Below are 451,654 nucleotides of genomic sequence, written 5' to 3' on the forward strand. Positions count from 1 at the left end.
TACATCGAGATGTTTTATAACCCCAAACGCCGGCACAGCAGCGCTATGCAGCTATCGCCAGTGGAGTTTGAAAAGCGCTATTTCCAAAGCTTGGAGAGTGTCTAGGAAAGCCGGGGCGATTCAGTTTGAACCTACAGTTCCACGTTGGTGGTAGATGCGCGGGCTAGCCACCTCTTGGCGTTGCTAGCGCAAGAGGTGGGGCGGTGGTGCCGCTTAGCCGGAGATCAGCGAGGGCGTTTCTACGCTCTTCGCGGTGCCAAACATGGCCACCTGCAACTCTGGGTGGGCTTGCAGATGACGGAGGCCGGCCAGCTTGTGCTCCAGCTCCTCCTTGTCGGAGCAGTGGTATACCAGCTTCTTGAATTCCGACGCTGCCGGTGATGCGTGCTCAAGAAAGGCCTTGAGACGGGATTCCGAGTAACGGTCCAAAATCTCAGGGTCAACGCGTCCTTCAATTACCGCGGTTAAGGCCTCGTGCAGCACGAAGATGTCGAACAGCCCGGAGGTTAGCCCCAAGCCGCCGGTCGGGTTGGTGATATGCGCTGCATCCCCCGCGAGGAGTACGCGTCCGACACGCATACTCTCAGCTGCTCGTTGGTGCATTCGATAGGGGGAGTACTGGATAACTTCATACTCGGTCCCCTCAGGAAGGATCTTTGCGAAATAGCCCGGAATGCGCTCAGGAACTTGATCCTCCGGCAGCTCTAGGCTTTCGCAGTAAGTGACGCGCCAGAGGTTGTCATTGTCGATTCGAGCGACGATCGCTCCTACCTCAGGGTCGAGCATCATGGTCGCATTCGAGAAGCCCAGCTTGGCGAAGTCACCACGGACATTGGTTGCCACGAAGCGTTCGGGCCAGGTGATGCCATCGAAGCTAAGGTTCAGCGACCTACGAATGATGCTGTTGGCACCGTCGGCACCGATCACCCAAGCCGCGCTAATGTCCTCCTGGCTGTCTCCCTGCTGGCAGTGGAGCGTTACCTCGTGCTCGCTCTGAGTTAGCCCAGTCACGTCGACACCCCAGCGAATGCTGAAGTTAGGCAGTTTTTGCAGATGGCTCAGGGCGATTTCAGCCAGCTTGTTTTGGCCAAGATGCAGGTTATAGGGCGTTTTGCTGAGGGTTTTCAGCGCTTCGCGTGTATCCAGATGAATACGCTCTCCCGTTTTGAACACATAGAACTGCAGTTCAGGACTGAGGAAACCTTCGGCTTTGGCATCCTCGAGAACTCCTAGCTTTTCCAGCCCATCGAGAACAGCCCAGTGGTACACCATTGCCCTAGGCGAATGCTGGATGGCATCGGCGCGCTCCACAACGCAGACTTCGATACCGGTCTTCGCGAGCCCCAGTGCGCAAAGCAGTCCGGTAGGGCCCGCTCCGACGATCACGACATTTTTCTTGTTCATTTTTTGCCACTCTACTGATGGGTGGAGTAGAGGCTGTCCATGTGGGTCAGCCCCTGATCAAGCAGCGGTCCGGACCTAAAGGGAGTGGGCAGGGATCTCTTGCTCCAACTCAGTGCGGTGATCCGGGCATCGCGTTCCCGGATTTTCGGCAGCAGAGTGAGCGCTGTCAATATTTGTTCGTACAAATTATTGATAGACCATTAGGCGGGCAAATCCAAGGCGCGCCTAGAAAGCGTATCGTCAGCACGTTATTAAATGTTGTACGTACTTTTCTATGATTTGCTTCGGCGAAGCGTGAAGGAGAGGCGGAACATGTCGGGCTTGTGAAGAGTGAACGCGATAATGGCGAGTTTCCCAGAGGTCAGCCGGTACCTACGTTGAACCTCCAGCACGGTGATGCCGGATTCAATTTGCAGTGTGGGGGCTACATTTATGGGTGCGTGGCCGGATTGAACGATCTGTTCAACCTCTTCGACACGTTCGCCATACAGATCCTCCACAAGCTCATAGATGGGGCTGCGATTGCGTTCGAGAAGCCGCGAGACTCCAGCGTAGTCGGCGTGTATGAATACTTCTGTCCAGCAAATTGGAGCAGCATCCCCTTCCATAAAGCGGAAGCCGGCAACATGAAGCCAGCGCTGACCTTCTGGGCAGCTCAGTCGCTCGGCCTGATCTTCATTGCACTCAATCATGCCAAGGGTTTCGATTTCGAAACGCATGCCAGCGGCGTAGTTGATCAGGTCGCTAATAGCGTTGATCTCATGCACATAGGTCTGCGCGGAGCCGGGCCGCACCACCGTGGTTCCCGCTCCTTGACGAGATGAAACCAGGCCATCATCTCGGAGTTGGCGCAAGGCTGCTCTGACGGTATGACGGCTAACCGCAAAGCGTTCGCTCAGCTCGGTTTCGGTCGGCAGTTGGGTTCCGACTGGATAGGTGCCTGCGAGGATCTCGCCCTTGAGCTTCTGCACCAGCTGCTTGTACAGCGGACCACTGGATGGCTGGATGGTGGCTTCAGCGGATGAGCTCATGGTTCTCGTGCCCCAATTGAGAAGAAGGTATCGACGGAAATTGTACGCACATCCAGTGTCAGTTCCGAATAAATTCTTCTAAGAATTTTCGCTTCGTCACGAACGTTGGTTATGGTCACGATTGATACTGACTTCAGGGCGCCGAGACATTCTGTCCGGACAAGGTTCGATGCTGGGAGGCCTTTGGCCTCCCAGAGGATGTCTTAATCAATCGTCGATCGCGTGACCGCGCTTGGGGACTAGAACCGTACGTTCGAATGTCATGAAGATGGTGCCATCAGCTTTTTTGCCGGTAGTCCGAACCGTCACAATCCCCTGCGTTGGGCGGCTGCCCGACTCGCGCTTCTCTAACACCTCGGATTCGGCATAAAGCGTGTCGCCGACATACACAGGAGCGGTCAGTTTGATCTTGTCCCAACCCAGATTGCCGATAGCCTTCTGGCTGATATCGCTGACGCTCATTCCCACGACGATCGAGAGGGTAAGGCAGCTGTTAACCAGGGCCTGCTTAAACTCAGACTTCTCCGCAAAGGCATTATCGAAATGCAGCGGGTGAGTGTTCATCGTGAGTAGGGTGAACCAGATGTTGTCGGTCTCGGTGACCGTGCGGCCTGGCCGGTGCTCATAGCAATCCCCGACCACGAAATCTTCGAAGTAACGCCCGTAGCTTTCGCGGTATCGGTTAGGGGCTACTTCTTGTGCGATGCCTACCATTTTTTCTTCCTTTTATTTTGAGGGCCGCCGGGCCAGTTACTTAACAAGCCGCTCGTTGTCTGCTCCCAGGAGTGGTGCTTCTGGATGCGGCTGGGCTGGCTCGTTACGGAAACGTATAGGGTTGCCGATGTGTCGCAATCCGGAGCTGTCGCGCCAGACCATCTGGCGCGACACGATGTTGGGGTCATCCAGTGCTTCCGGCAGGCTCTTAACCACTCCGTAGCAGATGTTCAGCTGCTGCAGAAGCTCATCCCAGTACGCCAGATCGAGCCTCTTGAAGTGCGCAGCCAGTACATCCACCACGGGCTGCTGATGAGGCCCAGGGCCGCGCTCGCAGAGCGGTATCAGATCCTGGCGCCCTAGGGCTTCCAGTAGTGCACGGACGAACTTCGGCTCTTGCCCGGCAAGTGCAATAAATCGCCCGTCGCGTGTTTCGTAGGTGCGATAGAACGCGCTGCCCCCGGTCGTTCGCTCGTGCTTGGCCACAGGCTGGCGACTCTCAGCCATTGCCGGCCCAAGGATGTTCAAGCAGCCTGCCAGCACGGCGTCGTGCATACCGATATCTAAGTAATCGCCCAACCCGGTGGCTTGCCTCCGATAGAGCGCCATCAAGACTCCGGCCAATCCTTGAAGCCCTGCCAGCAGATCGGCAACTGGCACCCCAGGCAGGGCTGGTCGGTCGTCCTCGCCAAGCGTCATGCTGAGCAAGCCGGCTTGAGCTTCAACACCTAAGTCATGCGCTGGTCGGTCGCGATAAGGTCCGTCCTGGCCATAGGCGCTAATTGAGCAATAAATAATTGCCGGATTACGCTCCTTAACCTGGTCGTAACCCACGCCAAGGCGATCCATCACTCCAGGCCTGAAGGACTCGATAAATACGTCTGCTGTCTCGCAGAGCTTCAGGAGTGCCTCGCGTCCCTCCGGAGTCTTCAGGTCGAGGGCGATGCTGCGTTTGCCGCGATTCAGATTGCGGAAGAAAACGGTATGTCCTAACTCTGAAGGGCCAATATGGCGGCCGGGATCGCCGCCATCTGGGTTTTCTACTTTGATGACTTGCGCGCCATGATCGGCCATCGCCAAAGTCAAATAGGGACCAGGGAGAAATGTCGATAGATCGAGGACAGTGATCCCTCCCAGTTTCATTTTGCTGTCCCCGTTTCCACTAGAGATGAGGTCGCTAAGACTGACTCGTTGTCGGCGCCAAGTGCCGAACAGATTTTTTGCTCTAGGCGTTGGCCGTCGATCTTGATGGGATTGGCGAGTACCTTGAGGCCTTTGGGGGCATGCGGATGCTGAACTTCGTTGACCATTGAGTTGGTAGCCAGCAGCGGGTTTTCCATCGCCTCGCTCAAGGTGAGCACTGGGGCCACTGGCAAATGCCCTGTGAGCTTGTCCAGCCAATGGCTAGTGGCGGCTTGGCTAAAGGTTTCGTCCAGGATCTGGGTAAGTTCGTGCTGATGCTGTTTGCGCAGTTTCGCGTTCGTAAAGCGGTGGTCGGATTTGAGATCGCCGAGTTTCAGGATGCGGATGAGTGCGAGCCAAAACTTCTCTGTCATGCACATGATGAAGATCCATCCATCCGCGGTGCGGAAGGTTTGAACCGGCGCTACTGATAGATGCGCGCTACGAGCTTGACGGGCCACCTGGTGTTGCTCGTTGAGATACCAGATTGCCGAATAGCCCAGTTGATGCAGCGCGACGTCGAATAGGGATGTATCGACGTCGCAGCCTTGACCTGTTTCGCGGGCGCGGTGGAGTGCGGCGAGAAGCCCGACGGAGGCGGTAATGCCAGTCATATGGTCCACCAGCGACGGAGCGCCAAAGCGCGACGGCGGGCCTTCAGGCTCACCGGTCAGGTCCATTAGCCCGGCTTCCGCTTGCATCAGATAGTCATAGCCTGGCCACGATGCCCGATCGTTGTCTCGACCATAGGCAGAAATATGCAGGCAAACCAGCGCTGGGTGGTCGGCGGAGAGGCTCTTGTAATCGAGTCCCAGCTTGGCAGGCAGATCACCTCTCAGGTTGTTCACTAGCGCGTCGGCGCCGGCTAGAAGGTCATTCAGCTGTGCCTTCCCTGCATCGGATTTGAGATCCAGAGTGATGCTGCGTTTGTTCATGTTCCAAGTCTGGAAGTACTGACTATCGCAATCACCCAGCAAATGCGGACCGGTGTGTCTGGCGGGGTCGCCGCCAATCGCTGCGTTCTCGATCTTGATCACTTCCGCTCCCAGGTCGGCAAGGAACATGGTGCCGTATGGGCCAGCACCAAATTGCTCCACCGAGAGGATGCGCAAGCCTTGGAGCGGCTTAGCTGCGGGTGTCATGCCTCTGCGCTCCGTTTCATCAACTGCTTGGCAATAATGATCCGCTGCATCTCATTGGTGCCTTCACCAATGCAGGTGAGCGGGGCATCGCGGTAAAGGCGCTCGATGTCGTATTCCTTCGAGTAGCCATAGGCCCCATGGATACGCATCGACTCGATCGAGTTTTCGAGCGCGGCTTCGGAGGAGAAATACTTGGCCATGCCCGCTTCCATGTCGCAGCGATCGCCGCGATCGAAAGTCGCTGCTGCGTCCAGCGTCAGCAGGCGCGCCGCACGTGCGCGAGTGGCCATCTCGCCAAGTTTGAGCTGGATAGCCTGATGCTCGGCAATGGGCTTGCCGAATGTTTTGCGGCCCGATGCATAGTCCGCGGCCAAACGAAGTGCGCCTTCAGCGATGCCTACACCGCGCGCTGCCACGTTAATGCGCCCGAGCTCAAGGCCGCCAGTTGCTTGATAGAAGCCTTGACCTTCCACGCCGCCGATGAGGTTCTTGGCGGGTACTCGGTAGTTGTCGAAAACGAGTTCGCTGGTTTCGATGGCCTTGTAGCCCAACTTTTCCAGCTTGCGACCTGCAGTGAAACCATTGCCCTTGGGGGCGATGAACAGGCTCATTCCCTTGTGGCGTGGTTCAGCTTGTGGGTTGGTTTTGACTAGCAGCGCGAAGCAGCTGCCTTCAATACCGTTAGTAATCCAGGTCTTGGCGCCATTGATGACGTACTCGTCACCTTCGCGGCGCGCTGTCATGCGAATGCCCTGAAGGTCGGTCCCGGCGTCAGGCTCGGTGAGCGCCAGTCCACCACGGACCTCGCCAGTGGCAAGGCGCGGCAGCCACTCGTTCTTCTGCTCCTCTGTACCGAATTTTTCAATTGCCAAGGCAAGCATGAGGTGCGAGTTGAAGATTCCGGTCAGGGCCATCCATTCGGACGAGATGCGCATGACGATTTGCGCGTAGACGGACGCCGGGAGTCCCAGGCCGCCGTACTGCTGACTGATGGTGGCGCCGAACAAACCGAGCTCTTTCATTTGCTCGACCAATTCATGTGGGTAGCGATCGGCGTGGTCAAAGTCCTTAACTTGGGGCCGAACCTCCCTAACCACCCAGCGATCGATGGCGTCCAAAAGTTGCTTTTCTTCGCTTAGGGTCAATGTCTGGTGGCGGGGGGAGCTGTGCATGTTGAGGCCCTTGTTGTTCAAATGTACGTACAAATTATTTTTGACTCATTCTCTTGTCAAGCACGATTTTGGCCTAAACGTCTCAATCCACGCGCACATTTTATGCTTGGCCATGATTAGCCAATAAAAGGTTCGTACATATTTTCTAGAATGCGGCCCGGTGGAGCCGCATTGGGAGGGGGTCAGTCGGTCAGCGTTTTCGAGGCAATGTTTGCCGCGATAATTTGGGCGAAGCGGGCGTCAATCGGGGCAAATAGCTCTGGGTGGGTGAAGCAGTAGAGTGCCTTGCGCCGAATGGCCGCGATCACAAGCTCTCCTACGTCCTCTGGCTCTAGCCAGCGCATCTCTGCCATGGCTGGCATATCGGTAAGGTCGACGTCTAGGAGCTTGGCATCTTGAAGGGCGCTGGGGCGGTTGCGAGAGCTGTTCTGGATGTTCGTGTGCACCGGGCCGGGAACGAGAACTGAGCAGCCGACCTTGCTACCAGTCATTTGGAGTTCCTGGGCGAGTGTCTCGGTCAGAGCGACAACGCCATACTTGGTGACCGAGTAGCCACCCAATGTCGGCATGGTCGCCAGGCCACCGATAGACGCGGTGTTGACTATGTGACCACCGTCCGCGTTTCCTTGTAGAAGCGGCAGAAAACTGTGGACGCCGTGGATGACGCCCCAAAGGTTGACGTTGATTAGCCAGCGCCAGTCGTCGAGAGTCATATCGCTGATGCTCGCCATCGGGCCGACGCCGGCGTTGTTGAAGACGATGTCCACTCGCCCGAATTCTTTGATAGTGGCGTCTGCAAGCGCTTGAACGCTTGCGCTATCGCTCACGTCAGTGCGGACGGGGTGAGCCCCAATTTCCCGTGCTGTCTTCTGCAAGCTGGACTCTTCGATGTCTGCGATTACTACGTGCGCGCCATGGGCAACTAGGCGTTGGGCAATTCCTTTTCCAATACCAGAGGCGCCGCCAGTTACCACGGCTACCTTGCCGTGCAGTTCGCCAAGCTCACTCATTGTTGTTCTCCGTCTACGGGTGGTGTGATGGAAATTGTTTGCACAATTATCCCTGGGGCAAGACGGTGTCAAGGGCGTCACAGATAGTCAAAAAATAAACTAATAAAAACAATTAGATAGAATAGAAAAATAGTCAGAACTGAAAATTGAGCGTTTGTTTGGTTGGTTTTTCGTTTGTTTTTGTACGTACAAGTGTTGACCTTCCGTTCGACTGCGAGCTAGATTGGCTTCACCGAGCATGCGACGAGAGTGGCCTGCTCTGGACCTGGCCTCCACCCCCCCCTGAGGTCTTCGTCGTTTCGCCAATAAAAACAAGATGCGAGGGTCACGATGATTAATCATGAGCGCAAAGGGGCACTCCGTCCCGCAGCTCCGTTCCTGTTTGAGCGCCGGCAAGCCGCTGCTGGGCAGTTGGCTGTTTGTATTGCCCTTGCTTTGGGTGCTCCAGCTGTCCAAGCCATGCCGCTGGCCGATACGGACACCTACTCTGTGCGGTTCGACAACACCATCAAGTACAGCCTTGGGGTGCGCACAGAAAGTCCATCAGACACCTTCTTAGACAATCCCAATGGCAACGACGGTGATGCCCGTTTTGACAAGGGCAGCCTAATCACCAATCGTCTGGACCTCCTCTCGGAGCTCGACTTCTCTCTGAAAGATGCGTACCAGAGTGGATTCCGCATTAGCGCTGCCGCTTGGTACGACGATGTTTACGCGGGCGGGGCGAAGAACGTAGGCGAGAACTACAACCCTGATAGCGTTGACTCCAACGAGTATGTTGACCGTGCTGAGCGACTGCATGGGCAAGACGCTGAGATCCTGGATGCCTTCTTCCATAGTGGCGTGGATGTCGGGGGGCACGACCTCAACTTCCGGCTTGGTCGCCATACCCTGCTCTGGGGGCAGAGCCTGTTTCGTGCGGGTAACGGCATTGCCTATGGGCAGGCGCCAATCGATGTAATCAAGGCTGCCTCCGTTCCCGGGACCCAGGCTAAAGAGTTGTTCCTTCCTGTAAATCAGCTATCCAGTTCTTTTGCCCTAAACGAGCAGTGGAACGTCGAGGCTTACTATCAGTTTGAGTCTCGTGAGTCGCGTATCCCTGTTCCGGGAACTTACTGGTCGCCGATTGATTTTGCTTACCGTGGAGGCGAGCGGCTGCTGCTTGGTCCTAGCCCGTTCGGTCCTGCTTATCTGCGCTACTCCGGTTCCGATGAAGCGGACTCCACCGGGGAAAACTGGGGTGTGGCACTCAAGTACTACGACCTGGAATCCGGTTGGGACGTCGGCTTTTACTACGTGAAGTTCGCTGACCGGCTTCCCCAGGTAGTAACCAACATTGACCCCACCGCTAGCCCCATCATTGGCCCAAGTGGGATGCAAGTCGGGGAGTACCGACTCGTTACGCCGACTGACATTGACATTGTTGGCATGAGTTTCTCGACCACGGTGTTGGACGCGAACGTGGGTGCAGAGATTTCTGTTCGCAATAACATGCCGCTGGTGTCAGCGGGCTTCTTTAGCCCGGATAGCAAAAGTGAATTCGCTACCGGCGACACTGCTCATGCTCAGGTTTCTATGATCTGGGTGGCTCCGCGCACCAGCTTGTGGGATAGCGCCACAGTACTTGCCGAGGCGGGAATCCATCATCTGTACCACAAGGATGATCCATTCAACGTCTATTCCGGCAATGACAAGACCGCCTATGGCGCTACGGCGGTATTCGAGCCGAGTTGGCTGGGTGTACGTCCCAGCCTCGACCTGAGCATGCCGATTACCCTGGCGCACAACTTCAACGATAACTCCCCGATCGATCCGACTTGGATCGGAAATGGCGGCAGTGTGTCGGTGGGGATGAGCTTTAACTACCAGCGCATGTGGCGAGGTGGTGTGTCGTACACGATGTTCACCGGAGCTGATTCCAAGAACGTGTTCGCTGATCGCGATAATCTCATGTTCACCGTTTCCCGGTCGTTCTAACTGGTTGGAGTTAAGAGATGAACAACAACAAATCCACTTTGCTCTCCTTGATTGCCGTTGGTGTGCTGTCATGCTCGGCCGCGCATGCGGCGGTAACGTCTGCCGAGGCGGAAAAGCTAAAAACCGAACTGACCCCGATGGGCGGCGAGCGGGCGGGTAACGCCGATGGCAGCATTCCAGCGTGGACTGGGGGGCAGAAAGACCCTCTGCCGGCTGGCAAGCTGAACCGTCCGCCGCTGTTCAATGCCGATGAGAAGGCGCTGCTGAAAATCGATTCAAGCAACGTCGAGAAGTACAAAGACAAGCTGTCAGATGGTGAGCAGGCCCTGCTGAAAAACATTCCGGGTTACACCATTAATGTGTACCCGACGCACCGCACGGCGTTGGCGCCAGAGCACACCTACGAGCGTGTGTTTAAGAACGCTACCACTACCAAGATGGATGATCGGGAGCTGATCAGTGATTGGAATGGCAGTATTCCCTTCCCGATTCCCAAGTCCGGCTCCGAAGCGATGGCCAACACCCAGTTCGCCTTCCGCGGTATCGATGTGCAGACCGTATCCTCCGTCTATGTGGTAAGCGGCAGCGCGCCAGTGCTAGCAACGTCTACAGTCGCCCAAGAATCAATGCCGGGTGACTACCCGCCAGGCCGCGAGGATCCCTTCAAGGGCCAGACGCGTTACGCAGTGCTTGTGGAAACCAAGGCTCCGGCGTATCAGGCAGGCGAGAAAATTCTGGGTCTCATTGATAAGCAATTGAACGCGGTCGCTCAAGCGTGGACCTACCTGCCAGGGCAGCGCCGCTTGCGGCGGACCCCGAACGTTCAGTACGACGTTCCCTCGCCATTCACCTCTGGGGTGACCAACTACGACGAGCAGAATGGCTTTCAAGGGTCGATTGATCGTTATGACTGGAAGGTTGTCGGCAAGAAGGAGCTTTACGTTCCCTATAACAACAACAACTTCCTCAATGCCTCTGGCCTTGATCAAGTCTTGAAACCCAATTCAGCGAACTCTGACCTTATGCGTTGGGAGCTGCATCGCACCTGGGTCATCGAGGGAACGCTGAAGGCGGGGCAGCGCCATGTGGTACCGAAGCGCCGGGTATACGTTGATGAGGACAGCTGGCAAATCCTGCTGGCCGATCACTGGGACGCGAAGGGCTCCTTCTGGAAGGCAACGCAGATCCTGACTTACGTCAACCCGACTGTTCCCGGAATGATCGTCGCGACCAACTTCGTCTACAACATCCAATCGAAATCCTATGCAGCCTTCAACGTGCTGTCTGGTGAGAAGGACGGTTACACCTACCGGGAGATACCTGCAGCGACCTTTTCGCCTCGCAGCCTAGAGGCCTCAGGGGTTCGTTAGTAGTCTGAGTTTTCGGCTTCCTTTTTGCCCCATCCTGGTAGTTGCGAGCGGGTCACAGTCAGAGGCTGCCGACTCGCTCGTCGTTTTAAGAGGTATTCCAAATGAACTGGCACCATGCGTCTGCCGCATTTCTGGTGACATTGCTTTGCGCGGCTGGTGGAGCGACGGAAAGCAAGGCTGCGAACCAGCCTTCGCCAACAATTTCCCTCACTACGCAGGCCCTGCCTCCGGCCCATCCCAATAAGGTCATGCTGATGTCGGTCGCCGCGGCCGGCGATCGCCTAGTGAGCGTCGGCGAAAACGGCACCATTGCTCTGTCGGATGATGAGGGTAGGACTTGGCGAAACGCCGTGCGCGTGCCAGTGAGCGTGGCGCTGACCAATGTTGCCTTTGCCTCGCCAACGATAGGCTGGGCAATTGGTCATCAAGGCGTTGTGTTGCGCTCAGATGATGGCGGGCAGTCTTGGACGGAGCAGGCCAATGGTATTTCCCTCGCGCAAGCTGCAGTGGATTACTGGACTCGCGAGGTTGCAGCTGGGAACCAAGCCGCAGAAATTGGTCTGGAGAATGCTCGATACCTTCTCGAGGATGGGCCAGAGAAACCACTTCTCGCACTTTCGGTTACCGATGAGCAGCACCTTACGGTTGTCGGTGCATTTGGGATTGCATTCAAGTCTACCGACGGGGGCAAAAGTTGGCTGCCATATAGCTCGCTAGAGAACGAGGGCCGACTGCATCTCTATGGCATCACCGAAATTGCAGGCAAGACTCTCATAGCCGGGGAGCAAGGCCTTCTGCTGAGTGAGGGGCAAGTTGTTCCCTCTCCGTACGAAGGGAGCTTCTTCGGCGTTGTGTCCGATTCGGAGACAAGTGTTGTCGCCTACGGGCTTCGGGGGAATCTGGCTGTCAGCGCTGACGGTGGTGCGCACTGGCAAGCGTTTCGAGCTGGCGAAGCGGGTTTTACCTGCGGCATTCGTCTTGCCGACGGATCGCTATTGCTGGGCAATCAGGCAGGGCAGGTATTCGTCCGACGACGCATAGGTTCTCCATTCGAGAAGCTTAATTGGCAAGCGCATGTGCCTCTGACCGGGGTAGTGCAAATGCCGAGCGGCGACCTGGTATTCAGCAGCCTTGCCGGCATTGTCAGGCTTCCTGCGAGCGAGCTGTCCTCGCCGTCTGAGCAGAATATGGGAATGAACCAATGACCTCTTACCGAGACATCCCTTTGAACGACGGGACCGCAGGGGAAGCTTCGTGGCTGGAGCGCCTGATCTTCAACAATCGTCTTTTGATCTTGATGATCTGTCTGGCGTTGACTATCGGGACTGCGCTGCAGCTGCCGGACCTGCGCTTCAACGCCAATTTTCAGCGGATGATTCCATCGGCACATCCGTACATTGAGAACTACCTGAAACATCGCGCGGATGTCGCCGGGCAAAGCAACCTGGTTGCCATCGCAGTCACGAGCAAACACGGCAACATTCTTGATGATCAGTATCTGCAGACGCTGAAGCAAATTAGCGACGAGGTTTACCTGATCAACGGTGTTGATCGGCCATGGATGGTTTCGCTTTGGACCCCCACCATGCGCTGGCTCGGAATTACCGAGGCGGGTATCGATGGCGGCCCGGTTATCGACGCGACCTACGACGGTTCGCCCGAGGCTTTGAACCAACTGCGTTTGAATATTGAGCGCTCGGGCGAGGTTGGGCGAATTGTCGCGCCGGACTTCCAGTCCAGCATTTTGCTGGTCCCGCTGATGGATTTCGACAATGAGACCGGAGAGCCGCTGGACTATGGACGGTTCTCTGAACAACTAGAGCAGGTTCGCGCAAAGTACCAAGGCGATTTGGTCGACATCCACATAGTCGGCTTTGCCAAGGTAGTGGGGGATTTGATCGATGGCGTGGTGAAGGTCCTGAGCTTTTTCTTGATCTCCATCTGCATCGTTGCCGCACTGGTCTATTGGTATTCGCGTTGCGTCATCAGCACTGCAAACGTTCTAGTCTGCTCCCTGGTTGGTGTGCTTTGGCTGATGGGGTGCTTACCTCTCTTGGGCTTGGAGTTGGACCCCTATACGGTGTTGGTGCCGTTCCTGGTTTTCGCCATCGGCGTGTCTCATGGCGCGCAGAAAATGAACGGGATCCTGCAAGACATAGGTAGGGGATGCTCACCCTTAGTCGCAGCACGACAAACCTTTCGCCGATTATTCCTGGCTGGCTTCGTGGCTTTGGTCGCCGATGCTGTAGGTTTTGCTGTGCTGCTCATCATCGACATCGGTGTCATTCAGCAACTGGCGCTTATTGCCAGTCTTGGAGTGGCATTCCTAATTCTCACCAACCTCGTTCTGCTGCCGATTTTGTTGAGCTATGTGGGGGTGGGCCGCAAAGCGGCGGAACGCGCTCTGCAGATTGAGGAGCAGGATCTCAGAAGTGAGCATCCGCACCCGCTTTGGAGCTTTTTTGACCTCTTCACCAAGCGTCGCTGGGCCATCGTCGCGCTGGTGGTGGGTTCCGGGCTTGGTGTCGTTGGGTTGCTGGGCAGTCACCATCTTCAAGTGGGCGACCTCGACCCGGGTGCGCCGGAGCTGCGTAAGGACTCGCGTTACAACCAAGACAATGCCTACATCACCTCTCATTACAGCAACAGTAGTGATGTGTTCATGGTGATGGTCGAGTCACCTGTTGGGCAGTGCATGAACTATCAGCTGTTGGAAAAAGTGAGCATGCTCGAATGGCAGTTGAGACAGCTGCCAACGGTGGTAGCAACGAGTTCCTTTGCCTCGATGATCTCACTCGTCACCAGTCAATTCACTGAAGGTAATCCTCGTTGGATCGCTCTAGTACCAAACCAAGCCATGCTCAACAGTCAGGTCAAGTACGCGCCTCGTAGCTTGGTCAACCAACCCTGCAGCTTGTCTTTGCTGAAGGTTTATCTAACCGACCACAAAGCGGCGACCCTGCGGCAGGTTAGCGAAATGGTTGAGCAGTTTGCGGCGGCTAACGACAGCGAACTGGGTGGCTTCAAGCTTGCGGCCGGCAATGCCGGCATCGAGACAGCGACCAATCAAGTCGTTCAAGCTGCGCGGGTTTCCATGTTGCTGCTGGTCTATGGCGCGGTGGTAGTGATCTGTTTGATTGCCTTTCGCTCCTGGCGTGCCGTTATCTGTGCTGTCGTACCCCTGATGTTGACCTCGCTGCTGGCAGAGGCCTTGATGACCGCTCTGGGGATCGGTTTTAAGGTTGCGACGCTGCCGGTCATCGCTCTCGGTGTCGGAATTGGTGTCGACTACGCGCTCTACCTGCTCAGTGTGCTGCTGGCTGAATTGCGCAAAGGGGCAAACTTGTCTCGTGCGTACTATCTGTCGCTGTTGTCAGTAGGGCGTGTAGTGCTTCTGTCCGGCATGACGCTTTCGGTTGGAGTGGCAACATGGAGTTTCTCGCCAATCAAATTCCAGGCTGATATGGGAATTCTGCTGTCCTTTATGTTCCTTTGGAACATGTTGGGGGCGTTGATTCTTCTGCCTGCCCTCGCTTGCTTCTTGTTCGGACGTGGTTCGCTTAAAGGCGGCCCTGAATCAAGCGAATTTCTGCGGGATGAGAAAAGCCTCCCGGTTGGCGCTTGAGTTGACCAAGCGTAGTAACTGAAATGCCTGCCAGCTGAGTTCATTTGAAAGTAAATGAAGTTCTGCTGGTGGGAGTTCGAGCATCTTTTCGTTTAATTTACGTGAAATCTAATCCCGCGGTGATCGTGTTTAAGCTTTCTCGGCGTCTAAATTCATAGGCAATTATCGCCTCGGCATGAGCGGAATTTCGGCGACTATTCAAAAAAGGCAGGGGGTTTCGATGGGCGGCCAAGCTTCTGATTTTGAATACTCCACTGAAGCGGATGTGCCTTACGTAAATACGAGCCGTGATCGAATAGTAATTTCATTCGAGGATCGGGATCTAAGTGATTTTGTTGTCGAGCAGCACCGCGTACGTATTCGTAACGCTCGTGAAGTGGATGAAGCCCTGTCCGTTGATAGGCAGGGATTTCAGTTGGTAACTTTTCCGAGTAAGGTCGTACGTGAACGTTTGGACGAGTTAATTGCGGAAAATTGTGCGCCGAGTGATGTGATGGGTCCAGTCAACATTGCATATTTGGCTGAGCTGGAAGAGCTTATGTTGGAACTGAGCGGAGCTCGCGAAGTCTTCGCTCAGTATGGCACAATCACAGTTCGCTTCAGCAAGAGGGCAGCTCACCGAAGCTGGATGACTACCGCCCAGTTCGCACATCTCGACTTTGCTAAGTCGGACATTGATCGGTTGTTACGCGAAACCCTAGAGTTGACTGGTCGCCAAGTTGCTCCATATCGACGTTATGTAATGATGCAGGCGTGGCGAGTAATTACACCTCCGCCTCAGGATGTACCTCTGGCAATCTGCGATGGTCGGAGCGTCTGTAATGACGATATGATTCAAATGGATTTCATCGGCCCGAAGGGAAGTCGCAACGAACTGGTCCATTCTCGAGGGTGCCGTTACAGCCCTGATCATGAATGGTACTACTTTCCTAACATGACGCCTGATGAAGTGCTGATATTTAAGGGCTTCGACTCAGATTGTCCTGATGCCATGAATGCGATGCACACCGCTTTTGACGACTCATCTGCTGTCGGGGTAATTCCACGGGGCAGCGTAGAGTGTCGCTTCATCGCTCTGTATGACTGAATTTAAGCACTTCGCACAGCATGTTTAGGCTATCTAGGTGGTGAGATGTCGTAGTGCATCTAGCTACCTGGTAACTTAACAGGATCTGCAAGATAAATTTTGTTTATGACAATGTAGAAAAGCCCGAGTCAATAGGTTCGGGCTTTTTATTGGCTGTGCCTAACGAATTTATTTGCGCCAGTTTGAGCTCCCCATTGAGGTGGACCACTGGGGGGGCGCAACATCTTCGCAGCACGTCATGATGGACCTCGCTTCTGGCATGTTTTGATTTGCCAGAAGGATCGGCGCTCACATAGCTAGTGCGATGGTGCGGGGACGTAGTGGAGAGACTCTACCCATGGCCCATATAGGGCCACGGGTAGAGTTGGGTTAAAGCGCGTTAGAAAGAGTAATTCCGCGTGATCCGCAAGCGGCAATTAGTGTGTTGCGCAGAAGGCAGGCGATCGTCATTGGTCCGACGCCACCGGGCACCGGCGTAATGGCGCCAGCGATCTCAACGACCTCATTGAATGCAACGTCCCCGACGAGGTATGGCTCACCGTTCTCGACAACTCGATTGATACCCACGTCGATGACGCAGGCTCCGGGCTTGATCCAGTCGCCCCGTACTAGGCGAGGCTTCCCAACTGCCGCGATTACGATATCGGCTCCGCGCACTACATTGGCAAGGTTTCGAGTTCTGGAGTGAGTGAGCGTTACGGTGCAATGCTCAGAGAGCAGCAATTGGGCCATAGGTTTGCCGACGATGTTGGACCGACCAACGATCACCGCATGCAATCCCTCAAGACTGGGCAAGGTGTTGCGCAAAAGCAGCAAAACTCCATAGGGAGTGCAGGGAATCAGCGTCTCCTGTCCTGCTGACAGCTGGCCGACGTTGATTGGGTGAAAGCCGTCAACGTCCTTGCTTGGCGCAATTGCGTGTATCACCTTGCTTTCATTGATGTGCGCCGGCAGGGGGAGCTGCACCAGGATGCCGTGCACCGCCGGATCTCCGTTGAGCTGCTCAATTAGGGCGAGCAGTTCGGCCTCACTAGTTTCTGTCGGCAGGCGGTGTTCCAAGCTCGCTAGCCCAGCTTCGGCTGCCTGGCGAACTTTATTGCGTACGTAGACGTCGCTGGCAGGGTCGGACCCTACCAGAACGATTGCCAGACCCGGTTGCAGCCCATATTCCTGAAGCAATCGAGTTGCTTGGTGTCTGACATCTGCGCGCAGCTTGGCGGCGTGCGCTTTGCCGTCAATTAGGCTGGCCGTCATTGGGCACTCGCAGGTTGCAGAGAGTTAACGTCGGCTCGACGATTGTCAGTTTTGTACGGAGCCGGAGCTACTTTCGCGCGAATGCGTTTCTCGCTGCCTTGGGCCCCTCCATAGATCACCGTAACCTCGGTACCAGGTTCCGCTAAATCTATGTCGATCACACACAAAGAAAGCATTTCGCGGAAGTAGTAGCTGTAGCAGCGCGAGGATGTGGCACCGACAAGTTGGCCTCGATACTCTACGCGGTCGGCCTCCATGCAGCCCAGAAGCTCCCGCGGAAGCTCCATATAGTCATGCGGCGTTCCTTGGCGGAACAGCGAGGCGTAAACGTCGATGACGTCCTCACTGTTCCAGACGAGCGTGACGATCTTGCGTTTCGGAGCAGCCAGCTCTGCCTCGAGCGCATTGCGACCGATGAAGTCATGATCAAACTTGATGCTTTTACCCCAACCCAATTCGACCGGGCTTCGCTGCAACACGCTCAAGTTTTCGACGGGATAGGTACCGGAATGGCGCAGCAGGTTGAACATGGCCGGAACACCCTGCTTCATGAAGTCGAGGAAGCCTTGCTCTGCTTCGCCGAAGATCGCAGGAATGTAGTCGACAGTGGGTGTAGGGAAGCAAGCTTCTACATGGTTGACCATCTTAGTGCGCCCGCCCAGACGGCGAATGCCGAACTCTTTTCCAGCCTCCAAAATTGCTTGGTAAATGCCCTCCGCGTCCTCAATTTTGCCGTGCAGTTCATAACCTATTTCACCGGCCATGCCTTGGCGTAGGGCAAGAAATTCACTGCTACCAATTCGGGTGGGGCGAAAGCGCATGAAACCAATGTCGCGAAGGCTTTCGCCCGTGACCTTTTCCATCACGAAAATGGCGTTGGGGCCTTGGACTTGGAGAATGAATCGATCGGGAGTGATGTTCTCCATGCTGGCGTCGTAGTTGCCCAGCTGGAACTTGTAGAGCGCCCAGAGAATGCCCGGGCCGCTGGTATACAGGAAGTCGTCTTCGGCCAGCTTCATCAGGATACCGTCCCCAATCACCTTGCCGTCTTCGCTACAAAAAACGGCGTGCTTGGCCTGGCCGATGTCGAACTTGGCGAAGCTGTTGATGCTGAGGTCGGAAAAGAATTTGAGAGCGTCCGGTCCCTTAACGCGCAGCTTGCCCAGTGGGGACCAGTCACCGATGTAGCAGGTCTTCTTCCAAGACATGCTCTCGTCAATCCAGTCCGTAAACTCCGAGGCTTCAAACGCAGTCCCGAAGCGGGTGTAGGTGTAAGTGTCCTGGTCGACTGGTACCGCAGGTGTCAACGGAAGGCTGTGATTATTGTTCTGCATGGTCGTGACTCCTGGTGGAGAGGAAGTGGATAAGCTGAGTAAATTATTGGAACACTACTGTCTTGTAGCCATTGAGCAGAATGCGGTGTTCGGCGTGCCATTTTACCGCGCGAGCCAATACCACGTTCTCGGTGTCGCGACCGATCGCGGTCAGTGTGGCTGGGTCCATGGCGTGATCAACGCGCTCGACGCCCTGCTCAATGATCGGCCCTTCGTCCAAGTCCGCGGTGACGTAGTGAGCCGTGGCACCGATCAGTTTTACGCCTCGATCGAAGGCCTGCTGGTAGGGGCGAGCACCCTTAAAGCTGGGTAGGAACGAGTGATGGATGTTGATCACTTGGCCCGACAGGCGTTGGCATAGACCGTTCGAAAGCACCTGCATGTAGCGTGCTAATACCAACAGTTCGGCGCCTTCAGCCTGGAAGATGTCCAGAAGTTTTTGCTCGGCCTCCGGTTTGTTGGCCGAGGTCACCGGTATGTAGTGAAAGGGGAGGTCGTAGCTGGCGGCTAGCTGATAAAAGTCCCGGTGATTGGACACGATGGCGCGGATGTCGATTGGCAGTAGCCCGGAGCGATGACGGAACAATAGATCGTTCAGGCAATGTCCGATTTGAGAGACCATGATCACCGTAGGCATAGGCCGATCAGCGATGGAGAATTTTGCTTGCATCGCGAAGTCATTTGAGACGCTGGCGAAACGCTCTTCAACATCGCGGGGCCGCGTGTCAGATGGACATTCGAACTTCACTCGCATGAAGAACAGGCCAGTCGAAGCGTCGTTCAGTTGAGACGCTTCGACAATGTTGGCCTCTTCAGCGAACAGGAAGCCGCTGACGGCATGCACAATGCCAGGCCGATCAGGGCAGGAAAGGGTAAGAATCAGTTTCACTGTTTGATTCCTTCGTTGCGTCAGTGAGAGGGAGCCGGCTCGGAAACCGCGTAGTCCACCTGGTAACGATGAGTGCGCAGATCTCCTAGTTCGTCGCGAACCCTTAAATGCTCCCGATCGGTGGCATAAGCGGCCAAGGCCTGGGCGTCGCAGAACTCGGAAACCATCACTACGTCACAGGCGTAGTCGGCACCGCTCTGATCACTCCCCACCTCTAGAGACAGCAACCCAGGAATTCGACCGATGAGGTCTTCGAAGGCAGATTTGACTCGCAGGCGAGCAGCTTGCTTTTCCTCAGGCGTATCGCCCCGGAGTTTCCACATCACGATATGTCTGATCACGCTAGCCTCATTGGGTACGGTGGAGTACGAAGTCGTAGTCGAGCGAATAGAAGGGAGTGCTGCACTCGGTGCCGTCTGGGGCAATGCCGGGCGGGTGTTGGATCCAGTTGGCTACTAGTGTTTGACGCACCCCGAACACGGCATCTGAATCCAGGTATTGGTCGTCACTGCGGAATACTTGGGTGATGAGTCGTTCGAAGCCTGGAGCCTCGATCAGAAAGTGCAGGTGCGCCGGCCGCCAAGGATGTCGACCCGTAGCCTCGAGCATCTTGCCTACTGGGCCGTCGTGAGGAATCGGGTACGCGGTCGCTAGCACTGAACGGAAATGAAAATGCCCATTAGTCAGTGTCTGCAGGCGTGCGCGGGCCTGTGGCCCAGGAATGTCCGTGTACTGCACGTCATAGAACCCGTCCTCATCCGATTGCCAAATGTCCATGGTCGCGCCCGCAACTGGGTGTCCGTCTATGTCGCGAACCTGGCCTTTGACCCAGCATGGAAATCCCTTGGCTCCCTGGCTGATGTCGGCGCCGTTGTCATATAGCGGTGCATCTTCGATGTAGAAGGGACCTAGGACAGTGGTTTCGGTGCACGCTCGGGGTTTGCGATTGTTGAGCGCTGTTACCAGCATCGAAAGTCCCAGCGTGTCGGACAGCAGGATGAACTCTTGGCGCTTGTCGTCGGTGATGTGGCCGGCTTCAGTTAGGAACTGTATGGCTGAAAACCATTCCTCCTCGGTAAGCCTTACATCACGAGCGAAGGCATGAAGGTGCTGGACGAGGCTGGTCACCACCAGTCGCAGACGCTCATTTGTGCATGAGGAAAATGACTCGACAACGGCCTGTGTGATGGTTTCTTCGTCTATGTGGCGCATGATCGAGCCTCTAGGAAATATGTACGTACAATATCTCCTCGAAAACTCTAAGCAAGGCTATAGTCGCTAAATCACTTTTCCGCCTAGTGGAAGAATCGGCGCTATGGATCGATTGAGACAGATTGAGTTGTTTACGCTGATCGCGGAGTTAGGAAGCGTTTCCCAGGCTGCCGCGCGGCTTGGCATGTCGAACGCGGCTGCTACTCGTCATCTAACCGCGCTAGAAGAAAGCCTTGGCGCCCGTCTGATTGAGCGGACCACCAGAAGGCTGTGGGTTACTGAGGCTGGGGCAAATTTTCTGAGTGGAGCCCAGACAATGCTTCAGGCATATCACGAAGCCGAAGCCGCGGTGAATGAGGTTTCCGCCACGCCTAGCGGGCTGCTCAGGGTTACTGCTTCGTTGTCTTTCGCCGTGCAGCATCTCGCCCCAATGATGCCGTTGTTTCGGCAGCGCTACCCAAAGCTACGGGTGGAGGTTGTGGTTGCCAATCGCTACCCCGATTTCATTGAGGCTGGAATCGATGTGGCAATCCGTACCCGGGAGCACGAACCTTCCTCCGGAATTGCCATGCGTCCTTTAGCGGAAACGAGGCGGATCTTTTGTGCTTCACCTGGATACCTGGCGTCGCGTGGGAGGCCTGAGACTCCCGAAGATCTCTGGCAGCACGATATGATGGTTTACACCTTGGCCAACAATCCTTATGAACTACATCTGGAGCGGGGCGAAGAAAGCCGATCTGTCCGGCTGAACAGCATCTTCGACAGCGACGATGGGCAAGTGCTGCGCACGGCAGCGCTCGCCGGGCTCGGGATCCTGATTCTGCCGATGTATATCGTGTTCGATGATGTGGTCGCAGGTCGTTTAGTCCCGGTCCTTGATGACTGGGAGCTGCCTTCGCTGACCATCAACATCGCCTATCAGAGTCGCCTCCACCTGCCGATGAAGGTTCGGGTCTTCATCGACTTCTTGGTCGAGCGTTTCGAGCAGCTCGACTTCAAGCGCAAGTGGTTGTCGGGCCGCAACTAACGTGGTTGCAACGCACTTGCCCTTTCGCTGAGGCGCACAGTCCCGGAGGTAGGCCTTATTGGGGCCTAAAGCCTCTCAGCAAGAGGCCAAAAATGGTCGGAAGGTTCTGGGCAAACGTTTCGTAGTTCTCTATGCCTGAAAACAACCGGCACTGCGCCGCGATAAAAACATCGACGAGCATGAGGCTGAGCAGGCGCGGGTCACTGTCGGGATCTACATCGCCCTTGGCTTGGGCCGCCTGGATCCATGCGGCCAGGCCGCCGATCCACAGATCGATGAACTCTATCATCTCTTCTCGTCCTCGGGCTGGAACCCAGGAAAGCTCTTTGAGAAATGGAGACGCCAACTGGGGGTACTCAAGGTTGTAGTCCACTATGGCGTTGAAGTGGATCAAGAGCCGCTCGATAAGCGGGACCTCAAGGGCGCGAGCAAAGTCGGCCTCTACGACCGGCTGCAATACGCTTCTGAACACCAGGACCAATAGGTCACCCTTGTTCGACGCGTAGAGGAACAGCGTGCCTTTGGCTACACGCGCCTCATGAGCAATTTCACTGAGTGTGGCCTCTTCATAGCCCTTACAGAGAAAGGCTTCGCGTGCGGCAGCGGTAATGCGTTCAAGCTTGTCTTGCTTGTTCTGCTCTCTCTTTCCGAGAGTGGACTTCAAAACACAATTCGGCACATGCAGCTCCTCGCCCAGTGGTCAGATCTTAGCTGGCCATTGTATCTAAATTTGTTCGTACAATTCGTATTGACAAAAAATGACCACGGTCATTAAATAAAACAGACGCATATTCCTCCACGGCCCGACAACACAAAAAAAGGAGCCTGTCATGAATGCGACTGCCCATCCCTCCGTACGTGTAAAAATGCGCTATGCGGCCGCTGACAAGCCCGCTGGTATCTTCTACGCGCTGTCCCATGGTGAGTCGACTTGTAGCTTTGAAGAGCACGAGACCGAGGTCGTCAATGCGCGAGGCCTTCTAGATTCGTTCTCCCTGGAGACCAATGGTGCAATTCTCCACAAGCACCAGTCTGACGTGCGTGACTTCACCGACGAAAAAGAAATCAACGAAGTCTACGTTCCTGAAGTCAAAAAGCTCGTTCAAACCCTGACAGGTGCGACGCGCGTCATCGTGTTCCATAAGGTTGGGCGTTTCGAGCAAGGAGAGAAGGAAGGCAAGCGTCAGCCCGCGGCCAATGCTCATATCGACTACACCGAGGAGAGCTTCCGTATTTGGGCGAAGCAGGAGCTGGGGGATGGTCCGGACGCCGAGAAGCTTCTTGGTAAGCGCTGGGCAGCCATCAATGTCTGGAGGGGCATCAAGGCGGTAGAGCGCATGCCTCTTGCCTTTGTCGATGGGCGCACCATTGATCCGGAAAAGCTTCGGCATGTGCCAATTCACGATCGTCCAGGTGTGCCGACTCCACTCGTTGGGATGAACCTGCTCCATGATCCGGCCCAGCGCTGGTATTACGTCCCGGATATGCAGCCGGACGAGGTATTGGTCTTCACCTTGTTCGACAGTGACGCAAACCGCACGCAGCGAGTAGCACACTCCGCCATCAATGATCCCACCTCGCGACCGGACGCTGCGCCGCGCTCCAGTTTCGAGGTCCGTACCATCGCTTTCTTCGATTGAGGTGATGGATGGAGCGTTCAACGATCTCTCGCTCTGTTAGAGCGATATTCGGCCACGATGCCGCGGCGACTCCGTTGCCGTCTTGGCAGATGAGTCGTCGTACTGTCCTCAAGGGGGCGGTTGCCGCCCCTGCACTTGGATTGGGTTTTTCCGTCCTTTCCACTCCGGCGAGTGCCAGTGGTTCCGTTCATGCGATGGTGTACGACAGCCGTTTTGCGGCAAGTGGAGCCATTGCTGATGAGTTAATGCGAATGGGCATCCAACAGGCTCCTATTGAGGGCGATGTAACTGGTGTCTGGTTCAGCACATTAGATCCACTTTGGGCAAAGCGTCCTGCAACTATTGCCGGTCTTACGAGCCCGGCGGCTCTGCTGTGCCTCGAGCAACTGGCCTGGAATCGTCATCACCGAGTTGTGATGCGGATCGACCATGTGCGTACGCCTGGCGGTGGCATTGAGCATCGGATCGATGCACCAGCCGAATTGATTCCAGCTATGACGGCGGCACTGCGCGAGGCGCCCGACTGGAGCCGTGCAGTGGCCCGGCTTGCGGGTGAGTTGCCAGGTCCGCTGTTCTATTCGGCTCGCATGGATCAGGCCCGGGTTGTGGTCTCTAAGAATGCCGTACCCATGGGCGGGCAAACTCACCAAGTGACCTGGGTAATAGCTGCCGACCAGACAGTGCACTCCTCGTTTCGCACAGCCTGAACGATTTCCAATAATAATCAGAGGTGATCATGAGTTTGCCATCGGGCATAACCCCTGCAGACTTCGACTCTGCCGTGAACGAGTTCAAGCGGATTGTCGGGGACCAATGGGTCTACACAAGCGAAGAAGATCTCAGACTGTATCGCGACGCTTACTCCCCTTACTTGGGGGAGGCTGAGGAGCGCATCGCGTCAGCCGCTGTAGCACCTGATGGCGTCGAGCAGGTGCAGGCGATTGTGCGTGCAGCCAATCGTTTCAAGATCCCGCTTTACCCCATTTCCACCGGTAAGAACTTGGGTTATGGCGGCTCTGCGCCTGCCTATTCCGGGTCGGTGGTGCTCGATCTGAAGCGTATGAACCGTGTACTAGAGGTCAACGAGAAGCAGGCTTTCTGCCTCGTTGAGCCAGGTGTCAGCTATTTCGATCTGTATCGCCATTTGGAAGAGCACAAGATCAAGCTCTGGATGGACATTCCCGACCCAGGCTGGGGAAGTCTTGTGGGCAATGCGTTGGATCGTGGCGGTGGCTATACCGCGGCGCGATTCCGCAACCATTTTGAGGCCCATTGCGGCATGGAGGTGGTGCTGCCAAACGGTGAGCTCATGCGCACCGGTATGGGCGCTTTGCCTGGTTCCGAGACCTGGCAGCAGTACAAAAGCGGGTTTGGACCGGTAGTAGACGGGATCTTCTCGCAATCCAACTTCGGCATCGTTACCAAGATGGGTTTCTGGATGATGCCGGAACCCGAGGCCTACTTGAAGTGCACGGTAACGGTCCCAGGCTTCCGAGATATCGTTCCGTTCGTAGACACCATCAATCACCTGGAAAATTCTCGGGTATTTGATGGTCTTCCAGATTTCATGAGCCCGCTGCTAGGGGTGCCTTCCATCTCCGAGGCGGAGAAGATCTGGGAGGAGGGGCCGCCGATGCCGCCACCGAAGCTGATGGAGCTACTGCAGAGTGGTGCGACTCCAGACCAGCTAGAGCAATACGGGCGTCAGAATGGACTGCATTACTGGGGCTGCCATCTCACGTTCTACGGCCCAGAAGAGGTAGTGCGGGCCCAGTGGAAATACGCTCAGCAGCAGTTCCTCAAGGCCATCCCGGATGCACAGTGCAAGGAGCATTCGTTTCACAAGCTGCCGCTCTCCGAGGAAGAGAAATCTAAAGTGCATATGACCCAGTTCGGGATACCGAGTCTGAGGTTGTTCTCCATCGGCGCGCGGACCTCCTGGAATCCCACGCCGAGCCATGGGCACATGTGGTTCTCGCCAGTAATCCCACGTACGGGCGAAGCCGTGCTGCGTGCCAACGAGGTCTTCGCCAAGGCCTCTCGCGAGCTCGGCGTACAGATGCTGACGCCGATCACTCTGCCGGCAGCCGTATGGGAGCGGGCCTTCGTCTTCATCGTGGGTTTCCCTGTGACCGAGAACAAGGAGGTCAATAAGAAGAACCGTGCAGCGTTCCGCGAAATGATCAAGATCGCGGCCAAGGAAGGCTGGGGGGAATACCGCACTGCACCGGCCTACCAGGACGATGTCATGGCCACCTACTCATTCGGTGATCATGCCCTGCTGCGCTTCCACGAGACGGTCAAAGATGCGATCGATCCTAACGGAATCATTTCACCCGGTCGCTATGGCATATGGCCGAAACATCTACGGGGGAAGCGTAAATGAAGCGTTGGCTCGGCATTCTTCTAGTCACCGCCTGGGGCACTGTGATCGCTGCACAGCCTGAGGGAAAAGTCTCTGCCGCGCGCGGCAAGGAAGTCTTTCAGCAGTGGTGCGCGGCCTGCCACGCGCCAGGTATCCGTCACCCCGGCACGCTCGCCTTGGAGGCCAAGTACAAGGGGGCGGTGCCGGCTGCATTGGAGGAGCGTAAGGATCTGGCGCCGCAGTTCATTACCTATTTCGTACGCAATGGCGTTTCGATCATGCCCTTCTTCCGCAAGACGGAGGTCAGTGACCAGGACCTTGAGGCGCTGACTCGCTACCTCACCGAGGGCAAAACACCCTGACACCGGAGCAGCCCGAGTAATCGGGCCAGCGATGCCTTGAGCGAAAGCCTGCCTATTGATCATTTACTCGTGGTGCTAGCTACAAAGCAAAACAAACGCTGCGCTGACAAGGAGTAACGAATGAACCCCGATATCCCTGTGGTAACCAGTGATCCATTTTCCGACGAGGCTGTGGAGAACGCTTTTTCCTATGACGGCGAATTGCGTGATGCGGCACCCGTTTCCTGGCTGGAGAAATACCAGTGCTACTTCGTCGGTCGCCATGACCTGATCAAGTCGATCCTGAGCGACTGGAGGACTTTTTCCTCGCTCTCCAAACCATTCGATAAGGGCAACTCGGCCATTCCCCAGATCCTGGTGACGGATGATCCGCCCGAGCATACGACGCTGCGTAATACCCTGATGAAGTTCATGTCTCCGGTCGCGCTGAAGCAAGCCCACAATGACTTCGTTGCGGTGGCCGAGGAGCAGGTCAGCGCCTTGCTGCAGCGGGATGTCGTTGATGCGACACAGATTGCCTCGGATTTCGTGCTCAAGGTATTTCCCGACTATCTAGGCTTGCCTGCCGAGGGACGGGAAAATCTTCTGCCCTTTGGCGAGGCCATATTCAACTCGGTCGGGCCGAACAACGAGCGCGCACGTGAGTCGATGATGCGAGCCGGCCCTGCGTTCCAGTGGGTGATGAGTCAGTGCGCTCCTGGAGCAGTTGTCAAAGGGCGGTTGGCGGATCAGATCTACACCTTGCCTGAGCTCGGAGTGGTCAACCAGCAACAGGCTGGGCTGCTGGTTGCGTCTATCCTGGCTGCCGGTTTTGACACCACGGTGCTTGCCCTGACCTCGGCACTGCGTGCTTTTGCCCAGTATCCGGAGCAGTGGGAAGTGCTACAGGATCCACTGCTGTTCAAGCGTGCCTTCGAGGAGGCGCTTCGATATGAACCGCCGGTGCGCTTCGTGGCCCGTACCCTGGCGTGTGATGCCGAGGTCGGCGGGGTTCAGCTGAAGAAGGGTGATCACATGGCCTTGTCGATTCTGGCGGCGAGCCGTGATCCCTTGGTCTGGAGCTCTCCCGAGGTGTTCGATGTCCGGCGCGAGCCCTTCTCGCACTTGTCCTTCGGCGCCGGCATTCATGCCTGCATCGGCCAGGCGTTGTCACGCATCGAGTATTCGGCACTGTTCTCGGTACTGGCTCGTCGTGTGTCGCGTATTGAGCTGGTGGGCGAGCCACGCCGACTGTCGAACAACATTGCCAACGGTTGGCAGCATGTGCCGATTCGTCTGATCGCCAGTTGAGTATGTCGCGATGAGTACCGATCTTACTGTTTGCGTGAAATCAGTTCGGGCTGAGGCTGTGGGCGTCAATAGCTATGAGCTGGTGGCCGTGGATGGCGGTGAGCTGCCGCTGTTCTCGCCTGGCGCCCACATCCAGTTGCAACTAGGTAATGGCATGAGCCGGCATTACTCCCTTTGTAATGATGCGATCGAGCGCCATCGATACAAGATTGCTGTTGGTCTGTCAGCCAATAGTCGTGGGGGATCGACCTATGTCCACGAGCAGTTGCGCCAGGGTGATCGGCTCACCGTCAGCCCGCCCCGCAACCATTTCCCCCTGATCGAGGATGGCGAGCACTACGAGTTCATCGCCGGCGGCATTGGCATCACGCCGATTCTGCCGATGATCCTCTGGTGCGAGGCCAAGGGAAAATCCTGGCGCCTGCACTATCTGGCGAAGTCGCGCGCTGGCGCGGCTTTTCTGGATGTGCTTGAGCAGTTGCCGCCACGGGGCCAGCACTTGCATTTCCGGGATGAGCACGGCGGTGTTCGTCTGGATATCAACGCTGTCGTCCAGGCTATTCCACCGGCTGCGCATCTCTATTGCTGTGGTCCGGCCGGACTGATGACGCAAGTGCGTGATACCGCAGCCGGTCGGCCGAGCGGCCTGGTCCATTTCGAGTGGTTCGAGGCGGCGGTCCATGAGGAATCAGCAAGCGCCGGGGCCTTCACGGTTTTAGCCCGGCGCAGTGGCCTGAGTCTCGAAGTGCCTGCCGACAAAAGCATTCTCGAAACATTGGAGGAGGCGGGATTGCTGCCGCCCTACTCGTGCCGGGAGGGCATCTGCAACAGCTGCGAGACCCGCGTGCTAGGTGGGATTCCCGAGCACAGGGATCAGGTCTTGTCCGATGCGGAGAAGGCGGCCAACCAGACGATGCTTATCTGCGTCTCTCGCTCCAAAACTCCGGTTCTGGAGTTGGATATCTAAGCTGTCCTGGTGATACGGTATCGCGCCCGGAGCACTGCATAGCCGCTAAGGCGCTGGCGTATGGCACGCATATGGAGCAAGCCCGATAGCATTGAAAGAGCGCTATCGGGCTTGGCTGCGTCGTAGGTGGTCAGCGAGCAAACTTGCGCCTAGGGCGACGTTGGTCACCTATTTAAGTTGATGGCAGCTACAGCGTTGCGCCCAGCTTGCCGCCGCGGTTGGGAAGAGCTTTCAGGCTCAGCTGAAGCTCTTATGCGGATCGATGACGAATTTCTTTGGGACGCCGGCATCGAACTCGCCGTAACCACGGGGTGCGTCGTCCAGGCTGATGACCTGCACGCCCACCACTTCCGCAATGTTGATGCGGTCCCACATGATGGCTTGCATCAATGCGCGGTTGTACTTCATCACCGGGGTCTGCCCAGTATGGAAACTGTGGGATTTCGCCCAGCCAAGGCCGAAGCGGATACTCAGGCTGCCGATCTTCGCCGCGGCATCTACAGCGCCCGGATCTTCGGTGACGTAGAGGCCGGGGATGCCGATCTTGCCGGCCACACGGGTGACCTGCATCAGCGAGTTCAGCACGGTAGCTGGGGCCTCGTGCTGCGCACCGGAATGACCATGACCACGTGCTTCGAAGCCTACCGCATCGATTGCGCAATCCACTTCCGGCTCGCCTAGCAGATTGGCAATCTGCTCGTGCAGCGGTGTGTCTTGGGATAGGTCGGCGATTTCGAAACCTTGTCGCACTGCGTGCTCAAGACGGACTGGATTCACGTCACCGACGATGACCACTGCGGCACCCAGCAGGCGCGCGGAAGCGGCGGCGGCAAGGCCTACGGGACCGGCACCGGCGACGTAGACGGTACTGCCTGGGCCGACGCCGGCGGTGACCGCGCCGTGGTAGCCAGTGGGTAGGATGTCCGACAGGCAGGTCAGATCCCGAATTTTCTCCATGGCCGCATCACGGTCAGGGAACTTGAGTAGATTAAAGTCTGCGTAGGGGACCAGCACGTATTCGGCCTGGCCACCGGTCCAATCACCCATGTCGACGTAGCCATAGGCACCGCCGGCACGGGCCGGGTTGACGGTCAGGCAGACGCCGGTGTGCATTTCCTTGCAGGAGCGGCAACGGCCGCAGGCAACGTTGAACGGCACCGAAACCAGGTCACCGATCTTCAGATTTTCGACGTCACTACCCTTCTCGATGACCTGGCCGGTGATCTCGTGGCCGAGTACTAGGCCGACCTGGGCACTGGTACGGCCACGCACCATGTGCTGGTCCGAACCGCAGATGTTGGTGGAGATCACTTTCAGGATCACCCCGTGCTCGATCTTCTTCCCGCGTGGGTCCTGCATTTTCGGATAGTCGATTTTTTGTACTTCGACCTTGCCAGCGCCGAGATAAACAACACCACGATTGCCAGACATACGTTCACCTTTTTGTTGTGTGTTCTGTGTGGACTCACGGTTTGTCCATTCGTCGAACACCGCACCATTTCTGATGGGGAACAAGAATGGGGAGTGGGCGACGCCGCCTGAATGTTGGCGTCGCGCTTGGCTTACGCGGGCTTGAAGCAGTAAGCGGCTAGCTTGTTGCCATCAAGATCACGTGCATATGCGGCGTAAGCGTTCGGCGCCCAGCCGCGAGGGCCCGGAGCTCCTTCGTCCTTACCGCCAGCTTTCAGAGCAGCGGCATAGAAGGCATCGATTGCCGCGCGGTTCGGTGCTTCAAAACTGATGGTGATCCCGTTGCCGACGGTTGCTGGTGCACCGTTTGCCGGATGGAGGACGAAGAACGAAGGAGCATCTACTCCCCAGATTGAGCCCGTCTCACCTAAATCGGCGATGCGTTTAAGGCCCAGCTGCTTCAGGACATCGTCATAGAAGCTGCGCGCTTTCTGCAGGTCATTAGTTCCGACTGTTACGTGGGTGAAGATACTCATTGCTGTTCTCCTTGTTTGGCGACGGGTGAGGTGCAGACGAACTGCCAGGACAGGTGATGTCCGCGCGCAGAGAGTGATATTTCAGGAGTTGAAGTTGATGACCGTGCGGATGCTCTTGCCCTGGCGCATCAGATCAAAGGCCAGATTGATCTCGTCCAAACCCATGGTGTGGGTAATGAAGGTATCCAGCGGGATTTCGCCTTTCTGAGCCTTTTCCACATAGCTGGGTAGCTCAGTACGGCCTTTAACCCCACCGAATGCGGAGCCTCGCCAGACGCGACCGGTCACTAATTGAAAGGGGCGGGTGCTGATTTCCTGGCCAGCAGCGGCGACACCGATGACTACTGACTCGCCCCAACCTTTGTGGGTGCACTCCAATGCGGCGCGCATCAGTTGAACGTTCCCGACACATTCAAAGCTGTAATCCACTCCTCCGTCGGTGAGCTCGATGATTACGTCTTGGATCGGCTTGTCGTAGTCCAACGGGTTTAGGAAATCAGTGGCCCCTAAGTCCTTGGCGACATCGAATTTGGCTGGATTGATGTCGATCGCGATGATGCGTGAAGCGTTGGCCATCTTCGCGCCGATAATCGCAGCGAGACCAATGCCACCCAAGCCGAAGATTGCGACGGTAGCACCCGCTTCAACCTTGGCCGTGTTAAGGACCGCGCCGATACCAGTGGTGACGCCACAGCCCAGCAGGCACACCTTTTCTAGTGGCGCCTCGTGCGGGATCTTTGCCAGCGAGACTTCCGGAAGGACGGTGTACTCGGAGAATGTCGAGCATCCCATGTAGTGGTAGATCGGCTTGCCTTGGTACGAGAAACGGCTCGTGCCGTCGGGCATCAGTCCTTTGCCTTGAGTCGCGCGCACGGCACTACACAGATTGGTTTTTCCGGACTTGCAGAACTTGCACTCACGGCATTCTGCTGTGTACAGCGGGATCACGTGATCGCCAATAGCAACGGAAGTCACCCCCTCACCAACGGCCTTCACAATCCCGCCACCTTCATGGCCGAGAATCGTCGGGAAAACACCCTCTGAATCCGCCCCTGACAGCGTGTATGCATCAGTGTGGCAAACGCCGGTTGCGATGATGCGAACCAGCACCTCGCCGGCCCTCGGCGCAGCAACATCTACTTCAACGATTTGCAGCGGTTCATTTGGGGCGAATGCCACCGCAGCTCGTGATTTGAGCATGCTCTGATTCCTGTATGCAGTGAAGTTTCTTTATGGAAGCGCCGTGATGTCGAGCTTGCGGGCCTGCTCAACGCAGCCGGAGAGTCACGTTGTGCTTCCGCGGTGTAGGTCCAGGAGGCCTACACATCCAGCTCAAGTACCTCGCTCTTGGAGCGAGACACGCAGATCAGCATCGTTTGATTGCTGGCCTTCTGAGACTCCGACAGAACGAAGTCACGATGCTCTGGAATTCCGGCCAGCACGCGCGTTTCGCAGCTACTGCAGAGACCTTCGCGGCATGAGAAAGGTACGCACAGCCCATTGCTTTCCAGGGCTTCGAGGATGCTTTGCTCGGGGGAGACATTCACAGTGATCCCACTTCTGCGAGCTATCAGGGTGAAGCCTGTTGTTAGGTCCGCGGCTACCTGCGGGGCTGCTGAAAACCATTCAAAGTGAGCATGTTCCGCCGGGCGGTTGTCGGTGCCCGCTTTTACTCTCTCCATCAGAGGCCCTGGACCACAGCAATAGATATGACTGTGCTGAGGGATCCCCATGAGCGTTTTTTCAACGTCTAGGGGTTGGCCGTCATGTTCATCGAGAAAGTGGTACTTCACTCGCGTTGGTGACAACTGCTGCAGCTCTTCATAAAAGGCGGCGCGAAGACGATTGCGAGCCAGATAGTGCAGATACCACTCTTTACCGTTTGCTTCGCACCAACGGACCATCGCAAGGATCGGAGTAATCCCGATGCCCCCAGCTATGAAGTCGTACCGCTCGCCGTTCTTGATAAGAGGAAAGTGGTTTCGAGGAAGGCTAGTGCGGATGTTGTCACCTACCTGCAGCCCACCGTGCAGAAATCTGGAGCCGCCGCGGCTTGCGGGCGCCAGGCTGACGCCGATGACATATCGGTCCCGCTCTTCGCAGTCATTGCTTAGGGAGTAGTGTCTTTTCAGCCCGTTCGCTAAGTGGACTTCCAAGTGCGCGCCTGGCTCGAACGGGGGAAGATTTTGTCCGTCAATGGAGACAAGTTCGAAGCTAAGAATGTCCTTCGCTTCGGCATTGATGGCGCTAATGCGCAGAGTGAGATCGGACATCTCGGTATTCCTTTCGTTGCTGGCCACACCTCAGTTGGAGGGAGGCCAGCATGTGCTCATCGGGAGGCTAATCGGGGATCACTGAGCAGCAACAGGCTGCAGGGCGGGTTGGCGCTCTTCGTTGATCAGCTTGTCCAGAACCCAGCGCATTTGTGAAAGCGCATTGTCGAACGCGATCGGTACCTGCTTCGGGTTGGGGGTTTGATCAAGAACGCGCGCCTGAGCCTCAATCATGATCCTGTCTTCTTCGAAGGCCTGACGAGCGATGGCAAGCATGCCGTCGGCTTGCGCATCAGTGGCACCGGCCAGGGCGTGTCGGTTAGGCGCCCAAGAGAAAAAGTATCGAGAGGTACCGTCGGTTAGCGGAGTGATCGATTGGCAAGTGACGTCGTGGCGAATCGGGTGAATGCCGTGAGGCTCCTGCCCTTCAAACTGCTTCACCGTGCCCCCAGGGAATCCGTAGGAGTGCATCACCATCACGCCCGGAGCTAGATAGTCATATGTACTGAACAGGTCCATGGTCTCGACACTCACCGTAGCTTTCAGGTGATTTGGCACTGGTTGATCTGGCATCCAGCGCTGCACCCGCACCCCTCGATCGAGGCGGGTTACTTTCGGTCGCGTGTGGGCCCAGTCCTCACCAACACCGAAGCTATCTTTATGGAGATAGAACAGGTGCGAGAAGTCTAGGAGGTTGTCGTTCACGAGCTGGTAGTTGGCCTGATAGTCGATGCTTCCAGAACGGAAGATCCAATCAGGATTGTCGAGCGACACCGCAGGGGGGATCAGTGCAGGGTCGGCTTTGGCTGGATCACCCATCCACACCCAAACCCAGCTGTTCTGTTCGACTACGGGAAATGCACGAACGCACGCTTGCGGCGGAATCGAGTCCTGACCAGGAATCTCGATGCACTTGCCGCTGTCGTTGAATTTCAACCCGTGGTACATGCAGCGCAGCGAATCGCCTTCTTTGCGCCCGATGGATAGAGGTGCTGAGCGATGGCAGCAGCGATCCTGCAGGGCGACGATTGTTCCGTCCGTTTTCCGATACAGAACGATGGGCTCATTGATGATGGTGCGTGAAACCAGACCGTCTTCGATCTCATAGTTCCATGCAGCGACATACCAGCAGTTGTTGAGAAACATGAGGCTTCTCCTCCAGGCTCGTTGTTGTATTTGTGAGCCCAGCTTAAGAGGTTGCCCTGTTCTGATCCATGCTATGGTGTATTGAGTTTCGGCTGTATTGCGTAGGGTTGGGGTGATGGATCTTCTGGGTGAGGTACTACTGTCCCTTAAAGTGGAAGCGAATTCGGCTGGGATCTTTGCCTTGAGAGAAAGCTGGGGCTTAGACATGCCGCCTCTTTCGGAAAACTACTCTCTGGCACATTGCTGCATAGACTCACCCTTCTGGCTCCTGGTGGAAAATCAGGAGCCAGTGATGCTTGAGCCTGGCGATTCCGTGCTGTTGCTTCATGGGCGGCGCTATGCGTTGGCCTCCAGTCCACAAGCTGCTCGCGTCGAGTTGCAGAGCTACTGGACCGAACGGGGTTTACCCCATCTTGCGCCGGGGCAGAGGCAGGCCTCCCCACTTGCTGGCCTGGAATTGGGAGAGGGCGCCAAGATAGGGCGAATGTTGACTCTGGCTTTCCTGCTACAGGCGGGAGACGGAAATGTCCTGATCAAATCCCTACCACCGGTGATTCATCTGCGTGGTAGTGCCAGTGGCTTGTTTCCCTGGATAAGCACACTGCTGGACTTTCTGGCGTGCGAGGACACCGCAAACCACAACGGTTACACCGCTACTGCGACGCACCTTTCTAATTTGATTCTGACCAGTTTCATTCGAGCCTATGCGCTCTCGTTACCGTCGCACAGCACAGGCTGGTTGCGCGGCTTGGCCGATCGGCGCATCAGTCAGGCCCTGGTATCCATGCATGCGCACCCTGAGCAGGCCTGGACAATTGAATCCCTGGCTGAGAGAGCTGGGATGTCTCGACATACCTTTGGACGACGGTTCACCAGTTTGGTGGGCCAGTCTCCTGTCGACTACCTAATTGCGTTGCGCATGCAGGTTGCCGCTGAATCGATCCGTGCAGGGCTTTCCGTCGCGCTCGTCGCGGAAAAAGTTGGCTACCAGTCCGAGCGTGCTTTCCGCGAACTCTTCAAACGACGCTTCGGCATGCCGCCATTGAGGTATGCCAAACAGCAGACCGTCCAGTAAGGCTTGAGGTCTGCTGTTTGCTGGCGGAATCAAAATGCACCATCCAGAGCTGCTTTGCTTTAGTCGGCCAGCCCTTGCGTATATCCGCCATCGATGACGATCTGTTCGCCGGTGATGAAGCTCGAGGCGCCCGAAGCGAGCAGCAGGGTCAGTCCTTTGATCTCGTTGATGCTGGCCATGCGCTTGAGCGGAATGCGCGAAGAGAACGCTTCCTGGACTCCCGGCTGGTGGACGAAGCCGTCACCGATGTTGGTGACGAACGGGCCTGGGGCAATGGAGTTGACTAGGACGTTGTAACGCGCCAATTCCAGAGCTGCGTTGCGCACCAGGTGCGCCGCACCGCTTTTGGCCGCCATGTAGGCCGCACCGATGCCAGGGGAAACCCGCACGGACGCAGTGGAGGTGGTGACCACGATGCGACCAGCGTTGCGTGGCTTCATGTGCCGTGCCGCTTCACCGATGCAGTAGAACACCGAGTTGAGATTGACTTGGATGACCCGGTCCCAGCGCTCATCCGCGTAGTTCTCGAGCGCATATTCCGTCGGCCGCTGGCTGCGGTCAGTCATTGACACGAAGCCGGGGCCGGGATCGATGCCGGCGTTGGCGAATACGCAGTCCAGCCGGCCATAGTGCTCGGCGGTTTGCGCAAATGCCTTCCTGACGGCCTCGCGGTCGCTGACATCGACCCGCAGGCCGCGCACATCGAATCCGGCCGCGGTGAGGCGTGCGGTCTGCTCTTCAAGCCGTTGGCTGTTCAGGTCCATCATGGTTACTCGGGCGCCGTTTTCGGCCAGCGCCTCCACCATCCCCAGGCCGATGCCGCTGGCGCCGCCGGTGACGATGGCGCCGTACCCTTCAACTGAAAAAAGATCTGCTGCTTTCATAGTTACCTGACGATGCGGGCTCAGGGGGCTGAGCCGCGCTTGGGAGAGTGGGGGTTATGCCAGATTCAGTGCCTGCAGAATCTCGTCATCCGGGAAGGGCTTTTGTAGGTGCAGGCCGGGCATGATGATGTAGGGCCGCTCGGCAACCGGGACATCCCGCAGGGCTTCGGCGATAGCGGGAATGGTGATCAAATCATTTTCGACCACGATCTCCGCGTCGGCGCTCCAGCCGCTGAACAGATAGGTACGTCCACCGCCGATTCCGAATACTCGGCCGGTAAAACGGCACTCCTTGGAGGCGAGGTAGACCACTAGTGGCGACACATTGCCTGGCCCGTAGGGGTCGAAGGTTTCGCTTCGTTTCATCATCGCGTCGATCATCGGTACGGCATCGGTCATGCGCGTTCGTGCCATGGGCGCGAGAGCATTGACGCGTACACCGAGTCGCGCCAATTCAGCCGCGGAGGTTTGAGTGAGCGCGGCTACGGCTGCTTTGGATACGCAATAAGCCGGACTGCCGGGCAATGGGTTGACCCCGGCCGGCGAGGAGGTGTTGATAATGGCACGACCTGCTTCCGGTCCGCGCTCCTGCCAGTGGGCAGCCGCCCAGTGAGACATGGCGGCGGTGCCGGTGAGGTTTACTGCCATGGTCACTTCCCAGTCGTCTTTGGAAATGCTGGCGATGTCGCTGCCGAATCGCGAAATCCCGGCATTGTTCACTAGGATATCGAGGCGGCCAAAGTGCCTGATGGCGTCGTCGACGACGCTCTTGGCACCATCCCAATCCGAGATGGACGAGGTATTAGCCTTGGCTTCTCCACCTGCGGCATGGATCTCTCTAACAACTTCCAGCGCGGGGCCGTTGTTGGCCCCTTCGCCGCGGTCACTGCCTCCCAGATCATTTACAAGCACCCGAGCACCGGCTTCTGCGAGAGCCAGGGCATGTGCGCGTCCCAGTCCTCGGCCACCGCCGGTAACGATGGCGACCTTTCCTTCAAGCGATTTGTTACTCATGAGTTTTCTCTTTGAATGCTTTCAGGGATCAGTCGAAGAAGGCAAAAAAACGGGCTTCAACGCTGACGCGCGGAATGGCCTGATCAGTTGCGGACGGATCGTCGAACGCGGTATGCATCGCATTCATCGAGTGCGGAATGTCACTGTCGAACCCTTTGAAGATGAGCAAATCCTCGGGCTCCATGTCGGACAGGTAGTACCACTGGTGCGCCGGATTGGCCAGGCAGAGGCGGGATTCAAAAAACGCTCCCGGTTTGTCCCGAGGACCGATCACGGAGTCCATGACAACTGCATCGGTACCCGAAGCACTACGCCCATCACAGATAGCTAAAGTGCTGTCCTGAGGCGGACCGGAAATCACACGCCATGTTTGGAACACCATGAAGCGTCGGTAGGGTTTGATATCGATCCCGGTTTCTTCCAGCGACCAGCGCAGGAATTTGTTGGCCGAGTCCTCAGTGAAATCGAGGTGGACGAAGGTCGCAGGTGTGGCCCAGGACTTTTTCTTGGCGCGGTTGGACGTGCGAACGAGTAAACCGCTGGTTTGTGCGATTACCTCACGAGCGCCAGTCAGCTGCTGGAGATAGGCGGCAATTTCGCTCTGGTAGACCTCGTTAATCTCACTGTGCACGCCTTGGAGCGTGAGGTTCTGGTCGCGAAGCTCGGGGCGGGCGGCGGCTTCACTGGAGTGGCGCACGTACGCGAACCCGTGGGTATCGAGATTGAAGGTGTCGCGTACTTTTCGTACATCGCGAATTTGAACGGTGCTGGGTACGAAGGCGATATTCATTTTGTCGGGTTCGACAGTATCGAATACGGCACGTCCAGAAATCTCGCCAGCGTAGTTTACTTCCGCGGTGACAAACGGGAGTGTTTCGACGATGTCGGATTGCTTCGCGGCTAGGTTGGTCATGATCTAGCTCCTCTTACTTGTTCTTATTCATTGATACGGCTGCAGGCGATTCAAAAAAACGCGGCTACGACCGGGGCGCTGTCCACGTACTCACGGGACTCAGAGATCTTTCCGTCGCGAATCACAAACATGAAGTGGTACTGATTCTTGTACTGGCGGCCAGTAGTGGTTTCGGCCTGGGCCTCGACCTCAACGGACACCCGATCTGCTTCCGCGGTGATACTGACGACCTTGCTGGAAAAGCTGCTCATCAATGTGCCGAGTTGCTTGAACTGCTCCCGCAGCTGTTCTTTGTTATGAGTGCCTGCCATGGGGTGCCAGAAGGTCGCGTCGTCTGCCGCCAGGTTCAAGGCAGCATCGATATCGCCTGCGGCAACGAGCTCCATGTAATTCAGAATCAGCGCCTTGTTGTTGTCGGTGCTCATGGAGTGCTCCTTAGAAGTAGCGATTGGGGACGGAGGGCTGCGTTTCGAGTTGGCGCGAGAACAGCAGCCGCTCGAGTCGGAAGTCCTTGTCACTGGCAAGGCGACGCAAACGCACAAGATCTTCCTCAAGGCGTTTAGGGTCATCGGAGTGATAGATCAGGCGCTTGTTCTCGCTGGCCTGTGGCGAAGCGATCTTCAGGAATTTTTCCTTACGCTCTTCGGCCCATTGATCAAGGACGCTTTCATCAGCGTCACCACGCATGACGGCGGTCAGCGTTGGGTAGAGTGCATAGGCATCAAAAAGCCCGGAGGTTAGGCCCAGGCCGCCGGTGGGGTTGGTCGCGTGGGCAGCGTCGCCCGCCAGGATGACTCGACCGACTCGGAAACGCTCAGCGGCGCGTTGGTGCATGCGATAGGGGGAGTACTGCACCAACTCGTAATTCGTGACGCCAGGCAAGATCACCTTGAAGAATTCAGGCATGCGCTCGAGCACTTTGTCTTCCGGCAGATCGGCGCTCTCGCAGTAGGTGCACCGCCACAGTCCCGTGTCATCGATCTTGGCGATGATCGCGCCATACTTTGAGTCGATCATGAGGGTGGAGCGCGCATAGCCGTGCTTCTCAAAATCGTAACGGATGTTGGTCGCTACAAATCGCTCCGGCCAGGTAATCCCCTCGAACTCGATATCCAGCAACTCGCGCACCCGGCTGCGAGCCCCGTCAGCGGCGACGACCCTGTCTGCGGTGAAAGTACGAGACTGTCCGTCTTGCTCAGCGGTCAAAGTTACGGATTTCTCGTCTTGCTGAAGGCCTACCACCTTCGTATTCCAAATTACCTGTGCATTAGGCAGGCGAAGGAGATGCGCGAGGGCTACTTCAGCAAGTTTGTCCTGCCCAAGGTGCAGGTTGTAGGCATACGGGGTATGCGGTTCGAGATCTTTGAGGCTCCATTCGATCTTCTCGCGCGTTCCGAATACTAGGTAGCAGTAGTCCTGTTTTCTGAAGCCAAGCTTTTCCGCATCCTCACGGATGCCCAGGCGGTCTAGCCCGGCCACTACCGACCAGTGGTAGACCATCGCTCGCGGGGAATTGACGATGGCGGGTTCGCGCTCGATGACGGTGACGTCCACGCCGGATTTTGCGAGGCCCAGCGCAGTGATTAGTCCGGTAGGGCCAGCGCCTACGACGATTACTTTGCTTTCCGACATACCAAGTATCTCCGATTCGGGGTGGCCGCCTCGGTGGACGGCCAGAGGTGTAGGCGTGGTGTCACTGCACGTTTTCGGCTATCCAGGATTCGAGTAAGGCAGCGATCGAATCGCTGTTCTTCTCGAGCATCATGGCGTGACCATTTCCAGTAATGCCGGCGTTCTCGAGGCGGAGGTGCTCCACAGATGCACCGGCCTGCCTGAGGAAGTCGACCGTGCCGTGGTTGTCCATTGCCATCCATGAGGCCGGAGCCGTTACGACGACGATTGGATAGCCTTGCAGGTTCGGCAGTTGTCGGGCGGGCTCTTGCTGAACCTGGCACGGGACGCAACCTGGCGACGCTGGACGTTCCTCGCGTGCAATTTCTGACGGCGATGCCGCAGGTGGGTCGAAGGTCAGCGGCGCTGCAGTGATTCCCCAGTCGAGACTGCCGTTGGGCCGTTGTGCGAAGGGAGGTCCCAGCGGTTCGATGGCGATGATGGCTTTGACCAACGCTGGACGCTCATCCGCCATCACCCAGCCACAGGGGCCTCCTGCTGAGTGAGTAAGCAAAATGGCTGGGCCGATCAGATCAAGGAGCTCCCCTCCTGCTTTGCGCATGAGGGAATGCACGATGGGCATGGCTGGGGACGGGCCAGCGCTGGCAGTGAACTGGTCCAGCGCGGGGTCGCCAATGGTGCCGTCGCCCGGCCATTCAGTCTGCAGGGCTGACCCAGGCCAGGCCATCGGGCCTTTTGCAGGAGCTGAGAAGAAGTTAGACAAGAACTCGTAAGTTGGAGGCGGGCTCATCGCACCGAGCAAGTCTGGGTGAAATGGAGAGCGCCCGTGCCCTGGTCGGTCCACAACGTATACCGCATAACCCTGTTGGACGAACCAGTGTGCCCACCCTGGACGGCCGTCAGCCGTTTGCAGGTAATCCAGCCCCTGCCCGCCGCCGCCGTGAATCATCACCAGAGGAGTTTCATGTTGAAGCTCGGCGGGTATCCAGTACTCGACATACATTTGGCCTGCCGCGCAAGTTCCGGCAGGCGTGCTCACCCTATCGATGCCGACCCAGAAGCTTCCTTGAGCCGCTAGGCTCAGGACCGCTTTGGACGCGGCGTGAAGGTCCTTGGGATTGAGTGACCTAACACGATTGCTCATGTGTTTCGCCCTGTTCTTGTGATTGTTCATATAGGAGCTAGGAGCGGTGGAGTCGCATGGACTCATATGCCTCTATCTAAGGGGTAATGACCTCACAATGTCAATATGTTGCGTACAACTATTACGCTATTTGCGCACGGATCAGGCCTTCGCTGCGCTGTGATGAGTTTGGGTAATTTCATATAAGTCATTGTTATAAATAGAGTATTTTTTTTTATTTAGATTTTCGTTGACGCGATTTCGCATGATTTGTGATATTTGTACGTACAAACAGCGAGGTCGTGATGATCAGATCAATGCTTTTCGCGCCGGGCAATCACCTGCGCCGTACTCAAAAAGCCTTCACGCTGGGAGCGGATGCGGTGGTCCTGGATCTGGAGGATGCCTGCCCGCTGGCGGAGAAGGTCGCTGCGCGGCAAATGGTCGTTGATGCATTAATGCAGCCCAGAGGGTGCCTGGGTTATGTGCGCATCAACTCACTAGAAACTGAGTTTGCCTATGGGGACATTCAGTCTGTAGTCCGGCCGGGCGTCGATGGCTTGATGCTGACCAAGGTTGAGAGCGCCGAGCAGTTGCGGCAAGTGGATTGGGTCATTGGGCAGTTGGAGCGAGAGCGGCAGATGCCGGTCGGTGGCTTCGATCTGGTGCCACTCGTTGAAACGGCGAAAGGGTTCGCTTCGATATTTCAGATTGCTGCGGCGTGCCCTCGCGTGAAGCGTTTGGCGGTCGGCTCAGGTGACCTCACCTACGACATAGGAGTGGAGCAGACCGCGGGTGAGGAGGAGCTCCTTTATTACCGGAGCTTGGCGGTGCATGCGTCACGCTCTGCAGGGATTGAGGCGCCAATTGATGCCGCTTGGTTGCGGGTCGAAGATCCAGACGGTTATCGGCTCGCGGTAGAACGCACGCGGATGCATGGCTTTCAAGGGCGCCTTTGCATTCATCCAAACCAGGTGGAGCTGGCTAACGCAGCCATGACACCTTCTGAGCAAGTCGTTGACCAGGCGCGTCGAATTGACGATGCCTTTCGCCAGGCTGAGTCGCAGGGCCTGGCGGCCATTCAGGTTGACGGCCTATTAGTTGATTACCCGATTGCCTACCGGGCCAGAAGAGTGCTTGCGCTGGCGACGCGCATTGGCACCCTCGAGGCGCAGTAGAGTTAACCGAGCTTGTCACCTTTTGGGGGTGGTGCCGAACCAAGGCGCTGCCCCCTTTTTTTTGCCTCCCATATCTCATCCGTACAAATACGTGTGAGTTGTCCTTCGCCTGAACGCCTGGTTTTGCCATTTGTCTAGAAAACAATTGACATGTTTGCTGGCCAGGTTCTAAGTTGTGCGTACAAATATTTCCTATCGGTTTGAGCGCTCAAAAGATGATCCACGGGCGTTCTCCGGTGGGGCAAAGCTTTAGCTAGGAGAGATGCATGCAGCCATTTGTTTACAACGCCTTGCCATCGCGAGTGGTTTTTGGTTTTGGCACTCTTGCCCAGGTTGCCGAGGAAGTTCGTGCGTTGGGATGTTCCAAAGCTCTGGTTCTGACTACTCCCCAGCAGCGGGCGTCAGGCGAAGCACTGGTGCGTCAGCTCGGGGACCTGGCCGTGGGGTTGTATGACAACGCCACCATGCACACCCCTGTGGAGGTCACGCGAGAGGCCTTGGCAGTAGTGGAAAGCGTGGGCGCTGATTGCGTGGTCGCCCTAGGCGGTGGATCCACCATTGGGCTAGGCAAGGCAATTGCGCTGCATACCGACTTGCCGCAAGTCGTCATCCCCACGACCTACGCTGGCTCTGAAGCTACCCCGATCATTGGCCAGACCGAAAATGGCTTGAAGACCACGCAACGCACTCTGAAGGTGCTGCCAGAAGTCATCATCTACGACGTGGATCTGACATTAAGTCTGCCGGCGCAGATGACGGTGACCAGCGGGATGAATGCCATCGCTCATGCGGTCGAGGCGCTGTATTCGAAAGATGCCAACCCTCTGATCTCTATGCTGGCCGAACAAGGTATCGCTGCTATCGGTCGAGCCCTGCCGCGCATCCACGCGAATCCCGAGGACAGGGAGGCACGGTCCGATGCGCTCTTCGGTGCTTGGGCTTGCGGTGTTTGCCTCGGGGCGGTCGGCATGTCCATCCATCACAAGTTGTGCCACACCTTGGGGGGCAGCTTTGACCTGCCGCATGCAGAAACTCACACCGTGGTTCTGCCTCACGCTGTTGCCTACAACACCGATGCTGCGCCCGAGGCGATGGCTCGTATCGCTCGTGCGCTGGGTGCTGAAACCGCGGCTCGCGGAATCTTTGATCTGGCAGCCAAGCACGGTGCTCCGATCCGACTTGCCGACATTGGCATGAAGGAAGCGGACATCTCTCGAGCCGTCGAGATCGCTTGCTCCTCGCCGTATTGGAACCCCCGCCCGATTGAACCAGCGGCAATTCGTCAGTTGCTTGATAACGCCTTCTCCGGCACCCGTCCCTGACTACGTTCGAAAATCTAACAAGAGGAGAACGCCATGAAGCTCAACCCGCACATTCAGCGTCATCACCACATCACCCTCAACGTCGGCGGTGCGCAGGAGGATTACGACTTCCACACCAAGGTTCTAGGGCTAAAGAGCGTTAAGAAGACCGGGCTTTATGACGGGGAGGACCCAATCTACCACCTGTATTACGGAAACGATTTGGGTGAAGAGAGCACGTTGATTACTTGCTTCCCGTTCCGCCAGTCCGGCCGTAAGGCGCGACCAGGCAGTGGCCAGATCAAGACCCTCGCACTATCAGTTCCGGAGTCTTCCCTGGTGTTCTGGGCCAAGCATCTGGAGAGCCATGGCTTTAAGCCCGAGTACCAGGAGCGATTCGGAGAAAAGCTTCTGCACTTCGCGCACCCGTGTGGCATCTGCTACGAGTTGGTCGGCATTTCCGACGATGATCGGAAGCCGTACTCCAACGGAGTAGTTCCTGAAGGCTTTGGTATTCGCGGCACTCATGGCATCACGGTGTCAGTGCGTGATCTGGAGAACTCGGCTGAGTTCATGCATTACGGTTGGAGCGGCTCGCTCAAGAATACTGACGGTATTTTTAGCCGCTATGAGGTCGGCAAAGGTGGCAGTGGCACGATCATCGATTTCGAGCTTGATTCGGATCTGCCTCAGGGCTCGTGGTCGTACGGCGAAGGCGTTGTGCATCACTGCGCTTTTGAGGTGAGCGACTTGGATATCCAGCGTGACGTCAAGCTTCACCTAGAGGGGCTGGGTTACACCGACGTCTCTGATCGCAAGGATCGGGGGTATTTCGACTCCGTGTATGTGCGTACGCCGGGTGGCGCTTTGTTCGAGGCGACCGTTTCCAAGCCCAAAGGCTTCTTGGTGGACGAATCCTATGAGGATCTGGGTAAGACTATCCAGGTGCCGCCACAGATGGCTGCTCGTGCAGAGGAAATTGCCGCCTATCTCGAACCTCTGAAGTACTGAGGGGAAAGCTGATGAGCGAAAATGTTCATATGCTTCCGCCGCTCCACACCTTGGGCCCAGCGCCCGAGGCTGTCGGGGCGGCGGCGATCCTCATTCATGGCCGCACCCAATCTCCTGCGGACATGTTCGCGATTGCGGATCGTCTGGATTTCCCCAATCTGCCTTACGTGGCGGTAGAGGCTGCCGGTAACTCTTGGTATCCGGACAAGTTCATGGCCCCGCTGGCCAACAACCAGCCATTCCTTGATTTTGCCTTGGAGCGCATCGAGTCGCTGGTAGCCCAGCTCGAAGCGATTGGGATTCCGCGGTCTCGGATTATCCTGCTTGGCTTTTCGCAGGGTGCCTGCCTGGCTTGCGAGTACGTGCATCGGCACCCAACACGTTGGGGCGGGCTTATTGCCTACACCGGTGGTTTGATTGGGCCAGCGGGTATGTCTTGGTTGACGCCCAAGGCATTGGCTGGAACACCTGTACTTCTTGCTAATAGCGACGACGACGTGTGGGTGCCGTTGGGCCGCACCCAGGAGAGCGCCACCGTTTTCGAGCGTATGGGAGCGGATGTGCACCTAGTCGTCTATCCGGGCATGGGGCATCTCGTAAATGAGGACGAGATTGCGCTGGGTAGGGGGCTAATCCAGAAGCTCTTGGCCAACTAGGTAATCGCGGTACCCCAGCAGGCGCTCCCGCTACGCACGCCCGTCTTCGTGTTGTGGTCAGAGAGCGTTTTGTCCTTCGATGGTTATGGCCCCACTGAAGGGAGCGCCTGTGGCGTGTTGTAGATGTTCGGCACTCTGACGAAACCGTGAGTTGATGCCGAGTGCATCAGGATGCCTGCGTAGCGAAATAAGGATAAGAATATGCCGCAGCTGCTTCGTACCCTATTAAATGACATGCCTGTCGGGCAAAAGCTCTTGGTCGCATTTGGCCTTGTGACTCTGCTGTCATTGGCGGCTATAGGCATCACATTCCAATCTTCGAACTCCCTCCTCTCTGATAGCTCGGAAGGGCAATCGATCGCCGAGATCAACTTGCTGTTGTTGCAGGCCCGAAATGCGGAGCGCGATTTTGCGGTAAGTCCCGACCAGGGCCATGCCCGACGGGTCGAAGATGCAATCTCAAAGCTTGGAAAGCGTGTCGCTGAGCTGTTGCGAGGTAGTGATTCTGCAGCGAAGAAGCGCCTCGAGCAGATCCGAGTAAGCAGCGAACAGTATCTTGATCAGTTTCGGAACTTCGCTGCCAGCTCGCAGGATGCCGGCCAGGCGCTGAAGGAGATGCAGAAGCAGGCGGACGAGGCGCGTATCCAGTTCGAGTTCGTCGAGTTGGATATGCTCGATTCCCTCCGCGAAAGCCAACTCAATCAGAGCACCGCGGACCCTGCCACGCTTACGCAGGCAGAAAGCGCTTCTCGGCTTATGCGTATGTTGCTCGCGATTCGTGTGCTGGAGTTTGCCTTCGTTGAGGACGGCGGGGAGAAGCGACTACTGGAGTGGCGGGACATTGTCCAAGGAATCGCCGAGCAGGTGGCGCGTCTAAAAGTCTCGGGGAAGGAAGAGCATCAGGACGTTCTTCAGGCAGCCGAGGACGCGGTCATCGCATATCGTGCTGCATTTGAGCGCTACAGCGATAGACGGGTAGCCAACGAGCGCAGCTCAATAGTTATGCGGCAGCTTGCGGACCATGTGCTGCAGCAGGCCAACGATACGCTAGCGGCACAGCGTAAGAGCATGGAAGCTCGCGCGCACGCAGTGATTCAGCTGTTGTGCATTAGCGCAATTGTCATCTTGGTCCTAGCGGCGCTGGCAGGCTGGGCGGTTCGTCAGCTAATTCTTCCCCCATTGCGTCAAACCTTGGAGGTTGCCCGCGTCATCGCTGCTGGAGACCTCCGGCAGACCGTCATGCCTGATCGTCGGGATGAGTTGGGTCGATTGGGGCAGGCAATGGGGGCAATGGCTTCCAACCTCCGCGGCCTCGCACAACGAATCGCTGCGGGAGTTGAACAGCTTCATCTATCCGCTGGCGAACTGCAGCAGGCGAGCCTCATAAGCAATGAGGGGGCTCTGGCGCAGCAACGCGAGTCAGAGCTAGCGGCTACCTCAACCCAGGAAATGGCTCGCTCGGCTCAAGCGGTTTCGCGCCATGCTGAGCAAGCCTCCGAAGCTGCTGTTCAGGCTAATCAACAAGCCAGCGCCGGCGAACGTATTGTGCGCCAAAGTGCGAATCAGATCGGTTTGCTAGCGCGCGAACTGGATGGCTCGCGGCAAGCGATTCGAGAGCTGCACCAGAGCAGCGAGCGCATTGGTGGCGTGCTGGATGTAATCAAGGCCGTTGCCGAACAGACCAACCTGCTCGCGCTCAACGCTGCTATTGAGGCCGCTCGTGCCGGAGAGCAGGGGCGAGGCTTTGCAGTGGTGGCAGATGAAGTTCGTGGGCTGGCGCAGCGCACTCAGCACTCAACCTCGGAAATTGAACAGCTCGTTGCGGAGCTTCAGAGCATGTCAGCCTCTGCAGTTCAGCGGATGACGCGAAGTGCAGAGCTGGGCCAGGAAGCTGTTGCTTTCGGAGAGGAGGCGCAGCAGGCGCTAGGTTTGATTACACAGGCCGTCAGCAGCATTGAAGAGCTCAATCTGCAGATTGCAGATGCAGCCACCGAGCAGAGTCGGGTCGCAGATGAAATTAGTCAGAATGTCGAGCGTGTGTACAGCATCGCGGATCAAGGTGCGCACGCAACTCGGCGAGTCTCTGATTCGAGTGCGGACTTGGCTCGACTAGGGAGTGAGCTGCAAGTGTTAGTGAGGCAGTTCCGAACTGAGTAAGTCACGAGTTGCTGCTCGATCCCAGAGGAAACTGAATTCCATGCGATGCCTTCCCATTCTGTTGCTTTTCGGTTTTTGGTCTAACACTGCTGCTATGGCTGGAGAGCTGGCTTGGGGCCAGTGGCAGCAGCTCCGGAGCTTGGGCTATCTCGTTACATCAGCTGCGCTAGTAAATTTCAATGACTTCGAAGGCGCTCCGGGCGCTGGCCGCGTTGACACTTACCAGCAGGACCTGCAAAGCATGCTGGTTGCGGCAAAAGAACTGCGGTCCCCGGAAGCACAGCGGCTAGTCGGATCAATGGCGGCGCAGCTCCAAGATTTGGACGAGCAACCGCAGCAGGGCGTTAATCGCTCCGGCCACGGCCTTGAAAAGCTGTTGGAGTTTCAGCTTCAGTTGGACGCAAACGCATCTGCGAAGTACGAGCAGCAAGCGTTGGATATTGACCCGACCACTCGAGAACTTCACAAGCTGAGCCTGAATATCGGAAGAGCTCTGCAGGTCTATCAAGTGCGAACGTTTCGAGCGCTCCCGAGTTACTTCCTGGATATTTCTGAGGCGCGGATTCGAAGCCTGGACGCCGAAATCAATGAATCATTCGCGAAGCTTCGAACCGGAGCTCCGCAGCTTGCGAGCGCGCTTACTGCGGCCCAGCGGCAATACGCCTTCGTCCGGGAGAAGCTGTTGGATGCTCATCAGACGTGGACACCAAGCGGCGTGGAGCGATTTCTGAGTCGCTGCGTACGTAGCCTTGATCAGCTAGCAGTGGAGAGCTCAGGAAGCTGATCTCTCGGCGTCGCTCCAATCAATGTACGTCGTTCCCCCAACTGACGCTCAGATGGGTTTGCCCCGCTAATTATCAGGCATCAAAGGCAGTTCAATGATTTTCACGGTTGCTCGTATACAGGAACTGACTCACTTTGAGTTTGATGAGTCAGCGCAAACACTGAGTGTGGGGTATCGCAATCCTCACCGGGCAAGCGGTGGAAAGCTTCTCGAGGTTCGTTTCGAGGGTGAAGCGTTGAGGAGCTTGCTTGCAGAGATCCGCCGACTGGATGGCGGAGGACAGAAGGGTTAGGTCCACCGGCAGGTGTGGTTATCCATGCTGAGCCGCTCTGGAATGGTCCAGGATTCACGCACCGGTGCATCGGTCCAAACGGTAAGAGTCCGTTTCTACCCATCGGGATATGCGTTAGCGGAATACGGCTTGCCACGAGAGGCTGTAGCGATAGCAGTCTCCGGTTTTTTGGCAGTAGCTAGTGAGCGCTACGTCTTGCTGGGGTTTGTAGGTATAGGCGTCTGTGCACCCGCCGAGGAGTAGAAGGGCGAAGCTTAAGGATAGATAGATGATCTTCATCTGGAGGCTCTCGTCTTTTTGTTTTTGTTTTGGGTGCGTATCGCATGTAAAGTCGCGATATTTGTACGCACAACATTAGCGAGATTCTCATGGATGGCAAGCCCGAAAAGAGAATTTTTAAACGGTGAAGGGGGCATAGCTCAATCACGCCAGAATGCCTAAATCTTAGGCGTTTTAGCGTGCCGCTTGATCTCCTCGTGAGGTGAGACGCAGCAGATGCTTTCTCCACCAGTGAACTGGGCGCCAAATTATGTGCGTACTAAATTGAGAAAGCATGGGGGCCGCCCGGGAGCTCTATGCATACCCGGAGCGCCATGAAAGCTTTGCTTGTGCTTTATCAGAGCGGCGTCCGTGGCGGTCGCTTGTTCGCGGTGCTCGCCGCTGCCGGCTTCAGTCTTAAAGCAATCTTCGTCAAGCTTGCCTATGCGGCAGGTCCCGTGGACGCCATTACGCTGCTTGCCTTGCGCATGGGCATAGCACTGCCACTTTTCCTCTGGCTGATCTGGTTGAGTGCGGACCGCAACTCGCCGCTAACCTTTCCCCAAGGCATGCGAGTGCTGCTGCTCGGCTTACTCGGCTACTACCTCTCGAGCCTCTTTGACTTCTATGGGCTAGAAAACATCAGTGCGGGACTGGAGAGGCTGATCTTGTTTACCTACCCAACAATGGTTCTGCTGCTTCAGGCAGTCGTTGTCCGTGAGCGACCGTCTCGGCGTACCCTGTTCGCAATGATCTGCTGCTACTCGGGATTGGGAATTGCTTTCCTGCACGATATGCACGCCCCGGCAGCAGTGCTGACCTGATCAAAGGCTCTGCTTGGGTGCTGGCTAGCGCCGTCACTTTTGCGATGTACTACTTCGGAGCAGGGGTCATGCTGCGGCAGCTGGGCTCCATGCGCCTTGCTGGATTGGCTGGGGCTGCGTCGTCCGTCATGGTACTTATCCACTACCTTGTAACGGGCCAGCCAATGCAACTCGCTAGCTTGCCTAGCCTGGTATGGGTCTTTGCTGCGCTGATGGCGCTCTGCTCAACGGTCTTGCCGATCTATTGGATGGCGCTTGCCATTCAGCGAATGGGAACGACCCACGCCGCAGCCGTGGGAAACCTAGGACCTGTGCTCACCGTGTTTGCAGCCTGGCTTGTGCTTGGCGAAACCGTTTCCATCTATCAGCTAATTGGACTGGCACTGGTGCTGTTCGGCGTCTCGAGCGTGAAGGCTGGCAATGCGGCTTCTAAAAGTAGCGACTAGATAAATTGCCCCACCCAGAGCAGGGACATATTTCTAGTAGAAGTTTTGGCTAATTGTTCTGCCAAAAAAGAACGAATGTATTGCTCGCAAGCAGTAGTTCGCCCTCAGCGCTTGATCTCTACTTCTGGCGAATGCGCAAAATGGTGTTGCTGCTGCCGCATGATATCCGTCCAATTGAGGATGCCGCTGCCCAAATGCGGTAAGCGCCAGCCTGCTTCGGATGTGCCTGGCGCAGGTCGGTCTCGCTGGTCCGCAATCGGAAATGCACGGCCGAATTGGGAGTTTGGGTACCCAAGGTTGGAAATTGACGGCCGAACTTAGAAACACACTCGTAGTGAGTGATTACGCCGTTCGTCGGTGATTTGGCCGGAAATTACCGAGTTTCCGCCTGAAACGACCAAGTTTCCTTGGCTCCGTTTTTTGCGCTTTTCCCCGTGCGATACTTTTTATCGAACCGCGAATTTGCGAGCAAAGGCGTTGTACGTCACTTCGTTCCGCCCAACGCGGGCTCGCTTTTTCTGCGCTGCGCTTGAAAAAGAAAAGGCCTAATTAATAGGTCAATAGCATTGACATAAAAATAATAACAAGGTGCTCCTTATGAATCAGAAGACGGCGAGGCTGAGCCTCCGAATTACCCCCTCCGACAAGAAAATCATCACTGCTAGGGCCCGTGAACTACGCCTCAGCGTGACCGACTGGCTGCTCCGTGCTGCTCTGGACCGCGAAATCGTGCCACCTCGGTCAGTCTGGGATGCCGAGTCGATCAATCAGCTCGCTCGTATCGGCAACAACCTCAACCAGTTGGCTTATTGGGCGAACACGGGGGTGTTCGTGGACGATTCCTCTTTGCATGACATTGCGGTTGAGTTACGTGCCTTGCGAGCGCTGTTGGATGATTTTTAAAGTCAGAAAACACCGATCGAAGCGGCATTTGCGCAACCTGGTTCGGTATCTGCTGTCGCGCAAGGGCAAGTCAAACGAGAGGGTGCTGCGGCACGAATCGCTCAATGCGTTGCCGATGTTGCCCGGTGAGACGCCACTCAACTATGCCAAGCAATGGACCACGGCATTGTGGGCGTTCACAGCGACAGAGCGTTGCGGGAAAAAGCCACCGGAGGATTATTTTGTTCACTCCGTGCTGAGCTTTTTTCCGGGAAGCGCTGAGCATGCAGCGGATCGGCTCACTGCCGAGCAAGCCGTTGAGCTGGCGAAAGAGGCGATGGCCGAGGTCGCTTCGGGCGAGCGACAGGTCCTCTATGTTGTGCATGGCGATAAAGCTCACCTGCACGTGCACATTGTCTTCTCTGTTGTAGAGCGTGGTGGGCGGATCTGGAATCCCCGAATGGATTTTCGGTTGTGGGAAGCTGCCGCTGCGCGGCTGGAAATAAAGCACGGCCTGTATCGGGTGTCGGTTGGCCGACCTGGTGGTGAGCCGGCACGGAGGAAATTGCCTACGGCAAATGAGCTTAATCGGAGCATCCGTACCGGACAGCCTTCTGACCGAATGCTGCTTCAGCGACTGGTGGATGCAGCGCTGGCTGGACGGCCGTCATTCCCAGTGTTCTGGCAGCGCTTGCTTGAGGCAGGCGTGACCCCCATTCCCCGTATTGCGAGTACAGGCCGAGTCTCAGGGATCTCCTTCCAGTACGGGGATAGGCTGCCGATGAAAGGCAGTGATCTGGGAAAGGGCTACTCGTGGAACGCGCTTGCAAAGCAGCTGAACTTTGCCGCCTCGCAGCACCTGCATCTACTCCGGCCATTTGCGGTAGAGCAACCGGTTGAGAGCGGAGAGGTACATATCGAGTCAGATCCTGGTGTGCTGCCGGACCCCGCCTTAGAGGTGCTGCCCAGGCTTTCCCGTTTTGTTGCGAAGCCACGGGACGAGCGACGTATCGATTGGGTCTGGCGCAGCCGGCCAACACGGACTGCCTTTGTCGAATCACCCAAAGTGTTTTTGGCGTCGTCGTCCCACCCAGCCGTATATGAAGCCATTGCTGAGCGAGCCCGGCTGCGCGGTGCGAAACGCATGGTGGTCAAGGGGGATGAGTCGTTTCGCCGACGGCTGTGGTACGAGTTGGCTCTGCGGAACATTTCGACCGTGGGCTATGAGCCGACAGACGCAGATAAATTGAGATTAGGTTGGTGGATGAATGAGCAAGCTGAAAACAGCCGAGGCGATGACCCGGCAAGAAGTGGAGAGCCGAACGGAAGAGATGGCACTGGCGCTGGCGACGAAGCTGGACACGATGCGTCAGGCGAAAGTGTCGACCAGCGAGGAGTTAGCAGAGGTGATGTACCCGTTGCTCCAGGCGATGACATCACTCGCGCTGGAGAACCAGGTGCTCCTCAAGGAAATGCGCCTGCTGATGCGCAACGAGATCCAGCAAGCCCGAACCGAGATGGAAGAGATGCGTGCCTTGATGACGGATCTCAAGAGCTTGCTCATGACGGCCAAGACGGATCAGGCCTGACACCTGAAGTGCATCGCACGCCGTACCTGAGCCGTGCGACGCGCCTCGGAGAAGCGGCCTTGATGCGCCATGGTGTGCGATCCGTTGTGAACAACATGGCGTGGCGGGCTGCTATCGATATGTTGTGGGCGTTGGAGCGTCAATTTGCTCATTGGCGTATCGACTTCGGCGTTCCCGGAGAGGCGCTGCTGGGTGAGCTGATCCGTAGTGATCAGCTGTCCGCGAACTGGCCGAATCTGCAGGTGCTCAATAGTCAGGGTTGTAATGTGCAGCTGTCGCTCTCGTCCCAGGACAGTTGGCTGCACCTGGCTGGTGTGACCGAGGCAGACTTTGAGCAGCTGCGGCGTCAGGGGATGGTGCCGACCATCCGCTTCACCGCCGGTGGAGTGACTGAAGTTTATCTGCACGTAAATTTCGGCTGTGAGAGTCCGTCGGTTATGGCGCGTTTGGCTGAGCAAGTTCAGGGAGGTCTTCAGGCCACGGTGCAGGCTCACATTGGTGGGGTGTCGTTCCCTTTGCCGGGCTTCGATCGTTGGCAGGGTGGGCAGCTGCAACATTGCAGCGATGTCCATTTCCACGCTGCGACGATTGGGCGGCAGCTTTCAGAACCGTTGCGGCAGTTAAAGGGGGCGGTAGGTCGAGCACGATTCTTGGGGGCGCCGACCAGACCAAGCCCCGCTGCTTCTGCGCCGGCAGATGAGGTCGGAGTAAGAAAGACGCAGCCGTTACAGGAGGATCTGCCTCACCCAAGTGGACATTGATCGAGGCGAGCTTTTCAGCGATGGCGCGACCTTTGTGATTCGCTCCCTGTTGTGACTGTACGTCCGTAAACGTAGACGTTTGGAGCATCAAGCTGAGCGGTGTCTTCGTTACGGGCAGCGCATCAGAAACGCCGTAGGTCGTCGCTAAAGACCCCATTGTCTTGTACGTGTTGGTTGTAGGCACTTATGGCTGTCCGATTCTCCGCCAGCCATCTCCTGCGGTGTTCCGTCCTAAGAGCCTCGGCCAGAGCCTGCTCCAATTTCGTCGAAAGGTTAATGCCGAGCTCTGTGGCCTTGGTGAGCAGATCACCATTCACCCGGAGTTTGGCTGCGCGTTTAGGGGCATGAGAATCATAGAGGGTTGTCATTAGCATTCGCTCCTGGGTGGGTACGCGCACAGCTTGTGCACATGCGGTCGCGTAGTCGAAGGCGTAGGTATCTTGCTCCCGATCACGAGCGTCCGCTTCCGGCCCAACCCGGGTGTTGATATTTTTACATCGGAGCGGGGTTTCCCGCCCGACCAATTTTCCTCTGCTCCAAGGTTGATGGCCGCAGCTGGCAATGTGCATGGCTTCTCCTCCATAGAGGGAGGACAAAGATGGCCAGCCAGTGCCATGCGCTAACCGGTCAAAAGTGAACGCTCAGCAGGCACTTAAGCTATTGGCGGCTCTCTAGTGGAGTTGAAGTGCTCTACTAACTCGTCAGCTCGATCGGGGACACGTGGTGTTTTACTCAACACAACGCAGCGAGTTGTGCCTACAAACTCCTCCACGAGGTAGACGCTGTTACCAACATCTATCCCCATCTCCTGAAGGACCTCATCTGGAATCCGGATGGCTCCATCGCCATCCCAATCTTCAATTACCACACGGATTGGTGTCATTTATCAGGCCTGTGATTGGTGGGACTCATCACTATTTCCACGGTCTGTTCTAAGGTAGGACGCCGAACTCCAGTTGTTGGAGTAGGCGGAGAGTTCGTGTCCGTCCTTCATCGGAATGGATAAGGCTTGCGGGCGTGGTCGACCCAAAAGCAATTGCTGGCTGTGTAAACCACCTTAGGCAGGGCAGGACGTTGTAATCGAAGAATTTGAGCGCGACATTAAGCAGTTCCATCAGAGTCGATGCTGACTGCTCTGTGGGGAGTGGGCGCCCGATGTGAACTACCTCTGACATGTGGTGTGCTGGGCAGCGACAACGGAGCCAGCCATTGTGTTCTTTGATCGTTCCGGGATGCCCGCATTCTTCGCAGATTGAGGCAGACAGACCTTCGATGAGGTCGAATATCGCAACGGAGCGCTCATCTGCGTTCCATGTGTAAATTCGTAGGCTGCCGAATTTCTCTTTCACTTGCCGCGCGAAGACCTGATCGGCGCCAATTGCATCTACGTGCTGTTGGACCAGCCCGGCAGCGGCATCCAATAGGTCAGCCCAGCCATCCATGCATTCGAAGCCGAAGCGGCCGTCGATGTAGTGGGATGGATAGATCTTAGAGTGGCGGGAGGCCAGGGCGGTATCTAGCTCAGGTGTCACGTTCGCCGTCTCCTCGGCTCCAGAGTATTTGGGCCGTGTTGAGGTCTTCGGATGTGCAGCCGTTAAGGTAAGCCTCGCGTCCTTCGACTACATAGATGTAGCGATTCACCATTGAACTGGGCACCACACATAGCTGCACCAGTTGCTCCATTTGCCAATCCCCTTGGCCATTTAGCCACGGCGGCGATACCAACTGGATGGATACGATCCTGGCTTCGGGGGTGCCCGAGTGGATGAGCCCCATCAAGTAGGGCACTTCCGGTATCAGAAATTGCTGACGGCAGGGGTGCTCGGGATCTCCTGCCTGAAGATACTCATGGGTTACATAGAACCACTCGTCATTACGGGATTGAGCAACGTATGCCCAGCGAGTGGTCTCCGATTGGAATCCTGGCGGTTCGGGTAGTTGAGCAATTGGATAGGTTTCGAACATGGCAGGGCCCCTATGCGCAGTGTGCGCTCAGCTTGCCCATTAAGGCAGGAGTGAGCTGCTTTAAATCTGAATATCTGTAAAACAGATATCTGGATATTAGATTTACCTTTGCGAGCAGTCAAGGTTTGAGGGGCTCCTCGTGGAGAAGTCGGTTTATCGAGATGAGAACCTGGCCCTGCTCAGGCTGCTGAAGCAGTGCAGGGTCGAGGCAGGATTAACTCAGGCGCAGTTTGCTGAGGTGCTGCAACGGCCCCAGTCCTTCGCGAGTGATATCGAGCGTGGCCTGCGGCGGCTCGATCTCGTGCAGCTTCGTGATATATGCCATGCGCTGAATATCAATCTCGTCGATTTCGTGCAGCGCTTCGAGTCTGAGCTCGAGCGCAAGGACGGCTAAGACTGTTGATGACTGGGGTGCCCTGCTTGCTGTTTTTTCCACGCGGCGGAGTACAGGGCGGCAGCGTCGGAGCACAGTAGGCGCATTGCCAGGATGCAGTCCTGGAGCAGATGGTTTTCCAGCGTATTCAGGTCCGCTGCGCCGGACAAGGCATGCAGTACGCCGGCAACAGCGTCATGGCGCAGTCGGGCCTCGTCATACAGCTCAGTGGCTGCAGCGTTGCTGCGAAAGCCAAGAAGGCAGCTGAGCTCGTTGTTGTGCAGGGGAGTGAAGCTGGCATGCTTCGGGGTAGGGGCGGTCTGATGCACGGGGGTGACCTCTTGAGTTGATAAGAGACTAAGAGACCACCATCACGCGTTACCAAGCAGGGGCGATGGCGGCAGGCGGGGCAGGCCTTAACTCCAGAAACAGGCCTCGCCGAAGCGACCCGGCACATAGGCGCTATAGCGAGAATGTTTCTCAAGTCGAGGTCTGCCGACCCGTCCCCTTTAATCTATTCAGCGCCAGCGGTTCTTCAAGGTCCACGTTGTAGCGAATGGGCGAACAGGGCCTTTCACTATTAGTGGACTTCAAGCAGCTGGTTGCAGGCAGTTTTCGCCGCCAAGGGGCGTAGGGCTTTCTGCAAGAACGGGGTTAGGGGTGATTTTCAGCGGCGAGTGCTAGGGCTTGTGGCGCGAATATTTTCTATCCAAGAAAGGTGCGGATGGCAAAACCCTACCCCAATCCTACCCCGGCCCAATTTTTGGCAACAAAAAAGGGCTACGCTTTCACGTAACCCTTTGATTTGTATGGTGCCGGCACCAGGAATCGAACCCGGGACCTACTGATTACAAGTCAGTTGCTCTACCAGCTGAGCTATACCGGCCTTTGAGGGCGGCCATTATAGCGATTCATTGGGCCGAGTAAAGACGTGCTTATGCGCGGCTTATGCACAAGAGTGAGGCGCTTAGTACGATCGTGCTCATTATCTGTGCGGTAGTTCCCGAAAATTCGCAACGCACTGTTTTTATTTGCTTTTTTGATCTGGACGAAAATTCGCCAAGTCAGCGGAATGCTTGCTCCGCCTGCTTCTCCGCGATTTGCCCAGAAACTGCCCACAAAGTTATCCACAGAATCGGTGGGCAACTTCAGCGTTCGGCGAGCAGCAGCAGGTTGCGTGGCGTCAGTTCGCTGGGGCAGAAGGTTCCCAGGCGCACCTGGTAGCCGTGCTCCTGCAAATACAGCGCTCGATCGAGCAGCAGCCACAGTTCCAGCGGGCGGCGGAACAGCCCGCGTAGCAGCTCCAGATTGCGCACCTCGGCAAGCCGCGCCCAGCCGGCGCTTTCCAGTGCGACCCAGTCCTGAGCGCCGGGTGCTGACAGGCCCTTGAGCGCGGCGAGGTCGTTGCAATAGCCGGGGAAGTCCTTGTGCAGCCAGCCACTCGGCAGCGATGGCGTCGGTAAGTACTCATTGACGCCGCGCAGCTGGCGTTGCAGCAGGTCGAAGGCCAGGCGCCAGGCCATCGACTGGTCACGCTGCCGGCGTACGCGGGCGCCGGCGGTGACCGTTTCGCTTAGCGGCAGGCTGAGGTCGTCGCGCGACAGGCGCAGTGCCGAGCCTTGCGCGGCAGTGGACAGCGCTTGGTAGTCAGCGCTGGCGGTGCGGTTGTAGCAGCACGGTGCGATCGCCAGTTGTGTGCAGCCAGCGGCGCTGGCCAGTTGCAGCAGGCGCACATGCAGGTCGCCGCAAGCGTGTAAGGCCACCGGGGTGTGCGCGGCGCTCACGCAGTCGGCGGCGTCGGCGGCGAGCACGTCCTGCCGTTGATGGTGCGCGATGAGGCCGCGGCGTTGGCTGAGTTGTGCCCCGCTGCTGACCAGCGCCGCATCGTGCTCCAGGCAAGTCAGCTCGCCGCCTTGCCAGCTCAGCAAGTGGCCGAGGTGGCCCTTGCCAGCACACCAGTCGAGCCAGTGCTGGGGAGTCTGCTGAAAGCTCAGATGACGGGCGAATGCATCGATCTGCTGCCACTTGCGGCCCGGCACGTCGCTGGCGAAACGCGCTGGCGGCGTAGCGCGCGCTTGCTCGGGCAGCGCGTCGAGTGCGCTCAGCGCCTGTGCTTCGCGGGCCAGGGCGGGAAAGGGTGCCGGTGCATTCAGCTGCTCGGGATGGTTGTGCGCCACCTCGGCCTGTTCCAGCGAGCGTTGGCGCAGCCAGTCGGCCAGTTCAGGGTGCTCGAGTTCCCAGGCCAACTGGCGATGCTGGAACGGCCGCGGGCGCCAGAGGGCCTGGTGGCGGTCGAGGAACTCGTCCAGCGCCTGGAAGCGGGCGAGCAGGTCGGGGCCGGTGAGGATCATGCGCGGGTGGTCGTGGTGGCCGAGGTCGGCATTCTAGCGCGCGATGCGCCTGACGCACCCCGCTCCGGGCCGGAGCGGGGCGACACTCAGCGACCCTGGGTGGCGTCGACCCGCAGCCAGCGTTCGAGCAGCTTGAAGGCGCGAACCAGGACGAAGGCGATCACCAGGTAGAACACCCCGGCGGTGAAGAAGCCCTCGACCGACAGGTAGGTGCGCGCGTTCATTGTCCGCGCCATGCCGGTCAGCTCGAGCAGGGTGATGGTGCTGGCCAGGGCGCTGGCCTTGAGCATCAGGATTACTTCGTTGCTGTAGGCCGGCAGGCCGATGCGCGCGGCGCGCGGCAGGACGATGTAGGTCATGGTCTGCCAGCGCGACATGCCCAGCGCGCGCGCCGCCTCGATCTCACCCGGCGGCACCGCCTGGATCGCACCGCGGAGGATCTCGGCGATGTAGGCCGCAGTGTGCAGGGTCATGGTCAGAATCGCGCACCAGTACGGATCGCGCAGGTAGGGCCACAGCGGGCCGTGACGGATCACCTCGAACTGCGCGGCGCCGTAATAGACGAGGAACAGCTGCACCAGCAGCGGTGTGCCGCGGAAGAAGAAGATGTAGCCATATGGCAGGGCGCGCACGTACCAACTCTGCGAGGCGCGGGCGATGCCCATCGGCAGGGCGAGGATCAGTCCGGCGACCACCGCGATGGCGACCAGTTCGAGGGTCAGGCCGGCGCCTTCAAAGAAGCGCGGCAGCCATTTGAAGATCACTTCCCAGTTCATCGCGAGCTCCTCACGAAGCCGCGGGCGGCGCGTTTTTCCAGGAAGTACATGCCGATCATTGCGACGATGGTCAGGCTCAGATAGATCAGCGCCGCGACCAGGAAGAAGGTGAAGGGTTTCTTGGTCACCGACACGGCGATCTGCGCGCTGCGCATGATCTCGCCGAGGCCGACCACCGAGACCAGTGCGGTGTCCTTCATCAGGATCATGAACAGGTTGCCCAGGCCGGGCAGGGCGATCCGCCACATCTGCGGCAGGATCAGGCTCCAGAGAATCCGCGCCTTGGACAGGCCGAGGGCCAGGCCGGCTTCGCGGTGGCCGCGCGGGATGGCGAGGATCGCGCCGCGGAATACTTCAGTGGCGTAGGACCCGAAGCACAGGCCCAGGGCGATGCTGCCCGCAGCGAACGGGCCGAGCTCCAGGTCTGGACGGCCGAGCCAGGCGCCGATGGCGTGCATGGCGTTGACCGTGCCGAAATAGATCAGCAGCACCCAGAGCAGCTCGGGGACGCCGCGGACGATGGTCGAATAGCTGTCACCCAGCCACTGCAGCGACTTGTAGGGCGAGGTCTTGGCCAATGCGCCGAGCAGGCCGAGCACCAGACCTAGGGCCAGCGCGGTCAGCGCCAGTTTGATGGTCATGAGCGCGCCGGCGGCCAGGGCTGGGCCGAATCCGTAGAGGTCAAAAATCATGAGAAGCCAGGACTGACGCAGGGCGCCGTCAGGTGACGGCGCCCGCGGAGCAGATCAATAGATGCTGAACGGGAAGTACTTGTCGTTGATCTTCTTGTAGGTGCCGTCGGCAACGATTTCCTTCAGCGCCGCGTTCAGCTTCTCGCGCAGCGCGTCATCACCCTTGCGCACGGCGATGGCGATCTTGTCGTTGTCGAACACCGGCTCACCTTTGAACTCGAAGTCCTTGCCGGCATCGCTCTTCAGCCATTCCCAGTTGACGAACTTGTCGCCCAGCACGCCGTCGAGGCGGCCCGAGGCGAGGTCGAGGTAAGCGTTTTCCTGAGTGTCGTAGAGCTTGATGTCGACCACGTCGTCCATGTTGTCTTCCAGCCAGGTGCCGGCGATGGTCGCGCGCTGGGCGCCGATCACCTTGCCTTTTAGACCGGCTTTGTCGGTCTTCAGCGCGGTGCTTTTCGGTGCGATGAACTGCAGCTTGTTGGTGTAGTAGGGGTCGGTGAAGTCGACCGCCTGCTTGCGTTCTTCGGTGATCGACATGGACGCCGCGAGGATGTCGAATTTCTTGGCGTTGAGGGCCGGGATAATGCCGTCCCAGTCGGAGGTCACCACGTCGCACTCGACTTTCATCTTGGCGCACAGGGCCTTGGCGATCTCGACGTCGAAGCCGACCACCTGGCCGCTGGCGTCAATCAGGTTGAAGGGCGGGTAGGCGCCTTCGGTACCAATCTTGAGTTTGTCCGCGGCAAATGCGCCGGAACCGAACGCCAGGGTGGCGGCAGCGGCCAGCAGAATCTTCTTATAGTTCATCATGCGATGTTGCTCCGTTAGTGATTGCTGGACATGAACTGTTTACAGCGCGCCGAGTTGGGGTGGTCGAACACTTTCTCGGGCGATCCTTGCTCCTCTACCAGGCCCTGATGCAGGAACACCACTTCGGTGGAAACCTGGCGGGCGAAACCCATTTCATGGGTCACTAGCAGCATAGTGCGACCTTCCTCGGCGAGCGCGCGGATCACATTAAGCACTTCCTGTACCATTTCCGGATCGAGCGCCGAAGTCGGCTCATCGAAGAGGATCACTTTCGGCTGCATGGCCAGGGTGCGGGCGATCGCGGCGCGCTGTTGCTGACCCCCGGAAAGCTGGTTGGGATAGGCGTGGCGCTTGTCGGCGATACCGACCTTGGCCAGCAGCGCTTCCGCCACCTCGGTGGCTTCGGCCTTGCTCTGCTTGAGCACGCGGCGCGGCGCTTCGATGATGTTGTCGAGCACCGTCATGTGCGGCCACAGATTGAAATTCTGGAAGACGAAGCCGATCTCGCTGCGCAGGCGATTGATCTGCTTGCCGTCGGCGGCGACCAGTTCGCCGTGGCGGCCGGCCTTCAGCTTGAGTTCTTCGCCGGCGACCAGAATCTGTCCCTGGTGCGGGTTTTCCAGCAGGTTGATGCAGCGCAGGAAGGTCGATTTGCCGGAGCCGGAGGAGCCGAGGATGGAGATCACGTCACCGTCGCGCGCGGTCAGGGAAATGCCCTTGAGGACCTCGAGGTCGCCGTAGCGTTTGTGCAGGTTGCGGATTTCCAGCGCAGGCGTCGCATCGGCCATAAGGATTCCTCTTGTACTTCTTGTGCGGATGCACTCCGGCGGGGCTGGCCATCCTGGCGTGGCGCCAAGCTAGCATAGCGTCGGAATGCCAGCCAAGCGCGTGACCGCGGCGCAACGGGCCGCAGCACAACGCTTGTCGCATCGCTGAAGGCGGTTGTCGCGCCGAGACAAGATCGTCGGCTTGGCAGGGTTTTGGGGGCGCGCATGCTAGCAGAAGAAACGCCGCGATTTGCGCGAAAGTAGCGGCGATTTTTGTGGCGTCGCGGAGCCGCGCAAGCCACTGTCAGTGGGCGCGGGCGCACGCGATTTGGGCGCCCGGCGTGAGCCTGGCCTACTCGCCGCGAATGTACTGCTCGAGCTGGTTGATCAGGCCGTCCTTCTCGGCGATCACCTCTTTGACCAGGTCACCGATCGACAGCAGGCCGATCAGGCGTCCGCCATCCACCACTGGCAGGTGGCGCAGCTTGCGCTCAGTCATCAGCTCCATGCAGGCGCGTAGATCCTGGCGCGGCTCCACGGTGACCACCGGCGCACTCATGATCGCCTTGACCGGGGTGCCCACTGAGGAGCGGCCTTGCAGGATGATTCGCCGCGCGTAGTCGCGTTCGCTGACGATGCCGAGCAGCTGATCGCCGTCGATCACCGGCAGGGCGCCGACGTTGTTCTCGGCCATGACCTGCAGCGCGGTGAGCACGGTGTCTTCCGGGCCGATGGTGTGGACGTGGCGGCTCGCTTTGGCGGCGAGGATGTGCGCGACGGTATTCATGAGATCGCTCCTGTGATTGCGCGGCAGTCGGTCGCGCACAGGATTGTCGAGACGAGGACACACGGCCAACGCAGAAACTCCATGATCCCCATTGAAAAGCCTCATCGCGGGTCGCGCCGCAAATGTGCGGGCCCACGCTATGAAAATAGCAGGGGAAATTGGCCGAGCCGGGGCAGTCGTGTGAGTAGAGAGAGGCGAGTGGCTGGCGAGCTAAATCGCAGGCAACAAAAAACCCGCACTGGGCGGGTTTCTTGAGGGCTTTCCGGTGACGCTAGCACCACCTGAAAGCTGAAGGTGGTGCCCAGGGACGGAATCGAACCGCCGACACGGGGATTTTCAATCCCCTGCTCTACCGACTGAGCTACCTGGGCAACGGGGCGCTATTAGACGGATTTGGCTTTTGCCTGTCAAGCGCGAGTTGGAAAAATTTTTAGCGATAACGGGCGCTTACGTGATTCCGCTCAATTGCTCGGCGGCACATAGCCGTCGGCCTGGGCGTATTCCTCGCCGGACAGGAACTTGTCCATCTCCTGCTGGAGGAACTTGCGATCCTCGGCATTCATCATGTTCAGGCGACGTTCGTTGATCAGCATGGTCTGGTGCGCCTGCCACTCGTCCCAGGCCTTCTTCGACACGTTGTTGAAGATGTCCTCGCCCTTGGCGCCCGGGTACGGCGGGCGGTCGAGGCCGGGCAGGTCTTCGTTGAATTTGCGGCAATGGACGGTGCGGGTCATGACGACTCTCCTGCATTCAGTTCGGCGGCCGCGCGCTTCAGCAACTTCTTCACCGGAGCGGCGAGGCCCAGGCGCGGCGGGGTGGCGAGGTTATACCAGAGCCAGTCGGCCTCGGCCACGGCGTGGGCGGCGCTGTCGACGTGGATCAACCAGGGTTCGATGTCCAGCTGGAAATGGCTGAAGGTGTGAGTCAGAGCGGGCAGCGCACGGCGCTCGCCAAGGCTGAGGGCGTGGTGGCTGGCCAGCGGGTCGAGCGCGCTGAGGTCGTCCAGCTCCGGCAGGCTCCACAGCCCGCCCCACAGGCCGCTGGAGGGGCGCCGGTAGAGCAGGATCGCGCCGTCGCGGTTGGCCAGCAGCGGCATCAGCGTGCGTTTTTGCGGTAGAGCCTTGCGCGGCTTGGGTTCCGGGAAGGCGCTCTCGCGGCCAAGCAGATGCGCGCGGCAGCCGGCGCGCACCGGGCAGAGCAGGCAGCTCGGTTTGCTGCGGGTACAAAGCGTGGCGCCGAGGTCCATCATCGCCTGGGTGTAGTGGTTGACCCGTGCGTGCGGGGTCAGCTGGTCGGCCAGCGCCCAGAGCTTGGCGGCGACCTTGAGTTCGCCCGGGTAGCCGGGCTGGGCGCCGTAGCGGGCCAGCACGCGCTTGACGTTGCCGTCGAGGATCGGCGCGCGCACGCCCATGCTCAGGCTGGCGATGGCGCCGGCGGTGGAGCGGCCGATGCCGGGCAGTGCGGTGAGCTGTTCGATCGAGCGCGGGAACTCGCCGCCGTACTCGCGCACGACGATCTCCGCTGCCTTCTGCAGGTTGCGCGCGCGGGTGTAGTAGCCGAGTCCGGTCCACAGGTGCAGCACCTCGTCTTCGGGCGCGGCGGCCAGCGCCTGGACGCTGGGCAGCGCGGCCATGAAGCGGTCGAAGTAGCCGAGCACGGTGCTCACTTGGGTCTGCTGCAGCATGATCTCCGAGACCCACACGCGGTACGGGCTGATGCCCTGTTGCCAGGGCAGGTCCTTGCGCCCGTGGGCGTCGTACCAGGCCAGCACCGCGCTGGAAAACTGCTCGGCGTTCATCGCTTGAACAGGCCCTTGAGGGCGTCCTTCAGCTCGGGGCTGACCTTGTCGCCGAGCTTCTCCTCTAGCTTCTCGTTGAGCTTGTCGCCGGCCAACTTGGCGGCGATCTTGCCGAGGCCGTCGCGGTCCAGGCGGCAGGCCTTGGCGCCGAGTTCCAGCGGGCCGCGGCAGCGCACCGGCCACTCTAGGCCGACGTAGCGTGAGTTGACCTGGCAGGCCGGGTCGGGCATCTCGCTCTTGTCGCCTTCGATGACCACGCCGAGTCGGTAGTCCATGCCCAGCACGCGCAGGTCGAGGTCGCCGTTGCCCTTGACTGCCAATCCAGGGATGCGCGCACGCAGGTCGGGGTTGCTGGCCACGCCGTTGGTGAAGTTGAGGTTGCCCTGCAGCTCCTCGAACGGCGTGTCGCGGCCGCGCGTGCCTTCGCCGAGCGCCTTGCGGTTGAGCGTGGCGATGCCCTGGCAGAGCTGCTGCTCGAGGTTGGCCTTGAGCAGCACGCCGTCGCGCAGGGCGAAGCTGGCGGTGCCGTTGAGGCCGTCGATCCAGGCCTTCTGGCTGTTGCCGCTGGTGCGGATGTCGCTATTCAGGTCGAGGCGCCCGGTGACCGGGGTCTTCTGCCCCTGGCTCTCGATCAGCTTCTCTACCGGCACGCCGCTGATGCGCTTCTGCGCGGTGAGCAGCGGCACTGGCTGGCGCACGTCGAGGCTGGCCTTGGCGTCGAAGTTGCCGCCGTACAGGTCGCCGCGCAGTTCCTGCAGGTTCAGCAGGCCGTCCTGGCCGGCGGCCTTGAGGCTGGCGTTGTCGATCGGCAGCTTGTCGATGACCAGCTGGGCGAGCGCCAGGTCGAGCTGCAGGTCGAGGCGCCGCAGGCGGTCGGCAGGCAGCAGCGGCGCGTCGCTCCAGGCCTGCTGGGTGGGTGCCGAGGGCAGTTCGCTGGTGCCGCTGGTGGTGGCCGCGGCGACGGTGGTCTTGACCTCGGCCTGGCGCGTTGCGCTGGCGGCGTCGGCGGCTTTCGCCGCCTTGGCCGGCAGGTAGCGGTCGAGGTCGAGGTGATCGCCCTTGAACTGCACGCGCAGCGCCTGTTTGGCGAAATCGGCGACGGCCAGGCGGCCGCTGAAGTGGCTGTCATCCAGCTTCAGGTTGAGCTCGTCGAGCGCCAGGCTGTTCGTCGTGCCGTTCAGGCGACCGACCAGCTCGACCTTCTTCAGCGTATTGGCGTCCGCCATCTCCGGCAGTTTCTGGCCGAGCCCCTCGAGGAAGGCACGCAGGTCGAATTCGGCGATGGACAGCGCGCCAGTCAGCTTGGGCGCCTTGTCCAGCTCGCGCAGGTTGAGCTCGCCGAGCGCGCGCAACTGGTTGACCGACAGCTTGAGGCCGTTCCATTCGGCGATCTGCGCGGCCTGGTCGAGCAGCAGCTGGCCCTGGGCGGCGAAGGTCGCGGTCTTGCCTTCCAGCGGTTGGCCGGAGGCCTCGCCGGACAAGCGCATGTCCTCGAACTGGTAGCGCTTGAGCGCGCGGTCGAAGCGCAGCTCGCCCTGCAGTTCGGTCTTGGCGCGCATCAGCGGCTGGTTGGTGCCGAGGAAGGCGGTCAGCTTGACCGGAATGTTGATGCCTTCGCGGATCGCGCCGGTGGTCAGCTGGATGCTCTCGGCGCTGAATTGCTGGCCGCTGCGCGCGTCCTGGTAGTCGATCCGCGCGTTGTTGACGATCAGGCTGTCGATATCCAGTTTCAGCGGTTGTGCCGGGGTGCTCGGTTCCTCGCTCGGCGCGGCGCTTGGCGGCGCGCTGGCGGCTGGCGGTTCGGCGTCGGCGGCGGGCTTGGCCGGGCGGCCGATGTCTTCCCAGTTACCGTGACCCTGCTTGTCGCGGCTGAGGCTGAGCTTCAGGCCTTCGACGCGGATATCGCTCATCTGCACTTCCTTGCGCAGCAGCGGCAGCACGCGCACCGACAGGCCGAGCATGTCCAGGTCGGCAAACGGCTGGTCGGGGCTGATCACGTTGGCCACCGTGGCCTGGTGCAGCTCCAGGCCGAGCCAGGGGAACAGGCTCCAGCCGATGTCGCCGTTGAGCGTCAGCTCGAGATTGGCCTTGTCGCGCGCGAGCTGGCGGATCTCGTCCTTGTAGTCATTGGGATCGAACAGGTGGGTCAGGGCGAAGCCCAGGGCCACCACGATCAGCAACAGTCCGAGGAAGATCAGGCCCAGGATTTTGCCGATGGATTTCATGGACGAGTCCTTGTGTTATCGCTGGCTAAGAGGCGGAGTATAACGCTGGCGCATCGCCGGCACGTGATGACGCGGCGCGCGCCGTGCTGCGCCGCTTGAATGGCGGCTCCGCGCGGAAGTGGTCAGGAGTTGGATGGCGAAAGCGCGCGCCGGTTCACCCGCTGCGCCTCAGTAGACGTCCAGCGGCAGATGGCTCCGCGCGGCCAGTGCCTGGCTTTCCAGGTGGCCGGCGGGCGCGGCCAGGTGTAGTGCCTGGCCGGCGTCCTGGGCCAGGCGCTGCGCTTCGTCGAGCAGGCGCCGGCCGACCCCGCGACCGCGGGTCACCCGACGCACGCAGAGGTGCGACAGCTGCCAGTGTCCGGTCATCGGCGCAAGCAGCGCGGCGCCGAGCAGGCGGTCGTTGAAACGTCCGGCCAGCAGACTGCCCTCGGCGAGCGCGGCGGCGATCAGGGCGGCGGCGTCGGCGTAGGGGGCGAGCAGCCAGTCCGGGGCGTCGGCGTAGATCTTCGCCAGGTCGGCCCGGTCCTGGTCGCTGGGCTGGCTGAGACGTTCGACGATCACGGGCATGGTGGGCTCCGGGGCGGGCAGGGGGCGACGAGTGTAAACGCCGGCGAGCGCCGTCGGTAGCCGCGTGCAGCCGTGCCAGCCTATAATGGCGGCCTTTTCCGTGAGCACTTTGTGGAGCTGGTGATGGCCGAACGTACGGCGTCCGTCGAACGCAACACCCTGGAAACCCAGATCAAGGTTTCGATCAACCTGGATGGCACTGGCAAGGCCCGTTTCGATATCGGCGTGCCGTTCCTCGAGCACATGCTCGACCAGATCGCCCGCCATGGCCTGATCGACCTCGACATCGAGTGCAAGGGCGATCTGCATATCGACGACCACCACACCGTCGAAGATGTCGGCATCACCCTCGGCCAGGCCTTCACCAAGGCGATCGGCGACAAGAAGGGCATGACCCGTTACGGCCATTCCTATGTGCCGCTCGACGAGGCGCTGTCGCGCGTGGTGATCGACTTCTCCGGGCGTCCCGGCCTGCAGATGCACGTGCCGTTCACCCGCGCGGTGGTCGGTGGCTTCGATGTCGACCTGTTCCAGGAATTCTTCCAGGGCTTTGTCAACCACGCCCTGGTCAGCCTGCACATCGACAACCTGCGCGGCAGCAACACCCACCACCAGATCGAGACGGTGTTCAAGGCCTTCGGCCGCGCGCTGCGCATGGCCGTCGAGCTGGACCCGCGCATGGCCGGGCAGATGCCGTCGACCAAGGGCATTCTCTGATGCAGAGCGTCGCCGTCATCGACTATGGCATGGGCAATCTGCACTCGGTGGCCAAGGCGCTGGAGCACGTCGGCGCGGGCCGGGTGCAGATCACCAGCGATGCGCAGGTGATTCGCGAGGCTGACCGCGTGGTGTTCCCCGGGGTTGGCGCGATCCGCGACTGCATGGCGGAGATTCGTCGCCTGGGCTTCGACAGCCTGGTCCGCGAAGTCAGCCAGGACCGGCCGTTCCTCGGCATCTGTGTGGGCATGCAGGCGCTGCTCGAGCGCAGCGAGGAGAACGGCGGGGTCGATTGCATCGGCCTGTTCCCCGGCCAGGTGCGCTTCTTCGGCAAGGACCTGGTCGAGGACGGCGAGGCGCTGAAGGTGCCGCACATGGGCTGGAACGAGGTCGAGCAAAGCCTCGATCACCCGTTGTGGCACAACATTCCCGATCGGGCGCGCTTCTACTTCGTGCACAGCTACTACATCGAGGCCGGCCAGCCGGCCCAGGTCGCCGGACGCGGCCACTACGGCAAGGATTTCGCTGCGGCGCTCGCCGAGGGTTCGCGCTTCGCCGTGCAATTCCACCCGGAGAAGAGCCATACCCATGGCCTGCAGCTGCTGCAGAACTTCGCCGGCTGGGATGGCCGCTGGTAAATGAGCCGGGCCAAGAAGCCGGCGTCGCTGACGCTGGACAGCGCACAGGAGCAGGCCGCGCTGCAGAGCCTCAAGGCGTTTCTCGAGGAGCGCTTCGAGCTGCAGCTGGGCACCTTCGAGGTGCAGGAAGTGCTCGAGCTGTTCACTCGCGAAGTGGCGCCACTCTTTTACAACAAGGCGATTGCCGATGTGCAGGCCCACCTGGCTGACAGGTTCCAGAGCATCGAAAGCGACTTGTGGGCACTCGAGAAGAGCTGAGCCCGATCCCGTATCCACGACTTGAACAGGTTCTACCGATGCTGATCATCCCCGCAATCGATCTCAAAGACGGCGCCTGCGTGCGTCTGCGCCAAGGCCTGATGGACGATGCCACGGTGTTCTCCGACGACCCGGTGGCGATGGCCGCCAAGTGGGTCGACGGCGGTTGCCGCCGCCTGCACCTGGTCGACCTCAATGGCGCCTTCGAGGGCCAACCGGTCAATGGCGAGGTGGTCACCGCGATCGCCAAGCGCTACCCGAACCTGCCGATCCAGATCGGCGGCGGCATCCGTTCGCTGGAGACCATCGAGCACTACGTGCGCGCCGGGGTCAGCTACGTGATCATCGGCACCAAGGCGGTCAAGCAGCCGGAGTTCGTCGGCGAAGCCTGCCGCGCTTTCCCCGGCAAGGTGATCGTCGGCCTGGATGCCAAGGATGGTTTCGTCGCCACCGATGGCTGGGCGGAAGTCAGCTCGGTGCAGGTCATCGACCTGGCCAAGCGTTTCGAGGCCGATGGTGTTTCCGCGATCGTCTACACCGACATCGCCAAGGACGGCATGATGCAGGGCTGCAACGTCGAAGCCACCGCGGCGCTGGCCAAGGCGACGAAGATTCCGGTGATCGCCTCCGGCGGCATCCACAACCTCGGCGACATCCAGACCCTGCTCGACGCGCGCGCGCCGGGGATCATCGGCGCGATCACCGGCCGGGCGATCTACGAAGGTACCCTGGACGTCGCCGAAGCCCAGGCGCTGTGCGACAGCTACAAGGGCTGAACCAACGTGGGGTGGGTTAGCCGCGCAGCGGTGTAACCCACCGATCGGAGTCACTCGTTGGCGCGACGATGGCTGTCGCTGCGCTTAACCCATCCTACGGGAACAGAGTCATGGCACTGGCTAAACGCATCATTCCCTGCCTCGACGTCGACAACGGTCGCGTGGTCAAGGGCGTCAAGTTCGAGAACATCCGCGACGCCGGCGACCCGGTGGAGATCGCCCGCCGCTATGACGAGCAGGGCGCCGACGAGATTACCTTCCTGGACATCACCGCCAGCGTCGACGGCCGCGACACCACGCTGCACACCGTCGAGCGCATGGCCAGTCAGGTGTTCATTCCGCTCACCGTGGGTGGCGGCGTGCGCACCGTGCAGGACATCCGCAACCTGCTGAATGCCGGCGCCGACAAGGTGTCGATCAACACCGCGGCGGTGTTCACCCCGGAGTTCGTCGGCGAGGCGGCCGATCGTTTCGGTTCGCAGTGCATCGTCGTCGCCATCGACGCCAAACAGGTGTCGGGTCCGGGCGAGACGCCGCGCTGGGAAATCTTCACCCACGGCGGACGCAAGCCGACCGGCCTCGATGCGGTGCTGTGGGCGAAGAAGATGGAAGACCTCGGTGCCGGGGAAATCCTCCTGACCAGCATGGATCAGGACGGCGTGAAGCGCGGCTACGACCTCGGCGTGACGCGGGCGATCAGCGAAGCGGTGGGCATTCCGGTGATCGCCTCGGGCGGCGTCGGCAACCTCGAACACCTGGCCGCCGGCATCCTCGAAGGCAAGGCCGCGGCGGTGCTGGCGGCAAGCATCTTCCACTTCGGCGAGTACACCGTGCCTGAGGCCAAGGCCTATCTGGCCAGTCGCGGCATCGTGGTGCGCTGAGGGGGCTGCAGCGCTTCGGCCAGTAGACCGCCCATAAAAAACCGGACCTGAGGTCCGGTTTTTTATGGGCGGTCTGCCGTTCAGTTGTTGCGCGTGACGTTCAGGCCCTTGAGCAGGTTGAGCGCCTGGCCAAGCTGGTAGTCGTCGTCCTGCGGGCGTGGCTCGGCCTTGCTCTTCTTGCTGCTCGGCTTGTCCGCACCGCCGTTGCCATTACCGAGGTGGCCGGCCAGGTCGGCTTCCTTGTAGATCTCGCCGTCCTGCTCGCGGGTGATCTTGGCGCGCGCCACTTCGACGTCCGGGACGATGCCCTGGGCCTGGATCGAGCGGCCGTTGGGCGTGTAGTACAGCGCAGTGGTCAGCTTCAGTGCGCGATCGTTGCTCAGCGGCAGCACGGTCTGCACCGAGCCTTTGCCGAAGCTGTCGGTACCCATGAGGATGCCGCGTTTCTGGTCCTGCAGGGCGCCGGCGACGATCTCCGAGGCCGAGGCGCTGCCGCCGTTGATCAGCACTACCAGCGGCACGTGTTCGCTGGCGTCGGCCGGGTCGGCGGAGAAACGCAGCTCGGAGTTGGCGATGCGGCCCTTGGTGTAGACGATCAGGCCCTTGGTCAGGAAGTGGTCGGCGACTTCCACCGCGGCCTGCAGCACGCCGCCGGGGTTGTTGCGCAAGTCGAGGACCAGGCCCTGCAGGCGCTTGCCGCCGTTGTCCTTCTTCAGCTTGGCCAGCGCCTTGCCGACTTCCTCGCCGGTGGCGACCTGGAACTGGGTGATGCGCAGGTAGCCGTAGCCGTTCTCCAGCAGCTGGCTCTTCACGCTCTTGACCTTGATCACCGCGCGGGTCAGGTCGAGGTCGAACGGCTTGCCGCCGTCGCGGACGATGGTCAGCTGGATCTTCTGCCCGGCCTTGCCGCGCATCTTGTCTACCGCATCCATCATCGACATGCCCTTGGTCGGCTGGCCGTCGATCTTGATGATCAGGTCGCCGGGCTGGATGCCGGCCTTCGACGCCGGGGTGTCGTCGATCGGCGAAACCACTTTGACGAAGCCGTCTTCGATGCCGACTTCGATGCCCAGGCCGCCGAATTCGCCGCTGGTGCTTTCCTGCAGCTCCTGGAAGTCCTCCGGCTCGAGGTAGGCGGAGTGCGGATCGAGGTTGCTGAGCATGCCCTTGATGGCGTTTTCCAGCAGGGTCTTGTCGTCGAGCGGTTCGACGTAGGCGGCCTTCACCCGGTCGAGGACCTCGGCGAAGGTGCGCAGCTCGTCCAGCGGCAGGGGTGCCTTGTCCTTGGCGACGGCAGGCGCGGGCGCGGCGCTCGCCGGTTGCGCGGCGTGGGCCAGCGGCAGACCGCCGAAGAGCAGCGCGAGCGCCAGGGCCGGGGCGGTGTGGCGGGACAAATGCGGCATGTCGAACTGACTCCTAAATGAGGGACTGCGCGTTCAGGCGGGCATCCTAGCCCTGCGCACGGCACCATTGTGCCGGGTCGCTGGGGCGACCTTGTTGACGAATTGCAAAATACAGCGCCGGCGTGTCCTGCCCGCCGCTATTGCCCACGGTGGCGATCGGGTCGCCGGCCTTGACGATGTCGCCGGCGTCTTTCAGCAGGCTCTGGTTGTGCCCGTAGAGCGTCAGGTAGCCGTTGCCATGGTCGAGAATGACCAGAAGCCCGGCACCGCGCAACCAATCGGCGAACACCACGCGACCGCCATGAATCGCCCGTACCTGGCTGCCGGACGGCGCGCCGATCAACACGCCGTCCCATTTGCTACGAGCGTCATCGCCGCGCGGGGTTCCGTAACGCGCCACCACCCGACCATTGACCGGCCACGGCAACTTGCCGCGTGCCTGGCCGAACGGCCCGCCGTAGTTGGCGCCGTCGCTGGATACCAGCGGGCCTGCGGGGCGCGGCTTGCCGGCGGTGCCGGGGGCTTGCGTGGTGGCCAGGCGCTGCTCGGCGAGCGCGCGTTGCCGCGCTTCCTCGGCGGCCTTGGCTTCGCGGGCCTGGCGCGCCAGGGTTTCCTCGATGGTCTTCAGTACCTGGGCCATGCGCGCCTGGTCCTGCTCGCGCGACTTCAGCTTCTGGTCACGCTCGCGGTACTGCTGGTTGAGCTTGGCCAGCGACTGCTGGCGCTCCTTGCGCAGGCTGGCCAGCTGTTCGCGCTGGCCGTCCAGGGTGCTCTTCTGCTCGTTCAGACGATTCTGCTGGGTTGCGATGTCCTGCTCGACATTGGCCAGCTGGCGCAGGGTCTCGTTGAAGGTGTTGAGCTGTTCCAGGCGGGCCTGGCCGAGGTACTCGTAGTAGGTCAGGGTGCGCGAGAATTTTTCCGGCTGCTGCTGGTTGAGCAGCAGGCGCAGCGGCTCCTGGTTGCCGGCCTGGTAGGCGGCGCGCGCCTGGATGCCGATCAGGCGTTGCTGTTCAAGGCGTGCGCTCTGGAGTTTTTTTTTCTCACCATCCAGCCGTTGCAGCTCGCCTTCGCTGTCTTTCAGCTCGTCCTGCAGCGCCTTGATCTGCTTCTCCAGGCCACCCATCTCGGTTTCGGTGCTGCGCAGCTGCTTCTGCACCGAGGATTTCTCCTTTTCCACCTGGTTGAGCATCTTTTTCAGCTCGTCGATGTCCTGACGCGCCGCGTCCAGCTTTTGCTGGGCTTCGGTGCGTTGATCGGCCATGACCGGGTTGAGCAGGCAGAGGCAGAGAAGGGCGAGCAGGGCGCGAGGCATGGGCACGTGCGACACCGAGGAGGAAGGACGCCTTAGTATGCTCAAGAACGGCACAAGCTAAAAGCTGGAAGCGGCAAATTGCTTCCAGCTTTCAGCCACCGTTCAGCGCGGTTCGAGGATGCTGCGGCCGCTCATTTCCGCCGGCTGCTCGAGACCGAGCAGGTGCAGCATGGTCGGCGCCACATCGGCCAGCACGCCGCCGTCGCGGACGCGCAGCGCGCGCTGGCCGACATAGATGAACGGCACCGGCTCGCAGGTGTGCGCGGTGTGCGCCTGACCGGTGCACTCGTCTTCCATTTGCTCGACGTTGCCGTGGTCGGCGGTGATCAGCGCTTCGCCGCCAACCTTGTCCAGTGCGGCGACGATGCGCCCGACGCAGCTGTCCAGGCATTCCACGGCTTTCACGGCCGCTGCCAGCACGCCGGTGTGGCCGACCATGTCGCCGTTGGCGTAGTTGACCACGATCACGTCGTAGCGCTGCTGCTCGATGGCCTCGACGATCTTGTCGGTGACTTCCGGTGCGCTCATTTCCGGCTGCAGGTCATAGGTGGCGACCTTCGGCGACGGAATCAGGATGCGCTCTTCGCCCTCGAACGGCTCTTCGCGGCCGCCGGAGAAGAAGAAGGTCACGTGTGCGTACTTCTCGGTCTCGGCGATGCGCAGCTGGGTCTTGCCGTGCTTGGCCAGGTACTCGCCGAGCACGTTGGTCAGCGGCTCCGGCTGGAACGCGCTGGGCGCCTGGATGCTCGCCGCGTACTGGGTGAGCATCACGTAGCCGGCCAGCTGCGGCGCGCGGGCGCGGGCGAATTCCGCGAAGCCCGGCTCGACGAACGCGCGGCTCAGCTCACGGGCGCGGTCGGCGCGGAAGTTCATGAACACCACGGCGTCGCCGTCCTCGACCGGCGCGGCGGCGCCGATACGGGTGGCCTTGACGAATTCATCGCTCTCGCCGCGCTCGTAGGCGGCCTGCAGGCCCTCGACGGCGCTGGCGGCGGTGAACTCGGCGCGGCTGTCGACGATCAGCTCATAGGCCTGCTGCACGCGGTCCCAGCGGTTGTCGCGGTCCATGGCGAAATAGCGGCCGATCAGCGAGGCGATGCGGCCCTTGCCAAGTTTGGCGAAGGCGGCGTCGAGCAGATCGATGGAGCCTTGCGCGCTCTTCGGCGGGGTGTCACGACCGTCGAGGAAGGCGTGCAGGTAGATTTTCTCCGCGCCGCGCTGGGCGGCCAGCTCGGCCATGGCGACCAGGTGGTCCTGGTGGCTGTGCACGCCACCGTCGGAGAGCAGGCCCATGATGTGCACGGCCTTGCCGGCGCCCACCGCCTGGTCCACCGCAGTGCAGATCGCCGGGTTGCGGAAGAACTCGCCGTCGCGAATCGCCTTGGTCACCCGAGTGAAGTCCTGGTACACCACGCGGCCGGCACCGAGGTTCATGTGGCCGACTTCGGAGTTGCCCATCTGCCCGTCCGGCAGGCCGACGTCCATGCCGCTGCCGGAGATCAGGCCGTGCGGCTGGGTGGCGCGCAGGTGGTCGTAGACCGGCGTGTCGGCGGCGTAAATGGCGTTGTAGTCAGGGCTGTCGCTATGGCCGAAGCCGTCGAGGATGATCAGCACCAGCGGTTTTGGCGTGGCAGGCATGGAGTCGACTCTTTGCGCTAGGGAGCGGAACTGAAAAGAGCGGCATTTTATCGCCAAGTTCCCTGTGGCGTCACCGCTGGGCGGGGTTTGGCCGACCTTTGGCCCTGTGTATACTGGCCGCCATTTTACGGCCGTGGAACCACGCGATGCTTGCCCACCTGATTGAATTTGTCACTAACCACTATGTGTTGAGTGGATTGTTCGCCGTGCTGTTGGCGCTGCTGATCGTCACCGAGCTGAACAAGGGCGGCAAAAGCCTGAGCACCCGTGAACTCACCGCGCTGGTCAACAGCGAGAACGGCGTGGTCATCGACATCCGCCCGAGCAAGGACTTCTCCGCCGGGCACATCGTCAATGCGCTGAACATGCCGCAGGACAAGGTCGCTGAGCGCATCAGCGAGCTGGACAAGTACAAGGACAAGACCCTGATCGTGGTCGACAGCATGGGCCAGCACGCCGGCACCGTCAGTCGTCAGCTCAAGCAAGCCGGTTACAACGCCGCCAAGCTGTCCGGCGGGATCAGCAGCTGGCGCGGTGACAACCTGCCGCTGGTGAAGTGAAATGTCCGCGGTCGTCATCTACTCCAGCGACTGGTGCCCGTACTGCATTCGCGCCAAGCAGCTGCTGACCCGCAAGGGCGTTGCCTTTGACGAGATCAAGGTCGACGGCCAGCCGCAGCTGCGTGCCGAGATGACCAAGAAGGCCGGACGCACCTCGGTGCCGCAAATCTGGATCGGCAGCCAGCACGTCGGCGGCTGTGACGATCTCTACACCCTGGAGCGCGCCGGCAAGCTCGATGCGCTGCTCAGGGGCTGAAACCCCAACACTTACGCATAACAATCAGAAGGCCACGCTATGACCGAGCAAGTTTCCACCGGCGCCGCCCAGGGCGAGCAGAACCCGCAATTCTCCCTGCAGCGCATCTACGTCAAGGACCTGTCCTTCGAAGCGCCGAAGAGCCCGGAAATCTTCCGCCAGGAGTGGGCGCCGAGCGTCGCGCTTGACCTCAACACCCGCCAGAAGCCGCTGGAAGGCGACTTCCATGAAGTGGTGCTGACCCTCTCGGTCACCGTGAAGACCGGCGAAGAAGTGGCCTTCATCGCTGAAGTGCAGCAGGCCGGTATCTTCCTGATCAAAGGTCTGGACGCCGCCTCGATGAGCCACACGCTCGGCGCGTTCTGCCCGAACATCCTCTTCCCCTACGCCCGCGAAACCCTGGACAGCCTGGTGGTGCGCGGCTCGTTCCCGGCGCTGATGCTCTCGCCGGTGAACTTCGACGCGCTGTACGCCCAGGAACTGGCGCGCATGCAGCAGTCCGGCGAAGCCCAGGCCTGATCTGGCCAATAAAAAAGGCGCCCACGGGGCGCCTTTTTAGTTTCTGGTGGCGGTTCAGGAGCCGGCGAAGTCCTGCTGTCGCCAGGCCTCGTAGACCGTCACCGCGACGGTGTTGGACAGGTTCAGGCTGCGGCAGTCCGGGCGCATCGGCAGGCGGATGCGCTGTTCCGGCGGCAGCGCATTGCGCACCTCTTCCGGCAGGCCGCGGCTTTCCGGGCCGAACAGCAGGGCATCGCCCGGCTGGTAGCGCACTTCGTGGTAGGGGTGCGAGCCCTTGGTGGTGAAGGCGAACAGCCGTGGCTGGACGAGGCTCGCCAGGCAGCTCTCGAGGTCGGCGTGGCGCTGCACCGGCGCGTACTCGTGGTAATCCAGGCCGGCGCGGCGCAGGCGCTTGTCGTCCAGCTCGAAGCCGAGCGGTTCGATCAGGTGCAGGCTGCAGCCGCTGTTGGCGCACAGCCTGATAATGTTGCCGGTATTCGGTGGAATTTCCGGTTGAAAAAGGATGACGTGAAACATGCACGGCTCCGCGCTCGAGGACGGGCGGCATTCTACTCCCGAGACCCCGCGTCCGCAGTTGGGCTGGCGATTTTTTGCCACCCTGGCGCTGCTCGGGGTGCTGCTCGGCCTGATGATCGGTCGCCTGGCCAACCCGGAGCCGGCGCGCCTGGAGCGCATCGAGGTGGCCGCCGATCGGCTGCTGCTGTGGTTCGACCACGAGCCTGAGGCGCTGCGCGGCGACTTCGTGCAGGGCGCGCTGGTGCTCGGGGTGACCGCGCAGGGGGCGCCCGCCCGCGGGCAGCTGCAGGTGGCTGGCAAAGTGGCCAACTGGCGGCTGGTGCGAAGCGGGGAGGAAAGCTTGCGCCTGGAGCTGGTCTCGGCGCGGCCGCTGCGCGGCGAATGGCACGGCGTAGCGGCGGAAGGGCGGTGGCGTCTGGAGATCAGACTGCGCCCGGAATAAAAGAGGGGAATCCCCGGCCTGCCTGTACCAAGGTCCCCGAAACTGGCAGTTCAGTCTATGCAGAGCATGTGCCAGTTTTATGACCGCGGCGCCAGGCCCCGGCATTACTGGGCTGCAGCCATTTTCCGCAGCGCAGGGCCGGCGCCGCAGCGGTGGTGGTTTGAACCGCGCGAGTGCATCGTGGCGCGCCGCGCGCCGGTACAGGGCAAAAACCGGGCAAAAGAAAACGGGCCGCGAGGGCCCGTTGCTTGGTGCTGGCGCGGTGCTCAGGCGTCGTCGCCCTCGTCATCGTCGCCGCCGTCGACCTTCATGCCGAGTTCCTTGATCTTGCGCGTCAAGGTGTTGCGGCCCCAGCCGAGCAGCACGGCAGCGTCGCGCCGGCGGCCGGCGGTGTGCTTGAGGGCGGTCTCGATCATGATCCGCTCGAACGACGGCACCGCGTTGTCGAGCAGGCTCGACTGGCCGCGGCCCAATGCCTGGTCGGCCCACTGGCGCAGGGCCTGTTCCCAGTTGGTGACCGGCGCCGCGTCGTGCTGCTGGGTGAGCAGCTCCGGCGGCAGGTCGTCGATGTGCACTTCGCGCCCGGAAGCCATCACGGTGATCCAGCGGCAGGTGTTCTCCAGCTGGCGCACGTTGCCCGGCCAGGGCAGGTTCTTCATGTAGTCCTCGGTCTCGACCTTGAGCAGCTTCGGCTCGACGGCCAGCTCCTGAGCGGCGCGGGCGAGGAAGTGGCGGGTCAGTGCCGGGATGTCCTCGCGACGATCGGACAGTCGCGGGATATGGATGCGGATCACGTTGAGGCGGTGGAACAGGTCTTCGCGGAACTTGCCGGCCTGCACCAGCGATTCGAGGTTCTGGTGAGTGGCGGCGATGATGCGCACGTCGACCTTGACCGGCGTGTGTCCGCCGACCCGGTAGAACTCGCCGTCGGCCAGCACGCGCAGCAGGCGGGTCTGGGTGTCGGCCGGCATGTCGCCGATCTCGTCGAGGAACAGCGTGCCGCCGTCGGCCTGCTCGAAGCGTCCGCGGCGCTGGTTGGCCGCGCCGGTGAAGGCGCCTTTCTCGTGGCCGAACAGCTCGGACTCCATCAGGTCCTTGGGAATCGCCGCCATGTTCAGGGCGATGAAGGGCTCTGCGGCGCGCGGGCTGTGGCGGTGCAGAGCGTGGGCGACCAGCTCCTTGCCGGTACCGGACTCGCCGTTGATCAGTACGGTGATGTTGGAGTGCGACAGGCGACCGATGGCGCGGAACACCTCCTGCATCGCCGGCGCTTCGCCGATGATCTCCGGGGTGCGCGCCTGCGCTGCGGGGACTTCCAGGCCTTGCTGCTCCTGGGCGTGCTGGAAGGCGCGCTTGACCAGCGAGACCGCCTCGTCGACGTCGAACGGCTTGGGCAGGTACTCGAAGGCGCCGCCCTGGTAGGAGGCCACCGCGCTGTCCAGGTCGGAATGCGCGGTCATGATGATCACCGGCAGGCGCGGGTAGCCATCGCGAATCCGCGCCAGCAGATCGAGGCCGCTGGAGCCGGGCATGCGGATATCGGAAATGATCACATCGGGTTGCTGGCGACTGAGGCGGCTGAGCAGGCCGTCGGCGCTGTCGAAGCTGGTGGTGGTCATGCCTTCCTGTTGCAGGGCCTTTTCTAGGACCCAGCGGATAGACCGGTCGTCATCGACAATCCAGACGGTTTCACTGCGACTCATGACGGGCTGACTCCTTGTTCCAACGGCAGGAAGATCGAGAACACGGTGTGGCCGGGATGGCTCTCGCACTCGATCAGGCCCTGGTGCTGACTGATGATGTTCTGGGTGATGGCCAGGCCGAGTCCGGTACCGTCCGGGCGCCCGCTGACCATGGGATAGAAGATGGTGTCCTGCAGTTCTGGCGGGATGCCCGGGCCGTTGTCGATGATCTCGACCTTGGTCACCAGGCGATGCCGCGTGTGGCCGATGGTGAACTGCCGCAGCGTGCGGGTGCGCAGGGTGATGCGGCCGAGGCGCAGGTCGTGGTTGCTGCTCAGCGCCTGCATGGCGTTGCGCACGATGTTGAGCACCGCCTGGATCATCTGTTCGCGGTCGATGCGCACGTCCGGGATGCTCGGGTCGTAGTCGCGCACCAGGGTGATGCCGCCCTGGCTTTCCGCTTCGACCAGGCTACTGACTCGCTCAAGCACTTCGTGGATGTTGGCCATCGCCAGGTTCGGCAGCTTGTTCGAGCCGAGCATGCGGTCGACCAGATTACGCAGGCGGTCGGCCTCCTCGATGATCACGTTGGTGTAATCCTTGAGGCTTTCCTCGGGTAGCTCGCGGGCCAGCAGCTGCGCTGCGCCGCGAATCCCGCCAAGCGGATTCTTGATCTCGTGGGCCAGGCCACGCACCAGCAGCTTGGTGGTTTCCTGTTTGGACAGCTGCGCCTCTTCCTTGGTGATGCGCAGCAGCCGGTCGCGCGGCAGTACTTCGAGCAGCAGCAGGGTCTCGCCGCGGCTGAGGATCGGCGTGACGGCGTAGTCGACGGTGATGGTCTGCCCGGTCAGCGCAGTCAGCACCGCTTCGCGCTTGTTGAACGGGTGCGCCTGTTCCACCGCCTGGCGCAGTGCCGCCAGCGCCTCGGGGGATTCGGTGAACAGCTCGCTGATGAACTGTCCGTGGCTGCGCTGGCCGCTGACGGCCAGGAGCATTTCCGCCGCCGGATTCATGTACTCGAGGCGCAGTTCGGCGTTGAGTAGCAGGATCGCGGTGGTCAGGTTGTCGAGCAGCAGGCGGTGCAGTGCGTCGTTGATGATCATAGGCAGCTTCCCAATTGAGGCTGAAAATGCAAAAAGCAAACCAAAGCCCTGAAACGGCGCGTGAATCGCCGGCGAATCAGGGTTTTTGGCTGCTTTTCAGCGCAGGGCTAGCCGTTCATCGAACCAAAATGGGGAGGACGGTCGATTACGTGCACTGCATTGCACCACTGTAGTGCATTGGCGGGTCGCTCAGAGAAACGGCAGGATGCTCACGTCTTCTTCGGGCTTGTCCTTCAGCGGACATTCCGGGCGCACGCCGTAGTCGGTCTTGGCGCACGGCTTGATCTGCCGCTTCTGGGTCAGCGAGGTGCGCAGGATGTGTACCGGCTGGTTGGGGGTGCGTTCCAGGGTGCGGCCCTGCTCGTCGACGATTTCCACCGCCAGCTGGTGGGTGCCGCGGTCCAGGTTGCTCAGCGGAAACACCGGGCTGCGGCTCGGCGGCAGCGGCGGCTGGCCGTCCAGCAGCAGGCGGTAATTGTGTCCGGGCTGTAGGCCCGGTTCGCTGGTGGCGGTGACGATCAGGTCGCCCGAGGTGCCGTTCTGCACCGCCGCATCCGGCTCCGGCACCAGGATGCGCAGCAGCTGGTAGCTCGGCGGTGCGGCCGGAGCGGCCTGCGCCACCGGCGGCGCGGTCGGGCTTGGCGTGCCCATGGCGTTGATCGGCGCCATCTGTACGCGTTCGGCATTGCCGGCGCGCGGACGGTCGGTGAATACGCGGTTTCCGTCGGCGTCGAGGTAGGTGTACACCTCGGCGGCCGCCGGCAGGCTGAGGAGCGTCAGGCAGAGTAGGGCGATGCGCATGGATCAGGGGGTGGCCTTGGGCTTGGGTTGCGGGCGCAGCGCCGGGCTGCTGGTGTTGACCCGCTGCACGGTGAAGGTTTCGGTGTTGCTCTGCTGGACCACTTGGTCGCCGTTCAGCACTTGCACCGACAGGCTGTGCTCGCCGCGATCGATGCTCTCCAGTTGCAGGCGCGGCATCGCACTCGGTGCGCCGTACGGTTGGCCGTCGAGCAGCAGGCGCAGGCGGTGGTTGCCCTGCAGCGGCGGGCTCAGCTCGACGTCGACGCTGAAGGTGCCGTTATTGGCGCGCAGCGCGGCTTCGTCGGGGATGTTGATCAGGCGCAGGGTCTGGTAGGGCGCCTGGCTGTCGGCGTTGCTCGCCGTGCTGCCGCCCTTGGCGGCTGGGCTGGGCGCCTGCATCTGCACGGTGTTGGCCGGCGGCAGGTCGACCGCCTGGGTCTTCACCCCCTGCGGCGGCTGGTTGGTGAATACGGTGTTGCCGTTGGAGTCGGTGTATTTGTAGATCTGCGCGCTGGCCGGCAGGGTCAGGGCGAGCATCAGGCAGGCAACGAGCAACCGCATGTGCATTCTCCGGCAATGGAATCTGGTTAGCCTTGCATTGCGCCGCCGCACTGGCAAGCGAAAAGCCCGTCACCGCGCGCGCCTGTGCATCCTACAAGCGCAGGGCTGCCGCGCCGTGCCGGGCGAGCCAGCCTGTGCAGCACATCACAGGCTGAATGCCGCGCATAAAAAAGGCCTCCCGAAGGAGGCCTCTGTTCAGCAGAGCGGGATCAGACGCTGTAGTACAGGTCGTATTCCAGCGGGTGCACGAAGGTGCGCACCTTGATCTCTTCTTCGCTCTTCAGTTCGATGTAGGCATCGATGAAGTCGTCGGAGAACACGCCGCCTTTGGTCAGGAACGCACGGCCCTTGTCCAGTTCTTCCAGCGCTTCTTTCAGGCTGCCGCAAACCTGCGGGATCTCTTTCGCCTCTTCCGGCGGCAGGTCGTACAGGTTCTTGTCGGCGGCATCGCCGGGGTGGATCTTGTTCTGGATACCGTCCAGACCGGCCATCAGCAGGGCAGCGAAGGCCAGGTACGGGTTGGCCGCCGGGTCCGGGAAGCGCGCTTCGATGCGGCGGGCTTTCGGGCTGGAGACGTACGGGATACGGATCGAGGCGGAACGGTTGCGAGCCGAGTAGGCCAGCATGACCGGAGCTTCGAAGCCCGGAACCAGACGCTTGTAGGAGTTGGTCGCCGGGTTGGTGAAGCCGTTCAGGGCCTTGCCGTGCTTGATGATGCCGCCGATGAAGTACAGGGCGGTTTCCGACAGGCCGGCATAGCCTTCACCTGCGAAGGTGTTCTTGCCGTCTTTGGCGATCGACAGATGCACGTGCATGCCCGAGCCGTTGTCGCCGTACAGCGGCTTCGGCATGAAGGTCGCGGTTTTGCCGTAGGCGTCGGCAACGTTGTGCACGCAGTACTTCAGGGTCTGAACTTCGTCAGCCTTGGCAACCAGGGTGTTGAACTTCACGCCGATTTCGTTCTGACCGGCAGTCGCCACTTCGTGGTGGTGAACTTCGATGACCAGGCCCATTTCTTCCATGGCATTACACATGGCAGTACGGATTTCGTGGTCGTGGTCGCACGGCGGAACCGGGAAGTAACCGCCTTTGACGGCCGGGCGGTGGCCCTTGTTGCCGCCTTCGACGTCCTGGTCGGTCATCCACGAGCCTTGCTCGGAGATGATTTTGAACATGGAGCCGGAGATGTCGGACTTGAACTTCACTTGGTCGAAGATGAAGAACTCCGGCTCCGGGCCGACGAATACGGTGTCACCGATACCGGTGGTCTTCAGGTATTCCTCGGCGCGCTTGGCGATCGAGCGCGGGTCGCGGTCGTAGCCTTGCATGGTGCTCGGCTCGATGATGTCGCAGACCAGGATCAGGGTCGGCTCTTCGGTGAACGGGTCCAGAACTGCGGTGCTGTCGACCGGCAGCAGGATCATGTCGGAGGCTTCGATGCCTTTCCAGCCGTGGATCGAGGAGCCGTCGAACATCTTGCCGACTTCGAAGAACTCGTCGTCCAGTGCGTCGCGTGCCGGCATGGTCACGTGGTGCTGCTTGCCTTTGGTATCGGTGAAGCGCAGATCTACCCACTTCACGTCATGTTCTTTGATCAGTTGAAGCGCCTTCGACATGATGTCCTCCAGAAGGTAGGGCCTGACAGTCGGCCCTGAATAAATGCGGTTGAAGCCGGGGCGGCATACTCCGCCAGGGTAACCTGCCTCACAAGGGAGCAAATTGCGTGCCAGTGCTCCAGGTTGGGCTGGAGCCCTGAAAGCCAGGCCTGGCGGGGGCTTGAATGGTGCGCGAGGCGCGCAAAAGCACTCTTATGGGGCGTCGTGTTTTTATGGCGCACCTTTGTGGTGCGTTATAATCCGCCTCGTACGATATTTGATTAAAGTGTGAGCAATTTCCGCTATAATCCGCGCCCCTGTTTTTCGGCCCCGCCAACGCGCCCTGTTTTCATGAAGCTGATCGTTAAAGTCTTTCCGGAAATCACCATCAAGAGCCGGCCGGTGCGCAAGCACTTCATCCGCCAGCTGGCTAAGAACATCCGCACGGTTATGCGCGACCTCGATCCGCAACTGGCGGTGAGTGGTGCCTGGGACAATCTGGAAGTGCAGACCGATCAGCGCGAGCCGAAGGTGCTGCGCGAGATGATCGAGCGGCTGGCCTGCACCCCGGGCATCGGTCAGTTCCTCGAGGTGCACGAGTACCCGCTGGGCGACTTCGATGACATCGTCGAGAAGTGCAAGCAGCACTACGCCGATCAGCTGCCCGGCAAGATGTTCGTGGTGCGCTGCAAGCGCGCCGGCAAGCACGAGTTCACCTCCATCGAGGTGGAGCGTTACGTCGGCAGCCAGCTGCGTCAGCAGTGCGACGCCGGGGGGATTTCCCTGAAGCAGCCGGAAGTGGTGGTGCGCATGGAAATCCGCGACCAGCGCCTGTTCGTCGTGCACAAGCAGCACGAGGGCCTCGGCGGCTATCCGCTGGGCACCGTCGAGCATTGCCTGGTGCTGATGTCCGGCGGCTTCGATTCCACCGTGGCGGCCTATCAGATGATGCGCCGCGGCCTGGTCAGCCACTTCTGCTTCTTTAATCTGGGTGGCCGCGCCCACGAGCTGGGGGTGATGGAAGTCGCCCACTACCTGTGGGACAAGTACGGTCGTTCGCAGCGCGTGCTGTTCATCAGCGTGCCGTTCGAGGAAGTGGTCGGCGAGATCCTCGGCAAGGTCGACAACAGCCACATGGGCGTGATCCTCAAGCGTATGATGCTGCGCGCCGCCACCGACATCGCCGAGCGCCTGAAGATCGATGCATTGGTCACCGGCGAGGCGATTTCCCAGGTGTCCAGCCAGACCCTGCCGAACCTCGCGGTGATCGACGCCGCGACCGAGAAGCTGGTGGTGCGCCCGCTGATCGCCGCGCACAAGCAGGACATCATCGACACCGCCTACGAAATCGGCACCGCCGAGTTCGCCAAGCACATGCCGGAATACTGCGGGGTCATCTCGGTCAACCCGACCACCAAGGCCAAGCGCGACCGCGTCGAGTATGAGGAGCGCCAGTTCGACATGGCGGTGCTCGAGCGCGCCCTGGAGCGTGCGCGGCTGGTGGCCATCGACCGGGTGATCGACGAGTTGGGCGAGGACGTGCAGGTCGAGGAAGTGGTCGAGGCGCTGCCTGGGCACATCATCCTCGACATCCGCCATCCGGATGCCGCCGAGGACGAACCGCTGGAGCTGCCGGGCATCGAAGTGCAGGCGCTGCCGTTCTTCGCCCTCAACAGCAAGTTCAAGCAGCTCGATGACACCCGCCAGTACCTGCTGTATTGCGACAAGGGCGTGATGAGCCGCCTGCATGCCCACCACCTGCTCAGCGAGGGGCATGCCAATGTGCGCGTTTACCGTCCGGCCTAAACAGCCGGGGTTGCTGGGCGGCAGTATCCGCCACCGCCCCCCCGACCCTCAGTAGAGCGTCAGCCCGGTTCGCTTCAATTTTTGTTGTTCATATTCGCCGCACAGACTGGCGGCCAACCGAATCCCTAATCGAGACAAAATCGTGATCGAGAATCTCCGCAACATTGCCATCATCGCCCACGTTGACCATGGCAAAACCACCCTGGTAGACAAACTGCTGCGCCTGTCCGGCACCCTTGACCGCAAGGAGCTGGAATCCGAGCGCGTGATGGACAGCAACGACCAGGAAAAAGAGCGTGGCATCACCATTCTGGCGAAAAACACCGCGCTGAAATGGAACGGCTACGACATCAACATCGTCGACACCCCCGGCCACGCCGACTTCGGCGGTGAGGTCGAGCGCGTGATGTCGATGGTTGACTCCGTGCTGCTGGTGGTCGACGCCCAAGACGGCCCGATGCCGCAAACCCGTTTCGTGACCCAGAAGGCGTTCAAGGCCGGCCTGCGTCCGATCGTCGTGGTCAACAAGATCGACCGTCCGGGCGCGCGTCCGGATTGGGTTATCGACCAGATCTTCGACCTGTTCGACAACCTCGGTGCCACCGACGAGCAGCTGGACTTCCCGATCGTCTACGCCAGCGCCCTGAACGGCATCGCTGGCATGGACCACGAGAAGATGGACGAGCACATGGATGCCCTGTTCCAGGCCATCGTTGACCACGTACCGGCCCCGGCCGTCGACGTCAGCGGCCCGTTCCAGATGCAGATCTCCCAGCTCGACTACAACAGCTTCCTCGGCGTTATCGGCATCGGCCGCATCACCCGCGGCAGCATCAAGACCAACACCCCGGTGGTGGCGATCGGCGCCGACGGTAAGAAGCGTCAGGGCCGCATCCTGAAGATCATGGGTCACTCCGGTCTGCACCGCGTTGAAGTGCCGGAAGCCCAGGCCGGCGACATCGTCTGCGTCAGCGGCATGGACGAGCTGTTCATCTCCGACACCCTGTGCGACATGAACAACGTCGAAGCCCTGCCGCCGCTGTCGGTGGACGAGCCGACCGTGTCGATGACCTTCCAGGTCAACGACTCGCCGTTCTGCGGCAAGGAAGGCAAGTTCGTCACCAGCCGCAACATCAAAGAGCGCCTGGAAAAAGAACTGCTGCACAACGTCGCCCTGCGTGTCCAGGAAGGCGACTCGGCCGACAAGTTCAAGGTCTCCGGCCGTGGTGAGCTGCACCTCTCGGTCCTGATCGAAACCATGCGTCGCGAAGGCTTCGAGATGGCCGTGGGTCGTCCGGAAGTGGTGATCAAGGAAGTCGACGGCGAGAAGCAGGAGCCGTACGAGAACGTCATCATCGACGTCGAAGAAACTCACCAGGGTCCGATCATGGAGCAGATGGGTCTGCGTAAAGGCGACCTGACCAACATGGTCCCGGATGGCAAGGGTCGCATCCGCCTGGAATACACCATCCCGGCACGTGGCCTGATCGGCTTCCGTAACGCCTTCCTGACCATGACCTCGGGCAGCGGCATCCTGACCTCGACCTTCAGCCACTACGGCGCGATCAAGTCGGGCGAAGTCGGCCATCGCCAGAACGGCGTGCTGGTCTCGATGGCCACCGGCAAGGCGCTGACCTACTCGCTGGAAACCCTGCAGGACCGCGGCAAGCTGTTCCTCGAGCCGGGCCAGGACATCTACGAAGGCCAGCTGGCTGGTATCCACAGCCGCGACAACGACCTGGTGATCAACCCCACCAAGGGCAAGAAGCTCGACAACATGCGTGCCTCCGGCAAGGATGAAGTCATCGCCCTGGTGCCGCCGATCAAGTTCACCCTGGAGCAGGCGCTGGAGTTCATCGACGACGACGAACTGGTTGAAGTGACGCCGAAGTCGATTCGTCTGCGCAAGAAAGTGCTGAACGAGAACGAGCGTAAGCGCGCCAGCAAGAACTGATTCTGTCAGTGCGTAACGAAAGCCGGGCCTAGCCCGGCTTTCGTGTTTCTGGGCTTTGCGTTGTGCGCCACAGGCGGCGCGGGCGGCGGCCGATATACTCAGCGGCACGGGCCCTGCCGCGACCGTAGGTTGCGGTTGGGCGGGAGAGGTTGGGACTGTCAGGGATGTGAATGCATGCAATGGATTTTCATGCTGGTCGGCCTTGTCGTCGGGGGTGCCGCGGGGGAATCGATCAGCGGCGCGCTGCTCGGTGCCGTGTTTGGTCTCGCCGTCGCTCAGGCCCTCGGCTTGCGCGCGCTGCAACGGCGTAACGTCGAGCTGGAACAGGCGTTGGAGCGCTCGGTCACGCGCTTCGACGCAAGCAGCGAGGCGCTGCAGCAGCGCCTGCAGGTGCTCGAACGCTTCCAGCGCTTCGGCGATAAGGCGGCGTCGCCGAGCGAGGCTGAGTCGCCTGGCGCGACGGTCGCAGAGGCGCCCGAGCCCGCGCCGCAGCCGCGCGCCGAAGAGACTGACGAGGCCGAGCTGAGCTGGGACCTGCCTGCTCTGGCGCCATCGCCTGAGGAAGCTCCGGCCAGCAGCGCACCTGCGGCGGCGCCAGCGGCCTGGCCGGCAAGCGCGGCCGCAGACGCCTGGCAAGCCGCGCCGAAGGCCGCAGCGCCGCAGCAACCGGCGCAACCCTCATTGCTCGAACGCGGCTGGGTCGCCGCGCGCGACTGGCTGTTCGGCGGCAACACCGTGCTGCGCGTCGGTGTGCTGCTGCTGTTCCTCGGCCTGGCCTTCCTGCTGCGCTACGCCTCCGAGCGCGTGGTGGTGCCGGTCGAGTTGCGCTACAGCGGCGTGGCGCTGGCCGCCATCGCCTTGCTCGCTCTCGGCTGGTGGCTGCGCCGGCGCAATGCCGGCTATGGCCTGATCCTGCAGGGCACCGGCATCGCTGTGCTGTACCTCACGGTGTTCGCGGCGATGCGCCTGCACCCGTTGCTCTCGCCGCAGGCCGCGCTGTTGCTGCTGGTGGTGGTGACGCTGTGCTCGGCGGTGCTCGCCGTGGCCCAGGACGCGCTCGGCCTGGCGGCGGTGGCTGCGCTGGGCGGTTTCGCCGCGCCAATCCTCACCTCGACCGGCGCCGGCAACCACGTCGCGCTGTTCAGCTACTTCGCCCTGCTCAACGCCGGCATCTTCGTCATCGCCTGGTTCAAGGCCTGGCGCCTGCTCAACCTGATCGGCTTCCTCGGCACCTTTGGTATCGGCTGTGCCTGGGGGCTGCGTTCCTACACGCCGGAACTGTTCGCCTCGACCGAGCCGTTCCTCATCCTGTTCTTCTTGATGTACGTCGCCATCGGCCTGCTGTTCGCCCGCCGCCGCTTGCGCGAGGCGCAGGGCCAGCCGCAGGCGGGCGGGCGTGACGAACAGTTGCGTTGGTCGCTGCGGCAGACCGACTACCTCGACGGCTCGGTGCTGTTCGGCACGCCACTGGTCGGTTTCGGCCTGCAGTACGCGGTGATCCAGCACCTCGAGTTCGGTGCGGCGTTCAGCGCGCTGGCCCTCGGGCTGTTCTACATGGGCCTGGCCCGCCTGCTGGCCGGACGCGCGCCGGGCAAGGCGCTGCTGCTGGTCGAGACCTGCCTGGCCCTGGGGGTGATCTTCGGCACCCTGGCCATCCCGCTTGGCCTGGATGCGCGCTGGACCTCGGCGGCCTGGGCGGTGGAAGGCGCCGGTATCTACTGGCTGGGCCTGCGCCAGCAGCGCCGCCTGGCGCGGATCTTCGCCCTGCTGCTGCAAGCCGGTGCTGGCTTGGCCTTCCTCGGCGACCTGCGCGACGGCACCGACAGCCTGCTCAGTGGCGCACCGCTGGGCGCGCTGATGCTCGGCGCGGCGCTGCTGTTCAGCTTCTGGAACCTGCGCCGCACGGACACCACCACGCTGAGCGCCTGGGAGCCAAAATGCCTGCCGGCGCTGGCCTGTGCCGGACTGGCCTTCCTCTACCTGATCGCGCCGCTGTGCTTCGCCGTGCAGGCGACGGCGATCAGCTGGGCGCTGGCCGGTCTGGCCACCTTGTTTGCCGGCCTGCGCCTGCGCTCACGCAGCTTCCTGTTCTGCGCCTTCGCCGTGCAGTTGCTCGGCGGCGCGTTGTTCCTCATTCAGCTGCGCGGCGCGGACGGTGGCAGCGGGGTGCTCGGCTCCGGCTGGTCGGGTCTGCTCAGCGCCTCGCTGATCGGTCTGGCGCTGATTGCCGGCATGCTGCTCGCCGCGCGCGACTCGCTGGTGCGCGACGACAAGCGCCTGCTGCTCGGCCTGACCGTGGTGCTGCTGATCGGCCTGGCATTCATCAACCTCGCCGTGCTGTTCGTCCTGCCCTGGCGCACCGCCAGTGCGGTGTGGGCGGGCAGCGGTTTGCTGATCGTCTGGCTCAGCCTGTACCTGCAGCAGCGCGCCAGTTTCGTCTTCGGCCTGCTGCTGCAGGTTGTCGGCGGCGCGGCGTTTCTGCTGGCCGGTCCGGCGCTGTTCGGCAGCTTGCCCAGCGAGGGGCTGCGGCCGTTCGCGCATGCCGGTTTCTGGACGCCCGCGGTGCTGGCCCTGGCTGCGCTGGTCGGCGCCTGGCGGCTGCATCGCGGCGCCGCGCAGGAGCAGCCGTTGGTCCTCGGCGCGCTGGGGCTTGAGCGCCTGTCGCAGTTGCTGCTGGCCTGGGGTGCTGGCTGGTGGGCGCTGACCGCGCTGGGCGAGATCGCCCGCTTCGTGCCGGTTCCGCTGCGCGAGCACGTCGCCGTGCTGGTCGCGGCGCTCAGCGTGGCGCTGTGGCTGCTGCTGGCCCTGCGCGAGCAGTGGCGGGCGCTGGCGCTGCTGTGTCTGGCCCTGGTGCCGGCCGCGCTGCTGGCCCTGATGAGTGCCTGGCAGCTCGACTATCAGCCGCTGGCGCAGCTTGGCTGGCTGGCCTGGCCGGCGTTGTTCGCCGTGCACCTGCTGTCGCTCAAGCGCCTCGACGGCCTGCTGGTGTCCCGTGCGGCGCGCGCCGCCCACGTGCTCGGCTGCTGGCTGCTGCTCGGCGTACTGGCGCTGGAGCTGCGCTACCTGTTCGCCGCCCTGGCCGAACACTACAACGCCTGGCGCTGGCTGGGCTGGGCGCTGGTGCCGAGCGCCTTCCTGGTCCTCATGGGCGCGCCGCGTGCGCTGCCCTGGCCGGTGGCCGCCTATCCGCGGGAGTACCGGGGCATCGCCGCGTTGCCGGTGGCGCTGTTGCTGCTTGCTTGGTTCTGGTTGGTCAATCTGCTCAGCGACGGCAGTGCCGCGCCGCTGCCGTACCTGCCGCTGCTCAATCCGCTGGAGCTGGGCATGCTCATCGTGCTGATGGCGATCTACCAATGGGCGCCGCGCGGTCTGGCCCAGCTTGGCCTGGCGCCGGCGCAGCTCAGCTTGCCGGTGCAGGGTCTGCTCGGCGTTTCGCTGTTCGCCCTGTTGACCATGCTGGTCTGCCGCACCGCGCATCACTGGGGCGGCGTGCCGTTCGAGGCCACTGCGCTGCAGCACTCGATGCTGGTGCAGGCCGGCCTGTCGATCGTCTGGACGCTGATTGCGCTGGCGCTGATGATCGTCGGCCACCTGCGCGGCCGCCGCGACCTGTGGATGGTCGGCGCGGCGCTGATCGGCGTGGTGGTGATCAAGCTGTTCTTCGTCGAGCTGAGCAACAGCGGTGGCCTGGAGCGCATCGTCTCGTTCATCGGCGTCGGCGTGCTGCTGCTGATCGTCGGCTACTTCGCCCCGCTGCCGCCCCGACGGCCGGAGCTGAATGCGGAGCAGGAGGCTCCTTCGCTATGAAATTGCTCGTTCAACTGGCGGCGTGCAGCGTCGCCTTGGCCAGCGCGCTGGCGCTTGCTGCGCCCGCCGAGTTCGCCAGCCAGGTGCCGCTCACTGTCAGCGGCGCGGGGCCCTGGTACCGCCTGGAACTGCCCATCGAGGCGCAGCTCGCCGCGCGGCATGGCGATTTGCGCGACCTGCGCATCTTTAATGCGGAAGGCGAGGCGCTGGCCTACAGCCTGCGCAGCGGCGCCGCGCGCGATGCCGAGACCCGTGCGGAACAGGCGGTGCGCGTATTCCCGTTGCGCGGCCAGGCCGGTGGCGCATTGCCGGACAGTCTCAAGGTGGTGCGCAGCAGCACGGGCACCATCGTCGAGATTCCGTCGGCCGGGGGTAGCGAGGGCGGCCGCGAGATCGTCCTTGGTTGGTTGCTCGATGCCAGTGCGGCGGACTTCGCCGTGCAGCGCCTGACGCTCGACTGGAGCGCGGCGGGCGACGGCTTCCAGCGCTTTCGTATCGAAGCCAGCGACGACCTGAGCAGCTGGCGCTTGTTGGGTGAGGGCCAACTGGCGCGGCTCAGCTTCAACGGCGAGCAGATCGACAAGAACGACGTCGAACTGCCCGCCACCCAGGTGCGTTACCTGCGCCTGCTGTGGATTGCCCCGCAGGAGGCGGCCACGCTGCGCGGCGCACGGCTCAGCGGCAGTCGCAGCAGCCGCGAGCCGGCACCGCTGGTGTGGTCGGCGCCGCAGCCCGGCCACGCTGACGCGACGGGGGTGTTCACCTGGCAGCTGCCATTGGAATTGCCGCTGGCACGGGTGCGCCTCGGTCTGCCGCAGGCCAATACCCTGGCGCCGGTCGCGCTGCAGGGGCGGCGCGACGGCCAGACGCAGTGGAGCCCGCTGGCGCGCGGCGTGTTGTACCGCCTGGCGCTGGATGGTGGCGAGATGCGCCATGAGGACCTCGAGCTGCTGGAGCGGCCGGTACGCCAGCTGCGCCTGCAGGTCGATGCCCGCGGCGGTGGCCTGGGCGCCGCCGCGCCCATGCTCAGCGTGGCGTTGCGCGCCACCGAGGTGGTGTTCCTCGCCCGTGGCAGCGCGCCGTACCGCTTGGCGCTGGGCAGTGCCGCTGCGCAGGACGCCAGCCTGCCCCTCGCCACCCTGGTTCCCGGTTTCGACGACCAGCGTCTGGCGGCGATGGGGAGCGCGCGCCTGAACGGTACCCTGCAGGCCGGCGAGGTGGCGGCTGCCGTGGCGCCGAGCGGCCTGGACTGGAAGCGCGCCGGGCTATGGGCGGTGCTGCTCGTCGGAGTCGGCCTGCTTGCGGCTATGGCCATCAACCTGCTGCGCGCCGGCAAAGCGCAGTCCTGAACCCGACCGGCGCATTGCTGCTTTGACGTAATTTTCATTTTTCGTTGGTCATAGTCCCGCAAGGCCGGACTCCCGGCTTCACCTGACCGGGACCGCCGATGACCACTACGACTCGCACCGCGCACGCGCCTGCTCGCATCGACTGGGCCGGTCTGGCCTGGATGTTCCTGTTCTTCTGGTACTTCTCCGGGGTCACCCAGCTGCTTATCCAGGTCACCGGCACCGCCGGTTTCGCCGGCTTCCGTCAGGCGTTCCTGCTCAGCGGGCTGTGGCTGATTCCGCTGCTGCTGTTCCCGGCGCACACGCGGCGCCTCGCCGCGCTGCTCGGCGGTCTGTTGTGGCTGTGCTCACTGGCCGGCTTCGGCTATTTCCTGATCTACGGTCAGGAGTTCTCGCAGAGCGTGATCTTCATCCTCTTCGAATCCAACGTCGCCGAGGGCAGCGAGTACCTCGCGCAGTATTTCGCCTGGTGGATGGTGCCGGCATTCCTCGCCTACGGCTTGGGCGCCTGGCTGCTGTGGCGGCGGGTGCGCCCGGTGTACCTGCCGCGCCGCGGCGCGCTGCTGGCCAGCCTGCTGTTGCTGGCGACCATTCTCGGCTACCCGGCGTTGCGCCAGTTCAGCAAGCACGAAGACCCGGCGGTGGCGCTGGAGAAATTCGAGCAGCGCCTCGAGCCGGCCACGCCCTGGCAGCTGCTGGTCGGCTATCGCCAGTACCGCCGCCAGCTCGAGGGCATGCAGGCGCTGTTGGCCAGTAATGCGGCGATCGCCCCGCTGCAGCGCCTGCGCGACAGCCACGGCGAGCAGCCGGCGACCCTGGTGCTGGTCATCGGCGAGTCGACCAACCGCCAGCGCATGAGCCTGTACGGCTACCCGCGGGCGACCACGCCGCGTCTCGATGCGCTGCGCGACCAGTTGCAGGTGTTCGACAACGTCATCACCCCGCGGCCCTACACCATCGAGGCGCTGCAGCAGGTGCTGACCTTCGCCGACCAGCAGCACCCGGAGCGTTACCTGACCACCCCGTCGCTGATCAACGTGATGAAGCAGGCCGGCTACAAGACCTACTGGATCACCAACCAGCAGACCATGACCAAGCGCAACACCATGCTCACCACCTTCTCGCGGCAGGCCGACGAGCAGGTCTACCTGAACAACAACCGCGAGCAGAACGCCCGCCAGTACGACGAAGACGTGCTCGCGCCGTTTGCCAAGGTGCTCAGCGAGGACGCGCCGCGCAAATTCATCGTGGTCCACCTGCTCGGCACGCACATGAGCTACCAGTACCGCTACCCGCCGGCGTTCGAGCACTTCACCGACCGCCAGGGCGCGCCGGCCAGCGTCAGCGCCGATCAGCTGCCGACCTACAACGCCTACGACAATGCGGTGCGCTACAACGACTTCGTGGTCGCCAGCCTGATCGAGCGCTTTTCGGCCAGCGACCCCAACGGCTTCCTGCTCTACCTCTCCGACCACGGCGAGGCGGTGTTCGACGCGCCGAAGCCGGCGGTGCTCGGCCGCAACGAGGCGGCGCCGACCAGCCCGATGTACACCGTGCCGTTCATCCTGTGGAACTCGCCGCGCTGGCAGGCCAGCCACCCGCGCGACTTCGCCGCGGCGTTGAGCCGGCCGTACAGCAGCGCCGACCTGGAGTACACCTGGTCGGACCTCGCCGGTCTGCACTACGACGAGTTCGACGCCAGCCGCAGCCTGGTCAACGACGCCTTCCGCGCGCGCCCGCTGCTGATCGGCAACCCGGCGCAGCCGCGCAACCTGATCGACTTCAGCCTGATCAAGCCGAAGCCGCGCAACGACGACGAAGTCGCGCAGCGCGAAGCGCCGGGGCGCCTGACCGTGCCGCCCCCCGGCTAGTCGCGCGGTCTTCCTCCGTCACTCTTCCCGCTATTTCGCCGGGCGCGCTGTGTCGCGGCCGGCATCTTCGTGCGCGCGCAAAGCGCCGCCGCAGACCGCGCTTCCGTCTTTGGAGCGATACCCAAAACCCGCGGAGAGTGAGACGCCACGCGGCTTTCAGCCCTAGGAGGTAATTTGCGCGAGCGATAGTGCAGTGGGGTACTGCGCTCGCTAGAGTCCGTCGCCGATCGTCCAAACCAACAACAACAAGGGACACGGACTCATGAAGCGACTTGCGATTCTGCTGGCGGCCGGCTGCCTGGCATTGGCGGCGCCGGCGGCCAGCGCGGCGGCATACACCGGCATGGTGGTATTCGGCGACAGCCTCAGCGACGCCGGGCAGTTCTCCAACGGCCTCAACCCGATCCGTTTCACCACCCAGCAGGGCCCGGGTTACAGCTATTTCTCCGCCGAAGCCTTCGCCAGCACCGCGCCGATGCTGATCGGTGACGGCCTCGGCTTCGCTCCGCAGACGGCTTCGACCAGCCCGCTGCGCCGCGCGCTGGGCCTCGCCGATGGCGACAACTGGGCGGTCGGCGGTTACACCACCGCGCAGATCTACCGCTCGATCACTCAGGCCGGCGGCTCGGTGGTGACCTCCGGCGGCGTGCCGCTGCGCGGCCGCGACGGTTATCTGCTTGGCGGCCGGGTGATCGATCCCGACACGCTGTTCTACGTCAACGGCGGCGGCAATGACTTCCTCCAGGGCCTGGTGATCAGTCTGCCGAGCGCCCAGGCGGCGGCGGTGCGCCTCGGCGACTCGCTGCGCGCCCTGCAGGCGGCCGGTGGGCGTTACTTCATGACCCCGCTGCTGGTCGACGTGGCCAGTCCGAGCACCGGTGGGCTGGTCAACCCGGCGCAGTTCGCCCTGGCGCAGGCGTTCAACGCCGAGCTGGTCCGGCAGATGGCCAGCCTCGACGCCGAGGTGATCCCGCTCAACGTGCCGCTGCTGTACCGCGAGGTGCTGGCCAATCCCGCCGCGTTCGGTTTCGACGCCAGCCAGAACCTGCAGGCGACCTGCTTCTACGCGGCGGTCATCACCGGCGCGACCGGCTGCCACAACGCCCGCTGGGGCGCGCTGAGCGCCACCCCCGATCCGAGCAAGCTGATCTACGCCGACCTGGTCCACCCGACAGCCGCCATGCAGCGCATCCTCGCCGACCAGGGCCTGTCGATCCTCGCCGCGCCCTGGGAACTCAGCCTGTTGCCACAGGCCGCCGATGCGGCGCTGCGCAGCGGCCGCGAGCGGCTGCGCCAGCAGCAGCTCGCCGACTGGGGCAATTGGCAGGCGCCCGGCCAGTGGCGTGCCTTCGTCGCCGGTGGTGCGCAGCGCGCCGACTTCGATGCGGCGGATACTGCCGCGCCGGGCGATGGCCACGGCGCCGGGCTGGGGCTCGGCGGCAGCTACCGGCTCAACGAGCAGTGGCGCGTCGGCGTCACCCTCGATTTGCAGGAGCAGCAACTCGAACTCGGCGCGCGCGACTCCGACTATGGCCTGCGCAGCTACCTGGCCGGCGCCTTCGTCGAGTATCACGATGGCCTGCTGTGGGGCGACCTGGCGGTCAACGCCGGCCACCTCGATTACCACGACCTGAAGCGCCGCTTCGCCCTCGGCCAGACCACCCGCACCGAACGGGGCGACACCGACGGCTGGCTGCTGGCCGCCGGTGGCCGGCTCGGCGTCGAACTGGGTCTGGCCGAGCAGCGTCTGCGACTGGCGCCGTTCATCAGCGGCGAGCTGTCGCGCGTCGAGGTCAATGGCTACCGCGAGCAGGGCGCGAGCTCCACCGCACTCAGCTACGACGATCAGCGCCTCGATTCGCGGCGCCTGGGCATCGGCCTGCAGGGCCGCTTCGCGCTGGCCGCCGACGCCGAGTTGTTCGGCGAGATTGCCCGCGAGAAGGACTTCGAGGATGAGCAAAGCGAGCTGGGCATGACGCTGAACAGCGTGGCCGGGGTGGACTTCACGCTAGCCGGTGCCGAGCCGGCGCGTTATCTGACCCACGCGGCCTTCGGTCTGCGCCAGCGCCTGGCGCCGGAGCTGGCGCTGCAGCTCGGCTACGACTACCGGCACAGCGGCGACGCCAGCCTGCACGGCGTCAGCGTCGGTGTGGTACTCGACTGGTAAGGCTCAGGCGCGCTTCGGCTTGAAGGCACAGTAGCCGGGGCGCGGGCCGATCTTCGGGTGATTGCGGCAGGTGTCCGGGCGCTTGTCGTAGATGGTGCACAGGCGCGTCTTGCGATCCAGGTACAGGCAGTCGTTGTTGCCCATGCGCACCAGGGTGTAAATCCCGCTCTTCTGGTTGAAGCGCTCGACCACACCATCTTTCATCAGCCGCTTGGCGACGTTCTTCGCCGGCTCGCTGCGCTCGAATTCCTCGACCAGGCCGATGCGCAACAGATCGTTGAAGCGCACTTCGACCGGCATGGTGCAGCAGCTGGAGACGCAGCTGCTGCACATGGTCTTGTCGTACTTGATCCAGGTTTCGGTGCGATCCAGCTCGGCGCCGATGATCAGCGATTTGTTCATCTGTTCCACGCCTGAGGCGGTTGCGGGCGCGGCATGATAGCGGCTGCACCGCAAAAGGAAACGACCGTCCGCCGTTTCGGGTGGGGCAAAAGCCATGGCCTTCGGGTATCGTTGCCGGATTCGACCCGGTCAGCAAGGACTGCGGCGTGCCTCGTGTAGTCCCGGCTGGCAAAGGAGAAGGGGTGTCGTGCTGAACGTCTGCGTGCAGTCCGGCTGGCTGTTCAGCCTGCCCTTGGCTCTGATCGGCGCGGTGAGCGCCGGCGTGTTGCTGGTCGCCCTGTGGGTCGCCCGTCAGCCGTACTTCTCCGGGCGCAGCACCTTCGTCGTGCTGCACGCAGCGATGCTCTGGTGGCTGCTGGCGGTGGGTGTCGAGCTGGGCGTGCAAGGCGCCTCGTGCAAGGTGTTCTGGGCCAGCATGGCCTGGCCGGGCATCGCCGCCGTGCCGAGCCTGTGGGCGGTGTTCCTCTGGCAGTACGTCAACAGCATCCGCACCCCGCTGCGCCCGGCCGCTTATCTGCTGCTTGGCGTCGGCCCGTTGGTCGCCTGCGTGCTGGCCATCGTCAACCCCGGGCAGCTGTTCTACGGCCCGCTGACTGCGCCGCTCAACGACCTGCCCGGTGCGCCGGTGATCTACCAGCACGGGCCGCTGTTCAATGCCGTGGCGATCTACGTCTACCTGTTCATGCTGTTCAGCCTGGCCGTGGTGCTGCGCGGCGCGCTGGCCAGCCAGGGCCTGCATCGCCGCCATTACCTGGCCTTCGTGCTGGTCACCTGCGTGCCCTGGCTGGCCAATGCAGGGCATCTGCTCTACGGCTGGTCGCTGTTCGGCTTCGACCCGACACCGTTCAGCTTCGCCTTCACCCTGGTGGCCTTCACCCTGCTGATCACCGCCGTGCGACTGTTCGATCTGGTGCCGGTGGCGCGTCACCTGCTGCTCGAGGAACTGCCCGACCCGGTGCTGGTGGTGGATGCCCAGGGGAGGGTGGTCGAAGCCAACCGCGCGGCGCTGCAGCTGAGCGGCGCCGGCGACGACTGGCAGGGCCGCGCGCTGCGCGACTGGCCGCTGCTCGGCGGCGAGCTGCAGCGCCTGCTCGCCCAGGGCGCGGCGGGCGACGACCGCGAGCCGCTGCTGACCCTGGCCGCGCCGCTGCGGCATTTCGAACTGCGCGCGCGCAACATCGAGCGGCAGACCCGCAGCGGCCCGCTCAGCCTCGGCTGCATGCTGTACCTGCGCGACGTCACCCAGCGCCATCTCAGCGAGCTGCAGCTGGGTGAGGCGCTGGCGCTCAGCGAGGAGCGCCTGCGCACCATCTCCAGCCTGCACGGCCAGCTGCAGGAGCTGGCGCTGCGCGACCCGCTTACTGGCCTGTACAACCGCCGCCATCTCGACGAGTACTTCGTCCGCGAGCAGGCGCGCTGCCTGCGCGAGGACAAGCCGATCGCCCTGGCGCTGGTCGACCTCGACCACTTCAAGCTGCTCAACGACGAGCACGGCCACCTCACCGGTGACGACGTGCTGCGCGAATTGAGCCGGCGCCTGACCGACAGCCTGCGCGGCTCGGACGCGGTGTTCCGCATCGGCGGCGAAGAATTCCTGCTGGTGCTGCCCGGTGCCGAAGCCGAGGAGGCCTACCGGCGCCTCGCGCAGATCTGCCAGCAGCTGGCCCAGGTGCCGATGGCCACCCGGGTCGGCAACCTGGTGGTGACCCTCTCCGCCGGCCTGTCGCACTGGCCAGCCCAGGGCGCGGCGCTGGACGGCCTGCTGCAGGTCGCCGACGCCGCGCTGTACGAAGCCAAGCACCGCGGGCGCAATCAGGTTTGCATGCTGCAGCCGACGGAACGCTGAACCACCGGCCCCTCTGACGGGTCTGAGGCCGAGCAATGCCCGTCGACTCGCGCTAAACTGCGCGCGATTTTCCATCTCTCTGGAGCCATCCATGTCCCGCGTTACCCTCAGCCGCTATCTGATCGAGCAGACCCGCAGCAACAACACTCCGGCCGATCTGCGCTTCCTCATCGAGGTGGTGGCGCGCGCGTGCAAGGAGATCAGCCACGCGGTATCCAAGGGCGCACTGGGCGGCGTGCTCGGCAGCATGGGCACCGAGAACGTGCAGGGCGAAGTGCAGAAGAAGCTCGACGTGCTGTCCAACGAGATCCTCCTGGAAGCCAACGAGTGGGGTGGCCACCTGGCCGGCATGGCCTCGGAAGAGATGGACAACGCCTACCAGATTCCCGGCAAGTACCCGAAAGGCGCCTACCTGCTGGTGTTCGACCCGCTGGACGGCTCCAGCAACATCGACGTCAACGTCTCGGTCGGCACCATCTTCTCGGTGCTGCGCTGCCCGAACGAAAGCTTCAGCCAGAACGACGCGCTCGGCGAGGAAGCCTTCCTCCAGCCGGGGACCAAGCAGGTGGCCGCCGGTTACGCGATCTACGGCCCGCAGACCATGCTGCTGCTGACCCTCGGTGACGGCGTCAAGGGCTTCACCCTGGACCGCGAGCTGGGCAGCTTCGTGCTCACCCATGACGACATCCGCGTGCCGGAAACCACCGCCGAGTTCGCCATCAACATGTCCAACCAGCGCCACTGGGAAGCCCCGGTGCAGCGCTACGTCGACGAGCTGCTGGCCGGCAAGGAAGGCCCGCTGGGCAAGAACTACAACATGCGCTGGATCGCCTCGATGGTCGCCGACGTGCACCGCATCCTCACCCGCGGCGGCCTGTTCATGTACCCGCGCGACGCCCGCGAGCCGGAGAAGCCGGGCAAGCTGCGCCTGATGTACGAAGCCAACCCGATGTCGTTCATCATCGAGCAGGCTGGCGGCGCCGCCACCAACGGTCACCAGCGCATCCTCGACATCCAGCCGGAGTCGCTGCACCAGCGCGTCGCGGTGTTCCTCGGTTCCAAGGAAGAAGTCGAGCGCGCCACTCGCTACCACCAGGAGTAAGCCGCCCATGCCCGCCTGGCAGCCTCTGCTCGAGTGGTGGTTCGGGACGCCCGGTGCAGGGGCGCCCGGCGCCACCTCGGCCACTGCGGTGGCCAGCCAGCGCAGCGGGTTGTGGTTCGGCAAGCGTGACAGCCAGGACGCCGAGGCGCGGCAGCGCTTCGGTGGGCAGGTCGAGCAGGCCCTGGCCGGCGGCCTGGCGGACTGGGCGCAGAACGCGGACGGCTGGCTGGCACTGCTGCTGTTGCTCGACCAGCTGCCGCGCATGATCCACCGCGACACCCCGCAAGCCTTCGCTGGCGACGCCCGCGCCCAGGCGCTGCTCGCCGAGGGCCTGGCCGCCGGCTTCGAGCGCCAGCTGGCGCCGATCCGCCGGGTGTTCGCCTACCTGGTCTTCGAGCACACCGAACAGCTGCCCGCGCAGGACCACGCCGTGGCCCGCTTCGAGTCGCTGCTGGCCGGCGCCGCGCCGGACGAGCAGGCGTTGTTCGCCGATTACCTCGACTACGCCGAGCGCCACCGCCAGGTGATCGCGCGCTTCGGCCGCTTCCCGCACCGCAATGCGATCCTCGCGCGCACCTCGTCGGCCGAGGAATTGGCCTACCTGCAGGAACCCGGCTCCGGTTTCTGACTCCAAGGAAGGGCCGCTGACTATGCTCAGTCTGTCGTTCCCCTCTAAGGAGTGTTTCCCATGTCATGGCGTCGCATCGCCCTGCTGGCCTGCTGTGTGGCACTGGCCGCATGCAGCAAGGTCAACCAGAAGAATTTCTCGCAGCTCAAGACCGGCATGCCCAAGGCCGAAGTGGAAACCCTGCTCGGCGATCCCAGCGAATGCTCCGGCGCGGCGGGCTTCACCAGCTGTACCTGGGGGGATCAGCAGACCTACATCAGCGTGCAGTACGCCGGGGACAAGGTGTTGTTGTTCTCGGGCAAGGGTCTGAAATAAGTCGTCGGGAGTGTTGTATGCGTATCTTGCTTGGCCTCTGTGCTGCCTTGGTCCTGGCTGGCTGTGCCAATTCGGGCACCGGGCGGGTGCCGCCGGAAACCGTCGAGAAAGTCGACCTGCAGCGCTACCAGGGCACCTGGTACGAACTGGCGCGCCTGCCGATGTACTTCCAGCGCGACTGCGCGCAGTCCGAGGCGCATTACCGCCTGCAGGAAGATGGCAGCGTCGGCGTGCTCAACCGCTGCCGCACCGCCGAGGGGCAGTGGCAGGAAGCCAGCGGCCGTGCCGAACCGCAGATCAAGGGCCAGACCAGCAAGCTGTGGGTGCGCTTCGACAACTGGTTCTCCGAGCTGGCGCCGGCGTTGAGCAAGGGCGACTACTGGGTGCTGTACCTCGATCATGACTACCGCACCGCGCTGGTCGGCACGCCGGACCACGACTACCTGTGGTTGCTGTCACGCAGCGCCGAGGTGACCCAGGCGACCCGCGACAAGCTGCTGCAGGAAGCCCGCCAGCGGGGTTACGACACCACTAAGCTGATCTGGCGCACCCCCGACGCGAAGATCGGCGCCAAGCGCTGAGCAGCCTGGCGGCTCAGCGCCATTGCAGGCGCGCGAGCTTCCATTCGTTGTCCTCCAGCCACCACTCCAGACGTACGCTGTAGTGCCGGGCGCTGTCCGGGATCAGCCGCTCGGCGCCGGTCAGCGCCACCTCGGCCTCGGTCGCGGCCTTGCTCGGGTAGATCGGGTCGAGCTGGTTGCGCTGGCTGAGGGCGATCACCTTGACGTTCTGATGCTGCAGGAACAGCAGGGTCATGGTGCGCTTGGCCCACTCGCGGTCGAGGTCGTCCTGGGCGCGGAAGTCGGCGTGCAGCTGCTCCAGCACGGCACTGGTGCGCTTGTCCTCGAGGTTGTCCTGCAGCTCCTGCACCGCCGCGTCGAGCGCCTCCTGCGGATCGTCGCGGCCGCAGCCGCCGAGCAGCGCGATGAGCATCAGGCAGAACGGGGCAAATAGCGGTCGCCGCATGCTGAACTCCTTTTTCATGGTTATGATGCCCGACAGGATCTGTGGGTCGCGGGACTCTCCTGACGGCACCCTACGAGAACAGGCTGGAGCGCACTATGCTGACTTTGTTTCCGGAGATTAAGCCTTACGCCCGTCACGAGCTGGCGGTAGAGGCGCCGCACGTCCTCTACGTGGACGAAAGCGGCTCGCCGGATGGCCTGCCGGTGGTGTTCATCCACGGCGGCCCGGGTGCTGGTTGCGATGCCGCCAGCCGCCGCTACTTCGACCCGACCCTGTACCGCATCATTACCTTCGACCAGCGCGGTTGCGGGCGCTCCACGCCGCACGCAAGTCTGGAAAACAATACCACCTGGCACCTGGTCGCCGACCTGGAGGTCATCCGCAAGCACCTCGCTATCGACAAGTGGGTGCTGTTCGGCGGTTCCTGGGGCTCGACCCTGTCGCTGGCCTACGCACAGAGCCACCCCGAGCGCGTGCATGCGCTGATCCTGCGCGGCATCTTCCTGTGCCGGCCGCAGGAGATTCAGTGGTTCTACCAGGAGGGCGCCAGCCGCCTGTTCCCCGACTACTGGCAGGACTACCTGGCGCCGATTCCCGCCGACGAGCGCGGCGACCTGGTCAGCGCCTTCTACAAGCGCCTCACCGGGCCGGATCAGATTGCCCAGATGCACGCAGCCAAGGCCTGGTCGACCTGGGAAGGGCGCACCGCCACGCTGCGGCCCAACCCACTGGTGGTCGACCGGTTCAGCGAGCCGCAGCGCGCGCTGTCGATCGCGCGCATCGAATGCCACTACTTCATCAACGACTCGTTCCTCGAGCCGGACCAGCTGATTCGCGACATGCCGAAGATCGCCCACCTTCCGGGCATCATCGTGCACGGTCGCTACGACGTGGTCTGCCCGCTGGACAACGCCTGGGCGCTGCACCAGGCCTGGCCGAACAGCGAGCTGCAGATCATCCGCGACGCCGGCCATGCGGCCTCCGAGCTGGGCATCACCGACGCGCTGGTGCGCGCCAGCAATCAGATCGCCCGCAACCTGCTCGACCTGCCCCCGGAAGAGGCATGAAGGCACTGATTCAGCGCGTGCGCAGCGCGCGGGTGGACGTCGCCGGCGAATGCGTCGGCGCGATCGACCAGGGCCTGCTGGCGCTGGTCGGCGTTGAGCCGCAGGACGACCCGGCGCGGGTCGCGAAAATGCTCCACAAGCTACTCAACTACCGGGTGTTCAGCGATGCCGAGGGCAAGATGAATCGCTCGCTGAAGGACATCGACGGCGGCCTGCTGCTGGTCTCGCAGTTCACCCTCGCCGCCGACACCAAGAGCGGCCTGCGCCCGAGCTTCTCCACCGCGGCACCGCCGGCCCAGGGCGAGGCACTGTTCGACGCGCTGGTCGCGCTGGCCCGCGCCCAACACCGTCAGGTCGCCACCGGGCGCTTCGGCGCCGACATGCAGGTGGCGTTGGTCAACGACGGCCCGGTGACCTTCCTCCTCGAGGTCTGACCCGCAGGTCGTCTGCTGGCGCAGTGCTTGCTTTCTCGCCACTCGCCATCTTTGCTGATGGCGGTTAGCATGCGCCCCTTATTTTTCCGGTGGGCGTGGACAGCACGACCCAATCTGCCAATCGAGGATTCGCAATGAAGAAGTTTCTCGCCACCCTGCTGCTCTCCGCCTGCGCGCTGAGCGGCCTGGCCCACGCCGGGATGATCGATGACGCGGTCAAGGCCGGCACCCTGCGCGTCGGCATGGACCCAACCTACATGCCGTTCGAGATGACCAACAAGCGTGGTGAGATCATCGGTTTCGAAGTCGACATCCTCAAGGAAATGGCCAAGGCCATGGGCGTCAAGCTGGAGCTGGTGTCCACCGGTTACGACGGCATCATCCCGGCGCTGCTGACCAACAAGTTCGACATGATCGGCTCGGGCATGACCCTGACCCAGGAGCGCAACCTGCGCCTGAACTTCAGCGATCCGTTCATCGTGGTCGGCCAGACCCTGCTGATCCGCAAGGAACTGGAAGGCACCATCAAGTCCTACAAGGACCTCAACGACGCCAAGTACCGCATCACCTCGAAGATCGGCACCACCGGCGAGATGGTCGCCAAGAAGCGCATCAGCAAGGCCCAGTATCACGGCTTCGACAACGAGCCGGAAGCAGTGATGGACGTGGTCAACAACAAGGCCGACGCGTTCATCTATGACGCACCGTACAACGTGGTGGCGGTGAGCAAATTCGGCGCCGGCAAGTTGGTCTACCTCGACGAGCCGTTCACCTACGAGCCGCTGGCCTTCGGCCTGAAGAAGGGTGACTACGACGCGGTCAACTGGATCAACAACTTCCTGACCCAGATCCGCAACGACGGCACCTACGATCGCATTCATGCCAAGTGGTTCAAGAAGACCGAGTGGCTGAAAGACATGGAGTAAGCCGCACGCGGCTCTCGCAACACCCCAACGCGCAGGCCCCCCTGCGCGTTCGCATTTAGGGAAACCGACCCGTGGCTAAACCCAAGAAGGCCCAGTGGCCCTGGCATCTGCTGACTGGCCTGATCCTCATCGCGCTGGCCTATGCCCTGTGGTTCTCGACTTCGCTGATCTCCTACGAGTGGCGCTGGAATCGTGTGCCGCAGTACTTCGCCTACCAGGCCGAAGTGGCCCAGCACGCCGTCGACAACGGTACCGTCAAGGCAATCGCCGCCGAGGGTGACAACGCCCGGGTGACCCTGGAAAGCGACGCCGGCGACGAGAGCCAGTCGCTGGTCGCGCGGGACAGCCTGCGGGTCGGCGAGGGCGACCTGGTCAGCGAAGGCGACGAGCTCGGCGTGACCCGCCACTGGGCCGCCGGCCCGCTGCTCTGGGGCCTGTGGACCACGCTGTGGATCTCCGTGGTGTCCGGTGCGTTCGGCCTGCTGATCGGCCTGGCCACCGGGCTCTGCCGGCTGTCGAAGAACCCCACGCTGCGCGACCTGTCGACCGTCTACGTCGAGCTGGTGCGCGGCACGCCGCTGCTGGTGCAGATCTTCATCTTCTACTTCTTCATCGGCACGGTGCTCAACCTGTCCCGCGAGTTCGCCGGGGTCGCCGCGCTGGCGCTGTTCACCGGGGCCTACGTCGCCGAGATCGTCCGCGCCGGCGTGCAGTCGATCGCCAAGGGCCAGGACGAGGCAGCCCGCTCGCTCGGCCTGACCGCGCCGCAGACCATGCGCCACGTGATCCTGCCGCAGGCCTTCAAACGCGTGCTGCCGCCGCTGGCCGGGCAGTTCATCAGCCTGGTCAAGGACACCTCGCTGGTCTCGGTGATTGCCATTACCGAGCTGACCAAGAGCGGCCGCGAGGCGATTACCACCTCGTTCTCGACCTTCGAGATCTGGTTCTGCGTCGCCGCGCTGTACCTGTTGATCAACCTGCCGTTGTCGCAGATCGCCAACCGACTGGAGCGGAGGCTCGCGCAAAGTGATTGAAGTCCGTGACCTGGTAAAAGTCTTCGACGCCCGCGGCCATGAAGTGCGCGCGGTGGACAACGTCTCCACCAAGGTGGCGCGCGGCGAGGTGCTGGTGGTGATCGGCCCGTCCGGCTCCGGCAAGTCGACCTTCCTGCGCTGCCTCAACGGCCTCGAGCAGCTCGACTCCGGCTCGGTGAGCATCGACGGCCTCGACCTCGCCAACCCGAAGACCGACGTCAACGCCTACCGCCGCGAAGTCGGCATGGTGTTCCAGCATTTCAACCTGTTCCCGCACATGACCGTGCTGGAGAACCTCTGCCTCGCGCAGAAGGTCGTGCGCAAGCGCGGCAAGGCCGAGCGCGAGGCCAAGGCGCGTGCGCTGCTGGCCAAGGTCGGCATCGCGCAGAAGGCCGACGAGTACCCGTCGCGGCTGTCCGGCGGTCAGCAGCAGCGCGTGGCGATCGCCCGCGCGCTGTGCATGGAGCCCAAGGTCATGCTGTTCGACGAACCGACCTCGGCGCTCGACCCGGAAATGGTCGGCGAAGTGCTCGACGTCATGAAGCAGCTGGCCCTGGAAGGCATGACCATGGTCTGCGTCACCCACGAGATGGGCTTCGCCCGCGAGGTGGCCGACCGCGTGCTGTTCTTCGACCACGGCAAGCTGCTCGAGGACGCGCCGCCGGCGCAGTTCTTCACCCAGCCGCAGGACCCGCGCGCCCAGGCGTTCCTCAAGCAGGTGCTGTAAGCGCTACGCCGCGCCTACCAGACCGGGGCGGCGGGCGGCTTGCGCAAGCTGGGCTCTGCCGCGGCACGCAGGTACTGCTCTTCCAACCAGTCCTCGGCCAGCTCGCGGTGGCGTTCGCGTTCGAAGCTCTGCCATTCGGCGCCGAGCTGCGGGAAGCTGCCCAGCACATGGCGGAAGGCGCGCGCCGCACGGCGGCCGGTGAGGGCCTGCTGCAGTTGCGGGTAGGCGAGCGGGTGGATGACCTGCTGGGTGAATTCCTGCATCAGCCGGTAGCCGATTTCCGGCTCCCAGGGCTCGATCGCCAGGTAGCGATCGGGCTCTTCCAGCAGTTGCAGCTCCAGCGCCTCGTCGAACGGTTCGATACGGCCGCTCAGCAGGTCGAGGTAGTGCAGCTGGTCCGGGCTGTCGAGCGCCCTGCTCAGGGCGTCGAGGTCGATAGTCAGCGGGCGCATGGCCGGTCCCCCCAGACAATGGCTACCCGCTGATCCTACCCCTATCGGCGTTACAGGCGGAAGCCGTTGACCAGCGCCTGCAGTTCGCCACCCAGACGGGCCAGCTCGGTGCTCGAGGCGGCGGTCTCTTCGCTGGCGGCGGCGGTCTGTTCGGAGATGTCGCGCACGCTGATCACGCTGCGGTTGATCTCCTCGGCCACCGCGCTCTGTTCCTCGGCGGCCGCGGCAATCTGCAGGTTCATCGCCTGGATGCTCGAGACCCGCTGATTGATGCTGGCCAGCGCGTCGCCGGCCTTGCGCGCCAACTCCACGGTGCGCCCGGCCAGGTCGCGGCTGCTGTCCATGCGGCTGGCGGCCGCCTGGGTGCCGCTGTGCAGGCCGGCGATCAGTTCTTCGATCTCCTCGGTGGACTTCTGCGTGCGCTGTGCCAGGCCGCGCACTTCATCGGCGACCACCGCGAAGCCGCGCCCGGCCTCGCCGGCGCGTGCCGCTTCGATGGCCGCGTTGAGCGCCAGCAGGTTGGTCTGTTCGGCGACCGACTTGATCACGTCGAGCACGCTGCCGATCTTCGCGCTTTCCTGCTTGAGCTGCTCCATGGCCTGCGCCGAGCCTTGCACTTCGGAGGCCAGGCGGTCCATCTGGGCGATGGCGTCGCTGACCACCCGATCGCCCTGGCTGGCTTCGCGGTCGGCTTCGGCGGCGGCGGCCGAGGCCTGCTCGGCGTTGCGCGCGACTTCCTGCACGGTGGCGGCCATCTCGTTCATCGCGGTGGCGACCTGGTCGGTCTCGACCTTCTGGCTGTTGACCCCGGCGCTGGTCTGCTCGGTGACCGCGGAGAGTTCTTCGGCGGCGCTGGCGATCTGCGTGACGCCGTCGTGGATGCGCCCAACCAGTTCGCGCAGGCTCAGGGTCATGCGCTGCATGGCCTGCTGCAACTGGCCCAGTTCGTCATGGCGGCTGGCGCGGATGTCCTGGCTGAGGTCGCCGCTGGCGATGCGCGTGGCGGCCGCCAGGGTGTCGTTGAGCGGGTTGACGATCTGCCGGGTGATGGTCCACGCGGCGGCGATGCCGAGCAGCAGGGCGAGCGCCACGCCGAGGCCGATCAGCAGGCGTGCATGTTCGGCGGCGGCGTCGCGCTTGGCGGCCTGGCGGTCGCCCAGTTCATCGCTGAGCGCTTCGATCTGCCCGCCCAGCGAGACCATGGTTTCGCGAGCGGCGAGACTGGCGTCGATCTCGGCGGAGAACGCGGCGAGGGTGGTGCGGTAGGTGCTCAGCGCGGCGGCGGATTCATCGAGTTCGGCCTCGTGGCCGCTGCCGACCTGGCCGCGCAGGCCGCGCAGCGCTTCGATGGCCTGGTCAATGCCGGCCAGGGCGGCGGCCTTCTGCGCCTGATTGTCGCCACTGGTGTAGCTGAACGCCTGGAAGCGCGCCTGCATCACCTGGCGGCTGAACTGGGCGAAGGTGTGCAGGTCCTGCAGGCGCTGTTCAACGGCGTTGTCGACGTCGCCGAGGATGTCCTGCTCGACCTTGATCATGCTGTCGGCCACCGCGGCGGCCTGCTTGATCAGGGTCTGTCGCGCGGCTTCGCGGTTGTCGAAGGTCTTCACCAGCGCGGTGAAGCTGCTGCGGTAGTCGCTGATATGCCCGCCGAGCTTGTCGAGCAGCAGACGGTCCTGCGGGTCGCTGAGGCGGCCGAGCAGTTGCTGGTTGTGCTGGTCGAGCTTGTCGAGGGTCTGCAGCACCGCGTCCTTGTCTTCGGCTTCGCGGCTGGACTGGTAGCCGAGGCGGAATATGCGCAGGTCCTTGGCCAGCAGATTGAGCTGCGCCAGGCTGGCGAGCTTGTCGCCGCGCGAGATGATGGTGCTCATGTTGAGCCAGCCGATCAGGGCCACCATCAGGGTCAGCGCCAGGACAATACCGAATCCCAGCGCCAATTTTCTGTTAACGCTGACGTTGCCCAGCGCGTCGGTAAACCACTTGAACATTCCATTTCTCCAGCAAGGACGGGGCGCTCAGATTTGTCGGTGGCGCATTCGTTAATCGACCAGCGGGTCGATTTTCTTAAGCGCTGACGTCAACCTTTCGTCGCTTGGAACGCCCGTACTTGCTGGGCCCGGCTTATTTCGCCAAGGCTTCGGCGACGAAATCGAGGCGGTCCTGGCCGAAGAACAGCTCGCCGTCGACGAAGAAGCTCGGCGCGCCGAACACGCCGCGACTGATGGCTTCCTCGGTGGTCGCCTTGAGGCGTTCCTTGACCGCCTCGTCGTTGATCCGCTGCTCGAAGTCGGCCAGGTCGAAGCCGGCGGCGCCGAGTACCTCGGCGACCACTTCCGGTTTGCCCATGTGCTTCTGCTCGATCCACATGGCCTGGAACACCGTGCTCAGGTAGTCGTGAAAGCGCGGATGATCCTGGTAGCCGGCGGCGCCGCGCATCAATTGCAGGGTGTTGATCGGGAAGTACGGGTTAAAGCGCAGCGGCACGCCGTAGCGCTCGGCGAAGCGGGCGAAATCGCGCAGGGTGTAGCGGCCCTTGGCAGGCACTTCCACCGGCGAACGGTTGCCGGTGGCCTTGAACACGCCGCCGAGCAGGAAGGGCCGCCAGACGATCTCTGCGCCGGCCTCGGCGGCCAGCTTCGGCAGCTGGGTCCAGGCTAGGTAGGTGGAGGGGCTGCCGAAGTCGAAGAAGAATTCCACGGTCTTGCTCATGTTGTTGTCCTTGTCGTGAGGTGGATCTGCGTCAGCGCACGCCGCGCGGTGGTTGCTCAGAACATCTCGGTCCAGGGGCGCAGGTCCAGCTCGTGGACCCAGCAGTCGCGCGGCTGCACGTGCAGCTGCCAGTACTGTTCGGCGATGTGCTCGGGGTTGAGGATGCCGTCCTGTTCCTTCAGCGCGTAGCGCTCGGGGAAGTTGTCGCGGATGAACGCGGTGTCGATCGCGCCGTCGATCACCGGGTGGGCGACATGGATGCCCTGCGGACCCAGCTCGCGAGCCATGCTCTGCGCCAAGGCGCGCAGCGCGAATTTGGCGCTGGCGAAGGCGGCGAAGCCAGCCCGGCCGCGCAGCGAGGCGGTGGCGCCGGTGAACAGGATGGTGCCGCGGCCACGCGGCAGCATGACCTTGGCGGCCTCGCGACCGGTCAGGAAGCCGGCCAAGGTGGCCATCTCCCAAACCTTGCGGTAGACCCGCTCGGTGGTCTCGGTGATGGAGAACTGCACGTTGGCGCCGATGTTGAACACCACCACTTCCAGCGGACCGATCTCCCGCTCGATGGTTTGGAACATGTCCAGCACCTGCTCCTCGACCCGTGCGTCGCAGCCAAAGGCACGCGCCTGGCCGCCGGCTGCCTCGATCTCGTCGACCAGCGGTTGCAGCTTCTCGGCGTTGCGGCGTGCCACGCAGGCCACATAGCCCTCGCGGGCGAAGCGCTTGGCAATTGCCCCGCCGGTGGCGTCGCCGGCTCCTACCACCAGTACCGCTTTGCGTTCGGCCATGGCCGTTCCTCCTCGGTTGATGTTGTAAGTTCTTTTTTGGAACTGATGCGGATAGTCAGTTCCTTTTTAGAACCTGTCAAGCTAGAGTAGTCCCATCACCCGCTGGAGGGCCGGCCATGCGCTGGGAAGAACTCGACCAACAACCTTGCTCGCTGTCGCGCACCCTGGCGGTGGTCGGCGACCGCTGGACGCTGCTGGTGCTGCGCGAGGCGTTTCTCGGCGTACGCCGCTTCGAGGACTTTCAGCAGCGCCTCGGCGTCACCCGTCACGTGCTGGCCGACCGCCTGAAGACCCTGGTGGAAGCCCAGGTGCTCGACAAGGTCGCCTACCAGGAACGTCCGCGCCGCGAGGAATACCGCCTGACGCCGCGCGGCCGCGAGCTGTATCCGGCGATCCTGACCCTGGTCAACTGGGGTGACCGCCACCTCGCCGGCGCCGAGGGCGCGCCGATCGAGCACATCCACAAGGGCTGCGGTCAGCGCATGCACGGCGTGCTGGTCTGTTCGGAATGCGGCGAGCCGCTGCTGCCGCAGGATGTCGACCTTGCCGAGGCGCCAGCCTACGAGGGCCAGTTGCTGCCGGCGCATTGGCACCATCGGCACTTGTAGGAGCGAATTCATTCGCGATGGGATTTGGCGCCGAGTTGCCGGTTATCGCGAATGAATTCGCTCCTACAGCGGCGGCCGGTACGTGGTTGGAGTTACGTCAGAACAATCGCGCCAATAGCGCCGGCACCGCGGTCTCCACGCGCAGGATGCGCGCGCCGAGCTGCACCGGCTGCAGGCCGGCTTCGTGCAGCTTGTCGACTTCGTAGGGAATCCAGCCCCCTTCCGGGCCGATCGCCAGGGTCACCGGCTGCTCGACCGCGCGCGGGCAGGCCGGGAACTCGCCGGGGTGACCGACCAGGCCGAGGGTGTCGGCGGCGATGGCCGGCAGGCGGTCCTCGACGAAGGGCTTGAAGCGCTTCTCGATGCTCACCTCGGGCAGCACGGTGTCACGTGCCTGCTCGAGGCCGAGGACCAGCTGTTCGCGGATCGCTTCCGCGGTGAGGAAGGGGGTCTGCCAGAAGCTCTTTTCCACCCGGTAGCTGTTCAGCAGCACCAGGCGTGGCACGCCCATGGCGGCGACGGTCTGCAGCACGCGCTTGAGCATCTTCGGTCGCGGCAGGGCGAGCAGCAGGGTGAGCGGCAGCTTGGCCGGCGGCGGGGTGTCGAGTTGCAGCTGCAGTTCGGCCTCGTCGGCCTCCAGGCGCAGCAGGCTGCCGCTGCCCATCAGGCCGTTCAGGCGACCGACGCGCAGGCTGTCGCCGACGCTCGCCTGGTGCACCTCGTGCAGGTGCTTGAGGCGCCGACCGCGCAGCACGGCGCGGTCGCTGGCGACGAAGTCGGCGTCTTCGAGCAGCAGCAGGTTCACGGTTGCACGGTGGGCGGCTGGTCCTGCGGCGGCGTGTCGTCCTCGACCTCGCCGTCGCTGCGCTTGCGGATCAGGCTGCCGGCCAGCAGGCCGGCCTCGAACAGTAGCCACATCGGCACCGCCAGCATGGTCTGCGAGAACACGTCCGGTGGGGTGAGCACCATGCCGACCACGAAGCAGCCGATGATCACGTAGGGGCGGATCTTGCGCAGGTAGGCGACGTCGACCACGCCGATCCAGATCAGCAGCACCACCGCCACCGGAATCTCGAAGGCCACGCCGAAGGCGAAGAACAGGGTCATGACAAAATCGAGGTAGCTGCTGATGTCGGTCATCATCGCCACGCCTTCCGGCGTCACGCTGGCGAAGAAGTGGAAGATCATCGGGAACACCAGGAAATACGCGAAGGCCATGCCGCCGTAGAACAGCACGATGCTGGAGATCAGCAGCGGTACGGCGACGCGCTTCTCGTGCTTGTACAGGCCGGGGGCGATGAAGCCCCAGATCTGATAGAGGATCACCGGCATGGCGAGGAACAGCGCGACCACCATGGTCAGCTTGAACGGCGTGAGGAACGGCGAGGCGACGTCGGTGGCGATCATCGTCGCGCCTTCCGGCAGGTACTGGCGCAGCGGTGCGGAGACCAGGGTGTAGATCTTCTGGGTGAAGTAGAACAGCCCGGCGAAGATCAGGAACACCGCTACCACGCAACGCAGCAGGCGGGTGCGCAGTTCGGTGAGGTGCGAGACCAGCGGCATTTCCTGGTCGTGTTCCGGCGTCGTGTCGCTCATGGGCTGCGGGGCGTTTCCGGGCTGGCGGCGGGCGCGCTCGGCGCTTCGCTGGGGCTGGCCGGCGCGCTGGGCGTCGGCGCGGCGGCCGGCGGGACGGGCGCGGGCGGCACGATCTGGTTCTTCAGCTGCTGTTCCATGGCCATGATCTGCTCGTTATGCAGTTGGCGACGGATCTCGTCGGCACCGATTTCGCGCTCGACCTCGTTCTTGATCGCATTGAAGCTGCGCTTCAGGCGACCGATCCACAGCCCGGCGGTACGCGCCGCGCCAGGCAGGCGCTCGGGGCCGAGTACCAACAGGGCGACCAGGCCGACCAGCAGCAGTTCGCCGAAGCCGATTCCGAACATGGCGGGCTTTCCTCAGTCCTTCTTCAGCGGCTCTTCGACCTTCTGGGCCGACACGTCGATGGTGTGCGGCGGGGTCAGCGGGGCGTTCGGCTGCACCGGCGGCTCGGCCGGCTTGCTGTCTTCCTCGTTCATCGCCTTGCGGAAGCCCTTGATGGTCTCGCCCAGGTCGCTGCCGAGGTTCTTCAGTTTCTTGGTGCCGAATACCAGAACCACCACGATCAGGATGACGATCCAGTGTTTCCAATCAAAAATGCCCATGCGCGTTTCCTCGTTGAGAAGGGTTAGTTCGACGGGGTACGGGCGGCCTTTTCGGCGTGCCCGGACAACCCGAAGCGGCGATCCAGCTCGTCCAGCACGGCCTGCGGATGCTGGCCGAGGGCGGCAAGCATGACCAGGCTGTGGAACCACAGGTCGGCGGTTTCGTAGATCAGGTCCTTGCAGTCGCCGCCGGCGGCGGCGTCCTTGGCGGCGAGGATGGTTTCCACCGCTTCCTCGCCGACTTTCTCCAGAATCTTGTTGAGGCCCTTGTGGTACAGGCTGGCGACGTAGGAAGTGTCGGCCGCCGCGCCCTTGCGCGACTCGAGCACCTCGGCCAGGCGCGTGAGGGTATCACTCATGGCTGTGCCCCGTGTGGTAGATGGCGTGCGGGTCTTTCAGCACCGGATCGACCGTGCGCCAGGCGCCGTTCTCGAAGACCCGGTAGAAGCAGCTTTCGCGGCCGGTGTGGCAGGCGATGCCGCCGAGCTGCTCGACGTGCAGGATCACCACGTCGGCATCGCAGTCCAGGCGCAGCTCGTGGAGCTTCTGCACATGGCCGGATTCCTCGCCCTTGCGCCACAGCTTGTTGCGCGAGCGCGACCAGTAGATGGCGCGGCCTTCGGCAGCGGTCAGGGCCAGCGCTTCGCGGTTCATCCAGGCCATCATCAGCACGCGGCCGCTCTGGTGGTCCTGGGCGATCGCCGGCACCAGGCCGTCGCTGTTCCAGTTGATTTCGTCGAGCCAGTCAGTCATCGCCACATCCGCCCGTGCGGGCATTCGCTACCCAGGAATACAAGCCATACAGTTTGCCAGTCGCCAGGTGGGCTGGCTATCGGCGCAGGACCAGATACAACCCGGCGGCAGCCATCAGCCAGGCCGGCCAGGCGGCCAGCACGGTGAGCGGCGCGCTGCTGGCGAGCACTCCGGCACCACCCAGCAGCGCCGCGCCGGCCGCGCGCAGCAGCCAGCCGTCGCGCGCTTCCAGGCGCGGTGGTGGCGGGTCCTGCAGGTGCGGCTGCGACAGGCGTTCGAGCAGGTCGCGGGTCATGGTGGCGAGGTGCGGCACCTGTTCGACCTGGCTCTGCAGGTTGCCGAGCAGGTGGCGGGGGCTGACCCGCTCGCGCATCCAGCGTTCGAGGAACGGCGCGGCGGTGCTCCACAGGTCGAGGTCCGGGTACAGCTGGCGGCCGAGGCCTTCGATGTTCAGCAGGGTCTTCTGCAGCAGCACCAGCTGCGGCTGGATTTCCATGTTGAAACGCCGCGCGGTCTGGAACAGGCGCAGCAGCAGCTGGCCGAAGGAAATGTCCTTCAGCGGGCGTTCGAAGATCGGTTCGCAGACGGTGCGGATCGCCGCTTCGAAGTCGTTGACCCGGGTGCCGGCCGGTACCCAGCCGGAGTCGATGTGCAGCTGCGCGACCTTGCGGTAGTCGCGCTTGAAGAAGGCGATCAGGTTGCGCGCCAGGTAGTCCTGATCCTCGGGGGTCAGGCTGCCGACGATGCCGCAGTCGATGGCGATGTACTGCGGACTCCACGGCGTGCGCGTGCTGACGAAGATATTGCCGGGGTGCATGTCGGCGTGGAAGAAGCTGTCGCGGAACACCTGGGTGAAGAAGATCTCCACGCCGCGCTCGGCGAGCATCTTCATGTTGGTGCGCTGGTCGACCAGGGTGTCCAGGTCGGTCACCGGCACGCCGTAGATGCGCTCCATGACCAGCACCTTGGGTCGGCACAGGTCCCAGTGCACCTGCGGCACGTAGAGCAGCGGCGAGCCCTCGAAGTTGCGCTTGAGCTGGCTGGCGTTGGCCGCCTCGCGGAGCAGGTCGAGCTCGTCGTAGATGGTCTTCTCGTAGTCGCTGACCACTTCCACCGGGTGCAGGCGGCGCGCCTCGGCGGAGATGCGTTCGGCCAGCTTGGCGAGCAGGAACAGCCAGGCCAGGTCGGCGCGGATCACCGGCTTGAGGTTCGGGCGGATCACCTTGACCACCACTTCCTCGCCGCTGCGCAGCTGCGCGGCGTGCACCTGGGCGACCGAGGCGGAGGCCAGCGGCTGGCTGTCGAAACGGGCGAACACGCTGGTCACCGACGCGCCGAGTTGCTCCTCGATCAGCGCCACCGAATGTTCCGGATCGAACGGCGGCACCTGGTCCTGGAGAAACGCCAGCTCGTCGGCGATGTCCGGCGGCAGCAGGTCGCGGCGGGTCGAGAGCAGCTGGCCGAACTTGATGAAGATCGGCCCGAGGTCCTGCAGTGCCAGGCGCAGTGCGGCGCCGCGGCTCAGCTGCAGGCGCTTGCGCGGCAGCCAACGCCAGGGCAGCACGAAGCGCAGTGCGGCCAGCCACCAGGGCAGCGGCAGGGCGAACAGCAGGTCATCGAGGCGGTAGCGCACCACCACGTTCTGGATGGTCAGCAGACGGCGGGCAGCGAGCAGCTTCATGCAGGGTCGTCGGTTCGAGTCTTGAGGGAGAGGCGTTCGACGCGCGCTTCGAGGCGGTCGAGGGCGAGCTTCAGGCGGTCCAGTTCGGCGAAGCGCGCTTCACCTTCCTGGCGACCGACCAGGCTGCGCGATTCCTCGCTGAGGTAGTCGGCCAGGCTCTGCTTGAGGCTGTCCAGGCCGTGTTCGGCCCAGCGCGCGCGCAGGCGCAGATGACCGGCGAGCAGCGGCGTGGCGACCGGCCCGAGCCAGCGGGCGAGTTCGTACTCCCAGTCCAGCTCGAGGCCCTGAAGGATGCCGGCGAGCTCCAGCAGCAACGCGCTGTCGCCGTCCAGTTCGACGTCGGGGCTGTGCAGCACGCCGGTCTTGTCGGCGCTCAGCGCCAGACGCAGCAGGCTGCTGGCTGGCGCCTGCAGGCGGCAGTCGACTTCCCCTTCCCAGTGGGCAGCGAGGCGCAGGCCATCGGCGGAGGGCAGCAGGAACAGTTGCAGGCTTGGCGTGCGGCAGTCCACCGCGATGACCCGTCCGGCCAGCGGCGCCAGGCGCGGCAGCGCGGTGGCATCGAGGCGCAGGACGCGGTTGAGGCCGAATTCGACCCCGGCCAGCGCGGCGTGCAGCAGCATCAGGGCTTGATGCCGCGGTGCAGGGCGACCACGCCGCCGGTCATGTTGTGGTAGGTGACGCGGTCGAAGCCGGCCTCGACCATCATCGCCTTGAGGGTCTTCTGATCCGGGTGCATGCGGATCGACTCGGCGAGGTAGCGGTAGCTTTCCGAGTCGTTGGTGACCAGCTTGCCCATCAGCGGCAGCAGCGAGAACGAGTACACGTCGTAGGCCTTGGACAGCAGCGCGCTGGACGGCTTGGAGAACTCCAGGACCAGCAGCCGGCCACCCGGCTTGAGCACGCGCAGCATGGAGCGCAGCGCGTCTTCCTTGTGCGTCACGTTGCGCAGGCCGAAGGCGATGCTCACGCAGTCGAAGTGGTTGTCGGGGAACGGCAGCTTCTCGGCATCGGCCTGGACGAAGTTGACGTTGCCGGCCACGCCGCTGTCGAGCAGCTTGTCGCGACCGACCTTGAGCATCGAGGCGTTGATGTCGGCGAGCACCACTTCGCCGGTCGGGCCGACCAGGCGCGAGAACTGGCGGGTGAGGTCACCGGTGCCGCCGGCGATGTCGAGCACGCGATTGCCCGGGCGCACGCCGGACAGCTCGATGGTGAAGCGCTTCCACAAGCGGTGCACGCCACCGGACATCAGGTCGTTCATCAGGTCGTACTTGGCCGCCACGGAGTGGAAGACCTCGGCGACCTTCCCGGCCTTCTGGCTTTCCGGCACGCTCTGGTAGCCGAAATGGGTGCTGGGTTCGGCATCGCTGCCTTTGCGCGGATCGTTCATGTCGCTGTCACCGGAAGGAAAGTGCCGGTCATTCTAAACCCAAATGGCCGCGACGCAGCGCAAGTCGTGCGCGCGCCGCGCGTGTCTCTGGTTCGCCGGCGGCCTGTTGCTATAGAGTCGCGCGACCTAGGTTGCAGAGAGGAGTCGCCCCATGGCCCGTATTCATGTCGAACGTTCCCATTCCCTCGGCCGCACTGCCGCGCGCGCCAAAGCCGAACAACTGGCCGAGCGCCTGGCCCGCGAGTACGACGTCAGCTACCGCTGGAATGGCGACACCCTGGAGTTCAAGCGCAGTGGCGCCGATGGCCGCATCGAGGTCAGCGACGACCGCGTCAGCGTCGAGCTGAAGCTGGGCCTGCTGCTGTCGGCCATGAGCGGGCCGATCAAGCGCGAGATCGAAAAGACCCTCGACGAGAAGCTCGTCTGAGCCCGACTTTTCCTAGTATGTGGTTTCTAATTTTCTTCTTTACCTTGGCCCCAAGCCTGCGGATTGGAGCGGGCGTTTCCCCTAACTGAACCAGTGAGGTGCGCCATGTCGAAAGTAGCCGTGAAGAAGAAAATCGAAGCCGTCGCCAGCAAGTCCAACGTGCTGGGTGACATCAAGCACTACGGCCGTCAGATCTGGCTGGCCGGCCTGGGTGCCTACGCCAAGGCGGGCCAGGAAGGTGCCGACTATCTCAAGGAGCTGGTCAAGGCTGGCGAGTCGGTCGAGAAGCAAGGCAAGAAGCTCGTCACTGAACAAGTCGAGGCGGCCAACAGTCAGATCGATAGCGTGAAGAGCAATGTCTACAGCAAAGTCGAAGACCGCTTCGAGAAACTCGAAAAAGCTTTCGACGATCGCGTCGCCAGTGCACTCAATCGCGTTGGCATTCCGTCGCGACAGGATGTTGATGCGCTCTCTGCTAAGCTGGACGTGTTGAACGAGTTGCTCGCGCGTGTGGCTAAGACTCAATAAGGAGAGCGGGATGGTCGCTAAAAAGAAAACCGATAAACAAGGCAGCTCCTGGATCGGCGAGATCGAGAAGTACTCGCGCCAGATCTGGTTGGCTGGGTTGGGTGCCTACTCGAAGGTCAGCAAGGACGGAACCAAGCTGTTCGATACCCTGGTAGCCGACGGCCAGAAGGCCGAGAAGCTGGCCAAGACCGAAGTCGACAAACAAGTCGGTGCGGTGAAGACCAAGGCCAAGGCAGCCACCAACAAGGTGGGCGAAGTCAAAGGTCTGGCTCTGGGCAAATGGGGTGAGCTGGAAGAGGCTTTCGACAAGCGTCTGAACAGCGCCATCTCGCGCCTCGGCGTGCCAAGCCGCAACGAAGTGAAAGACCTGCATGGCAAGGTGGAAGCCCTGACCAAGCAGATCGAAAAACTCACCGGCGTCTCCGCCAAATCGGTGAAACCGGCCGCCAAGCCAGCGGTGAAAGCGGCGGCCAAACCGGTCGCCAAGGCAGCGGCAAAACCTGCCGCGAAACCGGCTGCCAAGCCTGCGGCGAAAACCGCAGCGGCGAAGCCGGCCGCCAAAGCCGCCGCCAAACCGGCTGCGAAACCGGCGGCCAAGCCTGCGGCGAAACCGGCCGCGAAAACCGCTGCTGCCAAACCCGCCGTCAAGGCAGCGCCGAAGCCAGCTGCCAAGCCCGCCGCGAAAGCGGCTGCGAAACCTGCGGCCAAACCGGCTGCGGCGAAGCCGGCCGCAGCGGCGAAACCCGCTGCCAAGCCCGCCGCGAAGCCAGCTGCCAAACCGGCCGCCAAGGCACCGGCGAAGCCGAAAGCCGCAGCCAAACCGGCGGCCAAACCGGCTGCGCCGGCCCCGGTAGCGGCGCCGAGCGCTGCTGCAGCACCGGCTCCGGCACCCAGCGCGACGCCCGCACCGAGCGCCGCACCGAGTACGCCAGCCAACCCGTCCTGATCCTCAGGACACAGAAAACGCCCGGCCTAGTGCCGGGCGTTTTCGTTTGCGGGTCAGCGCGGGCTCAGTTGTCCAGGTAGCGCAGGGCGAGGCGTTCGGTGACTTGCCGGGTGCCGTCGGTGAGGTGCGGGGCGACCAGCATCATCACCTGGAACACCACCACGCGGCTGTCCGCTTCGTTGCCGAGGATGTGCTGGTAGTCGAGGGAGAACAGCAGGGTCAGGGTGATCTGCTCGACCAGCAGGCCGAGCGCCTGAGTGTCGCTCACCAGTTGCTGCTCGGCCTTCAGACGCGCCAGCAGCGCCGCCAGGGTGCGCTTCAGCGCGTTGAGCCAGAGGCGCACGCCGTGGGCCAGTTTCGGCAGGCGGCCGGCGAGGTTGGAGAGGTCCTGGAACAGGAAGCGGTACTGCGCCAGGCGCTCGACGATCAGGTGCAGGAACAGCCAGTAATCTTCGGCACCGAGGCGTGCGTCGAGTGGCGGGTCGAGCAGCGGCGCGACGTCCTGCTGGAAGCGCTCGAACAGCGCCATGACCAGCGGCTCCTTGCCGTGGAAGTGGTAGTACAGGTTGCCCGGGCTGATCTCCAGTTCGTTGGAGATTTCCAGGGTCGAGACGTTGGGTTCGCCGCGCTGATTGAACAGCTGCAGGGCCGTGTCGAGGATGCGGTCGCGGGTCTTCATTCCAGGGTCTGTTCAGGCTGCAGGGAGACCGCCCCGGCGACGCGCGCGAGCTCGCATCGACGGGGCAGTGGAGTATGACGCGAAGGCTTAGCGGACGTGCACATAGGTGCCGGGGGCCGCTTCCATCGCCGGGTAGCGCGCGTTGCCGATCGCCAGCTGGGTCTCGCGCTGCTCGCCGGAGCGTGCCTGGATCCAGCTCAGCCACTCCGGCCACCAGCTGCCGCTTTGCTGCTTGGCGTCGTAGTACCAGGCACGCGGATCGGAGCTCAGCTTGCCGTTCTCGAAGAAGTTGGCTTTTGGGTTGCCCGGCGGGTTGAGGATGCTCTGGATGTGCCCGCTGTTGGACAGCACGAAGCGCCGTTCGCCCCCGATCAGCAGGGTCGAGCGATACACCGTGTCCCACGGCGTGATGTGGTCGTTGATCCCGGCGATGTGGAAGCTGTCGACGCTGACCTTCTGCAGGTCGATCGGCGTGCCGCAGACTTCCAGGCCGCCGGCATGCTTCAGCGGGTTGTGCTTGAAGATGTCCAGCAGGTCGCCGTGCAGCGCGGCCGGCAGGCGGGTGTTGTCGTTGTTCCAGTAGAGGATGTCGAACGCCGGCGGCTGCTTGCCGAGCAGGTAGTTGTTGATCCAGTAGTTCCAGATCAGGTCGTTGGGGCGCATCCAGGCGAACACCCGCGACATGTCGCGGCCGTCCAGCACGCCGGCCTGATAGGAGCGCCGCTTGGCGCTCTCCAGGGTCTGTTCGTCGACGAACAGCATCGCCGGACTGTTGTCGATCTGGCTGTCGAGCAGGCTCACCGCATAGCTGGCGCTGGCCACCTTGCGCAATTGCCGCTTGGCCTGCAGGTGGCCTTGCAGCGCGGCGATGGTCAGCCCGCCGGCGCAGGCGCCCATCAGGCTGACGTCCTTGCTGCCGGTGATCGTGCGGCACACGTCCACCGCTTCCTCGAGCGCCTGCACGTAGCTCGACAGGCCCCATTCGCGGTGCCGCGCGTCCGGGTTGCGCCAGCTGACCATGAACACCTGCAGGCCGTTTTTGAGCGCGTACTGGACGAAGCTCTTCTCCGGGCTGAGGTCGAAGATGTAGAACTTGTTGATCTGCGGCGGGACGATCAGCAGCGGCTTGGCGTACTGCTTTTCGCTCAGTGGCTTGTACTGGATCAGCTCGAGCATCTCGTTGCGGAACACCACCGAGCCGGCGGTGGTGGCGAGGTTCTTGCCGACCTCGAAGGCCTGCTTGTTCACCTGGCTGGGCAGCCCGTGGTTGTGCAGCAGGTCGTCGTACAGATGGCGCATGCCACGGAACACGCTGGTGCCGCCACTGTTGAACAGTTCCTTGATCGCCAGCGGATTGAGCAGGCTGTTGGACGGCGACAGCGCGTCGTTGAGCAGCGAGGCAATGAACAGCGCGCGGGCGCGGTCGTCGGCGCTCAGGTTGCTCTCGTCGATCCACAGGGTGATCTGCTTTTGCCACGCCAGGTAGGCCTGCAGGCCGCGTCGGTAAAAGGGGTTGAGGGTCCAGGCCGGATCGGCAAAGCGCGCGTCGGCGGGGTTGGTCTTGTACGGCGTGTCGCCGATCAGCACGCGGCCCAGCTGGCTGCCCAGGGCGAGCAGGTGCCGGGCGTTGTGCATGGGGTGCTTGAGGCTCTGCAGGGTCAAGCCCCGCAAGGTGGACAGTAGATCGCGTCCGCGCAGGCCGACCACGGCGTTCTGGGCATTCATGAAGTTGGCGGGGGCCGGCAGGCTATTTGCCGCTGGTTGATTGCGCATGGGGCAGCACTCCGTCGTCAAGGCAGATAGGGACCTACGTCTTGGCAAAGCAGCAAGGCTTGTACCAATGCGCGCTGGACATGCATGCCAGACTGCCGCGCGAAGATTTCACCGGTATTGCTCGCGGCGCCCGCCGGGGCAGGGCGCCGTTGGCCGCACCGTCGAGGTGCGGCAGAAAACTCGTCAGTGGCTACTGCGTACGCTCAGCGCCGGCTTCGGGTGCATCACCGCGCGTTGGCGTTCCTCCTGGAGGAATTTCATGATGATCGGCGCCACCGCTTCGGCGCGGGTGATCAGGAACAGGTGGCCGTCGTCGATGACGTGCAGTTCGGCATTGGGAATGCGCCAGGCGAGCATGCGCATGTTGATCAGCGGGATGATCGGATCATCGTCGCCGGCCAGCACCAGGGTCGGTTGGCGGATCTTGTGCAGCCAGTGGATGCTGGTCCAGCCGAGGCCGGCGAACAGCTGCCAGTAGTAGCCCATCTTGCCGCCGGAGCGCACCTTGCTGGCATGTGCCAGGGCCAGCGTGGCGTCGCGGCGGAACGCGCCGCCGTAGATGTCGGGGGCGATGTGCACGCCGTAGGACGGCTGGATGTAGCGCCGCGGACTGGCCATGCGCCAAAGCACCTTGGGCTTGCCCGGGACCATCACCGCGCCGGCGGAGGTGGCGGCGAGCACCAGCTTCTTGCAGCGCTCCGGGTAGTCGTGGGCGAACTGCTGGGCCAGCGCGCCGCCCCAGGACACGCCGATCACGTTGACCTGGCCGAAGTCCAGGTAGTCGAGCATGCGTGCGGCCAGCTTGGCCAGGCCGGGGAAACGGTACGGCTTGCTCGGCGTCGACGAACCGCCGACCCCGGGCACGTCGAAGGCAATCACCTCGAGGTCGGGGTCGAGCGCCTGGACGAACGGAAACACCAGCTCCAGGTTGGCGCCGATGCCGTTGAAGATCAGCAGCGGCGTGAGGTGCGGCTTGCCCGGACGCACTGCGGTGCGAATCGTCTGGCCGTCGAGCTCGATGGTCCGGAAGAGGAAGGGTTGCGACATGCTGGAAGCCCCTTGCAGCGACGCGGTCGCCTCGGCAGCGCGACTCACGCCGGTCCTGTGTGCCGACCGCTTCGGCTTCTTGGCGTCCGCTGCGGTCTTGGTGTCGGCAACCTCGCCTGGATAAGTGGCGCTGTCCGGCGCCACTGTGGGGGTCTCAGTTTTCATCGTTCATGCACATAGGTGCCGGGTGACGCTTCGCCGGCGGGATAGGTTTTGCTGCCCAGGGTGGCGGGCGACTTGCGCAGCTTGCCGGAGCGCTCGGCCATCCATGCCTGCCAGTGCAGCCACCAGGAGTCGGCCTGCTTGGTCGAGTCGTCCTGCCAGGTCTTGGCCTGCTCGGGCAGCTCGCCGCTGCCGGTCATGAAGCGTGCCTTGGGATTGCCCGGCGGGTTGAGGATGCTCTGGATGTGCCCGCTGCTGGACAGCACGAATTCGATGTTGCCACCGAACAGCTTGGCCGAGCGGTAGCACGCCTCCCACGGGGTGATGTGGTCGTTGATCCCGGCCAGCGCGTAGATGTCGCTCTTCACCTGCTTGAGGTCGATCGGCGTGCCGCACACTTCCAGGGCGTTGGCGCGGGTCAGCGGGTTGGTCTTGAACAGCTCGATCAGGTCGCCGTGGAAGGTCGCCGGCAGGCGCGTGGTGTCGTTGTTCCAATAGAGGATGTCGAACACCGGCGGCTCGTTGCCGAGCAGGTAGTTGTTGACCCAGTAGTTCCAGATCAGGTCGTTGGGGCGCATCCAGGCGAACACCTTGGCCATGTCCTTGCCTTCCAGCACGCCGGCCTGGTACGAGCGGCGCTTGGCGCTCTCCAGGGTCTGCTCATCGACGAACAGGCCGATCTGCGTGTCGAGCTGGGTGTCCAGCACGCTGACCAGCAGGGTCAGCGCGTTGACCTTGGTCTCGCCGAGCGCTGCGTAGTGGCCAAGCAGGGCAGCGCAGGTGATGCCGCCGGAGCAGGCGCCGAGCAGGTTGAGGTCCTTGCTGCCGGTGATGGCGAGGACCACGTCGATGGTTTCCTTGAGCGCCTGGATGTAGGTCGACAGGCCCCACTCGCGCTGCGCCTTGGTCGGGTTGCGCCAGCTGACGATGAAGGTCTGGATGCCGCTGCGCAGGGTGAACTTCGCCAGGCTCTTCTCCGGCGACAGGTCGAAGACGTAGAACTTGTTGATCTGCGGCGGCACCACCAGCAGCGGGCGCTCGTGCACCTGCTCGGTGCTCGGCTGGTACTGGATGAGCTCGACCAGGTCATTGCGGAACACCACCGCACCTTCGGTCAGGGCCAGGTTCTTGCCGACCTCGAAGGCGCCCATGTTCACCTGGCTGGGCATGCCGCCGTTGTTCACCAGGTCCTTGGCCAGATGGCCGAGGCCGTCGAGCAGGCTCTTGCCGCCGGTCTCGAAGAAGCGTTTGACCGCCGCCGGGTTGGCCATGCTGTTGGTCGGCGCCATCGCTTCGGTGAGCAGGTTGATGACGAAGTGGCCGCGGCTGATGTCCTGCGGCGACAGGTTGCTCGAGCCGATCCAGTCGTGCAGCTCCTTGCGCCACACCAGGTAGGTCTGCAGGTAGCGGCGGTACAGCGGATTCTGGCTCCAGGCCGGATCGGCGAAACGGCGGTCGCCGTCGTCGGGTTGCAGCGCGTTCTGGCCGAGCAGGACGTTCTTCAACTGCACGCCGAACTGGGCGACGTGCTTGGCACTATGGAAGGGCTGTTTGATGGCTTGGGTCAGTACGAGGCGGGCCGAGGAGAGGATGTCCTTGCCACGCAAGCCAACCACCGGATTCAACCCGAGGGTGTTTTCCGAGGCTTGGCGCTGCAGGTCTTCGGTGTTCTTGTTGCTCATCTAACGACGCTCCATTGTCCAGAGACTGATACCGGCATATGACTCTGTGGTGACACAGGGGTGGGGCCTGGTACTGCTCGGGTTTACCTGAAGGTGGTGTCCGCTTGACGACCAATGCATGACGAACTGGGTTGGCTGCGTTGGCGCTTCGCGAAGACCAGGTGGTGCTCTGCATGCTCATGGGCAAATGCATGGAGCCTGCCAGTTCTCTGGTTACCCGAGATTGTTCGATTGCGCAACTGGCGGCTGATCCGGCCGGGCGCGGGCGGCAGTATGGAGAGGGGAATTAGAAAAAGCGCTCTAACCGCCGAGTTAGAGCATCAGTTTGACGACTGATTCATCCGGGTCGCGGGACTTGCCGGCGCTCGCCAGGGCGGCGAGATAGTCGTTCCAGAGCGCGTCGTGACGCTGCGAGAGTTGTTCCAGGTAGTCCCAGGTGAACAGTCCGCTGTCATGCCCGTCGTCGAAGCACAGTTTTAGTGCGTACTGCCCGGCCGGCTCGATGCGCTCCAGGCCGACGTGCAGCTTGCCGGTCTGCAGCACCGGATTGCCGTGCCCCTGCACCTCCGCCGAAGGCGAATGCACGCGGAGAAATTCGGCACTGAGCAGGTAGCGCTCGCCGGGGGCGTATTCCAGCTCGAGGGTCTTCGAGGCCTTGTGCAGTTTGATCGCGGTGGGTAATCGCATCGGGTCGGGTCCGCTGTGGCGTGGCAGGCACTCCTGCTGGTCGGCTGTTGCCGCACCAGCAGGCAGGTCCACAGAGTACTGCCGCTAGAGGATGTAGCGCGACAGGTCTTCGTCCTGCGCCAACTCGCCGAGGTGGCCGTTGACGTAGGCGGCGTCGATGCGGATCGGCGCCTCATTGTGTTGCACGGCGAGGTCGCCGGCACTGAACGAGAGCTCTTCGAGCAGGCGTTCGAGCAGCGTGTGCAGACGCCGTGCGCCGATGTTCTCGGTCTTCTCGTTGACCTGCCAGGCGATCTCGGCGAGGCGCTGGATGCCGTCGGCGGCGAACTCGATGTTCAGCCCTTCGGTCTGCAGCAGCGCGGTGTACTGCTCGGTCAGCGAGGCGTGCGGCTCGGTGAGGATGCGCTCGAAGTCATGCGGGCTGAGCGCCTTGAGTTCGACACGGATCGGCAGGCGGCCCTGCAGCTCGGGCACCAGGTCGCTCGGCTTGCTCAGGTGGAAGGCGCCGGAGGCGATGAACAGGATGTGGTCGGTCTTCACCATGCCCAGCTTGGTGTTCACCGTGCAGCCTTCGATCAGTGGCAGCAGGTCGCGCTGCACGCCTTCGCGCGACACGTCGGCGCCGCCGACATTGCCGCGCTTGGCGACCTTGTCGATCTCGTCGATGAACACGATGCCGTGCTGCTCGACCGCTTCCAGGGCGTGGGCCTTGAGCTCTTCCTCGTTGACCAGGCGCGCGGCTTCCTCGTCGCGGATCAGCTTGAGCGCTTCCTTGACCTTGAGCTTGCGGCTCTTGCGCTTGCCCTTGCCCATGTTGGAGAACAGGTTCTGCAACTGGTTGGTCATCTCCTCCATGCCAGGCGGGGCCATGATCTCCACGCCGGCCGGATGCTCGGCGACCTCGATGTCGATTTCCTTGTCATCCAGCTGGCCTTCGCGCAGGCGCTTGCGGAACAGCTGGCGGGTGTTCGAGTCGCTTGGCGCAGCCTCCTCGCCGAAGGTGCGTGCCGGCGGCAGCAGGGCGTCGAGGATGCGGTCCTCGGCGGCGTCTTCGGCGCGGTGGCGGACCTTGATGATCTCCTGCTCGCGGAACATCTTGATCGCCGCGTCGGCCAGGTCGCGGATGATCGATTCGACGTCGCGGCCGACATAGCCGACCTCGGTGAACTTGGTTGCTTCGACCTTGAGGAACGGTGCGTTGGCCAGCTTGGCCAGACGCCGGGCGATTTCGGTCTTGCCGACGCCGGTCGGGCCGATCATCAGGATGTTCTTCGGCGTGACTTCCTGGCGCAGCTCGGCGGGCAGCTGCATGCGCCGCCAGCGGTTGCGCAGGGCAATCGCCACGGCGCGCTTGGCCTCGTCCTGGCCGATGATGTGGCGGTTGAGTTCGTGGACGATTTCACGGGGTGTCATGGGCATGGAAATGCTCCGCAGTGGAACGGGCGCGTCGCTGGTGCCGGGCGGCAGTCAGGCGCAGTCCAGTTCCTCGATGGTCAGATTCTGGTTGGTGAACACGCAGATCGAGCCGGCGATGTTCAGCGCGGTTTCGGCGATCTCGCGGGCCGACAGGTTGGCGTCGCCCTTCTGCAGCAGGGCCAGCGCCGCAGCCTGGGCGAAGCCACCGCCGGAGCCCATGGCGATCAGGCCGTGCTCGGGTTCGACCACGTCGCCGTTGCCGGTGATGATCAGCGAGGCGTCCTTGTTGGCGATCGCCAACATGGCCTCCAGACGGCTCAGCGATCGGTCGGTGCGCCAGTCCTTGGCCAGCTCGACGGCGGCGCGGACCAGGTGACCCTGGTGTTTTTCCAGCTGCCCTTCGAAGCGCTCGAACAGCGTGAAGGCGTCCGCGGTGGCGCCGGCGAAGCCGGCCAGCACCTGGCCGTGGTAGAGGCGGCGAACCTTCTTGGCGTTGCCTTTCATCACGGTGTTGCCGAGTGACACCTGGCCGTCGCCGCCCATGACGACTTTGCCGTTGCGGCGGACTGAAACGATGGTGGTCAAGGGGTGAATCTCCACGCAGCGGGGCACGGGGGCCCGAATGAAGATTCATATGGGGGAGCCGCGCAGGCATTTCAACCGACCGCTTGCCGGAACGCCTGTAACCGCAGATTACCGCCGCACCGCTGACGACGGGCCGAGGCCCGTCTTCGCCTCAGCGCACCTGGCGTTGCTGCAGCAGCAGGTTGCCGTAGCCGCTGCCGGCCAGTTGCTTCTGCGCCTGGGTCAGCTGCTCGCGGTTGCTGAAGGGGCCAACCAGCACGCGGTACCAGGTTTCCTCACGCACCGTGCCGGACTCCAGTTGCACGCCCTGGCCGAGCATGGCGATCTGCGCGCGGACCTTCTCGGCGTCGGCCTGCTTGCGGAACGAGCCGGCCTGCAGGAAGAACTGCGTGCTGGCCGCCTTCACCGCGGTCGGCAGCGGCGGCGGGGTCTCGCCCTTGAGCGCCGCTTCGGCGCGCGCGGCGTCGGCCTTGGCCAGCTCCTGCGGCGTCGGTGGCGGCGGGGTCTGCTCCGGCACGGCGTCCGGCGGCACGATCACCTCGGACTCCGGCAGCAGGGTGTAGAAGTCGTACTTCGGCTTGGCCGGCTGCGGCGTCGGGGTTGCCGTGGACGGCGTGGTCGCGGCCGGCTTGTCGCTCGGTTTGCCGAGGCTGCGCTGGGCGTTTTCCGGCTTCTCGCGGCGGATGTCGTCGCGGCCCGGCTCGAGCTTCATCAGCAGCATGACGAACACGCCGATGGCCAGCCCGCAGGCCAGCCAGATCCAGCCCGGCACCGGGCGCTTCGCCGGAGCCTGGTAGCGGCTGGCGCCGCGCTTGGGAGCAGCTTTCTTCTTGGTCGCCATAGTCCGTTACATGCGTTCCAGGGTGTGCAGGCCGAGCAGCGCGAGACCCTGCTGCAGGGTGCGGCCGGTCAGCGCGGCGAGGCGCAGGCGGCTCTGCTGGGTGGCCTGGTCGGCGGCGGCGAGGATCGGGCAGTGCTCGTAGAAGCTCGAGAACAGCCCGGCGAGGTCGTACAGGTAGGCGCACAGCAGGTGCGGCACGCCCTTCTCGGCGACGTTGTTGAGGGTCTCGGCGAACTGCGCGAGACGCGCGGCGAGGGCGATTTCCTGCTCGGCGACCAGCTGGATCTGGCCGTCCAACGGCGCGGTCATCGCCAGGCCGGCCTTGGCGAACACGCTGGCCACACGGGTGTAGGCATACAGCAGGTAGGGCGCGGTGTTGCCCTCGAAGCTCAGCATCAGCTCGAAGTTGAAGCTGTAGTCGCTCGTGCGGTGCTTGGACAGGTCGGCGTACTTCACCGCGCCAATGCCCACCGCGCGGGCGATCTGCCGCAGCTCGGCGTCGTCGAGCTCGGGGTTCTTGCCCTTGACCAGGGTGTAGGCGCGTTCTTCGGCTTCGTCGAGCAGGTCGATGAGTTTCACCGTGCCGCCGTCGCGGGTCTTGAACGGCCGGCCATCGGCGCCGTTCATGGTGCCGAAGCCCATGTGCTCGAGCTGCATGCTCGCAGGTACGAAGCCGGCGCGGCGCGCCACTTCGAAGGCCATCTGGAAGTGCAGGGCTTGGCGCTGGTCGACGAAGTACAGCACGCGGTCGGCGTGCAGCACCTGGCTGCGGTAGCGCATCGCGGCGAGGTCGGTGGTGGCGTACAGGTAACCACCGCCGGCCTTCTGCACGATCACCGGCAGCGGGTTGCCTTCGGCGTTCTTGAACTCGTCCATGAACACGCACTGGGCGCCGTCGCTCTCAGTCAGCAGGCCCTTGGCCTGCAGGTCGCTGATCACCTGGGCGAGGTCATCGTTGTAGGCGCTCTCGCCTTTGACGTCGGCCATCGACAGCTTGACGCCGAGGCGGTCGTAGACCTGCTGGCAGTGCGACAGCGAGATGTCGTTGAAGCGCTGCCAGAGGCGCAGGCATTCCGGCTCGCCGGCCTGCAGCTGGACCACCAGCTCGCGGGCGCGGTCGGCGAACTCCGGCGACTCGTCGAAACGCTTTTTCGCCGCGCGGTAGAACACTTCGAGGTCGTGCAGCTCGGCTTGGGCGTCGACCGACTGCTCCTGCAGGTAGGCGAGCAGCATGCCGAACTGGGTGCCCCAGTCACCGACGTGATTCTGGCGGATCACCGTATCACCGAGGAACTCCAGCACGCGCGCCACGCCGTCGCCGATGATGGTCGAACGCAGGTGGCCGACGTGCATCTCCTTGGCCAGGTTCGGCGAGGACAGGTCGACCACCACGCGCTGCGCGGCACCGGCCTTGCGCACGCCGAGCTGGGCGTCGGCGAGGGCGCTGTCCAGGCGCGCGGCGAGGGCGCTGGTGTCCTGGTAGAAGTTGAGGAAGCCAGGGCCGGCGATCTCCACCTTGCTGATCTGCGCGTCCTGCGGCAGCGCGGCGATCAGCTTCTCGGCCAGCTCGCGCGGCTTCATCGCCGCCGGTTTGGCGAGCATCATGGCGATGTTGCTGGCGAAGTCACCGTGGGTCTTGTCCTTGGTGTTCTCCACCTGGATGGCCGGGGTGAGCCCCTCGGGCAACACGCCGTCGCTGACGAGATGGTCGAAGGCGTGCTGGATGAGCTGGCGGATCAGGTCTTTCATGTCGGTTCTTCCTGCCGGCGGGCGGCGGCGCCTGGGCGCTGGTTGAAAACTGCGCATTATCCGTGGCCGATGGAGGCCGGACAACCCGCAGCGAAAATGGATCGGACGTTCAGTCTGCCAGGCCGGCGCGTGGCGCGAGTTGATCGCGGGCAAGAACGCGCGCCATCAGAACAAGTCGATGGGGTCGACGTCCAGCGACCAGCGTACCGGACGGCCGCTGGGCAGCGCCTCGAGATTGGGCAGCAACTGGGCGAGCAGGCGGTGCAGCGGCGCGCGGGCGTTGGCCTGCAGCAGCAGCTGCGCGCGGTAGCGCCCGGCGCGGCGTTCCATCGGGGCCGGCACCGGGCCGAGCAGTTCGATGCCGCTCAGGCGCAGGCCGTCGAGCAGCTGTTCGGCGAGGCTGCAGGCATCGTCGAGAAAGCCCTCGGCCTGCCCCGGCTTGTGCGCCTCGGCGCGCAGCAGGGCGAGGTGGGCGAACGGCGGCAGGCCGGCGCCGCGGCGCTCGGCGAGGGCCTGTTCGGCGAAGGCGAAGTAGCCCTGTTCGGTCAGCTGCACCAGCAGGGGGTGGTCGGCCAGGTGACTCTGGATGATCACCTTGCCGGGCTCCTCTGCACGTCCGGCGCGTCCGGCGACCTGCACGATCAGTTGGGCCATGCGCTCGCTGGCGCGAAAATCCGCGGAAAACAGCCCGCCATCGGCGTCGAGGATCGCCACCAGGGTGACCCGCGGGAAGTGGTGACCCTTGGCGAGCATCTGCGTGCCGATCAGGATGCACGGCTCGCCGCGCTGGATGGTGTTGAACAGCGTGGCCATCGCGTCCTTGCGCGAGGTGCTGTCGCGGTCGACGCGCAGTACCGGGTAGTCGGGGAAGAGAATCTCCAGGCGCTCCTCGGCGCGCTCGGTGCCGGCGCCGACCGGGCGCAGGTCGACGTGCTGGCACTGCGGGCAGTTGCTCGGCCGCCGCTCGGCATGCCCGCAGTGGTGGCAGCGCAGTTCGTTGCTGCGCTGGTGCAGGGTCATCCGCGCGTCGCAGCGCGGGCACTGGCTGATCCAGCCGCAGTCGTGGCACAGCAGGGTCGGCGCGAAGCCGCGGCGGTTGAGGAACACCAGCACCTGCTGGCCGGCGGCCAGGGTCTGGGCGATCGCCTGCTGCAGCGGCGGCGACATGCCGGAGTCCAGCGGCCGGCTCTTCACGTCGAGGCGCAGGAAGCGCGGCGGCTGCGCACCGCCGGCGCGCTGGCGCAGCTTGAGCAGCGCGTAGCGGCCGGCGTGGGCGTTGTGCAGGCTTTCCAGCGACGGCGTCGCCGAGCCGAGCACGATCGGCACGTCGTCCTGGCGGGCGCGCACCAGGGCCAGGTCGCGGGCGTGGTAGCGCAGGCCTTCCTGCTGTTTATAGGAAGCGTCGTGCTCCTCGTCGACGATGATCAGCCCTGGCCGCTGCAGCGGGGTGAACAGCGCCGAGCGGGTGCCGATGACGATGTCCGCCTCGCCGTCGCGGGCCGCCAGCCAGGCGTCGAGGCGCTCGCGGTCGTTGACGTTGGAGTGCAGCAGGGCGATGCGCGCATTGAAGCGCCGGGCGAAGCGCTCGAGGGTCTGCGGGCCGAGGTTGATCTCGGGAATCAGCACTAGCGCCTGCTTGCCGGCTTCCAGGGTCTCGCGGATCAGCTGCAGGTAGACCTCGGTCTTGCCGCTGCCGGTGACCCCGGCGAGCAGGAACGCGCCGAAACGCCCGAAGCCGGCGCGGATGGCGTCGCGGGCCAGGCCCTGTTCGGCATTCAGCGGCAGCTCCGGCTGCGCCAGCCAGTGCGCCGGCGGCGGGGTCTGCGCGTGGCGGCGCACTTCGATGCGCACCAGGCCTTTCTCGCGCAGCAGGTCCAGGCTGTCCTTGTTCAGCAGCAGCTTGCTCAGTAGCGCATGGGGCACGCCGTGCGGGTGCTGGGCCAGGGCCTTCAGCGCATCGCGCTGGCGCGGCGCGCGAGCCAGGCGCGGGTCGTCGAGGCTGGCGCCTTCGGCGATATGCCAGAAGCGTTCCTGTCGCGCCTCGGCCGGCTCGCCCTGGCGCAGCAGCACCGGCAGCGCCCAGCTCAGTGTGTCGCCGAGGCTATGCTGGTAGTACTGCGCGGTCCACAGGCACAGCTTGAACAGCGCCGGCGGCAGCGGCGAGCGGGCGTCGAGCAGCTCCAGCGCCGGCTTGAGCTTGTCCGCCGGCACCTCGCTGGTGCTGCTCACTTCGATCAGGATGCCGATCACCTCGCGGCGTCCGAACGGCACGCGTAGGCGCATGCCCGGCTGCAGGCGGGCGACGGGCAGCCCGGCCGGCGCCTGGTAGTCGAACAGGCGGCGCAGCGGCGAGGGCAGGGCGAGGCGCAAGATCGGGGCGTCGGGCACGCGGAGGCTCCAGCTGGGTCGGCGGCGATCTTAGCATGGCGATCCGCGACGACCGGTGCGGCCGGCGGCTTGCGTCGCTGCGGCGCTCTGGTATTATCCGCCGCCTAATTGCGTGCGGTACTCGACAATGGTGTCGGGTGGCGGCATGCCAGTGCTGAGGAATTCGTCATGAAAGCCGACATCCATCCGAATTATGTCGAGATCGAAGCTACCTGCTCCTGCGGTAACGTGATCAAGACCCGCTCCACCCTGGGCAAGAACCTGAGCCTCGACGTGTGCTCCGAGTGCCACCCGTTCTACACCGGCAAGCAGAAGGTGCTCGACACCGGCGGCCGTATCGACCGCTTCAAGCAGCGTTTCGGTGTGTTCGGCAGCAAGTAAGCCGAAGCCCTCGCGAGAACCCCATGGGTTATCTCGAGCAAATGAAGAAGGCGTCCCTGGTGGGCGCCTTTTTCGTTTCTGTCCTGCTGCCGGTGCTGGCCCAGGCGGCCTGCCCGGTGCCGCAGGGCTTGAGCCGCTACCCGGTCGAGCGGGTGGTGGATGGCGACACCCTGCGCCTGGCCGACGGCCGCAGCGTGCGGCTGATCGGCATCAACGCGCCGGAGCTGGCGCACCACGGTCGTAGTACCGAGCCGTTCGCCGAGGCGGCGCGCCAGCGCTTGCGCGAGCTGGTCGCGGCGAATGACGACAGCGTTGCGCTGCAGTTCGGCGCGCAGGGTAAGGATCATTACGGCCGCCTGCTGGCGCATGCCTATGATGCGAGCGGCCACAACCTCGAGGCGCAGCTGCTCGCTGCCGGCCTCGGCTACCTGGTGGCGGTGGCGCCGAACACCCGGCTGGTGGCCTGTCAGCAGGCCGCCGAGCGCGAAGCCCGGCAGGCCGGCCGCGGGCTCTGGCGGCAGGCGCCGGTGCGCAGCCCGGAGCAGCTCAGCGAGTCGGGCTTCGCCCTGGTGCAGGCGCGGGTGCAGCGGGTGCAGCGCAACCGCGGTGGCGTGTGGCTGGAGCTGGACGGTCCGTTGGTGCTGCAGGTGGCGCCGAAGTTCGTCGCGCGCTTCGATGTCGCGGCGCTGCAGGCGCTGGTCGGGCGGCGCGTCGAGGCGCGTGGCTGGGTGATTGACCGCAGTCGACGCGGCAGCGTAAAACCGGGGCAGGCACGCTGGATGCTGCCGTTGACCGATAAGGCGATGCTGGAGGTGTTGCCATGAAACAGCCACTGTTTGCCGTGCTGCTCCTGGGCCTTATCGCGCTCGGTGGCTGCGCGACCAATCCCGCTACCGGCGAAAGCAATTTCGTCATGATGAGCGAGCAGCAGGAGCTCGATCTCGGCCTGCGCGCCAGCCAGGAGATCGGCAAGGAAAACCCGCGCTACGCCGACGAGAAACTGCAGGCCTATGTGCAGCAGGTCGGGGAGCGGGTCGCCCAGCACAGCCATCGCAGCAACCTCAAATACCAGTTCACCGTGGTCGACAGCGCCGACATCAACGCCTTCGCCTTGCCTGGTGGCTACATCTATATACACCGCGGACTGCTCGCCTACCTGGGCTCGGAGGCCGAGCTGGCTGCGGTGCTCGGTCATGAGGTCGGTCACGTCACCGCCCGCCACGGCGTGCAGCAACAGAGTCAGTCGATGGCCTGGGGCGTGCTCGGCCAGGCGGTGGCGATCGGCACCGGGGTCGGTGCCGCCGGCGACCTGACCAATGTGCTCGGCTCGGCGATGGTGCGTGGCTACGGGCGTGACATGGAGCTGCAGGCCGACGGCCTCGGCGCGCAGTACCTAGCCCGCAGTGGCTACGACCCGCAGGCGATGATCGAGGTGGTCAAGGTGCTCAAGAGTCAGGAGGACTTTGCCCGTGACCAGGCTGCCCAGCGCGGCCAGCCGACACCGACCAGCAGCTATCACGGTGTGTTCGATACCCATCCCGACAATGACCGGCGCCTGCAGGAAGTGGTCGGGCCGGCGCGCGCCTTGGCCAACGGTAGCGCTCAGCAGACCAATCGCGAGGTGTTCCTGCAGCACCTCGACGGCTTGCCGGTCGGCGACTCGGAAGCCACCGGGGTGCGTCGCGGTCGGCATTTCTATCATGCCGGCCTGGGTTTCGCGCTGAGCTTTCCCGAAGACTGGGTGGTCCTCAATCAGCCCGATGTGCTGGTCGGCCAAAGTGCGGTACAGCAGGCGTTCATTGCCATGCAGCTGGAGCGTGCCGAAGGTACTCCGGAGGCATTCCTCCGCGCACGTCTGCGTGGGCAGGGCCTGGCCGAGGCCGAGGCGCTGCAGCAGGCTGGGCTGCAGGGCTACACCGGGGTGATTCCAGGGCAGGCGGCCAAGCGCGTGGCGGTGATTTTCAAGGGCAGTCAGGCGTTCCTGTTCGTCGCCGCGGTGAAAGGCGGCGCATCGCTGGAGAGCGCCGACGCGCAGTTTCTGCAGACCATCAAGAGTTTCCATCCGCTGGCCGCCGACGAGCGCAAGCTGGCGCAACCGATGCGCCTGCAGATGGTGCGTGCCAAAGCCGGTCAGACCTATGCCGAGCTGGCCAAGAACAGCCCGTTGCCGCGCGATGCCGAGGCCACCCTGCGACTGCTCAATCACCAGTATCCAAGCGGCCAGCCGATGCCCGGTAAGTGGCTCAAACTCGTCCATTAGAAGGATTGACTTGTAGGACAATCCTGCCTTGTGGGTCAGCAGCAGTTTGCGTATGCTCGGCCGCCTGTTCGTTCAACAGCACAATGCGGGATGTCACCATGTCTGATCTGAAAACTGCCGCTCTCGACTACCATGCCCAGCCCCGTCCCGGGAAACTGAGCGTCGAGCTGACCAAGCCGACCGCGACTGCCCGCGACCTGTCGCTGGCCTACAGCCCGGGTGTCGCTGAGCCGGTACGTGAAATTGCCCGCGACCCCGAGCTGGCATTCAAGTACACCGGCAAGGGCAACTTGGTGGCAGTTATTTCCGATGGCACCGCGATTCTGGGCCTGGGCAACCTCGGCCCGCTGGCGTCCAAGCCGGTTATGGAAGGCAAGGGTGTGCTGTTCAAGCGTTTCGCCGGCGTCGACGTGTTCGACATCGAAGTCGACGCGGAAAGCCCGCAGGCCTTCATCGACACCGTCAAACGCATCTCCATCACCTTTGGCGGCATCAACCTGGAAGACATCAAGGCACCGGAGTGCTTCGAGATCGAGCGCGCGCTGATCGAGCAGTGCGACATCCCGGTGTTCCACGATGACCAGCACGGCACCGCCATCGTGACCGCCGCGGGCATGCTCAACGCCCTGGAAATCGTCGGCAAGAACCTCGCTGACGCCAAGGTCGTCTGCCTCGGCGCTGGCGCCGCGGCGATCTCCTGCATGAAGCTGCTGGTGAGCATGGGTGCGAACATCGAGAACATCCTGATGGTCGACCGCAAGGGCGTGGTGCATGCCGGTCGCGACGACCTCAACCAGTACAAGGCGGTGTTTGCCCACGAGACCGACAAGCGCAGCCTGGCTGACGCCCTCGACGGCGCCGACGTGTTCGTCGGTCTGTCCGGTGCCAACCTGCTCAGCGCCGAAGACCTGCAGCGCATGGCGGCCAACCCAATCGTGTTCGCCTGCTCGAACCCGGATCCGGAGATCAAGCCGGAACTGGCCAAGGCTACCCGCAGCGACGTGATCATGGCGACCGGCCGTTCCGACTACCCGAACCAGGTCAACAACGTCCTCGGCTTCCCCTTCATCTTCCGCGGTGCGCTCGACGTGCGCGCTACCCGCATCAACGAAGAGATGAAGATCGCCGCGGCCCATGCCCTGCGTGATCTGGCCAAGCTGCCGGTGCCGCAGGAAGTCTGCGATGCCTACGGCGGCATCCAGCTGGAATTCGGTCGCGAGTACATCATTCCCAAGCCGATGGACGCGCGTCTGATCACCGTGGTCAGCGATGCGGTGGCCAAGGCTGCGATCGAGAGCGGCGTGGCGACGCTGCCGTATCCGGCGCACTACCCGCTGCAGTCGGTGGCGGATGTGTTCAAGGGCTGAAGCCCGCGCAACAAAAAACCCGCTGCGGCGGGTTTTTTGTTGGCTGCGATTTGCCTCGGTCAGAACAGGTCGATGGGTGCCGCGTCGTCGGCCGGCAGCGGGCTGCCTGGTACGCCACTGCCCGGTTCGAACTCGCTCATCGGCGGCGGTGAGTCTTCGCTCTTGAACAGCTCGAAGTAGGCGTTCGGCGTACCGGGCGGCGCGGCGCGGCCGCTGAGTGGGTCGACGCGCAGGGTCAGCAGGCCTTCCGGTTCCGCCGGTGGGTGGGCCGGCTTGTCCTTGAGTGCGGCGCTCATGTAGGTCATCCAGATCGGCAGCGCTACCGTGCCGCCGAACTCATGGCTGCCGAGGCTCTCCGGCTGGTCGAAGCCGGTCCACACGGTGGTCATATAGTCGGCGTTGTAGCCGGAGAACCAGCTGTCTTTCGACTCGTTCGTGGTGCCGGTCTTGCCGGCCAGGTCGCTGCGCCCCATGGCCATCGCACGGCGTCCGGTGCCGCGCTTGATCACGTCCTGCAGCATGCTGGTCATGATGTAGGCGGTGCGCGCATCGAGGATGCGTTCGGCCGCGGCCGGCTGGCTGTCTGGGTGGTTGACGCTGGTGAGGCTGGCTTCCGCCGGTTGCTCGGGCGCGGCGGCTACGGCCGTTGCGGCAATCGGATCGCTAGGCACGCTGGCCGGGTTGGCAATGAACAGCGCCTGGCCGGAGCGGCTGTCGACCCGGTCGATCAAGTAGGGCTGAATCTTGAAGCCGCCATTGGCAAAGGTGCTCCAGCCGCCGGCGATCTCCAGTGGTGTGAGGTTGGCGGTGCCCAGCGCCAGCGACAGGTTGCGCGGCAGGTCCTGTCGGTTGAAGCCGAACTTGCTGATGTAGTTGAGCGTGTAGTCGATGCCGATAGCCTGCAGCACGCGGATCGACACCAGGTTGCGCGACTTGTACAGCGCTTCGCGCAGGCGAATCGGGCCGAGGAAGGTGTTGTTGTCGTTCTTCGGTCGCCAGACCTGATCGAGGTACTCGTCGACGAACACGATGGGGGCATCGTTCACCAGGGTCGCCGCGGTATAGCCGCGATCCAGGGCGGCGCTGTAAATGAAGGGCTTGAAGCTCGAGCCGGGCTGGCGCTTGGCCTGAATCGCCCGGTTGTAGTTGCTCTGTTCGAAGGAGAAGCCGCCAACCAGAGCACGGATGGCGCCGTTCTGGGGGTCGAGGGACACCAGGGCACTTTGCGCTGCGGGCACCTGGCTGAACTGCAGGCTGCCATCTTCCTTGCGCAGCACGCGGATCAGGTCGCCAATCTGGCTGACGTCAGCCGGCTGCTGCGGGCGCGGGCCGAGGCTGTTGGTGTTCAGGAACGGGCGCGCCCACTTCATGCTGTCCCAAGCCACCGCTTCTTCCTGGCCGCTGCGGGTCAGCACCATGATGCCGCTCTTCTCGACCTGAGTGACGATCGCCGGCTCCAGGCCGCCGATGGTCTTCTGCTTGGCCAGTTCCAGCAGCCAGGTGTTGCGGGTCATGCCCGGCAGACGGGTTTCCGGGCCGCGATAGCCGTGGCGCTGGTCGTAGCTGATCAGTCCCTGGCGTACCGCGTGGTTGGCGGCTTCCTGCAGCTGGCTCGGCACGGTGGTGGTGACGTGAAAACCCTCCGTGTAGGCATCGCCACCATAGCGTCCGACCATTTCGGCGCGCGTCATCTCGGCCACGTAGGGGGCGCTGAGCTCGGGGGTGGGCACGTGGTAGCTGGCGTCGATTGGCTCCTGCAGGGCGGCCTGGTAGCGCGCCTCATCGATCTTGCCGAGCTTGAACATGCGGCCGAGGATCCAGTCGCGGCGCTCCTTGCTGCGCTCGGGATTGACCAGCGGGTTGAAGCGTGAGGGCGCCTTGGGCAGTCCGGCGATCATCGCCATCTGCGCCAGGCTCACGTCACGGATCGACTTGCCGTAGTACACCTGGGCGGCGGCCTCGATCCCATACGCGCGGTTGCCGAGGTAGATCTTGTTGACGTAGAGCTCGAGGATTTCGTCCTTGCTTAGCTGGCGCTCAATCTGCAGCGCCAGGAGGATTTCATTGATCTTGCGTGAGAAGCTGCGCTCGCTGGTGAGGAAGTAGTTTTTCGCCACCTGCATGGTGATGGTGCTGCCGCCAGTCTGGATCTGGCCGCTCTTTAATAATTGAGTGGCGGCGCGCATCAGGCTGCTAAAGTCGACGCCATAATGGTGCGCAAAATTGTCGTCTTCAGCCGACAGTAGCGCCGCAATGAAATCTGGTGGAATATCGGCGAAGCGGATAGGGGAGCGGCGCATCTCACCAAACTCAGCGATCAGCTTGGCGTCGCTGCTGTAGACCCGGAGGGGGATTTGCAGCTGGATGCTGCGCAGCGAGTCGACCGAAGGAAGGCTTGGGCTGAGATAGAGATAGGCGCCGCTGAAACTGAGCAGCAGCCCACAAAATATGGTGACGCAAAACCACCAGACAAACTTCAGCAGGCGCATCAAAGCTCGCGGATTTCCAGATAAAAGAAAGAGTTAAGCGATGTCGAAGGTGCAAAGGGGAAAATCGTTCACATTATAAGCGCTTTTTTTCCTGAGGGGCTATTTGCGCTTATGTCAAGTCTGTTATTTAATGTGAAAAAACATAAATAGTCCGTAAGTCGCGGATGTCAATAGGAAAACAGTCGTGCTAGGGCTCTTCAATAAGAAAGCGAATACGCTTCTGGGGATTGATATCAGTTCGACCTCAGTCAAGCTCTTGGAACTGAGTCGCTCGGGCAGCCGCTACAAAGTAGAGGCCTACGCTGTCGAGCCCCTTCCACCTAACGCTGTGGTTGAGAAGAACATCGCCGAACTGGAGGGTGTCGGCCAGGCGCTCTCGCGGGTCCTGACCAAGGCGCGGACGGGCGTGCGTACGGCGGCAGTCGCTGTCGCTGGTTCGGCTGTCATCACCAAGACCATTGAGATGGAAGCCGGTCTTTCCGAGGATGACCTCGAGACCCAGCTGAAGATCGAGGCCGACCAGTACATTCCTTACCCGCTTGAAGAAGTAGCCATCGACTTCGAGGTTCAGGGCGCGTCTGCGCGCAACGCCGAGCGAGTCGATGTGCTGTTGGCGGCGTGCCGCAAAGAGAACGTCGAAGTGCGCGAGGCCGCGCTTGCCTTGGCGGGGGTCACTGCCAAGGTGGTCGATGTTGAGGCTTATGCCTTGGAGCGCGCATACGGCCTGCTCACTGCTCAGCTAGGCAACGGACACGACGAATTGACTGTTGCAGTGGTGGACATAGGCGCCACCATGACCACGCTCAGCGTTCTGCACAATGGACGCACCATCTATACCCGCGAGCAGCTCTTCGGCGGCAAGCAGCTGACCGACGAAATCCAGCGTCGCTATGGCCTCTCGGTCGAGGAGGCTGGCTTGGCCAAGAAGCAAGGCGGCTTGCCGGATGATTACGAAAGCGAAGTGCTGCAGCCGTTCAAGGAGGCGGTTGTTCAGCAGGTTTCGCGCTCGCTGCAGTTTTTCTTCGCGGCGGGCCAGTTCAATGATGTTGATTACATCTTGCTGGCAGGCGGAACTGCTTCCATCGCCGATTTGGATCGTTTGATTCAGCAGAAAATCGGGACTCAAACCCTCGTGGCGAACCCCTTCGCCGACATGGCATTGAGCAGCAAGGTCAACGCTGGCGCGCTAGCAAGCGATGCACCGGCGCTGATGATTGCGTGTGGTCTGGCGATGAGGAGTTTCGACTGATGGCGCGCATTAACTTACTGCCTTGGCGTGAGCAGCTACGCGAAGAGCGAAAACAGCGATTCCTCGCAACCCTGATCGGTGTGCTAGTCGTGGCGGCGGGGCTGGTTTTTTTGGGCGATCAATATTTCAACAGCGCCATCGAGCAACAAAATGCGCGCAACGATTTTATCCGCAAGGAAATCTCGGTCCTCGATGCACGGATCAAGGAAATTAGTGAGCTTAAAACCCGTCGTCAGCAGCTTCTTGAAAGGATGAAGATTATCCAGGACTTGCAGGGTAATCGGCCGGTTATTGCGCGGGTATTCGATCAACTTGTCCGTACTCTACCGGATGGTGTGTATTACACCGCGCTGACGATGAAGGCAAAGAGCATTTCCATTCAGGGTGCTGCAGAATCGAACAATCGAGTATCTAGCTTGATGCGAAACCTGGATTCGTCGGAGTGGCTGGATGCTCCTAACTTGACCGCGGTTAAGGCTGTTACTGCCGGCGCATTGGATCAGGCCAACGTATTCCAGTTGACTGTCCAGCAGACGCAACCGTCTGTTGAAGTAGAGGGAGTCAAGAAAAAATGAGTTTTGCTGACTCGCTGGAAAGCCTGCGGAAAATTGATATCAATGATTTGGATGTCAACAATCTGGGCTCGTGGCCGACGCCGGTTAAGGTTATCGCTTGCACCTTGCTACTAATTGCGGTGCTTGCGCTCGGTTATAACTTTCATCTTAAAGATCTTGAGGCGCAGCTGGATCAGCAGCGCGCAGAAGAAGTGTCGCTGAAAGAGCAGTTTTCCTCCAAGGCGTTCCAGGCAGCAAATTTGGAGGCCTATAAAGAGCAGATGAAGGAAATGGAGGTTTCTTTCGGAGCACTCTTGAGGCAGCTGCCTAGTGATACGGAAGTTCCTGGTTTGTTGGAAGATATTACCCGGACAGGCCTGGGTAGCGGGCTGGAGTTCGAGGAAATCAAATTGCAGCCGGAAGTCGCGCAGCAATTTTATATCGAATTGCCCATTCAAATATCAGTAGTAGGGGCGTACCACGATCTGGCGACGTTTGTGAGCGGCGTGTCCAGTCTGCCTCGAATCGTTACCCTCCATGATTTTGAGATCAAACCAGTTTCAGAAGAAAACTCAAGCAAGCTAAAAATGAGCATTTTGGCGAAAACTTATCGCTACAACGATAAGGAGCTGAAGAAATGAAAGCTCTTCAACTTGGATTGTTCGGTTTGATCGTGTTTAGTCTTTCTGGTTGTGGGGTGGGGGGCGATTTTTCTGACCTGCAGTCATATATGGATGAAGTTCGGGCGCGCCCAAAGGGTTCGATTGAGCCGTTGCCAAAATTTCAACCCTATGAAGCCTTCACCTACAGCGCCTCGATGCTGCGTAGCCCGTTCCAGCCGCCGGTAAAAATTGATCTCGTCAGTCGGCCGAAGGGCTCGAAAGAAATCAAACCAGACGAGACCCGGGTTAAGCAGTTTTTGGAAGGATTCAATATTGAAACTTTCGAAATGGTGGGAACCTTAGCTAATAAAGATGGCAAATTTGCCTTGGTTAGCGGCGCGGGTGGGGTGCATCGAGTCAAGCTAGGGGATTATCTGGGGCGCAATAACGGTCGCATCGTGGCTATTGATGAGGCCAAGGTCGATGTTGTTGAGATCGTTCCGGATGGTGAAGGTGGCTGGTTGGAGCGACCGAGAAGCCTCTCTTTGAAAGAGCGCTCTTAGGGATTAGGTGAAATGAATAATAAATATCGGTCTGCACAACGGAATTCGAGAATGAACGACTCTCTTTCGCGCCTTTGCGTTTCCTTTATCGCCGCGCTTCTCTCGCCGATGGCCTTGGCCGCCGACTTGCAAGCGCTCGACGTTGCGGCGCTCCCTGGAGATAAGGTGGAGCTGAAGTTGAGCTTCGATGAACCGGTTGTTGTGCCTCGCGGATACACGATTGATCAGCCGGCTCGCATTGCGCTCGATCTTCCTGGCGTCAAAAACAAGCTGGGTGCCAAGAATCGCGATTTAGGGGTGGGTAACGCCCGTAGCGTTACGGTGGTCGAGGCAAAAGATCGGACCCGGTTGATCATCAATTTGGCGACCTTGGTTCCCTATAACGCCCGCGCCGAAGGAAACAATCTGTATGTGGTGGTGGGCGGTGCGGCGGCTGTCGCGACCTCAGCGGCCACTGCTGCGCCATTCGTTGCACCAAAGCCAGTCTATGCGGCTCGTCGCGAAATCAACAATATTGATTTCCAGCGGGGAGAGCAGGGTGAGGGCAACATTGTAATTGAGCTATCTGACCCGACCGTAAGTCCAGACATCAAGGATCAAGGTGGCAAGATCCGTCTGGACTTCGCTAAGACACAATTGCCAGAAAATTTGCGGGTCCGTTTGGATGTCAAAGATTTTGCCACTCCAGTGCAGTTTGTGAATGCAGCAGGCTCCGCCGATACGGCGAGCATCGTCATCGAGCCGACGGGCTACTACGACTATCTTGCCTATCAAACCGACAACAAGCTGACCGTCAGCGTTAAGCCGCTTAATCAGCAGGATGTCGAGAAGCGCAAGGCGGAAAGCTTTGCCTACAACGGTGAAAAGCTGTCGCTGAATTTCCAAGATATCGATGTGCGCTCTGTCCTGCAGCTTATTGCAGATTTCACCGACCTGAACCTCGTTGCCAGTGACACTGTGCAGGGGAACATCACGCTCCGCCTGCAAAACGTGCCGTGGGATCAGGCCCTCGACTTGGTGCTGAAAACCAAGGGTTTAGATAAGCGCAAGGTTGGTAACGTGCTAATGGTTGCGCCGGCAGACGAGATTGCTGCGCGTGAACGTCAAGAGTTGGAGGCGCAAAAGCAAGTGGCTGAGTTGGCGCCATTGCGCAAGGATATTATCCAGCTGAACTACGCGAAAGCTTCAGATATTGCGAAGCTTTACGAAGACAAGTCCTCCAAGGGTGATTTGAAGGATGACATGCGGGGGTCTGTGATTTTTGATGACAGAACCAATAGCTTGATCGTGACCCTGACCCAGGAGCGTATTGACGAACTGCGCCGTATCATCACTCAGCTTGATATTCCTGTGCGTCAGGTGATGATTGAAGCGCGTATCGTTGAGGCAAACGTCGACTACGACAAGTCGCTGGGTGTTGAGTGGCGTGGTGTAGGTATCGGTGATAACAACTGGGTAGTAGGTGGTTCGAACAGCATTATTAAGAATAGCGATCCACTGGATATCCAGGGGGGTACCTTCGTCGATATGGGGGCCACCGGGACCACTTCGGGTCTGAACTTGGGCTTCATTACCAATAACACCATCCTCGATCTAGAGCTGTCGGCGATGGAAAAGACCGGTAATGGCGAGGTGGTGTCTCAGCCGAAAGTTGTTACTTCGGATAAGGAAACCGCGAAAATACTTAAAGGTGCGGAGATCCCTTATCAGGAGGCCAGCTCCAGTGGTGCGACCAGTACCTCGTTTAAAGAGGCGGCCCTGTCTTTGGAAGTGACCCCGCAGATTACACCTGACAACCGCGTGATCATGGAAGTCAAAGTCACCAAAGACGCACCGGATTTCGGAAATGCTCTGAACGGTGTGCCGCCAATCAACAAGAACGAAGTCAATGCCAAAGTCTTGGTCAGTGATGGCGAAACTATTGTCATCGGCGGGGTGTTTACCAACACCCAGACCAAGTCGGTCGACAAAGTTCCGTTCTTGGGTGATCTGCCCTTCCTGGGGCAGCTGTTCAAGAGCACGACGGTCACTGACAAGAAATCGGAACTGCTGGTGTTCCTGACGCCGCGTATCATGAACAACCAGGCGATTGCAGTGAGTCATTGATCTTCGTGAGAAATCTGATTTTGGTTGGCCCGATGGGGGCAGGGAAAAGCACCATCGGGCGATTACTGGCCAGAGAGCTGAAGCTGCCGTTCAAGGACTCAGACAAGGAAATCGAGCATCGAACCGGTGCCGATATCCCGTGGATTTTCGACGTCGAGGGTGAGCAGGGATTTCGCGAGCGCGAGCATGCGGTAATCGCTGAACTCTGCGAGTTGGATGGTGTGGTGCTCGCTACGGGCGGCGGCGCAGTGATGCGACAGGACAATCGCAGCGCCCTGCGCGGTGGTGGGCGAGTAGTGTACTTGCACACTTCGGTGGAGCAGCAGATTGATCGCACCTCTCGCGACCGCAATCGTCCGCTGCTGCGCACTGCCAATCCAGGTCGCGTTCTGCGTGATCTGATGGCAGTCCGCGATCCGCTGTATCGAGAGATCGCGGACATCATCATCGAAACCGACACGCGTCCGCCGCGGATGGTGGTCCAAGAGATTCTCGAGCGGCTTCAGGTTCTGCCGCCGCGTTAATGCTGCCTGCAATTGCGCTATCCTAGGGCCTCTTTTGTCGCGGGGGCCGCATGCAGACTCTTCACGTAAACCTGGGCGACCGTAGTTACCCGATCTACATTGGCGACGCGCTGCTGGATCGCGCGGAGTTTTTTGCCCCGCATATTGCTGGGCGACAAGTGATGATCGTGACCAATGAGACGGTCGCTCCCCTTTATCTCTCCAAGCTGACTGCAGCCTTGTCGGCGTTCGACGTGGCCAGTGTCGTGCTGCCCGACGGCGAAGCGTTCAAAAATTGGGAAACGCTGCAGCTGATTTTTGACGGACTATTGAGTGCCCGGCATGAGCGCGGGACTACGGTAATCGCACTTGGCGGTGGCGTGGTTGGCGATATGGCAGGTTTTGCTGCGGCCTGTTATCAGCGTGGCGTGGATTTCATCCAGGTGCCGACCACGCTGTTGTCGCAGGTTGACTCGTCGGTTGGCGGCAAGACCGGCATCAACCATCCGCTCGGCAAAAACATGGTTGGGGCGTTCTATCAGCCCAAGGCTGTGGTGATCGATACCTCCAGCTTGCTGACGTTGCCACCTCGCGAGCTCTCTGCCGGTCTCGCGGAGGTCATCAAGTACGGGCTGATATGCGACGAGCCGTTTCTGGCCTGGCTGGAGGCGCACATTGATGCGCTGTGCGCCGTGGATCAGGTTGCCTTGAGTGCAGCGATCGAGCGCTCATGCGCTGCCAAGGCGCGCGTGGTGGGTGTCGATGAGCGTGAATCAGGGTTGCGGGCGATCTTGAACTTGGGGCACACCTTTGGGCATGCCATCGAAACGCATCAGGGGTATGGGGTCTGGCTGCACGGTGAGGCCGTGGCTGCGGGAACCGTGATGGCCTTGGAGATGTCTAGGCGATTGGGCTGGATCACCGCAGAAGAGCGTGATCGTGCGATGCGCTTGTTGCGCCGTGCCGGATTGCGCATCGTCCCGCCCACGGATATGACCCCGGATGACTTCCTGCGCTATATGGCGGTCGACAAGAAGGTCCAGGGCGGGCGGGTCCGCCTGGTGTTGTTGCGGCAAATGGGAGATGCGGTGGTGACCGGCGATTTCCCGCACGAGATTTTGAATGCCACCCTGGCGGCGGATTACCAGGCGTTGGCCGAGCAGCTTTAAGTCCTATCGAGATTCCCATGACCAGTTTGCACGCCGATGAGGCCTTTCTCGGCCACTACCAGTTCAGTCACGACCCCTTCGCGCCGCGCGTGCCGGGCTTCAAGTTTTTTCCGGCGCAGCGCAAGCCCGTGCTCGGCCAGCTCCACCACCTGGCGCGCTACAGTCAGTTGCTGTTGGTTGTGACCGGGCCGGAAGGTAGCGGTAAGACTTTGTTGCGCCAGGCTCTCGTGGCCAGTACCAACAAACAGACTGTGCAAAGCGTGGTGGTCTCGGCGCGTGGGGCGATGGACGCTGGCAGTCTGTTGCGCCAGGTTGCCCAGGGGGTAAGTGCGCCGCAGTCGGACATTCGCGGTATTCAGGCGCAGGTCATGCAGTTGACCTTGACCGGCCAGGAAGTCTATTTGTTGGTCGATGATGCCGAGCAGTTAGACGACTCGGCGCTCGATGCGCTGCTGGCCTTGGCGACCGGCAATGCCGAAGCCCGACCACACATCTTCCTCTTCGGACAACCTGCGCTGCTGCCGCGCCTCGAGTTGCTGACCGAGGGCGAAGAGCGCTTCCACGCCATCGAGTTGCAGCCGTACAGCGAGGATGAAACGGCCGAGTATCTGGCGCAGCGCTTGGATGGCGCCGGTCAAGGCATCGATGTCTTCACTGCCGAACAGGTCGCCGATATCCACGCTCAGGCCCAAGGCTGGCCGGGGCTGATCAATCAGGTTGCGCGTGAGACGCTGATCGAGGCGATGTTGGCGCAGCGCGGCGCGGCGCGCCCGGCGGGTTTGTCGTTGCAGTTGCCGAAGAAGCATCTGCTGGCGTTGGCAGTGGTGGTAGTCGCGGTTGCCGCGGCACTGCTGATGAAGGGCCGCTCCGGCACCGATTCTGCGGTCGTCCCGGTCGCTCAGCAGGCGCCGGCTGCCGCCGCAGCTGGTAGCGAGGCGCCGCAGGGTGCTCCTGAGGGCGGGCCGGCAATCGAGTTTGCCGGCTCCACCCAGCCGCTGCCCTTGCCGCTGGTAGGTGAAGCGCAACCGGTTATTCGCCAGCCACTGGCCCAGGTGGCCGGGCAGGGCGATGGTGAGGAGGCCAGTCTCGCTGAGCCGGCGGAAACCGCGTCGCCGACCGCCAGCGCTGTTCCGGTCCCTGCCCCGGCGCCGATTACCCCGGCACCGACCGTGCCGCCTGCGGCACCGGTGGTTGCGCCCGCCGTTCCGCCTGTGGCGGCGGCAGTGCCTGCCCCGGCGCCGCGAGCGCCGACTGCGGCGCCTGTCCAGCCGGCTGCGCCGGCGGTCAAGAAGCCTGCGGTGGCCCAAGCGCCGGTGGTCAAGCCGGCGCCGACCAAGCCGGCCGCGTCGGGTGGCGATTGGTATGCCAGTCAGGCGGCATCGCACTACGCGCTGCAGATTCTGGGGACCCGCTCCGAGGCTAGCGCGCAGGCGTTTGTGCGCCAGCAGGGCGCCGGCTATCGCTACTTCGTGAAATCCTTGCAGGGCAAGCCGCTGTTCGTCGTGACCTACGGCAGCTTCGCCTCGCGTGGCGCGGCGCAGGCGGCAATCAAGGGGCTGCCGGCCAAGGTTCAGGCCGGCAAGCCGTGGCCGCGCACTTTCGCCAGCATCCAGCAGGAAGCGCGCAGCCGCTGAGCGGAATTGCCGCGTAGAGTCCGGCGCCGCGCAAGGCGGCGCCGGGCGACTTTCATAAAAGCGACATAAGGTGTCGCCAGCGCGTCACAAAGGGGTTTGTGACGCTCCGGTTCGCTGTGTACAATGTCCCCCCTTTTGCCTGCGCAAAGCTGGCGCTTCGTCCTGCGCGTTTGGTAAGTATTTGAATTAGAAAGTAATTGCCTTAATAAAGGCATCCTGGTGAGAGTCCCTATGAGAGCAGGTCTATTCCATCCTGATGAGTTCAAGGATAACTGCGGCTTTGGCTTGATCGCCCATATGCAGGGTGAGGCGAGTCATGACTTGCTGAATACCGCCATCGAAGCGCTGACCTGCATGACCCACCGCGGCGGCATCAACGCCGATGGTAAGACCGGGGATGGTTGTGGTCTGCTGATCCAGAAGCCTGATCTGTTCCTGCGCGCCATCGCCCGCGAGACATTCGCCGTCGACCTGCCTGCCCAGTACGCGGTCGGCATGGTGTTCTTCAACCAGGACCCGGCCAAGGCCGAAGCGGCCCGCGAGCACATGAATCGCGAGATTCTCGCCGCCGGCCTGCAACTGATCGGCTGGCGCAAGGTGCCGGTCGATACCAGCGTGCTCGGCCGCCTGGCGCTCGAGCGCCTGCCCCAGATCGAACAGGTGTTTGTCGGCGGTGACGGTCTGGCCGACCAGGACTTCGCCATCAAGCTGTTCAGCGCCCGTCGGCGCTCCTCGGTGGCCAATGCCGCCGACACCGACCATTACATCTGCAGCTTCTCGCCGAAGACCATCATCTATAAAGGCCTGATGATGCCGGCCGACCTGCAGCAGTTCTACCCGGACCTCGGCGACGAGCGCCTGCAGACCGCGATCTGCGTGTTCCACCAGCGCTTCTCCACCAACACCCTGCCGAAGTGGCCGCTGGCCCAGCCGTTCCGCTTCCTCGCCCACAACGGCGAGATCAACACCATCACTGGCAACCGCAACTGGGCGCAGGCACGGCGCACCAAGTTCGCCAACGAGCTGATTCCGGACCTCGAAGAGCTCGGCCCGCTGGTCAACCGCGTCGGTTCCGACTCGTCGAGCATGGACAACATGCTCGAGCTGATGGTCACTGGCGGCATCGACCTGTTCCGCGGCGTGCGCATGATCATTCCGCCGGCCTGGCAGAACGTCGAGACCATGGACGCCGACCTGCGCGCGTTCTATGAGTACAACTCGATGCACATGGAGCCGTGGGACGGCCCGGCCGGCGTGGTACTGACCGACGGTCGCTACGCCGTATGCCTGCTCGACCGTAACGGTCTGCGCCCGGCGCGCTGGGTGACCACCAAGAACGGCTACATCACCCTCGCCTCGGAAATCGGTGTGTGGGACTACCAGCCGGAAGACGTGATCGCCAAGGGCCGCGTCGGCCCGGGGCAAATCCTCGCGGTGGATACCGAGACCGGCCAGGTGCTCAACACCGACGACATCGACAACCGCCTGAAGTCGCGTCACCCGTACAAGCAATGGCTGCGGCAGAACGCCGTGCGCATCCAGGCCACCCTGTCCGACGACCAGGGCGTGGCCAGCTACGATGCCGACCAGCTCAAGCAGTACATGAAGATGTTCCAGGTCACCTTCGAGGAGCGTGACCAGGTGCTGCGTCCGCTGGCCGAGCAGGGCCAGGAAGCGGTCGGCTCGATGGGTGACGACACGCCGATGGCCGTGCTGTCCAAGCGCGTGCGTTCGCCGTTCGACTATTTCCGCCAGCAGTTCGCCCAGGTCACCAACCCGCCGATCGACCCGCTGCGCGAAGCGATCGTCATGTCCCTGGAAATCTGCCTGGGCGCCGAGCGCAACATCTTCGTCGAGTCGCCGGAGCACGCCACCCGCGTGATCCTCAGCTCGCCGGTGATTTCGCCAGCCAAGTGGCGTTCGCTGATGACCCTCGACCGCCCCGGCTTCGAGCGGCATGTCATCGACATGAACTACGACGAGGGCTTCGGCCTCGAAGCGGCCGTGCGCAACATGGCCGACCAGGCCGAGGAAGCGGTGCGCGCCGGCAAGAGCCAGTTGGTGCTGACCGACCGCCACATCGCCCCGGGCAAGCTGCCGGCGCACGCCTCGCTGGTGGTCGGTGCAGTGCACCACCGCCTGACCGAAAAAGGCCTGCGTTGCGACTGCAACATCCTGGTCGAGACCGCCACCGCGCGTGACCCGCACCACTACGCAGTGCTGCTCGGCTTCGGCGCCTCGGCGGTGTACCCGTTCCTCGCCTACGAAGTGCTTGCCGACCTGATCCGCACCGGCGAAGTGCTCGGCGACCTCGACGAGGTGTTCAAGTACTATCGCAAGGGCATCTCCAAGGGCCTGCTGAAGATCCTCTCGAAGATGGGCATCTCCACCGTGGCCTCGTACCGCGGTGCGCAGTTGTTCGAAGCGGTCGGCCTGTCCGAGGAAGTGGTCGGCCTGAGCTTCCGTGGCGTGGCCAGCCGCCTGAAGGGGGCGCGCTTCGTCGACATCGAGGCCGAGCAGAAGCTGCTCGCCGGTGAAGCCTGGAACAACCGCAAGGCGATTCAGCAGGGCGGTCTGCTCAAGTTCGTCTACGGCGGCGAGTACCACGCCTACAACCCGGACGTGGTCAACACCCTGCAGGCCGCGGTGCAGCAGGGCAGCTACGAGAAGTACAAGGAGTACGCCACGCTGGTCGATACCCGTCCGGTGTCGATGCTGCGAGACCTGCTGCAGGTCAAGCTAGCCGAGCAGCCGCTGCCGATCGATCAGGTCGAGCCGCTGCAGTCGATCTTCAAGCGTTTCGATGCCGCGGGCATTTCCCTCGGCGCCTTGTCGCCGGAAGCCCACGAGGCGATCGCCGAGGCGATGAACCGCATCGGTGGCCGTTCCAACTCCGGTGAAGGCGGCGAAGACCCGGCGCGCTACGGCACCGTGCGTAGCTCGAAGATCAAGCAGGTCGCCACCGGCCGCTTCGGGGTCACCCCGGAGTACCTGGTCAACGCCGAAGTGCTGCAGATCAAGGTCGCCCAGGGCGCCAAGCCGGGCGAAGGCGGTCAGCTGCCGGGTGGCAAGGTCAACGGCCTGATCGCTCGCCTGCGCTATGCGGTACCGGGCGTGACGCTGATCTCGCCGCCGCCGCACCACGACATCTACTCGATCGAAGACCTGTCGCAGCTGATTTTCGACCTCAAACAGGTCAATCCGCAGGCGCTGGTCTCGGTCAAGCTGGTCGCGGAAGCCGGGGTCGGCACGATCGCCGCCGGCGTGGCCAAGGCCTATGCCGACCTGATCACCATCTCCGGCTATGACGGCGGCACCGGCGCTTCGCCGCTGAGCTCGATCAAGTACGCCGGCAGCCCGTGGGAACTCGGCCTGGCCGAAACCCACCAGACCCTGCGCGGCAACGACCTGCGCGGCAAGGTGCGGGTCCAGACCGACGGCGGCCTGAAGACCGGCCTCGACGTGATCAAGGCCGCCATCCTCGGTGCCGAGAGCTTCGGCTTCGGCACCGGCCCGATGGTCGCGCTGGGCTGCAAATACCTGCGCATCTGCCACCTGAACAACTGCGCCACCGGCGTCGCCACCCAGAACGACAAGCTGCGCAAGGACCACTTCATCGGTACCGTCGACATGGTGGTGAACTACTTCACCTACGTCGCCGAAGATACCCGTGAGTGGCTGGCCAAGCTTGGCGTGCGCAGCCTCGGCGAGCTGATCGGGCGGACCGATCTGCTGGAAATGCTGCCGGGTGAGACCGACAAACAAGGCCAGCTGGATCTGACACCGCTGCTCGGCAGCGATCACATCCCGGCCGACAAGCCGCAGTTCTGCGAAGTTGATCGCAACCCGCCGTTCGACCAGGGCCTGCTGGCCGAGAAGATGGTTGAGCTGGCCAAGGGCGCCATCGCTGGCAAGAGCGGTGGCGAGTACGCGCTGGATATCTGCAACTGCGACCGCTCGATCGGCGCGCGGATTTCCGGCGAGATCGCCAAGGCCCACGGCAACCAGGGCATGAAGGACGCGCCGCTGACCTTCCGCTTCAAGGGCACTGCCGGGCAGAGCTTCGGCGTGTGGAACGCCGGTGGCCTGAACCTGTACCTGGAAGGCGATGCCAACGACTACGTCGGCAAGGGCATGACCGGTGGCAAGCTGGTGATCACCCCGCCCAAGGGCAGTCCGTTCAAGACCCAGGACTCGGCCATCATCGGCAACACCTGCTTGTACGGCGCCACCGGCGGCAAGCTGTTCGCCGCCGGCACCGCGGGCGAGCGCTTTGCCGTGCGTAACTCCGGTGCGCACACCGTAGTGGAAGGCACCGGCGACCATTGCTGCGAGTACATGACCGGCGGCTTCGTCTGCGTGCTCGGCAAGACCGGCTACAACTTCGGCTCGGGCATGACTGGCGGCTTCGCCTACGTGCTCGACCTGGACAACAGCTTCTACGACCGGGTCAACCACGAACTGGTGGAAATCCAGCGGATCAACAGCGAAGCGATGGAGGCCTACCGTAGCCACCTGCAGGGCGTGTTGGCCGAATACGTGCAAGAAACCGGCAGCGAATGGGGGCGCAACCTCCTGGAAAACCTGGACGACTACCTGCGCAAGTTCTGGCTGGTCAAACCGAAGGCCGCCAACCTGGCCTCGCTGCTCTCCAGCACCCGTGCCAACCCACAATAATCGCGCCTGAAGTAGTTTGATGAGGTTTTGAAATGACTGAACGTCTGAACAATGACTTCCAGTTCATCGAGGTCGGGCGCAAGGATCCGAAGAAGAAACTGCTGCGTCAGCGCAAGAAAGAGTTCGTCGAGATCTACGAGCCGTTCAAGCCCCAGCAAGCCGGTGAGCAAGCACACCGCTGCCTGGGCTGCGGCAACCCGTACTGCGAGTGGAAGTGCCCGGTGCACAACTTCATTCCGAACTGGCTGAAGCTGGTTTCGGAAGGCAACATCCTGGCCGCCGCCGAGCTGTCGCACCAGACCAACACCCTGCCGGAAGTCTGCGGCCGCGTGTGCCCGCAGGATCGTCTGTGCGAGGGTGCCTGCACCCTCAACGACGGCTTCGGCGCGGTGACCATCGGCTCGGTGGAGAAGTACATCACCGACACCGCCTTCGCCATGGGCTGGCGCCCGGACATGTCCAAGGTCAAACCGACCGGCAAGCGCGTCGCAGTGATCGGCGCGGGCCCGGCCGGCCTCGGCTGCGCCGACGTGCTGGTGCGCAACGGCGTGACCCCGGTGGTGTTCGACAAGAACCCGGAAATCGGCGGCCTGCTGACCTTCGGCATCCCCGAGTTCAAGCTGGAAAAGAGCGTGCTGACGCGCCGTCGCGAAGTGTTCACCGGCATGGGCATCGAGTTCCGCCTGAACACCGAGATCGGCAAAGACGTGACCATGGAGCAGCTGCTGGCCGAGTACGACGCCGTGTTCATGGGCATGGGCACCTACACCTACATGAAGGGTGGCTTCCCGGGCGAAGACCTGCCGGGCGTGCACGACGCGCTGGACTTCCTGATCGCCAACGTCAACCGCAACCTCGGCTTCGAGAAATCGCCGGAAGACTTCGTCGACATGAAGGGCAAGAAGGTCGTGGTGCTCGGCGGTGGCGACACCGCGATGGACTGCAACCGCACCTCGATCCGTCAGGGCGCCAAGGCAGTGACCTGCGCCTATCGCCGTGACGCCGAGAACATGCCGGGCTCGCGCAAGGAAGTGAAGAACGCCAAGGAAGAGGGCGTGAAGTTCCTCTTCAACCGCCAGCCCATCGCCATCGTCGGCGAGGACAAGGTGGAAGGCGTCAAGGTCGTCGAGACCCGTCTCGGCGAGCCGGACGCCCGTGGCCGCCGCAGCCCCGAGCCGATCCCCGGTTCCGAGGAAATCCTCCCGGCCGACGCCGTGGTGATCGCCTTCGGTTTCCGCCCGAGCCCGGCGCCGTGGTTTGCCCAGTTCGACATCCAGATCGACAGCCAGGGCCGCGTGGTCGCCCCCGAGCAGAGCCAGTTCAAGCACCAGACCAGCAACCCGAAGATCTTCGCCGGTGGCGACATGGTCCGCGGTTCCGACCTGGTGGTGACGGCGATCTTCGAAGGCCGCAACGCCGCCGAAGGCATCCTCGACTACCTGAACGTCTGACCGCCCCGCGCGCGGCATATCGTCGCGACGGACAAAAGGCACGGCACTCGCCGTGCCTTTTGCTTTGCGCTTTGCGAGAATGCCCGCACTTTTTCCTGCCGCTTTGCTTGGGAACCTGCCCATGACCGCTCTGAAGAACGACCGCTTTCTCCGCGCCCTGCTCAAGCAGCCCGTCGACGTCACCCCGGTGTGGATGATGCGCCAGGCCGGTCGTTACCTGCCGGAGTACCGCGCCACCCGCGCCAAGGCCGGCGACTTCGTCAGCCTGATGAAGAACCCGGAGCTGGCCTGCGAGGTCACCGTGCAGCCGCTCGACCGCTACCCGCAGCTGGATGCGGCGATCCTGTTCTCCGACATCCTCACCATCCCCGACGCCATGGGCCAGGGCCTGTACTTCGAGACCGGCGAAGGCCCGCGCTTCAAGAAGGTCATCAGCTCCATGGCCGACATCGAGGCGCTGCCGATTCCGGACCCAGAGCAGGACCTGGGCTACGTGATGGACGGCGTGCGCAACATCCGCCGCGCGCTGAACGGCCGCGTGCCGCTGATCGGCTTCTCCGGCAGCCCGTGGACGCTGGCCACCTACATGGTCGAGGGCGGCTCGTCGCGCGACTTCCGCAAGACCAAGGCGATGCTCTACGACAACCCGCAGGCTCTGCACGCGCTGCTCGACAAGCTGGCCAAGTCGGTGACCGCCTACCTCAACGGCCAGATCAAGGCCGGCGCCCAGGCGGTGCAGATCTTCGATTCCTGGGGCGGTGCGCTGTCGGCGGCGGCTTATCAGGAGTTCTCGCTGGCCTACATGAAACAGATCGTCGACGGCCTGATCCGTGAACACGAGGGGCGCCGCGTGCCGGTGATCCTGTTCACCAAGGGCGGCGGGCTGTGGCTCGAGTCGCTGGCCGCCAGCGGTGCCGAGGCGCTAGGCCTGGACTGGACCTGCGACATCGGCAGCGCGCGCGCCCGTGTCGGTGCCCAGGTGGCGCTGCAGGGCAACATGGACCCGGCGGTGCTGTACGCCAAGCCGGCGGCGATCCGCGCCGAGGTGGCGCGCATTCTCGCCGCCTATGGGGCGGGCTCCGGCCACGTGTTCAACCTCGGCCATGGGATCACCCCGGAGGTCGATCCGGCCCACGCCGGAGCGTTCTTCGAGGCGGTGCACGAGTTGTCGGTGCAGTACCACGGTTAATCGTGGGGCAAACAAAAAGGCCGTCTTGCGACGGCCTTTTTTATGTGCGGCGCTTAGTTATAGCCGTACTTCTTGTCGACCTTGCGCTTTTCCAGGGTGTACTGGGTCAAGTCGATCTGCTGCGTTTGCAGTTGTTCGTCGAGAGTGGCCAGTTCTTTTTCTTCCAGGCTGCTGATATGAGCCTTGGTCGCTTGGTAGTTGATCGACTTGGCGGCGTCGTAGCCGCTGACGGGATCCCACACGATCGACAACGGCCATAGCAGCAAATTGACCACGCCGAAACCGTATTCACGGCCGTAGAAGGAACCGCCGCCCGGCAGAATGCCGAGTGCCGCGGCGAGGCCGGGGTTCTTTTCTTCAACCGCCATGCCGCGCGCCTCATAGTGGTCGAGTTCGCTTTTCTGCTGGCTGTTCAGGCCGGTTGCACAGCCAGTGCAGAGAGTGAGCAGGACGGTGGCGGCGCACAGGTGCTTCAGGGACATCGGACGACTCCTTGTTGTCATATTTTGACCACATTCGGGTGGGCGGCGTAGCTTAACGCAATATGATGGCCAAATGCCTCGCCTTGGGTGGGTAGCCTAGATTTCCGCAATCGGCTTTGTTATTGCGGGCCAATGCGCTACAAATCCCCGGTATTCGACTGGATTACCTAAGGGGTGTGCGATGCGGCGCGTGGTGTTCAACCAGAAAGGGGGCGTGGGCAAGTCCAGCATCGCCTGCAACTTGGCGGCGGTGAGTGCGGCGGAGGGGTATCGGACCCTGCTGGTCGACCTCGATGCCCAGGCCAACTCCACTCACTACCTGACCGGGCTGACCGGCGATGAAATCCCGATGGGCATCGCCGATTTTTTCAAGCAGACCCTGTCGTCCGGGCCGTTCGCCAAGAAGGGCAAGGTCGACATCTACGAGACGCCGTTCGACAACCTGCATGTGATCACCGCCACCGCCGAGCTGGCCGACCTGCAGCCCAAGCTCGAGGCGAAGCACAAGATCAACAAGCTGCGCAAACTGCTCGAAGAGCTCGACGAGGATTACGACCGGATTTATTTGGATACCCCGCCGGCGCTGAACTTCTATGCGATTTCCGCATTGATCGCGGCCGATCGCTGCCTGATTCCCTTCGATTGCGACAGCTTCTCCCGCCAGGCGCTGTACGGCCTGATGGCCGAGATCGAGGAACTGCGTGATGACCACAACGAGGACCTGCTGCTCGAAGGCATCGTGGTCAACCAGTTCCAGCCGCGCGCCAGCTTGCCCCAGCAACTGCTCGACGAGCTGATCGCCGAGGAATTGCCGGTGCTGCCGGTGTACCTGATGAGCTCGGTGAAGATGCGCGAGTCGCACCAGGCCTGCAAACCGCTGATCCACCTGGATCGCAGCCACAAGCTCAGTCAGCAGTTCATCGAACTGCACCGCGTGCTGGAAGCCGACAGCTGAGCCGTCACTGCCCGTAACCCCACAGGCTTGGCAGGCTCAGCGTGCGCAGCTCGCGCGGCTCGACGTGGGCGCACGGGCGCAGGTCGTCGTGGCGGGTGTCGCGGGCGAACGATCCGAGGTAGGGGTTGCCCTTGGCGTTGGCCACCGCGCGCACCCGCGGCGTCTCGGCATCGGCGCAGCGCCGGGTGACCACGGCGATCTCCTGGTTGCCCAAACGCACGAAGCTGCCCGGCGGGTAGGGCGTCAGCAGCGCCTGCAGGGTCTCCAGGTGCGCGCGCTCGCGGCTGTCTGCGCGGCAGTCCTCGGCGAGCAGGCGCAGCGCCTCGCCGGGGTGGTAGCGCTCGCGATAACCGCGCTTGGTGATCATCGCCACGTAGCGCTCGGCCAGCGACAGCAGCTGCGCCTCCTGACAGATCTGTCCACCCGCCAGCCCTTGCGGATACCCCTGCCCGGCCTCGCGTTCATGGTGCTGTTCGATGATCTGCAGCCACTGTGGGTTGTCGATGGCGGCGCCGGCGACTGCCTGGGCGCTGAGCTGCGGGTGCTTGTTGATGATGCCGCGCTGCTCGGCGTTGAGGCTGCTGCGCAGGCCGTTGAGCTTGTCCTGGAAGCGCAGCAGAGCGACGTTGGCGGTCAGCGCCGCGGCGCTGAGGGTCAGCCGCGCCACTTCGGTGAGGCCGAGCTGGCGCGCCAGCAGGTTGCACAGCAGGGCGTAGGAGAGGCTCTGTTCACAGGCGCTGGGCTCCTGGGCGCGCAAATGGATCAGCGCCAGGCAGGCGTCGGCGTCACTCTCGCAGATGCGTTCAACGGTGCGCGCCAGGCCGAGGATGCGCCGCTCGCTGTCGGCCTGACGCTCGAGCAGGCGCTGCAGGGCGCTGGCCAGGTGGCGCAGCAGCTCGTCGTATTCGGCAAACGGGTCGATGCGTCGCACCGGCTCGTCGACCGCGGCGCTGGCCAGGCTGCGTGCCTTGCGGCTGTAGTACAGACCGCGTTCCAGCAGGCGCTCGAGTTGCTGCGGCGAGCCGATCACCTGGCCCTGATTGAGCAGCAGCGTGCCGCGTGCATCGAACACCGGCCACGGCAGCGGCTTGCCCAGTTGGATATGTTCGGCGCTGATCGCCATCAGATCGGCGTCGACGCGCCAGTCGCAAGACGACTCGCTCATGGGCTTCCCCGTTATTGTTATTGGATGGGGTCAAAAAAGTGATGTCAAATTGATGGCAAAACGCGTCGCCGTCAATCCCAAAATGGTGCAATCAGCTCGGGCTACGGCTGATCAGCAGGTCGCAGGGCGGCTGGCGCAGCAGCTGCTGGGTCAGGCCGCCGAGCAATGCTTCGCTGAGCTGACTGCGGTTGTGCTGGCCGAGGGCGAGCAGCTGCACGGGCGGGTCGGCCAGTGCCTGCTCCAGGCGGCTCAGTCGTTCGCCGCGCAGCAGGCGCGCCTCGAGCGTCGGCCCGCCGGCGGGCAGCTTGGCCTGCTCGTCGCGCAGCAGTTGTTCGAACAGCGCCGGTTCATAGTCCGTGGTGCTGGCCTGCAGCGGGGCGACCTCGCAGATGTGTAGCGCGGTCAGGCGGGCGTCGCTGGGCAGCAGGCGATGCACGAGCTGCAGTGCGGTGCAGGCGGCGAGCGAAAAGTCCAAGCCGACCAGCGCCTGGCGATAGGGCGCCGGCGAGTCGCCGACCGCCAGCAGCAGCGGCACCCGGCACTGCCGCGCCAGGCGTTCCAGGGTGGTGCCGGCGAAACGTTCCGGGCGGCCCTGATGATGGGCGCCAACGACCAGCAGGTCGGCCTGCTCGAGGACCACGTGCTGGGCGATTTGCTCGGTGGCCGCACCGCCGACTACCTGCACCTGGCTGTCGGCCAGGGCGTGGGCCTGCAGTTTGCGCTCGAGAAACTGCTGCGCCGACTGGCGCAGATCGGGATAGTCGAGGACGTGCAGCAGGGTCAGCCGCGCTTGGTGCTGGCGGGCCAGTTGGGCGGCGCGCTGCAGGGCGAGGTCGGCCTCGTGGCTAAGGTCATGGGCGATCAGAATGTGGCGGAACATGGCGCGTCTCCTGCTGGCAGCTCCCCGCAGTCTGGCGCGCCCGTGGGCGGGCGATGTTGCGCTGGATCAAGCGCCGAGCAGTCGCCTCAGCGCCGGCGCAACTGGTACAGCGCGCGGCTTTCCGCTACCACCTCGTCGCTGGCGTCGCGCAATTGCAGTTCCAGCACGTAGTCGGCCTTGCCCAGAGCCGCCGCCTCGGACTGCAGGCGTTCGATCTCCTCGACCGCCAGCCGCGCTTCGACGCTGATCGCGCCGCTCGCTGGGCGGCGGAAGCGCAGGTTGAGTTCCTTGACCACCGGGTAGTAGCGCTCGTGGTCGAAGCTGGTGAGGAACAGCGCGCCACCGGGCACTTCGGCGAGGGTGAACAGCGCGCCGGCGTACATGGTGCCGATGTGGTTCTCGTTGCCGGCCAGCGGCGCGAGCAGGCGGACGAAGCCGGGTTCGAGGATCTCGGCCTTGAGGCCCATGCGTTTGACGAAGGCGATGTTTTCTTCGGTGAGCACGCGGGCCAGGGCGGCGGGCAGCGACATGCGGCGATCCTCTTCTTGTTATCGAGGTCTCAGCCTAGTCCCGGCAGCGTGCGCAGCAATGACCGCGGCGCTCAGCCGCGCTGACGAAAACGCTCAGACGCCGTGCTGCGCCAACCAGGCGAGCAGCTGCGGCAATGGCATGGCGCCGCTCTGGCGGGCCACTTCGCGACCGTCCTTGAACAGCAGCAGCGAGGGAATCGAGCGGATGCCGAGCTGGCCGGCCAGCTGCGGGTGCGCCTCGCTGTCCAGCTTGGCCAGGCGCGCGCGGCCTAGCAGTTGCGCGGCGGCCTGTTCGAAGGTCGGTGCGAAGGCGCGGCAGGGCCCGCACCAGGCGGCCCAGACATCCACCAGCAGCGGCAGGTCGCCCTTCAGCTGGCTGGCGTAGCTGGCCTGGGTCAGCTCGAACGGCGCGCCGCTCAGCACCGCCTGCTTGCAGCGCCCGCAGCGCGGCGCATCGCCGAGGCGTTCGGCGGGCAGGCGGTTGAGGCCGTTACAGTGCGGGCAGGGGATCAGCAGGGCGTCGGTCATCGGCGGGCTCCAGGGGCAAGTCCTGCCTATCTGGAGCCGCCGCGCGGGGAAATCAAGCGCGCTTAGCTCAGCGCGTTGTAGATGTTGTAGGCGCTGATCAGGGTGATCAGGCAGCCGACGATGGTCAGCAGGGTGCGCGCCGGCAGCTTCTTGCACAGCAGGGCGGCGAATGGCGCGGCGAACAGCCCACCGAACACCAGGCCGGCGACCATCATCCAGGTGCTCGGCTGGCCGGCGAGAAGGATGAACGAGGTGGCGCTGGAGATGGTCAGGAAGAACTCGGCGAAGTTCACCGAACCGATGGTGGTGCGCGGGTCGCTGCCCGAGCCGAGCAGGCTGCTGGTCACCACCGGGCCCCAACCGCCGCCGCCGGCGGCGTCGACGAAGCCGCCGAACAGCGCCAGCTTGCCGACGTGTTCGGGTGCCTTGCGCTGGATGCGGTTGCGGTAGGCCTTGCTGAGGATGTACAGGCCCATCAGCAGCAGGTAGGCGGAAATGAACGGCTTGAGCGCCGCGCCGTCGACCTGGGTGACCAGAATCGCGCCGAGGATCGCGCCGATGATGCCCGGCAGCAGCAGGCGCAGGAACAGCGACTTGTTGACGTTGCCCAGCTTGACGTGGGAGATGCCCGACAGGCCGGTGGTGAACACTTCGGCGATGTGCACGCTGGCACTCGCCGCCGCCGGGGTGGCGCCGGCGGAGAGCAGGAAGGTGGTCGCGGTGATGCCGTAGGCCATGCCCAGCGCGCCGTCGATCACCTGGGCGAAGAAGCCGACCGCCACCGCGCTCCAGAACGCCGGGCTCTGCAGGGTGCTTTCGATGATCGCCAGACCGCTGGTGTCGCCGTTGCCGAAGAACAGGCGCCAGGCGAGAAAACTCAGCAGGCCGACCAGAATCAGCACCGCCGCCCACATCGCGGCGCGCAGCACCGGGTGGTTGTCGGGGTGCGAAATGAAGTCTTCGACCGGCGGCAAGCCCAGGGCTTGGTGTTCCGCGTTGAGCGGGCTCTGGCTGAGGTCGAGGTCACGAATTTTCATGCGGGGAGGGGCCTGACAGCGGGTGGTAGAACAGGCAGGTATAACGAGGTCGGGAAAGATAATTTGCTTTGCTTATAGAGTCTAAGATTGTTTGAGAAGGTTTATAGTCGCTCTGGGAATAACGGCGCGCCGTTCTCCTGACCATGACCTGCATTGAAGGGACCTCGATGAACCGACTGGAACCCATGCTCGACGCCGCCACCGAGGCCGAGCTATACCGCCCCGCCAGCGCCGAGCTGCTGGCCCCCGAGCTGACCGCGCCGAGCACGCCGCGGCTGTTCGACTTCGCCGGTCGGCTATCGCTGCCGCGCTTCCTGCTCTGGCATTTCGGCTTGGTGGTGGCATTGCCCTGGTTGCTGCTGGTCGGCGCCTACTTCGCCTGGGGTGGCAACTGGGCGGCGCCGGCCACCGTGCTGATCACCATTGCGCCGCTCAACCTGCTGCTCTCGCTGTCGTTGTTCGTGCGCCGCGCGCGCGACCTCAACCTGCACGGCGCCTGGGGAGTGGCGGCGTTCTGCCTGCCGGTGCTCGGCACGCCGCTGTGCCTGTGGCTGATGGTCTGGCCGGGCAGTCGCGGGGTGAATCGCCGCGGTCCGCTGAACACGCCGCTCGGCCGGGTGGCGCAGATCGTCCTGGCGTTGCTGGCGGTGGGCTTGCTCGGCGCCTTCGGCTCGGCGCTGCTGTACGCCAGCGAAGTGATGGCCTTCGTCTCGCAGGCCATCCAGGGTCTGCTCCAGCGCCTCTAGGCGCCGCTGATCGGGCGCTCCGACGCGCGTGGCCGGGCTGGTTAGGCTGGTTGGATAGGGGAGAACTCATCCAACCGGTTGGAGGCTGCATCCATGAAAGGTTCTCGGACACTGTTGCTCGCCACGGCCTGCGCCGCGGTGCTCGCTGGCGCGGCGTTGACCCCCTTGCTCGATCAACTGATCCCGGCGGCGCAGGCCAGTAGCGGCTCGGGCGGGGGCGGCTCCGGCGGAGGGCATGGCGGCGGTTCTGGTTCCGGCGGCGGCCACGGGGGTGGTTCCGGCAGTGGTGGTTCCGGTGGTCACGGCGGCTCGGGCAGCGGCCACGCTGGCTCAGGCAGCGGTCATGGCGGTTCGGGCAGTGGCCACGGTGGCGATGGCTCCGGCAACAGCGGCCCGGGCAGCGCCAACAGCGGGCGGGCCGGCGAGGCCGAACATGGTCGAGGCGAAGCCGAGGCGCGCGGCCGCGATGCCGAGGGTGAAGGCGTGCGCGGCGAGGCGGAAGCCCGTGGCCGCGAGGCCGAAGGCGAGGCGCCGCGCGGCGCCGATTGAGCGCGGCAGCCGGCTCAGGACGAGCAGCTGATCGCCAGGTGCTTGCCCCAGTCCGGCGGGCGCTCGGCGTAGGGCTCGCGGCCCGGTTGCTCGTCGAACGGCCGGCTGAGCACCGCGTGCAGTTCGCGCACCGGGCCGTAGTCGCCGCGCTCGGCGGCTTCGATGGCTTGCTGCGCCAGGTAGTTGCGCAGGATGTACTTGGGGTTGACCGCGTGCATGCGCGCGCGCCGCTCGTCCTGTGAGCCGCCGTCGCGGGCGCTGCGCGCCCGGTAGTCGGCGGCCCAGGCATCGAAGCCCGCAAGGTCGACGAAGTCCTCACGCAAGCTCGCCAGCGCCTCCGTCGGGGCGTCCGCGCCGAGGCGACGGAAGAACTGCGTGTAATCGATGGCGCTGCCCTGCATCAGCTGCAGCAGGTGCTGCACGCGTTCCTCGTCGCCGTCCTCGGCGCTGCTCAGGCCGAGGCGGCGGCGCATCAGGTCGAGGTAATGCGCCTGGTACAGCGGCAGGAACAGCGCCAAGGTGGCGCGCAGGCTGTCGGCCTCGACGAACGGGGTCAGCGCCTGGGCCAGCGCGGCGAGATTCCAGTGGGCGATCGGCACCTGGTTGCTGAAGCTGTAGCGGCCGGCGTCGTCGGAGTGGTTGCAGATGTGCCTGGCGTCGAAGTCGTCGAGGAAGGCGTAGGGGCCGTAATCGAAGGTGATACCGAGGATCGACATGTTGTCGGTGTTCATCACCCCGTGACAGAAGCCGTAGGCCTGCCACTGCGCGATCAGCGCGGCGTTGCGTTCGACCACCTCGCGGAACAGTGCGGCATACGGCTGCTCCTGCGGCAGGCAGTCGGGGAAGTACTCGCGCAGGACGAACTCGCCAAGGGTCTTCAGCTGCTCCGCCTGGCCGGTGTAATAGAAATACTCGAAGTGGCCGAAGCGCACGTGGCTGGGTGCCAGGCGCAGCAGCATCGCCGCAGTTTCCTGTTTTTCCCGCCACACCGGGGTGCTCGAGCCGGTGACGCACAGCGCGCGGCTGGTGGGGATGCCCAGGGCGTGCAGCGCCTCGGAGGCGAGGAACTCGCGGATCGACGAGCGCAGCACCGCGCGGCCATCGCCCATGCGCGAGTAGGGGGTCTGACCGGCGCCCTTGAGGTGCAGGTCCCAGTGCTCGCCGGCGTCGTTAAGCACTTCGCCGAGCAGCAGGCCGCGGCCGTCGCCGAGGCGCGGGTTGTACACGCCGAACTGGTGCCCGGAGTAGACCATGGCCCTTGGCGCGGCGGTCGACCACAGCTTGTGCCCGGCGAACAGCTCGGCGAACACCGGCTCCTCGGCCAGCGCCGGGTCGAGGTCGAGCACGGCCATGGCCGCCGGGCTGGCGACCACCAGGCGCGGCTCGGCGATCGGCTCGGGCGCCACCTCGGTGGAGAAGGCATCGCCGAGGCGGGCGAAGCGGTTGTCGAAAGTCAGTTCGGTGAGGCTTTTCAAGGAGGGCTCCTGCAGTCGTCGTCATTGTCGACGCAGACTGCAAGAGCGTCCACGACTTGTCGTCGCGGCTCAGCGGGGCTTGGCGTCCTGGGTCGGAGCTGGTCGGGGCGGAGTGCTTTCCAGTACTGCTTCCTGGCCCTGCAGGTTCTTGACGAAGACGTCCACCTGGTTGAACGCCATTTCCACCCCGTGGATGCGGAACGCTTCGATGATCTTGTTGAGGATCTCGTCGGTCGCCGAGTTGCGGTCGCCCAGTTCGCGCACATGGAAGCGCAGTTCGTGGTCGAATGTGCTGGCGCTGACGTTGAGGAAGTACAGCAGCGGCTCGGGATCGCGCAGCACCCGGGCGTTTTCCAGGCAGGCCTGCATCATCAGCTTGCGCGCCAGCGGCAGGTCGGTCTCGTAGGCCAGGCCGATCTTGATGGTGACGCGGGTAACGGTGTCGGTCAGCGACCAGTTGATCAGTTGGTCGGTGATGAAGTTCTGGTTGGGGACGATGATTTCCTTACGGTCGAAGTCGGTGATGGTCGTGGCGCGGATGCGGATCTTGCTGACCGTGCCGGACAGCGCGCCGATGGTCACCACGTCGCCGATGCGCATCGGCCGCTCGAACAGGATGATCAGGCCGGAGACGAAGTTGGCGAAGATCGCCTGCAGGCCGAAACCGATACCCACCGACAGCGCCGCCGCCAGCCATTGCAGCTTGTCCCAGCTGACCCCCAGGGTGGACAGCGTGGACACCGTGCCGAAGCCGATGATCACGTAGGACAGCAAGGTGGTGGTGGCGTAGGCGCTGCCCTGGGCCAGACTCAGGCGCGACAGCACCAGCACCTCGAGCAGGCCGGGCAGGTTGCGCGCCAGGGCCACGGTGATGCCGAGGATAACCAGTGCGCCGAGCAGGCCAGCGAGGCTCAGCGGCACCTGCGTAGCAGCCGCGCCGGTGCCGCTGGTGTACTGGTAGAGGGTGATGTTGTCGAGGTAGGCGAACACCGAGATCAGGTCGGCCCACACCCAGTACAGCGAGACGATGAACGCCGCCAGCAGCGCCAGACTGATCAGGCGCAGCGACTGCTGGTTGACCTGCTCGATGTCCAGGGTCGGCTCCTCGACCACCTCGCCGTCGCCACCGTCTTTGACCTGTGCCTGGCGCTTGGCCAGGGCACGCTGGTAGGCCAGGCGCCGCGCCGCGACGCTCAGGCCGCGCACCAGGGTGGCCTCGATGACCAGCCACAGCATCAGCAGGTAGAGGGTGTCGATCAGTCGGTCGCTGAGCTTCAGCGCGGTGTAGTAGTAGCCGGCGCCGACCGCGATGAACAGCGCCACCGGCAGCGCGGTGAAGGCCAGGCCGAGCAGCAGGCGGAACGCCGAGGCGCGCTCGCGGGTCGGTGGGTCGAGCAGCAGCTTGGCCATCAGCCAGGTCATCAGCGTGTAGCAGGTCAGCACCACGGCGATGCCGATGATGTCGTCGGCCAGCGAATCCGGCTGGTGCTCGGCGAAGGTCACCACCGCGACCAGGGCCATCACCACCGCACCGAAGCGCCGCACCTGGGTGCGCAGGAACGCCACTTGCGGGCGCGGCCAGTGGAAGTGCAGCTCGGCCACCCCGGACGGGGCGAGCACCCGGTAGGCGGTGTAGAACATCAGCCAGGCGCGGGCCATCTCGATCAGCGCGGCGCCGAGGGCGACGTTCTGCCCGCGCGCGTCGGCCTGCAGGGCGAAACCGGCCAGGCCGAGCAGCATGGTGCCGGGCAGCGCCAGCAGCAGGTTGAACAGCAGCGCCATCGGCGTGTGCAGCTGGCTGTCGTGCTTGTAGTGGCCGATGTCCTGGTGAAGGCTGGTGAGCTTCTGCATCAGGTAGCGGCGCCGCCACAGCAGTACGCCGATCACCAGCAGCAGCGGCAGGAATACCAGCGGTCGGTCGATCAGGCCGGCGCCCAGTTGTTTCACCGCTGATCCCCAGGCCACGCTGCTCAGCTGCTGCTCGAACATGCGCTTGGCGCCCTTCAGCCAGGCCCAGTCGATCGGCTTGTTGCTGGGAATCCAGAACATCTGTTCGTCGAGGGTCTTGCGCAGGGTCTGCGCGGTGCCCTGCAGCTGTTTCTGGTTGAGCTGCAGGGTTATCGACTCGTTGAGCAGCGCGCTCATCTCTCGGTTGAGACGCTCAAGCAGGTCGCTGCGGGTGGCGATCAGGTCGTTGAGGGTGCTGCGCATTTCCGCCGTGACCTGCTCTGGCGGCTGCTTGGCGAGAATCTCGTCGACCAGCTCCTTGGGATTGCTCAGCTGCTCGCGCTGCTGATTGATCTCGAACTGGTAGAGGCGGATGTCGGCGATTTCGTCGGCCAGGTCGCGGTCGACCTTGATGGTCGGTAGCGCCTGCTTCTGCTGGTAGAGGATCTTGGCCAGCAGCAGGCTGCCCTGCAGCACGCTGATCTGCTCGTCGAGGGCCTGGTCGACCTGGTTGAGGTTGTCCAGCTGCTGCTTGGTTTCCAGGTTCTTGCGGGTCAGCTGGTTGAGCCGTTCGGTGGAGCGCAGCAGGTAGTCGGACAGCTTGAGGTTGGTTTCGCTCTGCACGGCGAGGAAGTTGTCACCGCCGGTCTTCTGCGCCTCGCGCGACAGCTCGGCCACGGTGCGTTCGGACTGCGCGCGGCGCTGGTCGTTGATCAGCGACTGCAGCACCAGGCTCTCCTGCTCGGCGCGGCGGATGCGCTCCTCGAGCAGGTCGTGGCGGGCGTTGCCGAGGTCCTGCAGTAGGCTGTTGCCGGCCAGCTCCTCGCGGCGCAGCTGCATCTTGGCGGCCAGCGCGGCCAGCTCGGCGTTGAGCTGCGCGCGCTGGTCATTGCTCAGCGGTTTGCCCTGCTCCTTGCCGAGCTTGAGGATGCTGTTGATCTGCTGGGTGCGCGTCTGGCTGTCGCTGATTTCCGCCTGGGCGCGCTCGGGGCGGGTCTGCGCGGTGACGATCAGGCTGTTGGCGGCGGCCAGCTCCTGCTGCCATTCGGCGAGCTGGTTGTTGCGGTCGGCCAGCTGCTGGTCGAGCTGCGCCACCGTATTGCCGGCGAAGCGTTTGGCCGGATCGCTGGCCGGCGAGTTGTTCAGGCGCGCCAGCTCGCGCTGCGACTCCAGCACCTGGCGCGGCGCGCCGGCCAGCTGCTGGCGCAACTGGGTGAGGGCCTTGCTGCTGGCGTCGCGTTCGTCGAGCAGCGCCAGGGTCTTTTCCAGCACCTGCTTGAGCGGTTGCGCCTCGGCGTCGGGCAGCTTGCGCTCGGCCAGGCTGTCGAGGCTGCGTTGCACCTCGTCGCGGTTGGGCGCGTCGGCGGCATGCAGCGGTTGCAGGGCGAGGCCGAGGCTGAGCAGGGCGGCAGCGAAGAAAGTACGCAGAAGGGGCATGGGTGCGAGTCGTAGGCTGGGTTGCGATGCAGTTTAACAGGCCGCCGGCGAAGCACCCGGTGCGCCGGCGCGAGCGCGTCGGGGCGGGGTGGTGCGCGGCCTGCTCAGAGGAACAATCCGGGCCCGGGGCGGGCGCCGTCGGGGAATTTGACGCCGATCTTGCGGATCTTGTTCCCTTCCATCACCGCCACGGTCCAGGTCAGGCCGTTCCACTCGACCTGGTCGCCGATTACCGGCGCGCCGCCGATCTCGTGGGTGATGAAGCGCGCCAGCGGCTGGCTGCCGTCCACGTCGCCGAGCTTGAGGCCGTACAGCGCAGCGACCGCGCGCAGTTCGGCATCGCCCTCGAGGACGAAGTCGCCGAAGAAGCGCAGGTCCTGGCCGCGCTTGGGCGCCTGGCTGAACAGCTTGCCGAGCGCTGGCAGGTCGTGTTCGTGGCCGATCACACAGAGGATGTCGGCGGCCTCCAGGGTGGTACTGCCGGACGGGTGGAGCAGGTCGCGGCCGCGGAACAGCGCGGCGACGCGAGTGCCCTCGGGCATCTTCAGCTCGCGCAGCGGCGCGCCGATGCACCACTTCTCGGCGCCGAGGCGGTAGACGAACAGCTCCCACTCGCTGGTCGGGTGGACTTCCAGGCCGGCGCGGGAGATCGGCGCCGGCTCCGGCGGCACAGTGACGCGCAGCAGCTTGGCCGCCCACGGCAGGCTGGTGCCCTGCACCAGCAGCGAGACCAGGACGATGAAGAACGCCAGGTTGAAGTACAGCTGGGCGTGCTCGAGGCCGGCCATCAGCGGGAACACCGCGAGAATGATCGGCACCGCGCCGCGAAGGCCGACCCAGGCGATGAAGCCTTTCTCACGGTCGTGGAAGGCCTTGAACGGCCACAGGCCGATGATCACCGACAGCGGCCGGGCGATGACGATCATCCACAGCGCAAGGCCGAGCGCCGGCAAGGCGATCGGCAGCAGGTCGTGCGGAGTGACCAGCAGGCCGAGGACCAGGAACATGCCGATCTGTGCCAGCCAGGCCATGCCGTCGAGCATGTGCAGGATGCTGTGCCGCGAACGGATCGGCTGGTTGCCGAGCACCAGGCCGCACAGGTAGGCGGCGAGGATGCCGCTGCCGTGCAGGGCGTTGGTCAGGGCGAAGATCAGCAGGCCGCCGCTGACCACCAGCAAGGGGTAAAGGCCGTGCGCCAGGTGGATGCGGTTGATCAGCTTGAGCAGCAGCCAGCCGCCGCCGAGTCCGAGCACCGCGCCGGTGCCGAATTCGCGCAGCAGGTGGGTGAGGAACGACAGGTCGACGCTGTGCTGCCCCTTGGCGAGCATGTCGATCAGGGTCACGGTGAGGAACACCGCCATCGGGTCGTTGCTGCCCGACTCGATCTCCAGGGTGGCGTTGACCCGTTCGTTGAGGCCCTTGCCACCGAGCAGCGAGAACACCGCAGCGGCGTCGGTGGAGCCGACGATGGCGCCGATCAGCAGGCCCTGCATGAGGTTCAGGTTGAACAGCCAGGCGGCGGCCATGCCGGTCAGCCCGGTGGTAATCAGCACCCCGACGGTGGCCAGCGACAGCGCCGGGCCGAGCGCCACGCGGAAGCTCGACACGCGGGTACGCAGACCACCGTCGAGGAGGATCACCGCCAGTGCCAGGTTGCCGACCAGGTAGGCCAGCGGGTAATTGCTGAAGCCGATGCCGCCCGGACCGTCGACCCCGGCGACCATGCCGACGGTGAGGATGATCACCAGGATCGGAATGCCGAGGCGCGAGGACACCGAACTCACCAGGATGCTTGCTCCCACCAGCAGTGCGCCGATCAGGAACAGGTTGTTGATGGCGCTTGCATCCAAGGGGCGGAACTCCAGGCGAAAGGGGGCGTGTAGCATGGGGGAAATGTGCCGACGCGAGCGCCGATCTGGCCGGATTCTAACCTGCCGACAGCGCCCCGCGGCAAGCGCTTGCGGGGGCAAAGTAGACGGCAATCGGCGGGTAAAGTTCGCCGGCGCTGGCGCGGCGGCGCAATGTCACCCGCCACCACGCAAAAGCCCCGCACGGGGCGGGGCTTGGCGGTCCGCTGCGGCGGCTTAGAACCAGGCGTCCTGCATGCCCAGGCAGGTGTCGTCGCGGGCTTCGAGGATGGCCAGTTCGTGGTGGCAGCTCGGCACTTCCCAGGTCAGGAAGTAACGCGCCGCCTGCAGCTTGCCGTGGTAGAAGTCGGCGTCCGCCGGGTTGCCGCCGGCCAGACCCTGCTCGGCGCGGATCGCCTGCTCCAGCCAGCGCCAGCCGATCACCGTGTGGCCGAACACCTTGAGGTACAGCGCCGAGTTGGCCAGGGTGCGGTTGACCTTGCCGGCCATCAGATCGCCGAGCAGCGACAGGGTCACCGCCTGCAGGCGATTGACCAGCTGCTCCAGCGGCTCGCGCAGGGCGGTCAGGCTGTCATGCGCGCTGGCGCGCTGGCAGGCGTCCTGGATCAGACGGATCAGCTGCTTGAGGCCGGCGCCGCCGTTCTGCATCAGCTTGCGGCCGAGCAGGTCGAGCGATTGGATGCCGTGGGTGCCTTCGTGGATCGGGTTGAGGCGGTTGTCGCGGTAGTACTGCTCGACCGGGTATTCGCGGGTGTAGCCGTGGCCACCGAGGATCTGGATGGCCAGCTCGTTGGCCTTCAGGCAGAACTCCGAGGGCCAGGATTTGACGATCGGGGTGAGCAGGTCGAGCAGCTCCAGGGCCTGCTGGCGCTGCTCCGCGCTGCCCAGCGTCTCGTGGTCGTCGACCAGCCGCGCGGCGTACAGGCCGAGGTCGAATGCGCCTTCGACATAGGCTTTCTGGGTCAGCAGCATGCGTCGCACGTCGGCGTGCTCGATGATCGGCACCTGCGCGGTGGTCGGGTCCTTGCCGTCCGGCAGGCGGCCCTGCGGGCGCTGGCGGGCGTATTCCAGGGAATACAGGTAGCCGGCGTAGCCGAGCATGATCGAGGTCATGCCGACACCGATCCGCGCGCCATTCATCATCTGGAACATGTACGACAGGCCCTTGTGCGGCTCACCGACCAGGTAGCCGACGCACCCGCCGTTGTCGCCGAAGTTCAGCGCAGTGGACGTGGTGCCGCGCCAGCCCATCTTGTGGAACAGCCCGGCGAGGATCACGTCGTTGCGCGGGCCCAGCGAGCCGTCGGGGTTGACCAGGAACTTCGGCACGATGAACAGGCTGATGCCCTTCACCCCGGGCGGCGCGTCCGGCAGCTTGGCCAGCACCATGTGCACGATGTTGTCGCCCAGCGGGTGGTCGCCGCCGGAGATGAAGATCTTGTTGCCCTTGATCCGGTAGCTGCCATCGGCGTGCGGCTCGGCGCGGGTGCGCAGGTCCGACAGCGACGAGCCGGCGTGCGGCTCGGTGAGGGCCATGGTGCCGAAGAAGCGGCCGTCGATCATCGGCTGCAGGAACAGGCGCTTCTGCTCGTCGGTGCCGAACGATTCGATCAGGTGGCTGGCGCCGAGGCTCAGCGTGGCATACGAGGTGGTGGCCACGTTGGCGGCCTGGAAGTGCGCGTAGCAGGCCTGCGCCAGCAGGTGCGGCAGCTGCATGCCGCCGACCTCGAAGTCGCGCGAGGCGTTGAGGAAGCCGGCCTCGATGAAAGCGTCGACCGCCGGCTTGACCTCGGGGATCAGCTCCGCGGCGCCGTTGACGTACTGCGGCTCGTGCTCGTCGTTCTTGCGGTTGTGCGGGGCGAACAGCTCCTCGGCGATGCCGCGCGCGGTGCCCAGCGCTGCGTCGAAGGTCTCGCGGCTGTGCTCGGCGAAGCGCTCGCGTTGGGTCAGGGCTTCGGCGTCCAGCACCTCGTAGAGTTCGAAGGCCAGGTTGCGGGCGCTGAGCAGGGTCTCGGACATGGGGACTTACCTCCAGTGGAATGCGCCGAGTCTATGTCGGTGAATATAGTGCGCCCACTACCATCGATAAGCGTGATAAAGGCGCCAAACCCGAGCGCTTCTGCGCCCGCGACTGCGCCGACCCGAATGCTAGAATCGGCGCCTCGCCAGGAGCCTGTCATGAACTACCGCCACGCCTTCCACGCCGGCAACCACGCCGATGTCCTCAAGCACCTCGTCCTGTCGCGGCTGATCGCCCTGCTGTCACGCAAGGAGGCACCGTTCGCCTACCTCGACAGCCACGCCGGGGTCGGCCTGTACGACCTGCTCGGCCCGCAGGCCAGCCGCACCGATGAGTGGCGCGACGGCATCGCGCGGCTGTGGCAGGGCGAGGCGCCGGCGCTGGCCGACGACTACCTGGCGGTGCTGCAGGCACTCAACCCGAACGGCGCGCTGCGTTACTACCCCGGTTCGCCGGAGCTGGCGCGCCAGCTCAGCCGCGCCCAGGAACGCCTGGTGCTCAACGAGAAGCACCCGGAGGATGGCCGTCTGCTCAAGGACAACATGAGTGGCGACCGCCGCGTCACCGTGCGCCTCGGCGAAGGCTGGCACATCCCGCGCGCGCTGCTGCCGGCGCCGGAAAAGCGCGCGTTGTTCCTCATCGATCCGCCGTTCGAACAGAGCGACGAGCTGGAACGTTGCGTGGTGGCGCTGGAAGAAGCCATCGGGCGCATGCGCCAGACCGTGGTGGCGATCTGGTACCCGATCAAGTCGCTGGCCCAGTTGCGGCGCTTCTACCAGGACCTGGAGAAGAGCGGCGCGCCCAAGCTGCTGCGCGCCGAGCTGTATGTGCACGCACCGAACGACGCCGGGCGGCTCAGCGGCTCCGGGCTGGCGATCGCCAACCCGCCGTGGGGCCTGGAAGAAGAGCTGCGTGAGCTGCTGCCCTGGCTGGCCGGTGTGCTGGCGCAGAGTGAAGGCGGCTGGCGCCTGGACTGGCTGATCGACGAAGCGCCCAGCCCAGCGCCGGTCGCGCCCGCCGTACCCGGCAAGGCCAAGGCCAAAGGCAAGGGCGGCAAGGCGCCGCGCTGAGCGCCGCCGGCTAGGCTGGCAGGCAGACCCCGGTGCCGCTCAGCCCGCAGTAGCCGCCGGGGTTCTTCGCCAGGTACTGCTGGTGATAGCCCTCGGCGTAGTAGAACGGCGGCGCCGCGGCGATTTCCGTGGTGATCGCGCCGAAGCCGTTGCGCTGCAGCTCAGCCTGGAACGCCTCACGGCTGGCCTCGGCGGCAGCTAGCTGCTCGGCGCCGTAGCAGTAGATCGCCGAGCGGTACTGGGTGCCGAGGTCGTTGCCCTGGCGCATGCCCTGGGTCGGGTTGTGCACTTCCCAGAACAGCTTGAGCAGCTGCGCGTAGCTGATCAGCTGCGGGTCAAACACCACCAGCACCACCTCGGTATGCCCGGTCAGCCCGGAACACACTTCCTCGTAGCTGGGGTTGGGGGTCAGGCCGCCGGCGTAACCGGCAGCGGTGCTCCACACCCCGGGCTGCTGCCAGAAGCGCCGCTCGGCGCCCCAGAAACAACCGAGACCGAACACCGCCTGCTGCAGGCCGGCGGGAAACGGCCCTTGCAGCGGATGGCCGTTGACCTGGTGCTTGGCCGGCACCGGCATCGGCGTGTCGCGCCCAGGGAGCGCCTGGTCGGCGTCGGGCAGGGCCTGTTTGTGGACGAGTATTTGCGAGCGCAGGACCATGGCGGTTCCTCGGCGGGGCGAAAGGGGGTGGCGGCGGTTACCAGCCAGCTTACACCCGAGATCGGGGCGGCTCGCCGTGTTTCAAGGGCGGCTCAGTTGCGGCAGGGGTAGCGGCGCAGGTTGTCCATCAGCTCGCGGCCGGCGATCGGCTGGTCGAACAGGTAGCCCTGGCCGACGTCGCACTTGTGGCGACGCAGGAAAGCCAGTTGCGCCGGGCTTTCGATGCCCTCGGCGACCACCTTGAGCTTGAGGTTGTGGGCCATGGCGATCACCGCCGAGGTGATCTCCATGTCGTCCTGGCTGTCGGGGATGTCCTTGATGAAGCTGCGATCGATCTTGATCACGTCGATGGGGAATTTCTTCAGGTAGCTGAGCGACGAGTAGCCGGTGCCGAAGTCGTCCATCGCCAGGCTCAGGCCGAGGCTCTTCAGGCGGCTGAGCTGGTGGCGGGTGTCGTCGGTGGCGTCGAGCAGCAGGCTCTCGGTGAGCTCCAGCTCGAGCAGGTGCGGGGCCAGCTGTTCCTCATGGAGGATCGAGGCGATCGAGCCGATCAGGTCGGGGTCGGAGAACTGCTTGGGCGACAGGTTGATCGCCACCTGCAGATGGCCGAGGCCCAGCGCGCTGAGCTGCTTGCTCATGCGGCAGGCCTGGCGCGCCACCCACTTGCCGATCGGGATGATCAGCCCGGTTTCCTCGGCGACGCTGATGAACTGGTCGGGGCGGATCATGCCCTTTTCCGGGTGATTCCAGCGCAGCAGCGCTTCCATGCCGCGCAGCTGGCCGCTCTTCAGGCACAGCTTGGGCTGGTAGAAGACTTCCAGTTCGTTCTGAGTCAGCGCGCGGCGCAGGTTGTTCTCGACGAACAGCTTGTAGTGCGCCTCGGCATTCAGCGCCTCGGTGAACACCTGGGCCTGGTGCTTGCCGTTGGCCTTGGCCTTGTGCAGGGCCAGGCCGGCGTGCTTCATCAGGGTCTGCGGGTCGTCGCCGTGCTGCGGCGCGCAGGCCAGGCCGACCGAGCCGGTGATGCTGATCAGCTGGTTGTCGACGAACAGCGGCTTGTCCAAGGTGTGCAGCAGCTGCGCGGCGAGCGCCTGGCCGCCGGCCAGGTCGGTGTCGTCGAGCAGCACGGCGAATTCGTTGCTGGCGAAGCGCGCCAGGCTGCCGTTGGCCGACAGGCTGTTGCGCAGGCGCTTGGCCAGGCTGACCAAGAGCTTGTCGCCGGTCTGGTGGCCGAGGCTGTCGTTGATCCGCTTGAAGTTGTCGATGTCGACCAGCAGCAGGCTGAACGGCTTGTCGCTGTCGCGGGCGAAGCGCTGTTCGAGGCTGCGGATGAACGACGGGCGGTTGCCCAGGCGGGTCAGGTTGTCGGTGTAGGCCAGGCGCTCGATGCGCTGCTGGGCCAGCTTGTTGTCGGTGATGTCTTCGTAGATGCCGATGTAGTGGGTCAGTTCGCCTTCGTCGTCGTAGACCTTGGAGATCGACAGCTGGCCCCAGTACGGCTCGAGATTCTTGCGTCGGCTGCGGAATTCGCCCTGCCAGCTGTTGTGCTCGGCCAGGCCGAACTGCGCATCGAAGAGGATGTCGCTGAGGTTCTCCAGCGCCGGCAGCTCGGAGAGCCGGCGGCCACGCACCTCGTCGGCGCTGTACAGGGTGATCGCGGTGAAGCTCGGGTTGACGTATTCGACCAGGCCGTCGCGATCGACCAGCAGGAAGGCGCTGGAGCTCTGCTCGACGGCGCGTTGGAACAGGTGGCGGTCCTGGCTGGCGGTGGCGAGCAGCGCGCCGGGCGGCGACAGCGGCGCCGGGGCGGCCTCGACGGTCATCAAATAGCCGCGCAGCAGCTGGCGGCCGTGTTGCTTGAAGGCTTCGCCGAGTTCCATCAGCTGACGGCTGCCGGCCGGGGTGTGCAGGGTGTAGTGCACGCGGTAGTGCGGGCCATCGAGCAGCTGCTGCTGGATGTCTTCGTGCAGGCGGTAGCGCGCGTCGGGCTCCATCAGGCTGGCGTAGGGCGCGCCGATCAGGCTGCACAGCTCGCCGGCGCTGAGGCCGAGTTCACGCTCGCAGGTGGGGTCGAGAAACAACAGTGCCCAGCTCGCTTCGTTCAAACGCTCGAAGCGCAGCATTCCCAGTCGATTGGGGACTGGCAATTGCGTCACAACCTCGGCCGTCAATCGGCTAACGGCATCGGTATGGCTTTTCATCAGGCGATGGGCATCCATTATGCTGGCCGAATACAGGCTTCGGCCTACTACGTCGCGTTCGGTAAGGGTGCATCATGCCAATCAGACATACAAGAAAACTAAGTGCTCTGGCCTTCTTTGCCGCGTTGCTCAGCCACAACCCGCTGCCTAGCGCGGTCGCCGCCGAACCGGGCGGGCGCGAGGCGCAGCTCTCCAGCAGCGAGCAAAGCCGCTACCTCGGCGAGCTCAAGCGCCTGTACCAGACCCAGAACGAGCGCAAGGCGCTGCTCGCCCATTGCAACCACCTGCTCGACACCTACGCGCTGAAGGCCGGCTACCAGGTCGGCCAGAGCCAGCGCCAGGACCTGCTCTATCAGCTCAGCGTCAGCGCCCCGGGCGAACTGCTGGTGCGCGAGGAAAGCCGCGCCGAGCAGGGCGTCGGCGTGGCGGTGCGCAATCAGCGGATCGAACTGTTCGGCGTCGATCCCTTCGTGCGCTACGAGTGCCCGACCGGCGGGCGCACCTGCGTGCTGCTCAATCCAGTGGACGGCGCGCCGCTGCTGACCATCGTCCGCGACCACGGCGGTGCGGCCGAGCTGGCCAAGGCGCTGAGCTTTCTGATTCGCAGCGTGCAGAAGAACTGAAAGCCCGTTTACGAGCTCCTGGCTCGCGGCCAGACCGCGTTAAAAGTGGCCTCAAAATGCTCATTTACACCACGTAAACTGCGCTTTTTCGGCCACTTTTGCCTTGCCTGGCTCTAATCCAGAAGATCGTAAAGAGGCTTTAGCGCGGCGGATAAAAAAACCCCGCCAATCGGCGGGGTCGAGGTACGAGCGTGTGGCGTGCTCGCTTGGGAAGGTGGTGCGGTTACAGCAATAGCGTACGGATGTCGCCGAGTACCTCGCCGAGGCGCTTGGTGAAGCGCGCAGCGGCGGCACCGTTGATCACCCGGTGGTCGTAGGACAGCGACAGCGGCAGCATCAGCTTGGGCTGGAAGGCCTTGCCGTCCCACACCGGCTGGATGGTCGCCTTGGACACGCCGAGGATCGCCACTTCCGGCGCGTTGACGATCGGCGTGAAGCCGGTGCCGCCAATGTGGCCGAGGCTGGAGATGGTGAAGCAGGCGCCTTGCATGGCGTCGGCCGAGAGCTTCTTGGTGCGCGCCTTCTCCGCCAGTTCGGCGGCTTCGGCGGCCAGTTGCAGCAGGCTCTTCTGATCGACGTTGCGGATCACCGGCACCAGCAGGCCGTCCGGGGTGTCCACGGCGAAGCCGAGGTGTACGTATTTCTTGCGGATCAGCGCCTTGCCCGATGGCGCCAGCGAACTGTTGAAGTCCGGCAGCTCCTTGAGCAGATGCGCGCAGGCCTTGAGCAGCAGCGGCAGCACGGTGAGCTTGACCCCGGCCTTCTCCGCCACCGCCTTTTGCGCCACGCGGAAGGCTTCCAGCTCGGTGATGTCCGCCGAGTCGAACTGCGTCACGTGCGGCACGTTGAGCCAGCTGCGGTGCAGGTTGGCGGCGCCGACCTGCATCAGGCGGGTCATCGCCACTTCTTCGATCTCGCCGAACTTGCTGAAGTCGACTTCCGGTACCGGCGGGATGCCCGCGCCGCCGCTCGCGCCACTTGGCGCGGCCTTGGCCTGCTGCATCATCGCCTTGACGTAGACCTGCACGTCTTCCTTGAGGATGCGGCCTTTCGGCCCGCTGCCAGGCACCGCGCCCAGCTCGACGCCGAACTCGCGGGCCAGCTGACGCACTGCCGGGCCGGCGTGCACCTTGGTGCCGTCGCGGCTCGGCGCGCCAACGCTGAGCGGCGCGGCGGCCGGCGCTTCGACCTTGGCCGGAGCCGCCGCCGGAGCCGGAGCTGCCGCAGCGGGTGCCGGGGCGGGTGCGGCGGCGGCCGGTTGTGCGGCGGGCGCGGCGCCGGCCACCTTGAGCTTGAGAATCAGGTCGCCGGTGCCGACTTCGGCGTCCAGCTTGACCAGCACTTCCTCGACCACGCCGGCGCTCGGCGAGGGGATTTCCATGCTCGCCTTGTCCGACTCAAGGGTGATCAGCGACTGCTCGGCCTCGACCGTATCACCGGCCTTGACCAGCACTTCGATGACTTTGGCCTTGCCGCCGGAACCGATGTCCGGCACGTGGATGTCCTGCACGCTGGCCGTCGCCGCAGCAGCTGGCGCCGGCGCAGCAGTGGGCGCTGCGGCGGGTGCCGGGGCTGCCGCCGCAGCCGGTGCTTCCGCCGGTGCGGGCGCCGCGGCTGGTGCGGCTTCGGCGCCGCCCTCGATGTCCAGCTCGAGCAGCTCGTCACCTTCCTTGAGGCGGTCGCCGAGCTTGACCTTGAGGCTCTTCACCACGCCGGCCTTGGGCGCCGGAATCTCCATGCTCGCCTTGTCCGACTCGAGGGTCAGCAGGCTCTGGTCGGCTTCGATGCGGTCGCCGACCTTGACGAACAACTCGATGACTTCACCCTCACCGCTGCCGATGTCGGGTACGCGAATCAATTCACTCATCGTTCCGCTCCTCAGCAGTCCAGGGGGTTGGGTTTTTCCGGGTCGATGCCGAACTTGGCGATGGCCTCGGCCACCACTTTCGGTTCGAGCTCGCCACGGTCGGCCAGCGCTTCGAGGGTGGCCAGGACGATCCACTGACGATCGACTTCGAAGAAGTGGCGCAGCTGCTTGCGGCTGTCACTGCGGCCGAAGCCGTCGGTGCCCAGCACCTTGTATTCCTTGCTCGGTACCCACTGGCGAATCTGCTCGGCGAACAGCTTCATGTAGTCGGTGGAGGCAATCACCGGGCCCTTGCGACCGGCCAGGCACTGCTCGACGTAGGTCTGCTGCGGCTTCTGTTCCGGGTGCAGGCGGTTGCGGCGCTCCACGGCCAGGCCTTCGCGGCGCAGTTCGTTGAAGCTGGTGACGCTCCACACGTCGGCGCCGATGTTGTACTCGTCGCGGAGGATCTTCGCCGCTTCGCGCACTTCACGCAGGATGGTGCCGGAGCCGAGCAGCTGCACATGGTGCGCCGCTTCGCGCTTGTCTTCCTCGAGCAGGTACATGCCCTTGATGATGCCGTCCTCGATGCCTTCCGGCATGGCCGGCTGCTGGTAGGCCTCGTTCATCACGGTGATGTAGTAGAAGACGTCCTGCTGCTCCTCGGTCATCTTGCGGATGCCGTCGCGGATCACCACGGCCAGCTCGTAGCCGTAGGTCGGGTCGTAGGTGCGGCAGTTGGGGATGGTGCTGGCGAGGATGTGGCTGTGGCCGTCCTCGTGCTGCAGACCTTCACCGTTGAGCGTGGTGCGCCCGGCGGTGCCGCCGATCAGGAAACCCCGTGCGCGGCTGTCGCCGGCGGCCCAGGCGAGGTCGCCGATGCGCTGCAGGCCGAACATCGAATAGAACACGTAGAACGGCAGCATCGGCTGGTTGTGCGTGCTGTAGCTGGTCGCCGCGGCAATGAACGAGCTCATCGCGCCGGCTTCGTTGATGCCTTCCTCGAGGATCTGGCCCTTCTTGTCCTCGCGGTAGAACATCACCTGGTCCTTATCCACCGGCTCGTAGAGCTGGCCGACCGAGGAGTAGATGCCGAGCTGACGGAACATGCCTTCCATGCCGAAGGTGCGTGCCTCGTCGGGGACGATCGGCACGATGCGCTGGCCGAGCTCCTTGTCCTTGACCAGCTGCGCGAGGATGCGCACGAAGGCCATGGTGGTGGAGATTTCGCGGTCGCCCGAGCCGTCGAGGATGGCCTTCAGGGTTTCCAGCGGTGGGGTCGGTACGCTGATGCTCTTCGCCCGGCGCTGCGGCACGAAGCCACCGAGGGCGGTGCGCCGCGCGGCCAGGTACTTGGCCTCGGCGCTGCCGGCTTCCGGCTTGTAGAACGGCAGTTTTTCCAGGTCGTCATCCTTGACCGGGATGTCGAAGCGGTCGCGGAACTGGCGCAGGCTGTCGACGTCGACCTTCTTGGTGTTGTGCGCGGTGTTCTTCGCTTCACCGGCGCCGGTGCCATAGCCCTTGATGGTCTTGGCGAGGATCACGGTCGGCTGGCCCTGGGTGTTGACCGCCTTGTGGTAGGCCGCATAGACCTTGTACGGGTCGTGGCCGCCGCGGTTGAGCTTCCAGATCTCGTCGTCGGACAGGTCCTTGACCATGTCCTTGAGCTCGGGGCTGTTGAAGAAGTTTTCGCGCACGTAGGCGCCGTCTTTGGCCTTGTAGTTCTGGTACTCGCCGTCGACCACTTCGTCCATGCGCTTCTGCAGCAGACCGGCGTCGTCCTTGGCGAACAGCGGGTCCCAGAAGCGTCCCCAGATGACCTTCTGCACGCTCCACTCGGCGCCGCGGAACACGCCTTCGAGTTCCTGGATGATCTTGCCGTTACCGCGCACCGGGCCGTCGAGGCGCTGCAGGTTGCAGTTGATGACGAAGATCAGGTTGTCGAGCTTCTCGCGGCCGGCCAGGGAGATGGCGCCGAGCGATTCCGGCTCGTCGCACTCGCCGTCGCCGAGGAAGCACCAGACCTTCTGCTTGCCGGCGGGGATGAAGCCGCGGCTTTCCAGGTACTTCATGAAGCGCGCCTGGTAGATCGCCTGGATCGGGCCGAGGCCCATCGACACGGTGGGGAACTGCCAGAAGTCCGGCATCAGCCAGGGGTGCGGGTAGGAGGACAGACCCTTGCCGTCGACTTCGCGGCGGAAGTTGTCCATCTGCTCTTCGCTGATCCGCCCTTCCATGAAGGCGCGGGCGTAGACGCCCGGCGAGGCGTGACCCTGGAAGAAGATCAGGTCGCCGCCGTGCTCGTCGGTCGGGGCCTGGAAGAAGTAGTTGAAGCCGATGTCGTAGAGCGTCGCCGAGGAAGCGAAGCTGGAAATGTGACCGCCCAGGTCAGGGTCTTGCAGGTTGGTACGCATCACCATGGCCAGCGCGTTCCAGCGCACCAGCGAGCGAATCCGGCGTTCCATGAACAGGTCGCCCGGCATGCGCGCTTCGTGGCCGACGGGGATGGTGTTGCGGTACGGCGTGGTGATGGCGTAGGGCAACTGGGTACCACTGCGGGTGGCCAGCTCGCCCATGCGGGTCATCAGGTAATGCGCACGATCTTCACCCTCACGGTCGAGGACGGACTCGAGCGAGTCCAGCCATTCCTGGGTTTCGACGGGATCGATGTCTTGCATGGCTTGCTCCAGGGCGGAAAGGCTTCCAGAATCGGTCGCCTGTGTTCGCGGAGTGGCCTTTATGGGGCGGCCGCGTGAATTCTTGGGTTGCCGGGGGTGGCACCGGCGCTGTGTAGTTTTACTACAAACCGACGCGCATTTCAGCACTTTGGATACAATTTTTCGTAGTAAAACTACAATCCGTCATGCGCGCCAGCCAGAGGCGCAGGCGGGAATCGCTGTTCGGGCCAGGCCTCCAGCGGGCTGCAGCCTTGCCCGCCGTCGATCGGCCGAAGTCCGAGCCAAAAAAGGATAGACCATGAGCCTTCCACCGCTTGTCGCCCTGCCTGCCGCCCTCGCTCCCCTGTCCAATCGTGCCGAATCCGTGCTGCGCGACGATGCCGCCCATGCCGCGCGCCTCGCCACCTGGCCGTCCGCGCGCCGCGCACTGCTGCCACGTCTGAGCGCCGCCAGCGATTTCGTCAGTGAGCAGATCAGCCGCGATCCGCAGGCGTTCCTCGAGCTGGCCGACTCCGGCGAGCTGGAGCGGCGCCTTGGCGTCGGCGAGCTGAGTGACCAACTGCACGCCACGCTGGCCGACTGCGATGAGGAGAGCGACTTGGCGCGGCGCCTGCGGCGTTTTCGCAACCGCCAGCAGTGGCGCATCATCTGGCGTGACATCAGCCGCCAGGCCGACCTGACCGAAACCTGCCGCGACCTCTCCGAACTGGCCGACGCGAGCATCGACCAGGCCTATCAGTGGCTGTACCAGCGGCATGTCGCGCAGTTCGGTACGCCGATCGGCCGGCGCAGCGGTCAGCCGCAGCACCTGGTGGTGCTCGGCATGGGCAAGCTCGGCGCGCTGGAGCTCAACCTGTCGTCGGACATCGACCTGATCTTCGGTTACCCGGAAGGCGGCGAGACCGAGGGGGTCAAGCGCTCGCTGGACAACCAGGAGTTCTTCACCCGGCTCGGTCAGCGGTTGATCAAGGCGCTGGATGCGCCGACCGCCGACGGCTTCGTGTTCCGCGTCGACATGCGCCTGCGCCCGTACGGCTCGTCGGGGCCGCTGGTGTACAGCTTCGCGGCGCTGGAGCAGTACTACCAGGACCAGGGCCGCGACTGGGAACGCTACGCGATGATCAAGGCGCGCGTGGTCGGTGGCGATCAGGTCGCCGGCAAGCAGCTGCTGGAGATGCTGCGGCCGTTCGTCTATCGGCGTTACCTGGACTTCTCGGCCATCGAGGCGCTGCGCTCGATGAAGCAGCTGATCCAGCAGGAAGTGCGCCGCAAGGGCATGGCCGACAACATCAAGCTGGGCTCCGGCGGCATCCGCGAAGTCGAGTTTATCGCCCAGGCGTTCCAGCTGATCCACGGCGGGCGCGACCTCAGCCTGCAGCAGCGCCCGCTGCTCGGCGTGCTGGCGACCCTCGAGGGCCAGGGCTACCTGCCGCCGGTGGTGGTCGACGAGCTGCGCCAGGGCTACGAATTCCTGCGTTACACCGAGCACGCGCTGCAGGCGCTGGCCGACCGGCAGACGCAGATGCTCCCCGACAACGACCAGGACTGCACGCGCGTTGCCTGGATCATGGGCTTCGAGCACTGGCCGGCGTTCCACGCCCAGCTGATGTACTGGCGCGGGCGCGTCGACTGGCATTTCCGCCAGGTGATCGCCGATCCCGATGACGAGGAGGGCGCCGCTGAAGCGGTGCACATCGGAGGCGAATGGCTGCCGTTGTGGGAAGAGGCGCTCGACGAGGCGGCGGCCTGCCGGCAGCTCGCCGACGCCGGCTTCGCCGAACCGACGCTGGCCTGGCGGCGCCTCTCCGACCTGCGCAGCGGGCCACAAGTGCGCGCCATCCAGCGCCTCGGTCGCGAGCGCCTGGACGCTTTCGTGCCGCGCCTGCTGGCGCAGGCGGTCGAACACGCGCAGCCGGACCTGGTGCTCGAACGCGTGCTGCCGCTGGTCGAGGCGGTGGCGCGGCGCTCGGCCTACCTGGTGCTGCTCAGCGAGAACCCCGGCGCCCTGGAGCGGCTGATCACCCTGTGCGCGGCCAGCCCGTGGATCGCCGAACAGATCACCCGCTTCCCGCTGCTGCTCGACGAACTGCTCAACGAGGGCCGTCTGTTCAAGCCGCCGCTGGCGCCGGAGCTGGCCGCCGAGTTGCGTGAGCGGCTGACGCGCATCCCCGAGGACGACCTCGAGCAACAGATGGAGGCGCTGCGCCACTTCAAGCTAGCCCACGGCCTGCGCGTGGCCGCCTCGGAAATCGCCGGCACGCTGCCGCTGATGAAGGTCAGCGATTACCTGACCTGGCTGGCCGAGGCGATCCTCGACCAGGTGCTGGCGCTGGCCTGGCGACAGACCGTGAGCAAGTACGGCACGCCGCGGCGCAGCGACGGCAGCCTGTGCGATCCGGACTTCATCATCGTCGGCTACGGCAAGGTCGGCGGTCTGGAGCTCGGCCACGGCTCGGACCTCGACCTGGTGTTCATCCATGACGGCGACTCGCAGGCCGAGACCGACGGGCTCAAGCCGATCGATGGCGCGCAGTTCTTCGCCCGCCTGGGGCAACGCATCATCCATCTGTTGACCACCCAGACCACCTCCGGGCAGCTCTACGAGGTGGACATGCGGCTGCGCCCGTCCGGCGCCTCGGGGCTGCTGGTCAGTTCGCTGGGCGCCTTCGAGCGCTACCAGCAGAACGAGGCCTGGACCTGGGAGCACCAGGCGCTGATCCGCGCCCGCGTGCTGGTCGGCAGCGAGCGGGTCGGCACTGCCTTCGAACAGGTGCGCGCCACCGTGCTCGCGCGGCCGCGTGACCTGCCCAAGCTGCGTGAGGAAGTCAGCGAGATGCGCGCCAAGATGCGCGACAACCTCGGCAGCAAGGAAACCGCTGGTGGCACCGCGTCGAACGCGTTCTCGGCGACGGCGCCGTTCGACCTCAAGCAGGACGCCGGCGGTATCGTCGATATCGAATTTATGGTGCAATACGCGGCCCTGGCGTGGTCGCAGCAGGACCCGCAATTGCTGCGCTGGACCGACAACATCCGCATCCTGGACGAGTTGGAAGCCGCCGGTTTGTTACCCGGCGATGACGCCCACCTGCTGCAGGAGATCTACAAGGCCTACCGCGCGGTGGCACACCGCCTGGCCCTGCAGAAGCAGCCGGGCGTGGTCAGCGGCGAGCAGTTTCATGACGAGCGGCGCGCGGTGCTGCGCATCTGGCGCGAGCTGGAACTGCACTGACCGCCGCGCGACGAAGGACCCGCAGGCCCGGCCTGCGGACGCCCACGGGCGTCGCGGATGAATGAACGAATCGAACAGTTGAGGAGCAGGCAAAGATGTCGATGGCCGATCGTGATGGCGTGATCTGGTATGACGGCGAACTGGTGCAGTGGCGCGATGCGACCACCCACGTGCTGACCCATACCCTGCACTACGGCATGGGCGTGTTCGAAGGCGTGCGCGCCTACAACACCCCGCAAGGCACGGCGATCTTCCGCCTGCAGGCGCACACCGACCGGCTGTTCGATTCGGCGCACATCATGAACATGAAGATTCCGTTCACCAAGGACGAGGTCAACGAAGCGTGCCGCGCCGCGGTGCGCGAGAACAACCTGCAGAGCGCTTACCTGCGCCCGATGGCCTTCTACGGTTCGGAAGGCATGGGCCTGCGCGCCAGCGGCCTGCAAGTGCACCTGATCGTCGCCGCCTGGGACTGGGGCGCGTACATGGGCGAGGAAGCGTTGCAGCAGGGCATCAAGGTGCGCACCAGCTCCTTCACCCGCCACCACGTGAACATCTCGATGACCCGCGCCAAGTCCAACGGCGCCTACATCAACTCGATGCTAGCTCTGCAGGAAGCCATCTCCGGCGGCGCCGACGAAGCGATGATGCTCGACCCGGAAGGCTACGTGGCCGAAGGCTCCGGCGAGAACATCTTCATCATCAAGGACGGCGTGATCTACACCCCGGAAGTCACCGCCTGCCTCAACGGCATCACCCGCAACACCGTGCTGCGCCTGGCCGAAGAACACGGCATCAAGCTGGTCGAGAAGCGCATCACCCGTGACGAGGTGTACATCGCCGACGAAGCGTTCTTCACCGGCACCGCCGCCGAAGTCACGCCGATCCGCGAAGTCGACGGCCGCGCCATCGGCATCGGTCGCCGCGGGCCGATCACCGAGAAGCTGCAGAAGGCCTACTTCGACCTGGTCACCGGGCAGACTGGTGCTCATGCCGAATGGCGTACGCTGGTCAAGTGAGGCGCGCCCGCGGCGGTTGAAATGCCGCCAGGGGGCCTCCATTTATTGGGGGCAAGCGTCCGGGATCGGACAGGCTGAACTGAACGAGGCAGTGACTGGGGAGGCGTAAGCCTCCCTGATCATTTCCGGAGCTGTGATGAGAATACTGATCGTTGGGCCGAGCTGGGTAGGCGACATGGTGATGGCGCAGACCCTGTTCCATTGCCTGAAACAACGTCATCCCGACTGCGTGATCGATGTGCTGGCGCCCGAGTGGAGCCGGCCGATCCTCGAGCGCATGCCCGAAGTGCGCGCCGCGCTGAGCTTTCCGCTCGGTCACGGGGTGCTGGACATCGCCGCGCGGCGCAAGATCGGTCAAGGCCTCAAGGGCCAGTACGACCAGGCGATCCTGCTGCCCAATTCGCTGAAGTCGGCGCTGGTGCCGTTCTTCGCCGGCATTCCGCAGCGCACCGGCTGGAAGGGCGAGATGCGCTACGGCCTGCTCAACGACATCCGCGTGCTCGACAAGCAGCGCTACCCGCTGATGATCGAGCGCTTCATGGCGCTGGCCTACCCGAAGGGTGCCGAGCTGCCCACGCCGTACCCGCGGCCGAGCCTGCAGATCGACCCGCAGAGCCGCGACGCGGCGCTCGCCAAGTTCGCCCTCGGCCTCGACCGCCCGGTGCTGGCGCTGTGCCCGGGCGCCGAGTTCGGCGAGGCCAAGCGCTGGCCGGCCGAGTACTACGCCAAGGTCGCCGAGCTGAAGATCCGCGCCGGCTGGCAGGTGTGGATCTTCGGCTCGAAGAACGACCACCCCGGTGGCGAAGACATCCGCATGCGCCTGATTCCCGGGCTGCGCGAGGAAGTCAGCAACCTGGCCGGCGGCACCAGCCTGGCCGAAGCGATCGACCTGATGTCCACCGCGCGTGCGGTGGTCAGCAATGACTCCGGACTGATGCACGTGGCCGCCGCGCTGAACCGCCCGCTGGTGGCGGTGTACGGCTCGACCTCGCCGCAGTTCACTCCGCCGCTGGCCGAGCAGGTGGAGATCGTTCGCCTCGGCCTCGACTGCTCGCCGTGCTTCGAGCGCACCTGCCGCTTCGGCCACTACAACTGCCTGCGCGAGCTCAAGCCGCGCCCGGTGATCGAGGCGCTCGACCGCCTGGTCGCCGACCCGGTTGAGGTTCAATAGTGCGCGTTCTGCTGATCAAGACCTCGTCGCTCGGCGACGTCATCCACAGCCTGCCGGCGCTCACCGACGCGGCGCGGGCGATCCCCGGCATCCAGTTCGACTGGGTGGTGGAGGAGGGCTTCGCCGAGATTCCCGCCTGGCACCCGGCGGTCGCCGAAGTGATTCCGGTGGCGATTCGCCGCTGGCGCAAGAGCCTCTGGCAGACCCTGAAGAGCGGCGAGTGGGCGCGCTTCAAGCAGCGCCTGCGCGCCAATCGCTACGACTTGGTGATCGATGCGCAGTGCCTGCTGAAAAGCGCCTGGCTGACCCGCTATGCCGAGGCGCCGGTGGCCGGGCTGGACGCCAACTCGGCGCGCGAGCCGCTGGCCAGCCGCTTCTACGACCGGCGCTACGCCGTCGCCAAGGGCCAGCACGCGCTGGAGCGGGTGCGCCAGTTGTTCGCCCAGGCGCTCGAGTACCCGTTGCCACAGGGCATCGCCGACTACGGCCTGGATCGCCACCGCCTGGCCGACCCGAGCGGCGCACCGTACCTGCTGTTCCTGCACGGCACCACCTGGCCGAGCAAGCACTGGCCGGAGCTGTACTGGCGCAGCCTGCTGCAGCGCATGAACGAGCTGGGCTGGGCGGTGCGTCTGCCGTGGGGCAACGCCATCGAGCACGCGCGCGCCGAGCGCCTGGCCGCCGGTCTCGAACACGTCAGCGTGCTGCCGCGCCTGAACCTCGCCGGGATCGCCAAGGTGATCGCCGGCGCGCGCGCTTGCGTGGCGGTGGACACCGGCCTCGGCCACCTCGCCGCGGCGCTGGATGTGCCGACCATCTCGCTGTACGGACCGACCCGCCCGGACCTGGTCGGCGCCTTCGGCCGCTCGCAGGTGCACCTGTGCGCCGAGGGCCCGGACGCCGGGCTCGGCGACCGCGACAAGCCGTGCTTCGACAGCCTGCGCCCGGAGCGCGTGGCGCTGGAACTGGAAGCCCTGCTGCTCAGCGAGGAACTGGCATGACCCTGGCGTTCGTGCTCTACAAGTACTTCCCGTTCGGCGGCCTGCAGCGCGACTTTCTGCGCATCGCCCTGGAGTGCCAGCGCCGCGGTCACGCGATCCGCGTCTACACGCCGATCTGGGAAGGCGAGGTGCCGACCGGTTTCGACGTGCGCGTGGCGCCGGTGCGCGCCTGGTTCAACCACCACCGCAACGAGAAATTCAGCGCCTGGCTGGCCGCCGACCTGGCACGCCAGCCGGTCGACCGGGTGATCGGCTTCAACAAGATGCCCGGCCTGGATGTCTACTACGCCGCCGACGGCTGCTACGAGGACAAGGCGCAGACCCTGCGCGCGCCGATCTACAAGCGCTGGGGTCGCTACAAGCACTTCGCCGACTACGAGCGCGCGGTGTTCGGGCGCGACGCCAAGACCGAGATCCTGATGATTTCCTCGGTGCAGCAGCCGCTGTTCGTCAAGCACTACGGCACCCCGGCCGAGCGCTTCCACCTGCTGCCGCCGGGCATTGCCGCCGACCGCCGCGCGCCGGCCAACGCCGCGGCGATTCGCGCCGAATTCCGCCGTGAATTCCAGCTGGCCGATGATGAGCTGCTGCTGGTGCAGATCGGCTCGGGGTTCAAGACCAAGGGCCTGGATCGCAGCCTCAAGGCGCTCGCCGCGCTGCCGCGCGCGCTGCGCAAGCGCACCCGGCTGATCGCCATCGGCCAGGACGATCCCAAGCCGTTCCTGCTGCAGATCAAGGCGCTCGGCCTGTCGGACAACGTGCAGATCCTCAAGGGGCGCAGCGACATTCCGCGCTTCCTGCTCGGCGCCGACCTGCTGATCCACCCGGCCTACAACGAGAACACCGGCACCGTGCTGCTCGAGGCGCTGGTCGCCGGCCTGCCGGTGCTGGTCACCGAAGTCTGCGGCTACGCCCACTACATCAGCGACGCCGATTGCGGGCGGGTGCTGGCCAGTCCGTTCGAGCAGGAGCAGCTGAATCGCACGCTGGCCGAGATGCTCGCCGACGACGCGGCGCGCGCCGCCTGGGCGCGCAACGGCCTGGCCTTCGCCGACACTGCCGACCTGTATTCCATGCCGCAGCACGCGGCCGATGTGATCCTGGCGGAGCGGGCATGAAACTGATCCTCGACGCGCCGTTCCAGGCGCTGTGGCAGGGCCAGGACCCGTTCGCGGCGGTCGAACGCCTGGACGGCCAGGTCTACCGCGAGCTGGAAGGGCGCCGCACGCTGCGCACCGAAGTCGCCGGGCGCGGCTACTTCGTGAAGATTCACCGCGGCATCGGCTGGGGCGAGATCGCCAAGAACCTGCTCAGCGCCAGGGCCCCGGTGCTCGGCGCCGGCCAGGAGTGGCGTGCGCTGCAGCGCCTGCACCAGGCCGGCGTACCGACCATGACCGCGGTGGCCTACGGCGAGCGCGGTGCCAACCCGGCGAGCCAGCACTCGTTCATCATCACCGAGGAGCTGGCGCCGACCATCGACCTCGAGCAGTTCAGTCTCAACTGGCGCGAGCAGCCGCCGGCGCCGCGCCTGAAGCGCGCGCTGATCGCTGAGGTGGCGCAGATGACCGGCCGCATGCACCGCGCCGGGGTCAATCACCGCGACTGCTACATCTGCCACTTCCTGCTGCACACCGAGCGGCCGGTGACGGCGGACGACCTGCGCCTGTCGCTGATCGACCTGCACCGCGCGCAGACCCGCCATGCGGTGCCGCGCCGCTGGCGCGACAAGGACCTCGCCGGGCTGTACTTCTCGGTGTTGAACATCGGCCTGACCCAGCGCGACCTGCTGCGTTTTCTCAAGATCTATTTCCAGCGCCCGCTGCGCGACATCCTGCGCGACGAGGCAGCGTTGCTGCGCTGGCTGGAGCGCAAGGGCGCGCGGCTGCTGGCGCGCTATCAGCGCAAATACGCGCCCGGGGCGCAGGCATGAGCGGCTGGAAGACCAGCGCCGAGCTGGCACCCGCGGTGACCGCGCTGTTCGCCGACCTCGACGCGGTGTTTGCCCTGCAGGGCGAGAAGATCACCCGCGACCCGCTGTCCGAAGTGCTGCGCGTCGAGCACGCCGGCACGCGCTACTACGTCAAACGCTACTGGGGCGCCGGCAAGGGCCTGCGGCGCTTCCTTGGCCGGCCGCGGGTCAAGGCCGAATGGCAGAACCTCAAGCACTTCGCCAGCTGGGGCATTCCCACCGCGCCGGTGGTCGCCTACGGTCTGGAGCGCAAGGCCGGGGCCTTCGCGCGCGGCGCGCTGATCACCCAGGAGCTGGTCGGCACCGAGGACCTCGCCGTGCTGGCCAAGCGCGACGACGCGCGGCTGCGCGACCGCCACTGGGTGGACGCGGTCAGCCGCCAGCTGGCGCGCGCCACGCGCGCCCTGCACGACCACCACTTCGCCCACAATGATCTGAAGTGGCGCAACCTGCTGGTCAACCCGCAGGGCGAACTGTTCTTCATCGACTGCCCGACCGGTGCGTTCTGGTGGGGACCGTTCCTGCGCCGGCGCATCGTCAAGGACCTGGCCTGCCTGGACAAGGTCGCCAAGCAGCAGCTGTCGCGCAGCCAGCGCCTGCGCTTCTACCTGCAGTACCGCGGCCGCGCGCGCCTGAATGCCAGCGACAAGCGGCGCGTGCGGCAGATCGTCGACTTCTTCGAGGGGCGTGAATGAGCGATTTCATCGCCGAGCAGGACCGAGCGCTGCTCGAGCGCCACGGCCTGGCCAGTTTCGAGGCGCTGTGGGCGCTCAAGCTGGAGGCCGTGGACGAACCGAACACCGAGCGCGGCGGCTGGAGCAGCGTGTATCGCCTGGATCTCGGCGAGACTGCCTACTACCTCAAGCGGCAGAGCAATCACCTGACCCGCAGCCTGAGCCATCCGCTCGGCGAGCCGACCTTCGCCCGCGAGTTTCGCAATATCCGCCGCTACCGCGCGCTCGGCATCCCGGCGCTGGCCGCGGCGTTCTTCGGCAGCCGGGTGGTCGCCGGCGAGCGCCGCGCGGTGCTGCTCACCCGCGCGCTGGACGGCTGGCAGGAACTGGAACACTACCTGGTCGACTGGACGCAGCGCCCGGCCAGCCAGCGCGAGGCGATCTTGCAGGCCTGCGGCGAGCTGGCCCGGCGTCTGCACGAGGCCGGCCAGGTGCACGGCTGCTTCTACCCCAAGCACATCTTCCTGCGCGCCAGTGCCACCGGTTTCGAGGCACAGCTGATCGACCTGGAGAAGACCCGCCCGCTGTGGCTGGGGCGGCGCGACCGGATCAAGGACCTTGAGCCGTTGCTGCGCCGCGCCTCGGTGTGGAGTGATGCCGAGATCGGCCAGTTGCTGGCCGCCTACCTCGGTGGCGCGACGGAGGTGCACGGCTGGCTGCAGCGCCTGACCGCGCGGCGCCGCCTGAAAGAGGCACGTGGATGAAACTGGCTGAATTGAGTCACGCCGGCCGCCAGCCGCCGCTGCCGCTGCACATCGAGCTGGCCGATGCGGCCGGCCCCGCCGAGCTGCGTCTCGAGCGCCTGCTGCGCGTACTGCCCGGCAAGCGCTACGTCGGCGTCGGCGAGTGGCGCGGGCGTAAGGTGCTGGCCAAGCTGCTGGTCGGGCGCCGCGCGGCACGGCATTTCCTGCGCGAGCTGAGCGGCGCACGCCTGCTCGCCGACCAGCACCTGACCACCCCCCTGCTGCTGGTCGACGGACTCAGCGAGGAGCAGGGCGGCTGGCTGCTGTTCGACTACCTCGACGGTGCGCAGAGCCTCGAGCAGGCCTGGCAGGCGGTGGCCGACCAGCCGCTGCTCTCCGAGGCGCAGCAGCAGGTGTTCGGCGAGGCGCTCGCGGCGATCGCCGGGCTGCACGCCAAGGGCTTGTGGCAGGCCGATCTGCATCTCGACAACCTACTGCGCCATGCCGGTCAGCTGTACTTGATCGACGGCGGCGGCGTGCAGGCGGAAACCCCGGGCCAGCCGCTGTCACGCACCCAGGTGCTGGAAAACCTCGGGGTGTTCTTCGCCCAGTTGCCGGCGGCCCTCGAGCCGTACATCGAAGAGCTGCTGGTGCACTACCTGCTGGTCAACGGCGAACATGCCTTGCCGCTCGAGGCGCTACTCAAGGAAGTCGCCAAGGTCCGCCACTGGCGCCTGCACGACTACCTGCGCAAGGTCGGTCGCGACTGCAGCCTGTTCAGCGTACGCCGCGGTGCCTTCGGCCTGCGCGCAGTGCGCCGCGAGCTGGCCGGCGAGCTGCAACCGCTGCTCGACGCGCCGGACCGCTGGCTCGAGCAGGGCCAGGCGCTGAAGACCGGTGGTTCGGCCACCGTGGCGCGTGTCGCAGTCAACGACCGCCCGCTGGTGGTCAAGCGCTATAACATCAAGGGCTTCGCCCACTGGCTGAAGCGCTTCTGGCGGCCCAGCCGGGCCTGGCACAGCTGGCGCGAAGGGCATCGCCTGGAGCGCCTGGGCATCGCTACGCCCCGCCCGCTGGCGCTGCTGGAGCGGCGCTACTGCTGGCTGCGCGGACGCGCCTACCTGATTACCGATTGTCTGGTCGGGCAGGATATACTCGCGCGCTTCCAGCCGTACCTCGCGAGTTCGCCGCCTGAGGCCGAGTTGCTGGCCCTCGACCACCTGTTCGCCGCGCTGCTGCGCGAGCGCATCAGCCATGGCGATCTGAAGGGCAGCAACCTGTTCTGGCAGGACGGCTGCTGGGCATTGATCGATCTCGATGCCATGTGCCAGCACCGCAGCGCGCGTCGCTTCGCCGCGGCCTATGCTCGGGATCGGGCGCGCTTTCTGCGCAACTGGCCGGCCGATTCGGCGTTGTACCGCTTGCTTGACCAACGTTTACCGCTGGCGCCCGACGCCGGCCCCGAAGATTAAGAGGCTAGACCTGTGGCACTGACGATTCTTGGCCTTTCCGGCGCCCTCAGCCATGACCCTTCCGCCGCCCTGTACATCGACGGCAAGCTGATCGCGGCGGTCGAAGAAGAGCGTTTCGTCCGCGACAAGCACGCGAAGAACCGCATGCCCTACGAGTCGGCGAAGTTCTGCCTCGAACAGGCCGGGATCAAGCCGGAAGATGTCGACGTGGTGGCGATTCCGTTCGCCCCGATCAGCCTGTTTGGCAAGGCCCGCTGGCACTACGCCAAGCGCTACGCCTACGCCCCGGACCGCGCCCTCGACGCCATCCTGATGGGCAACCGCCGCTACAAGCGCTACCACAAGCGCATCCAGTGGTGCCTGCAGCAGCTCGGCTTCGACCTGAAGAAGATCAAGATCGAGCCGGTCGAGCACCACCTGGCCCACGCCTCCAGCGCCTACCACTGCTCGGGCTTCACCGAGAAGACCGCGATCCTCGGCATCGACGGCAAGGGCGAGTACGCCACTACCTTCTTCGGCTGGGGTGAGAACGGCAAGATCCACAAGATCAAGGAATTCTACGACCCGGATTCGCTCGGCGGCCTGTACGGCGCGATCACCGAGTACCTCGGCTTCGAGATGCTCGACGGCGAGTTCAAGGTCATGGGCATGGCGCCTTACGGCGATGCCAGCAAGTACGATTTCTCGCGGCTGGCCAAGTTCGAGAACGGCGAGCTGGTGATCAACACCGACTACGCCAACGTCATCGGTTTCCGCCGCTACAAGGAAAAGGGCAAGGGCTTCTATTTCTCGCCCAAGCTGATCGAGTGGCTGGGACCCAAGCGCGAAGGCGACATCGCCGACGATCCGTACATCCACTACGCCGCCAGCATGCAGGCGCTGTTCGAGAAGCTGGCGCTGGAGATGATGGAGCACTACCTCGGCGACATCCTCAAGGAAACCGGCAAGATTGCCTTCGCCGGCGGCTGCGCGTTGAACGTCAAGCTCAACCAGAAGATCATCGCCCGCGACGACGTCAAGGAACTGTTCGTCCAGCCGGCCTCCGGTGACGCCGGTACCGCGGTTGGCGCGGCCGCCTATGTGTCGTACCAGCGCGGCGTGCCGGTGGAGAAGATGGAGCACGTCTACCTCGGCCCCGCCTACTCCAACGAAGAGATCATCGCCGCCTGCGCCAAGCACCCCAATCAGCCGGCCTGGCGGCGCATCGACAACACCCCGCAGCGGATCGCCAAGATCATGGTCGACGGCAACCCGGTGGCCTGGTTCCAGGGCCGCATGGAGTTCGGTCCGCGCGCCCTCGGCGGCCGCTCGATCATCGGCTGCCCGAGCGTGCCGGGCGTCGCCGACCGGATCAACGCGCAGATCAAGTTCCGCGAGCGCTGGAGGCCGTTCTGCCCGTCGATGCTCGACACCGTGGCGGCGCAGATGCTCAAGGTCGATCACCCCTCGCCGTTCATGACCTTCACCTTCGAAGTCAACGAGGAGTGGAAGAACCGCGTTGGCGAAGTGGTCCACGAAGACGGTACCTCGCGCGCCCAGGTTCTCGAGCGCCGGCACAACCCGCGCTGGTATGACCTGATGAAGGAGCTGGAGAACCTCACCGGCAACGGCGTGTCGCTGAACACCTCGCTGAACCGCCGTGGCGAGCCGATGATCTGCTCACCGACCGACGCGCTGAACATGTTCTATGGCTCGGATCTGCAGTATCTGATCATGGAGGACATTTTGGTGGTCAAGGCTCCACTTAACTGATCCATTTCTCAAGAGTCGGTAGTACACACTTATGGCGTGGGCATGGTTCGAAGATGCGCGGAAGCGTTACAAGATTTCGCGGGAGTTGCCGCAGGTCTGGTCGTTTCCCACGCAACGTTTTGCATATATTCAAATCCCCAAGGTGGCGAGCAGGTCGATACGCCAGGAGCTATCTAGCAACCTCGCTTTGCGCCAGGCGGATGAGTCGTTTAAGGCTTTCGAGGATCGCTGCAGTTCACATATCCCGTTGCCTCTGTCGCGCCGACAGTCTGCTGAACTGACCGTGTTCGCGTTCGTGCGTCATCCCCTGGGCCGTTTGCATTCTGCCTATCTCGACAAAATTGTCGGGCATGAGCGCAGCGGCAAGAGGAATATCCTGCGCTGCCATGGCATTGAATTTGGTATTTCCTTCGGCGAGTTCGTCGAGCGTGTGTGTCAACTTCCGGATGACAAGCTCGATCGCCACCTGCGCTCGCAAAGCTGGTTCTTGCGTGACAAGTCGGGGCTGGTGCCGGAGTTTATCGGGCGTCTGGAGCGCTTTGAGCAGGACTGGACCGTCCTGCGGAAACGGGTGCCTTGTCTGGGTGAGGTCAGTGAACGCAGTCAGGCGGGGTCGGTCGATTATCAAGAGGTTTATGGTGAGGCTGCTTATCGTCTGGCGTGCGAGCGTTTTTCAGAGGATTTCGAGCTGTTTGGCTACACCTGAGTACTATCAGCAAGAGCGTTAGGGGACGACAGCGAGCAATTAAGCGTTTGGCTCGAAGAGAACGTCGATATTTGACGCTTCAAGAGGATTTCAGTTGATTGACTTGCGCTTTTTCGGGGGGGCAGTAATTGCCGCTCGCGCAGAACTACTCAAGCTCTGGCCGATTTTCGCCTTGCTTGTCCCCGCGGCCCTGAACCTTCTAGGGCTCAGTAATAAGCAGTTCGCCATGCTGTTGTATGTGTTTTGCCTTCTGCCGGCACTGTTTTTTTGGCGGGGGATCTGGCAGGGGGTACAAGAGAGTCTGCTGTTTTGGTGCGCTCTGTTGCTCTTTGCCGCATATTGCCAGGTATCGTCACTGGTACTGTTTGGCCAGGCGGACAGTGAGTTGAAGTATGTCGCCTTGCTTTTGCTGTTCTTCGGCTTCGTGCGTACTGGCTTTGCCGAGCCTGACCAAGTAAGGCGGTTGCAATGGAGTCTACTGCTAGTCGCTGGATTGTTGATTGGCTATGCCCTGCTGCTGCATCCCTTTGAGAGCGCCTTGCGCTATGACTTCGGTGGTGTCAATGCTAATCGGGTCGCAGTGTTCTTTTGTTTTGTGTTCTGCTGGAGTATCTGGCGCGGGCTAGAGCAGGGGGGCGGGCAAGGGGTTGCCCTGGTGATCAGTGGTCTGCTTTTGTTGCTGGCAACTTTTGTCTTGCTCAAGAGTCGGTCGATCTTTCTCTGTTTTATGTTCTTTGTCGCTGGAATAGTGTTGTTCGCTCAGACCCGCCTGGTATTGCGGCGAGCGCTGCTACTCGTGCTAGCTGTTGCGTTGGGCGGGCTGGTGGTCAGCGTCGAGCCGTTTCGCAGCTGGTTTTTCGAGCGGGGCGGCAGTTACCGGCTGGAAATCTGGAGCGATGCGCTGGCTCACATGACCAGTATGGGCTGCCACTGGCTGGGCTGCGGTCAGTTCGATGGGTACAAATTCCTGAGCCGATTTGATAACCCGCATGGCCTGCTGTTTTCCATTTTCTACTACCACGGCATGTTGGGCCTCCTGCTCTTTGTCACGGTGCTTGCTGTGGGCTTCATTCGGTTGTCCGGTTTTTATCGTGCCTGGCTCTGTGGTTTCCTCGGCTTCTCGCTCTTCACCCATGTAGGCGTTCTGGCTGCGCCGACCCTGCTGTGGATTTATTTTTGGCTACCGCTCGCATTAGGGCTTCAGGAAAGGGGGCGGCATGCCTAAGGTGCTTCAGCTAATGGTCCAGGCTGGTGAGTCCACTGCCAAGGTGGGCGACCTGATCGCCAGTGAGTTGAAGGACTTCCAGTTCATCAACTGTTATCTGCATGCGGGGCGACAGGGTGAAGTATCCCTGAATTTGCCCAGCTTCCTGGTATCCGGGGTATTTCGTTATCTCGCCGCGCTCTGGATCTATCTGAGACTTCGCCACTTGATGCCTGAGGTCATCCTCGTCCATCGCTTCAAATGTCTGCACCTGGGCTACCTGCTGTCATTGTTGATGCGTCGTTCTCTTATCGTTGTCGTGCATGGTGTGGGCGACTACGACCGCGGGTATCGCAGACGATTGCTGGCCAGAGCCTTGCGTCGAGGGGGCAGGGTGGTGTGCGTCTCCGAGTACGTGCGCGATTACATCTATTCGGTGCTTGGCGGGTCGGTTGAGCATGTTTCGGTGATTCCCAATTCGATTGATTTTGCCAAGGTCGAAAAGCAATGCCTCTCGCGTTTCGCAGCACGCGAGCAATTGGGCGGGCTCGGTGCAGAAGGGCAGATGGTGATTGGCTTTGTAGGCCGGCTCGCCAGCGTCAAGGGGGCCCCGGATTTCGTCGAGGCGGCGCTTCGCCTCAACGCCTCGAATGTCCAGTTCGTCATCATGGGCGACGGTCCACTCCGCCCAGAGCTTGAGGCATTGGTCCGCGACAAAGGCAACCCCGGCAATGTGCGGTTCTGTGGCTTTGTTCGCGATGCCTTTACTCTGGTGGGGGCGCTGGACTTGCTGGTGATGCCGTCCCGCTCCGAGGGGTTTCCGTTGGCCTTGCTGGAGGCAGTCGCCTCGGAAGTTCCGGTGGTGGCCAGCGATATTGCGGTGTTCCGCGAAATTCTCGGTGATTCACCGTTCTTGTATAAGGCGGGGGATCTTGAGGCATTGGTTTCCCGGCTGGAGGCCTGCATCGGTCTGTTCCATGAGCAATCGCTTGCTGATGCCGGACTGAATATCGCCACTCAAATCAAGGCCGATTACCCCTACGCAGGGTTTATTGCCGGCTACGAAAAACTGATCAGGTCTGTCTGTCGATGAAAAAGTATGCACTTGAGTACTCTGGGTATAAGTTTGATTACTTTTCCAATTTGGGTGACGAGATCCAGACCCTGGCTGCAGTCCGGTTGCTCAATGGTGTGGATGGCTACATCGGTCGTGAGGCCCTGAATGCCTGGAATGGTCTCGGGCTGGTTTCGCTCAACGGATTCTTCATGGGTTCGGGCAACTGGCCGCCTAGTCCAGGCTTGGCGCCGGTGTTTTTCTCCTTTCACATCAACAAGGCGTATGAGTCGGTTATCTGCTCCCCGGCTGGCCTCGATTACCTGAGACGTCATGAGCCCATTGGTTGTCGTGACCGGGGTACGCTCAGTATTCTCGAGAAGCATGGGATCAAGGCCTTCTATAGCCGTTGTGTGACGCTAACCCTTCCACCTCGCGAGCCTTCGCCAGAGGCGCGAGAGGTTTTCATCGTCGGGGTGGATAAGGAGTTGGAGCAGGTCATTCCTCGCGCTTTGCGCAAGGAAGCGGTCAAGATTAATCAGTCCAGTGTGCGTCTGCCGTTGCTGTCTTGTGAACTCAAACGGGAGATGGCGCAACAATTGCTGGATGGCTATGCCCGGCGAGCCAAGTTGGTGATCACCTCCAAGATTCACTGCGCCATGCCCTGTATCGCGATGGGCATTCCGGTGGTCTTTCTCTATCCGAAAGAGAAACTGAATGACTACCGGGTGCACCTGGTGGGCGATATCTTGCCGATCAATTATGTTCCGCGCTCCTCGCTGATCCGGCGTCTCGGTTTGCAGAAGCTGCTGACCAAGAAAATCGATTGGTCGCCGCAGGCGGTCAATATCGAGGCGATCAAAGAAGAGGTTGCGCGTGGCTATGCGGAGGCGGTGGCGCGCGCGCTGCAGGCCGCGGGACACAGTACGGTTTCGAGCCAGTGACGCGAGTACAGAGCCAGGTAACCTGGCAGGACACGACGGTGAGCCCGGAGATGCGTGCGGCTGCCGCTCAGCAGGTGCCGGTGTGTATCTGGTTCACCGGCCTGTCTGGTTCTGGCAAGTCGACGCTGGCCAATGCCCTGGAGCTGGAGCTGTTCCGCCGTGGTCGGCGCACCATGCTGCTGGATGGCGATAACGTCCGCCACGGCCTGTGCCGTGACCTGGGCATGGACGATGACGCGCGCCACGAGAACATCCGCCGGGTTGCCGAAGTGGCCAAGCTGATGACCGACGCCGGGCTGATCGTCATCTCGGCGTTTATCTCACCGTTCGTGCGCGACCGGCAGATCGCCCGGGAGCTGTTCATCGCCGGGCGGTTCATCGAGGTGTACGTCGAAACGCCGCTGGAAGTCTGTGTCCAGCGCGATCCCAAGCAGCTGTATGCCAAGGCGCTGCGCGGGGAGATCAAGAACTTCACCGGCATCGACAGCAGCTACGAGCCGCCGCTGGCCCCGGAGATGCGCATTGACACCTCGCGCATGGGGCTGGAGGAGGCGGTGGCAAACTTGTGCGCGGCGCTGGAGCGGGTCGGCAGCCTAGGTGAGAGCCTGGCGGTATAGCTGAGTCAGATTGGCGAGGCCCAGGCGCTGCTCGAGTAGCTGCTGATCCTTCGGATAGCGCAGCAGGTGCTTGAAGTTTCGCTTGCGCTTCCAGGCGTTGAGCGGGCGCTTCTGGCACTGCATGTCGGCCACGTCGATCAGGCCCAGTTCGTCGTTCTCAGTGAGCAAAATGTTGCCCAGGTGCAGCGAGCGGAAATACACCCCGCTCTGGTGCAGTCGGGCGATGAAGCGGGCCAGGCGCTCCGCCAGTTCCGCGCTCGGGCGGGCCGGCTCCGCCAGGGCCTGGCGCAGGGTCAGGCCGGGCAGGGGCGCGTAGAGCACGGCGTCGCGCTGGATCGCCGGAATGCGGTAGACCTGTTCGACTCGCGGGCAGGGGATGCCGCGTTGCTGCAGCGCCTCGATGTTGTCGGCGAAGCGTTGGGCATAAGGGTAGAGCGCGGCCGAGCTGATCAGGCGCTTGCGGCGGAACAGCTTGAGAAAGCGGCCGTCCTGCAGGTGCAGCACCTTGTCGCCATGGGCGTCAGCCTCGAGGACAGTGGCGCCCATCCGCAGGCTCTGGTAGCTCTCGGGGTCAAGCGTCTGCATGCCGTCATCTCGCACAAAGGGCGGCCATGATAGCTGAGCAGGGCGGGCCTTGGCTAAGCGTCGGGCGGCTCTGTGTTAGACTCGCGCCACCTCCGTGTCAGTGATCCCCCCGATGAGCAAGTCACCTGCCGCCACCTCTTCCAGCCTGAAAGTCTATCTGCGCTTATTGAAGTATGTGGTGCCCTACTGGGGGTTGTTCGCGATCAGCATACTCGGCTTCCTGATCTTCGCGTCCACTCAGCCGATGCTCGGCTACATCCTCAAGTACTTCGTCGACGGGCTGTCCAACCCGGAGGCCAATTTCTTCTCGGAAATGCCCTATCTGCTCGATTGGCTGCCCGTCCTGGGCGAGCTCAAGTTGCTGCAGACCGTGCCGCTGCTGATCGTGCTGATAGCCATCTTTCAGGGCGTCGGCTCTTACCTCGGCAACTATTTCCTCTCGCGGGTCTCGCTCGGCCTGGTGAATGACCTGCGCGTGGCGCTGTTCGACAACCTACTGACCCTGCCCAACCGCTACTTCGACAACCACAACTCCGGCCACCTGATTTCGCGGATCACCTACAACGTCACCATGGTCACCGGGGCCGCCACCGATGCGATCAAGGTGGTGGTGCGCGAAGGCATGACCGTGGTGTTCCTGTTCGCCACCCTGCTGCTGATGAACTGGAAGCTGACCTTGGTGATGGTCGCCATCCTGCCGCTGATCGGCCTGATGGTGGCCAGCGCCAGCAAGAAGTTTCGCAAGCAGAGCAAGAAGATCCAGGTGGCCATGGGCGATGTCACCCACGTCGCCTCGGAGACCATCCAGGGCTACCGGGTGGTGCGCAGCTTCGGCGGCGAGGGCTACGAGCAGCAGCGCTTCCGCGGCGCCAGCGAGGACAATAGCCGTAAGCAGCTGCGCATGGTGAAGACCAACGCGATCTACACTCCGACCCTGCAGCTGGTCATCTATACCGCCATGGCGGTGCTGATGTTCCTCGTCCTGCTGATGCGTGGCGAGGCTTCGCCGGGGGACCTGGTTGCCTACATCACCCTGGCCGGCCTGCTGCCCAAGCCGATCCGTCAGCTCTCTGAAGTCAGCTCGACCATCCAGAAGGGCGTGGCCGGCGCCGAGAGCATCTTCGAGCAGCTCGACGAAGTCCCCGAGACCGACAACGGCACCATCGAGCGAGCGCGCATCGGCGGTCAGCTGGAGGTGCGCGACCTTAGCTACCAGTACCCGGGTGCCGACAAGCCGGTGCTGCAGGGGATTTCCTTCGTCGCCGCCCCGGGGCAGATGGTCGCCCTAGTCGGCCGCTCCGGCAGCGGCAAGTCGACCCTGGTCAACCTGATCCCGCGTTTCTATCACCACGAGCAGGGGCAGATCCTCCTCGACGGCGTCGAGGTCGAGGACTACCGGCTGCGCAACCTGCGCCGGCACATCGCTCTGGTCACCCAGCACGTAACCCTGTTCAACGATACGGTGGCCAACAACATCGCCTACGGCGATCTCGCTGGGGCGCCGTTGGACGAAGTGCGCCAAGCGGCCGAGGCGGCCTATGCCGCGGAGTTCATCGAGAAGATGCCGCAGGGTTACGAGACTCTGGTCGGCGAGAACGGTGTGCTGCTCTCCGGCGGTCAGCGCCAGCGCCTGGCGATCGCCCGCGCGCTGCTCAAGAACGCCCCGCTGCTAATCCTCGACGAGGCCACCTCTGCGCTCGACACCGAGTCCGAGCGGCACATCCAGGCGGCCTTGGACGGGGTGATGAAGGGCCGTACCACCCTGGTCATCGCCCACCGCCTGTCGACCATCGAGAAGGCCGACCTGATCCTGGTGATGGACCAGGGGCAGATTGTCGAGCGCGGCAGCCATGCCGAACTGCTTGCCGCCAACGGCCATTACGCGCGCCTGCATGCCAAGCAGTTCAAGGAAGACGGTGAGTTGACCGCCGATCAGGGCGTCTGAGCCCGTCACCGCCGCACCCCGCCGGCCGGGTTGCACGGCGGTGCTGTGCTATTATCGCCGACGTTTTTCCAAGCCCGCCGGAGCCGCAATGAAGCTATCCATGCCCCGTTTCGACCAAGCCCCCGTTCTGGTGGTGGGCGACGTCATGCTCGACCGCTACTGGCATGGCCATACCTCGCGGATCTCGCCGGAAGCGCCGGTGCCGGTGGTCAAGGTCGACCAGATCGAGGACCGCCCGGGTGGCGCGGCTAACGTCGCGCTGAACATCGCCGCGCTCGGTGCGCCGGCGGCGCTGGTCGGTGTCACCGGCCAGGACGAAGCGGCCGACAGCCTGGCCTCCAGCCTCGCTGGTGCCGGGGTGCAGGCGCGCTTCCAGCGCGTCGCGGCGCAGCCGACCATCGTCAAGCTGCGGGTCATGAGCCGCCACCAGCAACTGCTGCGCATGGACTTCGAGGAGCCGTTCGCCACTGATACCGTCGCGTTGGCCGCCGATGTCGACAGCCTGCTTGCCGGGATCAAGGTGCTGGTGCTCTCCGACTACGGCAAGGGCGCCCTGCAGAATCACCAGGAACTGATCCGTATCGCACGCGCGCGCGGCGTGCCGGTGCTCGCCGACCCCAAGGGCAAGGACTTCGCGATCTACCGTGGCGCCAGCCTGATCACCCCCAACCTCCACGAATTCGAAGCCATCGTCGGGCGTTGCGCCGACGAAGCCGAGCTGGTCGCCAAGGGCGCCGGCCTGATGTGCGAGCTGGAGCTGGACGCGCTGCTGGTCACCCGCGGCGAGCACGGCATGACGCTGCTGCGCCCCGGCCAGCCGGCCCTGCACCTGCCAGCGCGGGCCCGCGAGGTGTTCGACGTCACCGGTGCCGGCGATACGGTGATTTCCACCCTGGCCGCGGCTATCGCGGCGGGCGAGGAGCTGCCGCAGGCGGTGGCGCTGGCCAACCTGGCCGCCGGCATCGTGGTCGGCAAGCTGGGGACCGCGGCGATCAGCGCCCCCGAGCTGCGCCGCGCGGTGCAACGCGAGGAAGGTTCCGAGCGTGGCGTGCTGAGTCTCGAGCAGCTGCTCACCAGCATCGACGACGCGCGCGCGCATGGCGAGAAGATCGTCTTCACCAATGGCTGCTTCGACATCCTGCATGCCGGCCATGTCACCTACCTGGAACAGGCGCGCGCGCAAGGCGATCGCCTGGTCCTGGCGGTCAATGACGACGCCTCGGTGAGTCGCCTGAAAGGCCCGGGTCGGCCGATCAACTCGGTCGACCGGCGCATGGCGGTGCTCGCCGGTCTGGAAGCGGTGGACTGGGTGGTGAGCTTCAGCGAGGACACCCCAGAGCGCCTGCTCGCCCAGGTCAAACCGGATGTATTGGTCAAGGGTGGTGACTACGGCATCGATCAGGTGGTCGGCGCCGACATCGTGCGCGCCTATGGCGGCACAGTGAAGGTGCTCGGGCTGGTCGAGAACAGCTCGACCACGGCGATCGTCGAGAAGATTCGCAACCACTAGCCGAGGCTCGCTAGCTAGGTTAGATGAATAGCCCCGGATTCCCTAGAGACCTCCAAGCCTCATAATGAGGCCCACTAGGAGGTGCCATGAGCAACCAGCGTTTCCCCGAAGAATTCAAGATCGAAGCGGTCAGGCAGGTAACTGAGTGCGGTCTTCCCGTTGCCGAGGTAGCGGCCCGTCTGGGCATGTCTGCGCACAGCCTGTATGCGTGGATCAAGCGCTACAGCAAGCCAGAAGTCCAGCGTAAGCAAGAGGATGATCAGCAGGCCGAACTGCGTCGTCTGCATGCCGAACTCAAGCGCGTCACTGAAGAGCGAGACATCCTAAAAAAGGCCGCCGCGTACTTTGCCAGGGAGTCCGGCTGAGGTACGCCTTCATCAGTCAGTTGGCAGCGAGCTACTCGATCCAGCGCCTCTGCCTGGCTCTGAACGTGCACCCCAGCGGTTACTACGCTTGGCGCGCCGAGCCCAAGTCGGCACGCGCCAAAGATGATCAGCGCCTGCTGGGTTTGATCAAGCACTCCTGGCTGGAGAGCGGTGGCGTCTACGGCTATCGCAAGATCCATGCAGACCTTCGCGAGCTGGGCGAGTGCTGCGGGCGGCATCGAGTGGCCAGGCTGATGCGTGCAGAAGGATTGCGCTCGCAGACCGGCTACCGTCGGCGGCCTGGTCGTTATGGCGGCAAGCCTCCAATACCGGCGCCGAATCGACTGGAGCGGAAGTTCAATGTCAGCGAGCCGAACAGGGTGTGGGTCACCGACATAACGTACATCCGCACCTATGAAGGCTGGCTGTACTTGGCGGTGGTGCTCGACCTGTTCTCACGTCAGGTCATTTGGGTGGTCGATGAAGTCACGCATGAGTAGCGACCTAGCCATTGATGCACTGCTAATGGCCGTCTGGCGGCGCAAGCCGAAGCAGGAAGTGATGATCCATTCCGACCAAGGCAGCCAGTTCAGCAGTTCGGATTGGCAGAGTTTTCTCAAGGCTAACCACTTGGTCGGCAGCATGAGTCGCCGTGGAAACTGTCATGACAATGCCGTGGCCGAAAGCTTCTTCCAGCTGCTCAAGCGTGAGCGGATCAAGCGAAGGATTTACGGCAACCGGGATGAGGCACGGAGCGATGTGTTCGATTACATCGAGATGTTTTACAACCCCAGGCGGCGACATGGTTTCGCCGAGAAGCTGTCGCCGGTAGAGTTCGAGCGACGTTATTTTCTGAGGCAGGACGGTCTCTAGAAAAGCCGGGTCTATTCAAGAAGCCAGGAGAGCGGTTGGCTATGGTGGCTGCGCAATCGAAAGGTTTTCGTGCAGATATCAACGGTTTGCGGGCCTGGGCCGTGGTCGCCGTGGTGTTGTACCACTTCGGCGTCCCCGGTCTGCAGGGCGGCTTCGTCGGCGTTGATGTGTTCTTTGTGATTTCCGGTTATTTGATGACCGGCATCATCCTCAGTGCGCTGCAGGCCGGGCATTTCTCGCTCGGGCAGTTCTACTGGGCGCGGGCAAGGCGTATCGTGCCGGCACTGCTGGTGCTCTGCGCGGTGCTGTTGCTGGCGGGCTGGTTTGTCCTGCTTTCCGAGGAGTACCAGACGCTCGGCCGGCATGTGCGGGACAGCTTGCTGTTCACCTCCAACCTGCGCTACCTCAAGGAGTCCGGCTACTTCGACAGCGGTGCGCACGAGAAATGGCTGCTACACACCTGGTCGCTTTCGGTGGAATGGCAGTTTTACCTGCTGCTGCCGCTGGTGCTGCTGGCGCTCTGGCGCCTGTTCAGCGACCGCCGCGCGCTGTTCCTGGGGCTGCTGGCGATGTTTGCCGGCTCTCTGCTCTGGTGCGTGATCCTCACCGCGCGCCAGCCGGAGGCCGCCTTCTTCGTCCTGACCGCGCGCGCCTGGGAACTGCTGGCCGGCAGCCTGGTCTTCCTGCTCGCCGGCGTACTCGGTTTGTCCGATCTGCTGCGCCGGCGGCTGTCCTGGCTGGGCCTGGGGCTGATCGTCATGGCGGTGCTCGGCTACAGCCCGGAGACATCCTGGCCGGGCTGGCGCGCCCTGTTGCCGGTCTGCGGCGCGGGTCTGGTGCTGCTGGCCCAGCGCAGCAATTCGCGCTGGACTACCAGTGGCGTTGCCCAGTGGATGGGCGACCGCTCCTATTCGCTCTATCTCTGGCACTGGCCGGTAGTGGTCGCGCTCGCCTACCTGGAGCTGCTGGCATCGCCCGCGTGGATCGCGGCGGGGATCGGGCTGTCGCTGCTGCTCGGCCATGCCTCCTATCAGCTGGTGGAAGTCACCAGTCGTCGGGCGCTGGCGCAGGCGGATTGGCGCCGAGGTCTGGTCGCGCTGCTGGGCGGGGTGCTGGTGGTGACGCTGGCGGCACAGTGGGTGCGCAAGGCGGAGTTGCCCGGCCGGCTGCCGGAGGCGGTTCGCGAGATCGAGGCGTTTGGCCAGGCCGGCAACCCGCGCCGCGAGGAGTGCCTGGAAGCCGGTGCCGAGTGCGTCTACGGCGGCCCGCGGCTGCGCGCCATCGTGCTGGGCGACAGCCATGCCGACGCGGTGGTCACGGCGGTGGCGGCCAGCCTGCCAACGCCTGCCGACGGCCTGCTGTTCAAGGGCGAGAGCGGTTGCCTGATCATGCAGGGCGCCCGGCCGCTGGACGATGACGCCGACTGCCTCGCCCTCAATCGCTGGGTCGCCGAACAGCTGCCACAGACCTTGCCAGGGCAGCCGGTGATCCTCATCAACCGACTGGCTTCCTATGCCTTCGGTGGCCTGCCCGGGGAAGAGGACAATCCGGTTGATCGGCCCCGAGTGTACTTCCAGGCGCGCTATGCACGGCCGACGGAGGCGTTCCGCGCCGAGTTCCGCGCCGCCTACCTGGCGACGGCCTGTCGGATCAGCAGAAGCCACCCGCTCTATCTGCTTAGGCCGATTCCGGAAATGCCGCTAAATGTACCCGTCACCCTTGCCAGGGCGCGACTGCGCGGAGAGTCCCGTGAGGTCAAGCTGCCGATCGAGGCATACCGCCAACGCCAGGCGTTTCTCTGGGGTGTCCAGGATGAGGCGGTCGAGCGCTGCGGGGCGCGTATTCTCGATCCGCTGCCGTACCTGTGCGATCAGCAAGAGTGCCTGGGGAGCATGCAGGGCCTGCCGTTATACATCGACGACGATCATCTCAACGAACAGGGGGGGCGCCGCCTGATGCCGCTGTTCGAGCCGCTGTTCCGCAAGACTGACTGACCTGCCGCCGCCGCGCGTCGGCTCGGTCATAGGCGGGGTCAGGCCTGGCGCGCATCATCGAGGCATCTTCATCCCGCGTGGAGCAAGGTGCCCATGTCTTCCAATGTTCAAGGTCGCGCCCTGGCGGTGCTCAATCGAGTCGCGCGTGCCGACTGGCCGGATCGCCTGAAGCTGCGTCAGTCGCTGGAAAAGCTGGTGTATACCGGCAGTCGCGCCGGCTTCCGCCTGGCTGCCGAGCGCAGCGCGAAAACTCCCAGTACCCCACGGCCGGCCGATCCGGCGACGCTGTTCGACCTGTCGTTGAGCGACGAACAGCAGATGCTGGTCGACATGCTCGGCGGCTTCGCCCGCGAGGTGCTGCGCCCGGCCGCCGAAGCCGCCGATGCGCAGGCGGCGGTGTCCGCCGAACTGCTCAACCAGGCGCATGAGTTGGGCCTGGCCCACTATGGCGTCGGTGAGGCCGAGGGCGGTCTGGCCGGCGCGCGTACCACCCTGAGCAATGCCTTGATCGCCGAGGCGCTCGGCTATGGCGATCTGTCGCTCGCCGCGGCGCTGCTGGTGCCGCTGTCGGCGGCCAATTGCCTGCGGCGCTGGGCCTCGCCCGCACAGCAGGCGCGCTGGCTGCCGGCCTTCGTGGCGATCGAGCCGGCGCCGCTCACCGCATTGGCGGTCAACGAGCCGGTGGCGCTGTTCGACCCGCTCAAACTGGCCACCCGCGCCAAGCGCAAGGGCCAGCACTACTGGCTGTCCGGCGAGAAGTGCCTGGTTCTGCGTGGCCTCGAGGCCAGCCGGCTGATCGTTGCCGCGCAGGCCGATGACGGTCCGGCGCTGTTCCTCGTCGATGCCACGGCCAAGGGCCTCAGCCGCGTCGCCGAGCCGGCCATGGGCCTCAAGGCCGGCGGCACCGCGCGGCTGCGCCTCAAGGCGGTCAAGGTGGCCGCCGAGCAGCGCCTGGCCGGCGCCGCGTTCGACTACCAGAGCTTCCTCGATCACGCCGCGCTGGCCTGGTGCGCGCTGGCGGTGGGCACCGCGCAGGCGGCGCTGGACTACGTGGTCGGCTACTGCAACGACCGCGTGGCCTTCGGCGAACCGATCAGCCACCGCCAAGGCGTGGCGTTCCTGGTCGCCGACATCGCCATCGAACTGGATGCCATGCGCTTGATGGTCTGGCGTGCCTGCGCGCGGGCCGAGGCCGGCCAGCCGTTCCACCGCGAGGCCTACCTGGCGCGCCTGCTGTGCGCCGAGAAGGCGATGAAGATCGGCACCGATGCGGTGCAACTGCTCGGCGGCCACGGTTTCACCAAGGAACACCCGGTCGAGCGCTGGTACCGCGACCTGCGCGGCGTGGCAATCATGGCCGGCGGCCTGCAGCTGTGAGTCGCCGGCGCGCGTAATGCGCCGAATGCCGCATCAGGAGGAATGATGAATCTGGAAACCCCAAAGAAATTCAGCGGCCTGGTCAGCCAGGCGCACGAGGTGGCGGCGCAGTTCTTCCGCCCGTTGTCGCGCAAGTACGACCAGGCCGAGCACGCCTACCCGAAGGAACTCGACCTGCTCGCCGCGCTGCTCGACGGCATGAACGCCGGCTCGCCCGATGCGGTCGGCGCCACCTCGGCGAGCAAGCGCAGCGCCACCGCAGAGGAGGGCATCAAGAACGGCGGCAACCTGGCCGCGCTGCTCGGCGTGATGGAGCTGTGCTGGGGCGACGTCGGCCTGCTGCTGGCCATGCCGCGCCAGGGCCTGGGCAACGCGGCGATCGCCGCGGTGGCCAATGACGAGCAGCTGCAGCGCTTTCGCGGCACCTGGGCGGCGATGGCGATCACCGAGCCCGGCTGCGGCTCGGACTCGGCGGCGATCCGTACCACCGCGGTGAAGGACGGCGACCACTACGTGCTCAATGGCGAGAAAATCTTCGTCACCTCCGGCGAGCGCGCCGACGCGGTGGTGGTCTGGGCGACCCTCGACAAAAGTCTCGGCCGCGCGGCGATCAAGTCCTTCGTGGTCGAGCACGGCACGCCGGGGATGAGCGTCACCCGCCTGGAGAAGAAGCTCGGCATCAAGGCCTCGGACACTGCGGCGATCAGCTTCGTCGACTGCCGCGTGCCGGCGGCCAACCTGCTCGGCAATCCGGAAATCGATGTGCAGAAGGGTTTCGCCGGGGTCATGGAGACTTTCGACAACACCCGCCCGCTGGTCGCCGGGATGGCCATCGGTGTAGCCAAGGCGGCGCTCGACCGTACCCGCGAACTGCTCAAGGATGCCTGCGCATTCGACTATGCGCGGCCGCTGTTCGCCGTCAGTCACGCCGAGGCGACCCTGTACCGGCTGGAGGCCGAGTGGGAGGCGGCGCGCCTGCTGACCCTGAAGGCGGCGTGGCTGGCCGACAACCGCCAACCGAACTCCAAGGAGGCGTCGATCGCCAAGGCCAAGGCCGGGCGGGTGGCCAACGAGGTGACCCTGAAGTGCGTGGAGCTGGCCGGCGCGCTGGGCTACGGCGAGGACGAACTGCTGGAGAAATGGGCGCGCGACTCGAAGATCCTCGACATCTTCGAAGGCACCCAGCAGATCCAGTTGCTGATCGTCGCCCGCCGCCTGCTCGGCAAGAGTTCCAGTGAGCTGAAGTAACCCGCTGTTGCTGACCATCCGGAGCGCCCGCAGACAAGGTGTCGCGGGCCTCTGGGCTGCCGGGTTTCCGCTATGTGGGAGATGCCACCAAGAGCCTAACAAACTGTTTTTGCAGGGAAAAACCGCGCCTGTACGAAAAACGTACAGGGCCCGTCGCGCCCCGCCCAGCCGGGCCTGCAGCGGCCTGCGCCCATGTTATCCACAGCTCGCTCCACAGTTTCCGTGGGTAACTCGACGCGGCGCCGCTAGGCCAGGCTGAGCAGCTTGCGGGCGCGCTCGGCGAGGCGTTTGACCGGGCCCTTGCGCGGTGGCGTGAGGTGCTGCTGGGCGACCCAGTCCTTCCAGCGAATCCGCTCGTCGCGCACCAGCCAGCCGTCCTGCGGCGCGAAGCTTTCCGCCAGCCACACGCCGCGCGTGCTGGCACTGCTCAGCTTGCCGTGGCGCAGGGTCAGCAGCTCGGCGGTGGGTTTGCCTTGGGCCAGCGGGATCAGGTACAGATCGGGTTGGCGGCGGTCGAGGCGGGCGATCAGCTCGCCGGCTTCGAGGCGTTCGTCGACGTGCAGCAGGCTGAGCTGGCGGACTTCCTTGGGCAGCTCCAGGTGCAGGTCGTAGACCAGTTGCAGCGAGGCGGTCGGCAGGTGCACGTAGGCGCGCGGCCGCTCCAGCAGCGCCAGGTTGCCGCAGCGCACTTGGCGCGCCGAGCCGGACAGCGGGCTCAGGCGGAAATGCACGCTCTCGCGGTAGCGCAGCACGCTCTGGTACGGCGCCGGCAGCCAGGTGTCGCCGAAGCGCCCGCTGAGCCAGCCCTCCGGGGTTTCCACCAGGCATTCCTCGGCCACTTCGTGGATCGCGGTGAGCAGCGGCAGGTTCAGTTCGTGGGCCGGCACGTAGCCAGAGATCAGCTTGAGCACCACGTCGCCGCGGTCGCTGCGCCGCTGGCGCACCAACACCCAGTAGTCGCGACCCTGCCAGGTCAGGGTGACGCGCACCGAGACGCCGAGGTTGGCCAGTTCGGCGGCGAAGTGTTCGGCGTCGGGCACCGTCAGCGGCCGGCGCCGCTCGAGCATCTGGGTGAAATTCAACGGCAGGCCGAGGCTCTGATAGCTCAGGCCATCGGCGTTGGCTTCGACGAACAGCGGCAGCGTCTTGAACGCGTTGGGGTCCTTGCGGGCGAGGATTCGCGGCATCTCGGCTCCTTCGCCGGCCGCGGTGTGCGGCCTAGCGTGTTGTTCTGATCACTTGCGCGGCGGTCGCGACATTATGGGACAGATGCAGCGGATTGATGGTTCCGACTATCGCGCTGGCGACGCCGGGGTGAGCGAAGATCAGCTCGAAGCTGGCGCGCACCGGATCGACCCCGGGCGCCAGACAGGCGTGTCCGCTGGCCAGGGCCTTCTTGATCAGGATGGCTTTACCCAGGTGCGCGGCCTCATCGAGCACCGCGCGTTCGGCTTGCTCGGCAAGATTGTAGGTGACCATCGCGCAATCGCCGTCGCGCAGCGCCAGTTTTCCGCCGGCGACGGTCTTGCCGGAGAGGCCGAAGGCGCGAATCTTGCCCTCGGCCTTCAGCACGGCGAGGGTCGGGTAGACCTCGCCCTGTTCGAGGATGGCCAGGTCGTTGCCGTCGGAGTGCACCAGCACCAGGTCGATCACGTCGGTCTCCAGGCGGCGCAGGCTGCGCTCCACCGAGCGGCGGGTGTGCGCGGCGGAGAAGTCGAAGTGCGACTGGCCGGCGTCGAACTCTTCGCCGACTTTGCTGACGATCACCCAGTCGTGGCGCTGGCCGCGCAGCAGCGGGCCGAGACGTTCCTCGCTGCGGCCGTAGGCCGGTGCGGTGTCGAGCAGGTTGATGCCCAGCTCGCGGGCCAGGTCGAGCAGCTGGCGGGCGCCCTGGTCATCGGGGATGACGAAGCCGTTGGGGTACTTCACCCCCTGGTCGCGGCCGAGCTTGACGGTGCCCAGGCCGAGCGGCGAGACACGCAGGCCGGTGGCGCCGAGCGGGCGGTGCAGGTCGTGCAGGCTGTCGCTCATGGCAGCAGCTCCTCCCACACCGGCGGCGCCAGCGGCGGTCGCGGCAGGGCCGGTAGCGCCGTGGCGGGCTGCGGCTGCACGCCATCGCGGGCCAGGCTGGCCAGCACACGGTCGGCGAAGTCCGGGGCCAGCGCCAGTTTGGTCGGCCAGCCGACCAGCAGGCGGCCCTGCTCGGCGAGGAACGCGTTGTCCGGGCGCACCAGGCCGGACTGCGCCGGCTCGGCGCGGTCGACGCGCAGGGTGGCAAAGCGCGCGTCGGCCAGGTCGATCCACGGCAGCAGGTTGCTCAGCTCCTTGCGCGCGGCGGCGATCTGCGCGGCCTCGTCGCGGGCCACGCCGTCGGCCTCGGCGATGTCGCCGCCGAGGTACCATACCCACTGGCCATCGGCCGCCGGGTGACTGGTCACGGTGATCCGCGGCTTCGGTCCGCCGCCCAGGCAGTGGGCGTACAGCGGCTTCAGCTGGCGGCCCTTGACCAGCACCATGTGCAGCGGCCGGCGCTGCTGGGCCGGGCGCTCGAGGCCGAGTTCGGCGAGCAGCGCCTGGTTGCCGGCGCCGGCGCTGAGCACGATGCGCTGGGCGCGGATCGCCCGGCCATCGACCTGCAGGCCGACCAACTGGTCGCCGTCGCGCAGCGGGGTGATGGCCTGGCCAGCGAGCAGGCTGTCGCCGGCCAACTCGGCGAGCCGTGCGATCAGGCTGGGTACGTCGAGCACCAGTTCGTTGAGGCGATAAACCTTGCCCTTGAAGGCCGGGTCCTGCAGCGCCGGTGGCAGCTGCGCGCCCTTGACCTGGTCGACGCGGGTGCGCATCGCCTTGCTGGCGAAGAAGCTGGTCAGGTTGCCGGCCAGGGTGCCCGGCGACCACAGGTAGTGCGCGTCGGAGAGCAGACGCACGCCGCTCAGGTCCAGTTCGCCGTCGCCGGCCAACGCCTCGCGCCAGCGCCGTGGCATGTCACCGATGGCTTCCGCCGAGCCGGTCAGCGCGCCGTGCAGGGCGTACTTGGCGCCGCCGTGGATGATCCCCTGTGACTTCACGCTCTGCCCGCCGCCCAGGCTGGCGCTCTCCACCAGCACGGTGGCGAAGCCCTGGCGGCGCAGGCGCGCGTTCAGCCACAGGCCGGCGATGCCGCCGCCGATGATCAGCACGTCAGTGGAAAGGGCGTCGGACATGGGGCGACTCGTCTGGCTGGTGAACAGGCCGGCAGTATATCGCGCGGTTCAGTGGCTGCTGCTGGAGAACAGGTTGATCACCAGCACGCCGCCGATGATCAGGCCGATGCCGAGCATGGCCGGCAGGTCAAGGCGCTGGCCGTAGAGGAACAGCGCGGCGATGCTCACCAGGACGATGCCGAGCCCCGACCAGATGGCGTAGACGATACCCACCGGCAGGCTGCGCATGACCAGGATCAGCATCCAGAACGACAGCACGTAGCCGCAGATCACCAGCGCCAGCGGCAGCGGGGTGGACAGGCCCTTGACCGCCTTCAGCGAACTGGTGGCGATGACTTCGGCGACGATGGCGATGGCGAGGTAGGCGTACGGGCCCATGGGCGGCTCTCCTGAAAACAGCCGGCATTCTAGACTGCCGCGCCGGTGCGGTCGCCATCGCCGCCGCGGCACGCTAAGCTGCGCCGCCATGAATCGACACCTTTATACCCTGCTGTTTCACCTCGGCCTGCCGCTGGTTGGCCTGCGTCTGTACCTGCGCTCGCGCAAGGCGCCGGCCTACGCCCAACGCATCGGCGAGCGCTTCGCCCTCGGCCTGCCGGCGCTCAAGCCGGGCGGCATCTGGGTGCACGCGGTGTCGGTGGGCGAGAGCATCGCCGCCGCGCCGATGATCCGCGGCCTGCTCGAACGCCACCCGGACCTGCCGATCACTATCACCTGCATGACGCCGACCGGCTCCGAGCGCATCCAGGCGCTGTTCCCCGCTGCGCAGTACGGTGGCCGCGTGCAGCACTGCTACCTGCCCTATGACCTGCCGTGGGCGGCGGCGCGCCTGCTCGATCGGCTGCAGCCGCAGCTCGCGGTGATCATGGAAACCGAGCTGTGGCCCAACCACATTCACCAGTGCGCCCGGCGTGGCGTGCCGGTGGCGCTGGCCAATGCGCGGCTGTCCGAGCGCTCGGCGCGCGGCTATGCACGGTTCGCCGGACTGACCCGGCCGATGCTCGCCGAACTCGACTGGCTGGCGGTGCAGACCGAGGCCGAGGCCGCGCGTTTCCGCCAGCTCGGCGCGCGCCCGGGGCGGGTCGCGGTGACCGGCTCGATCAAGTTCGACCTGCACCTCGACCCGGCGCTGAGCGCGCGCGCCACCGCGCTGCGTGCCGAATGGGGCGCCGCCGCTCGGCCGGTGTGGATCGCCGCCAGCACCCACGCCGGCGAAGACGAGATCGTCCTCGACGCGCACCGCGCGCTGCTCGAGCACCAGCCAGACGCGCTGCTGATTCTGGTGCCGCGCCATCCGGAGCGCTTCGACGCGGTCGACGCCCTGTGTCGCCAGCGCAACTTCGCCACCCGCCGGCGCTCGCGCGGCGAGGCGGTGAACGCCGACACCCAGGTGCTGCTCGGCGACACCATGGGCGAGCTGCTGTTCCTGTATGCGCTGGCCGACCTGGCCTTCGTCGGCGGCAGCCTGGTGGCCAATGGCGGGCACAACCTGCTCGAGCCGGCGGCGCTGGGCAAGCCGGTGCTGAGCGGGCCGCACCTGTTCAACTTCCTCGACATCGCCGCGCAGCTGCGCGATGCCGGCGCCTTGCTGGAGGTCGCCGATGCGCCGGCGCTGAGCCAGGCGCTGCAGCGCCTGTGGGCGCAGCCGCAGGCCGGAGAGGCGATGAGTGCGGCAGGGCTGGGCGTACTGCAGGCTAACCAGGGGGCGCTGGCGCGCTTGCTGGATGGCCTCGATGGGCTGCTGGTGGCGGGCGGCTGAACGGGATCACCTAGCGCCAGACATCGCGCGCAGAAAAAAGCCCGACGTGTGTCGGGCTTTTTCGTTTACTGCGCCCGCGTGTTGCGGATCTGCGCTTCGCTGGCGGCGGTCAGGTCCGGCGGCAGGAAGTCCCGGTCCGGGTTGTAGTCCGGCTTGAGGTATCGCGCCAGGGCTTCCAGGTCGGCCGGGCTGAGGGTGCCGGCGACCTGCTTGAGGCGCAGGTTGTCGAGGATGTAGTCGTAGCGCGCGTCGTTGTAGTTGCGCACCGAGCTGTACAGCTGGCGCTGCGCATCCAGCACGTCGACGATGTTGCGCGTACCGACCTGGTAGCCGACTTCGGTGGCTTCCAGAGCGCTCTGGTTGGAAATGATCGACTGCTTGCGCGCCGACACGGTTTCCACGTCGGTGTTCACCGCGCGGTGCAGGTCACGGGTGTTCTGCACCACCTGGCGGCGCAGGCTCTCGCGCTGCTGCTCGGACTGGTTCAGGCGCGCATAGGCTTCGCGCGCTTGCGAGCTGATCAACCCGCCGCTGTAGATCGGGATGTTCAGCTGCAGGCCGATGCTGCGCTGTTCGACGTCACCGTTGTAGCGAACCCCCGGGTTGGCGTCGCTGTTGGTGAAGCCCAGCGCGTCGTTGTCGCCTTTCTGGTACTGGGCGACGGCGTCGAGGGTCGGCGCGTGGCCGGCCTTGCGCTGGCGCAGGGTTTCTTCGGCGGCATCCACGGCGTGGTTGCTGGCCAGCAGGTTGAGGTTCTGCTGGGCGGCGGTGTCGACCCAGGCCTTGGCGTCGTTCGGCGACGGCGCCAGCACCGGCAGGCTGTGCTTGATGCCTTCCAGCGCGTTGTAGTCGCGGTTGGTCAGGGTGGTCAGCGCCTGGAAGGCGTCGTCCACGGCGCGCTGGGCGAGAATCCGGTTGGCCCGCGCGGTGTCGTAGCCGGCCTGGGCTTCGAGCACGTCGGTCTTGTCGGAGAGGCCGACATCGAAGCGTTCGTTGGCCTGGTCGAGCTGGCGCTTGAACGCCGCTTCCTCGGCCTTGGTCGAGGCCAGGGTGTCCTGGGCGCGCAGCACGGCGAAGTAGGTTTGCGCGCTCTGCAGGATCAGGTTCTGTTCGGTGGCCGACAGTTGCAGGGCAGCCTGCTCGTCGACTTCCTTGGCGGCCTTGAGCTGGAACCAGCGGTCGGCGCGGAAGATCGGCTGGCTGAGGGTTGCCTGGTACACGGTACCGCTGCGCGACAGCGACGGGTCGCCGACTGAGGTTTCCACGTCGGTGCGGGTGTCGGTCAGGTTGGCGCCGCCGTTGATCTGCGGCAGCAGGCCGGAACGCGCCTGCGGCACGATTTCCTTGGTGGCTTCGTAGTCGGCGCGGGCGGCGGCGAGGTCGGCGTTATTTCTTACGGCTTCCTGATAGACGCTGACCAGGTCGGTCTTGGCAGTCAGGGGGGCGGTATCTGCCCAGGCCAATCCATTGGATGCGGCGGCCACGGCGAGTGCCAGGGAGAGTCTGCGCAGCATGTGGGGCAGTCCTACTAATGAAGGAGAGAGGCAAGGCTACGGGGCGCATCGGAGAGGGTCAAGCCGCCCTGGCGCCGGCCTGAGTGTAGTTTGTGGCAAGCTTTGTTGCTTGCGCGCAACAATCGGCGTAAAGGTGGCTGCGTGGTCATTTGCCGACGCATGGTTCGCGGTTTTTGACCGGGAGGTTGGTTTTCTGCGCGCGCCTTGTTTAGACTGGCCGCGTTCTTGTCGGGGTGCCTCGAATCGGAGGCTGAGATCGGATAGTTCCGGATCCCGTTGAACCTGATCAGGTTAACGCCTGCGTAGGGAACAAGATGTCCTCGCCCGCATTCCGGCGAGTTCTTCTCGGCACCGGTCCAAGGTGCGCCTTTCGCTTTCAGGTTCGCTCCGACATCACCCAGGAGCCGAGCCGATGAGCGTCAAACCACAAGAAAAACTCAGTGACAGCGCGCAGGTCGACCAGCAGTCGATCCAGCCCTTCCCGCGTTCGCAGAAAATTTACGTGCAGGGTTCGCGCCCGGACATCCGCGTGCCGATGCGCGAGATCAGCCTGGACGTCACGCCGACCGCCTTCGGCGGCGAGATCAACGCGCCGGTCACCGTCTACGACACCTCCGGCCCCTACACCGACCCCAACGTGACCATCGACGTGCGCCGCGGCCTGGCCGACGTTCGTTCGGCCTGGATCGACGACCGTGGCGACACCGAGCGCCTGCCGGGGCTGTCCTCCGAGTTCGGCCAGCGCCGCCTGAACGACGCCGAACTAAGCGCCATGCGCTTCGCCCACGTGCGCAATCCGCGCCGCGCCAAGGCCGGCAAGAACGTCAGCCAGATGCACTACGCCCGCCAGGGCATCATCACGCCGGAGATGGAGTTCGTCGCCATCCGCGAGAACATGAAGCTCGCCGAGGCGCGCGCCGCCGGGCTGCTCAAGGAACAGCACGGCGGGCAGAGCTTCGGCGCGTCGATTCCCAAGGAAATCACCGCCGAGTTCGTCCGCGAGGAAATCGCCCGCGGCCGCGCGATCATTCCGGCCAACATCAATCACGTGGAGTTGGAGCCGATGATCATCGGCCGCAACTTCCTGGTGAAGATCAACGGCAATATCGGCAACTCGGCCCTCGGCTCCTCGATCGAGGAAGAAGTCGCCAAGCTGACCTGGGGCATCCGCTGGGGCTCGGACACGGTGATGGACCTGTCCACCGGCAAGCACATCCACGAGACCCGCGAGTGGATCATCCGCAACAGCCCGGTGCCGATCGGCACGGTGCCGGTCTACCAGGCACTGGAGAAGGTCGGCGGCGTCGCCGAAGACCTGACCTGGGAGCTGTTCCGCGACACCCTGATCGAGCAGGCCGAGCAGGGCGTCGACTACTTCACCATCCACGCCGGCGTGCTGCTGCGCTACGTGCCGCTGACCGCCAAGCGGGTCACCGGCATCGTCTCGCGCGGCGGCTCGATCATGGCCAAGTGGTGCCTGGCGCATCACCAGGAGAACTTCCTCTACACCCACTTCGCGGAAATCTGCGAAATCATGCAGGCCTACGACGTCAGCTTCTCGCTGGGCGACGGCCTGCGTCCGGGCTCGATCGCCGACGCCAACGACGCCGCGCAGTTCGGCGAGCTGGAGACCCTCGGCGAGTTGACCAAGATCGCCTGGCAGCACGACGTGCAGACCATGATCGAAGGCCCCGGCCACGTGCCGATGCAGCTGATCAAGGAGAACATGGACAAGCAACTGGAGTGCTGCGACGAGGCGCCGTTCTACACCCTCGGCCCGTTGACCACCGACATCGCCCCCGGCTACGACCACATCACCAGCGGCATCGGCGCGGCGATGATCGGCTGGTTCGGCTGCGCCATGCTCTGCTACGTGACGCCCAAGGAGCACCTCGGCCTGCCGAACAAGGATGACGTGAAGACCGGCATCATCACCTACAAGATCGCCGCGCACGCTGCCGACCTCGCCAAGGGCCACCCGGGTGCGCAGATCCGCGACAACGCGCTGAGCAAGGCGCGCTTCGAGTTCCGCTGGGAAGACCAGTTCAACCTCGGTCTCGACCCGGACACCGCGCGCAGCTATCACGACGAGACGCTGCCGAAGGACTCGGCCAAGGTCGCGCACTTCTGCTCGATGTGCGGGCCGAAATTCTGCTCGATGAAGATCACCCAGGAAGTCCGTGATTACGCCAAGGAACACGGCCTGTCAGCGGAGAGCCAAGCCATCGAAGTGGGTTTCAAGCAGCAGGCCGAACGCTTCAAGGACGAAGGTTCGGTGATCTACAAGCAGGTCTGACGATGGCGGTCGCGACGCGCCGGTGATCCGCCGGCGCGTTGCCCCCCCCACCTTTACTTCATCAATTCTTCGGATAACCGATCGTGACGACTCCCAGTCCCTACGCCCCCGATGTTGCCGTCCCCGCCGAGCGCCGCGTGTTTGGCGCCCGCGACCTGTTCTCCCTGTGGTTCTCCTTCGGCATCGGCCTGATGGTCCTGCAGCTCGGTGCGCTGCTGGCGCCGGGCCTGGGCATGAGCGCGGCGCTGCTGGCGATTCTGTGCGGCACCCTGGTCGGCGTGCTGCTGCTCGGCGCTGTGGCGGTGATCGGCAGTGACACCGGCCTGTCCTCGATGGCCGCGCTCAAACTCAGCCTCGGCTCGCGCGGCGCGGTGCTGCCGGCGCTGCTCAACCTGCTGCAGCTGGTCGGCTGGGGTGCGTTCGAGATCATCGTCATGCGCGATGCCGCCAGCCTGCTGGCCGGCAAGGCGTTCGGCGCGGACAGCGGCTGGACCAGCCCGCTGCTGTGGACGCTGTTCTTCGGCGCGCTGGCGACTTTCCTGGCGGTGACCGGGCCGCTGACCTTCGTGCGTCGCGTGCTGCGCAAGTGGGGCATCTGGCTGCTGCTCGGCGCCTGCGTGTGGCTGACCTGGAACCTGCTGGCCAAGGCCGACCTGGCGGCGCTGTGGGCCAGCCGCGGCGACGGCTCGCTGCCGTTCGCCCTGGGCTTCGACATCGCCATCGCCATGCCGCTGTCCTGGTTGCCGCTGATCGCCGACTACTCGCGGTTCGGCAAGCGCGCCGGCGGGGTGTTTGCCGGCACCGCGGTGGGCTTCTTCCTCGGCAACGTCTGGCTGATGAGCCTCGGCGTGGCCTACACCCTGGCGTTCGCCGGCAGCAGCGCCGAGGCCAATACCCTGCTGCTGGCGCTGGCTGGCGCCGGCCTGGGCATTCCGCTGTTGCTGATCCTGCTTGACGAGTCGGAGAACGCCTTCGCCGACATCCACTCGGCGGCGGTTTCGGTGGGCATCCTGCTGCCGCTCAAGGTCGAGCAGTTGGCCCTGGCCATCGGCCTGCTGTGCACGCTGATCGCCGGCCTGGCGCCGCTCGCCGAGTACCAGAACTTCCTGCTGCTGATCGGCTCGGTGTTCGCCCCGCTGTTCGGCGTGGTGCTGGTCGACCACTTCGTCCTGCGCCGCCGCCGCGCCGAGGCGGCGCCGCGCGTCGCGCTGCGCTGGGACACGCTGCTGGCCTGGGGTTGCGGGGTGGTGCTGTATCACCTGTTGGCGCACTTCGCGCCGCAGATCGGCGCCAGCCTGCCGGCGCTGCTGCTGGCCGGTGGCCTGCAGTTCGCCCTCGGCCGGGCGTTCGGTGCGCAGGCGCTGGCCAAGGCCGGCGCGCTCTAGTCGTTAGGGGTTGAGCGCTGCGCTACCCGGCGCTTGGGTAGCGCCGCCGGGCTCAGCCGCGGCCGGGGAAGTACTGCGGCTTGAGCACGCCGTTGAGCTGCGGGTAGGGAATCTTCAGCTCGGGGTGGCCGCTGGAGTACGGCGCGATGCTGTACACGTCGTACTTGAGCAGCACCGCGCCGCGGGTCAGGGCGACGTTGGCGGTTTCCTGGAACGGCCAGGTCTTCTGGTAGTCGGCGTCCTGGTCGAGCTTCTCCGCCGCCAGCCAGCGGCGATGGGCGTCCTGGGCGAGCTTCCAGAACGCGTCCTCCTGACCGGGCAGCAGCATGTCCTGCAGGCTCAGCGGTTTTTCCAGTTTGCGGTCGTAGTTGATGAAGCGCCGCCCCGGCATGCCGTGCGCGCCGCCGGTCGCCAGGTAGCTGGACAGCTCGAGGATCAACAGCCCATCGTGTTGCTCACGGACCTTGGCCTGCAGGTAGCTGCTCCAGCCCGGCTGTGCTTCGGCGAGGAAGTTGCGCTCGTAGGCCTGCAGCGACGGCGGCAGCGGCGCGCCGGGGCCGTCGACGGTCATTTCCAGCAGGCTGCGCTCGATCAGCGCGTTGAGCGCCGGCTGCTCGGCGAAGCTCAGGGTGTCGATGTTGACCAGCGGGCAGCTCTCGCCCTGACAGCCGGCGGGGCTGTGCTCAAAGGCGATGCGTTGCGGCGTGAGCGAGTTGTCCGCCAGCCGCAGGCTCTGGCAACCGTTGAGCAGGGGCACGGTCAGAATCGTGCAGAGCAGAAGAGGGACGAGGCGCATGGGCTTCCTTGGCGGGTGAGACGAACTGCCTTCGACTGCCGCGGCGGCGTCGAGTTCGCCGCGCGGCACGTGGCGCGGGCGCCTATCGTGGCAGTCCGCGGCAGCGGTTGAAAGAGGCTGCGCCACTCCCGGTGGCGCGCTAGGATGACTGAAAGCAGGGTTCGGCGCGGCCGGACCGGCAGTGGTGGGGGAGAGATGAACGAAACCTTCAAGCCGGATGAGCCGGCGGTGGAAATCCTCGAGCGAGAGCAATGCTTCCGCGGGTTCTACCGGCTCGACCGGTTGCACCTGAGGCATCGCCAGTTCGCCGGCGGCATGGGCCCGACCATCAGTCGCGAGCTGTTCGTGCGCCACGATGCGGTGTGCGTGCTGCCCTACGATCCGCAGCGCGATTGCGTGGTGTTGATCGAACAGTTCCGCGTCGGCGCCATGGCCAAGACCGACAACCCCTGGTTGCTGGAGCTGGTCGCCGGGCTGATCGACAAGGACGAGGAGCCGGAAGAGGTGGCGCATCGCGAGGCGCAGGAAGAGGCCGACCTGGAGCTGACCTCGCTGTGGCCGATCACCCGTTACTTCCCGTCGCCGGGTGGTAGCGACGAGCAGGTGCACCTGTACCTGGCGCGCTGTGACAGCCAGGGCGCCGGCGGCATTCACGGCCTGGCCGAGGAGGGCGAGGACATCCGCGTCCACGTCTGGGCTTTGGAGGATGCCTTGCAAGCGGTCAAGGATGGGCGGATCAACAATGCGGCGAGCATCATTGCGCTGCAGTGGCTGGCGCTCAATCGCGCCGAGGTTCGGGGGCTATGGGTGTAACCCTGCTACGCGAGCGTTATCGCGTCGACCTGGCAGGCCTGCAGGCCGCCTGCGAGGCCAACTATGCGCGGCTGATGCGCCTCCTGCCGGGCATGCGCGGCGCCGAGGGCTCGCGGCGCGTCGCGCTGAGCCAGGGCGAACGCCTGCTCGGTGTGCTGGCCCTGGATGTGCTCGAGGCCTGCCCCTACACCACCACCGTGCAGGTGCGTCAGGAACACAGCCTGCCGTGGCTGCCGGTGCCGCGCCTGGAGGTGCGCGTCTACCACGACGCGCGCATGGCCGAAGTGGTCAGCGCCGAGAACGCCCGCCGCCTGCGCAGCATCTATCCCTATCCCAATACCCTCATGCATCAACCCGACGAGAAGACTCAGCTCAACCTGTTCCTCGGCGAATGGCTGAGCCATTGCCTGGCCTGCGGCCACGAGCTGGAGCCGCTGCTGTAGCCCGCGCCGCACCTGCCGGCCAGACGTCGGGATTGCGCAGAAATCTGCCAGCCGCACGCCTCTAACTGTGACCTGTGTCTAGATCGCGGCTTTCCCTGTGACCGGCCAGCCACCATAATTGCCTGAACCTCGTTCTGGAGCCGCTGCCTTGCCGAGTTCGACGCGATCCGCCGCCGCGCTGCTGGTGCAGCTCACCGACAGTCATCTGTTCGCCGAAGCGGACGGCAAGCTGTTGGGTCTGGCCACCCAGGACAGCCTGCTGCGGGTCATCGAGCGGGTGCGCGAGGAACACAGCGGTATCGATCTGCTGCTGGCCACTGGCGACCTGTCGCAGGACGGCAGCGCCGCCTCCTACCAGCGTTTCCACCAGCTCACCGAAGGCCTAGCCGCGGCGGCGCGCTGGACCCCTGGCAACCACGACGAAGCCGAAGTGATGCACGCGGTGTGTGCCGGCAGCGAGCGCATGCAGCCGGTCCTCGACCTGGGCGCCTGGCGGGTGATCCTCCTCGATTCCGCGGTGCCCGGTGCGGTGCTCGGGCATTTCGACGAAACCCAGCTGCAACTGCTCGAGCGCGCCCTGAGCGAGGCGCCGGAGCGCCATCACCTGATCTGCTTCCACCACCACCCGGTGTCGATCGGTTGCGACTGGATGGACCCGATCGGCCTGCGCAACGCTGACGCGTTGTTCGCCGTGATCGACCGCCACCCGCAGGTGCGCGCACTGCTCTGGGGCCATGTGCATCAGGATTTCGACGAACAGCGCAACGGCGTGCGCCTGCTCGCCTCGCCGTCGACCTGCGTGCAGTTTGCCCCGGGCAGCGAGGAGTTCCAGGTGGGCAGCGAGGCGCCCGGCTACCGCTGGCTGCGCCTGCATGCCGACGGACGCATCGACACCGGGGTGTCGCGGGTCACCGGCATCGATTTCGAGATTGACTACAGCGTCACCGGCTACTGAGCCGCGGGGCGGCTTGCAGGTGCCGGCTCGCTGCCTGTAGCCTCCCGTCCCCATGACCAGCATCCTTTATATCCACGGTTTGAACAGCTCGCCGAGCTCGCTCAAGGCCAGCCAGCTGAGCGCGCTGATGCAGCGCCTCGGGCGCAGCGCCGAGCTGCGCGTGCCGGCCTTGCACCACCATCCGCGCGAGGCGATTGGCCAGCTCGAGGCGGCGATCGGCGAACTCGTCCAGCCGCTGCTGATCGGCAGCTCGCTGGGTGGCTACTACGCCACGCATCTGGCCGCACGCCACGGCCTCAAGGCGCTGCTGATCAATCCGGCGGTCAATCCGCACCGGCTGTTCGACGGTCACCTCGGTCCGCAGACCAACCACTACACCGGTGAGACCTGGCAGCTCACCGACGATCACGTCGCCGCCCTCGCCGAACTGGAGGTGCCGCCTCCGCAGGATCCGGCGCGCTACCAGGTGTGGCTGCAGACCGCCGACGAGACCCTCGACTACCGCCAGGCGCAGGCCTTCTACCGCGGCTGCGCGCTGCGCATCGAGGCCGGCGGCGACCACGGCTTCCAACGGTTCCCCGCGCACTTCCCGGCGCTGCTGGCGTTTGCCGGCATTCCGGCGAGCGAGTGGCGCGAACTCGATTTTTCTTCGTTTGACTGAACAGAGCGCTATGGCCACTTACAACGCAGATGCCATTGAAGTCCTCTCCGGCCTCGACCCGGTGCGCAAGCGCCCGGGCATGTACACCGACACCTCGCGGCCCAACCACCTGGCCCAGGAAGTCATCGACAACAGCGTCGACGAGGCGCTGGCCGGCCACGCGCAAGCGGTGCAGGTGATCCTCCACGAAGACAACTCGCTGGAGGTGATCGACGACGGCCGCGGCATGCCGGTCGATGTTCACCCGGAAGAAGGCATCCCCGGGGTCGAGCTGATCCTCACCAAGCTGCACGCCGGCGGCAAGTTCTCCAACAAGAACTACCAGTTCTCCGGCGGTCTGCACGGCGTCGGCATCTCGGTGGTCAACGCCCTGTCGACCCGCGTGGTGGTCACCGTCAAGCGCGACGCCAGCGAGTACCAGATGAGCTTCGCCGACGGCTTCAAGGCCAGCGACCTAGCCGTGGTCGGCAGCGTCGGCAAGCGCAACACCGGCACCAGCGTGCACTTCTGGCCGGACCCCAAGTACTTCGATTCGCCGAAGTTTTCGGTCAGCCGCCTCAAGCACGTGCTCAAGGCCAAGGCGGTGCTCTGCCCAGGGCTGTCGGTGAGTTTCGAGGACAAGGCCAGCGGCGAGAAGGTCGAGTGGCACTACGAGGACGGCCTGCGCTCGTACCTGGCCGACTCGGTCAGCGAGTTCGCCCGCCTGCCCGAAGAGCCATTCGTCGGCAGCCTGGCCGGCAACAAGGAAGCGGTGGACTGGGCGCTGCTGTGGCTGCCGGAAGGTGGCGAGAGCGTGCAGGAAAGCTACGTCAACCTGATTCCCACCGCGCAGGGCGGCACCCATGTCAACGGCCTGCGCCAGGGCCTGCTGGATGCCATGCGCGAGTTCTGCGAGTTCCGCAACCTGCTGCCGCGCGGCGTCAAGCTGGCGCCCGAGGACGTCTGGGAACGCATCGCCTTCGTGCTGTCGATGAAGATGCAGGAGCCGCAGTTCTCCGGGCAGACCAAGGAGCGCCTGTCCTCGCGCGAGGCGGCAGCGTTCGTCTCCGGGGTGGTCAAGGATGCCTTCAGCCTGTGGCTCAACGCCCACCCGGACACCGGCCTGGCCCTCGCCGAGCTGGCGATCAGCAACGCCGGGCGGCGCCTCAAGGCCGGCAAGAAGGTCGAGCGCAAGAAGATCACCCAGGGCCCGGCGTTGCCGGGCAAGCTGGCCGACTGCGCCGGGCAGGACCCGATGCGCAGCGAACTGTTCCTGGTCGAGGGCGACTCCGCCGGCGGCTCGGCCAAGCAGGCGCGCGACAAGGAATTCCAGGCGATCATGCCGCTGCGCGGCAAGATCCTGAACACCTGGGAAGTCGACGGCAGCGAAGTGCTGGCCAGCCAGGAAGTCCACGACATCGCCGTGGCCATCGGCATCGACCCCGGCTCCAACGACCTCTCGCAGCTGCGCTACGGCAAGATCTGCATCCTCGCCGACGCCGACTCCGACGGTCTGCACATCGCCACCCTGCTGTGCGCGCTGTTCGTCCGCCACTTCCGCCCGCTGGTGGAAGCCGGCCACGTCTACGTGGCCATGCCGCCGCTGTACCGCATCGACCTCGGCAAGGACATCTTCTATGCCCTCGACGACGCCGAGCGTGACGGCATCCTCGAGCGCCTGATCGCCGAGAAGCGCCGCGGCAAACCGCAGGTCACCCGCTTCAAGGGCCTCGGCGAGATGAACCCGCCGCAGCTGCGCGAGACCACCATGGACCCCAACACCCGGCGTCTGGTGCAACTCGGCCTCGACGACTTCGAGGTGACGCGCGAGATGATGGACATGCTGCTGGCGAAGAAACGCGCCGCCGACCGCAAGTCCTGGCTGGAATCCAAAGGCAACCTGGCTGAGGTTCTGGTTTGACCCGTGCCTGGCTCGCGGCACTGCTGTTGATCGCCGGGCCGCTGCGTGCCGATCCGGCCGCGCTGCCGGTGCTCGAGGTGCCAGCGGAACTCAAGCTACAGGCCGAGTACGCGGTCGACGGCATGCCGGCCGGCAACCTGTCCGGTCTGGCCTGGTGCGGCGATGCGCTGTGGGCGGTGTCGGACCGCGAGGACGATCGGCTCTATCGCCTGACTCCGGCGGCAAACGTGCTGCGCGCCGAGGCGGAACGCTTCAGTGCCCCGCCGGTGGTCGACAATGGCCTGCCCTGGGGGCTGCGCACGCGCACCTGGCTGGTCAACCAGTTCCGTGGCGGCGATCTGGATTTCGAAGGACTGAGCTGCGATGCGGCCGGCAACCGCTATCTGGTCAGCGAGGCGCATGTCGCGGTGCTCAAGCTGGCGCCGGCAGCCAACGCCGGTGAGTGGTTGCCGCTGTCGCCCGGGGTGATCCGCCAGGCGCGCGCCAGCGGCATGTTGCTGCACTTCAACGCGCTGCTCGAAGGCATCGCCATCGACCCGCAGGGCGAGCGTCTGTGGCTGGCCGCCGAGCGCGAACGGCGTGGCCTGCTGGTGCTGCACAAGAAGCAGGCGCAGTGGGCCTGTACCGGTGGCTGCGTGCTGCTCAGCGAGGGTGGCAGCCAGCCGGGACCGGCGGGCTATGACCTGCCGGCGCAGCCGCGCGACTTCTCCGACCTGGCGTTCTTCGCCGGCAAGCTGTTCAGCCTCGAGCGCCAGGCCTACCGCATCTGCCGGCGCAAACCGGCGAGCGGCGAGGTCGAGCGCTGCTGGTCGTTCGCCGCAGAGGCGCTGCAGGAGGCGCGGCGCTATGGCAGCCAGGCCTACGGCATGGCCGAGGGCCTGTCGCTGGACGAGAAGGGCGCCTGGATCGGCCTCGACAGCGGCACGCACACCCGCAACGACGGCGAAACACGGCCGATCGTCTGGCGCTTCGCCGCGCCGGCCGGTGGCTGGAGCGCGGCCAAGTGAGCGAGGCGCGCGTCGGTCAGCGTGCCGGCAAGATCATGCTGCTGCTCGCCTGGGGCGCCGGGCTGCTGCTGGCCACGCATTTCTTCGGGGTCTGGGAAGCGCGCCGCGACAACCCCAACCAGCAGCCGCAGTCGGTGCACGGCGATGGCTTCATCGAGGTGCGCCTGGCCAGCGGCCGCGGTGGTCACTACCTGCTCGACGGGCGCATCGACGCCACCGCGGTGACCTTCCTGCTCGACACCGGCGCCACCCAAGTGGCGATTCCCGCCGGTCTGGCCAAGCGCCTCGAGCTCGCGCCTGGCGCGCCGGTCGAGCTGAGCACCGCCAATGGCCGGGTCACCGGCTGGCGCACGCGCCTGAATCAACTGCAACTCGGCGACATCGTGCTGCACGACGTCGCCGCGTTGATCGTGCCGAACATGGACGGCGACCAGGTGCTGCTCGGCATGAGCGCCCTGCGCCAACTCGAATTCACCCAGCGCGACGGCACCCTGGTGCTGCGCCAATCCACACCGCAATGAGGCCCGCATGAGCGATTCCCTCGATTTGAGCCTGGAAGGCGTGGAGCGTCGCTCCCTCGCCGATTTCACCGAGCAGGCTTATCTCAACTACTCCATGTACGTGATCATGGACCGCGCCCTGCCGCATATCGGCGATGGCCTGAAGCCGGTGCAGCGGCGCATCGTCTACGCGATGAGCGAGCTGGGCCTGGATGCCGACGCCAAGCACAAGAAGTCCGCGCGCACCGTCGGTGACGTGCTCGGCAAGTTCCACCCGCACGGCGACAGCGCCTGCTACGAGGCGATGGTGCTGATGGCTCAGCCGTTCAGCTACCGCTACACGCTGGTCGACGGCCAGGGCAACTGGGGTGCGCCGGACGATCCGAAGTCGTTCGCCGCCATGCGCTATACCGAGGCGCGCCTGTCGCGCTATTCCGAGGTGCTGCTCAGCGAGCTGGGCCAGGGTACCGTCGACTGGGTGCCGAACTTCGACGGCACCCTCGACGAGCCGGCGACCCTGCCGGCGCGGTTGCCCAACCTGCTGCTCAACGGCACCACCGGGATCGCCGTGGGCATGGCCACCGACGTGCCGCCGCACAACCTGCGCGAAGTCGCGGCTGCCTGCGTGCGCCTGCTGGACGAGCCGAACGCCACGGTCGAGCAACTCTGCGAGCACGTGCTCGGCCCGGATTACCCGACCGAGGCGGAGGTCATCACCCCGCGCAGCGACCTGCTGAAGATCTACGAAACCGGCCGCGGCTCGGTGCGCATGCGCGCCGTGTACCGCGTCGAGGACGGCGACATCGTGGTCACCGCGCTGCCGCACCAGGTCTCCGGGGCCAAGGTGCTCGAGCAGATCGCCGCGCAGATGCAGGCCAAGAAGCTGCCGATGGTCGCCGACCTGCGCGACGAGTCGGACCACGAGAACCCCTGCCGCATCGTCATCATTCCGCGTTCCAACCGGGTGGATGCCGAGGAGCTGATGCAGCACCTGTTCGCCACCACCGAGCTGGAGTCGAGCTACCGGGTCAACACCAACGTCATCGGCCTGGACGGCAAGCCGCAGGTCAAGGACCTGCGCACCCTGCTCAGCGAATGGTTGGTGTATCGCGTCGGCACCGTGCGTCGGCGCCTACAGTTCCGCCTCGACAAGGTCGAGAAGCGCCTGCACCTGTTGGAAGGTTTGCTCGTCGCGTTCCTCAACCTCGATGAAGTGATCCACATCATCCGCACCGAGGACCAGCCCAAGCCGGTGCTGATGGAGCGCTTCGGGCTCACCGACATCCAGGCCGACTACATCCTCGACACCCGCCTGCGGCAGCTGGCGCGCCTGGAAGAGATGAAGATCCGTGGCGAGCAGGATGAGCTGGCCAAGGAGCGCGCCAAGCTGCTCGCCCTGCTCGGCAGCGAAGCCAAGCTGAAGAAGCTGGTGCGCCAGGAAATCCTCGACGACGCCGAGAAGTATGGCGACAACCGCCGTTCGCCGATCGTCGCCCGCGCCGAGGCCAAGGCACTCTCGGAAACCGAGCTGATGCCCACCGAGCCGGTCACCGTGGTGCTTTCCGAAAAGGGCTGGGTGCGCTGCGCCAAGGGCCACGACATCGACGCCACCGGCCTGTCGTACAAGGCCGGCGACGGCTTCAAGACCGCCGCGCCGGGACGCTCCAACCAGTACGCGGTGTTCATCGATTCGACCGGGCGCAGTTACTCGCTGGCGGCGCATTCGCTGCCGTCCGCGCGTGGCCAGGGCGAGCCGCTGACCGGCCGTCTGCAGCCGCCGCCGGGTGCGGCGTTCGATTGCGTGCTGCTGCCGGAAGACGACGCGCTGTACGTGATCGCCTCCGACGCCGGCTACGGCTTCGTGGTCAAGGGCGAGGACCTGCAGGCCAAGAACAAGGCTGGCAAGGCGCTGCTCAGCCTGCCGGAAGGCGCCAAGGTGGTGGCGCCCAAGCCGCTGGCCAACCGCGACGAGGATTGGCTGGCGGCGGTGACCACCGAGGGTCGCCTGCTGCTGTTCCCGGTGCGCGACCTGCCGCAGCTGGCCAAGGGCAAGGGCAACAAGATCATCGGCATTCCCGGCGATCGGGTCGCCAGTCGCGAGGAATATCTGACCGACCTGGCCGTGCTGCCGGGCGCGGCGACCCTGGTGCTGCAGGCCGGCAAGCGCACCCTGTCGCTCAAGGCGGAAGATCTGGAGCACTACAAGGGCGAGCGAGGCCGGCGTGGCAACAAGCTGCCGCGCGGCTTCCAGCGCGTCGACGGGTTGCGCGTCGAGCTCGCCGGCTAAGCCCGGCGCCGCTCTAAATTCGCCGTCGGGCTGGAGTCAGGCGGCAGATTCACGGATGATACACGTCTGCTAAATGCGCTCCGGCGCTTGTTGACTGTCGACCGCCGGTAGGTGGTCGCTTGGATGAAAGAAATGAGTGTATTGCGTCTCCCTATGGTTCTGCTGCTGACAGGCGTGCTCGGGCTGGTGGGGTGTGTGGGCTACAAACCGGTGCCGCTCTACAAGCTCGACAGCGGCAATCCGGGCGTGCCTTCGCAAAAGGGCGGGCCGGCGATTCTGCTCGGCCCGGTGACCGTCGCCGACTACCTGCAGCGCGAAGTGCTGCTGCAGCGCCAGCCGGACGGCAGCCTGCTGCCCTCCGAGCATGACCGTTGGGCCGGCAGCCTGACCGCCGACATCGATCAGGTGCTGCTGCGTCAGCTGGCCTGGCGGCTGAACACCCAGCGTCTGGTGCTGGCCCCGGCTGCCGCCGGTTTCAGCGCCGACATGCAGGTGCAGCTGACCATCAGCCGCCTCGATTCCGGTCCGCAGCAGCCCGCGGTGCTGGAGGCAGAGTGGCGCGTGCTGGACAAGCGTGGCCAGCTGCGCGACAGCCGCATGGTGCGCGTGCAGGAAGACCACCTCGGCACCGCGGCCGACCAGGTGCGTGCGCAAAGCGTGGTGTTGCAGCGCCTCGCCGAGCAACTGGCGGAGAACGTTCAGCCGTTGCTGCTGCAGGAGCAGCAGGCGCCGGTTGCCGAAGTGCCGCGCAAGCCGGCACCGAGCGCGCCCGAGCGCGCCAAGGAGCCTGCTGAGCCGAAGATTCCCATGGCTGCGCCGGTGCGCACCGACGTGGAAGTGTTCCGCTTCTAAACGGCCCTGACGCAAAAAAGCCCGCACTGGTTGCGGGCTTTTTTTTGGCTGCAGGAACCACCGTCGATTCAATTCGGGCGCCGGCGCAGCAGCGCGCGCAGACCAACCCCGCTGAGCGCCAGGCCGGCGCACGGCGCCCAGACCCAGCGCGCTTCAGAGAGCAGCACCTGGACGCCACGGGGGCCGAAGAAATTGCCGATGAACGGTGACACGACTATCGGCCGCCACGGCAGGAAGTAGCGTTGTGCGTCCCACGGCCAGAAGAAGGCGACGTCGAGGCCGCCGTTGGTCAGGGCATCCAGCAGGCCGTGGGAGGCGCAGGCCAGGCCGACCCACAAGCCCGGCTTGAGCGGCCCGCAGCCGAGCCAGCGGCTGCCCAGTGCCCCGAACAGCCCGCAACCGGCGGCGAACAGCAGTGAATGGCTGAAACCGCGGTGACCGAAGGCGTCGGCGTAGGCGATGCCGAGCTGAAAGGCGAGGACATCGGCGTCCGGCAGGCAGGCGGAGAGCAGGCCGGCCAGCAGCAGGCGGGGTGGGATCTGGCGACTGCCCAGTGCCAGGCCGACGGCGAGGACCGGCAGCGGGTGGCTGATCAGGGTCGTCATGCGGCGCCGACCGCTTAGTGCGGCCGGCCTTCGTGCATGCGTGCCAGCTGACGTTCGAGCAGCGAAGGGTAGGGCTCGAGCAGGCGCTCGACGCAGCAGGCGCCTTCCGGGCTGGCGATCACGCGAATCCGCGCGCGTTCGCGCAGCAGCCCGTCGTCGCCAATGCTGCGCTCGACCAGCAGCAGGTTGCGGCTGTGCTGCGAGAGCGCCAGGGCGTCCTGGGTGGTGTCGTTGAGCAGCAGCTCGCCCTGGCTGAGGTTGTGCAGGTCGGCGCCGTGAGTCAGACCGAGCTGCAGCTGCAGGGTGATGCCGCTGTCGGCCACCTCGATCTGCAGGGCATGGCCCAGGGCGCGCATCAGTTCACCGCAGCACACCGCGTGGGTCAGGTAGTCGTCGCCGCTGGCGTGGCTGTGGAACAGCATCAGGCTGCTGCCGTCGTTCAGCGTGTGCAGGCTGGCCTTGTACAGCGTGGCGGCCTGGTCCAAGCAGTCGCGGTAACGCTGCAGCAAGTCCATCAGGCGCGCGCGCGGCAGGCGACGCAGCTGCTCCTGGGCACCCAGCTGGATGGCCAGCACGGCGCTGTACTGGGGCGCCAGGGTGACCACCGGCGGGGCGACGGCGACCGCCTCGTCTTCGAACAGCGGTTCGCGCAGGTCGGCGAACGGGTCGTCCTCGTCGATGCTGACCTGGCGGCGTGGCGGCGGAGCGTAGTCGTCGTCGGCCTCGGAGTCACCGTGGTCGAAGCTCGGGTCGGCGAGGTCGCGCACCTCGAATTCCGGTTCGTCGGCGAAGTCCTCGGCGTCGTCTTCGCTGAAGTCGACGATCGGCTCGGCCACCGGCTCGGGGATGGGCTTCTCGGGGACCAGGCGCGCCTGCAGCTGGCGCGCCAGATCACCGATCTCGTCCTGACGGCCGGCGGCTGGCGCTGGGTCGTCGGGGTCGCGCAGCCACAGGCGCAGCTGCAGCAGCGGGGTGGACAGGTGACGGCCGAGGCGCAGGCTCAGCGACAGGGTCAGGGCCAGCAGGATCAGGCTGAGCAGGCCCATGCTCTGCAGGCTGATGGTCATTGGCTGCTGGAACTGCTCCATGTCCAGGCTGATGCGCAGGTGGCCGGCGATCACTTCCTGGAAGGTGATCGGTGTCGAGAACAGGCCTTCGGCCTCGCCGAGCATGCTCTGCTTCGGCCGGGTGCCGGCCTCGGCGAGGATGCGGTTGTCGACGCTGTAGATCGCCGCATGGGCGACCAGCGGGTTCTTCACCAGGTTGTTGAGCAGCACGTTGAGGCTGAGGATGTCGTTGGACACCAGCAGTTCGGTGGCCGAGGCGGCGGTCTGCGTGGTCAGGCTCTGGCCGAGCGCATCGGCCTGCTGCTGCATGGCCTGCTTGAACTGCAGGCCCATGACCAAGGTGTAGATCAGCAGCGCGGCGATCACCAGCAGCAGGCTGTGGCTGGCGATGCGCAGGGCGATCGGCACGCGCCGCTGGCGCAGGGCATGGAAGATCAGCAGGAAGAAGTTATCGGGTTTGACGGGCGCGGGCCGGTTCACAGAGCGCGGCTCTTCTTGAAGGGAGTTGCGGCGCAGTATAACGAGCGGCCGTGGGCGGGCAAAGCGCCGGGCGTGCCCGTGGGGCGGCGAAAATGAGTAGAATGGGCGCCTTTTTACTGCGAGGGCTGCGCCTTGCGCGAAATCGTTCTGATCAACATCACCGGCGAAGACCGTCCCGGGCTGACCGCCGCCATCACCGGCGTGCTGGCGCAGGGTGGGGTGAACATCCTCGACATCGGCCAGGCGGTGATTCACAACACCCTGTCGTTCGGCATTCTGGTCGAGATTCCCGACACCGAGCAGGCCTCCTCGGTACTCAAGGACGTGCTGTTCACCGCCTACAAGCTGGACCAGCAGGTGCGCTTCACGCCGGTCGCGGAAGCCGATTACCAGCAATGGGTCGGTGGCCAGGGCAAGCCGCGGCAGATCGTCACCCTGCTGACTCGCAAGGTTACCGCCGAGCAGCTGCAGCGGGTCAGCTCGATCACCGCCAAGTACGGCTTGAACATCGACCACATCGACCGCCTGTCCGGGCGCATGCCGCTGGACACCCCGGCCGAGCTGAGCAAGGGCTGTATCGAGTTCTCCGTGCGCGGTGAGCCGGCCGATCCGGCGGCGCTGCGTGCCGAGTTCCTCAGCGTGGCGCAGGAGCTCAACGTCGACATCGCCTTCCAGCAGGACAGCGTGTTCCGTCGCAACCGGCGCCTGGCGGTGTTCGACATGGACTCGACGCTGATCGAGGCCGAGGTGATCGACGAGCTGGCCAAGGCCGCCGGGATCGGCGAGCAGGTCGCGGCGATCACCGAACGTGCGATGCGCGGCGAGCTGGACTTCCGCGCCAGCTTCAAGGAGCGCCTGGCCTTGCTGCGCGGTCTGTCCGAAGACGTGCTGGTCGACATCGGCGCGTCGCTGCGCCTCACCGAAGGCGCCGAGACGCTGTTCGCCGAGCTCAAGCGCCTGGGCTACAAGACCGCGATCCTGTCCGGCGGCTTCAGCTACTTCGCCAAGCAGCTGCAGACCAAGCTCGGTATCGACTACGTGTTCGCTAACGAGCTGCAGATCGTCGACGGCAAGGTCACCGGGGTGGCCGTGGAGCCGATCGTCGACGCCCAGCGTAAGGCCGATCTGCTTCGTGAGCTGGCGCAGAAAGAAGGTTTGCAACTGGAGCAGACCATCGCGGTCGGCGACGGTGCCAATGATCTGCCGATGCTCGGTCTGGCCGGCCTCGGCGTGGCGTTCCGCGCCAAGCCGCTGGTCAAGCAGTCGGCCAAGCAGGCGATCTCCACCTTGGGTCTGGACGGCATCCTCTACCTGCTTGGCTACCGCGATCGCGACGGCCAGAGCTGAGCGCACGCACAAAAAAGCCGCCCCAAGGGCGGCTTTTTTGTGGCTGCGGCGGGCTATTCGTCGCCGGCCGAGAAGTCGTAGTCCATCGACTGGCTCGGGCCCTGCAGGTAGTAGCCCTGGATGTAGTTGACCCCGGCCTGCCACAAGGTCGCCAGCACGCTGGCGCTCTCCACGAACGGCACGATGGTCAGCTTGGCCTGAGCGTGCAGGCTGGCCAGCAGGGTCTTCAGCGCTTCCTGGCTTTCCACCGAGCTGAGGTCGTGGGAGAACGAGCCGTCGACTTTCACGAAGTCGATGCTCAGGTGCTTCAGTGTGTTGAACGGGTTGAGCGCACAGCCGAACTGGCTCAGGGCAACCTTGCAGTGCAGCTCGGCGAGGCCCTGGGTCAGGGCTCTGGCTTGCTTCAGGTAGGTGATCGCGTCCGGCTCGTTGATCTGGAAGGCCAGTGCGTCGGACGGCAGGCGCGCGGCCTTGAGCGCGACGCTGAGCCACGGCAACAGCGTCTGATCCTGCAGGCTGGCGCTCGACAGGTGGATGAACAGGCAGGTGTTGTGGCCCTTGGCACGGTGGTCGGCGAGCAGCTTGATCGAGTTGAGGATCACCCAGCGGTCGATCTTCTCGGCCATCCCGGCGTCGCGGGCGGCGTCGAGGAAATCCTTCGGCGGCACTTCCTGGCCCTGGGCATTGAGCAGGCGCAGCAGCACTTCGTAGTACTCGTTGCTGTCGCCGCGCAGGCTGATGATCGGCTGGAACAGCAGGCGGAAGCTGTTGTTCTCCAGCGCTTGCTGGAGCATCGCGACGATGTTGCCGCGGCTGGCAGCGGCGGCCAGTTCGTCGGCTGGGTTGTAGCGCTTCAGCGCGTTGCCGTCTTTCAGGTCGTCGGCGCAGCGGTGCGCGCGGTCGACCACTTCCTGGGCGCGCGCGGTGGTTTCGTTGATCCCGGCCAGGCCGATGGTCAGGGTGGTCTGCACGGTGCGCCCGCTGACGTCGAACAGGTGGCCTTCGACCTTGCGCAGCAGGGCCTGCAGGCTCTCGCTGCTGTGCTCCGGTGACACGCCCGGTTGCAGCACGGTGAACACGTCGTCGCCGAACCGCGCCAGCTGCGCATCGCCGGAAAAGTGCGCGCGCAGCAGGTTGGCCAGGTCGGTGAGCAGCAGGTCGATGCCGGCGAGGCCGACCTCGGCGAGCAGCACCGGGTAGCGGTCGACCCGCACATAGGCGAGGCTCGACGGCTGGCCGGCGTTGACCGCACGCTCGGCGGCGCTGTCCAGCAGTTCGAGGAAGTGGTTGCGGTTGTACAGGCCGGTGACCAAGTCCTGGCTGCTGATCTCGCGCAGTTTCTCTTCCAGCTCGCTGTTGTCGGTTTCGGCGCGGATCACCACCTGGATGCACGGCTCGCCGTCGTAGCTGGCGGGGGAGAAGTTCATTCGCGCCTTGAAGCGCTGGCCGTTGCCCTTGACCCCGCCACAGTTCAGCTCGGCAGCGCCGTCGTTGCCCTGGTAGTTCTTCAGGAAGTCCTTGAACTTGCCCTGGTCGGCGCCGTCGATCAGGTCGATCATCGGCATGCCTTCCAGTTCGTCCGCGTCGTCGTAGCCGAACATCTGCAGGTAGGCGCGGTTGGCGTAGATGTGCATGCCGTCGTGCACGTAGGTGATGGCGTCCACCGAGCTGTCGAGCAGCAGCTGACAGCGCTTCTCGGCCTCGCGCAGGGCGACTTCCGCAGCACGCCGTGCACGGCGCTCCTCGAGGTTGGCCAGCTCGCGGTTGGCGACCAGGATCAGGCGCTCGTCTTCGCCTTGCGGCAGGGCGTCCTGGGCACCGAGGGTGAGCGCTTCGGTGATGCGATCGGGGTCGTTGTCGGCGGTCAGCTGGATGACCGGGATGTCCTTGGCCTGGCGGCGGATCGCGTTGATCGCCTCGCTCGGCTCGAGGTTGTCGCTGCTCGGCGCGCTGATCAGCAGGTCCCAGCTTTGCTGGAGGATGTCGTTAAGCTCGTCGCTGGAGGTCAGGCGGTGTACCCGAGTGGCGCGGCCGGCATTGCGGAACAGGCTGACGAGGCGCTCGGCTTCGTTCTGCGAGTCTTCGAGCAGCAACAGGCGGACGGTCTTTTTTTCGATTGCCATGGGCGTATTTGGAACCTGTTCATGATCGACGAAGCGTCGGCCATACGGCGTTGAAACGGGCTCGTGGTGCAGACTTACGGCGCGCAAACTCCGCTTCCCCGGCCATCTGACTTCCGCCGGGCCCGGCCGCGATCTGGCCGGGACACCGCGCTAAACGGGCGCGAAAAGGCGACGAATGGTAATGAGTCTGGAATCTACAGCGACTTCCAGAGCGAGTCAAAATCTTCATCGCCGCCGAACTTGGCCTTGGTCGACGATGTGACGGGCTTCCCTGGATCGCTCGGGGCGTGCTCGATCGGGCGGTACTCGAACTGGTTGAAACTGCCGCTGCCGGTTTGTTTGCGGCTGAGCACGGCGCGGCATTCCTCGCCGGCCAGATTGATCAGTACCTTGTTGCCTTCCTGGAACGGCAGGCGCGGGGTGATCAGTGTCGCCGGGCGCGAGATCACGCTGATTTCCGGGAGCAGCAGGGCGCGCAGGAACTGGCTGCTCTGTTCGCCCTTACGCAGCAGCTGCAGGCCGCAGGGTTGCGCGTGCGGGGCGATCAGCTCGATGCCCATCTGCGTGCCGCCGCCACGGACCTGGCGGATCCAGCGCACCAGCGCCAGGCTCCAGCTCTGTTCCGGGGCATCCTGGATGCCGAGCAGTTCACCGGCCTGCAGTTGGCTGGGCACGTCCTTCGGCCAGCTCAGGCAGTAGCCGCCCGGGCTGTGGTTGACGATCGCCAGCGTGTAGGTCGGGTAATCGTCGCCTTTAACGTCGTTGCGTTCGGCGCTGCTCTGATCGGGGTGGCTGTACTGGATTTCCTCGAACGGCAGGCCCTTTTCCCAGTCGGCGGTCGGTTGCGCGTCAAAGGCGTTGCGCCAGACATCGCTGGCTTCCTTGGTCAGCGGCTTGAACACCGCGCTCTTCAGTTCTTCTTCGCGCTTCAGCACTTCGCTGAACGCTTTGCGCCCGGCGAGGAAATAGTGCAGTGCGCTCATGCCGATGCACAGGGTCAGGCTGCCCTGGCCGGCGGTGCGCTGGAAGGTGCGTTCGGCGATGTCGCCCCAGGCGGAAGCGAGGTGCTGCAGCAGGTCGAGGCTGAGGTTTTCTGGCACCGGCAGGCGTGCACGGGCGCGGTCCGCTTCCGGCATCAGCAGGTATTCCTTGATCGCGTCGACCAGCGCCTGCGGGTCGATGCCCAGCAGGTTGTGCAGCTCGTGGTCCTGGAACAGCGACTTGTAGCGCGGCGGACCGTCCATCTGCGGGGCCACGGCGAACAGCGTGCCGGCAGCATCGGCATGTTGCAGGCGAACCAGCGCGCTCCAGGGCTCGAGCACCTCGGCGAGGCGCGCGATGCTGCTCTGGCGCATCTGGTTGCAGCGTGAGCAGCCCATCAGCAGGCCGACCAGGTAGGTCTGTTCGACGCTCAGGCCCTGGGTGTGGCGGGCCAGCTTGTCGCGCACCACGGTGGTGTGCAGGCCGCGCGCGAGGGCGATCTGATAGAGCTGGTGGAGCTCCAGCCAGAGGCCGTCGGGGATCGGGCAGTACAGTTGGTTGGCGCGGATCAGCGGGCCGCACAGCGCATGGCTGGCGCGTTGCAGAGCGACGGCGAGCAGTTCCGCCGGCTCGCGTTCGCGGCCGCGGCGTTGCATCTCCTGGGTGACGATCAGCTTGTAGCCGGCGGCCAGGTGGTTCTGCAGGGCCTGGCAGAGGTTGGCGATCTTGCGCGGACGCTCGTCGAGGACGATGGCCTGGTTGAGGAAGTGGCGTTCAAGGTGCTGACAGACGAAATACACCTCGGTGCGCAGCAGCTCGAGCAACTGCACGCGGTTGTCCGCCGGGGTGATCAGATGATTGACCTCGATCAGGCACTGATACAGCTGCCGGGCGGTCTCTCCCAGATTGGCTTTCGGCAAGCCGGCAATCCAGCGTTTGAGATCGCGGGGGGTCGGCTCGCAGAACGACAGACTCTGCTTATCGGGAGTGGGCACGCGTAGTAGCAGATGGAGACTCTGTTTATCCATGTATCTCGTTATCCGCGGGGCTGGATACACCAACGACGAAGGGAGGAGCCACTCTCGCGATCGCTTTTCGGCAAACTCTAGCAGCATCTGCCCTGGCAGGCAGCCTGTCGAGAGGCTGGCCGCCGCATTCTTGATTGGACCCGCCGCCCGGGGCGACGTTCCCGCGACAGCGGGTCCGGAGTGCGTTGGCTCAGCTCAGGCTGCGCGCCAGGCACTGACCCATGCGCACCGGGCTTTCGCTGGCCAGCTCTTCGGCCCAGCGCACCTGGTCCGGGCCGAACAGCACGATCGCCGTCGAACCGAGCTTGAAGCGCCCGAGTTCCGCGCCCTTGGCCAGTTCGATCGACGCGCGTGCCGCGGCGTCGTAGCGCACGCTCTTCAGTTCGCGTTTCGGCGGAGTGACCAGGCCGGCCCACACGGTTTCCACCGAGGCGACGATCATCGCGCCGACCAGCACCACGGCCATCGGCCCGCGCTCGGTGTCGAACAGGCAGACCACGCGCTCGTTGCGGGCGAACAGTTCCGGGACGTTTTCCGCGGTGGTCTGGTTGACCGAGAACAGCCGACCGGGCACGTAGACCATTTCGCGCAGGGTGCCGGCCAGCGGCATATGCACGCGGTGGTAGTCCTTCGGCGACAGATACACGGTGGCGAAGCTGCCGCCCATGAACGGCGCGGCACGCTCGGCGTCACCGCCGAGCAGTTCGACGGCGCTGAAGCTGTGGCCCTTGGCCTGGAAGATGCGGCCATGCTCGATCGCGCCGAGCTGGCTGATCGCGCCGTCGGCCGGGCACAGCACGGCATCGGCTGCCGGGTCCAGCGGCCGCGCGCCGTCTTTCAGGGCGCGGGTGAAGAAGGCGTTGAAATGCTCGTAGGCATGCAGGTCCTCGACCTGCGCCTCGCGCATGTCGACCTGGTAGCGGCGGGCGAACCAGTCGATCAGGCGATTCTTGAACCAGGCGGCGCGGCAGTCGGCGGCCAGGCCGATCAGGCGCGACAGCAGGTGATGCGGCAGCAGGTACTGGCTGAGGATGAACAGGCGATCTTTGAACGGCATTCCTTAAACCTCTACGGGGGTGTCGGGGTGGTTGCCCCATTCGGACCAGGAACCGGCGTAACCCTTCACGCGGGGATAGCCGAGCGCTTTGGCCACCAGGTAGGTGAAGCCGGAGCGGTGGTGAGTCTGGCAGTGGGTGATCACTTCCTTGTCCGGAGTGATGCCCAGGGCGCTGATGATCTCGGCGATGTCGTGGCGGATGCGCAGCGCGCGCGTCGGGTCCATGCCGGCGGTCCACTCGAAATTGACCGCGCCAGGCACGTGGCCGGCCTTGGCGGCGAGCACCTTGCTGCCGTTGTACTCGGCCGGGTTGCGCGCGTCCCAGATCGCCAGGTCGGCGGCACCGAGGCGGCTCTGCAGGTACTCGCGGGTGGCGGTGGGCTCGGCATGCAGGGTCAGCGGCAGCGGGCCGCCGACTGACGCCGGGACGTCCTGGCTGAGGGCGCGGCCATCGGCCAGCCAGGCGTGCAGGCCGCCGTCCAGGTAGTGGTACTGCGTGTGGCCGATCACGTCGAGCAGCCAGATGAAGCGCCCGGCCCAGCCGCCGCCTTCGTCGTCGTACACCACGTAGACTGCTTCGGGGTTGTGGCCAAGTTCACCGAACAGCGCCTGGAGCTGCGCCTCCTCCGGCAACAGTCCGGGCGCCGGCGGCAGGCCCAGCTGGGTGCGCTTGGGGTCGACGAAGCGCGCACCGGGCAGGTGGCCTTCGGCATAGCGGGCGGCACTGGTCAGGTCGACCAGGATCAGTTCGCGGGCATCCAGGCGCGACGCGAGGTCGGCCGGTTCGATGACCAGCGGCAAGCTGGAGAAGGCGGACATGGAGGGCCTCCGGAGTCAGAAAGGGGCGGATTGTAGCGGAACTGGCCGCGGGCGGCTCAGCGGCCGCGCTGGGCGAACTGGTCGAGGGCGCGCTCGATGCACTGGGCGGTCTTGCCGAAGCCCTGCACTTGGCGGTCATCCAGCAGCCGACCGTCGTTGTCGGCGAACAGCAGCATGGCCACCCGGCCCTTGCAGGCCAGTGAGCGGATCAACAGGTGCTCGCTGGGGAACAGCGCCTTCAGGGTGCCCGGCAGCAGCGCCGAGTACTGCGCCATGTTGGCCGGGCTGAGGCGCAGTTGCGCGGGCTGGCCGAGCAGGCGGCGCAGCAGCGGGCTGGGCGCCGGGTCGAGTTCGAGGCCCTGTGCCTGCTCGGGCAGGCCGCTGGCCTGCTGGCCGCGCAGGCGACTGTGCTGGCGGTCGCTGAGCAGCAGCAGGTGGCGCGGCAGGCCGCAGGCGCTGAGTGCGGCGCCGGCGCACAGGGTCAGCTGCGCCAGGTTGAGGAACGGGCTCGGGCTGCGCAGCAGTTCGGCGCAGTGCTGGCGCCAGTCCGGGCTGGCCGGGGCGGCGGGCTGGACGACCGGCGCCTCCGGCTCGCGCAGGTGGCTGGCGGTCCACGGCCAGAGCAGCGCCTGGGCCGGGTGCCAGAGTGTGCGCGGCTCGAGCTGGCGGGCGCTGCTGGCGGCTTGCTGGTGGATCTGCGCCTGCACCTCGCCGAGCGGCAGCTGCAGGTACAGGCCGGTGAGGCGCTGCCAGCGCAGGCTGTGGTCGCTGCCCCAGCTGGCGTGGGCGGACAGTGCCAGGCAGTTGGCCAGCAGGATCGTGTTGCCCGGCTGGGTCAGCCAGCGGCGCAGCGCCGGCGCAGCATCCAGGTGCTGCTGCTGGTGCAGTGGATGTTCGTTGTCGCGGGCGATGTGCAGCGCCTGGACCAGCAGACGGTGATCGTTGAGCAGCAGGCGGTAGCCCTGCACGATCCACTCCGGCAGCCGCCAGCGCTCGGCCAGCTGCAGGGCCAGCTGCAGCAGCGGCACGCCGAACAGCTCCAGCTCGACCTTGCGCGCCGGTTCGCCGGCGCCTAGCACGCGGCGCTCCCAAGCGTCGAACAGCGTCGGCTGGGCGAATGCCAGCGGCCACAGCGGGGCGAGGAACAGCAGGCTGCTCCAGTGGATTTCCTGCCACAGCCGCGCCAGGCGGGCGCTGAACAGGCCGCCGGCCTGCTGCGCGGCGTGCTGGCTGATCAGCTGCAGCTGGCGCAGGGCGTGTGGTGTTGCCGCGCTGTCGAGCACCGGCAGCAGTTCCACCTGCTCACCGCTGCGCTGCAAGCCGAGGCGAGTGAGGGCGATCTCCAGGCTTTCCGCTGGCTGGTTGAGGCTGCTGCCACCGCGATTGGCTTCGCGCAGCAGGGCCAGCGCGGCGGCCGGGCAGTGCTGCAGCTGCTCGGCGATCTCGCGCAGCGAGCGGCGATTGTCACGCAGCAGGCGGCGCAACTGTTCCTGCTGGGTCGGAGTGATCGGCAGGCGCACCTTCTCCAGCTCCTGAATCCAGGCGTCTAAGGTGCGGGGTAGAGCGGATGGCGTCGGCATGCTGGCTGCGCTGCATTGGATTTTCGACCTGGCAGCCTATAGTCTGGCGCATAACTTCCGATAAATAGAAGGGCGGCAGCTCAATTGCCCTTCTACCAGCGACCCCAATTCCTATGGCAAAAATTCTCGGCATCATCGTCGTATTCGCCAGCGTGCTCGGCGGATACGTTCTTTCGCACGGCCAAATCGCCGCGCTGATCCAGCCGTTCGAGGTGATGATCATCGGCGGCGCGGCGCTCGGCGCCTTCCTGCAGGCCAACCCCGGCAGCACGACCATGCACGTGCTGAAGAAGTCGCTGAAGATGTTCAGCTCGCGCTTCACCCACGGGTTCTACCTGGAAGTGCTGCGCCTGCTCTACGAGATCCTCAACAAGAGCCGCCGCGAAGGCATGATGGCGGTCGAGGCGGACATCGAAGAGCCGGCCGCCAGCCCGATCTTCAGCAAGTACCCGGGCGTGTTGAAAGACGAGCGGATGACCGCCTACATCTGCGATTACCTGCGCATCATGTCGTCCGGCAACATGGCGCCGCACGAACTCGAAGGGCTGTTCGACATGGAGCTCGGTAGCCTCAAGGAGGAACTCGAACACCCGGCCCATGCGGTCAACCGCATCGCCGACGGCCTGCCGGGCTTCGGCATCGTCGCCGCGGTGCTCGGCATCGTGGTGACCATGGCCATGCTCGGCGAGGCCGCGCAGGCCGACCTCGGCAAGCACGTCGGCGCGGCACTGGTCGGTACCTTCCTGGGGATTCTCGCCGCCTACGGCTTCTTCGGCCCGCTGGCCACGTCGCTGGAGCACGACGCCAAAGAAGAGCTGAACCTGTTCGAGGCGATCAAGGCCTGCCTGGTCGCCTCGGCGTCCGGCATGCCGCCGACCCTGGCGGTGGAGTTCGGCCGCAAGGTGCTGTTCCCTGCGCACCGGCCGAGCTTCAGCGAGCTCGACCAGGCCATGCGCGGCGGCTGACGGGTAGGCGATGGACAACAATCAGCCGATTATCGTCAAGCGCATCAAGCGCTACGCCGCGGGCCACCACGGCGGGGCGTGGAAGATCGCGTTTGCCGACTTCGCCACGGCGATGATGGCCTTCTTCCTGGTGCTGTGGCTGATGTCCTCGGCGACCCCGGAGCAGAAGAAGGCGATCTCCGGCTACTTCCAGGACCCGGTCGGCTTCACCGAGAGCGCCAGTCCCTACGTCATCGACCTCGGCGGCACGCCAACACCGGCGCCGGACAAGACCCTCAACCCGGAAATCCAGAACCTGCCGGACGACCTGGACAAGAGCAAGACCGACCCGACCCAGGCCGAAGACATCGCCAACAAGCTCGAACAGGAACGCCTCGAACTGCTGCTCCAGGAGTTGCAGAACAAGATCGACGCGAGCCCGCAGCTGCAGCGTTTCAAGGACCAGATTCTTCTCGAGATCACCCAGGACGGGCTGCGCATCCAGATCATGGATGCCGAGAACCGGCCGATGTTCGACCTCGGCAGCGCGCGTCTGCAGCCGTACTTCGAGGACATCCTGCTGGCCATGGCCGACACCATCAAGGCGGTGCCGAACAAGGTCAGCATCAGCGGGCATACCGACGCCAAGCCGTTCGCCGGCAGCGGTGACTTCGGCAACTGGGAGCTGTCGTCGAACCGCGCCAACGCGGCACGCCGTGCGCTGGTCGCCGGCGGTTATCCGGACGAGCAGGTGGCGCGGGTGGTCGGCTACGCCTCGTCAGCGCTGTTCGATCGCGAGGATCCGCTCAACCCGGTGAACCGGCGCATCGACATCATCGTCCTGACCAAGAAGGCGCAGCGCGCCATCGAAGGCGAGCAGGGCGAAGAGGCACCGGCTGAGACGCCGGCTGCCCCTGGTGAACCAGCCGCGCCAGGCAGTCAGGCCCCGGCGCCGGGCACGGCGGAGCCGTTACCGGCCGAGCAGGTGCGTGAGCAGCTGAATATCTTCGACAACGGCCCGCTCAAGCTCAACGACGCCCGCGAGCCGTAACCCCCGCTTAGTATTCGTCCTGCGGCAGACTGGCGAGGATGTGCCGGTAGCTGGCCAGTCGCTGCGGTTGCACGCGCCCGTCTTCCAGAGCCTTGAGCAGTGCGCAGCCGGGTTCGCGGTCATGCTGGCAGTCGCGGAAGCGGCAGCGGCCAAGCAGGTCGCGAAACTCGATGAAGCCATCCTCGATGTCGGCACGGCTGACGTGCACCAGGCCGAACTCGCGAATCCCCGGCGAGTCGATCAGGTCGCCGCCGCCGGGGAAGTGGAACAACCGCGCGGTGGTGGTGGTGTGGGTGCCCTTGCCGGTCAGTTCCGACAGCGCGCCGACCCGGGTGTCGACCTCCGGCAGCAGGCTGTTGACCAGCGACGACTTGCCGACCCCCGACTGGCCGACGAACACGCTGACGTGGCCGTCGAGTAAGCGCTGCAGCTCCTGCATGCCGCCGCCGCCATGCGCCGAGACTTCCAGCAACGGATAGCCGAGCTGGCGGTACACCGCCAGCAGGCTGTCCAGCGCCGCGGCGTTGTGCTCGTCGATCAGGTCGGCCTTGTTGAGCAGCAGCAGCGGGCGGATCCCGGCGTGCTCGGCGGCGACCAGGTAGCGGTCAATCAGGTTGGCGTGCGGCTCGGGCAGCGGCGCGAAGACGATCACGATCAGGTCGACGTTGGCCGCCACCGGCTTGAGCTGGCCGCGGCTGTCCGGGCGGCACAGCTCGCTGCGCCGCGGCAGCTGGGCGACGATCACGCCGTTGCCCTGGTTGCCGGCGCGCCACGCCACGCGATCACCGGTGACCAGCGGCGGCAGGTTGGCGCGCAGGTGGCAGCGGTAGGTCTGGCCGTCTTCCTCGGCCTCGACTTCCACCGTCACGCCGAAGTGGGCGATCACCAGGCCGGTCTGCTCCGGGCCCAGGTCGCCGCCTTCCAGCGCGTCCAGCGCCTGCGACTCGCGCTTGGCGGCGCGGGCGGCGCGTTCGGTCTGGATCTTTTCGATCCGCCAGTTCTGGCGGCGGTTGAGCTGGCGTTTGGCCATGTAGGGTTCCGGATTGCAGGCGGGCGGGAGCGGCGGCGAGTTTAGCACGCGCGTCGACGGCCCCCGCGCTGGGCTAAACTGCGCAACCTAGACAAGGAGCTGATTCATGCCCAACCCGAACAACCTGATCTGGATCGATCTGGAAATGACCGGCCTGGAGCCGGAGCGCGATGTCATCATCGAAATCGCCACCATCGTCACCGACAGCGAGCTCAATGTGCTGGCCGTGGGACCGGTAATCGCCGTGCACCAGAGCGATGCCGCGCTGGCCGGCATGGACGAGTGGAACACCCGCACTCATGGCCAGAGCGGCCTGACTCAGCGGGTGCGCGACAGCCAGCTGGATACCGCGGCGGCCGAGGCGGCGACCCTGGCGTTCCTCGAGCAGTGGGTGCCGCAGGGCAAGTCGCCGATCTGTGGCAACAGCATCGGCCAGGACCGCCGTTTCCTCTACAAGTACATGCCGAAGCTCGAGGCGTACTTCCACTACCGTTACCTGGACGTGTCGACCCTGAAGATCCTCGCCAGCCTGTGGGCACCGCAGATCAAGGACGGCTTCGTTAAGCAGGGCACCCACCAGGCGCTGGACGACATTCGCGAGTCGATCGCTGAGCTGCGCTACTACCGCGAGCACTTCCTCAAGGTCTGAAGGTGAGCGGCCAGGCTAGACCTGGCCGTGGCGCGCCCGCGCCCACTGCACATGCTCGCGCACCAGCGCCGACGGATCGTCGCGGCGCGCCTGCAGGGCCTCGAGCACCGGGATGCTCGACGGCGCGTTGCCCAGCCCCACGGCCAGGTTGCGCAGCCAGCGTTCGTAACCGGCGCGACGTAGTGGCGAACCTTCGGTGCGGCTGAGGAACTCCTCCTCACTCCAGCGGAACAGCTCGGCCAGGGTGGCGTTGTCCAGGCCGTGGCGCGGCTGGAAGTCGCCCTGGCTGGTCGGTCGGGCGAAGCGGTTCCACGGGCAGACGATCTGGCAGTCGTCGCAGCCGAACACCCGATTACCGATCAGCGGGCGCAACTCCTCGGGGATCGCGCCCTTCAGCTCGATGGTCAGGTAGGAAATGCAGCGCCGCGCATCCAGTACGTAGGGGGCGACGAACGCCGCAGTCGGGCAGATATCCAGGCAGGCGCTGCAGCGCCCGCAGTGCTCGCTGGCGTGCGGCGCATCGACCGGCAGCGGCAGGTCGACGAACAGCTCGCCGAGGAAGAACCAGCTGCCGGCCTGGCGATTCAGCACCAGGGTGTTCTTGCCGATCCAGCCCAGCCCGGCCTGTTCGGCGAGGGCCTTCTCCAGCACCGGCGCGCTGTCGACGAAGGCGCGGTAGCCGAACGGGCCGATGGCCGCCTGGATCCGCTCGGCCAGTTGCTGCAGGCGTTTGCGCACCAGCTTGTGGTAGTCGCGGCCCAGCGCGTAGCGCGACACGTAGGCCTGCTCCGGCGCGGCCAGGCGCTTGGCCATCTGCGTGTCGCCGGGCAGGTAGTCCATGCGCAGCGACACCACGCGCAGGGTGCCGGGCACCAGTTGCTCGGGGTGCGAGCGCTTGCTGCCGTGCGCCGCCATGTAGTCCATCTCGCCCTGATAGCCGGCCGCGAGCCAGCGCTGCAGGTGAGACTCGTGCTCGGCGAGGTCGAGTCCGGCGATGCCAACTTGCTGGAAGCCGAGCTCGCGACCCCAGTCCTTGATCGATTGGGCAAGGGCGTCGAGATCGAGCGGAGCGGTGGCGGGACTGGACATGCTGGGCGGAAATCGCGGGCGGGTGGGTATAATTCTGCCAGACATTGGAGCAGCCCATGCCATCCGTAGCCGACGACCTCCCCTTGCCTCTCTATAGCGCCGCCCAGGTGCGCGAGCTGGACGCGCGCCTGATCGCCGCCGGCACGCCCGGTTTCGAGCTGATGCAGCGTGCCGCGCACGCCGCCTGGCGGGCGCTGCGCCAGCGCTGGCCGGAGGCCGGGGCGCTGACGGTGCTGGTCGGGCACGGCAACAACGCCGGTGACGGCTACCTGATCGCCGCGCTGGCGCAGCGCGCCGGCTGGCGCGTGCAGGTGCTGACGCTGGCCGAGCCGGCGCGCCTGGCCGGCGACGCGGCGCAGGCGCATGCCGCCGCGCTGGCGGCCGGGGTGGCGATGCAAGCCTGGCGCGAATGCGCGGCGCTGGACGGCGTGGTGGTCGATGCGCTGCTCGGTACCGGCCTCAGCGGGCCGGTGCGCGAACCCTATGCCCAGGCGATTCGCCTGCTCAACGGCAGCGGCCGGCCGGTACTGGCGGTGGATATTCCTTCCGGGCTGTGTGCCGACACCGGTCGCGAGCTGGGCGTGGCGGTGCGTGCCAGCCTGACGGTGAGCTTTGTCGGCCTCAAGCTCGGACTGTTCTGCGGGGTCGCCGCGGACTGCGTCGGCGAGCTGCGTTTCGACGACCTGCAGGCCGAGCCAGCGCTGGTCGCCGCGCAGCCGGCGCGCGCCCAGCGTCTCGCCGCAACCGGGCTGGCGCGCTTGCCGGCGCGTGTGCGCAGCGCGCACAAGGGCCAGTTCGGTCACGTCTTGGTGATCGGCGGCGATCGCGGCTTCGGCGGCGCGGCGCTGCTCAGTGCGCAGAGTGCGCTGCGCGCCGGTGCCGGACTGGTGTCGCTGGCGACCCGCGGTGAACACGTCGCGGCGGCGCTGGCGCGGCAGCCGGAGCTGATGGTGCAGGCGCTGGCCTCGACCTATCAGCTGCCCGGCCTCGCCGAGCGTGCCGACGTGCTGGTGGTCGGTCCCGGTCTCGGTCAGGCGGCCTGGGGGCGCAGCCTGCTGTCTGCGGCGGCCGCCAGCGTACGGCCACAGGTGTGGGACGCCGACGCGCTCAACCTGCTCGCCAGCGGGCAGGTCGGTGCGCCTGCCGAATTGATCCTTACCCCGCACCCCGGCGAGGCGGCGCGCCTGCTCGGCTGCACGGTTGCCGAGGTGGAGTGCGATCGCCCCGCCGCGGCACTGGCCCTGGCTGCGCGCTACGCCGCAGTGGTGGTGCTGAAAGGCGCCGGCAGCCTGGTCGCCACCCCGGATGGCCGGCTGGCACTGTGCGACCGTGGCCATCCGGCGATGGCCAGTGCCGGTCTCGGCGATGTGCTGGCCGGGTTGATCGGCGCGCTGCGTGGCCAGGGCCTGCCGGCCTTCGATGCGGCGACGCTGGGCGTCTGGATGCATGCCTGCGCCGGCGAACGCGCTGCGCAGGCAGGACGCGGGCTGGCTGCCAGCGACCTGATTCCCCATATCCGTGACCTGTTGGAGAGCCATAGCCCGTGTCTGGCCTGACCCTGTTTGCCGCTGACGAAGCGGCCATGCTCGAATTCGGCGCCCGGCTCGCCGAGCTGACCGCCGGTCGGGGCGTGATCTACCTGCTCGGCGACCTGGGCATGGGCAAGACCACCCTGTCGCGCGGCATCATCCGTGGCCTAGGGCATGTCGGTGCGGTGAAGAGCCCGACCTTTACCCTCGTCGAGCCCTACGAACTCGGCGAAACCCAGGCGTTCCACTTCGACCTGTACCGTTTGGCTGACCCCGAGGAGCTGGAGTTTCTCGGTATCCGCGACTATTTCGACGGCGATGCGCTGTGCCTGATCGAGTGGCCGCAGCGTGGGGCAGGCATTTTGCCAAAGGCCGACCTGACCATTACCATTAGCCCCCATGATGGCGGTGGTCGTTCGCTGCATCTGACGGCACAAGGTCAGCGCGGCGAAGCCTGGTGTGTCGCCCTTGCGGGGGTAGTCCGGAACGACGCGTCACAATAAGAGAGTGGGGAAGTCTATGCGCATGCGCGCACAAGCGGTTGGGGTGGGTGTGCTGCTGATGGCCTTGGCGCTCGACGTGTTCGCCGCCTCGCAGGTCAAGAGCGTGCGCCTGTGGCGCGCACCGGACAACACCCGCCTGGTGTTCGACCTGTCCGGCCCGGTGCAGCACAGCCTGTTCACCCTCGCCGCGCCGAACCGCCTGGTCATCGACGTCAACGGCGCGCAACTGGCCACCCGCCTCGACCAGCTGTCGCTGAGCAATACCCCGATCACCGGCGTGCGTTCCGCCCAGCGCACCCCCAACGACCTGCGCGTGGTCATCGACCTGTCGGCGCCGGTCACCCCGAAGAGCTTCAGCCTGGCGCCCAACCAGCAGTACGGCGATCGCCTGGTCATCGACCTTTATGACCAGGGCGCCGACACTGCGCCGAGCCTGCCGCCGACCACCATCGCCGACAACCCGGCGGTGCCGGTGTCGCCCACCCAGCCGGCGCCGAAACTCACCCCGCCGCCACCGCCTGGCAGCAAGCGCGACATCGTGGTAGCCATCGACGCCGGCCACGGTGGCGAGGACCCCGGTGCGCTCGGCCCGAAAGGCCAGCACGAGAAGAACGTCACCCTGGCGATCGCCAAGGAGCTGCAGCGCCAGATCAGCCAGGAAAAAGGTTTCCGCGGCGAGCTGGTGCGCTCCGGCGACTACTTCATCCCGCTGCGCAAACGCACCGAGATTGCCCGCAAGAAGGGCGCCGACCTGTTCGTCTCGATTCACGCCGACGCCGCGCCGAGCCGCAGCGCCTTTGGCGCCTCGGTGTTCGCCCTGTCGGACCGCGGCGCGACGTCCGAGACCGCGCGCTGGCTGGCCGACAACGAAAACCGCTCCGACCTGATCGGCGGGGTGGGTAGCGTCAGCCTGGACGACAAGGACCGCATGCTCGCCGGCGTGCTGCTCGACCTGTCGATGACCGCGTCGCTGTCGTCCAGCCTCAACGTCGGGCAGAAGGTGCTGAGTAACGTCGGTCGCGTCACCCCGCTGCACAAGCGGCGCGTCGAGCAGGCCGGCTTCATGGTGCTGAAGTCGCCGGACATCCCGTCGATCCTGGTCGAGACCGGCTTCATCTCCAACCACAACGAATCGCAGAAGCTCGCCAGCGCCAGCCACCAGCAGGCCCTGGCGCGGGCGATTACCGGCGGGGTCAAGCAGTTCTTCCAGCAGAGCCCGCCGCCCGGTACCTACATCGCCTGGCTGCGTGACCAGGGCAAGATCGCCGCCGGGCCGCGCGAGCACATCGTCAGTTCCGGCGAGAGCCTGGCGCTGATCGCCCAGCGCTATCAGGTCGGCTTGACCGCCCTGCGCAGCGCCAACAGCCTGAAGAACGACACCGTTAAAGTCGGCCAGGTCCTGCAGATTCCCGCTACCGCCCTGGCGGCGCAGCCATGAGTGACGCCGCACGCATCCAGCTGCTCAGTCCGCGGCTGGCCAACCAGATTGCCGCCGGCGAAGTGGTCGAACGCCCGGCCTCGGTGATCAAGGAACTGCTGGAAAACAGCCTGGATTCCGGCGCCCGGCGCGTCGAGGTGGATGTCGAGCAGGGCGGCGTCAAGCTGCTGCGAGTGCGCGACGACGGCTCCGGCATCGCGGCCGACGACCTGCCGCTGGCCCTGGCGCGCCACGCGACCAGCAAGATTCGCGACCTCGAAGACCTCGAGCGGGTCATGAGCATGGGCTTTCGTGGCGAGGCGCTGGCGTCGATCAGCTCGGTGTCGCGGCTGACCCTCACCTCGCGCACCGCCGATGCCGAACAGGCCTGGCAGGTCGAGACCGAGGGTCGCGACATGCAGCCGCGCGTGCAGCCGGCGGCGCACCCGGTGGGCACCTCGGTGGAAGTCCGCGACCTGTTCTTCAACACCCCCGCGCGGCGCAAGTTCCTGCGTGCCGAGAAGACCGAGTTCGACCACCTGCAGGAGGTCATCCGCCGCCTGGCGCTGGCGCGCTTCGACGTCGCCTTCCATCTGCGCCACAACGGCAAGAACATCCTGGCCCTGCACGAAGCCACCGACGCCATCAGCCAGGCGCGCCGCGTCGCCTCGGTGTGCGGCTCGGCGTTCCTCGAGCAGGCGCTGCCGATCGAGATCGAGCGCAACGGCCTGCACCTGTGGGGCTGGGTCGGTCTGCCGACCTTCTCGCGCAGTCAGGCCGACCTGCAGTACTTCTACGTCAACGGCCGCATGGTCCGCGACAAGCTGGTCGCCCACGCGGTGCGCCAGGCCTACCGCGACGTGCTGTTCAACGGTCGCCACCCGACCTTCGTGCTGTTCCTGGAAATCGATCCGGCGCTGGTCGACGTCAACGTGCACCCGACCAAGCACGAGGTGCGTTTCCGCGACAGCCGCATGGTCCACGACTTCCTGTATGGCACGCTGCACCGCGCGCTCGGCGAAGTGCGCCCGGAAGATCAGCTGGCCGCACCGGCGACCATGAGCGACATGGCGCGCCCGAGTGGCATGGCGGCTGGCGAGTTCGGCCCGCAGGGCGAGATCGGCCTCGCTGCCGCAGTGCTGGAGACGCCGCCGGGGGCGCCGACCTGGCGCGCGCCGATGGGTGGTTATCAGGCGCCGCGACCGAGTTCCGGGCTGCCGGCCAGCGAGTCGGCGGGCGCCTACCGCGAGTATTTCTCGCCGCTCGGCGAGGCGGCTCCAGCCGCGCTGCCGGAGGCGCAGGGCGACATCCCTCCACTCGGCTATGCGCTGGCGCAGCTCAAGGGCGTCTACGTGCTGGCGGAGAATCGCCTCGGCCTGGTGCTGGTCGACATGCATGCTGCGCACGAACGCATCATGTACGAGCGGCTCAAGGTGGCGATGGCCAGCGAGGGCTTGAGCGGTCAGCCGCTGCTGGTGCCGGAGTCGCTGGCGCTCAGCGAGCGCGAGGCCGATTGCGCCGAGGAGCACGCCGAGTGGTTCCGTCGGCTGGGCTTCGAACTGCAGCGGCTCGGCCCGGAGACCCTGGCGATCCGCCAGATTCCCGCGCTGCTCAAACAGGCCGAAGCCAATCGCCTGGTGCGGGACGTGCTCGCCGACCTGATGGAGTACGGCACCAGCGACCGCATCCAGGCGCATCTCAACGAGCTGCTGGCAACCATGGCCTGCCATGGCGCGGTACGCGCCAATCGCCGCCTGACCCTGCCGGAGATGAACGCCCTGCTGCGCGACATGGAACACACCGAACGTAGCGGGCAGTGCAACCACGGCCGGCCGACCTGGACCCAGCTGGCCATGGATGACCTGGACAAGCTGTTCCTGCGCGGCCGCTGAGGCTTGATGCCGGTCGCGTGAAGCCCGAAGCTATGCCCTTGCAGTCCAGAGTCCCGCCGATGTCCTCCTTGCCCCCCGCCATCTTCCTGATGGGCCCCACCGCCGCCGGCAAGACCGACCTGGCCATCGAGCTGGCGAAAACCCTGTCGTGCGAGCTGATCAGCGTCGATTCGGCGCTGATCTATCGCGGCATGGATATCGGTACGGCGAAGCCCTCGGCCGAGCTGCTGGAGGCTTTTCCGCATCGGCTGATCGATATCCGTGAGCCGGAGGACAGCTACTCCGCCGCCGAATTTCGCAGCGACGCGCTGGCGGCGATGGCGGAGATCACCGCGCGCGGGCGAGTTCCGCTGCTGGTGGGCGGCACTATGTTGTATTACAAGGCATTGCTCGAAGGTCTGGCGGACATGCCTGCGGCCGATCCGAAGGTGCGCGCCGAACTCGAGGCCTGGGCCGCGGCGGAAGGCCTCGAAGCCTTGCACCGCGAGCTGCAGCGGGCCGATCCGGAGTCGGCCGCGCGCATCCATCCGAACGACCCGCAGCGCCTGGTGCGGGCGCTGGAGGTCTATCGCGTCAGTGGCCGCTCGATGACCGCCCACCGCCAGCAGCAAGGCGCGTCGACCGCCGAGCAATTGCCCTATACTGTCGCTCAACTGGCGATCGCGCCGGCGCAACGCCATGTTCTGCATGCGCGTATCGCGGAAAGATTTCAGTTGATGGTGGAACAGGGCTTCGTCGAAGAGGTCGAAGCTCTGCGTCGCCGTGCAGGTCTGCATGCGGGGCTGCCGTCGATGCGCGCAGTGGGCTATCGCCAGGTGTGGGATTACCTGGATGGCACGCTGGATCGGGCCGAGATGGTCGAGCGTGGCATCATCGCCACCCGGCAACTCGCCAAGCGGCAATTCACCTGGTTACGCGGCTGGCCTGAATTACACTGGTTGGACAGCCTGGCGAGCGACAATCTGCCGCGCGCCTTGAAATACCTGAACTCGGTCTCCATATTGAACTGAGACTTCATCTGCGGCCGTCTATCCTTGGGGGTAGGGCGGCTGGAACCTTATTTCTGATTACTAAAACTATCGACCCTCAAAGGAGTGCGGCATATGTCAAAAGGGCATTCGCTACAAGACCCTTACCTCAATACCCTGCGTAAGGAACGCGTACCGGTTTCCATCTATCTGGTGAACGGCATCAAGCTGCAAGGCCAGATCGAATCCTTCGACCAATTCGTCATTCTGCTGAAGAACACCGTCAGCCAGATGGTCTACAAGCACGCCATTTCCACCGTGGTGCCTAGCCGCCCGGTGCGGTTGCCCAGCGCGTCCGACACTGAGTCGTCCGACGTAGAGCCGGGTAACGCCTGATTGGGGATTCGTCTTGTTCTTTGAGCGTCACCAAGGGGGAGAGCGGGCCATCCTCGTGCATCTGGAGGGCCAAAATCCCGAGGTGCGCGAAGACCCGCAGGAATTTCAGGAGCTGGTGATTTCAGCCGGCGCGGAAACGGTGACTCTGGTCGTCGTGCCGCGCCATCGGCCGAGCGCCAAGTTCCTGATCGGCAGCGGCAAGGTCGACGAGCTGCACGCGCTGGTCAAGGCCGAACAGGCCGATCTGGTCATCTTCAATCATGTCCTCACGCCGAGCCAGGAACGCAACCTGGAGCGCGCGTTTGAGTGCCGGGTGATCGACCGTACCGGTCTGATTTTGGACATCTTCGCCCAGCGCGCGCGCACCCATGAAGGCAAGCTACAGGTTGAGCTGGCTCAGCTGGATCACATGAGCACGCGCCTGGTGCGCGGCTGGACCCACTTGGAGCGGCAGAAGGGCGGTATCGGTCTGCGCGGTCCGGGTGAAACCCAGCTGGAAACCGACCGCCGCCTGCTACGTGTGCGTATCCGGCAGATCAAGCAGAAGCTCGAGAAGGTGCGCAGCCAGCGTGAGCAGGCGCGGCGCGGTCGCAAGCGTGCCGACATCCCTTCGGTTTCCCTGGTCGGTTACACCAACGCCGGCAAATCGACGCTGTTCAACGCGCTGACTTCCTCCGAGGTGTATGCCGCCGACCAGCTGTTCGCGACCCTCGATCCGACCCTGCGCCGCCTCGAACTCGACGACCTCGGGCCGATCGTGCTGGCAGATACCGTGGGCTTCATCCGCCACCTGCCGCACAAGTTGGTCGAGGCGTTTCGCGCCACGCTGGAGGAATCCAGCAACGCCGACCTGCTGCTGCATGTGATCGATGCCCATGAGTCGGAGCGCGATCAGCAGATCGAGCAGGTGCTCGCGGTGCTCAGCGAGATCGGTGCCAGCGAGCAGCCGATTCTCGAGGTGTACAACAAGATCGACCTGCTGGAAGGCGTGGATCCGCAGATTCAGCGCGACGCCGACGGCCAGCCGCAGCGCGTCTGGCTCTCTGCGCGTGACAGCAAGGGCCTGGAGCTACTGCATCAGGCAATTGCCGAGCTGCTCGGCGATGACATCTTCAGCGGTACTCTATGCTTGCCCCAGCGCCTGGGACGTTTGCGTGCGCAGTTCTTCGCTTTGGGCGTGGTGCGGGAAGAGGGCCACGACGAAGCCGGCGCCAGTCTGCTGACGGTGCGTCTGCCGCGGGTCGAGCTCAATCGTCTGGTCAGTCGGGAAGGCTGGCAGCCCGCCGAATTCCTCGAGCAACACACTTTGCAATAAAGCCTGCCGCCACGCTTTTGCGGCGGACGGCGGGCATTCTGTAGCATTGGCGGGCGCGTCGCCTGGCGCGTCTTTGCTTGATCTGGATGGAGAGCGCTATGGCTTGGAATGAGCCGGGGGGCAACTCGAACAATCAGGATCCCTGGGGTGGTCGCCGCGGTGGCGGTGATCGCAAAGGGCCGCCGGATTTGGATGAGGCCTTCCGCAAGCTGCAGGACAGCCTGAACGGTTTGTTCGGTGGCAAGAAACGGGGCGGTGGCGAAGAGCCGCGTTCCGGGGGCGGTTACAGCATGCTGGCCATCGGCCTGGCAGTGCTTGCCGCGATCTGGCTGTACAGCGCCATCTACGTGGTCGACGAACAGGAGCAGGCGGTAGTGCTGCGCTTTGGCGAGTACCACAAGACTGTCGGCCCGGGCCTGAACTTCTACTTCCCACCGATCGACAAGAAGTACCAGGAAAACGTCACGCGCGAGCGGGCGTACAGCAAGCAGGGGCAGATGCTCACCGAGGATGAGAACATCATCGAAGTGCCGCTGACCGTGCAGTACAAGATCAGCAACCTCAAGGACTTCGTGCTCAACGTCGACCAGCCGGAGCTGAGCCTGCAGCAGTCCACCGACAGCGCGGTACGCCACGTGGTCGGCTCAACGGCGATGGATCAGGTGCTGACCCAAGGGCGTGAGCTGATGGCCAGCGAGGTCAAGGAGCGCCTGCAAAGCTTCATGGACACCTACCGCACCGGGATCACCGTCACCCAGGTCAACCTGCAGAGCGCGGCGGCGCCGCGTGAAGTGCAGGAAGCCTTCGACGACGTGATTCGTGCCCGCGAAGACGAGCAGCGCGAGAAGAACCTGGCGGAAAGCTATGCCAATGGCGTGGTGCCGGAAGCGCGCGGTCAGGCCCAGCGCCTGCTCGAGGACGCCAGCGGCTATCGCGATGAAGTGATTTCGCGGGCGACCGGTGAAGCCAATCGCTTCGGCAAGCTGGTCGCCGAGTACCGTAAATCACCGGAAGTTACCCGCGAGCGTCTGTACCTGGACACCATGCAGGAAATGATGAGCAACACCAGCAAGGTGCTGGTCTCCGGTGACAAGGGGCAGAACAACCTGCTGTACCTGCCGCTGGACAAGATGATCGACAGCCGCGGTGGCGCGGGTAGTGCTGTACCGGGCGCAGCGGCGGGTGCCGCGAGCGATCTGGGTGCGCGGGTCAACTCCGATCTGCAGCAGCGTGATCTGCGGACAAGGGAGAGTCGCTGATGGGCAATAAATCTCTGATCGCCCTGATCGTCGGCGTGGTCGTCGCACTGGTCGCCTGGAACAGCTTCTACATCGTCTCGCAAACCGAGCGCGCGGTGCTGCTGCGCTTCGGGCGTGTGGTTGAGCCCGACGTGAAGCCGGGCCTGCACGTCAAGGTGCCGTACATCAACCAGGTACGTAAATTCGATGCCCGCTTGATGACTCTGGACGCCTCCACTTCGCGCTTCCTCACTCTGGAGAAGAAGGCGCTGATGGTTGATGCCTTCGCCAAGTGGCGGGTGCTGGACGCCGAGCGTTATTACACCGCGACCTCGGGCATCAAACAGATCGCCGACGAGCGTCTGTCCCGTCGCCTGGAGGCGTCGCTGCGTGACCAGTTCGGCAAGCGCACCCTGCACGAGTCGGTGTCCGGCGAGCGTGATGCGCTGATGGGGCAGGTCACTGCCTCGCTGAACAAGGCGGCGCAGCGCGAACTGGGCATCGAGGTGATCGACGTACGCGTCAAGGCCATCGACCTGCCGAAGGAGGTCAACCGCAGCGTGTTCGACCGCATGGGCTCCGAGCGTGAGCGTGAAGCGCGCGAGCACCGCGCCAAGGGCAAGGAGCTGGCGGAGGGGATTCGCGCCGACGCTGACCGGCAGAAGCGGGTGATCCTTGCCGAGGCTTACCGTGAAGCGGAGGAGACCCGCGGTGACGGCGATGCCAAGGCGGCGGAAATCTACTCCAAGGCGTATGCCGAGGATGCTGAGTTCTACGCCTTCTATCGCAGTCTGAAGGCTTATCGCGAGAGCTTCGCCGACAAGCGCGACGTGCTGGTGCTGGACCCGAAAAGCGACTTCTTCCGCTACCTGGAAAAGTCCAAGTAACCGCGGTGCCCCGGCGGACGCCTGTCGTCCACCGGGGTGACCGGGCGGGGAAACGTGTTATCATGGGCCAGCCGGGAAAATCCCGGCTTTTTTGCGTCTGTGGGAATCATGTGGCAGGAATTCGGCATAGCGCTGTGTCTGATGTTGGTGCTGGAAGGCATCCTGCCCTTTCTCTTCCCGCGACGCTGGCGCGAGACGATTGCCCAGGTGGCTCGGCTGCCGGATCGTCATCTGCGCCTCATCGGGTTAGCCAGCATGCTGCTGGGTACCGCCCTCCTATATCTGCTTCACTGAAGGCTTGCCGCCCAGATCAAAAGGGGAATGGCGAAATGGCAACGGTAGACCGCTGGCTGCTGCCAGATGGCATCGAGGAAGTACTGCCGCCGGAAGCGGCGCGCATCGAGGCGGCGCGCCGCGAAGTGCTGGACCTGTTCCAGCGCTGGGGCTATGAATTCGTCGTCACACCGCACATCGAATACCTGGAATCCCTGCTGACCGGCGCGGGCCAGGATCTGGAGCTGCGCACCTTCAAAGTCACCGATCCGCTGTCCGGGCGGTTGATGGGCTTTCGCGCCGACATCACGCCGCAGGTGGCGCGCATCGATGCGCACACCCTGCGCCGCGAAGGGCCGAGCCGCCTGTGCTATGCCGGCAGCGTGCTGCATGCCAAGCCGCGTGCACTGTCCACTTCGCGCAGCCCGATCCAGTTGGGTGCCGAGCTGTACGGCGATGCCAGTCCGGCCAGTGATATCGAAGTCATCAGCTTGATGCTCGACATGCTCGAATTGGCTCAGGTCCCGGATGTGCACATGGATCTCGGTCATGTTGGCATCTACCGTGGACTGGCGCGTGCCGCCGGGCTGTCCGGCGCTGCCGAACAGCAGCTGTTTGATGCCCTGCAGCGCAAGGCCGTCGACGAGGTGGCCTCGCTCACGGCGGCGCTGCCCGACGAGTTGGGCAAGATGCTGCGCGCGCTCGCCGAGCTGTGCGGTGGCCGCGAGGTGCTGGATCTGGCGCAGGCCTGTCTGGTTGAGGCGCCGGCTGAAGTGCATGCCGCGCTCGATGAGCTGATTGCCATCGCCGACACCCTGGAAAACCGCTATCCCGAGCTACCGCTGTATTTCGACCTGGGCGAGCTGCGCGGTTACCACTACCACACCGGTGTGGTGTTTGCCGCTTTCGTGCCGGGTGTCGGTCAGTCGATCGCCCAAGGTGGGCGCTACGATGATATCGGCGCCGATTTCGGTCGCGCGCGTCCGGCTACCGGGTTTTCCACCGATCTGAAGACCTTGGTCAGTCTGGGTCAGATGGCGATCGAGGAGGTCGCGCCCGGAGTGTGGGCGCCGGATAGCCATGACCTGCTGCTGTGGCAGCAGGTCCAGCAGTTGCGCCGCGAGCGTGTGCGTGTCGTCCAGGCCCTGCCGGGGCAAGAGGCGAGCGAGGCGCGTGGCGCGGGTTGTGATCGCCAATTGGCCTGGCTGGATGGGCGCTGGCAGATCGCGCCGCTGGTTTCTTGAGTTTCCCGCCGGCCTGACGCCGGCATCGAGCTTCCGCGAAGAGGGTAAGAGTTATGGGTAAGAATGTCGTCGTCCTAGGCACCCAGTGGGGTGATGAGGGCAAGGGCAAGATCGTCGATCTGCTCACCGAACAGGCTGCCGCGGTGGTGCGCTATCAGGGCGGTCACAACGCCGGCCACACCCTGGTGATCGACGGTGAGAAGACCGTCCTGCACCTGATTCCGTCCGGCATCCTGCGCGAGAACGTGCAGTGCCTGATCGGCAACGGCGTGGTGGTCGCGCCGGACGCCCTGATGCGCGAAATCACCAAGCTGGAAGAGAAGGGCGTGCCGGTGCGCGAGCGCCTGCGCATCAGTCCGGCCTGCCCGCTGATCCTCTCCTATCACGTAGCGCTGGATCAGGCGCGCGAGAGGGCGCGTGGCGATGCGAAGATCGGCACCACCGGTCGCGGCATCGGTCCGGCCTACGAAGACAAGGTCGCGCGTCGCGGTCTGCGCGTCGGTGACCTGTTCCACCGCGAGCGTTTCGCCGCCAAGCTCGGTGAACTGCTCGACTATCACAACTTCGTGCTGGTGAATTACTACAAAGAACCGGCGATCGACTTCCAGTCGACCCTCGACGAATGCATGGCCTATGCCGAGCAGCTCGCGCCGATGATGGCTGACGTCACCGCGGTGCTCCACGAGATGCGCCATGAGGGCAAGGACATCATGTTCGAAGGCGCCCAGGGCTCGCTGTTGGACATCGACCACGGCACCTACCCCTATGTGACCAGCTCGAACACCACGGCGGGCGGCATCGCCACCGGTTCCGGCTTCGGCCCGATGTACCTGGATTACATCCTCGGCATCACCAAGGCCTACACCACTCGCGTCGGTTCGGGGCCGTTCCCGACCGAGCTGTTCGACGAAACCGGTGCGTTCCTCGCCAAGCGCGGTCACGAATTCGGTTCGACCACCGGTCGTGCGCGTCGTTGCGGCTGGTTCGATGCGGTGATCCTGCGGCGTGCCATCGAGATCAACAGCATCTCCGGCCTGTGCCTGACCAAGCTCGACGTGCTCGATGGCCTGGACGTGGTGCGCCTGTGCGTGGCCTACAAGGATCAGGACGGCAACGAGGTCGAGGCGCCGACCGATGCCGACAGCTACCTCGGTCTGCAGCCGGTCTACGAAGAGATGCCGGGCTGGAGCGAGTCGACCGTCGGCGTGAAGAGCCTTGAGGCGCTGCCGGCCAATGCCCAGGCGTACATCAAGCGCGTGGAGGAGTTGGTCGGAGCGCCGATCGATATCATCTCGACCGGCCCGGATCGCAACGAGACTATCGTCCTGCGCCATCCGTTCGCCTGAGTGCGAGGGTGATCGAGAAAGGGCCGCGCAAGCGGCCCTTTTTATTGCCTGTGCGTTCGTCGGGTAAATCGCAGGCATAAAAAAACCGAGCCATTCGGCTCGGTTTTTGAATTTGGTGCCCAGGAGAAGACTCGAACTTCCACGGTGTTGCCACCACTGATACCTGAAACCAGCGCGTCTACCAATTCCGCCACCTGGGCACAGCACGATGATTGCTCACCGTTTGAACCAGTGGTTCACCGTTGCCGGCACGGATCACTGTCTCCGTTAAACGATAAACCGAGCGATTAGCTCGGCTTACTTGAAATTGGTGCCCAGGAGAAGACTCGAACTTCCACGGTGTTGCCACCACTGATACCTGAAACCAGCGCGTCTACCAATTCCGCCACCTGGGCACTGAAACGATGATTGCTCATGCGCTTCGTGTTACAACGTCTGTTCGACGCTGTGGGCGCGAACTATACGGACGCCCCTTTAGCTTGTAAACCCCTGATGGCGAAAAAATTATTGTCGCGGGAAAAGCTGGGTAGACGAGCTTTTTCGCGCTTCAATAGACGATGATTCCTCTATTTATGCATAAGCAAAGGTAACCTCACCTACATGGCCGATTGGCAATCCCTCGATCCCGAGGCCGCGCGCGAAGCGGAAAAATACGACAACCCCATTCCCAGTCGCGAGCTGATCCTGCATCACCTCGCGGAGCGCGGCTCGCCTGCCAGTCGCGAACAACTCCAGGACGAGTTCGGTCTCCACAGCGAGGAGCTGGTGGAGGCCCTGCGTCGCCGACTGCGCGCCATGGAGCGCGACGGTCAGCTGATCTTTACCCGGCGCGGCACCTACGCGCCGGTGGACAAGCTTGACCTGATCCGTGGCCGCATCAGCGGACACCGCGATGGCTTCGGCTTTCTGGTGCCGGACGACGGTAGCGAAGACCTGTTCATGAGCCCGGCGCAGATGCGCCTGGTGTTCGACGGCGACCGCGTGCTCGCGCGGGTATCCGGCGTGGATCGCCGCGGCCGTCGCGAAGGCGCCATCGTCGAAGTGATTGAGCGTGCCCACGAGACCATCGTCGGCCGCTACTTCGAGGAGGGCGGCATCGGCTTCGTCGAGGCCGATAACCCGAAGATTCAACAGGAAGTGCTAGTCACCCCAGGGCGTACCTCGGGCGCGAAGATCGGTCAGTTCGTCGAGATCAAGATCACCCACTGGCCGACCCCGCGCTTCCAGCCGCAAGGCGATATCGTCGAAGTGATCGGCAACTATATGGCGCCGGGCATGGAAATCGACGTCGCGCTGCGCAGCTATGACATCCCGCATGTCTGGCCGGATGCGGTGATCAAGGAGGCGCACAAGCTCAAGCCGGAAGTCGAGGAGAAGGACAAGGAGAAACGCGTCGACCTGCGCCACCTGCCGTTCGTCACCATCGACGGCGAGGACGCCCGAGACTTCGATGACGCGGTGTTCTGCGAGAAGAACAGCAGCCGCTGGAAGCTGTTCTCCGGCGGCTGGAAGCTTTATGTGGCGATCGCCGACGTGTCGCACTACGTTAAGGTCGGCTCGGCGCTCGACGACGAGGCGCAGAAGCGCGGCAACTCGGTGTACTTCCCCGAGCGTGTCGTACCGATGCTGCCGGAAGAGCTGTCCAACGGCCTGTGCTCGCTGAACCCGCATGTCGATCGCCTGGCGATGGTCTGCGAGATGAGCCTGTCGAAGACCGGCAAACTGGTCGAGTACCAGTTCTACGAAGCGGTGATCCATTCACACGCGCGGCTGACCTACAACAAGGTCAGCACGATTCTCGAGCAGCCGAACAGCACCGAGGCGCGCAAGCTGCGCAGCGAGTACGCCGACGTGGTGCCGCACCTCAAGCAGCTGCACGCGCTGTACCAGGTGCTGCTGGCAGCGCGCCATGAGCGCGGTGCGATCGACTTTGAGACCCAGGAAACCCGGATCATCTTCGGTACCGGGCGCAAGATTGCCGAAATCCGCCCGACCCAGCGCAACGATGCGCACCGCCTGATCGAAGAGTGCATGCTCGCCGCCAACGTGGCGACTGCACAGTTCATGCAGGATCACGAGATGCCGTCGTTGTACCGTGTGCACGACGGCCCGCCGCCGGAGCGCCTGGAGAAGCTGCGGGCGTTCCTCGGTGAGCTCGGGCTGTCGCTGCAGCGCGGCAAGAAGCCCAAGGAGGGCCCATCGCCGAAGGACTACCAGCTGTTGCTGGAGACCATTCGCGACCGTCCGGACTTCCACCTGATCCAGACCGTGATGCTGCGCTCGCTGAGCCAGGCGGTGTACAGCGCCGACAACAACGGCCACTTCGGACTGAACTACGAGGCCTACACCCACTTCACCTCGCCGATCCGCCGTTACCCGGACCTGCTGGTGCACCGCGCCATTCGCAGCGTGATCCGTTCGCGCCGCGAGACCCCGCATGTGCAGCGCGCCGGTGCGGCAGCCATGCCCAAGGCGAAGATCTACCCGTACGACGAGGGTGGCCTGGAGAAGCTCGGCGAGCAGTGCTCGATGACCGAGCGGCGCGCCGACGAGGCGACCCGCGACGTGGTCAACTGGCTGAAGTGCGAGTTCATGCAGGATCGCGTCGGCGAAACCTTCGGTGGGGTGATCACCGCGGTGACCGGCTTCGGCATCTTCGTCGAGCTGAAGGACATCTATGTCGAAGGCCTGGTGCATGTCACCGCGCTGCCGGCCGACTACTACCACTTCGACCCAGTCCACCATCGCCTGTCGGGTGAGCGCAGTGGGCGCAGCTTCCGCCTCGGCGACAGCGTGCAGGTGCGCGTCATGCGCGTCGACCTGGACGAGCGCAAGATCGACTTCGAGCTGTCCGAGGCCGCCCCGGTCGCCGGTGCACCGCGCAAGTCGCGCGCCGCTGGCGAGGCGCCGCGCCGCGAGGGCAAGGGCGCCGGCACGCTGGGCAACACCGACGTGAGCAAGAGTCGGGCGGTCAAGCAGGCCCTGCTCGCCGAGGCCAAGGCCGGCTCGCGTGGCAAGGCCAAGCCGGCAGCGGCCAAGCCGAGCAGTCACCGCAAAGGTGCCGGCAAGCCGGAAGCCCCGGCTGGTCCCGCCGGCAAGCCGCGTAAGCGCAGGGCCAAGTCATGAGTCAGTGGGAAAAAATCTACGGTGTGCATGCCGTGGAGGCCTTGCTGCGCCATCATCCCAAGCGGGTCAAGCAGATCTGGCTGGCCGAGGGGCGCCGCGACCCGCGCGTGCAGACCCTGCTAGCGCTGGCCGACCAGGCCCGCGTGGAAGTGGCCCAGGCCGACCGGCGGGAGCTGGATACCTGGGTCGAGGGCGTGCACCAAGGCGTGGTCGCCGAGGTCAGCCCCAGCCAGGTGTGGGGCGAGGCGATGCTCGAGGAGTTGCTCGATCGCAGCGAGCGCGTGCCGCTGCTGCTGGTCCTCGACGGGGTCACCGATCCGCACAACCTCGGTGCCTGCCTGCGTACCGCGGATGCCGCCGGGGCGCTGGCGGTGATCGTGCCGAAGGACAAGTCGGCGACCCTCAACGCCACGGTGCGCAAGGTGGCCTGTGGCGCCGCCGAGGTGATCCCGCTGGTGGCGGTGACCAACCTCGCGCGCAGCCTGGAGAAACTCCAGCAGCGCGGCCTGTGGGTGGTCGGTACCGCCGGCGAGGCGGAGCAGGAGGTCTATCAGCAGGACCTGACCGGACCGCTGGTACTGGTCATGGGCGCCGAAGGCAAAGGCATGCGCCGGCTGACCCGCGAGCACTGCGACTACCTGGTCAAGTTGCCGATGGCCGGCAGCGTCAGCAGCCTCAACGTGTCGGTGGCCACCGGCGTGTGCCTGTTCGAAGCGGTCCGCCAGCGCCAGGCGGCATTGCTCAAATAATCGCCAGTTCGCCTTGCGCGGCTTCCGGGGCTTCTCTAGAATGTCGCCCCTTGCCGCGCCGGCAGGCCTTTTCGTGCCCTTCTGCGTGGCAAGCACAGCAAGAGTCATTCACTCCTTGCCTGACCGCCCTGGCGGCAGGCTACAACCCGTAAGGAGCATTTATGCGTCATTACGAAATCGTGTTTCTGGTTCACCCGGACCAGAGCGAGCAAGTCGGCGGCATGGTCGAGCGTTACACCAAGCTGATCGAAGAAGACGGCGGCAAAGTTCACCGTCTGGAAGATTGGGGCCGTCGTCAACTGGCCTACGCCATCAACAACGTTCACAAGGCTCACTACGTGATGCTGAACGTTGAGTGCACCGGCAAGGCCCTGGCCGAGCTGGAAGACAACTTCCGTTACAACGATGCCGTGATCCGTAACCTGGTCATCCGTCGCGATGAAGCCGTAACCGGTCAGTCCGAGATGCTCAAGGCCGAGGAAAACCGCAGTGAGCGTCGTGAGCGTCGCGAGCGCGTCGAAAGCGCCGACACCGCCGAAGGCGATGATGGCGACAGCAGCGACAGCGACAACGCTGACGAGTAATCCACGGATCTATTGAGGAGCCACTGTCATGGCACGTTTCTTCCGTCGTCGTAAATTCTGCCGTTTCACCGCTGAAGACGTGAAAGAGATCGACTACAAGGATCTCAACACTCTGAAAGCCTACATTTCGGAAACCGGCAAAATCGTTCCGAGCCGTATCACCGGCACCAAGGCTCGCTATCAGCGTCAGCTGGGCACCGCGATCAAGCGCGCCCGTTTCCTGGCCCTGCTGCCCTACACCGACAGCCACGGCCGCTGAGAGCGGACAGTCGACAAGAAGTAAGGAATAGATCGCATGCGCGCCCTGGCTGAGTTGATCATGCGCGGTCGCATGCAGGCCACCCTCGTGGTGGTGGGGTCTGCGGCATTGCCGCTGCTGTTCTGGTTGAGCGCCGCCGCTGGCAGCCTGGTGCTGTTGCGGCGCGGTTTGAACGATGCACTCGGCATCGTGGTCTGGGCGGTACTGCCGGCATTGGCCTGGTGGTACTTCGGCGATCCGCGCACCTTGCTGGTGTTGCTGGGTACGCTGGGGTTGGCGGCGCTGTTGCGCGCCAGCGAGTCCTGGACCCGGGTGTTGCTGTGCAGCGTGGCGCTCGGTCTGGTGTATGGCTTGGTACTGGGTTCCGCGTTTCGCGATCCCATCGACGCAGTCGCGGCGGAGTTGCAGAAACTCATGCCGCAGATGCTCGGTGGGCTCCACCAGCAGCTGCCGGTGGAAGAGCAAGCGCGCCTGGATGCCTTGCTGGCACCGGTGCTGACCGGACTGCTGGCCGCTTTGCTGCAAGTCGTCAGCCTGTTGTGCCTGATGCTCGGGCGTTACTGGCAGGCGGCACTGTACAACCCGGGTGGTTTCGGTCGCGAGTTCCGCGCACTGCGACTGCCGCCGTCGCTGGCGATGCTGTTGCTGGCCGGCATGCTGCTCGCTCCCAACCTTGGGATTCAGGCCGCCATGCTGACGCCGCTGTGCAGTGTGCCGCTGGCCTTCGCCGGCCTGGCCCTGATCCATGGGCTGGTGGCGGAGGGCAAGCTGGGCAAGTTCTGGCTGGTGGGGCTGTACGTGACCTTGCTGCTGTTCATGCAGCTGATTTATCCGTTACTCGTGGTGTTTGCCGTTGTCGACAGTCTGATTGATTTTCGCGGACGCCTGGCGCGCAAGAACGGCGCCGGCCCTGCGAACGGTGAAGGTTAAAAGTTAAGAGGTAAGACCCAAATGGAAGTCATCCTGCTGGAAAAAATCGCCAATCTGGGCAACCTGGGCGACAAGGTGAGCGTCAAGTCCGGTTACGGCCGTAACTACCTGCTGCCGCAAGGCAAGGCTACCGCCGCTACCCCGGCCAACGTTGCTGCTTTCGAAGCACGCCGCGCTGAGCTGGAAAAAGCCGCTGCCGAGAAGAAGGCATTTGCCGAATCCCGCGCTGCTCAGCTCAACGAACTGGAAGTCACCATCACCGCTACCGCGGGCGATGAAGGCAAACTGTTCGGCTCCATCGGCACCCACGACATCGCCGACGCACTGACCGCCGCTGGCGTCGAAGTGTCGAAAAGCGAAGTGCGTCTGCCGAACGGCACCATCCGTAACGTTGGCGAATTCGACATCGCACTGCACCTGCATACCGACGTCGAAGCTTCCGTCCGCGTTGTCGTGGTGGCTGCTTAAGCGGTATCGATCGTCTGGCACCCTCGGGTGCTGGCGGTTAACATCGGGCACGGTTCCGCGCGAGCGGAAACGTGCCTTTTGTTTTTCCAGACCTGAATTCCTGCGAGCCCATGAACGATATCACCGCCCCCGAGCAGTACGATCTGCAGACCGCCGCCCTCAAGGTGCCGCCGCACTCGATCGAGGCCGAACAGGCCGTGCTGGGTGGCCTCATGCTCGACAACAACGCCTGGGAGAAGGTCCTCGACCAGGTCTCCGATGGCGACTTCTACCGCCATGATCACCGCCTGATCTACCGCGCGATCTTCAAGCTGGCCGAGCGCAATCACCCGTTCGACGTGGTGACCCTGTCCGAGCAACTGGACAAGGAAGGCCAGCTCAGTCAGGTCGGCGGCCTGGCCTACCTCGGCGAACTGGCGAAGAACACCCCGTCGGTGGCCAACATCAAGGCCTACGCGCAGATCATTCGCGAGCGCGCCACGCTGCGCCAGCTGATCGGCATCAGCGGCGAGATCGCCGACAGCGCCTACGCCCCGCAGGGGCGCACCGGCGAAGAGATTCTCGACGAAGCCGAGCGGCTGATCTTCCAGATCGCCGAGGCGCGGCCGAAGACCGGCGGCCCGGTGGGCATCAACGACATCCTGGTCAAGGCCATCGACCGCATCGACACGTTGTTCAACAACGGTGACGCGATCACTGGCCTGTCCACCGGCTTCGACGACCTGGACGGGCTGACCAGCGGCCTGCAGCCGGCCGACATGATCATCGTCGCCGGCCGTCCGTCGATGGGTAAGACCACCTTCGCGATGAACCTGGTGGAGAACGCGCTGATGCGCAGCGACAAGGCGATCCTCGTCTATTCGCTGGAGATGCCCTCGGAATCCATCGTGATTCGTATGCTCGCCTCGCTCGGCCGCATCGACCAGACCAAGGTGCGTTCCGGTCGCCTGGACGACGACGACTGGCCGCGCTTGACCTCGGCGGTCAACCTGCTCAACGACCGCAAGCTGTTCATCGACGACACCGCCGGCATTTCGCCGTCGGAGATGCGCGCGCGCACCCGCCGCCTGGCCCGCGAGCACGGCGAAATCGGCCTGATCATGGTCGACTACCTGCAGCTGATGCAGATTCCCGGCTCCAGCGGCGACAGCCGGGTCAATGAGATCTCCGAGATCTCGCGCTCGCTCAAGGCGCTGGCCAAGGAATTCAATTGCCCGGTGATCGCCCTGTCGCAGCTCAACCGCGGCCTCGAACAGCGGCCCAACAAGCGCCCAATCAACTCCGACTTGCGTGAATCCGGTGCTATCGAGCAGGACGCCGACATCATCCTGTTCGTCTACCGCGACGAGGTCTACCACCCGGAGACCGAGTACAAGGGCGTCGCCGAGATCATCATCGGCAAGCAGCGGAACGGTCCGCTGGGTACCGCGCGGCTGGCCTTCCTCGGCAAGTACTCGCGGTTCGAGAACCTTGCCCCCGGTAGCTACCAGTTCGACGACGAGTAAGGTCGCGCGCGAAGGCGCGCGAGCCGGCCATTGCCACGGGCGTCCAGTTACACTGGGCGCCCGTTTTCGTTTCCGGAGCCCTTTGCATGCGCCCGCTTGTTGCCACCATCGATCTGGCCGCCATTCGTCACAACTACGCGCTGGCCAAGCGCTGTGCGCCGGGGCGCCAGGCGTTCGCGGTGGTCAAGGCGAACGCCTACGGGCACGGGGTGCGCGAGGTGGTGGCGGCGCTTGGCGAGGTGGCCGATGGATTCGCCGTGGCCTGTCTGGAGGAGGCCGCCGAGGTGCGTGCGGTGCTGCCGCACGGTCGCCTGCTGCTGCTGGAAGGCTGCTTCGCCACCGACGAACTGCCCGAGGCGGCGCGCCTCGGTCTGGACCTGGTGGTGCAGGACGCCGCGCAGCTCGACGCGCTGCTCGCCACGCCGCTGGCGCAGCCGCTGAACGTCTGGCTCAAGCTGGACAGCGGCATGCATCGCCTCGGCCTGGGCGCGGACGCTGTGCGCCAGGCCTTCGCCCGTTTGCGCCAGGCGCCGCAGGTCGGCGAGCTGAACCTGCTCAGCCACTTCGCCTGCGCCGACGAACGCGGCCATGCGCTGACCGAGCAGCAGGTCGAGCAGTTCCTCGCGCTGCTCGACCTGGAGTTCGACCAGCGTTCGCTGGCCAACTCGGCTGCAGTGCTGACCATTCCGGCGGCGCACATGGACTGGCTGCGCCCGGGCATCATGCTCTACGGCGCCACGCCGTTCGCCGAGCTGAGTGCCGCCGAGCTGGGCCTGCGTCCGGCGATGAGCCTCACCGCGCAGCTGATCGCGGTGCGCGAGGTGGCGGCCGGCGAGAGCGTCGGCTATGGCGCCAGCTGGGTGGCGGCGCGGCCGTCGCGGATTGGCACGGTGAGCTGCGGCTATGCCGACGGCTATCCGCGCCACGCGCCTTCCGGCACCCCGGTGCTGATCCACGGGACGCGGGTGCCGCTGGCCGGGCGGGTGTCGATGGACATGCTCAGCGTCGACCTCAGCGACCTGCCGCAGGCGCAGGTCGGCGATGCGGTGGAGCTGTGGGGCGCACAGCTGGCGGTCGATGAAGTGGCCCAGGCGGCCGGGACCATCGGCTACGAGCTGCTCACCCAGGTCACCGCGCGCGTGCCGCGCCGCTACCGCGGCTGATCAGGTCAGCCCGCCGGGCGCCTCGAACACGTCCAGCGCCGTGCTGGGCGGCGCTGGCGGGCTGTCCTCACCCTGCATCACGAATCCCGAGCGGCCTTGCTGCTTGGCGCGGTACAGCGCCTCGTCGGCGGCCTTGTAGAGGCCGGCGAACTGCTCGGCGTGGGTCGGGAACAGCGCCGCGCCGATACTCACGCTGACGGTCAGCGGCTGCTCGTCGTACAGCACCGGGCGGGCCAGCTCGGCGAGCAGGCGCACGGCGATGTCGCGGGCGTGCTGCGGCGCATCGGCGCCGCTGATCAGTACGGCGAACTCGTCGCCGCCCAGGCGCGCTACCAGGTCGTGGGCGCGCACCTGCTCGCGCAGGCGTTGGGCGAAAGTGTGCAGCAGCAGGTCGCCGGCGTCGTGGCCGTACTGGTCGTTGATCGGTTTGAAATGGTCGAGGTCGATGAGCATCAGCACCAGCGACTCATGGCGCCGCTGGGCATCGCTCATCGCCGCGTCGGCGCGCTCGATCAGGTAGCGGCGGTTGGCCAGGTCGGTGAGCGGGTCGTGGAACGCGGCGTGCTGCAGCTCGCGTTCGCGGGCGCTGAGCTTGAGGTTGGCGCGCGCCAGCTCGGCGGTGCGCTGGTGCACGGCGACTTGCAACTCTTCGGCGCTGGCCTGCATCTGGGCCAGGCGCGCGGTCTTCTCACGGTCGGCCTGCTCCAGGGCGTGGGCCCGTTCCTGCTTGAGCATCTGGATGCGGTAGGCGAGGGCGAAGGAGAACAGGATCGATTCGGCCGCCACGGCGATGGGGAACACGTAGGCATTCCAGGTCGCCGGCTGGAGCAGCCCAGTGGTGCGCATCAGCAACAGGCTGATGCTGCCGAGGATCAATCCGTAGCCGCAGAGATAGAGCAGCGCGGGCACGTCGCCCTGGCGCCAGCGCAGCAGCGCCGAGCCGAGCGCGGCAGGAATCGAGGTCAGCGACAGCAGGGCGATCAGCCAGGCGGCGAACAGGCGCTGGCCGAACGCTTCCAGGCAGACGGCCAGCACGTAGCAGACCAGCGCCATGCTCAGCAGGTGATGCGCCCAACGCACGTGTCGGCGAGTCTGCAGCAGGGTTTGGGTGAAGCGGCAGGCGCAGAAGCCCCACAGCGAGGGCAGGGTGACGCGGTCCAGCCAGAACGGCACCGGCGCGTCCGGCCACAGGTACTGGAAGCCGTGGCCGGTCATGCTGAGGATGAACAGCAGGGCGCCGGCGGTGGTCAGCACATACCAGAAGTACGCCGAGTCGCGCAGGCTGATGAAGATGAACAGGTTGTACAGCAGCAGCGCGGCGATGATCCCGTAGATCACGCCGAGCACCAGGTTTTCCTCGGTCGCGAGCTGAGTGAGGTCGTCCAGTTGCCAGATGCGCAGCGGGAAGGAGTTGCCGGCCGGGTCGTAAACCCGCATGTAGAGGGTCTGCGCGGTCTCGTCCAGCGCCGGCAGGCGGAACAGCATGCGCCGGTAGGCGTGATCGCGGCCGTCGCTGAAGCTCACCCGCTCGCCGGATTGACGCTCCGACCAGCCGTCGTGGGTCGGCAGGTACAGGCGCAGGTCGAGTTGCGTCACCGAGCCGGCTTCCAGCCACCACTGCGCCGGTGCCGCGGCACCGCGCGCCAGTTGCAGCTTGATCCACCAGGGGTGACGGCTCTGCCCGACGCTGGCCTTGCCGGCCGCCGGCTGGAAGCGCTGCTGCACCTCGGGGCGCGCCAGGTCGGCGACACTCAGGTTGCCGTCGCGATCCTCGAGCAGTTCGATCTGCCCGTTCAGCAGCTGCCCGCTGCTCCGTCCATCGAGCAGCAGCGGCGCGGCCTGCAGGCCGGAGAAATAGCACAGACACAGCAAGAGACTGACTAGGCTTTTCACGACGACTCCCTGTGCCGGCTCGCCTCGCCGGGCACCCTGTTTTCTGCGCTCGAGTATAGCGAGTGCTGGCTATTTGTGATCACAGATAGCGCTATCGGCCGAACGCCGGAGAAGCTGAGTGCGCTGATCGGATTTGCTCACTTTTTGTGCTATATTCCGCGCCCCCGTGAGAGCCCGCTGGTTAAAAAATATGCAAGCTGCCAAGCCGCTGTTCGACTATCCCAAGTACTGGGCCGAGTGTTTCGGGCCAGCACCCTTCCTGCCGATGAGCCGGGAAGAGATGGATCAGCTCGGCTGGGACAGCTGCGACATCATCATCGTCACCGGCGACGCCTACGTCGATCATCCGTCCTTCGGCATGGCGATCATCGGCCGTCTGCTCGAAGCGCAGGGCTTCCGCGTGGGCATCATTGCCCAGCCGGACTGGCGCGCGAAGGACGACTTCATGAAGCTCGGCGAGCCGAACCTGTTCTTCGGCGTGGCGGCGGGCAACATGGACTCGATGATCAACCGCTACACCGCGGACAAGAAGATCCGTAGCGACGACGCCTATACACCCGGCGGCCTGGCCGGCAAGCGTCCGGACCGCGCCAGCCTGGTCTACAGCCAGCGCTGCAAGGAAGCCTACAGCCATGTGCCGGTGGTGCTCGGCGGCATCGAGGCGTCGCTGCGCCGCATCGCCCACTACGACTACTGGCAGGACAAGGTGCGCCGCTCGATCCTGATGGACGCCACCGCCGACATCCTGCTCTACGGCAACGCTGAGCGCGCCGTGGTGGAGATCGCCCAGCGCCTGGCGTTTGGCCACAAGATCGAAGACATCACCGACGTACGCGGCACCGCGTTCATCCGCCGCGACACCCCGGCAGGCTGGTTCGAGATCGACTCCACGCGCATCGACCGGCCGGGCAAGATCGACAAGATCATCAACCCCTACGTCAACACCCAGGACACCGCCGCCTGCGCCATCGAGCAGGAAAAGGGTCCGGTCGAGGACCCGCAGGAAGCCAAGGTCGTGCAGCTGCTGCCGAGCCCCAAGCTGACCCGCGACAAGACCGTGATCCGCCTGCCGTCGTTCGAGAAGGTGCGTAACGACGCGGTGCTGTATGCCCACGCCAACCGCGTGCTGCACCTGGAAACCAACCCGGGCAACGCCCGCGCGCTGGTGCAGAAGCACGGCGAGGTCGACGTGTGGTTCACCCCGCCGCCGATCCCGATGACTACCGAGGAAATGGACTACGTGTTCGGCATGCCCTATGCGCGCGTGCCGCACCCGGCGTATGGCAAGGAGAAGATTCCGGCCTACGAGATGATCCGCTTCTCGGTGAACATCATGCGTGGCTGCTTCGGCGGCTGTACCTTCTGCTCGATCACCGAGCACGAAGGGCGAATCATCCAGAACCGCTCGCACGACTCGATCCTCCGCGAGATCGAGGAGATGCGCGACAAGGTGCCGGGCTTCACCGGGGTGGTCTCCGACCTCGGCGGGCCGACCGCCAACATGTACCGCATCGCCTGCAAGAGCGAGGAAATCGAGAAGCACTGCCGCAAGCCGTCGTGCGTGTGGCCGGGCATCTGCGAGAACCTGAACACCGACCACAGCTCGCTGATCGAGCTGTACCGCAAGGCCCGCGCGCTGCCGGGGGTGAAGAAGATCCTGATCGCCTCGGGGCTGCGCTACGACCTCGCCGTGGAGTCGCCGGAGTACGTCAAGGAGCTGGTCACCCACCACGTCGGCGGCTACCTGAAGATCGCCCCGGAGCACACCGAGCAGGGCCCGCTGGACAAGATGATGAAGCCGGGTATCGGCAGCTACGACCGCTTCAAGCAGATGTTCGAGAAGTATTCGAAGGAGGCGGGCAAGGAGCAGTACCTGATCCCCTACTTCATCGCCGCGCACCCGGGCACCACCGACGAGGACATGATGAACCTCGCCCTGTGGCTCAAGCGCAACGGCTTCCGCGCCGACCAGGTGCAGGCGTTCTACCCGTCGCCGATGGCCAGCGCCACCGCCATGTACCACTCGGGCAAGAACCCGCTGCGCAAGGTCACCTACAAGAGCGACGGCGTGACCATCGTCAAGAGCGAGCAGCAGCGCCGCCTGCACAAGGCTTTCCTGCGCTACCACGACCCGAAGGGCTGGCCGCTGCTGCGCGAGGCGCTGGAGCGCATGGGCCGTGCCGACCTGATCGGCAGCGGCAAGCACCAGCTGATCCCGGCCTACCAGCCGCAGGCCGACGAGTACCAGAGCGCACGGCGCAAGAACTCCACCCCGGCCGGCAGCAAGAAGGTCGCCGGCAACGGCGGCGGGCGCATCCTCACCCAGCACACCGGCCTGCCTCCGCGTGCCAGCGACGGTGGCAACCCCTGGGACAAGCGCGAGCAGGCCAAGGCCGCGGCCTACGCCAAGCTGCAGGAGCAGGCGCGCGCCGAGAAGGCCAACAAGTCCGGCAAGGGCGGCAAGAAGAAGCCGACGCGCCAGCCCGTCGCCCCACGCTGATCGCCCGCTACAGAGCAAAAACGCCAGCCCGAGTGCTGGCGTTTTTGTTGCTGACGTGGACAGGCTGGTAGGGCGGATCACCCGCCGGTGTTCGGAAGCCCGCGTGGGGCTTGGCTTGGGACTTAATTGGAACTATAGTGCCAAAATCATAACGATAACGCCGGAGCCCACCGCCATGCGTACCGCCGCCCTCACCCTGATCGCCCTGTCCGTGCTGCTCGCCGCCTGTGGCGAGGACAAGCAAGCCGCTGCCCCGCAGCCGACCCACGTCGACTTCCAGAAAGAGCTGCAGGCCAAGCTGATCAAGGCCAAGGCCGGCGAGGTGATCGAGATTCCCGCCGGCACCTACCAGCTCGATCGCAGCCTCAGCCTCAAGGTCAGCGGGGTGACCATCAAGGGTGCCGGAATGGACAAGACCATCCTCAACTTCAAGGGCCAGAAGGCCGGCGCCGAAGGCCTGCTGGTCGATGCCTCGGACTTCACCATCGAAGACCTGGCCCTGGAAGACAGCAAGGGCGACGCGCTGAAAGTGGTCGGCGGCAAGAACATCGTGATCCGCAACGTGCGCACCGAATGGACCAACGGCCCGGCCACCGAGAACGGCGCCTATGGCATCTACCCGGTGCAGACCGAGAACACCCTGATCGAGGGCGCGGTGGCGATCGGCGCCTCGGACGCCGGCATCTACGTCGGCCAGTCGCGCAACGTGGTGGTGCGCAACAGCCGCGCCGAGCGCAATGTCGCCGGCATCGAGATCGAGAACACCATCGGCGCCGACGTTTACGGCAACGTCGCCACCGGCAACACCGGCGGCATCCTGGTGTTCAACATGCCCAACCTGCAGCAGCCGGGGCACGGCACGCGGGTCTACAAGAACCAGGTGCACGGCAACAACCACGACAACTTCGGCCACAAGGGCACCCCGGTGGCCAGCGTGCCGGCCGGCTCCGGGGTGGTGATCAACTCCAACGACCAGGTGGAAATCTTCGACAACGACATCGGCGAGCACAAAACCGCCAACCTGATCGTCAGCAGCTACTTCAGCACCGGCTACACCACGCTGTCCGTGCAGGAGAACTTCGACCCCTACCCGGAAAGCATCTACATCTACGCCAACCGCTTCGGCCCGGGCGGCGACAGCCCGGACAACCTCGAGCTGAAGGCGCTGAAACTGGCGAAGTACGGCCTCTCCGGGCGCCTGCCGGACATCCTCTGGGACGGTTACGTGAACCCGAAGAAGCTGGTCGACGGCAAGCTGCCGGCTGACCTGGCGATCTGCATCGACAACGGCGAGGCCGGGATCATCAACGTCGACGGGCCGAACGGCTACAAGAACATCAGCACCGATATCAGCAGCCACCGCTGCAACCTGCCGAAACTGCCGGCCGTGCAACTGGCTTCGGCCGAGGAGGGGCAGGGCGCATGATTCGACTGCTGGGACTCGGGTTGGCGCTGCTGCTCGCCGGATGCGGCAAGCAGGCGGCGCCGTTGTACCTGCCGGAGGGTGAGCAGTATCCGGAGAAGCTCAGCGACTGGCATGTGCTGGAGCAGGGCGGCGGCCACCTGAAACCGGCCGCCGCGGTGCTGCCGTACGACCTCAACACGCCGCTGTTCACCGACTACGCGCACAAGCTGCGTACCGTGTGGATGCCGGACGGCCAGGCCGCGCAGTATGGCGAGGAGCACTTCGACTACCCGGTCGGCACCATCCTCAGCAAGACCTTCTACTACCCGAAGGACGACCAGGGCCGCCTGCTGCAGAGCAACAGCGACGACCGTGACCCGCAGCAGGGCCTGGAGCTCAAGCACGTGCAGCTGGTCGAGACGCGCATTCTGCTCAAGCAGAAGAGCGGCTGGGTGGCGCTGCCCTACGTGTGGGACGCCGAACAGCGTGAGGCGGTGCTGGAGTGGGCCGGCGACAGCCAGGACCTGAGCCTGCACGCTGCCGACGGCACGACCCTGGCGGTCGGCTACGAAGTACCGGACGCCAACCAGTGCGCCGGCTGCCACGAGGAGCGCCACGGCCAGGGCGTCAACCCGCTGGGGCCGAAGGCGCGCCACCTGAACAAGGACTTCAGCTACGAAGGCGGCAGCGCCAACCAGTTGCAGCGCTGGGTGCAGCGCGGCTTCCTCGCCGGGCTGCCGAACGACCTCGCCGGGGTGCCGCAGAACGCCCTGTGGGGCCAGCCGCGTGCCGGCGAAAGCCTGGACAAGCAGGCGCGCAGCTACCTCGACGCCAACTGCGCGCACTGCCACAACCCGCAAGGCCCGGCGCGCACCTCCGGGCTGTTCCTCGAAGCGTCGCGGCCGTTCGGCATCCCCAGCGGCCTGTGCAAACAGCCGGTGGCCGCCGGCAAGGGCTCCGGCAACCGCCTGGTGGACATCCACCCCGGCCAGCCGGACGCCTCGGTGCTGATCTACCGGGTCGACAACACCGACCCCGGCGAGATGATGCCGGAGCTCGGCCGCTCGGTGGTGCACCGCGAAGGGCTCGATCTGCTGGTCAAGTGGATCGCCAGCCTGGACGGCGGTTGCTAGCCGCAGCGCTGTTGTAGGAGCGAATTCATTCGCGATTAGGGGGCTCCCCATCGCGAATAAATTCGCTCCTACCTCGCTCGACTTGAGCACAGCGCGCCAGCCATCCCGCGGCCAGCCCTCGGCCGCTCGGTCTCCGCTCATACAACGAACCATTTTCGTGCAGCGTCGTCCCAGCTGAGCGGGTCGAGCCCCGTTCCGGTGCCCGCCGCTTGTGGCGAAGCCCGCCGCGGCTGCTGCGGGCGCTGGCATAAGTCTTGCGCGCGTCCGCTCATTGCCCTGGCTCGCGGGAGGCTTGCTGTGTCCATTCATGTCGCGCTGCACCATGTCAGCCACTATCGCTACGATCGAGCGGTCAACCTGGGGCCGCAGATCGTCCGCCTGCGCCCGGCGCCGCACAGCCGCACGCGCATCCTCTCCTACGCGCTGAAGGTCGCCCCCGGCGAGCACTTCATCAACTGGCAGCAGGACCCGCAGGGCAACTACCTGGCGCGCCTGGTGTTCCCGGAGCAGACCCGCGAGCTCAAGGTCGAGGTCGACCTGGTCGCCGAGATGGCGGTGTTCAACCCCTTCGACTTCTTCCTCGAGCCCTACGCCGAGCAGATTCCCTTCGCCTACACCGACACCGAGCAGCGCGAACTGGCGCCCTACCTCAGCCGGCTGACCGCCGCGCCGCGCTTCGCCGAGTACCTGGCAAGCATCCCGCGCACGCCAACCCCCAGCGTGGATTTCCTGGTCGCCCTCAACCAGCGCCTCAGCGACGACGTGCGCTACCTGATTCGCCTCGAGCCCGGCGTGCAGACGCCCGAGGAAACCCTGACCAAGGCCTCCGGCTCGTGCCGCGACTCCGCCTGGCTGCTGGTCCAGCTGCTGCGCCACCTGGGCCTCGCCGCGCGCTTCGTGTCCGGCTACCTGATCCAGCTCACTGCCGACCAGAAGGCCCTCGACGGACCGTCCGGCACCGAGGTCGACTTCACCGACCTGCACGCCTGGTGCGAGGTCTACCTGCCCGGCGCCGGCTGGATCGGCCTCGACCCGACCAGCGGGCTGTTCGCCGGCGAGGGTCACATCCCGCTGGCCTGCAGCCCCGAGCCGTCCTCGGCGGCGCCGATCAGCGGCGCGGTGGACGAGTGCGAGTGCGAGTTCAGCCACACTATGCGCGTGGTCCGCGAGTGGGAGGCGCCGCGCGTCACCAAGCCCTACAGCGAGGCGCAGTGGCAGGCGATCCGCGCCCTCGGTACGCGCATCGACGCCGAGCTGGCGGCCGGCGATGTGCGCCTGACCATGGGCGGCGAGCCGACCTTCGTGGCCATCGACTACCCCGACGACGCCGAGTGGAACAGCGACGCGCTGGGCCCCAACAAGCGCCGCCTGGCCGCCGAACTGTTCCACCGCCTGCGCGCGCACTACGCACCGCAGGCGCTGGTGCATTTCGGCCAGGGCAAGTGGTACCCCGGCGAGCAGCTGCCGCGCTGGTCGCTGAACTGCTTCTGGCGCACCGACGGCGAGCCGATCTGGCACGACCCGGCGCTGTACGCGGACGAGAGCCGCTACTACGGCGCCGATGCCCGCCTGGCCGGACGCTTCCTGAGCACCCTCGCCGGGCACCTCGGGGTGGCCGGCGACGCGGTGTTCCCGGCCTACGAGGACTGGTTCTACTACCTGTGGCGCGAGCGCCGGCTGCCGGTCAACGTCGCCCCGGACGATCCGCGGCTGGCCGACCCGCTGGAGCGCGAGCGGCTGCGCAAGGTGTTCTGCCGCGGCCTCGGCGAAGTGGTCGGGCACGTGTTGCCGCTGGCGCGCACCGACGATGAGCGCGCCTGGCAGACCGGCGAATGGTTCCTGCGCGACGAGCACTGCCGGCTGATGCCCGGCGACTCGGCGATGGGCTACCGCTTGCCGCTGGATTCGCAGCCCTGGGTCAGCGAGGCCGATTACCCCTACGTGCAGGCGCCCGATCCCAACCAGGCGTTCCCTGGCCTGGCGCCGCGCCAGCAGCTGCAGCGCCGCCTGCACGCCGCACCGCAGTTCCGCCCAGCGCCCGGCGAGCCGCTGGCGCCGCCGGCCAGCGGCGTGTCGGCCGACGGCATCGTGCGCACCGCGCTGTGCGCCGAGCCGCGCGACGGCCGCCTGTACCTGTTCATGCCGCCGCTCGCCGAGCTGGAGGCGTATCTCGAGCTGGTTGCCGCCATCGAGGCGACCGCTGCCGAGCTGCGCTGCCCGGTGCTGCTGGAGGGCTACGAGCCGCCACGCGACCCGCGCCTGACCAGCTTCCGGGTCACCCCCGACCCCGGCGTCATCGAGGTCAACATCCACCCGGCGGCCAGCTGGGACGAGCTGGTCGAGCGCACCGAATTCCTCTACGAGGCGGCGCGGCAGACGCGCCTGTCCAGCGAGAAGTTCATGGTCGACGGCCGTCACACCGGCACCGGCGGTGGTAACCACTTCGTCCTCGGCGGGGCGACGCCGGGCGACTCGCCGTTCCTGCGCCGCCCGGACCTGCTGCGCAGCCTGATCAGCTACTGGCACAACCACCCGTCGCTGTCCTACCTGTTCAGCGGCCTGTTCATTGGCCCCACCTCGCAGGCGCCGCGCGTCGACGAGGCGCGCAACGACGCGCTCTACGAGCTGGAGATCGCCTTCGCGCAGATGCCCGAGGTCGGCCGCGAGAGCCCGCCCTGGCTGGTCGACCGCCTGCTGCGCCACCTGCTGGTCGACGTCAGCGGCAACACCCATCGCGCCGAGTTCTGCATCGACAAGCTGTACTCGCCCGACTCGGCGTCCGGCCGCCTTGGCCTGCTCGAGCTGCGCGCCTTCGAGATGCCGCCGCACGCGCAGATGAGCCTGGCTCAGCAACTGCTGCTGCGCGGCCTGGTGGCGCGCTTCTGGAATGAGCCCTATGCGCCGGCGAAACTGGCGCGCTGGGGCACCGAGCTGCACGACCGCTTCCTGCTGCCGTACTTCGTCGAGCAGGACTTCGCCGACGTGCTCGACGAGATGCGCGGCGCCGGCTACGCGCTGCAGGACGACTGGTTCGCCCCGCACTTCGAGTTCCGCTTCCCGCGCCAGGGCGACTTCCAGGTCAAGGGCGTCGAACTGGAGCTGCGCCAGGCGCTGGAGCCCTGGCATGTGCTCGGCGAGGAGGGCGCCGCCGGCGGCACGGTGCGCTACGTGGATTCCTCGCTGGAGCGTGTGCAGGTCAGGCTCAGCGGCCTGGCCCCGGACCGTTACATGCTGACCTGCAATGGCCAGCCGGTGCCGCTACGGCCGACCGGCACGGTCGGCGAGTTCGTCGCCGGCGTGCGTTACCGCGCCTGGCAGCCGGCCAGCTGCCTGCAGCCGACCATCGGCGTGCAGGCACCGCTGGTGTTCGACCTGCTCGACACCTGGATGAACCGCTCGCTGGGCGGCTGCCAGTACCACGTCGCCCACCCCGGCGGGCGTAGCTACGAGACGCGCCCGGTGAACGCCTACGAGGCCGAGAGCCGGCGCCTGGCGCGCTTCTTCCGGCATGGCCACAGCCCCGGCACACTGGCGGTGGCGGCGCCGATCGACAATGCTGAACTGCCGATGACCCTGGACCTGCGCCGCGGTGCCTGAAGCTTTGGTAGGAGCGAATTCATTCGCGATAGCACGGTGTAGGGCAACGAATCGCGAATGAATTCGCTCCTACCGTGCCGCTCCCCGATAACAAGAAGTGCCGCTGCCCGACTGCCGAGAGCCCGATGACCGACCTGCTTGCCCACTACCCGCTGACGCCGGCGACCTACCATGAGCTGCTGCGTGCCGACGGCTCGCTGCGCCCGCATTGGCAGCGCCTGTTCCGCCAGCTCGAGCGCAGCGGTGCGGCGCAGCTGCGCCAGCGCCAGGCGCTGGTGGCGCGGCAGATTCAGGAGAACGGCGTCACCTACAACGTCTACGCCGACCCCAAGGGCACCGACCGGCCGTGGGAACTGGACCTGTTGCCCAACCTGCTGTCCGCCGAGGAGTGGCAGCCGATCGCCGCCGGCGTGGCGCAGCGCGCCCGCCTGCTCAACGCGCTGCTCGGCGACCTGTACGGCGAGCAGCAACTGCTGCGCGACGGCCTGCTGCCCAGCGAGCTGGTATTCGGCCATCCGAATTTTCTCTGGCCGTGCCAGGGCGTGCGCCCGGTCGGCGGGGTGTTCCTGCACAGCTACGCGGTCGACCTGGCGCGCGACGCCGGCGGCCGCTGGCAGGTGCTCGCCGATCGCACCCAGGCGCCCTCCGGGGCCGGCTATGCGCTGGAGAACCGGCAGATCGTCTCGCGCGCCTTTCCCGAGCTGTACCGCGACCTGCGCGTGCAGTACCTGGCCGGCTACTTCCGCACCCTGCAGGAAACCCTCAGCCGCCACGCGCCGTGCGAGGGCGAGACGCCGCTGGTGGTGCTGCTCACCCCCGGGCGCTTCAACGAAACCTATTTCGAGCACCTCTACTTGGCCCGCCAGCTCGGCTTCCCGCTGGTCGAGGGGCATGACCTGACGGTGCGCGACGACACCCTGTACCTGAAGACTCTCGGCGGCCTGAAGCGCGTGCACGCGGTGCTGCGTCGCCTCGACGACGACTTCTGCGACCCGCTGGAGCTGCGCACCGACTCGGCGCTCGGCGTGCCCGGGCTGCTCGCCGCGGTGCGTCGCGGCCGCGTGCTGGTCGCCAATGCGCTGGGCAGCGGCGTGCTGGAGTCGCCCGGGCTGCTTGGCTTCCTGCCGCAGCTGAGCCAGCGGCTGATCGGCGAGACGCTGCTGCTGCCCTCGGTGGACAGCCGCTGGCTGGGTTCCGCCGGGGTGCTCGACGCCACCCTGGCGCGCCTCGGCGAGCGGGTCATCAAGCCGGCGTTTCCCTCGCAGAGCTTCGAGCCGCTGTTCGGCCAGGGTCTCGACGCCGAAGGCCTGGCTGCGCTCGCGGAGCGCCTGCGCGCCCGACCGCACAACTACGTGGCGCAGGCCCAGGCGCAGCTGTCGCAGGCGCCGATCTGGCAGGGCGGCGAGCTGCAGGCGCGCGCCATCGGCATGCGCGTGTTCGCCGTGGCCAGCGCCGACGGCCAGTACTGGGTGATGCCCGGCGGGCTGACCCGGGTCGCCGCGCGCGCCGGTGCCGAAGTGGTGTCGATGCAGCGCGGCGGAGCGAGCAAGGACACCTGGGTGCTCACCGACCAGCCGGTGCACGGCGAGCCGCTGCGCCCGCGCAACCTCGGGGTGCGCGACCTGATCCGCCAGGACCCCTATCTGCCCTCGCGGGTGGTGGAGAACCTCTATTGGTTTGGCCGCTACAGCGAGCGCTGCGACGACGGCGCCCGCCTGCTGCGCGTGGTGCTGGCGCGCTACGTCGACGCCGATGGCGACGACTGCGCGCTGCAGTCGGCACTCAACCTCGGCGAGCGCCTCGGCCTGCTGCCGCCGGCCGGCGAGGCGGGGCTCGAGCGGCGCCTGCTCAAGGCGCTGTGCGGCGACGACTGGCCGTTCAGCCTGCGCGCCAACCTGCGCCGCCTGCACTGGGCGGCGGCGCAGGTGCGCGGGCGCCTGTCGCAGGAGAACTGGAACGCCGTGCTGGAGCTGCAGCGCGAGGCGCAGAGCCTCGACCCGGCGCACGCCGACCTCGGCGAAGGGCTGGATTCGCTGAGCCGCCTGGTGATGTCGCTGGCCGCGCTGTCCGGCTTCGCCCTCGACGACATGACCCGCGACGACGGCTGGCGCTTCCTGATGATCGGCCGGCGCATCGAGCGCGTGCAGTTCTTCGCCGAGAGCCTCGCCGCGTTCCTGCGCGGCGGCACGGTGTGGGATGCCGGCAGCCTGGAATGGCTGCTCGAACTGGGCAACAGCACCATCACCTACCGCTCGCGCTACCTCGCCTCGCCGCAGTTGATCCCGGTCCTCGACCTGCTCCTGCTGCACGACCAGAACCCGCACGCGCTGCGCTTCCAGCTGCAGGCGGTGGAGCGCACCCTGGCGCGCCTCAATCGCACCTTCGGCGTGCCGCAGGAGCTGCAGCTCAGCGGCCTGATCGGCCGCCTGCTGGCCTTCGACCTGGCGACCCTGGAGAACCCGCTGTTCGGCGCCAGCGGCCTGGACGCGGTGCTGCTCGGCCTGGCCGACCTGCTGCAGGAGATCGCCCAGGCTGCCGGGCAGATTTCCGACCGCCTCGAGCTGCGCTACTTCGCGCACATCGACGACATCAGCCAGCAGACGGTGTCGGCCTGATGAACGCACCGAGCGAGGTGGCCCGCTACGAGGTGTTCCACGACACCCACTACCGCTACGCCGCGCCGGTGTCGCTGGCCCAGCAACTGGCGCACCTGTGGCCGCGCGACTGCGCGTGGCAGCGCTGCCTGGGCCAGAGCCTGGAGATCAGCCCGGCGCCGACGCGGCGCAGCGACGGTTTCGACGTGTTCGGCAACCCGCTGACCCGCCTGGCCTTCGAGCGTCCGCACGATGCCCTGCAGGTCAACGCGCGACTGCGCATCGACGTGCTGGCGCGCCCAGCGCTGGACCTCGCGGCGTCGCCGGCCTGGGAACAGGTGGCCGCCGAGCTGGCCTTCGCCGGCCGCGCGCTCAGCGACGCCGAGTTGGAGGCCGGGCGCTACCGCGTCGAGTCACCGTACGTGCGCCTCAAGCGGCAGTTCGCCGAGTTCGCCGCCGACTGCTTCCCGCCGGGCCGGCCGCTGCTGCTCGGCGCGGCGGCGCTGATGGCGAAGATCCACGGCGAGTTCGCCTTCGATGCCGAGGCCACCCAGGTCGCTACGCCGCTGGTCGAGGTGCTGCAGCGGCGCCGCGGAGTGTGCCAGGACTTCGCCCACTTGATGCTTGCCTGCCTGCGCTCGCTGGGCCTGTCGGCGCGCTACGTCAGCGGCTACCTGCTGACCCAGCCGCCGCCCGGTCAGGCGCGGCTGATCGGCGCCGACGCCTCGCACGCCTGGATCGCCCTGTACTGCCCGCGGCACGGCTGGGTGGATTTCGACCCGACCAACAACGTGCAGCCCAACCTCGAGCACATCACCCTGGCCTGGGGGCGCGACTTCTCCGATGTCTCGCCGCTGCGCGGGGTGATCCTCGGCGGCGGCAGCCACGATCCCGAGGTGCGCGTCACCGTGTTGCCGCTGGTGGAGTTCGCCTGCTGAGCAGAAAACGTACGCCGCGCGGCAGGCCGCAGCGGGGCGACGTCTGCGCACTCTGCTCCCAAGTTATCCACACGCTGATCCACAGCTTCCGGGGGTAACTCGGCGACTGGCCGGGCGCCGGGATGACGCTGCGTCGCGATCGCCTGTCAGTCCCCGCCAAGCGGCGCTAATCGCTTGATTTGCAATGCAAAGCCTGGTGCTTGAACAAAAAGCAGCCAGTGTGCGGCAGGGCCCATGGCGGCAGGCCTGCAGCGCCCTACACCCACCTTATCCACAGCGCCTTCCACAGTTTCGGTGGGTAACCGCGCCGCGCAGCGCAGGCCCTGGCGCGCGCTCTGCCGCGTGCTAGCGTTCTGAAGGCAATTCCTTCATTACTGCGAGTACGCCCCCATGGATGAAACTACGATCGTTAACGTGTCCACCGAGAAGTTCAACGCGCTGGTGGCGTTGGCCCAGCAGTACGGTGTGGCGTTCCTGGTGAAGATTCTCACCGCCATCGCCTTCTGGGTGATCGGCCGCTGGTTGATCAGCTTCGTGGTCGGGATGGTGCAGCGTGCCCTGACCAAGCAGAAGGTCGACCCGACCGTGCTGCGCTATGTCGGCTCGGCGATCACCGTGACGCTGAACATCATTCTGGTGATCGGCATCCTCGGTTACCTCGGCGTGCAGACCACCACCTTCGCCGCGTTGATTGCCGCGGTCGGTCTGGCCATCGGCATGGCTTGGTCGGGACTGCTGGCCAACCTGGCGGCGGGCGGCTTCATCATCGTCCTGCGGCCGTTCAAGGTCGGTGATTTCATCAGCGCCGGCGGGGTGATCGGCACGGTCACCGAGATTGGCCTGTTCGCCACCGCGATCAATACCCCGGACAACGTGCTGACCCTGGTCGGCAACAACAAGATCTTCAGCGACAACATCCAGAACTTCACCCACAACGCCTACCGGCGAGTCGAGCTGAAGGCGCAGCTGTCCGGCGCCACCGACTGGCATGCCGCCGCCGCGCTGCTCAAGGAGCGCATCCAGGCGGTGCCCAATGTGCTGGCCGAGCCGGCGGTGGACGTGGAAATCCTCGAGTTCAACCTGGTCGGCCCGGTGCTGGCGGTGCGTCCGTACTGCCACAACGAGCATTACTGGCAGGTCTACTTCGACACCAACCGGATCATCAAGGACGCCCTCGGCGAGGCCGGTTTCCCGGCGCCGATGCCGGCGCAGACGGTGATCATCCAGCAGGCCGCCGGCTGACTCCCGGGTAGTAGGAGCGGCCCATGGCCGCGAGCCTGTGTAGCTGAACTGGCGCTCGCGGCCATGGGCCGCTCCTACAGCTGCTGCTTGTCAGTGCGGGGTGCGGTCGACCCACTTCGGCGCCACGCTCGGCTGCCAGCTGGCCATCAGCTCGAGCAGGGCATCCGGCGACGGGCTGATCTGCAGCATGGCGCGGTGCTGGGCGCGCACGAAGCGCTCCTCGACCAGGTGATCGAGGAACGCGGCGAGCTTGTCGTAGAAGCCGTTGACCTCGAGCAGGCCGAGCGGTTTGCCGTGGTAGCCGAGCTGGCCCCAGGTCCACACTTCGAACAGTTCCTCCAGGGTGCCGAGGCCGCCGGGCAGGGCGATGAAGCCGTCGCTCAGTTCGGCCATGCGTGCCTTGCGCGCGTGCATGCCGTCGACCACTTCCAGGCGGGTCAGGCCGTGGTGGCCGATTTCGGCGCGTTCCAGGCTTTGCGGAATGATGCCGATCACCTCGCCGCCGGCAGCCATCGCCGCGTCGGCGACCGCGCCCATCAGGCCCACCGCGCTGCCGCCATAGACCAGGCGGATGCCGCGCGTGGCAAGGGTGCGGCCGAGCGTTTGGGCGGCCTCCAGGTAGATCGGGTTGGCGCCGGGACTGGCACCGCAGAACACGCAAATCGAACGCAGGGACATCGTCTACTCCGCTGGGAAAAAACCGCCCCAGCGTAGCACCCTGACGCGTCCCCGGCAGTGCGCGGCGACGCGCCGCAGGGCAGGGCGGCGGTGAGCGGCTACGCTCGTTGGGGCGTGCCGGCCATTGCGGGAACTCGTCTGCGCCGCGCAGGTCATCCGAGAACCTGCTCGCGCGCGACCTGCATCGCGCCCCGCTGGCGCTCGCGTTCTATCTGTTCGGGCTTCGTCCCCACCTGCCAAGGAGTCAATCATGTTGCGCACCTTCCTCATCGCCTCCGCCCTCGCGCTGGCCAGTGTCCAGGCCCACGCCGCCGATTGCGCCGTGACGGTCAATTCCACCGATCAGATGTCCTTCGACACCCAGGACATCAAGATCAGCAAGAGCTGCAAGACCTTCACCGTGACCCTCACCCACGACGGCAAGCTGGCGAAGGAAGTGATGGGCCACAACTGGGTGCTGACCAAGGCGGCCGACATGCAGCCGGTGGCCACCGACGGCATGAGCGCCGGCATCGAGAAGAGCTACCTGAAGGCCGACGACGCACGGGTGATCGCCCATACCAAGATCATCGGCGCCGGCGAGAAGGATTCGGTGGACGTCGATGTCAGCAAGCTCAGCGCCGAGGAGAAGTACATGTTCTTCTGCTCCTTCCCCGGCCACATCGCGATGATGAAAGGCACCGTGACGCTGGTCGACTGACCGCTTCGACGCCGGCGGCCGACCCCGGTGGGTCGCCGGCGCTTCCGTTGCCGCACCGACGGTTCTAGGCTAGAGCGCTCCACCGCAGTCTCGTCGAGCGTGCGCCATGACCGACACCCATCAGCTGTTCAATCGCCAGTCCGCCGCCTACCGCAGCTTCCGCCCCAGCTACGCCACCGAGCTGTTCACCTGGCTCGCCGCCCAGGCACCGGAGCAGGCGCTGGCCTGGGACTGCGCCTGTGGCTCCGGGCAGGCCACCCTCGGGCTGGCCGCGCAGTTCCGCCAGGTGGTGGCCACCGACGTCAGCCAGGCGCAACTCGACCAGGCGCCGCCGGCGGCCAACGTCAGCTACCGCTGCGAACCCAGCGAGCGCAGTTCGCTGGCTGCCGGCAGCGTCGACCTGACCCTGGTCGCCCAGGCGCTGCACTGGTTCGATGTCGACGCGTTCTACGCCGAGGTGCGCCGCGTGTCGCGGCCCGGCGCGCTGCTCGCGGTGCTCTCCTACAACCGCCTGGAAATCGAGCCGGCCATCGATGCGCTGGCCGACCACCTCTACAACCACATCGTCGGCCCGTACTGGGCGCCGGGGCGCCGGCATGTCGAGGATGGCTACGCCAGCCTGGCGTTTCCGTTCCGCGGCCTGGAGACGCCGCCCTTCGAGTTGCAGGTGCAGTGGGACCTCGAACACCTGCTCGGCTACCTGCAGAGCTGGTCGGCGGTCGCCGATTTTCGCGCCACCGAGGGCGTCGATCCAGTCGAGCGGCTGCGCCCGCAATTCCTCGCCGCCTGGGGCGATGCGCAGCAGGCGCGCCTGGTGCGCTGGCCGCTGATGATCAAGCTCGGCGTGGTCGAATAAGGCGCCGCGCGGCGGCCAGCAACGCGACATCCACGTACGTGTGGACGACGTCCTGCCCCTTGCCTCCACGCTGAAACCTGCATGCCTGCGGGCCGCAGCAGTGCGCCGGGCAAATCGCCGCGCACCAGCGACGTGCAAAGCGCAGTTGGCTGGCTATTGTTAGTAGGCATGCGGCCTGACTCCGGCCGCCACACGGCCCCTGTCTGATCGGTCAGGCAAGGCGGCCGTCACAACAACAATAAATAGACCCAAGGAGGCAGCAGTTCCCGCCCGGATCTCCGCGAATCGAAACCCATGGCACGTCCCTTGCTGAATGAGCTGACCCATAACGAGTTGCAGCAATTCCACCCCTAGGAGCACAACTTCCATGTCGCAGAAGATTTTCAGAAAAGGCTTTCTGGCGCTCGCGGTGACCACCGCCATTGGCGCTTCTTCCCTGGCGCAGGCCGATGTCGTCATCGGTGTGGCGGGGCCGCATACCGGCGCTAACGCGACCTTCGGCGAGCAGTACTGGCGCGGCGCGACGCAGGCGGCGGAAGACATCAACGCCGCGGGTGGAATCAACGGCGAGAAGATCAAACTGGTCAAGGCAGACGACGCCTGCGAACCGAAGCAGGCCGTGTCGGTGGCCAACCGGCTGGTCGACCAGGACAAGGTGGCGGGGGTGGTCGGTCACTTCTGCTCGTCCTCGACCATGCCCGCCTCGGAGGTCTACGACGAGGCCGGGGTGATCTCCATCACCCCCGGCTCGACCAACCCGAAGATCACCGAGCGCGGTTATGGCGGCATGTTCCGCATGTGCGGCCGTGACGACCAGCAGGGCATCGTCGCCGGCAACTACATCGCCGACACGCTGAAGGCCAAGAAGGTCGCGGTGATCCACGACAAGGACACCTACGGCCAGGGCCTCGCTGATGCGACCAAGGCGCAGCTGGCCAAGAAGGGCATCGAGGCGGTGCTCTACGAGGGCCTGACCCGTGGCGAGAAAGACTTCAACGCTCTGGTCACCAAGATTCGTGCGGCGGGTGCCGAAGTCGTCTACTTCGGGGGTTGCCACCCGGAAGCCGGGCCGCTGGTGCGGCAGATGCGCGAGCAGGGCCTGAACGCCAAGTTCGTCTCCGGCGACTGCGTGGTGACCGACGAATTCGTCACCACCGCCGGCGGTGCGCAGTACACCAAGGGCGTGCTGATGACCTTCGGCGCCGACCCGCGGCTGATCGCCGACGGCAAAGCGGTGATCGACAAGTTCCGCGCCGCCGGTTACGAGCCGGAAGGCTACACCCTGTACTCCTACGCGTCGGTCCAGGCCCTGGCCGCGGCCTTCAAGGGCGCCGGCAGCACCGAGGGCGCCAAGGCCAGCGAGTGGCTGAAGTCGCACCCGGTGGACACCGTGATGGGCAAGAAGGAATGGGACCCGAAAGGTGACCTGAAAGTCTCCGACTACGTGATGTACGAGTGGGACGACGCCGGTAAGTACCACCAGATGAAGTGAGCCTGAACCCCTCTCCCGCGGGAGAGGGGACGAGTCCCTCGCACGGTGGAAGGGGCAGCCCTTCCGCCGGGCGCAGTCCGGGGACCGCTGAAAAGGCTGCATCAAGTTTTCGCCGCACCGTTCGCACGGTGCCTGCCGCTTCAGCGCGACCCGCCTGATTCACTTGCGTGGGCCTGGCCCTCGCTTCGGACGAGATCGCGTATGGACGATATCTTCCTCCAGCAGTTGATCAATGGCCTGACCCTCGGCGCGGTCTACGGACTGATCGCCATCGGCTACACCATGGTCTACGGCATCATCGGCATGATCAACTTCGCCCACGGCGAGGTGTACATGATCTCCGCCTACCTGGCGGCCATCTTCCTCGCCCTGCTGGCCTTCTTCGGCGTGGAGAACTTCCCGCTGCTGATCCTTGGCACGCTGGTGTTCACCATCTTCGTCACCGGCATGTACGGCTGGGTGATCGAACGCATCGCCTACAAACCACTGCGCAACTCGACCCGCCTGGCGCCGCTGATCAGCGCCATCGGCATGTCGCTGATCCTGCAGAACTACGTGCAGCTCAGCCAGGGTGCGCGCCAGCAGGGCGTGCCGACACTGCTCGATGGCGCCTTCAAGCTGCACATCGGCGACGGCTTCGTGCAGCTCAGTTACACCAAGGTGTTCATCCTGGTCGCCGCGTTCGTCGGCATGGCGGTGCTCACCTACGTGATCCAGTACACCAAGCTCGGCCGCATGTGCCGCGCCACCCAGCAGGATCGCAAGATGGCTTCGATCCTCGGCATCAACACCGACCGGGTGATCTCTTACGTGTTCGTCATCGGCGCCTCGATGGCCGCGCTGGCCGGCGTGCTGATCACCATGAACTACGGCACCTTCGACTTCACCGCCGGCTTCGTCATCGGCATCAAGGCATTCACCGCCGCGGTGCTCGGCGGCATCGGTTCGCTGCCCGGGGCGATGCTCGGCGGCATCCTCCTCGGCGTCGCCGAGGCGCAGTTCTCCAGCCTGGTGAACACCGACTACAAGGACGTGTTCAGCTTCGCCCTGCTGGTGTCGATCCTGATCTTCCGTCCCCAGGGCCTGCTCGGCCGTCCCCTGATTGCCAAGGTGTAAGGGATTCCGATGACCGACAAGACCGCTTCCCTGGATCTCAAGCAATGTCTGATTGATGCGGTGCTCGCCGGGCTGATCGCGCTGATCGTGTTCGGCCCGATCATCGGCGTGGTGCTCGACGGCTACAGCTTCGAGCTGCGCCCGACGCGCCTGATGTGGATCGTCGCCGCGGTGATGCTCGGCCGCTTCCTGGTCAGCCTGTTCCTGCACAGCAAGAGCGGCCGCCGCCTGCTCGAAGGCTTCGAGGGCGCCGGCTCCGGCGTGCATGTGCGCGACCCCGACCACAAGACGCGGCTGCGCTGGATCATCCCGCTGATCATCGTGCTGGCGCTGATCTTCCCGTTCTTCGCCAGCAAGTACGTGCTCACCGTGGTGATCCTCGGCCTGATCTACGTGCTGCTCGGCCTCGGCCTGAACATCGTGGTCGGCCTCGCCGGGCTGCTCGACCTCGGTTACGTGGCCTTCTACGCCATCGGCGCCTACGGCCTGGCGCTCGGTTACCACTACCTCGGCCTCGGCTTCTGGACCGTGCTGCCGCTGGCCGCGCTGCTCGCGGCGATGGCCGGGGCGATCCTCGGCTTCCCGGTGTTGCGCATGCACGGCGACTACCTGGCGATCGTCACGCTCGGCTTCGGCGAGATCATTCGCCTGGTTCTCAACAACTGGCTGAGCTTCACCGGCGGGCCGAACGGCATGTCGGTGCCGTCGCCGACCTTCCTTGGCCTGGAGTTCAGTCGCCGCGCCAAGGACGGCGGGATTCCCTACCACGAGTTCTTCGGCGTGGCGTACGACCCGAACATGAAGTTCCTGTTCATCTACGCGGTGCTGTTCCTGGTGGTGCTGCTGGTCCTCTACCTCAAGCACCGGCTGACCAAGATGCCGGTCGGTCGTGCCTGGGAGGCGCTGCGCGAGGACGAGATCGCCTGCCGCGCGATGGGCCTCAACCATGTGCTGGTCAAACTCTCGGCGTTCATGCTCGGCGCCTCCACCGCCGGCCTGGCCGGGGTGTTCTTCGCCACCTACCAGGGTTTCGTCAACCCGTCGTCATTCACCTTCTTCGAGTCGGCGCTGATCCTCGCCATCGTGGTGCTCGGCGGCATGGGCTCGACGGTCGGCGTGGTGATCGCCGCCTTCGTGCTCACCGTGGCGCCGGAGCTGCTGCGCACTTTCGCCGACTACCGGGTGCTGCTGTTCGGCGTGCTGATGGTGGTGATGATGATCTGGCGGCCGCGCGGGCTGATCCGCATCAGCCGCAGTGGCTTCGTGCCGCGTAAGGGGGTGGCGCCATGAGCGACCCGAAGTCCGACAAAATACTCAGCGTCGAACACCTGATGATGCACTTCGGCGGCATCAAGGCGCTCAACGACGTCAACCTGGACGTCGAGCGTCATTCGATCACCGCGCTGATCGGCCCCAACGGCGCCGGCAAGACCACGGTATTCAACTGCCTGACCGGCTTCTACAAGGCTAGCGGCGGCAGCATCCTGCTCAACACCCAGGGCAAGCCGACCGACGTGATCAAGATCCTCGGCCAGCCGTTTCGCGGCCGCGATTTCATCAACCCCGCGCAGTTCGCCAGTCGCCTCTACTACAAGATGTTCGGCGGTACCCACCGGGTCAATCGCGCCGGGCTGGCGCGCACTTTCCAGAACATCCGCCTGTTCCGCGAAATGTCGGTGGTGGAGAACCTGCTGGTCGCCCAGCACATGTTCGTCAACCGCAGCCTGTTCGCCGGGGTGCTCAACACCCCCGGCTACCGGCGCGCGGAAAGCGCCGCGCTGGACCATGCGTTCTACTGGCTGGAGGTGGTCGATCTGGTCGACGCCGCCAACCGCCTGGCCGGCGAACTGTCCTACGGCCAGCAACGCCGCCTGGAGATCGCCCGGGCGATGTGCACGCGACCGGAGATCATCTGTCTCGACGAACCGGCCGCCGGCCTCAACCCGGCGGAGACCGAAGCGCTGTCGCGGATCATCCGCTACCTGCGCGACCACCACGGCATCACCGTGCTGCTGATCGAGCACGACATGGGCATGGTGATGAACATCTCCGATCACATCATCGTGCTCGACCACGGCGATGTGATCGCCCGCGGCGCGCCGGAGGCGGTGCGCCATGACGAGAAGGTGATTGCCGCCTACCTCGGCGCCGACGAAGAGGAGTTGGTATGACGGCGTTGCTGGAGTTTCGCGAAGTCGATGTGTTCTACGGGCCGATCCAGGCGCTGCACAAGGTGTCGCTGACCATCGAGGAGGGCGAGACAGTGGCGCTGATCGGCGCCAACGGCGCCGGCAAGTCGACCCTGCTGATGTCGATCTTCGGCCAGCCGCGCGCGGCCGGTGGGCAGATTCTCTATCGCGGCCAGGACATCAGCCGCAAGTCGGCGCACTTCGTCGCCAGCAACGGCATCGCCCAGTCGCCGGAAGGACGGCGGGTGTTCCCCGACATGAGCGTCGAGGAGAATCTGCTGATGGGCACCATCCCGATCGGCAACCAGTACGCCGCGGAGGACATGCAGCGCATGTTCGAGCTGTTCCCGGTGCTCAAGGAGCGCCGCAACCAGCGCGCCATGACCATGTCCGGCGGCGAGCAGCAGATGCTCGCCATTGCCCGCGCGCTGATGAGCCGGCCCAAGCTGCTGCTGCTCGACGAACCGTCGCTGGGCCTGGCGCCGCTGGTGGTGCGGCAGATATTCCAGACCCTGCGCGAACTGGCGAAGACCGGCATGACCATCTTCCTCGTCGAACAGAACGCCAACCACGCGCTGAAGCTGTCGGACCGCGGCTACGTGATGGTCAACGGTGAAATCCGCCTGTCCGGCACCGGCGCCGAATTGCTCGGTAACCAGGATGTGCGCAACGCGTATTTGGGTGGGCATTAGGGAAGCGCGGCGGCCCGCGCAAAGTTACCCCCACAGACTGTGGAGCGAGCTGTGGACAAACTGGGCGCAGAGCCGCACAGGCCCCGCGCTACGCGGTTTGGCGTCACTTGAGTGTTTTTTGAGCGTTAGGCTTTTTTCAGTAAAAACAACCGCTTAAATCCACTTTTCGGGCCTCTCGCAATGTCCCGAGTTGTCCCCGTCCGCTGTGGGCAGAGCTGTGGATAAGCCCGGGACGGATGCCCGCGCGCCAGGCCGGCTCGCGCCCGCAGCGGATTGTTCAGGTTTTGCTCAGGCGTGACCGCGCGGTTGCCGTGCTGCAGCAGTGAGCGGTTATCCCACGAAGCTGTGGAGCGTCCTGTGGACAACCTGGGCGCACCCCGACGAGCGTCAAGCCGGCCGCGGTGCGGCAGGCGTTGAGCGTTTCTTGAGCGGTGCGTGGCGGCGCAAAGAGGTAACCTGAGCGCCTGTGCTATCGACTTTGTTGTTGGAGAATTCGCATGACTTCCACCCTGTTCATCACCGGCGCCACTTCCGGCTTTGGCGAAGCCTGCGCGCGGCGTTTCGCCCAGGCGGGCTGGTCGCTGGTGCTCACCGGGCGCCGCGAGGCGCGGCTGCAGGCGCTGACCGACGAACTGGCGGCGCTCACCGACGTGCACCCGCTGGTGCTCGACGTGCGCGACCGGCACGCCATGGAACAGGCGATCGCCACACTGCCGGCGAAGTTCGAGCGGCTCACTGCGCTGATCAACAATGCCGGCCTGGCGCTGGGCTCCGACCCCGCGCTGCAGTGTGACCTGAACGACTGGGACACCATGGTCGACACCAACATCAAGGGCCTGCTCTACGCCACCCGCCTGCTGCTGCCCCGCCTGATCGCCCACGGGCGCGGCGCTGGCATCGTCAACCTCGGCTCGATCGCCGGCAACTGGCCGTACCCGGGCAGTCACGTGTACGGCGCGACCAAGGCGTTCGTGAAGCAGTTTTCGCTGAACCTGCGCAACGACCTGGTCGGCACCGGCGTGCGGGTTACCGACCTGGAACCGGGGCTGTGCGAAAGCGAGTTTTCGCTGGTGCGTTTCGGCGGCGACCAGGCCAAGTACGACGCCACCTACGCCGGCGCCGAAGCGATCCAGCCGCAGGACATCGCCGAGACCATCCACTGGATCCTCACCCAGCCGGCGCACATCAACATCAACAGCCTCGAGCTGATGCCGGTGAGCCAGACCTGGGCCGGTTTCGCTATTGATCGCTCACGGAACTGATTTGCGTCGAACGACCAAGCAGCTGTAGCGCGCGGTCGGGGTAGTCGGTGATCAGCCCCTGCGCGCCCATCTCCAGCAGGTGGCTCATCACCGGTTGTTCGTTGATGGTCCACAGCTGCACGTTGAGGCCGCGGTCGCGCGCGGTGCGCAGGAAGCCGGGGGTGGCGAGGGTGATGCCGTCGCTGCTCGGCGGAATCTGCAGGGTCTGGTAGCTCGGCGACAGCAGGCGGCCGAGGCCCAGCCAGTCGAGCGCCACCAGCAGGCGCACCGACGACGGACTGGCCGAGGTGGCGACGCCCGGGCACAGCTCGCGGAAGTGCTGCAGGCTGCGGTCGTAGAAGCTGGCGACGATCACCTTGTCGCGCTGGCCGTGCTCGTCGAGCAGCGCGCACAGGCGTTCCTCCAGGCCGACATCCGGCACCTTGATCTCCACCACCTTGGCCTGCGTCGGGAAGCGCTGCAGCACCTCGGCGAAGCGCGGGATGCGTACGCCCTGGTCGCGGTAGGGGAAGCTTTCGCCGCCGTCGGCGCTCCAGCGGTAGCCGGCGTCCAGGGCCTGCAGCTGGGCCAGGTCGAGCTCGGCGACCGGGCCGCTGCCGTCGGTGGTGCGGTCGACCTTGCGGTCGTGGATCACCACCACTTCGCCGTCGCGACTCAGGCGCAGGTCCATCTCGAGCAGGTCGACGCCCAGGCTGGCGGCGCGCTCGAAGGCGAACAGGCTGTTCTCCGGCCACAGCCCGCGGCCGCCACGGTGGGCGATCACCAGCGGCTGTTCGCCGAAACCGGCGAGCACCTTGGGCGGTGCGCTGGGGCGGCTGGTCAGCGCCAGCCCGGCGATCACCGCGACGATCAGCAACAGGGGAATGAGCAGAAAGCGGGCGAAACGCAACATGACAAGGCTCCAGCGGACAGGGACGAGCGTGCGTATCAAACCCGCCGACTATGACAAATGGTGAAGCCTTAGGGGAGCGAATTGTCGCCAGAGCGTGATCGTGTAGGAGCGAATTCATTCGCGATGGCAGATTGCGTTAATCGCGAATGAACTCGCTCCTACCGAAGGCCGTCCTGCCCTCCGGCTCAGCCGGCCAGCAGCCACACGCCGGCGCCGGCGCCCACAGCACCGGCCAGGCGCACCAGCGGCGCGGCGGCGCGCGGCAGCAGGCGCACCACCGCAAAGCCGGCCGCGTGCAGCGCGGCGGTGGCGGCGACGAAGCCCAGCGCGTAGCCGGCCGGGCTGCTCAGCTCGGGCAGCTCCAGGCCATGGGCGACGCCGTGGGCGAGGGCGAACAACGCGGTGGCGGCCAGCGCCAGGAACAGCGGCGGACGCACCGCCAGGGCCACCAGCAGGCCGAGGGCGAGCACCGAGGCGGCGATGCCGGTTTCCATGAATGGCAGCTGCAGGCCGGCGAAGCCGAACAGGCCGCCGAGCAGCATGGTGGCGACGAACGTCAGCGGCAGCGCCCAGCGCGCCACGCCTTGTTGCTGGGCGGCCCACAGGCCGACCGCGAGCATCGCCAGCAGGTGGTCGAGGCCGAACACTGGGTGGGCCAGGCCGGCGGCGAGGCCGCTGTCGCCGTGGCCGGGGTGGGCGAAGGCCACGGCCGGGGTAAGGAACAGGGCCAGGCTGTAGAGGGCTTTGCGTAGGTTCACGTGCGTCTCCTTGCGGGAAAAATAGCGGGGGAAGGAACTGCCCGTTCCCCCGCCCCCTCTCCCGCAGGCGGGCGAGGGGCAGTGTTCGGGATGGCCAGGCTCACGCCGCGGTGAGCATGCCGTGGCGTTCGATGAAGGCGATGATCTCGGGGAGACCCTGGCCGACTTTCTGGTTGCTGAACACGAACGGCTTGTCGCCGCGCATCTTCCGCGCGTCGCGGTCCATCACGTCCAGCGAGGCGCCGACCATGGGCGCCAGGTCGACCTTGTTGATCACCAGCAGGTCGGATTTGCAGATCCCTGGGCCGCCCTTGCGCGGCAGCTTGTCGCCGGCCGAGACGTCGATCACGTAGATGGTCAGGTCGGAGAGTTCCGGGCTGAAGGTGGCGGACAGGTTGTCGCCGCCGGACTCGACGATGATCAGCTCAAGGCCGGGGAAGCGCCGGTTGAGCTGGTCGACCGCCTCGAGGTTGATCGAGGCATCCTCGCGGATTGCCGTGTGCGGGCAGCCGCCGGTCTCCACGCCGATGATCCGCTCCGGCGCCAGCGCCTCGTTGCGCACCAGGAACTGCGCGTCTTCCTGGGTGTAGATGTCGTTGGTCACCACGGCGATGTTGTAGCGCTCGCGCAGGGCCAGGCACAGGGCCAGGGTCAGGGCGGTCTTGCCGGAACCGACCGGGCCGCCGATGCCGACTCGCAGGGGTTGGGCGTTCATCTGTTCTCCTTGTCTCGGGTAGGCGGCGCGGGGCCACGCCTACGATCTGAATAACCGGCTGTACTGGCGCTCGTGCGCCATGCTCGTCAGGGCCAGGCCGAATGCGGCGCTGCCCCAGTGTTCGGGGTGAATCGTGCTGGCCTGGCGCTGCGCCTCGCTGAGCGTCGGCAGTAGTGCCGAGGTGAGTCGCTGCGCAGCCTGCTGGCCGAGCGGCAGGGTTTTCATCAGCACCGCCAGCTGGTTCTCCAGCCAGCCCCACAACCAGGCCGCCAGCGCGTCGTCCGCACTGATCGGCCAGGCCCGCGCGGCGAGTGCCCAGCCAAGCGCCAGGCCCGGCTCGTCGAGCGCGGCGAACTGCGCGCGGGCTGCGTCATCCAGCTCGGGCAGGCCGTCGAGCAGCTGCTGCAGCGAGTAGCCCATCTGCCGGCTTTCCAGGCGCAGCTCGCGGGTCTCGCGACTGGCGCGGTGCTGATTGGCCAGCGTCAGCAGCGCGGGCCAGTCAGCGTCCGCCGCGGCGTGGCAATGGGCGAGCAGCAGCGGCGCTTCGAAGCGCGCCAGGTTGAGCAGCAACTGATCGGCGATCCAGCGCTGCGCGCTGTCGCTGTCGTGCACCTGGTGCTGCTCGACGGCCATCTCCAGGCCCTGCGAGTAGCTGTAGCCGCCAATCGGCAGCTGCGGGCTGGCCAGGCGCAGCAGTTGCCAGGCGTGGTTCACTTGCGCCCGCCGAACTGGTGCAGACGTGGCGCGTAGCTGAACTCGGCGTCGCCGGCGTGCGAGTGGTGGTGACCGCCGCCGTAGGCGCCGTGCTCCGGCTGATAGGGCGCCTCGATCAGTTCGACGTGGGCGCCGAGCTGTTCGAGCATGGCCTTCAGTACATAGTCGTCGGGCAGGCGCAGCCAGCCGTCGCCGAGCTGCAGGGCGACGTGGCGGTTGCCCAGGTGGTAGGCGGCTCGCATCAGTTCGAACGGGTTGGCGCAGGTCACGTGCAGCAGCGGCTCGGCCAGGGCGACCACGCGTACCACGCGGCCGTCGCCGGCCAGCAGGCAGTCGCCGTCGGCGAGCGGCGGATGGCCGCGTTCGAGGAACAGGCCGACGTCCTCGCCGCTGGCGGTGTAGCAGCGCAGCCGGCTCTTGCTGCGCGCTTCGAAGGTCAGGTGCAGTTCGGCGTCCCAGCTGTCACGGGGCGCGATGCGTTGCTGAATCACCAGCATGGGGCAGATTCCACTCGGTCGATGCGAGTGCCTTGAGCAAGGGCCTTGCCAAGGTGCGCCAAGCGAGCGCTGACGCAGGCTGGCGCGGCGGCTGCGCGAAATTGGGCAGTTTATTTGGTGCGCGAGGCGAGGGGTTGCACTGGTGTGGTGCGCTATGTGTGTAGGAGCGAATTCATTCGCGATAGCGGCAGCACCGCATTGTCTGCATCGCGAATGAATTCGCTCCTACAAAAGAGCCGGGAGGCACTGGCGGCTGAGCTCAGGTTTCCGGGTTGCCCAGGCCGCGCCAGTGCTTGCCGCCGATCATGATGAAGCGCAGCTGCTGGACGATCTTCGCCTCGGCGCTGAGGTGCTCGGCCTGGCCGGGCGGCGGCGGGTCGATGAGTTCCGGTAGGGTGGCGAACACAGTCTTCACCACCAGGTCGGAGACCACGTCGAGCGCCGCGTCATCGAGGTGCGGCATGCGGTTCATCAGCTTGAGGTCGGCGGCCAGGTCGCCGGTGATGCGCAGGCGCAGGGCGGTGATCGCCTGGCGCACCGGCAGCGAGCCGCCGTACTGCTCGCGGGCGAGGAACAGGAACTGTGCGTGGTTGGCGACTACCGCGGCGAGGAAGATGCGCACCGAGGCGTCGATCATCCCGCGCACCTCGAACTCGTGGCGGCGCACGTCGCGGATCGCCGCGCGGAAGGTCTCGCCAACCTCGGCGACCAGCGCCAGGCCCAGTTCGTCCATGTCGCAGAAGTGCCGGTAGAAGCCGGTCGGCACGATGCCGGCGCTGCGCGCCACTTCGCGCAGGCTCAGGCTGCCGAAGCCGCGGCCGCCTTCCATCAGGCTGCGCGCGGCATCCATCAGGGCTTGGCGGGTCTGCTGTTTCTGTTCGGCGCGCGCGGTGGGACGGGGCATGCTGAGTCGACTGCAAGGGTGTGCGGCGCACTCTAGCAAATGGCCTTCGCCAGCGTCGAACCGACATTCAGTGAACAGGTGTTGACTGAAAAGCTGCGAATTTGGCACTCTGGTGTACAACTGTTCACCGAGATGCCCGTTCATGCCGCTGCTTCCCTTCGCCTGGGCCCGCCGCCTCAGCCCCTGCCTCGCGCCGCTGCGCTGGCTGGTGCGCCACGCCTGGCTGCGTGAAGCCGAGGTCGATGCGCTGCTCGCCTGGCTGCAGCCCGGCTGGCGGCTGAACCGGGTGTTCGCCCGCGTCGAGGCGCGCGCCTGGGTCGCCGACGACCTGCTCGAGCTGACCTTGCGCAGCAACGGCAACTGGCGCGGCGGACGGCCAGGCCAGCATGTGCAGGTCTACCTGAGCTACAACGGCGTACGCCATTCGCGCAGCTACAGCCTCACCGCGGTCGAGGCCAGCGGGCGGCTGCGCATTGCGGTGCGTCACCAGCCGGGCGGCCTGCTGTCGCCGCGCCTGGTGCATCACCTGGCGGTCGGTGCGGTGCTCGAGCTGAGTCAGGCGACCGGCGACCTGACCTGGCCGCAGGCGGAAGACGGCGTGCTGTTGCTCGCCGCCGGCAGTGGCCTGACGCCGCTCCTCGGCTTGCTGCGCGAGGCGCTGGGGCGCGGCTTCCAGGCGCCGGTGACGCTGCTGCACTACGTGCGCGAAGGCGGCCAGCGCGGCTTCGTCGAGGAGCTGCAGGCGCTGCAGCGCCGCCATCAGAATTTCCGCGTGCAGTGGGCACTAACCGGCGCGATCGGGGGCGCGGGCGACCAGCCGCTGCACGGCCGCCTGCAGCCCGGTCATCTGCGCGATCTGCCCCGCGGCGCGGTACTCGCCTGCGGTCCGGCCGGCTTCGTCGAGGCCGCGCGGCAATTGCTGCCGACAGTCGCCGACTGGCAGAGCGAGGCGTTCAGCCCGCCCGTCTGGCCGGCTCCCAGCGAGCGGCGCGCAGTGCGCCTGCGCTTCGCCCACAGTCAGGCCGATTATCCCGGCGACAACCAAGCCTGCTCGACCAGGCCGAGGCCGCCGGCCTGCGCCCGGCCCACGGCTGCCGCCAGGGCATCTGCGCCAGCTGCACCTGCCAGTTGCTCGCCGGCAGCGTGCGCGACCTGCGCAGCGGCGCGCCGCTCAGCGAGCCGAACCAGCCGATTCGCCTGTGCGTCAGCGCGCCGCTCGGCGACGTCACCCTCGACCTCTAGGAGCCTGCATGCGCGACGACCGCGAGCTATCCCCCACCGAGCTGGCCGCCTTCGGTGCCGAACTGGATGCGCTGCGCCAGCGCACCCTGGCTCATCTCGGCGCCGCCGACGCGCGCTATATCCGCCGGGTGCGCGCGGCGGTGCGCGCTTGCTGCGCCGGCGGCCGGGTGCTGCTGTTGTTCGGATGGTTCCCGCCGACCTGGCTGCTCGGCGTGCTGCTGCTCGGCCTGGGCAAGATCCTCGAGAACATGGAGCTTGGCCACAACGTGATGCACGGCCAGTACGACTGGATGAACGACCCGGAATTCGCCGGGCGCCAGTACGAGTGGGACATCGCCGGCCCGGCCGATTTCTGGCGGCACACCCACAATCACATCCACCACACCTACACCAACGTGCTGGGCATGGACGACGACGTTGGCTACGGCGTGGTGCGGCTGTTTCCCGAGCAGCGCTGGAAGCCGTTCTACCGCTGGCAGCCGCTGTGGGTGAGCCTGCAGGCGGCGCTGTTCCAATACGCCGTGGCGATCCAGCACCTGCGCCTGGACAAGCTGTACAAGGGCAAGCTCAGCGCCGCCGAGGTGCGTCCGCTGCTGCGCCGCTTCGCCGCCAAGCTGCTGCGCCAGACCACCAAGGACTACCTGTTCTTTCCGCTGCTCGCCGTGGCGTTCGGCCTCAACGGCCTGGCGGTGCTGGTCGGCAATGCGCTGGCCAACCTGCTGCGCAACCTGTGGACCTTCACGGTGATCTTCTGCGGGCATTTCACCGAGCGCGCCGCGGTGTTCCCGCCCAGCGTGCTGGACGGCGAAAGTCGCGCGCACTGGTACCTGCGCCAGCTCAAGGGCTCGAGCAACCTGCAGGGCGGCCGGCTGTTCCATATCCTCACCGGCAACCTCAGCCACCAGATCGAACACCATCTGTTCCCCGACCTGCCGGCCCGTCGCTACGCTGCGCTGGCCGTGGAGGTGCGTGGCATCGCCCGGCGCTACGGGCAGACCTACAACAGCGGTGCGTTTGCCGCGCAGTTCGCCACGGTGCTACGGCGCATCTGGCGCTATCGGCGTGCGGAGGCGGTGTAGCGGGGTAGTCAGTCCCTCTCCCTAACCCTCTCCCGGAGGGAGAGGGGATGGCGCTGCGCTGCTCAAGGACGTGGAATCAGCAGGTGACCTCGGATGCGCCCTCTCCCTCCGGGAGAGGGCGGGGGCGAGGGGCATTCTGTCGAGCCGCGCAGAGGTCCCCAAAAAAACTAGTTCACATCCAACGCCGCCAGGCGCGCCTCCAGCGTGCGCTCCGCCTCGTCCAGCCAGGCGGCGATTTGCGCCGCGCTGAGGCGCAGCGGCACGCAGTAGCGCCGGCCACCCCAGAACAGCAGGAACAGCGGCTCGGCCAGTTGTGCGGCGGCGGGTTGCGGCAGGTCGTGGCAGGCACCGAGCACTTCACGCCATTTGCCGGCCAGTTCCTCGAACGCGCGCTGGTGGTGTTTGGGCTCGGCGACCGCCTGCTCGAGCACGCCGATGCCAGCGTCGAACAGCGGTTGGCTGGCCTGCTGGTCGCCGCTGATCTGCACCAGACGGTGCAGTCGTTCGCGCCAGCTCAGCGTGCTGGGCTGCACCGCTTCGGCATCGAGGCGCGCCAGCATCGCTTCGATGCAGTGGCGGATATAGCCGGACAGCAGCGCCTCCTTGCTGGGGAAGTACTCGTACAGGGTGCCGACCGCCACGCCGGTCTCCAGCGCCACTGCGCGAGTGGTCAAACGCTCCCAGCCGTCGCGCCGCCAAATCCGAACAAAGCCCTCGTAAATGGCCTCCACGGTGAAGCGCGCGCGCGCCTGGGTGGGGCGCTTGCGCGGCTTGGGCCGTGGCTCTGCGTCGCTGGCGCCGGGGCGTCCCGGTTTTCCGAACCCGCTGTTCATCGCCGCTGATTAACCTCTTGCTGAACGGAAACCCACCTGCTTCAGGAGCCAAACGATGAGCGATGCCCTCAAGGTTACACGACTGGTCAGCAACAAAAGCGCGCTGCAGGAGAGCCGCCTGGTCGAGGAGTCGCGCAGTGCGACGCCGGCCGCCGGCGAGATCATCCTGCGTGTCGAACGCCTCGCGCTGACCACCAACAACATCACCTACGCCGCGTTCGGCGAGGCGATGCAGTACTGGGGCTTCTTCCCCAGCGGCCTGGAGGGCTGGGGGCACATGCCGGCCTGGGGCTATGCCGACGTGATCGCCTCGACGGTCGAGGGCGTGGCGGTCGGCGAGCGCTTCTACGGCTACTTCCCGATCGCCAACTACGTGTGGATGCAGCCGGAACGGGTCACCGACCGCGGCTTCTACGACGGCGCCGCGCACCGCCGCGAGCTGACCTCGGCCTACAACCAGTACACCCGCTGCAGCTGGGACACCTACTACCGGCCGCACACCGAGGACCTGCAGATTCTCCTCAAACCGCTGTTCCTCACCTCGGCGATGCTCGCTGATTTCCTCCGCGACAACGCCTTCTTCGGCGCGCGCCGCCTGATCGTCTCCAGCGCCTCGAGCAAGACCGCCTTCGGCACCGCGGTGTGCCTGCAGGACGCGCCGGGCGTGCAGCTGATCGGCCTGACCGCGGCGGGCAATCGCGCATTCGTCGAGCGCCTCGGCTGCTACCAGCAGGTAGTCGGCTACGACGAGCTGGAGCAGCTGAGCAGCGACGAGCCGACGCTGTACGTCGACTTCTCCTCCAACCTCGAGCTGCGCGAGCGGGTGCACCGGCATTTCGGCGCCAGCCTGGTGTACAGCTGCCTGGCCGGCTCGGCGCAGAGCGCCGAGGTGCCCAATTTCGAGGTGGCGATGGGGCCGCGCCCGCAGCTGTTCTTTGCCCCGGTGCAACTGCGCAAGCGCAATGCCGAGTGGGGGCCGCAGGAGGTCAGTCGCTATATCGGCGACGGTCTGGTGCGCTTCTATGGGCAGGTCAGCGAAGGCGAGCAGCCGTGGCTGCGGGTGGTCGAACACCAGGGGGTGGCGGCGGCCGAGGCGGTGATCGCGCGGCTGTACCACGGCCAGGTAGCGCCGACCGAAGGGCACGTGGTGGTGCTGTAATTAGCGAGTGCAGAAAGGCCAGAACCCGGTGGCCTGCGCGGCGCACCGGGTTCTGTGGGTGAGGCGGGACCGGCGCCAGCCGGTCGGCTCAGGCAACGCGCTGATCCTTGCCGCCGACGCGTTCGAAGCCGTCACCCTTGGCGAGTTCGGCGCGACCTTTGCCAGTGGTGTTGAAGCTGTCGCCGGCCTGGCCGCCGGTGCGTTCGAAACCGTCACCGGTGGCGAGTTCGACGCGACCTTTGCCGGTGGCTTTAAAGCTGTCGTCGGCTTGTCCACCAGTGCGTTCGAAACCATCGCCGGTGGCGAGCTCTACATGACCTTTGCTGGGTGCATTGAAGCTGTCGCCAGCCTGTCCGCCAGTACGCTCGAAACCATCGCCGGTGGCGACCTCGACACGACCTTTGCCGCTGGCGTTAAAGCTATCGCTGGTGCGGCCGCCGGTGCGTTGGAAACCGTCGCCGACCGCTACCGCGTTGCGGCTGTCGTGCTCGACGTGATTGACTCGCCCGCCGGTACGCTCGAAACCGCTGTCGGCGACCTGGATCTGCGGCGCGCTGCTGCGCAGTTGCGGGGGTTGCTGGTGGTCGGAAGGGAGGGCGAAGGCGCTCATCGACAGACCGGCGAGGAACAGGGCAGCAAGGGCTTGGGCTTTCATGATTTTGGCTCCTGGGAAAGGGGATCAAGAGACTACGGAGCCCATGTTATCGGCGCGGGTTAGATATAAAAGTTGATAATCGCAATGGTAACTATCGATGGCGTTAATCTTTTAGCGCGCCAGCTAATTTCCCAGGGAATCATCGCCGCCGTTTGCCGTCGATTAAGGACCAGACGCAGCGACGCGGCGCCCTGTGCAGTGGGCCGCGACAAGGAGAAGTAGCGATGAGCGTCCGACGAATTTTCGGCTGGGGCAGCGCCGTGCTGGTGCTGCTGCTCGCCATGCTGGTGATCGCGATCGCCACCTTCGATTGGAACCGGATCAAGCCGACCCTCAACGAGAAAGTCTCGGCGGCCCTCGACCGGCCGTTCGCCATCGACGGCGATCTCAGCGTGCGCTGGCTGCGTGAAGGCGACGAGGCCGGCTGGCGGCGCCTGCTGCCGTGGCCGCACCTGGTCGCCGAGCAGCTGCGTCTGGGCAATCCCGAGTGGCTCAAGGGCGGCGAGTTCGTCAGCCTGCAGCGCGTCGAGCTGCGCCTCTCGCCGCTGCCGCTGCTGTGGAAGCAGGTGGTGATCCCGCAGATCCAGCTGACCGCCCCGCAGGCGCAGTTGGTGCGCCGTGCCGACGGCCGCAACAACTGGAACTTCGACCTCGGTAGCCAGGACCCGCAGGCCCCGGAAGCCGCGCCCTGGACCCTGGAGATCGGCAGCATCGGCTTCGACCGCGGCGTGCTGCGCCTCGACGACGAATCGCTGAACAGCCAGGCGACGCTGCAGGTCGAGCCGCTCGGCAAGCCGATCCCGTTCAGCGACATCGTCGGTGCCAAGGTCGCCGCCAAGGCCCGCGAACAGCAAGCCGTGCCGCAGGATTACGCGTTCGGCTGGAAGGTCGACGGGCGTTTGCGCGGCTTGCCGCTGGCCGGCAGCGGCAAGGTCGGCGGCCTGCTGGCGCTGCGCGATGCCAGCCAGCCGCTGCCGCTGCAGGCCGACGTGCGCATCGGTGCCACGCACATCGTCCTGGCCGGCACGCTCAGCGATCCGGCCAACCTCGGCGCGCTCGATCTGCGCCTGCAGCTGTCCGGGCGCAGCCTCGCCGAGCTGTACCCGCTGACCGGCGTGACCCTGCCGGCGACCTCCGCTTACGCCACCGACGGCCACCTCACTGCGCGGCTGCGCGAGGAAGGCGGCGCGCTGTTTCGCTACCAGGGTTTCAACGGCTCGATCGGCGACAGCGACATCCACGGCGACCTGACCTTCGTCGATCGCGCGCCGCGACCCAAGCTGTCCGGCACGCTGACTTCCAACCAGCTGCGTTTCGCCGATCTGGCGCCGCTGATCGGTGCCGACTCCAACGCCGACAAGCAGGCGCGCGGCGTCGCCAGTCGCCAGCCGGCGGACAAGGTGCTGCCAGTCGAGGAGTTCCGCACCGAGCGCTGGCGGGCGATGGACGCCGACGTGAGCTTCACCGGCAAACACCTGGTGCACAGCGCCAAACTGCCGCTCGACGACCTGTTCACCCATGTGGTGCTCAACGACGGCATGCTCAGCCTCGAGCCGCTGCGCTTCGCCATGGCCGGCGGCAAGCTGGAGTCGAACATCCGCCTGAACGGCGCGCTCACCCCGCTGCAGGGCCAGGCGCAGCTGCATGCCCGCGACTTCAAGCTCAAGCAGCTGTTCCCCACTTTCGCGCCGCTGCAGACCAGCTTCGGTGAACTGAACGGCGACGCCGCGCTGAGCGGCACCGGCAACTCGGTGGCGGCGTTGCTCGGCAGCGCCAACGGCGAGCTCAAGCTGCTGGTCAACGATGGCGCGGTGAGTCGCGGGCTGATGGAAATCGCCGGGCTGAACGTCGGCAACTACCTGCTCGGCAAGCTGTTCGGCGACGAACCGGTGAAGATCAATTGCGCGGTGGCTGACGTCGGCGTGAAGAACGGTCTGCTGGCCACCCGCAGCGTAGTGTTCGACACCGAGAATGCGGTGATCGGCGTCGACGGCACCGCCAACTTCAAGAGCGAGCGCCTCGACCTGACCATCAACCCGGATTCCAAGGGCGTGCGCATCATCTCGCTGCGCTCGCCGCTGTACGTGCGCGGCACCTTCAAGCAGCCGGACGCCGGGGTCAAGGCCGGGCCGTTGCTGGCGCGCGGCGCCGGCTTGCTGGTGCTCGGTGCGGTGGTCGCGCCGGCGGCCGGGGTGCTGGCGCTGATCGCCCCGGGCGAAAGCGCGCCGAGTCAGTGCGAGGGGCTGTTGAAGAGCCTGCAGGCCGCGCCGCACTGAGGGGCGCGGGCTACGCTGAACTCACGCCCTGCGCGAGAAACCGCCATGCACACCCTGATCGCCACGTTGGTTGGCGTGCTGTTCTTGATCGGCGTCATCCTGCTCGGCCGCGCCTTCGACCTGGGCCGGCAGACCGTCGCCTGGCTGTTTGTCGGCCCCTGGCTGCTCGCCAGCCTGGTGCACGGCGCGCTCGGCCTGGCGGCCGGGCAAGCGCTGCTGACCGAGATGCTGGTGTGGCTGGTGGTGTTCGGTGTGCCGCTGGGCCTGCTGTGGCTCTGCCTGGGCCGCCGCCGCGACTGAGCGCGGCCCGGTCCAGGCGCGGACTCAACTGAGGTCGGCGAGGATGTCGGCCATGTCGTCGGCGTGCTCTTCTTCCTGGGCGAGGATGTCCTCGAAGATGCGCCGGGTGGTCGGGTCGGTATCGCCGAGGTACTGGATGATCTCGCGGTAGCTGTCGATGGCGATGCGCTCGGCGACCAGGTCTTCGTAGACCATCTCCTTGAGCGTGTTGCCGGCCACGTACTGGGCGTGCGAGCGGTCTTCCAGGCCCTTGGGATCGAAGTTTGGTTCGCCACCGAGCTGCACGATGCGTTCGGCCAGGCGGTCGGCGTGCGCCTCTTCCTGCTGCGCGTGCTCGAGGAACTCCTCGGCGGCGATGCTCGCCTTGAGGCCGGTGGCCATGTAGTAGTGGCGCTTGTAGCGCAGCGTGCAGACCAGTTCGGTGGCCAGCGATTCGTTGAGCAGGCGCAGCACGGTCTTGCGGTCGGCCTGGTAGCCCTCGGTCACCGCGCCGTTCTCCACGTGCTCGCGGGCGCGCTGGCGCAGGGTCTTCACATCGGTCAGGTGCACTTCACTCATCACGGTTTCTCCTTGGCTAAGTGCCCGGGCCGGCGCGCTCTGCTGGCGCGGCTGACCCGGGCATCACCTAGTTGTGAGTCCGCTCCGCCGGGAAAGTTTTACCGGCAAGCCGAGCGGCGCGGCACTAGAGCTTTTCCAGCTCGCGCTGGTTCTGCTCGTGCTGCGCGCAGGTCATGAAGCCCTTGCTGTCGACCTTGCCGGCGGAGTCGAAGGTTACGTAGTAGGCCTGCTGGTGACCGTCGACGTTGAGCACGTAGTTGTTGCAGCTGCCCGGGTGCACGCTGCGCTGTTCCTTGCTCGACGGCGTGCCGCCGATGGTCAGTACCTGCTGCTGGCTCATGCCGTCTTCCACCTGCTTGACCAGCGGTTCGTTGCGGTAGGTGTAGTAGTCGACCGGGTTCTCGGGCTTGGTGGCACAGCCTGCCACTGCACCCAGCACACCGAGCACGACGAGTGTTTGCTTGTACATGGGATGTTTCCTTGTGGTGAGCGAAAAGGGCGGCGCGCGCGCCGTTCAACGAGTTGGAGCGTAGATCGCCGCCGGGAGTTCGCCGCTCGCTCGGCTTTGCTAGCCTGAGGCGTGCCCGCCCACCAGGAGATCGGCCATGGATGTCACCGCGCAGACCCGCTACCCGTTGTTGCTGGTGCCCGGCCTGCTCGGTTTCGTGCGGCTGCCGGGCTACCCCTACTGGTACCGCATCGACCGCGCGCTGCGCCGCGCCGGCGCCGAGGTGCACCCGCTGCTGGTCTCCGCGCTGCATGCCAGCGAGACGCGTGGCGAACAGTTGCTCGGTGAGATCGAGCGCATCCGCACGGCCACCGGCGCGGCCAAGGTCAACCTCATCGGCCACAGCCAGGGCGCGCTGAGTGCGCGCTACGCCGCGGCGCGCCGCCCGGACTGGGTGGCTTCGGTGACTTCGGTGGCCGGGCCCAATCACGGCTCCGAACTGGCCGACTACCTGGCCCACCGCGCGCCGGCCGGCAGCCCCTACGAGCGCCTGATCATTGCCCTGCTGCACGGCACCGCGCGCCTGCTGAGCTGGCTCGAGCGCGACTACCGCGGCCCGGCGCTGCCGCAGGACGCGCGCGCCGCGCATGCCTCGCTGACCAGCGTCGGCGTCGCCGCGTTCAATCGCCTGTACCCGCAAGGCCTGCCGGCGGAGTGGGGCGGCGAGGGCGCGGCCGAAGTCGACGGCGTGCGCTACTACTCCTGGTCCGGCACCCTGCAGCCGGGGCGCACCGACCGCGGCGGCAACTGGCTCGACCTGTCGAACCGCTTCTGCCGCCTGTTCGCCCGTAGCTTCGTCCGCGAGCGCGGCCACAACGACGGCATGGTCGGGCGCTGCAGTTCGCACCTGGGCCGGGTGATCCGCGACGACTACCCGTTCGACCACCTCGACATCGTCAACCAGAGCCACGGCCTGGTCGGGCGTGGCGCCGATCCGGTGGCGGTGTACCTCGAGCACGCCGCGCGGCTACGCGCCGACGGCTGCTAGCGGCTCGCCGGCGGGCGAAGCGCGGCTAGACTTCAGCGGGCACCGGGTCGCTTCGACCATTACCGAGGAGATGCACCATGACGCTGCTTCGCATGCCTGTGTTGTTGCTCGCGCTGCTGGCCTGTTCGTCGGGCTTTGCCGCCACCGCCCAGCAGGACAAGATGACCTCGTGCAACGCCAACGCCTCGGCCAAGGCGCTCAAGGGCGATGAGCGCAAGGCGTTCATGAGCAGTTGCCTGAAGGCCGACAGCAAGGCGGCGATGACCCCGCAGGAGCGCATGACCGCCTGCAACAAGGACGCCGCCACCAAGGCGCTGAAGGGCGACGAGCGCAAGACCTTCATGAGCAGCTGCCTGAAGAAATAGCCCGCGGCGCTGTGCGCCAGGTCCGGAAAAACTGTGACGTGGCGCAAACCACCCGTTCGGCTAATCGTTCGCCGCTGACCGTCTGTATAGCCTGACGCCTCCCCTCGGACGCGTCGCCCGCACTCGGGCATCTAAGGACAGACCATGAAGCTAATCGGCATTTCGCTTGCCGTGTTGTTGGCCGTACTGGTGCTGCTGATCGGCAGCCTCGTTCTCTACACCTGGACCCCGGACATCCCGGTGGAGCAGCTCAAGGCGCGCTGGGCGCCGCCACCCTCGCAGTTCATCGCCCTCGAAGGCATGCAGGTGCATGTGCGGGACGAGGGGCCGCGCGACGATCCGCAACCGGTCCTGCTGCTGCACGGCTACTCCGACAGCCTGTACACCTGGGACGGCTGGGTCGAGCAGCTCAAGGGCCGCCACCGGGTGATCCGCCTCGATCTACCGGGCTTCGGCCTGACCGGGCCGGCCGCCGACGGTGACTACCGGGTGGCTCGCTACACGCGCCTGCTTGGCAAACTGCTCGACCAGCTCGGCGTGCAGCACGTCAGTGTCGCCGGCAACAGCATGGGCGGCCTGCTCGCCTGGCACCTGGCGCTGGCCGAACCGCAGCGCGTGCAGCGCCTGGTACTGGTCGACGCCGCTGGCTACCCGCTGGAACCCGCGAAAATGCCGCTCACCCTGCGCGTGCTCACCGCCCCGGCGCTGCAGCCGCTGTGGCGCAAGGTGCGCTCGCGGCAGCTGGCCGAGTACAGCGTGCGTGCGGTGGTCGGTGATCCGGGGCAGCCGCGCCCGGACATCGTCGAGCGGCTGTACACCCTGGGGCTGCGCGAGGGCAACCGTCAGGCCCGCGATGACGTGGCCGCCCAGGCGTTGAGCGATTTCGACGATTACCCGCGGATCGCCGAGCTGCGCGTGCCGACCCTGATCATCTGGGGTGGCCGCGACAGGCTGGTGCCGCCCGAGCATGCCCTGCGCTTCAAGCGCGACATTCCCGGCAGCCGTCTGGCGATGTTCAGCGACCTCGGCCATGTGCCGCAGGAAGAAGACCCGGTGCGCAGCGTCGCGGTGCTGCAGAACTACCTCGACGGCAACTGACGTCCGGCCTACTACGCCTGCTCGCTGGCGTCCTGCAGGCGTTGCTGATTGTGCTGATTGGCCTGCTCGATCTGCTGCTTGAGCTGGGCAATCTGCTGCTGCGCCTGCTCGGCCTGTTTGGCCTGCAGGCTGGCACTGCTGGCGGTTTCGCCGGCCCCGCAGGCGCCAAGGGCGAGCAGCAGCGGCAGGGCGAGCAGGGGGCGGCGGAACGGCATGTGGAAGCTCCAGTCGGGTCGGGGGGCTTCAGGCTAATCCGCCGGGCGGCGGTCCGATAGTCCCTGGGTTTCCTATGCTGGGAAGATCGCATCGCGGGGGAACCCCATGGACTTCAAGGACTACTACGCCGTGCTTGACGTGGCGCCGGACGCCGACGACAAGACGATCAAGACCGCGTACCGCCGCCTGGCGCGCAAGTACCACCCGGACGTCAGCAAGGAGAGTGGCGCCGAAGACAAGTTCAAGGAGGTCGCCGAAGCCTACGAGGTGCTCGGTGATGCGCAGAAGCGCGCCGAGTACGACGAACTGCGCCGCTACGGCGGGCGCCAGGGCCAGGCGTTCGAGCCGCCACCGGGTTGGCAGAGCCACGCCGGCGGCTTTCACGGCAGTGCCCATGGCGAGGACGCGGACTTCTCCGACTTCTTCGAGTCGCTGTTCGGCGCCGCCGCGCGTGAGCAGGGGCGCTCCCGGGCACGGCGCGGCCGCGACCTGGAAGTCGAGTTGCCGCTGTTCCTCGAGGAAAGCCAGAGCGGCGCGGCTAAACCGGTGACCCTGCAGATTCCGCAGTTCGGCGACGACGGCCGGCGTCAGGCCGACGCGCAGAAAACCCTCAACGTGAAGATTCCGGTCGGCACCGGCGACGGCGAACGCATTCGCCTCAAGGGCCAGGGCGCGCCGGGGGTGGCCGGCGGTCCGGCGGGCGACCTGTACCTGGTGATCCGCCTGGTGCCGCACCCGCTGTTCGACGTCGATGGCCGCGACCTGCTGATCACCGTGCCACTGGCACCTTGGGAAGCGGCGCTCGGCGCCAAGGTGGCGGTGCCGACGCTGGATGGGCGCATCCAGCTCAGCGTGCCGGCCGACAGCCAGAGCGGCCAGCGTCTGCGTATCAGGGGCAAGGGTCTGGCCGACCGCCAGGGTGGCCACGGCGACCTGTACGCCGTGCTCAAGGTGGTGATGCCGCCGCGCAGCGAGGCCGCGGCGCGCGAGCTGTGGCAACAATTGGCCGAGCGCGCCGGATTCGATCCGCGCGCGAGCTGGAGTCGCTGAGATGAAACAGACCGTGATCGTGGAATTCAGCGTGGACGAGGTGTGCCAGCTGGTGGGCCTGCAGCGCACCTACCTGGTGGAGATCGTCGCCCATGGCATCGTCGAGCCGCACGGCGCCCAGCCCGAAGTCTGGCGCTTTGACCAGGGCGCCCTGCACCTGCTGCGCCGCGCCGCGCGCCTGCACCGCGAGCTGGCGCTGGACTGGCCAGGGGTCGCCGTGGCGCTCGACCTGATGGGCGAGCTCGAGCAGTTGCGCCACGAGAATCGCCAGTTGCGCCAGCGCCTCGGACGCTTCCAGGACGACTGAACCTTGGCGGTGCGGCTGCGGTCGATTGACTGAGCGAACAGCACAAGGAGCCTGCTCATGGATCTGGTCCGCATCATCATTGCCATTCTCTTGCCGCCGCTCGGCGTGTTCCTCCAGGTCGGCTTCGCCGGCGCCTTCTGGCTGAACATCCTGCTGACGCTGCTCGGCTACATCCCCGGCATCGTGCATGCCGTGTACATCATCGCCAAGCGCTAGGAGGCCGCCATGCATCCCTCTCATCGGCTCGGCCTGGCAACACTGCTACTCGCTGGCCTGCTCGCCGGCTGCGCCACGCAAACCGTAGTGACCATGCGCGACGGCACCCAGTACCTGACCCGCGACCAGCCCGACACCGAGAACCTCGACGGCTACTATGAGTTCGAGGACGTGGCCGGTAACAAGGTGCGGGTGCGCGCCGACGACGTGGCGACCATCCAGGAAGAGGATTGATCTGCAGCGGGGGGAGTGCCATTTCCGCGCGGCTTTGTGTAGATTTGCAGCCCAGCGAAATGCCGCCGGATTAGCTCAGCAGGTAGAGCAGCGCACTCGTAACGCGAAGGTCGTAGGTTCGATTCCTATATCCGGCACCACCTCCCGCTTCCTGGCTCGCCAGCGAAGCCCCCGAAACCCCGTACTTGCGGGGTTTCGCGTTTCTGGGCGCTGCCGCGCGCCAGGCCGGTGCGACGCGGTGCGGCTATGCTCGAAGGCGAACACGCCAGGGGAGCAGGGCCGATGAAAAGGATTGTGCTGATCGACGAGCAGCCGCTGGTGCGCCAGGCCTTGCGCACCGTGCTGGAAGCCGACGGCCATCAACTGCTCGGCGAATTCGACGACGGCCAGGACGCCCTGCAGGCGTGCGTGCGCCTGGCGCCGGAGCTGCTGATCCTCGACCTAGTCCTGCCGCGCATGGACGGCCTTGAGCTGCTGCGGCGCTTGCGCCTGCGCGGCAGCCGTCTGCACGCGCTGGTGTTCACCGCCCAAGACAGTGAGCACTTCGCCGGCCTGGCCCTGCAGGCCGGCGCCACCGGCTTCGTCAGCAAGCTGGACCCCGTGGACAACCTGCGCGAAGCGCTGTCGACGGTGCTGCGCGGACACAGCTATTTCCCCGCGCAGGCGATCGGCACGGTGGCCCTGCAGCAGGTGTCGCTGCTCGACGAGGACGAGCAGTTGCGCAGCCTGTCGTCGCGGGAACGCACGGTGTTGCGCTACCTGGCCAGTGGACGCAGCAACAAGGACATCGCCGACGAACTGGCGCTCAGCGATCGCACGGTGAGCACCTACAAGATCCGTCTGCAGCGTAAGCTCAACGTCAACTCGCTGGCCGAATTGCTCGAGGTGGCGTGGCGGCATGGCTTGCTCGGCAATGCGCCGGTGGTCGCCGACTCCTCCGCGCCAGACGGTACCGGCGAGCGCTTCCGCCAGCTGTTCGAAGTTTTGCCGGTGTCGGTGGGGCTGCGCGATCGCGAAGGCTACCTGCTGCACTGCAACCCCGAGTACCTGCGCTTGGCCGAGGCGACCACCGAGGAGACCGTCGGCCTGCGGGTGATCGACCAGCCGATTCTCGCGCCCGAGGAGGCACTGCATTATCACCAGCAGTATCTGCAGGCGGTGGCGGCGGAGCAGTCCTTCAGTCGCGAGATGGTCCTGCATCACCACAATCGGCGGGTACGCGTGCGCCACTGGGGCGTGCCGTTTCGCGACGAGCAAGGCGTGATGGTCGGCATGCTGTGCGGCGCGCTCGATATCACCGACCAGGAGCAGCAGTACCTCGCCGCCACCCATGCCCGCGAACGCCTCGAGGCGCAGCGCGGCGAGCGCACGCTGTTCCTGCTGGACACCGCTGCGCGCATGCAGCGCAGCCTCGGCGAGATTGGCGAAGCGCTCGACGCCGGCCTGCGCGAAATGCCTCAGCAGCTCGCCTTGCAGGGCGCGCGGCTGACGGCGCGCGCCCTGCAGGACGAACTTGGCGTGCTGCTCGACCTGGCCGAGCTGGATCGCGGCCGGCTGATCCTGCGCCCGCGCGCGGTCGATCTGGTGCAGCTGACCGGCAAAGAGCTGGCCCAGTTCGGCAGCGCGGCCACGCTAGCGGTCGGCGCTGCGTCGGGCGCAGCCTCGGTGTGGCTCGACCCGTGGCGCTACCGGCAGATGCTCGGGACGCTGCTGCCCTATTGCGCGGCCGGCGGCCACGCGATGCTGCAGGTTGAGACACGGATCGAGGAGCTGACCGATGCCCAACTGAGCTGGCAGTTGGAGATTGTTCCCGCCGATGCGTCGCTGGAGGGACTGGTCGACGACCCGCTGCCGCTCGAGCCACGGCTGTTGCTCTGCACGCGCCTGGCCGCGCTGATGGGCGGCGAGCTCCGCCTGTTTCACAGTCGCTCCGGGCAACCGGCGGTGCGCCTGAGACTGCAGTTGCGGCAGGCCATGCCGCAGGCTTGAGCCGTTGTAGTGATTCCCCTACAGCCGTTTCGTGATGCTCTGATTTTCCCTCCCCCCCCGAAACCCAATGATCGCCTCCAACACGCGGCCTCGTCTGATGCCGCGGGCAATCTCGAGGTGATCCATGAACACGCGCATTCAATCCAGGGCCTGCGTCGCACGGCGGAGCCGTTCTGGCAAGCCTGGACGCGGCTCGCTCAAACCGTTGTACCTCTGCGTGGCGCTGGCGTTGCTCGGTGGCTTCGTCGCGGCGCTGCCGGCCGGCGCTGACGAGCTACCCAGCGGCGGCACCATCAGCCACGGCAGCGGCAGCATCACGCCGACGGGCCCCGATCTCAACGTCACCACCGACGCGCCGCGCACCGTCATCAACTGGGACCGTTTCAGCATCGGCCCGGATAACAAGGTGCACTTCCAGCAGCCGGACGGCAGCTCGGTGACCCTCAACCGGGTCATCGGCGGCCAGCGCTCGGACATCATGGGCGTGCTCAGCTCCAACGGCCGGCTGATCCTGGTCAACCCGGCCGGCATCTGGTTCGGCCAGCACGCGCGGATCACCACCAGCTCGCTGCTGGCGGCGGCCGGGGCGATCTCCGACGAGGAACTGGCGAAGTTCAAGCGGGGCGAGAAGTTCGACATCGACCTCAAGGGCCTGGTGCGCAACGACGGCACCATCCAGCTGCTCAACGATGCCCAAGGCAACAACACGCTGGGCGACAAAGGCCTGGTGGCGTTGCTCGGCGCGCAAGTGGAGAACCACGGGGTGATCCAGGCGCGCAAGGGCAAGGTGGTGATGGCCAGCGGGCCGAAGGCGACCCTCGACTTCACCGGCGACGGGCTGATCAGCCTGGTCATCGGCGGCGACGCGGCGAGCAACCCGGTCAATGACGAGGTCACCGGCGGAGTGCACAACAGCGGACATATCGACGTCGGCAACGGCGTGGTGGTGATGAGCGCGCAGCGCGCGGCCAAGCACCTCGACTCGGTGATCAACCTCGGCGGCGCTGTCGTCGCCGACTCGGTGACCGAGAAAGGCGGGCAGATCGTCCTCGGCAATGCCGAGCACACCAACGTCAGCGGCAGCCTGTCGGCCAAGGGCGACGACGGCGGCAGCATCAAGGTGCTCGGTGAGCACGTGACGGTGGCCGGCAGTGCCACGCTCGACGCCTCCGGCAGCACCGGCAAGGGTGGCAGCGTATTGGTCGGCGGCAGCTACCAGGGCAAGGGCAGCGAGCCGGCGGCGCAGAGCACTACGGTTGAAAAGGGCGCGCAGCTCAAGGCCGACGGCAAGACCGACGGCGGCCTGATCGTCGCCTGGTCAGACGGCCAGACCCAGTTCGCCGGCCACGCCAGCGCCAAGGGCGGCGAGCGCGGCGGGGTGGTGGAAACCTCCGGCCAGCAGCTGAGCATCAGCGGCGATGCCAAGGTCGACGTCTCCGGCGGCAAGAATGGTGGCACCTGGCTGCTCGACCCGGCGATCATCGACATCGACGAAAACGCCGCGCAGGCCATCGTCACCACCCTGGCCAGCGGCAACGTGCGGGTCGAAGCCAGCGAGCGGATCAACGTCAACGCGCCGATCGTCGCCAGCAACATCGGCCAGGTGCTCGGTGCCGACGGCCAGCCGACCGGCGCCACCCTGGCGCTGATCGCCAACGGCAAGGTCGGCACCATCACCAGCTACGACGCGGCGACCGGCGACAAGCACAACGACAGCGGCTCGGTGTACATCAACGCGCCGATCCTGCTCAAGGACGGCAACCTGTTCATCTCCGCCACCGGCGACGTGCGCCTGGTCGACAACGCCACCAATGGCGAGACCGGCGCCGCGGCCTGGCGCAAGCGCGCCATCGTCGATGTCGGCGCCGGCATCGCCTGGATCAAGACCTCCAACACCGCGACGGTCAGCCAGGACGCCAACACCGCGCTGATCGCCGACAAACTGGCCGTGCAGGGCGCCAGCGTGCGCCTCAATAGCGCGCTGAACTATGCCGGCACGCTGACCGCCGGGCAGGCCAGCAATGGCGTGTTCCAGTTCAACCAGGCCAACGCCAGCGGCAGCACGGTCACCGGCAAGGTCACCAACCCGTTCTCCGGCGAAAGCATGGACGGGGTCAAGGCGCAGCAGATCCGCTATGTCGGCTCGCAGGATATCGTCGCCGACCCCACCACCAACGGCTTCACCGATCCGTACCGCAGCTACGAGCTGAAGTACGGCAACGAGCAGTTCGACTACCTGGTGTTCGAGGCCATCGGCTTCGTCGACCAGAACCACAACCCGATTCCGCCGGCGGAGTTGCTCAACTACCTGGACAGCTCGGACTACCTGGTCCACGGCCTGAGTTTCACCGACAGCGGCAACGTGCAATGGCGCCTGGCGCCGAACAAGGCCAACGCCAACCTCACCGACGTCTACAAGGACGGCGTGCTGCAGAGCGGCGCCATCTCGCTGGGCTTCAGCTTCGATGCGCACAAGGGCATGGTGGTGGTTTCCGACGTGCCGGTGCCCAACGGCGAGAACGGCGGCTGGGGTGTCGGCGAGTTCACCGGCCCCGGCCCGCTGAACCCCGGCGAGCTGCAGCACAGCAACCAGACCGGCAGTTCCGAACAGCTGGTGGTCGGCCTCGGCGACAAGGTCTCCTCGGTGATGGCCCAGCTCGGCTGGCTGATGGACGACCGGCCGTGGATCCAGACCCAGAACGGCCAGGCGGTGACCGCCGCGCAGCTGCTGGAGCGCGCACGGGTGCATTTCCTCGCCACCCAGGACGCCCCTGACGGCGCGGTTAGCCTCACCGCCCAGCAGGCGACGCTGAGCGCGCAAGTCGACAATGCGCAGCGCAGCTACGGCGACGCCAACCCGAGCTTCACCACCCAGGCCACGCTCAACGACAAGGCGCAGGCGGTGCGCGAGGTCGACCAATTCGTCGACGCCGAACTGGGGCGCAGCGGCATCAGCGCCGGCGCAGCCAGCAGCAGCGCCACCGCGGCCAGCAACGTCGGGAGCTATGCGATCCAGCACGGCTACAAACTCGATACGTTTGCCGGCAAGCGCTATGAGGCAACGCTGGGCAATGCCACCTTGACCATCATCCCGGTCGAGCTGGTGGTGCAAGCTGACGACAAGGCCAAGCAGGTCGGTGAGGCTGATCCGGCGCTGACCTATCAGTACCAAAGCGGCCTGAAGAACAACGACGCGCTGGGCGAAGTGCTCAACCAGGGCGGCGCGACCCGTCAGCCGGGTGAAGCCCCGGGGGTGTACGCAATCGGCCAGGGCAACGTGGCGCTGAATTCGGTCGGCACCACTGCCGATGGGCAGCCGATCTACAACTACACGCTGACCTTCCTGCCCGGCAAGTTGACCATCGCCGGCCCGGTCGGCCCCGATCCGGTCACCCCTGATCCGGTCGGCCCCGACCCGGTGAACCCGCCACCAATCGTCCCCGAACCCGTCGTTTCGCCATCGGCCAGCCCCGGGGTGAACAACGCGGCGGCGGTGCAGGGGCCCGGTTCCGAACGCTGCAGCGCGCTGGAATCGCCGGCGGCAGTGTCCGCCAACTACTCGGTGAGCCCCGCCGTGCAACGCACCTACACCGTGCAGCTGGTGTGCAAGCCGCGCGCCTACGACCACGGCACCGCGAAGGAGGAGGCGCCGAACGTCGCCGACATCCTCGGCTACGCCAACTCGTTGCTGAAGGACGGCCGCTTCCAGATTCCCGACTGGAACCGCAGCGTCATTCCGCGCGAGCTGATCGAACCCCGCGACCAAGACAAGCAGTGAAGGAGACGGCCATGAACGCATTTTCCGTGAAACACCCTTGGGCCTGGCTGCTCGCCGCCGCCCTCAGCGTCAGCGCGCTGCCGGCCTCGCTGTTGGCCGCCGAACGCGGCGCCCTCGATCCGGGGCGAGTGACGGTGCCGGACGATCTCGGCCAGCGCAGCTCGCCCAGCCGCATGCCGGGCAGCCTGGAAATCGAGGCGACCCGCGTCACCCCGGGTGACGAGCAGCTGTACGAAGAACCGCGCATGCAGGAGCCGAAGCCGGGCGTTGCCACGCCGTTCCAGGTCAACAAGATCCACCTGGTCGGCGTGACTCGCTACCCGGCCGGCACCTTCCAGCCGCTGCTCGCCGGCCTCGAGCGGCGCAAGGTGACCCTCGCCGAGATCAACGCGGTGGCCGAGCAGATCACCCAGCGCTATCGCCAGGACGGCTACCTGCTGGTGCGCAGCTTTGTGCCGGCGCAGCAGGTCACTGACGGCCAGCTGACCCTCAAGGTCATTGAGGGGCGGGTCAATGCGGTGAAGGTCAACGGCAAGTCGAACCGGCGCATCGAAGGTTACGCCGAGAACATCCGCAAGGAGGCGCCGGTCAAGGGCGCAACCCTGGAGCGCAACCTGCTGCTGATCAACGATCTGTCCGGCTATGACGCGCGTGGTTCGCTGACCGCCTCGCCGGAGCTGGAAGGCACCGATCTGGCGGTCGACACCGAGCTGCGCAAGGTGGAAGGCTTCGTCGGTTTCGACAACCGCGACAGCCGCTACTTCGGACCCTGGCAGATGTACGGCGGGGTCGGCATCAACGACCCGCTGGGCCTCGGCGATCACCTGTCGATCCGTGCCGGACGCTCGGTGGAAGGCAACAAGATGCAGTTCTACGAGGGCCAGTACGAGCTGCCGCTCGGCAACCAGGGCACCGTGCTCGAACTGCTCGGTCAGCACAACGACGGGCATGCCGATACCTTCTCCTTCCTCAACGCCAACAGCAGCGGCGACACCCTGGCGGCGCGGATCATCCACCCGTGGATTCGCAGCCGCGCGGAAACCCTCAAGACGTCGCTGGCCTTCACCTGGTTCAACGGCGAGTCGGAATACCTCGACGATCCGCACCTGCCGCCGTCCACCAGCGACAAGATCCGCGCCCTGCGCCTCGGTGCCAGCTACGACTGGACCGACCGCCATGGTGGTCGCAACCTGTTCAAGGCCGAGCTGAGCAAGGGCCTCGACGTCATGGGGGCCAGCAAAGAGAACCGCCTCAACCCGTCGCGCCTCGAGGGTGAGACCGACTTCAGCAAGCTGCAGGTCGATGCGCAGCGCATCCAGGACCTCAGCGGCCTGCTGGAAGGACTCAACCTGTACATGGCGGTCTCCGCGCAGACCTCGTTCGGCCAGCCGTTGCTGGCGCCCGAGCAGTTCGGCGTCGGCGGCAGCCACTTCGGTCGCGGTTACGACCCCTCGGAGATCACCGGCGATTCGGGTGCCGCCGGCAAGGTCGAGCTGCAGTACAACCGTGTGCATGCGCTCAACGGCTATGCGGTGCCGACCCAGTACTACGGCTACTGGGACATCGGCAAGGTGTGGAGCGAGGAGCCGAGCTTCATCGACTCGGAGAGCCTGGCCTCGGCCGGCTTCGGTGTGCACCTGCAGGTGGCCAAGGACATGTTCCTCTCGCCGGAACTGGCCTTCCCGCTGACCCGCACGGTATCCGCCGAGGAGCAGGACGGGCAGAACGGCAAGGAGCCGCGCTTCTACATCAACTTCCTCAAACTGTTCTGAAGCCCCGGAACGACAAAACCCCGCCTGGGCGGGGTTTTGTCGTGTTCGCCAGGTGGGCGAGGGGCGGCTTACATCAGGTCGCCGGCCACCGCGATGGTCTGTGCGGTGATGTAGTTCGACTCCGGCGAGCAGAACAGGTACACGGCATTGGCGGCTTCTTCCGGGGTGCCGGCGCGGCCCAGTGGGTTGCGGGCAGCGTGGTTCTTGGCGGCGTCCGGGTTGATGCCGACGCGGATGTCGCGGCCGTCGATCTTCACGGTGGCACCGGCGTGGGCGTCGACGGAGGTCATGCGGGTCTCGATGAAACCGAAGGCCACGGCGTTGACGTTGACCTTGAAGCGGCCCCACTCGCGCGCCAGGGCGCGGGTCATGCCGATGACCCCGGCCTTGGCGCCGGAATAGTTCATCTGCCCGGCGTTGCCTTTCAGCGCCGACACCGAGGAGATGTTGACCACTTTGCGGAACACTTCGAGACCGGCTTCCTGCTCGGCCAGCGCTTGCTTCTTGATCACCGGGTAGGCGGCACGCAGGATGCGGAACGGCGCGGTCATGTGGCAATCGAGGATCGCGTACCACTGCTCGTCGGTCATCTTCTGCACCACGTCGTCCCAGGTGTAGCCGGCGTTGTTGACGATGATGTCGATGCCACCAAAGCTGTCGACTGCGGTCTTCACGTAGCGGTCACCGAAGTCCGGGGCGCTGACGTTGCCGTGGCAGATGGCGGCTTCGCCACCCATCTTGCGGATCAGTTCGGCGGTTTCCTGGGCCGGCTCGAGGTCCAGGTCGTTGATGACGATGCGCGCGCCTTCGCTGGCCAGTTTCAGAGCGATCTGCTGACCGATGCCGCGGCCGGAACCGCTGACCAGGGCGACTTTGCCGTCGAGTTTTGCCATGGGATGTACTCCTGTTTGAATGGGGTTAGAGGGCGATCACGGCGTCGCCGAGGATCTTCACGTCGCCGTACTGGTTGGCGGTCTGGATTTCCACTTTGATGCGTTGTTCGCCGCCTTCCTCGAACTTCTCCACCACCTTGCCAGTGCAGGTGATCTGGTGGCCGAGGTGGGTGATGCCGACGAAGCGCACGCCGAACTCGCGCAGCTGGCGCTGATCGACCCACTGGGTGAGCAGGCGGCCGAGGTAGGCCATCGACAACATGCCGTGGGCGAACACGTCGTTCATGCCGGCCTTGCGCGCGTAGTCGATGTCGATGTGGATCGGGTTGTGGTCGTTCGAGGCGCCGGCGAACAGCCCCAGGGTGGTGCGGTTGATCGGGGCCAGGGCCAGCGGCGGCAGGCTGTCGCCGACCTGGATGGCGTCGAAGGTAACTGTGCTCATCGGGATTCTCCGGGTCAGCCGTTGCGGTGGACGAGGACAGTGCGCAGGTCCGCCACGTGCTCGCCGCGCTGGTTGGTCACGCGCGACTCACGCACCACGAACTCCAGGGCGCCGCCTTTCTTGGCGTAGATGTCGGCGATGCGCGTCTGGAAGTGCAGGTTGTCGCCGGCGTAGGCCATGCGGTGGTACTTGAAGGTCTCTTCGCCGTGCAGCACGCGCGCCGGAACGATGCCCAGCTCGTCGCGCCAGCCTTGCGAGGGCATGAGGAATTCCAGCGAGAAGAGGAAGGTCGGCGGCAGCGGCAGGCCGGGGTGGCCGGCGTCGCGCGCGGCGTTCTCGTCGAAGTAGATCGGGTTGGTTTCACCGACGGTCTTGGCGAACAGGCGCAGCTGGCCGGCCTCCGCGGTGACGGTGAAGGAGCCGATCTCCTTGCCGATGTGTTTCTGGTCGATCATGTCGGACAACTCCGTGGTTTGCAGGCTGCGGGGCTATGGGCTGGTTGTAGGAGCGGATTCATCCGCGAATTACGGCGGGTACGAGGCCAAAGCATCGCGAATGAATTCGCTCCTACAGGAGTGCTACCCCGGCTTGGTCAGTTCTTCTGGTAAACGGTGACCACGCAGGCGCCGCCGAGGCCGAGGTTGTGCTGCACGCCGACGCGCGCACCCTCGACCTGACGGGCTTCGGCGCTGCCGCGCAGCTGGTGGGTCAGCTCGTAGCATTGCGCCAGGCCGGTGGCGCCCAGCGGATGGCCCTTGGAGAGCAGGCCGCCGGACGGGTTGGTCACCCACTTGCCGCCATAGGTGTTGTCGCCGTCGCGGACGAACTGCTCGGCGCCGCCTTCGGCGCACAGGCCCAGGCCTTCGTAGGTGAGCAGCTCGTTCTGCGCGAAGCAGTCATGCAGCTCGATCACCTGCACGTCCTGCGGGCCGATGCCGGCCTGCTCGTAGGCCTGCTGGGCGGCCAGGCGGGTCATGTCGAAGCCGACGACGCGGATCATGTCCTTGGCGTCGTAGGTGCTCGGCAGGTCGGTGGTCAGCGACTGGCCGGCGATCAGCACGTCGGTGCGCAGGCCGTGCTTCTTGGCGAAGGCTTCGGAGACGATGATCGCCGCGGCGCCGCCGCAGGTCGGCGGGCAGGCCATCAGCCGGGTGATCACCCCGTCCCAGAGCATCGGCGCAGCCATCACGTCGTCGACGCTCAGCTCGTTGCGGAACAGCGCCAGCGGGTTGTGGGCTGCGTGCCGGCTGGCCTTGGCGCGGATCGCCGCGAAGGTTTCCAGCTTGGTGCCGTATTTCTGCATGTGCGCGTAACCGGCACCGGCGAACTGGCGGATGGCAGTGGGCAGGTCGGGCATGCCGACCAGCTCGTTGGTCAGTTTCAGTGCGCGCTCGGTGGCCGGGGCGCGGTCGGTCCAGGCGGACTTCAGCGCGCCCGGATTCATCTGCTCGAAGCCGAAGGCCAGCACGCAGTCGGCGGCGCCGCTTTGCACCGCCTGGCGGGCCAGGTACAGCGCGGACGAGCCGGTGGCGCAGTTGTTGTTGACGTTGATCAGCGGGATGCCGGTCATGCCGACGCGGTACAGGGCTTTCTGGCCGCAGGTCGAATCGCCATACACGTAGCCGGCGTAGGCCTGCTGGACGGCGCTGAAGTCCAGGCCGGCATCGGCCAGGGCCAGGCGGATCGCCTGCTCGCCCATCACGTCATAGGTCTCGCTGGTGCCGGGCTTCTTGAACGGAATCATGCCGACGCCGGCGACGAATACCTTGTTGCTCATTGTCATTTCTCCTGCGTATGGAATTCGGGGGTCACAGCTTGCGGGCGATGAGTTCGCGCATGACTTCGCTGGTGCCGCCGTAGATGCGGTTGACGCGCATGTCGACGAAGGCGCGGGCGATCGGGTATTCGAGCATGTAGCCGTAGCCGCCATGCAGCTGGACCATGTCGTCGAGGCACTTCCACAGCGTCTCGGTGGTGAACAGCTTGGCGATCGCCGCTTCCTCGAGGGTCAGGCGGCGGCTCATGTGTTCGCCCAGGTAGTGGTCGACCATCAGGCGTGCGGCGGTGGCCTGTGCCTTGATGTCGGCGAGCTTGAATTTGGTGTTCTGGAAGTCCCAGACGGTCTGGTTGAACGCCTTGCGTTCCTTGACGTACTCGGTGGTCTGCTCGAGCAGGCGCTCGAGCTTGGCGGCGGCGGTCACGGCGATGGAGAAGCGTTCCTGCGGCAGCTCGGCCATCAGGTAGGCGAAGCCCTTGCCTTCCTCGCCGAGCCGGTTGCTCACCGGCACGCGCACGTTGTCGAAGAACAGCTCGGCGGTGTCGGCGGCCGGCTGGCCGACCTTGTCCAGCTTGCGGCCGCGCTGGAAGCCGGCGCGGCTGGCTTCGACGGCGATCAGGCTGATGCCCTTGGCGCCGGCGGCCGGGTCGGTCTTGCACACCACGATCACCAAGTCGGCGGTCAGGCCGTTGCTGATGAAGGTCTTGGCGCCGTTGATGACGTACTCGTCACCGTCGCGGATCGCCGTGGTGCGCACCGCCTTGAGGTCGGAACCGGTGCCCGGTTCGGTCATCGCGATGGCCAGGATGATCTCGCCGGAGCAGGCGCCTGGCAGCCAGCGCTGCTTCTGCTCGTCGCTGCCGCAGCGGGCGATGTAGGGGGCGATCACGTCGGAGTGCATGCCGAAGTAGGCGCCGCTCACACCGGCGCGGGCGAACTCCTCGTTGAACACCGCGCAGTGACCGAAGTCGCCGCCGCCACCGCCGTACTCGGGCGGCAGGGTGATGCCCAGTAGGCCTTCGCGACCCGCCTTCAGCCAGGTCTCGCGGTCCACCTGACCGGCTTCATCCCAGGCGGCCTGGCGCGGCACGCATTCGCGCTCGAAGAAGCGCCGCGCGGTGCTGCGGAACATCTCGTGGTCGTCGCGGAAGACGCTGCGGTGAATGTGCATGAAACTCTCCAAATCGGCCGCGGACCTCGCGGGCATGGCCAAGCCAACAGGGGCTTGGGTCGGAGAGCGAATCTAGTGGCTAACGAGGGGAGCAAACTTCCCCCCGGGTCGGGTGGCCGCTGCTGCAGGGGCTCTGCGACCTGGGGCGCAGCGCCCGCGCGGAGCAGGGAAGGGTGGTGGAGCGGCGGGATTAGCGCTCGTCGCCGCTGTCGAGTTCGACTTCGCGCAGGCGCGCCACGGCTTCGTCACGGGTGGTGACGCCGAGCTTGGTGAAGATGTGCCGCAGGTACCATTTGACGGTTTCCGGCGACAGCGCCAGAGCGCGGGCGATCTTCTTGTTGGGCAGCGCCTGGGCGAGCAGGCGGAGGATTTCCAGCTCGCGCGCGCTGAGCGCCTCCAGCCCGCTGGCGGCGCTTTTGCGCACGCCGCTGGCCTTGCCGGTGGAGGGCGCGGCGCTTGGCTCGCTGGGCACCGAGGCCTGCAGGCGCTCGGTGTAGAAGGTCAGCACCGGATCGAGGACTTCGTTGTTGGCGACCTGGGTGATCAGCGCCAGCGCATCGGGATGCGCATCCAGCAGGCTGCGCACCTGGCCGTAGCGATGCCCGCTGCGCAGCGCGGCGAGCACCTTGTCGCGCGCCGCCTCGTGCAGGCCGCGCTGCGTATCGTAGATCGCCGCGAGCATGGTCAGGCGGGTCACACCGAGCTGGCGGCCGCGCGATTCGCACAGGGCGATGACCTGCTCGAGGCGCTGCGTGGCGCCGTCCAGATCGCCATTTGCCTCATGCCAGCACACGTGGGCGTGCTGGGCAAGAACGTGGATGTCGCTCAGCGAGTTGCGCTCGGCGTCGAGGTGTCGCGCACCGAGGATGTCGAGTGCGGCCAGCGCGCGCTCGGCCGCCGGCCGTTGGCCGAGCTGCAGGTGCCAGTACACCTGCTTGCTCAGGCTGTGGGCCTCCAGGCGATCGAGACCGAGCTTGTTGGCATAGGCCTGCAGGCGCGCGAGGTAGGCGAAGGCGCCCTTGTGGTCGCCGACGAACCAGCGGGTCTTGGCCAGCACCTCCTGCACGCGCAGCACCGAATCGGGGATCGACACACGCTCGAAGATGTCCACCCAGTCGCCTAGCAGGCGGTTGGCGGCGTCGACTTCGCCGTTCTCGTAGAGCACTTCGCCGAGCAGCGCGGTGGCCAGGCAGCGCGAGCTGAAACAGGTCTTGCCGCCGCGCTCGGCCTGGTACAGGACTTCGCGGTAGATGCGTTCGGCTTGGGTCATCTGCCCTTCCATCGCCAGGCTCAGGCCGAACAGGCAGCGCCCCTGCAGGGTGCCGCCGGTGGTGCCGATCAGCGGCACGCCATTGACCAGCAGCGGCGGACGATCCAGTTGCACGCGTCGCGCCTGCTCGAACTCGCCACGGTGCATGTACAGCCACGACAGCACGTTGCTGCTGCCGCCGATCATCACCGCATCGGCGCTGGGTGGCGGGTTGAGCAGTTGCGGCAGCACGGTCATGGCGCTGTCGGTGTCGTCGCGCTGCACCGCCAGGGAGGCGCGCAGCATGGTCAGGCGAAAGCGGCTTTCCGCGTCGCTGTGCGGGATGTCGCGCTCGAGGCGCTCGATGCCCGCGGCGCAGGCGTCGAACTCGCGGGCGTAGATCTGCAGGCGCACCAGCAGCATGCGCAGTTGCACGCTGGCCTCCAGTTGCTCCACCGGCAGCTGGCGCACCAGCTCGACCAGCAGGCGCAGGTCGCCCTGGGCATACAGCGACTCGAGGCGCTGTTCGACGAAGGCCGCGGCGGCCGCTGCCTCACCACCGCGCACCGCGTGGCCGACCGCTTCGCTGAGCAGCTCGCGGTCGCGGAACCATGTCCAGGCGCGTGCGTGGAATACCTGCTGCTCGGCCTCGTCACGGTCGGCCAGCAGCTTCAGCAGGGTCTCGCGCAGCAGCGGGTGGAAGCGGTACCAGGCCTCGTTGTCGTTGCTGTCGACGGTGAGCACGAACAGGTTGTCGCTCTCCAGGCGTTCGAGCAGCACCGCGGCTTCGCCGATCACCTCGGGGCGTTCCACCAGCACCGCGCACAAGGCCGGACTGAAGCGTTCGCAGAGCGCCAGCGGACGCAGCAGGTCGAGTTCGCTGGCGCTCAGCTGGGAGAGCACTTCGGTCTCGAAGAACTGCGCGAAGGTCTGGTTGTCGTGCAGCTGGGTGAGCGCGCTGCCGGTCTCGTCCGCGCTCTGCTGGCGGCGGCCCTTCTTGCGGCTGGCGGCGACCAGCTGCATGCCGGCGATCCAGCCGTCGGTCATCTTGTAGATCAGGCGGACTTCGGTCGGGCTGATCTCGCCGAGTTGCGCCTTGAGGAACTGCTCGGCCTCTTCCGGGGTGAAGCGCAGGTCGCGCAGGTCCAGTTCGAGGGTCAGGTTCTGGCTGCGCAGGCGCGCCAGCGACAGCGGCACGCTGCTACGCGAGACCAGCGCCAGGTGCAGGTTGTCCGGCGCGTAGTCGAGCAGCCATTGCAGGGTCTGATGGATGCTCGGCTCGCTCAGGGTGTGCAGGTCATCGAGGACCAGCACCAGTTCGCGCGGGTGCGCGGCGATGCTGCGCACCAGGGTGACGACGATGCGCTCCAGCGCTTCGCTGTCGTTGCCGCTGCCCTCGATCAATGCGGTGTTGCGCACCATCGCCGGGTCGACCTGGGCCAGGCTGGCGAGCAGGTAGTCGAGGAAGCGGATCAGCTGGTTGTCGTCGCTGGTCAGGGTCAGCCAGGCCACGTCGAAGCCGAGCGACAGCTGCACCTGGCGCCACGATGCCAGCGCGGTGGTCTTGCCGCAGCCGGCCGGACCCTTGAGCACGATGCAGCGCCGCCGGCGAGCGTCGAGCAGCTGCGCGTGCAGGCGCTCGCGGGCCAGGATGCGCGTGCTCAGGCGCGGCGGCGACAGCTTGGTGCTGTCGATCGGGCTGGCCAGCGCCGAATCCTCGGCGGCGGGCGAATGTGCGGGGTCTTGAGTATCCATGACGTTCCAGGGACGACGGCTAGCGACTGGAGGCGCGCGATGCTTTTCAGCATGAAGCATACCGCAGCCGGACATCCAGCAAGATTCGTCACGCCTCGTGACACGCGCTCGCCGGTCTAGCGCGCGCCGTCGCGGGCTTCCACCCAACATGGGGGGACGTTCGCCAAAGCGCCATTCCTCTACCTTGCCGCCAACAGCGTCGGCCCCCTTCGCAAGGAGCGGGCCGGGCACGATCAGGTTTCGTCGCGCCGCAGCGGCACGGCATGAGAGGCGCAGATGGGCGTACTGAGTGGGATTCGCGTACTGGAGTTCGAGGCGATCGGGCCGGCGCCGTTCGGCACCATGCTGCTCGCCGACATGGGCGCCGACGTGCTGCGTATCGACCGTCCGCTGGCGCCCGGTGATCTCGGGCCGAAGCTGGATGGCCCGCGGGTCGACATCACCGGACGCAACCGCCGCTCGGTGACCCTCGACCTCAAGGACCCGCAGGCGGTCGCCACCGCGCTCGAGCTGATCGAGCAGGCCGACGTGCTGATCGAAGGTTTCCGCCCCGGCACCCTGGAGCGTCTCGGCCTGGGCCCGGACGTAGCCTTGGCGCGCAATCCCCGGCTGGTCTACGCGCGGATGACCGGCTGGGGGCAGACCGGCCCGTTGGCCGAGCGCGCCGGTCACGACCTCAACTACATCGCGCTGTCCGGTGTGCTCTCCGGCATCGGCCCGGCAGGCGGCGGCCCGGTGCCGCCGCTGAACCTGGTCGGCGACTACGGCGGTGGCGGCATGCTGCTGGCGGTCGGCGTGCTGGCGGCGCTGATCCACGTGCAGCGCGGCGGCGCCGGCCAGGTGGTCGATGCGGCGATGACCGAAGGCGCGGCGCAGCTCGGCTCGGTGATCTGGGGGCTGCTCGCCTCCGGCAATTGGCGTGAACAGCGCGGCAGCAACCTGCTGGACGGCGGCTCGCCCTGGTACGACACCTACCGCACCCTGGACGGCCAGTACATGGCCATCGGCCCGGTCGAAGCGCGCTTCTACGCCGAGCTGCTGGGCAAGCTCGGTCTCGATCCGGCGAGCCTGCCCGAGCAGCACGATCGCAGTGGCTGGCCGCAGCTGCGTGCGGCATTCATCAAGGCCTTCCTCGGCCGCACGCGTGCCGAATGGTGCGCGCTGTTCGACGGCAGCGACGCCTGCGTGGCGCCGGTGCTGGGCTTCGCCGAAGCCGCCGAACACCCGCACAACCAGGCGCGCGGCAGCTTCATCGAGGTCAACGGCGTGGTCCAGCCCGTACCGGCACCGCGTTTCCTCGGCACCCCCTCCGCCACGCCACGGCTGGCCCCGCAGCGCGGCGAGCACGGCGGCGCGGCACTCCGCGACTGGGGCTTCAGCGATGAGGGCATCGAGCGCCTGCGCGAGCAGGGCCTCGGTTTCCGCGCCTGAGCGCGCCGCCCGTCACTCCCGAATAAAAACGAGCTATAGGAAGTTTGCTATGTACCTGACTCAAGGCCTGCAGCGCTCGCTGCAGCAGACCCCGGACCAGATCGTCACCGTCTTCGGCGAGCGGCGGCGCACCTTCCGCGAGTTCGCCGAGCGCGTCGCGCGCCTCGCCGGTGCTCTGCGCAGCCTGGGCATGCAGCCCGGCGATCGGGTGAGCATGCTGGCGCTGAACTCCGACCGCTACCTGGAATACATGCAGGGCACCTGGTGGGGCGGCGGCGTGCTCAATCCGGTCAACACCCGCTGGGCGGTGCCTGAGATCGTCTATTCGCTGGACGACTGCGACACCGGCATCCTGCTGGTCGACGACTACTTCCTGCCGATGGTCGAGGGCATCCGCGCCACTGCCAAGCGCACGCCGATCATCATCTACGCCGGCGAACGTGTCGCGCCCGAGGGCCTGCTGTGCTACGAGCAGCTGCTTGCCGCCAGCGCCCCGGTGGCCGATGCCGGCCGCGGCGGCCACGACCTCGCCTGCGTGATGTATACCGGTGGTACTACCGGCTTCCCCAAGGGCGTGATGCAGTCGCACCTCAACCTGTGGTCGGCCTGCGTGCAGCGCATGGCCGAGCTGGGGCCGCCGCCGAACAACCGCGACATGCACGTCATGCCGCTGTTCCACTGCGCCGGCCTGGCGCGGGTGCTGTGCAACTTCATCGCCGGCGGCTCGCACGTGATCGTGCCGGCCTTCGAGCCGGCCGCGGTGCTGGCGACCATCCAGCGCGAGGCGATCACCGACACCTGCCTGGTGCCGACCATGATCCTCGCCATGCTCGCCGAGCCGAGCTTCGACCAGTACGACCTGAGCACCTTGCAGCGCCTGACCTACGGCGCTTCGCCGACTGCCGGCGAGATGATCGAACAGGTGCTCGGCAAGCTGCCGGCGCTCGAACTGGTGCACGGCTACGGGCTGACCGAGGCCTGCCCGATCGTCTCCACCAACCCGCCGGAAAACCACGGAGAGGCGGCGCGCAAGAGCGGCTTGTCGCGGTCGGTGGGGCGCGGCGGCTATGGCGTCAACGTCAAGATCGTCGACGAGGCGGGCGCGGAAGTGCCGCGTGGCGTGGTTGGCGAGATCATCGTGCGCGGGCCGAACATCATGCAGGGCTACTGGAACAAGCCGGAAGAAACCGCCAAGGCGCTGCGCGATGGCTGGCTGTACACCGGCGACGGCGCCTACATGGACGACGACGGCTACATCTACATCGTCGACCGCCTCAAGGACATGATCGTCAGCGGTGGTGAGAACGTTTACTCGGCCGAGGTCGAGAACGTCATCGCCCGCCACCCGGGTGTGGTGATGTGCGCGGTGATCGGCATTCCCCACGAGCAGTGGGGCGAGGCGGTGCACGCCGTGGTGGTGTGCAAGCCCGGCGTCGAGCTCAGCGACGACCAGGTGCGTGCGCATTGCCGCGCGTCGATCGCCGGCTACAAGTGCCCGAAGAGCGTGGAGTTCCGCAACGAACTGCCGCTGTCCGGTGCCGGCAAGATACTCAAGAAAGACCTGCGCGAGCCCTACTGGGCGGGCAAGGCGCGGAGCGTCAACTGATGGGCGCGGTGGCGCCGCTGCCGGCGGGATTCGCGCCACTGCAGACGCGCGCCGCCTTTGTGCACGGCTGCGGCGGATTCCTGCTCCACGAGCAGTTGCCGATCCTCGCCATGCGCGTCGGCGCGGAGCCCCTCAACTCGGTGCAGATCGCTCACGGCGGCCTGCTGGCGACCCTCGCCGACTGCGCGTTCGGTGCGGTGCTGTGGCGCCAGCTGGGCGGCGCGACGCCGCCGATCACGGTCAACCTCAATGTTGACTACCTCGGCGCGGTGCGCGCCGGCGACTGGCTCGAAGCGCACGTTGAGGTGGACAAGGTCGGCGGCAGCTTCATCAACGCCAGCTGCCGGCTCAAGGTCGGCGAGCGGCTGGTGCTGCGCGCCAACGGCATCTTCACCCGCTGGAAAAGCGCACCGCAGCCCGCCGCGTAATTTGCCTGGCCGGCGTTGCCGGGCGTGCGCCCGGGGCCGGCGCGGGCGCTGATCCGACAACAAGAACAACGGAGCCCCTATGCACCTGACCCAATGCCTGCAGCGCTCGCTGCAGCAGACCCCGGACAAACTGGTCACCCTCTTCGGCACGCGCCGCCACACTTACCGCCAGTTCGGCGCGCGGGTCACGCGCCTGGCCGGGGCGCTGCAGGGGCTGGGCATGGCCGCCGGCGACCGCGTCGGCATGCTCGCGCTGAACTCCGACCGTTACCTCGAGTACATGATGGGCGTGTGGTGGGGCGGCGGCGTGCTCAACCCGGTCAACACCCGCTGGAGCGCGGCGGAGATCGTCTACTCGCTGGACGACTGCGACACGCGCATCCTGCTGGTCGACGAGCAGTTCCTGCCGCTGGTCGAGGAGCTGCGCGCGCGGGCCAAACGCGCGCCGTTGTTCGTCTACGCCGGCGAAGGGCCGGCGCCGGTCGGCCTGTTGTCCTACGAGCAGCTGATCGCCGAGGCGACGCCAGTGGCCGATGCCGGGCGCGGTTACGACGACCTCGCCTGCATCATGTACACCGGCGGCACCACCGGCTTTCCCAAGGGCGTCATGCAGTCGCACCAGAACCTCTGGGCGGCGTGCATGCCGCGCACCATGGACATGCCGCCGATCCCCGGCGGGGTGCTGCTGCAGGTCGCGCCGCTGTTCCACGTCGCCGGTCTGGCGCGCGCGCTGATCCAGTTCTTCGCCGGCGAATGCCACGCGCTGCTGCCGACCTTCGAGGCCGAGGAGGTGCTGCGCATCATCGAGCGCGAGCGGGTCACCGAGACCCTGCTGGTGCCGACCATGATCCTCGGCGTGCTGGCCCATCCGCGCTTCGCCGACTACGACCTGAGCAGCCTCAAGCGCCTGACCTACGGCGCCTCGCCGAGCGCAGGGGCGATGGTCGAGCAGGTCATCGCCGCGCTGCCGGGCATTGAGCTCAGCCACTCCTACGGACTCACCGAGGCCTGTCCGACGGTGTCCAGCAACCTGCCCGACGGGCACACCGAGGCGGCGCGGCGCAGCGGGCGTTCGCGCTCGGTGGGCCGCGGCGGTTTCGGTGTGCTGGTCAAGGTGGTCGACGAGCAGGGCCTGGAGGTGCCGCGCGGCGCGGTGGGTGAAGTCATCGTGCGTGGGCCGAACGTGATGCAGGGCTACTGGAACAAGCCGGAGGAAAGCGCCAAGGCGCTGCGCGACGGCTGGCTGTACACCGGCGACGGCGCCTACATGGACGACGACGGCTACCTGTTCATCGTCGACCGGCTCAAGGACATGATCGTCAGCGGCGGCGAGAACATCTACTCGGCCGAGGTCGAGAACGTCATCGCCCGCCACCCGGCGGTGGCCCTGTGCGCGGTGATCGGCGTGCCGCACGAGCAGTGGGGCGAGGCGGTGCACGCGGTGGTGGTGCGCAAGCCGGGGGTGGCGCTCAGCGAGGCCGAGGTGCGTGCGCATTGCCGCGAATTCATCGCCGGCTACAAGTGCCCGAAGAGCGTGGAGTTCCGCAGCGAACTGCCGCTGTCCGGCGCCGGCAAGATCCTCAAAAAAGACCTGCGCGAACCGTTCTGGGCCGGCCGTCAGCGCGCGGTGAACTGAGCCCGTCGGCGCCTGGCAGACGCGCCACCCGACGTGGGGGGAAGTTGCCAGGCGCGGCGCGCCACACCATTCGATGCACAACCTGGCGTGTGCCTGCCTGGCACGGTGCGCCGCTGTTCAAGACCGATTTGGAGAACCCGATGCATATCCAACGCACCGTCTACCGTGACGACCATGAAATGCTGCGCGAGACGGCGCGGCGCTTTTTCGAGCGCGAGTGCGTACCGCGCCAGGCGCAGTGGGACGAGGCCGGTCACGTCGACCGCGAGACCTGGCTGAAGGCCGGCCGCGAAGGCCTGCTGTGCCTGACCGTGCCGACCGAATACGGCGGCGGTGGCGGCGACTTCGGCCATTCCGCGGTACTGATCGAGGAACTGCACCGTGCCGGTATTTCCGGCTGGAGCCTGGGCGTGCACTCGGACATCGTCGCGCCCTACATCGTGCGGCTCGGCACCGAAGAGCAGAAGCAGAAGTGGCTGCCGAAAATCTGCGCCGGCGAGACCCTGCTCGCCGTGGCGATGACCGAGCCGGGCACCGGTTCCGACCTGAAGGCGATCCGCACCACCGCCGTGCGTGACGGCGACGAGTGGGTGATCAACGGCAGCAAGACCTTCATCAGCAACGGCATCCATTCGGACATGGTCGTGGTGGTCTGCAAGACCGACCCGAGCGCGGGCGCCAAGGGCTGCAGCCTGATCATGGTCGAGGGCGACCGCGAAGGTTTCCGCCGCGGTCGCAAGCTGCAGAAGGTCGGCCAACCGGCCGCCGACACCTCCGAGCTGTTCTTCGACAACGTGCGTGTGCCGGTCGGCAACCTGCTCGGCGAAGAGAACAAGGGCTTCATGCACCTGATGGAAGAGCTGCCGCAGGAACGCCTGGTGATCGCCACCTACTGCGCCGCCAAACTGGAGCGCCTGCTCGAGCTGACCACCGAATACGTCAAGGATCGCAAGGCGTTCAACCAGACCGTCTGGGACTTCCAGAACACCAAGTTCAAGCTCGCCGACATCAAGGCGCAGGCCACCGCAGTGCGCCTGACGGTCGACTACTACCTCGGCGAACACATGCGCCGCCGCCTCACCTCGCAGGAAGCGGCGATCGCCAAGCTGTTCGCCACCGAGACGCTGTGGAAGTGCATCGACGACATGGTCCAGCTGCACGGCGGCTACGGCTACATGCTCGAGTACCCGATCGCCCGCGCCTTCGTCGACATGCGCGTGACGCGCATCTTCGGCGGCACCAGCGAAGTGCTGCGCGAACTGATCGCGCGCCAGCTGTGATCCTTTTCCAATCCGTGCAGGTGACAAGATGAGCGAAAAAGTACTGGTAGCCGGGGTCGGCATGATCCCGTTCAACAAGCCGAGCGCCAGCGGCACCTACGTGCAGATGGGCTCCGAGGCGATCCGCCGCGCTCTCGCCGATGCCGGCATCGGCTACGAGCTGGTCCAGGAAGCTTACGCCGGCTACGTCTACGGCGACTCCACCTGCGGCCAGACCGTGCTCTACGAAGTCGGCATGACCGGCATCCCAGTGGTCAACGTCAACAACAACTGCTCGACCGGCTCCACCGCGCTGTACCTCGCGCGTCGAGCCATCGAGACCGGTGCCGCCGATTGCGTGCTGGCAGTCGGCTTCGAGCAGATGCAGGCCGGCGCGCTGAAGTCGCACTGGGATGACCGTCCGCCGACCCGCGAACGCTTCCTGCCGATCCTGCGCGGCCTGACCGCCGACATGGGCGACATGCCGCAAGCCATCCGCACCTTCGGCGGCGCGGGCCGCGAGTACATGGCCAAGTACGGTTGCAGCATGGAAACCTTCGCCGCGGTGCGCGCCAAGGCCAGTCGTCATGCGGCGAACAACCCGCTGGCGCTGTTCCGCAAGGTGCTGAGCACCGAAGAGGTGATGAACGATGCGGTGATCCTGCCGGGCGTGATGACCCGTCTGATGGCCTGCCCGCCGACCTGCGGCGGCGCCGCGGCCATCCTGGTCTCCGAGCGCTTCGCCAAGAAGCACGGCCTGCGCAGCGACGTGCAGATCCTCGCCCAGGCGCTGACTACCGATACGCCGGAGTCGTTCAACTTCGAGAAGCCGTCGATGCTCGACTGGGTCGGCACGCACATGACCCAGGCGGCCGTGGCGCAGGTCTACGAAAAGGCCGGCGTCGGCCCGCAGGACATCGACGTCTGCGAGCTGCACGACTGCTTCGCGCAGAACGAAGTGATCTGCTACGAGTCGCTGGGCTTCTGCCCGGAAGGTGGCGCCGAGCAGTTCGTCCGTGACGGCGACAACACCTATGGCGGCAAGATCGTCATCGGCCCGTCCGGTGGCCTGTTGTCCAAGGGCCATCCGCTGGGCGCCACCGGCCTGGCGCAATGCTACGAGCTGACCCGGCAGATTCGCGGCACTGCCGACACCACCCAGGTCGAAGGCGCGCGCCTGGCGCTGGCGCACAACCTGGGTCTGGGTGGCGCCTGCGTGGTCACCCTGTACGGGGGCAACTGAGTGAGCGGGCGCGCCGTTCGCGGCGCGCCCACTTTTTTGCCTGCTCGAATGCCTGCGGCCGAGCGCTGCGTTACCTCCCCTCGGCGCTAGCTCGCCACCCGCTTCAGCTGTCCTTCCCGCCTGCTTCACCCACTGCCGCCCCCCTCGCTATTCCTCTTGCTCAGCGGCTCAGTCCGACCGGCGCGAGGCGCTTCTCCCACTCATTGCGTTACCGCATTTCGTACAGCGGCAAGCGTGCCTGCGCGCCTGTCGATTGAGCTGATTCGCGGCACATCCGAACAGCGCCGCGCACACCGCGTGCCGGTCATTCGCGTCGACGATTTGCGTCGGGTCAGCGGGGTCTTGCTGCTCACTTGCTGGGGGCGGCGAAAGGCGCCTGTCACCCTCGGTAACGTTCTCCGCGCAACGGTTTGGGCGAGGGTGTCGCGGGGGTGACGATAACCGCGAAAAAGCGGCAGAAACGCCCGATTTAAAGCGCCGCGAAATCACCTCTTAGGGTGTTAAGAGCCCCGGGGTCGGTGGCTAGCATGGCCCTTCCATATTCATCCGTAACTGGAGCACCGCATGACAACAACTACAATGCGCGGAGTCTTCCGGCCACACCTGCTGGCCGCTGCCGTCGCCTTGGGTGTAAGCGCTCAGGCTTATGCCGTTAACTTCAATATCGGGGAGATCGAGGGGCAGCTGGACTCGTCGCTGTCGGTGGGTGCCAGCTGGGCCGTGCGGGGTGGGGACCCTGCGTTCATCTCCAACTTCAACGACATGGGCAAGCGCGGCGAGTCGTCTTCGCGCACCACCGATGACAACCGTCTGAACTTCAAGAAAGGCGAGACCTTCTCGAAGATCTTCAAGGGCGTGCACGATCTCGAACTGAAGTACGGTGACAGCGGTGCCTTCATCCGCGGCAAGTACTGGTACGACTTCGAACTGAAGGACGAGCACCGTCTGTATTACGACATCGATGACAGCGGTCGCGAGCGTGCGGCGAAGTCGTCGGGCGCGATGTTCCTCGACACCTTCGTCTACCACAACTACAACCTCGGCGACCTGCCGGGCAACGTGCGTGTGGGCAAGCAGGTGGTCAGCTGGGGTGAGAGCACCTTCATCGGCAACTCGATCAACAGCATCAACCCGGTTGACGTCGCGGCGCTGCGCCGTCCGGGTGCCGAGGTCAAGGAAGGCCTGATCCCGGTCAACATGTTCTATCTGTCCCAGGGCCTGACCGAGAACCTCAACGCCGAGGCCTTCTATCAGATCGAGTGGGAAAAATCGGTGGTTGATAACTGCGGCACCTTCTTCGGCAACGATGGCTTGCCGAAGGGCTGCAACGATCGCCTGGTGGTCGCCGGCCTCGACCTGCCGCCGGGCGAAGCTGCCAACATCGGCGGTAACGCCGCAACGGTGCTGGGCTCGACGTTGCCAGCGGCACTCGGTGGTGGCGCCAACCCGCTGTCCGGCACCGACGACGCCTACATCCCGCGTCTGAAGGACAACGAAGCGCGCGATGGCGGTCAGTACGGTGTGGCCCTGCGCTGGTTCGCGCCAGAGCTGAACGATACCGAGTTCGGCGCTTACGCGATGAACTACCACAGCCGCAGCCCGTACCTCAGCGTCAAGCAGATGACCAGCACCGCCGGTGGCATCACCTCGGCACGCAGCGTGCGTTACTTCGTCGACTTCCCGGAAGACATCCGCCTGTACGGCTTGAGCTTCCAGACCAACGCCGGCGGCACCTCGCTGGGTGGTGAGATCAGCTATCGGCCGAACATGCCGCTGCAGTTCAGCACCCCGGACCTGCTGTCCTCGGCGACCTTCGGCGCGACCTCGCCGCTGGTCCGTACCGGTTTCGCCAGCGGTAACCCTGCTGCGGGCCTGGGCAAGACCGTCAACGGCTACAAGCGCATGCCGGTGTTCCAGGCGCAGATGACCGCTACGCAGTTCTTCGATCAAGTGCTCGGTGCCGAGCGTCTGACCGTGGTCGGCGAGGTGGGTTACAACCACATCAACGGCCTGGGCTCCTCGCATGGCGACGAACTGCGCTTCGGTCGCAGCCCGGCCTTCGGTTCCGGTGAGCTGCAGGGCGCCGCAGGGCCTGCCACTTGCGCCGGTACGCTGAGTCAGGTTCCGGGCGAGCCGAACGGCGTGACCCGCCCGAGCAACCCGGCGCAGGAGTGCAACAGCCATGGCTTCTACACCAGCAGCTCGTGGGGCTATCGCACCCGTGCCAGCCTCAACTACACCAACGTGTTCGCCGGCATCAACCTGACCCCGAACGTGGCCTGGTCGCATGACGTGGACGGCTGGGGTCCGAACTTCGAGGAGGGTGCCAAGGCAGTCAGCGTCGGCCTGGATGCGGACTTCAAGAACACCTACACCGCCAGCCTCAGTTACACCGATTTCTTCGGTGGCGATTTCAACACCAACACCGATCGTGACTTCGTCGCACTCAGCTTCGGCGTGAACTTCTGACGGCCGTCAGGTAGAGGAATACAGAGCATGAAAACAACAACAATGATGCAAATGGGCGCACTCGCGCTGTCGCTGGTGGCTACCGGAGTCATGGCCGCCATCACCCCGCAGGAAGCGGCACAGTTGGGCACCACCCTGACGCCGTTGGGCGGCCAGATGGAAGCCAATGCCGATGGCAGCATCCCGGCCTGGACCGGTGGCCTCAAGCCGGGTGCTGCGCCGATGGAGCGCGGCTTCCTGGGCAACCCCTTCGAGGGCGACAAGCCGCTGTTCACCATCACCGCGGCCAACGTGGCGCAGTACAAGGACAAGCTGACCCCGGGCCAGCAGGCGATGTTCAAGCGCTACCCGGACAGCTACAAGATTCCGGTGTACAAGTCGCAGCGCACCGCGTCGTCGCCGCAGTCGATCTACGACGAGGTGAAGAAGACCGCGCTGACCGCTGAGCTGATCAACGACGGCAACGGCCTGAACAGCTTCTCCGACGCGCACTACTACCCGTTCCCGATCCCCAAGGTCGGTGTCGAGGTGGTGTTCAACCACAGCACCCGTTACCGCGGGCAGAACTTCCGTCGCGAGACCGCGCAGGCGGCGCCGCAGGCCAACGGTTCGTACACCGCGGTGACCTTCGAGGAAGTCGCCGGCTTCCCGCGCTTCGTCAAGGGCAGCGACAAGGAGCGCAGCTCCAACGTGCTGTACTACTACAAGCAGCGGGTGACCGGTCCGGCGCGCATGGCGGGTAACGTGCTGCTGGCGCACGAGACCATCGACCAGGTCAACGAGCCGCGCATGGCGTGGATCTACAACTCCGGTCAGCGTCGCGTGCGACGTGCCCCGCAGGTCGCCTACGACGGTCCGGGTACCGCGGCCGACGGTCTGCGCACCTCCGACAACGCCGACCTGTTCAACGGCGCGCCGGATCGCTACGACTGGAAACTGGTCGGCAAGCAGGAGATGTACGTCCCGTACAACAACTACAAGCTGGCCTCGCCGAAGTTGAAGTACGACGACATCATCCGTCCGGGGCACATCAACCAGGACCTCACCCGTTACGAGCTGCACCGTGTCTGGCACGTGGTCGCCACCCTGAAACCGGGCCAGCGGCACATCTACGCCAAGCGCGACATGTACTTCGACGAGGACAGCTGGGAAGCCCTGGAAGTCGATCACTACGACGGTCGCGGCCAGCTGTGGCGGGTCGGTGAAGGCTATGCGATCAACGACTACCAGCAAGGCCTGTCCAACTACGCGGCCATCGGCATGTACGACCTGATCGCCGGCCGCTACCTGGTCAGCAACCTGAGCAACGAGGCCAAACAAGGCGCGCAGTACGGCGCCGAAGTGAGCATGAACGAATTCACCCCGGCAGCCCTGCGCAACGCCGGCGTTCGCTAAGCCCTCGTACCGAACCACCCACGACCCTGCCTGCAGGGTCGTGGGCTGTTCACCGCTGCATCCGCTCCACCCCTGCTCAATCCGCGCCACGCGCGCACCCCGTCGACCCGGCCGGCTCCTGGCACCACCTGATGCGGGTGGCGACCCCATCTGGCTGATCCTCAAACATGGTATGGCTCGTTACTGGCTTTGGTCAGGGCGCGCATCCGGAGCCGCGAGGCCCGGTTCTCTGGTTGTCCGATTCCATTGATCGAGGTCCGCCATGCAGGGTCTTGGTTTCAAGCTTGCGCTGGTGCGTGGCAATGCCACGTGCATTCCTCCGCTCCCGGTGGCGCACCTGTCGCGGCCGCGGCTCCTTCATGCGCTGCAGCAGGGCGCGCCGCGCTTGCGCCTGCTCTGCGGGACGGCCGGTTTCGGCAAGTCGGTGCTGGCCAGCGAGTACCTCAGCCAGCTTGCCCCGGGCGAGCGCGTGGTCTGGATTGCCGTGGCCGGGCAACGCCTGACGCTGGATGAGCTGAGCCGCAAGGTGGCAGCGGAGCTGGACCTCGAGCACCCAATGGACGGCGCGTCCGCTGCACTGCTCAGCCATTTCGAGAGCCGCAAGGAACCGCTGTGGCTGGTGTTCGACGATCTGCCCAACGAGCTGTCGGCGGAGACCAATGCCTGGTTCGACCGGCTGCTGGCGCTGCCCAGCAGCCCGCTGCAACTGCTGGTGACCTGCCGCCAGCGACCGCGCTGGAACCTGCCGCGCCTGATGCTGCGCGGCGAGTTGATGGAGCTGGACTGTGGCCAGCTGTCCTTTACCCACGATGAGTTCGAGGCGCTGCTTGGCCTGCTGGCGCAGCACCTCGAGACCACGGCGCGCGAGCAGCTGTGGCAGCAGACGCAAGGCTGGTGCGCCGGCATTCGCCTGCTGCTGCCCGCGGACCACGTAGCCACGCCACTGCTGTGGCTGCGCGAGTACCTCGAGCATGAGGTGCTGGCCCGCCTGGGCGACGCCGAGCGCGAGATGTTGTTCGGGCTGGCCCACCTGCCCAGGGCCTCGGCCGAGCTGTGTGCGCAACTGTGGGACGAGCTGGATGGCAGTCGCCTGTTCAAGCGCCTGGTGCGCCAGCATCTGTTCCTGGTCCCGGTCGATCGCCAGGGCCGCTGGTATCGCCTGCTGCCGGCCGTGGCCTGCGCGCTGCAGGATCATCTGAGCGCTGCACAAGTCAATCGCCTGCGCCTGCGTTCCTGCCAGCTGCTGAGCCGCAGCGGGCACCTGAACGAGGCAATCGACCAGGCGCTGGGGGCCGAGCAGCCGGAAGTCGCCGCCAACTACATGGAGCAGCTGCAGCGCACCTGGCTGCTCTCGGACCGCCATCTCACCCAGCTGCTCGGCTGGCGCGAACGGGTGCCACCGCAACTGCTGGAAAGCACGCCGCGGCTGGTGAACCTTTGTGCCCGCGCGCTGCTGTTCAGCGGGCGGCTGGAGGAGGCGCAGGCCTGCCTGCAGCGCCTGGCGCATTTCCTGCCGCAGCCGGAGCCGCTGCGCAACACCCGCCTGCTGGCCACCTGGCAAGCCCTGGAGGGCGCCCGCGAAGGCCTACTGGGCAATGCCCAGGCGGCGCGCCGGCATTGTCTGGCGGCGCTGAGCCAGTTCGCCCTGCACGACTGGCTGGCCATGCTGCTGTGCTACTCGACGCTGGCGCGAATCGCCATGGCCGGCGGCGAGCTGGCCCAGGCCGAGCAATACCTGCTGGATGCCCTGGAACTGACCCGCCGGCACGGCTTTCAGGATGGTGAAATCCTCATCAACATCGATCGCTTCCGGCTGATGATCCTGCAGGGTGAGCTGCGCCTGGCGGAGACCCTGGTGGAGGAGGATGTGCAGCGCCTGGAACTGGCCAGTTGCGGTCAGCAGAACCCCTTGCTGGGCCGCCTGCTGTTCCTGCGCAGCGAACTGCGCCAGCTGAGCGGTGCGTTCGCCGACAGCGAGGCCGATGCGCGAACAGGACTGCGCCACGTCCAGAACTGCTCCGCGCCGTTCATCCTGCATGGCTACCTGCTGCTCTCGGAGCTGGCCGTGCAGCGCGGCGAGAAGGAGCAGGCCCTGCTGCATCTGCACGAGGGCGAGCGGCGCATGCACTGGGGCAAGATCGACAGCGCCTGCTATCAGTACGCGATCACCTGGCAGCGCATGCGCGTGCTGGCCGGGCAGGGGCTGTGGGCCGAGCTGCTGCCGATCGCCAAGGCGCTCGAAGAGGAGCTGCGCGGCTGGCCGCAGCATCTGCCGGCGCTGGCCATGCCGTCGCTGTTGCAGCGCAATCAGCTGCTCCTCGCGCGTGCCGAACTCGCCTTGGGTGAGCGCAGCACGGCGCGGCGGCGGCTGACCGCGCTGCTGGAGCAGTGCCAGCAGCTGCAGTTCGAACTGCTAGCGGGCGAGGTGCAGCAGTTGTTGGCGCAGCTCGGCGGCCGACTCGCGCCCCGCGGCGCGGCTGATCCAAGCGCGCTGTTGGCGGTCGAGCGGGCTGCCGCCGACGAGGCCGCGCCTGCGCCGCCGGCGGTGGCCAAGGGTGGCTACTACCAGGACGACCTGACTCCGCGCGAGCTGTCGGTGCTCAAGCTGCTGGCCGAGGGGCTGTCCAACCAGGAGGTCGGCGACAGCCTGTTCATCTCGGTGAACACGGTGAAATCCCACGCCAAGAACATCAACACCAAGCTCGGTACCACACGGCGCACCCAGGCCATCATGCACGCCAAGAGCATGGGCCTGCTCGGCTGACCCCACGCCGCGCGCAGCCACCTGATGCGGGTGGCGAAGCGGCAACCGGCAATGCTCAATCATGCAGTGGTTGCTTGCCGGACTGCCGCGCACCCAGCCCCGGGCCGAATTGCGCCCTGAGCTCGCTGCAGCACCGGCAACCGTCTTTCCGCTAAGCCACAAGAAGAGATTGTGATGAGCGCTACCGAGAATCTGAGTACGGCCGGGCTTCGCGTGATCCTGGACAAGCAGCGCGCCGCGAGCCTGGCGAGCGACCCCTGGAGCGCCGAGCAGCGCATCGAGCTGATCGGCCGCGCTATCGGCCTGCTGGTGGAACATGAGCAGGCGCTGATCGAGGCGCTGAGCGCCGATTTCGGTCACCGGAGCGCGCTGTTCTCGCGCGGCAGCGAAGTGCTGTCGCCGCTGGCCAGCCTCAAGCAGACCCAGGCCGAACTGGCCCAGTGGATGCAGCCCGAGGCGCGCCACACTGAGGCCGGCGAAGGCTGGGTGGAGTACCAGCCGCTCGGCGTGGTCGGCATCGTCACCGCCTGGAACGTGCCCGGCAACATGGTCTTCAAGGGCCTGGCGGGCGCGCTGGCCGCCGGCAACCGGGTGATGATCAAACCGTCGGAATTCAACCCGCACACCTCGGCGCTGATCGCCAAGCTGATCGCCTCGGTGTACGGCGAGGACGAAGTCGCGGTGGTCACCGGTGGCGCGGATGTCGGCCAGGCGTTCTGCTCGCTGCCATTCGACCACCTGCTGTTCACCGGTGCGACCAGCATCGGTAAACACGTGCTGCGCGCCGCCGCCGAGAACCTGGTGCCGGTCACCCTCGAGCTGGGCGGCAAGTCGCCGACCATCATCTCCCGCTCCGCCGATTTCCAGGCCGCGGCGAGCAAGATCGTGGTCGGCAAGCTGCTCAACGCCGGCCAGCTGTGCGTGGCGCCGGACTACGTGTTCGTCCCCGAGGAATCGGTTGAGGCGTTCATCGCGGTGGCCAAGGCGGTGGTGGCGAAGATGTTCCCGACCCTCAAGGACAACCCCGAGTACACCTCGCTGATCAACAGCCGCCACCATCAGCGACTGCTCGGCTACCTCGACGAAGCGCGCGCCGCCGGTGTCGAGCTGATCGAGCTGAATCCGGCCGGCGAAGACCTCTGCCAGGCGCACCACAAGATCGTGCCGACCCTGCTGCGCAATCCCGGCGATCAGCTGCAGGTGATGCAGGACGAGATCTTCGGCCCGCTGCTGCCGATCAAACCCTACAAGGACTTCGCCGAGGTGCTGGCGTTCATCAACGCGCGGCCGCGGCCGCTTGCCCTGTACTGGTTCGGCAGCGATGCCGCCGAAGAGGCGCTGGTGCTCAAGCGCACCACCTCGGGCGGCGTGACCCTCAACGGCGTGATGAGCCACGCCGCCATCGAGAGCCTGCCGTTCGGCGGCGTCGGCGCCAGCGGCATGGGCAACTACCACGGCATCGATGGCTTCCGCACCTTCAGCCACGCCAAAGCGGTGTTCCGCGCCGGCAAGTAATTGAACCGGGCCCGAGCCTGCTCGGGCCGTTTCGCACCCTAGCGAGAGGCAACCATGAAAGCAGCTGTATTCCACAAAGTCGGCGAACCCCTGGCCATCGAAGAAGTCGGCATCAGCAAGCCGGGTCCGCGCGAAGTGCTGATCCGTACCGTGGCGGTGGGCGTGTGCCACTCCGACCTGCATGTGATCGACGGCTCCTATCCGTACCCGGGCCCGCTGGTGCTCGGCCACGAGGCCGCCGGCATCGTCGAACAGGTCGGTTCGGAAGTGCGCACGGTCAAGCCGGGCGATCACGTAGTCACCTGCCTGACCGTGTTCTGCGGTCACTGCGACCATTGCGTCACCGGCCACCTGGCGCGTTGCGTGTCGCCGGAAACCAAGCGCGGCGCGGATGAAGAATCGCGCCTGACCTACGTGCAGAAGCCGATGCCGCAGTTCGTCAACCTGTCGGCCTTCGCCGAGCAGATGCTGGTCCACGAGAACGCCTGCGTGGCGATCCGTCGCGACATGCCGATGGACCGCGCCGCGCTGCTCGGCTGCGCAGTCACCACCGGCACCGGCGCGGTATTCAACACCGCCAAGGTGCGTCCCGGCGAGACCGTGGCAGTGATCGGTTGCGGCGGCATCGGCCTGGCGGCGATCAATGGCGCGGCGCTGGCCGGGGCCGGACGGATCATCGCCATCGACATGCTCGATTCCAAGCTGGAACTGGCCAAGCAGTTCGGCGCCACCGACGTGGTCAACGCCAAAGACGGCACCGCGGTCAAACAGGTGCTGGAACTGACCAAGGGCGGCGTGCACCACTCGTTCGAGTGCATCGGCCTCAAGCAGACCTGCGAACAGGCCTTCGCCATGCTCGCCCGTGGCGGCACCGCGACGGTGATCGGCATGCTCAAGCCGGGCCTGAAGCTGGAAATCGACCCGATGCAGCTGCTGCACGAGCGTCGCCTGCAGGGCTCGCTGATGGGCTCCAACCGCTTCCCGGTGGACATGCCGCGCTTGGTCGACTTCTACATGCAGGGTCGCCTCAAGCTCGACGACATGATCTCCCAGCGCATCAAGCTGGAGCAGATCAACGACGCCTTCGACGAACTGCGCCGCGGCGAACTGGCCCGCTCGGTGATCCTCTTCGACCAGTGATGGTCGCCGGCCGGCGCGCACCCGCTGCGCGCCGGCACCCCGCATGAATTCGCTCAACCCAGCCGGCGCTATCGCCGGCTCCTAGATCGAGGCTCCAGCCGATGGACATCCAGTTCACTCCCGAAGAGTGCGCGTTCCGTGAGGAAGTGCGCGCCTTCCTGCGCAGCAAGCTGCCGACGGAAATCTCCAGCCGCATCCTGCAGGGCAAACGCCTCAGCAAGGAGCACCAGGTCGCCTGGATGCACATTCTCAATGAGCGCGGCTGGCTGGCTCCCGGCTGGCCGGTCGAGCATGGCGGTCCCGGCTGGACGGCCGTGCAGAAGCACATCTTCGAGGAAGAAAGCTTCGCCGCCGGCGCGCCGCGTGTGGTGGCCTTTGGCGTGAAGATGGTCGCCCCGGTGATCATCAAGTTCGGCACCGAGGCGCAGAAAGCGCGCTTCCTGCCGCGCATCCGCAGCAGCGACGACTGGTGGTGCCAGGGCTATTCCGAGCCGGGCGCCGGTTCCGACCTGGCTTCGCTGAAGACCCGCGCGGTGCGCGACGGTGACCATTACGTGGTCAACGGCCAGAAGATCTGGACCACCTACGCGCACTACGCCGACTGGATGTTCTGCCTGGTACGCACCGATCCCGAGGCCCAGCAGCAGCGTGGCATCAGCTTCCTGCTGATCGACATGAAAACCCCGGGCATCACCGTGCGGCCGATCATCACCCTGGACGGTGAACACGAAGTCAACGAAGTGTTCTTCGACAACGTGCGCGTGCCGGTGGAGAACCTGGTCGGCGAGGAGAACAAGGGCTGGACCTGCGCCAAGTACCTGCTCACCCACGAGCGCACCAGTATCGCCGGCATCGGCCAGACCAAGGCGCTGCTCGCCAAGCTGAAACTGGTCGCCAGCCGTGAATTGCGCGACGGCCAGCCGCTGCTCGACGACCCGCTGTTCCGCGCGCAGATCGCCGATGTGGAAATGCAGCTGATGGCCGCCGAGATGAGCAACCTGCGCACCCTGGCGGCGGCCCGCGATGGTGGCGTGCCGGGCGCGGAAAGCTCGATCCTGAAGATCAAGGGCACCGAGCTGCGCCAGCAGATCACCTACCTGATCAGCAAGGCGGTGGGCCGCTACTCGCTGCCGTTCCTCGAAGAGGAACTGGGCTATGGCCACGAAGAGCTGCTGCACGACGAGTACAGCAGCGCCGCCAGCTACCAGTACCTGGATATGCGCAAGGCCTCGGTCTACGGCGGTTCCAATGAAATCCAGAAGAACATCATCGCCAAGATGATTCTCGAGCTGTAAGGGGCGGATCATGGACTTCAAACTGACAGAAGAGCAGCAGATGCTGCAGGACACCGCGGCGCGCCTGGTGCGTGACGCCTACGGCTTCGAGCAGCGCGAGGCGTTCCTCAAGAGCGAAGCGGGTTTCAGCGCGGAATTCTGGGCGCAGCTCGGCGAGCTGGGGCTGACCTCGGTGCCGTTCGCCGAGGAATTCGGCGGCTTCGGCGGCAGTGGTGTGGACACGATGCTGATCGCCACCGAACTGGGCCGTGGCCTGTGCCTGGAGCCCTACCTGCACTCGGTGATCTTCGCCGGCGGGCTGCTCAACCAGCTGGGCAGCGCTGCGCAGAAAAGCGAACTGTTGCCGCAGGTGGCCAGTGCCCAGCTGCAACTGGCCGTGGCCCTCGACGAGCCGCAGAGCCACTACCAGCTGCACGACGTGCAGACCCGCGCGGCGGCCGTCGATGGTGGCTGGCAGCTGACTGGTCGCAAGGCGGTGGTAGTGGCCGGGCACAGCGCCGATCTGCTGCTGGTCTCGGCGCGCACCAGCGGCGAATCGCGTGACGAGGCGGGCATCAGCCTGTTCCTGGTCGACCCGCGCAGCGCCGGGGTGACCCGTCGCGCGTTGCCGACCGTGGACGGTCGCAAGGCCTGCGAGCTGTACCTCGACAACGCCAGCGCCACGCTGCTCGGCGAAGCGGGTCAGGCGCTGGCCGCGCTGCGCTACCAGCAGGGCCGGGCGATTGCCGCGCAGTGCGCCGAAGCGGTCGGCAGCATGGAAGCGGCGTGCCAGCTGACCCTCGACTACCTGAAGACCCGGCAGCAGTTCGGTCAGGTGATCGGTCGCTTCCAGGCCCTGCAGCACCGCATGGTCGACATGCGCATCGAGCTGGATCAGGCCACTTCGATGGCGATCCTCGCCGCCTGCGTGGCCGACGCGCCGGACAGCGACGAGCGCAGCCGCACCCTTGCGGCGGCCAAGTACATCGTCAGCCGCGCGGCGCGCTTCATCGCCGATCAGGGCATCCAGCTGCACGGTGGCATTGGCCTGACCTGGGAGTACGTGCTGTCGCACCACGCCAAGCACCTGCTGATGGTCGCCCGCCAGTTCGGCGACGACGACCATCACCTGCGCGCCTTCAGCGCGCTGATGCGCAGCGCCTGATCGCGGAAATGCCAAAGCCCGCTTCCGAGCGGGCTTTTTCTTGCCTGCGGCGCCAGGGTTGCATCGTGGGTGAGAAGCGGGTTTAGTCGTCGTCTGATTTTTCAGCCCGGCCGCGCTGGCGGCCCCGACACGGAAGTTCGCCGATGCTGCCTACGCGTCACCTGCTGCTGGTTCCGCTGCTGTTCAGTGCCTGCCCGGCGGTCGCGCTGAACGGGCAGGGCAATGGCTTCGACGAAGCCACGCTGTACACCAGCCTGGGGCCGACGCTGGCCAGCGGCTGGTCGAGCCAGACCCTGTCCGGCAGCGAGCCCGGTGACCTGAATGCCTACCGCGATGCCCGCGACGATGCCGCCGCCTTTATCGCCTCGGCTGGCGCCATTCGTGGTGCCCGGTTGGAGCGTGCACTGCGCGACTACCAGGCCCGCGAGCTGCCGGTGCAGCTTGAGCTGGCCTACGCCATCGTCAGCCTGCGCTAGGCCCAGGCCGAGAGTCAGCGCGGCCAGGCTCAGGTAGCGGCCGCCCTTGGCCAGGGTCACCAGCAGCAGGAAGCGCCACAGCGGCTCGCGCATCACCCCGGCCACCAGGGTCAGCGGATCACCGATAATCGGCAGCCAGCTGAGCAGCAGCGACCAGCTGCCGTAGCGCCGGTAGCGCGCCTGGACCTTGGCCAGTTGTGTGGCATTCAGCGGGAACCAGCGGCGTTCGTGATAATGCTCGAGGTAGCGGCCGAGCAGCCAGTTGACCAGCGAGCCGAGCACGTTGCCCGCCGTGGCCACCGCCAGCAGCGCCCACAGGGCATACCGGCCATCGAGCAGCAGCGCAACCAGCACGGCCTCTGACTGCAGCGGCAGCAGGGTGGCGGCGCCGAAGGCGGCGAAGAACAGCGAGGCGAATGCCAGCACGGGAAAGGCTCGAAGAGGGGCCGGCAATTCTCGGCGAGCGGCCGGCGGCGGACAAGCGCGGCAAAACGCTGGGCGGTATTCGCACGGCTATGTATACCAAGATGGTTGTTTTTGTGGACAATAGCCTGAAAGCCAGCCGAAACCTCGCCGTGATAGTGTCCCTGGCCGCGCCGCCAGCATCTGACCTATAGCCGCGTCGATTTCGCTTCTTTGCCGTTACTTCTGGAACCCGCCATGTACAGAGTTGCCCCGCAGGAACTGCGCCGTGCCTTTCGCACGCTGTTGAAATTCCCCGCCTGCTACCACACCGCCTCGGTGTTCGATCCGATGTCCGCGCGCATCGCCGCCGACCTCGGCTTCGAGGTTGGCATCCTCGGCGGCTCGGTGGCCTCGCTGCAGGTGCTGGCCGCGCCGGACTTCGCGCTGATCACCCTCAGCGAGTTCGCCGAGCAGGCCACGCGCATCGGCCGGGTGGCGCGCCTGCCGGTGATCGCCGACGCCGACCATGGTTACGGCAACGCGCTCAACGTGATGCGCACGGTGGTCGAACTGGAACGAGCCGGCGTGGCGGCGCTGACCATCGAGGACACCCTGCTGCCGGCGCAATTCGGCCGCAAATCCACCGACCTGATTCCGCTCGCCGAAGGCGTCGGCAAGATCCGCGCGGCGCTGGAGGCGCGGGTCGATCCCGAACTGGTGATCATCGCCCGCAGCCATGCCGGCGTGCAGACCACCGAGCAGGTGATCGAGCGCGCGCTGGCCTATCAGGAGGCCGGCGCCGATGGCATCTGCCTGGTTGGCGTGCGTGACTTCGAGCACCTCGAGGAGATCACTGCCGACCTGCACATCCCGCTGATGCTGGTCACCTACGGCAACCCCAAGCTGCGCGACAACCAGCGCCTCGCCGAGCTCGGCGTGCGCATCGTGGTCAACGGCCACGCCGCCTACTTCGCGGCGATCAAGGCCACCTACGACTGCCTGCGCGAGCAGCGCCAGGTCGCCGGGGCCACCGAGCTCTCCGCCTCCGAGCTGGCACACAAGTACACCGAGCCGGAGGACTACCAGGCCTGGGCGCGCGAGTTCATGGACGTGCGCGAGTAGCGATTGGCACATTGCGATTGAATTCGCGCTTACCGGTGCGCTGTAGGAGCGAATTCATTCGCGATCATCGCAGGGTCGGTCCGCAAACTTGTAAAACTACGGATGGGCGCGCATATCTGTTCAAGAACTGAACAGGTGCGGAGGTCGACATGGCCGGTGGCTGGACCAACGACGACAACATCCAGGCGCAGATCGACGACAGCATCGCCGATGCCATCGCCCGCGCGCGCAGCGAGATTCCCCACGGCGAGAGCCTGCACCACTGCGAAGAGTGCGACGCGCCGATTCCCGAGGCGCGCCGCCAGGCGGTGCCCGGGGTGCGCCTGTGCGTGCCCTGCCAGAGCGCCCACGACCAGGAGCAGAAGGCCGTCAGCGGCTACAACCGGCGCGGCAGCAAGGACAGCCAGCTGCGCTGAGCAACTGTCGCCTAGGCGATGGTCTGCAGCGTGACGATCCGGCAGGCTTGGGGCTCTGTCCGCCGACCCCCGGAGTCGCCATGCCCAGCCTGCAGCATCGCCTGGTCGTTCTCGCCCTGCGGCTGATCCGCCGCAAACGTATCTGGACCTCGATCCCCAACCTGCACGCCAGCCTCGCCGAGGTGCGCCGCAGTGGGCCGGAGCGGCCGTCGCCGCAGTTGCAGGACGAATTGCACGTGCAGCACGAATGGCTCGATGGCCAGGAGTTGTACACCCTGGCACCGAGCGAGCCGGTGGCTGGCGCCAAACACCTCTTGTACCTGCACGGCGGCGCCTACGTGCGGCCGATCAGCCGCTACCACTGGGGGCTGCTCGCCGATCTGGTGCGCCGTAGCGGCTGCACGGTCAGCGTGCCGCTCTATCCGCTGGCACCGGAGCACACCTGCACCCAGGCGCTGGCGTTCGTGCGCCAGGCCTGGGCACTCGCCCGCGAGCGGGCCGGAGAACGGCCGCTGCTGCTCGGTGGCGATTCGGCGGGTGGCGGTCTGGCCCTGGCGCTGGCCTTCGACCTGCGCGAGCGCGGCGAGGCGTTGCCCGAGCGGCTGCTGCTGAACTGTCCGTGGGCCGACGTGCGGCTGACCAACCCGGAGTGCGCGGCCATCGAGCCGCGCGACCCGATGCTGGCGATCACCGGCACCCGCGAGGCCGGGCGCCTGTACGCCGGCGAGCGCGCCCTGGACGATCCGGCGGTGAGTCCGCTGACGGGCGAATTCAGCGGCCTGCCGCCGCTGCTGCTGATCGTCGGCACCCGCGACAGTGCCTGCCCGGATGCCCTGCTGATGGCCGACAAGGCGCGCGCTCAAGGGGTGAGCGTCGAGCTGGTACGCGGCGAGGGGCTGGTGCACGTCTGGCCGCTGTTCCCGATCCCCGAGGCCGACGCGGTGCGCGAGCGCCTGGCGGGTCTGCTGCGCTGAGGTAAGTAGGAGCGGCCCATGGCCGCGACAGCGCGCTTTCGCGGCCATGGGCCGCTCCTACAGGCGTGCCGGGCTAGCCGTAGCGCTTCTTCGCTTCGATCGCCAGGCCGCTGCCGATGCTGCCGAACAGGTTGCCTTCCACCGCGCGGGCGTTCGGCAGCATCGCCGCGACGCTCTGGCGCAGCGCCGGCACGCCACTCGAGCCGCCGGTGAAGAACAGCGTGTCGACCTGTTCGGCGCCGATCCCTGCGTCGGCCAGCAATTGCGTGACGCCGGCGCGGATGCGCGTCAGCTGGCTGTCGATGGCTACCTCGAACAGGCCGCGGCTCAGTTCGGCGACCAGCCCCGGCTCGACGCGGGCGAGGTCGATGGCGTGCTGTTCGCTTTCGGTCAGGGCGATCTTGCTGTCTTCCACCTGCATCGCCAGCCAGTGCCCGGCGCGCTGTTCGATCAGGCTGAACAGGCGATCGATGCCGGTGCCGTCGACGATGTCGTAGCGCATGTTCTTCAGCGCCAGCTGGCTCTTCTGCGCGTACACCGCGTTGATGGTGTGCCAGGTGGCGAGGTTGAGGTGGTAGCTGGTCGGCATGAAGGCGTCGCTCTTCATCCGGCTGCCATAGCCGAACAGCGGCATCACGCCCTGCAGGCTGAGTTGCTTGTCGAAGTCGGTGCCGCCGATGTGCACGCCGCCGGTGGCGAGGATGTCGCTCTGCCGCTCGGCCACCTCGCGGCGCTCCGGGGCCAGGCGCACCAGCGAGAAGTCCGAAGTACCGCCGCCGATGTCGACGATCAGCACCAGCTCCTCGCGCTGGATGCCGCGCTCGTAGTCGAACGCCGCGGCGATCGGTTCGAACTGGAACGACACGTCCTTGAAGCCGAGCTTCTTCGCCACTTCGACCAGGGTGTCCTGGGCCACGCGGTCGGCTTCCGGGTCGTCGTCGACGAAGAACACCGGGCGGCCCAGTACCACCTGCTCGAACTCGCGGCCGGCCGCCGCTTCGCCGCGCTGCTTGAGCTGGCCGATGAACAGGCGCAGCAGTTCCTTGAATGGCAGCGCGCTGCCCAGCACGGTGGTCTCGCTTTTCAGCAGGCTGGAGCCCAGCAGGCTCTTCAGCGAGCGCATCAGCCGGCCTTCGTAACCGTCCAGGTATTCGTGCAGCGCCAGGCGGCCGTACACCGGGCGGCGCTCCTCGGAGTTGAAGAACACCACCGACGGCAAAGTCAGCTTGTCGTCCTCCAGGGCGATCAGCGGCTCGACACCGGGACGCCACCAGCCGACGGTGGAGTTGGAGGTGCCGAAGTCGATGCCGAGGGCGTTGGCGGGGAGCTCGAAGTTCATGGCGCGGACCGGTGCAAAAAAACGGCCGCGCAGTTTACGCGAGCTGGCGCGCAGGTGTGAGGTCGTTGGTCCGGCTGGGCGCAATCGCGCCAAGTGGCGTAGCAGCGAGGCGCGCGTCAGTCGGGCGCTGACTGGATGGCGCGGTTGATCTTCGCCATCAGTGCCGCCGGCACATCCTTGCTGCACACGATGTAGCGCTCCAGTCCCGGCGGCATATCGGCGAAGTGCTGCTCGGCGATGCCGTCCAGATTGCTTTCGTGCTGGCGCAGGTAATCCCAGTCGGCCTGGTCGGCGAGCATGTAGTCGACCCGGTGCGCGGCGACCATGCGCATCATCACCAGCGGTTCGACCGTGGCGTGCTTGATCCGGTTGGCGCTGCCGGCAATTAGCGGATCGAGGATCGGGCCGTAGGACACGCCATCGACCAGGCCCAGGGTGATGCTGCGGTCCTGCAGCAAGGCGGCGAAGCTCTTGTGGCGATCGATGGCGGCGAGCGCCTGCTCGCTGACCAGGACGATCTGCGGCGGGTCGGTGTGGAACGCCAGGCTGAACTGGGCGACGCGCTCGCGCTCGGGCAGGCGGTACCAGCCGAACGAGCAATAGCGCGGGGTGCCCTGCGCGAAACTGTGCCAGATGCGCTTGGCCGGCTGCTGCACGAAGCGGGTCTGGATACCCGCCGCGGCGAATACCTGGTGGGCGCGTTCGAGCAGAAAGCCCCGTTCGCTGCCTTGCTCCAGGTAGTGGTAGGGCGCCTTGTTGCGCCAGGCCACGGTGATGCTGTCGTCTGCCAGGGCCGTTCCGGGGCTGAGGTAGAGCAGGCAGAGGAAAGCCAGGCAGGCTCTCATTGAGTGGTTCCGGACTGGTGGTCGGGTGCGGGCAGCTTATCCGACTCCGCGCGACTTGCGCGCGGTAAATCGTGGCGGCCGGCGGCACCTCAGAACAGGAAATACCTCTGCGCCAGCGGTAGCACCTCGGCCGGTTCGCACCACAGCAGCTGGCCGTCGGCCTTGACCTGATAGGTCTGCGGATCGACCTCGACGTCCGGCAGGTAGTCGTTGTGGATCAGGTCGGTCTTCTGCACGTCGCGGCAGCCTTTGACCACCGCGATGCGCTTCTGCAGGCCGAGCTGTGCGGGAATCCCCGCGTCCAGCGCCGCCTGGCTGATGAAGGTCAGGCAGGTGGCGTGGCGGCTGCCAGCGTAGCTGGCGAACATCGGCCGGTAGTGCACCGGTTGCGGGGTGGGGATCGAGGCGTTGGCGTCGCCCATCAGGCTGGCGGCGATGGCGCCGCCCTTCAAAATCAAACTCGGTTTGACCCCGAAGAACGCCGGGCGCCAGAGCACCAGGTCGGCCCACTTGCCGACTTCGATGGAGCCGACCTCGTGGCTGATGCCGTGGGTGATCGCCGGGTTGATGGTGTACTTGGCGATGTAGCGCTTGATGCGGAAGTTGTCGTTGCCCGCGCCGTCGCCGGGCAGGGCGCCGCGCTGGGCTTTCATCTTGTCGGCGGTCTGCCAGGTGCGGGTGATCACTTCGCCGACGCGGCCCATGGCCTGGCTGTCCGAGCTGATCATCGAGAACGCGCCGAGGTCGTGGAGGATGTCCTCGGCGGCGATGGTCTCGCGGCGGATGCGGCTCTCGGCGAAGGCCACGTCCTCGGCGATGCTCGGGTCGAGGTGGTGGCAGACCATCAGCATGTCGAGGTGCTCGTCGATGGTGTTGCGGGTGAACGGCCGGGTCGGGTTGGTCGAGCTGGGCAGCACGTTGGGGAAGCCGCAGGCCTTGATGATGTCCGGCGCGTGGCCGCCGCCGGCGCCCTCGGTGTGGTAGGTGTGGATGGTGCGGCCCTTGAAGGCGGCCAGGGTGGTCTCGACGAAGCCGGACTCGTTGAGGGTGTCGGTGTGGATCGCCACCTGCACGTCGTATTGGTCGGCGACGCTCAGGCAGTTGTCGATGGCCGCCGGGGTGGTGCCCCAGTCCTCGTGCAGCTTGAGGCCGATGGCGCCGGCCTTGACCTGCTCGATCAGCGGCTCGGGCAGCGAGGCGTTGCCCTTGCCGGTCAGGCCGATGTTCATCGGGAAGGCATCGGCGGCCTGCAGCATGCGCGCCAGGTGCCAGGGCCCGGAGGTGCAGGTGGTGGCGTTGGTGCCGGTGGCCGGGCCGGTGCCGCCGCCGATCATGGTGGTGACGCCGCTCATCAGCGCCTCTTCGATCTGCTGCGGGCAGATGAAGTGGATGTGCGTGTCGATGCCGCCGGCAGTGAGAAGCATGCCCTCGCCGGCGATCACTTCGGTGCTGGCGCCGATGGCGATGGTCACGTCGGGCTGGATGTCCGGGTTGCCGGCTTTGCCGATCGCCACGATGCGTCCGCCCTTGAGGCCGACGTCGGCCTTGACGATGCCCCAGTGGTCGATGATCAGCGCGTTGGTGATCAGCGTGTCGACCACCTCGGCGGCGAGCAGCTGGCCCTGGCCCATGCCGTCGCGGATCACCTTGCCGCCGCCAAACTTCACTTCCTCGCCGTAGGTGGTGAAGTCCTGCTCGACTTCGAGCCACAGGTTGGTGTCGGCCAGGCGCACCTTGTCGCCGACGGTGGGGCCGAACATGTCGGCGTAGGCTTGGCGGGAAATCTTCATCGCTTGGGGTCCTTGCGTAGGGTGGACAACGCGAAGCTTGTCCACCGGCGATCTTGTGATAAAAGCGCGGAGTTACAGCTCACCCATCACCCGCCCGGCGAAGCCGTACACCCGGCGCAGGCCGGCCAGATCGACCAGCTCGACCTCGCGGCTCTGCCCCGGCTCGAAGCGCACCGCGGTGCCGGCCGGGATGTTCAGGCGCATGCCACGTGCGGCGGCGCGGTCGAAGCTCAGCGCGTCGTTGGTCTCGAAGAAGTGGAAGTGCGAGCCGACCTGGATCGGCCGGTCGCCGCTGTTGGCCACGCTGAGCGTGACGGTGCGGCGGCCGGCGTTGAGTTCGATCTCGCCGTCCTGAATCTGGTATTCGCCGGGGATCATGTGCGGCTCCTCAGACAATCGGTTGGTGCACGGTCACCAGCTTGGTGCCGTCGGGGAAGGTGGCTTCGATCTGGATCTCCGGGATCATCTCCGGCACGCCCTCCATCACCTGCTCGCGGGACAGCAGGGTGGTGCCGAAGTGCATCAGCTCGGCGACCGTGCGGCCGTCGCGCGCGCCTTCGAGCAGGGCGGCGGAGATCAGCGCCATGGCTTCCGGGTAGTTGAGCTTGAGGCCGCGCGCCAGGCGCCGCTCGGCGACCAGGCCGGCGGTGAAGATCAGCAGCTTGTCTTTTTCGCGGGGGGTCAGGTCCATGGTGCGTCCGTGGTTGGATTCAGGGGCGTAGGAGCGAATTCATTCGCGATTGGCGCTCGCCGCGTGGCTCGATAATCGCGAATGAATTCGCTCCTACAGGGTTAGTCGTTCGGCGTAGCCGGGCTAGGTGCTCCATATGCGTGGCGGCACGGCCTCGCGGCCGAGCAGCGCCGGGCGCAGCAGGCGCCACAGGGCGATCAGCCAGGCGCGCGCGTGCAGCGCTTCGCTGGCCAGGCAGCGTGCAACCAGCAGGCCAGGCAGCTGGGTCAGGTCGCCGCGCACCGATTGTCCAGCGGGGCCGAGCAGCTCGCGGCAGCGTTCCAGCAGGTCGGCGTCGATCTCGCCGGTGACCAGCAGGGTGGCGAACACCGGTTGGCCGGCGAGGCCGATCGGTGAGTCGAGCAGGCCGTCGCCGCCGACCACGCGCTGGCGCTCGTGCCAGAGCAGCTGGCCGTCGCGGCGAATGTCCAGGTGCGCCTGGAAATGCCCACTGGCGAAGCGCTCGCCGGCCGCCGGGCGGCCGAGGGCGACGATGTCCCAGTAGAACAGCCGGGCGTCGCCTTCGAGGTCGATGCGCGTGGTCAGCTCGGCCTGCGCGGCGGAGTAGACGATGGTTTCCTGCGGTAGCCATTCCAGGGTGGCGCCGGCGGCAACGCGCAGCTCGAGGCGCTGGTAGGCCGGGCCGGCGGCGCGGTACCACTTGGCCGCGCCGGGGCTGGTCAGCTGCGCCCAGGCGTCGGTGCCGACGTGCGCGGCAATGCTCAGCCGGTCACCGCCGGCGATGCCGCCAGGCGGGTGGACGATGATGTGCTGGCAGACCTGCGGCCCCTCGGGATAGAGGTGCTTCTGCACCCTAAGCGGGCCGAGGTGGCGACGCTGCACCGGACGGGTGCAACCGTCGCGGCGGGCGTAGCCAAGCTCCAGTTCGGCATGCCAGCTGGGCGTGAACAGGGCGGCGGGGAGGTTCATGGCAGGCGCGCAAATCCGTGCGAAAAGTTGACCACCTGGCCAAGCAAGAGGCGTGCCTCGGGCCAATTCGGTGCGCGGCGGACAGGCCCGTTGCTGGGTTAATGCCCTCGCGGCCATGGGCTGCTCCCACCAGTGAGCGCGATCAGCTGTTGCGCCGGCCAGGCCTGTCGAATTCACAGCTCGCCAATCGTCTATCTCTCAAAGGCCCATGAGTGGCCATCGAGAGAAGGAGTGCTATATGAAATTTCTCTGTCTTGCCTATGGCGACCCGGCGGGTTGGGACTCGCTCAGCGATGCGGAGCAGGCTGAGGTGCTGGCGCAGGACGAGGTCATTCGCTCACGCGGCGCAACCATGGCCGCTGTACGCCCGCAGGTCACGTCGGTGCGCAACTGGGACAAGCAGCTGGAGGTCACTGATCAACCCTTGGTTGCGGGTCTGCCCTTGGCGGGCTTCTCGATCATCGAAGCTGAAGACATTTATGAGGTGGTGAAGCTGGTGGCCAACAGCCCCTGCGCCAGGGCCAGGGGTGTTATCGAGATCCGCCCGTTCTGGGACAACCCGGGCGACGCCTGACAGTGCCTACATGGCCTAGATCGCCACCAGGCCGCGCACGCCCTCGGCTTCCATGTCCGCGCCACGGCCCTGCTGGACGATCTCGCCACGCGCCATCACCAGGTACTGGTCGGCCAGTTCGGCGGCGAAATCGTAGAACTGCTCGACCAGCAGGATCGCCATGTCGCCGCGCTCGGCGAGCTTCCTGATCACCGCGCCGATCTCCTTGATCACCGAGGGCTGGATGCCTTCGGTGGGCTCGTCGAGGATCAGCAGGCGCGGCTGGCAGGCCAGCGCGCGGCCGATCGCCAGCTGTTGCTGCTGGCCGCCGGAGAGGTCGCCGCCGCGTCGCGCCTTCATCTGTTCGAGCACCGGGAACAGCTCGTAGATGAACGCCGGCACGCGCTTGGCCTCGCCGACGCCGAAGCGCGACAAGCCCATCAGCAGGTTCTCCTCGACGGTCAGGCGCGGAAAGATTTCGCGGCCCTGCGGTACGTAGGCGATGCCGGCGCGCACGCGCTGGTGCGGCTTGTAGCCGGTGATCGGCTGGCCTTCCCACGCGACCTGGCCGTCCTTGCTGGGGATCAGGCCCATCAGGCATTTCAGCAGGGTGGTCTTGCCCACCCCGTTGCGGCCGAGCAGGCAGGTGACCTCGCCGATCTTCGCCTCGAACGACAGGCCGCGAAGGATGTGGCTGCCGCCGTAGTACTGGTGGAGTTTGTCGACTTGCAGCATGGGGATGTCCTTGTCTGGTCGGTGGACGAGCCTGCGGCGTTGTCCACCCGATGAATCTCAACGCCAACCTAGGTGCAGCGCGGTGCGTAGCGTCAGCGACCGAGGTACACCTCGATCACTCGCTCGTTGCCCTGCACCTCGTCCAGCGAACCCTCGGCCAGCACGCTGCCCTGGTGCAGCACGGTGACGTGGTCGGCGATGCTGCCGACGAAGCCCATGTCGTGCTCGACCACCATCAGCGAGTGCTGGCCGGCGAGGCGCTTGAACAGCTCGGCGGTGAACTCGGTTTCGGCGTCGGTCATGCCCGCCACCGGCTCGTCGAGCAGCAGCAACTGCGGGTCCTGCATCAGCAGCATGCCGATCTCGAGGAACTGCTTCTGGCCGTGGGAGAGCAGCCCGGCCGGGCGATGCCGCGCGGTCTCCAGGCGGATGGTGGCGAGCACCTCGTCGATGCGCTCGCGCTGCTCGCCGCTGAGTTTGGCGCGCAGGCTGGCCCACACCGACTTGTTGGTCTTCTGCGCCAACTCGAGGTTTTCGAACACGCTGAGCGCCTCGAACACCGTGGGCTTCTGGAACTTGCGGCCGATGCCGGCCTGGGCGATCTCGACCTCGCTCATCTGCGTCAGGTCGAGGGTTTCGCCGAACCAGGCCTGGCCGCTGCCCGGCCGGGTCTTGCCGGTGATCACGTCCATCAGGGTGGTCTTGCCGGCACCGTTGGGGCCGATGATGCAGCGCAGCTCGCCGACGCCGATGTACAGGTTCAGCGCGTTGAGGGCCTTGAAGCCGTCGAAGCTGACGCTGATGTCCTCCAAGGTAAGGATGGTGCCGTGGCGTACGTCGAGGCCGGCTTCCTTGCGGCTGCCGAGGCCCAGCGCGTCGCGACTGGTACCGGCGTCGCGATTCGGGTTGTAGGCCGGTTCGAGCATGAATTCCGGGGTGGCGGTGACTCTCATTCGGCTTTCCCCCGCTTCAACAATCCGATGACGCCTTTGGGCAGGAACAGCGTGACCACGATGAACAGCGCGCCGAGGGCGAACAGCCAGTACTCGGGAAACGCCACGGTGAACCAGCTCTTCATGCCGTTGACCAGCCCGGCGCCGAGCAGCGGACCGATCAGCGTGCCGCGTCCGCCGAGGGCGACCCACACGGCGGCCTCAATGGAGTTGGTCGGCGACATCTCGCTGGGGTTGATGATGCCCACCTGCGGCACGTACAGCGCGCCGGCCAGGCCGCACAGCACGGCGGACAGCACCCAGATGAACAGCTTGTAGCCGCGCGGGTCGTAGCCGCAGAACATCAGGCGGTTCTCCGCATCGCGCAGCGCGGTCAGCACCCGGCCGAACTTGCTGCGCGCCAGGCGCCAGCCAAGCAGCAGGCTGCCGACCAGCAGCGCCACGGTGCAGAGGAACAGCGCGGCGCGGGTGCCCGGTGCGGTGATTTCGAAGCCGAGGATGCTGCGGAAGTTGGTGAAGCCGTTGTTGCCGCCGAAGCCGGTCTCGTTGCGGAAGAACAGCAGCATGCCGGCGAAGGTCAGCGCCTGGGTCATGATCGAGAAGTACACGCCCTTGATTCGCGAGCGGAAGGCGAAGAAGCCGAACACCAGCGCCAGCACGCCGGGAGCGAGAACCACCAGGGCCAGGCACCAGAGAAAGCTCGAGGTGCCGTACCAGTACCAGGGCAACTCGGTCCAGGCGAGGAAGCTCATGAACGCCGGCAGGCCGTCGCCGGCCGACTGGCGCATCAGATACATGCCCATGGCGTAGCCGCCGAGGGCGAAGAACAGCCCGTGGCCGAGCGACAACAGCCCGGCGTAACCCCAGACCAGATCCAGCGCCAGGGCGACGATGGCGTAGCAGAGGATCTTGCCGACCAGGGTCAGGGTGTAGGCCGAGACGTGCAGCGCGCTGTCGGCCGGCAGCAGATGCAGCAGCGGTAGGGCGATCAGCACGGCGAGGACGAGCGCGCCGACCGCCAGGCTCAGCCGTGGGCCGAGCGTGGCGCTGGCGCGAGCCAGCAGCGTTTGATTCAAGGGCATAGTCATCAGTCGATCACCCGTCCTTTCAGTGCAAAAAGACCTTGGGGCCGTTTCTGGATAAACAGGATGATCAGCGCGAGGATGAGGATCTTGCCCAGCACGGCGCCGATCTGCGGTTCGAGAATCTTGTTGGCGATGCCCAGACCGAAGGCCGCCAGCACGCTGCCGGCCAGCTGGCCGACGCCGCCGAGCACCACCACCAGGAACGAGTCGATGATGTAGCTCTGCCCGAGGTCCGGGCCGACGTTGCCGATCTGCGACAGCGCCACGCCGCCGAGCCCGGCGATGCCGGAGCCGAGGCCAAAGGCGAGCATGTCCACACGGCCGGTCGGCACGCCGCAGCACGCGGCCATGTTGCGGTTCTGGGTGACCGCGCGGACGTTGAGGCCGAGGCGGGTCTTGTTCAGCAGCAGCCAGGTCAGCGCCACCACGAACAGGGCGAAACCGATGATCACGATGCGGTTGTAGGGCAGCACCAGATTCGGCAGCACCTGGATGCCGCCGGACAGCCAGCCGGGGTTGGCCACCTCGACGTTCTGCGCGCCGAACAGCACGCGCACCAGCTGGATCAGCATCAGGCTGATGCCCCAGGTGGCCAGCAGGGTTTCCAGCGGCCGGCCGTAGAGGTGGCGGATCACCGTGCGCTCCAGCGCCATGCCGATGCAGGCGGTGACGAAGAACGCCACCGGCAGCGCGGCCAGTGGATACAGCGCGAGGTACTCGGGGGCCAGGCGCTGGAAGGCCAGCTGCACCAGGTAGGTGGCGTAGGCGCCGAGCATCAGCATCTCGCCGTGGGCCATGTTGATCACCCCGAGCAGGCCGAAGGTGATCGCCAGGCCGAGCGCGGCGAGCAGCAGGATCGAGCCGAGGCTCATGCCGCTGAATGCCTGGCCGAGCAGGTCGCCGAGCAGCAGGCGACGCTTGACCTGCGCCAGGCTGGTCTCGGCGGCGGTGCGCACCGTGGCGTCGGCTTCTGCGCCGTCGGCCAGCAGGCTTTCCAGGCGGGTGCGCGCCAGCGGGTCGCCCGTTTCGCCGAGCAGGCGCACGGCATTCAAGCGGATCGTCGGGTCGGGATCGACCAGCTGCAGGTTGGCCAGCGCCAGCGCCAGGGCGTCGCGCACCGCGTCATCGCTTTCCGTGGCGACGCGGCCGTTGAGCAGGGTCAGCTGCGCCGGCTTGGCGGATTTCTGCAGCTGACGGGCGGCGGCCAGGCGCACCAGCGGGTCGTCGGCGAGCAGCTGATGGCTGGCCTGGGTGCTGGCCAGCAGGCCGCGCAGACGGTTGTTCAGGCGCAGCTTCTTCGGCGTGCCGTTCGGCGGCAGGTCAGCGTCGGCGGCGTGGAACTGGCCAGCTTCCTCGATAAACGCGGCCTTGTCGCGGTCGGCGGCCAGGCGGCCTTGTTGCAGGGCGTCGAGCAGCGGCAGGCGCGCTGGATCGGGCGCGGCGGCCCAGCTTTCCAACAGTTTGGCCTGCTGGGCGGGATTAGCGGCGACGAAGTCGCTGGCATCGCCGGCCTGGGTGGTCATCGGCAGGCAGAGCAGTGCCAATGACAGCAGGAAGGGGTAGAGGGCAGTGGGCATTTCGGGGTCCTTTGCTGTGCTTGAAGGCGAGTTCCCTCACCCCCGCCCCTCTCCCGGAGGGAGAGGGGAGAAAGCACGTCGGCGTTGCCGGTTGGCGACGGCGATTCAGCCGGCACCAACCAGTCCCCTCTCCCCGTGGGAGAGGGCTAGGGTGAGGGGCGGGGGCGCTCCTGCCCCCGACCTCTCAAGGCCGTCCGCTTAGTTCGACTTCACCGCGTAATCCGGCTTCTTGTCGTTACCCGGAATGAACGGGCTCCACGGCTGGGCGCGGACCGGCCCTTCGGTCTGCCAGACCACGTTGAACTGCCCGTTCTCTTCGACCTCGCCGATCATCACCGGCTTGTGCAGGTGGTGGTTGGTCTTGTCCATGGTCAGGGTGTAGCCGGACGGCGCGGCGAAGGTCTGCCCGGCGAGCGCTTCGCGGACCTTGTCGACGTCGGTGGTACCCGCCTTCTGCACCGCCTGCGCCCACATGTTGATGCCGACGTAGGTGGCTTCCATCGGGTCGTTGGTCACCGCGGTCTGGTAGTTGGGCAGGTTCTTGGCCTTGGCGTAGGCCTTCCACTGTTCGACGAACTTGCCGTTGACCGGGTTATCCACCGACTCGAAGTAGTTCCAGGCGGCCAGCTGGCCCACCAGCGGCTTGGTGTCGATGCCGCGCAGCTCTTCCTCGCCGACCGAGAAGGCCACCACCGGGATGTCGGTGGCTTCGATGCCCTGGTTGGCCAGTTCCTTGTAGAACGGCACGTTGGAGTCGCCGTTGACCGTGGAGATCACCGCGGTCTTGCCGCCAGCGGAGAACTTCTTGATGTTGGCGACGATGGTTTGGTAGTCGCTGTGGCCGAACGGGGTGTAGACCTCTTCGATGTCCTTGTCGGCGATGCCCTTGCTGTGCAGGAAGTTGCGCAGGATCTTGTTGGTGGTGCGCGGGTAGACATAGTCGGTGCCGAGCAGGAAGTAGCGCTTGGCGGCGCCGCCGTCCTCGCTCATCAGGTACTCGACGGCCGGGATGGCCTGCTGGTTCGGCGCGGCGCCGGTGTAGAAGACGTTCGGCGACATCTCTTCGCCTTCGTACTGCACCGGGTAGAACAGCAGGCCGTTGAGCTCCTCGAACACCGGCAGCACGGATTTGCGCGACACGCTGGTCCAGCAGCCGAACACCACGTCGACCTTGTCCTGGGTCAGCAGCTGGCGGGCCTTCTCGGCGAACAGCGGCCAGTTGGAGGCCGGGTCGACCACCACCGCTTCGAGCTGCTTGCCGTTGACCCCGCCCTTGGCGTTGATCTCGTCGATGGTCATCAGCGCCATGTCTTTCAGCGAGGTCTCGGAAATCGCCATGGTGCCGGACAGCGAATGCAGGATGCCGACCTTGATGGTCTCGGCGGCCTGGATGGTCCACGACATGCCCATGGCGGCGATGGATGCGGAAAGGGTGAAAGCCTTGATCAGGCTGCGACGTTGCATAGTGCGATCTCCATTCACAAACGTGTTTAAAAGGACAGCGTCGGCGGTGCATCGAGGTTTGTTCTTGTCACCCGCATGGAGTGATCCGTTCTACTGCGGCCTCGCAAGGGCATTCAGCAATAGGCGTGCCGGCCGCTCGGCGGGCGCACTAGCACGGGCGTTTGCGGCGGGGCTGGGGCTGGCGTCGGGAAGCTGTGGCGCACCAGGCTGGTGCGCGTTCGGAGGTGGCGGCGGGCGGGTGCGCCGCGCTGGCGCTCTGCTGGAGAGCAGGGGGGAGCGGCTAGGGCGGGCGCCTTAGCCGAGGTAGTTCTTCACCCCGGTGAAGATGATCTGCGCGGCCAGGGCGCAGACGAACAGGCCCATCAGGCGGCTGACGATTTGCAGGCCCTGGTCGCCGAGCAGGCGCTCGAACAGGTCGGACAGGTAGAGCACGAAGCCCACCGTGGCGCTGGCCAGGGCGATGGCCAGCACGGCGATCAGCTTCTCGTCCCAGTCCACCTTGCCGACGCCCATCACCAGCAGGGCGCCGATGGTGCCGGGGCCGACGGTCAGCGGAATGGTCAGCGGCACGATGGTCACGTCCTGCTGCACATTGTCGCTCTGCACCACCGGCTTGCCCTGGGCCATGCTCAGCGCCGAGATGAACAGCACGCTGCCGGCACCGATGCGGAAGGCGTCAACGGTGATGCCGAAGATCACGAAGATGCTGCGGCCGAACAGGTACAGCAGCACGCTGGCGATGACCACGCCGAGCGCCACCTTCCAGGCCAGCTTCTTGCGCTCCTTGACCGTGTAGCCGCGGGTCAGCGCGATGAAGCAGGACAACACGAAGAACGGGCTGTAGAGCACCAGCATCTTCAGGTACAGGCTGAACAGCTCGGAATGCATGCGGCAGGACTCACTGGGGGGAAACTGGAGCTTAGTGTAGGAGCGCCGGGGGCGGCGCCGCCCGGTTCAGGACAGCGCGTCGCTCTGCTCGCGACGGCGTGCCTCGCGTTCGCTGACCCAGAATTCGATCAGCTCGCGCAGCTGCGACATCTCCACCGGCTTGGCCATGTGGCCGTCCATCCCGGCCTGGCGCGCGCGCTCCTTGTGCTCGCTGAGGATGTGCGCGGTGAGCGCCACCACCGGGGTGCGCTGGCGCTGCTCGGCGGCTTCCCAGTCGCGCAGCTGTTCGGTGGCGGAGAAGCCGTCGAGCACCGGCATCTCGCAGTCCATCAGCACCAGGTCGTAGGGCGTGCTCTTCATCGCCTGCAGCGCTTCGGCGCCGTTGCTGGCGGTGTCCGGGGCCAGGTTGAGCTTGCCGAGCATGCCGCGGATCACCTTGGTGGAGATGCTGTTGTCCTCGGCGACCAGGATGCGGAAGTCCTGCGGCACGCTCAGCGCGGTGCCACGCGGCAGCACTGGACGCGGCTGCGCGCCGCCCTGCTTGTGCTGGCCGAGTTCGTCGGCGAGGGTGGCCTTCAGTGTGTAGCCGGCCACCGGCTTGGCGAGGATGCGCTTGATCCCGGCGTTGCGCGCGATGACCTTGCTCGGCGCGTTGCTGATGCCGGTGAGCATGATGATCAGGATGTCGTGGTTGAGGCTCGGGTCTTCCTTGATTCGCGCGGCCAGCTGCATGCCGGTCATGCCCGGCATGTCCTGGTCGAGCAGCACCGCGTCGAAGTACTCGCCGATGTGCGCCTTGGTGCGCAGCAGCGCCAGCGCCTCCTTGCCGGACGGTACCGCGCTGGCCTGCACGCCCCAGGCGCTGCACTGCTGGAGCAGCACTTTGCGGCAGGTGTCGTTGTCGTCGACCACCAGCAGACGGGTGCCCTGCAGCGGGCCGTCGAGGTCGGTGGTCGGCGTCTCCAGGCGTTCGGCATCCAGCGGCAGGGTCAGCCACAGCGTGCTGCCCTGGCTGCTGCCGCTCTGCACGCCAAACTCGCCGTGCATCAGGCGAATCAGCTGGCGGGCGATGATCAGGCCGAGGCGTCCACCGAGCTTGGTGGCGGCGAGGAAGTCGCGGCTGTGCAGTTCGGCGTTGAGCAGCGCGTCGCGGTCGGCGCCTTCCAGCGGGCGGCCGCTGTCTTGCACGGCGAAGCGCAGGCGCGGGCCGTTGGCGCTGTGCTCGAGGGCCACGACGAGGAGGATTTCGCCCTCGTCGGTTTGCTTGAAGGCGTTGTCCAGCAGGCTGAGCAGCACCTGGCGCAGGCGCGTCGGATCGCCGGCGATCACCCGCGGCACCTGCGGCTGGGTGAAGCTGACCAGCTCGACGCGCTGCTGCTCGGCCTTGGCGCGGAAGATGTCGAGACAGTCGTCGATCAGTGCGTTGAGGTCGAACTGCACGTCGTCCAGTTCGATCTGCCCGGTTTCCAGCTTGGAGATGTCGAGAATCTCGTTGATCAGGGTGAGCAGTTCGTTGCCCGAGCTGTGGATGGTCTGCACGTAGTCACGTTGCTTGGCCGACAACGGCGTGCCGAGCAGCAGCTCGGTCATGCCCAGCACGCCATTCATCGGCGTGCGGATTTCGTGGCTGATCTTTGCCAGGAACTCGCCCTTGGCCTTCAGCTCGGCGGAGCTGGCGGCCAGCGCCTGACGGCTGCTGAAGCGCTCGTCGGCGATGCTGCGCTGGCGTTCGCTGAGCGCCATGCTGAGCAGGAAGCCGCTCAGCGTGCACATCGCCAGCAGGCCGAACGCCAGCCAGTCGGACGGCACCGCCCAGTAGCCGAACAGCGCCGGCAGCGCGCCGATGAAGGTCAGGCCGAACAGCAGGGTGGCCAGGCTGAACAGGCGCGCCGGGCGGTAGCCGTGCTGCCAGTGGAACAGCGAGACGACGAAGATGCTGAGCAGGGTGACCAGGGTGATCAGGTAAACCACCTGGTTGAAGTGCAGCTCGCTGACCACCAGCAGCAGGACGCAGGCGACCGCGATCAGCAGGCCTTCGCCGAGCAGCAGGTGGCGCACCGTGGTGGTCGGGCAGGCCTTGTCGAAGAAGCGCACGGTGAAGCCCAGCGCGCAAATCATCGCCAGCAGCATGGCCAGGTTGCCGAGCTGTGCCTGCAGGCCCGGCCAGGCGCTGAGCCAGGGCGCGGCGATGCCGAACTGGCCGAGCGCGGTGACCAGCAGGCCGACATGGATGCCGGCCAGCCACAGGCTGGTCGCGCTGCGGGTGTAGAGGCAGCGCACCAGGCTGTAGGCAATCAAGAGACCGAGGCAGCCGAGCACCGCACCGAATAGCAGCAGGCGGGTGTCATCGCTGAGCAGCAGGGCGGTGCGCTGGATGTCGATGCTCGGTCGCAGGGCATGCTCGGAGGACAGGCGCAGGTAAAGGTCGAGCGGCTCCTGCACGGTCGGCAGCGGCACGAGAAAATCGCGGCTCGGCAGCGGCCGGGCGGCGAGCGGCTGGTTGGCGCCGGTCTGGGTATGGGCGAGCAGGGTGGCGCCGCGCAGTACGTACAGGTCGAGCTGGCTCAGGTAGGGCGCGAACAGGCGCAGCAGCTGCTCCTGACCTTGGGCCTGGGCCGGCAGCTGATAGTGCAACCACAGCGCCGGACCGCCGCCGGGCACCTGCAGCTGGTCGCTGTCGGTGGGATTGAACTGGTTGGCGTAACGCGGCGCGCGCAGCTCGTCGAGCGTCAGGCGGCCGGTGGGGTCGAGCAGTGTCGACCACTGCGCGGGCGTGGCGGCCTGGGCAACGACGGGACCTCCTGCCAGTGCGAACAGGCAGACGAGAAGTCCAATGGCGATCCTGAGCCCGTGCACGGCGAAATCCCTTCGATTCGTAGGAGTGTGGCTCGATTATAGCCACGCCGCCTTGCCGAGGACCATGACCGGCGCGGCCAGCCCTCATGACGGACGCCGCGTGGGCGAAGGTTGCTGCAGCCCACGGTTGGCGTGACTTTGCGGATTTCAAGGGGCATTAGACTAATGTCTAGTGCTGACTGCGATTCCGCCGTCTAGCCTTGCTCTGCAGAACAAACACAAGAAAGACGTCCGGGTACAGGGCGATCCACGCTCTTGCCGACAGGCCGTCGTGGAGGCACCCAATGAGCGTAGCAACGATTGACGCCGGGCACGCACCGGCGGGACCCATGACTGGCGAGGAGCGCAAGGTCATCTTCGCCTCCTCGCTGGGTACGGTTTTCGAGTGGTACGACTTCTACCTGTACGGTTCGTTGTCGGCGATCATCGCCGCGCAGTTCTTCTCCGGGGTGAACCCCACGGCGGCGTTCATTTTCGCCCTCATGGCGTTCGCCGCCGGCTTCGCAGTGCGGCCGTTCGGCGCGATCATCTTCGGCCGTCTGGGTGACTTGGTCGGGCGCAAGTACACCTTCCTGATCACCATCATGATCATGGGTCTGTCGACCTTCATCGTCGGCATCCTGCCGTCCTATGCGTCATGGGGTATCGCCGCACCGATCATCCTCATCGTGCTGCGACTGTTCCAGGGCCTGGCGCTCGGCGGTGAGTACGGCGGTGCAGCGACCTACGTCGCCGAGCACGCACCGCACGGCCGGCGTGGTTTCTACACGGCGTGGATCCAGACCACCGCGACGCTTGGTCTGTTCCTCTCGCTGCTGGTGATCCTCGGCACCCGCACCTGGCTCGGCGAGGAACAGTTCGCCGCCTGGGGCTGGCGGATTCCGTTCCTGCTGTCGATCATCCTGCTGGGCATCTCGGTGTGGATTCGCCTGACCCTCAACGAGAGCCCGGCGTTCAAGAAGATGAAGGAGGAGGGCAAGACCTCCAAGGCGCCGCTGACCGAGGCCTTCGGTCGCTGGGAAAACGCCAAGGTGGCGCTGATCGCGCTGTTCGGCGGCACCGCCGGCCAGGCGGTGGTGTGGTACACCGGGCAGTTCTACGCGCTGTTCTTCCTGACCCAGACCCTGAAAGTGGATGGGGCGACGGCGAACATCCTGATTGCCCTGTCACTGCTGATCGGCACGCCGTTCTTCATCGTGTTCGGCTGGCTGTCCGACAAGATCGGCCGCAAGCCGATCATCCTCGGCGGCTGCCTGATCGCGGCGCTGACCTACTTCCCGCTGTTCGGCCTGATCACCCACTACGCCAACCCCGCGCTGGAACAGGCGCAGGTCTCTGCACCGGTGACCGTGGTGGCGAACCCGGACGAGTGCTCGTTCCAGTTCAACCCGGTCGGCACCTCGAAGTTCGTCACCTCCTGCGACATCGCCAAGGGCTTCCTGGCACGCAACTCGGTGAACTACGCCAACGAGGCGGCCCCGGCCGGCACCGTGGCGAGCATCAAGATCGGCAACCAGACCCTCGAGTCGTTCTCCGGGGCTGGCATGCCGGCTGATCAGTTCAAGGCGCAGTCCGACGCCTTCAACGCCAAGATGACCGAGGCGATCCGCGGCCACGGTTATCCCGCCAAGGCCGACCCGGCGCAGATCAACACGCCGATGGTGGTGCTGCTGCTCACCGTGCTGGTGTTGTTCGTGACCATGGTCTACGGGCCGATCGCCGCGCTGCTGGTCGAGCTGTTCCCGACGCGTATCCGCTACACGGCGATGTCGTTGCCCTACCACATCGGCAACGGCTGGTTCGGCGGCTTCCTGCCGACCACTGCCTTCGCCATGGTCGCCGCCACCGGCGATATCTACTACGGGCTGTGGTATCCGATCGTGGTGGCGGTGATGACCTTCATCATCGGCCTGTTCCTGATGCCGGAAACCAAGGACCGCGACTTGCGCAATTGGCACTAAAGCGCGCCGCAACGAAAAAGGCCCCGCAGATGCGGGGCCTTTTTCTATCGACTGAAGATCAGCTTTCGCCCTTCTCGCGGGCGATGGCCCGGTAGCCGATGTCGTGGCGGTAGAAGCTGCCGTCCCAGCGGATCTGCTCGGCCAGGCGGTAGGCCTGCTGCTGGGCGTCGGCGACACTGCGGCCGATGGCGGTAGCGCACAGCACGCGGCCGCCGGCGGTGACCACCTGGCCGGCGCTGTTCAGCGCGGTGCCGGCGTGGAACACCTTGCCGTCCAGCGCAGCGGCGGCATCCAGACCGTCGATGACGTCACCCTTGGCGTAGTCGCCCGGGTAGCCGCCAGCGGCGATTACCACGCCGACGGTGGGGCGCGGGTCCCAGGTCGCTTCGACCTTGTTCAGCGCCTTGGCCAGCGCGGCCTCGACCAGCAGCACCAGTGAGGACTCCAGGCGCACCATGATCGGCTGGGTTTCCGGATCGCCGAAGCGGCAGTTGAACTCGATGACCTTCGGCGCGCCGGCCTTGTCGATCATCAGGCCGGCATACAGGAAGCCGGTGTAGACGTTGCCTTCGGCCGCCATGCCGCGCACGGTCGGGTAAATGACTTCGTCCATCACCCGCTTATGCACGTCGGCGGTGACTACCGGGGCGGGCGAGTAGGCGCCCATACCACCGGTGTTTGGGCCGGTGTCGGCATCGCCGACGCGCTTGTGGTCCTGGCTGGTGGCCATCGGCAGCACGTTCTCGCCGTCGACCATGACGATGAAGCTGGCTTCTTCGCCGTCAAGGAACTCCTCGATCACCACGCGCGCGCCGGCATCGCCGAAGGCGTTGCCCGACAGCATGTCGCGCACCGCGTCCTCGGCTTCGGCCAGGGTCATGGCGACGATCACGCCCTTGCCGGCGGCCAGGCCGTCAGCCTTGACCACGATCGGTGCGCCTTTCTCGCGCAGGTAGGCCAGCGCCGGCTCGACTTCGGTGAAGTTCTGGTAGTCGGCGGTGGGGATCGCGTGGCGGGCGAGGAAGTCCTTGGTGAAGGCCTTCGAGCCTTCCAGTTGGGCGGCGGCGGCAGTGGGGCCGAAGATGTCCAGCTTGCGCGCGCGGAACAGGTCGACCACGCCCTTCACCAGCGGTGCTTCCGGACCGACGATGGTCAGTTGCACGTTCTGCTCGGCGAAGTCGGCGAGCTGCTCGATGGCCAGCACGTCGATGGCGACGTTCTCGCATTTCTCTTCGGTCGCGGTGCCGGCGTTACCCGGGGCGACGAAGACTTTCTGCACCCGCGCATCCTGGGCGACTTTCCAGGCCAGGGCGTGTTCGCGACCGCCGCTGCCGATGATCAGTACGTTCATGTTCTGCTCCTTGTGGAGGCGGGCCGTTGGCCCGTTTGGTGGGCAGCTGCGGCTGTCCACCCTACGAAAATCTCGCCTTTAGCGATCCACCGGGCCGTGATGAAGCGGGTGGCTGCTAGGCGCGGATGGCTTCGATAAGCGCAGTTGCCGACTGGCAATGAGCATTAGCGAAGTCATCCGCAACAACGCAGACGCCTGCTTCAGCGCGACCGTGCCACGGTCAATGGCGGAAGTGGCGCATGCCGCTGAATACCATGGCGATGCCGGCTTCGTCGGCCGCAGCGATGACTTCCGCATCGCGCATCGAACCACCCGGCTGGATCACCGCGGTGATGCCATTGGCGGCGGCGTTGTCCAGGCCGTCGCGGAACGGGAAGAACGCGTCGCTGGCCATTACCGAACCGGCCACTTGCAGACCAGCGTGCTCGGCCTTGATCGCGGCGATACGCGCCGAGTTGACGCGGCTCATCTGGCCGGCGCCGACGCCGATGGTCTGACGATTCTTGGCGTAGACGATGGCGTTGGATTTGACGAACTTGGCCACTTTCCAGGCGAAGATCAGGTCGTGGATTTCCTGCTCGGTCGGCGCCCGCTTGGTCACGACCTTGAGGTCCGCCTCGGTGATCATGCCGATGTCACGGCTCTGCACCAGCAGGCCGCCGTTGACGCGCTTGAAGTCCCAGCCCGGGGCGCGCTCGGCCGGCCACTCGCCGCATTCGAGCAGCCGCACGTTGGCCTTGGCGGCGACCACGGCACGCGCCGCTTCGCTGACTTTCGGGGCGATGATCACTTCGACGAACTGACGCTCGACGATGGCCTGGGCGGTCTCGGCGTCCAGCTCGCGGTTGAAGGCGATGATGCCGCCGAACGCCGACTCGGTGTCGGTGGCGTAGGCCAGTTCATAGGCCTGGCGGATGCCGCCGTCGGCGTCCGGAACCACCGACACGCCGCACGGGTTGGCGTGCTTGACGATCACGCAGGCCGGCTTGACGAAGCTCTTCACGCATTCCAGCGCGGCGTCGGTGTCGGCGACGTTGTTGAACGACAGTTCCTTGCCCTGCAGCTGCACGGCGGTCGACACGCTGGCTTCGCCGCCTTCGACATAGAACGCCGCGCTCTGGTGCGGGTTCTCGCCGTAGCGCATGTCCTGCGCCTTGATGAACTGGCTGGTGAAGGTGCGCGGGAACTGGCTGCGGCCGTCGGTGGACAGGGTCTCGGCAGCCTGGTCGATGGTGCCCAGGTAGTTGGCGATCATGCCGTCGTAGGCGGCGGTGTGTTCGAAGGCCTTGAGCGCCAGGTCGAAGCGCTGCGCGTAAGTCAGGCCGCCGGCCTTGAGGTTCTCGACGACGGCGCTGTAGTCGCCGGCATTGACCACGATGGCGACGTCCTTGTGGTTCTTCGCCGCGCTGCGGACCATGGTCGGGCCGCCGATGTCGATGTTCTCGATGGCGTCGGCCAGGTCACAACCCGGCTTGGCCACGGTGGCGGCGAACGGGTAGAGGTTGACCGCGACCAGGTCGATCGGCTTGATGCCGTGCTGCTCCATCACCGCGCCGTCCAGCGCACGACGACCGAGAATGCCGCCATGGATTTTCGGGTGCAGGGTCTTCACCCGGCCATCCATCATTTCCGGGAAGCCGGTGTAGTCGGCGACTTCCACCGCGGCGACGCCGTTGTCCTTGAGCAGCTTGTAGGTGCCGCCGGTGGAAAGGATCTCCACGCCGAGGGCGACGAGCTCACGGGCGAAGTCAAGGATGCCGGTCTTGTCGGAGACGCTGATCAGGGCGCGGCGGACGGGAAGGCGGGTGGTTTGGTCGGTCATCGCGGTTTCCATCTAAAGCGGGGGGATTCAGCGAAAAAGGGCGGCCGCTTGTCGAGGCCGCCCTTTTCCGTGGGAATTCGTGGCTTACAGCAGATCGTACTGCTTGAGCTTCTTGCGCAGGGTGCCGCGATTCAGGCCGAGCAGCTCGGAGGCCTTGGTCTGGTTGCCCTTGACGTAGTTCATCACGGTTTCCAGCAGCGGCGCTTCCACTTCGGAAAGCACCAGGTTGTAGATGTCGGAGACATCCTGCCCATCGAGATGGGCGAAGTAGTTGCGCAGCGCCTTCTCCACACTGCCGCGCAGGGTTTGCCCTTCTTCGCTCGGCGACTTCAGATGCTGTTTCAGGTTGACGTTGTCGCTCACAGATGCAGTTCCACTCACTAATGTCTCGGTCATCGTCGTCATGCCGCCACCCCTTCTCCCTCGTTATGACGTTCGGCGAAAAACTGCCGCACCATGGCGCACTGCGCGTCCTTGTGTTCAAGACGATTGAATTCGGAACGAAACTCCCGCTCCCCCGGGAGAGTCGCCAGGTACCAGCCGACATGCTTGCGTGCGATGCGCACGCCCATCACGTCGCCGTAGAACGCATGCAGCTCGGCCAGATGGCCCAGTAGAATGTGTTCCACTTCGTACAACTTGGGGCCCGGCAGTTGTTCGCCGGTCCGCAGGTAATGCTCGATTTCGCGGAAAATCCACGGCCGCCCCTGGGCGGCGCGGCCGATCAGCAGGGCATCGGCGCCGGTGGCGTCGAGCACGGCCTTGGCCTTCTGCGGCGAGTCGATGTCGCCGTTGGCGAATACCGGAATCGACACCGCCTGCTTGATCGCGGCGATGGTGTCGTACTCGGCTTCGCCGGTGTACAGGTCGGCGCGCGTACGGCCGTGCACGGACAGCGCCTGGATGCCGGCCTGTTCGGCAATCTTCGCCACGGTCACGCCGTTCTTGTTCGCCCGGTCCCAGCCGGTGCGAATCTTCAGGGTGACCGGGACGTCGACGGCCTGCACCACGCTGCTGAGGATTTCCGCGACCAGCGCTTCGTCCTTCATCAGCGCCGAGCCGGCGGCCTTGTTGCAGACCTTCTTGGCCGGGCAGCCCATGTTTATATCGATGATCTGCGCGCCCAGCTCGACGTTGGCGCGTGCCGCGTCGGCGAGCATCTGCGCGTCGCCACCGGCGATCTGGACCGAGCGTGGCTCGGGATCGCCGCTGTGGATCAGGCGCTGGCGCGATTTGCGGGTGTGCCACAGGCTGACATCGCTGGTGACCATCTCCGACACCACCAGGCCGGCACCGAGGCGGCGGCAGAGCTGCCGGAACGGGCTATCGGTGACCCCGGCCATGGGGGCCAGGATCAACTGATTGGGCAATGTATAGGGGCCGATGCGTACCGCCGACATGGGTCTTCCCTGCCTGTGGGGCCGGATCTTGTTTGGAAAAAAGGGTGGGCATGATACCCGCTCTCGGTGACCGGATAAAGGCTGTTTTGAACAAATTCTGAACAGTTATCGGCTTATCGCGGGTGCTTTTAAATCAGCAAATCCGCGGCCTGCAGGCGAAGCGGCCGCTTATTCCGGGGAGTGGAAGCTGAGGCTGTAATTGACCGCCTTAGGCCCTGGATCAAGGATATCCAGCGAGATGTGGATCGGCGTCTGCGGCGGCATTTCCGTTTGTCCGGCAAGTTCGCCGGCGAGGTATTCGCTGGGCTTGAAGCGACGACTGGCGAGCAGTTGCCCGTTGAGGTCGGCGAAGCGCATTTCCAGCAGCGGGAACGGCTGGGAGAAGGGCGCGCGGTTGTAGAGGATCGCATCGACCACCAGCGCGCCGGCGAATTCCGGGTGGCTGCGCACCACCAGGTTGCTGCTCTTGATCAGCTCGATGTCGACCTTCGACGGCAGCTTGCAGCCGAGTTCCGGGCACAGCTGCTCGAACCACGGGCGGTACTGGTCCTGCCGGGCCAGTTCGTCGAAGTGGTAGAGCACGTACTGGCCGGCCAGCGCCAGGGCGCCGAGCAAGTTGAGCAGGCCCCAGGCGATCCAGCGCCCCCAGGGTTTCTTCGGCTGCTGCCAGTCGAGCTGCAGCGGTTCGTCGCTGAGCTGCGCCAGGCTGTCTTCGCGCAGCGCGATGGTTTCGTTGCGGCGCACCAGCGGCGGTGGCAGCGCGGAGAAGCCCGGGTCGTCCGCCTGCGGCTCGTCGGCCTCCGGTTCCGCGCGTTCGGCGCTGAGGCGGAAGTCATCGTTGAGTTCGCTGTCCGCGGCGTCGCTCGCCTCGCTCGCTGCCTCGTCCTTTTCTGCTGCTTCGGAATCGGCAGCGAGGTCCAGGGTCGGCTCCTGGCGCGCCACGGCCGGCGCGGCAGGCGGTTCGGGCGCGGCGGGGGCAGGCGCCGCAGGCGGTTGCGCACTGCGTGGCTGTTCCTGGCGCAGCAGCGCCTCGGCCCAGGCTTCGTCGTGTGGGTTGGCGGGCTGCGGCTGGGCGGCGTCGAGCAGGCGTTCGGCCGGCTTCGGCGCGCGCTCCAGGGCGAGGAATTCCTGGCTGAGCTGCTGTTCCTGCTGCTCGAGGCGGGCGAGCTCTTCGTCGAGGTCGAGGCTGTCGAGGTCGAGGTCGTCGTGAATCCACAGCGTGCCGGGGTCTTTGCTCGGCGGCGTCTTGGCGGTCGGCGTCGGCGCCGCGGCGCTCGGTTTGGTCGGTTCGACCGCCGGCTTGGCCGGTGCCGGCGGCGCGGTGAACGCGCCGGGCTGGTCGATCAGCAGCTGTTGCCCGGCGTTGAACACCTGCATGCAGGCGCCGCACCGCACGGCGCCGCGAGCCGCCCCCAGCTGTGCGCGGCTGACGCGAAAGCTGGTGCTGCAGTGCGGGCATCGGGTGACGAAGCTGTCGATCATGCGGTGATCCGGGTGAAAAAGAACGGCGGCTAGTCTAACGCAAGGCTGCCGGCCGGGGCATCAGTGGCGACGGCCGCTGATGCGCACCCAGCCGTCCTTGCTGGCAGTCGGGTCGAGGTCGAAGGCGTCCTGGTAGGCGGCGCGCACTTCGTCGGCTTGTTCGGCGAGGATGCCGGACAGCGCCAGATGGCCGCCCGGCTTGACCAGTGCGGTGATCTGCGGCGCCAGCTGGACCAGCGGCCCGGCGAGGATGTTGGCGACCACCACGTCGGCCGGCGCCTGCGGCAGCTCGGCCGGCAGGTAGACCGGGAAACGCTCGGCGGCGATGCCGTTGCGGCTGGCGTTGTCGCGCGAGGCCTCCAGTGCCTGCGGGTCGATGTCGGTACCGACCGCCCGCGGCGCGCCGAGCAGCAGCGCGGCGATGGCGAGGATGCCCGAGCCGCAGCCGAAATCGAGCACGCTGCAGTTCTGCAGTGGCTGGCCGTCGAGCCACTCCAGGCACAGTGCGGTGGTCGGGTGGGTGCCGGTGCCGAACGCCAGGCCGGGGTCGAGCAGCAGGTTGACCGCGTCGGGCTCCGGCGCGGCGTGCCAGCTCGGCACGATCCACAGGCGGCGGCCGAAACGCATCGGCTGGAAGTTGTCCATCCAGCTGCGCTCCCAGTCCTGGTCCTCGATGCGCTCGATCTGGTGGGTCGGCAGGGTGCCGCCGGTCAGCAGTTCGAGGTGGGCGACCAGGTTGTCGGGGTCGGTATCGGCCTCGAACAGGGCGAGCAGGTGGGTGTGGGTCCATAGCGGGGTGGTGCCGAGGTCCGGTTCGAAGATCGGCTGGTCCTCGGCGTCCATGAAGGTCACCGACACGGCGCCGACGTCGAGCAGGGCATCTTCGTAGGTTTCCGCCTGCTCCGGGCTGATGGCGAGACGAACTTGTAACCAGGGCATGGCGAACCTCGTGAAAGCGGTACGGCCGTGGGCGGCCGGAAGGCGGGCAAGCTTACTGCAGCGTCGCCGGGGCGGCTACCGGTGCGCCGCCCGGAAAGCACACGGGCCGCCCGAAGGCAGCCCGTGTGGCGAAGCGGCAGGGACTCAGTGCTTGTCCATGCCGAGCTTCTTCTCCAGGTAGTGGATGTTCACACCACCCTTGGCAAAGCCCTTGTCGCGGGTCAGGTCGCGGTGCAGCGGGATGTTGGTCTTGATCCCGTCGACCACGATCTCGTCGAGGGCGTTGCGCATGCGCGCCATCGCCTCGTCGCGGCTTGCGCCGTAGGTGATCAGCTTGCCGATCAGCGAGTCGTAGTTCGGCGGCACCGAGTAGCCGCTGTACAGGTGCGAGTCGACACGCACACCATTGCCGCCCGGAGCATGGAAGTGCTTGACCTTGCCGGGGCAGGGCATGAAGTTGTCCGGGTCCTCGGCGTTGATCCGGCACTCCAGGGCGTGACCGCGGATCACCACATCGCTCTGCTTGAACGACAGCTTGTTGCCAGCGGCGATGCTGAGCATCTCCTTGACGATGTCGATGCCAGTAACCATCTCGGTGACCGGGTGTTCGACCTGCACGCGGGTGTTCATCTCGATGAAGTAGAAGCGGCCGTCTTCATAGAGGAACTCGAAGGTACCGGCACCGCGGTAGCCGATCTCGATGCAGGCGTCGACGCAGCGTTGCAGCACTTCGGCGCGCGCCTTCTCGTCGATGTACGGCGCCGGGGCTTCTTCGAGGACCTTCTGGTGGCGGCGCTGCAGCGAGCAGTCGCGGTCACCGAGGTGCACGGCGTTGCCCTGGCCGTCGGACAGCACCTGGACTTCCACGTGACGCGGATTGCCGAGGAACTTCTCCAGGTAGACCATCGGGTTGCCGAACGCTGCACCGGCTTCGGTGCGGGTCAGCTTGGCCGACTTGATCAGGTCTTCTTCCTTGTGCACCACGCGCATGCCGCGACCACCACCGCCACCGGCGGCCTTGATGATCACCGGATAACCGACCTCGCGGGCGATCTTCAGTGCGGTTTCTTCGTCTTCCGGCAGCGGGCCTTCGGAACCTGGCACGACCGGAACGCCGGACTTGATCATGGCGTTCTTGGCGGAGACCTTGTCGCCCATCAGGCGGATGGTGTCAGCTTTCGGACCGATGAAGGCGAATCCGGAGTTTTCCACACGCTCGGCAAAGTCGGCGTTCTCGGCGAGGAAGCCGTAGCCCGGGTGGATCGCCGTGGCGCCGGTGACTTCCGCCGCGGCAATGATTGCCGGGACGTGCAGGTAGGATTGCGCGCCCGGTGCCGGGCCGATGCACACGGTCTCGTCAGCCAGGCCGAGGTGCATGAGTTCGCGATCGGCCGTGGAGTACACCGCCACGGTCTTGATACCCATTTCCTTGCAGGCGCGCAGGATGCGCAGGGCAATTTCGCCGCGGTTGGCGATCAGGACTTTTTCCAGCTGCATCGCAGGCTCCCCGCGCATCAAACGATGGTGAACAGGGGCTGGTCGTATTCCACCGGCTGACCGTTTTCCACCAGGATGGATTCGATCACGCCGCTGGTTTCCGCCTCGATGTGGTTCATCATCTTCATGGCTTCGACGATGCAGAGGATGTCGCCTTTCTTCACGCTCTGGCCAACTTCCGCGAAGTTCGCCGAGGTCGGCGATGCCGCGCGGTAGAAGGTGCCGACCATCGGCGAGCGGACCACGGTGCCGTTCAGCTTGGCGGCGGCCGGGGCGCTGGCTTCAGCGACCGGAGCGGCGGCAACCGGCGCGGCGACTGGCGCCGGGGCAGCGGCGTACACCGGTTGCGGTGCGGCGACGGCCTTGCCGTGGCGGCTGATGCGCACGGATTCTTCGCCTTCGCGGATTTCCAGCTCGTCGATACCGGATTCTTCCAGCAGTTCGATCAGTTTTTTGACTTTACGAATATCCATTAAGCATCAACTCCCAAGGTCGGTAAGGGCGTTCGGGCCGTCGCCGGGTCACGCGGCGGCCAGTTGTTCCAGGGCAGCCTCCAGAGCCAGTCGATAACCGCTGGCGCCAAGGCCGCAGATCACTCCCACCGCAACGTCGGAGAAGTAGGAGTGATGGCGGAAAGGTTCGCGTTTGTGCACGTTGGAGAGGTGCACTTCGATGAATGGGATGCTCACTGCCAGCAATGCGTCACGTAATGCGACGCTGGTATGTGTGAAAGCGGCCGGATTGATCAGGATAAAGTCGACACTTTCGTTCCTGGCGGCGTGAATGCGCTCGATCAGCACATGCTCGGCGTTGCTCTGCAGGTAGCTCAGCTGATGGCCGGCGGCCTGCGCGCGGCGCTGCAGGTCCTGGTTGATGGCTTCGAGGGTGACCGCGCCGTAGACGCCTGGCTCGCGGGTGCCGAGCAGGTTGAGGTTGGGTCCGTGAAGAACCAGCAGATTGGCCATGGATCTGTCCTGCATGAAGGAATGGGGCGGACTATGCCGGACGCCGCGGCGGGCTGTCCAGTTTCAAGGAGTAGCCCGCATGATGGCGATTTTTCGTTGCAGAACGACGAAATGGATGTTTCGTCTGAAAGTGACTGGATCGTCAGTGTTGGTCGGCTTTGTCCAGTCGCTTGGCGAAGGCCTCGGCGTCGATCTCGCCGATCACCCGTAGCTCGCCGCGCTCCTCGCCCGAGGCGGCGAAGAACAGGATCGCCGGCGGGCCGAACAACTTGTAGCGGTCGAGCAGGCTGCGCTGCTCCGCGGTGCTGGCGGTGATGTCGAAACGCAGCAGGCGGTAGGCCTGCAGGCGCGGCTCGATCGCTGCGGCGCCGAACACTTCGCGCTCGATCACCTTGCAACTGATGCACCAGTCGGCGTACCAGTCGAGCAGCACCGGCTGGCCGGCGCTTTTCGCCGCGGCGAGGGCGCGGTCGAGCGCGGCCGGCTCGCTCAGCGTCTGCCATTCGCCAGTGGCCAGGGCGCCGGCCCAAGGCCGCAGCGGATCGGCGCCGCCGCGTGCCACGCCGACGCTGGCGGTCAGCGCGTAGCCGAGCAGCAGCAGCGCGCCGAGCAGGCTGACGTGGCGGCCGATGCCCAGGCGCATGAAGCCACGGCGGGCGACGAACAGCGCGGTGCCGGCGGCCAGCAGCGCCCACAGTGACAGCGCCAGCGGGCCGGGCAGCAGGCGCTCGAGCATCCACACCGCGACTGCCAGCAGCAGCACGCCGAAGGCGTTGCGCACGGTCAGCAGCCAGGTACCGGACTTCGGCAGCAGCGCGCCGCCGCCGGTGGCGAACAGCACCAGTGGTGCGCCCATGCCGAGGCCGAGGGCGAACAGCTTGAGTCCGCCGCCCAGCGCATCGCCGCTGGCGCTGATGTACAGCAGCGCACCGGCCAGCGGCGCCGACACGCAGGGCGAGACCAGCAGGCTGGACAGCACGCCGAGCAGCGCGGCGCCCCACAGCGAGCCGCCCTCGGCCTTGCCGGCCAGGCGATCCAGCGGTTCGCTGATGAAGCGCGGCAGGCGCAGTTCGTAGACGCCGAACATGGCCAGGGCGAACAGCACGAAGAACGCCGCGAACGGCACCAGCACCCAGGCCGACTGCAGGCGCGCCTGCAGGTTGAGTTCGGCGCCGAACACCCCCATCAGCGCACCGAGGGCGGCGAAGCACACCGCCATCGGCAGCACGTAGGCGAGCGACAGGCTGAAGCCGCGCACACCGCCGACCTGGCCGCGCAGCACCACGCCGGAAAGGATCGGCAGCATCGGCAACACGCAGGGGGTGAAGGTCAGGCCGAGCCCGGCGAGGAAGAACAGCGCCAGCGCGTGCCAGCTCCAGGCACCGTCTTCACCGGCCGGCACGCCCGGCGTCGCGCTGGGCAGCTCGCCGATCGGCACCAGCTCGGTTTCCGGCGGGTAGCACAGGCCCTTGTCGGCACAGCCCTGGTAGGTGACCTTGAGGCGCAGCGGCAGCTTGTAGGGGTTGTTCAGCGGCACGTCGACGTCGAGCACGCCGTGGTAGACCTCGACGTCGCCGAAGTACTGGTCGTGCTTCGGCTCGCCCGGTGGCAGCTGCACCGGCGTCCCCGCGAGGTCGTTCGGCTCGACGGCGAACTGGAAGCGGTGGCGGTACAAGTAGTAGCCCTCGGCCGGCACGAAGCGCAGCTTCACCGCCTCCGGCGTGCTGCTCACCACGCTGAGGCGGAACGCCTCGCGCACTGGCAGGAAGTCGGCGCTGTTGTTCAGCGGCGCACCCAGTTGCGGATTGACGTGCTTGTCGAACAGCCCGGCGGCGGCGGCCGGCAGGGCGAGCAGGAGAAACAGCAGGGGCAGCAGACGACGCATGATGGACTCGGCGGGTGGCGATCGCCGCATGATAACCAACTCCGCGCTGCGATTGCGGTGACGAATTACCGCAGCGCGTGTCCGTGCGTCAGACGCGGAACGCCTGCACCTCCGCCTGCAGGCGGTCGCCGAGCTGCAGCAGGTGCTCGCCCTGGCGACGGCCCTGGCCGATGCGCTGCAGGTTGTCGTCACCGCGCTGGTGGATGCGTTCGCTGTGGTCGCGAATCTCGCTGACCGCGCCGCTCTGCTGGGTGCTGGCGGCGGCGATCTGCTCGACCATGCTGCCGATCACGCCGATCGCCGCGACGATCTCGTCGAGTGCGCCGTCGGCGGCACGGGCCTGGGCGGCGCTGCTCTCGGCATGCTCGACCTGGCTGCGCAGGGCGCCCACCGAGTGCAGCGCGGCTTGCTGCAGGCGGCCGATCAGCTGCTGGATTTCACCGGTCGCACCGCTGGTACGCAGCGCCAGCGAGCGCACTTCCTCGGCGACCACGGCGAAGCCGCGGCCCATCTCGCCGGCACGCGCCGCTTCGATCGCTGCGTTGAGGGCGAGCAGGTTGGTCTGCTCGGCGATGCCGCGAATCACTGTCAGCACCTGACCGATGGTCGTGGTTTCCTCGGCCAGGCGCTCGATGTCCTGGGCGTTGTCGCGCACCTCGTCGACCAGCGTGCGCAGGTTGCCGAGGCTCTCGGCGATGACCTGCTGGCCGTGCTCGAGGGCGCGGCCGGCGTCGCGGCTGGCGGCTTCCGCCTGGCCGGCGTTGCCGGCGACCTGCTGGATGGTCGCTTCAAGTTCGCCCAGCGCGTCGCGGATCTGCGCGGTATCGCCGGCCTGGCGTTCGGCGCCCTGGTGCAGGCCGCTGCTCAGTTCGGCCAGGCTGCGGCTGCTGCCGGCGACCTGCTCGGCGTGGCCGCGCAAGGTATCGACCAGCTCGACCAGGTAGTGGCGCAGGCGGTTCAGCGAATCCTCGATAGCGGCCAGTTCGTGAATCCGCGTGCCCAGCGCGACCGGCCGGGTGAAATCGCCCTGCGCCCAGGTCGCCAGGGCCGGACCGAGCTGGCCGAGCAGTTGCGCCAGGCGGCGCTGGATGCGGTCGACGGCGAGCGCAATCAGCAGGATCAGGCCGATCATCAGCCCTTGCAGCAGCCGTACCTCACCCTGAATGCGCGCATGTTCGGCGCGCAGCAGCGGTTCGCTGGCGACTAGCGCGCGCTGCAGGGCGGCGACCCGTTCCGTGCTGGCGGCGGCCAGTTCGCCGCGTTGGCGGATCAGCGTGCGAGTGCGCTCAAGCTCGGCCGGGTAGCGCTGCAGCAGGCTGCTCAGCTCACGCTTGAGGCTCACCCCGCGGTCTTCGCCGCCGGCCTGTGCAGCGTTGCTGTCGAGACCCATCAGTGCGGCGAAGTCGTCGGCGGCGGAACCGCCGGCCTCGCGCACGCCGAGCAGGGGCAGGGCGGCGAGGCGCTGCGCCTCCGCGTCGAGGGCGGCCAGTTCGCGCTGCAGGTCGGCGAGCAGTTCGTCGCGGCCACTGGCGACCAGCCGTTCGCGGGCGTGGCTGAGGCGCAGCAGATGTTGCGCCGCGCCGAGCAGTGGCGCGCGGTAGGCGATCGCGTCCGCGCCACTCGCGGCGCTGGCGTAGCGGTCAAGCTGGTCGAGGCTGCCGGCCAGTTCGCGCTCGGCCTGCAGCAGCAGACCCTGCGGGTCGCCGGCCAGCTTGCCGGCGGCGAGCAGCTGATTGCTGGTGAACTGGCGCAGTTCGTCGAGGCTCGGGCGCAGCGGGGCGGCGAGTGGCGCGGGCAGCTGGTCGAGCTGGCTGGCCAGGTCGTCGAGCGCCTGGCCGGCCGCCTGGTGGCGCAGCGCGTCGCCGCTGGCCAGGTAGTCGCGGATGTTGCCGGCCACCGCCTGCTCGAACTGCTGCGACAGGTCGAGGTAGCGCGAGATCAGTTCATAGGGCCGCTCGAGGGCGCGCTGCGACCACCAGAGGGTCGCGCCGAGGGCGAGGCAGGCCGCCACCAGCAGCAGGGTGTTGAGGTTGGTCAGGACTTTTAAGCGCATGGGACTTCCACCGACAACTGAACGGTAGACAGCCCGCCCCGGGTGTCCCGCTGCCGGCCGGTGAAGGCTCTAGCGTGCGGGTTGGGGCGAGGCTGCAGGTCCCGGCAGCGTATTGCGCTTTTGTTGCAGGCAGATGACGCGAGGCCGCGTCACGGCGTGCTGGCGAACTGCTCCACGCGGTTGCGGCCGCCGTGCTTGGCGACGTACAGCGCTTCGTCGGCGCGCTTGGACAGCGTCGCGCCGTCGATGCCGCCTTCCAGCTGGGCGATGCCGCAGCTGAACGTGCAGCTCAGGTCCAGCGGCTGCGCCGGGTAGTGGATCTCGGCGAAGCGCCGGCGGATGTCGTCGAGCACTTTGGCGGCGGTGGCCGCGTCGGTGTCCGGCAGCACCACGGCGAATTCCTCGCCACCGTAGCGGCCGATGTAGTCGGTCTTGCGCAGGCGCTGCTTGAGGAACAACGCGAGGCTCTTGATCACCCGGTCGCCCATCGGGTGGCCGTAGCTGTCGTTGACCTTCTTGAAGTGGTCGATGTCGAGCATGGCGAAGGCCAGTGACTTGCCGTCGCGCCGCGAGCGGGCGCAGGCGTCCTCGAGCAACTGCAGGGTGTAGGTGTGGTTGTACAGCCCGGTCAGGCTGTCGCGGACCATCCGCGCCTGCAGGTTGCGCGCGCGGTTGGCGCGGGTGCGCACGGTGGCGATCAGATGGCGTGGCTTGATCGGTTTGGTGAGGAAGTCGTCGCCGGCCTCGCTCATCGCGTCGAGCTGCTTGTCGAGGTCGTCCTCGGCGGACAGGTAGATGATCGGCACGCTGACGTAGCGGTCGTGCTGGCGGATCACCTTGGCCAGTTCGGTGCCGCTGCAGTCGGGCATGTACATGTCGAGGATGATCAGGTCGGGGTGAAAGTCGGACAGCTCGTGCAGCGCCTGGATCGGCTCGGTGAGCGTGCGGGTGACGATCCCGGCGCTGTTCAGCACCCGTTCAGTGTGGGTGGCCTGGGCCCGCGAGTCGTCGACCACCAGCACGCGGAACGGCTCGTACTGCGCGACGCGGGTGAGGATCTCGATGCGCTCGATCAGCGTCGAGGCGTCCAGGGTGCCGGTGAAGAATTCCTGAGCGCCGGCGCGCACTGCGGCCAGGCGAGTCGGCGTGTCGGTTTCCTCGTGGCTGAAGAACAGCAGCGGCAGCTTGTGCTCGAGCTTCTCCTGCACCGATTCGGCCAGCGCCAGGCCGGCGCCGGGGCCGGAGAAATCGACTTCCATGACGATGGCGGCCGGGTGGCGCTCGCTCATCGCCGCATGGAACGCCTCGGCGCTGTTCAGCGGCTGCGCCAGCAGGCCGAAGAACTCCATCTGCTGGGCCAGCCGCTCAGCGCGCTCGGCGTCTTCCAGGGCCAGGTACACCGGCTTGCGCAGCGGCGGCAGGAAGGTTTGTTCGAACTGGTCGCCATGCCGCAGGCCGGTGCGCGACAGGCGCTGCATCAGCTGGTTGAGCTCGCTGATCAGCGGGCTGCTGAGGCGTCCCTTGTTGGCCAGCACGGCGTTCAGGCTCTGCTCCACACCGCGCGCCAGCACAGCGTGCTCGGTCTGCTCGAAGCGCTCGGCGTAGCGCAGCAGGCGGATGTTCGCCTCGCTCATCTCGGCCATGTCGGCGCCGTTCCACTCGCTGTGCTGCAGTCGCTGCCAGACCTCCAGCACCTGACGGGCCTGGTGGATCACGCGTTGGGCGAAATGGTGCTTGAGGCGGTCGTGGCTCAGGTCTTCGGCTTCGCTCATGGCTCGACTTCTTATTCTGGGCGGTGGGCAAGCATGATGGCTCGATGCTATCACCAAGCTGGCATCGGTACGATAGTACTGCCAATCATTCGACCAGGTGACTGCCACCGCTGGGCGGTCGGTGCGGGTGTGCGCGAGTTCTCGCTGGGGCGGTCCGGCGATCCGCCCACTCAAAGTTTGCCGCCGGCCGGCTACGTCGCCCAGACTGCTTAACTTATAGTGACCGCCGCGGACGGCAACCCTGCTCGGGCGTTGTGGTCTGAATCTCTGCCTTCGTTCACGTAAAGGACACGCTCATGTTGGATTGGAAGAATCGCGCCGGCACTGCGCGCGCGCGGACCGCCGACTCGCTGGATGGCGCGCGCAGCTACTTTGCCGGCTTGTGGAGCCGCGCCCTGGGCCTGCTGGTCGGCCTGTACCTGCTGGCCGCACTGGTGGTCGGCTGGTACTGGAGCCAGGAACCGGACCTCTTCCCCGTGCAGCAGCATGTCCAGAGTGCCGCCGAACAGAGCAAGCGCCAGCTGGTGATTGGCTACGCCACCGTGGAGACCCTCAAGCAGGTCGCCCAGACGCTGCTCGACAAGCCGGGCGGCTACCTGTCCAACGACCTGTTCCCGCCGGGTCTCTGGCTGGACAACATGCCGAGCTGGGAATACGGCGTGCTGGTGCAGACCCGCGACCTGTCGCGCGCGCTGCGCAAGGACTTCGCCCGCTCGCAGTCGCAGTCCACCGAGGACGCCGACCTGGCGCGCGCGGAGCCGCGCTTCAACTTCGACAACAAGAGCTGGGCGCTGCCCTCCTCGGAGTCGGAGTACCAGGAAGGCATCAAGTCGCTGGACCGCTACCTGGCCCGTCTGGCCGATCCGAACCAGCCCAACGCGCAGTTCTATTCGCGTGCCGACAACCTCAACAACTGGCTGGGCGACGTCGCCACGCGCCTCGGCTCGCTGTCGCAGCGGCTGTCCGCCAGCGTCGGCCGGGTGCGTCTGGACGACGCCGGAGTGACCCCGGCCACCGAACTGGCGCCGGGCGAAGCGCCGCCGCTCAGCGAGCAGCGTGTCGCCACGCCGTGGCTGCAGATCGACAACGTGTTCTACGAGGCGCGCGGCCAGGCCTGGGCGCTGTCGCATATCCTCCGGGCGATCGAGATCGACTTCGCCGACGTGCTGGCGAAGAAGAACGCCACGGTCAGCGTGCGGCAGATCATCCGCGAGCTGGAAGCCGCCCAGGAGCCGCTGTGGAGCCCGATGGTGCTGAACGGCAGCGGTTACGGGATCCTCGCCAACCACTCGCTGGTAATGGCCAACTACATCTCGCGGGCCAACGCGGCGGTGATCGACCTGCGTCAGCTGCTCAGCCAGGGCTGAGGTCGTGAGCCAGGGCGTGGACGAAGCGGCGCATCGCGCCGCCTCGGATGCCGAGCGAGTCGCCTGGGTCGACGAGCAGGATCGCCCACTCGGCGGCGTGCCACGCGCCGAACTGCGCGCCCGGCGCCTGCTCGGGCGCGGCACCTACATCCTGCTGTTCAACTCGGCCGGCGAGCTGTGCGTGCATCGCCGCACCCTGAGCAAGGCGCTGTACCCCGGCTATTGGGACGTCGCCGCCGGCGGCATGGTCCTCGAAGGCGAGAGCTACGCCGACTCGGCGGCCCGCGAGCTGGCCGAAGAACTCGGCATCCGCGACGTGGCGCTGGTCGAGCACGCACACTTTCTCTACGACGCCCCGGAAAGCCGTCTGTGGTGCACGGCGTTTTCCGCAGTGTCCGACGCGCCATTGGTGCTGCAGCCCGAAGAGGTGCTCGAGGCGCGCTTCATTCCGCTCGCCGAGGCGCTGGCGGAAACCCATATCAAACCCTACTGCCCGGATTCGCTGGCGGCTTTGCAGCGCTATCTGGTCGCCACCCAAGGTCGGTAGGCGCGAATTCATTCGCGATGTTTTGTCGCGAGTCCGCCTCCGTACTGCGCTCGCGTGCAGCATTCCAGTCGCCGCCGTGCGACATGCCGAACAGCGTCGCCAATCCGTCGATCAATGGCGCAATTGTGCACTTAGCAGGCGTGGCCTTTGCCGTTACACTGCGCGCCCCGCGCCTTCCCCGGCGCGGCATGCGCTGCCCCTGCCAGAGTGGGGCTTCGCGGCTGACGCCAGTCAGCCAGTCGCTATCCTGACCAACCCAAGAGGAAAAAGCCGGTGGTCAAGAAAGCTTCGTCGTTTGCCGCGCTCAGCGGACTTGTCTATTCCACCGATGGCGGTCGGCATTGCCCCGACTGCGGCCAGCCGGTGCACGCCTGCATCTGCAAGCAAACCCTGATTCCCGAAGGCGACGGCATCGCCCGCGTGCGCCGCGAAACCAAGGGCCGTGGCGGCAAGACGGTGACCACCGTGAGCGGTGTACCGCTTGCCGAGGAACCGCTCAAGGAGCTCGCCAGCGTGCTGAAGAAACGCTGCGGCACCGGCGGCGCGCTGAAGGACGGCGTCATCGAAATCCAGGGCGACCACGTCGAGCTGCTGCTCGCCGAGTTGGTCAAGCGCGGCTTCAAAGCCAAGAAGTCCGGCGGTTGAAAACTACTGCGCTCGGCCATGCGGCGTTGAACACAGCCTCGGACGGTGGCGTGCCACCGAACGCCCAACGGGCGGTCCGAAAGGGCGAGCGAAGCGAGTACTGCTCATTTACACCTCGTAAACTCCGCGTCCTCGCCTGTTTTCGCCTTGCCTTGCCGTCGCTCGCGACGTTTTCCAGCAAGCTGCAAAACCACAGCTTCTAAACTTCACTGCATCGCTGGGGTCGACACTCCAGCAATCGTCATCTGCGCTCGTCACGCTCATCGAGGCTCGGCGGCGCCATTTCATTTTCGACAGGGGGACCCGATGTCCGTACGACGCACACGCAAAGATGACGGCAGCCAATGGACGGTCGCGGACAGCCGCAGTGTCTATGGCATTCGCCACTGGGGCGCCGGCTATTTCGCGATCAATGACGCCGGGCGCGTCGAGGTGCGGCCGAACGGTCCGGCCAGCGCGCCGATCGACCTGTTCGCCCAGGTCGACGAGCTGCGCCAGAGCGGCCTGTCGCTGCCGCTGCTGGTGCGTTTCCCGGACATTCTGCAGGACCGCGTGCGCAAGCTGACCGGCGCCTTCGACGCCAATATCGAGCGCCTCGAATACCAGAGCCGCTACACCGCGCTGTACCCGATCAAGGTCAACCAGCAGGAAGCGGTGGTGGAGAACATCATCGCCACCCAGGACGTATCGATCGGCCTCGAGGCCGGCTCCAAGCCCGAGCTGATGGCGGTGCTGGCCCTGGCGCCGAAGGGCGGCACCATCGTCTGCAACGGCTACAAGGACCGCGAGTTCATCAAGCTGGCGCTGATGGGCCAGAAGCTCGGCCACAGCGTGTTCATCGTCATCGAGAAGGAATCCGAGGTGCAGCTGGTGATCGACGAGGCGGCCGAGCTCAAGGTCGCCCCGCAGATCGGCCTGCGCGTGCGCCTGTCCTCGCTGGCCTCGTCGAAGTGGGCCGACACCGGCGGCGAAAAATCCAAGTTCGGCCTGTCCGCGGCGCAGCTGCTGTCGGTCATCGAGCGCTTCCGCGCCGCCAAGCTCGACCAGGGCATTCGCCTGCTGCACTTCCACATGGGCTCGCAGATCGCCAACCTGGCCGACTACCAGCACGGCTTCAAGGAAGCCATCCGCTACTACGGCGAGCTGCGCAGCCTCGGCCTGCCGGTCGATCACGTCGACGTCGGCGGCGGCCTGGGCGTCGACTACGACGGCACCCACTCGCGCAACGCCAGCTCGATCAACTACGACATCGACGACTACGCCGGCGTGGTGGTGAGCATGCTCAAGGAGTTCTGCGACGCGCAGGGCCTGCCGCACCCGAACATCTTCTCGGAGAGCGGCCGCTCGCTGACCGCGCATCATGCGGTGCTGGTCATGCAGGTCACCGACGTGGAGAAGCACAACGACGAGATGCCGGTGATCGACAACCTCGAAAACCTGCCGGAGACCGTGCGCTGGCTCGCCGAGCTGCTCGGCCCGACCGATATCGAGATGGTCACCGAGACCTACTGGCGCGCCACTCACTACATGAGCGACGTGGCCACGCAGTACGCCGACGGCAAGCTGACCCTGACCGAGAAGGCCCTCGCCGAGCAATGCTATTTCGCCGTCTGCCGGCGCCTGCACACCTCGCTGAAGGCCCGCCAGCGCTCGCACCGCGCGGTGCTCGACGAACTCAACGACAAGCTCGCGGACAAGTACATCTGCAACTTCTCGGTATTCCAGAGCCTGCCGGACACCTGGGCGATCGGCCAGATCCTGCCGATCCTGCCGCTCAATCGCCTCGACGAGGAGCCGCTGCGCCGCGCCGTGCTGCAGGACCTGACCTGCGACTCGGACGGCAAGATCCGCCAGTACGTCGACGAGCAGAGCATCGAGACCAGTCTGCCGGTGCACGAGGTACGCGAGGGCGAGGACTACCTGCTCGGTGTGTTCCTGGTCGGCGCCTACCAGGAAATCCTCGGCGACATGCACAACCTGTTCGGCGACACCGACTCGGTGAACCTCTACCAGAACCCGGACGGCAGCGTGTACCACGCCGGTATCGAGACCCACGACACCATCGAGGACATGCTGCGCTATGTGCACCTGTCGCCCGAGGAGCTGATGACCCACTACCGCGACAAGGTCGCCAGCGCGAAGATCAGCGCCCGCGAACGCACGCAGTTCCTCGACGCGTTGCGTTTGGGCCTGACTCGTTCGTCGTATCTGTCGTCCTGATGGTTCTGCAGGCATGAAAAAGCCCGGCGTCAGCCGGGCTTTTTCGTTCTGGGCGAAGCCTTGAGGGTGGCTTACCAGACCACTTCGAAGTCGGTCACGCTGGCGGTTTTCCAGAAAGTTTTAGCTTCCTTGCGCGAGACGCAGTTGACCGCTTGGGTGCCGTTGAAGCCGCAGACTGCCTCGGTCCAATCCGGCGAGCCAGTGACGTTGTAACCAAAGTCACCATTGGCCTCGGGGATGACCGGGGCGATGTTGACCCAACCCTCGCCCGGCCCGTTGGTTTGCTCGAGTTTCAACCAGACCACCGTGGTGGTCGGAATCTCACAGCCTTCCTCGCCATCCCAGCGAAAGCTGCCATTGACCATGGGTTCGCCCATCAGGCTGTCGAGGTTCCATTTCACTTCGACGTTGCTGGCCGTGCAGTCGCCAATGGTCACGTCGGATTTCGACAGGCTGCCTTTGCCCGGGCCTTCGGCGAAGGCCGGGGCGGTCATGCTGAGGGCGGCGATCAGGCTCAATACCTGGATTTTTTTCATGGGACGTCCTGCTGTCTGGAGAAAATGATTGGTGGCTATTAGCCATCAAATTTGCGCGGCGCGGCACGATAGCGGGCCGGCTGGGCCGAGTCCAGACAGTAAGAGCGGGTAATCCCTCGGCCTGAGGGCGGCCGGACTGCACTCATTCTCCGCTGGCTACAGCAGGCAAAAGCCCGCTGTAGAGCGGGCCTTTTATGGTGGTTCAGGACAAATTTAGCGGGCATGGACGCCATGGCCGGGCGTGACCGTCCGTCGGGATCACTCCGCGGCTACAGCCGAACCGTCTGTGGGCCTCAACTGCCCATGACCCCATAACCGCGTGCCATCAGCACCGCCAGTAGCGGGATGATCAGCAGCAGCAACAGCTCCAGGCGGATGGTCATGATCACCGCCTTGGCGCGCCCGGCGCTGATCTGCGGCGGCTGGCCGGCGAGTACCGCGTTGCGCCAGTTGAGGAAGGTGAAGGTCGGCAGGATGGAAATCAGCCCGACCAGGATGAACAGGCCGAGCTTGGCGTGGAACAGGAAGTTCTGCAGGTAGTAGTCGACACCCTTGGCGTACCACAGCACGCGGGCGAAGCCGGTCAGCAGCACCACCCCGGCGGTGGCGCCGTAGGCGATGTCGATGCGGATCAGCGTGCGCGCGCGCTGCGCATCGAGCAGCGCCGGCTTGAACAGTACGTGTTCAACGGTGAGAAGGGCGAACAGCGCGAAGATCGAGATGAAGTGCAGGTACGCGGCGATGGCCTGGCCCATGGGAGCTCCTTGTTGTCATTCTTCGAGGCTGGCATGGACCGCGCGATTGCGGCCCTGCTGCTTGGCACGGTACAGGGCGCGGTCGGCGCGTTCCAGTACGCTGGCTTGCGTCTCGCCCGTCGTCGCCAGCGCACTGCCGAGGCTGATGGTCTGCTGCACGCGGCCGTCCAGCATCGACTCGCCGGCGACGGTCTGGCGCATGCGCTCGGCAATCGCGGCGAGCTCGGTGGCGTCGTGGACGGCGACCACCGCGACGAACTCCTCGCCGCCCAGGCGCACCAGCAGATCGTCCGGGCGCAGCGCCGCAGTCAGGCGGCGCGCGCTTTCCCACAGCACCTGGTCGCCGGCGCCATGGCCGTGACCGTCGTTGACCTGCTTGAAATGGTCGAGGTCGGCGAAGATCACCCCAAGCTGCTGGCCGGCGTCGGCGGTGGCGCGCTGGGCGAACGGGAAGAACTGCTCGAGGCCGCCGCGGTTCCACAGCTGGGTCAGCGGGTCGAGCAGCGCCTTGCGCTGTTCGCGGTCGACCGCCTGGCGCAGGGTGTGCGTGCGCGTGCTCAGGGCGCGCAGTTGCAGGTAGCCTTCGGCCAGGGTGCCGAGGTCGCGCAGGTGGCGGCGTTCGTCGGCATCCAGGCTGCGCGGGGTGGGGTCGAAGACGCACAGGGTGCCGATCGGCTGACCGTCGCCGGCATACAGCAGCTGGCCGGCGTACATGCGAATGAACGGCGCGCCGGTCACCGAGGGGTTGCCGGTGAAGCGCGGATCGAGGAGGGCATCCTCGACCAGCATCTGCCCATCGCCGAGCAGCGCGTGGGCGCAGAAAGTCTGGTCGCGTTCGTTCTGGTCGCCGAGCAGACCGATGCGCGCCTTGAACCACTGGCGGTCGTGGTCGACCAGGCCGATCAGTGCCGACTCCACCCCGAACATGTCGCGCGCCAAGCGCACCAGGGTGTCCAGATAGTGTTCGGCGGGGGTGTCCATCAGGTCGAGCTGCTCCAACGCCTGCAGGCGTTGCGCTTCATCGACGGGGCACGGCGGTGTCTGCATCGGGGACTCCTTCAGGGGGACCGGGAAAACCAGGCATCGTCGCGACTCAGGCGCCAGGCGAGGCCGCCCAGGCTGAGTCCGCGGATCAGCATAAAGCACAGAAACGCCAGCCACAGGCCATGATTGCCGAGGCCCTGCAGCCACCAGCCGAGCGGCAGCGCCAGGGCCACGGCGATCAGCATGGCGTCGCGCATCTCGCGGGCGCGGGTGGCGCCGATGAACAGGCCGTCGAGCAGGTAGCTGGCCATCGCCACCGGCGGCAGCACGGCCAGGTACGGCAGGTACACATAGGCCACCATACGCACCGCGGCGATGTCGCTCTGCAGGTCGATGAACAGCCGCCCGCCGAGCAGGAACAGCGCGGTGAAGGCCAGGCTGCCGAGCAGCGCCCACAGCCCGGTGACCGTCACCGCGCGGCGCAGGGCAAGGCGGTCGCCGGCGCCGATGGCGTGCCCGCACAGCGCTTCCATGGCGTGCGCCAGGCCATCCAGCGCGTAGGCGGTGATCAGCAGGCCGTTGAGCAGCAGCGCATTGGCCGCCACCGTGGCGTCGCCGAGGCGTGCGCCCTGCACGGTGAGCAGGAAGAACACCCCCTGCAGGGCCAGCGAGCGGATGAAGATGTCACGGTTCACCGCCAGCAGCGGCCGCCAGTTGCTCCAGCGGCGCAGCGCCGGCCAGTCGAGTCGGCCCGGATGGCGACGCAGTGCGCTGCGCGTCAGCCACAGGCCGAGCAGCGCGCCGCTCCATTCGGCGAGCACCGCGGCACGCGCCGCGCCGACCACGCCCCAGTCCAGGCCGAGGACGAACCACAGCGACAGCGCGGCGTTCAGCAGGTTTGTGGTGAGCAGAATGGCCAGCGGCGCGCGGGCGTTCTGGTTGCCGAGGAACCAGCCGACCAGCGCGTAGTTGGCCAGCGCGCCGGGCAGGCCGAACAGGCGGGTGTGGAAGAACTCGCGGGTCAGGCTGTCCAGCGCGCTGGAAGGGTTCATCAGGCCGAGGGCGAAGCCGGAGAACGGCAGGGCCAGCGCGCCGAGCAGCAGTGCCAGACCGAGGGCGAGGAGCAGCCCCTGCAGCAGCACCTGGCGAAGTGCGCTGCCGTCGCCGCGGCCGGCAGCCTGGGCGGCGAAGCCGGTGGTGCCCATGCGTAGGAAGCCGAGGATGCCGGCGAGCAGGGTGTAGAGCATGCCGCCGACCGCCACCGCGCCGAGTTGGTGGGCGTGCGGCAGGTGGCCGACCACCGCGCTGTCGACCAACGCCACCAGCGGGATCGACAGGTTGGAGAGAATCATCGGCAGCGCCAGCGCCCACACCTTGTGGTGGGTCGGGCGGTGCCGCCAGGCGTCGTGGATCGAGGACATGCGCAACTCCCTGCGAGGCCGCCAGTGTAATGAGAAGGGCGGGCGTTCTCCTATTCCTGGTTGGGCCGCGCCCGCGTCCAGACAGCGCGGCGCAGGCCACATCGCCGCGCCCCGCGAGCGGCTATAGTTGCCGCTTCGCCCCACCCACTCAGGGAGTTTGTGATGCCGTACAAGGGATTGTGCCTGGCCCTCGCGTTCGTGTTGCTCGGTGCCTGCGACTCGTCCACCGACAGCCCGAAAACCGCCACGCCGGCGCCGGCCGCCAGCGCCGAACAGGCCCGCCCGGCGGCGGATGCCAAGGCCCTGGCGCAGCGCTACGCCGGCCGCGAGCTGGAGGTGGTGGACGTCTCGGAAGTGCAGCTCGACGGCGCCAGCGCGCTGTCGGTGAGCTTCTCGGTGCCGCTCGATCCGGAGCAGAGCCTCGTCGATCGCCTGCACCTGGTCGACAGCAAGGACGGCAAGGTCGACGGCGCCTGGGAACTGGCCGACAACCTGATGGAGGTGCGCCTGCGTCACCTCGAGCCGCGCCGCAAGCTGGTGTTCACCGCCGACGCCGGGCTGCGCGCGGTGAACGGCCAGGCGTTGGCCAAGGAACACGTGGCGCGCCTGGAAACCCGCGACCTGCAGGCCAGCGTCGGCTTCGCCAGTCGTGGCTCGCTGCTGCCGACCCGGCTCGCCGAAGGCCTGCCGGTGATCGCCCTGAACGTCGACAAGGTCAACGTCGAGTTCTTCCGCATCAAGCCGCAGGCGCTGCCGGCCTTCCTCAGCCGCTGGGGACGCAGCAGCGCCCTGGACACCTGGGAGGCGCGCGAGCTGCTGCCGATGGCCGAACTGGTCTACGGCGGCCGCTTCGACCTGAATCCGGCGCGCAACACCCGCGAGACCCTGCTGCTGCCGATCGCCGGCCTGGAACCGCTGAAACAGCCCGGGGTGTACCTGGCGGTGCTCCGCGAAGCCGGCAGCTATGCCTATTCGCAGCCGGCCACGTTGTTCAGCCTGAGCGACATCGGCCTGTCCGCGCACCGCTACCGCGACCGACTCGACGTGTTCACCCAGGCCCTGGAAGGTGGCAAGGCGCTGGCCGACATCGAACTGGAAATCCTCGACGACGCCGGGCGCAGCCTGGCCAGCGGCAAGACCGATGGCGCCGGCCACGCCGAGCTGCCGCTGCCGGCCAAGGCCGACCTGCTGTTGGCCCGCCAGGACGGGCAGACCAGCCTGCTGCGCCTGTCCGGCGCGGCGCTCGATCTTGCCGAGTTCGACATCGCCGGGCCGCAGGCGCACCCGCTGCAGTTCTTCGTGTTCGGCCCGCGCGACCTGTACCGGCCGGGCGAGACGGTGCTGCTCAACGGCCTGCTGCGCGACGCCGACGGCCGCGCGGTCAAGGCGCAGCCGATCAATGTCGAAGTGCGCCGCCCCGACGAGCAGGTCAGCCGCAAGTTCGTCTGGAGCGCCGACGCCAACGGCCTCTACCAGTACCCGCTGGAGATCGCCAAGGAGGCGCCGACCGGCAAGTGGCAGCTACTCCTCGACCTCGGTGACGGCAAGCCGCAGCTCTATGAATTCCTCGTCGAGGACTTCCTGCCCGAACGCCTGGCCCTGGAACTCAAGGGCAGCGCCACGCCGCTGCTGCCGAGCGACAACCCGCAGTTTCAGGTCAACGGCCGCTACCTGTACGGCGCGCCGGCCTCCGGCAACCGCCTGACCGGGCAGCTCTACGTGCGTCCGTTGCGCGACGCGGTGGCCGGGTTACCTGGTTACCAGTTCGGCTCGGTGACCGAGGAGGAACTCAGCCAGGACCTCGACCTCGATGAAGTCAGCCTGGACGCCGAAGGCAACGTGACCCTCGACGTGGAGAGCAAGTGGGAGGGCGCCAAGTCGCCGCTCAAACTGATCCTCCAGGCCAGCCTGCAGGAGTCCGGTGGCCGGCCGATCACCCGCCGCCTGGTGCAGCCGGTGTGGCCGGCCGAGCGGTTGCCGGGGGTGCGCGGGCTGTTCGACGGCGACTCGGTGGACGCCGACGGCCTCGCCGAGTTCGAGCTGCTGCTCGCCGACCCCGACGGCAACAAGCTGGCGGCCGACGAGCTCAAGGTGCGCCTGGTCCGCGAGCGTCGCGACTACTACTGGAACTACTCGGAGAGCGACGGCTGGAGCTACCACTACAACGAGAAGTACCTGCAGCTCAGCGAGGAGACGGTGAAAGTCGCCGCAGGCGGCACCGCCAAGGTCGGCTTCCCGGTCGAGTGGGGCCCGTATCGCATCGAGGTCGAGGACCCGCAGACCAAACTGGTCAGCAGCCTGCGCTTCTGGGCCGGCTACCGCTGGCAGGACAACGCCGAAGGCGGCGCGGTGCGTCCCGACCAGGTCAAGCTGGCACTGGACAAGCCGGCCTACCAGGACGGCGACACCGCCAAGGTCACGGTCACCCCGCCGACTGCCGGCAACGGCTACCTGCTGGTCGAGTCCAGCGAAGGGCCGCTGTGGTGGCAGCCGATCGAGGTGCCGGCCGAGGGCAAGAGCTTCGAAATTCCGATCGCCAAGGACTGGGCGCGCCACGACCTGTACGTCAGCGCGCTGGTGATCCGGCCCGGCGAGCGCAAGGCCAACGTCACCCCGAAACGGGCGGTCGGCCTGCTGCACCTGCCGCTGCAGCGCGCCGAGCGCAAGCTGGCGCTGAGCCTGCTGGCGCCGGAGAAGATGCGCCCCAAACAGCCGCTCAAGGTCCGTGTGCAGGCCCGCGACGCCAGCGGCGCACCGGCGCGCGAGGCGCATGTGCTGGTCGCCGCCGTGGACGTCGGCATCCTCAACATCACCGAGTACCCGACCCCCGATCCGTTCGCCGCACTGTTCGGCCGCAAGGCCTATGGCGCTGACCAGCTGGACGTCTACGGCCAGCTGATCGAGGCCGGTCAGGGCCGCCTGGCCAGCCTGGCCTTCGGTGGCGACGCGGCGCTGGCCGGCGGTGGCAAGCGCCCGGACACCAGCGTGACGATCGTCGCCCTGCAGAGCCAGGCGCTGACCCTCGACGCCCAGGGGGAGGGCGAGGTCAGCCTGGACATCCCCGACTTCAACGGCGAGCTGCGCCTGATGGCGCAGGTATGGACCGACGATCACTACGGCATGGCCGAGGCCAAGACGGTGGTCGCCGCGCCGCTGATCGCCGAGCTGTCAGCACCGCGCTTCCTCGCCGGAGGCGATGAAACCAGCCTCGCCCTGGACCTCAGCAACCTCACCGAACAGGCCCAGCAGCTCGACGTGCAGCTCAGCGCCAGCGGTCAACTGAGCCTCACCGAGAGCAACGGCGAACAGACCGTGCCGCTGCAACTGGCGCCGGGGCAGCGCACCACCCTGCACATTCCGGTGCGCGCGGTCGGTGGCTACGGCCAGGGCCGGCTGGCGGTGCGGGTCAACGGCTTGCAACTGCCCGGCGAAAACCTCGGCAGCTACAGTCGCGAGTGGAGCCTGGGCATTCGCCCGGCCTACCCGGCGCAGCTGAAGAGCTTCCGCGCGGTGCTCAAGGACCAGCCGTGGAGCCTGCCCGGCGATGCGCTGGACGGCCTCGAGCCGGCCGGTCGCGAGGCGCTGCTGCAGCTCTCCAGCCGTCCGCCGCTGAACCTCGCCGAGCAGATTCGCAAGCTGGAAAGCTACCCCTACGGCTGCCTCGAGCAGACCACCAGCGGCCTCTATCCGAGCCTCTACGCCGACGCCGCCAGCCTGCAGCGCCTCGGCATCCAGGGCGAGGACGACGCCACGCGGCGGCGCAAGATCGAGCTGGGCATCGAACGCCTGCTCGGCATGCAGCGTTACAACGGCAGCTTCGCCCTGTGGAGCGCCGACGGCGAGGAGGAGTACTGGCTGACTGCCTACGTCACCGATTTCCTCCTGCGCGCCCGCGAGCAGGGCTTTGCCGTACCGGCCGAGGCGCTGAAGAAGGCCAGCGACCGGCTGCTGCGCTACCTGCAGGAACGCAGCCTGATCGAGGTCGGTTACAGCGACGACAGCGACCACACCCGCTTCGCCGTGCAGGCCTACGCCGGCTACGTGCTTGCGCGCAGCCAGCAGGCGCCGCTCGGCGCGCTGCGCAGCCTGTACGAGCGCCGTGTCGACGCCGAGTCGGGCCTGCCGCTGGTGCAGCTGTCGGTGGCGCTGCAGAAGATGGGCGACCAGCCGCGCGCCGACGATGTGCTCTCCGCCGGTCTGGCGCGGGTGCGCGACAACGACAAGTGGCTGGGCGACTACGGCAGCCCGCTGCGCGATCAGGCGCTGTTGCTGGCGCTGCTCGAGGAGCACGACCTGGCCGCCGGGCACCGCGAGGAACGCCTGTTCGGCCTCGCCGACGAGCTGGCCGGACGTCCCTATCTGTCGACCCAGGAGCGCAACGCGCTGTTCCTCGCCGGCCGTGGCCTGCTCGGCAAGCCGGAAGGCGCCTGGCGCGCCGAGCTCAGCGTGGCCGGCCAGGCGCGCGAGCTGGACAACGCCAACGCCGGGGTGAAGCTGGAGGGTGACGGCCTGGCCGTGCCGCTCAGCGTGCACAACCTCGGCGACGCGGCGCTGTACCAGCAGCTGAACATCTCCGGTTACCCGACCAGCGCGCCGCCGGCCGGCGGCGACAACCTGAGCATTCGCCGCGAATACCTCGGCCTGGACGGCGAGCCGCTGGCGCTCGACGGGCTGGCCAGCGGAGAGCTGGTGCTGGTGCACATCGCCCTGGAAGCCAAGCAGCGGGTGCCCGACGCGCTGGTGGTCGACCTGCTGCCGGCCGGCCTCGAGCTGGAGAACCAGAACCTCGCGCAGAGCGCCGCCAGCCTCGACGACGCCAGCGCTGCGGTGAAGGAGTGGAAGCGCTCGATGGAGAACGCCAGCATCAAGCACCAGGAATACCGCGACGACCGTTACGTCGCCGCGCTGGACGTCGGCAGCTACGACACCACTCACCTGCTGTACCTGGCCCGCGCCGTCACCCCCGGCAGCTATCGCGTGCCGCCGCCGCAAGTGGAGTCGATGTACCGGCCGAACTGGCAGGCGGTCGGCGCCGCGCCGGCGCAGTTGGTGGTGAAGGGCCGCTGATAGCGTTCCCCCGACCCTCTCTCATGGATGGGAGAGGGCGAGGGGAGGGCCTCCGCTCAGCCAATCAACAGACTGAGCACCCACAGGCCGATCAGCAGCACGATGACGCCGTAGACGATCGAGCCGCGCAGGAAGGCGCGTAGCGCGCTGACCAGTAGCAGCAGGCCGACGATCAGGGCGAGGATGCTCAGCAGGGTCGGGTCCATGCCCAGCGAGCGGGCCAGGCCGTCGAGGAAGTTGGCGCCGGCGCGGCCGAGCATGGCGAAGAAGCTGCCGAGGCCTTCGACGATGAAGCGGATGATCGCGCCGAGGGTTTCGCCGAGCCATTCAAAAAAGCTTTCTGCGCGCATCGTATCCGTCCTTAAAATCGCGATACCCATTGGGCCACTCGTGTTCACCGCGAGTTCCCTAACCGCTTCGCTGGAGTCCCCCATGTCCTGGCAACACCGCCTGGCCACCCGTGCCGACCTGCCGCGCATCGTCGCGATCTACAACTCGACCGTCGCCTCGCGGATGGTCACCGCCGACCTCGAACCGGTCAGTGTGGAGAGTCGCGAATCCTGGTTTGCCGAACACCAGCCCGAGCGGCGCCCGCTGTGGGTGGTCGAGCGTGACGACGCGATCGCCGGCTGGCTGAGCTTCTCCGACTTCTACGGCCGCCCGGCCTACGGGCGCACCGCCGAGCTGAGCATCTATCTGGACGAAGCCGTTCGCGGCCAGGGCCTCGGTCGCCACCTGTTGCAACTGGCCATCGACGCCGCGCCGGGAGTCGGCCTGGACACCCTGTTGGGCTTCATCTTTGGCCACAACCAGGCCAGCCTAGCGCTGTTCGAGCGCTTCGGTTTCGCCCGCTGGGGTGAGCTGCCGCGGGTCGCGGTGCTCGATGGGGTGGAGCGCGACCTGATCATCGTCGGCCGCCGGCTGACGGACGCCTGACGCGATGCAGCTCCGCGCAGGGATGCGCGCGCTGGGCCGCCACCTGCGCCGGCCCTGGCTGGCCGCACCGTTGCTGTTGCTCGGCCTGCTGTGGGCCGGCGACCGGTTGTTCCCGCTGCCGTTGCCGGCCGATGACCTGGCCCGCGTGGTGCTCGCCGAGGACGGCACGCCGCTGTGGCGCTTCGCCGACAGCGACGGCGTGTGGCGCTACCCGGTGACCGCCGACGAGGTCTCGCCGTACTACCTGGAGGCGCTACTGACCTACGAGGATCGCTGGTTCTACCGCCATCCCGGGGTCAACCCGCTGGCCCTGGCGCGCGCTACCTGGCAGAACCTCAGCGGTGGCCGCGTGCTGTCCGGCGGCAGCACCCTGTCGATGCAGGTGGCGCGCTTGCTCGATCCGCACGCGCGCAGCCTGCCTGGCAAGCTCAAGCAGCTGTGGCGCACCGCGCAGCTGGAGTGGCACCTGTCCAAGGAGCAGATCCTCGCCCTGTACCTCAACCGCGCGCCGTTCGGCGGCACCCTGCAGGGCGTCGCGGCGGCCAGCTGGGCCTACCTCGGCAAGCCGCCCAGCCAGCTGACCCGCAGCGAGGCGGCGCTGCTCGCGGTGCTGCCGCAGGGCCCCAGTCGGTTACGTCCGGACCGCCATCCGGAACGCGCCCAGGCGGCGCGCGACAAGGTGCTCAAGCGCCTCGCCGCCTTCGGCGTGTGGCCGCAGCCGGCGGTCGACGAGGCGTTGCAGGAGCCGGTGCTGCTCGCCCCGCGCCAGGAGCCGCGGCTGGCGCCGTTGCTGGCGCGGCGCCTGAACCGGCCGGGCAGCCCGCCGCTGATCCGCACGCTGATCGACGCCCCGCTGCAGCGTCGCCTCGAGGACCTGCTGCTCGGCTGGCGCGCGCGCCTGCCGGCCTCCACCTCGGCGGCGATCCTGGTGGTCGAGGCGCAGAACATGGCGGTGCGCGCCTACCTCGGCTCGGTGGACCTCGGCGACGCACGGCGCTTCGGCCATGTCGACATGGTCCAGGCGCTGCGCTCGCCGGGCTCGACGCTCAAACCGTTTCTCTACGGGCTGGCCCTGGACGGCGGCTTGATCCATTCCGAGTCGCTGCTGCAGGACGTGCCGCGCAGCTACGGCGACTACCGGCCGGGCAACTTCTCCAGTGGCTTCAGCGGCGCGGTGTCGGCCAGCGAGGCGCTGGCCACCTCGCTCAACCTGCCGGCCGTGCAGTTGCTCGAGGCCTACGGGCCTAAGCGCTTCGCCGGCGAACTGCGCAGCGCCGGTGTGCCGCTGAGCCTGCCGCCACTCGCCGAGCCGAATCTGGCCTTGATCCTGGGTGGCGCCGGCAGTCGCCTGGAAGACCTGGTCGGCGGCTACAGCGCCTTCGCCCGCGCCGGCAAGACCGCCCATCCGCGCCTGCAGGCGCAGGACACCCTGCAGGAGCGGCGCCTGCTGTCGCCCGGTGCAGCGTGGATCGTGCGGCGCATCCTCAGCGGCCAGGCGCGCCCGGACCGCGACCCGCGCGCGCAACTCAGCCCGCGCCCGGCGCTGGCCTGGAAGACCGGCACCAGCTACGGCTTTCGCGACGCCTGGGCAATCGGCGTCGGGCCGCGCTTCCTGATCGGCGTGTGGCTCGGGCGGCCCGACGGCACGCCGGTGCCGGGGCAGTTCGGCCTGGCCTCGGCGGCGCCGTTGCTGCTGCAGGTGCACGACCTGCTGGTCAACCGCGATGCCCAGCGCGGCTTCGCGCAGCCGCAGGACCCGGCGCCCGCCGGCGTCGGCGTGGCGGCGATCTGCTGGCCGCTCGGCCAGCCGCTGGCCAAGGACGATCCCAACTGCCGGCGGCAGCGCTTCGCCTGGACCCTCGATGGCACCACGCCGCCGACCCTGCAGGGCGCCGATCAGCCGCTCGGCTTGGGCCTGCAGCAGAACCTCTGGCTCAGCGCCGCCGGACGCCGCGTCGATCCGACCTGCGCGGGCGCGCGCTTGCAGCAGCTGGTGTTTTGGCCGGCGGCGCTGGAGCCGTGGCTGCCGCGTCGCGAGCGGCGTGCCGCGCGACTGCCGGCGCTCGATGCCACCTGCCCGGCGCGCCAGGAACCGCTGCCGGCGCCGCTGTCGATTGTCGGCATCCGTCCCGGCGACCAGCTACGCCGCCCGGCGTCGAGTGCCGAGCCGCTGCGCCTGCAGCTTTCGGCGCTGGGCGGCAGCGGGCGGCGTTGGTGGTTTCTCAATGGCGTGCCGGTCGGCGAGACGCTGCCGGGCGAGAGCCTGACGCGCACCCTCGAAATGCTGGGGCGCTACCAGCTCAGCCTGCTCGACCAGAGCGGCGCCACGGCGCGCGTCGAGTTCCGCGTCGGCGACTGAGTGGGTTGCCGCTCAGGCGAAGTCGGCGAGGACGATGCGGTCGCGGCCTTCGGCCTTGGCCTGATACAGCGCGTTGTCGACCCGTTTGAAGAACGCTTCGGGGCTGTCGTCGCGCTGCGGGTCGAAGCTGCCGACGCCGAGGCTGGCGGTCAGCGGCAGGTTGCGCTCGTTGAGGCTGAAACCGCTGGCCAGCAGTTCGCTGCGGAAGCGCTCGGCGAGCACCCGCGCCTGGTTGGGCAGGGTGTCGGGCATCAGCACGCCGAACTCCTCACCGCCGAGGCGCAGCAGCGCATCGCTGTCGCGGCGGAACACTTCGCGCATGCGCTCGGCGAACGCCTGCAGGCAGAGGTCGCCACTGGAGTGGCCGAACTCGTCATTGATGCGCTTGAAGAAGTCGATGTCGATCAGCACCAGCGACAGCGGCGTGTGCTGGCGCCGGGCGACCGCCACCAGGGTCGGGAACAGGTTGTTGAACTGATGGCGGTTGCCCAGCTGGGTCAGGCTATCGGTGCGGCTGAGCTGGTCGTAGCGCTCGCGCTGCTCGACCAGTTCCTGTTCCAGGGCGATGGTGGTGTGGTACTCCTGGTGGCTGCGGTTGAGCGCCAGCAGCAGGTAGCTGAAGTACAGCGCGAGGGTCACCAGCTCCGCCTGTTGCTGCTGGTGATCGAGCGCCAGCACCAGCAGGCCGGGCACGTAGAGCAGCAGGATGGCCGTCGTGCAGCGCAGCTTGCGCATCGAGAAGCTGAACGCCATGGCGGTGCTGAAGGCGATGGTGCTGAGCGTGGCGATCAGCCGCGACGGCGCGAATTCCGGGCGGTACAACGCCCAGGCATGGGCCAGGCCCCAGCCCAGCGCGGTGAGCAGGATCAGCCCCCAGTGCCGGTCGATCCAGCGCTGCAGGTCGGCGGTGGTTTCCTGGGCGCCGAGGCGGTGGCTGCGGCGGGCGATCAGCATCAGCGTGAAGAACAGCGTGGCGCCGATACCGAGCGGCAGGATGGCCAGCGGCGTGCTGGAAAAACCCCAGGTCAGCAGCCAGGCGAGCAGGTAGTAGAAGCCGCCCAGGCGGGTGCGAATCAGGGTGTCCTGCGACTCCCGCCAGAGGGGAAAGTAATCCGGGTGATGCAGGCGCGACTCGGTGGTCATGTTTTTTTGTGATCACAGATTGGCTGATGGCAGCATAGCGCCACTATGCCCACACGGCTGGCCGATTTCCACTGCCGCCTACGAACGGTTATCAACCTCCGTGACCGCTCATCCCGACTAAGCATGATTTTGTATACACAACCTTAAGTTCGCTGCCGCGCCGGTCGATATAGCAGCAAGGCGCACGGGTGGGTGAGGTGCGCAACCTTGTATACAACTCCTTCCTCTTCCTCAGGTGGACCATGCGAATCTGGCAACGCAGTATCCAGTGGCAACTCACCCTCAGCATGGGTGCTGCCCTGCTGGTCAGCATCCTTATCGTCATCGGCGTGTACGGCTGGGTGGTCAACCGTCTGGCCGAGCGGGCGCTGGTCGACAACGCGCTGCCGGCCAGCGTCGAGGCGATCGGCAACGACCTCGAGCGCATCCTCGCCGCACCGCTCACTGCGGCGGCGGACATCGCCGGCAACAGCCTGGTCGGTGATTGGCTGGCCGGCGGCGAAGACCCGGCGCGCCAGCCCGATTTCCAGCGCTACCTTGGCGTGTTGCGCAGCCAGCATCAGGCGCTGACCACCTTCATCGTCTCGGCGGGCAGTGGCAACTACTACACCGACCAGAAGCTCGATCGCACGCTGCAGCGCGGCAAGGCCAGCGATGCCTGGTTCTATGGCTTCCTCGACAGCGGCCAGGAGCGGCAGCTGGCGATCGACATCGACAAGTCGAACAACGTGCCGAGCCTGTTCATCAACGTACGCATTCGCCAGGACGGCAAGAACCTTGGCGTGGCCGGCCTCGGCTTCGGCATGCAGGCGATGTCGGAACTGGTGCGCAACTTCCACTTCGGCGAGCGCGGGCGCATCTACCTGGTCGACGACGCCGGCCAGGTGAAGATCCATCCGCAGGCCGAGCTGAACAACAGCCGCAGCCTCGGCGACCTGCTCGGCGCCGACGTGGCCCGCGAGCTACTCGGCGGCAACGGCAAGGCGCTGCGCTTCCAGCGCGACGGCGAGACCTACCTGGTGGTGTCGCGCGAACTGAAGAGCCTCGGCTGGCGCCTGGTCAGCGAAGTGCCGGAGGCGGAAATCTACGCCGAGGCGCGCCAGGCCATGCTCAGCAGCAGCCTGATCGGCCTGGCCGTGGCGCTGCTGGTGCTTGGCCTGGTGGCGCTGCTGGCGCGCGGTCTGGTGCGGCCGTTGCAGCAGGTCACCGCGGCGCTGGTGGAGATCGGCGGCGGTGGCGGCGACCTGACTCGCCGTCTCGACGAATCGCGGGCCGACGAGCTGGGCGATCTGGCGCGCGGCTTCAACCGTTTCCTGGAAAGCCAGCGCAGCCTGATCGGCGAAGTGCTGGCCACCAGTCAACGCCTGCGCGGCTCGGTCGGCCAGGTCGCCGAAGTGGTGGAGAACACCGCCGGGCGCGCCGGCCGCCAGCGCGAAATGACCGACATGGTCGCCACCGCGGTGCACGAAATGGGCCTCACCGTGCAGGAGATCGCGCGCAACGCCAGCGACGCCGCGCAGGCGTCGCACAACGCGCGCAGCGAGGCGCTCCAGGCCCGGCAGGTGGTCGGTAGCTCCATCGCGCACATCGAAAAGATGTCCGGCGAGATCGGCCACGCTTCGGCGGCGGTCGGCGAACTGGCCCATGAAGTGGCGTCGATCGACCAGGTGTTGTCGGTGATTCGCGGCATCTCCGAGCAGACCAACCTGCTCGCCCTCAACGCCGCCATCGAGGCGGCGCGCGCCGGCGAGCTGGGCCGCGGCTTCGCGGTGGTCGCCGACGAGGTGCGCACCCTGGCCAGCCGTACCCAGGCCTCGACCGGCGAAATCCAGCAGATGATCGAGCGCCTGAAGAGCGGCGCCGACAGCGCGGTGCATTCCATGCAGGCCGGGCAGGCCGCCACCGGCACCGGTGTCGAAGCCACCCAGCGCACCGGTGTGTCGCTTAGCGCGATCACCGAGCAGGTCGAGCGCATCAGCGATATGAACACCCAGGTCGCCACCGCCACCGAGGAGCAGTCCTCGGTGACCGAGGAGATCAACCGCAACGTGCAGGGCATCGCCGACCTGGCGCACGCCACCTCCGCCGACACCGAGCGTTGCCGCACGGACTGCCAGACTTTGCGCGCGCTGGCCGACGACCTGACTCGGCAGATGGGTAGCTTCCGCCTGTAACACAGCCACCCTGACAGGTAGCCGGTCCGCCTGGTGCGGGCCGCCGAAGCCGTCGCAGTTCCGCGTTTAGCACGGGGGATTGCGTCGGCTTCGTGGTTTTTGCGGCGGGCTGGTGGCGCTCTGCCGGCTACCCGTCCGTGGCATCGACAGCCCTGGCGCGCGCCGCCCTACTGGCGCCCCACGGCCTGGAGCATGCGGTCCCATTGGCTGTGTCTGTGGCCTTTGCCACTCACCACTACAAAAACAATGGGTGACCTCATGCACAACCTGCTTGCTTGCCGGCGTTCGCGCTGGCTGACCACCGCGCTCACTGGCCTCCTGCTCGGCACCACGTTGGGCAGCGCCGAGGCCGGACCTCAGGTCCAGACTGCCAACGGCGTCGTCGAAGGCGCCGTCGTCAACAACACCCGGCTGTTCCGCAACATCCCCTACGCCCAGGCGCCGGTGGGCAATCTGCGCTGGCGCGCACCGCAGCCGGCCCAGCCCTGGAGCGGCGTGCTGCAGGCGGTCGGCGACGCCAAGCTCTGTGCGCAGGGCGGCTCGGAAGTCACCCATAACATCGGTGAAGAGGACTGCCTGGTCCTGCACGTGACCACCCCACCGAACGCCACGCCCGGCGCCAAGCTGCCGGTGATGCTGTGGATCCATGGCGGTGCGTTCATGGAAGGTTCCGGTCGACAGTACGACGCGACACAACTGGTCGCGCGCAACACCGTGGTGGTGTCGATCAACTACCGCGTGGGCATTTTCGGCTTCCTCGCCCTCGAGGCCCTGCGCAACGAGGCCAGCGATCGCTCGGTCGGCAACTACGGGTTGCTGGACCAGCAACTGGCGATGAAATGGGTGCAGCAGAACATCGCCGCCTTCGGTGGCGATCCGCGCAACGTGACCCTGGCCGGCCAGTCGGCGGGCGCCATGAGCGTGCTGATGCACATGACCATGCCGCCGTCGGCCGGGCTGTTCCAGCGGGCGATCGCCCAGAGCCCGGTGTTCATGGGCGAGGGCGGGCCGATCACCGACCTGAAAACGGCCATCGGCAAGGGCAGTGCGACTGCGGCGCTGCTGGGCTGTCCAGCCGGTGCCGGGCAGCTGGCGTGCTTGCGCGGCAAAAATGTCGGCGACCTGCAGAACGCCAGCCTGATGAAGTGGAGCGCGCTGTCGATCAGCACCCAAACCCTGCTGCCGTTCGCCCCGGTGGTGGATGGCGTGGTGCTGCCGGCCAATCCGACCACCAACCTGATCCGCGGCAACTACCAGAAGGTGCCGCTGCTGATCGGCACCACGCGCGACGAAGCCAAGCCGCTGTTCGCCGTAGCCCAGTTCGTCACCGGCCACCGACTGACCAGCGACGAGTACAACCAGTTCCTGCAGAACTCGGCGCCCTCGGTGTCCTGGGTCGCGGTGCGCGCGCTGTATCCGGTGATCGCCTACGGCACACCGGCGGCGGCCGGTTCGGCGCTGCTGTCCGATTCGGCCTTCTCCTGCGCGGCCAACAACCTGCGCAAGCGCATGTACCGGAACAGCCCGGTGTACGGCTATGAGTTCGCCGATCCGAACTCGCCGTCGGGCTTCGGCGCCGACCTGCTCGGGCCGACTACCACCCCGGACGTGCTCGGTGCCGGACATACCGACGAGCTGCCGTTCCTGTTCAACCGGCGCACCGCGGTGGGCAACACGGTCAGCCTGAACGCCAGCCAGACCGAGATGTCCAGCCGCATGCTCGGCTACTGGACCAACTTCATGAAAACCAGCAACCCGAACGGCTCCGGCCTGCCGACCTGGAAACCGTTCGACGCCAACGGCAACCTGCTCGGCCTGGAGCGCCAGGGGCTTATGCGCCTGAGGCCGGGCGACACCAAGATGGTCTACTCCAGCGTGTTGCTGAAGGACTTCGAGCAGGAGCACCACTGCGCCCTGTGGGACACCGTGCTGCCGTTCGCTTCCATCCTGCTGTAAACCCAACCACCAGGGGCCTGCGGGCCCCTGATGGTTTCTCGCCGCTATCAGGCTGCAGATCTTACGAGTAGTCATTACTCCCGCCGTCCCCATGCACCGCGCGGCAAGCGCCGACGCCAGTCATCGTGTCCGGCCGACCGGCAGAGTCTGCGTTAATCCCCGCCACTCCTGCCCTGCAGACGAGTGCCGCTCGTCATCTGCCGGGCTTTCTGCGCCGCCCATACGGGTGAATCGTTGTCGCTCCGCCCACTGCGCCGCCCAGCGCGCCTCACCCCTCACGAGGTGCCTATTCCGGGTTATAGCGGCGGATTTGCTAGGAAATGCGCAGTCGTCGGCGTGCGCGCCGACTCACCCCCCATCACCCCGAGGGATGATTGATCCGCTTTGCACGCAATTCGTTAATGGCGCGTCGCATCGGGACCGAGGCGTTTCCGGGTAGTCCGCGACGCAACGGCCCGTTCGCGAACGGATCGGGTCAGATAACAACAATAAGGTGACGCGCTATGAAACCACTGCTCGCTTTCCCCAGCCGGCATCGGCTGCCGGCCCTCTGCGCAGGGCTGTTGATGTACACCGCAATGGGCGCCGCTCAGGCGGGTCCGCAAGTCCAGACCGCTAACGGCGTGATCGAAGGTGCTTCGCTTAACGGCACCAATGTCTACCGCAACATTCCCTACGCCAAAGCCCCGGTCGGCGACCTGCGCTGGAAGGCGCCGCAGCCAGCGACGCCGTGGCAGGGTGTGCTGCAGGCGGTCGGCGAGGGCAAGTATTGCGCGCAGGGTGGCTCGGAAATCAGTGCCGACAAAGGTGAGGAAGACTGCCTGGTGGTGCACGTCACCACCCCGGCCGGCGCCACGCCGTCGTCCAATCTGCCGGTGATGTTCTGGATTCACGGCGGCGCCTTCATGGAAGGTTCGGGCCGCACCTTCGACGCCACCGAGTTGGTGAAGAAGAACGTCATCGTGGTGTCGATCAACTATCGCCTGGGCGCCTTCGGCTTCCTAGCCCTGAACAGCCTGCGCAACGAAGCCAGCGACCTGTCGACCGGCAACTACGGCCTGCTGGATCAGAACCTCGCCATGCAGTGGGCGAAGAACAACATCCAGGCATTCGGCGGCAATCCGGCCAATGTCACCATCGCCGGCGAATCGGCGGGGGCCATGAGCGCGCTGATGCACCTGACCATGCCCAAATCCGCCGGCCTGTTCAAAGGTGTGATCGCCCAGAGCCCCGTGTTCATGGGCGAGGGCGGGGTCGTCGCGACTTTGGCCGATGCGGTGCAAAAGGGTGATGCGTTCGCCGACCGGTTGGGCTGCGCCGCCGGAGCCAGCCAGTTGGCCTGCCTGCGCGGCAAGAGTGTGGCGGAGGTCGCCGCGCAAAGCCGGATGAACTGGAGTGCGCTGCAGATGAGCACCAGCACGATGATCCCGTTTGCGCCGGTGGTCGACGGTGTGGTGCTGCCCGCCAACCCTGCTACCAGTATCCAGCGTGGCAACTCTCAGGCAGTGCCGGTGCTGATCGGTACCAACCGCAACGAGGCGCAGCCGCTGTTCGCCGTGGCGCAGTTCGTCACCGGGCATCCGCTGACCAGCGATGAATACAACCAGGTGCTGCAGAACATGGCACCGAGCGTTTCCTGGGTGGCGGTGCGCGGCCTGTATCCGGTTCTGGCCTATGGCACGCCGGCCGCAGCGGGTACCGCGCTGCTCACCGACTCCACCTTTGCCTGTGCCGCCGGCAACCTGCGCAAGGGCCTGGAGCGCCGCGCCAGCGTGTATGGCTACGAGTTCAACGACCCGCAGTCGCCGTCCGGTTTCGGTGCCGAAGCCTTGGGCGCCACCCCGGACATTCTCGGTGCCGGGCATACCGACGAATTGCCGTACATCTTCAATCGCCAGTCGCCGATCGGCGCCTACGTCACCCTGAATGCCAGCCAGCTCGCGCTGTCCGGGCAGATGGTCAGCTACTGGACCAACTTCATGAAGAGCGGCAATCCCAACGGTTCGTCGCTGCCCACCTGGAAGCCGTTCGACTCCAACGGCAACCTGTTCGGCCTGGAGCGCGGTGGCCTGCTGCAGCTCAAGCCGAACGACACCAAGATGTTCTATTCGAGCGTGCTGGTGAGCGACTTCAACAAGGCCCACAACTGCGCGCTGTGGGACACCGTCACGCCGTTCCTGCCAGTGGTGCTGTAGTCATTGCAAGGAAAAAGGAGTCTGCGGACTCCTTTTTCTTGTCCTCGAATGTGGCTGTCCTGGCTGGCGGAGCGGCTTAGCCGCGGCGGATCAGCCAGATGCCGGCGATGATCGCCAGCAGACCGAGCACCTTGCCGACGCTGATCGGCGCCTCGCGGAAACCGGCCCAGCCGAAGTGATCGAGCAGCAGCGCCATGCCCAGCTGACCGGCGATCACCAGCGCCATGAACAGCAGCGCGCCGACCCGCGGCCCGGCGAAGGCGGCGGTGACGATGAAGAACACGCCGAGAAAGCCGCCGCACCATTGCCACCAGCTGACCCCGCGCAACACGCCGAACGCCGGCATTTCCCGCTGCACCAACACCACCAGCAACAACGCCAGGGTGCCGACGCCGAAGGAGATCAGCCCGGCGGCCAGCACGCTGGAGACATGCTTGGCCAACTGACCGTTGATCCCCGCTTGCAGCGGCAGGCAGGCGCCGGCGATGAGGGGCAGGGCGAGTAACCACCAGACGGGGGCGGACATGGGCAGTCTCCTGGCAAAAAAAGGCGCCCAGTATGCCGTGTACCCGGGCGCGCGGTGAGGGTCAGCGGCGCCAGCTCGGGCGCAACTCAGCATCCAGTGCCCAGTGTGGTTCACCGGCGCGCAAGCGCACGCCGCCGACCCAGCGTTCCGGCGCCGTGCAATCCAGCCAGTAGCGTTCGCCGGCCAGCACCTGGCGCCCCAGCTCGGTGAGGCGCAGCGGCCGTTGCGGCCAGGGCAGCTCGGCCTGTTCCTCGTGCAGCAGCGGGGTGGGCGCGTCGATCAACGGGCGTAGCAGGGCGTGGAACATCAGGTCGCCGAGATACGGCAGCGGCTCGTCGCGGCTCATCAGCTCGGCGAACACCTGGCCGAAGGGCGCGCCGTCGAGGCGCTCGACGATGCGCAGGCTGAGGCGCTCGGTCAGCGACAGGCCGTCGTGCAGGCCCGGCAGCTCTTGCAGCTGGCGCTGCAGCGCCGGCCCAAGCAACGGCAGCGCCGGCGTGGCGCCGCGCGCCAGCTCGGCCCAGGCGCGCGGGTCGGCACTGCTGTAGGCCGCCCAGGCCTGGCGGGCCAGTGCCAGCGCGTCGTCGCCGAGCGCGCGGCGCTGCGGCCATAACCAGGCGAGCAGGTCCGGCGCCAACTGGCCGATGCCGATAAAGCGCTCGATGCCCGGCACCTGGTCGATCTCGATCAGCTCCAGGCGTTGCGGCGGCTGCGCCAGACCGGCTAGCACGCGGATCAAGAACAGCTGGTCGTAGGCATCCGCCTCGCACCACAGCACCACCCGGCGGCAGCCGCTGAGGCGCGCGAACAGGGCGTACTCGCGTTGCGAGCGCGCCAGCACCTCGGCGCTGCTGAGGGCGAAGCTGTGGGCGATGAAGTCGGCGCGCAGCGCCAGGTAGTCACTCAGCGGCAGGTCGCGCACCGGGCCCATGGACAGCGGGTCGATGAAGGTCTCGAATTCGCCCTGGAAGCCGGCCAGGCGCAGGCTGTGCTCGATGTCGTTGCCGCAGCGCAGGTGCAGGGTGCCGGGTTCGTCGTCGGCGATGAAGCTCGGCTGGCGCGCGGCGAAGGCGATGGCGTCGAGGTGTGCTTTGAGTTTCGGCCAGCTGGCGAAGCCCAGCTCGCGGGCGATCAGGCATTGCGCATCGGCCAGCTGCACGCTGGCCGGCGTGGCTTTGAGGCGCTGCCCGTGCAGCAGCGCCCAGGCGGCCGCGTCGTCGGCCTTGAGCCGGCGCAGCAGTTCCTTGGCGCGTTTGCGTTGTTGCTCGAGATTGATGCGGCCGTCGGTGCAGGCCGCGGCGAAGCGGATGGAAGTGGACATACGAACCCCTTGTGCTGGCCTGGTCCGCTGGGAGGCCGGGAGTCGTATGACGAAATCGGCAAATGCAGCCTGGGCGCAGCCCTTTCCGCGGACGGGTGGCGTGGCGAACGCCGTGTCCGACTATAGCCGAGGCTCTAGGCCGCGGCCAAGCGCGGCGCGCCTGGCGCCGCACCGCTGCTGAACTATCTTTACTGATTCAAGGTCTCGGCTATGTATCGAGACTCTGCCTGATCAGGAGACGCACGATGGATATGAACCGTCGGCAATTCTTCAAGGTCTGCGGTGTAGGCCTTGGAGGATCGAGCCTGGTGGCCCTGGGTGTCGCCCCACCCGCGGCGTACGCCGACCAGGTCCGCCATTTCAAGCTCGCGCGCACCATCGAAACGCGCAACACCTGTCCGTACTGCTCGGTCGGCTGCGGCCTGATCATGTACAGCCAGGGTGATGCCGCGAAGAACGTGGCACAGAACATCATCCACATCGAAGGCGACGCCGACCACCCGGTGAACCGCGGCACGCTGTGCCCGAAAGGTGCCGGTCTGCTCGACTTCGTGCACAGCCCGAACCGCCTCAAGTATCCCGAAGTGCGCGAGTCCGGCTCGGCGGAGTGGAAGCGCATCGAGTGGGACGACGCGCTGGATCGCATCGCCAAGCTGGTCAAGGACGATCGCGACGCCAACTTCATCGAGAAGAACGACTCCGGGCTGACGGTCAACCGTTGGCTGAGCACCGGTTTCCTCGCGGCGTCGGCCTCGTCCAACGAAGCGGGTTACATCACCCACAAGGTGATGCGTTCCTTCGGCATCCTGGGATTCGATAACCAAGCGCGTGTCTGACACGGCCCGACGGTGGCAAGTCTTGCCCCGACGTTTGGCCGCGGTGCCATGACCAATCACTGGACCGACATCAAGAATGCCGATCTGGTGCTGATCATGGGCGGCAACGCCGCCGAAGCGCACCCCTGCGGGTTCAAGTGGGTCACCGAAGCCAAGGCGCACAACCAGGCGCGGCTGATCGTGGTCGATCCGCGCTTCACCCGGTCCGCCTCGGTGGCGGACTACTACGCACCGATCCGCACCGGCACCGACATCGCCTTCCTCGGCGGGCTGATCAACTACCTGCTGGAAAACGACAAGATCCAGCACGACTACGTGCGCAATTACACCGACGTGTCGTTCATCGTGAAGGAAGGCTTCGGCTTCGACGACGGCCTGTTCAACGGCTACGACGCCGAGAAGCGCAGCTACCCGGACAAGTCGGCGTGGAACTACGAACTGGGTGCGGACGGTTTCGCCCAGGTCGACCCGACGCTCAGCCACCCGCGCTGCGTGTTCAACCTGATGAAGCAGCACTACAGCCGCTACACCGCGGACCTGGTCAGCAGCATCTGCGGCACGCCGAAGGACATGATGCTAAAGGTCTGGGCGGAGATCGCCGAGACCTCGCGACCGGACAAGGTCATGACCATCATGTACGCACTCGGCTGGACCCAGCACTCGGTGGGTTCGCAGATGATCCGCACCGGCGCCATGGTGCAGTTGCTGCTCGGCAACATCGGCATGCCCGGCGGCGGCATGAACGCCCTGCGCGGCCACTCCAACATCCAGGGCCTGACCGACCTCGGCCTGCTGTCCAACTCGCTGCCCGGCTACCTGAGCCTGCCGATGGACGCCGAGCAGGACTACCCGGCCTACATTGCCAAGCGCGCCAGCAAGCCGCTGCGCCCGGGACAGCTGTCCTACTGGCAGAACTACGGCAAGTTCCACGTCAGCCTGATGAAGAGCTGGTTCGGCAAGAGCGCCACCGCCGAGAACAACTGGTGCTACGACTGGCTGCCCAAGCTCGATGTGCCCGGCTACGACGTGCTGCGCTACTTCGACCTGATGTACCAGGGCAGGGTCAACGGCTACTTCTGCCAGGGCTTCAACCCGCTCGCCTCGTTCCCCAACAAGGCCAAGGTCAGCGCCGCGCTGGCCAAGCTGAAATGGATGGTGGTGATGGACCCGCTGGCCACCGAGACCTCGGAGTTCTGGCGGCACGCCGACGACTACAACGAAGTCGACACGGCGAACATCCAGACCACCGTGTTCCGCCTGCCGATCAGCTGCTTCGCCGAGGAAGACGGCTCGATCGTCAACAGCGGGCGCTGGCTGCAGTGGCACTGGAAGGGCGCCGAGCCGCCCGGCCAGGCGCGCACCGACATCTCGGTGATGGCCGGGTTGTTCCTGCGCGTGCGCGCCATGTACGCGAAGGACGGCGGCAAGTTCCCCGAGCCGATCCTCGGCCTCGACTGGCCGTACCTGACGCCCCATGAGCCGGGCCCGGACGAGCTGGCCAGGGAGTACAACGGCAAGGCCCTGGCCGATGTCAGCGACCCGGCCACCGGCGTGGTGCTGGCCAAGGCCGGCGAGCAGTTGGCCGGCTTCGCCCAGCTGCGCGACGACGGCAGCACGGCGAGCGGTTGCTGGATCTTCTGCGGCAGCTGGACCCAGCTCGGCAACCAGATGGCGCGGCGCGACAACGCCGACCCGCACGCCATGGGCCAGACGCTCGGCTGGGCCTGGGCCTGGCCGGCGAACCGGCGGATTCTCTACAACCGCGCCTCGGCCGACCCGTCCGGCAAGCCCTGGGACCCGGTGAAGAAACGCCTGGTGTGGTGGAACGGCAAGGCCTGGGCCGGCACCGACGTGCCCGACTACAAGGCCGACGTGCCGCCGGAAGCGGGGATGAACCCGTTCATCATGAACCCCGAGGGCGTGGCGCGCTTCTTCGCCGTCGACAAGATGGCCGAGGGGCCGTTCCCCGAGCACTACGAGCCGTTCGAGACGCCGATCGGTATCAACCCGCTGCATCGCGGCAATCCCAAGGCCACCAGCAATCCGGCGGCGCGGGTGTTCAAGAACGACATGGAGCTGTTCGGCACCGCCGCCGAGTTCCCCTACGCGGCGACCACCTACCGGCTCACCGAGCACTTCCACTTCTGGACCAAGCACTGCCGGCTCAACGCGATCACCCAGCCGGAGCAGTTCGTCGAGATCGGCGAGGTGCTGGCCAAGGAGCTCGGCATCGCCGCCGGGGACAAGGTCAAGGTCTCCTCCAACCGCGGCTTCATCAAGGCGGTGGCGGTGGTGACCAAGCGCATCCGCCCGCTGCAGGTCGACGGCAAGACCGTGCACCAGGTTGGCATCCCGCTGCACTGGGGCTTCTCCGGTGTGGCCCGCAACGGCTACCTGACCAACACCCTGACCCCCTTCGTCGGCGACGGCAACACGCAGACACCGGAGTTCAAGTCGTTCCTGGTCAACGTGGAAAAGGCCTGAGGAGTTGAGCCATGGCATCCCAAGACATCATTGCCCGCTCCGCCACCACCACCCCGGTGTCCTCGGTGCGCCAGGTCGACGAAGTGGCCAAGCTGATCGACGTGTCCAAGTGCATCGGCTGCAAGGCCTGCCAGGTGGCCTGCTCGGAATGGAACGAGCTGCGCGACGAGGTCGGCCAGAACCACGGCACCTACGACAGCCCGGCTGATCTCAGCGCGCAGTCGTGGACGCTGATGCGCTTCACCGAGCACGAAAGCGAGGTCGGCAAGCTCGAGTGGCTGATCCGCAAGGACGGCTGCATGCACTGCGCCGAGCCCGGCTGCCTGGCCGCCTGCCCGAGTCCGGGGGCGATCGTGAAGTACGCCAACGGCATCGTCGACTTCAACCAGGACCACTGCATCGGCTGCGGCTACTGCATCACCGGCTGCCCGTTCAACATCCCGCGCATCTCGCAGAAGGACCACAAGGCCTACAAGTGCACGCTGTGCTCCGACCGCGTGTCGGTGGGCATGGAGCCGGCCTGCGTGAAGACCTGCCCGACCGGGGCGATCGTCTTCGGCACCAAGGAGGACATGAAGGAGCACGCCGCCGAACGCATCGTCGACCTCAAGTCGCGCGGCTTCGAGCACGCCGGCCTGTACGACCCGCAAGGCGTCGGCGGCACCCACGTGATGTACGTGCTGCACCACGCCGACCAGCCGTCGCTGTACGCCGGCCTGCCGGACGACCCGCACATCAGCCCGCTGGTGTCGCTGTGGAAGGGCGTGACCAAGCCGCTCGGCCTGCTGGGCATGGGCGTGGTCGCGTTGTTCGGTTTCTTCCACTACATCCGCGTCGGCCGCAACGTGGTCGAGGAGGACGAGCCGGTGCCGGAGCGCCAGCTGGTGGAGCAGAGCGTGCATCAGGTCGATCCGGCGGTGCACAGCTATGACCCGCGGGCACCGCGCTCGTGAGTGGTGTCGATGGCGTCCGCCGCGCAAGAGGAACTGAGCGATGAACAAAGACATCCAGCGCTACACCGCCAACGAGCGCACCAATCACTGGCTGGTGGCGATCTGTTTCATGCTCGCCGGGCTGTCCGGGCTGGCGCTGTTCCACCCGGCGCTGTTCTGGCTCAGCCACCTGTTCGGCGGCGGCCCGTGGACGCGCATCCTGCACCCGTTCCTCGGCCTGGCGATGTTCCTGTTCTTCCTGTTCCTGGTGGTGCGCTTCGCCCACCACAACCTGATCGACCGCCGCGACATGCAGTGGCTCAAGCAGTGGCGCGACGTGGTCAACAACCGCGAGGACAACCTGCCGGAAGTCGGCCGCTACAACGCCGGGCAGAAGCTGCTGTTCTGGACCCTGATCCTCTGCCTGCTGACGCTGCTGATCACCGGGCTGATCATGTGGCGCCAGTACTTCAGCCACTGGTTCGGTATCGAGCTGATCCGTCTCGCCTCGCTGCTGCATGCCTTCGCCGCCTTCGTGCTGATCTGCAGCATTCTCGTGCACATCTACGCCGGCTTCTGGGTCAAGGGCTCGATGGCCGCGATGCTCACCGGCTGGGTCAGCCGCGCCTGGGCGCGCAAGCATCACAACGGCTGGCTGAAGGACGTCGGCAAGGGTCGCGAGCCCTAGGCGCGCAGTGGAAATTCCCTCTCCCTCCGGAGCGGGGCGCGCAGCCAGGGCTAGGGTGAGGGAAGGCGCTTTCGTTTCACGACAGAAGGACTCCTGCGTGCCAGCCAAGATTCTCGAACCAGGCCAGATCGAAGCGGCGGCCAGCACGCCGCCTTTTGTCGTGCTGCCCCCCGGCGACCTGTTCAGCCGCCGCGCCGCGCGCCTGCGCGCCTTGGCGGTCGGCCATCCGCTCGGCGACTACCTGAGCCTGATGGCCCAGCTGTGCGACGCCCAGCAGCAGCTGTTCGACGCTGCGCCGGCACGGCTGCTGCCGGATGCCGCGGCGTTGCAGCGCAGCCAGGCGCACGGCATGCCGCCGCTGGCCTACGACGGCCTGGTCCGCACGCCTGCCTGGCAGGCGCTGCTCGAGCCGCTGCTCGATGCCCTCGCACCCACCGCCAGCCCGGCGGTGGCCGCCGCACTGACACAGCTGCGCCGCGCTGACGTCGATCAACGCAAGGTCTGGGCGATTGCCCTGCTCAGCGGCCAGTTCGACCTGCTGCCGGCGGCGCTGCTGCCGTTCCTCGGCGCGACCCTGCAGGTGGCCTTCACCCGCGCGCTGCTGGCCCTGCCGGCCGGGCAGCTGCTGGAGAGCGAGGCGCGCACGCTGTGCCCGGCCTGTGGTTCGCCGCCGGTGGCCGGGATCATCCACCATCGCGGCAAGCAGAGCGGCCTGCGCTACCTGGCCTGCTCGCTGTGCGCCTGCCAGTGGCACTTCGTGCGGGTCAAATGCAGCCACTGCCAGGAGAGCAAGCACCTCGGCTACGTGTCGCTGCAGCGCGACGACCGCAGCGCCGAGCAGGCGCCGTTGCGCGCCGAGGTGTGTCCGGGTTGCCAGGGCTATCTCAAGCAGTTCTACCGGGAGTTCGCCGAAGACGCCGAACCGCTGGCCGACGACCTGGCCAGCCTGGCGCTCGACCTGCGCCTGGCCGAGGAGGGCTGGCTGCGCCGCGCGCCGAACCTGCTGCTGGCCCCTGGCGCGGAATAGATCAGCACTTGTGGGAGCGAATTCATTCGCGATGAACCGCAACGGGAGTGGTTTCCCCTTCGCGAATGAATTTGCTCCTACCAATCCACCCTCTGCGAAATAGCCCTCTGCCCCGATTTGCCTACACTGGTGAAGGTAAATCGTCTCGAGGCTCGTGCATGACCGCCGTTCGCCTGCCCTCCATCGACCGCCTGCTGCGCAGCCCCGCCTGTACACCCCTGCAGCAGCGCTACGGCCGCGACGCCCTGCTGAAAACCCTGCGTGATTTGCTCGACGAGCTGCGTGAACCGGCCCGCCACGGCCAGCTTGCCGCCATCGAACTGAGCGAGGCGGTGCTCGCCGGGCGCGCCGGCGAACGCCTCGCCGCCCACCACGCCAGCCGCGTGCGGCGGGTCTTCAACCTGACCGGCACGGTGCTGCACACCAACCTCGGCCGCGCCCTGCTGCCGGACGAAGCAATCGAGGCGATCACGTTGGCGGCGCGCTACCCGCTGAACCTCGAATTTGACCTGGGCAGCGGCACGCGCGGCGACCGGGACGACCTGATCACCGGACTGATCCGCGAGCTGACCGGCGCCGAGGCGGTCACCGTGGTCAACAACAACGCCGCCGCCGTGCTGCTGGCGCTGAACAGCCTGGGCGCGCGCAAGGAAGGCATCATCTCGCGTGGCGAGTTGATCGAGATCGGCGGCGCGTTCCGCATCCCCGACATCATGGCCCGCGCCGGGGTCAAGCTGGTCGAGGTCGGCACCACCAACCGCACCCACGCCAAGGATTACGAGGCGGTGATCGGTCCGCGTTCGGGCCTGCTGATGCGCGTGCACACCAGCAACTACAGCGTGCAGGGCTTCACCGCCAGCGTCGCCACCCGCGACCTCGCCGCGATCGCCCACGCCCACGGCCTGCCGCTGCTCGAAGACCTCGGCAGCGGCACGCTGGTCGACCTGACCCGCTGGGGCCTGCCCAAGGAGCCGACCGTGCAGGAGGCGCTGGCCGACGGCGCCGACCTGGTCACCTTCAGCGGCGACAAGCTGCTCGGCGGCCCGCAGGCCGGGCTGATCCTCGGCCGCCGGGAGCTGATCGCGAAGATCAAGAAAAACCCGCTCAAGCGCGCCCTGCGCGTCGACAAGCTGACCCTCGCCGCGCTGGAAGCGGTGCTGCAGCTGTACCGTGACCCCGATCGCCTGGCCGAGCGCTTGACTACCCTGCGCCTGCTCTGTCGTCCGGCGGCCGACATCCGCGCGCAGGCCGAGGGCCTCCTCACCGCAGTCGCGGCGCCGCTGGGCGCGGGCTGGCAGGTCAGCGTCGAAGCGGCGCTGGGCATGATCGGCAGCGGCGCGCAGCCGGTGGCGCGCCTGCCCAGCGCCGCGCTGTGCCTACGCCCGCAGCAACCCAAACGCCTGCGCGGCCGCGCCTTGCGTGAGCTGGAGGAGCGCCTGCGCAGCCTGCCGATTCCGGTACTCGGTCGCCTCGACGACGACGCGCTGTGGCTCGACCTGCGCCAGCTCGACGACGAGCCGGCGTTCCGCGCGCAACTGGCGCAGCTGGCGGAGGCGGCGGTTTGATCGTCGGCACGGCGGGGCACATCGACCACGGCAAGACCGCGCTGCTGCGCGCCCTCACCGGCATCGAGGGCGACCGCCGCCCGGCCGAGCGCGCGCGCGGCATCACCATCGACCTCGGCTACCTGTACGCCGACCTCGGCGACGGGTCGCTGACCGGCTTCATCGACCTGCCCGGCCACGAGCGCTTCATCCACAACATGCTCGCCGGGGCCAGCGGCATCGACCTGATGCTGCTGGTGGTCGCCGCCGACGACGGAGTGATGCCGCAGACCCGCGAGCACCTGGCGATCGTCGAACTGCTGGGGATTCCCCGCGCGCGCGTGGTGCTGACCAAGACCGACCGGGTCGACGCCGCGCGCGTCGCCGAAGTGCGCGAGCAGATCGGCAGTCTGCTGGCCGGCGGGCCCTTTGCCGGCGCGCCGATCCATCCGGTGTCGAGCATCACCGGCAGCGGCATCGACCTGCTGCGCCTGACCCTGGCGGCGGACGCTGCGGTGGCCGGCGAGCGGCGCGCCGCCGGGCACTTCCGCCTGGCGGTTGACCGCGTATTCAACGTCGACGGCGCCGGCCGGGTGGCCACCGGCACCGCCTTCGCCGGCCAGGTGCGAATCGGTGATGAACTGCTGCTCAGCCCCGCCGGCCTGCGCGTGCGGGTGCGCGATCTGCGCGCGCAGAGCCTCAGCGTCGAACAAGCCGGCGCCGGTCAGCGGGTCGCCGTCAACGTCGCTGGCGACAAGCAGGCGCTGGAACGCATCCAGCGCGGCGACTGGCTGCTGGCGCCGGTGCTGCACGCGCCGGCCACGCGGATCGATATCGAACTGCGCGTGCTAGCCAGCGAAGCGCGCGCACTGGCGCACTGGACGCCGGTGCACGTACACCTCGGCGCCCAGGACGTCACCGCGCGCGTCGCACTGCTCGACAGCGAGCGGCTGGCGCCCGGCGAGCACGGCCTGGCCCAGTTGCTGCTCAACGCCCCGGTGCATGCGGTGCATGGCGACCGCCTGGTGCTGCGCGACCAGTCGGCGCAGCGCACGCTCGGCGGCGGCCGGCTGCTTGATCCCTTCGCCCCGGCGCGCGAGCGGCGCAGTCCGGCGCGCCTGGCGCAGCTCGACGCGTTGCGCACGGCCAGCCTGGAAGCCGCATTGCCGGTGCTCCTCGAGCGCGCCGACAACGGCCTCGACCCGGCAGTGCTGGAGCGCCAGTTCAACCGCGCCGTCGGCACCTGGCAGCTGCCGGTCGCGGTGTGCACCGCGAGCACCCGCCAGGGCCCGCGCTTGTTCGCCACCACGCGCTGGATCGCCCTGCAGGGCGAACTGCTCGAGGCCTTGGCGCGCTTCCATGCCGAGCAGCCCGACGAACTCGGCCCGGACCGCGACCGCTTGCGCCGCTATGCGCTGGCACGCCTCGAGCGACCGGTGTTCATCGCCCTGCTGGACAGCCTGCTCGGCGACGGCCGCATCCAGAGCAGCGGCCCCTGGCTGCACCTGCCCGAGCACCGCGTGCAGCTCAGCGCCGCCGACGAAGCGCTGCACCAGCGCCTCTGGCCACTGCTCGTAGCCGGCGGCTTCGACCCGCCCTGGGTGCGGGAGCTGGCCAGCGCGCTGCAGCAGAGCGACGCCGATGTGCGTCTGCTGCTGCGCAAGCTGGCGCGCCTGGGCCTGCTGCATCAGGTGGTCAAGGACCTGTTCTACCCGGAAGCGACCATCCGCCAGCTGGCCGCCCAGGTCCTGCAACTGGAGCACGAACACGGCCTGCTCAGCGCCGCAGCGTTCCGCGACCGCGTGGCCATCGGCCGCAAGCGCGCCATCCAGATACTCGAATACTTCGACCGCATCGGCTTTACTCGCCGACACGGCAACGAGCGCAAAACCCGCAGCGACTCCGCCCTCGCCGTGACCACCGCCAACGGGAACGAGGGCCCGCCGCACAACGTTTAGCAACGCCAGCCCGCCGGCTGGACGCACCGAACACATGGAAGGTAATCACGCCCGGTGGCGTGGCCGGGCTTCAAACCCGGTGGGGGACGGCAGCCGTTCCTGGGTGGGTTCGACTCCCACTGCCTTCCGCCATTCTCTCGCCCGCCGCTACTGCGCCGGAAAGTCGAAGTAGGTGTCTGGATAAGGCTCGGCGCGCAGGCGGTAGTGCCACCATTCGGCGGTGTAGGGTTCGAAGCCGTGGCGGCGCATCAAGTCGCGTAGCAGTTGGCGGTTGTGGCGCTGCGCGGGGCTGATCAGTGGGGTGTCGTGATGGGAGATGGGGCCGAAGAAGTCGAACGGGCTGCCCATGTCCAGTTCCTTGCCGCTATGGGCATCGATCAGCGTCAGGTCGACGGTGCTGCCGCGCGAGTGGCCAGATTGTTTGGCGATGTAGCCGCGATCGAACAGCTCGCGCTTGTCCAGTTCGGGGTAGAAGCGTGCCTTCATGCGCTGCTCCTGCGGGTCGGCGGCCCAGCGCTTGAAGAACTCCACTGCACGTTGCGGTCGGTAGCCGTCGAAGATTTTCAGCCCCAGCCCCAGCCCCAGCCCCTGCGCGAAGAGCTCCTGTTCGGCGCTGGCCAGCGCCTGGGCGGCGGGGCGGGTGAGCTGAATCCGCGCACTGCGGTAGCCGTCCACGCGGTTGCCGGTGAAGTTGTCGCCGTTGAAGTAGCGCACGTCGTAGCGGGCCTCGTGCAGCACCGTGTCGAGGTAGACGAAGTCACTCGGCCGGGTGGTCTGCGGCGGGGTGCTGCAGGCGGCGAGCAGGGCCAGCAGGAGGAGCGCGGGCAGGCGTGGCATGCCGGCGCCCGCGCTCAGCCCTGCACCGGGCCGCCGGGCTCGCCACCCTGGACGCGGGCGCCGTCGCGGCGGGTGCCGAGGGCCTTGCCGAGGATCTTTCCGACGATGGCGTCCTTGCCGGCGGTGTAGGCGTCGCGGTCGTCGGCGTAGCGCGCGGCGAGTTCGCGCTTGCTGCGCTGGTAGGCGGCGGCGTCCCGCGGATGGGTGCGCAGCCAGTTGCGGAAGATCAGGTGGCGGTCGGCGTCGGCCAGGTTCATCACGTGAATGTGGTGGGTGCGCCCGTTGCCCTGCGGCGGCATACCTTTGACGAAGAACATCCGCTGCGGCGCCGGGTTGTCGCGCCAGTACTGGTAGCCGAGGCTTTCCAGCGGCGCGACGAGCTGTTCCCAGTCGGCGTCCGGCGGTGGCAGCAGCAGGATGTCGATGATCGGCTTGGCCTCCAGGCCAGGCACCGCGGTGCTACCGAAGTGCTCGATGCCCAGTTGCGGCATGGCGACCGCGGCGCGAATGGCGTCGGCCTCTTCGCGAAAACGTTGCGGCCAGTGCGGGTCGGCGGCAACCAGTTCGATGCGATCGGCGTCGGCATTGCTCCAGCGCTGGCCGTCGAAGTGCGGCGGTTCGGGGATGGTCATCGGCTCACTCCTGACGCAGCGCCTGGACGCCGGCATCGTGCGGATCGAAGCCATCCAGGCGCATGCGTTCGGCGAAGGCGGCCAGCGCCGCGGCGCCGCTGAGCAGTTCGCTGCGCGCCGCCGGCCAGTCGTCCGGCTGCAGACGGACCATCCAGCCGGCGCCGTAGCAGTCCTGGTTGATCAGCGCCGGGCGCTCGACCACCGCCGGATTGCTGGCCAGCAGGGTGCCTGCCAGCGGGCAGCGCGCCGAGCTGGCGGCCTTGGCGAATTCGACCACGCCGAAGCTGCGGTCCTTGTCGATGTGCCAGCCGTCGCGCTTGGGGGTGAAGGCGAAGATCTGCCCGTAGCTCGCGCAGCCGTAGGCGGTCAGGCCGAGGGTAAGGCCATCGTCATCCGCACGCAGCCAGAGGTTGTAGTCCGGGGCGTACAGCAGCTCATCGGGGAACGCCAGACCGTGCAGGGTCATAGGCTCAGCACCTTGTCGGCTTCGAGGATCATCTGTGCCAGCTCGCCGCCGCTGCTGATCGCATCGAGTTCGTCGATCAGCGCGGTCTCGTCGATCAGCACGCCGGGCGCGCGGCACATCAGCAGGCGAACGCCGGCCTGCTTGGCCTGCTGGATGAAGTGCAGCAGCGGTTCGCCGTCGGCGATCACCCGCAGGCTGTCCGCCACCTCGCGGCGCGCCAGCTGGGCACCTTCGCCGCTGAGGAACAGGGTCACCTCGGCGTCCATGCAGGCCAGCAGGGTGGCGGTGTAGAACGGCGCGGCGCAACGCGCAGGGGTGCTCGGGCCGCTGTTGACCAGGATCAGCACACATTGCGGCTCAGTCGGCCGGGGCAAGGTCCTTCTCCAGTTGCACCAGGGCGACCCGCCGCCCCTGTGGGTCGCGGCGCTCGACGATGGCCTGCGGGCGATAGCCCAGCTCGGTGTACAGCAGCAGGCCGGCGGCATTGCCGTTGAAGCAGGAGACGCGCATCAGCTGGGCCTTGAAGTGCTGCACGGCGAGCTGCTCCATCACCCCGATCAGGTACTGCGCCACGCCGTGGCCGCGCGCGCTGGGCGCGACCATCATGTTGCCCAGCGCGCAGCTCTCGCCGTGCTGCCACTGGTAGAAGTTGGCGAAGCCGGCGACTTGGCCATGCAGCAGGGCGACCATGCTGTCGCGGCGCTCGGCCATGGTCGCGGCCAGCTGACCGACCGTCAGCGGCCAGGCGCCCTTGGGGTAGGCGAAGAACAGCTCGTCGGCGTTCTGCACGAACGTAACGACCTCGGCGAGGTCGGCGGCGCCGGCCGGGCGGTGGCTGAACGAGGCTTGCGGCATGGAGACTATTCCTGGCGGACGGGCCTTCAGTGTGGCGGATACTGTGATAGCACTTTGCCTACCGTTTCACGGATCGCCGCTTCGCGCTCGGCCGGGGTCGGCGGCGAGTTGCGCATGATCTGCTCGCCGGTGCCGCGCCAGACCAGCTTGCCGTCCTTGCCGTCGTACAGGTCGATCTGCATGGTGGCGACCTTGTAGGTGACGTTGCGCGTCTCGGTGATGCCGGGGCCGCCCCAGTAGTTGCCCCAGTAGCCGCCCCAGTAACCGCCGTAGGTGGTGCTGACCTGATCCTGCTGCTGCTCGACGATCAGCGCCGCCTGCACCTGCACATCGCCGTGCGCGCCGGCTGCCGCCGGGCGCAGGCCGCGCTGCAGCAACTGGTCGTCGGTGGCCTGGCGAATGCGCTGTTCGGTGATGTCGCTCTTCAGTCGCGGGTCGTCCGGGGTGTAGAGCAGGGTCGGCTGCTTCCAGCTCCAGGTGCGGTAGTTCGCGAAGTCGCGGCTGCTGTCGTAGTCGCGATCCAGCTGCACGCTCTCGCAGGCGCTGAGAAGCAGCAGGGCGGGTACCAGGAAAAGACGAAGGGACATGTTCAATCTCCGATGCTAGAGCCTTTAGCCAAGCCCACACGGCAGCGCTCGGCAAGCGCGCCGGGGACATTCAGCGCGGCGGATACTGGGTCAGCGCGTCGTTCACCGCCTGGCGCAGCGCACCGGCCCGCGCGCTCTGGTCGCCCTCGGCACTGGCCTCGGCGCTGCCGCTCCACACCGGCTGACCGTCGCGCGCGTCGAACAGGTCGATGTGCACCACCACGACCTGGCGCTCGTAGGTGCGAATCAGCGGCACGCTGCCGTACATGCCGTAGCGGTCGCCCCAGTACGGGCCGCTGCCGTAGTAGGTACCGAAGCTGTCCTGGGTCTGGTACTGGCGGGTCTCCACGCTGAGCGCGGCGCTCGCCTGCAGGTCGCTGGGTTTGCCGGCTTGCGCCGGGCGCAGGCCACGTTGGTCGAGGCCATTGAGCACCGCCTCGCGGAGCAGCTCGCCGCTGGCCCAGGTCGACCCCGCCGGTGCATCGCGCCACGACCAGGTGCGGTAGCGGCCGAAGTCGCGCGGCGCGGCCGGATAGGCGCTGAGGTCGAGGGTCTGTGCTGCCTGCGGCGGAGCCGGCGGCAGCGGCCGCGAACTGGCGGTATAGGGGTTGGGGCTTTGGCAGGCGGCCAGGCCGAGCGCCGTCACCAGCAGATACGGGCGGTAATTCATCGCGGTACTCCTCCCATCGCTACTACCTGCTTCCTCCGGGGTTTCGTCAAGTCCCGCTACAGCGGCCGGCAGACCCAGTGCAGGTAGCGGCCGAGCCCTTCGAAACCGGGATGGCGGCGGTAGGCCAGTTCCATTTCCAGCAGGTCGATCAGCTCGGCCTTGGCCTGGAATTCGGCCGGCATGTAGTCGTGGAATACCCGCACCCCGCTACGGCTTTCGACCTGCCAGTGGCCGTCGAGTTGCGCCGCCAGTTCGCGCGGGTCGAGCGGCTTCTGCGGGGTGAGGCTCTGGCTCTCGCCGGCGAACTGCTGCTTGCGCAGCTTGCGGAAATGGCCCTTGAGCAGGTTGCGGTAGACCAGCGCGTCCTTGTTGTAGAAGGCCAGCGACAGCCAGCCGCCCGGCGCGGTGAGCTGGTGCAGCACGGGGAGGATGGCGTGCGGCTCGGCCAGCCATTCCAGCACCGCGTGGCAGAGCACCAGGTCGTAGGGTTCGGTGAGCTGGCCAAGCAGCTCCTGCCACGGCGCCTGGATGAAGGTGGCGGTCTGCCCGGCCGCGGCGAAGCGCTCGCGGGCGCCGCTGAGCATCGGTTCGGCGGGTTCGGCGAGGGTCAGCTGATGGCCGCGCTCGGCCAGCCACAGCGCCATGTGGCCGAGCCCGGCGCCGATGTCGAGGACCCGCAGCGGGCGGTCCGGCAGCGCTTCGGCGAGGTCGGCCTGGAGCACCGCGAGGCGAATCGCGCCCTTGGCGCCGCCGTAGATTTTCTCGGCGAAGCGCGTCGCCAGTTCGTCGAAGTGGCGGTCGCTCATGACGTAAACCGCCGTTCGCTGTCGGCCAGCTTCGCGCGCACTGCCTGCTCCATGTCGATGCCCAGCTCGGCGCACAACAGCAGCAGGTAGAGGACGATGTCGCCGACTTCCTGACCGGCGTGCTCGAGCTTCTCCGGCGACAGCTGGCGCGCTTCGTCGTCGCCCAGCCACTGGAAGATTTCCACCAGCTCGGCCATCTCCACGCTGGCGGCCATGGCCAGGTTCTTCGGGTTGTGGAAGCGGCGCCAGTCGTTGCGATCGCGGATCGCGTGCAGGCGTTGGGTCAGTTCATCGAGGTTCATGCGGCTCTCCTTCAGCCGCATAGCTTCGGCCGCATCCCGGTGCGGCGCAAGCGCCTAGCGCGGACTCTGTAGGAGCGAATTCATTCGCGATGACCGGTAGCTCACTGCTGTGCCCTTCGCGAATGCATTCGCTCCCACACCCGCACGGTTACAGCGGACGCCAGCTGCCGATCATGTGCAGCAGCTCCTGCTCGCCGTGCAGCTGGAACTGCCCGCTGGCCGCCGGCGCACTGGCCAGCAGGGCGACATGGCTGGGCAGCAGCACCGGCTTCTGGAAGCGTACCGCGACCTCGTAACCGGCGTTCGGCAGGTGGCTGGCCAGCGCGCCGAGCGCGCGACCCTTGCTCCACAGGCCGTGGGCGATGGCGCGTGGAAAGCCGAACAGCCGCGCCGACAGCGCGCTGAGGTGGATCGGGTTGTAGTCGCCGGCGACCCGCGCGTAGCGGCGGCCAATGTCGGCCGGCGCCGACCAATCGGCCAGCGCCTGCAGCGGCAGCGGTGCAGGCTCCTCGGCGTCGAGCGGCGCGCCGTCGAGGCGCACGCTGCGGCACAGCAGGCGGCTGTCGGCTTCCCAGAGCAGGCCGAGCTGGTCCTCGAGGCTGGTGATCAGGCTGAACAGCGCACCCTTGGCGTGCGGCTGCAGGTTGGCCAGACGCACGCCGACCCGGAACGGGCCGAGCCCGCCGAGCGGGCGCAACACCTGGATACGGTTTTCCAGGTGCACCAGGCCGAGCAGCGGGAAGGGGAACTGCGCATCGGTGAGCAGGCGCATCTGCAGCGGGAAGGCCAGCAGGTGCGGGTAGGCCGGGGGCAGGTAGCCGTCGTCCGGCGCCGCGCAGAGCTGGCGATAGCGCGCCAGGTGGCCGGGATCGACGCTCACCGGGCCGCGCAGGCCGAGCTCGGGCAGCGTCTTGCCGGTCACCTTGCGGCGCAGGGCGGCGCGCAGGAACAGGCCTGGCAGGGCGGGCGGGGTGGGCAGGTCATGCCAGTCGGTGGCCATGCGGGTCTCCTTATGCTGATCGCAGCAGCTTAGCCGCCTGGGCCAGCACCGCATTGGCAGCGCGGCGCGGCAGAGCGGCGCGCCAGTCAATCGGCGCCTTGAGCCAGAGGCGCAAAACTGCCTAAGATGGCGCCGCCCTTCGAATAACAAGAACCTCGGACGATGATGCGTGATCTGACCGACGATGTGGCGCTGATGCGCCCGGTGATCGACGCCTTGCGCGCCAGTGGCACCGATCCCGACCGGGTCCTCGCCCGGGTTGGCCTGGCCCCAGGCGACTTGCCGGCCGGCCGCTTCCCCCATACCGCACAGACCCAGTTCTGGAAGGCCGCCGCCGAAGAATGCGGCGAAGAGCATGTCGGCCTGCACCTGGCCGGCCACCTGCCGGCGTTCCACGGTCTGCTGCTCGAATACCTGTTCCTCTCCAGCGAAACCTTCGGCGATGGTCTGCGCCATGCGCTGCGCTACGTGCGCCTGCTCTCCGACACGCTGAACGCGCGCCTCGACGTCGAGGGCGAGGCGGCGGTGCTGTCGCTGGGCATGCTCGGCAGCAACCGGCATTTCCCGGAAATGCTCGCCGGCGCGGTGATCCGCCTGTTCGGTGCGCTCACCGAAGGCGCCTTCCGGCCGTTCCAGGTCGAGCTGATGCACGCCCAGGGCGCGCCGCTGGAGCGCTACCAGGCGGTCTACGGCTGCCCGGTGCAGCTCGGCGCCGAGCGCTATGCGCTGCGCTTCGATGCCGCGGTGCTGAGCAAGCCGTCGCGGCATGCCGCGCCGGAACTGCTGCGCATCCACGAATCGCTGGCGCGCCGGCAGTTGGCCGAGGTCGAACGCCTCGACCTGGTGCGCAAGGTGCGCGAGCTGATCGCCGAACTGCTGGTCGACGGCGGCGCCACCCTGGAGCAGGTCGCCGGGCGCCTGAACATGCCGCCGCGGCGGCTGCGCGAGCGCCTGGCCATGGCCGGGGTGCGCTTCAACGACCTGATCACCGACTACCGCTGCCGCCTGGCCAAGGACCTGCTGCTGAAGACCGACGAGCGCATCGAGGTGATCGTCGAGCGCACCGGCTTCTCCGAACCGAGCACCTTCTACCGCGCATTCAAACGCTGGGTGGGCGAGACGCCGGTGGAGTTTCGCAAGCGCGGCAAGGCGGAAGGCGCCACTGTTCCGGGCGCGCCCTGACGCTTTTCGTAGGAGCGAATTTATTCGCGATGTGGGCACTTTCGGGCTGGCCGGCAATCGCGAATAAATTCGCTCCTACAGGTTGGGCTCAGGCGCCCAGCAAGCTCTGCCCGCAGACCCGCAGCACCTGGCCGTTGACCGCGCCGGTGGTCGGCTGGCTGAGCCAGGCCACCGCTTCGGCGACGTCCTGCGGCAGGCCGCCCTGGCCCATCGAGTTCATCCGCCGCCCGGCCTCACGAATGGTGAAGGGAATCGCCGCGGTCATCTGCGTTTCGATGAAGCCCGGCGCCACCGCGTTGAGGCTGATGCCGCGCTTGCCCAACGCTCCCGCCCAGGCGGCGGCGAGGCCGATCAGGCCGGCCTTGCTGGTCGCATAGTTGGTCTGCCCGAGGTTGCCGGCGATGCCGCTGATCGAGGCGAGCAGCACCACGCGGCCGTCGTCGCGCAGGGTGCCGGCATCCAGCAGCGCCTTGGTCAGCAGCTGCGGGGCGAGCAGGTTGACGTTGAGCACCGCATTCCAGAACTCGTCGCTCATCTTCGCCAGGGTCTTGTCGCGGGTGATGCCGGCGTTGTGCACGACGATGTCGATGCCGTCGGGCAGCGCCTCGACCAGTTGCGCCGGTGCATCCGTCGCGGTGATGTCGAGGGTCAGGCTGCGCCCGCCGAGGCGGGCGGCCAGCGCGTCGAGGCCGGCCTGCGCGGCGGGCACGTCGAGCAGCACCACCTCGGCACCGTCGCGCGCCAGGGTTTCCGCGATGGCCGCGCCGATGCCGCGGCTGGCGCCGGTGACCAGTGCCTTCTTGCCGGCCAGCGGCCGCGTCCAGTCGGCGACCTGCGCGGCGCACGGCGCCAGGCGCAGCACCTGGCCGGAGACGTAGGCGCTCTTCGGCGAGAGGAAGAAGCGCAGCGCGCCTTCCAGCTGGTCCTCGGCGCCCTTGCCGACGTACAGCAACTGCACCGTGCCACCGCGGCGGATTTCCTTGCCCAGCGAGCGGCTGAAGCCCTCCAGGGCGCGCTGCGCGCTGGCGGCCAGCGGGTCCTTGAGGCTTTCCGGGGCGCGGCCGAGGATCACCACGTGCGGGCATTTGCCGAGGCCCTTGAGCGCCGGCTGGAAGAAGTCGCGCAGGGCGATCAGCTGCGTGGTGTCAGTCAGGCCGCTGGCGTCGAACACCAGCGCCTTGAGCTTCGGCCCCTGCTCGGGCGTCCAGCGGCTCAGGCCGAAGCGTTGCTCGACGTCGGCGAAGGATTCGTTGGTGAGGCGATTGAGGAAGCCGCTCACTGCGCTCGCCAGCGGGCCGTCGCCACCGAGCAGCAGGGCACCGTCCACCGGCCGCGTGCGGCCGGCCTGCCAGCGCTCCAGGCGCACCGGCGCGGGCAGGCCGAGGGCGCCGACCAGGCGGCGGCCGGCGTTGGAGTTGGCGAAATCGAGATAGCGATCGGACATGGAACGGGCTCCAGGCTGGGGGCTCGAAGAGTGTAGGCGTTCGGCCGGTAGGGATTGCAGTGTTGACCACTGTAACCGTCCACCCGTTTCATGCATTGACCGTGGCTGGTCCGCCTCGCGGCGGGTCGGCCAATGTCTCGCGGCCGCGGCAAGCTAGGCTCTGTTGGTACTGCGCAAGCTGCCGGTGTAGGAGCGAATTCATTCGCGATTCCGCGTGAGCCTCATCGCGAATGAATTCGCTCCTACAGGGCCGCTGCGTCGCTTTTCATCCCCTTTCAGGAGTTCACCCATGCCCCAGCTGCGCCGGGTCGCCATCGTCGGCGGCAACCGCATCCCCTTCGCCCGCTCCAACACCGTCTACGCCCAGGCGAGCAACCAGGAGATGCTCACCGCCGCCCTCGAGGGGCTGGTGGAGCGCTACAAACTGCACGGTGAGCGGATCGGCGAGGTGGCGGCGGGCGCGGTGCTCAAGCACTCGCGCGACTTCAACCTGACCCGTGAATGCGTGCTCGGCTCGCGCCTGGCGCCGGAAACTCCGGCCTACGACATCCAGCAGGCCTGCGGCACTGGCCTGGAAGCGGTGATCCTGACTGCCAACAAGATTGCCCTCGGGCAGATTGACAGCGCCATCGCCGGCGGCGTCGACACCACCTCCGACGCGCCGATCGGGGTCAACGAGGGGTTGCGCAGGATTCTCCTCGAAGCCAACCGCGGCAAGAGCACCGGCGACAAGCTGAAGACCCTGCTCAAGCTGCGCCCGCGCCATCTGGTGCCGCACATCCCGAAGAACGGCGAGCCGCGCACCGGGCTGTCGATGGGCGAGCACTGCGAGCTGATGGCGCAGACCTGGGCGATCCCCCGCGACGCGCAGGACCAGCTCGCCTACGAGAGCCACATCAAGCTCGCCGCGGCCTACGCCGAGGGCTGGCAGAACGACCTGCTGACGCCGTTCCTCGGCCTGACCCGCGACCAGAACCTGCGCCCGGACATCAGCCTGGACAAGCTCGCCAGCCTCAAGCCGGTGTTCGAGAAGAGCGCCAAGGGCACCCTGACTGCGGCCAACTCGACGCCGCTGACCGATGGCGCCTCCGTGGTGCTGCTGGCCAGCGAGGAATGGGCCAAGGCGCGCGGCCTGCCGATCCTCGCCTACTTCAAGGATGGCGAGGCGGCGGCGGTGGACTTCGTGCACGGCAAGGAAGGCCTGCTGATGGCCCCGGCCTACGCGGTACCGCGCCTGCTGGCGCGCAACGGCCTGAGCCTGCAGGACTTCGACTACTACGAGATTCACGAGGCGTTCGCCGCGCAGGTGCTGTGCACCCTGAAGGCCTGGGAAGACGCCGAGTACTGCCAGAGCCGCCTGGGCCTGGCCGCGCCGCTCGGCTCGATCGAGCGCAGCAAGCTCAACGTCAAGGGCAGCTCGCTGGCCGCCGGCCACCCGTTCGCCGCCACCGGCGGACGCATCGTCGCCAACCTGGCCAAGCTGCTGAATGCCGCGCAGCAGGGCCGCGGGCTGATCTCGATTTGCGCGGCGGGCGGGCAGGGTGTGACTGCGATCCTGGAACGGTAGTCCTAAGCCGGTAATCACTTTGTCAGGGTGATTACGATGTACGCAACTCCGTGAGTTTTTAGCGGCCGCACCGCAAGGTGTGGCCGCTTTTTTTTGCCCCGCGCGGGCCGTTCACAGCTGGCCCTGCAGCGCCGCATCGAAGATCGCCCGGGTGCCGACTTCATCCAGCGGCAGCGGATTGCCGCCGGCCGAGGGATCGAGCACCGCCATCTTGGCGATCAGCGCCGCCTGGGTGTCGTCCACGCCGAGCTGCGGCAGGCTGTGCGGCACGCCGATGGCGCTGCGCAGGTCGAGGACGAAATCGAGGAAGCCGGTGAAGGTCGGCTGGGCCAGGCCGAGGTAGGCGGCCAGCCGGGTGATGCGCTCCTCGATGGCGCTGCGGTTGAACTGCAGCACGTAGGGCATGAACACCGCGTTGGTCATGCCGTGGTGGGTGTCGTACAGCGCGCCGACCGGGTGGGCCAGCGCGTGCATGCCGCCGAGGCCCTTCTGGAACGCGGTGGCGCCCATCGCCGCGGCGGCGAGCATGTCGGCGCGCGCGTCGAGGTCGTCCGGGGTGTGCACGGCGCGTTGCAGGGCGCCGGCGACCAGGCGCATGCCTTCCACCGCGATGCCGTCGGCGAGCGGGTGAAAGCCCGGCGCGCAGTAGGCTTCCAGGCAGTGGGCGAGGGCGTCCATGCCGGTGCCGGCGGTGATCTTCGCCGGCATGCCGACGGTCAGCGCCGGGTCGCTGATCACCACGCGCGGCATCATCTGCGGGTGAAAGATGATGCGCTTGGTATGGCTCAGCTCGTCGGTGAGCACCCCGGCGCGGCCGACTTCCGAGCCGGTGCCGGCAGTGGTCGGCACGGCGATCACCGGAGCGATGCCGCGCGGGTTGGCGCGGGTCCACCAGTCGCCGATGTCCTCGAAGTCCCACACCGGGCGGCTCTGTCCGCTCATGAAGGCGATCAGCTTGCCCATGTCCAGCCCACTGCCGCCGCCGAAGGCGACCACCCCGTCATGGTGGCCGGCGCGGTAGGCGGCCAGGCCTGCGGTCAGGTTGGCTTCCACCGGGTTCGGCTTGAGGTCGCTGAACAGCGCGGCGCCGAGGCCGTCGGCGACCAGCGCGTCGAGCACCGCGGTGGTCATCGGTGCACTGGCCAGGCCGCGGTCGGTGACCAGCAGCGGGCGCAGGATGCCATGGGCGCGGCACAGCTCGGGCAGCTCGGCGATGCGGCCGACGCCGAAGCGCACCGAGGTGGGGTAGTTCCAGTTGGCGGTCTTGGTCATGGCCAGGCCTCGACGAGGGAGTGAGATGAGCACTGCGGCGCCCTCTCCCGGTTACGGGAGCGGGGCGTTACAGCTCATGGCGCAGATGGAAGGATTTCGGCCGGGTCAGGCATTCGTAGCCGACCTGCGACAGGGTGGCGCCGTAGCCGCTGTGCTTGACCCCGGTCCAGGCCAGCGCCGGGTCGAGGTAGTCGCAGCGGTTCATGAACACCGTGCCGGTGGCGATCTCGTCGCCGATGCGGGCGGCGGCCTCGAGGTCGCGGGTCCAGATCGACGCGGTGAGGCCGTAGGGGCTGTCGTTCATCAGCGCGATGGCCTGCGCTTCGTCCGTCACCGGCATGATGCCGACCACCGGGCCGAAGCTTTCCTCGCGCATCACCGCCATGCGGTGGTCAACGTCGACCAGTACCTGCGGCGCCAGGTAGGCGTTGCCCGGGCTGTCGGCGGGGAATTCGCGGGCTTCCAGCAACGGCTGGGCGCCCATCGCCAGCGCGGATGCGATCTGCTGGCGCACGCCATCGGCGGCCGCGCTGCTGACCAGTGGGCCGAGCGTGGTGGCAGCGTCCAGCGGGCTGCCGAGCACGTACTGGCGGGTCAGCGCGGCGAAGGCCTCGACGAACCCGGGGTACAGCGCCTGGTCGACGTAGATGCGCTCGATGCCGCAGCAGCTCTGCCCGGAGTTGAAGAACGCGCCGTCGACCAGGTTCTCCACCGCGTGGCCGAGGTCGGCGTCGGCGCGCACGTAGGCCGGGTCCTTGCCGCCCAGCTCCAGGCCGAGGCCGAGGAACTGCCCGGCGGCGGCGGCCTGCATGGCTCGTCCGCCGGCCACCGAACCGGTGAAGTTGACCTGCTGCACGCGCCCCGAGCCGATCAGCGCGGCGGCCTGCGCGTGGTCGAGGAGCAGGTGGTGGAACAACCCGCTGGGCAGGTTGGCGCGGCGGAACGCCTCGGCGAAGCGCTCGCCGACCAGCAGGGTCTGGCTGGCGTGCTTGAGCAGCACTGCGTTGCCGGCCATCAGCGCCGGGATGATCGAGTTCACCGCGGTCAGGTAGGGGTAGTTCCACGGCGCGATGACCAGCACGGTGCCCAGCGGTTCGCGGCGGATAAAGCGCTGAAAGCCGGCCTTGGGCTCCGGCTGGATATCGGCCAACGCAGTCTCGGCCAGCGCGATCATGTAGCGCGCACGTTCGTTGAAGCCGCGCAGCTCGCCGGCGCCGTAGCGCACCGGGCGGCCCATCTGCCAGGCCAGTTCGGGGATGATCTCCTCGCCCATCGCCAGCATGGCGTCGACTGCCGCATTGCAGTAGGCGGCACGCTCGGCCAGCGGACGCCGGCGCCAGTCGCGCTGCGCCTGCTCGGCGGCGTCCAGCGCTGCGGCGACGGCGGCGTCGCTGCTGTACGGCCGCTCGGCGTACAGGCTGCCATCGACCGGCGAGATCAGACGGATGCTGCGGGTCATGCAAACCTCCCCAAGCTTAGGGTGGAAATCGCCGCAGGCATTTCCACCAATCGGTCTCGTGGTGGAAAGCGCTGCGCGGTTTTCCACCCTACGGTGCTCCAGACATCACAGCACCGGTGTAGGAGCGAATTCATTCGCGATGTGCCGGCAGCGCGGTTCAATGTCCATCGCGAATGAATTCGCTCCTACAGGTCTAATGCGGCATCGCCGCAGGCTCGGCCATGAGAACAATCCCTCGGGCCACCCTGACTCAATAGCGCTCGAAGCCGCGCTTGAGTTCCCAGTCGGTGATACGCCGGTCGTACTCCGACTGCTCCCAGTTGGCGGTGTGCAGGTAGTGGGCGACCACTTCCTCGCCGAACGCCTGCTTGAGCATCTTGGATTTCTTCAACGCCTCGGCGCCGTCGCGCAGGGTCTTGGCCACTTCCGGCAGGCGCGCGTTCTGGTAGGCATCGCCCTCGTACGGTTTGGCCAGTTCCAGGCCTTCGTCGATGCCGGCCAGCCCGGCGGCGATCAACGCGGCGTAGGCCAGGTAGGGATTGAGGTCGGCGCCACCGATGCGGCATTCGATGCGGATCGCCTTGCTGCCCTCGCCGCACAGGCGGAAGCCCGCGGTGCGGTTGTCGCGGCTCCACACCGCGCGGGTCGGCGCGAAGGTGCCGACCTGGAAGCGCTTGTAGGAGTTGATGTAGGGGGCGAGGAAATAGCTGATGTCGCGGGCGTACTTGAGCTGTCCGGCGACCCACTGGCGCATCAGTTTGGACATGCCGAACTCGACTTTGCCGTCGTAGAACAACGGCTTGTCGTTCTTCACGCCCCACAGCGAGTTGTGGATGTGGCAGCTCGAGCCGGCGAGGTCGTAGCGCCACTTGGCCATGAAGGTGATCGACTTGCCTTGCTGCATGGCGATCTCCTTGCAGGCGTGCTTGATCACGCTGTGGCGGTCGGCCATGGTCAGCGCATCGGCGTAGCGCACGTTGATCTCTTCCTGGCCGGGGCCCCATTCGCCCTTGGAGTTCTCCACCGGAATCCCCGCGGCCTGCAGGTTGCGGCGGATCGCGCGGAGCACCGGCTCGTCGCGGATGGTCTGCAGGATGCCGTAGTCCTCGATGTTGTAGTTGGCGGTCTTCGGCTTGTGGTAGTTGCGCTTGTGGATCGCCTCGTAGCTCTCGTCGAACAGGTAGAACTCCAGCTCGGAGGCAAACATGCCCTTGTAGCCGCGCTCCTCGAGACGGGCGATCTGCCGTTTGAGGATGCCACGCGGGCTGTGCGGCAGGTCTTCGCCGTGATGGTCCTGCACGTCGCACAGCACCAGGGCGGTGCCCTCTGCCCAGGGCACCACGCGCAAGGTGCTCATGTCCGGCTTGAACACGAAGTCGCCGTAGCCCTTCTTCCAGCTGGCGGCGGCGTAGCCGGGCACCGGTTCCATGTCGATGTCGTCGGCCAGCAGGTAGTCGCAGCCGTGGGTTTCCTCATGGGCGCTGTCGAGAAAGAACTCGACCTGAAAACGCTTGCCGATCAGGCGGCCCTGCATGTCGACCATGCAGGCCAGCACGGTGTCGATCTTGCCTTGTTCGGCCAGGTGGCGCAGGCCGGCGAGGGTGAGGGGGGCGGTCATCCGTACGTCCTCCGAGGGATAAGGCCGCGCCTTGGTTGGCGCGGCCGACTACGGGCGCTATCTAGTGAACTAGTGCGCCAGTTTCTTCTCACGTTCCTGCATGGCGAATTCCTCTTCCGGCGAGAGGATCAGGTGGTGCCGGCCGAACAGTGCGAAGTAGATGATGCCGACCGCGAAGAACGCCGCCACCCAGAGCACGCCGAGGGTGTAGGCGGGGTCGCCGGTGAGTTGGTAGTACAGGGTCACGGCGGCGATCAGCATGGTCAGCAGCGCGCCGGGCACGCCCAGCGGGCTGCGGTACGGGCGCTCGATGTGCGGCAGGTTCTTGCGCAGCAGGATGAACGACAGCGCCTGCATGAAGTAGGAGAACATCGCGCCGAACACCGCCATGTTCAGCAGCGTGCCGCCAATCACCGCACCGCCTTTCTCTTCGCCGAAGATGAACCACAGCGCCATCATCACCACCAGGGCCAGGGCGCTGCCGCCGAGCATCGCCACGTAGGGGGTTTTGCGTTGGCCGTGGGTGATCGACAGCCACGGCAGGAAGTAGCCGGCGCGGCTCAGCGAGTACACCTGGCGACCCATGGCGAAGATGATGGTGTGGAAGCTGGCGACCAGACCGACCACCGCGACCAGGGCGAGCAGTTTGGCGATGTTCTCGCCGTACAGCGCCTTGAAACCATCCAGCAGCGGCTCACCGGAGGTGCCCAGGGCAAAGGAGCCGACGCCGGCGGTGGCTGGATTCAGCCAGAGGATCATGAACGCCGAGACGATCAGGGTGAACATCCCGGCGATGATGCCCTTGGGCATGTCGCGCTTGGGATCGACCGACTCTTCGGCGGCCAGTGGCAGCTGTTCGATGGCGAGGAACAGCCACACCGCGAATGGCAGGCAGGCCAGCACGCCGAGCCAGCCGTTGGGCAGGAACGGGCCGTTGCCTTCCGGCAGTTCGATGTTGGCCGGGCCGACGTTCATCGCCCAGCGGTTGAAGTCGATGTGCGGGAAGGCGCTGATCCAGAACACGATCAGGCAGCTGAGGGCGAGCAGGGTGACCACCAGGGTGACCTTGAACGACAGCTCGACGCCAATCACGTTAAGCCAGATGAACACCGCGTAGAAGCCGATCCACCAGAGTGGCTGGTACTCGCTGGGCGTGCCGAAGATGCTGCCCATGTAGCTGCCGATGAAGAACACGATCACCGCCGGGGTGAGCACGTATTCGACGTTTTCCGACAGTCCGGTGACGAAGCCGCCCCACGGGCCCATGGCGCTACGGGCGAAGGAGTAGGCGGCGCCGGTGTGCGGCAGCGCCGGCGACATCTCGGCCAGCGAGAAGGTCAGGCCGAGGTACATGATGGCGATGACGATGGCGGCGATGAACATGCTGCCCCAACCGTTGGCCAGGCCCAGGTTCCAGCCGGAGAAGTGTCCGGAGATCACCGCGCCGACGCCCAGTGCCCATAGCGACCAGACGCCGGCGTAGCGTCGCAATCCGCGTTTCTGGAAGTAACTCTGATCGACCCTCGTGTAGCTGACTCCGGATTTATCGCTCATGGCGGTTCTCCTGCAATTCGCTGTTGGCTCGACTTCTGGTTAGGTGTGGTTCCTTAACGTCTGGGAGGTGGAGCACAGGCACTGCCAGCGAATACCGGCCCGGCGCCCGTTGCACGCAGCGGCGAATGGGGTGTCGGGCGGTCGAAAAGCGATGGGTAGAAGACTGCGGCCCGACCTTGCGCGGGTCGGGAAGCGAACACAGCGAGACGCGCCGTGGCTGCTTGCTGTTCCGTCAGATGCCAAAGGACGACTCCTTGGATCGGCTGGGCCGCAGACTAACGTTCAATCACTCGCTAGCAGGATTACGGGCATGTACGGCGAACGGCATCATGCGTCCCGTAACGTCACGGGATGCTGAGACTCTAGTCCAAAATCGCGATGCTGGCCGAAGGCCTGCTGGCGCCGGCTTGGGGCGCTGCGCGGCACCGGCGCGGCAAACGTAGGATGGGTCGAGCGCAGCGATACCCATGCCGCAGCCGTCGGGTATCGCCGTTCTCCACGCCAACCTAAACGCGCGCCGCGGTCTAGAAGAACCCCAGCGGATTGATGTCGTAGCTGACCAGCAGGTTCTTGGTCTGCTGGTAGTGGTCGAGCATCATCTTGTGCGTCTCGCGGCCGACGCCGGACTTCTTGTAACCGCCGAACGCGGCGTGCGCCGGGTACAGGTGGTAGCAGTTGGTCCACACCCGGCCGGCCTTGATCGCCCGGCCGACGCGGTAGGCGCGGTTGATGTCGCGGGTCCACAGCCCGGCGCCGAGGCCGTACTCGGTGTCGTTGGCGATCGCCACCGCTTCGGCTTCATCCTTGAAGGTGGTCACGCCGACCACCGGGCCGAAGATTTCCTCCTGGAACACGCGCATCTTGTTGTGCCCCTTGAGCAGGGTCGGCTGCACGTAATAGCCGCCGGCCAGGCTGCCTTCGAGTTTCTCCACCGCGCCGCCGGTGATGAACTCGGCGCCTTCCTGGCGGGCGATCTCCAGGTAGCTGAGGATCTTGTCGAACTGCTGCTGCGAGGCCTGGGCGCCGACCATGGTCTCGGTGTCCAGCGGGTTGCCGCGCTTGATCGCCTGGACCTTCTTCATCACCTCGCGCATGAACGGCACGTAGATGGATTCCTGCACCAGCGCGCGCGACGGGCAGGTGCACACCTCGCCCTGGTTGAAAAACGCCAGCACCAAACCCTCGGCGGCCTTCTCGATGAACGCCGGCTCGCCCTGCATGACGTCCTCGAAGTAGATGTTCGGGCTCTTGCCACCCAGCTCGACGGTCGACGGAATGATGTTCTTCGCCGCGCATTCGAGGATGTGCGAACCGACTGGGGTCGAGCCGGTGAAGGCGATCTTGGCGATGCGCTTGCTGGTCGCCAGCGCCTCGCCGGCCTCCTTGCCGAAGCCCTGCACGACGTTGAGGACGCCGGCCGGCAGCAGGTCGCCAATCAGTTCGAGCAGCACGCAGATGCCCAGCGGGGTCTGCTCGGCGGGCTTGAGCACCACGCAGTTGCCGGCGGCCAGCGCCGGAGCGAGTTTCCAGGCGGCCATCAGTAGCGGGAAGTTCCACGGGATGATCTGCCCGACCACGCCGAGCGGCTCGTGGATGTGGTAGGCCACGGTGTATTCGTCGATCTCCGCGGCGCTGCCTTCCTGGGCGCGGATGCAGCCGGCGAAGTAGCGGAAGTGGTCGGCGGCCAGCGGGATGTCGGCGTTCAGCGTCTCGCGCACGGCCTTGCCGTTGTCCCAGGTTTCGGTGATGGCCAGCACTTCGAGGTTCTGTTCGATGCGATCGGCGATGCGCAGCAGGACATTCGCGCGCTCCTGCGCCGAGGTGCGGCCCCAGGCGTCGGCGGCGGCATGCGCGGCGTCCAGCGCCTTGTCGATATCGGCGGCGTCGGAGCGGGGGAATTCGGCGATCGGTTCGCCGTTCACCGGTGAGGTGTTGGTGAAGTACTGGCCGTTGACCGGCGGTACGAATTCGCCGCCGATGTAGTTGCCGTAGCGCGATTTGAAGGAGATGACGGCGCCTGGGCTGCCGGGCTGCGCATAGATCATGGCGATGGCCTCTTGTGGCGGATGCCGGCCGCCAGCGCGGTCAGCATGAATTGCGTTATCTCTATTGGCATAGCAGAGGAGCTTGCCGCGCAGCGTCGTGGCCGATGGGCGGCAGGCCTGGCCAAGGGCCCTGGCGCGGGCCGTGCGGGTGCGCAGGGCAAGTCGCACCCGGCCTTTACGGCTGGGTCGCGGATCGATTCGGCGGCGCCGCTGTCCATGCTCGGACAGCGTGCGGCGGAGCCCTTCGCAGGGGCCGCTGTGCTAACCTGCGGCGAGATTTTTCCGGGTCGCGCAGACCCGTTTTCGAGGTCATTCATGCACATCCATATTCTCGGCATCTGCGGCACGTTCATGGGTTCGCTGGCGGTGCTGGCCAAGGAACTTGGCCACCGCGTCACCGGTTCCGACGCCAACGTCTACCCGCCGATGAGCACCCAGCTGGAAGCCCAAGGCATCGAGCTGATGCAGGGCTACGAAGCGGCGCACCTGCAGCCGGCGCCGGACCTGGTGGTGGTCGGCAACGCCCTGTCGCGCGGCAACCCGGCGGTGGAATACCTGCTCAACCAGGGCCTGCCGTATGTCAGCGGCCCACAGTGGCTGGCCGATCATGTGCTGCAGGGCCGCTGGGTACTGGCCGTCGCCGGCACCCACGGCAAGACCACCACCAGCAGCATGCTCGCCTGGGTGCTGGAACACGCCGGCATGAGCCCGGGCTTCCTGATCGGCGGCGTACCGCAGAACTTCGCGGTGTCGGCACGCCTCGGCGGCACGCCGTTCTTCGTGGTCGAGGCCGACGAGTACGACAGTGCGTTCTTCGACAAGCGCTCGAAGTTCGTCCACTACCGCCCGCGCACGGCGATCCTCAACAACCTCGAATTCGACCACGCGGACATCTTCCCCGACCTCGCGGCCATCGAGCGACAGTTCCACCACCTGGTGCGGACCATCCCCGGCGACGGCCTGATCATCCACCCGACCACCGAGCAAGCCCTCGAGCACGTACTGACCATGGGCTGCTGGACCCCGGTGCAGACCACCGGCGCCGGCGGTCAGTGGCAGGCCAGGCTGCTCAGCGAGGACGGCTCGCGCTTCGAGGTGCTGTTCGACGGCGCCGTGCAGGGCACCGTGGACTGGGCGCTGACCGGCCAGCACAACGTCGCCAACGCCCTGGCCTGCCTGGCCGCGGCGCGGCATGTCGGCGTGCTGCCGGCGCAGGGCGCCGAGGCGCTGTCGGCGTTCAAGAGCGTCAAGCGGCGCATGGAGAAGGTGGCCGAAGTCAACGGCGTGACCATCTACGACGACTTCGCTCACCACCCGACCGCCATCGCCACCACCCTCGATGGCCTGCGCAAGCGGGTCGGCGATGCGCCGCTGATCGCCATCGTCGAGCCGCGTTCCAACTCGATGAAGCTCGGCGCGCACCGCGACGGTCTGCCCGACTCGGTGACCCAGGCCGACCAGGTGATCTGGTACGCGCCAGCCAACCTCGGCTGGGACCTCGGCGCCACCGCCGCGGCGTGCAGCGTGCCGGCGGTGGTCTGTGATTCGCTGGAGGCGATCATCGAGCGGGTCAAAGGCCAGGCGCGCCCCGGCACCCAGGTGGTGATCATGAGCAATGGCGGCTTCGGCGGCCTGCACGGCAAGCTGGCCAAGGCGCTGGCGTAGGCGTACGTCTATGTAGGAGCGAATTCATTCGCGATGAGCGCGGTACGACCGGCTATCGCGAATGAATTCGCTCCTACAGGGCGGCACCCCTTGATCCCGACAACCTCTCAAGGAGCTTCGATGAGCGGACCCGAACGCATCACCCTGGCGATGACCGGCGCCTCAGGCGCGCAGTACGGCCTGCGCCTGCTCGATTGCCTGATCCAGGAAGACCGCGAGGTGCATTTCCTGATCTCCAAGGCGGCGCAGCTGGTGATGGCCACTGAGACCGACGTCAGCCTGCCGTCCAAGCCGCAGGCCATGCAGGCGTTTCTCAGCGAGTACACCGGTGCCGCGCCGGGGCAGATCCGCGTGTACGGCAAGGAAGACTGGATGGCCCCGCCGGCCTCCGGCTCCGGCGCGCCGAGCGCCATGGTGGTGGTGCCCTGTTCCACCGGCACGCTGTCGGCGATTGCCACGGGGGCCTGCAACAACCTGATCGAGCGCGCCGCCGACGTGGTGCTCAAGGAGCGCCGCCAGCTGATCCTGGTGCCGCGCGAGGCGCCGTACTCGAGCATCCACCTGGAGAACATGCTCAAGCTGTCCAACCTCGGCGCGGTGATCGTGCCGGCCTCGCCGGGCTTCTACCATCAGCCGCAGACCATCGACGACCTGGTCGACTTCGTGGTCGCACGCATCCTCAATCTGCTCAACATTCCGCAGGACATGCTGCCGCGCTGGGGTGAGCACCATCAGGTCAGCGGCGATGACTGACTCGCGTCGCGTGGCCGCTGGCCTCGCGCTGCTGCTGATCGCCCTGTTGCCCGGCTGCGCCACGGTGCGCACCCTCGACGCGGCCAAGCCTGGCGCGCCGCTGGTCTACGCCGGCACGCGCCTGGACTGGTATTCGCTGAATGGTGGTTGCTGCCCGCGCGACCGCTTCGGCGCCGAAGCGCCGACCTATGCGGGGCTGGATCTACCGGCCAGTGCGCTGCTGGATTCCCTGCTGCTGCCGTTCTCGCTGGCTGCGGTGCTGGGCATCAGCCTCGGGGTGACCGGCGGCTACTGAGCCGCGCAGCTCACTCGACTTCTTCGTCTTCGTCGTCCGGCGCGTCGCTGTCGGCGACCAGTGCTTCCAGGCATTTCAGGCGGTGCTGGCTGGCGCCGGCGCTCAGTGTCCACACCTCGCCGGCGGCATCGAACTGCGCTGCGGCGACTTCCGCCTCGGTGAAGCGCCACAGCCGGCGGGTGCTGCCGTCCATCACCTCGATGCTGAGCAGCTGCTCCGGGCGGTCGGCGTGCAGCTCGAAATGCCAGGCATACAGCCCGTCGATTTCCAGCATGTCGGTGGCTTGCAGGGCGGCGAGCAGGGAAGCGGCTTGGGTCATGGTCGGTTCTTCGGTCAGGGGGAGGGCGGCGAGTTTAGCGCCCCAGCTTGCGCAACTCATCCGACTCGACCACCCGCACGCCGTTGTCTTCCTCCAGCGCCAGACGCCACAGGGCGCGCGCCAGGGTGCACGCGGCGATACCGCGGTACTTGCCGGGGATCAGTCGCGCCAAGGGGGCGGCTAGTTGCTCACCGAGGCGGGTTTCGCGGCGTTCGCCGAGCAGCAGCGAGGGCCGTGCGATGGTCAGTTGCGGCCAGTCCATGGCGCGCAGCGAGGCTTCCAGTTCGCCCTTCACGCGGTTGTAGAACACTGCCGACTTGGCGTCGGCACCCAGCGCGCTGATCACCAGGAAATGCCGCGCACCGAGTTCCCGCGCGCGGCGGGCGAAGGCCAGCACCAGGTCGTGGTCGACAGCGCGAAACGCCTCCTGCGAGCCGGCCTGCTTGATGGTCGTGCCGAGGCAGCTGAACGCCGTGTCGATCGGTCCGTTGAGCTCCGGCAGCAGCGCGGCCAACTCGCCTTGCGGGTTGTCCAGATGCGCATGCTCGACCAGCGGGCGGCGGGTTGGCGCCAGCACGCGGCGCACCGTCGGCTCGTTGAGCAGACGGTCGAGCAGGTGTTCGCCGGTCAGTCCGGTGGCGCCGGCGAGCAGGATGCGTTGCGGGGTCAAGTACATGGAGAGTTCTCGCTTCCGTTACACCCAGAGCTTAGAAGCTAAGCCACGGGTATGCAGTAATGGACGTTTCGAATGGCTATTGGTTCTCGCCGTGTGACGTGCGTCACTTGCCGGCGGCGGGTTGCGCCTGGGCCGCGTTCAGCGCGCTCATGGCTCGCCGCGCCTGCGCTTCGCGCAAGCGTTGCCAGTGCTTGAGCACGCCGCTGGGCGCCCAGATCTGCGGTTCCGAGGGGTCGAAGCCGTCGGCCTTCTCGCGTTCGGCGACCAGCGTGCGGGCGCGGTCGAAGGCGCGCTCGATGTCGTCGGTTTCGTTGAATGCGTCGGCGAACAGCGCGTGGCCGAAGTAGGAGAAGTCATTCTCCTCCGAGCAGCCGAACGACACCCGGTCGGCGCGTGCGGCGGTGATCACCAGGGTGCGGTCGTCCTTGATCGCCGGGATGAAGCCGCCGGAGAAGCACGCCGAGATGACCACGATCTTGTCGCGCTCCTTGAGCGGTTGCAGCAGCACCGCCAGCTCGTCGGCGGACAGGCTGGCCAGCTCGAGGCGCGGCTGGTCGAGGCTGAGTTCGTGATTGCGCGAGCCGTGACTGGTCAGGTAGATGAACAGCAGGTCCTCCGGACCGCTGCGCTCGGCCAGGGTGCGCAGCGCGCGGCCGAGGTTCTCGCGGGTGGCCAGCGGGCGGTCGGCGAGGTGGTCGCGGTGGTTGATCAGGCTGATCTGGCCGTAAGCGCCGAAGCGCTGCAGGAGCAGACGGCTGACGTAGTCGGCCTCGCGCAGGAACACGCTTTGCTTGCCGTCGCCGGCCAGGCTCAGGCTGTACAGCTCGAGCGCCGGGGTCGAGGCGGGCAGCGCGGCGAGCGCCTGGTCGAGCAACGCGCCCTGGCGCAGCAGACCGATCTCCAACGGGTCGGGCAGCAACTGGCCGCGCTCGTCGCGGATGCGTTGGCCGCCCTGCCAGGTGCCGCTCTGCACGCTGCCGTCGGCGGCGGTCAGGCTGCCTTGGCCGCTGTAGCTCTCGCGCACGAAGCTGCCCTGGTAGCGGCTGCCGTCGGGCAGGCGCAGCAGGCCTTCGCCGTGGTAGCGCCAGTTGCGGAACTGGCCCTGGTAATGAGTGCCGTCGGCGCCGCGGTATTCACCGCTGCCGTTCAGTGCGCCGTTGGCGAATTCGCCGCTCCACACATCGCCGTCGGCGTTCTCGTAGCGGCCCTTGCCGGCGAACTCGTCGTTGAGGAAGGCGCCGCTGTAGTGGTCGCCGTCGCGGGTGCGGTAGCTGCCTTCACCGTTCAGTAGGCCGTTGCTGAAGGTGCCGCTGAATTCGCTGCCGTCACTGTCGATGCGCACCCCGCTGCCATTCGGCTGGCCTTCGAGAAACTGCCCCTGGAAGCTGCTGCCGTCGTCGCGCTCGAGCTTGCCTAGGCCGTTGTAGCGGTCCTTGGCGAATTCGCCCTGATAGCGTTCGCCGTTGCGCTTGAAGCTGCCCTGGCCGTGCATCTGGCCTTGCTGGAAGCTGCCTTCGTAGGTGACGCCGCTGCCGTAGCTGAGCTTGCCCTGGCCGTCGAACAGACCGCGGCGGAATTCGCCGACATAACGCTCGCCGTTGGCGCCACGCCATTCGCCCTGGCCGTCGAACAGGCCGTCCTTGAACTGCCCCTCGAACCAGCTGGCGTTGGCGTAGTCGAGCCGCCCCGGACCCTGCAGCAGGCCGTCGACCACCTGGCCCCGGTAGCGACCGCCATCCGGCAGCACGGCGCTCGGCGGCGTCAGCGGCTCGCCTTCGCCGCAGGCGGTGAGCAGCAGAAGCAGCGAGAAGGGGACAAGCAGGCGGCGCATGGCGGACATCCCAGTCGTGGCATGCCGGCAGTATGCCCCAGAAATGCGACGGGGCGCTCGGGGCGCCCCGTACGGTTCAGGCCCGGCTAGAGCCTGTTTACGATCTCCTGGCTCGCGGCCAGACCGCGTTAAAAGTGGCCTCAAATGCTCATTTACACTTCGTAAATTGCGCTTTTTCGGCCACTTTTGCCTTGTCTGGCTCTAATCCAGAAAATCGTAAAACAGGCTCTCAGACGAAGCACAGCGCCAGGCTTTCGGCGATGTAGGCAGGCTTGGCCTGGCCTTCGATCTCCAGGGTGCAGCGCGACTTGATCAGCCACTGGCCGGGGTTCTTCTCGGTGATGTCGAGCACCGTGACCTGCAGGCGCACGCGCGAGTTGACCGGCACCGGCTGGATGAAGCGCACGCTGTCGAGGCCGTAGTTGACGCCCATCTTCATGCCTTCCGGGGCGATGAACAGGCTCGAGCTGAGGTGCGGAATCAGCGACAGCGAGAGGAAGCCGTGGGCGATGGTGGTGCCGAACGGGGTGTGCTTGGCCTTCTCGACATCGACGTGGATGAACTGGTGGTCTTCGGTGCAATCGGCGAACTGGTTGATGCGCTCCTGATCGATGGTCAGCCAGTCGGAATGACCGAGGTCTTTGCCGATGAATGTCTTCAGTTCAGAGAGGGGTACTGACGGCATGTTGCCTCCTTGATGGGCGGTTTTTTATTGGAATTGAACCGTATTGGGCGAAGATCACCATGCGCCAAAGGTTGGGTCAAGTACGCATGCCTGCGGCGAATGGCTAGGTATAGACGCGCGCCGGGCCTGCTTATAATGGCGCCGGCCCGCTGACGCCCCGTGGCGGCCCCTGTTTGTGGAGATTTTTCGATGCTGTTACGCGGCCTGACCTGGCTGGTGCTGTTCCAACTGCTCGGCACGGCGCTCAACGTGCTGCTGCTGCCCATGCTGCCGGGGCCGATCATCGGCCTGCTGCTGCTACTCGCCTACCTGATCTTCCAGGGCGAGGTCAGCGCGCCGGTCAGCGAAGCGGCCAGCAGCCTGCTGCGCTACCTGCCGCTGCTGCTGGTCCCAGCCGCCGTCGGGGTGATGGCCTATGCGCGGGACATCGCCGCGGACTTCTGGGCGGTGGCCGGCTCGCTGCTGCTTTCGCTGCTGCTCGCCCTGCTGTTCGCCGGCTGGCTCATGCAGAAACTCATCGACCGCCAGGCGCGGCGCCGGGGTGAGCCATGAGCCTCGACTGGACGGGCGCCTGGCAGGCGCTGATTCATCACCCGCTGTTCGGTGTCGGCGTCACCCTAGGCGCCTACCAGCTGGCGCTGGCCGCCTACGAGAAGACCCGCTGGGTGTTCCTCCAGCCGGTGCTGGTGTCGATGCTGCTGGTGATCGGCGTGCTGCTCGCCTGCGGCCTGGATTACGCCGAGTACCGCAAGAGCGCCGAGGTGCTCACGGTGTTCCTCGGCCCGGCCACGGTGGCCCTGGCGGTGCCGCTGTTCCTCAACCTCAAGCGCATCCGCCAACTGTTCTGGCCGACCCTGCTGACCCTGCTGATCGGTGGCGTGGTCGCCACCGTGCTCGGCGTGGCGCTGGCCTGGCTGTTCGGTGCCGAGCACCTGATGCTGATGAGCCTGGCGCCGAAGTCGGTGACCTCGCCGATCGCCATGCTGGTGGCCAACCAGATCGGCGGCATCGCCGCGCTGGCGGCGGTGTTTGTGCTGATCACCGGGGTGATCGGGGCGATCTGCGGCCCCGAACTGCTGCGCCTGATCGGCGTGCGCCATCCGGCCGCGCAGGGGCTGGCGCTGGGCATGACCGCGCACGCGGTGGGCACCTCGCGGGCACTGCAGGAAGGCGAGGAGTGCGGCGCATTCGCCGCGCTGGGCATGAGCCTGATGGGCGTCGGTACCGCGGTGCTGCTGCCCCTGGCCGTGGCGCTGATCGTTTAAGCTTGTCGCACGCCCTGGCCGAGACCTGACCATGACCCTGCCGCTGTTTCCGCTCAACACCGTGCTGTTCCCCGGCTGCACGCTGGACCTGCAGATCTTCGAGGCGCGCTACCTGGACATGCTCGGGCGCTGCATGAAGCAGGGCGGCGGCTTCGGCGTGGTGGCGATCCTCGACGGCGCGGAAGTCGGTCAGGCCGCTGCGCGCACCGCGCCGGTCGGCTGCGAGGCGCTGATCCGCGACTGGAAACAACGGCCCAATGGCCTGCTCGGCATTCGCGTCGAGGGTGGCCGGCGCTTTCGCGTGCAGCACAGCGAGGTGCAGCGCGACCAGCTGACCGTCGCCGAGGTGGACTGGCTGGCCGAGAGCGAGCCCCGTCCATTGCTCGCCGAGCAGGCCGACCTCGCCGCACTGCTGGCGGCGCTGGCCGAACACCCGATGGTCGCCGAGCTGGGTATGGGCGGCGTGGTCGCCCACCAGCAGGCGCTGGCCAACCAGCTCGCCTACCTGCTGCCGTTCAGCCTGGAGCAGAAGCTCGAACTGCTCGGCCTCGACGATCCGCAGACGCAGTTGCAGCGCATCCAGCGCCTGCTCGAGCAGCTGCAGGGCGAGATGACCGCCTAGCGCGGCTCAGAGTCGGGTGCGATCTCCTGGATTAGCGCCAGACAAGGCAAAGTGGCCGAAAAAGCACAGTTTACGAAGGGTAAATGAGCATTTTGAGGCCACTTTTAACGCCGTCTGGGCGCGAGCCAGGAAATCGTCGACAGACACTTAGTAGGCGTAGCGCTGCAGGGCCTCGGGCAGCGCCCACAGGGCGAAGGCGCCGAGCAGCGCCAGACAGGCCGGCAGGATCAACCACCAGATGCGTTGCGACAGCGCGGCGAGCGGCGTGTGCCACTGCGCCAGACTCAGGCTGACCGCACAGAAGCCGCCGGCGAGCAGCGCGCCGGCGATGATGTCGGTCGGCCAGTGCACACCGAGGTAGACCCGCGACAGGGCGATCGCCAGCGCCGGCAGGCCGGCCAGCAGCAGCCAGGTCAGCCGCCAGCGCACCGGCTGGCCGCGGCCGGCGAGGATGCCGAGGGTGAGGAAGAAGGCGAACGCCGCCGAGCTGTGCCCGCTGGGCAGGCTGAAGCTGGACAGCGGCTCGAGCAGCACCTCCGGACGGCTGCGGGCGAACAGCGCCTTGAGCAGGCCGTTGGCCAGTGCGGTGCCGAGCAGCGCGCCACCGGCGAACAGCCCGGCGCGCCATTGCCGGGTGGCGAGCAGCAGGCCGACCAGCAGCACACCGACCACCACTTGGGTGCGCAGGTCGCCGAGGCGGGTGAGCAGCACCATGTAGCGGTCGAGGCCGGCGCTGCGCTGTTCCTGGATCAGGGTCAGCAGACCCTGGTCGAGCTCGTGCAGGTACGGCCAGCCGAGCAGCAGGGCGAGCAGCGCCAGCAGGCTGAGCCCGGCGGTGACCGGCGTGGCCCAGCGCCGGCCGCGCAGGCTGCCGTGCACAGTCAGGCCGATGACCAGCGCCAGGCCACCGATCACCCACGCCGCGTCGGCCCAGAAGCCCGGCGGCAGCGGCAGGCGCATGGCTGCGCCGGTGGTCCAGCCGGGCAGCAGGTAGGCCACCGACCAGCCGGCGGCGGCGATCAGGCTGACGCCGATGAAGCGCCCGAGCGGCATGTCGAGCATCCCGGCGACCATCGGCAGCATCGGTCGCAGCGGGCCGATGTAGCGGCCGACCAGCAGGCTGACCACGCCGTAGCGGTGGAAGTAGGCCTCGGCGCTGCCGATCCACTCCGGGTGGTGGCGCAGCACCGGCAGGCGCCGGATGTTCTGGTGGAAGCGCCGGCCGACCGCATAGGACAGCGCGTCGCCGAGCAGCCCGCCGGTGTAGCCGAGCAGCAGGGTCTGCCACAGGTCGAGGGCGCCGCTGCCGGCCAGCACGGCGATGCCGAACAGCAGCACGGTGCCGGGCACCAGGATGCCGGCGATCGCCAGGCATTCGACACAGGCGACCACGAACAGCGCCAGGCCGAGCCACTGCGGGTGGACGCCGAGCCAGCCGGTCAGGCTGTCGAGCCATGCACTCATCGATCGGGCTCCTCGGCGCCGTGCAGGTGGTAGTCCCGGCCTTCGACTTGGCCGCGACGCAATGGGTTCCGCGTGCTGTGGCGGGCGAACGTGGCATCGACGAAACGGTAGTGCAGGTGTTCGTCGCGGCCGTGCGGGATGCCCAGCCGGGTGGTCTGGATGATCTGCGCCGGGCGCGCGCCGACGTCCTCGACGAACAGCCGCTCGGGGTCGAAACGCTGCGCGTCCCAGTCCGGCACCTTGAGGCCGAGGCTGCGGCACAGCAGGGTCTGCCCGGCGCACAGGCGCTCCGGCGCCCGCGGCTGGCCCTGCGCATCGGGGTTGAGGCGCTGCATCAGGGCCAGGCTGGCGGCGCCGGAATGCGCGTCGACGAACGGGTGCGCCGACTTGATCAGCACCGCGTTGCCCGGGCCGTGGGCGCTGAAGTTCAGCGAGTCGCCGCCGCGTGCGTAGTACATATAGATGTGCCCGCCGTCGAGAAACAGCGCGCGGCGCTTCTCGGTGTAGCCGAGCGAGGCGTGACTGCCGCGCTCGTCCAGGTAGTAGGCCTCGGTCTCGATGATCCGTGCCGCCAGCCACAGGCCCTCGACCCGATGGCGAATGACCTTGCCGAGCAGCGCGCGCGCCAGGGTCTGCGCGTCGCGGTCGAAGAAGCCATCGGGCAGCGCACGGCCCTGCGGCCAGGGCAGGTCGGAGCGGGTAGGCAAACCAAGGATGGGATCGGCGGGCATGGGCTGTCGGGCGCGGTCGCAAGGGCTTAGGCTGGGCGCGATGATAACAACAAGAGTCTCGCCCATGTCCGCCCGCGCCCGCGCCGACAGCGCGCACATCAGCCCCAGTGCGCACTACACCGGCTACGTCTGGTACCGCCACCAGTTGTCCGAGCCGGCCTTCGCCACCGGCTTCGGCCGCTTCGCCCATACCCTGCTCACCCCGCTGACCTGGGGCGTGCGCGAGCTGGCCGGGCTGGACCTAGAGAACATCCTGTTACAACGCCACCTGCTGATCGACGCGCGCCTCACCGCGGCGATCGAGACCGGCGGGGTGCGCCAGGTGGTGGAGATCGCCTGCGGCCTGTCGCCACGCGGCCGGCGTTTCTGCCAGCGCTACCCGCAACTGCGCTACCTGGAGGCCGACCTGCCGGGTATGGCGGCGCGCAAGCGCTTGCTGCTGCACAGCGAAGGCTGGCTGGACAGCCGTCATCGGGTGCGCGACGTGGACATCCTCGCCGAGCAGGGCGAGCGCAGCCTGGCCGCGCTGTTCGCCGAACTGGACCGCAACGAGCCGGTGCTGGTGATCACCGAGGGGTTGGTCAACTACTTCCCGCTGGCACTGCTCGAAGGCTTCTGGACGCGTCTGGCCACCCAGCTGGCAGCCTTTCCGCGCGGCAGCTACCTCACCGAGCTGTACCCCGACCTGCGCGAGCATCCGCGCTATCGCCAGCTGCGCTGGGGCATCGACCTGGTCGGCCGGCTGACGCGCGGCGGCTACTGGCTGCACTACCGCAGCACGGCCGCGATCGCCGCGGCGTTCCACGGCTGTGGCTTCCGTGCGGTGGAGGTGATCGATCCGGACCAAGTCAGCCTCGAGCTGCCGGCCGTGGCGATGCCGAGCATGCTGCGGGTGATCGAGGCGCACACCGGCACGCTCAACTGAGCGGCCGGCGGCTCAGGCGCAGGCGGCTTCCGGCAGGCGCGCCTCGCCGACCTGCGCCGCCAGCGCGGCACTGGCCTGGGCGTCGGTGTGCGGAAACACCCCGGCCAGTTCATCGTGGTCCTGGCGCAGCAGCAGCAGGGGTTGCGCCGGCAACTCGTCGCTGAGCAGCCACCAGTCGCGGCGCGGCAGCCCGGCGGGCAGTTCGCCACGCAGCAGGCAGCCGAAGAAGCCCAGCTCGGCGAGTTCCGCCGACCATTCGCCGGCCGTGGCATGGCGCAGCTGCGCGCGGCGATTGCGCGGCGCCAGGCGCGCCTCCTGACGCCGTTCCAGGTGGCCGAGTTGGCTGTGCGCCAGGCGCGTGCTGCCGGGGCTGCTCGGTGGCAGCTCGGCGCCGCGCAGGAATGGCGTGTACAGCGCGGCGCAGGCACTGCGCCGTTCGAATTGGGCCAGGTGGTCGGCGCCGTGGATCAGCGCGCAGTCGGCCTGCGCGCAGGCGGCGGCGAACTGCGCATGCTCCCAGGGCTGGGTGAAGTGGTCGTGCTCGCCGGCCAGCACCAGGGTTGGGCACTCCGGGTGGCGGGCGAAGCCGCTGAAACCGAGCAGGCGCTGGCTGTTCTGCCGGTAGCGTTCGATCTCCTCGACGCCCAGGCGCTGCAGCTGGCGCAGCAGCGCCTTGCGGAACACCGGCGAGACGCCGGTCTCGTTGACATGCAGCGGGTTGATCAGGCCGGTCAGCGCGCCCTGAGCGAACTCGCCGAGGCGGTCCTCGTCGAGCAGTGCCAGGCTTTCTTCCAGCAGGCGCCGCGCACCGGGGCGGCCGAACGCGGTGATCCCGGCCAGCAGCAGGCGCGCGCAGCGCTGCGGATGGCGCACGGCGAACAGCGCGGCGAGCGCCGAACCGTAGGACAGGCCGATCGGTTGCAGCGGCGGCAGCTCAAGGGCTTCGGCGAAGGCGGCGATCAGGTCGGCCAGGCCGTTCAGGTCGAGCTCCGGAGCAAGCTGCAGGTTGCCGCCTTGGCTGGGCAGGTCGAGGAGGATCACCGGGTGGTCGGCGAGCAGCTCCGCCACTTCGCTGGCGAACGAGCGGAAGCACTGGAACGCGCCGCCGAGCAGCAACACCGGGGGGCGGCGGTCGTCGGCAGCGCGGGAGAACGCCAGGTAGTGGAGGTTCCAGGCGCCGAGGCGGAGGACCATGGGTGGCTCGGTCAGCAGGCTGGGCTGGTAGTCGGTACGGTAGCGCATGGCGGCACTCCGGCGCGCCAGGCGGCGGGTCACGCGGCCTGGTGGAGGATTTTGTTGTGGTTCGGCGAACTGCGCCGGTGATGGCCATTTGAAGGTAAACATCCGGGGTGATTTTGTTTACCCAACCTTCGGGCGGCGCTGCGCGGCGAGTGTCACCGTCTCGCCGCCGGGGCCGCGGGCACGCCCCGCGCACCGTTACGCGCGGGGCGGGGTGGAACGGTCCGTCTACCATCCGCCCGGCGCGGCTGGGCGCGAGGCGGCGCGGTCGCTATAATCAGCCAATTTTCCCAACTGCCAGACCTCCGAGACCATGACCGAGTCCGTGCTCGACTACATGACCCGCCTGGGCCGCGCCGCGCGCGAAGCCTCGCGGGTGCTCGCCCGCGCCAACACCGCGCAGAAGAACCGCGCGCTGCAGGCGGCTGCCGATGCGCTCGACGCCGCGCGCGCCGAGCTGACCGTCGCCAACGAGAAAGACCTGGCCAACGGCCGCGCCAATGGCCTGGACGCGGCGATGCTCGACCGCCTCGCGCTGACCCCGGCACGCATCGACGAGATGATCGAAGGTCTCCGCCAGGTCGCCACGCTGCCCGACCCGATCGGCGAAATTCGCGACATGCGCTTCCTGCCGTCGGGCATCCAGGTCGGCAAGATGCGCGTGCCGCTCGGGGTGATCGGCATCATCTACGAGTCGCGGCCGAACGTGACCATCGACGCCGCCAGCCTGTGCCTGAAGTCCGGCAACGCCACCATCCTGCGTGGCGGCTCGGAGGCGATCCATTCCAACCAGGCGATTGCCCGCTGCATCCAGCTCGGTCTGGCCGAAGCCGGCCTGCCGGCCGCCGCCGTGCAGGTGGTGGAAACCACTGATCGCGCCGCCGTCGGCGCGCTGATCAGCATGCCGGAGTTCGTCGACGTGATCGTCCCGCGCGGTGGCAAGGGCCTGATCGAGCGCATCAGTCGCGATGCCAAGGTGCCGGTGATCAAGCACCTGGACGGCATCTGCCACGTCTACATCGACATCGCCGCCGACCTCGACAAGGCGATTCGCGTCGCCGACAACGCCAAGACCCAGCGCTACGCGCCGTGCAACACCATGGAAACCCTGCTGGTGCACGAGGGCATCGCTGCGCGCGTGCTGCCGCCGCTGGCGGCGATCTACCGCGACAAGGGCGTGGAACTGCGCGGTGACGCGGCGACCCGCGCACTGCTCGGCGCTGACGTACTCGAGGCGACCGAGGAAGACTGGCGCACCGAGTACAACGCGCCGATCCTGTCGATCCGCATCGTCGACGGCCTGGAGCAGGCCATCGAGCACATCAACCGCTACGGATCGCAGCACACCGACGCGATCATCACCGAGAACTTCAGTGATGCGCGGCGCTTCCTCACCGAAGTGGATTCCGCCTCGGTAATGGTCAACGCCTCGACGCGTTTCGCCGACGGTTTCGAGTACGGCCTGGGCGCGGAGATCGGCATCTCCACCGACAAGCTGCACGCCCGCGGCCCGGTCGGCCTGGATGGCCTGACCAGCGAGAAGTACGTGGTGTTCGGCGACGGGCACATCCGCACCTGATGGCCCGACGTAGCGACGCCCGGCGCATCGGTGTTCTCGGCGGCACCTTCGATCCTGTGCACATCGGCCACCTGCGTGGCGCACTGGAAGTCGCCGAGTACCTGCAGTTCGACGAGCTGCGCCTGATCCCCAGTGCGCGCCCGCCGCACCGCGACACGCCGCAGGTGTCCGCGGCGCAGCGCCTGGCGATGGTCGAACTGGCGGTGGCCGATGTGCCGCCGCTGCGCGTGGACGACCGCGAGCTCAAGCGCGAGCGGCCGTCCTACACGATTGACACCCTGGAATCGCTGCGCGGCGAGTTGGCTGCCGACGACCAGGTGTTTCTCCTGCTGGGCTGGGACGCGTTTTGCGGCCTGCCCAGCTGGCACCGTTGGGAAGAGTTGCTGCAGCACTGTCACATGCTCGTGCTGCAGCGTCCGGATGCCGATAGCGAAGCCTCGGAGGCGCTGCGCAACTTGCTTGCCGCGCGCAGCGTCAACGATCCGCAGGCCATCGTCGGTGTGGCCGGGCAGATCAGTTTCATCTGGCAGACGCCGCTGGCGGTGTCCGCCACGCAGATCCGCCAGCGCTTGGCGGAAGGCCGCTCGGTCCGATATCTGGTCCCCGACAGCGTGCTTGCCTATATCCATGCGCACGGTCTGTACCGCGCGCCGAATTGAATCAGAGGTAACAATGCAGAACGAAGAATTGGTCAAGATCGCCATCGCGGCGCTGGAAGACCTGAAAGGCCAGGACATCACCACCATCGATGTGCGCGAGAAGACCAGCGTCACCGATTTCATGGTGATCGCCAGCGGTACCTCCAGCCGTCACGTCAAGGCGATGGCCCAGGAAGTGCTGGAGAAGGTCAAGGAGCAGGGCGTGCGCCCGCTCGGCAACGAAGGCCTGGACAGCGGCGAATGGGCGCTGCTCGACCTCGGCGATGTGGTGGTGCACGTGATGCAGGTCGCCACTCGCCAGTTCTATGACCTCGAGCGTCTGTGGCAGGGCGCCGAGCAGAGCCGCGCGCACCACCTCCCGGACCACGAATAAGTAGCGGCGGTCCCGTGCGTCTGCGTCTGATCGCGGTCGGCTCGCGCATGCCGCGCTGGGTCGAGGATGGCTGGCAGGAATACGTCAAGCGTCTGCCCGCCGAGCTGCCCCTCGAACTGGTGGAAATTCCCCTCAACACCCGCGGCAAGAACGCCGACGTGGCGCGCCTGATCCGTCAGGAAGGCGAAGCCATGCTGGCCAAGGTGCAGCCGGGCGAGAAGGTGGTGACCCTCGAGGTGACCGGCAAGCCGTGGAGCACCGAGCAGCTGGCTGCCGAGCTGGAGCGCTGGCGCCTGGATGCGCGCACGGTCAACCTGATGGTCGGTGGCCCGGAAGGGCTGGCGCCGGAGGTGCAGGCGCGCAGCGAGCAGCGTTGGTCGTTGTCGCCGCTGACCCTGCCTCACCCGCTGGTGCGTATCCTCGTCGGCGAGCAGATCTACCGCGCCTGGACCGTGTTGTCGGGCCACCCGTATCACAAATAAGTAGTTATCGATGCCGCAGCCGATTCGCCTGAAGGACCACGAGAAAGACGCCCGCCTGGTGCGTGCGCGGGTCATCGTCGGCGCCGTGGCCGTGCTGCTGCTGACCCTGGTGCTGATCGCCCGCCAGTACTTCCTGCAGGTGATCCAGTACGACTACCACTCGACCCTGTCGGAAAACAACCGCGTCCACGTGCAGCCGATTCCGCCGACCCGCGGGCTGATCTTCGACCGCAATGGCGTGGTGATCGCCGACAACCGGCCGAGCTTCAGCCTGACCGTGACCCGCGAGCGCGCCGGCGACTGGCAGGGCGTGCTCGACGTGATCGTCGAAGTGCTGCAGCTGTCGCAGGAAGACCGCACGCTGTTCGAGAAGCGCATGAAGCAGGGCCGCCGGCCGTTCGAGCCGGTGCCGATCCTGTTCGAGCTGTCCGAGGAGCAGATCGCGCGGATCGCGGTCAACCAGTTCCGCCTGCCCGGCGTCGAGGTGGTCGCCCAACTGGTCCGCCACTATCCGAACAAGGAGCACTTCGCCCACTCGGTCGGCTACGTCGGGCGGATCAACGAGGCCGAGCTGAAAAAGCTCGATCCGATCAACTACAGCGGCACCCACCACATCGGCAAGACCGGCATCGAGCGTTTCTACGAGGACCAGCTGCACGGCAAGGTCGGTTACGAAGAGGTCGAGACCAATGCTCGTGGCCGCGTGCTGCGGGTGCTCAAGCGCACCGACCCGGTGCCCGGCGCCGACCTGATCCTGACCCTCGACCTGCGCCTGCAGGAGGCCGCCGAGCAGGCGCTGGCCGGACGGCGCGGAGCGATCGTGGCGCTCGATCCGAACAACGGCGAAGTGCTGGCGATGGTCAGCCAGCCGAGCTTCGACCCCAACCTGTTCGTCACCGGGATCAGCTTCAAGGCCTATGCCGAGCTGCGCGATTCGATCGACCGGCCGCTGTTCAACCGTGTGCTGCGCGGCCTGTATCCGCCCGGTTCGACGGTCAAGCCGATGGTCGCGGTGTCCGGTCTGGACGCCGGGGTGGTCACTCCGCTCAGCCGGGTGTTCGACCCGGGCTTCTATCAGCTGCCCAATTACGATCACAAGTACCGCAACTGGAACCGCACCGGCGACGGCTGGGTGAGCCTGGAAACGGCGATCATGCGTTCCAACGACACCTACTTTTACGACCTCGCGCACAAGATGGGCATCGACCGCCTGCACAGCTACATGAGCCGCTTCGGCTTCGGCCAGCGCGTGGCGCTGGACATGTTCGAGGAGTCGGCCGGGCTGATGCCGTCGCGCGAGTGGAAGCGCGCACGCTACCGCCAGGCCTGGTTCCCCGGCGAGACCCTGATCCTCGGCATCGGTCAGGGCTACATGCAGGCCACCCCGCTGCAGCTGGCGCAGGCCACTGCGCTGGTTGCCAACCACGGCAAGTGGCTGCGCCCGCACCTGGCCAAGACCATCGAGGGCCAGCCGCCGGTCGATCCCGAGCCGCTGCCGGATATCGTCCTGCGCGACCAGAAGTACTGGGACTATGCGCGCAACGGCATGGAGCAGGTGGTCCACGGCGCCCGCGGCACCGCGCGCAAGGTCGGCGACAGCGCGGTCTATCGCATCGCTGGCAAGAGCGGTACCGCGCAGGTGGTGGCGATCAAGCAGGGCGAGAAGTACGACCGCTCGAAGATCCAGGAGCGCCACCGCGACCACGCGCTGTTCGTCGGCTTCGCCCCGGCGGAGAATCCCAAGATCGCCGTGGCGGTGATGGTCGAGAACGGCGAGTCCGGCTCCGGCGTCGCCGCGCCGGTGGTCAAGCAAGTCATGGATGCCTGGCTGCTCGGCGAAGACGGCCAGCTCAAGCCCGAGTACCGTCAGCCGCTGCCGGTCACCGCGAACACGAGCGCCAGCCGATGAACGGAAATTTCGACCGTAACCTGTCCAACGAAGACGTACTGCGCCGGCGCTCCAGCCTGCTGCAGCGCCTGCACATCGATGGCCAGCTGCTGCTGCTGTTGCTGGTGCTCGCCGCCGGCAGCCTGTTCGTCCTCTATTCGGCCAGCGGCAAGAACTGGGACCTGCTGATCAAGCAGGCCTCGTCGTTCGGCCTCGGCATTTTCGGCGCCATTGTCATCGCCCAGTTCGAGCCGCGCTTCCTGGCCCGCTGGGTGCCGCTCGGCTATGTACTCGGCGTCGGTCTGCTGGTGGTGGTCGACGTGATGGGCCACAACGCCATGGGCGCGACGCGCTGGATCAACATCCCCGGGGTGATCCGCTTCCAGCCCGCCGAGTTCATGAAGATCCTCATGCCGGCGACCATCGCCTGGTACCTGGCCAAGCGCAGTCTGCCGCCGAAGCTCGAGCATGTCGCGGTGAGCCTGGCGCTGATCGTCGTGCCGTTCGTGCTGATCGTACGCCAGCCGGACCTCGGCACCGCGCTGCTGATCCTCGCCTCCGGGGTGTTCGTGCTGTTCATCGCCGGCCTGCAGTGGCGCTGGATCTTCGGTGCGCTGTCGGCTGCGGTACCGGTGGCGGTGGCCATGTGGTTCTTCGTCATGCACGACTACCAGAAGCAGCGCGTACTGACCTTCCTCGACCCGGAAAGCGACCCGCTCGGCACCGGCTGGAACATCATCCAGTCGAAGGCGGCGATCGGCTCCGGCGGAGTGTTCGGCAAGGGTTGGCTGCTCGGCACCCAGTCGCACCTGGATTTTTTGCCGGAAAGCCACACGGACTTTATCATTGCGGTGCTCGGCGAAGAGTTCGGCCTAGTCGGTATCTGTTTGTTGCTATTGGTGTATTTGCTCTTGATCGGGCGCGGCCTGGTGATTACCGTCCAGGCGCAGACTTTGTTCGGCAAGTTGCTCGCCGGCAGTCTGACGATGACGTTCTTCGTCTATGTATTCGTGAACATCGGCATGGTCAGTGGCCTGTTGCCGGTGGTGGGGGTGCCCCTGCCCTTTATCAGCTACGGCGGAACTCACTTGGTGACGCTGCTGTCAGGGTTTGGGCTTTTGATGGCGATCCATACGCACCGTAAGTGGATCGCTCAGGTTTGATGGGGAATTTAATGCGCGTACTGCGTCGCTTGGCGACTCGAAGTGCCTACTGGGTCAGCATGGCTGGCATCCTTGGTCTCGCTCCCCACGTCCTGGCGGGCGACTACGAGGGTTCGCCGCAGGTGGCCGAATTCGTTGGCGAGATGACCCGCGACTACGGTTTCGCCGGTGAACAGCTGATCGGCCTGTTCAACGAGGTGGAACGCAAGCAGAGCATTCTCGATGCCATCTCGCGGCCGGCCGAACGGGTCAAGCCGTGGAAGGACTACCGGCCGATCTTCATCACCGACAAGCGCATCAATGGCGGCGTCGAGTTCTGGCGCCAGCACGAGGCCAGCCTGGCGCGCGCCGAGCGCGAGTACGGCGTGCCGGCGCAGTTCATCGTCGCGATCATCGGCGTGGAGACCTTCTACGGCGGCAACACCGGCGGCTTCCGGGTGATGGACGCGCTGTCCACGCTGGGCTTCGATTACCCGCCGCGTGCCGAGTTCTTCCGCAAGGAACTCAAGCAGTTCCTGCTCCTGGCCCGCGAACAGCAGGTCGATCCGCTCACCCTGAAAGGCTCCTACGCCGGCGCCATGGGCCTGCCGCAGTTCATGCCGAGCAGCTTCCGCGCCTACGCGGTGGACTTCGACGGCGACGGCCACATCAATATCTGGAGCGACCCGGACGATGCCATCGGCAGCGTCGCCAGCTACTTCAAACGGCATGGCTGGGCGCCCGGCGAGCAGGTGGTCAGCGCCGCCAGCGTGACTGGCGCGCAGGCCGACGACAACCTCAGCCCGGGGCTCGAGGCGTCGACCACCGTCGGCCAGCTGCGCAGCTTCGGCTGGGTGACCCGCGAGGTGCTGCGCGACGACATTCCGGTGACTGCCATCCGTCTGGAAGGCGCGGCGGGGATGGAGTACTGGATGGGCCTGCCGAACTTTTATGTGATCACTCGCTATAATCGCAGCGCCATGTACGCCATGGCCGTCTATCAACTGTCCGAGGCGCTTGTGAAAGCACGGAGCAGCAAGTGATGCGAGTACAGCCGGGAAGACTGCTGACGTTTGGCGCCGTGGCCCTGCTGCTGGCGAGTTGCTCGACCAGCCACGCGCCGACGCCGACCCAGTCGACGGCGATCTCCGGGCCCGGTGACTACAACCGCCCGCACCGCGACGGCGCGCCCTGGTGGGACGTCGACGTGTCGCGCATCCCTGACGCCGTGCCGATGCCGCACTACGGCGCCTACAAGGCCAATCCCTACACCGTGCTCGGCCAGACCTACTACCCGCTGGCCGAATCGCGCAGCTACAAGGCTGTCGGCACCGCTTCCTGGTACGGCACCAAGTTCCACGGCCAGGCCACCGCCAACGGTGAGAAATACGACCTGTACGGTATGAGCGCAGCGCACAAGACCCTGCCGCTGCCAAGCTACGTGCGCGTCACCAACCTGGAAAACAACAAGAGCGTGATCCTCCGCGTCAACGACCGGGGACCGTTCTATTCCGACCGGATCATCGACCTGTCCTTCGCCGCGGCGAAGAAACTCGGTTACGCCGAAGTCGGCACCGCGCGGGTCAAGGTCGAAGGTATCGATCCGCAGCAGTGGTGGGCCCAACAGGGCAAGCCTGTTCCGCTGGTTCTCGCCCAGCCGCAGATGGCCCAGGTGAAGCCGCAGCCGGTCGCGCAGATCGCCAGCGCGCCGGTCGAGCAGTACACCCCGCCGCCGCAACAGCACGCCGCCGCCGTCCTGCCGGTGCAGATGGACTCAAAAAAAAACGCTTCAGCCGGAGCCTCTGGCCTGTATCTCCAAGTGGCAGCCTTCGCCAATCCGGACGCTGCCGAACTCCTCAAGGCCAAGCTGAGCGAGACGGTGGCTGCCCCGGTGTTTATCAGCTCGGTGGTGCGCAACCAGCAGATCCTGCATCGGGTGCGCATGGGGCCGATCGGCACTCAGGGTGAAGCCCAGCAACTTCAAGACAGTGTCCGGTTGGCCAATCTCGGCCAGCCGACCCTGGTCCGGCCGGAGTAACGGCCGACCGCAGTTTTGCCCGCCCGGGCACGCTTTCCATTTGTGAACAAATTCAGAGAGACGGATGAACATCACCACCTTTGCCAAACGCCTGCTATTGCCCGCCTTGTTGATCCTCGCCCCGGCGTCCCAGGCTGCCGAACAGGCGATTCCGGCGCCGCCGGAGCTGGCGGCGAAAGCCTATGTGCTGATGGATGCCGCCAGCGGCAACGTGCTGGTGGCCAACAACGGCGACGAACGCCTGCCGCCGGCCAGCCTGACCAAGCTGATGACCGCCTACATCGCCACCCTGGAAATCCGTAAGGGCCAGATCGGCGAGAACGACCTGGCACCGGTCAGCGAGCACGCCTGGCGTACCGGTGGTGCCGCTTCCGGCGGTTCGACCATGTTCCTGCCGCTGAACAGCCAGGTGAAGGTGGATGACCTCCTGCACGGCATCATCATCCAGTCGGGCAACGATGCCAGCATCGTGATCGGCGAGCACATCGCCGGCAGCGAAGATGCCTTCGCCGACATGATGAACGAGACTGCCGAGAAGCTCGGCATGAAGAACTCCCACTTCATGAACGCCACCGGCCTGCCGCACGCTGAGCACTACTCCACCGCCCACGACATGGCTCGCCTGGCGCGCGCGATCATCTACGAAGACCCGGCGCACTACGCCATCTATTCTCAGAAAGAATTCCTCTGGAACAACATCAAGCAGCCCAACCGCAACCTGCTGCTGTGGCGCGACAAGACCGTCGACGGCCTGAAGACCGGGCACACCGACGAAGCCGGTTACTGCCTGGTGGCCTCCGCGGTGCGTGACAACATGCGTCTGATCGCCGTGGTGTTCGGCACCAGCAGCGAACAGGCTCGCGCCGCCGAGACCCAGAAGCTGCTGACCTACGGCTTCCGCTTCTTCGAAACCCGCACCTTCTATCAGAAGGGTGCCGAGCTGGCTCAGGCGCCGGTGTGGAAGGGCGTCGATCGCCAGGTCAAGGCCGGCCTCGCCGAAGACCTGACCATGAGCATGGCCAAGGGGCAGCTGAAGAACCTCACTGCCAGCATGGCTCTCAACCCGCAGCTGGTCGCGCCGATCAAGCAGGGTGACGTGATCGGCAAGGTCGAGGTCAAGCTCGGCGACCAGGTGGTCAAGAGCGCCGACCTGATCGCCCTGCAACCGGTCGATGAGGGTGGCCTATTCCGTCGTCTGTGGGATAGCATCCGTTTGTTCTTCTACAGCCTGTTCAACTGATCCGCTGATGCCTGCCGGTCTCCACAAGGGGCCGGCAGGTTCAGGCCGGTGCAGCGCCCGTGACGCGTGGCCCAGCCTGACAACGGCACCTTGTGAACCACGAGTTCGCCGCCATGACTGAAAACGAAACTCCCAACGTAACCATCGAGTTCCCCTGCGAGCGCTATCCGGTCAAGGTGATCGGTGATGCCGGCGAAGGCTTCGTCGAGCTGATCGTCGAGATCTTCCAACGCCATGCCCCCGACCTCGACCGCGGCACCCTGGTGCTGCGCGACAGCCGCAACGGGCGCTTCCAGACCGTGCAGCTGCTGATCACTGCGACCAGCCTCGAGCAACTGCAGGCGCTGCACGTCGATCTGCGAGGCACCGGGCGCGTGCACATGGTGCTGTGATGGCGCGCGGCGCCAGCCTCGGCTTTCGCGAGCTGGGCCTGCAACCCTACGAGCCGATTTGGCATGCCATGCAACGCTTCACCGCCGAGCGTGGTGCCGAGACCGCCGACGAAGTCTGGCTGCTCGAGCATGCGCCGGTGTTCACCCAGGGCCAGGCCGGCAAGGCCGAGCACCTGCTGCTGCCGGGCGACATCCCGGTGGTCAAGGTCGATCGCGGCGGCCAGGTGACCTACCACGGCCCCGGCCAGTTGGTCGGCTACCTGATGCTTGACGTGCGCCGCTCCGGTATCGGCGTACGCGAACTGGTGAGCCGCATCGAGCGCAGCCTGATCGCCTTGCTCGCCGAGTACGGCGTTCAGGCCGAAGCGCGCGCGGACGCCCCAGGGGTATACGTCGACGGGGCGAAGATCGCCTCGCTCGGCCTGCGCATCCGCAACGGCCGCTCCTTCCATGGCCTGGCGCTGAACGTCGACATGGACCTGCAACCCTTCCAGCGCATCAACCCCTGCGGCTACGCCGGGCTGGCCATGACCCAGCTGCGTGACTTGGCGGGACCGCTTGAATTCGCCGAGGTATGTGCCCGGCTGCGCGCGCAGCTCGTCCACCACCTTGACTACGCTGAACAGACGACCCTGACGGGCGGAATCGAAACGCTATGAGCACAGTAGAAGCGGCGGGCACGGGCCCGGCCAAGGCCACCCCGGCGAAGGTAGAGGTCGGCGTCAAACTGCGCGGCGCCGAGAAGATGGCGCGCATCCCGGTGAAGATCATCCCCACCGACGAGCTGCCGAAGAAGCCGGACTGGATTCGCGTGCGCATCCCGGTCTCGCCGGAAGTCGATCGCATCAAGCAACTGCTGCGCAAGCACAAGCTGCACAGCGTCTGCGAAGAAGCGTCCTGCCCGAACCTCGGCGAGTGCTTCAGCGGCGGTACCGCGACCTTCATGATCATGGGCGACATCTGCACCCGCCGCTGCCCGTTCTGCGACGTCGGCCACGGCCGGCCGAAACCGCTGGATCTCGACGAGCCGAAGAACCTCGCGGTGGCGATCGCCGACCTGCGCCTGAAGTACGTGGTGATCACCTCGGTCGACCGCGACGACTTGCGTGACGGTGGCGCTCAGCACTTCGTCGACTGCCTGCGCGAGATCCGCAAGCTGTCGCCGGACGTGCAGCTCGAGACCCTGGTGCCCGACTACCGCGGACGCATGGACGTGGCCCTGGCGATCACCGAGCAGGAGCCGCCAGATGTGTTCAACCACAACCTGGAAACCGTGCCGCGCCTGTACAAAGCGGCGCGCCCGGGCTCGGACTTCGAGTGGTCGCTGGACCTGCTGGAAAACTTCAAGAAGCGCGTGCCGCACGTGCCGACCAAGTCGGGGCTGATGCTCGGCCTGGGCGAGACTGACGAGGAAGTGATCGAGGTGATGCAGCGCATGCGCGAGCACAACATCGACATGCTCACCCTCGGTCAGTACCTGCAGCCGTCGCGCAGTCACCTGCCGGTGCAGCGCTTCGTGCACCCGGACACCTTTGCCTGGTTCGCTGAGGAAGGGCAGAAGATGGGCTTCAAGAACGTCGCCTCCGGGCCGCTGGTGCGTTCCTCGTACCATGCCGACCAGCAGGCGCACGGCAACAAGATCATCTGAGCCGCACGGCATGAAAAAGGCGACCCGAGGGTCGCCTTTTTTGTTGCCGCTGCGCCGCGTCAGCGCCGGCGCAGCTGCTCGAGCAGTGCGGCGTTCGGGTAACCGTCGGCCGGCCAGCCAAGTTGCTGCTGGAAGCCGCGAATCGCCTTGCGCGTGTTGGCACCGATGATGCCGTCGGCGGCGCCGGGGTCGAAGCCACGCGCGGCCAGCTGCTCCTGCAGCTCGATGCGCTCGCTGCGCCCCAGCTGGCGATCATCGCGTGGCCAGCTGCCGTGCAGCGTGCTGCTGCC

At 65.7% G+C, this 451,654-nt stretch carries 396 protein-coding genes, 6 tRNA genes, 4 pseudogenes and 1 riboswitch (1 of these 407 cut by a window edge); of the genes and pseudogenes, 221 read left to right on the top strand and 185 right to left on the bottom strand.

The window, feature by feature from the left end; all coding sequences use genetic code 11:
* Positions 1 to 105 (top strand): IS3 family transposase (locus JQX08_RS22405; protein ID WP_325067624.1); only part of this gene is annotated, 105 nt, incomplete at its 5' end.
* Positions 106 to 213: 108 nt separating this feature from the next.
* Here JQX08_RS22405 and JQX08_RS09880 read toward each other — a convergent pair.
* The 7 genes from JQX08_RS09880 to JQX08_RS09910 form a co-directional block, all read right to left on the bottom strand.
* On the bottom strand, positions 214 to 1,404 hold the full coding sequence (locus JQX08_RS09880; protein WP_205348215.1) for an FAD-dependent oxidoreductase: 1,191 nt from the start codon (positions 1,402 to 1,404) through the stop codon (positions 214 to 216).
* 272 nt (positions 1,405 to 1,676) lie between these two features.
* On the bottom strand, positions 1,677 to 2,435 hold the full coding sequence (locus tag JQX08_RS09885) for a GntR family transcriptional regulator (protein ID WP_205348216.1): 759 nt from the start codon (positions 2,433 to 2,435) through the stop codon (positions 1,677 to 1,679).
* 207 nt (positions 2,436 to 2,642) lie between these two features.
* Positions 2,643 to 3,149 (bottom strand): MaoC family dehydratase, encoded by a 507-nt coding sequence (locus tag JQX08_RS09890; RefSeq protein WP_205348217.1) that lies wholly within the window; start codon positions 3,147 to 3,149, stop codon positions 2,643 to 2,645.
* A 36-nt stretch (positions 3,150 to 3,185) separates the two neighbouring features.
* Complete coding sequence (locus JQX08_RS09895) at positions 3,186 to 4,292, bottom strand: CaiB/BaiF CoA transferase family protein (RefSeq protein WP_205348218.1); 1,107 nt, start codon at positions 4,290 to 4,292, stop codon at positions 3,186 to 3,188.
* Entirely contained in the window at positions 4,289 to 5,473 is a 1,185-nt protein-coding gene (locus tag JQX08_RS09900; RefSeq protein WP_205348219.1) for a CaiB/BaiF CoA transferase family protein, read from the bottom strand. The genes JQX08_RS09895 and JQX08_RS09900 overlap by 4 nt, the downstream gene beginning before the upstream one ends.
* Positions 5,470 to 6,645 (bottom strand): acyl-CoA dehydrogenase family protein, encoded by a 1,176-nt coding sequence (locus JQX08_RS09905; protein ID WP_205348220.1) that lies wholly within the window; start codon positions 6,643 to 6,645, stop codon positions 5,470 to 5,472. The genes JQX08_RS09900 and JQX08_RS09905 overlap by 4 nt, the downstream gene beginning before the upstream one ends.
* A 182-nt stretch (positions 6,646 to 6,827) precedes the next feature.
* On the bottom strand, positions 6,828 to 7,655 hold the full coding sequence (locus JQX08_RS09910) for an SDR family NAD(P)-dependent oxidoreductase (protein WP_205348221.1): 828 nt from the start codon (positions 7,653 to 7,655) through the stop codon (positions 6,828 to 6,830).
* A gap of 330 nt (positions 7,656 to 7,985) precedes the next feature.
* On the opposite strand from JQX08_RS09910, the gene JQX08_RS09915 reads away from it, so the two are divergent.
* The 5 genes from JQX08_RS09915 to JQX08_RS09935 all read left to right on the top strand — a co-directional run bounded on the left by JQX08_RS09915 (position 7,986) and on the right by JQX08_RS09935 (position 15,714).
* Positions 7,986 to 9,632: a DUF1302 domain-containing protein gene (locus JQX08_RS09915; protein WP_205348222.1), complete on the top strand. Its 1,647-nt coding sequence runs from the start codon at positions 7,986 to 7,988 to the stop codon at positions 9,630 to 9,632.
* 17 nt (positions 9,633 to 9,649) lie between these two features.
* The gene (locus tag JQX08_RS09920; protein ID WP_205348223.1) at positions 9,650 to 11,002 is read left to right on the top strand and encodes a DUF1329 domain-containing protein; all 1,353 of its coding nucleotides are present in this window, start codon (positions 9,650 to 9,652) and stop codon (positions 11,000 to 11,002) included.
* Between the two features lie 101 nt (positions 11,003 to 11,103).
* Positions 11,104 to 12,207, top strand: a complete 1,104-nt coding sequence (locus tag JQX08_RS09925) for a YCF48-related protein (protein ID WP_205348224.1) — start codon at positions 11,104 to 11,106, stop codon at positions 12,205 to 12,207.
* On the top strand, positions 12,204 to 14,627 hold the full coding sequence (locus tag JQX08_RS09930; RefSeq protein ID WP_205348225.1) for an efflux RND transporter permease subunit: 2,424 nt from the start codon (positions 12,204 to 12,206) through the stop codon (positions 14,625 to 14,627). The genes JQX08_RS09925 and JQX08_RS09930 overlap by 4 nt, the downstream gene beginning before the upstream one ends.
* A gap of 220 nt (positions 14,628 to 14,847) precedes the next feature.
* The gene (locus JQX08_RS09935; RefSeq protein ID WP_205348226.1) at positions 14,848 to 15,714 is read left to right on the top strand and encodes a CmcJ/NvfI family oxidoreductase; all 867 of its coding nucleotides are present in this window, start codon (positions 14,848 to 14,850) and stop codon (positions 15,712 to 15,714) included.
* A gap of 369 nt (positions 15,715 to 16,083) precedes the next feature.
* Here the strand turns inward: JQX08_RS09935 and folD are convergent, their stop codons facing one another.
* The 5 genes from folD to JQX08_RS09960 are packed head-to-tail and all read right to left on the bottom strand — an operon-like array spanning position 16,084 to position 20,403.
* The gene (gene folD, locus JQX08_RS09940; RefSeq protein ID WP_205348227.1) at positions 16,084 to 16,968 is read right to left on the bottom strand and encodes a bifunctional methylenetetrahydrofolate dehydrogenase/methenyltetrahydrofolate cyclohydrolase FolD; all 885 of its coding nucleotides are present in this window, start codon (positions 16,966 to 16,968) and stop codon (positions 16,084 to 16,086) included.
* Positions 16,965 to 18,302 (bottom strand): aminomethyltransferase family protein, encoded by a 1,338-nt coding sequence (locus JQX08_RS09945; protein WP_205348228.1) that lies wholly within the window; start codon positions 18,300 to 18,302, stop codon positions 16,965 to 16,967. The genes folD and JQX08_RS09945 overlap by 4 nt, the downstream gene beginning before the upstream one ends.
* A 43-nt stretch (positions 18,303 to 18,345) precedes the next feature.
* Positions 18,346 to 19,191 (bottom strand): formyltetrahydrofolate deformylase, encoded by an 846-nt coding sequence (gene purU, locus JQX08_RS09950; protein WP_346727588.1) that lies wholly within the window; start codon positions 19,189 to 19,191, stop codon positions 18,346 to 18,348.
* A gap of 20 nt (positions 19,192 to 19,211) precedes the next feature.
* Positions 19,212 to 19,532 (bottom strand): Dabb family protein, encoded by a 321-nt coding sequence (locus JQX08_RS09955; protein ID WP_205348229.1) that lies wholly within the window; start codon positions 19,530 to 19,532, stop codon positions 19,212 to 19,214.
* A 7-nt stretch (positions 19,533 to 19,539) separates the two neighbouring features.
* Positions 19,540 to 20,403, bottom strand: a complete 864-nt coding sequence (locus JQX08_RS09960; protein WP_205348230.1) for an intradiol ring-cleavage dioxygenase — start codon at positions 20,401 to 20,403, stop codon at positions 19,540 to 19,542.
* Positions 20,404 to 20,506: 103 nt separating this feature from the next.
* Here JQX08_RS09960 and JQX08_RS09965 point away from each other — a divergent pair, with 103 nt between their 5' ends.
* On the top strand, positions 20,507 to 21,430 hold the full coding sequence (locus JQX08_RS09965) for a LysR family transcriptional regulator (protein WP_205348231.1): 924 nt from the start codon (positions 20,507 to 20,509) through the stop codon (positions 21,428 to 21,430).
* Between the two features lie 55 nt (positions 21,431 to 21,485).
* Here the strand turns inward: JQX08_RS09965 and JQX08_RS09970 are convergent, their stop codons facing one another.
* Complete coding sequence (locus JQX08_RS09970) at positions 21,486 to 22,109, bottom strand: TetR family transcriptional regulator (RefSeq protein WP_205348232.1); 624 nt, start codon at positions 22,107 to 22,109, stop codon at positions 21,486 to 21,488.
* A 151-nt stretch (positions 22,110 to 22,260) separates the two neighbouring features.
* Between JQX08_RS09970 and JQX08_RS09975 the strand changes: the two genes are divergently transcribed.
* From JQX08_RS09975 to JQX08_RS10000, 6 genes are all read left to right on the top strand, one after another.
* Positions 22,261 to 23,070 carry a CmcJ/NvfI family oxidoreductase gene (locus JQX08_RS09975; RefSeq protein ID WP_205348233.1) on the top strand — a complete coding sequence of 270 codons (810 nt, stop codon included), beginning with the start codon at positions 22,261 to 22,263 and terminating at the stop codon, positions 23,068 to 23,070.
* An 89-nt stretch (positions 23,071 to 23,159) separates the two neighbouring features.
* Complete coding sequence (locus tag JQX08_RS09980) at positions 23,160 to 23,777, top strand: hypothetical protein (protein WP_205348234.1); 618 nt, start codon at positions 23,160 to 23,162, stop codon at positions 23,775 to 23,777.
* 74 nt (positions 23,778 to 23,851) lie between these two features.
* Positions 23,852 to 25,456: an FAD-binding protein gene (locus JQX08_RS09985; protein WP_205348235.1), complete on the top strand. Its 1,605-nt coding sequence runs from the start codon at positions 23,852 to 23,854 to the stop codon at positions 25,454 to 25,456.
* Positions 25,453 to 25,797: a c-type cytochrome gene (locus JQX08_RS09990; protein ID WP_205348236.1), complete on the top strand. Its 345-nt coding sequence runs from the start codon at positions 25,453 to 25,455 to the stop codon at positions 25,795 to 25,797. The genes JQX08_RS09985 and JQX08_RS09990 overlap by 4 nt, the downstream gene beginning before the upstream one ends.
* Positions 25,798 to 25,917: 120 nt before the next feature.
* A complete protein-coding gene (locus tag JQX08_RS09995; RefSeq protein ID WP_205348237.1) occupies positions 25,918 to 27,087 on the top strand; it encodes a cytochrome P450 in 1,170 nt (389 codons plus the stop codon).
* Between the two features lie 10 nt (positions 27,088 to 27,097).
* Positions 27,098 to 28,054 carry a PDR/VanB family oxidoreductase gene (locus JQX08_RS10000; RefSeq protein WP_205348238.1) on the top strand — a complete coding sequence of 319 codons (957 nt, stop codon included), beginning with the start codon at positions 27,098 to 27,100 and terminating at the stop codon, positions 28,052 to 28,054.
* A 237-nt stretch (positions 28,055 to 28,291) separates the two neighbouring features.
* Here JQX08_RS10000 and fdhA read toward each other — a convergent pair whose 3' ends face one another.
* The 5 genes from fdhA to JQX08_RS10025 all read right to left on the bottom strand — a co-directional run bounded on the left by fdhA (position 28,292) and on the right by JQX08_RS10025 (position 33,419).
* On the bottom strand, positions 28,292 to 29,485 hold the full coding sequence (fdhA, locus tag JQX08_RS10005) for a formaldehyde dehydrogenase, glutathione-independent (RefSeq protein ID WP_205348914.1): 1,194 nt from the start codon (positions 29,483 to 29,485) through the stop codon (positions 28,292 to 28,294).
* A 131-nt stretch (positions 29,486 to 29,616) separates the two neighbouring features.
* Positions 29,617 to 30,000, bottom strand: a complete 384-nt coding sequence (locus tag JQX08_RS10010) for a VOC family protein (RefSeq protein ID WP_205348239.1) — start codon at positions 29,998 to 30,000, stop codon at positions 29,617 to 29,619.
* A gap of 81 nt (positions 30,001 to 30,081) precedes the next feature.
* Positions 30,082 to 31,200: an S-(hydroxymethyl)glutathione dehydrogenase/class III alcohol dehydrogenase gene (locus JQX08_RS10015; RefSeq protein WP_205348240.1), complete on the bottom strand. Its 1,119-nt coding sequence runs from the start codon at positions 31,198 to 31,200 to the stop codon at positions 30,082 to 30,084.
* Between the two features lie 119 nt (positions 31,201 to 31,319).
* A complete protein-coding gene (locus JQX08_RS10020; protein WP_205348241.1) occupies positions 31,320 to 32,273 on the bottom strand; it encodes a PDR/VanB family oxidoreductase in 954 nt (317 codons plus the stop codon).
* A 78-nt stretch (positions 32,274 to 32,351) separates the two neighbouring features.
* Positions 32,352 to 33,419 carry an aromatic ring-hydroxylating dioxygenase subunit alpha gene (locus tag JQX08_RS10025; protein ID WP_205348242.1) on the bottom strand — a complete coding sequence of 356 codons (1,068 nt, stop codon included), beginning with the start codon at positions 33,417 to 33,419 and terminating at the stop codon, positions 32,352 to 32,354.
* Positions 33,420 to 33,534: 115 nt separating this feature from the next.
* Here JQX08_RS10025 and JQX08_RS10030 point away from each other — a divergent pair, with 115 nt between their 5' ends.
* Positions 33,535 to 34,494, top strand: a complete 960-nt coding sequence (locus JQX08_RS10030) for an AraC family transcriptional regulator (protein ID WP_205348243.1) — start codon at positions 33,535 to 33,537, stop codon at positions 34,492 to 34,494.
* A gap of 59 nt (positions 34,495 to 34,553) precedes the next feature.
* Here the strand turns inward: JQX08_RS10030 and JQX08_RS10035 are convergent, their stop codons facing one another.
* From JQX08_RS10035 to JQX08_RS10060, 6 genes are all read right to left on the bottom strand, one after another.
* Positions 34,554 to 35,378 (bottom strand): SDR family NAD(P)-dependent oxidoreductase, encoded by an 825-nt coding sequence (locus tag JQX08_RS10035; RefSeq protein ID WP_205348244.1) that lies wholly within the window; start codon positions 35,376 to 35,378, stop codon positions 34,554 to 34,556.
* Between the two features lie 54 nt (positions 35,379 to 35,432).
* Positions 35,433 to 36,392, bottom strand: a complete 960-nt coding sequence (locus JQX08_RS10040; RefSeq protein WP_205348245.1) for an SDR family NAD(P)-dependent oxidoreductase — start codon at positions 36,390 to 36,392, stop codon at positions 35,433 to 35,435.
* A 28-nt stretch (positions 36,393 to 36,420) separates the two neighbouring features.
* The gene (locus JQX08_RS10045) at positions 36,421 to 37,305 is read right to left on the bottom strand and encodes a CmcJ/NvfI family oxidoreductase (protein ID WP_205348246.1); all 885 of its coding nucleotides are present in this window, start codon (positions 37,303 to 37,305) and stop codon (positions 36,421 to 36,423) included.
* A gap of 50 nt (positions 37,306 to 37,355) precedes the next feature.
* A complete protein-coding gene (locus tag JQX08_RS10050) occupies positions 37,356 to 37,730 on the bottom strand; it encodes a nuclear transport factor 2 family protein (RefSeq protein WP_205348247.1) in 375 nt (124 codons plus the stop codon).
* 10 nt (positions 37,731 to 37,740) lie between these two features.
* Positions 37,741 to 38,937: an FAD-dependent oxidoreductase gene (locus tag JQX08_RS10055; protein WP_205348248.1), complete on the bottom strand. Its 1,197-nt coding sequence runs from the start codon at positions 38,935 to 38,937 to the stop codon at positions 37,741 to 37,743.
* A gap of 61 nt (positions 38,938 to 38,998) precedes the next feature.
* Entirely contained in the window at positions 38,999 to 40,081 is a 1,083-nt protein-coding gene (locus JQX08_RS10060; protein WP_205348249.1) for an alpha/beta hydrolase, read from the bottom strand.
* Between the two features lie 284 nt (positions 40,082 to 40,365).
* Between JQX08_RS10060 and JQX08_RS10065 the strand changes: the two genes are divergently transcribed.
* The 12 genes and pseudogenes from JQX08_RS10065 to JQX08_RS22225 all read left to right on the top strand — a co-directional run bounded on the left by JQX08_RS10065 (position 40,366) and on the right by JQX08_RS22225 (position 52,199).
* A complete protein-coding gene (locus JQX08_RS10065; RefSeq protein ID WP_205348250.1) occupies positions 40,366 to 41,238 on the top strand; it encodes an HpcH/HpaI aldolase/citrate lyase family protein in 873 nt (290 codons plus the stop codon).
* Positions 41,239 to 41,504: 266 nt separating this feature from the next.
* Positions 41,505 to 42,560, top strand: coding sequence for a maleylacetate reductase (locus JQX08_RS10070; protein WP_205348251.1), 1,056 nt, complete (start codon positions 41,505 to 41,507; stop codon positions 42,558 to 42,560).
* Between the two features lie 33 nt (positions 42,561 to 42,593).
* Positions 42,594 to 43,550, top strand: coding sequence for a VOC family protein (locus JQX08_RS10075; RefSeq protein ID WP_205348252.1), 957 nt, complete (start codon positions 42,594 to 42,596; stop codon positions 43,548 to 43,550).
* Positions 43,551 to 43,561: 11 nt separating this feature from the next.
* Entirely contained in the window at positions 43,562 to 44,206 is a 645-nt protein-coding gene (locus JQX08_RS10080; protein ID WP_205348253.1) for an alpha/beta hydrolase, read from the top strand.
* Between the two features lie 201 nt (positions 44,207 to 44,407).
* On the top strand, positions 44,408 to 46,363 hold the full coding sequence (locus JQX08_RS10085; RefSeq protein WP_205348254.1) for a methyl-accepting chemotaxis protein: 1,956 nt from the start codon (positions 44,408 to 44,410) through the stop codon (positions 46,361 to 46,363).
* Positions 46,364 to 46,502: 139 nt separating this feature from the next.
* Positions 46,503 to 47,147 carry a hypothetical protein gene (locus JQX08_RS10090; RefSeq protein WP_205348255.1) on the top strand — a complete coding sequence of 215 codons (645 nt, stop codon included), beginning with the start codon at positions 46,503 to 46,505 and terminating at the stop codon, positions 47,145 to 47,147.
* A gap of 885 nt (positions 47,148 to 48,032) precedes the next feature.
* Positions 48,033 to 48,521, top strand: coding sequence for a DMT family transporter (locus JQX08_RS22410; protein WP_346727589.1), 489 nt, complete (start codon positions 48,033 to 48,035; stop codon positions 48,519 to 48,521).
* 44 nt (positions 48,522 to 48,565) lie between these two features.
* The gene (locus JQX08_RS22415) at positions 48,566 to 48,967 is read left to right on the top strand and encodes an EamA family transporter (RefSeq protein ID WP_346727596.1); all 402 of its coding nucleotides are present in this window, start codon (positions 48,566 to 48,568) and stop codon (positions 48,965 to 48,967) included.
* Positions 48,968 to 49,564: 597 nt separating this feature from the next.
* Positions 49,565 to 49,870: a plasmid mobilization protein gene (locus JQX08_RS10100; RefSeq protein ID WP_205348256.1), complete on the top strand. Its 306-nt coding sequence runs from the start codon at positions 49,565 to 49,567 to the stop codon at positions 49,868 to 49,870.
* A 115-nt stretch (positions 49,871 to 49,985) separates the two neighbouring features.
* Positions 49,986 to 50,306: pseudogene (locus JQX08_RS22445) on the top strand (relaxase/mobilization nuclease domain-containing protein); the annotation flags it as partial.
* Positions 50,307 to 51,117: 811 nt separating this feature from the next.
* Positions 51,118 to 51,438, top strand: a complete 321-nt coding sequence (locus tag JQX08_RS22220) for a hypothetical protein (RefSeq protein WP_239482126.1) — start codon at positions 51,118 to 51,120, stop codon at positions 51,436 to 51,438.
* A gap of 62 nt (positions 51,439 to 51,500) precedes the next feature.
* A complete protein-coding gene (locus JQX08_RS22225; protein WP_239482127.1) occupies positions 51,501 to 52,199 on the top strand; it encodes a hypothetical protein in 699 nt (232 codons plus the stop codon).
* Between the two features lie 122 nt (positions 52,200 to 52,321).
* Here the strand turns inward: JQX08_RS22225 and JQX08_RS22420 are convergent, their stop codons facing one another.
* The 4 genes from JQX08_RS22420 to JQX08_RS10120 all read right to left on the bottom strand — a co-directional run bounded on the left by JQX08_RS22420 (position 52,322) and on the right by JQX08_RS10120 (position 54,164).
* Positions 52,322 to 52,768, bottom strand: a complete 447-nt coding sequence (locus JQX08_RS22420) for a type II toxin-antitoxin system CcdA family antitoxin (protein ID WP_346727590.1) — start codon at positions 52,766 to 52,768, stop codon at positions 52,322 to 52,324.
* Positions 52,769 to 52,851: 83 nt separating this feature from the next.
* Positions 52,852 to 53,082 (bottom strand): AbrB/MazE/SpoVT family DNA-binding domain-containing protein, encoded by a 231-nt coding sequence (locus tag JQX08_RS22230; RefSeq protein ID WP_239482128.1) that lies wholly within the window; start codon positions 53,080 to 53,082, stop codon positions 52,852 to 52,854.
* Positions 53,083 to 53,131: 49 nt separating this feature from the next.
* Positions 53,132 to 53,731, bottom strand: a complete 600-nt coding sequence (locus JQX08_RS22425; RefSeq protein WP_205348258.1) for an MbcA/ParS/Xre antitoxin family protein — start codon at positions 53,729 to 53,731, stop codon at positions 53,132 to 53,134.
* Positions 53,721 to 54,164, bottom strand: a complete 444-nt coding sequence (locus JQX08_RS10120) for a hypothetical protein (RefSeq protein ID WP_205348259.1) — start codon at positions 54,162 to 54,164, stop codon at positions 53,721 to 53,723. Before JQX08_RS10120 ends, JQX08_RS22425 begins: the two co-directional genes overlap by 11 nt.
* 139 nt (positions 54,165 to 54,303) lie before the next feature.
* Between JQX08_RS10120 and JQX08_RS10125 the strand changes: the two genes are divergently transcribed.
* Positions 54,304 to 54,558 (top strand): helix-turn-helix domain-containing protein, encoded by a 255-nt coding sequence (locus tag JQX08_RS10125; protein ID WP_205348260.1) that lies wholly within the window; start codon positions 54,304 to 54,306, stop codon positions 54,556 to 54,558.
* Here the strand turns inward: JQX08_RS10125 and JQX08_RS10130 are convergent.
* The 13 genes from JQX08_RS10130 to JQX08_RS10190 form a co-directional block, all read right to left on the bottom strand.
* The gene (locus JQX08_RS10130; protein ID WP_205348261.1) at positions 54,555 to 54,866 is read right to left on the bottom strand and encodes a hypothetical protein; all 312 of its coding nucleotides are present in this window, start codon (positions 54,864 to 54,866) and stop codon (positions 54,555 to 54,557) included. The two genes, JQX08_RS10125 and JQX08_RS10130, sit on opposite strands and share 4 nt — an antisense overlap.
* Before the next feature lie 481 nt (positions 54,867 to 55,347).
* Positions 55,348 to 55,423, bottom strand: a tRNA-Thr gene (locus tag JQX08_RS10135).
* Between the two features lie 262 nt (positions 55,424 to 55,685).
* On the bottom strand, positions 55,686 to 56,888 hold the full coding sequence (locus tag JQX08_RS10140) for a methyltransferase (protein WP_205348262.1): 1,203 nt from the start codon (positions 56,886 to 56,888) through the stop codon (positions 55,686 to 55,688).
* A gap of 86 nt (positions 56,889 to 56,974) precedes the next feature.
* The gene (locus JQX08_RS10145; RefSeq protein WP_205348263.1) at positions 56,975 to 57,664 is read right to left on the bottom strand and encodes an ABC transporter permease; all 690 of its coding nucleotides are present in this window, start codon (positions 57,662 to 57,664) and stop codon (positions 56,975 to 56,977) included.
* Complete coding sequence (locus JQX08_RS10150; protein ID WP_205348264.1) at positions 57,661 to 58,356, bottom strand: ABC transporter permease; 696 nt, start codon at positions 58,354 to 58,356, stop codon at positions 57,661 to 57,663. Before JQX08_RS10150 ends, JQX08_RS10145 begins: the two co-directional genes overlap by 4 nt.
* Before the next feature lie 54 nt (positions 58,357 to 58,410).
* Positions 58,411 to 59,166 (bottom strand): ABC transporter substrate-binding protein, encoded by a 756-nt coding sequence (locus tag JQX08_RS10155; protein ID WP_205348265.1) that lies wholly within the window; start codon positions 59,164 to 59,166, stop codon positions 58,411 to 58,413.
* A gap of 14 nt (positions 59,167 to 59,180) precedes the next feature.
* A complete protein-coding gene (locus tag JQX08_RS10160; protein ID WP_205348266.1) occupies positions 59,181 to 59,954 on the bottom strand; it encodes an ABC transporter ATP-binding protein in 774 nt (257 codons plus the stop codon).
* A 331-nt stretch (positions 59,955 to 60,285) separates the two neighbouring features.
* Complete coding sequence (locus JQX08_RS10165; RefSeq protein ID WP_205348267.1) at positions 60,286 to 60,720, bottom strand: CBS domain-containing protein; 435 nt, start codon at positions 60,718 to 60,720, stop codon at positions 60,286 to 60,288.
* A gap of 295 nt (positions 60,721 to 61,015) precedes the next feature.
* Positions 61,016 to 61,091 (bottom strand) — tRNA-Phe (locus JQX08_RS10170).
* Between the two features lie 90 nt (positions 61,092 to 61,181).
* Positions 61,182 to 61,454 carry an oxidative damage protection protein gene (locus JQX08_RS10175; RefSeq protein ID WP_205348268.1) on the bottom strand — a complete coding sequence of 91 codons (273 nt, stop codon included), beginning with the start codon at positions 61,452 to 61,454 and terminating at the stop codon, positions 61,182 to 61,184.
* Positions 61,451 to 62,518: an A/G-specific adenine glycosylase gene (gene mutY / locus JQX08_RS10180; protein WP_205348269.1), complete on the bottom strand. Its 1,068-nt coding sequence runs from the start codon at positions 62,516 to 62,518 to the stop codon at positions 61,451 to 61,453. Before mutY ends, JQX08_RS10175 begins: the two co-directional genes overlap by 4 nt.
* Complete coding sequence (locus JQX08_RS10185) at positions 62,515 to 64,743, bottom strand: AsmA family protein (RefSeq protein ID WP_205348270.1); 2,229 nt, start codon at positions 64,741 to 64,743, stop codon at positions 62,515 to 62,517. Before JQX08_RS10185 ends, mutY begins: the two co-directional genes overlap by 4 nt.
* A gap of 168 nt (positions 64,744 to 64,911) precedes the next feature.
* Entirely contained in the window at positions 64,912 to 65,310 is a 399-nt protein-coding gene (locus JQX08_RS10190; RefSeq protein ID WP_205348271.1) for an acetyl-CoA sensor PanZ family protein, read from the bottom strand.
* 123 nt (positions 65,311 to 65,433) lie between these two features.
* On the opposite strand from JQX08_RS10190, the gene hisB reads away from it, so the two are divergent.
* From hisB to hisF, 5 genes are all read left to right on the top strand, one after another.
* Complete coding sequence (gene hisB, locus JQX08_RS10195) at positions 65,434 to 66,027, top strand: imidazoleglycerol-phosphate dehydratase HisB (protein ID WP_205348272.1); 594 nt, start codon at positions 65,434 to 65,436, stop codon at positions 66,025 to 66,027.
* Entirely contained in the window at positions 66,027 to 66,665 is a 639-nt protein-coding gene (gene hisH / locus JQX08_RS10200) for an imidazole glycerol phosphate synthase subunit HisH (protein ID WP_205348273.1), read from the top strand. The genes hisB and hisH overlap by 1 nt, the downstream gene beginning before the upstream one ends.
* Positions 66,666 to 66,923, top strand: a complete 258-nt coding sequence (locus tag JQX08_RS10205; protein ID WP_205348274.1) for a DUF2164 domain-containing protein — start codon at positions 66,666 to 66,668, stop codon at positions 66,921 to 66,923. It abuts the gene before it with no gap.
* Between the two features lie 38 nt (positions 66,924 to 66,961).
* On the top strand, positions 66,962 to 67,699 hold the full coding sequence (gene hisA, locus JQX08_RS10210; RefSeq protein ID WP_205348275.1) for a 1-(5-phosphoribosyl)-5-[(5-phosphoribosylamino)methylideneamino]imidazole-4-carboxamide isomerase: 738 nt from the start codon (positions 66,962 to 66,964) through the stop codon (positions 67,697 to 67,699).
* Positions 67,700 to 67,809: 110 nt separating this feature from the next.
* The gene (gene hisF / locus JQX08_RS10215; protein ID WP_205348276.1) at positions 67,810 to 68,580 is read left to right on the top strand and encodes an imidazole glycerol phosphate synthase subunit HisF; all 771 of its coding nucleotides are present in this window, start codon (positions 67,810 to 67,812) and stop codon (positions 68,578 to 68,580) included.
* An 80-nt stretch (positions 68,581 to 68,660) separates the two neighbouring features.
* Here hisF and JQX08_RS10220 read toward each other — a convergent pair whose 3' ends face one another.
* The 3 genes from JQX08_RS10220 to gpmI all read right to left on the bottom strand — a co-directional run bounded on the left by JQX08_RS10220 (position 68,661) and on the right by gpmI (position 72,933).
* A complete protein-coding gene (locus JQX08_RS10220; protein ID WP_205348277.1) occupies positions 68,661 to 69,983 on the bottom strand; it encodes a S41 family peptidase in 1,323 nt (440 codons plus the stop codon).
* A 46-nt stretch (positions 69,984 to 70,029) separates the two neighbouring features.
* Positions 70,030 to 71,295 carry a murein hydrolase activator EnvC family protein gene (locus JQX08_RS10225; protein ID WP_205348916.1) on the bottom strand — a complete coding sequence of 422 codons (1,266 nt, stop codon included), beginning with the start codon at positions 71,293 to 71,295 and terminating at the stop codon, positions 70,030 to 70,032.
* Positions 71,296 to 71,397: 102 nt separating this feature from the next.
* Entirely contained in the window at positions 71,398 to 72,933 is a 1,536-nt protein-coding gene (gpmI, locus tag JQX08_RS10230) for a 2,3-bisphosphoglycerate-independent phosphoglycerate mutase (protein WP_205348278.1), read from the bottom strand.
* A gap of 146 nt (positions 72,934 to 73,079) precedes the next feature.
* Here gpmI and JQX08_RS10235 point away from each other — a divergent pair, with 146 nt between their 5' ends.
* Genes JQX08_RS10235 through secB form a run of 3 tightly spaced genes read left to right on the top strand, consistent with a single transcriptional unit; the run spans position 73,080 to position 74,268 of the window.
* Complete coding sequence (locus JQX08_RS10235; RefSeq protein ID WP_205348279.1) at positions 73,080 to 73,493, top strand: rhodanese-like domain-containing protein; 414 nt, start codon at positions 73,080 to 73,082, stop codon at positions 73,491 to 73,493.
* 1 nt (position 73,494) lies between these two features.
* Positions 73,495 to 73,749 carry a glutaredoxin 3 gene (grxC, locus tag JQX08_RS10240; RefSeq protein WP_205348280.1) on the top strand — a complete coding sequence of 85 codons (255 nt, stop codon included), beginning with the start codon at positions 73,495 to 73,497 and terminating at the stop codon, positions 73,747 to 73,749.
* 39 nt (positions 73,750 to 73,788) lie between these two features.
* Entirely contained in the window at positions 73,789 to 74,268 is a 480-nt protein-coding gene (gene secB, locus JQX08_RS10245; protein WP_205348281.1) for a protein-export chaperone SecB, read from the top strand.
* 54 nt (positions 74,269 to 74,322) lie between these two features.
* Here secB and trmL read toward each other — a convergent pair whose 3' ends face one another.
* Positions 74,323 to 74,784, bottom strand: a complete 462-nt coding sequence (gene trmL / locus JQX08_RS10250; RefSeq protein ID WP_205348282.1) for a tRNA (uridine(34)/cytosine(34)/5-carboxymethylaminomethyluridine(34)-2'-O)-methyltransferase TrmL — start codon at positions 74,782 to 74,784, stop codon at positions 74,323 to 74,325.
* On the opposite strand from trmL, the gene JQX08_RS10255 reads away from it, so the two are divergent.
* The gene (locus JQX08_RS10255; RefSeq protein ID WP_205348283.1) at positions 74,783 to 75,226 is read left to right on the top strand and encodes a hypothetical protein; all 444 of its coding nucleotides are present in this window, start codon (positions 74,783 to 74,785) and stop codon (positions 75,224 to 75,226) included. The genes trmL and JQX08_RS10255 overlap by 2 nt on opposite strands.
* A gap of 266 nt (positions 75,227 to 75,492) precedes the next feature.
* Here the strand turns inward: JQX08_RS10255 and ntrC are convergent, their stop codons facing one another.
* The 5 genes from ntrC to glnA form a co-directional block, all read right to left on the bottom strand.
* Positions 75,493 to 76,929 (bottom strand): nitrogen regulation protein NR(I), encoded by a 1,437-nt coding sequence (gene ntrC / locus JQX08_RS10260; protein ID WP_205348284.1) that lies wholly within the window; start codon positions 76,927 to 76,929, stop codon positions 75,493 to 75,495.
* A complete protein-coding gene (gene glnL / locus JQX08_RS10265; protein ID WP_239482129.1) occupies positions 76,926 to 78,011 on the bottom strand; it encodes a nitrogen regulation protein NR(II) in 1,086 nt (361 codons plus the stop codon). Before glnL ends, ntrC begins: the two co-directional genes overlap by 4 nt.
* A 189-nt stretch (positions 78,012 to 78,200) precedes the next feature.
* On the bottom strand, positions 78,201 to 78,812 hold the full coding sequence (locus JQX08_RS10270) for a DUF4124 domain-containing protein (protein WP_205348285.1): 612 nt from the start codon (positions 78,810 to 78,812) through the stop codon (positions 78,201 to 78,203).
* Between the two features lie 3 nt (positions 78,813 to 78,815).
* The gene (locus tag JQX08_RS10275; RefSeq protein ID WP_205348286.1) at positions 78,816 to 79,373 is read right to left on the bottom strand and encodes a DUF4124 domain-containing protein; all 558 of its coding nucleotides are present in this window, start codon (positions 79,371 to 79,373) and stop codon (positions 78,816 to 78,818) included.
* 209 nt (positions 79,374 to 79,582) lie between these two features.
* On the bottom strand, positions 79,583 to 80,989 hold the full coding sequence (glnA, locus tag JQX08_RS10280) for a glutamate--ammonia ligase (RefSeq protein WP_205348287.1): 1,407 nt from the start codon (positions 80,987 to 80,989) through the stop codon (positions 79,583 to 79,585).
* Positions 80,990 to 81,319: 330 nt separating this feature from the next.
* Between glnA and thiI the strand changes: the two genes are divergently transcribed.
* The 6 genes from thiI (at position 81,320) to JQX08_RS10310 (ending at position 93,922) form a co-directional block, all read left to right on the top strand.
* Entirely contained in the window at positions 81,320 to 82,774 is a 1,455-nt protein-coding gene (gene thiI / locus JQX08_RS10285; RefSeq protein WP_205348288.1) for a tRNA uracil 4-sulfurtransferase ThiI, read from the top strand.
* A gap of 142 nt (positions 82,775 to 82,916) precedes the next feature.
* Entirely contained in the window at positions 82,917 to 84,728 is a 1,812-nt protein-coding gene (gene typA / locus JQX08_RS10290) for a translational GTPase TypA (protein ID WP_205348289.1), read from the top strand.
* Between the two features lie 174 nt (positions 84,729 to 84,902).
* Positions 84,903 to 88,535, top strand: coding sequence for a DUF2339 domain-containing protein (locus JQX08_RS10295; protein WP_205348290.1), 3,633 nt, complete (start codon positions 84,903 to 84,905; stop codon positions 88,533 to 88,535).
* Positions 88,532 to 89,884 (top strand): DUF3999 domain-containing protein, encoded by a 1,353-nt coding sequence (locus JQX08_RS10300; protein ID WP_205348291.1) that lies wholly within the window; start codon positions 88,532 to 88,534, stop codon positions 89,882 to 89,884. Before JQX08_RS10295 ends, JQX08_RS10300 begins: the two co-directional genes overlap by 4 nt.
* Positions 89,885 to 89,982: 98 nt before the next feature.
* Complete coding sequence (gene cptA, locus JQX08_RS10305; RefSeq protein ID WP_205348292.1) at positions 89,983 to 91,755, top strand: phosphoethanolamine transferase CptA; 1,773 nt, start codon at positions 89,983 to 89,985, stop codon at positions 91,753 to 91,755.
* A 262-nt stretch (positions 91,756 to 92,017) separates the two neighbouring features.
* Entirely contained in the window at positions 92,018 to 93,922 is a 1,905-nt protein-coding gene (locus tag JQX08_RS10310; protein ID WP_205348293.1) for an autotransporter domain-containing SGNH/GDSL hydrolase family protein, read from the top strand.
* A gap of 3 nt (positions 93,923 to 93,925) precedes the next feature.
* Here the strand turns inward: JQX08_RS10310 and JQX08_RS10315 are convergent, their stop codons facing one another.
* Positions 93,926 to 94,324, bottom strand: coding sequence for a YkgJ family cysteine cluster protein (locus JQX08_RS10315; RefSeq protein WP_205348294.1), 399 nt, complete (start codon positions 94,322 to 94,324; stop codon positions 93,926 to 93,928).
* A 190-nt stretch (positions 94,325 to 94,514) separates the two neighbouring features.
* On the opposite strand from JQX08_RS10315, the gene JQX08_RS10320 reads away from it, so the two are divergent.
* From JQX08_RS10320 to JQX08_RS10340, 5 genes are all read left to right on the top strand, one after another.
* Positions 94,515 to 96,170, top strand: a complete 1,656-nt coding sequence (locus JQX08_RS10320) for a histidine kinase N-terminal 7TM domain-containing diguanylate cyclase (RefSeq protein WP_205348918.1) — start codon at positions 94,515 to 94,517, stop codon at positions 96,168 to 96,170.
* Between the two features lie 91 nt (positions 96,171 to 96,261).
* Complete coding sequence (locus JQX08_RS10325; RefSeq protein ID WP_205348295.1) at positions 96,262 to 97,272, top strand: class 1 fructose-bisphosphatase; 1,011 nt, start codon at positions 96,262 to 96,264, stop codon at positions 97,270 to 97,272.
* A gap of 7 nt (positions 97,273 to 97,279) precedes the next feature.
* The gene (locus JQX08_RS10330) at positions 97,280 to 97,900 is read left to right on the top strand and encodes a DUF924 family protein (RefSeq protein WP_205348296.1); all 621 of its coding nucleotides are present in this window, start codon (positions 97,280 to 97,282) and stop codon (positions 97,898 to 97,900) included.
* Between the two features lie 60 nt (positions 97,901 to 97,960).
* Positions 97,961 to 98,215 (top strand): hypothetical protein, encoded by a 255-nt coding sequence (locus JQX08_RS10335; RefSeq protein WP_205348297.1) that lies wholly within the window; start codon positions 97,961 to 97,963, stop codon positions 98,213 to 98,215.
* Positions 98,216 to 98,232: 17 nt separating this feature from the next.
* A complete protein-coding gene (locus JQX08_RS10340) occupies positions 98,233 to 98,796 on the top strand; it encodes a lipocalin family protein (protein ID WP_205348298.1) in 564 nt (187 codons plus the stop codon).
* Positions 98,797 to 98,809: 13 nt separating this feature from the next.
* On the opposite strand, the gene JQX08_RS10345 is transcribed toward JQX08_RS10340, so the two are convergent.
* Positions 98,810 to 99,241: a hypothetical protein gene (locus JQX08_RS10345; RefSeq protein WP_205348299.1), complete on the bottom strand. Its 432-nt coding sequence runs from the start codon at positions 99,239 to 99,241 to the stop codon at positions 98,810 to 98,812.
* A gap of 95 nt (positions 99,242 to 99,336) precedes the next feature.
* On the opposite strand from JQX08_RS10345, the gene pip reads away from it, so the two are divergent.
* From pip to JQX08_RS10370, 5 genes are all read left to right on the top strand, one after another.
* Positions 99,337 to 100,308: a prolyl aminopeptidase gene (pip, locus tag JQX08_RS10350; protein ID WP_205348300.1), complete on the top strand. Its 972-nt coding sequence runs from the start codon at positions 99,337 to 99,339 to the stop codon at positions 100,306 to 100,308.
* Positions 100,305 to 100,742 (top strand): D-aminoacyl-tRNA deacylase, encoded by a 438-nt coding sequence (gene dtd / locus JQX08_RS10355; RefSeq protein WP_205348301.1) that lies wholly within the window; start codon positions 100,305 to 100,307, stop codon positions 100,740 to 100,742. The genes pip and dtd overlap by 4 nt, the downstream gene beginning before the upstream one ends.
* A 134-nt stretch (positions 100,743 to 100,876) precedes the next feature.
* Positions 100,877 to 101,668: a transporter substrate-binding domain-containing protein gene (locus tag JQX08_RS10360; protein ID WP_205348302.1), complete on the top strand. Its 792-nt coding sequence runs from the start codon at positions 100,877 to 100,879 to the stop codon at positions 101,666 to 101,668.
* A gap of 71 nt (positions 101,669 to 101,739) precedes the next feature.
* A complete protein-coding gene (locus JQX08_RS10365) occupies positions 101,740 to 102,702 on the top strand; it encodes an ABC transporter permease subunit (protein WP_205348303.1) in 963 nt (320 codons plus the stop codon).
* Positions 102,695 to 103,429, top strand: a complete 735-nt coding sequence (locus JQX08_RS10370; protein ID WP_205348304.1) for an ATP-binding cassette domain-containing protein — start codon at positions 102,695 to 102,697, stop codon at positions 103,427 to 103,429. The genes JQX08_RS10365 and JQX08_RS10370 overlap by 8 nt, the downstream gene beginning before the upstream one ends.
* A 14-nt stretch (positions 103,430 to 103,443) precedes the next feature.
* On the opposite strand, the gene JQX08_RS10375 is transcribed toward JQX08_RS10370, so the two are convergent.
* From JQX08_RS10375 to JQX08_RS10390, 4 genes are all read right to left on the bottom strand, one after another.
* Positions 103,444 to 103,881: a UPF0158 family protein gene (locus tag JQX08_RS10375; protein WP_205348305.1), complete on the bottom strand. Its 438-nt coding sequence runs from the start codon at positions 103,879 to 103,881 to the stop codon at positions 103,444 to 103,446.
* Positions 103,882 to 103,931: 50 nt separating this feature from the next.
* Entirely contained in the window at positions 103,932 to 105,866 is a 1,935-nt protein-coding gene (locus tag JQX08_RS10380) for a HAMP domain-containing methyl-accepting chemotaxis protein (protein ID WP_205348306.1), read from the bottom strand.
* A gap of 133 nt (positions 105,867 to 105,999) precedes the next feature.
* The gene (locus tag JQX08_RS10385; RefSeq protein ID WP_205348307.1) at positions 106,000 to 106,587 is read right to left on the bottom strand and encodes a 2-hydroxychromene-2-carboxylate isomerase; all 588 of its coding nucleotides are present in this window, start codon (positions 106,585 to 106,587) and stop codon (positions 106,000 to 106,002) included.
* 56 nt (positions 106,588 to 106,643) lie between these two features.
* Positions 106,644 to 107,372, bottom strand: coding sequence for an SDR family oxidoreductase (locus JQX08_RS10390; RefSeq protein ID WP_205348308.1), 729 nt, complete (start codon positions 107,370 to 107,372; stop codon positions 106,644 to 106,646).
* Positions 107,373 to 107,488: 116 nt separating this feature from the next.
* Here JQX08_RS10390 and JQX08_RS10395 point away from each other — a divergent pair, with 116 nt between their 5' ends.
* The gene (locus JQX08_RS10395) at positions 107,489 to 107,980 is read left to right on the top strand and encodes a winged helix-turn-helix transcriptional regulator (RefSeq protein ID WP_205348309.1); all 492 of its coding nucleotides are present in this window, start codon (positions 107,489 to 107,491) and stop codon (positions 107,978 to 107,980) included.
* Positions 107,981 to 108,077: 97 nt separating this feature from the next.
* Here JQX08_RS10395 and JQX08_RS10400 read toward each other — a convergent pair whose 3' ends face one another.
* From JQX08_RS10400 to ubiE, 9 genes are all read right to left on the bottom strand, one after another.
* Positions 108,078 to 108,785 (bottom strand): 16S rRNA (uracil(1498)-N(3))-methyltransferase, encoded by a 708-nt coding sequence (locus JQX08_RS10400; protein WP_205348310.1) that lies wholly within the window; start codon positions 108,783 to 108,785, stop codon positions 108,078 to 108,080.
* Positions 108,782 to 109,576, bottom strand: coding sequence for a twin-arginine translocase subunit TatC (gene tatC, locus JQX08_RS10405; RefSeq protein WP_205348311.1), 795 nt, complete (start codon positions 109,574 to 109,576; stop codon positions 108,782 to 108,784). Before tatC ends, JQX08_RS10400 begins: the two co-directional genes overlap by 4 nt.
* Entirely contained in the window at positions 109,573 to 109,923 is a 351-nt protein-coding gene (gene tatB, locus JQX08_RS10410) for a Sec-independent protein translocase protein TatB (RefSeq protein ID WP_205348312.1), read from the bottom strand. The genes tatC and tatB overlap by 4 nt, the downstream gene beginning before the upstream one ends.
* Before the next feature lie 12 nt (positions 109,924 to 109,935).
* Positions 109,936 to 110,181, bottom strand: coding sequence for a twin-arginine translocase TatA/TatE family subunit (locus tag JQX08_RS10415; protein ID WP_205348313.1), 246 nt, complete (start codon positions 110,179 to 110,181; stop codon positions 109,936 to 109,938).
* Positions 110,182 to 110,204: 23 nt separating this feature from the next.
* A complete protein-coding gene (locus JQX08_RS10420) occupies positions 110,205 to 110,540 on the bottom strand; it encodes a phosphoribosyl-ATP diphosphatase (protein ID WP_205348314.1) in 336 nt (111 codons plus the stop codon).
* Positions 110,533 to 110,934: a phosphoribosyl-AMP cyclohydrolase gene (gene hisI / locus JQX08_RS10425; RefSeq protein ID WP_205348315.1), complete on the bottom strand. Its 402-nt coding sequence runs from the start codon at positions 110,932 to 110,934 to the stop codon at positions 110,533 to 110,535. The genes JQX08_RS10420 and hisI overlap by 8 nt, the downstream gene beginning before the upstream one ends.
* A gap of 76 nt (positions 110,935 to 111,010) precedes the next feature.
* On the bottom strand, positions 111,011 to 112,615 hold the full coding sequence (ubiB, locus tag JQX08_RS10430) for a ubiquinone biosynthesis regulatory protein kinase UbiB (RefSeq protein ID WP_205348316.1): 1,605 nt from the start codon (positions 112,613 to 112,615) through the stop codon (positions 111,011 to 111,013).
* Positions 112,612 to 113,235: a ubiquinone biosynthesis accessory factor UbiJ gene (locus JQX08_RS10435; protein ID WP_205348317.1), complete on the bottom strand. Its 624-nt coding sequence runs from the start codon at positions 113,233 to 113,235 to the stop codon at positions 112,612 to 112,614. The genes ubiB and JQX08_RS10435 overlap by 4 nt, the downstream gene beginning before the upstream one ends.
* The gene (gene ubiE / locus JQX08_RS10440) at positions 113,235 to 114,005 is read right to left on the bottom strand and encodes a bifunctional demethylmenaquinone methyltransferase/2-methoxy-6-polyprenyl-1,4-benzoquinol methylase UbiE (RefSeq protein WP_205348318.1); all 771 of its coding nucleotides are present in this window, start codon (positions 114,003 to 114,005) and stop codon (positions 113,235 to 113,237) included. The genes JQX08_RS10435 and ubiE overlap by 1 nt, the downstream gene beginning before the upstream one ends.
* A gap of 151 nt (positions 114,006 to 114,156) precedes the next feature.
* Here ubiE and JQX08_RS10445 point away from each other — a divergent pair, with 151 nt between their 5' ends.
* The 3 genes from JQX08_RS10445 to JQX08_RS10455 all read left to right on the top strand — a co-directional run bounded on the left by JQX08_RS10445 (position 114,157) and on the right by JQX08_RS10455 (position 115,906).
* Positions 114,157 to 114,432, top strand: coding sequence for a polyhydroxyalkanoic acid system family protein (locus JQX08_RS10445; protein ID WP_205348319.1), 276 nt, complete (start codon positions 114,157 to 114,159; stop codon positions 114,430 to 114,432).
* A 105-nt stretch (positions 114,433 to 114,537) separates the two neighbouring features.
* Positions 114,538 to 114,960: a phasin family protein gene (locus JQX08_RS10450; protein WP_205348320.1), complete on the top strand. Its 423-nt coding sequence runs from the start codon at positions 114,538 to 114,540 to the stop codon at positions 114,958 to 114,960.
* A 10-nt stretch (positions 114,961 to 114,970) separates the two neighbouring features.
* Positions 114,971 to 115,906, top strand: coding sequence for a phasin family protein (locus JQX08_RS10455; RefSeq protein WP_205348321.1), 936 nt, complete (start codon positions 114,971 to 114,973; stop codon positions 115,904 to 115,906).
* 64 nt (positions 115,907 to 115,970) lie between these two features.
* On the opposite strand, the gene JQX08_RS10460 is transcribed toward JQX08_RS10455, so the two are convergent.
* The 10 genes from JQX08_RS10460 to JQX08_RS10505 all read right to left on the bottom strand — a co-directional run bounded on the left by JQX08_RS10460 (position 115,971) and on the right by JQX08_RS10505 (position 128,915).
* Positions 115,971 to 116,585 (bottom strand): TetR/AcrR family transcriptional regulator, encoded by a 615-nt coding sequence (locus JQX08_RS10460; RefSeq protein WP_205348322.1) that lies wholly within the window; start codon positions 116,583 to 116,585, stop codon positions 115,971 to 115,973.
* Between the two features lie 87 nt (positions 116,586 to 116,672).
* Entirely contained in the window at positions 116,673 to 118,358 is a 1,686-nt protein-coding gene (gene phaC / locus JQX08_RS10465; protein ID WP_205348323.1) for a class II poly(R)-hydroxyalkanoic acid synthase, read from the bottom strand.
* A 183-nt stretch (positions 118,359 to 118,541) separates the two neighbouring features.
* Positions 118,542 to 119,405, bottom strand: a complete 864-nt coding sequence (gene phaZ / locus JQX08_RS10470) for a poly(3-hydroxyalkanoate) depolymerase (RefSeq protein WP_205348324.1) — start codon at positions 119,403 to 119,405, stop codon at positions 118,542 to 118,544.
* Positions 119,406 to 119,566: 161 nt separating this feature from the next.
* A complete protein-coding gene (gene phaC, locus JQX08_RS10475; protein ID WP_205348325.1) occupies positions 119,567 to 121,249 on the bottom strand; it encodes a class II poly(R)-hydroxyalkanoic acid synthase in 1,683 nt (560 codons plus the stop codon).
* Positions 121,250 to 121,561: 312 nt separating this feature from the next.
* On the bottom strand, positions 121,562 to 121,936 hold the full coding sequence (locus tag JQX08_RS10480) for a gamma-butyrobetaine hydroxylase family protein (protein ID WP_205348326.1): 375 nt from the start codon (positions 121,934 to 121,936) through the stop codon (positions 121,562 to 121,564).
* Between the two features lie 84 nt (positions 121,937 to 122,020).
* Positions 122,021 to 123,355, bottom strand: coding sequence for an ATP-dependent protease ATPase subunit HslU (gene hslU, locus JQX08_RS10485; protein ID WP_205348327.1), 1,335 nt, complete (start codon positions 123,353 to 123,355; stop codon positions 122,021 to 122,023).
* A 48-nt stretch (positions 123,356 to 123,403) separates the two neighbouring features.
* Positions 123,404 to 123,937, bottom strand: a complete 534-nt coding sequence (gene hslV / locus JQX08_RS10490; RefSeq protein ID WP_205348328.1) for an ATP-dependent protease subunit HslV — start codon at positions 123,935 to 123,937, stop codon at positions 123,404 to 123,406.
* A 151-nt stretch (positions 123,938 to 124,088) separates the two neighbouring features.
* A complete protein-coding gene (locus JQX08_RS10495; protein WP_205348329.1) occupies positions 124,089 to 124,778 on the bottom strand; it encodes an SPOR domain-containing protein in 690 nt (229 codons plus the stop codon).
* 6 nt (positions 124,779 to 124,784) lie between these two features.
* Positions 124,785 to 126,527, bottom strand: coding sequence for an arginine--tRNA ligase (gene argS / locus JQX08_RS10500; RefSeq protein WP_205348330.1), 1,743 nt, complete (start codon positions 126,525 to 126,527; stop codon positions 124,785 to 124,787).
* A 165-nt stretch (positions 126,528 to 126,692) separates the two neighbouring features.
* Positions 126,693 to 128,915, bottom strand: coding sequence for a primosomal protein N' (locus tag JQX08_RS10505; protein ID WP_205348331.1), 2,223 nt, complete (start codon positions 128,913 to 128,915; stop codon positions 126,693 to 126,695).
* Between the two features lie 168 nt (positions 128,916 to 129,083).
* Here JQX08_RS10505 and rpmE point away from each other — a divergent pair, with 168 nt between their 5' ends.
* From rpmE to JQX08_RS10525, 4 genes are all read left to right on the top strand, one after another.
* Positions 129,084 to 129,296, top strand: a complete 213-nt coding sequence (rpmE, locus tag JQX08_RS10510) for a 50S ribosomal protein L31 (RefSeq protein WP_205348332.1) — start codon at positions 129,084 to 129,086, stop codon at positions 129,294 to 129,296.
* A gap of 23 nt (positions 129,297 to 129,319) precedes the next feature.
* A complete protein-coding gene (locus tag JQX08_RS10515) occupies positions 129,320 to 130,120 on the top strand; it encodes a thermonuclease family protein (protein ID WP_205348333.1) in 801 nt (266 codons plus the stop codon).
* Complete coding sequence (locus JQX08_RS10520) at positions 130,117 to 131,556, top strand: M48 family metalloprotease (protein WP_205348334.1); 1,440 nt, start codon at positions 130,117 to 130,119, stop codon at positions 131,554 to 131,556. The genes JQX08_RS10515 and JQX08_RS10520 overlap by 4 nt, the downstream gene beginning before the upstream one ends.
* A 98-nt stretch (positions 131,557 to 131,654) precedes the next feature.
* Positions 131,655 to 132,923: a malic enzyme-like NAD(P)-binding protein gene (locus tag JQX08_RS10525; RefSeq protein ID WP_205348335.1), complete on the top strand. Its 1,269-nt coding sequence runs from the start codon at positions 131,655 to 131,657 to the stop codon at positions 132,921 to 132,923.
* A gap of 59 nt (positions 132,924 to 132,982) precedes the next feature.
* Here the strand turns inward: JQX08_RS10525 and JQX08_RS10530 are convergent, their stop codons facing one another.
* Positions 132,983 to 135,415 (bottom strand): penicillin-binding protein 1A, encoded by a 2,433-nt coding sequence (locus JQX08_RS10530; protein ID WP_430472519.1) that lies wholly within the window; start codon positions 135,413 to 135,415, stop codon positions 132,983 to 132,985.
* Positions 135,416 to 135,596: 181 nt separating this feature from the next.
* Between JQX08_RS10530 and JQX08_RS10535 the strand changes: the two genes are divergently transcribed.
* The 11 genes from JQX08_RS10535 (at position 135,597) to hemE (ending at position 151,109) form a co-directional block, all read left to right on the top strand.
* Positions 135,597 to 136,661: a type IV pilus assembly protein PilM gene (locus tag JQX08_RS10535; RefSeq protein ID WP_205348337.1), complete on the top strand. Its 1,065-nt coding sequence runs from the start codon at positions 135,597 to 135,599 to the stop codon at positions 136,659 to 136,661.
* A complete protein-coding gene (gene pilN / locus JQX08_RS10540) occupies positions 136,661 to 137,236 on the top strand; it encodes a type 4a pilus biogenesis protein PilN (protein ID WP_205348338.1) in 576 nt (191 codons plus the stop codon). The genes JQX08_RS10535 and pilN overlap by 1 nt, the downstream gene beginning before the upstream one ends.
* Positions 137,233 to 137,856: a type 4a pilus biogenesis protein PilO gene (pilO, locus tag JQX08_RS10545; RefSeq protein ID WP_205348339.1), complete on the top strand. Its 624-nt coding sequence runs from the start codon at positions 137,233 to 137,235 to the stop codon at positions 137,854 to 137,856. Before pilN ends, pilO begins: the two co-directional genes overlap by 4 nt.
* Positions 137,853 to 138,380 (top strand): type 4a pilus biogenesis lipoprotein PilP, encoded by a 528-nt coding sequence (gene pilP, locus JQX08_RS10550; RefSeq protein WP_205348340.1) that lies wholly within the window; start codon positions 137,853 to 137,855, stop codon positions 138,378 to 138,380. Before pilO ends, pilP begins: the two co-directional genes overlap by 4 nt.
* A 51-nt stretch (positions 138,381 to 138,431) precedes the next feature.
* Positions 138,432 to 140,486, top strand: coding sequence for a type IV pilus secretin PilQ (locus tag JQX08_RS10555; protein ID WP_205348341.1), 2,055 nt, complete (start codon positions 138,432 to 138,434; stop codon positions 140,484 to 140,486).
* 5 nt (positions 140,487 to 140,491) lie between these two features.
* Positions 140,492 to 141,010, top strand: coding sequence for a shikimate kinase AroK (aroK, locus tag JQX08_RS10560; protein ID WP_205348919.1), 519 nt, complete (start codon positions 140,492 to 140,494; stop codon positions 141,008 to 141,010).
* 50 nt (positions 141,011 to 141,060) lie between these two features.
* Positions 141,061 to 142,158, top strand: a complete 1,098-nt coding sequence (aroB, locus tag JQX08_RS10565) for a 3-dehydroquinate synthase (RefSeq protein ID WP_205348342.1) — start codon at positions 141,061 to 141,063, stop codon at positions 142,156 to 142,158.
* A 17-nt stretch (positions 142,159 to 142,175) separates the two neighbouring features.
* Positions 142,176 to 143,792: an AAA family ATPase gene (locus JQX08_RS10570; protein ID WP_205348343.1), complete on the top strand. Its 1,617-nt coding sequence runs from the start codon at positions 142,176 to 142,178 to the stop codon at positions 143,790 to 143,792.
* A 231-nt stretch (positions 143,793 to 144,023) separates the two neighbouring features.
* Complete coding sequence (gene gltB, locus JQX08_RS10575) at positions 144,024 to 148,469, top strand: glutamate synthase large subunit (RefSeq protein WP_205348344.1); 4,446 nt, start codon at positions 144,024 to 144,026, stop codon at positions 148,467 to 148,469.
* Positions 148,470 to 148,501: 32 nt separating this feature from the next.
* Positions 148,502 to 149,920: an FAD-dependent oxidoreductase gene (locus JQX08_RS10580; protein WP_205348345.1), complete on the top strand. Its 1,419-nt coding sequence runs from the start codon at positions 148,502 to 148,504 to the stop codon at positions 149,918 to 149,920.
* Between the two features lie 121 nt (positions 149,921 to 150,041).
* Complete coding sequence (gene hemE, locus JQX08_RS10585; RefSeq protein ID WP_205348346.1) at positions 150,042 to 151,109, top strand: uroporphyrinogen decarboxylase; 1,068 nt, start codon at positions 150,042 to 150,044, stop codon at positions 151,107 to 151,109.
* 53 nt (positions 151,110 to 151,162) lie between these two features.
* Here hemE and JQX08_RS10590 read toward each other — a convergent pair whose 3' ends face one another.
* Positions 151,163 to 151,591 (bottom strand): hypothetical protein, encoded by a 429-nt coding sequence (locus JQX08_RS10590; protein WP_205348347.1) that lies wholly within the window; start codon positions 151,589 to 151,591, stop codon positions 151,163 to 151,165.
* Between the two features lie 181 nt (positions 151,592 to 151,772).
* Between JQX08_RS10590 and JQX08_RS10595 the strand changes: the two genes are divergently transcribed.
* Positions 151,773 to 152,546 carry a ParA family protein gene (locus JQX08_RS10595; protein ID WP_205348348.1) on the top strand — a complete coding sequence of 258 codons (774 nt, stop codon included), beginning with the start codon at positions 151,773 to 151,775 and terminating at the stop codon, positions 152,544 to 152,546.
* A gap of 4 nt (positions 152,547 to 152,550) precedes the next feature.
* Here the strand turns inward: JQX08_RS10595 and JQX08_RS10600 are convergent, their stop codons facing one another.
* From JQX08_RS10600 to JQX08_RS10620, 5 genes are all read right to left on the bottom strand, one after another.
* Positions 152,551 to 153,711 (bottom strand): HD-GYP domain-containing protein, encoded by a 1,161-nt coding sequence (locus tag JQX08_RS10600; RefSeq protein WP_205348349.1) that lies wholly within the window; start codon positions 153,709 to 153,711, stop codon positions 152,551 to 152,553.
* Positions 153,712 to 153,802: 91 nt separating this feature from the next.
* Positions 153,803 to 154,591: a universal stress protein gene (locus JQX08_RS10605; protein WP_205348350.1), complete on the bottom strand. Its 789-nt coding sequence runs from the start codon at positions 154,589 to 154,591 to the stop codon at positions 153,803 to 153,805.
* Positions 154,592 to 154,677: 86 nt separating this feature from the next.
* Positions 154,678 to 155,121, bottom strand: coding sequence for a YiiD C-terminal domain-containing protein (locus JQX08_RS10610; RefSeq protein WP_205348351.1), 444 nt, complete (start codon positions 155,119 to 155,121; stop codon positions 154,678 to 154,680).
* A 93-nt stretch (positions 155,122 to 155,214) separates the two neighbouring features.
* Positions 155,215 to 155,649 (bottom strand): thioredoxin TrxC, encoded by a 435-nt coding sequence (trxC, locus tag JQX08_RS10615; RefSeq protein ID WP_205348352.1) that lies wholly within the window; start codon positions 155,647 to 155,649, stop codon positions 155,215 to 155,217.
* Between the two features lie 62 nt (positions 155,650 to 155,711).
* Positions 155,712 to 156,686, bottom strand: coding sequence for a sulfite exporter TauE/SafE family protein (locus JQX08_RS10620; RefSeq protein WP_205348353.1), 975 nt, complete (start codon positions 156,684 to 156,686; stop codon positions 155,712 to 155,714).
* Positions 156,687 to 156,853: 167 nt separating this feature from the next.
* Here JQX08_RS10620 and JQX08_RS10625 point away from each other — a divergent pair, with 167 nt between their 5' ends.
* Positions 156,854 to 157,432, top strand: coding sequence for a DUF805 domain-containing protein (locus JQX08_RS10625; RefSeq protein ID WP_205348354.1), 579 nt, complete (start codon positions 156,854 to 156,856; stop codon positions 157,430 to 157,432).
* 93 nt (positions 157,433 to 157,525) lie between these two features.
* Complete coding sequence (locus tag JQX08_RS10630; RefSeq protein ID WP_205348355.1) at positions 157,526 to 157,981, top strand: hypothetical protein; 456 nt, start codon at positions 157,526 to 157,528, stop codon at positions 157,979 to 157,981.
* Positions 157,982 to 157,995: 14 nt separating this feature from the next.
* Here the strand turns inward: JQX08_RS10630 and selO are convergent, their stop codons facing one another.
* From selO to JQX08_RS10650, 4 genes are all read right to left on the bottom strand, one after another.
* Positions 157,996 to 159,456, bottom strand: coding sequence for a protein adenylyltransferase SelO (gene selO, locus JQX08_RS10635; RefSeq protein WP_205348356.1), 1,461 nt, complete (start codon positions 159,454 to 159,456; stop codon positions 157,996 to 157,998).
* 69 nt (positions 159,457 to 159,525) lie between these two features.
* Positions 159,526 to 162,840, bottom strand: a complete 3,315-nt coding sequence (gene mscK, locus JQX08_RS10640) for a mechanosensitive channel MscK (protein ID WP_205348357.1) — start codon at positions 162,838 to 162,840, stop codon at positions 159,526 to 159,528.
* A 104-nt stretch (positions 162,841 to 162,944) separates the two neighbouring features.
* Positions 162,945 to 164,690 (bottom strand): potassium/proton antiporter, encoded by a 1,746-nt coding sequence (locus JQX08_RS10645; protein WP_205348358.1) that lies wholly within the window; start codon positions 164,688 to 164,690, stop codon positions 162,945 to 162,947.
* Between the two features lie 234 nt (positions 164,691 to 164,924).
* On the bottom strand, positions 164,925 to 166,727 hold the full coding sequence (locus JQX08_RS10650; protein WP_205348359.1) for an acyl-CoA dehydrogenase: 1,803 nt from the start codon (positions 166,725 to 166,727) through the stop codon (positions 164,925 to 164,927).
* Between the two features lie 159 nt (positions 166,728 to 166,886).
* Between JQX08_RS10650 and JQX08_RS10655 the strand changes: the two genes are divergently transcribed.
* On the top strand, positions 166,887 to 167,798 hold the full coding sequence (locus JQX08_RS10655) for a 23S rRNA (adenine(2030)-N(6))-methyltransferase RlmJ (protein WP_205348360.1): 912 nt from the start codon (positions 166,887 to 166,889) through the stop codon (positions 167,796 to 167,798).
* 10 nt (positions 167,799 to 167,808) lie between these two features.
* Here the strand turns inward: JQX08_RS10655 and msrA are convergent, their stop codons facing one another.
* Both msrA and JQX08_RS10665 read right to left on the bottom strand, forming a co-directional pair.
* On the bottom strand, positions 167,809 to 168,456 hold the full coding sequence (gene msrA, locus JQX08_RS10660) for a peptide-methionine (S)-S-oxide reductase MsrA (RefSeq protein WP_205348361.1): 648 nt from the start codon (positions 168,454 to 168,456) through the stop codon (positions 167,809 to 167,811).
* A gap of 92 nt (positions 168,457 to 168,548) precedes the next feature.
* Complete coding sequence (locus JQX08_RS10665) at positions 168,549 to 170,657, bottom strand: putative bifunctional diguanylate cyclase/phosphodiesterase (protein ID WP_205348362.1); 2,109 nt, start codon at positions 170,655 to 170,657, stop codon at positions 168,549 to 168,551.
* A gap of 74 nt (positions 170,658 to 170,731) precedes the next feature.
* Here JQX08_RS10665 and JQX08_RS10670 point away from each other — a divergent pair, with 74 nt between their 5' ends.
* Positions 170,732 to 171,280, top strand: a complete 549-nt coding sequence (locus JQX08_RS10670) for a hypothetical protein (protein WP_205348363.1) — start codon at positions 170,732 to 170,734, stop codon at positions 171,278 to 171,280.
* A 223-nt stretch (positions 171,281 to 171,503) separates the two neighbouring features.
* On the opposite strand, the gene aceF is transcribed toward JQX08_RS10670, so the two are convergent.
* Together aceF and aceE are read right to left on the bottom strand one after the other, a co-directional pair.
* Positions 171,504 to 173,147 (bottom strand): dihydrolipoyllysine-residue acetyltransferase, encoded by a 1,644-nt coding sequence (aceF, locus tag JQX08_RS10675; RefSeq protein WP_205348364.1) that lies wholly within the window; start codon positions 173,145 to 173,147, stop codon positions 171,504 to 171,506.
* A gap of 11 nt (positions 173,148 to 173,158) precedes the next feature.
* Complete coding sequence (gene aceE, locus JQX08_RS10680; RefSeq protein ID WP_205348365.1) at positions 173,159 to 175,804, bottom strand: pyruvate dehydrogenase (acetyl-transferring), homodimeric type; 2,646 nt, start codon at positions 175,802 to 175,804, stop codon at positions 173,159 to 173,161.
* Between the two features lie 298 nt (positions 175,805 to 176,102).
* Here aceE and glnE point away from each other — a divergent pair, with 298 nt between their 5' ends.
* From glnE to cysC, 15 genes are all read left to right on the top strand, one after another.
* A complete protein-coding gene (gene glnE / locus JQX08_RS10685) occupies positions 176,103 to 179,033 on the top strand; it encodes a bifunctional [glutamate--ammonia ligase]-adenylyl-L-tyrosine phosphorylase/[glutamate--ammonia-ligase] adenylyltransferase (protein WP_205348366.1) in 2,931 nt (976 codons plus the stop codon).
* A 95-nt stretch (positions 179,034 to 179,128) separates the two neighbouring features.
* The gene (gene ilvE, locus JQX08_RS10690; RefSeq protein WP_205348367.1) at positions 179,129 to 180,052 is read left to right on the top strand and encodes a branched-chain-amino-acid transaminase; all 924 of its coding nucleotides are present in this window, start codon (positions 179,129 to 179,131) and stop codon (positions 180,050 to 180,052) included.
* A 136-nt stretch (positions 180,053 to 180,188) separates the two neighbouring features.
* Positions 180,189 to 181,223 (top strand): lipopolysaccharide heptosyltransferase II, encoded by a 1,035-nt coding sequence (waaF, locus tag JQX08_RS10695; protein WP_205348368.1) that lies wholly within the window; start codon positions 180,189 to 180,191, stop codon positions 181,221 to 181,223.
* Complete coding sequence (gene waaC / locus JQX08_RS10700) at positions 181,223 to 182,224, top strand: lipopolysaccharide heptosyltransferase I (protein WP_205348369.1); 1,002 nt, start codon at positions 181,223 to 181,225, stop codon at positions 182,222 to 182,224. Before waaF ends, waaC begins: the two co-directional genes overlap by 1 nt.
* A complete protein-coding gene (locus tag JQX08_RS10705) occupies positions 182,221 to 183,342 on the top strand; it encodes a glycosyltransferase family 4 protein (protein ID WP_205348370.1) in 1,122 nt (373 codons plus the stop codon). The genes waaC and JQX08_RS10705 overlap by 4 nt, the downstream gene beginning before the upstream one ends.
* A complete protein-coding gene (gene rfaP, locus JQX08_RS10710; protein WP_205348371.1) occupies positions 183,339 to 184,154 on the top strand; it encodes a lipopolysaccharide core heptose(I) kinase RfaP in 816 nt (271 codons plus the stop codon). Before JQX08_RS10705 ends, rfaP begins: the two co-directional genes overlap by 4 nt.
* Complete coding sequence (locus tag JQX08_RS10715; RefSeq protein ID WP_205348372.1) at positions 184,151 to 184,888, top strand: lipopolysaccharide kinase InaA family protein; 738 nt, start codon at positions 184,151 to 184,153, stop codon at positions 184,886 to 184,888. Before rfaP ends, JQX08_RS10715 begins: the two co-directional genes overlap by 4 nt.
* Positions 184,885 to 185,631, top strand: coding sequence for a lipopolysaccharide kinase InaA family protein (locus JQX08_RS10720; protein ID WP_205348373.1), 747 nt, complete (start codon positions 184,885 to 184,887; stop codon positions 185,629 to 185,631). The genes JQX08_RS10715 and JQX08_RS10720 overlap by 4 nt, the downstream gene beginning before the upstream one ends.
* A complete protein-coding gene (locus JQX08_RS10725; RefSeq protein ID WP_205348374.1) occupies positions 185,628 to 187,082 on the top strand; it encodes a lipopolysaccharide kinase InaA family protein in 1,455 nt (484 codons plus the stop codon). Before JQX08_RS10720 ends, JQX08_RS10725 begins: the two co-directional genes overlap by 4 nt.
* A 12-nt stretch (positions 187,083 to 187,094) precedes the next feature.
* Entirely contained in the window at positions 187,095 to 188,834 is a 1,740-nt protein-coding gene (locus tag JQX08_RS10730) for a carbamoyltransferase C-terminal domain-containing protein (protein ID WP_205348375.1), read from the top strand.
* Between the two features lie 31 nt (positions 188,835 to 188,865).
* Positions 188,866 to 189,540, top strand: coding sequence for a sulfotransferase family 2 domain-containing protein (locus JQX08_RS10735; RefSeq protein ID WP_205348376.1), 675 nt, complete (start codon positions 188,866 to 188,868; stop codon positions 189,538 to 189,540).
* Between the two features lie 94 nt (positions 189,541 to 189,634).
* Positions 189,635 to 190,765: a hypothetical protein gene (locus JQX08_RS10740; RefSeq protein ID WP_205348377.1), complete on the top strand. Its 1,131-nt coding sequence runs from the start codon at positions 189,635 to 189,637 to the stop codon at positions 190,763 to 190,765.
* Positions 190,758 to 191,837, top strand: coding sequence for a glycosyltransferase (locus JQX08_RS10745; protein ID WP_205348378.1), 1,080 nt, complete (start codon positions 190,758 to 190,760; stop codon positions 191,835 to 191,837). The genes JQX08_RS10740 and JQX08_RS10745 overlap by 8 nt, the downstream gene beginning before the upstream one ends.
* Positions 191,834 to 192,742, top strand: coding sequence for a polysaccharide pyruvyl transferase family protein (locus JQX08_RS10750; RefSeq protein ID WP_205348379.1), 909 nt, complete (start codon positions 191,834 to 191,836; stop codon positions 192,740 to 192,742). Before JQX08_RS10745 ends, JQX08_RS10750 begins: the two co-directional genes overlap by 4 nt.
* Positions 192,739 to 193,359 carry an adenylyl-sulfate kinase gene (gene cysC, locus JQX08_RS10755; RefSeq protein ID WP_346727591.1) on the top strand — a complete coding sequence of 207 codons (621 nt, stop codon included), beginning with the start codon at positions 192,739 to 192,741 and terminating at the stop codon, positions 193,357 to 193,359. The genes JQX08_RS10750 and cysC overlap by 4 nt, the downstream gene beginning before the upstream one ends.
* Here the strand turns inward: cysC and JQX08_RS10760 are convergent.
* Positions 193,336 to 193,944: a lipopolysaccharide kinase InaA family protein gene (locus tag JQX08_RS10760; protein ID WP_205348380.1), complete on the bottom strand. Its 609-nt coding sequence runs from the start codon at positions 193,942 to 193,944 to the stop codon at positions 193,336 to 193,338. The genes cysC and JQX08_RS10760 overlap by 24 nt on opposite strands.
* A gap of 112 nt (positions 193,945 to 194,056) precedes the next feature.
* Here JQX08_RS10760 and msbA point away from each other — a divergent pair, with 112 nt between their 5' ends.
* The 6 genes and pseudogenes from msbA to JQX08_RS10790 all read left to right on the top strand — a co-directional run bounded on the left by msbA (position 194,057) and on the right by JQX08_RS10790 (position 203,256).
* On the top strand, positions 194,057 to 195,889 hold the full coding sequence (msbA, locus tag JQX08_RS10765; protein ID WP_205348381.1) for a lipid A export permease/ATP-binding protein MsbA: 1,833 nt from the start codon (positions 194,057 to 194,059) through the stop codon (positions 195,887 to 195,889).
* Positions 195,890 to 195,977: 88 nt separating this feature from the next.
* Positions 195,978 to 197,399, top strand: coding sequence for a bifunctional D-glycero-beta-D-manno-heptose-7-phosphate kinase/D-glycero-beta-D-manno-heptose 1-phosphate adenylyltransferase HldE (hldE, locus tag JQX08_RS10770; protein WP_205348382.1), 1,422 nt, complete (start codon positions 195,978 to 195,980; stop codon positions 197,397 to 197,399).
* Positions 197,400 to 197,485: 86 nt separating this feature from the next.
* Positions 197,486 to 198,637, top strand: a pseudogene (locus JQX08_RS10775) (IS3 family transposase).
* 41 nt (positions 198,638 to 198,678) lie between these two features.
* The gene (locus JQX08_RS10780; protein ID WP_239482163.1) at positions 198,679 to 200,631 is read left to right on the top strand and encodes an acyltransferase family protein; all 1,953 of its coding nucleotides are present in this window, start codon (positions 198,679 to 198,681) and stop codon (positions 200,629 to 200,631) included.
* Positions 200,632 to 200,718: 87 nt separating this feature from the next.
* On the top strand, positions 200,719 to 202,008 hold the full coding sequence (locus JQX08_RS10785; protein ID WP_205348384.1) for an acyl-CoA dehydrogenase family protein: 1,290 nt from the start codon (positions 200,719 to 200,721) through the stop codon (positions 202,006 to 202,008).
* Positions 202,009 to 202,053: 45 nt separating this feature from the next.
* Positions 202,054 to 203,256 carry an acyl-CoA dehydrogenase family protein gene (locus JQX08_RS10790; protein WP_205348385.1) on the top strand — a complete coding sequence of 401 codons (1,203 nt, stop codon included), beginning with the start codon at positions 202,054 to 202,056 and terminating at the stop codon, positions 203,254 to 203,256.
* A gap of 245 nt (positions 203,257 to 203,501) precedes the next feature.
* Here JQX08_RS10790 and JQX08_RS10795 read toward each other — a convergent pair whose 3' ends face one another.
* The 4 genes from JQX08_RS10795 to JQX08_RS10810 are packed head-to-tail and all read right to left on the bottom strand — an operon-like array spanning position 203,502 to position 206,837.
* Complete coding sequence (locus JQX08_RS10795; RefSeq protein ID WP_205348386.1) at positions 203,502 to 204,443, bottom strand: metal ABC transporter ATPase; 942 nt, start codon at positions 204,441 to 204,443, stop codon at positions 203,502 to 203,504.
* A gap of 31 nt (positions 204,444 to 204,474) precedes the next feature.
* Positions 204,475 to 205,287: an aldo/keto reductase gene (locus JQX08_RS10800; protein ID WP_205348387.1), complete on the bottom strand. Its 813-nt coding sequence runs from the start codon at positions 205,285 to 205,287 to the stop codon at positions 204,475 to 204,477.
* Positions 205,284 to 206,459 (bottom strand): NAD(P)/FAD-dependent oxidoreductase, encoded by a 1,176-nt coding sequence (locus tag JQX08_RS10805; protein WP_205348388.1) that lies wholly within the window; start codon positions 206,457 to 206,459, stop codon positions 205,284 to 205,286. Before JQX08_RS10805 ends, JQX08_RS10800 begins: the two co-directional genes overlap by 4 nt.
* 48 nt (positions 206,460 to 206,507) lie before the next feature.
* Entirely contained in the window at positions 206,508 to 206,837 is a 330-nt protein-coding gene (locus JQX08_RS10810; RefSeq protein WP_205348389.1) for a DMT family transporter, read from the bottom strand.
* An 88-nt stretch (positions 206,838 to 206,925) separates the two neighbouring features.
* On the opposite strand from JQX08_RS10810, the gene waaA reads away from it, so the two are divergent.
* Positions 206,926 to 208,218, top strand: coding sequence for a lipid IV(A) 3-deoxy-D-manno-octulosonic acid transferase (gene waaA / locus JQX08_RS10815; protein WP_205348390.1), 1,293 nt, complete (start codon positions 206,926 to 206,928; stop codon positions 208,216 to 208,218).
* A gap of 65 nt (positions 208,219 to 208,283) precedes the next feature.
* On the opposite strand, the gene JQX08_RS10820 is transcribed toward waaA, so the two are convergent.
* On the bottom strand, positions 208,284 to 209,732 hold the full coding sequence (locus tag JQX08_RS10820) for a TolC family outer membrane protein (protein WP_205348391.1): 1,449 nt from the start codon (positions 209,730 to 209,732) through the stop codon (positions 208,284 to 208,286).
* Positions 209,733 to 209,951: 219 nt separating this feature from the next.
* Positions 209,952 to 210,058, top strand: a riboswitch (TPP riboswitch).
* An 86-nt stretch (positions 210,059 to 210,144) separates the two neighbouring features.
* Here JQX08_RS10820 and thiC point away from each other — a divergent pair.
* On the top strand, positions 210,145 to 212,028 hold the full coding sequence (thiC, locus tag JQX08_RS10825; protein ID WP_205348392.1) for a phosphomethylpyrimidine synthase ThiC: 1,884 nt from the start codon (positions 210,145 to 210,147) through the stop codon (positions 212,026 to 212,028).
* 83 nt (positions 212,029 to 212,111) lie between these two features.
* The gene (gene cytX / locus JQX08_RS10830; RefSeq protein ID WP_430472520.1) at positions 212,112 to 213,413 is read left to right on the top strand and encodes a putative hydroxymethylpyrimidine transporter CytX; all 1,302 of its coding nucleotides are present in this window, start codon (positions 212,112 to 212,114) and stop codon (positions 213,411 to 213,413) included.
* 52 nt (positions 213,414 to 213,465) lie between these two features.
* Here the strand turns inward: cytX and JQX08_RS10835 are convergent, their stop codons facing one another.
* Positions 213,466 to 214,209: an RsiV family protein gene (locus JQX08_RS10835; RefSeq protein ID WP_205348393.1), complete on the bottom strand. Its 744-nt coding sequence runs from the start codon at positions 214,207 to 214,209 to the stop codon at positions 213,466 to 213,468.
* A 195-nt stretch (positions 214,210 to 214,404) separates the two neighbouring features.
* Here JQX08_RS10835 and JQX08_RS10840 point away from each other — a divergent pair, with 195 nt between their 5' ends.
* From JQX08_RS10840 to JQX08_RS10880, 9 genes are all read left to right on the top strand, one after another.
* Positions 214,405 to 215,022 (top strand): NUDIX domain-containing protein, encoded by a 618-nt coding sequence (locus tag JQX08_RS10840; RefSeq protein ID WP_205348394.1) that lies wholly within the window; start codon positions 214,405 to 214,407, stop codon positions 215,020 to 215,022.
* Entirely contained in the window at positions 215,013 to 215,465 is a 453-nt protein-coding gene (locus tag JQX08_RS10845; protein ID WP_205348395.1) for a DUF1249 domain-containing protein, read from the top strand. Before JQX08_RS10840 ends, JQX08_RS10845 begins: the two co-directional genes overlap by 10 nt.
* A gap of 148 nt (positions 215,466 to 215,613) precedes the next feature.
* Positions 215,614 to 216,420, top strand: coding sequence for a 3',5'-cyclic-AMP phosphodiesterase (cpdA, locus tag JQX08_RS10850; protein WP_205348396.1), 807 nt, complete (start codon positions 215,614 to 215,616; stop codon positions 216,418 to 216,420).
* A gap of 52 nt (positions 216,421 to 216,472) precedes the next feature.
* Complete coding sequence (locus JQX08_RS10855; RefSeq protein ID WP_205348397.1) at positions 216,473 to 217,081, top strand: YqiA/YcfP family alpha/beta fold hydrolase; 609 nt, start codon at positions 216,473 to 216,475, stop codon at positions 217,079 to 217,081.
* Between the two features lie 10 nt (positions 217,082 to 217,091).
* Positions 217,092 to 218,981 (top strand): DNA topoisomerase IV subunit B, encoded by a 1,890-nt coding sequence (parE, locus tag JQX08_RS10860; RefSeq protein ID WP_205348398.1) that lies wholly within the window; start codon positions 217,092 to 217,094, stop codon positions 218,979 to 218,981.
* Positions 218,978 to 219,988 (top strand): esterase-like activity of phytase family protein, encoded by a 1,011-nt coding sequence (locus JQX08_RS10865; protein WP_205348399.1) that lies wholly within the window; start codon positions 218,978 to 218,980, stop codon positions 219,986 to 219,988. Before parE ends, JQX08_RS10865 begins: the two co-directional genes overlap by 4 nt.
* Before the next feature lie 35 nt (positions 219,989 to 220,023).
* The gene (locus tag JQX08_RS10870) at positions 220,024 to 220,509 is read left to right on the top strand and encodes a retropepsin-like aspartic protease family protein (protein ID WP_205348922.1); all 486 of its coding nucleotides are present in this window, start codon (positions 220,024 to 220,026) and stop codon (positions 220,507 to 220,509) included.
* A gap of 7 nt (positions 220,510 to 220,516) precedes the next feature.
* Positions 220,517 to 222,775, top strand: a complete 2,259-nt coding sequence (parC, locus tag JQX08_RS10875) for a DNA topoisomerase IV subunit A (protein ID WP_205348400.1) — start codon at positions 220,517 to 220,519, stop codon at positions 222,773 to 222,775.
* A gap of 132 nt (positions 222,776 to 222,907) precedes the next feature.
* Positions 222,908 to 223,627: a PqiC family protein gene (locus JQX08_RS10880; RefSeq protein ID WP_205348401.1), complete on the top strand. Its 720-nt coding sequence runs from the start codon at positions 222,908 to 222,910 to the stop codon at positions 223,625 to 223,627.
* Positions 223,628 to 223,695: 68 nt separating this feature from the next.
* Here the strand turns inward: JQX08_RS10880 and JQX08_RS10885 are convergent, their stop codons facing one another.
* On the bottom strand, positions 223,696 to 224,232 hold the full coding sequence (locus JQX08_RS10885; protein WP_205348402.1) for a metal-dependent hydrolase: 537 nt from the start codon (positions 224,230 to 224,232) through the stop codon (positions 223,696 to 223,698).
* 14 nt (positions 224,233 to 224,246) lie between these two features.
* Entirely contained in the window at positions 224,247 to 225,779 is a 1,533-nt protein-coding gene (locus JQX08_RS10890) for an AhpA/YtjB family protein (protein WP_205348403.1), read from the bottom strand.
* A 132-nt stretch (positions 225,780 to 225,911) separates the two neighbouring features.
* Here JQX08_RS10890 and serB point away from each other — a divergent pair, with 132 nt between their 5' ends.
* Positions 225,912 to 227,126 (top strand): phosphoserine phosphatase SerB, encoded by a 1,215-nt coding sequence (gene serB, locus JQX08_RS10895; RefSeq protein ID WP_205348404.1) that lies wholly within the window; start codon positions 225,912 to 225,914, stop codon positions 227,124 to 227,126.
* 53 nt (positions 227,127 to 227,179) lie between these two features.
* Here serB and JQX08_RS10900 read toward each other — a convergent pair whose 3' ends face one another.
* From JQX08_RS10900 to JQX08_RS10920, 5 genes are all read right to left on the bottom strand, one after another.
* A complete protein-coding gene (locus JQX08_RS10900; protein WP_205348405.1) occupies positions 227,180 to 229,249 on the bottom strand; it encodes an EAL domain-containing response regulator in 2,070 nt (689 codons plus the stop codon).
* A 194-nt stretch (positions 229,250 to 229,443) separates the two neighbouring features.
* On the bottom strand, positions 229,444 to 231,258 hold the full coding sequence (locus JQX08_RS10905; RefSeq protein WP_205348406.1) for a molecular chaperone: 1,815 nt from the start codon (positions 231,256 to 231,258) through the stop codon (positions 229,444 to 229,446).
* Between the two features lie 190 nt (positions 231,259 to 231,448).
* Positions 231,449 to 232,315, bottom strand: a complete 867-nt coding sequence (asd, locus tag JQX08_RS10910) for an archaetidylserine decarboxylase (RefSeq protein ID WP_205348407.1) — start codon at positions 232,313 to 232,315, stop codon at positions 231,449 to 231,451.
* Positions 232,316 to 232,318: 3 nt separating this feature from the next.
* Positions 232,319 to 233,134, bottom strand: a complete 816-nt coding sequence (rhdA, locus tag JQX08_RS10915) for a thiosulfate sulfurtransferase (protein WP_205348408.1) — start codon at positions 233,132 to 233,134, stop codon at positions 232,319 to 232,321.
* A gap of 56 nt (positions 233,135 to 233,190) precedes the next feature.
* On the bottom strand, positions 233,191 to 234,714 hold the full coding sequence (locus JQX08_RS10920; RefSeq protein ID WP_205348409.1) for an HDOD domain-containing protein: 1,524 nt from the start codon (positions 234,712 to 234,714) through the stop codon (positions 233,191 to 233,193).
* Between the two features lie 113 nt (positions 234,715 to 234,827).
* Between JQX08_RS10920 and motA the strand changes: the two genes are divergently transcribed.
* Together motA and motB are read left to right on the top strand one after the other, a co-directional pair.
* On the top strand, positions 234,828 to 235,679 hold the full coding sequence (motA, locus tag JQX08_RS10925) for a flagellar motor stator protein MotA (protein WP_205348410.1): 852 nt from the start codon (positions 234,828 to 234,830) through the stop codon (positions 235,677 to 235,679).
* Between the two features lie 10 nt (positions 235,680 to 235,689).
* A complete protein-coding gene (gene motB, locus JQX08_RS10930; RefSeq protein WP_205348411.1) occupies positions 235,690 to 236,709 on the top strand; it encodes a flagellar motor protein MotB in 1,020 nt (339 codons plus the stop codon).
* A gap of 7 nt (positions 236,710 to 236,716) precedes the next feature.
* On the opposite strand, the gene rsgA is transcribed toward motB, so the two are convergent.
* Positions 236,717 to 237,739 carry a small ribosomal subunit biogenesis GTPase RsgA gene (gene rsgA, locus JQX08_RS10935; protein ID WP_205348412.1) on the bottom strand — a complete coding sequence of 341 codons (1,023 nt, stop codon included), beginning with the start codon at positions 237,737 to 237,739 and terminating at the stop codon, positions 236,717 to 236,719.
* 106 nt (positions 237,740 to 237,845) lie between these two features.
* Between rsgA and orn the strand changes: the two genes are divergently transcribed.
* Positions 237,846 to 238,388 (top strand): oligoribonuclease, encoded by a 543-nt coding sequence (gene orn, locus JQX08_RS10940; protein WP_205348413.1) that lies wholly within the window; start codon positions 237,846 to 237,848, stop codon positions 238,386 to 238,388.
* Between the two features lie 15 nt (positions 238,389 to 238,403).
* Here orn and queG read toward each other — a convergent pair whose 3' ends face one another.
* A complete protein-coding gene (gene queG / locus JQX08_RS10945; RefSeq protein ID WP_205348414.1) occupies positions 238,404 to 239,477 on the bottom strand; it encodes a tRNA epoxyqueuosine(34) reductase QueG in 1,074 nt (357 codons plus the stop codon).
* A 56-nt stretch (positions 239,478 to 239,533) separates the two neighbouring features.
* Here queG and JQX08_RS10950 point away from each other — a divergent pair, with 56 nt between their 5' ends.
* From JQX08_RS10950 to JQX08_RS11005, 12 genes are all read left to right on the top strand, one after another.
* Positions 239,534 to 241,033 carry an NAD(P)H-hydrate dehydratase gene (locus tag JQX08_RS10950; RefSeq protein ID WP_205348415.1) on the top strand — a complete coding sequence of 500 codons (1,500 nt, stop codon included), beginning with the start codon at positions 239,534 to 239,536 and terminating at the stop codon, positions 241,031 to 241,033.
* Positions 241,021 to 241,509, top strand: a complete 489-nt coding sequence (gene tsaE, locus JQX08_RS10955; protein ID WP_205348416.1) for a tRNA (adenosine(37)-N6)-threonylcarbamoyltransferase complex ATPase subunit type 1 TsaE — start codon at positions 241,021 to 241,023, stop codon at positions 241,507 to 241,509. The genes JQX08_RS10950 and tsaE overlap by 13 nt, the downstream gene beginning before the upstream one ends.
* 16 nt (positions 241,510 to 241,525) lie before the next feature.
* Positions 241,526 to 242,947, top strand: coding sequence for an N-acetylmuramoyl-L-alanine amidase (locus JQX08_RS10960; protein ID WP_239482131.1), 1,422 nt, complete (start codon positions 241,526 to 241,528; stop codon positions 242,945 to 242,947).
* Positions 242,944 to 244,818, top strand: coding sequence for a DNA mismatch repair endonuclease MutL (gene mutL / locus JQX08_RS10965; protein ID WP_205348418.1), 1,875 nt, complete (start codon positions 242,944 to 242,946; stop codon positions 244,816 to 244,818). The genes JQX08_RS10960 and mutL overlap by 4 nt, the downstream gene beginning before the upstream one ends.
* Positions 244,819 to 244,877: 59 nt before the next feature.
* A complete protein-coding gene (gene miaA / locus JQX08_RS10970) occupies positions 244,878 to 245,828 on the top strand; it encodes a tRNA (adenosine(37)-N6)-dimethylallyltransferase MiaA (RefSeq protein WP_205348419.1) in 951 nt (316 codons plus the stop codon).
* Positions 245,829 to 245,921: 93 nt separating this feature from the next.
* A complete protein-coding gene (gene hfq, locus JQX08_RS10975) occupies positions 245,922 to 246,182 on the top strand; it encodes an RNA chaperone Hfq (protein ID WP_205348420.1) in 261 nt (86 codons plus the stop codon).
* 13 nt (positions 246,183 to 246,195) lie between these two features.
* Entirely contained in the window at positions 246,196 to 247,497 is a 1,302-nt protein-coding gene (gene hflX / locus JQX08_RS10980) for a ribosome rescue GTPase HflX (RefSeq protein WP_205348421.1), read from the top strand.
* Between the two features lie 98 nt (positions 247,498 to 247,595).
* On the top strand, positions 247,596 to 248,756 hold the full coding sequence (gene hflK, locus JQX08_RS10985; protein WP_205348422.1) for an FtsH protease activity modulator HflK: 1,161 nt from the start codon (positions 247,596 to 247,598) through the stop codon (positions 248,754 to 248,756).
* On the top strand, positions 248,756 to 249,622 hold the full coding sequence (gene hflC / locus JQX08_RS10990; protein ID WP_205348423.1) for a protease modulator HflC: 867 nt from the start codon (positions 248,756 to 248,758) through the stop codon (positions 249,620 to 249,622). Before hflK ends, hflC begins: the two co-directional genes overlap by 1 nt.
* A gap of 108 nt (positions 249,623 to 249,730) precedes the next feature.
* Positions 249,731 to 249,916 (top strand): DUF2065 domain-containing protein, encoded by a 186-nt coding sequence (locus JQX08_RS10995; protein WP_205348424.1) that lies wholly within the window; start codon positions 249,731 to 249,733, stop codon positions 249,914 to 249,916.
* A gap of 35 nt (positions 249,917 to 249,951) precedes the next feature.
* Positions 249,952 to 251,139: an ATP phosphoribosyltransferase regulatory subunit gene (locus JQX08_RS11000; protein WP_205348425.1), complete on the top strand. Its 1,188-nt coding sequence runs from the start codon at positions 249,952 to 249,954 to the stop codon at positions 251,137 to 251,139.
* A gap of 53 nt (positions 251,140 to 251,192) precedes the next feature.
* Positions 251,193 to 252,485, top strand: a complete 1,293-nt coding sequence (locus JQX08_RS11005; protein ID WP_205348426.1) for an adenylosuccinate synthase — start codon at positions 251,193 to 251,195, stop codon at positions 252,483 to 252,485.
* A 113-nt stretch (positions 252,486 to 252,598) separates the two neighbouring features.
* Here the strand turns inward: JQX08_RS11005 and JQX08_RS11010 are convergent.
* Positions 252,599 to 252,685, bottom strand: a tRNA-Leu gene (locus JQX08_RS11010).
* 108 nt (positions 252,686 to 252,793) lie between these two features.
* A tRNA-Leu gene (locus JQX08_RS11015) sits at positions 252,794 to 252,880 on the bottom strand.
* Between the two features lie 205 nt (positions 252,881 to 253,085).
* On the opposite strand from JQX08_RS11015, the gene rnr reads away from it, so the two are divergent.
* From rnr to alr, 8 genes are all read left to right on the top strand, one after another.
* Positions 253,086 to 255,611, top strand: coding sequence for a ribonuclease R (gene rnr, locus JQX08_RS11020; protein WP_205348427.1), 2,526 nt, complete (start codon positions 253,086 to 253,088; stop codon positions 255,609 to 255,611).
* Positions 255,608 to 256,360 carry a 23S rRNA (guanosine(2251)-2'-O)-methyltransferase RlmB gene (gene rlmB / locus JQX08_RS11025; protein WP_205348428.1) on the top strand — a complete coding sequence of 251 codons (753 nt, stop codon included), beginning with the start codon at positions 255,608 to 255,610 and terminating at the stop codon, positions 256,358 to 256,360. The genes rnr and rlmB overlap by 4 nt, the downstream gene beginning before the upstream one ends.
* A 161-nt stretch (positions 256,361 to 256,521) precedes the next feature.
* Entirely contained in the window at positions 256,522 to 256,944 is a 423-nt protein-coding gene (rpsF, locus tag JQX08_RS11030; protein WP_205348429.1) for a 30S ribosomal protein S6, read from the top strand.
* A 28-nt stretch (positions 256,945 to 256,972) separates the two neighbouring features.
* Complete coding sequence (rpsR, locus tag JQX08_RS11035) at positions 256,973 to 257,203, top strand: 30S ribosomal protein S18 (protein ID WP_119891859.1); 231 nt, start codon at positions 256,973 to 256,975, stop codon at positions 257,201 to 257,203.
* A 36-nt stretch (positions 257,204 to 257,239) separates the two neighbouring features.
* Positions 257,240 to 258,133, top strand: coding sequence for a hypothetical protein (locus JQX08_RS11040; RefSeq protein WP_205348430.1), 894 nt, complete (start codon positions 257,240 to 257,242; stop codon positions 258,131 to 258,133).
* Positions 258,134 to 258,154: 21 nt separating this feature from the next.
* Positions 258,155 to 258,601 (top strand): 50S ribosomal protein L9, encoded by a 447-nt coding sequence (gene rplI / locus JQX08_RS11045; protein WP_205348431.1) that lies wholly within the window; start codon positions 258,155 to 258,157, stop codon positions 258,599 to 258,601.
* A gap of 110 nt (positions 258,602 to 258,711) precedes the next feature.
* Positions 258,712 to 260,106 (top strand): replicative DNA helicase, encoded by a 1,395-nt coding sequence (dnaB, locus tag JQX08_RS11050; RefSeq protein ID WP_205348432.1) that lies wholly within the window; start codon positions 258,712 to 258,714, stop codon positions 260,104 to 260,106.
* An 86-nt stretch (positions 260,107 to 260,192) separates the two neighbouring features.
* Entirely contained in the window at positions 260,193 to 261,269 is a 1,077-nt protein-coding gene (alr, locus tag JQX08_RS11055) for an alanine racemase (protein WP_205348433.1), read from the top strand.
* Here the strand turns inward: alr and JQX08_RS11060 are convergent, their stop codons facing one another.
* The gene (locus JQX08_RS11060; protein ID WP_205348434.1) at positions 261,270 to 263,162 is read right to left on the bottom strand and encodes a diguanylate cyclase domain-containing protein; all 1,893 of its coding nucleotides are present in this window, start codon (positions 263,160 to 263,162) and stop codon (positions 261,270 to 261,272) included.
* 190 nt (positions 263,163 to 263,352) lie between these two features.
* Between JQX08_RS11060 and JQX08_RS11065 the strand changes: the two genes are divergently transcribed.
* From JQX08_RS11065 to JQX08_RS11095, 7 genes are all read left to right on the top strand, one after another.
* Positions 263,353 to 265,662 (top strand): YgiQ family radical SAM protein, encoded by a 2,310-nt coding sequence (locus JQX08_RS11065; RefSeq protein WP_205348435.1) that lies wholly within the window; start codon positions 263,353 to 263,355, stop codon positions 265,660 to 265,662.
* A gap of 175 nt (positions 265,663 to 265,837) precedes the next feature.
* Positions 265,838 to 267,088, top strand: a complete 1,251-nt coding sequence (locus JQX08_RS11070; RefSeq protein ID WP_205348436.1) for a parallel beta-helix domain-containing protein — start codon at positions 265,838 to 265,840, stop codon at positions 267,086 to 267,088.
* Positions 267,085 to 268,200, top strand: coding sequence for an SO2930 family diheme c-type cytochrome (locus JQX08_RS11075; RefSeq protein WP_205348437.1), 1,116 nt, complete (start codon positions 267,085 to 267,087; stop codon positions 268,198 to 268,200). The genes JQX08_RS11070 and JQX08_RS11075 overlap by 4 nt, the downstream gene beginning before the upstream one ends.
* A 297-nt stretch (positions 268,201 to 268,497) precedes the next feature.
* Positions 268,498 to 271,797 carry a transglutaminase family protein gene (locus JQX08_RS11080; RefSeq protein WP_205348438.1) on the top strand — a complete coding sequence of 1,100 codons (3,300 nt, stop codon included), beginning with the start codon at positions 268,498 to 268,500 and terminating at the stop codon, positions 271,795 to 271,797.
* Positions 271,798 to 271,922: 125 nt separating this feature from the next.
* Positions 271,923 to 274,412, top strand: a complete 2,490-nt coding sequence (locus tag JQX08_RS11085; protein WP_205348439.1) for a circularly permuted type 2 ATP-grasp protein — start codon at positions 271,923 to 271,925, stop codon at positions 274,410 to 274,412.
* Complete coding sequence (locus JQX08_RS11090; RefSeq protein WP_205348440.1) at positions 274,412 to 275,329, top strand: transglutaminase family protein; 918 nt, start codon at positions 274,412 to 274,414, stop codon at positions 275,327 to 275,329. The genes JQX08_RS11085 and JQX08_RS11090 overlap by 1 nt, the downstream gene beginning before the upstream one ends.
* A gap of 390 nt (positions 275,330 to 275,719) precedes the next feature.
* Positions 275,720 to 276,571 carry a mechanosensitive ion channel family protein gene (locus tag JQX08_RS11095; RefSeq protein WP_205348441.1) on the top strand — a complete coding sequence of 284 codons (852 nt, stop codon included), beginning with the start codon at positions 275,720 to 275,722 and terminating at the stop codon, positions 276,569 to 276,571.
* A 90-nt stretch (positions 276,572 to 276,661) separates the two neighbouring features.
* Here JQX08_RS11095 and JQX08_RS11100 read toward each other — a convergent pair whose 3' ends face one another.
* Positions 276,662 to 277,249, bottom strand: a complete 588-nt coding sequence (locus tag JQX08_RS11100; protein ID WP_205348442.1) for a cytokinin riboside 5'-monophosphate phosphoribohydrolase — start codon at positions 277,247 to 277,249, stop codon at positions 276,662 to 276,664.
* Positions 277,250 to 277,499: 250 nt separating this feature from the next.
* Between JQX08_RS11100 and azu the strand changes: the two genes are divergently transcribed.
* From azu to JQX08_RS11140, 8 genes are all read left to right on the top strand, one after another.
* A complete protein-coding gene (gene azu / locus JQX08_RS11105) occupies positions 277,500 to 277,949 on the top strand; it encodes an azurin (RefSeq protein ID WP_205348443.1) in 450 nt (149 codons plus the stop codon).
* 106 nt (positions 277,950 to 278,055) lie between these two features.
* A complete protein-coding gene (locus JQX08_RS11110) occupies positions 278,056 to 278,805 on the top strand; it encodes a class I SAM-dependent methyltransferase (RefSeq protein ID WP_205348444.1) in 750 nt (249 codons plus the stop codon).
* A 367-nt stretch (positions 278,806 to 279,172) separates the two neighbouring features.
* Positions 279,173 to 280,297 (top strand): branched-chain amino acid ABC transporter substrate-binding protein, encoded by a 1,125-nt coding sequence (locus JQX08_RS11115; RefSeq protein ID WP_205348445.1) that lies wholly within the window; start codon positions 279,173 to 279,175, stop codon positions 280,295 to 280,297.
* Between the two features lie 201 nt (positions 280,298 to 280,498).
* Positions 280,499 to 281,413 carry an ABC transporter permease subunit gene (locus tag JQX08_RS11120; RefSeq protein WP_205348446.1) on the top strand — a complete coding sequence of 305 codons (915 nt, stop codon included), beginning with the start codon at positions 280,499 to 280,501 and terminating at the stop codon, positions 281,411 to 281,413.
* A 9-nt stretch (positions 281,414 to 281,422) separates the two neighbouring features.
* Positions 281,423 to 282,703: a high-affinity branched-chain amino acid ABC transporter permease LivM gene (livM, locus tag JQX08_RS11125; RefSeq protein WP_205348447.1), complete on the top strand. Its 1,281-nt coding sequence runs from the start codon at positions 281,423 to 281,425 to the stop codon at positions 282,701 to 282,703.
* Positions 282,700 to 283,584 carry an ABC transporter ATP-binding protein gene (locus JQX08_RS11130; protein ID WP_205348448.1) on the top strand — a complete coding sequence of 295 codons (885 nt, stop codon included), beginning with the start codon at positions 282,700 to 282,702 and terminating at the stop codon, positions 283,582 to 283,584. The genes livM and JQX08_RS11130 overlap by 4 nt, the downstream gene beginning before the upstream one ends.
* Positions 283,581 to 284,294 (top strand): ABC transporter ATP-binding protein, encoded by a 714-nt coding sequence (locus JQX08_RS11135; protein WP_205348449.1) that lies wholly within the window; start codon positions 283,581 to 283,583, stop codon positions 284,292 to 284,294. Before JQX08_RS11130 ends, JQX08_RS11135 begins: the two co-directional genes overlap by 4 nt.
* 497 nt (positions 284,295 to 284,791) lie before the next feature.
* Positions 284,792 to 285,556, top strand: coding sequence for an SDR family oxidoreductase (locus JQX08_RS11140; protein WP_205348450.1), 765 nt, complete (start codon positions 284,792 to 284,794; stop codon positions 285,554 to 285,556).
* On the opposite strand, the gene JQX08_RS11145 is transcribed toward JQX08_RS11140, so the two are convergent.
* From JQX08_RS11145 to JQX08_RS11170, 6 genes are all read right to left on the bottom strand, one after another.
* Positions 285,534 to 286,448 (bottom strand): glycerophosphodiester phosphodiesterase family protein, encoded by a 915-nt coding sequence (locus tag JQX08_RS11145; RefSeq protein WP_205348451.1) that lies wholly within the window; start codon positions 286,446 to 286,448, stop codon positions 285,534 to 285,536. The genes JQX08_RS11140 and JQX08_RS11145 overlap by 23 nt on opposite strands.
* 185 nt (positions 286,449 to 286,633) lie before the next feature.
* Positions 286,634 to 287,206, bottom strand: a complete 573-nt coding sequence (locus JQX08_RS11150; RefSeq protein ID WP_205348452.1) for a HupE/UreJ family protein — start codon at positions 287,204 to 287,206, stop codon at positions 286,634 to 286,636.
* A 100-nt stretch (positions 287,207 to 287,306) separates the two neighbouring features.
* The gene (gene ureG / locus JQX08_RS11155) at positions 287,307 to 287,921 is read right to left on the bottom strand and encodes an urease accessory protein UreG (protein ID WP_205348453.1); all 615 of its coding nucleotides are present in this window, start codon (positions 287,919 to 287,921) and stop codon (positions 287,307 to 287,309) included.
* Between the two features lie 39 nt (positions 287,922 to 287,960).
* Entirely contained in the window at positions 287,961 to 288,635 is a 675-nt protein-coding gene (locus tag JQX08_RS11160) for an urease accessory protein UreF (RefSeq protein WP_205348454.1), read from the bottom strand.
* Positions 288,632 to 289,132, bottom strand: coding sequence for an urease accessory protein UreE (gene ureE / locus JQX08_RS11165; RefSeq protein ID WP_205348455.1), 501 nt, complete (start codon positions 289,130 to 289,132; stop codon positions 288,632 to 288,634). The genes JQX08_RS11160 and ureE overlap by 4 nt, the downstream gene beginning before the upstream one ends.
* Positions 289,133 to 289,391: 259 nt before the next feature.
* Complete coding sequence (locus tag JQX08_RS11170; protein WP_205348456.1) at positions 289,392 to 290,036, bottom strand: TetR family transcriptional regulator; 645 nt, start codon at positions 290,034 to 290,036, stop codon at positions 289,392 to 289,394.
* A gap of 142 nt (positions 290,037 to 290,178) precedes the next feature.
* On the opposite strand from JQX08_RS11170, the pseudogene JQX08_RS11175 reads away from it, so the two are divergent.
* A pseudogene (locus JQX08_RS11175) lies at positions 290,179 to 291,278 on the top strand (flavin reductase family protein).
* A gap of 8 nt (positions 291,279 to 291,286) precedes the next feature.
* Positions 291,287 to 292,357 carry a fatty acid desaturase family protein gene (locus tag JQX08_RS11180; RefSeq protein ID WP_205348457.1) on the top strand — a complete coding sequence of 357 codons (1,071 nt, stop codon included), beginning with the start codon at positions 291,287 to 291,289 and terminating at the stop codon, positions 292,355 to 292,357.
* A gap of 167 nt (positions 292,358 to 292,524) precedes the next feature.
* On the opposite strand, the gene JQX08_RS11185 is transcribed toward JQX08_RS11180, so the two are convergent.
* Positions 292,525 to 293,190: a TetR/AcrR family transcriptional regulator gene (locus JQX08_RS11185; protein ID WP_205348458.1), complete on the bottom strand. Its 666-nt coding sequence runs from the start codon at positions 293,188 to 293,190 to the stop codon at positions 292,525 to 292,527.
* Positions 293,191 to 293,245: 55 nt separating this feature from the next.
* Here JQX08_RS11185 and JQX08_RS11190 point away from each other — a divergent pair, with 55 nt between their 5' ends.
* Positions 293,246 to 294,349 (top strand): DUF2855 family protein, encoded by a 1,104-nt coding sequence (locus JQX08_RS11190; RefSeq protein WP_205348459.1) that lies wholly within the window; start codon positions 293,246 to 293,248, stop codon positions 294,347 to 294,349.
* 88 nt (positions 294,350 to 294,437) lie between these two features.
* Here the strand turns inward: JQX08_RS11190 and JQX08_RS11195 are convergent, their stop codons facing one another.
* The gene (locus JQX08_RS11195) at positions 294,438 to 295,004 is read right to left on the bottom strand and encodes a hypothetical protein (protein ID WP_205348460.1); all 567 of its coding nucleotides are present in this window, start codon (positions 295,002 to 295,004) and stop codon (positions 294,438 to 294,440) included.
* Positions 295,005 to 295,228: 224 nt separating this feature from the next.
* Here JQX08_RS11195 and JQX08_RS11200 point away from each other — a divergent pair, with 224 nt between their 5' ends.
* Positions 295,229 to 297,280, top strand: a complete 2,052-nt coding sequence (locus JQX08_RS11200; RefSeq protein ID WP_205348461.1) for an AsmA family protein — start codon at positions 295,229 to 295,231, stop codon at positions 297,278 to 297,280.
* A 45-nt stretch (positions 297,281 to 297,325) separates the two neighbouring features.
* Complete coding sequence (locus JQX08_RS11205) at positions 297,326 to 297,580, top strand: hypothetical protein (RefSeq protein WP_205348462.1); 255 nt, start codon at positions 297,326 to 297,328, stop codon at positions 297,578 to 297,580.
* 24 nt (positions 297,581 to 297,604) lie between these two features.
* On the opposite strand, the gene JQX08_RS11210 is transcribed toward JQX08_RS11205, so the two are convergent.
* Positions 297,605 to 298,138 (bottom strand): ferritin-like domain-containing protein, encoded by a 534-nt coding sequence (locus JQX08_RS11210; protein WP_205348463.1) that lies wholly within the window; start codon positions 298,136 to 298,138, stop codon positions 297,605 to 297,607.
* Between the two features lie 124 nt (positions 298,139 to 298,262).
* Positions 298,263 to 298,607 (bottom strand): osmotically-inducible lipoprotein OsmE, encoded by a 345-nt coding sequence (gene osmE, locus JQX08_RS11215; RefSeq protein ID WP_205348464.1) that lies wholly within the window; start codon positions 298,605 to 298,607, stop codon positions 298,263 to 298,265.
* 136 nt (positions 298,608 to 298,743) lie between these two features.
* Between osmE and JQX08_RS11220 the strand changes: the two genes are divergently transcribed.
* From JQX08_RS11220 to JQX08_RS11230, 3 genes are all read left to right on the top strand, one after another.
* Positions 298,744 to 299,634 carry an alpha/beta hydrolase gene (locus JQX08_RS11220; protein ID WP_205348465.1) on the top strand — a complete coding sequence of 297 codons (891 nt, stop codon included), beginning with the start codon at positions 298,744 to 298,746 and terminating at the stop codon, positions 299,632 to 299,634.
* A 77-nt stretch (positions 299,635 to 299,711) separates the two neighbouring features.
* Positions 299,712 to 299,999, top strand: coding sequence for a PsiF family protein (locus JQX08_RS11225; protein ID WP_205348466.1), 288 nt, complete (start codon positions 299,712 to 299,714; stop codon positions 299,997 to 299,999).
* Positions 300,000 to 300,143: 144 nt separating this feature from the next.
* The gene (locus JQX08_RS11230) at positions 300,144 to 301,097 is read left to right on the top strand and encodes an alpha/beta fold hydrolase (protein WP_205348467.1); all 954 of its coding nucleotides are present in this window, start codon (positions 300,144 to 300,146) and stop codon (positions 301,095 to 301,097) included.
* An 11-nt stretch (positions 301,098 to 301,108) separates the two neighbouring features.
* Here the strand turns inward: JQX08_RS11230 and JQX08_RS11235 are convergent, their stop codons facing one another.
* Positions 301,109 to 301,312: a hypothetical protein gene (locus JQX08_RS11235; RefSeq protein WP_205348468.1), complete on the bottom strand. Its 204-nt coding sequence runs from the start codon at positions 301,310 to 301,312 to the stop codon at positions 301,109 to 301,111.
* A 106-nt stretch (positions 301,313 to 301,418) separates the two neighbouring features.
* Between JQX08_RS11235 and cbpA the strand changes: the two genes are divergently transcribed.
* The 8 genes from cbpA (at position 301,419) to JQX08_RS11275 (ending at position 310,659) form a co-directional block, all read left to right on the top strand.
* Positions 301,419 to 302,363 (top strand): curved DNA-binding protein, encoded by a 945-nt coding sequence (gene cbpA, locus JQX08_RS11240; protein WP_205348469.1) that lies wholly within the window; start codon positions 301,419 to 301,421, stop codon positions 302,361 to 302,363.
* A gap of 1 nt (position 302,364) precedes the next feature.
* A complete protein-coding gene (locus JQX08_RS11245) occupies positions 302,365 to 302,670 on the top strand; it encodes a chaperone modulator CbpM (protein ID WP_205348470.1) in 306 nt (101 codons plus the stop codon).
* Positions 302,671 to 302,727: 57 nt separating this feature from the next.
* A complete protein-coding gene (locus JQX08_RS11250; RefSeq protein WP_205348471.1) occupies positions 302,728 to 302,886 on the top strand; it encodes a YqaE/Pmp3 family membrane protein in 159 nt (52 codons plus the stop codon).
* Positions 302,887 to 302,895: 9 nt separating this feature from the next.
* Positions 302,896 to 303,120 carry a YgdI/YgdR family lipoprotein gene (locus JQX08_RS11255; protein ID WP_205348472.1) on the top strand — a complete coding sequence of 75 codons (225 nt, stop codon included), beginning with the start codon at positions 302,896 to 302,898 and terminating at the stop codon, positions 303,118 to 303,120.
* A 64-nt stretch (positions 303,121 to 303,184) separates the two neighbouring features.
* A tRNA-Thr gene (locus JQX08_RS11260) sits at positions 303,185 to 303,260 on the top strand.
* Between the two features lie 142 nt (positions 303,261 to 303,402).
* Entirely contained in the window at positions 303,403 to 305,109 is a 1,707-nt protein-coding gene (locus tag JQX08_RS11265; RefSeq protein WP_205348473.1) for a response regulator, read from the top strand.
* 124 nt (positions 305,110 to 305,233) lie between these two features.
* On the top strand, positions 305,234 to 308,887 hold the full coding sequence (locus tag JQX08_RS11270) for a two-partner secretion domain-containing protein (protein ID WP_205348474.1): 3,654 nt from the start codon (positions 305,234 to 305,236) through the stop codon (positions 308,885 to 308,887).
* An 11-nt stretch (positions 308,888 to 308,898) separates the two neighbouring features.
* Positions 308,899 to 310,659, top strand: a complete 1,761-nt coding sequence (locus JQX08_RS11275) for a ShlB/FhaC/HecB family hemolysin secretion/activation protein (RefSeq protein WP_205348475.1) — start codon at positions 308,899 to 308,901, stop codon at positions 310,657 to 310,659.
* 68 nt (positions 310,660 to 310,727) lie between these two features.
* Here the strand turns inward: JQX08_RS11275 and JQX08_RS11280 are convergent, their stop codons facing one another.
* From JQX08_RS11280 to JQX08_RS11305, 6 genes are all read right to left on the bottom strand, one after another.
* Entirely contained in the window at positions 310,728 to 311,552 is an 825-nt protein-coding gene (locus JQX08_RS11280) for an SDR family NAD(P)-dependent oxidoreductase (protein ID WP_205348476.1), read from the bottom strand.
* Between the two features lie 25 nt (positions 311,553 to 311,577).
* Complete coding sequence (locus JQX08_RS11285; protein WP_205348477.1) at positions 311,578 to 311,994, bottom strand: MaoC family dehydratase; 417 nt, start codon at positions 311,992 to 311,994, stop codon at positions 311,578 to 311,580.
* A gap of 14 nt (positions 311,995 to 312,008) precedes the next feature.
* Positions 312,009 to 312,449 (bottom strand): MaoC family dehydratase N-terminal domain-containing protein, encoded by a 441-nt coding sequence (locus JQX08_RS11290; protein ID WP_205348478.1) that lies wholly within the window; start codon positions 312,447 to 312,449, stop codon positions 312,009 to 312,011.
* A 137-nt stretch (positions 312,450 to 312,586) separates the two neighbouring features.
* On the bottom strand, positions 312,587 to 313,771 hold the full coding sequence (locus JQX08_RS11295) for a lipid-transfer protein (protein WP_205348479.1): 1,185 nt from the start codon (positions 313,769 to 313,771) through the stop codon (positions 312,587 to 312,589).
* Positions 313,772 to 313,802: 31 nt separating this feature from the next.
* Positions 313,803 to 314,942 carry an acyl-CoA dehydrogenase family protein gene (locus JQX08_RS11300; RefSeq protein ID WP_205348480.1) on the bottom strand — a complete coding sequence of 380 codons (1,140 nt, stop codon included), beginning with the start codon at positions 314,940 to 314,942 and terminating at the stop codon, positions 313,803 to 313,805.
* Between the two features lie 190 nt (positions 314,943 to 315,132).
* The gene (locus tag JQX08_RS11305; RefSeq protein WP_205348481.1) at positions 315,133 to 317,946 is read right to left on the bottom strand and encodes a winged helix-turn-helix domain-containing protein; all 2,814 of its coding nucleotides are present in this window, start codon (positions 317,944 to 317,946) and stop codon (positions 315,133 to 315,135) included.
* Positions 317,947 to 318,222: 276 nt separating this feature from the next.
* Here JQX08_RS11305 and JQX08_RS11310 point away from each other — a divergent pair, with 276 nt between their 5' ends.
* The 14 genes from JQX08_RS11310 (at position 318,223) to JQX08_RS11375 (ending at position 337,747) form a co-directional block, all read left to right on the top strand.
* Positions 318,223 to 319,377: a CaiB/BaiF CoA transferase family protein gene (locus JQX08_RS11310; protein WP_205348482.1), complete on the top strand. Its 1,155-nt coding sequence runs from the start codon at positions 318,223 to 318,225 to the stop codon at positions 319,375 to 319,377.
* Positions 319,378 to 319,426: 49 nt separating this feature from the next.
* Positions 319,427 to 320,983, top strand: a complete 1,557-nt coding sequence (locus tag JQX08_RS11315) for an acyl-CoA synthetase (protein ID WP_205348483.1) — start codon at positions 319,427 to 319,429, stop codon at positions 320,981 to 320,983.
* Complete coding sequence (locus tag JQX08_RS11320) at positions 320,983 to 321,411, top strand: PaaI family thioesterase (protein ID WP_205348484.1); 429 nt, start codon at positions 320,983 to 320,985, stop codon at positions 321,409 to 321,411. Before JQX08_RS11315 ends, JQX08_RS11320 begins: the two co-directional genes overlap by 1 nt.
* Before the next feature lie 79 nt (positions 321,412 to 321,490).
* Positions 321,491 to 323,047 carry a long-chain-fatty-acid--CoA ligase gene (locus JQX08_RS11325; protein WP_205348485.1) on the top strand — a complete coding sequence of 519 codons (1,557 nt, stop codon included), beginning with the start codon at positions 321,491 to 321,493 and terminating at the stop codon, positions 323,045 to 323,047.
* A gap of 140 nt (positions 323,048 to 323,187) precedes the next feature.
* Positions 323,188 to 324,327 carry an acyl-CoA dehydrogenase family protein gene (locus JQX08_RS11330; RefSeq protein WP_205348486.1) on the top strand — a complete coding sequence of 380 codons (1,140 nt, stop codon included), beginning with the start codon at positions 323,188 to 323,190 and terminating at the stop codon, positions 324,325 to 324,327.
* 28 nt (positions 324,328 to 324,355) lie between these two features.
* Positions 324,356 to 325,549, top strand: coding sequence for a lipid-transfer protein (locus JQX08_RS11335; protein WP_205348487.1), 1,194 nt, complete (start codon positions 324,356 to 324,358; stop codon positions 325,547 to 325,549).
* Between the two features lie 564 nt (positions 325,550 to 326,113).
* Entirely contained in the window at positions 326,114 to 328,018 is a 1,905-nt protein-coding gene (locus JQX08_RS11340; protein WP_205348488.1) for a DUF1302 domain-containing protein, read from the top strand.
* A 27-nt stretch (positions 328,019 to 328,045) separates the two neighbouring features.
* On the top strand, positions 328,046 to 329,413 hold the full coding sequence (locus JQX08_RS11345; protein WP_205348489.1) for a DUF1329 domain-containing protein: 1,368 nt from the start codon (positions 328,046 to 328,048) through the stop codon (positions 329,411 to 329,413).
* A 262-nt stretch (positions 329,414 to 329,675) separates the two neighbouring features.
* Complete coding sequence (locus JQX08_RS22370; RefSeq protein ID WP_205348490.1) at positions 329,676 to 332,177, top strand: LuxR C-terminal-related transcriptional regulator; 2,502 nt, start codon at positions 329,676 to 329,678, stop codon at positions 332,175 to 332,177.
* Positions 332,178 to 332,345: 168 nt separating this feature from the next.
* Positions 332,346 to 333,692 (top strand): coniferyl aldehyde dehydrogenase, encoded by a 1,347-nt coding sequence (locus JQX08_RS11355; RefSeq protein WP_488169043.1) that lies wholly within the window; start codon positions 332,346 to 332,348, stop codon positions 333,690 to 333,692.
* 54 nt (positions 333,693 to 333,746) lie between these two features.
* Entirely contained in the window at positions 333,747 to 334,832 is a 1,086-nt protein-coding gene (locus tag JQX08_RS11360; RefSeq protein ID WP_205348492.1) for a Zn-dependent alcohol dehydrogenase, read from the top strand.
* Positions 334,833 to 334,933: 101 nt separating this feature from the next.
* A complete protein-coding gene (locus JQX08_RS11365; RefSeq protein ID WP_205348493.1) occupies positions 334,934 to 336,127 on the top strand; it encodes an acyl-CoA dehydrogenase family protein in 1,194 nt (397 codons plus the stop codon).
* A gap of 10 nt (positions 336,128 to 336,137) precedes the next feature.
* Positions 336,138 to 337,271, top strand: coding sequence for an acyl-CoA dehydrogenase family protein (locus JQX08_RS11370; RefSeq protein WP_205348494.1), 1,134 nt, complete (start codon positions 336,138 to 336,140; stop codon positions 337,269 to 337,271).
* Between the two features lie 143 nt (positions 337,272 to 337,414).
* Positions 337,415 to 337,747 (top strand): DUF2388 domain-containing protein, encoded by a 333-nt coding sequence (locus tag JQX08_RS11375; protein ID WP_205348923.1) that lies wholly within the window; start codon positions 337,415 to 337,417, stop codon positions 337,745 to 337,747.
* Between the two features lie 6 nt (positions 337,748 to 337,753).
* On the opposite strand, the pseudogene JQX08_RS11380 reads toward JQX08_RS11375, so the two are convergent.
* Positions 337,754 to 338,173 (bottom strand): annotated as a pseudogene (locus JQX08_RS11380) (YqaA family protein); the annotation flags it as partial.
* A 234-nt stretch (positions 338,174 to 338,407) separates the two neighbouring features.
* Between JQX08_RS11380 and JQX08_RS11385 the strand changes: the two are divergent.
* The 3 genes from JQX08_RS11385 to JQX08_RS11395 all read left to right on the top strand — a co-directional run bounded on the left by JQX08_RS11385 (position 338,408) and on the right by JQX08_RS11395 (position 340,664).
* Positions 338,408 to 339,274, top strand: coding sequence for an isocitrate lyase/PEP mutase family protein (locus tag JQX08_RS11385; RefSeq protein WP_205348495.1), 867 nt, complete (start codon positions 338,408 to 338,410; stop codon positions 339,272 to 339,274).
* A gap of 149 nt (positions 339,275 to 339,423) precedes the next feature.
* The gene (locus JQX08_RS11390) at positions 339,424 to 339,690 is read left to right on the top strand and encodes a DksA/TraR family C4-type zinc finger protein (RefSeq protein WP_205348496.1); all 267 of its coding nucleotides are present in this window, start codon (positions 339,424 to 339,426) and stop codon (positions 339,688 to 339,690) included.
* 80 nt (positions 339,691 to 339,770) lie between these two features.
* Positions 339,771 to 340,664 (top strand): alpha/beta hydrolase, encoded by an 894-nt coding sequence (locus JQX08_RS11395; protein WP_205348497.1) that lies wholly within the window; start codon positions 339,771 to 339,773, stop codon positions 340,662 to 340,664.
* A gap of 73 nt (positions 340,665 to 340,737) precedes the next feature.
* Here JQX08_RS11395 and JQX08_RS11400 read toward each other — a convergent pair whose 3' ends face one another.
* From JQX08_RS11400 to JQX08_RS11425, 6 genes are all read right to left on the bottom strand, one after another.
* Complete coding sequence (locus tag JQX08_RS11400) at positions 340,738 to 342,003, bottom strand: Hsp70 family protein (protein WP_205348498.1); 1,266 nt, start codon at positions 342,001 to 342,003, stop codon at positions 340,738 to 340,740.
* Positions 342,004 to 342,119: 116 nt separating this feature from the next.
* Complete coding sequence (locus tag JQX08_RS11405; RefSeq protein ID WP_205348499.1) at positions 342,120 to 342,848, bottom strand: substrate-binding periplasmic protein; 729 nt, start codon at positions 342,846 to 342,848, stop codon at positions 342,120 to 342,122.
* 89 nt (positions 342,849 to 342,937) lie between these two features.
* On the bottom strand, positions 342,938 to 344,638 hold the full coding sequence (ureC, locus tag JQX08_RS11410) for an urease subunit alpha (protein ID WP_205348500.1): 1,701 nt from the start codon (positions 344,636 to 344,638) through the stop codon (positions 342,938 to 342,940).
* A 72-nt stretch (positions 344,639 to 344,710) separates the two neighbouring features.
* Entirely contained in the window at positions 344,711 to 345,016 is a 306-nt protein-coding gene (locus JQX08_RS11415) for an urease subunit beta (protein ID WP_205348501.1), read from the bottom strand.
* A gap of 10 nt (positions 345,017 to 345,026) precedes the next feature.
* A complete protein-coding gene (locus tag JQX08_RS11420; protein WP_205348502.1) occupies positions 345,027 to 345,329 on the bottom strand; it encodes an urease subunit gamma in 303 nt (100 codons plus the stop codon).
* Positions 345,330 to 345,452: 123 nt separating this feature from the next.
* The gene (locus JQX08_RS11425) at positions 345,453 to 346,298 is read right to left on the bottom strand and encodes an urease accessory protein UreD (protein WP_205348503.1); all 846 of its coding nucleotides are present in this window, start codon (positions 346,296 to 346,298) and stop codon (positions 345,453 to 345,455) included.
* 238 nt (positions 346,299 to 346,536) lie between these two features.
* Here JQX08_RS11425 and JQX08_RS11430 point away from each other — a divergent pair, with 238 nt between their 5' ends.
* Entirely contained in the window at positions 346,537 to 346,872 is a 336-nt protein-coding gene (locus JQX08_RS11430) for a YciI family protein (RefSeq protein ID WP_205348504.1), read from the top strand.
* Between the two features lie 15 nt (positions 346,873 to 346,887).
* Here JQX08_RS11430 and urtE read toward each other — a convergent pair whose 3' ends face one another.
* The 7 genes from urtE to JQX08_RS11465 form a co-directional block, all read right to left on the bottom strand.
* Positions 346,888 to 347,586, bottom strand: coding sequence for an urea ABC transporter ATP-binding subunit UrtE (urtE, locus tag JQX08_RS11435; RefSeq protein ID WP_205348505.1), 699 nt, complete (start codon positions 347,584 to 347,586; stop codon positions 346,888 to 346,890).
* A gap of 92 nt (positions 347,587 to 347,678) precedes the next feature.
* A complete protein-coding gene (gene urtD, locus JQX08_RS11440) occupies positions 347,679 to 348,539 on the bottom strand; it encodes an urea ABC transporter ATP-binding protein UrtD (RefSeq protein WP_205348506.1) in 861 nt (286 codons plus the stop codon).
* Positions 348,536 to 349,627 (bottom strand): urea ABC transporter permease subunit UrtC, encoded by a 1,092-nt coding sequence (gene urtC / locus JQX08_RS11445; RefSeq protein WP_430472521.1) that lies wholly within the window; start codon positions 349,625 to 349,627, stop codon positions 348,536 to 348,538. The genes urtD and urtC overlap by 4 nt, the downstream gene beginning before the upstream one ends.
* Positions 349,627 to 351,201, bottom strand: coding sequence for an urea ABC transporter permease subunit UrtB (urtB, locus tag JQX08_RS11450; RefSeq protein WP_205348507.1), 1,575 nt, complete (start codon positions 351,199 to 351,201; stop codon positions 349,627 to 349,629). The genes urtC and urtB overlap by 1 nt, the downstream gene beginning before the upstream one ends.
* A gap of 198 nt (positions 351,202 to 351,399) precedes the next feature.
* Entirely contained in the window at positions 351,400 to 352,665 is a 1,266-nt protein-coding gene (gene urtA / locus JQX08_RS11455; RefSeq protein ID WP_205348508.1) for an urea ABC transporter substrate-binding protein, read from the bottom strand.
* Between the two features lie 294 nt (positions 352,666 to 352,959).
* On the bottom strand, positions 352,960 to 353,553 hold the full coding sequence (locus tag JQX08_RS11460) for a MarC family protein (protein ID WP_205348509.1): 594 nt from the start codon (positions 353,551 to 353,553) through the stop codon (positions 352,960 to 352,962).
* A 66-nt stretch (positions 353,554 to 353,619) separates the two neighbouring features.
* Complete coding sequence (locus tag JQX08_RS11465) at positions 353,620 to 356,409, bottom strand: response regulator (RefSeq protein WP_205348510.1); 2,790 nt, start codon at positions 356,407 to 356,409, stop codon at positions 353,620 to 353,622.
* Positions 356,410 to 356,693: 284 nt separating this feature from the next.
* Between JQX08_RS11465 and JQX08_RS11470 the strand changes: the two genes are divergently transcribed.
* Entirely contained in the window at positions 356,694 to 358,370 is a 1,677-nt protein-coding gene (locus JQX08_RS11470; protein ID WP_239482132.1) for an MFS transporter, read from the top strand.
* A 58-nt stretch (positions 358,371 to 358,428) separates the two neighbouring features.
* On the opposite strand, the gene purD is transcribed toward JQX08_RS11470, so the two are convergent.
* The 12 genes from purD to JQX08_RS11530 all read right to left on the bottom strand — a co-directional run bounded on the left by purD (position 358,429) and on the right by JQX08_RS11530 (position 373,536).
* Positions 358,429 to 359,721, bottom strand: a complete 1,293-nt coding sequence (gene purD / locus JQX08_RS11475) for a phosphoribosylamine--glycine ligase (RefSeq protein ID WP_205348511.1) — start codon at positions 359,719 to 359,721, stop codon at positions 358,429 to 358,431.
* 220 nt (positions 359,722 to 359,941) lie between these two features.
* The gene (gene purH, locus JQX08_RS11480; RefSeq protein ID WP_205348512.1) at positions 359,942 to 361,543 is read right to left on the bottom strand and encodes a bifunctional phosphoribosylaminoimidazolecarboxamide formyltransferase/IMP cyclohydrolase; all 1,602 of its coding nucleotides are present in this window, start codon (positions 361,541 to 361,543) and stop codon (positions 359,942 to 359,944) included.
* 84 nt (positions 361,544 to 361,627) lie between these two features.
* Positions 361,628 to 361,948, bottom strand: coding sequence for a DNA-binding transcriptional regulator Fis (gene fis, locus JQX08_RS11485; RefSeq protein ID WP_205348513.1), 321 nt, complete (start codon positions 361,946 to 361,948; stop codon positions 361,628 to 361,630).
* Complete coding sequence (gene dusB / locus JQX08_RS11490) at positions 361,945 to 362,943, bottom strand: tRNA dihydrouridine synthase DusB (RefSeq protein WP_205348514.1); 999 nt, start codon at positions 362,941 to 362,943, stop codon at positions 361,945 to 361,947. Before dusB ends, fis begins: the two co-directional genes overlap by 4 nt.
* Before the next feature lie 168 nt (positions 362,944 to 363,111).
* Positions 363,112 to 364,425, bottom strand: coding sequence for a DUF3426 domain-containing protein (locus JQX08_RS11495; protein WP_205348515.1), 1,314 nt, complete (start codon positions 364,423 to 364,425; stop codon positions 363,112 to 363,114).
* 60 nt (positions 364,426 to 364,485) lie between these two features.
* Positions 364,486 to 365,364: a 50S ribosomal protein L11 methyltransferase gene (gene prmA, locus JQX08_RS11500; protein WP_205348516.1), complete on the bottom strand. Its 879-nt coding sequence runs from the start codon at positions 365,362 to 365,364 to the stop codon at positions 364,486 to 364,488.
* Positions 365,365 to 365,508: 144 nt separating this feature from the next.
* Entirely contained in the window at positions 365,509 to 366,861 is a 1,353-nt protein-coding gene (accC, locus tag JQX08_RS11505) for an acetyl-CoA carboxylase biotin carboxylase subunit (RefSeq protein ID WP_205348517.1), read from the bottom strand.
* Positions 366,862 to 366,878: 17 nt separating this feature from the next.
* Positions 366,879 to 367,334: an acetyl-CoA carboxylase biotin carboxyl carrier protein gene (accB, locus tag JQX08_RS11510; RefSeq protein WP_205348518.1), complete on the bottom strand. Its 456-nt coding sequence runs from the start codon at positions 367,332 to 367,334 to the stop codon at positions 366,879 to 366,881.
* 48 nt (positions 367,335 to 367,382) lie between these two features.
* Positions 367,383 to 367,826, bottom strand: a complete 444-nt coding sequence (gene aroQ, locus JQX08_RS11515) for a type II 3-dehydroquinate dehydratase (protein ID WP_205348519.1) — start codon at positions 367,824 to 367,826, stop codon at positions 367,383 to 367,385.
* 142 nt (positions 367,827 to 367,968) lie between these two features.
* Positions 367,969 to 369,711 (bottom strand): protein-disulfide reductase DsbD, encoded by a 1,743-nt coding sequence (locus JQX08_RS11520; protein WP_205348520.1) that lies wholly within the window; start codon positions 369,709 to 369,711, stop codon positions 367,969 to 367,971.
* An 88-nt stretch (positions 369,712 to 369,799) separates the two neighbouring features.
* Positions 369,800 to 371,764 (bottom strand): methyl-accepting chemotaxis protein, encoded by a 1,965-nt coding sequence (locus tag JQX08_RS11525; protein WP_205348521.1) that lies wholly within the window; start codon positions 371,762 to 371,764, stop codon positions 369,800 to 369,802.
* A gap of 149 nt (positions 371,765 to 371,913) precedes the next feature.
* The gene (locus JQX08_RS11530; RefSeq protein WP_205348522.1) at positions 371,914 to 373,536 is read right to left on the bottom strand and encodes a response regulator; all 1,623 of its coding nucleotides are present in this window, start codon (positions 373,534 to 373,536) and stop codon (positions 371,914 to 371,916) included.
* Between the two features lie 296 nt (positions 373,537 to 373,832).
* Between JQX08_RS11530 and JQX08_RS11535 the strand changes: the two genes are divergently transcribed.
* The 4 genes from JQX08_RS11535 (at position 373,833) to speA (ending at position 378,315) form a co-directional block, all read left to right on the top strand.
* Entirely contained in the window at positions 373,833 to 374,903 is a 1,071-nt protein-coding gene (locus JQX08_RS11535; protein ID WP_205348523.1) for a DUF2333 family protein, read from the top strand.
* Between the two features lie 4 nt (positions 374,904 to 374,907).
* A complete protein-coding gene (locus tag JQX08_RS11540) occupies positions 374,908 to 375,450 on the top strand; it encodes an NUDIX hydrolase (RefSeq protein WP_346727593.1) in 543 nt (180 codons plus the stop codon).
* Positions 375,451 to 375,723: 273 nt separating this feature from the next.
* The gene (locus JQX08_RS11545; RefSeq protein WP_205348524.1) at positions 375,724 to 376,095 is read left to right on the top strand and encodes a translation initiation factor Sui1; all 372 of its coding nucleotides are present in this window, start codon (positions 375,724 to 375,726) and stop codon (positions 376,093 to 376,095) included.
* Positions 376,096 to 376,401: 306 nt separating this feature from the next.
* Complete coding sequence (gene speA, locus JQX08_RS11550; RefSeq protein WP_205348525.1) at positions 376,402 to 378,315, top strand: arginine decarboxylase; 1,914 nt, start codon at positions 376,402 to 376,404, stop codon at positions 378,313 to 378,315.
* Positions 378,316 to 378,386: 71 nt separating this feature from the next.
* Here speA and JQX08_RS11555 read toward each other — a convergent pair whose 3' ends face one another.
* The 4 genes from JQX08_RS11555 to JQX08_RS11570 all read right to left on the bottom strand — a co-directional run bounded on the left by JQX08_RS11555 (position 378,387) and on the right by JQX08_RS11570 (position 382,011).
* Positions 378,387 to 378,851: a hypothetical protein gene (locus JQX08_RS11555; RefSeq protein ID WP_205348526.1), complete on the bottom strand. Its 465-nt coding sequence runs from the start codon at positions 378,849 to 378,851 to the stop codon at positions 378,387 to 378,389.
* 293 nt (positions 378,852 to 379,144) lie between these two features.
* Positions 379,145 to 379,606: a DUF2214 family protein gene (locus tag JQX08_RS11560; RefSeq protein ID WP_205348527.1), complete on the bottom strand. Its 462-nt coding sequence runs from the start codon at positions 379,604 to 379,606 to the stop codon at positions 379,145 to 379,147.
* A gap of 15 nt (positions 379,607 to 379,621) precedes the next feature.
* Positions 379,622 to 380,653 (bottom strand): GGDEF domain-containing protein, encoded by a 1,032-nt coding sequence (locus tag JQX08_RS11565; protein WP_205348528.1) that lies wholly within the window; start codon positions 380,651 to 380,653, stop codon positions 379,622 to 379,624.
* A gap of 11 nt (positions 380,654 to 380,664) precedes the next feature.
* Positions 380,665 to 382,011 (bottom strand): MATE family efflux transporter, encoded by a 1,347-nt coding sequence (locus tag JQX08_RS11570; RefSeq protein WP_205348529.1) that lies wholly within the window; start codon positions 382,009 to 382,011, stop codon positions 380,665 to 380,667.
* Positions 382,012 to 382,173: 162 nt separating this feature from the next.
* On the opposite strand from JQX08_RS11570, the gene JQX08_RS11575 reads away from it, so the two are divergent.
* Complete coding sequence (locus JQX08_RS11575) at positions 382,174 to 387,078, top strand: alpha-2-macroglobulin family protein (RefSeq protein ID WP_205348530.1); 4,905 nt, start codon at positions 382,174 to 382,176, stop codon at positions 387,076 to 387,078.
* A 56-nt stretch (positions 387,079 to 387,134) separates the two neighbouring features.
* Here JQX08_RS11575 and JQX08_RS11580 read toward each other — a convergent pair whose 3' ends face one another.
* On the bottom strand, positions 387,135 to 387,428 hold the full coding sequence (locus JQX08_RS11580; RefSeq protein WP_205348531.1) for a hypothetical protein: 294 nt from the start codon (positions 387,426 to 387,428) through the stop codon (positions 387,135 to 387,137).
* 82 nt (positions 387,429 to 387,510) lie between these two features.
* Between JQX08_RS11580 and JQX08_RS11585 the strand changes: the two genes are divergently transcribed.
* Both JQX08_RS11585 and pbpC read left to right on the top strand, forming a co-directional pair.
* On the top strand, positions 387,511 to 388,014 hold the full coding sequence (locus JQX08_RS11585) for a GNAT family N-acetyltransferase (RefSeq protein WP_205348532.1): 504 nt from the start codon (positions 387,511 to 387,513) through the stop codon (positions 388,012 to 388,014).
* A 4-nt stretch (positions 388,015 to 388,018) separates the two neighbouring features.
* Positions 388,019 to 390,373 carry a peptidoglycan glycosyltransferase PbpC gene (gene pbpC, locus JQX08_RS11590; protein ID WP_430472522.1) on the top strand — a complete coding sequence of 785 codons (2,355 nt, stop codon included), beginning with the start codon at positions 388,019 to 388,021 and terminating at the stop codon, positions 390,371 to 390,373.
* A gap of 12 nt (positions 390,374 to 390,385) precedes the next feature.
* Here the strand turns inward: pbpC and JQX08_RS11595 are convergent, their stop codons facing one another.
* Positions 390,386 to 391,516 carry a GGDEF domain-containing protein gene (locus JQX08_RS11595; protein ID WP_205348533.1) on the bottom strand — a complete coding sequence of 377 codons (1,131 nt, stop codon included), beginning with the start codon at positions 391,514 to 391,516 and terminating at the stop codon, positions 390,386 to 390,388.
* 242 nt (positions 391,517 to 391,758) lie between these two features.
* Here JQX08_RS11595 and JQX08_RS11600 point away from each other — a divergent pair, with 242 nt between their 5' ends.
* The 3 genes from JQX08_RS11600 to JQX08_RS11610 all read left to right on the top strand — a co-directional run bounded on the left by JQX08_RS11600 (position 391,759) and on the right by JQX08_RS11610 (position 397,841).
* A complete protein-coding gene (locus tag JQX08_RS11600; protein ID WP_205348534.1) occupies positions 391,759 to 393,690 on the top strand; it encodes a methyl-accepting chemotaxis protein in 1,932 nt (643 codons plus the stop codon).
* Positions 393,691 to 393,948: 258 nt separating this feature from the next.
* Positions 393,949 to 395,646 carry a carboxylesterase/lipase family protein gene (locus JQX08_RS11605; protein WP_205348535.1) on the top strand — a complete coding sequence of 566 codons (1,698 nt, stop codon included), beginning with the start codon at positions 393,949 to 393,951 and terminating at the stop codon, positions 395,644 to 395,646.
* 503 nt (positions 395,647 to 396,149) lie between these two features.
* Complete coding sequence (locus JQX08_RS11610; protein WP_205348536.1) at positions 396,150 to 397,841, top strand: carboxylesterase/lipase family protein; 1,692 nt, start codon at positions 396,150 to 396,152, stop codon at positions 397,839 to 397,841.
* Positions 397,842 to 397,917: 76 nt separating this feature from the next.
* On the opposite strand, the gene JQX08_RS11615 is transcribed toward JQX08_RS11610, so the two are convergent.
* Both JQX08_RS11615 and JQX08_RS11620 read right to left on the bottom strand, forming a co-directional pair.
* Complete coding sequence (locus JQX08_RS11615) at positions 397,918 to 398,367, bottom strand: DMT family transporter (RefSeq protein WP_205348537.1); 450 nt, start codon at positions 398,365 to 398,367, stop codon at positions 397,918 to 397,920.
* 61 nt (positions 398,368 to 398,428) lie between these two features.
* Entirely contained in the window at positions 398,429 to 399,676 is a 1,248-nt protein-coding gene (locus JQX08_RS11620) for a DUF1835 domain-containing protein (RefSeq protein ID WP_430472532.1), read from the bottom strand.
* Positions 399,677 to 399,933: 257 nt separating this feature from the next.
* Between JQX08_RS11620 and fdnG the strand changes: the two genes are divergently transcribed.
* From fdnG to JQX08_RS11655, 7 genes are all read left to right on the top strand, one after another.
* Positions 399,934 to 403,008 (top strand): formate dehydrogenase-N subunit alpha, encoded by a 3,075-nt coding sequence (gene fdnG, locus JQX08_RS11625; RefSeq protein ID WP_205348539.1) that lies wholly within the window; start codon positions 399,934 to 399,936, stop codon positions 403,006 to 403,008.
* 11 nt (positions 403,009 to 403,019) lie between these two features.
* Positions 403,020 to 403,961 (top strand): formate dehydrogenase subunit beta, encoded by a 942-nt coding sequence (gene fdxH, locus JQX08_RS11630; protein ID WP_205348540.1) that lies wholly within the window; start codon positions 403,020 to 403,022, stop codon positions 403,959 to 403,961.
* Positions 403,962 to 404,001: 40 nt separating this feature from the next.
* On the top strand, positions 404,002 to 404,628 hold the full coding sequence (locus JQX08_RS11635) for a formate dehydrogenase subunit gamma (protein WP_205348541.1): 627 nt from the start codon (positions 404,002 to 404,004) through the stop codon (positions 404,626 to 404,628).
* 97 nt (positions 404,629 to 404,725) lie between these two features.
* On the top strand, positions 404,726 to 405,655 hold the full coding sequence (gene fdhE / locus JQX08_RS11640; protein WP_205348542.1) for a formate dehydrogenase accessory protein FdhE: 930 nt from the start codon (positions 404,726 to 404,728) through the stop codon (positions 405,653 to 405,655).
* A 158-nt stretch (positions 405,656 to 405,813) separates the two neighbouring features.
* Positions 405,814 to 407,220, top strand: coding sequence for an L-seryl-tRNA(Sec) selenium transferase (gene selA, locus JQX08_RS11645; protein ID WP_205348543.1), 1,407 nt, complete (start codon positions 405,814 to 405,816; stop codon positions 407,218 to 407,220).
* Positions 407,217 to 409,157, top strand: a complete 1,941-nt coding sequence (gene selB / locus JQX08_RS11650) for a selenocysteine-specific translation elongation factor (RefSeq protein WP_205348544.1) — start codon at positions 407,217 to 407,219, stop codon at positions 409,155 to 409,157. Before selA ends, selB begins: the two co-directional genes overlap by 4 nt.
* A 36-nt stretch (positions 409,158 to 409,193) precedes the next feature.
* A tRNA-Sec gene (locus tag JQX08_RS11655) sits at positions 409,194 to 409,289 on the top strand.
* A 15-nt stretch (positions 409,290 to 409,304) separates the two neighbouring features.
* On the opposite strand, the gene JQX08_RS11660 is transcribed toward JQX08_RS11655, so the two are convergent.
* The 10 genes from JQX08_RS11660 to JQX08_RS11705 all read right to left on the bottom strand — a co-directional run bounded on the left by JQX08_RS11660 (position 409,305) and on the right by JQX08_RS11705 (position 415,312).
* Positions 409,305 to 409,994 (bottom strand): M15 family metallopeptidase, encoded by a 690-nt coding sequence (locus JQX08_RS11660; protein WP_205348545.1) that lies wholly within the window; start codon positions 409,992 to 409,994, stop codon positions 409,305 to 409,307.
* A 14-nt stretch (positions 409,995 to 410,008) separates the two neighbouring features.
* Complete coding sequence (locus tag JQX08_RS11665) at positions 410,009 to 410,626, bottom strand: GrpB family protein (RefSeq protein WP_205348546.1); 618 nt, start codon at positions 410,624 to 410,626, stop codon at positions 410,009 to 410,011.
* Between the two features lie 4 nt (positions 410,627 to 410,630).
* Entirely contained in the window at positions 410,631 to 411,092 is a 462-nt protein-coding gene (locus tag JQX08_RS11670; protein WP_205348547.1) for a glycine cleavage system protein H, read from the bottom strand.
* On the bottom strand, positions 411,089 to 411,466 hold the full coding sequence (locus tag JQX08_RS11675) for a DsrE family protein (RefSeq protein WP_239482133.1): 378 nt from the start codon (positions 411,464 to 411,466) through the stop codon (positions 411,089 to 411,091). The genes JQX08_RS11670 and JQX08_RS11675 overlap by 4 nt, the downstream gene beginning before the upstream one ends.
* The gene (locus JQX08_RS11680) at positions 411,450 to 411,947 is read right to left on the bottom strand and encodes a GNAT family N-acetyltransferase (RefSeq protein WP_239482134.1); all 498 of its coding nucleotides are present in this window, start codon (positions 411,945 to 411,947) and stop codon (positions 411,450 to 411,452) included. Before JQX08_RS11680 ends, JQX08_RS11675 begins: the two co-directional genes overlap by 17 nt.
* Positions 411,948 to 411,973: 26 nt before the next feature.
* Positions 411,974 to 412,534: a DUF4136 domain-containing protein gene (locus JQX08_RS11685; protein ID WP_205348549.1), complete on the bottom strand. Its 561-nt coding sequence runs from the start codon at positions 412,532 to 412,534 to the stop codon at positions 411,974 to 411,976.
* Between the two features lie 70 nt (positions 412,535 to 412,604).
* On the bottom strand, positions 412,605 to 413,204 hold the full coding sequence (locus JQX08_RS11690; protein WP_205348550.1) for a DUF4136 domain-containing protein: 600 nt from the start codon (positions 413,202 to 413,204) through the stop codon (positions 412,605 to 412,607).
* 56 nt (positions 413,205 to 413,260) lie between these two features.
* Complete coding sequence (locus JQX08_RS11695) at positions 413,261 to 414,010, bottom strand: methyltransferase domain-containing protein (protein ID WP_205348551.1); 750 nt, start codon at positions 414,008 to 414,010, stop codon at positions 413,261 to 413,263.
* Positions 414,007 to 414,312, bottom strand: a complete 306-nt coding sequence (locus JQX08_RS11700) for a nucleotide pyrophosphohydrolase (protein WP_205348552.1) — start codon at positions 414,310 to 414,312, stop codon at positions 414,007 to 414,009. Before JQX08_RS11700 ends, JQX08_RS11695 begins: the two co-directional genes overlap by 4 nt.
* Positions 414,313 to 414,460: 148 nt before the next feature.
* Entirely contained in the window at positions 414,461 to 415,312 is an 852-nt protein-coding gene (locus JQX08_RS11705; protein ID WP_205348553.1) for a MaoC family dehydratase, read from the bottom strand.
* A gap of 165 nt (positions 415,313 to 415,477) precedes the next feature.
* Between JQX08_RS11705 and JQX08_RS11710 the strand changes: the two genes are divergently transcribed.
* Complete coding sequence (locus tag JQX08_RS11710; RefSeq protein WP_205348928.1) at positions 415,478 to 416,494, top strand: AraC family transcriptional regulator; 1,017 nt, start codon at positions 415,478 to 415,480, stop codon at positions 416,492 to 416,494.
* An 88-nt stretch (positions 416,495 to 416,582) separates the two neighbouring features.
* Here the strand turns inward: JQX08_RS11710 and JQX08_RS11715 are convergent, their stop codons facing one another.
* Entirely contained in the window at positions 416,583 to 417,938 is a 1,356-nt protein-coding gene (locus JQX08_RS11715; protein ID WP_205348554.1) for a 3-oxoacyl-ACP reductase, read from the bottom strand.
* 289 nt (positions 417,939 to 418,227) lie between these two features.
* On the opposite strand from JQX08_RS11715, the gene JQX08_RS11720 reads away from it, so the two are divergent.
* Positions 418,228 to 419,505, top strand: a complete 1,278-nt coding sequence (locus tag JQX08_RS11720) for an acetyl-CoA C-acetyltransferase (protein WP_205348555.1) — start codon at positions 418,228 to 418,230, stop codon at positions 419,503 to 419,505.
* Positions 419,506 to 419,616: 111 nt separating this feature from the next.
* Here JQX08_RS11720 and JQX08_RS11725 read toward each other — a convergent pair whose 3' ends face one another.
* From JQX08_RS11725 to exaC, 5 genes are all read right to left on the bottom strand, one after another.
* Positions 419,617 to 420,777, bottom strand: coding sequence for an iron-containing alcohol dehydrogenase (locus JQX08_RS11725; RefSeq protein WP_205348556.1), 1,161 nt, complete (start codon positions 420,775 to 420,777; stop codon positions 419,617 to 419,619).
* 67 nt (positions 420,778 to 420,844) lie between these two features.
* Entirely contained in the window at positions 420,845 to 422,236 is a 1,392-nt protein-coding gene (locus JQX08_RS11730) for an aldehyde dehydrogenase family protein (protein WP_205348557.1), read from the bottom strand.
* A gap of 250 nt (positions 422,237 to 422,486) precedes the next feature.
* The gene (locus JQX08_RS11735) at positions 422,487 to 423,854 is read right to left on the bottom strand and encodes a glutamine synthetase family protein (protein ID WP_205348558.1); all 1,368 of its coding nucleotides are present in this window, start codon (positions 423,852 to 423,854) and stop codon (positions 422,487 to 422,489) included.
* A 69-nt stretch (positions 423,855 to 423,923) separates the two neighbouring features.
* Positions 423,924 to 425,408 carry an amino acid permease gene (locus JQX08_RS11740; protein ID WP_205348559.1) on the bottom strand — a complete coding sequence of 495 codons (1,485 nt, stop codon included), beginning with the start codon at positions 425,406 to 425,408 and terminating at the stop codon, positions 423,924 to 423,926.
* Positions 425,409 to 425,932: 524 nt separating this feature from the next.
* The gene (gene exaC, locus JQX08_RS11745; protein WP_205348560.1) at positions 425,933 to 427,453 is read right to left on the bottom strand and encodes an acetaldehyde dehydrogenase ExaC; all 1,521 of its coding nucleotides are present in this window, start codon (positions 427,451 to 427,453) and stop codon (positions 425,933 to 425,935) included.
* Positions 427,454 to 427,768: 315 nt separating this feature from the next.
* Here exaC and mpl point away from each other — a divergent pair, with 315 nt between their 5' ends.
* The 3 genes from mpl to JQX08_RS11760 all read left to right on the top strand — a co-directional run bounded on the left by mpl (position 427,769) and on the right by JQX08_RS11760 (position 430,166).
* The gene (mpl, locus tag JQX08_RS11750; RefSeq protein ID WP_205348561.1) at positions 427,769 to 429,118 is read left to right on the top strand and encodes a UDP-N-acetylmuramate:L-alanyl-gamma-D-glutamyl-meso-diaminopimelate ligase; all 1,350 of its coding nucleotides are present in this window, start codon (positions 427,769 to 427,771) and stop codon (positions 429,116 to 429,118) included.
* 120 nt (positions 429,119 to 429,238) lie between these two features.
* On the top strand, positions 429,239 to 429,871 hold the full coding sequence (ubiX, locus tag JQX08_RS11755; protein ID WP_205348562.1) for a flavin prenyltransferase UbiX: 633 nt from the start codon (positions 429,239 to 429,241) through the stop codon (positions 429,869 to 429,871).
* Positions 429,864 to 430,166, top strand: coding sequence for a YceK/YidQ family lipoprotein (locus JQX08_RS11760; protein ID WP_205348563.1), 303 nt, complete (start codon positions 429,864 to 429,866; stop codon positions 430,164 to 430,166). The genes ubiX and JQX08_RS11760 overlap by 8 nt, the downstream gene beginning before the upstream one ends.
* Positions 430,167 to 430,176: 10 nt before the next feature.
* Here JQX08_RS11760 and JQX08_RS11765 read toward each other — a convergent pair whose 3' ends face one another.
* The 4 genes from JQX08_RS11765 to JQX08_RS11780 form a co-directional block, all read right to left on the bottom strand.
* Positions 430,177 to 430,485, bottom strand: coding sequence for a DUF5629 family protein (locus JQX08_RS11765; protein ID WP_205348564.1), 309 nt, complete (start codon positions 430,483 to 430,485; stop codon positions 430,177 to 430,179).
* A 34-nt stretch (positions 430,486 to 430,519) separates the two neighbouring features.
* Complete coding sequence (locus JQX08_RS11770) at positions 430,520 to 431,161, bottom strand: oxidoreductase (protein WP_205348565.1); 642 nt, start codon at positions 431,159 to 431,161, stop codon at positions 430,520 to 430,522.
* Positions 431,162 to 431,264: 103 nt separating this feature from the next.
* Positions 431,265 to 432,992 carry a C13 family peptidase gene (locus JQX08_RS11775; protein WP_430472523.1) on the bottom strand — a complete coding sequence of 576 codons (1,728 nt, stop codon included), beginning with the start codon at positions 432,990 to 432,992 and terminating at the stop codon, positions 431,265 to 431,267.
* Between the two features lie 229 nt (positions 432,993 to 433,221).
* Positions 433,222 to 433,677 carry a MaoC family dehydratase gene (locus tag JQX08_RS11780; protein ID WP_205348567.1) on the bottom strand — a complete coding sequence of 152 codons (456 nt, stop codon included), beginning with the start codon at positions 433,675 to 433,677 and terminating at the stop codon, positions 433,222 to 433,224.
* 189 nt (positions 433,678 to 433,866) lie between these two features.
* Here JQX08_RS11780 and JQX08_RS11785 point away from each other — a divergent pair, with 189 nt between their 5' ends.
* The 3 genes from JQX08_RS11785 to JQX08_RS11795 are packed head-to-tail and all read left to right on the top strand — an operon-like array spanning position 433,867 to position 435,564.
* Entirely contained in the window at positions 433,867 to 434,229 is a 363-nt protein-coding gene (locus JQX08_RS11785; protein WP_205348568.1) for a CidA/LrgA family protein, read from the top strand.
* On the top strand, positions 434,226 to 434,942 hold the full coding sequence (locus JQX08_RS11790) for an LrgB family protein (protein WP_205348569.1): 717 nt from the start codon (positions 434,226 to 434,228) through the stop codon (positions 434,940 to 434,942). Before JQX08_RS11785 ends, JQX08_RS11790 begins: the two co-directional genes overlap by 4 nt.
* Positions 434,943 to 434,973: 31 nt before the next feature.
* Complete coding sequence (locus JQX08_RS11795) at positions 434,974 to 435,564, top strand: LON peptidase substrate-binding domain-containing protein (protein ID WP_205348570.1); 591 nt, start codon at positions 434,974 to 434,976, stop codon at positions 435,562 to 435,564.
* A gap of 147 nt (positions 435,565 to 435,711) precedes the next feature.
* Here the strand turns inward: JQX08_RS11795 and JQX08_RS11800 are convergent, their stop codons facing one another.
* Together JQX08_RS11800 and JQX08_RS11805 are read right to left on the bottom strand one after the other, a co-directional pair.
* The gene (locus JQX08_RS11800) at positions 435,712 to 437,028 is read right to left on the bottom strand and encodes a bifunctional DedA family/phosphatase PAP2 family protein (RefSeq protein ID WP_205348571.1); all 1,317 of its coding nucleotides are present in this window, start codon (positions 437,026 to 437,028) and stop codon (positions 435,712 to 435,714) included.
* Positions 437,025 to 437,759, bottom strand: coding sequence for a DNA-3-methyladenine glycosylase (locus tag JQX08_RS11805; protein ID WP_205348572.1), 735 nt, complete (start codon positions 437,757 to 437,759; stop codon positions 437,025 to 437,027). The genes JQX08_RS11800 and JQX08_RS11805 overlap by 4 nt, the downstream gene beginning before the upstream one ends.
* A gap of 64 nt (positions 437,760 to 437,823) precedes the next feature.
* On the opposite strand from JQX08_RS11805, the gene JQX08_RS11810 reads away from it, so the two are divergent.
* Positions 437,824 to 438,684, top strand: coding sequence for a class I SAM-dependent methyltransferase (locus tag JQX08_RS11810; RefSeq protein ID WP_205348573.1), 861 nt, complete (start codon positions 437,824 to 437,826; stop codon positions 438,682 to 438,684).
* 12 nt (positions 438,685 to 438,696) lie between these two features.
* On the opposite strand, the gene JQX08_RS11815 is transcribed toward JQX08_RS11810, so the two are convergent.
* On the bottom strand, positions 438,697 to 439,926 hold the full coding sequence (locus JQX08_RS11815; RefSeq protein ID WP_205348574.1) for an alpha/beta fold hydrolase: 1,230 nt from the start codon (positions 439,924 to 439,926) through the stop codon (positions 438,697 to 438,699).
* 310 nt (positions 439,927 to 440,236) lie between these two features.
* Between JQX08_RS11815 and JQX08_RS11820 the strand changes: the two genes are divergently transcribed.
* The 12 genes from JQX08_RS11820 to lipA all read left to right on the top strand — a co-directional run bounded on the left by JQX08_RS11820 (position 440,237) and on the right by lipA (position 451,364).
* A complete protein-coding gene (locus JQX08_RS11820; protein WP_205348575.1) occupies positions 440,237 to 441,502 on the top strand; it encodes a glutamate-5-semialdehyde dehydrogenase in 1,266 nt (421 codons plus the stop codon).
* Positions 441,502 to 442,161 (top strand): nicotinate-nucleotide adenylyltransferase, encoded by a 660-nt coding sequence (gene nadD / locus JQX08_RS11825; RefSeq protein WP_205348576.1) that lies wholly within the window; start codon positions 441,502 to 441,504, stop codon positions 442,159 to 442,161. The genes JQX08_RS11820 and nadD overlap by 1 nt, the downstream gene beginning before the upstream one ends.
* A 13-nt stretch (positions 442,162 to 442,174) precedes the next feature.
* The gene (gene rsfS, locus JQX08_RS11830) at positions 442,175 to 442,534 is read left to right on the top strand and encodes a ribosome silencing factor (RefSeq protein WP_205348577.1); all 360 of its coding nucleotides are present in this window, start codon (positions 442,175 to 442,177) and stop codon (positions 442,532 to 442,534) included.
* Between the two features lie 14 nt (positions 442,535 to 442,548).
* Positions 442,549 to 443,016, top strand: coding sequence for a 23S rRNA (pseudouridine(1915)-N(3))-methyltransferase RlmH (gene rlmH / locus JQX08_RS11835; RefSeq protein ID WP_205348578.1), 468 nt, complete (start codon positions 442,549 to 442,551; stop codon positions 443,014 to 443,016).
* A 10-nt stretch (positions 443,017 to 443,026) separates the two neighbouring features.
* Positions 443,027 to 444,925, top strand: a complete 1,899-nt coding sequence (gene mrdA / locus JQX08_RS11840) for a penicillin-binding protein 2 (protein WP_205348579.1) — start codon at positions 443,027 to 443,029, stop codon at positions 444,923 to 444,925.
* Positions 444,922 to 446,067, top strand: coding sequence for a rod shape-determining protein RodA (gene rodA, locus JQX08_RS11845; protein ID WP_430472524.1), 1,146 nt, complete (start codon positions 444,922 to 444,924; stop codon positions 446,065 to 446,067). The genes mrdA and rodA overlap by 4 nt, the downstream gene beginning before the upstream one ends.
* 11 nt (positions 446,068 to 446,078) lie before the next feature.
* Complete coding sequence (gene mltB / locus JQX08_RS11850) at positions 446,079 to 447,089, top strand: lytic murein transglycosylase B (RefSeq protein WP_205348580.1); 1,011 nt, start codon at positions 446,079 to 446,081, stop codon at positions 447,087 to 447,089.
* A complete protein-coding gene (locus JQX08_RS11855; protein WP_205348930.1) occupies positions 447,089 to 448,084 on the top strand; it encodes a septal ring lytic transglycosylase RlpA family protein in 996 nt (331 codons plus the stop codon). The genes mltB and JQX08_RS11855 overlap by 1 nt, the downstream gene beginning before the upstream one ends.
* A gap of 64 nt (positions 448,085 to 448,148) precedes the next feature.
* Positions 448,149 to 449,324, top strand: coding sequence for a D-alanyl-D-alanine carboxypeptidase family protein (locus tag JQX08_RS11860; protein WP_205348581.1), 1,176 nt, complete (start codon positions 448,149 to 448,151; stop codon positions 449,322 to 449,324).
* Between the two features lie 113 nt (positions 449,325 to 449,437).
* Positions 449,438 to 449,716, top strand: coding sequence for a DUF493 domain-containing protein (locus tag JQX08_RS11865; protein WP_205348582.1), 279 nt, complete (start codon positions 449,438 to 449,440; stop codon positions 449,714 to 449,716).
* Positions 449,716 to 450,375 carry a lipoyl(octanoyl) transferase LipB gene (lipB, locus tag JQX08_RS11870; protein ID WP_205348583.1) on the top strand — a complete coding sequence of 220 codons (660 nt, stop codon included), beginning with the start codon at positions 449,716 to 449,718 and terminating at the stop codon, positions 450,373 to 450,375. The genes JQX08_RS11865 and lipB overlap by 1 nt, the downstream gene beginning before the upstream one ends.
* Positions 450,372 to 451,364: a lipoyl synthase gene (gene lipA / locus JQX08_RS11875; protein WP_205348584.1), complete on the top strand. Its 993-nt coding sequence runs from the start codon at positions 450,372 to 450,374 to the stop codon at positions 451,362 to 451,364. The genes lipB and lipA overlap by 4 nt, the downstream gene beginning before the upstream one ends.
* Positions 451,365 to 451,423: 59 nt before the next feature.
* On the opposite strand, the gene JQX08_RS11880 is transcribed toward lipA, so the two are convergent.
* Positions 451,424 to 451,654: the end of a lytic murein transglycosylase gene (locus tag JQX08_RS11880; RefSeq protein ID WP_205348585.1), read on the bottom strand. It continues 1,074 nt past the right edge of the window; 231 of the gene's 1,305 nt are visible here — the last part of the coding sequence; its start codon lies off the right edge, out of view — the gene reads right to left on this strand; its stop codon occupies positions 451,424 to 451,426.

Origin of the sequence: Zestomonas insulae (assembly GCF_016901015.1) — a bacterium.
GTDB lineage: Bacteria > Pseudomonadota > Gammaproteobacteria > Pseudomonadales > Pseudomonadaceae > Aquipseudomonas > Aquipseudomonas insulae.

What these genes read in the sequence shown, in the direction of transcription:
- JQX08_RS09880 (WP_205348215.1), bottom strand. Translation starts at nt 1,404, where the DNA reads ATGAACAAGAAAAATGTCGTGATCGTCGGAGCGGGCCCTACCGGACTG.
- JQX08_RS09885 (WP_205348216.1), bottom strand. Translation starts at nt 2,435, where the DNA reads ATGAGCTCATCCGCTGAAGCCACCATCCAGCCATCCAGTGGTCCGCTG.
- JQX08_RS09890 (WP_205348217.1), bottom strand. Translation starts at nt 3,149, where the DNA reads ATGGTAGGCATCGCACAAGAAGTAGCCCCTAACCGATACCGCGAAAGC.
- JQX08_RS09895 (WP_205348218.1), bottom strand. Translation starts at nt 4,292, where the DNA reads ATGAAACTGGGAGGGATCACTGTCCTCGATCTATCGACATTTCTCCCT.
- JQX08_RS09900 (WP_205348219.1), bottom strand. Translation starts at nt 5,473, where the DNA reads ATGACACCCGCAGCTAAGCCGCTCCAAGGCTTGCGCATCCTCTCGGTG.
- JQX08_RS09905 (WP_205348220.1), bottom strand. Translation starts at nt 6,645, where the DNA reads ATGCACAGCTCCCCCCGCCACCAGACATTGACCCTAAGCGAAGAAAAG.
- JQX08_RS09910 (WP_205348221.1), bottom strand. Translation starts at nt 7,655, where the DNA reads ATGAGTGAGCTTGGCGAACTGCACGGCAAGGTAGCCGTGGTAACTGGC.
- JQX08_RS09915 (WP_205348222.1), top strand. Translation starts at nt 7,986, where the DNA reads ATGATTAATCATGAGCGCAAAGGGGCACTCCGTCCCGCAGCTCCGTTC.
- JQX08_RS09920 (WP_205348223.1), top strand. Translation starts at nt 9,650, where the DNA reads ATGAACAACAACAAATCCACTTTGCTCTCCTTGATTGCCGTTGGTGTG.
- JQX08_RS09925 (WP_205348224.1), top strand. Translation starts at nt 11,104, where the DNA reads ATGAACTGGCACCATGCGTCTGCCGCATTTCTGGTGACATTGCTTTGC.
- JQX08_RS09930 (WP_205348225.1), top strand. Translation starts at nt 12,204, where the DNA reads ATGACCTCTTACCGAGACATCCCTTTGAACGACGGGACCGCAGGGGAA.
- JQX08_RS09935 (WP_205348226.1), top strand. Translation starts at nt 14,848, where the DNA reads ATGGGCGGCCAAGCTTCTGATTTTGAATACTCCACTGAAGCGGATGTG.
- folD (WP_205348227.1), bottom strand. Translation starts at nt 16,968, where the DNA reads ATGACGGCCAGCCTAATTGACGGCAAAGCGCACGCCGCCAAGCTGCGC.
- JQX08_RS09945 (WP_205348228.1), bottom strand. Translation starts at nt 18,302, where the DNA reads ATGCAGAACAATAATCACAGCCTTCCGTTGACACCTGCGGTACCAGTC.
- JQX08_RS09960 (WP_205348230.1), bottom strand. Translation starts at nt 20,403, where the DNA reads ATGCGCCACATAGACGAAGAAACCATCACACAGGCCGTTGTCGAGTCA.
- JQX08_RS09965 (WP_205348231.1), top strand. Translation starts at nt 20,507, where the DNA reads ATGGATCGATTGAGACAGATTGAGTTGTTTACGCTGATCGCGGAGTTA.
- JQX08_RS09975 (WP_205348233.1), top strand. Translation starts at nt 22,261, where the DNA reads ATGAATGCGACTGCCCATCCCTCCGTACGTGTAAAAATGCGCTATGCG.
- JQX08_RS09980 (WP_205348234.1), top strand. Translation starts at nt 23,160, where the DNA reads ATGAGTCGTCGTACTGTCCTCAAGGGGGCGGTTGCCGCCCCTGCACTT.
- JQX08_RS09990 (WP_205348236.1), top strand. Translation starts at nt 25,453, where the DNA reads ATGAAGCGTTGGCTCGGCATTCTTCTAGTCACCGCCTGGGGCACTGTG.
- JQX08_RS09995 (WP_205348237.1), top strand. Translation starts at nt 25,918, where the DNA reads ATGAACCCCGATATCCCTGTGGTAACCAGTGATCCATTTTCCGACGAG.
- JQX08_RS10000 (WP_205348238.1), top strand. Translation starts at nt 27,098, where the DNA reads ATGAGTACCGATCTTACTGTTTGCGTGAAATCAGTTCGGGCTGAGGCT.
- fdhA (WP_205348914.1), bottom strand. Translation starts at nt 29,485, where the DNA reads ATGTCTGGCAATCGTGGTGTTGTTTATCTCGGCGCTGGCAAGGTCGAA.
- JQX08_RS10010 (WP_205348239.1), bottom strand. Translation starts at nt 30,000, where the DNA reads ATGAGTATCTTCACCCACGTAACAGTCGGAACTAATGACCTGCAGAAA.
- JQX08_RS10015 (WP_205348240.1), bottom strand. Translation starts at nt 31,200, where the DNA reads ATGCTCAAATCACGAGCTGCGGTGGCATTCGCCCCAAATGAACCGCTG.
- JQX08_RS10020 (WP_205348241.1), bottom strand. Translation starts at nt 32,273, where the DNA reads ATGTCCGATCTCACTCTGCGCATTAGCGCCATCAATGCCGAAGCGAAG.
- JQX08_RS10025 (WP_205348242.1), bottom strand. Translation starts at nt 33,419, where the DNA reads ATGTTTCTCAACAACTGCTGGTATGTCGCTGCATGGAACTATGAGATC.
- JQX08_RS10030 (WP_205348243.1), top strand. Translation starts at nt 33,535, where the DNA reads ATGGATCTTCTGGGTGAGGTACTACTGTCCCTTAAAGTGGAAGCGAAT.
- JQX08_RS10035 (WP_205348244.1), bottom strand. Translation starts at nt 35,378, where the DNA reads ATGAAAGCAGCAGATCTTTTTTCAGTTGAAGGGTACGGCGCCATCGTC.
- JQX08_RS10040 (WP_205348245.1), bottom strand. Translation starts at nt 36,392, where the DNA reads ATGAGTAACAAATCGCTTGAAGGAAAGGTCGCCATCGTTACCGGCGGT.
- JQX08_RS10045 (WP_205348246.1), bottom strand. Translation starts at nt 37,305, where the DNA reads ATGACCAACCTAGCCGCGAAGCAATCCGACATCGTCGAAACACTCCCG.
- JQX08_RS10050 (WP_205348247.1), bottom strand. Translation starts at nt 37,730, where the DNA reads ATGAGCACCGACAACAACAAGGCGCTGATTCTGAATTACATGGAGCTC.
- JQX08_RS10055 (WP_205348248.1), bottom strand. Translation starts at nt 38,937, where the DNA reads ATGTCGGAAAGCAAAGTAATCGTCGTAGGCGCTGGCCCTACCGGACTA.
- JQX08_RS10060 (WP_205348249.1), bottom strand. Translation starts at nt 40,081, where the DNA reads ATGAGCAATCGTGTTAGGTCACTCAATCCCAAGGACCTTCACGCCGCG.
- JQX08_RS10065 (WP_205348250.1), top strand. Translation starts at nt 40,366, where the DNA reads ATGATCAGATCAATGCTTTTCGCGCCGGGCAATCACCTGCGCCGTACT.
- JQX08_RS10070 (WP_205348251.1), top strand. Translation starts at nt 41,505, where the DNA reads ATGCAGCCATTTGTTTACAACGCCTTGCCATCGCGAGTGGTTTTTGGT.
- JQX08_RS10075 (WP_205348252.1), top strand. Translation starts at nt 42,594, where the DNA reads ATGAAGCTCAACCCGCACATTCAGCGTCATCACCACATCACCCTCAAC.
- JQX08_RS10080 (WP_205348253.1), top strand. Translation starts at nt 43,562, where the DNA reads ATGAGCGAAAATGTTCATATGCTTCCGCCGCTCCACACCTTGGGCCCA.
- JQX08_RS10085 (WP_205348254.1), top strand. Translation starts at nt 44,408, where the DNA reads ATGCCGCAGCTGCTTCGTACCCTATTAAATGACATGCCTGTCGGGCAA.
- JQX08_RS22410 (WP_346727589.1), top strand. Translation starts at nt 48,033, where the DNA reads ATGAAAGCTTTGCTTGTGCTTTATCAGAGCGGCGTCCGTGGCGGTCGC.
- JQX08_RS22415 (WP_346727596.1), top strand. Translation starts at nt 48,566, where the DNA reads ATGTACTACTTCGGAGCAGGGGTCATGCTGCGGCAGCTGGGCTCCATG.
- JQX08_RS10100 (WP_205348256.1), top strand. Translation starts at nt 49,565, where the DNA reads ATGAATCAGAAGACGGCGAGGCTGAGCCTCCGAATTACCCCCTCCGAC.
- JQX08_RS22220 (WP_239482126.1), top strand. Translation starts at nt 51,118, where the DNA reads ATGAGCAAGCTGAAAACAGCCGAGGCGATGACCCGGCAAGAAGTGGAG.
- JQX08_RS22225 (WP_239482127.1), top strand. Translation starts at nt 51,501, where the DNA reads ATGCGCCATGGTGTGCGATCCGTTGTGAACAACATGGCGTGGCGGGCT.
- JQX08_RS22420 (WP_346727590.1), bottom strand. Translation starts at nt 52,768, where the DNA reads ATGCACATTGCCAGCTGCGGCCATCAACCTTGGAGCAGAGGAAAATTG.
- JQX08_RS22230 (WP_239482128.1), bottom strand. Translation starts at nt 53,082, where the DNA reads ATGACACCAATCCGTGTGGTAATTGAAGATTGGGATGGCGATGGAGCC.
- JQX08_RS10120 (WP_205348259.1), bottom strand. Translation starts at nt 54,164, where the DNA reads ATGTTCGAAACCTATCCAATTGCTCAACTACCCGAACCGCCAGGATTC.
- JQX08_RS10140 (WP_205348262.1), bottom strand. Translation starts at nt 56,888, where the DNA reads ATGATCCTCACCGGCCCCGACCTGCTCGCCCGCTTCCAGGCGCTGGAC.
- JQX08_RS10145 (WP_205348263.1), bottom strand. Translation starts at nt 57,664, where the DNA reads ATGAACTGGGAAGTGATCTTCAAATGGCTGCCGCGCTTCTTTGAAGGC.
- JQX08_RS10150 (WP_205348264.1), bottom strand. Translation starts at nt 58,356, where the DNA reads ATGATTTTTGACCTCTACGGATTCGGCCCAGCCCTGGCCGCCGGCGCG.
- JQX08_RS10155 (WP_205348265.1), bottom strand. Translation starts at nt 59,166, where the DNA reads ATGATGAACTATAAGAAGATTCTGCTGGCCGCTGCCGCCACCCTGGCG.
- JQX08_RS10160 (WP_205348266.1), bottom strand. Translation starts at nt 59,954, where the DNA reads ATGGCCGATGCGACGCCTGCGCTGGAAATCCGCAACCTGCACAAACGC.
- JQX08_RS10165 (WP_205348267.1), bottom strand. Translation starts at nt 60,720, where the DNA reads ATGAATACCGTCGCGCACATCCTCGCCGCCAAAGCGAGCCGCCACGTC.
- JQX08_RS10175 (WP_205348268.1), bottom strand. Translation starts at nt 61,454, where the DNA reads ATGACCCGCACCGTCCATTGCCGCAAATTCAACGAAGACCTGCCCGGC.
- mutY (WP_205348269.1), bottom strand. Translation starts at nt 62,518, where the DNA reads ATGAACGCCGAGCAGTTTTCCAGCGCGGTGCTGGCCTGGTACGACGCC.
- JQX08_RS10185 (WP_205348270.1), bottom strand. Translation starts at nt 64,743, where the DNA reads ATGAAATCCATCGGCAAAATCCTGGGCCTGATCTTCCTCGGACTGTTG.
- JQX08_RS10190 (WP_205348271.1), bottom strand. Translation starts at nt 65,310, where the DNA reads ATGCCCGTGATCGTCGAACGTCTCAGCCAGCCCAGCGACCAGGACCGG.
- hisB (WP_205348272.1), top strand. Translation starts at nt 65,434, where the DNA reads ATGGCCGAACGTACGGCGTCCGTCGAACGCAACACCCTGGAAACCCAG.
- hisH (WP_205348273.1), top strand. Translation starts at nt 66,027, where the DNA reads ATGCAGAGCGTCGCCGTCATCGACTATGGCATGGGCAATCTGCACTCG.
- JQX08_RS10205 (WP_205348274.1), top strand. Translation starts at nt 66,666, where the DNA reads ATGAGCCGGGCCAAGAAGCCGGCGTCGCTGACGCTGGACAGCGCACAG.
- hisA (WP_205348275.1), top strand. Translation starts at nt 66,962, where the DNA reads ATGCTGATCATCCCCGCAATCGATCTCAAAGACGGCGCCTGCGTGCGT.
- hisF (WP_205348276.1), top strand. Translation starts at nt 67,810, where the DNA reads ATGGCACTGGCTAAACGCATCATTCCCTGCCTCGACGTCGACAACGGT.
- JQX08_RS10220 (WP_205348277.1), bottom strand. Translation starts at nt 69,983, where the DNA reads ATGCCGCATTTGTCCCGCCACACCGCCCCGGCCCTGGCGCTCGCGCTG.
- JQX08_RS10225 (WP_205348916.1), bottom strand. Translation starts at nt 71,295, where the DNA reads ATGCCTCGCGCCCTGCTCGCCCTTCTCTGCCTCTGCCTGCTCAACCCG.
- gpmI (WP_205348278.1), bottom strand. Translation starts at nt 72,933, where the DNA reads ATGCCTGCCACGCCAAAACCGCTGGTGCTGATCATCCTCGACGGCTTC.
- JQX08_RS10235 (WP_205348279.1), top strand. Translation starts at nt 73,080, where the DNA reads ATGCTTGCCCACCTGATTGAATTTGTCACTAACCACTATGTGTTGAGT.
- grxC (WP_205348280.1), top strand. Translation starts at nt 73,495, where the DNA reads ATGTCCGCGGTCGTCATCTACTCCAGCGACTGGTGCCCGTACTGCATT.
- secB (WP_205348281.1), top strand. Translation starts at nt 73,789, where the DNA reads ATGACCGAGCAAGTTTCCACCGGCGCCGCCCAGGGCGAGCAGAACCCG.
- JQX08_RS10255 (WP_205348283.1), top strand. Translation starts at nt 74,783, where the DNA reads ATGCACGGCTCCGCGCTCGAGGACGGGCGGCATTCTACTCCCGAGACC.
- trmL (WP_205348282.1), bottom strand. Translation starts at nt 74,784, where the DNA reads ATGTTTCACGTCATCCTTTTTCAACCGGAAATTCCACCGAATACCGGC.
- ntrC (WP_205348284.1), bottom strand. Translation starts at nt 76,929, where the DNA reads ATGAGTCGCAGTGAAACCGTCTGGATTGTCGATGACGACCGGTCTATC.
- glnL (WP_239482129.1), bottom strand. Translation starts at nt 78,011, where the DNA reads ATGATCATCAACGACGCACTGCACCGCCTGCTGCTCGACAACCTGACC.
- JQX08_RS10270 (WP_205348285.1), bottom strand. Translation starts at nt 78,812, where the DNA reads ATGCGCATCGCCCTACTCTGCCTGACGCTCCTCAGCCTGCCGGCGGCC.
- JQX08_RS10275 (WP_205348286.1), bottom strand. Translation starts at nt 79,373, where the DNA reads ATGCGGTTGCTCGTTGCCTGCCTGATGCTCGCCCTGACCCTGCCGGCC.
- glnA (WP_205348287.1), bottom strand. Translation starts at nt 80,989, where the DNA reads ATGTCGAAGGCGCTTCAACTGATCAAAGAACATGACGTGAAGTGGGTA.
- thiI (WP_205348288.1), top strand. Translation starts at nt 81,320, where the DNA reads ATGAAGCTGATCGTTAAAGTCTTTCCGGAAATCACCATCAAGAGCCGG.
- JQX08_RS10295 (WP_205348290.1), top strand. Translation starts at nt 84,903, where the DNA reads ATGCAATGGATTTTCATGCTGGTCGGCCTTGTCGTCGGGGGTGCCGCG.
- JQX08_RS10300 (WP_205348291.1), top strand. Translation starts at nt 88,532, where the DNA reads ATGAAATTGCTCGTTCAACTGGCGGCGTGCAGCGTCGCCTTGGCCAGC.
- cptA (WP_205348292.1), top strand. Translation starts at nt 89,983, where the DNA reads ATGACCACTACGACTCGCACCGCGCACGCGCCTGCTCGCATCGACTGG.
- JQX08_RS10310 (WP_205348293.1), top strand. Translation starts at nt 92,018, where the DNA reads ATGAAGCGACTTGCGATTCTGCTGGCGGCCGGCTGCCTGGCATTGGCG.
- JQX08_RS10315 (WP_205348294.1), bottom strand. Translation starts at nt 94,324, where the DNA reads ATGAACAAATCGCTGATCATCGGCGCCGAGCTGGATCGCACCGAAACC.
- JQX08_RS10325 (WP_205348295.1), top strand. Translation starts at nt 96,262, where the DNA reads ATGTCCCGCGTTACCCTCAGCCGCTATCTGATCGAGCAGACCCGCAGC.
- JQX08_RS10330 (WP_205348296.1), top strand. Translation starts at nt 97,280, where the DNA reads ATGCCCGCCTGGCAGCCTCTGCTCGAGTGGTGGTTCGGGACGCCCGGT.
- JQX08_RS10335 (WP_205348297.1), top strand. Translation starts at nt 97,961, where the DNA reads ATGTCATGGCGTCGCATCGCCCTGCTGGCCTGCTGTGTGGCACTGGCC.
- JQX08_RS10340 (WP_205348298.1), top strand. Translation starts at nt 98,233, where the DNA reads ATGCGTATCTTGCTTGGCCTCTGTGCTGCCTTGGTCCTGGCTGGCTGT.
- JQX08_RS10345 (WP_205348299.1), bottom strand. Translation starts at nt 99,241, where the DNA reads ATGCGGCGACCGCTATTTGCCCCGTTCTGCCTGATGCTCATCGCGCTG.
- pip (WP_205348300.1), top strand. Translation starts at nt 99,337, where the DNA reads ATGCTGACTTTGTTTCCGGAGATTAAGCCTTACGCCCGTCACGAGCTG.
- dtd (WP_205348301.1), top strand. Translation starts at nt 100,305, where the DNA reads ATGAAGGCACTGATTCAGCGCGTGCGCAGCGCGCGGGTGGACGTCGCC.
- JQX08_RS10360 (WP_205348302.1), top strand. Translation starts at nt 100,877, where the DNA reads ATGAAGAAGTTTCTCGCCACCCTGCTGCTCTCCGCCTGCGCGCTGAGC.
- JQX08_RS10375 (WP_205348305.1), bottom strand. Translation starts at nt 103,881, where the DNA reads ATGCGCCCGCTGACTATCGACCTCGACGCCCTGAGCAGGGCGCTCGAC.
- JQX08_RS10380 (WP_205348306.1), bottom strand. Translation starts at nt 105,866, where the DNA reads ATGTTCAAGTGGTTTACCGACGCGCTGGGCAACGTCAGCGTTAACAGA.
- JQX08_RS10385 (WP_205348307.1), bottom strand. Translation starts at nt 106,587, where the DNA reads ATGAGCAAGACCGTGGAATTCTTCTTCGACTTCGGCAGCCCCTCCACC.
- JQX08_RS10390 (WP_205348308.1), bottom strand. Translation starts at nt 107,372, where the DNA reads ATGGCCGAACGCAAAGCGGTACTGGTGGTAGGAGCCGGCGACGCCACC.
- JQX08_RS10395 (WP_205348309.1), top strand. Translation starts at nt 107,489, where the DNA reads ATGCGCTGGGAAGAACTCGACCAACAACCTTGCTCGCTGTCGCGCACC.
- tatC (WP_205348311.1), bottom strand. Translation starts at nt 109,576, where the DNA reads ATGAGCGACACGACGCCGGAACACGACCAGGAAATGCCGCTGGTCTCG.
- tatB (WP_205348312.1), bottom strand. Translation starts at nt 109,923, where the DNA reads ATGTTCGGAATCGGCTTCGGCGAACTGCTGCTGGTCGGCCTGGTCGCC.
- JQX08_RS10415 (WP_205348313.1), bottom strand. Translation starts at nt 110,181, where the DNA reads ATGGGCATTTTTGATTGGAAACACTGGATCGTCATCCTGATCGTGGTG.
- JQX08_RS10420 (WP_205348314.1), bottom strand. Translation starts at nt 110,540, where the DNA reads ATGAGTGATACCCTCACGCGCCTGGCCGAGGTGCTCGAGTCGCGCAAG.
- hisI (WP_205348315.1), bottom strand. Translation starts at nt 110,934, where the DNA reads ATGACTGACTGGCTCGACGAAATCAACTGGAACAGCGACGGCCTGGTG.
- ubiB (WP_205348316.1), bottom strand. Translation starts at nt 112,615, where the DNA reads ATGAAGCTGCTCGCTGCCCGCCGTCTGCTGACCATCCAGAACGTGGTG.
- JQX08_RS10435 (WP_205348317.1), bottom strand. Translation starts at nt 113,235, where the DNA reads ATGCTGCTGCACGCCGCGCTGGCCGGGGTCGAATTCGGCCTCAACCGC.
- ubiE (WP_205348318.1), bottom strand. Translation starts at nt 114,005, where the DNA reads ATGAACGATCCGCGCAAAGGCAGCGATGCCGAACCCAGCACCCATTTC.
- JQX08_RS10445 (WP_205348319.1), top strand. Translation starts at nt 114,157, where the DNA reads ATGGCCCGTATTCATGTCGAACGTTCCCATTCCCTCGGCCGCACTGCC.
- JQX08_RS10450 (WP_205348320.1), top strand. Translation starts at nt 114,538, where the DNA reads ATGTCGAAAGTAGCCGTGAAGAAGAAAATCGAAGCCGTCGCCAGCAAG.
- JQX08_RS10455 (WP_205348321.1), top strand. Translation starts at nt 114,971, where the DNA reads ATGGTCGCTAAAAAGAAAACCGATAAACAAGGCAGCTCCTGGATCGGC.
- JQX08_RS10460 (WP_205348322.1), bottom strand. Translation starts at nt 116,585, where the DNA reads ATGAAGACCCGCGACCGCATCCTCGACACGGCCCTGCAGCTGTTCAAT.
- phaC (WP_205348323.1), bottom strand. Translation starts at nt 118,358, where the DNA reads ATGCGCAATCAACCAGCGGCAAATAGCCTGCCGGCCCCCGCCAACTTC.
- phaZ (WP_205348324.1), bottom strand. Translation starts at nt 119,405, where the DNA reads ATGTCGCAACCCTTCCTCTTCCGGACCATCGAGCTCGACGGCCAGACG.
- phaC (WP_205348325.1), bottom strand. Translation starts at nt 121,249, where the DNA reads ATGAGCAACAAGAACACCGAAGACCTGCAGCGCCAAGCCTCGGAAAAC.
- JQX08_RS10480 (WP_205348326.1), bottom strand. Translation starts at nt 121,936, where the DNA reads ATGCGATTACCCACCGCGATCAAACTGCACAAGGCCTCGAAGACCCTC.
- hslU (WP_205348327.1), bottom strand. Translation starts at nt 123,355, where the DNA reads ATGCCCATGACACCCCGTGAAATCGTCCACGAACTCAACCGCCACATC.
- JQX08_RS10495 (WP_205348329.1), bottom strand. Translation starts at nt 124,778, where the DNA reads ATGGCGACCAAGAAGAAAGCTGCTCCCAAGCGCGGCGCCAGCCGCTAC.
- argS (WP_205348330.1), bottom strand. Translation starts at nt 126,527, where the DNA reads ATGAAAGACCTGATCCGCCAGCTCATCCAGCACGCCTTCGACCATCTC.
- rpmE (WP_205348332.1), top strand. Translation starts at nt 129,084, where the DNA reads ATGAAAGCCGACATCCATCCGAATTATGTCGAGATCGAAGCTACCTGC.
- JQX08_RS10515 (WP_205348333.1), top strand. Translation starts at nt 129,320, where the DNA reads ATGGGTTATCTCGAGCAAATGAAGAAGGCGTCCCTGGTGGGCGCCTTT.
- JQX08_RS10520 (WP_205348334.1), top strand. Translation starts at nt 130,117, where the DNA reads ATGAAACAGCCACTGTTTGCCGTGCTGCTCCTGGGCCTTATCGCGCTC.
- JQX08_RS10525 (WP_205348335.1), top strand. Translation starts at nt 131,655, where the DNA reads ATGTCTGATCTGAAAACTGCCGCTCTCGACTACCATGCCCAGCCCCGT.
- pilN (WP_205348338.1), top strand. Translation starts at nt 136,661, where the DNA reads ATGGCGCGCATTAACTTACTGCCTTGGCGTGAGCAGCTACGCGAAGAG.
- pilO (WP_205348339.1), top strand. Translation starts at nt 137,233, where the DNA reads ATGAGTTTTGCTGACTCGCTGGAAAGCCTGCGGAAAATTGATATCAAT.
- pilP (WP_205348340.1), top strand. Translation starts at nt 137,853, where the DNA reads ATGAAAGCTCTTCAACTTGGATTGTTCGGTTTGATCGTGTTTAGTCTT.
- JQX08_RS10555 (WP_205348341.1), top strand. Translation starts at nt 138,432, where the DNA reads ATGAACGACTCTCTTTCGCGCCTTTGCGTTTCCTTTATCGCCGCGCTT.
- aroB (WP_205348342.1), top strand. Translation starts at nt 141,061, where the DNA reads ATGCAGACTCTTCACGTAAACCTGGGCGACCGTAGTTACCCGATCTAC.
- JQX08_RS10570 (WP_205348343.1), top strand. Translation starts at nt 142,176, where the DNA reads ATGACCAGTTTGCACGCCGATGAGGCCTTTCTCGGCCACTACCAGTTC.
- gltB (WP_205348344.1), top strand. Translation starts at nt 144,024, where the DNA reads ATGAGAGCAGGTCTATTCCATCCTGATGAGTTCAAGGATAACTGCGGC.
- JQX08_RS10580 (WP_205348345.1), top strand. Translation starts at nt 148,502, where the DNA reads ATGACTGAACGTCTGAACAATGACTTCCAGTTCATCGAGGTCGGGCGC.
- hemE (WP_205348346.1), top strand. Translation starts at nt 150,042, where the DNA reads ATGACCGCTCTGAAGAACGACCGCTTTCTCCGCGCCCTGCTCAAGCAG.
- JQX08_RS10590 (WP_205348347.1), bottom strand. Translation starts at nt 151,591, where the DNA reads ATGTCCCTGAAGCACCTGTGCGCCGCCACCGTCCTGCTCACTCTCTGC.
- JQX08_RS10595 (WP_205348348.1), top strand. Translation starts at nt 151,773, where the DNA reads ATGCGGCGCGTGGTGTTCAACCAGAAAGGGGGCGTGGGCAAGTCCAGC.
- JQX08_RS10600 (WP_205348349.1), bottom strand. Translation starts at nt 153,711, where the DNA reads ATGAGCGAGTCGTCTTGCGACTGGCGCGTCGACGCCGATCTGATGGCG.
- JQX08_RS10605 (WP_205348350.1), bottom strand. Translation starts at nt 154,591, where the DNA reads ATGTTCCGCCACATTCTGATCGCCCATGACCTTAGCCACGAGGCCGAC.
- JQX08_RS10610 (WP_205348351.1), bottom strand. Translation starts at nt 155,121, where the DNA reads ATGTCGCTGCCCGCCGCCCTGGCCCGCGTGCTCACCGAAGAAAACATC.
- trxC (WP_205348352.1), bottom strand. Translation starts at nt 155,649, where the DNA reads ATGACCGACGCCCTGCTGATCCCCTGCCCGCACTGTAACGGCCTCAAC.
- JQX08_RS10620 (WP_205348353.1), bottom strand. Translation starts at nt 156,686, where the DNA reads ATGAAAATTCGTGACCTCGACCTCAGCCAGAGCCCGCTCAACGCGGAA.
- JQX08_RS10625 (WP_205348354.1), top strand. Translation starts at nt 156,854, where the DNA reads ATGAACCGACTGGAACCCATGCTCGACGCCGCCACCGAGGCCGAGCTA.
- JQX08_RS10630 (WP_205348355.1), top strand. Translation starts at nt 157,526, where the DNA reads ATGAAAGGTTCTCGGACACTGTTGCTCGCCACGGCCTGCGCCGCGGTG.
- mscK (WP_205348357.1), bottom strand. Translation starts at nt 162,840, where the DNA reads ATGCCCCTTCTGCGTACTTTCTTCGCTGCCGCCCTGCTCAGCCTCGGC.
- JQX08_RS10650 (WP_205348359.1), bottom strand. Translation starts at nt 166,727, where the DNA reads ATGTCCGAGACCCTGCTCAGCGCCCGCAACCTGGCCTTCGAACTCTAC.
- JQX08_RS10655 (WP_205348360.1), top strand. Translation starts at nt 166,887, where the DNA reads ATGAACTACCGCCACGCCTTCCACGCCGGCAACCACGCCGATGTCCTC.
- msrA (WP_205348361.1), bottom strand. Translation starts at nt 168,456, where the DNA reads ATGGTCCTGCGCTCGCAAATACTCGTCCACAAACAGGCCCTGCCCGAC.
- JQX08_RS10665 (WP_205348362.1), bottom strand. Translation starts at nt 170,657, where the DNA reads ATGAAAAGCCATACCGATGCCGTTAGCCGATTGACGGCCGAGGTTGTG.
- JQX08_RS10670 (WP_205348363.1), top strand. Translation starts at nt 170,732, where the DNA reads ATGCCAATCAGACATACAAGAAAACTAAGTGCTCTGGCCTTCTTTGCC.
- aceF (WP_205348364.1), bottom strand. Translation starts at nt 173,147, where the DNA reads ATGAGTGAATTGATTCGCGTACCCGACATCGGCAGCGGTGAGGGTGAA.
- aceE (WP_205348365.1), bottom strand. Translation starts at nt 175,804, where the DNA reads ATGCAAGACATCGATCCCGTCGAAACCCAGGAATGGCTGGACTCGCTC.
- glnE (WP_205348366.1), top strand. Translation starts at nt 176,103, where the DNA reads ATGAGCCTTCCACCGCTTGTCGCCCTGCCTGCCGCCCTCGCTCCCCTG.
- ilvE (WP_205348367.1), top strand. Translation starts at nt 179,129, where the DNA reads ATGTCGATGGCCGATCGTGATGGCGTGATCTGGTATGACGGCGAACTG.
- waaF (WP_205348368.1), top strand. Translation starts at nt 180,189, where the DNA reads ATGAGAATACTGATCGTTGGGCCGAGCTGGGTAGGCGACATGGTGATG.
- JQX08_RS10705 (WP_205348370.1), top strand. Translation starts at nt 182,221, where the DNA reads ATGACCCTGGCGTTCGTGCTCTACAAGTACTTCCCGTTCGGCGGCCTG.
- rfaP (WP_205348371.1), top strand. Translation starts at nt 183,339, where the DNA reads ATGAAACTGATCCTCGACGCGCCGTTCCAGGCGCTGTGGCAGGGCCAG.
- JQX08_RS10715 (WP_205348372.1), top strand. Translation starts at nt 184,151, where the DNA reads ATGAGCGGCTGGAAGACCAGCGCCGAGCTGGCACCCGCGGTGACCGCG.
- JQX08_RS10720 (WP_205348373.1), top strand. Translation starts at nt 184,885, where the DNA reads ATGAGCGATTTCATCGCCGAGCAGGACCGAGCGCTGCTCGAGCGCCAC.
- JQX08_RS10725 (WP_205348374.1), top strand. Translation starts at nt 185,628, where the DNA reads ATGAAACTGGCTGAATTGAGTCACGCCGGCCGCCAGCCGCCGCTGCCG.
- JQX08_RS10735 (WP_205348376.1), top strand. Translation starts at nt 188,866, where the DNA reads ATGGCGTGGGCATGGTTCGAAGATGCGCGGAAGCGTTACAAGATTTCG.
- JQX08_RS10745 (WP_205348378.1), top strand. Translation starts at nt 190,758, where the DNA reads ATGCCTAAGGTGCTTCAGCTAATGGTCCAGGCTGGTGAGTCCACTGCC.
- JQX08_RS10750 (WP_205348379.1), top strand. Translation starts at nt 191,834, where the DNA reads ATGAAAAAGTATGCACTTGAGTACTCTGGGTATAAGTTTGATTACTTT.
- JQX08_RS10760 (WP_205348380.1), bottom strand. Translation starts at nt 193,944, where the DNA reads ATGCAGACGCTTGACCCCGAGAGCTACCAGAGCCTGCGGATGGGCGCC.
- msbA (WP_205348381.1), top strand. Translation starts at nt 194,057, where the DNA reads ATGAGCAAGTCACCTGCCGCCACCTCTTCCAGCCTGAAAGTCTATCTG.
- hldE (WP_205348382.1), top strand. Translation starts at nt 195,978, where the DNA reads ATGAAGCTATCCATGCCCCGTTTCGACCAAGCCCCCGTTCTGGTGGTG.
- JQX08_RS10780 (WP_239482163.1), top strand. Translation starts at nt 198,679, where the DNA reads ATGGTGGCTGCGCAATCGAAAGGTTTTCGTGCAGATATCAACGGTTTG.
- JQX08_RS10790 (WP_205348385.1), top strand. Translation starts at nt 202,054, where the DNA reads ATGAATCTGGAAACCCCAAAGAAATTCAGCGGCCTGGTCAGCCAGGCG.
- JQX08_RS10795 (WP_205348386.1), bottom strand. Translation starts at nt 204,443, where the DNA reads ATGCCGCGAATCCTCGCCCGCAAGGACCCCAACGCGTTCAAGACGCTG.
- JQX08_RS10800 (WP_205348387.1), bottom strand. Translation starts at nt 205,287, where the DNA reads ATGAGCGACAGCCTGCACGACCTGCACCGCCCGCTCGGCGCCACCGGC.
- JQX08_RS10805 (WP_205348388.1), bottom strand. Translation starts at nt 206,459, where the DNA reads ATGTCCGACGCCCTTTCCACTGACGTGCTGATCATCGGCGGCGGCATC.
- JQX08_RS10810 (WP_205348389.1), bottom strand. Translation starts at nt 206,837, where the DNA reads ATGGGCCCGTACGCCTACCTCGCCATCGCCATCGTCGCCGAAGTCATC.
- waaA (WP_205348390.1), top strand. Translation starts at nt 206,926, where the DNA reads ATGAATCGACACCTTTATACCCTGCTGTTTCACCTCGGCCTGCCGCTG.
- JQX08_RS10820 (WP_205348391.1), bottom strand. Translation starts at nt 209,732, where the DNA reads ATGCTGCGCAGACTCTCCCTGGCACTCGCCGTGGCCGCCGCATCCAAT.
- thiC (WP_205348392.1), top strand. Translation starts at nt 210,145, where the DNA reads ATGAGCGTCAAACCACAAGAAAAACTCAGTGACAGCGCGCAGGTCGAC.
- JQX08_RS10835 (WP_205348393.1), bottom strand. Translation starts at nt 214,209, where the DNA reads ATGCGCCTCGTCCCTCTTCTGCTCTGCACGATTCTGACCGTGCCCCTG.
- JQX08_RS10840 (WP_205348394.1), top strand. Translation starts at nt 214,405, where the DNA reads ATGAACGAAACCTTCAAGCCGGATGAGCCGGCGGTGGAAATCCTCGAG.
- JQX08_RS10845 (WP_205348395.1), top strand. Translation starts at nt 215,013, where the DNA reads ATGGGTGTAACCCTGCTACGCGAGCGTTATCGCGTCGACCTGGCAGGC.
- JQX08_RS10855 (WP_205348397.1), top strand. Translation starts at nt 216,473, where the DNA reads ATGACCAGCATCCTTTATATCCACGGTTTGAACAGCTCGCCGAGCTCG.
- parE (WP_205348398.1), top strand. Translation starts at nt 217,092, where the DNA reads ATGGCCACTTACAACGCAGATGCCATTGAAGTCCTCTCCGGCCTCGAC.
- JQX08_RS10870 (WP_205348922.1), top strand. Translation starts at nt 220,024, where the DNA reads ATGCTGCTGCTCGCCTGGGGCGCCGGGCTGCTGCTGGCCACGCATTTC.
- parC (WP_205348400.1), top strand. Translation starts at nt 220,517, where the DNA reads ATGAGCGATTCCCTCGATTTGAGCCTGGAAGGCGTGGAGCGTCGCTCC.
- JQX08_RS10880 (WP_205348401.1), top strand. Translation starts at nt 222,908, where the DNA reads ATGAGTGTATTGCGTCTCCCTATGGTTCTGCTGCTGACAGGCGTGCTC.
- JQX08_RS10885 (WP_205348402.1), bottom strand. Translation starts at nt 224,232, where the DNA reads ATGACGACCCTGATCAGCCACCCGCTGCCGGTCCTCGCCGTCGGCCTG.
- JQX08_RS10900 (WP_205348405.1), bottom strand. Translation starts at nt 229,249, where the DNA reads ATGGCAATCGAAAAAAAGACCGTCCGCCTGTTGCTGCTCGAAGACTCG.
- JQX08_RS10905 (WP_205348406.1), bottom strand. Translation starts at nt 231,258, where the DNA reads ATGGATAAACAGAGTCTCCATCTGCTACTACGCGTGCCCACTCCCGAT.
- asd (WP_205348407.1), bottom strand. Translation starts at nt 232,315, where the DNA reads ATGCCGTTCAAAGATCGCCTGTTCATCCTCAGCCAGTACCTGCTGCCG.
- rhdA (WP_205348408.1), bottom strand. Translation starts at nt 233,134, where the DNA reads ATGTCCGCCTTCTCCAGCTTGCCGCTGGTCATCGAACCGGCCGACCTC.
- JQX08_RS10920 (WP_205348409.1), bottom strand. Translation starts at nt 234,714, where the DNA reads ATGCCGACGCCATCCGCTCTACCCCGCACCTTAGACGCCTGGATTCAG.
- motA (WP_205348410.1), top strand. Translation starts at nt 234,828, where the DNA reads ATGGCAAAAATTCTCGGCATCATCGTCGTATTCGCCAGCGTGCTCGGC.
- motB (WP_205348411.1), top strand. Translation starts at nt 235,690, where the DNA reads ATGGACAACAATCAGCCGATTATCGTCAAGCGCATCAAGCGCTACGCC.
- rsgA (WP_205348412.1), bottom strand. Translation starts at nt 237,739, where the DNA reads ATGGCCAAACGCCAGCTCAACCGCCGCCAGAACTGGCGGATCGAAAAG.
- orn (WP_205348413.1), top strand. Translation starts at nt 237,846, where the DNA reads ATGCCCAACCCGAACAACCTGATCTGGATCGATCTGGAAATGACCGGC.
- queG (WP_205348414.1), bottom strand. Translation starts at nt 239,477, where the DNA reads ATGTCCAGTCCCGCCACCGCTCCGCTCGATCTCGACGCCCTTGCCCAA.
- JQX08_RS10950 (WP_205348415.1), top strand. Translation starts at nt 239,534, where the DNA reads ATGCCATCCGTAGCCGACGACCTCCCCTTGCCTCTCTATAGCGCCGCC.
- JQX08_RS10960 (WP_239482131.1), top strand. Translation starts at nt 241,526, where the DNA reads ATGCGCATGCGCGCACAAGCGGTTGGGGTGGGTGTGCTGCTGATGGCC.
- mutL (WP_205348418.1), top strand. Translation starts at nt 242,944, where the DNA reads ATGAGTGACGCCGCACGCATCCAGCTGCTCAGTCCGCGGCTGGCCAAC.
- miaA (WP_205348419.1), top strand. Translation starts at nt 244,878, where the DNA reads ATGTCCTCCTTGCCCCCCGCCATCTTCCTGATGGGCCCCACCGCCGCC.
- hfq (WP_205348420.1), top strand. Translation starts at nt 245,922, where the DNA reads ATGTCAAAAGGGCATTCGCTACAAGACCCTTACCTCAATACCCTGCGT.
- hflK (WP_205348422.1), top strand. Translation starts at nt 247,596, where the DNA reads ATGGCTTGGAATGAGCCGGGGGGCAACTCGAACAATCAGGATCCCTGG.
- hflC (WP_205348423.1), top strand. Translation starts at nt 248,756, where the DNA reads ATGGGCAATAAATCTCTGATCGCCCTGATCGTCGGCGTGGTCGTCGCA.
- JQX08_RS10995 (WP_205348424.1), top strand. Translation starts at nt 249,731, where the DNA reads ATGTGGCAGGAATTCGGCATAGCGCTGTGTCTGATGTTGGTGCTGGAA.
- JQX08_RS11000 (WP_205348425.1), top strand. Translation starts at nt 249,952, where the DNA reads ATGGCAACGGTAGACCGCTGGCTGCTGCCAGATGGCATCGAGGAAGTA.
- JQX08_RS11005 (WP_205348426.1), top strand. Translation starts at nt 251,193, where the DNA reads ATGGGTAAGAATGTCGTCGTCCTAGGCACCCAGTGGGGTGATGAGGGC.
- rnr (WP_205348427.1), top strand. Translation starts at nt 253,086, where the DNA reads ATGGCCGATTGGCAATCCCTCGATCCCGAGGCCGCGCGCGAAGCGGAA.
- rlmB (WP_205348428.1), top strand. Translation starts at nt 255,608, where the DNA reads ATGAGTCAGTGGGAAAAAATCTACGGTGTGCATGCCGTGGAGGCCTTG.
- rpsF (WP_205348429.1), top strand. Translation starts at nt 256,522, where the DNA reads ATGCGTCATTACGAAATCGTGTTTCTGGTTCACCCGGACCAGAGCGAG.
- rpsR (WP_119891859.1), top strand. Translation starts at nt 256,973, where the DNA reads ATGGCACGTTTCTTCCGTCGTCGTAAATTCTGCCGTTTCACCGCTGAA.
- JQX08_RS11040 (WP_205348430.1), top strand. Translation starts at nt 257,240, where the DNA reads ATGCGCGCCCTGGCTGAGTTGATCATGCGCGGTCGCATGCAGGCCACC.
- rplI (WP_205348431.1), top strand. Translation starts at nt 258,155, where the DNA reads ATGGAAGTCATCCTGCTGGAAAAAATCGCCAATCTGGGCAACCTGGGC.
- dnaB (WP_205348432.1), top strand. Translation starts at nt 258,712, where the DNA reads ATGAACGATATCACCGCCCCCGAGCAGTACGATCTGCAGACCGCCGCC.
- alr (WP_205348433.1), top strand. Translation starts at nt 260,193, where the DNA reads ATGCGCCCGCTTGTTGCCACCATCGATCTGGCCGCCATTCGTCACAAC.
- JQX08_RS11065 (WP_205348435.1), top strand. Translation starts at nt 263,353, where the DNA reads ATGCAAGCTGCCAAGCCGCTGTTCGACTATCCCAAGTACTGGGCCGAG.
- JQX08_RS11070 (WP_205348436.1), top strand. Translation starts at nt 265,838, where the DNA reads ATGCGTACCGCCGCCCTCACCCTGATCGCCCTGTCCGTGCTGCTCGCC.
- JQX08_RS11075 (WP_205348437.1), top strand. Translation starts at nt 267,085, where the DNA reads ATGATTCGACTGCTGGGACTCGGGTTGGCGCTGCTGCTCGCCGGATGC.
- JQX08_RS11085 (WP_205348439.1), top strand. Translation starts at nt 271,923, where the DNA reads ATGACCGACCTGCTTGCCCACTACCCGCTGACGCCGGCGACCTACCAT.
- JQX08_RS11090 (WP_205348440.1), top strand. Translation starts at nt 274,412, where the DNA reads ATGAACGCACCGAGCGAGGTGGCCCGCTACGAGGTGTTCCACGACACC.
- JQX08_RS11095 (WP_205348441.1), top strand. Translation starts at nt 275,720, where the DNA reads ATGGATGAAACTACGATCGTTAACGTGTCCACCGAGAAGTTCAACGCG.
- JQX08_RS11100 (WP_205348442.1), bottom strand. Translation starts at nt 277,249, where the DNA reads ATGTCCCTGCGTTCGATTTGCGTGTTCTGCGGTGCCAGTCCCGGCGCC.
- azu (WP_205348443.1), top strand. Translation starts at nt 277,500, where the DNA reads ATGTTGCGCACCTTCCTCATCGCCTCCGCCCTCGCGCTGGCCAGTGTC.
- JQX08_RS11110 (WP_205348444.1), top strand. Translation starts at nt 278,056, where the DNA reads ATGACCGACACCCATCAGCTGTTCAATCGCCAGTCCGCCGCCTACCGC.
- JQX08_RS11115 (WP_205348445.1), top strand. Translation starts at nt 279,173, where the DNA reads ATGTCGCAGAAGATTTTCAGAAAAGGCTTTCTGGCGCTCGCGGTGACC.
- JQX08_RS11120 (WP_205348446.1), top strand. Translation starts at nt 280,499, where the DNA reads ATGGACGATATCTTCCTCCAGCAGTTGATCAATGGCCTGACCCTCGGC.
- livM (WP_205348447.1), top strand. Translation starts at nt 281,423, where the DNA reads ATGACCGACAAGACCGCTTCCCTGGATCTCAAGCAATGTCTGATTGAT.
- JQX08_RS11130 (WP_205348448.1), top strand. Translation starts at nt 282,700, where the DNA reads ATGAGCGACCCGAAGTCCGACAAAATACTCAGCGTCGAACACCTGATG.
- JQX08_RS11135 (WP_205348449.1), top strand. Translation starts at nt 283,581, where the DNA reads ATGACGGCGTTGCTGGAGTTTCGCGAAGTCGATGTGTTCTACGGGCCG.
- JQX08_RS11140 (WP_205348450.1), top strand. Translation starts at nt 284,792, where the DNA reads ATGACTTCCACCCTGTTCATCACCGGCGCCACTTCCGGCTTTGGCGAA.
- JQX08_RS11145 (WP_205348451.1), bottom strand. Translation starts at nt 286,448, where the DNA reads ATGTTGCGTTTCGCCCGCTTTCTGCTCATTCCCCTGTTGCTGATCGTC.
- ureG (WP_205348453.1), bottom strand. Translation starts at nt 287,921, where the DNA reads ATGAACGCCCAACCCCTGCGAGTCGGCATCGGCGGCCCGGTCGGTTCC.
- ureE (WP_205348455.1), bottom strand. Translation starts at nt 289,132, where the DNA reads ATGCTGGTGATTCAGCAACGCATCGCGCCCCGTGACAGCTGGGACGCC.
- JQX08_RS11170 (WP_205348456.1), bottom strand. Translation starts at nt 290,036, where the DNA reads ATGCCCCGTCCCACCGCGCGCGCCGAACAGAAACAGCAGACCCGCCAA.
- JQX08_RS11180 (WP_205348457.1), top strand. Translation starts at nt 291,287, where the DNA reads ATGCGCGACGACCGCGAGCTATCCCCCACCGAGCTGGCCGCCTTCGGT.
- JQX08_RS11185 (WP_205348458.1), bottom strand. Translation starts at nt 293,190, where the DNA reads ATGAACAGCGGGTTCGGAAAACCGGGACGCCCCGGCGCCAGCGACGCA.
- JQX08_RS11190 (WP_205348459.1), top strand. Translation starts at nt 293,246, where the DNA reads ATGAGCGATGCCCTCAAGGTTACACGACTGGTCAGCAACAAAAGCGCG.
- JQX08_RS11195 (WP_205348460.1), bottom strand. Translation starts at nt 295,004, where the DNA reads ATGAAAGCCCAAGCCCTTGCTGCCCTGTTCCTCGCCGGTCTGTCGATG.
- JQX08_RS11200 (WP_205348461.1), top strand. Translation starts at nt 295,229, where the DNA reads ATGAGCGTCCGACGAATTTTCGGCTGGGGCAGCGCCGTGCTGGTGCTG.
- JQX08_RS11205 (WP_205348462.1), top strand. Translation starts at nt 297,326, where the DNA reads ATGCACACCCTGATCGCCACGTTGGTTGGCGTGCTGTTCTTGATCGGC.
- JQX08_RS11210 (WP_205348463.1), bottom strand. Translation starts at nt 298,138, where the DNA reads ATGAGTGAAGTGCACCTGACCGATGTGAAGACCCTGCGCCAGCGCGCC.
- osmE (WP_205348464.1), bottom strand. Translation starts at nt 298,607, where the DNA reads ATGTACAAGCAAACACTCGTCGTGCTCGGTGTGCTGGGTGCAGTGGCA.
- JQX08_RS11220 (WP_205348465.1), top strand. Translation starts at nt 298,744, where the DNA reads ATGGATGTCACCGCGCAGACCCGCTACCCGTTGTTGCTGGTGCCCGGC.
- JQX08_RS11225 (WP_205348466.1), top strand. Translation starts at nt 299,712, where the DNA reads ATGACGCTGCTTCGCATGCCTGTGTTGTTGCTCGCGCTGCTGGCCTGT.
- JQX08_RS11230 (WP_205348467.1), top strand. Translation starts at nt 300,144, where the DNA reads ATGAAGCTAATCGGCATTTCGCTTGCCGTGTTGTTGGCCGTACTGGTG.
- JQX08_RS11235 (WP_205348468.1), bottom strand. Translation starts at nt 301,312, where the DNA reads ATGCCGTTCCGCCGCCCCCTGCTCGCCCTGCCGCTGCTGCTCGCCCTT.
- cbpA (WP_205348469.1), top strand. Translation starts at nt 301,419, where the DNA reads ATGGACTTCAAGGACTACTACGCCGTGCTTGACGTGGCGCCGGACGCC.
- JQX08_RS11245 (WP_205348470.1), top strand. Translation starts at nt 302,365, where the DNA reads ATGAAACAGACCGTGATCGTGGAATTCAGCGTGGACGAGGTGTGCCAG.
- JQX08_RS11250 (WP_205348471.1), top strand. Translation starts at nt 302,728, where the DNA reads ATGGATCTGGTCCGCATCATCATTGCCATTCTCTTGCCGCCGCTCGGC.
- JQX08_RS11255 (WP_205348472.1), top strand. Translation starts at nt 302,896, where the DNA reads ATGCATCCCTCTCATCGGCTCGGCCTGGCAACACTGCTACTCGCTGGC.
- JQX08_RS11265 (WP_205348473.1), top strand. Translation starts at nt 303,403, where the DNA reads ATGAAAAGGATTGTGCTGATCGACGAGCAGCCGCTGGTGCGCCAGGCC.
- JQX08_RS11270 (WP_205348474.1), top strand. Translation starts at nt 305,234, where the DNA reads ATGAACACGCGCATTCAATCCAGGGCCTGCGTCGCACGGCGGAGCCGT.
- JQX08_RS11275 (WP_205348475.1), top strand. Translation starts at nt 308,899, where the DNA reads ATGAACGCATTTTCCGTGAAACACCCTTGGGCCTGGCTGCTCGCCGCC.
- JQX08_RS11280 (WP_205348476.1), bottom strand. Translation starts at nt 311,552, where the DNA reads ATGGCAAAACTCGACGGCAAAGTCGCCCTGGTCAGCGGTTCCGGCCGC.
- JQX08_RS11285 (WP_205348477.1), bottom strand. Translation starts at nt 311,994, where the DNA reads ATGAGCACAGTTACCTTCGACGCCATCCAGGTCGGCGACAGCCTGCCG.
- JQX08_RS11290 (WP_205348478.1), bottom strand. Translation starts at nt 312,449, where the DNA reads ATGATCGACCAGAAACACATCGGCAAGGAGATCGGCTCCTTCACCGTC.
- JQX08_RS11295 (WP_205348479.1), bottom strand. Translation starts at nt 313,771, where the DNA reads ATGAGCAACAAGGTATTCGTCGCCGGCGTCGGCATGATTCCGTTCAAG.
- JQX08_RS11300 (WP_205348480.1), bottom strand. Translation starts at nt 314,942, where the DNA reads ATGCACATTCACCGCAGCGTCTTCCGCGACGACCACGAGATGTTCCGC.
- JQX08_RS11305 (WP_205348481.1), bottom strand. Translation starts at nt 317,946, where the DNA reads ATGGATACTCAAGACCCCGCACATTCGCCCGCCGCCGAGGATTCGGCG.
- JQX08_RS11310 (WP_205348482.1), top strand. Translation starts at nt 318,223, where the DNA reads ATGGGCGTACTGAGTGGGATTCGCGTACTGGAGTTCGAGGCGATCGGG.
- JQX08_RS11315 (WP_205348483.1), top strand. Translation starts at nt 319,427, where the DNA reads ATGTACCTGACTCAAGGCCTGCAGCGCTCGCTGCAGCAGACCCCGGAC.
- JQX08_RS11320 (WP_205348484.1), top strand. Translation starts at nt 320,983, where the DNA reads ATGGGCGCGGTGGCGCCGCTGCCGGCGGGATTCGCGCCACTGCAGACG.
- JQX08_RS11325 (WP_205348485.1), top strand. Translation starts at nt 321,491, where the DNA reads ATGCACCTGACCCAATGCCTGCAGCGCTCGCTGCAGCAGACCCCGGAC.
- JQX08_RS11330 (WP_205348486.1), top strand. Translation starts at nt 323,188, where the DNA reads ATGCATATCCAACGCACCGTCTACCGTGACGACCATGAAATGCTGCGC.
- JQX08_RS11335 (WP_205348487.1), top strand. Translation starts at nt 324,356, where the DNA reads ATGAGCGAAAAAGTACTGGTAGCCGGGGTCGGCATGATCCCGTTCAAC.
- JQX08_RS11340 (WP_205348488.1), top strand. Translation starts at nt 326,114, where the DNA reads ATGACAACAACTACAATGCGCGGAGTCTTCCGGCCACACCTGCTGGCC.
- JQX08_RS11345 (WP_205348489.1), top strand. Translation starts at nt 328,046, where the DNA reads ATGAAAACAACAACAATGATGCAAATGGGCGCACTCGCGCTGTCGCTG.
- JQX08_RS22370 (WP_205348490.1), top strand. Translation starts at nt 329,676, where the DNA reads ATGCAGGGTCTTGGTTTCAAGCTTGCGCTGGTGCGTGGCAATGCCACG.
- JQX08_RS11360 (WP_205348492.1), top strand. Translation starts at nt 333,747, where the DNA reads ATGAAAGCAGCTGTATTCCACAAAGTCGGCGAACCCCTGGCCATCGAA.
- JQX08_RS11365 (WP_205348493.1), top strand. Translation starts at nt 334,934, where the DNA reads ATGGACATCCAGTTCACTCCCGAAGAGTGCGCGTTCCGTGAGGAAGTG.
- JQX08_RS11370 (WP_205348494.1), top strand. Translation starts at nt 336,138, where the DNA reads ATGGACTTCAAACTGACAGAAGAGCAGCAGATGCTGCAGGACACCGCG.
- JQX08_RS11375 (WP_205348923.1), top strand. Translation starts at nt 337,415, where the DNA reads ATGCTGCCTACGCGTCACCTGCTGCTGGTTCCGCTGCTGTTCAGTGCC.
- JQX08_RS11385 (WP_205348495.1), top strand. Translation starts at nt 338,408, where the DNA reads ATGTACAGAGTTGCCCCGCAGGAACTGCGCCGTGCCTTTCGCACGCTG.
- JQX08_RS11390 (WP_205348496.1), top strand. Translation starts at nt 339,424, where the DNA reads ATGGCCGGTGGCTGGACCAACGACGACAACATCCAGGCGCAGATCGAC.
- JQX08_RS11395 (WP_205348497.1), top strand. Translation starts at nt 339,771, where the DNA reads ATGCCCAGCCTGCAGCATCGCCTGGTCGTTCTCGCCCTGCGGCTGATC.
- JQX08_RS11400 (WP_205348498.1), bottom strand. Translation starts at nt 342,003, where the DNA reads ATGAACTTCGAGCTCCCCGCCAACGCCCTCGGCATCGACTTCGGCACC.
- JQX08_RS11405 (WP_205348499.1), bottom strand. Translation starts at nt 342,848, where the DNA reads ATGAGAGCCTGCCTGGCTTTCCTCTGCCTGCTCTACCTCAGCCCCGGA.
- ureC (WP_205348500.1), bottom strand. Translation starts at nt 344,638, where the DNA reads ATGAAGATTTCCCGCCAAGCCTACGCCGACATGTTCGGCCCCACCGTC.
- JQX08_RS11415 (WP_205348501.1), bottom strand. Translation starts at nt 345,016, where the DNA reads ATGATCCCCGGCGAATACCAGATTCAGGACGGCGAGATCGAACTCAAC.
- JQX08_RS11420 (WP_205348502.1), bottom strand. Translation starts at nt 345,329, where the DNA reads ATGGACCTGACCCCCCGCGAAAAAGACAAGCTGCTGATCTTCACCGCC.
- JQX08_RS11425 (WP_205348503.1), bottom strand. Translation starts at nt 346,298, where the DNA reads ATGAACCTCCCCGCCGCCCTGTTCACGCCCAGCTGGCATGCCGAACTG.
- JQX08_RS11430 (WP_205348504.1), top strand. Translation starts at nt 346,537, where the DNA reads ATGAAATTTCTCTGTCTTGCCTATGGCGACCCGGCGGGTTGGGACTCG.
- urtE (WP_205348505.1), bottom strand. Translation starts at nt 347,586, where the DNA reads ATGCTGCAAGTCGACAAACTCCACCAGTACTACGGCGGCAGCCACATC.
- urtD (WP_205348506.1), bottom strand. Translation starts at nt 348,539, where the DNA reads ATGAGAGTCACCGCCACCCCGGAATTCATGCTCGAACCGGCCTACAAC.
- urtC (WP_430472521.1), bottom strand. Translation starts at nt 349,627, where the DNA reads ATGACTATGCCCTTGAATCAAACGCTGCTGGCTCGCGCCAGCGCCACG.
- urtB (WP_205348507.1), bottom strand. Translation starts at nt 351,201, where the DNA reads ATGCCCACTGCCCTCTACCCCTTCCTGCTGTCATTGGCACTGCTCTGC.
- urtA (WP_205348508.1), bottom strand. Translation starts at nt 352,665, where the DNA reads ATGCAACGTCGCAGCCTGATCAAGGCTTTCACCCTTTCCGCATCCATC.
- JQX08_RS11460 (WP_205348509.1), bottom strand. Translation starts at nt 353,553, where the DNA reads ATGCATTCCGAGCTGTTCAGCCTGTACCTGAAGATGCTGGTGCTCTAC.
- JQX08_RS11470 (WP_239482132.1), top strand. Translation starts at nt 356,694, where the DNA reads ATGAGCGTAGCAACGATTGACGCCGGGCACGCACCGGCGGGACCCATG.
- purD (WP_205348511.1), bottom strand. Translation starts at nt 359,721, where the DNA reads ATGAACGTACTGATCATCGGCAGCGGCGGTCGCGAACACGCCCTGGCC.
- purH (WP_205348512.1), bottom strand. Translation starts at nt 361,543, where the DNA reads ATGACCGACCAAACCACCCGCCTTCCCGTCCGCCGCGCCCTGATCAGC.
- fis (WP_205348513.1), bottom strand. Translation starts at nt 361,948, where the DNA reads ATGACGACGATGACCGAGACATTAGTGAGTGGAACTGCATCTGTGAGC.
- dusB (WP_205348514.1), bottom strand. Translation starts at nt 362,943, where the DNA reads ATGTCGGCGGTACGCATCGGCCCCTATACATTGCCCAATCAGTTGATC.
- JQX08_RS11495 (WP_205348515.1), bottom strand. Translation starts at nt 364,425, where the DNA reads ATGATCGACAGCTTCGTCACCCGATGCCCGCACTGCAGCACCAGCTTT.
- prmA (WP_205348516.1), bottom strand. Translation starts at nt 365,364, where the DNA reads ATGCCCTGGTTACAAGTTCGTCTCGCCATCAGCCCGGAGCAGGCGGAA.
- accC (WP_205348517.1), bottom strand. Translation starts at nt 366,861, where the DNA reads ATGCAGCTGGAAAAAGTCCTGATCGCCAACCGCGGCGAAATTGCCCTG.
- accB (WP_205348518.1), bottom strand. Translation starts at nt 367,334, where the DNA reads ATGGATATTCGTAAAGTCAAAAAACTGATCGAACTGCTGGAAGAATCC.
- aroQ (WP_205348519.1), bottom strand. Translation starts at nt 367,826, where the DNA reads ATGGCCAATCTGCTGGTTCTTCACGGACCCAACCTCAACCTGCTCGGC.
- JQX08_RS11520 (WP_205348520.1), bottom strand. Translation starts at nt 369,711, where the DNA reads ATGCGTCGTCTGCTGCCCCTGCTGTTTCTCCTGCTCGCCCTGCCGGCC.
- JQX08_RS11525 (WP_205348521.1), bottom strand. Translation starts at nt 371,764, where the DNA reads ATGCGCTTAAAAGTCCTGACCAACCTCAACACCCTGCTGCTGGTGGCG.
- JQX08_RS11530 (WP_205348522.1), bottom strand. Translation starts at nt 373,536, where the DNA reads ATGAGCGAAGCCGAAGACCTGAGCCACGACCGCCTCAAGCACCATTTC.
- JQX08_RS11535 (WP_205348523.1), top strand. Translation starts at nt 373,833, where the DNA reads ATGTTGGATTGGAAGAATCGCGCCGGCACTGCGCGCGCGCGGACCGCC.
- speA (WP_205348525.1), top strand. Translation starts at nt 376,402, where the DNA reads ATGTCCGTACGACGCACACGCAAAGATGACGGCAGCCAATGGACGGTC.
- JQX08_RS11555 (WP_205348526.1), bottom strand. Translation starts at nt 378,851, where the DNA reads ATGAAAAAAATCCAGGTATTGAGCCTGATCGCCGCCCTCAGCATGACC.
- JQX08_RS11560 (WP_205348527.1), bottom strand. Translation starts at nt 379,606, where the DNA reads ATGGGCCAGGCCATCGCCGCGTACCTGCACTTCATCTCGATCTTCGCG.
- JQX08_RS11565 (WP_205348528.1), bottom strand. Translation starts at nt 380,653, where the DNA reads ATGCAGACACCGCCGTGCCCCGTCGATGAAGCGCAACGCCTGCAGGCG.
- JQX08_RS11570 (WP_205348529.1), bottom strand. Translation starts at nt 382,011, where the DNA reads ATGTCCTCGATCCACGACGCCTGGCGGCACCGCCCGACCCACCACAAG.
- JQX08_RS11575 (WP_205348530.1), top strand. Translation starts at nt 382,174, where the DNA reads ATGCCGTACAAGGGATTGTGCCTGGCCCTCGCGTTCGTGTTGCTCGGT.
- JQX08_RS11580 (WP_205348531.1), bottom strand. Translation starts at nt 387,428, where the DNA reads ATGCGCGCAGAAAGCTTTTTTGAATGGCTCGGCGAAACCCTCGGCGCG.
- JQX08_RS11585 (WP_205348532.1), top strand. Translation starts at nt 387,511, where the DNA reads ATGTCCTGGCAACACCGCCTGGCCACCCGTGCCGACCTGCCGCGCATC.
- pbpC (WP_430472522.1), top strand. Translation starts at nt 388,019, where the DNA reads ATGCAGCTCCGCGCAGGGATGCGCGCGCTGGGCCGCCACCTGCGCCGG.
- JQX08_RS11595 (WP_205348533.1), bottom strand. Translation starts at nt 391,516, where the DNA reads ATGACCACCGAGTCGCGCCTGCATCACCCGGATTACTTTCCCCTCTGG.
- JQX08_RS11600 (WP_205348534.1), top strand. Translation starts at nt 391,759, where the DNA reads ATGCGAATCTGGCAACGCAGTATCCAGTGGCAACTCACCCTCAGCATG.
- JQX08_RS11605 (WP_205348535.1), top strand. Translation starts at nt 393,949, where the DNA reads ATGCACAACCTGCTTGCTTGCCGGCGTTCGCGCTGGCTGACCACCGCG.
- JQX08_RS11610 (WP_205348536.1), top strand. Translation starts at nt 396,150, where the DNA reads ATGAAACCACTGCTCGCTTTCCCCAGCCGGCATCGGCTGCCGGCCCTC.
- JQX08_RS11615 (WP_205348537.1), bottom strand. Translation starts at nt 398,367, where the DNA reads ATGTCCGCCCCCGTCTGGTGGTTACTCGCCCTGCCCCTCATCGCCGGC.
- fdxH (WP_205348540.1), top strand. Translation starts at nt 403,020, where the DNA reads ATGGCATCCCAAGACATCATTGCCCGCTCCGCCACCACCACCCCGGTG.
- JQX08_RS11635 (WP_205348541.1), top strand. Translation starts at nt 404,002, where the DNA reads ATGAACAAAGACATCCAGCGCTACACCGCCAACGAGCGCACCAATCAC.
- selA (WP_205348543.1), top strand. Translation starts at nt 405,814, where the DNA reads ATGACCGCCGTTCGCCTGCCCTCCATCGACCGCCTGCTGCGCAGCCCC.
- JQX08_RS11660 (WP_205348545.1), bottom strand. Translation starts at nt 409,994, where the DNA reads ATGCCACGCCTGCCCGCGCTCCTCCTGCTGGCCCTGCTCGCCGCCTGC.
- JQX08_RS11665 (WP_205348546.1), bottom strand. Translation starts at nt 410,626, where the DNA reads ATGACCATCCCCGAACCGCCGCACTTCGACGGCCAGCGCTGGAGCAAT.
- JQX08_RS11670 (WP_205348547.1), bottom strand. Translation starts at nt 411,092, where the DNA reads ATGACCCTGCACGGTCTGGCGTTCCCCGATGAGCTGCTGTACGCCCCG.
- JQX08_RS11680 (WP_239482134.1), bottom strand. Translation starts at nt 411,947, where the DNA reads ATGCCGCAAGCCTCGTTCAGCCACCGCCCGGCCGGCGCCGCCGACCTC.
- JQX08_RS11685 (WP_205348549.1), bottom strand. Translation starts at nt 412,534, where the DNA reads ATGTCCCTTCGTCTTTTCCTGGTACCCGCCCTGCTGCTTCTCAGCGCC.
- JQX08_RS11690 (WP_205348550.1), bottom strand. Translation starts at nt 413,204, where the DNA reads ATGAATTACCGCCCGTATCTGCTGGTGACGGCGCTCGGCCTGGCCGCC.
- JQX08_RS11695 (WP_205348551.1), bottom strand. Translation starts at nt 414,010, where the DNA reads ATGAGCGACCGCCACTTCGACGAACTGGCGACGCGCTTCGCCGAGAAA.
- JQX08_RS11700 (WP_205348552.1), bottom strand. Translation starts at nt 414,312, where the DNA reads ATGAACCTCGATGAACTGACCCAACGCCTGCACGCGATCCGCGATCGC.
- JQX08_RS11705 (WP_205348553.1), bottom strand. Translation starts at nt 415,312, where the DNA reads ATGGCCACCGACTGGCATGACCTGCCCACCCCGCCCGCCCTGCCAGGC.
- JQX08_RS11710 (WP_205348928.1), top strand. Translation starts at nt 415,478, where the DNA reads ATGCGTGATCTGACCGACGATGTGGCGCTGATGCGCCCGGTGATCGAC.
- JQX08_RS11715 (WP_205348554.1), bottom strand. Translation starts at nt 417,938, where the DNA reads ATGTCCGATCGCTATCTCGATTTCGCCAACTCCAACGCCGGCCGCCGC.
- JQX08_RS11720 (WP_205348555.1), top strand. Translation starts at nt 418,228, where the DNA reads ATGCCCCAGCTGCGCCGGGTCGCCATCGTCGGCGGCAACCGCATCCCC.
- JQX08_RS11725 (WP_205348556.1), bottom strand. Translation starts at nt 420,777, where the DNA reads ATGACCAAGACCGCCAACTGGAACTACCCCACCTCGGTGCGCTTCGGC.
- JQX08_RS11730 (WP_205348557.1), bottom strand. Translation starts at nt 422,236, where the DNA reads ATGACCCGCAGCATCCGTCTGATCTCGCCGGTCGATGGCAGCCTGTAC.
- JQX08_RS11735 (WP_205348558.1), bottom strand. Translation starts at nt 423,854, where the DNA reads ATGACCGCCCCCCTCACCCTCGCCGGCCTGCGCCACCTGGCCGAACAA.
- JQX08_RS11740 (WP_205348559.1), bottom strand. Translation starts at nt 425,408, where the DNA reads ATGAGCGATAAATCCGGAGTCAGCTACACGAGGGTCGATCAGAGTTAC.
- exaC (WP_205348560.1), bottom strand. Translation starts at nt 427,453, where the DNA reads ATGATCTATGCGCAGCCCGGCAGCCCAGGCGCCGTCATCTCCTTCAAA.
- mpl (WP_205348561.1), top strand. Translation starts at nt 427,769, where the DNA reads ATGCACATCCATATTCTCGGCATCTGCGGCACGTTCATGGGTTCGCTG.
- ubiX (WP_205348562.1), top strand. Translation starts at nt 429,239, where the DNA reads ATGAGCGGACCCGAACGCATCACCCTGGCGATGACCGGCGCCTCAGGC.
- JQX08_RS11760 (WP_205348563.1), top strand. Translation starts at nt 429,864, where the DNA reads ATGACTGACTCGCGTCGCGTGGCCGCTGGCCTCGCGCTGCTGCTGATC.
- JQX08_RS11765 (WP_205348564.1), bottom strand. Translation starts at nt 430,485, where the DNA reads ATGACCCAAGCCGCTTCCCTGCTCGCCGCCCTGCAAGCCACCGACATG.
- JQX08_RS11770 (WP_205348565.1), bottom strand. Translation starts at nt 431,161, where the DNA reads ATGTACTTGACCCCGCAACGCATCCTGCTCGCCGGCGCCACCGGACTG.
- JQX08_RS11775 (WP_430472523.1), bottom strand. Translation starts at nt 432,992, where the DNA reads ATGCGCCGCCTGCTTGTCCCCTTCTCGCTGCTTCTGCTGCTCACCGCC.
- JQX08_RS11780 (WP_205348567.1), bottom strand. Translation starts at nt 433,677, where the DNA reads ATGCCGTCAGTACCCCTCTCTGAACTGAAGACATTCATCGGCAAAGAC.
- JQX08_RS11785 (WP_205348568.1), top strand. Translation starts at nt 433,867, where the DNA reads ATGCTGTTACGCGGCCTGACCTGGCTGGTGCTGTTCCAACTGCTCGGC.
- JQX08_RS11790 (WP_205348569.1), top strand. Translation starts at nt 434,226, where the DNA reads ATGAGCCTCGACTGGACGGGCGCCTGGCAGGCGCTGATTCATCACCCG.
- JQX08_RS11795 (WP_205348570.1), top strand. Translation starts at nt 434,974, where the DNA reads ATGACCCTGCCGCTGTTTCCGCTCAACACCGTGCTGTTCCCCGGCTGC.
- JQX08_RS11800 (WP_205348571.1), bottom strand. Translation starts at nt 437,028, where the DNA reads ATGAGTGCATGGCTCGACAGCCTGACCGGCTGGCTCGGCGTCCACCCG.
- JQX08_RS11805 (WP_205348572.1), bottom strand. Translation starts at nt 437,759, where the DNA reads ATGCCCGCCGATCCCATCCTTGGTTTGCCTACCCGCTCCGACCTGCCC.
- JQX08_RS11810 (WP_205348573.1), top strand. Translation starts at nt 437,824, where the DNA reads ATGTCCGCCCGCGCCCGCGCCGACAGCGCGCACATCAGCCCCAGTGCG.
- JQX08_RS11815 (WP_205348574.1), bottom strand. Translation starts at nt 439,926, where the DNA reads ATGCGCTACCGTACCGACTACCAGCCCAGCCTGCTGACCGAGCCACCC.
- JQX08_RS11820 (WP_205348575.1), top strand. Translation starts at nt 440,237, where the DNA reads ATGACCGAGTCCGTGCTCGACTACATGACCCGCCTGGGCCGCGCCGCG.
- nadD (WP_205348576.1), top strand. Translation starts at nt 441,502, where the DNA reads ATGGCCCGACGTAGCGACGCCCGGCGCATCGGTGTTCTCGGCGGCACC.
- rsfS (WP_205348577.1), top strand. Translation starts at nt 442,175, where the DNA reads ATGCAGAACGAAGAATTGGTCAAGATCGCCATCGCGGCGCTGGAAGAC.
- mrdA (WP_205348579.1), top strand. Translation starts at nt 443,027, where the DNA reads ATGCCGCAGCCGATTCGCCTGAAGGACCACGAGAAAGACGCCCGCCTG.
- rodA (WP_430472524.1), top strand. Translation starts at nt 444,922, where the DNA reads ATGAACGGAAATTTCGACCGTAACCTGTCCAACGAAGACGTACTGCGC.
- mltB (WP_205348580.1), top strand. Translation starts at nt 446,079, where the DNA reads ATGCGCGTACTGCGTCGCTTGGCGACTCGAAGTGCCTACTGGGTCAGC.
- JQX08_RS11855 (WP_205348930.1), top strand. Translation starts at nt 447,089, where the DNA reads ATGCGAGTACAGCCGGGAAGACTGCTGACGTTTGGCGCCGTGGCCCTG.
- JQX08_RS11860 (WP_205348581.1), top strand. Translation starts at nt 448,149, where the DNA reads ATGAACATCACCACCTTTGCCAAACGCCTGCTATTGCCCGCCTTGTTG.
- JQX08_RS11865 (WP_205348582.1), top strand. Translation starts at nt 449,438, where the DNA reads ATGACTGAAAACGAAACTCCCAACGTAACCATCGAGTTCCCCTGCGAG.
- lipB (WP_205348583.1), top strand. Translation starts at nt 449,716, where the DNA reads ATGGCGCGCGGCGCCAGCCTCGGCTTTCGCGAGCTGGGCCTGCAACCC.
- lipA (WP_205348584.1), top strand. Translation starts at nt 450,372, where the DNA reads ATGAGCACAGTAGAAGCGGCGGGCACGGGCCCGGCCAAGGCCACCCCG.